Genomic DNA, 461,373 nt, shown 5'->3' with positions numbered 1-461,373 from the left:
TCCTAGGCAAGTTTCTTGCAAATTTCACCATGATTTTGATTGTTGAACTAGTCTCGATTCCATTTTTGTTTTTATTATTTGATTTTCATATGATCGGCAGCATTCCATATTTTATTTTAGTCATTTTCATAGGCAGCTTTGGTTTTATTGGAATAGGAACCTTCCTGGCCGCTTTGGCGGCAAACTCAAAAAGTAGTGAAATGTTGCTGCCTTTATTGCTTTTTCCTATTACAAGTCCAATCTTAATTGGAGTTACGCAGGCAACGAAAATTATTTTAACGAATATGGAAAAATTATCGAGTGCGCTGGCATGGGTACAACTGGTCACTGCCTATGATGTTATCTTTTTTGTCCTATGTTTTTTACTAATTGATTATGTATTGGAGGTATAGGAGATGAGTATGAATCTAGAGAAAGAGCAAGCGACGCTGCCTACGTATGTTTCGGAGCAAGCGACTAGCTCATCCTTGGTGCCGAAAATTTTGTTCGGCGGGACCGTAGTTACTGTTCTTGCAGCAATCTATCTAATCTTTATGTATGCCCACATTGAAAAAACGATGGGTGTTGTACAAAAAATCTTTTATATTCATGTCAGCTCGGCATGGGTGGCGTTTTTGGCCTTCTTTGTAACCTTTATTTTTAGTATTTTATATATCGTTAAGCGCAAAAGGATTTTTGATACGTATGCATATGTGTCAGCGGAAATCGGAATTGTCTTTACCAGTATTGTTTTAACGACTGGTCCGATTTGGGCGAAATCATCCTGGAATACATGGTGGTCTTGGGAACCACGTTTAACAACGACTTTGATTCTCTGGTTTATTTATATGGCTTATGTGATGATTCGTCAAATGGATGGAGTTTGGGAGAAAAAAGCAAGGCTTGCAGCAGTTTTTGGTATCCTCGGGTTTGTTGATGTACCAATCGTTTTCTTTGCTATTCGCTGGTGGCAAACCAAATTTCATCCTATCGTTTTTGGCAACGGCCCTTCCCAGCAAGGCGGCGGAATTGAAGGCAATATGATGGTAGCGCTATTGGCAACACTTACGGCTTTTACTTTCTTTTATGCTTATCTGCTGGGTCGTGGAGTATCCTTTCATAATATGAAAATTAAAGTTAACCAATATAAAGAAAAATTACGTGACGAATTGGAAAAATAGGAGGAATTTAAAATGGGCTTCGTATATGGTGCATATTCAGTTTCTTGGGTTATCATTTTCAGTTATTTATTAATCGTTGGAAAGCGGCACACCAAGCTTAAAAAAGAAATTGAATTTCTAAAACAATTAGATAAGTAAAAATGAATAGGCCTGGTTTTCTTAACAGGCCTTTATAACTTTTGTCAGGGGGTTCTGAGATGAACCAGCGTATCATCAAATCAATCGTTATGATTCTATTAATAGGGTTGTTTGGCTTTTTTGCTTATAGTTTAGTCAGTCATGCCAAGCATACGGATGTTGGCGATAAAGCCTACAATTTCGACTTGCCAAATTTGGATGGCAGCAATACAAAGCTTTCAGATTTTCGTGGTCAAATGGTCGTTTTAAATTATTATGCAACATGGTGTGCCCCATGCAAGGATGAGGCTCCAGAAATTCAAGCTTTCGCAAAGGATTACGGCAGTAAATATAAACTTGTCATGATTAATAGAGGCGAAACAAAGGATGATGTGAAGGCATTTCTTAAAAAATATCAATCTCCTGCCACTTATGTATTTGATTATAATGCGAAGGTTTCAAAAGTTTATAATGTTACAGGACAGCCTGAGACTTTTGTTATCAATAAACAAGGTATAATAAAAGAACACTATGATGGCCCGCTTACGGAAATGGAATTATATAATATGGTTAAAAAATATGATAATTAATAAAAAGGCTCTGTTAAACTAGGGTGTTGATTGCAGCGAAGTGGCCTCGATTTCCGCGGGGAGGTCCGGGACCCTCCTCGGCGCTCTAGGGGCCTGCAGGGTCTCCCGTGACCTCTTCATCCCGCAGGACATTGAATAAACTTCCTCGAGTTTTCACCGCACGAAGAAAATGCGTTAGCATTTTCGAGGAGGAGAGCGCCCTCCGCTCCAATCAACGGTTGTAAAAAATCAACATTCGCTTTTAACACAGTCAATAAAAAGGATTGACCCTCATTTTATGTGGTTCAATCCTTTTTATATTGGAAATCTGCTGAAATACTACCTTTGATTTGCAATTGACCCGGCTCAAATTGAGTGGAGGTGACACCTTTAACGTATGTCATCTGTGGCTGTAGGATGGGTTGGATCGTGCTTCCCCCTTCTTCAACCAAAATAGGAGTTGGGTCAAGCGTGACTCTTATCGAACTGGCAATTGTTTTGGCTTTTTCGATAGCATTGTAAACTGCTAATGATAAAGCTTTTTGATAATAATAATCCTTGTGTTTTGATGTGAACTGTACATTTGAAACATAGTTTCCTCCGTTTTGCACTGCTGTATCTACAATATTTCCGATTTTTGACAAATCTTCTATTTTCACCTGAAGAATATGTGAGATTTTATATCCTCGAAAAATCTGTTTTCCTTGCTCATAATCGTAGTCTGAATCTATCCGGTAATCGAAAGTTTGAAGTAGATTATTAGGAATCCCCAGAGAACTAAGAGCTTGAATGACCTTATTCATTTCCGCAGAATTTTTTTGTTGGGCATTAATTAATTCCTTATTTTCGGTTATAACTCCAATGTTCACTGATGCTGTATCAGGCTGAATGGCCAATTCTCCATCACCCCTTACCTTAATCAACGGAATATCATTATTTGGCTGTGTATACAATATTTGTTTCCCCCTGCATATTTTCTTCTTTTAAAATACGGCCGAATTGGCGGAAGTATTCCTTTTTGGTTCTATCATTAGTACCAAAAAAATAGAATAAAAGCATATTTTGAAAGACTGTCTGATTTTGAAAGTCATATTGCGTACAAGCAGGCATACATTTTAAATAATGAGATACCGAACAACAAGGAGGAGGAACCTTTGTGGAAATGATCCTGAAATTTTTACCGAAAAATATTGTAGAAGCCATCGGCCAGCTCCCTCCTAAACAAATTAAAGAATTGGAAGAAATTCGAATCCGAATCAACAGGCCGATCGAATTGTCGCTGAGGGGTGAACCCAGGTTTTTATCGTACATTATACAGCCTGAGGATGCTGTTCATCTATTGAATAAAATAAGCCATTTCTCTATTTATACCCTTGAGGAAGAGCTTAAACAAGGGTTTATTACTGTTTCTGGCGGACATCGGATTGGACTAGCCGGCAAGGTCATTCTTGAGGGCGGAAAAGTAAAGGCGATTAGAGATATTTCCTCTTTTAATATTCGGATTGCCAAGGAAAAAGTGGGAATTGCTGAAGGCTGTATTCCTTATATTTTCAATCGGAATTGGCTGAATACAATGTTGATTGGGCCGCCGCAAACAGGAAAAACAACCTTGTTACGAGATATTGCCAGAATTATTTCAGCAGGAAACCATGAAAGAGGGATTCCTGCCAGTAAGGTTGGAATTGTGGATGAGCGCTCTGAAATTGCCGGATGTGTCAATGGAATTCCCCAGTTAACCTTTGGTCATCGCTTAGATGTTTTGGACGCCTGTCCAAAGGCGGAAGGAATGATGATGATGATTCGCTCAATGAGCCCAGATGTCCTTATTGTCGATGAAATCGGGCGCAAGGAAGATGCAGCAGCTATTCAAGAAGCCGTTCATGCTGGAATCAGACTAATTATGACTACACATGGGACTAGCCTCGAAGAGATAAAAAACAGGCCAACCTTAAAAGATATACTTGACCAAAAAATATTCCAGCGCTTCATTGTCTTAAGCAGGAAAGATGGACCTGGAACCGTTGCACATATTTTGGATGCCAGCGGTAAGGAAATTCATTTTAAAGCGAGAGTGACTTAAATGATTAAGCTCCTCGGTGCCGTAATTATCATAATCGCAACGACATGGACAGGATTTGAGGCTTCAAAGAACCTAAGTGCAAGGCCGAAGCAGCTAAGGATGCTCCGTTCGGCCTTACAATCGCTGGAAGCGGAAATCATGTATGGCCATACGCCATTACATGAAGCAGCAAGGAGACTTTCCAGCCAGCTTTCAAAACCTCTCTCATCTTTTTTTGATTCATTTGCTAAAAAGCTGACAGATACCGAAACAACAGTAAAAGAAGCCTGGGAAACCAGCTTAAAGGAAGTTTGGAAAAAAACGGCATTAAAACAGGGTGAATTTGAAATCATGAAGCAATTTGGAGAAACCCTTGGCCGCCATGACCGCATTTCTCAACAAAAACATATTATGCTGACTCTTACTCATTTAGAGCGAGAAGAGGCGGATGCAATTCAAAACCAAGCCAAATACGAAAAAATGGTGAAGAGTCTGGGATTCTTATCAGGATTGTTACTGTCTATTTTATTATTCTAGGGGGAAATGTGATGGGTCTAGATGTGGATATTATTTTTAAAATTGCCGGGGTGGGAATTGTTGTCGCATTTTTGCATACTGTACTCGATCAAGTTGGAAAAAAGGAGTATGCCCAGTGGGTGACGTTGTTCGGGTTTATTTATATATTATTTCAGGTAGCCTCCATTGTGGATGATCTTTTCCAAAAAATAAAATCAGTATTCTTGTTTCAATAGAAAGGAGGGCTCTGCCATTGAAATCATCAAAATAGTGGGCTTGGCCCTCGTAGCTACTTTTCTTGCCCTAATTGTTAAAGAGCAGAAACCCAATTTTGCCTTTTTGTTAATCGTATTTGTAGGCTGTACCATTTTTCTTTTCTTAGTGGACAAAATTTATGAAATTATTAACATGCTTGAGAAACTGGCCGTGAATGCAAAAGTAAATATGGTTTATGTTGAGACGATTCTTAAAATCATTGGTATCGCCTATATCGCTGAATTTGCATCACAAATTACGAAGGACGCGGGTCAAGGTGCCTTAGCCTCCAAAATAGAATTAGCGGGAAAAATTTTAATTCTTGCTATGGCAATTCCCATTCTAACAGTAATGATTGAAACGATTATAAAACTGATCCCCAGCTAGTTAAGAAGAGGTGAAGAAATGAAGCAAAGGCTGCAGTTCCTACCTATAATTATTCTCATGTTCCTTTTTTTGAATATTCCAGTTGCCCATGCAGCTTCTGAAGAAACCAAAGAAACCTCTAAGCCTCTCTCACCACAAGAATTGGTAAATTCCCAACTGAAAACAATGGATTTAACAGAGCTTAAACAGTATTGGGAGGATATCCTCAATAAATACGGGGGATTCCTGCCGGAAAGCCAAAAAGGCAGTCTTTATGATTTTATTAAGGGAGATAAAAAATTTTCATTTTCACAATGGGGACAAGGGATCTTAAAGTTTGCTTTTCAAGAGTTTGTCGCTAATGGGAAACTGCTTGGTTCATTGATCATGCTGACAGTATTCAGTATGTTTCTCCAATCGATGCAGAATGCTTTTGAAACAAGTGCGGTTAGCAAGGTTGCCTATGCAATTGTTTATATGGTCCTCGTGATTATTGCTTTAAATAGTTTTCATATTGCAATCAATTATACGAATGAAGCCATTGGAACGATGATATCGTTTGTCCTTGCTTTGATTCCACTATTACTTGCCCTGATTGCGGCTTCGGGCGGGCTGGTATCAGCGGCTTTCTTCCATCCTGTCATTCTTTTTTTAATGAATATGAGCGGCATGTTTATGCAGTATATTATCCTTCCGCTCCTTTTCTTAGCTGCGTTATTAAGTGTGGTCAGTACGATGTCTGACCAGTATAAAGTGACCCAGCTTGCCCAGCTTATCAGAAACTGGAGCATTGGCCTGATGGGATTATTCTTGACGGTTTTTCTTGGAGTGATCTCGGTACAAGGTGCATCTGCAGCCGTAACAGATGGCGTCACGATTAGAACGGCAAAATTCATTACCGGCAACTTCATTCCGGTCATTGGACGAGTCTTTACTGATGCCACTGATACGGTAGTGAGTGCTTCAGCGCTTTTAAAAAATACAGTTGGGATAGCCGGAGTTGCCATCCTCTTAATCATTGTAGCCTTTCCAGCCATCAAAATATTAATGATCGCCTTTATTTATAAATTTGCCGCCGCGATCTTACAGCCATTGGGTGGCGGTCCGATCATTTCCTGCCTGGATATTATCAGCAAAAGTGTCATCTATGTGTTTGCGGCACTTGGAATTGTGTCACTCATGTTTTTCTTAAGTATAACGGTAATTGTGGCTGCTGGTAATTTGACCATGATGATGAGATAGGGGGGAGAAATATGGATTTTTTAAAAGAATGGGTCATGAACATAATTCTTTTTATCCTTCTAGCGACAATAATCGATATGCTCCTGCCTAATTCCAGCATGCAAAAATATACAAAAATGGTAACAGGTCTGCTCTTGATTGCGATTATTCTGACACCTATTTTTAAATTAATTTCCGGAAACTTTGAAACCGCGCTTGCTCAAGTTCCGTCATTTACCTCTTCCGAAGGAAAAAATATGAAAAATTTAATAGATTTAAAGAAAAAAGAAATACAAGACTCACAACATGCATATATTGAAGATGAAATGGCTGTCCAGCTTAAAAAGGATGTCGAGAAGGAGTTGATGAATCAATACGGATTGGAGATTGAAAAAATAGATATTGCTACAGATGAAAAAAGTGACCAAGCTTTCCCTGAAAACCTCCAAAAGGTTACGGTTCTTTTGAAGCATCCTGACAGCTCTGTTCAGACAGTCGAAGCCATTAAACAAATTAACATAAATACAGAAAAACCTCTTCCTTCCAAAGGAACAGCAGAAAATACAGCAAAGGTTGCAGAATTTTTATCGCAAAAATGGAATGTAACAGTAAAAACTCTCGATGTCACAATTGAAGGGGGGAGTGATGACCAGAATGGATAAAAACACAGGGCCATTTTCATGGTTGAAAAAACGGATCAGTATGGATGGAAAATCGGAAAAGAAAGCCGGGAAATACCAGTATATGCTGCTTGTCCTCTGTATTGGTGCGGCTTTCATGCTCGCAGGGAATATCTTATTTAAAAGCAAACCGGAAGCACAAAATATACCTGCAACAGCCAGTGGGAAAACTAGCGCAAGTGATGTCCCTGCGTTCGGAATGAAAAAATCTTCCGGTAATAACACGATTACAAATTATGAACAAGCATATGAAGAACAGCTCAAGAAAGCTTTGGAAGACATGCTCGGGGGTGGAAATGTTACAGTCGTTGTCAACCTTGATTCAACAGATCAAAAGATTTTGGAGAAGAATAGGACGACGAAAACGCAAACGACGGATGAAACAGACCAAAATGGCGGCCAACGTAAAGTGGTTGATTCTTCTACAGATGAACAGCTAGTGATTACTCGAAATGGAGATCAAGAGAGTCCGATTGTTATAGAAACAAAGAAACCAGAAATCCGCGGCGTCCTTGTGGTGGCAAAGGGTGCAGATGATATTCAAGTAAAAAGCAGGATTGTTGAAGCTGTTACAAGGGTTTTAGGAGTACCCAGCTACCGTGTCGCCGTGATGCCTAAAAAATAAGAGGGGGACTTATTAATGCTTTTGAAAAAACAAACAGTATGGTTATTAACGATGTTAAGTTTAGTAGTTGTTTTATCAGTTTACTATATTACTTCACCAGAACAGAAGAAAAGTGATTTGGCTGCAGTCGAACAAAAGGCAAAAAATCAGGTTGCCCAAAAACAGACAAATGCAAAATCAACTGATAACAGTGGAAAAACAACTATTTCTCAAATTTCCAGCAATGATGAGTTTGAAGCCCTTCGCTTAAAGCTAGAAGAACAGAGAAGTCAATTAAGAGATGATTTGACCTCTGAAGTGGCTTCTACCGATCTTACTCCAGATCAGCGAAGCAAGGCCTATGACCAAATGCAAAATTTAAATAAAATTGCTCAACAGGAAGATATTCTTGAAACATTAATCAAAACTATGGGTTATGATGACGCCCTTGTAAGAGCTGACGGCTCTCAAGTAAGAGTGACTGTTTTATCTAAGAAAAAGCCATCAGCATCTGCAGCAAATAGTATCATTCAGCAGGTTAAAAAGGAAATGGGTGAAACGAATTACGTCTTAGTTGAATTTCAGAATGCAAAATAATTCACTAAAAAGGAAGGTCAACCGACTTTCCTTTTTCATTTTCAGACTAATTTTTTTATAAAAAGGGAATTATAACCATTTATACTGAATCAAACTGAATTTAGATTGTTGAACTTTAATAAGAAATTATCGTATAGTATTAATAGTTAGTCACAAATGAAGAGTCCAAGGAGTGTTACTTGATGTTAAAAGTACAAGAAATTCGCGAATTGATAAAATTAGTTGACCAATCAAGTATTGATGAATTTGTTTACGAAAACGAAGGCTCAAAAATACAAATGAAAAAGAATGCTGCAGCAACGGTAGCATCTGTACAGCCTGTGATTCAAACTGCTGCACCGGTTGCACCTGCCGTTCAAAGCGTACCGGTTCAAGAAGTAACTCCTGCAGTGGCTGTTAAAGAAGTAACCCAGGAAACAGCAAAACCGGAAGCTGGAGCAGATGTCTCCAACTTGCACAAAATTACTTCACCAATGGTTGGAACATTTTATGCGTCACCAACTCCTGATTCAGATATTTATGTGAAGACGGGGTCAAAAGTATCCAAGGATTCGATTGTCTGTATTGTTGAGGCAATGAAATTATTCAATGAAATTGAAGCAGAAGTAAATGGTGAAATTGTAGAAGTTCTTGTAAAAAATGGACAATTAGTAGAATATGGACAGCCATTATTTTTAGTTAAGCCTGAATAAGGAGCGATAAAATGATTAAAAAACTGTTAATTGCAAACCGGGGAGAAATTGCAGTAAGAATTATTCGGGCATGCAGAGAAATGGGTATTGAATCAGTTGCTGTTTATTCTGAAGCAGACCGTGAAGCCCTCCATGTCCAGCTTGCCGATGAAGCTTATTGCATTGGCCCCACTTTATCTAAAGAAAGCTATTTAAATGTTACCAATATTGTCAGTGTGGCAAAATTGACAGGCTGTGATGCTATTCACCCAGGATATGGATTTTTAGCTGAAAATGCTGATTTTGCCGAGCTATGCCGTGAATGTAATATCACCTTTGTCGGCCCTAGTCCTGAAGCGATTACAAAGATGGGCACAAAGGATATTGCACGAGAAACAATGCGAGAAGCGGGTGTCCCAATTGTTCCTGGTTCTACAGGAATTATCAATGACATTGAGGAAGCACTGGAATTAGTTGAAAAAATTCAATATCCTGTCATTATTAAAGCAACTGCTGGCGGCGGAGGAAAAGGGATCCGTGTTGCGAAAAATGAACAAGAACTAATTAAAGGTATCAATATCACCCAGCAGGAAGCATTAACGGCTTTTGGGAATCCAGGTGTTTACATAGAAAAATATATTGAGGATTTCCGCCATGTTGAAATCCAAGTGCTTGCAGACAATTATGGAAACACGATTCATTTAGGTGAAAGAGACTGTTCAATCCAACGAAGACTTCAAAAGCTTCTGGAAGAGAGTCCATCGCCTGCCTTAGACGGCGAGATTCGTGAAGAAATGGGTAGTGCAGCTGTAAAAGCTGCAAAAGCTGTTGATTATTCTGGCGCAGGCACGGTAGAATTTATATATGACTACCGCAATCGGAAGTTTTATTTTATGGAAATGAACACCAGGATTCAAGTGGAACACCCTGTTACTGAATTGGTCACGGGCATTGACCTGGTCAAAGAGCAAATTCGCGTAGCAAACGGTGAGCGACTATCCATTAGTCAAAAGGATGTAACTTTTACCGGTTGGGCAATTGAATGCCGAATTAATGCTGAAAATCCAGAAAAAAACTTCATGCCATCAGCGGGTAAAATCAATATGTACCTGCCACCTGGAGGATACGGTGTTCGAATCGATTCTGCTGCATATCCGGGATACACCATACCGCCTTATTATGATTCCATGATTGCGAAAGTCATCACATTTGGTACTAGCAGAGAAGAGGCAATCTCCCGTATGAAACGTGCATTAAGTGAATTTGTTATTGAAGGCATTCACACTACGATTCCGTTTCATTTAAAACTGCTGGACCATGAAAAATTTGTTGAAGGGCAATTTAATACGAAATTTCTAGAATTGCATGATGTGATGAAGAGCCAATAATCTGGAGGTGTTCTTAATGAGTGAGTTTAGTATCTTGGAAATGGAACAAGGGAATATCGGTCAGGGTAAAGTGGAAATTGCACCTGAGGTAATTGAGGTTATTGCTGGTATTGCCGCTTCCGAGGTAGAGGGAGTTGCCGGAATGCGCGGCAACTTTGCATCAGGAGTTGTCGAACGATTAGGGAAAAAGAATCATGGCAAGGGTGTTAAAGTAGAGTTATCCGAGTCAGGAATTAAAGTGGATGTCTATTGCTTAATGAAATTTGGAGTTTCCATTCCAACCGTCGCAGGGAAAATTCAGGATAATATTCGCCAAGCCTTGATTAATATGACCGCCTTAGATGCAGAAGAAGTTAATATCCACGTCGTCGGCATCCAATTTGAAAATCAAAAAAATGAACTCGAAATAGAACAAGAAATATAAAAATAAAAACCAGAGGATGAAAAGTCCTTTGGTTTTATTTTTTAGGGAATAGTGCGATTCGATTTTAGTTGTGCTATTATCTTTTTATGTGCTTATCGTCTGGTTAATTTAATACCTAATAATAAAGATTAAGTATATCAAAATCTCTAAAGGAGTTAACAGGATAATGAAAAGAAGAACGGCAAGGGAAAAAGCATTACAGGCTCTCTTTCAAATTGATGTAAGCCAAGCAGACCCAGCCTCCGCATTGGAGCATGTTTTAGAAGGGGAAGCTGGAGACGATTATTTAACAAAACTTGTTTTTGGGGTCGTTGAACAAAAAAATGAAATCGATCAGTTAATAAAAGAAAATCTTGAAAAATGGTCGATGGACCGCTTGGCAGTTGTGGACCGAAACCTGCTTAGAATCGCTGCCTTTGAATTATTATTTGCTCGTAATGAAGTCCCTGAAAATGTTATCTTAGATGAAGCAATTGAAATCGCCAAAATATACGGCGACGACCAATCAAGCAAGTTTATAAATGGAGTCCTTTCAAAAGTAAAACAGAAACTTGTCAATGGTTAAATCGCTTCGAATAAAATTTAAATAAAATATGTCCTTATCTATTTTTATTTCACTTCTTTTCCGTTAGATTGCGGACAAAAAAAGAAGCTAAATATATAATGGATAAGGGCAGTTTTATGTTGCAAATAAAATATAACTCTAAAGGAGTTAGTTATGCAGGAACAAAGGTATCTTTCTGTTAATGCGTTAACCAAATACATAAAAAGAAAATTTGATGCAGATCCTCATTTGCTTAATATTCATGTTAGAGGTGAAATTTCAAATTTTAAGCAGCATTCAAGCGGACATATGTATTTTACATTAAAGGATGAAAAAGCAAGGATTCTTGCGGTCATGTTTTCGAGTCATTCTCGAACAATGAAATTTTCACCTGAAAATGGCATGAAAATTATTGTAAAAGGTGATATCACTGTCTATGAACCAAGTGGGCAGTATCAAATTTATATAAAAGAAATGCAGCCTGACGGTATTGGTGAATTATTTTTAGCCTACGAACAATTAAAGCAAAGGCTGGAAGCGGAAGGCTTATTTGCTCTCGAAAAAAAGAAGGCCATTCCCTCCTTTCCGAAAACAGTTGGAGTCATCACATCCCCGACCGGTGCCGCCATCCGCGATATTATCACAACGATCAAAAGAAGATTCCCGGTGGTGAACATTCTTGTTTTTCCTGCCCTTGTTCAAGGTGACCATGCTGCACCTTCAATTGTGAAAGCAATCGAACAGGCCAACATGCTTAAATCAATCGATGTCTTGATTATAGGGCGCGGAGGAGGTTCAATAGAAGAGCTTTGGGCTTTTAATGAAGAAAGTGTTGCCCGTGCTATCTTTGCTTCAACCATTCCAATTATTTCAGCTGTAGGTCATGAAACCGATTTTACCATAGCGGATTTTGTTGCAGATTTAAGAGCACCGACGCCAACTGCTGCAGCAGAACTGGCAGTTCCGCACATTGATGAACTAATGGAGCGATTACTTCAGCGGCAAACCCGGTTACTCCGGGCAATGAAGGAAAAACTACGTCAGGAAAAAGTACGGTTGAATCGTGTTCAGAAATCTTACGCTTTTCGCTATCCACATCGCCTGTATGAGCAAAAGCTAGAACAGCTTGATAAATTAACGGAAATGCTCGGTCGTGGAGTATCTCGCTTAACCTTGCAAAAAAAAGGGCAGCAAGAAATTCTATATAAAAGGTTACAGCGCAATCATCCACGCGAGCTATTGCAGAATGCAGATAAACGTTACAATCTTACACAAAAAGAATTCAATCGGGCCATGCTTCAAATTCTTGAAAAAAAACAAACCGATTTTGATTTTCTTGTTTCAAAATTACAAGGTTTAAGTCCTTTGAAGATTATGGAACGCGGCTATAGTCTGGTTTATACAGATGATTCCAAGCTAGTAAAAAGCATCAATCAAGTGAAAAAGGATGATCCGCTGCAAATTCAATTAACGGATGGCAGCCTACTATGTAAAGTAGAAAAAATAAAGGAGAGCAGCTCCAATGACAGATGAAAAAATAATTTCCTTTGAAGAAGCAATGAATAAATTAGAGCAAATTGTGGATAGGCTTGAAGAAGGGGATGTTCCATTAGAAGAGGCTATCGCTTTTTATAAAGAAGGAATGGAATTGTCCAAGCTATGTCATGATAAATTGAAAAACGTTGAAGAACAACTAACGCAAATTATTACGGAGGATGGACGCACCGAAAGTTTTTCCGTTAAAGAGGAGGAATAGGACTTGGGAAACGGGTTACTGGAAGCATTTGCACAAGAATATAAACAGCTGTTGGAAAGCGAGCTGCATACGCTTGTGGGCAGGCTTGAGGCACCTCCTGTTATAAAAGATGCAATGCAATATTCCCTTGAAGCAGGCGGGAAAAGAATTCGTCCTTTATTAGTGTTTGCAACATTGGCTGCTTTTGGCGTGAATCCCCAAAAAGGGTTGCTTGCTGCATCTGCTATAGAAATGGTTCACACCTATTCACTGATCCATGACGACTTGCCAAGTATGGATAATGATGACCTTAGAAGAGGGAAGCCAACGAATCATAAAGTGTTTGGGGAAGCGGTTGCTGTCCTGGCAGGTGATGCTTTATTGACATATAGTTTTGAAGTGATCGGGAAAATACCCGACGAAGCTGTTGCAGCGGATACAAAATTAAAGTTGGTTATGGCTTTTGCAAAAGCCGCAGGTGCAGAAGGAATGGTTGGTGGACAAGTGGCAGATATGGAAGGGGAGGAAAAAGATCTTTCTCTTGAAGAGCTGGAGTACATACATATTCATAAAACGGGTAAGCTTTTGGTCTTTAGTGTTGAAGCCGGTGCGTTAATTGCCGGAGCAAACAAAGACCAAATGGAAAACTTAAAAGCCTTTGCCCATCATCTTGGTCTTGCTTTTCAAATCCAAGATGACATTCTTGATCTGGTTGGAAATCAAGAATTAATTGGCAAGCCCGTTGGTAGTGATATGACAAATCATAAAAGCACATATCCGCAATTGCTCACACTTGAAGGGGCAAAAAAAGCTCTCCAAAACCAAATTGATCAATCGAAGCACTACTTGGAGCAAACAGGTCTGGATACGAAACTCCTTTTAGAAATAACCGACTTAGTGGCTTCAAGAGATCATTAAAAATAAGACTTTGTTAAAAGCGAGCGCGCCCGGAGCGGAATTCCCCCCTCTTAAGTGTAAGATAGACAAAGGTATTTGAGGCAATCATTTAGTTATGATATAATGGTTTTTAATGAAGAAAATGCTCTTAATGCCGTTATCACTTTTCGTGTTAGCGGCTATTTTTTGATAAATAGAATGCAAATCTAAAAAAATATACAACCTAAGACCATCAAGATTATGACGGATAGAAAAAGAAGAATGAAAGTGAGTGGTCCTAAATGGATCTGTTATCAATAAAAGACCCTTCCTTTTTAAAAAGGATGTCCAATAAGGAATTGGAGGTGTTAAGTCAAGAAATACGCCAATTTTTGATTGAAAAGCTGTCTATTACAGGGGGCCACATTGGACCAAATTTAGGTGTTGTCGAATTAACACTTGCGCTTCATAAATGTTTTAATAGCCCGAAAGATAAAATCATTTGGGATGTCGGACATCAGTCCTATGTTCATAAAATTTTAACCGGTAGAGCATGTGATTTCGACACTTTAAGGAAATTTAAGGGCCTTTGCGGATTTCCAAAACGAATTGAAAGTGAACATGATGTTTGGGAAACAGGTCACAGCTCGACTTCCCTTTCGGCTGCAATGGGAATGGCAATTGCCCGCGACTTGAAAAAAGAGAAGTCCTATGTTGTTCCTGTTATCGGTGATGGCGCATTAACCGGCGGCATGGCACTTGAGGCACTGAATCATATTGGTCATGAAAAGAAAGACATGATTGTAATTTTGAACGATAATGAGATGTCGATCGCCCCAAATGTTGGCGCCCTTCATAATATCCTAGGACAATTGCGTACGGCAGGTAAGTATCAGTGGGTGAAAGATGAATTAGAAGTATTGTTGAAAAAAGTTCCTGCAGTTGGCGGTGTTTTAGCGGCTACGGCTGAAAGAGTTAAGGATAGTCTTAAATATCTGTTTGTATCAGGGATGTTTTTTGAAGAATTGGGCTTTACTTATTTGGGTCCAATCGATGGTCATAATTTTGAAGCCTTATTTGAAAATTTAAGCTATGCCAAAAAAACCGAAGGTCCCGTACTTCTCCATGTGATCACTAAAAAGGGGAAAGGTTTCAACCCGGCGGAATCGGACACAAAAGGCACTTGGCACGGAACAGGACCATATAAAATGGACACCGGTGCATTTGTTAAACCTGAAAAAACGCCGCCTCCTGCATGGAGCAGCCTCGTTAGTGAAACGGTTCGAAAACTGGCACGCGAGGATGATCGTATCGTTGCGATTACACCAGCCATGCCAGTCGGCTCCAAGCTTGAAGGGTTTGCAAGTGAGTTTCCGGACCGAATGTTTGATGTCGGTATTGCGGAGCAACATGCAGCCACTGTTGCAGCGGGTTTAGCAACACAAAAAATGAAGCCGTTTTTAGCTATTTATTCTACCTTCCTGCAGCGCGCCTATGATCAGGTTGTCCATGATATATGCCGGCAAAACCTTAATGTTTTTATCGGAATCGATCGCGCAGGCTTAGTTGGTGCAGACGGTGAAACACATCAAGGAGTATTTGATATTGCTTTCTTAAGGCATGTGCCTAATATTGTAGTGATGATGCCGAAGGATGAAAATGAAGGGCAGCATATGGTATACACGGCGCTGAATTATGACGATGGACCAATTGCGATGAGATTCCCTCGTGGGAATGGAGTGGGTGTACCATTGGATTCGAAATTTAAACAGATTCCAATCGGCACATGGGAAGTGTTAAGAGAAGGTGACGATGCGGCGATTTTGACATTTGGTACAACAATTTCATTGGCAATGGAAGCAGCAAAAATTCTTGAGAAACAAGGGATTTCCATTAAAGTTGTCAATGCTCGGTTCATTAAACCATTGGATTCGAAGATGTTAAGTCAATTACTAATTCGAAATATTCCGATCCTTACCATTGAAGAATCCGTGCTGGCAGGAGGTTTTGGCAGCTCAGTTCTTGAATTTGCTCATGATCATGGCTATTACGGTGCTGTCATTGACAGAATGGGGATTCCTGATCACTTTATTGAGCATGGTGATGTCGATTCACTTCTAGAGGAAATCGGATTAACAACAGAGGAAGCGGTTAATCGATTAGGAATCCTTGCACGTAAAAAACAACAAAGGGCATAAATGATGAAAAATAAAGAGCGTTTAGATGTATTACTCGTTGAGCGTGGTTTAGCAGAAACAAGGGAAAAAGCGAAAAGAGCGATTATGGCAGGTCTTGTTTATACAAATGAGGAGCGATTGGATAAACCTGGTGAAAAGGTAAAGGCAGATATTCCTCTTACCGTTAAAGGGAATATGCTGCCATATGTCAGCCGTGGCGGATTAAAGCTTGAAAAAGCCCTTAAAGTTTTTGATGTGTCCGTTTTGGATAAGGTGTTAATTGATATTGGCGCATCGACGGGTGGTTTTACAGATTGTGCCTTGCAAAATGGCGCAAAGATGTCATATGCCCTTGATGTTGGGTACAATCAATTGGCCTGGAAGCTTAGACAGGACGAACGTGTTGTTGTCATGGAAAGGACTAATTTCCGCTATGTAACCCCAGCTGATTTAAACGGGGAAATGCCCAATTTTGCTTCAATTGATGTTTCATTTATTTCTTTAACTTTAATTTTGCCTGTGGTCAAAACACTTCTTGTTCCCGGCGGAGATATCATTGCGCTGATTAAACCACAGTTTGAAGCCGGCAGGGAGCAGGTGGGTAAAAAAGGGATTGTCCGTGATGCAAAGGTTCACTTACAAGTTATTAATAAAATTGTTGATTTTTCTATTCAACAAGGATATACAGTCACGAATCTATCTTACTCACCGATTACCGGCGGAGACGGAAATATTGAATTTCTGCTTCACCTTAAATGGAATGGTGAACAAGAAACTGGGAAGAACCTATTGCCTGTCGACCCCATTGAGGTTGTGAATCAATCTCATCAGGAATTTCATACAAAGCAAACGAATGAAGGATAGGCAGGCCGCTTATCCTTTGTTCTTTTTAAAGAAAGACAGCGCAAGGAGCGGAAATTAACAACCATGTATAAAAGAGCCTAAAGAAAAAATGTACATCTTTAACAAAATCGGCTAACATATGTGTAGAAGCGACAAATAAGAAGAAAATACTTAAATGGTTTGAATGCTATGGGGTGAAAAACAAATGAATAAAGGTCAGCGCCATATCAAAATTAGAGAAATTATCGTTAATAATGAGATTGAAACCCAAGATGACCTAGTTGATGAACTGAGAAATGCCGGAGTAAATGTGACTCAGGCAACAGTTTCAAGGGACATAAAAGAATTACATCTTGTTAAAGTGCCATTAATTGATGGACGATATAAGTACAGCCTGCCGGCAGACCAAAGGTTTAATCCTTTACAAAAGCTCAAGAGGTCCTTAATGGATGCGTTCGTAAGAATTGATTCAGCAGGACATTTGCTTGTCATGAAATGCCTGCCCGGAAACGCTATGGCCATCGGAGCGCTAATAGATAATCTGGATTGGGAAGAAATTTTAGGAACAATTTGTGGTGACGATACGCTACTCATTATATGTAAAACAGAGGAGCAGACAGAAGTCATTACAAACCGATTCCTTGACATGCTTTAATTGGGGGAGTGCTCTTTGTTATCAGAATTATCGATAAAAAATTTCGCCATTATCGAAGCTCTTTCCATTTCATTTGAAAAAGGGTTAACTGTGTTAACTGGAGAAACAGGAGCTGGAAAATCAATTATTATTGACGCTATTCATTTATTGGTAGGCGGAAGAGGGTCCTCTGAATTTGTCCGTCACGGTGAGGAAAAGGCAGAAATTGAGGGCCTCTTCCAATTAAATGATGATCGGCATCCTTGCTGCCTAAAAGCATTGGAATTTGGAATCGATATTGAAGATGGTATGGTGGTTTTAAGAAGAGACATATCTAGAACTGGCAAAAGCGTATGCCGAATCAATGGAAAACTTGTGACGATTTCAACTCTAAGGGAAATCGGTTCGACACTTGTTGATATTCATGGACAGCATGAACATCAAGAATTAATGGATGAAACAAGACACTTAACGTTATTGGATCAATTTGGCTTTGAAGAAATTTCCATTTCCACAAAGGAATACCAAGAGGTGTTTCATCGCTATGAAACAACCCTTCAGAAGCTAAAATCCTTGAGTGAAAATGAACAACAAACGGCTCATCGCCTGGATTTAATTCAGTTTCAATTTGAGGAGATCGGGAAAGCAAATTTACAGCTCGATGAAGATGACAAGCTTTTTGAGGAAAAAAGAAAGCTGGGAAACTTTGAGCGGGTTTTTGAAGCAATCCAATCGGGCTATATGGCCTTAAATGGAGAACAAAAAGGACTCGACTGGATTAGTATGGTTATGGGACATTTGGAAAATGCTGCCGCCCTTGACAATGCTTATCAGGAAATGTTTGAATCCGTTTCAAATTGTTTTTATCAATTAGAAGATGCATCCCGATCCTTAAGAACGGAACTGGATGTTTTAGAGTACGATCCTCGAAGGCTTAATGAAATTGAAGATCGATTAACTGAAATTAATCAGTTAAAACGTAAATACGGAAAAACCATTCCGGAAATTTTAGAATATGCAGCAAAAATTGAAGAAGAGATTGAAACCTTACAAAATAAAGAAACCCATATCAGTGAATTAGAAAAAGAGTTATCCTCCATTAAAAAGGATCTAACCCTTGAAGCAAAACAATTGACTGAGCTTCGTAAAAAATGGGCAGACAAGCTGACAAAGCTCATACATAAAGAACTCAAAGAATTATATATGTCCAAAACGGTTTTTGAAATTCGCTTTGAGGATCATCTTTATCATTTTACTAAAAATGGCGTAGACCATGTCGAATTTTATCTATCCACCAATCCTGGAGAACCTTTGAAGCCTATGTCTAAAATTGCTTCAGGAGGAGAATTATCGAGGATTATGTTAGCGCTAAAAAGCATTTTTTCCAAGCATCAGGGTGTCACATCAATCATTTTTGATGAAGTGGATACAGGAGTCAGTGGAAGAGTTGCACAAGCGATAGCAGAAAAAATTTATAAAGTGGCCAATGATTCACAAGTATTATGTATATCGCATTTGCCACAGGTTGCAGCAATGGCAGATACGCATTTGTTTATCTCCAAGATAACAAAAGGTGGAAGAACAAAAACATCTGTGGCTGCGCTTAAGGCGGATGAGAAAATAAAAGAAATTGGCCGTATGATCTCAGGAGTAGAAATTACAGATTTAACGAAAAAGCATGCAGAAGAATTATTGTATTTAGCGGCTGAAAATAAAAAAAATTGAAAAGCTTCCCAATATGGGGAGCTTTTTTATGTTGTGGCTAGTTATAAATGACTGTAATACAGGCAAAATTATAGATGTAGCCATTTCCAAAGTAGTGACTGATACGAGGAGAGTGAAAAATTTGAAGTTAGAAATCATTAGAAAGATCATTGGTGGAATTCTCCTTGTTTCATTAATCAGCCTAATATTTTTTCAGCCCATGCACCATTTTCTTGAAATTCCAAAGAACATAACCGTCTTTGAAGGACAAGATTATTCTTTCCAAAAGGCTGTACCGGTAACAGCCTCATTAGTTTCTCACAATTCAACTATCTCAATTAAACAAGACAGCCAATCGGTTTCCTTAAAGGCAAAAGCAAGAGGCAGCAATGAAATGGTTTTAGAATTTGCGGGAATCCCCGTAAAAAAGGTCGATGTTAGGGTTTTAAAAGATTTTCGCGTCATTCCGGGAGGGCAGTCCATAGGTGTTAAATTAAACACAGTGGGCGTTTTAGTTGTCGGTCACCATTTAGTGAATACCTCAAGCGGTAAAAAATCACCAGGTGAAATTGCAGGAATTAAAGTTGGCGATATTATTACAGAAATCAACGGCAATAAAATAGAAAAAATGACAGATGTTGCCGCTTTCGTTCAGGATGCCGGCGAAAAAGGGAAAGCATTGAATTTGGTTATCAGCAGGGAATCTGGCAAATTTACGACCAAATTACTCCCTTTAAAGGACAAGGATGAAAACAGCTATAAACTTGGCTTATATATAAGGGATTCAGCCGCAGGAATTGGAACAATGACATTTGTCCACCCACAGTCTAAAAAGTACGGTGCGCTCGGGCATGTGATTTCAGATATGGATACGAAAAAACCAATTGTAGTTGAGGATGGCCAAATTGTTCGCTCGACCGTCACATCCATTGAAAAAGGAAGTAATGGTGATCCAGGTGAAAAACTTGCGAGATTTTCATCTGATCGTGAAATAGTTGGTAATATTCAAAAAAATAGTCCGTTTGGAATTTTTGGTGAATTAAATAAACCATTAAAAAATGGCATAATGGATAAGCCATTGCCCATTGCTCTATCCAATCAAGTGAAGGTAGGGCCAGCAAAGATTTTAACAGTTGTAAATAATGATCAGGTTGAAGAATTTGATATTGAAATCGTTAGTACAATTCCGCAAAAATTTCCAGCAACAAAAGGAATGGTCATAAAAGTTACTGATCCCAAGCTCCTGAAAAAAACAGGAGGAATTGTCCAAGGAATGAGTGGAAGTCCAATCATTCAGGATGGAAAACTTGTTGGAGCGGTAACACATGTTTTCGTGAATGATCCAACCTCAGGATATGGAGTTCATATTGAATGGATGTTGGATGAAGCTGGAATTAACATATATGATACACCTAAAGATAAAGCAAGTTAAAATGTGATAAAAAGGGTTTGACCGCTCGCAAAATCTCAGTATATTTGGGCAAAATAATGCACCAATACTGGAATTTGAATTTGAGCAGTCTGCCCTTTTCCTTGTATATGTTTTTTGTTAATTAGGGCTGTTTTCTATAAGAATGTTGTTTTAAATAGGTTATTTGAGGAGTTGGTTGGAGCGGAAGGTGCGAGACTCCTGCGGGAGCAGCGGGACAGGTGAGACCCCACAGGCGCTTAAGCGCCGAGGAGGCTCGCCGCCCGCCCCACGGAAAGCGAGCATCCTGGAGCGGAAATCAACCACTCTTCTTTTTAGGTAAATAGCAACAAAGTTTACGAAAACAGCCTTTATAATCGGAGATTTTTCGACAAAAAATCGAAATTCGTCGAAAAGAAGAGGAAATTAAAGAAAATATAAGATTTTATCAATATTTTTAAGAAATATAAAAAAAAGAAAGGAATTTATGTTGCATTGTCGAATTTCTACTTTAGAATATAAAATAGAGACTACGATGAATAGAAGAAATAAATAGATCTGAGGAGGAATACGGTGTTGAAGAAAATAAAGGTTTGTGTCGTTGATGATAATAGGGAACTTGTTGGATTGTTAGAGGACTATATTTCCTCCCAAGATGATATGGAAGTAGCGGGAATCGCTCATAATGGCCAGGAATGTTTAGATATGTTGGGATCCGTTGATCCAGATGTACTTGTATTAGATATCATCATGCCTCACCTTGATGGGCTGGCTGTCTTAGAACGGCTTAGGGAACTGCGAAAAGGATCATTGCCGAATGTAATAATGCTTACAGCATTTGGTCAGGAGGATGTGACGAAGAAGGCCGTTGAGCTCGGAGCGTCCTATTTTATTTTAAAGCCGTTTGATATGGAAAATCTCGGAAGTCATATTCGCCAAGTTAGCGGCAGATCTTCTACGATTATTCGTAAAACTCCAACAACATCCTATCGACCTCAATCAGAACAAAAGCCGAAAAATCTAGATGCAAGTATTACAAGTATCATCCATGAAATTGGTGTCCCTGCTCATATAAAGGGATATTTATATTTACGTGAAGCCATTTCAATGGTTTATAATGATATTGAACTTCTTGGCTCTATTACAAAAGTATTGTATCCGGATATTGCCAAGAAATATAACACGACAGCAAGCCGCGTGGAACGTGCGATTAGACATGCTATTGAGGTGGCGTGGAGCCGCGGCAATATCGATTCCATTTCTTCTTTGTTTGGATATACGGTCAGCATGTCGAAAGCAAAACCAACGAACTCTGAATTTATTGCGATGGTAGCTGACAAACTTCGATTAGAACACATGGCATCTTGAAACAGTAATAATAAATAAAAAAAGCCTCCATTTATAGAAATGAAGGCTTTTTTATTTTTACCTGAGTTTCCTCAAATGTTCGTGCATATGATAGAACTATGGAAAAATTTAATTTTTGTCTTTTTCCAATTCCATTAGCTTTTGAATTAAAATATGCTGAGGCATATGCATAAGCTGCTCAATCGGTACTTTAAGTTTTTCGGAAAGCTTAATTGCTGTTTCAGGGGATAATTGTAATGGTTTCATTTTAATCCTCCAATTTTTTAAGTAGTTAGGAAGTGAGAGTATGACACAAATTTTCGCACACCGTGGGTTTTCCGCTTCTTTTGCCGAAAATACAATGACTGCTTTTTTGGAAGCTGAAAAGGCAGGAGCAGATGGGTTGGAACTGGATGTTCAATTAACGAGCGATGGTGAACTAGTCGTCATTCATGATGAAAAGGTTAACCGGACTACCAATGGGAACGGCTTTGTTAAGGATTTTTCATTTAAAGAGCTGCGCAAGCTGAATGCCAATAAAAAAGGAACGAAAAAAGAGCCAATCCCTTCATTAATTGAAGTGTTTGATTGGATGCAAACCAACAAAATCTTGTGTAATATCGAGCTGAAAAACGGTGTATTTAACTATGAAGGAATGGAAGAGAAAGTAATTCAGCTAATCCAAAAATATCGCTTCAGCGACCGAATTATTATTTCCTCCTTTAACCATTACAGTATCGTCTATTGTTATCGACTAGACCCGCAAATCGAAACAGCACCGCTATTTTTAGAAGGATTGTTTATGCCATGGATTTACGCTCAATCAATTAGAGCAAAAGGTATCCATCCGAAGTTTTCAACCTTAACCGATGAAATTATTATCAGGACAATAGAAAATGGAATTGCGGTAAGACCTTACACAGTAAATGATGATGTTGATTTACGGCGGCTCTATAAAATTAACTGCACTTCCGTCATTACAGATGATCCTGTTAAAGCGCTGAAAATTAGAAAGCAATACGAAAAGAGACCTTAAAGGCGGGTCTCTTTTTTGCAATTAACTGCGCCTTTGTCTTTCTTGAAACCGCTGCTGAACTTTATTTCTTTTTCGATCACGATAGAAAATAAAGCCTGCAACAAAACTAAGACCGCCTATAAAAAATAGTAAACCTAATAAAAATTGCAGCCATAAATAGGGGATAGGCTTTTGCAAAATACCAAAGGTCATATCGCGCATTAATTTGATGCCGAGTGCAGCCATAAACCCAGGAATTACTAATATGATTAGGGCAATAATACGCTTCATAAATGAAATCCTTCCGAATTGTTATGTGATAGAAAAAAACAGCTTCACAGAAATCATAGTATATTAAAGAAATTTGTCAAGATGAGCAAATATCTATAAAATAGAAAATGAAAAAAATTGCATAATTATATTGTGAAAACATGAAAAAAATTTCCTATCCTTTAAAAAAGGGGTCAATTACTTGCAAAATGTCATTATTATTGGTGCCGGAAAAGGTGGTACAGCGATTTTAAAGATTTTGATTGAGGCAGAAGTTTTACATGTACAGGCTGTCATTGACCGGAACGTTGATGCTCCAGGTATCGTTCTGGCAAAAAACGAAGGAATAAATACCGGAACTGACTGGCATCCATTTCTGAATAAAACGGTTGATATTATTATTGATGTTACTGGTGATGACGTTGTATTCCAAGAATTAAGGCAGGCTAAACATAGTAAAACGATTCTAATCCCCGGAAGTGTCGCCTTTCTTGTATCAAAGTTAATGGAAGAAAAAGAAGACCTGATTAAAATGCATCAAAATGAATCCTATCAGCAGGAATTAATCTTTAATGCTTCTCATGACGGAATGGTTGGGATTGATAAAAACGGAACCATCATTCTTTTTAATCGGCGGGCTGAAGAAATGATGGGAGTAAAAAAAGATCAAGCCATTGGAAAATTCATCATGGAAGTAATACCCGATAGCAGACTATTGCTTATTTTGGACACAAGAAGAATGGAAGCCAATCAAGAAATGGTGCTTGGCAATGGGCGCAAGATTATAACAACAAGAATACCGATAATCGAGGAGGATGGAACCTTAGTCGGGGCTTTTGCAGTTTTTAAAGATATTACGGATGTCGTCAATTTGGCAGAAGAAATTACTGATATGAAAGAAATTCAAACGATGCTGCAAGCGATTATTCAATCAAGTGATGATGCCATTTCTGTTGTTGATGAGGATGGAAGGGGTATACTCATAAATCCTGCGTATACGCGTCTAACCGGCCTTACTCAGGATCAAGTGATAGGTCAACCGGCGACGGCAGATATCTCAGAAGGTGAAAGCATGCATATGAAGGTCCTTCAGACAAGAAGAGCCGTTCGGGGAGTTGCCATGCGGGTTGGACCGAGTAAGAAAGAGGTAATCGTGAATGTTGCCCCAATTATTGTGAAAGGGAAACTTAAAGGGAGTGTTGGTGTTATCCATGATATGTCAGAAATCACCTCCTTAAGTAAAGAATTACATAGGGCAAGGCAAATTATCCGTACACTTGAAGCGAAATATACCTTTGAGGATATCATTGGAAAATCTGAAGAGATGAATTTCGCCATTGAACAAGCGAAACTAGGCGCGAAAACACCAGCGACCGTCCTGCTTCGAGGTGAATCTGGTACAGGTAAAGAATTGTTTGCACATGCCATCCATAATGCAAGCGATCGTAAATTTAATAAATTTATTCGTGTTAATTGTGCAGCTATCTCAGAGTCACTGCTCGAAAGTGAATTATTTGGCTATGAAGAAGGGGCATTTTCTGGTGCAAGAAGAGGCGGTAAAAGAGGATTTTTTGAAGAAGCTAATAATGGCAGTATTTTTCTTGATGAAATCGGTGAGTTGCCCGCAAATACTCAGGCGAAACTGCTTAGAGTTTTACAAGAAAATGAAATTGTCCGTGTTGGCGGAACAAAACCAATTGCCATCAATGTTAGAGTGATTGCGGCAACGAATGTAAATCTTGAAAAAGGAATTGCAGGCGGCACTTTTAGGGAAGACTTATATTATCGAATAAATCGCATGCCTATTCATATTCCCCCGCTTAGGAAACGAAAAGAAGAAATACCCTTATTATGTGAAAGATTAATTCAAAAAATTAATCGGGATTACGGCCGAAATGTCGATGGTGTGACTCATGCAGCAATGACACAACTGATGGACTATGATTGGCCGGGAAATGTGCGGGAATTAGAAAATATTTTAGGCAGGGCGATTATTTTTATGAATTATTCTGAAGTTTTCATCGACGTCCAGCATTTACCCGAGCTTAGGAATAAGCAAACTGAAGGAGAAACATTTGTTCAAAGTATGGATTCATTTACTTCCGACCGTTCCCTGTCTGAAATGGTAGAAGAGTATGAAGCGAGAATCATTCATCAAACCATGCTTCGATTAAATGGAAATAAAACTTTAACTGCTAAAACACTCGGTTTGTCTGTAAGAAATCTCTATTATAAGCTGGAAAAATATAAACTTGAAAATAATAGCATGCAATAATTTTCATACTGCGCAATAAATTGCACACGTGATTTTTTATAAATAAAGCGTTTTCAACATTTAATGTTGGCACGAATATTGCATATTAAATTATCGGAGTTGCATTTTTAGAGAAAGGGTTGATGACAACTTGTTGCTGGATTCACTTATTGACAGAGCAACCCAAAAACAAACTAATACTGTGGCTGTCGCTGTTGCAGAGGACACAGAGGTTATTGAAGCAGTTTTGGATGCAATGAACCGAAAGCTTGCTAATTTTATTTTAATTGGCAATCAAGAAAAAATTAAATCAATTATTGAAGGGCAAAGTCCTGAAAAGACAATTTTTGAAAGCATAGAAATTGTTCATGCTGATTCGAAAGTAGAAGCAGCAGAATTAGCGGTAAAAATGGTCTCTAGCACCAAAGCAGATGTGTTAATGAAAGGGAACCTACCGACAAGCGATCTTTTAAAAGCGGTTTTGAATAAGGAGTTTGGACTCAGAACCAAAAACATCCTGTCTCATGTTGCCGTTTTTGAAATTCCAGGCTATGACCGATTCACCATTGTCACAGATGCAGGAATGAATATCTCTCCTGATTTACAACAAAAAGCACAAATTATTAATAATACTGTAACGATCGCCAAAAAAATTGGAATCGAAAACCCGAAAGTGGCACCAATAGCTGCTGTGGAAGTGGTTAACCCTGCCATGCCGGCAACAATCGATGCCGCTGCCTTAACTGTAATGAATAGAAGAGGACAAATTTCAGGATGCATCGTAGATGGTCCGCTTGCATTGGATAATGCCATTTCTGAACTTGCTGCAGAGCATAAAGGCATACACAGTGATGTGGCTGGGAAGGCAGATATTTTATTAGTTCCAACCATTGAAGTTGGAAATGCATTATATAAATCATTAGTTTATTTTGCAAACGCTAAGGTTGGGGCTGTTATTGCTGGAGCAAAAGTGCCAATTGTGTTAACATCAAGGGCGGATTCCGCAGAAAGTAAGCTATATTCGCTAGCCCTTGCACTTTGTTCTACTGAAAAATAGATTCTTTTTAACATTCGAGGAGGAATAAAACATGGAAATCTTCAAGTACTTAGAACAATATGATTATGAGCAGGTAGTATTTTGTCAAGATAAGTCATCCGGATTAAAGGCTATTATTGCCATTCATGATACAACACTTGGGCCAGCTTTGGGCGGTACCCGCATGTGGACATATGAGTCTGAAGAAGCGGCAATTGAAGATGCGCTTAGATTAGCTAAAGGCATGACTTATAAAAATGCTGCTGCAGGTTTAAACCTTGGCGGTGGTAAAACAGTTATCATCGGCGATCCTAGAAAAGATAAAAATGAAGAAATGTTCCGGGCTTTTGGCCGCTACATTCAAGGTCTGAACGGAAGATATATTACAGCAGAAGACGTTGGTACAACCGTTGCCGATATGGATTTAATTCATGAAGAAACCGATTATGTAACAGGAATTTCTCCTGCTTTTGGTTCATCCGGAAATCCATCACCAGTGACTGCATATGGTGTTTACCGTGGAATGAAAGCAGCGGCTAAAGAGGCTTTCGGCACTGATTCTCTTGAAGGAAAAGTGATTGCTGTTCAAGGTGTTGGAAATGTTGCTTATACGCTTTGTGAGTATTTGCATAAAGAAGGTGCTCAGTTAATTGTTACTGACATTAATAAAGAAGCAGTTCAGCGTGCAGTTGAAGCCTTTGGTGCACGTGCTGTAGATCCAAATGAAATTTACAGTGTCGAATGTGACATTTACGCACCATGTGCTCTTGGGGCAACCGTTAATGACGATACTATTCCACAGCTTAGAGCAAAAGTAATTGCAGGTTCAGCAAATAACCAATTAAAAGATACTCGTCACGGAGATATCATTCATGAAATGGGAATTATTTATGCTCCAGATTATGTAATCAATGCTGGGGGAGTAATCAATGTTGCTGATGAGCTTTATGGATACAACCATGAACGTGCAATGAAAAAGGTTGATCAGCTTTATACAAGTATTGAAAAAATTATTGAAATTTCTAAGCGTGATGGCATTCCTACTTATGTTGCAGCTGACCGCATGGTAGAAGAAAGAATTGAAAGAATGCGTAATTCTCGCAGCCAATTCCTTCAAAACGGCCATCACATTTTAAGCAGACGTTAATTTAGAAACTTTAAGAAATAATAAAAGAAAGCGCTGAATAAACATTCAGCGCTTTCGTAAGTAATTGCATGACGTTAGGGAGGTCAAAACGTTGCAAGATAAAGAATATCGAATGCTCATCATCAACCCTGGCTCCACTTCAACTAAGATTGGGGTTTTCGATAACGAAGTATCTATTTTTGAAAAAACCATTCGCCATGATGCAGAAATCATCAATTCCTTTCCCAATATTATTGATCAGTATGAATTCCGCAAAAACACCATTCTAGAAGCACTGGACTTAGAAGGCATCAATGTCTCTAAGTTGTCTGCAGTCTGCGGTCGCGGAGGCTTGCTTCGTCCAATTGAAGGCGGAACCTATGCCGTTAATGATGAAATGTTGAAGGATTTACGAAGCGGTTATTCCGGCCAACATGCTTCAAATCTTGGTGGTATAATTGCATATGAGATTGCAACCGGTCTAAATATACCTTCTTTTATTGTGGATCCCGTGGTCGTGGATGAACTGGACCCAATTGCTAGAATTTCTGGATTTTCTTTAATTGAAAGAAAAAGTATTTTCCATGCATTAAATCAAAAGGCAGTTGCAAGAAGGGTAGCAAAAGATATAGGGAAAAAATACAATGAGTTGAATTTAATTGTTACCCATATGGGCGGGGGAATAACAGTTGGAGTCCATAAACAGGGGAGAGTTATTGATGTAAACAATGGCCTTCATGGTGATGGACCATTTAGCCCCGAACGGGCTGGAACCGTTCCTGCAGGTGATTTAATTTCACTTTGTTTTTCCGGTGAATATTTCAGGGAAGAATTGATGAAAAAACTAGTCGGGCAAGGAGGCCTCGTTGGATACCTTGGTACAAACGATGCAGTGGTCGTTGAAAAGAGGATTGAAGCGGGCGATGAGGAAGCAAGGCTTGTTTATGATGCCATGGCTTATCAAGTGGCTAAGGAAATTGGCGCAGCGAGTGCCGTGCTTTCCGGAAAAGTCGATGCGATCATTTTAACAGGAGGCCTTGCTTATGGTAAGGACTTTGTAAAATCAATAAATGAACGCATTAACTGGATTGCCGATGTGATTGTCCATCCTGGAGAGAACGAGCTTCAGGCATTGGCTGAAGGTGCACTCCGTGTTTTACGTGATGAAGAAGAAGTGAAAATTTATCCTGGGACTTTTAAAACGGCAAAAATTTGAGAAAGATGGGGATGAATAACTAATGGCAAAAGAATATGATTTGGTCATTCTTGGCGGGGGGACCGGCGGATATGTGGCTGCAATCCGCGCCTCTCAGCTTGGGTTAAAAACTGCAATTGTCGAAAAAGGGAAGCTTGGCGGCACTTGCTTACATAAAGGATGTATTCCTAGTAAAGCACTGCTTCGAAGTGCAGAAGTATTTGCAACATCTAAACACAGCGAAGACTTTGGCGTTATTACCGGTGAGGTCAGCTATAACTTTGGCAAGGTTCAAGAAAGAAAAGCAAAAATTATCGACACGCTTCACAAAGGTGTACAGCATTTAATGAAACAAGGGAAAATTGATGTCTATGAAGGACTTGGCCGCATTTTAGGTCCATCGATTTTTTCACCGATGCCAGGTACCATTTCTGTTGAAATGAACAACGGCGATGAAAATGAAATGCTTATCCCGAAAAATGTGATTGTCGCAACAGGTTCAAGACCTAGAACTCTTCCAGGACTTGTCATAGATGGAGAAGCCGTGATTTCTTCTGATGAAGCATTAGAGCTTGAAGCACTTCCTGCTTCTATCATTATTGTTGGCGGCGGCGTAATCGGAATCGAATGGGCATCCCTTTTATCTGATTTTGGTGTTGATGTAACAGTTGTTGAATACGCTGACCGTATTATCCCTACTGAGGATAAAGATATTTCAAAAGAAATGCAGCGCTTAATGAAGAAAAAGGGAATTACAATTGTCACCAGTGCAAAAGTTTTGCCTGAAACGCTTGTAAAAGGTGATGAAGTTGCCATTTCTGCTGAAGTGAAAGGCGGGCTTAAAGAATTTAAAGCTGAAAAGCTGCTTGTTTCTGTCGGCCGTCAAGCCAATACCGAAGGAATCGGGTTAGAAAATACGGAAATCCAGGTTGAAAGAGGCAATATTATCACCAATGAATTTTTCCAAACAAAGGAATCCCATATTTATGCCATTGGTGATGTCATCGGCGGATTGCAGCTTGCGCACGTTGCTTCACATGAAGGAATCGTTGCTGTTGAGCATATAGCCGGGAAGGATCCTTCACCAATTGATTATAACTTGATTTCCAAATGTATTTATAGCAATCCTGAAGTTTCAAGCGTAGGGTTAACGGAAGACCAAGCGAAAGAGAAAGGCCATAAAGTAAAGGTGGGTAAATTTTCATTCCGTGCGATTGGAAAGGCCCTTGTTTTCGGAGAATCTGATGGTTTTGTTAAAATTATTGGCGATGAAGAGACCAATGATATTCTAGGGGTGCATATGATTGGTCCACATGTGACAGACATGATTTCAGAAGCGGGACTCGCTATGGTCCTAAACGCAACACCGTGGGAAATTGCCCATACCATCCACCCGCATCCAACCCTTTCAGAGGCTATTGGGGAAGCTGCACTTGCAGTAGATGGGAAAGCAATCCACGGATAAAAATTAGTTGAGGCGAACAAATGGGAGGTAACAAATTTATGACTGAAAAGCGTCATAACTTAATGGCTGAAAAACGTCATGAGGCTTTAGGATTAAATGATCAAAAAGTATTAGAAATGTATGAAACTATGCTCTTGGCCCGCCGCATTGATGAGCGGATGTGGCTATTAAATCGCGCTGGGAAAATACCATTTGTCATTTCCTGTCAGGGGCAGGAAGCAGCCCAAGTAGGGGCAGCCTTTGCTCTTGATACGGAAAAAGATTATGTGCTCCCATATTACCGGGATATGGGGGTCGTTTTAACGTTTGGAATGACTCCTAAAGAGTTAATGCTGTCAGGCTTTGCAAAAGCTGAGGATCCAAATTCAGGCGGCCGTCAAATGCCAGGACACTTTGGCCAAAAGAAAAATCGTATTGTGACAGGTTCTTCACCAGTTACTACACAGGTACCACACGCAGTAGGAGTAGCTCTTGCTGGAAAAATGGAAGGAAAAGACTTATGTACTTTTGTTACCTTTGGAGAAGGTTCTTCCAACCAAGGGGATTTCCATGAAGGGGCTAACTTTGCCGGCGTTCATAAGCTTCCGGTCATTTTTATGTGTGAAAACAATAAATATGCGATTTCCGTACCAATTGAAAAACAATTGGGCTGTGAAAAGGTTTCAGATCGTGCGATTGGCTACGGAATGCCAGGGTTCACGGTTGATGGGAACGATCCGTTGGAAGTTTACAAAGTTGTAAAAGAAGCGGCAGATCGCGGTCGCCGCGGCGAAGGTCCAACATTGATTGAAACAGTTTCCTATCGTTTGACACCGCACTCTTCTGATGATGATGATCGTTCTTATCGTGCACCGGATGAAGTGGCAAAGGCGAAAACACAGGATCCAATTATTACTTTTGGCGCCTACTTAAAAGAAACAGGTGTCATGAATGATGAAGTGGAAAAAGAAATCAATGACCGTGTGATGAAACTGGTGAATGAAGCAACAGATTACGCTGAAAATGCTCCGTATGCTGCACCGGAAGAAGCACTGAAATATGTATATGGTGATAGGTAAGGGGGACGTAACATGGCGGTAATTTCTTATATAGATGCAGTAACAATGGCCATTCGTGAAGAAATGGAAAGGGATCCGAAGGTGTTTGTCCTCGGTGAAGATGTAGGATTAAAGGGAGGCGTTTTTAAAGCCACTCAAGGTTTGTATGATCAATTTGGCGAGGATCGCGTTATTGATACACCGCTTGCTGAATCAGCGATTGCTGGCGTAGGAATCGGTGCAGCAATGTATGGAATGCGTCCTATTGCCGAAATGCAATTTGCGGATTTCATTATGCCGGCAGTAAACCAAATTATTTCGGAGGCAGCTAAAATCCGCTACCGCTCTAATAACGACTGGAATTGTCCAATCGTAATCCGTGCCCCATACGGCGGAGGAGTCCATGGTGCACTTTATCATTCACAATCAGTTGAAGCGGTATTTGCCAACCAGCCTGGATTAAAAATTGTCATGCCATCCACTCCTTATGATGTTAAAGGGTTATTAAAAGCAGCCATTCGCGATAATGATCCGGTTCTTTTCTTTGAGCACAAGCGGGCCTATCGTTTGATCAAAGGAGAAGTACCAACGGATGATTATACTCTTCCAATCGGGAAAGCAGATGTGAAACGTGAAGGTGAGGATATTACCGTCATTACGTACGGTCTTTGCGTTCATTTTGCGCTGCAAGCAGCTGAAAAATTGGCAAAAGACGGAATTTCAGCACATATTCTTGATTTACGTACAGTATATCCACTTGATAAGGAAGCAATTATTGAAGCTGCTTCCAAAACTGGTAAGGTATTGCTTGTAACGGAGGATACGAAAGAAGGCAGTATTATGAGTGAGGTTTCAGCGATCATTGCTGAAAATTGCTTATATGATTTAGATGCCCCAATTAAACGTCTTGCCGGACCAGACGTACCGGCCATGCCATATGCTCCAACAATGGAGAAATTCTTTATGGTAAATCCGGATAAAGTAGAGAAAGCAATGCGTGAATTAGCTGAGTTTTAATAAATCCAGAAGAATTGAATTGCATAAGGAGGTTTATCCATTGGCAGTTGAACAAATTAAAATGCCCCAATTAGGTGAAAGTGTAACAGAAGGTACGATTAGTAAATGGCTGGTCAACGTTGGGGATAAAGTAAATAAATATGATCCTCTTGCAGAGGTAATGACCGATAAAGTAAATGCAGAAGTTCCATCATCGTTTTCAGGTGTGATCAAAGAGTTGATTGCCGGTGAAGGAGACACATTAGCAGTTGGCGAAATTATTTGTACGATTGAAATGGAGGGGGGCGAAGCTGCTCCTGAAGCAAAGGCAGCTGGGCAACCAGCAGCAGAGGCAGCCTCTTTACCAGCTGCAGACAATGGCAATGCAGGCCGTTATTCTCCAGCCGTTTTAAAGCTGTCCCAAGAGCACGGAATTGATTTGGCGCAGGTTCAAGGAACAGGTGCAGGCGGACGAATTACCAGAAAAGATTTACAAAAACTAATTGAGTCCGGCAATATCCCGGCTGCAGGTGCAGGTGCAGGTGCGAAGGTTGAGGCTCCGGCTGTACAACAACAGCCAGTTAAGCAGGAAACGGCGCAGCCAGCAGCCGTTGCAGCACCAGCTGCACCACCAGTGAATGTCCCTGTCCAAGCGGGTGACATTGAAATCCCTGTTACAGGTATCCGTAAAGCCATCGCCGCTAACATGCTGCGCAGCAAGCATGAAGCGCCGCATGCCTGGACTATGCTCGAGGTGGATGCAACGAATTTGGTGGAATATCGCAATTCCATTAAGAATGAATTCAAGAAAAAAGAAGGCTTCAATTTAACCTTCTTTGCCTTCTTTGTCAAAGCAGTGGCACAGGCATTGAAAGAATTCCCGCAAATCAATTCGATGTGGGCTGGCGAAAAGATTATTCAAAAGAAAGACATTAATATTTCGATTGCTGTTGCGACAGATGATGCTTTGTACGTACCAGTTATTAAAAATGCCGATGAGAAAACAATCAAAGGCATTGCCCGTGAAATTTCAGAACTTGCCGTTAAAGTTCGAAATGGCAAGCTTAAGTCCGAAGACATGCAAGGCGGAACATTTACCGTTAACAATACAGGCTCTTTTGGCTCTGTTCAATCAATGGGGATTATCAACTACCCGCAGGCTGCTATTCTTCAGGTTGAATCTATTGTCAAGCGTCCTGTCGTAATGAATAACGGCATGATTGCGGTTCGCGATATGGTGAACCTCTGTATGTCACTTGACCACCGCGTATTGGACGGTCTTGTTTGCGGCCGTTTCTTGCAGCGGGTTAAAGAAATTCTTGAAAATACATCGAAATCTACCACTTCAATCTATTAAACCAATATCGCTGCCATTTAATGGCGGCGGTTTTTTATTGCCTGAATTGCTTTTGTACCCTAAAATAGAATTAATTGAATTTTTATAATTTTCCTGGGAGGGAGTTGTGCAGTTTGGAAGATTTACGAAATCAGTCCTTTCCTTCAAAAACAATACTTGATTGGAAAGCAAAAGCAGAGGAATCTTTAAAAGGAAAATCAATAGAGTCTCTTCAAAGCCCTACATATGAGAACATTAATTTGAAACCGCTTTATTCTCGAATCGATGAAAAACCGGTGTCAGAATTTCCTGGCACTTCAGATTTTAGAAGAGGTACAAATCCACTTGGATATGTAACAAATCAATGGAAGATCGCCCAAAGAGTTTCTTATTCCACTGTTGGAGAATTAAAGGAAAAACTTACGGCTGCAATTGAAAAAGGACAAACCGCTCTGTCCTTCGAAGTAACAAAAGAACTTTTTGAGTCACCTGAGGAATTTGCAAATTTGGCTGCAGAATTATCTGAAAGCCATCCCTTTGCCGTTAATGCAAAAGGAATGCAGTCAGCCCTGCTCGCGAACCTGCCAAATGCTAATGGAGAAAGAATTACCGGCTATATTGCCGAGGACCCTATTTCCTTCTCTGCTGAGGAAGGCAGGATCTCCGAAGAATTTTTCGAAGGCTGGTTAGAGAATATCAAGCGTGCAAGCGGGCACTATCGTAATTTACGGACGATCCTAATTGATACTTCAACCTATCATAATAATGGAGCAAGTGCCGTGCAAGAGCTGGGAATTGCGGCAGCAGAAGGTGTGTTCTATCTTCAGCAGTTAGTAGACAAAGGAATGAATCCTGAAGAAATTCTTTCAAAAATTATTTTTCAGTTCTCGATTGGCAGTAACTTTTTTATGGAGACTGCCAAGCTTCGAGCTGCAAGAATCATCTGGAATAAAATAACGGAAGCCTACGGAGCTAACAACGATTCAAGAGGAATGGAAATCGCTGCCGAGACCTCAGCATTCACGAAAACAATCCATGACCCGCATGTCAATCTCCTTCGTGCCGGAAATGAGGCGTTTGCGGCTGTCCTAGGCGGGATTCAATATTTACATGTGACTGCCTTTGATGAATTGACAGGTTCCAATGCCTTTTCAGAGAGAATCGCCAGAAATACTCAGCTGATTCTAAAAGAGGAAGCCCATCTGAAAAAAGTAATCGATCCAGCGGGAGGCTCATGGTATATCGAAGAATTGACAACTCAATTAGCAGAAAAAGCATGGACGCTTTTCCAGCAGATTGAAGCAAATGGAGGCATTCTTGAAGTACTAAAATCCGGATGGCTCCACAATGAACTTGCATCAGTCACTGAAAAGAGAAACCAAGATATTTTTACAAGAAAGCAAAGTATTGTGGGAACTAATGTCTATGCAAATCTTGACGAAATAGTCCCTACAGAATTAAGAAAAAAAGAAGTTGTCAGACCAACTCTAATTGGAACTCCTATTGAACCAATTTTGAAAAAGAGATTATCAGAGCCGTACGAACAGTTGAGAGAAACTTCGAAAGAACTAGAAGCAAAATCAGGGGTAACACCGATAGTCGCGATGCTTTGTCTTGGTGAATTAAAACAATATAAAGCAAGACTTGATTTTATGAGAGGTTTTGTGTCTGCAGGTGGACTAAGAACGGCAGACAGCGGATCCATCTATACAGCAGAGGATGCAGAAAAATTTGTTTCAAAACAAAATATAAAGCATTTTTGCCTGTGCGGAACAAACGAACAATATGAAACAATCGGTCACGAAATTTTAATAGACTTAAAAACGAATTTTCCAGAGCGAATTTTTTATCTGGCGGGTCTGCCGGAAAAAGACAAACAGGCCCAATGGAAAAATGAAGGAATCCAAGAGTTTATCCATGTAAAAAGCAATTGCTTTGATACTCTATCTTCAATACTGGAGGTGACGGCCGATGCAAAAGCCTAATTTTCAAAACCTGCCGCTTTTTTCTGAGCAACCGCTCACCACAAAAGAACAATGGGAAGAACAGGTCAATAAAGAAATCGAATCGAGCATTGATGACTTGCTTTATGAAACCAATGAACAAATTAAGATAAAGCCTCTTTACACAAAAGAAGATCGTGAAGGTCTGGAGCAATTAGAGGACCTTCCAGGGCTGCCGCCGTATACCCGTGGACCTTATCCAACGATGTACGTCAATCGGCCATGGACGGTCAGACAATATGCAGGTTTTTCCACTGCTGAAGAAAGTAACGCCTTTTATCGCCGAAATTTAGCGATGGGGCAAAAGGGCTTATCGGTAGCCTTTGATTTAGCAACACACCGCGGCTATGACTCCGACCATCCACGGGTCGTAGGGGATGTCGGTAAAGCAGGCGTGGCTATTGATTCAATCCTTGATATGAAAACACTTTTCGATGGAATCCCGCTAGACCAAATGTCTGTGTCTATGACGATGAACGGGGCAGTACTGCCGATTCTTGCCTTTTTCATTGTCACTGCCGAGGAGCAGGGGGTCAGCCAGGAAAAGCTTTCCGGGACCATTCAAAATGATATTTTAAAAGAATATATGGTTCGGAATACGTATATTTATCCGCCGGACATGTCGATGAAAATTATCGCTGATATCTTTGAATACACGTCCAAATATATGCCAAAGTTTAATAGTATCAGTATTTCCGGTTATCACATGCAGGAAGCCGGCGCCCCTGCTGATTTAGAATTGGCTTATACCCTTGCAGATGGCTTGGAATATGTCCGAACAGGTCTTAAAGCAGGGATTGCCATTGATTCCTTTGCACCGCGTTTGTCCTTTTTCTGGGCCATTGGCATGAATTATTTTATGGAAGTGGCGAAAATGAGGGCGGGACGGTTAATTTGGGCGAAAATGATGAAAGTATTCAACCCGAATAATGAAAAATCACTGGCTTTACGTACTCATTCGCAAACATCCGGCTGGAGCTTAACCGAGCAGGATCCATTTAATAATGTCACGCGCACATTAATCGAAGCTCATGCTGCGGCTATGGGTCATACGCAATCACTCCATACCAATGCGCTGGATGAGGCGATTGCCCTGCCGACTGATTTTTCCGCACGAATTGCCCGCAATACCCAGCTGTTCCTTCAGGAAGAAACGGGAATTACCAAGGTCATCGACCCATGGGCAGGCTCCTACTATGTTGAAAAGCTGACCGATGAATTGGTTCAAAGAGCTTGGGAGCATATTGAGGAAATAGAAGGTCTTGGCGGGATGGCAAAGGCCATTGAAACTGGCCTTCCAAAAATGAGAATTGAAGAGGCTGCAGCACGCAGGCAGGCACAAATCGATTCAGGAAAAGAAACGATTATTGGCGTAAACCGCTATCGTCTCGAAAAAGAAGAGCCGATTGATATTTTAGATATTGATAATACGAAAGTTCGGATGATGCAAATCGAGAAATTGAATCAATTAAAAGCAGCCAGGGATGAGCACAAGGTGGAAGAAGCTCTTAAAGCATTAACTATGGCAGCTGAAACAGGGGAAAGAAATCTGTTAGAGTTAGCCGTTCAGGCAGCACGTGTAAGGGCAACCTTGGGGGAAATATCCGATGCTATAGAAAAGGTGGCAAACCGGCATAAAGCGGTCATTCATTCAATTAGCGGTGTCTATAGTTCTGCTTTCAGCAATGAAGAAGAAATTGCTATTGTGAAGGAATTAGCGGATGAATTTCTTGAAAATGAAGGAAGAAGACCGAGAATCCTCATTGCCAAAATGGGTCAGGACGGCCATGATCGCGGGGCCAAGGTCATTGCAACTGCCTTTGCCGACCTTGGATTTGATGTGGATATCGGCCCATTATTCCAAACGCCGGAGGAAACGGCATTGCAGGCAGTAGAAAACGATGTCCATGTAATCGGGATGAGCTCGTTGGCAGCTGGACATAAAACATTGCTCCCGCAGTTGGTTGCTGAATTGAAAAAGCTTGGACGGGAGGATATCTTGGTCGTTGTAGGAGGCGTTATTCCCGCACAGGATTATCAATTCTTATATGAGAATGGTGCCGCGGCGATCTTCGGACCTGGAACGGTTATACCGGTATCAGCCCAAAAAGTGATCAAAGCCATTTATCAGCAGCTCGGTTATGAGGAAGTGGCAGAATAAATGACCAATGATCAAAAGCCGGAGTGGTACGACCCTAATCATCCAGAATTATATTCTAGTGTGGTAAGAAAGGGGGAGGAGCTTGAAGTTCAAGCAGCCTCCCTTCAAAAAAATATTCGCTTCAAAAAAAGAAACAGTTCCGAATCATCTGTGGATGAATTGTTTGATGGTGTATTAAAAGGGGATAGAAGCTTTCTTGCTCGAGCTATTACTCTTGTTGAGAGCAATGCGGACCATCACTTTCAAAAAGGACAGGAGCTGCTACAAAAGCTTTTGCCCCACAGTGGTAATTCGATACGAATTGGCATTACAGGTGTGCCCGGTGCGGGAAAAAGTACTTTTATTGAGGCGTTCGGCATGTTTCTCTGCCATTTAGGATTAAAGGTCGCAGTGCTGGCGATTGATCCGAGCTCGAGCATCAGCGGCGGCAGTATTCTCGGCGATAAAACGCGTATGGAACAGTTATCAAGAAATCCTCGGGCATTTATCCGGCCGTCGCCTTCTGCCGGCAAGCTGGGCGGTGTTCATCGAAAAACAAGGGAATCGATGCTGATTTGTGAAGCGGCTGGATTTGATGTGATTTTAGTCGAAACCGTTGGTGTCGGACAAAGTGAAGTCATTATCAGAGATATGGTCGACTTTTTCATGCTGTTGGTTTTGACAGGTGCCGGGGACGAGCTGCAAGGCATGAAGAAAGGAATCATGGAGCTGGCTGATGCGATTATTGTTCATAAAGCTGATGGAGAGAATAAGCCGAAAGCTGAAAAGACAAAAAACGATTATAACCGCATCCTTCATTTTCTTCAGCCGGCAACGAAAGGCTGGGTAACAAAAGCCCATACTTGTTCTTCTTTGACTGAAGAAGGCATAAGTGAGATATGGACTTTAATTAAAACCTTTGAGGAGAAGGGGAAATTCTCAGGGGTTTTTGAACAAAGAAGAAAGAGTCAGTCGAGGGAATGGCTTTATGCTATGATAAGTGACCAACTGCACAATCATTTTTATCATCATCCTAATGTTAAGGCGGAACTGCCAAAATTAGAAAACGAGGTAATGTCTGGTGGAAAAACAGTTGCTTCAGCTGTAAAGCAGCTTTTTGAAAGCATCTATCCTTCCATCTAAAAATTTAATAAAATTTCATATCTAGGAATACAAAAAGTCTGGAGCCATGCTGACTGCAAACCAGGCAACAGGTTCGACCGTTACTTTATATGTGAGAAAGACAGAGAGCAAATCGATCGCTCTCTGTGTCATTTATTTTGAAATCAAATATTTTAACTGTTAAAATATAAGTATATACATATTGAAGGAGTGATTGTATGAGCATGGATTTCAATTTTTTCATGAATGATATTGTCCGCCAGGCGCGGGATGAAATCGTATCAGCCGGTTATCAAGAGTTAACAACCCCGGAGGAAGTAGAAAAGGCTCTTGAGCAAAAAGGAACAACTCTCGTAATGATTAATTCGGTTTGTGGTTGCGCGGGCGGTGTGGCACGACCTGCAGCGGCACATGCAATTCATTATGATAAGCGGCCAGATCATCTTGTAACCGTTTTTGCCGGGCAGGATAAGGAAGCAACCGAAAAGGCCAGAGGCTATTTCACAGGCTATCCGCCGTCCTCACCATCTTTTGCCTTATTGAAGGATGGCAAGATTCTGACCATGGTGGAAAGACATCAAATTGAAGGCTTTGACCCAATGATGGTCGTATCAAGATTACAAAAAGAATTCGATCAATATTGTGAAGAATTGTAATAAACAATAATAGAATTTCCTCAGAAAAGATGATCAAAATGATCGTCTTTTTTGTTTTTTAAGTGAATGAATAAAGAAAATAGAAGCAAACTAGGAAAAAAAAGGCAGGTGGATGTTTTGATAAAAATCTTATCGCCAATCCTGATTGCTTTTTTCATATCGCCTCTTTGGCCGCTTGGACCAAACCCGATGCCCGGAGCCCCATTTGTAATTGTGAACAAGAGTACGAATGAAATGGCTCTGATTAATGATAATCAGGTTCAAACAGTTGTAAGTATTGGAACCGGTAAAAAGCAAGAATTAACGCCAGAAGGGCTTTTTACAATAACTGTAAAAGCAAAAGACCCCTATTATCGGAAGAAGGATATCCTTGGTGGCGATCCCGCTAACCCTCTAGGAAAAAGATGGATTGGTTTTGATGCATTGGGGACGGACGGCAGAATATATGGCATTCATGGTACGAATGACCCTTCATCAGTAGGAAAATATGTTTCACAGGGCTGTATTCGCACACAAAATGAAGTCATTACTTCACTATATCCGCTTATCCCATTAGGAACAAAGGTGTTAGTCATAACGTCGAAGAAATCATTTGAAATGCTGGGGAAAGAATACCAAGCCATAAAATGAGCGAAAGGGACAGTCCAACTCGAACTGTCCCTTTTAATATGTTTATTTCATAAATTGTGCGATACCAATTAGGAGGGTTGAGGCAAGCATAGCAAACAGCATTAATAAAACAATAATTTTGCGATTTTTTCGGTTAGACAATGTGAGAACCTCCTTTATTATCAAGCTTATACCTATTTTACAGGGAAAAGCCCAAATGAACAACTGAACAATCGCTCAATTTTGGGAAGGATTTATGAACTTTTTGGCGAATAATATTATTGTCTATATTTTTTTAATATTGGAAACAGAGGGGTACACATGATTAAAAAAATCGACCATATTGGTATTGCGGTGAAATCGCTTGAGAAAACGCTTCCTTTTTATACGGATGTATTGAAGCTGCCATTAATCGGGATTGAGGTTGTTGAAAGCGAAAAACTGAAGGTGGCCTTTTTGCAGGCTGGTGAAGCGAAGATTGAATTGCTTGAGGCATTATCAGAGGAAAGTACGATCGCTAAATTCATTGAAAAACGCGGCGAAGGCATTCATCATGTTGCCTTAGGTGTTGATTCCATTGAAGAGCGTATAAAGGAAATGAAGGAACAAGGGATTCGAATGCTGTCAGACGAGCCTAAGATCGGTGCTGGAGGGGCACATGTTGCCTTTATGCACCCAAAATCAGCATCAGGCGTTTTAGTGGAACTATGCGAAAAGAAAGGGAAGATGGGGAAATCATGAGTGACATCTATGAAAAAATAAATGAACTGTATGATAAACGTCGTGAAGTTGAACTGGGCGGCGGGGATGAGAGAATCGAAAAACAGCATGAAAAAGGAAAATTAACGGCTAGAGAACGGATAGAGCTCTTAGTCGATAGAGGAACATTTGTTGAATTAAATCCTTTCATTGAACATCGGACAAATGATTTTGGACTAGATGAGCAAAAGGGGCCAGGTGACGGGGTCGTAACCGGATATGGAAAAGTAAACGGCCGCCCGATCTATTTGTTTTCACAGGATTTCACCGTATTTGGCGGTGCGTTAGGGGAAATGCATGCCAAAAAAATCGCAACCGTGATGGATCTGGCTGCTAAAAATGGGACACCGTTTGTTGGGCTTAATGATTCAGGCGGCGCCCGTATTCAGGAAGGGGTAGTTTCCCTGGATGGGTACGGCCATATTTTTTACCGAAACAGTATTTATTCCGGAGTCATACCACAAATCTCCGTGATCATGGGACCATGTGCCGGTGGTGCCGTTTATTCGCCTGCCATCACTGATTTCGTGTTCATGGTAGAAAAAACAAGTCAAATGTTTATTACGGGTCCAAAGGTTATTGAAACCGTAACTGGCGAGAAAATCTCAGCTGAGGATCTCGGCGGGGCGAATGTCCATAATACGATCAGTGGGAATGCTCATTTCCAAGCGGAATCGGAGGCGGAGGTATTAGCGAATGTCCGCAGACTTCTTAGCTATCTACCGCAAAATAACGAAGAAAAGCCGCCTAGGTTTGAAGTGGATGCGGAAGATGATTACCGTCCTGACTTAACAGATACCATTCCATTTGATGCCGTTCGTCCATATGATGTTCGTTTGGTTATTGAACAAGTGGCAGATTCCGGTTCCTTTATGGAAATTCAAAAGGATTTTGCAAAAAATATCGTCGTTGGCTTCGCAAGAATTAAAGGCGAAACAGTAGGCCTTGTCTGCAATCAGCCGAAGGTGATGGCCGGTGGATTGGATATTGATTCTTCCGATAAGGCTGCTCGATTTATCCGCACCTGTGATTCCTTTAATATACCGATTATTACCTTCGAAGATGTTACCGGCTTTTTCCCAGGTGTAAAACAGGAGCATGGAGGCATTATCCGCCATGGTGCAAAAATTTTATTTGCTTATTCAGAGGCAACCGTGCCAAAGCTGACGATTATTTTAAGAAAAGCCTACGGGGGAGCCTATGTGGCTTTAAACAGTAAGTCCATCGGTGCAGACCTTGTCTTTGCCTGGCCGAATGCTGAAATTGCTGTGATGGGACCACAAGGTGCAGCTAATATTATTTTTGCAAAAGAAATTCAAAATAGTGAGAATCCCGAAGCGATAAGGCAGCAAAAGATTGAAGAATATCGTGAAAAATTTGCCAACCCTTATGTGGCAGCGAGCAGGGGAATGGTCGATGATGTCATTGATCCTCGCGAAACAAGAATAAAAATCATTCAGGCATTAGAAATGCTAAGAAACAAAAAAGAGTCGAGACCTTATAAAAAGCATGGAAATATTCCACTATAATTTTCCCATTGTAAACAGATGCACAAATCTTTCAATTGATGACAGGATGGGGAAAAGGTATACTAATATAGTGAGTAAAGTACATAAATCGGAGGGTTCGACGGATGATTAATCATGAACGTCTATTAAATGAATTTTTAGAGCTTGTTCAGGTTGACTCGGAAACGAAATTTGAAACAGAAATTGCCAAGGTCCTAAAGCAGAAGTTTACTGATTTAGGTTTGGATGTTTTTGAAGACGATACAACAGCAGTTACCGGTCATGGTGCCGGAAACTTGGTCTGCACTCTTGCAGCAACGAAAGACGGAGTGGACCCAATCTATTTTACATGTCATATGGATACCGTTACTCCCGGTAAAGGCATCAAGCCTTCTGTTAAAGATGGTTATGTCGTAACAGATGGTACTACAATCCTTGGTGCTGATGATAAAGCAGGGATTTCTGTTATGCTCGAAACCATTCGCGTGTTAAAAGAGCAAAATATAGAGCACGGTTTGATTCAATTTGTGATTACAGTTGGTGAAGAATCAGGCCTTGTTGGTGCAAAAGCACTTGACTCCTCCCTCATGAAAGCAAAATACGGATATGCTCTTGACAGTGATGGTTTAGTTGGGAATGTAGTGGTTGCTGCTCCAACACAAGCAAAAGTGAAAGCGGTTATTTATGGAAAAACTGCCCACGCAGGCGTAGCTCCTGAAAAAGGCATTTCTGCGATTACCATTGCTGCAAAGGCGATTGCTAAAATGCCATTAGGAAGAATTGACGAAGAAACCACTGCCAATATCGGCCGTTTTGAAGGTGGTTCTGCCACAAACATCGTTTGTGACCGTGTTGATATTTTAGCTGAAGCACGCTCCCTAATCCCTGAAAAAATGCAGGCGCAGGTTCAAAAAATGAAGGATGCATTTGAAACAGCTGCAGCCGATATGGGCGGCAGAGCTGAAGTAAACGTGGAAGTGATGTATCCAGGGTTCAAATTTGGTGAAGGCGACCTTGTGGTTGAGCTAGCACGCAAGGCGGCAGCAAAAATTGGCCGCAGCTGCGAATTACAGCATAGCGGCGGCGGAAGTGATGCCAACGTATTTGCCGGCTTCGACATTCCAACCGTTAACCTTGCTGTTGGTTATGAAGAAATCCATACCACTAATGAGCGCATGCCAATTGAAGAATTGAACAAGCTTGCCGAAATGACCATTGCGATTATTGGGGAAGTAACCAATCAATAATATTTTAAAAAGGGAGAGTCGTTGGCTCTCCTTTTGGTTTTTATATATATGGTTTTAGGATGTGAAACCATGAAAGAAATGTATCCGAAAAAAGGTAGAGTTATTTTACATGTAGATATGAATAGCTTTTTTGCTTCGGTAGAAATGGCCTATGATCCTTCCCTAAAAGGAAAGCCTCTTGCGATTGCTGGGAACGTCGAAGAAAGAAGAGGGATCATTGTCACCAGCAGTTATGAAGCGAGAAAATTTGGAGTGAAGACCACCATGCCGCTTTGGGAGGCAAAAAAGTTATGCCCGCAGCTGATTGTTAGAACACCGAACTTCGAGCGTTATCGTGCAGCCTCTAAAGGGATGTTCGGAATACTAGGACAGTATACAGAGCTGGTGGAACCTGTATCGATAGATGAAGGCTACCTTGATATTACAGATTCCTTTGAGATTGGCAGTCCAATTGAAATTGCCGAAAGCATTCAAAAAAGAATCCTTGAGCAGCTTGATTTACCCTGCAGTATTGGAATAGCTCCCAATAAATTTTTGGCAAAAATGGCTTCAGATATGAAAAAACCGCTGGGGATTACCATTCTGCGTAAACGCGACATTCCTACTGTTTTATGGCCTTTAAATACAAATGAAATGCATGGAGTTGGCACCAAGACAGCAGAAAAATTAACCACGATTGGCATCCATACGATTGGTGATCTGGCAAAAGGAAATGAGATTCAATTAAAAGCATTATTAGGTATCAATGGTATCAGATTAAAAGAGCGGGCCAATGGAAATGATCCAAGGCCGGTCGACCCCGAATCGGTCGCTGATTTTAAAAGTATCGGCAATTCGACTACCCTGCCAAGGGATTTCAGCAATCAACATGAATTAGTTTCTGTATTAGATTCATTAGCAGAAAAAGTTTCCGTCAGACTGAAGCGGAAAAATGTCCTTGCTTCAACACTGGGGATAACGATTCGTTATAAAGATCGAAGGACGATTACCAGAAGCAAGAAACTTGATAATCCATTAAACCAGAAAGAGGATATCTCATCCATCGCCAAGCAGCTTTTATTAAAGCATTGGAATGGAAATCCCGTCAGACTGTTAGGGGTTACAGGCTTTGATTTGATTGATCAGGATGATGCTTACAAACAGCTTGATTTGTTTTCGTTTGAAAAAGATGCGAAGAAGGAACCGTTAATAAAGGCACTATCGAGCCTTCGAGAAAAATATGGGAAAAATATCGTCGAGAAGGCAGGCTCCCATAAAAAAATAGAGCAGGAAGATCATATCGGAACGGACACCAGTTTTAACAAAGATTTTTTAAGATCCTTTCCGAAAAAAAAGGAAGATGATTAAAAAGCTCCGCTTTGTGTTTAGGGCAAAAGCGGAGCTTTTCATTTTTTGCTGTGTTAAAGGTGAATATTGATTTTTTACAACTGTTGATTGGAGCGGAGGGCGCTTGACTCCTGCGGGATGAAGAGGTCACGGGAGACCCCACAGGCGCCAAAGCGCCGAGGAGGCTCCCGGAGCTCCCCGCGGAAAGCGAGCGCCCGGAGCGGAAATCAACAATCAAGTTAAAAAGAGCCTATTTTTTAACACATTTCAACATCTAAATCGGTAACTGGCCACCAGAAAAATCCGTCTTTTTCTAAAAGCTCATCCGCAGCCTCTGGACCCATCGAACCGGATTGGTAATTTGGAAAGTCTCCTTTCACGTTTGACCAAACCTCAGAGATTTTATCAACAAAGCTCCAAGAATAAGCAACCTCATCCCAATGCGTAAAATTCGTAGCATCGCCGCGCATACAATCTAAAAGGAGTTTTTCATAACCTTCAGGGGTATTCATGGCATGGATACCGGTATTCGCAAAACTAAGTTTAACTTCTTGTGCGTCTAAATGGCCTCCGGCTTTTTTGGCATTGAGATGCAACGTAATTCCTTCTTCCGGCTGAATATGAATAACAAGAAGGTTCGGATTTAACATTTTCTCCGTCTGGTAGTATAAATTCATTGGAATATCTTTAAATTGGATGACAATTTTCGTAGACTTTGTGGTCATTCTTTTGCCTGTACGAATATAAAAAGGAACACCTGCCCAACGGAAATTATCAATCATTACTTTACCTGCCACAAATGTTTCGGTGTTCGATTCTTTATCAACCATCGGTTCATCGCGATATTTTGGAACCTGTACATTTTCTACGATTCCCTCGCCATATTGCCCGCGAACAAAATAATCTTTTACTTGCTCGCCCTCCACATTTCGGAGTGCCCGAAATACCCGTACTTTTTCAGAGCGTATTTCATCCGTTGTGAGTTTGATGGGCGGCTCCATGGCCAGAAGAGCAACCATTTGCATCATATGATTTTGCAGCATATCCCTCAATGCCCCGCTTGATTCATAATAGCGTCCGCGCTCTTCTACTCCGAGTGTTTCACTGGAAGTGATTTGAATGTTAGAGATATAGCGGTTATTCCATAATGGCTCAAAGATGGCATTAGCAAAACGGATGACTTCAATATTCCGGACCATTTCTTTTCCAAGGTAATGATCGATACGATAGACTTCATTTTCGGAAAATGCCGTTCTAATCTGTTTATTTAATTCTTTCGCTGACTCTAAATCGTGTCCAAACGGTTTTTCAATGACAAGACGTTTAAATCCTTTTACATTCGTTAAACCGTCAGATTTTAAGTGCAGGGCGATCGGACCAAAAAACTCAGGTGCCATGGCAAGATAAAAAATTCGATTGCCTTCCAAGCTATAATGTTCATCAATTTGGTCAGCCAGTTGTTTAAGAGAAACATACGAGCTTGAGTTGGTCACATCATGTGAATGGTAATAAAAATGTGAAACGAATTCGTCGATATTTTTATCTTTTCCTAATGCTGATAAAACAGAATCCTTTACGGATTGTTGAAACTCATCATTTGAAAGGGATCTTCTTGCAACACCGATTACTGCAAATTGTTCTGTCAATCTGCCTCTTTCAAATAAGCGGTAAAGGGAAGGAAACAACTTCCGTTTCGCTAAATCACCAGTAGCTCCAAATATCATAATTAATGATGAAGTTGTATTCACATTAAAGACCTCTTTTCTTATAGATTACGTTTTATGTAGACATACTCTTCACAAGTATAAAATTTTAGCGGTTTCTTTTAGATTTCGCAAATATTATGCAGGGCATGTATCAAAAGAAAGAAAAGAGTAATTGGGTTTTTTGTATGTTATATTAATACTAATAATGAATGGGTGGGAGGAGTCTGTTTGTGGACATATTTTTTTTAGGGACCGGTGCCGGAATGCCGGCAAAGCTCCGTAATGTTACGTCAATTGCATTAAAGCTGCTAGAAGAGCGGGGGGCTGTCTGGCTGTTCGATGCCGGTGAGGCAACCCAGCATCAAATTTTACATACTTCGATAAAGCCAAGACGAATTGAGAAAATTTTTATTACCCATCTCCATGGTGATCATATATATGGTCTGCCCGGTTTGCTATCCAGCCGGTCCTTTCAGGGCGGCGAATCGGAGATCACTGTTTATGGTCCTCGGGGAATTAAAGAATATCTTGATGTCAGTCTTTCTGTAAGTCAAACTTATTTAAAATATAATATAACCATCATTGAAAACGAGGAAGGGGTCATTTTTGAGGATGATCAGTTCCTGGTGGAAGCCGGGCTTTTAGATCATGGAATTTCTTCATACGGCTACAGAATTGTTGAAAAAGACAGGCCAGGAACGCTGCTTGCAGACAAACTAATAGAAGCGGGAATTCAACCGGGTCCCATTTTTAGAAAAATCAAAAATGGGGAAGCTGTAATGCTCGAAGACGGTAGAACGATTGACCCTGCTGATTTTCTTGGGCCGGCTGTGAAGGGACGAGTGGTGACCATTCTTGGAGATACGAGATACTGTGAAAACGCTATTGTTTTGGCAGAAAAAGCAGATCTTCTTATACATGAAGCAACCTTCTCCAAAGGGGAGGAAAAGCTTGCGTTTGATTATTTCCATTCCACGACCCATCAGGCGGCAAAAATTGCCCAACTTGCGGGCTGCAAGAATCTATGTCTGACTCATATTAGCTCCCGTTATGACCGAAATGATTGGCGGGAATTAGTGAAAGAGGCTCAGGAAATTTTTACGAATACCGACATTGCTGAAGACTTTAAAGAAATAACCATACCGCTTAAATGAAGAAAAGAGGCTGTCTGAGACAACCTCTTTTCCTTTATTATAACCAGCCTCTACCATACTGTTTTGGACTCTCAATGGCAACGCCTAGGGCTTTGGCAGCGGTACGCGGCCAATAAGGGTCACGCAGCAGCTCCCTTGCTAAGAATACCAAATCTGCGCGGCCATTTTGCAGGATTTCTTCTGCCTGAATAGGTGAGGTAATTAACCCTACTGCCCCCGTATCAATCCCTGCCTCGTTTTTGATGGTTTCAGCATATTTCACCTGATAGCCTGGGTAAACCTGAATATGAGCAGGTACAACGGCACCTGAGCTGACGTCAATTAAATCAACACCCTGCTCTTTCATCCATTGGCTGAATAGGACGTAATCTTCAGGTGTCAATCCTTCTTCATGGTAATCATGTGCCGATACCCTTACGAATAAAGGACCATTCCAAACCGTCTGAACTGCTTCAATAATTTCCCGGAGGAAGCGATAGCGGTTTTCTGCGGATCCGCCGTATTCGTCTGTTCTTTTATTTGATAGCGGTGATAGGAATTCATTTACCAGGTATCCGTGGGCACCATGAATTTCGATGACATCAAAGCCAGCCTTTGCAGAGCGTTCCGCACCTTTTTTAAAGGCTTCGACGGTTTCAGCTATCTCTTGTCCGGTCATTTCCTTCGGCGTTTTGCTTGTTTCGTTAAATGCAATGGCCGATGGCGCAATGATTTCTCCTTCCAAAACTGCTTTTCTGCCTGCGTGAGCAAGTTGAATCCCTGCTTTAGCCCCATGTTCTTTGATTAAACCGTTTAGCTCTTTGAATCCTTCAATATGATCATCACTCCAAATCCCTAAATCCTGCGGGGAGATTCGTCCTTGCTTCGTTACCGCAGTTGCTTCAACAATGATCAAGCCAACCTGACCAACAGCTCTGCTCGTATAGTGTGTCCTGTGCCAATTTTCTACTCGGCCGTCCTCGTTATGACTTGAATACATGCACATTGGTGACATGACAATCCGATTTTTTAATGTAACCCCTTTTATGGTATAGGGAGAAAATAATTTTGCTGACATTGAAAAGCCCTCCTGTTTCTATATCTACCAATATAAAGTATAACAAAAGGCTGCCAAATATAAAAAATTCCAGCTTTAATCTTTTTCCCTCAGCTCACTTAATCGATATTTGGTTCCCCTCCAAACAATCCCTCCCCGTATAAAGGTAAGAAGGCTTGCGCGGATAATGGAATACATAAACAGCAGGGCTGTTATTGGAAAAACAAGAAACAACAAAGGAGAGAATCTCGTCATCCTTCTAATGATGATCATATATAGAATGCCGCTTGTAAGAATATTCCCCAAACTTAATAGGGCAATCGTTTTGTTGGTTGAAAAAATGGTCAGGAAAGGAAGAAAATGAGTGAAAAAGATTCCGATAATCGCCAAAAACACCATGCTGATTCGATAATTTAGTCCGGCAAATGTATTTTTTTCAAGCCCTACTAATGCTTCCTTTAAACTGCCGTACCATTCTACTTCAACCAAGCTGAGAGCTGTTGCGATTTTCTGCCGAAAACCTTCGCGTTTCATTTTCATTCCCAGCTGCAGATCATCGTCAGGGCGCATTCTTACCTTTTCGTGAGTTCCAAATATAACATACACTTCTTTTGAAACAAGGTTAAAAGCACCAATTCCGGTCCCGATTTTTGACTTAGGGTTGTTTGCCTGCCAGGGGCGTTTAAAATAGGAAAAGCCGAACAGGAAAAAGGCAACAAACGATTTCAGCCAAAATCCTGATGCCTTTAAATTGGGAGCAATGGTTAAATGGTCTAGCTGGTTCCGCTCAAAATAAAGTAATGCCTTTGCGAAGGCCTCCCGTTGATAAAATACATCCGCATCAGTGAACAACAGCCATTTTCCCTTCGCATGGTTCGCTCCCGTAAATAATGCGTGATTTTTCCCAAGCCAGCCTTCAGGTAAATCCTGAATATGGATGACTCTTACCCTCGAATCACCGTTCGCTAATTCGTTCATAATTTTTCCGGTTTCATCAGTCGAGCGGTCATTAACAAGAATCCATTCGACATTTGTATAACTTTGCCGCAATTGACTTTGGATGCTCGATTTAACATGCTGTTCTTCATTTCGGGCGGCAACAATAACGGATAATAGCGGACCGTCTCTAAGTCCATTTTCATTTTCAAGCGAATCTATCTTTTGCAATCCGATGAGTGCGTCTACGAGAAAAGTCAGCCACACAAGGATGCCTATAATAAATAAAACGGTCAGCATGTTTAACACTTCCCAGCCCTTTTCTTTTAGTTTATCGGATTAGGAGGTAAACAACCAAATTAAGCTCTTTGTTCTGCTGCTTCAAGCTGTGAACATAGGGCGCTGCCCATCTTTTTTGATTGTTCTGTGGCAGCCTTTATACAGGCAATGAGCGCTTGCTGCACCCCATTTTCCTCGAGAACACGAATGCCTGCTTCCGTCGTTCCTCCTGGGCTTGTTACATCCTTTCGCAGCTGCACAGGAGGCTTGATTGATTTTTTCACCATTTCTGCTGCTCCAATCAAGGTTTGAACAATCAGCTCCTGTGCCACTTGTTTATCTAAACCTATTTCCACAGCGCTATTTTCCATGGCTTCAATAAGATAATAAATATAGGCAGGGCCGCTTCCGGAAAGGCCTGTTACGGCATCAAGCTGTTCTTCCTCAACAAAAGTCGTTAAACCGACTGTTCCAAAAAGCTCTTTCGCTTTTTCAATTTGCTGAGGAGTGACACGTTCATTGACGGCGATTGCGGTTGCGGATTTTCCAACTGTTGCGGACGTGTTCGGCATGGCCCTTACAACAGCAAGCGGCTGTTTGGCGAGCAGTTCGATTGAATTCATGGAAACTCCAGCTAATACGGAAACAACCAGCATTTGCTCCGTTAAATAGGCTCGGATGTTTTGGATGGCACTGGCAGCATCCTTAGGCTTCATCGCTAAAATGACTATATCTGCACCGTTAAAAAGGTCCTGCTGATTATACGTGTGATTGACCCCAAACCGTTCGCCAAGCTTGATGAGCCTTTCTTCGTTTTTACTGTTTGTTACCCAAACATGTTTTTGATCAATTAAACCATTTTCAAGAATTCCCGAAATAAATGCCTCTGCCATAGAACCCGCTCCAACAATGGCGATTTTCTTCATGAATATTCCTCCCATTTTTCAAATTGAAATTTGTCCAGCTCCCAGTGACTTTATCTAATAAAAACAAAAAGACCCTTCATCCAAAAAGGACGAAAGGTCTATCTTCCGCGGTACCACCTTCATTTACCCAATTAAACATAAAAAGGGTTCACTCGACTCCCGATAACGCGGGATCACGTTAGGTTTTCCTAAATGCTCATAAGGTAGGTTCAATGATCAAGAGGGCGGTGAAGCCTTTCAGCCTTTAGAGCTTCACTCTCTATCGCCATTTCTCATTTACTGGTCTTAGTCATCGCGTATAATGAATTAAATTTTAATAGTGATTATGCAAGAAAAACAGCATGTCTGTCAAGAATTAATTTCACGGAATTTTTTATTTTTTCTAAAAAGTTATGCAGAAATAATGACATTTTATGAAAAAATCGGTAAACTTATTTTTAAATATTAATGACTGTGTCCTATTCTTTATTTAACTATAACGTTAAGGAGATTATATAATGACAGAATGGAAAGATGGAATTGCGAAGATTACGTTACCCACTCCGTTTGCCGTAGGAGATGTCAATGCCTATTTGATCAAAGGCGAGCGGTTAACACTTGTTGATGCAGGAGTAAAAACAAAAGAATGCTGGAATTCGTTGAAAATTCAACTGGCTGATTTACACTTGAAACCTGATGATATTGAGCAGGTCATCCTGACACACCATCACCCTGACCATGTTGGCATGCTTGATTTTTTTGCCGATACATTAGAGGTTTACGGTCACCCGTTCAATGAACGCTGGATTCATCCAACGGAATCTTTTTTGCAGCTGCAGGAAGAATTTTTTACAGCGCTGTTTTACCAATTTGGCTTACCAGAGGAATACAAGCCATCACTGGCCAATTTAAGAAAAACGTTGAAATATTCCTGTGATCGGTCACTTTCCGGCCATCTTGTTGAAGGAATGAATCCTCCAGGACTTCATGGATGGCAGGTTATTGAGACGCCGGGGCATGCTCAGAGCCACATTGTGTTATTGCGCGAAAAAGATGGTGTAGCAATTGGGGGGGATCTCATACTTGCCCATATTTCACCCAATCCATTGTTAGAACCGCCGGTCCCTGGTGAAAAAGAAAGGCCGAAGCCGCAGCTACAGCAAAATGAATCCATAAAAAAACTATTGGCTTATCCTATTTCATTTGTGTACACAGGGCATGGAGAAGAAGTGTATCAATTACCAGAGTTAATTGAAAAAAGGCTTACTCATCAGCATGAGCGGGCAATGACTGTCCTTAACTGGCTGAAGGACGAGCAGCTAAGCGTTTTTGACATCTGTAAAAGACTTTTTCCGTCTGTATATAAACGCGAATTGCTGCTGACCATTTCGGAAACGGTTGGACAGCTTGATTATTTATCATCTATCGGTGAAATTACTAATAGGGATTTAGTGCCGATGCTTTTTCAGGCTAGATGAGGTGTTTGAATGGGTCGTGATCAAATAAAAGGCAAAAATATTGTTGTAACCGGCGCTTCTGGAGGAATTGGGGCGGAAATTGCCAAGCTATGTGCGGCAAGCGGAGCCAATCTCGTTTTGCTGGCAAGAAATATTGAAAAGCTGCAGCAGCTGCAAACCATGCTTCAGCAGAAGAATAGGGTACAGGTAAATGTTTATCAGCTCGATGTTTCGGATACGGATCAAGTGAGAGAAGTTTTTGAACGGATTTTTGAGGAAGTTGGAGAGATTGATATCCTTGTGAACAATGCTGGCTTCGGGGTTTTTCGTGAAGCACATGAAGCATCGATTTCTGAAATCAAAGGGATGTTTGAGGTGAATGTTGTCGGGCTCATGGCTTGTACAAGCATGTGCTTACCGAAAATGCGTGAGAGGCGCCGGGGGCATATCATCAATATTGCCTCCCAGGCCGGAAAAATAGCTACACCAAAATCAAGCGTCTATTCCGCTACCAAGCATGCCGTTCTAGGGTATACGAATTCACTAAGGATGGAAGTCGCTGACTATAATATCCATGTAACCTCCGTCAATCCCGGTCCGATTGCCACAAATTTTTTTAACATTGCCGATGAAACCGGCAATTATGTAAAAAATGTGCAACGATTTATGCTGCAGCCGGAATATGTTGCCGAGAAGGTCGTTCACAGCATGCTAACGAAAACAAGAGAAATCAACCTGCCGCGCTGGATGAATATGGGTAGCATTGTCTATGTGCTTTTTCCAAGGCTGTTTGAGCGGATAGGCAAACGGGTGTTGAATAGGAAATGAAAGCCCCTTAGGGCACCCTCAATTTGATAGACAATTTATCTTACAAAAAATGCTTAGAAACATAAGTAGTCTTATCCTTTAATGAGTAACCGGTGATATTTAAAATAAGCGGAGATTTTTCGGTTAAATTCAGAATGGAGCTCTTTTCGAGGGAATTAAGGGGAGGATTTCCGGTTATGCAAAGAAAAATCCCCCATTTTCATGTTTTTCGAGTCAATAGGCGGAATCTCTCCGTCTATTTAAGCTATTTTCAGTGCTATTTCCAAATTAAGAGAAGTTTCTCCACTTATTTATCAAACCCGATGCTTAACATGCCTCTAAACCGATAAGAGCGGACCCACACGGACTTTTTTTGCGGAATCATCCTGTTAAAAATTCATATACCAGATCATTGATGACTTCATACAAATCTGCTGCCGGCTCCTCTGCCTTCGTCTGTAAAATCCGCTTGGTTAATTCCTCCAAATCCTGTTCGCTTAACAGCATGGAATCAGGTTCATAATACTGTTTGAAACAATTCTTAATCATTTTCACAATCAATTTTTTCTCCATGTCAGTGCACCTCATGCTTATTATAGCGTTTTTTCGCGCTATTTCCACAATTAAAAATGTCAATAAATTTCCATTGAACACGAACGCATATTCGCTTAATATAATGAGTATAATACAAAAGAACAAATGTTCGTAATTTGTGTTTGGAGGAAATCTTATGGTCGATTACAGCCTAGCACCGCAAAATAAAATTTTATGTGTCGACATGAAAAGCTTCTATGCCAGCTGTTCAGCTGTCATGCTCGGCCTCGATCCCCTGGATTGCTATATCGTTGTAGCCGGAAGCCAAGAGCGGCAGGGAAGCGTTGTGCTTGCCGCTTCGCCGCGCATGAAAAAAGAATTTGGAATTAAGACAGGATCGCGGTTGTTTGAGCTTCCCAATGATCCGCGCATTCAAGTGGTTGAACCGAAGATGGCCACCTATTTGCGCATTTCTACAGAAATTTCCAAGGTTTTTAACCGTTACGTACCCAAGGAAGCAATCCATACGTATAGCGTCGATGAAAGCTTCATCAAAGTGGATGGTGCCATCCATCTGTGGGGTGACGCCCATACGATTGCCCAAAAAATAAAGAATGATATTGAGCGGGAATTTCAGCTGCCATGTGCGGTGGGGATTGGCCCGAATATGTTAATGGCGAAGCTTTGTCTTGACCTGGATGCGAAAAAAAAGGGAATAGCCGAATGGACATATGAAGATATCCCGGCAAAGCTGTGGACCGTATCTCCGCTGAGAGAAATGTGGGGGATCGGCCGGCGGGTTGAAAAGACGTTAAACGGGATGGGTATTTTTACGGTTGGCCAGCTGGCTCGATATGATTTAGAAGCACTAGAAAAGAAATTTGGCATTATGGGTAACCAGCTTTACTATCACGCCTGGGGAATTGACCTCTCCGAGCCCGGAGCCCCGATTATTCAGGGGCAGATCAGCTTTGGAAAAAGCCAAATTCTTTTAAGGGATTATAAAGAGGAAAAGGAAATCAAGCTTGTCATCTTGGAAATGTGCGAGGAGGTGGCACGAAGAGCAAGAACGCATCTTAAAGCGGGAAGGACGATCAGTCTCGGAATTGGCTACAGCCAGGACGAATTTGGCGGTGGTTTCCATCGCTCACGATCCATTCCGCGGCCGACGAATGTGACGATGGAGCTTTACCGAGTCTGCCTCGAATTATTTCATGAGCATTATAACGGAAAGACGGTCAGGCAAATCAGCTTGGCGATCAGCAATATTGTCGATGACTGTGAGCTGCAGCTTGACCTTTTCGACATGGGTGCTTATAAGAAGCGAGATCTGGGCTATGTAGTGGACTCCATCCGCAGACGCTTCGGTTCCGCTTCCCTATTGCGTGCTGTTTCCTACACGGCGGCAGGAACCGCCAGGCACCGGGCCACACTGGTGGGCGGGCATAAGAAGTAATTTTTAAGGGAAAGAAGGAGAGGATATGATTCGTGACCGCGGCAGAATCAAATGGACGTCGATGATGCTTCCTGAGCATGTGAAACTGCTTAGGGACTGGGTTAAGGAAGACGGCTTTGAAGACCGAAAAGAAATGGATGAACAGCAGCTCGAGTTAATGAATGAAATCCTGTTTGAAGCCATCGAGTTTGACCAATTTGTCACCATTACGCATTATCGGAATCGGAATTACGAAATCGTCATCGGAAAAATTCACTACTGGGATGAACTGGTACAAAAGCTTCATATCGTCGACCGGTTTGAAGAGATGCACCGCATTTCGATTAGCGATATAGTGGACATTCGGCGGACGGATTCATAGATAATAGAAAGAGGCAAAAGGGTCTGACCCCCTTGAACAACACTCTATAGATAGCTTTTAAGATAAGTTTAGCTATATATTGACGTTGCGGGGTCAGACCCTTATGTTTGCGGACAGCCTCATATGAGATTAATCAGCTTTAGGAACCCGTACCTGGGATTCGAAATGCCCTTTATGTGAGCCGTCACAAAAAGGTTTATTTTTTGATAAACCGCAGCGGCAAAGTGAAAAGGACGGCTTCGTTGTATAAACATTGCCCTCTCCGTCGACTAATTCCACATCACCTGTAATCCGCAGTGACCCGTTATCATTTACTTTAATTTGAACTTTTGTCATACTTAACACTCCTTAAAATGTTTTTACTTTGAGAGCTGCTTTAAGCAGAAAAATAAAAGCTTCAAAAAACATATGATACAATCATCATATGACAATAGAGGAGGCTTTAAACATGAAGATAGAAATTACAGCAGCCGCCGCTGAAAAAATAAAGGCAAGAACTGACGGCCATAAAGGCTATTTAAAATTAAAATACGATACAGACGGCTGCGGTTGTGCAGTAAATGGTGTAGTAGTATTGTGGTTTGCGGCTGAATTAGAGGCTGATGACATCAAGATTGAAACCAATGACCAGCCGGTTTATATCGAAAAGTCAAAAGAAGTTTTCTTTGAAGAGCAGATGAAAATCGATTTTTCAACGGCAACCAATTGTTTTCAACTAAAAAGTCCGCAGCAAATCCTGAACGGTTATATGAGCCTCGTCATGAAAACAGACTAATCCAATTGGATAGTCTGTTTTAATACGGAAACGTATTTTTCCAAAAACTCATCAATAACCCGCTCATAATCGGTACGATTTTCGTTAAATGATTGGGCGTGACGTCCGTTTTCAGCTAAATATAGCATTTTTGGGCCTTTTGTATGCGCGAATAATTCCTGTGTCATCGTTGGCGGAATATAATCATCCATACGGCTGTGAATAAAAAGAATCGGATGTTTGATATTTTCAATCACCGAAATGGGTGAAACGTTCTGAATCGAATATTTATCGCGAAAACGTAAGATGAGGTCGCCAATTGGTATCAATAGGCCGGGGAAAAGCTTGAAATCCTTTTTGATCAGATACGCAAGCTGTGCCTTGAAATCAGAAAATGGACAGTCCGCAATGTAAAAATCAGCTCCATCCTCGATCATCCCGGCATACAGTAGCATGGTCGAAGCTCCCATTGATTCCCCATGAATTCCGAGCAGCAAATCCGGTCCTTTTTCGTTTTTAAGCCAGTCGACGACTGCTTTTAAATCAAACTTTTCATAATGACCATAGCTCGTTGTTTTACCACCGGATTCTCCATGGCGCCGATGATCGTAAATCAGGGCATTAAAACCGCGTTTCAGAAAGATATTCATGTATTTAACCGAATTGACTTTTGTTTCGGTTACGCCATGAGAAATAATAATATAGCGATTAGTTTGATGGGGTTCAACTAGAAGAGCTTTAATGGAATAACCAAATGGGGAGGGAATTAAAACCTCCCGTTTTGAAAGGGATTTAAATTCATCCTGATTAAATCTCCCCGCTTCTTTTTCCCGCTGTAAAATAAAGTCCTCATTTTTCTTTTTCATATACATAATCCGGTTGGTAAAATAAATGGCAAGCGCAAGCCAGAAAAATAACAATATAAACAGAGCGCGAAATGCCTTTTTCATTATTTGGCACCTCCTGAAGAAAATAACTATAATTTTCCTATTTACACTAATAGTACATGAAAAAAGCCGCAAATACTAATCGCGGCTTCAAATAATTACTGTTCAGCATTCTGTCTTTTGGTTGGATGCGTCGCTTTTTCCACTTCTTCAGCAGCCATCATACGCTTGCCGCCTCCTGCTGAATCTGCATAGTTTTTTCCCTTTTGGCTATTTCCTTTATCCCGTTTTTGACTCATCATTCAGTGCTCCCTTCAAATTGGTTCACCTAATAAGATGCATGAATGAAAGAGTGATTATTCATTATACGGATTGTTTATGGAGTTGAAAATAGCCGCTGTCAATTGTCCGTGACAAATGTGGCCGAACGATTTCAATGGCGTTTACAAGCTTGTCAAGATCCACACCCGTGCTGATTCCCATTCGTTCTAGCAAATAGACCACATCCTCAGTCGCTGCATTCCCGGCTGCCCCTGGAGCAAATGGGCAGCCGCCAAGTCCGCCTGCAGAAGTGTCAAATCGGTCAATCCCTGCTTGAAGAGACGCTAAAATATTCGCAAGAGCAAGCTTGCGGGTATCATGAAAATGCGCTGTCAGCAGGATGTTGGTAAATTCATTTTTTAATTTTGAAAATAAGGAAAAGGCTTCCGTCGGTGCGGCCATCCCGATCGTATCGGCCACACTTAATTCATCTACACCTGCCAGGACAAATTCACGGCAAAGCTTGATTGTATCCGACTCATTGATTTTTCCCTCATAAGGGCAATAGAAGGAGGTTGAAATACAGGCGCGGACAAAGTAACCCTTTTCTTTCAGTTCCGCGATAATGGGCTTCAATTCCGCTAGACTGTCCGCAGTTGATTTATTAATATTTTTTTGATTAAACGTGTTACTCACACCGACAAACACGGCAACAGCCTTGCAGTTGGTCGAATAAACGCGGTCAATTCCCCGTCGGTTTGGTGCAAGAACAATGTCCCTTGATCGTTCATCGAGGCAATCAAGGACAATTTCAGCGGCATCCGCCATTTGCGGCACCCATTTCGGAGATACGAATGATGTCAGCTCCATTTCCTCAAGCCCGGCATTTTTTAACCCGGAAATAAACTGCTTTTTAATATCAGTCGGTACGAACAATTTTTCATTTTGCAGCCCATCGCGTGGACCAACTTCAATAATTGTTACTTTTTTAGGCAAATTTAACATCATTTTCACCCTCCATTATTCATACTTTCATTGTAGAGGGGTTAATTTACAAAAATCAAGAATAAATGAAATTTTGACAAAATTAGAGGATTTTTTAGGACTGTGCTAGAAGTATTAAAGGTAAAAAAGGTTGGAAAGGAAGAGAAGAAAAATGAATCAAACAGAAGTAGTAATCGTCAGTGCAGTCCGCACAGCAATCGGGAATTTTAACGGCAGTTTAAAAAATGTTTCAGCAACCGACTTAGGAGCAACGGTAATTAAGGGGGCACTTGAACAGGCAGGGGTCAAACCGGATCAGGTGGATGAAGTGATCATGGGGAATGTTCTGCAGGCAGGTCTTGGTCAAAATCCGGCAAGACAGTCTGCCATTAGAGCGGGCATTCCTGAAAGCGTTTCCTCCATGACGATTAATAAATTATGCGGGTCAGGCTTAAAGGCTGTTCACCTTGCCACGCAAGCAATTTTAACGGGAGACGCAGAAATTGTCGTAGCAGGTGGTATGGAAAATATGACCCAGGCCCCATTTTTATTAAAAAATGCCCGCGACGGCTTTAAAATGGGCGATCAGAAGCTAATTGACACCTTGCTTGGAGACGGGCTTCATTGTGCTTTTAACAACTACCATATGGGTGTTACGGCAGAAAATTTAGCTGAGAAATATTGTTTGACAAGAGAAGAACAGGACGAATTTTCGGCTTGGAGCCAAGAGAAAGCCGTTAAAGCCATTGAAGCAGGGAAATTTAAAGATGAAATTGTCCCTGTTGTCATCCCGCAGCGAAAAGGCGAACCAGTTATTTTTGAAACAGATGAATATCCGAAGAAAGGAACAACAGCGGAAAAATTGGCGGGATTGCGTGCCGCTTTTAAGAAGGATGGCACGGTAACAGCTGGAAACGCTTCCGGAATCAATGATGGCGCGGCAGCTGTGGTGGTGATGTCTAAGAAAAAAGCCGACGAACTGGGATTAACACCGTTGGTGACCATTAAAGGAAATGCCAATGCAGGGGTGGACCCGAGCATCATGGGAATCGGTCCTGTACCAGCTGTTAAAAAGGTATTGGAAAAAACAGCATTATCAATGGAAGAGCTGGACTTAATTGAAGCAAATGAAGCTTTTGCAGCCCAATCTTTGGCTGTAGACTGTGAACTGCATTTTAATAAAGAAATCCTTAATGTGAATGGTGGAGCCATTGCCCTTGGACATCCAATCGGAGCAAGCGGTGCAAGAATTCTCGTCACGTTAATTCATGAGATGAAACGGAGAAACTCTAGAATCGGCTTGGCTGCACTTTGTATTGGCGGTGGGCAAGGGGTAGCCACCATTGTTGAGCTAGCATAAATCCTTAAAATTGAGGGGGAAAGAACGAAATGAAAAAAATTTGTACATCCTTCCAGGATGCTGTCGCTGATATTCATGATGGTGCGACATTAATGGTGGGCGGATTTGGCTTGTGCGGAATTCCAGAGAACCTGATTTTAGCGTTAGCCGAAAAAGGCATAAAGGATTTAACCGTGATTTCTAATAACTGCGGAGTGGATGAGTGGGGGCTGGGGCTCCTTTTAAATAATAAGCAAATCAAAAAAATGATAGGCTCCTATGTTGGCGAAAATAAAGAGTTTGAAAGACAGGTGTTATCAGGAGAATTAGAAGTAGAATTAACGCCGCAAGGGACACTGGCAGAAAAAATCCGGGCGGGCGGAGCAGGGATTCCCGCTTTTTATACGCCTGCCGGGGTGGGAACGCCAATTGCAGAAGGGAAAGAAACAAAAGTCTACCATGGCAAGGAATACTTGCTGGAAGAATCTCTAATCGCTGACTTTAGCCTGGTCAGGGCTTGGAAGGGCGACAAAATGGGTAACCTCATCTACCATAAAACAGCGCGAAACTTTAATCCGATGATTGCAGCGGCCGGAAAGGTGACCATTGCAGAGGTGGAAACACTATATGAAATTGGTGAACTGGACGCAAACTCCATTCACACGCCAAGTATTTATGTTCAATCCATCATTGAAGGGAAGCAGGAAAAGCGGATTGAGAGATTAACAGTCAGAAAATAGACTTGCAGAAAGGGGAAAGAGCAATGGCAAATGAAAAAATCTCTGTTAGAGAAAAAATAGCCATCAGAGCAGAGAAAGAAATTGAAAACGGCTTTTATGTGAACTTAGGAATCGGCATGCCAACTCTTGTAGCCAATTATCTATCGGAAAATAAACAGGTTGTCTTGCAATCTGAAAATGGTCTTCTTGGGATCGGACCATATCCAGGTGAGGAAGAAGTAGATCCTGATTTAATCAATGCCGGTAAAGAAACGGTAACGGCCATTAGCGGGGCTGCCTATTTTGATAGTGCCGAGTCATTTGCAATGATTCGCGGAGGACATATCAATTTAGCGATCCTTGGTGGTATGGAGGTTGCGGAGAACGGTGACCTGGCAAACTGGATGATTCCAGGGAAAATGATAAAAGGCATGGGCGGCGCAATGGACCTGGTTCACGGAGCCCAGAAAATCATTGTGATTATGGAGCATGTTAATAAAAAGGGAGAATCGAAAATATTAAAACAATGTACACTTCCATTAACGGGTAAAGGTGTCGTGAACAGGATTATCACCGACCGCGCAGTCATGGATGTAACCGAAAACAGGTTGAAACTTGTAGAAGTGGCAAAAGGCTTTACAGTAGAAGATATTGTCAATTCAACTGAAGCTACCTTAATAGTCGACGATAACGTAGTTCTAGAAGCCTATTAAGATTATTTTAGGCTGTTTTCTAAATGATTGTTATATTTAAATAGGTTTTGTGAAAAGTTGATTGGAGCGGAGGGCGCTCGACTCCTGCGGGAGTAGCGGGACAGGTGAGACCCCACAGGCGCAATGCGCCGAGGACACTCACCGCCCGCCCCGCGGAAAGCGAGCGCCCGGAGAGGAAATCAACCACTCTTTTTTAAAGCAGGCAGAATTTTCACATCAGCCTGCTTTTTTATTTTTGAGCATTTTTTAACATGGTATAATAAGAGCAAGATTTGATGGATTGGGGGAACCTATCATGAAAAAACAGCCAAAACCAAAACAGAAAAAAGATGAGTCAGTAGTCACGCTGAAGGATCTGATGAATCCCGATTTACTTAAACAGCTGAAAGACCAACAGGAGCAGCTAAAGGCAGAGGAAGAAAATAAAAGAGTGGAAGAAGAGTTTAAAAAAAGAGAAGAAAGAAGATTAAAAGAAAAGAACAAATCGTTTGAAGAACTATTAAACGAAAGCGGCATGAACTGGAAAGAATTTAAATAATAAATATACAAAATTGTCCCAAAAGGGTCTGACCCTTTTGGGACAATTCCTTTCTATCGATGTTCCTTGTATAAATTCGGTTTGGACAGCTTTTTAATCATCGAAATTTCTACATCGGAAAGTGCAGCGCTTCTAACTGCTTGAGCGTTGCTCTTCACTTGCTCTGGACTGCTTGCACCTGCAAGACAAGAGGCAACGGCTGGATTCGCCAGGTTATACTGGAGGGCGATTTCAGAAAATGATCGTCCCATAGAAACTTTTTCTTTTAACAAGGGTAATACTTCCTGTAATTCTTCCAGATGATAATCCAAATAGCCTTTCTCACCAATTTTTTCACGCATTCTTTCACTAAGAAGGCCTTTGGCAAGAGGGCCGCGGGTTACCACACTAATCCCGTGCTCATGAAGAAGCGGTAATGCTTCTTCTTCCGGCCGGCGATCTAAAATGCTGTATTGCATCATTACCGACACAATATTGGACTTCTGAACATATTCACGAATCACATTAGGCCGAATCGAGGAAATTCCATAATAACGAATATGGCCATCTTTCTTCAGCTCTTCAAATGCTTCAATCGTTTCTTCGATTGAATCGTCCATAGTACCGCCATGAAGCTGATACAAGTCAATATAGTCGGTCCCAAGCCGTTTCAGGCTATTTTTCACTTCTTCCTTAATGTAGGACTTTGATGGGTCCCAAGACCAGCCAGTACGGTCAGGAGTCCAACGATTCCCCACCTTTGTGGCAATAATTACCCTGTCACGTACAGATTTTAGCATCTTCCCAACGAGCATTTCATTTTCACCAAAATCGTATAAATCCGCGGTATCGAAAAAATTGATCCCCTCATCCAAAGCAGTTTCAATAATCAAGCGGGCTGCTTTTTCATCGGTGCCGATGGACATACAGCCAAGACCCAATTCACTAACAAATAAATCAGAGCGTCCCAGTTTTCTTTTTTTCAAAAAAATGCCCCCATCCTTTTTCCTACAATTTTAAATAAGAAAAGGACAGACTACAAATAGAAGGCTTCATTTTGGAGAAACCTTCTGGACCCAGTCTGAAACATAGACGAATTCTTTATTATATTCCTTAAGCTTTTGAAGCACTTCCCACCCTTTTCCAACAAGAATGACACCCTTATCATGCACATACACCTTCATCGGATACCCCTCCAAATAAAGTATGGTAAAATGTATGAGCATGCTAGAGTGGATAGAACGGAGTGAAAGACATGAGCAAACTTGATGAAAAAACGATCCATAGTGAAGAGATTTTTTCCGGAAAGGTCATCAGCCTTTATCTGCAGGATGTGGAACTTCCAAATGGAAAACAATCGAAACGTGAAATTATCAAACACCCTGGTGCAGTAGCAATCCTTGCCATCACCAATGAAAATAAAATTGTCATGGTTGAACAATATCGAAAAGCACTGGAAAGAACCATTGTTGAAATTCCTGCCGGAAAGCTTGAAAAAGGGGAAGAACCAGAACTTTGTGCACACCGCGAGCTTGAGGAAGAAACAGGCTATGTATGCGAAAGTCTCGAACTGCTTACTTCTTTTTATACTTCACCGGGTTTTGCTGATGAAATCGTTCATGTGTATCTGGCTAAAGGACTTTCAAAGAAAGAGGATTCAGCAGCATTGGATGAAGATGAATTTGTAAACCTTGAAGAATTAACACTTGCTGAAGCTGTCCAATACGTAAAAGAGCAAAAAATCTACGATGCCAAAACGATATACGCTGTGCAATATATGCAATTACAAGAGGCTTTAGCTAAATAATGAAAAACTATTATGTAGATTTACATATTCATATTGGCAGGACCTGGACAGGAAAGCCGGTTAAAATTACAGGGGCAAAATCATTGACATTTACCAATATCATTGAGCATGCACGGCATGAGAAGGGGCTCAATATGGTTGGGATTATTGACAGCCATTCGCCGGAAGTCATTTTGGAAATGGAAAGTTTGATACAAGGTGGAGAACTTGTGGAGCATCCGGATGGGGGCTTGGTTTTTGGAGATTTAACGGTCATACCTGGTTCGGAATTAGAAATTTACGATGAACAGTGTAATGGGCCGATTCATGTACTGGGATATTTCCCTACGCTAGCCATCATGAAGGAGTTTTCCGCGTGGCTGACAGGGAACTTGAAAAATGTCCAGCTTAGCTCGCAGCGCGTATATGTAACAGGATTGGATTTGCAAAAAAAGATAAAACAATTAGGTGGAATCTTTATTCCGGCCCATGTTTTTACTCCTTTTAAAAGCTTATACGGGAAAGGGGTTCATCGGTCTTTAACAGAAGTATTTGACCCCGGCTTGATTGATGGAATTGAGCTTGGCTTAAGTTCTGATACTGACATGGCCGATCAAATAAAAGAATTGCACAGCTATACATTTGTAACAAACTCGGACGCCCACTCCCTTGCCAAAATTGCCAGAGAGTATCAGGTCATTAGCATGGAGAAGCCAACATTCCACGAATTACAAAAGGCATTAAAAGGCGAGGGTGGCAGAAGAATCGTTGCTAACTATGGTCTCGACCCTCTGCTTGGCAAATATCATAAGACTGTTTGTGCGGAATGTTTAAATCCTGTTGCCGAAGAAGACCAATTCTGTCAGCTATGTGGAAAAAGCAAAATCATAAAGGGGGTAGCCGATCGAATTTTAGAATTAAAAACAGCTGAGAAAAGTCCGGCAGAAAGGCCGCCATATGTTCATCAGGTGCCGCTTGAATTTATTCCCGGATTAGGGCCAAAACTGCTTAATAAGCTCGTGAATCACTTCGGCAGTGAAATGGCCATTTTACATGAAGTTCCCTACAGTGCATTAAAGGAAGTAATTCCGCTGAAAATTGCCGATCATATTATGAAGGCGAGAAAAGGAGAAATTAGCTTATCAGCAGGCGGCGGCGGTAAATATGGAAAAATCTCAGATTAAGAAAACCCGGCAGCCTTTGCCGGGTTTTACTATTATCTAGCAATATTTATGTCATAGAAAAACTAGAGAGACATATAATTTACTAACTGATTGACCTGAGTAGGAGGAAACGCAGATGAAAAAACGATTGTACCAGTCCGATGCCGCTAGTTATTTCCGTGAGCATTCCTCAATTTTTTTATTTGTCATCGTGTTGTTTTTAATGGGCGTTATATTCGGCGCCATTGTCGTCAATAGCATGGGTATTACCCAAAAGGAAGACCTATTCTATTATTTATCTCAATTTTTTGGAGAAATTTCCAATGGAAAAGTGGCAGCAAGCAATGATTTATTTATGCAAAGCTTTTTTCACAACAGCAAATTTATTGGCCTCATGTGGATTTTGGGAATTTCGATTATTGGGTTGCCAATCATTTTGATCCTCTTATTTTTAAAGGGAATGGTTGTTGGCTTTACAGTAGGTTTTTTAGTTAGTCAAATGCGCTGGAATGGTTTTTTGTTAGCATTTGGATCGATTCTTCCGCAAAATTTGATCATTATTCCAGTTTTTATTATTATGGCAGCCTTTTCAGTAATCTTTTCATTACGTATGATCAAGAAGCAATTTCTTAAAAAATATGGACAGCCTATCATGCCTTTTTTTAAACGATATATAATTGCGCTTTTTGGAGCGGTCATATTCATTTGTGCTGCGTCAGGTATTGAAGCGTTTCTGTCCCCGGTGCTTATGAAAACCATAATACATGCTACTAATTTAAAATAATTATATTTTAATAATTGTTATAAATTGTTATTTATAATTATTTTATTTTGAATCTCTTTTCTCATCTGTTATAATGAGAATTAACAGTGGCGAGGGAGGGACTTCGAGTTGGAAACTAGAATTGAGAGAATAAAGAAACAGTTGCATTCATCAAGTTATAAGCTGACACCACAGCGTGAAGCAACCGTTCGCGTTTTACTGGAAAATGAAGAGGATCATTTAAGCGCGGAAGATGTGTACCTCCTAGTAAAAGAAAAATCGCCGGAAATTGGTTTGGCAACTGTTTATCGAACATTGGAATTGCTAACTGAATTAAAGATTGTTGATAAAATTAATTTTGGTGATGGAGTTTCACGTTACGATCTGCGCCAAGAAGGGGCAGCGCATTTTCATCATCATCTTGTCTGTATAGAATGCGGAGCTGTCGATGAAGTTCAAGAGGATCTTCTCGAAGATGTTGAAGCAACCGTTGAGCACAAATGGAATTTTAAAATAAAAGATCATCGCCTTACTTTTCATGGCATTTGTTATCGTTGTCAAGGGAAAGCGAAGGAAGAAGAAAAGAATAAGTAATTCGGGGAGGATGGCTCATCGGGAAAGAGTCAACCTCTTTTTATTTTTCCTATTAAATTAATAAAAATGAATAAATCCCTCCAATTCAAGCTGACTAGGTATAAAACTTGTACATTTTGGCATACCTTTTACTAGTACAATGCGGTTTGGAGGAAGTAAAATGTTTTCATTTGTTAAAGTTGCGCTGCAAACCCTTAAGGTATTTATATTATTCACCGGGTGCACGATTCTATTTTACTATGGTATCATGTTTGTAAGTGAAGAATATCAAAATTATCATCGCTTTGATGAGCCGCAGGGAGCGGCCTTAAAGGTTTCAAGTGAAGTAAGTGATAGCAGTCCTTCCTGGGTGGATCGACTGAAGCTGTTTTATTTAAATGGGGAGTAAAGGCGATGGAAAAGCATTTAAAAGACTTTATGCAATATTTAATAGTGGAAAAAGGTTTGGCGGTCAATACCATTTTGTCGTATGAAAGAGATTTGAAAAGTTACATGCAATATCTAAAAAATGTTGAATCTATTTCTTCGATGAATGATGTGCAGCGGGTCCATATTGTCCATTTTTTGGCTTTTTTAAAAGAAAAGGGGAAATCCTCGAAAACAATGGCACGGCATATTGCTTCTGTTCGTTCGTTTCATCAATTTTTATTAAGGGAAAAAGTGGTCGAGCAAGACCCTTCCGTATTAATCGAAACACCGAGGGTAGAAAAAACACCGCCAAAAATTTTAAATTTACAAGAAGTTGAAGTCCTCTTAGATTCACCAATAACAAATGATCATTACGGATTAAGGGACAAGGCAATGCTTGAGCTTCTTTATGCCACAGGTATCCGTGTCAGCGAACTTATTGGGTTGGATATAGAAAATGTCCATTTAACAATGGGTTTTATTCGCTGTGTTGGAAAGGGAAATAAAGAACGGATCATTCCAATTGGAAGTAAAGCAGCGGAGGCAATAAAACGTTATTTAGAAACTGGAAGAACCCAATTTGTATCAAATAAACACCAGGATGACGCTTTATTCTTAAATCACCAAGGTCATCGGTTAACGCGTCAAGGGTTTTGGAAAATTTTAAAGAAACTTACAAAAGAGGCAGGCATCGAGAAAGAGTTAACTCCGCACACTCTTAGGCATTCCTTTGCTACACACTTATTAGAAAACGGCGCCGACATAAGAGCTGTCCAAGAGATGCTTGGACATGCTGATATTTCTACGACGCAAATTTATACACAGGTTACGAAAACAAGGATAAAGGACGTTTATAATAAATTTTTTCCAAGAGCTTAATAGTTTACTAGTTCATATAGAAATTGTCGAAAAGCTGCCAAATTTAACGGTGGCTTTTTTCTTGTAATTTCGTAATCTTTTAGTAAAATATAGATGTCAGACTTCTGACGAATTATTTTGCTTTTGGTTAATCTTATTCAAAACGGGAAACATATGGTTGCGGATTGTTTTTTTTGTTTGTAACCGTTATCAAATAAGGAGGAAGAACGAATGGCTGCAAATAGATATAATCGAATTTTTATAATCGTTATGGATTCGGTAGGAATCGGGGAAGCACCAGATGCTGAAAGGTTTGGTGACAAAGGGGCCGATACATTTGGACATATAGCAGAAAGAATGAACGGACTTCATATGCCAAACATGGGGAAGTTGGGTTTAAGCAATATACGTGAAATTAAAGGTATTGAAAAAGCTAATCAACCGTTGGCTTGTTATACAAAAATGATGGAAGCCTCAAACGGAAAAGATACAATGACTGGACATTGGGAAATTATGGGTCTTAATATTCAAACGCCTTTCAAAGTATTCCCTGAAGGGTTCCCAGATGAGCTATTGTCAGAGCTTGAGAAGCGCACGGGCCGAAAGATCATTGGCAATAAACCTGCAAGTGGAACGGAAATCCTTGTGGAACTTGGAGAAGAGCATATGAAAACGGGTGCTTTAATTGTTTATACATCCGCCGACTCCGTCCTTCAGATTGCGGCACATGAGGAAATTGTACCTTTAGAAGAGCTTTATAAAATTTGTAAAATTGCCCGCGAATTGACTCTAGATGAAAAATACATGGTTGGTCGAATAATTGCCCGTCCATTTATAGGGGAACCAGGGAACTTTAAGCGGACTGCGAACCGGCATGATTATGCGTTAAAACCTTTTGATCGGACCGTTATGAGTGAACTAAAAGACGCTGGGTTTGACGTAATCGCCATCGGCAAGATTTCTGATATCTATGATGGGGAAGGGGTAACCAAAGCGATAAGAACGGTTTCCAACATGGATGGAATGGATAAATTAGTAGAAACCTTTGATATGGATTTTACGGGGATAAGTTTTGTCAATTTAGTTGATTTTGATGCGCTTTATGGCCACCGCCGTGATCCGGAGGGCTACGGAAAAGCACTTGAAGAATACGATGCCAGGTTACCTGAAGTTTTTGAAAAAATGAGAGACGATGATCTGTTAATGATTACGGCTGATCACGGAAATGATCCGATTGCTCCAGGTACAGATCATACGCGTGAATATGTCCCATTACTTGTTTACTCTAAAGGGCTCGAAGGCCATGAGCTTCCACTAAGAGAAACATTTGCTGATTTAGGTGCAACAGTAGCTGAGAACTTTAATGTAAAAATGCCGAATTACGGAAAGAGCTTTCTTCAAGAATTAAAATAGAGGGGTATAGAAAATGAACTTTGAAAAAATTCAAAATGCAGCTGATTTTTTAAGAGGAAAGTATCAAAAGATACCAAAGATTGGATTGATTTTAGGATCTGGTCTTGGTGTTTTGGCGGACGAAATTTTGGACCCGATAAAAATACCATACAATGAGATACCTGATTTTCCTATTTCTACGGTGGAAGGTCATGCCGGACAGCTTGTTTTCGGGCAGCTTAGCGATATAGAAGTAGTCGCGATGCAAGGCCGTTTCCATTACTATGAGGGATATAGCTTTGATAAAGTAACCTTCCCCGTCCGCGTTATGAAAGAATTAGGAGTCGAAATACTCATCGTTACGAACGCGGCAGGCGGTGTAAATGAAAGCTTCTCTCCAGGAGACTTAATGATTATCACAGACCATATTAATTTTATGGGCTCTAATCCCTTGATTGGGCCGAATGACTCCCGTCTTGGTGTTCGATTTCCTGATATGTCGGAAGCCTATACGAAAGAGCTTCGTACGGCCGCGAAAGAAATTGCCAGCCGCTTAAACATCGATATGAAAGAAGGGGTTTATGTCGGATTTACTGGTCCTGTTTATGAAACACCTGCAGAGATTAGAATGGCAAGAGTAATAGGCGGTGACGCTGTTGGGATGTCGACCGTGCCGGAAGTAATTGTCGCAAGACATGGGGGATTGAAAGTTCTTGGTATTTCCTGTATTACCAATATGGCTGCAGGTATTCTCGACCAGCCGTTAGCACATGAGGAAGTCATTGAGACAACAGAGCGTGTAAAAGCAAATTTCCTTTTATATATTAAAGAAATTATTAAATTTATCGGATAAGTGGTGATTGTAATGAGAATGGTTGATTTGATTGAGAAAAAAAGAGATGGTCACGAATTAACAACAGAAGAAATTAAATTTATTATAAATGGCTACACAGATGGCTCCATCCCGGATTACCAAGTTAGTGCATTAACCATGGCGATCTATTTTAAAGGAATGACGGAAAAAGAACGTGCTGATTTAACCATGGCCATGGTTGAATCAGGTGATCAAATTGATTTGTCACAAATAGAAGGTATTAAAGTTGATAAGCATTCAACGGGCGGTGTTGGTGATACAACGACGCTTGTATTGGGACCGCTTGTTGCTGCTCTGGGTGTCCCTGTTGCTAAAATGTCTGGACGAGGTTTGGGACATACCGGCGGAACCATTGATAAGCTGGAATCGGTAGAGGGTTTTCATGTTGAGATAGATAATGCTGAATTTATTGATTTAGTCAATAAAAATAAGATTGCAGTAATTGGTCAAAGCGGGAACTTGACTCCCGCTGACAAAAAACTTTATGCCTTAAGAGATGTGACCGCGACGGTTGATAGTATCCCTCTGATTGCCAGCTCGATCATGAGTAAAAAAATTGCCGCTGGTGCGGATGCCATTGTCCTTGATGTGAAAACAGGTGCCGGCGCTTTTATGAAGACGCTTGATGATTCCAGGGAACTGGCAAAGGCAATGGTTAGGATTGGAAATAATGTAGGAAGAAGAACGATGGCTGTTATTTCAGATATGAGCCAACCGTTAGGATTCGCGATTGGTAATGCACTTGAAGTGAAAGAGGCCATCGATACATTAAAGGGTGAAGGTCCAGAGGATTTAACGGAACTTTGCTTAACGCTTGGAAGTCATATGGTTTATTTGGCTGAAAAAGCAGGATCATTGGATGAAGCACGTACTATGCTTAAAAATGTGATTAAGGACGGTTCGGCACTGGAAAAACTAAAAGAGTTCTTAAGCTCTCAAGGTGGAGATGCCAGCATTGTTGATGACCCTTCAAAACTGCCGCAGGCTCAATTTACGTTTGAATTGGAAGCGAAAGAGGACGGATTTGTTTCTGAAATTGTTGCTGACGAGGTAGGGACAGCAGCAATGTTATTAGGTGCAGGCAGAGCGACAAAAGAATCAACTATCGACCTTGCGGTTGGGCTGGTTTTAAGAAAGAAGATTGGGGACGAAGTGAAAAGAGGAGAGTCTATCGTCACGATCTACAGCAATTTTGAAAATGTTGATGAAGTAAAGGAAAAATTATATGAAAATATCAAGGTTTCATCAACCAAAGTAGCTGCCCCAATTCTTATTCACGAGGAAATTACAGAATAGAATCAAAGTTAGAAAAGTCCGGGATGGTAATCCCGGACTTTTTTATTGCTCACTAAGGAAATTATTGTATAAAGTTGTTTGATTTGGAAAAAATGTTAACTATATAAAGAATGGAGGGTTATGTAAATGAAACGATTGATCTCTTTAATGATGATATCTTTTATGGTTACCAGTTTGTGGATTCCAACCGCCTTTGCGGCTGAACAAAAAGGAAACACTGAAATTGCTAATAATGTACGTTCAGCGATTTTAATTGAACGTGATACTGGTAAAGTCCTCTATGAGAAAAATAGCAAGGAAGAGCTTCCACCGGCAAGTATGACCAAAATCATGACGATGCTTTTGATTATGGAAGCTATTGATAAAGGAAAATTAACTTGGAATGAAAAAGTTCGTGCAAGCGAATATGCGGCATCGATGGGTGGATCGCAAATTTTTCTTGAACCGGGCGAAGAAATGACAACAAAAGAAATGTTAATGGGAATTTCCATCGGTTCAGGAAATGATGCTTCTGTTGCGATGGCGGAAAGGATTGCCGGATCAGAAGACGCATTTGTTGACATGATGAATGCGAAAGCAAAAGAGCTGGGATTGAAGGATACTTTCTTTAAAAACACGACAGGTCTTCCGGTAAGTGGTCATTACAGCTCGGCTTATGACATGGCTATCATGGCAAAGGAACTTTTAAAATATGAGGATATCACTAAATTTACAGGGATGTATGAAGCTTACCTTCGTGAAAATACGGATAAAAAATTCTGGCTTGTTAACACAAATAAATTGGTCCGGTTTTATCCTGGGGTCGATGGTTTAAAAACCGGTTTTACAACAGAAGCCAAATATTGTCTAACGGCAACTGCTCAGAAAAATGGAATGCGCGTTATTGCTGTAGTTTTTGGTGCACCAACCTCGAAGGAACGAAACGCACAAGTGACGAAAATGCTGAATTATGCTTTTAACCAATATGAAACACATCCTATTTATAAACGGAATCAGGTTATTACGAAAGTCCATGTAAGTAAAGGAAAGGAAAAAATGGTCGCAGCTTTGACAAGTGAACCTCTATCGTTATTAACACATAAGGGTGAAAAGACAAGAGGTGTAAAGCGAAAAATTATCATGCAAAAAAATCTCAATGCACCCATTCATAAAGGGGATAAAATTGGGGTCATTAAGCTCATAAAAAATGGAAAAGTAGAACTTGAAAGTCCATTAGTGGCTGCAAAAGACATTAAAGAGGCTGGATGGTGGACCCTTTATAAGCGTGCCTTTGGAATGTTTACAAAATCAGGACAATAGGGCAATGTCGAAAATGAAGGTTTACTCACTACTTTTAGCGAATATCGACTAGTTTTGTCCTGTTAGCAGGAAATTGGCATTTCAGCATAGAATTGACTCACTATACCAGTTGAAGGAGGCCAGGGATAGTGAGTCTTACCATTGATATGGAAATAAAACATAGCGTTTTATGCATTCGATTAAGCGGTGAACTGGATCACCACACCGCAGACGAACTTCGTGAACAAGCAGCAAGTATTATTGAAAAGGAAGATATTCGTCATATCGTATTAAATCTGGAACAACTGATGTTCATGGATAGCTCTGGGCTAGGGGTTATTTTAGGAAGATACAAACAAATAAAGCAAGTGCATGGTGAAATGGTTGTTTGCGCAATTTCCCCTGCAATACAAAGATTATTCGATATGTCCGGCTTATTTAAAATTATCAAAATGGAGCCGACTGAAGAGTTTGCATTGCAAAGATTGGGGGTGGCCTGAATGAAGAATGAAATGAATCTTCAATTTAGCGCATTAAGTCAAAACGAATCATTTGCCCGTGTCACTGTCGCAGCTTTTGTTGCCCAACTGGATCCGACTATGGATGAACTAACCGAAATTAAAACGGTTGTTTCAGAAGCTGTAACCAATTCGATTATCCATGGCTATGAAAATAGTCCTGATGGACTTGTCTATATTCAAGTAACCATTGAAGATAATACGATTGAAGTGTCCATTAGAGATGAAGGTTTAGGAATTGTAGATGTGGAGGAAGCTCGTCAGCCATTATTTACAACTAAGCCGGATCTGGAGAGGTCCGGTATGGGTTTTACCATCATGGAAAATTTCATGGATGAAGTTGAGGTTCTCACACAGCCAGGTAAAGGAACCGAAGTAAGATTACGAAAGCATTTACAAAGCCGCAAAATGCTATGCAATTAAGGAGACTTGCCGATGGATGTGGAGGTCAAAAACGATAAAAGTCAAACGTATCTAAAGGATCATGAGGTTAAGGAATTAATAAAAAAGAGTCAAGATGGTGATCAAGCATCGAGAGATTTAATCGTCGAAAAAAATATGCGACTTGTTTGGTCCGTAGTTCAGCGTTTTCTTAATAGAGGATATGACCCGGACGATCTTTTCCAAATTGGTTGTATTGGATTATTAAAATCCGTTGATAAATTTGATCTTTCCTATGATGTCAAGTTTTCCACCTATGCTGTTCCGATGATTATCGGTGAAATTCAGCGGTTCATCCGTGACGATGGAACTGTAAAAGTCAGCCGCTCCTTAAAGGAAATGGGAAACCGAATTAGAAAAGCGAAAGATGAATTATCAAAAACTTTTGGTCGAATACCGACTGTAAATGAAATTTCGGAATATCTTGACCTTTCTCCTGAGGATGTCATTCTTGCTCAAGAAGCAAGCAGAACACCATCCTCCATCCATGAAACGGTCTATGAAAATGACGGGGATCCCATTACATTATTAGATCAAATTGACGATGGCAATGAAGGGAAATGGTTTGATAAAATTGCCTTAAAGGAAGCCATTTTGGAGCTTGATGAACGTGAACGTTTAATCGTTTATTTGAGATATTATAAGGATCAAACTCAATCTGAGGTTGCTTTACGGCTCGGTATTTCCCAAGTGCAGGTTTCAAGACTCGAAAAAAAGATATTAATGCAAATGAAAGACCGGATGGATCTCTAGAGATTCATCCGGTCTTTTATTTGGCTTTAAATACATGAAAAAATATTAATTACTTATACTACCTATACGAGGAAATCAATGTGTGGGAGCGAATGTTTTGGAAAAAACAATCTACATCCGCATGCGGCATCGTGTTGAGGCTCGGGTAAATGAGAAAATAATCTTAAATAATATAGCCCAAATAATTGCTCCGGAAGCGGAACGTTCAAAGTTGGAAAATTTATTGATTTACCAAATAACTGAAAAGGATCGGAACATTGTTGTTATTGATGTCATGCAAGTAATCAATAAGATATCCGAATTATCTTCCGAACTGGAAATTCAAACGATTGGCCCTGCTCAAACCATTATTGAAGTTACTGTAAAGAAAAAAGGTGTTTCAGCTCCATTTTTTCTGTTAATTTGGTTTTTGTTGTTTTTTGGTTCAGCCATGGCTATCATGAATTTTCACGATGATGTAAGTATGAGAAGTGTCCAGGAGAAAATATATACCATCATTACAGGGAAAAAGGAGCCAAAGCCATGGCTTTTTCAAATCCCCTATTCGCTGGGTTTAGGTTTAGGGATGATTTTATTTTTTAATCATGTCTTTAAAAAAAGAATCAACGAAGAGCCTAGTCCACTGGAAGTAGAAATGTTTAATTATCAAATGGATTTAGATAATTATGTGATCATCCATGAAAATAAAGAAAGTATGAAGCAAATTGGTGACGATTAAGATTTTAGCCGTTCTTTTTTTTGGATTTGCCAGTGGATTAGCAGTCGGGTCAGGTTTTGTCGCTTTTCTAACGGTTCTCGGTATTATCCCTAGACTCACACAATTATCAAAAACGAAGAAAATGATTCAACACTATGAATGGGCCGTTGTGATTGGTGCGCTTGCTGGCGTTCTAGGAAGTTTAAGAGATCCTGTTTTAAATTTCCCATCCTATTTATTAATTTTACTTGGTCTTGCGGGAGGGGTTTTTTATGGAATGCTGGCTGCTGCTTTAACAGAGGTATTGAATGTTCTGCCTATTTTAGCTAAACGGATTCGGCTTGACCATGAAATTATTTATTTAATCATGGCCATTGTATTTGGAAAAATAGCCGGATCACTCTTTCAATGGGTTTATTTTATTCACCGTTAATTAAATTTCCGCCATGAAAGGACATCACAAAATGAGCAATCCGAGGCGAGTAATTTTAATCACTGATGGGGATGAATATGCGAGAAGGGCTGTTGAGTGCGTTGCCAAAGAAATAGGTGGCCGATGTATTACAATGTCACATGGAAATCCATCAAAATTAACGGGTCCTGAACTTATCAAATTAATAAACAAAGCTCCATTTGATCCAGTTCTTGTAATGTTTGATGATAGCGGTATTGTTGGTGAAGGTGCAGGAGAAAGTGCTTTAAAATATGTTGCCTTACATAAGGATATTGAAGTGCTTGGGATTATTGCCGTTGCTGCAAATTCCAGGCATGAAGAGTGGTCAAGGGTTGACGTAAGCATAGACCGTGACGGGAACTTAACGCCGTATGGTGTCGATAAATATGGTATACCTGAACTCGAAATCGGGAGAATAAATGGGGATACTGTTTATTGCCTCGACGAATTGGATGTACCTATTATCGTAGGAATCGGTGATATTGGTAAAATGGCTAGGCGTGATCACTATAAATCTGGGGCGCCTATTACAAAGAAAGCAGTAGAACTCATACTTGAAAGGAGTGGTTTTCATGGGCAGTCAAGAGGATCTGAAATGGCCAATCCCGGAATCAGTGAATGAAGTTGAACATTACATGAAACAAAAGGTTGGTTTGGGAATAAGCTTTGATTTAAATATTCGAAAATTGAAGGTTTTAAAGAAAGATGTTCACATCTATGCCGTCAGCGGATTAGTTGACACTCGATATGCAATTGAGTTGGTCGAAGAATTAGTTGAAATAAATGATCATGAAAAATTATCAACTGATCTCTTTAAAGTAATTGAAAACCGTCTTGTCAATCAATCGGTAATGCCAATTAAAACGCTCACCGAAATGGTCGATTTTATCCTATCCGGTTTAATTGTCGTTGTTGTTGATGGTTCGAGCACAGGTTTTGTCATTGATGTAAGGAGTTACCCCGGTCGTACGCCACAGGAACCAGATACAGAAAAGGTGGTCAGGGGTGCACGGGATGGCTTTGTTGAAAATATTATCCTTAATACGGCCTTAATAAGAAGGAGGATTAGAGATCCACGGCTTCGTTATGAAATGATACGAGTTGGGGTACGGTCTAAAACAGACGTATCTTTATGCTATATAGAGGATGTGGCAGATCCTGATTTATTAAATATTCTCAGAAAAGAATTAAAAGCGATTAATATCGATGGGATCCCAATGGCTGATAAAACGATTGAAGAGTTTATTTTAAAACAGGGATTTAATCCATTTCCGCTTATTAGATATACCGAAAGAGCAGATGTTGCTGCAGCACACGTATTAGAAGGTCATATAATCATTATTGTTGATACATCTCCAAGTGTGATGATAACGCCCACTACATTTTTTCATCACGTACAGCACGCCGAGGAATTTCGTGAATCACCTCCAATGGGGACATTTTTGCGTTGGACCAGATTTTTAGGGGTTCTAACTTCCATATTTTTATTACCCTTATGGCTGTTATTTGTTTTAGAACCATCATTGCTGCCTGATAAGCTTTCTTTTATCGGGCCGAATGAACAGACGAATATCCCGATCGTCATTCAAATATTTTTAGCTGATTTCGGGATTGAGTTTTTACGGCTGGCCGCCATCCATACACCTACGCCCCTTTCAACGGCCATGGGCTTAATCGCATCCATATTGATTGGACAGATTGCCATCAGCGTTGGTTTGTTTGTTCCTGAGGCTATTTTATATGTGGCGATATCAGCAATTGGGACTTTTACAACTCCAAGTTATGAATTAAGTATTGCAAATAAAATGGCCAGATTCTTCTTGTTGATTCTTGTTGTATCTTTCCATACCCCTGGTTTTGTTATTGGGACAACCTTATTATTTATTTATCTTGTCAGGCTGCGTGCGCTTAACACACCTTATTTTTGGCCATTTCTTCCTTTCGAACCAAAAGCATTGCTACATATTGTTATTCGGAGATCTATTCCAGGTTCGGTATTTAGGCCAAGTATTGTTCACCCTAGAAATCGGATCCGACAATCGCCTAAAAGCAACTCATAAAAAATGGCTGTGTTAAAGGCGAATGCTGATTTTTTACAACTGTTGATTGGAGTGGAGGGCGCTCGACTCCTGCGGGATGAAGAGGTCACGGGAGACCCCGCAGGCGCCAAAAGCGCCGAGGAGGCTCCCGGACCTCCCCGCGGAAAGCGAGCGCCCGGAGCGGAAATCAACAACCAAGTATAAAAGTGCTATAGAAATAAATTGCGGAAAACTCTTTGTTATGCTAAAGTAATTTTAATTTAAAAAGGAAATAAAATAGGCAGTGTCTATTATAGATTCTGTCTATTTATTATAAACTTTTGCTGTGTAATGGAAAAAGCTAGTGGGGGAGAGTTGAGAATGTATTTTTACGGAACAACAGGAATTAATAGCCAAGGTCATTTGGAAATAGGCGGGCTTGACACGGTTGAACTGGCTCATCAATATGGCACGCCGCTTTATGTATATGATGTTGCCTTAATAAGAGAGAGAGCCAAGGGGTTTAAACAAGCATTTGATGAGCAGAACGTAAAAGCGCAAGTGGCATATGCAAGCAAAGCGTTTTCAACGATTGCCATGCTGCAGATCGCAGAAGAAGAGGGATTATCGCTTGATGTTGTATCAGGCGGTGAACTATATACAGCTCTCGCAGCCGGCTTTCCTGTTGAAAGAATTCATTTTCATGGTAATAACAAGAGCCGGGAAGAGCTTGAAATGGCAATCGAACATAAGATTGGCTGCATTGTCGTCGATAATTTCCATGAGATTGAATTGCTTAAAGAAGTCTGCAATGAGAAACATACTACCGTAAAAATATTATTAAGGGTTACCCCAGGAATTGAAGCACATACGCATGATTATATTTTAACCGGCCAAGAAGATTCAAAATTTGGGTTTGATCTGCAAAATGGTCAAGCAGAGAAGGCACTGCTCACAGCGCTTCACTTTAAACATTTTGAAGTGCTTGGACTTCATTGCCATATCGGATCACAGATTTTTGAAACGACAGGTTTTTTATTAGCGGCAAAGAAAATAGTTGAAAAGCTTGATAGTTGGAAAAAACAATTTTCATTTGAAGCGAAGGTTTTGAACTTGGGTGGAGGATTTGGGATTCGCTATACGAAAGAGGATGAGCCCATCCAGCCATACCAATATGTCAACTCGATTATTGAGGAAGTGAAAAATTTAGTAGAACAATTTTCTTTAGCGCTTCCTGAAATATGGATTGAACCAGGCCGATCACTTGTCGGTGACGCAGGAATTACCCTTTATAAGGTGGGATCCTCTAAAGAAGTACCTGGTGTAAGACGATATTTGGCGGTCGATGGCGGGATGAGCGATAATATCAGACCTGCTCTTTATCAAGCAAAATATGAAGCAGTCCTTGCTAATAAGCCTTTAGATAAACCGCATGAGACGGTTTCCATCGCCGGAAAATGCTGCGAATCAGGAGATATGTTAATTTGGGATCTACCATTGCCGAAAACAAATGAAGATGATATTCTTGCAGTATTTTGTACAGGAGCCTATGGATATTCGATGTCTAATAACTATAATCGTCTGCCTCGTCCAGCCGTCGTCTTCGTAGAGAATGGCAAAGCCGCTCTTGTAGTAAAAAGAGAGACGTATGAGGATCTTGTTAGACTCGATTTGCCACTAAGATAAAAGGACAATCATAGCTTTTCAAAAAATAATCTATTTTCGTAAGAAAATAGATTATTTTTGTCAAATAGTGTAGAATGTTGAATAGTGAAATATCCTCAGCTGTTTTTTGGAGGAAAATATTGATGAAAAAAAGCAAATGGGTTATTTTCGGCCTTCTTATTGTTTTATCGCTTTTATGGGGAATTCTATATTGGATTTTTATAGCTCCAAAGCATTCATAATAATAATGATTGATTGAAAATCATTTATTTTGTATGATTAAGTGTGTTCGCAACATGAAGTAAATCTACATATAATACATAAATATTTATATTTAAATCGCGAAAAAATCGACGAACGCTGCAATAGGTTTATATAATATAATGAGGGATCAATATGTTAATTCGTTATAAGAAGACATACGAGAAAATTGCAATGGGTTTATTATCCTTCATGCCAACTGAGAAGGATTTAAAAAAGCTCCAGTTGACGATGAAAGAATATGAAACAGAAGAAGATTGGCAGCTTTTTTTATGGAAAGAAGAAGATATTATTGGTCTTCTCGGAGTCCTCATTTTGGAGGAAACAAAAGGCTTGGAAATTCAACATATTTCTGTTAATCCATCCCATCGTTTTCAAGGTATTGGCAAAAGAATGGTAAAGGCGCTTCAGGAAATGTATCCTAATAAAAAAATAACAGCTAATCAAAATACGGCAGCTTTTATTGAAAAATGCAAATCATGTTCATAATATAAAAAGGCAACGGCGAATCTTATCCGTTGTCTTTTCTTAATTTCATCGCAAGGAATCTTGCGTTAATGACACTTGTTCTATCGCGCAATTTATGCCGATGAACGATATCTTCTATAGCCAGATCACTTTCATTCCCCCATTTGAAACCGTTTTGATCACACGCAATCTGGCATTCTTTGAGTAGTATTGGGTCTGTAATCGGAAGTTCATTACTTTTATAGGGTACCGAATGTGAAATATCTGATAATCTCTGTCTCACATCCAAAAGAAGTTGATGACCGTTAATACCGAATGAATGAATGGATTCCATTTGGAAGGAAAAAATCATTAAGGAGTTTTCTAACGTCTTTTTTGCCCCCTTTAAATTTCCTCTTCTATAATGATAATTTGAAACCGCTAATTGAATAAAGCCTACCAAAATGGATTTTTTGTTTCCGGGATCAACTTGTTTCCAATATTCCTCCAGGATTTCATGACATTCAAAATAATCACGGTCTCCATGGAAATGGGCTAAATATTGGATATATTCTGCAGGATACAATGAGTTCCCCCCAATCAAATTCAAGGTATGTATAGTGTAGCATATCTTGAGGCACCAAGATAAAGTAGGAATGAAAAACACTCGGTACGAAAACGAAAAAAAAGCCCGCCTATTTAGACGGGCCTTTAGTGCTTAAGAAATTACCAAATCCAAGAAGCACCAACGATAATCAATAGAATGAATAATACTACGATTAACGCAAAACCTGCACCAAAACCGTCAGTCATATTCAATACCTCCTAAATAATAATTGGTCTTTTCCCTGTCATCATATGTAAGGTAATTGTCCAGTGTTTGGGCAAACATCATGTTTTCAATAATAATGGGAAACGTTAAGGGTGATTTTTCTATTGGATAACCATGATGATTCCTCTATACTATAGATAGTCAATGATGAAAAAGGACGAAACTTTTTATGAATATTGGTGATGTACAATGCCATACCAGGTGAAAATTGATGCATTTGAAGGGCCGTTAGATTTACTCCTCCATTTAATAAATCGGCTCGAAATAGATATATATGATATTCCGGTAGCCCAAATCACGGAACAATACTTAAGCTATATAAAAACGATGAACGAGCTTAGGCTTGATATTGCCAGCGAATTTCTTGTAATGGCGGCAACGCTTCTGGCTATCAAGAGTAAAATGTTATTGCCAAAGCATGAAGAGGTTCTTGATGAACCGAATGATGAAATTTCTTATGAAGAGGACCCGCGAGATGAGCTTGTAGAACGGCTGATTGAATATCGAAAATTTAAAGAAGCTGCACATGATTTAAAATCATTGGAAGAGGAACGAGGGCTGATGTATACAAAGCCACCAAGTGATCTCTCTGATTTTTCAAAAGAAAAGCAGCCGGAAAAAACGGAGCTAAATGTTTCGTTGTATGATATGTTAGCAGCCTTTCAAAAATTATTACGAAGAAAAAAGCTTCAAAGGCCAATGGCAACCAAAATAACCAGGCAGGAAATTTCGATTGAAAAAAGAATGACTGAGATCATGGTGGAACTAAAACAGCTGAAAGGCCGTAAAAGTTTTAATGACTTATTTCCCTATCCTGATAAAGAACATATTGTCGTAACCTTTTTGGCCATTTTGGAGTTAATCAAACGAAAAGAAATTGATGTGGAACAACGAGAAAACTTTAGTGAAATTTTCGTTGAAGCAATTAAGGAAGGAAGAAATGTGGTTGGAAATTATTAATTGGAGCAGTATTTTAGAAAGTCTTTTGTTTGCCGCGGGCGATGAGGGATTGACATTAAAGCAATTGGCTGAGGTTTTAGAAGTAGATGAATTTAAAGCTACTGAAATTATTGAGGAAGCTAAGCTTGAATATGAACGCAATCAGAATCGGGGAATCATCATTGTGCAGTTGGCCGGGACTTATCAATTAGCTACAAAGAAAGAAAACGCTGCTTACCTTAAAAAGTTGGTTGATTCACCTAATACCGCCACATTATCACAAGCTGCATTAGAAACATTAGCCATCATCGCATATAAACAACCGATTACTCGCACTGAAATTGAAGAAATTCGCGGAGTCAAAACAGAAAGGCCGATTCATACGCTTGTTTCAAAAGCGTTAATTAAAGAAGTTGGGCGGGCCGAGGGTACAGGGAGAGCATATTTATATGGAACAACCAAGGAATTTCTTGACTATTTTGGATTGAAAAGTCTTGAGGAATTACCACAGCTGCCTGAAAAATTAGATGAGGATTTTGTCCAAGACGAAGCCGATTTATTTTTTGAGAAATTTCAAGAAACTCTTAATTCATAAAACAATAAAGAATATTTATGCTAAAATGGATATAGTAAACAAAATTTTCTTATTATTTGGCTGTGTTAAAGGCTAATGTTGATTTTATAACTGTTGATTGGAGCGAAAATCAACAACCAAGTTTAACACAGCCTAATATTTTGGGAGTGGATTATGGTGCTGATTAATCAATGCGGCGGGTATGAGCTGGAAAAGGAAAAATCAAATACTTCAGAAGATTTTTTTAACAGAAGCGAAGTAACATTTATGGAAGATGGCGAAGAAAAAACATTGCATGTCCTATATGTTAGATATTTTGCTGAACTCTTTCAGGAATTCACCCCTTATCAACAAAACCCAATTTTTGATGAGGTAGAATTTAAAGACATTGTTGCTCTTATTTGTCTAATTAAAAATCCGGGACTTCGCAATCGTAAACGACTCTATATTAATTCCAAGAATGAATTTGCCGCTTATTTTAAAGATATTGACTTTAAAAAGCTTCCTGAAATCTTTCAGACATTAAAACAAAATAAAAGCTTTGAATTAAAATCTCCACTTGAATTTATTTTGCAGTCAAATTAATCGATACATGAAACTATGGGGGTGTAGACATGGGAAATACGCTAGTAATATCTCAGCTAAATGATGTTAAGGGTTTCTTGAATCAAGTAATTACAACGATGAGTGACTTTTTAAATGAAACGAATATTTCGCAATTAAATCCTGCGAATGAAGAAGAGAGCACGTATTATAAACAAATTTTTTCCCATTTACGAAAGCTGGTCGTTTATAGTGAAGAAAGCCTGGATACTTGTTCTGTCATTCTTCAGAGCGATCCATTTCAAAAGTCAGCAGCTGAAAAAACGCTTTATCGAATTTTTCATACATGTATTGAAGAATTTTTTTCTCCCAAAAATGATGCATGGTTTGAAGATAGCAGATCTGCCTATACAGGAAAAAATTCGATTAAATTCTATAAAGCCGTTCCAGATAAACTCCATCAAATGATTAAAGGGCTTGAGGGAGAATTTCAGAGAATTCGTGAAGAGCTTGAGTTTTATGAAACTGACTACCGTACTAAAATGATACAATCAAAATAAATGAAATCAAGGGTTATCCTGTAAAAGGGATAGCCCTTTTTCATATTTAAATCATTTTTACATACCATTTAGGTAAAGTTGAAAATCGCTTTCAGAAATGAGGGATAGGATGAAAAAACGTTTTAGCCAATATGTAAACGAATTATTTGCCTGGAATGAGCAAATGAAAAGTTTCCTTGAATCAGAAAAGGTTGGTGCCGACTCCGAATTGTGGGAGAAGCTTGATGATTTCACTGAAATGATTGAAAACACGAGAACCGAATTGTCAGATTCAGATTTACTTCATCTCCAATCGAAAGCGGAGCAGCTTCATGCACAAATGGAAAATTATTTTAATAGAAAACAAGAAATCGGAAATATATGGGTGATAGAAAAATCCTTGCCTCCTGGCGGTCATACACTTCCTGATTTGTCCTACCCCTATAATGGACTGGAACCCTATATCTCTGAAGAAATTATGAAGCTTCACCATACAAAGCATCATCAAGCCTACGTAGATGGGTTGAATAAAGCCGAACTAAACCTGAAAAAAGACCGGGAGACAAATGATTTCTCGTTAATTAAACATTGGTCCAGAGAGTTGGCCTTTCATGGTTCGGGGCACTACCTCCACACAATTTTTTGGAAGAACATGACTCCGAACGGAGGCGGCAGCCCGCAGGGGCTTTTAAAAGGAGAAATCGAAAGTTATTTTAGTAGTTTTGAAGCATTTAAAAAACAGTTTTCCGAAGCCGCAAAACAAGTCGAAGGAGTGGGCTGGGCCATCTTGGTATGGTCACCAAGAGCAAGGCATTTGGAAATCCTTCAATCTGAAAGGCATATGCTGTTAACTCAGTGGGATACCATTCCATTACTAGTCCTTGATGTTTGGGAGCATGCGTATTATCTTCAGTATAAAAACAAGCGGGCTGATTACGTGGACGCGTGGTGGAACATTGTCAACTGGCATGATGTTGAAATCCGTTATGAGAAAGCAGCAGAAATCAAATGGCCAGCATTTTAAAAATGAACAATTGGGTCATTTCTTCCTCTAATAGTCATATCGAGCCTTGTCCCGCATAAAATTAATGTAGAAATTAAAGAAGGGGACGAGGTATATCTAATGAGAATGGTCTGGAAGTTAGTTATTTTTTGCCTTATAGTTGCACTTTTCATTGCTCACATTCCTCAAAAGGTGGATGCTTCCGTTTCCGTACATGCCCAAAGCGCCATTTTAATGGAGCAGAAAACAGGCAGAATCCTCTTTGAAAAGGATGCCAATACAAAACGAAGAATCGCAAGTATAACAAAAATTATGACAGCTATCATAGCAATTGAATCGGGAAAAATGAATAAATATGTCACCATAAGCGAAAAGGCGACTCATGCTGAAGGTTCTTCCGTCTACCTAAAGCCGGGGGAAAAAGTAAAATTAAAGGATTTAGTTTACGGATTAATGCTGCGGTCTGGTAATGATACAGCTGTTGCAATTGCCGAATACATTGGTGGAAGCGTTGAGGGTTTTGCCTATTTAATGAATGAAAAAGCAAGACAAATTGGGATGTATAATTCCCATTTTACCAATCCTCATGGACTCGATGATTCGAATAATCATTATTCAACGGCATATGATATGGCATTATTAATGCGCTATGCAATGATGAATAAAACATTCCAAAAAATATCTGGTACAAAAGTTTATCGTGCAGCCAATCCAACCGAGGATTGGGATCGGGTTTGGAGAAACAAAAATCGTTTGCTTACAAAATACCAATACTGCACCGGCGGTAAAACAGGCTATACAAAGCTTGCGAAAAGGACACTGGTGTCAACAGCGACTAAAGGTGATATGAGTCTGATTGCCGTAACATTGAATGACTCGGATGATTGGAATGATCATATTGCTATGTATGAAAGTGGATTTAAAGGCTATGACATGGCAGAGGTTTTATCAAAGGGTAAAATTGATATCTCAACAAACAAATTTTATAAAGATCATTTGTTTTTAAAGAATGCAGTTGTTTATCCGGCTACGAGCAGCGAGATGAATTTATTCTCCATTAAATATAAAGTCATAAAGCCGCAAAAAAAATGGGCATCTTCTAAGAAAATGGTTAAAATCGTTGGAAAAGCACTTGTGTATTTGGACGGGCGTGTCATAAAAGAAGTGCCTATTTATTATCAAAGCACCCCGATAAAAACGGATAGCATGTTTGGTTCTTTTAAAGAAATTTTCCTCGCAACCATTGGTGTGAAAACAAATGGTTAACTATATTTGGGTGTTTATGTTTCTTGTAGGAATCATTTTTGGGATGATCAACGGAAGGATGGAGGAAGTAAATAAGGCACTTTTTACCGGATCCGGGGAAGCCGTGACCCTATGTATTGGGCTTATTAGCATCTTGGTTTTTTGGCTGGGAATGATGCGGATTGCTGAAAAATCAGGACTACTTGAACGTCTTTCGAAATTTTTTCGACCGGTAGTGAAGCTTCTTTTTCCTGAAATTCCAACCAACCATCCGGCAATGGGCTATATTTTGTCAAATATGATCTCAAATATGTTTGGATTAGGAAATGCGGCCACGCCGCTTGGGATAAAAGCGATGGAGGAATTAAAAAAGTTAAATGGCGGAAAAAATTCAGCAAGCAGGTCAATGGTTACTTTTTTGGCATTGAACACAGCCAGTGTAACGATTATTCCAACCACTGTTATCGCGATTAGAATGAATTATCATTCTGCTTCTCCTACTGAAATCGTAGTACCAACTTTAATTGCGACAATCCTTTCTGCGTTAGGCGCAATCCTGATTGATCGGTATTTTTATTATCGCAGAAAGCGAAAGGGATGAAAATTACATGGAGCTGATTTCGATTATTTCCCTAGGTTTTATCCCCGTATTAATAGGTTTCATATTACTTTACGCCACTTTTAAACAGGTCCCTACGTATGAAAGTTTTGTTGAAGGCGGCAAAGAGGGAATTAAAATAGCTATTTCAATCATTCCATTTTTGGTTGGAATGCTTGCTGCGATTACTGTTTTCCGGGCATCGGGAGCATTGGATGCTTTAATGAAATGGATTCGACCGGCAATGGAATCAATTGGGGTTCCTGCAGAAATTGTGCCCTTATTATTTATCAGGCCAATTTCCGGAACAGCTGCCCTTGGAATGACGAGTGATTTAATTGCCGTTTATGGTCCAGATTCCTTTATCGGAAGACTTGCTTCTGTACTGCAAGGGAGCACGGACACCACCTTCTATGTTTTAACTGTTTATTTTGGTGCAGTTGGCATCAAAAAAATGGGTGATGCATTAAAAGTGGGTCTGCTGGCCGATTTAGTTGGAATTGTGGTTGCTATTATCGTGGTAGCAGTTATTTTCGGAGCAAAGTAAAAAAGCGAGTTCTCTTTCGGAGGCTTGCTTTTTTATTTTTATTTAAACTTCCACTATACTTTGAAAAATGGCGAAGTTGTGTCATAATTCATAAGGATAGAACCATGAAACGGGATAAAATTTTGAGGTGACACATTTATGGAGAGATTACAAAAAGTAATCGCCCGAGCAGGCATTGCTTCTAGAAGAAAGTCAGAAGAATTAATAAAAGAAGGAAAAGTAAAGGTCAATGGAAAAGTGGTAACTGAACTGGGGATTAAGGTTACTTCGTCTGATAAAGTTGAAGTAAATGAAATTCAAATTGAAAGGGAAGAACCAGTCTATTTCTTATTATATAAACCACGTGGTGTTATTTCTAGTGTAAGCGATGACAAAGGAAGGAAAGTGGTGACTGATTTCTTTTCTGATTTTAAAGAAAGGATCTACCCTGTTGGACGTCTCGATTATGACACCACAGGTCTATTGTTGCTAACAAATGATGGAGAATTCGCCAATTTGCTCATGCACCCGAAAAATGAAATTGAAAAAGTCTATGTAGCCAAAGTCAAGGGAATTCCATTAAAAGAATCGTTAAGAAAATTAGAAAAGGGTATCCGTCTTGAAGATGGGAAAACAGCTCCTGCCAAAGTGAAAATGCTTTCATTGGATAAAAAGAAACAAACGGCGATTGTTGAAATCATTATTCATGAAGGCCGGAACCGCCAAGTGAAGCGAATGTTTGAAGCAATTGGCCACGAGGTATTAAAATTAAAACGTGAACGGTATGGTTTTTTAACTTTAAATGGTCTAACAGCTGGGGATGCAAGAGAATTGACGCCGCATGAAGTGAAACAGCTTAGAGCACTGGCAATGGAATCAACAAATAAAAAGTCATAAAATTGTCACATTTACATTTGGTGTTAACACTACGAATGTGGTGTTAATGCTATAATTTAGACAAAAAGTGTCAAGTGAATTACTGGAGGGGTATAAATGAAAAAACGGCGATTAGTAATGAGAACCATTATCCTTTTTGTTTTAGGTGCAGCCGTTGCCTATACACTTTATGCCAATTTTACGAAGGATGACCAGCAGCAAGTTGCCATCGACAAACAAGCTCCTGACTTTGTATTAAAAGATATGCAGGGGAAAAAACATCATCTTTCTGAATATAAGGGGCAGGGAGTGTTTCTGAATTTTTGGGGAACATGGTGTAAGCCGTGTGAAACTGAAATGCCATACATAAATAACCAATACCATCAATTTAAAGACAAAGGTGTTCAAGTTCTTGCGGTAGACATAAATGAATCCGATCTCGCTGTCAATCAATTTGCCAACCAATATAAGCTTGATTTTCCAATCATGATTGATAAAGATAAACAGGTCATGAGTGCATATGGGATTGACCCGCTGCCTGCCACTTTTTTAATTGATAAAAATGGAAATGTTATAAAATATTATACTGGTCAATTAACAGAAGAAAAGGTAAGGGATTTTATGGAGCAAATTAAACCTTAAGGTTGTTGGGAGTTTTTACAATGAAAGATGTGAAATGTGAATGCGGGCATGTGAATCCGCATGGCACTGTATTATGCGAGGCGTGCGGAAAAGTTCTTGATGAAAACGAAAATGATAAACAATTAGTAGATATGCGCTATGAAGGCAGCGCCCGTCGTTCGCAAACTTACAATAAAACCATTATTGATAAAATTTGGAATTTCTTTTCTTCGGTAAAAGTCGGAGTTTGGTTGATTGTCATCACCTTAATTGCTTCGTCCATCGGGACTATTTTTCCGCAGGAAATGTATATACCGCCTACTATGCAGGCTTCCGACTTTTATCAGCAACAATACGGCTGGTTAGGAAAAGTTTATTATCAGCTTGGCTTTGATAACTTATACAGCTCATGGTGGTATTTATTGCTAATTGCAATGATCGGAGTTTCTCTTGTTATCTGCAGTATTGACCGGGTTGTTCCTTTATGGAAGGCTTTAAAAGCACAAAATGTGACAAGGCACGGCGGCTTTTTAATGCGCCAGCGTATTTTTGGAATAAATCTTCATGTAAATGAAGGGGATCTTACTCTAGTTAAAAAGCATTTAAAAGCAAAACGTTATCATGTTCGAGAAGAAAATGGTGATTTATTAGCAGAAAAAAACCGTTTTTCACGATGGGGTCCGTATGTTAATCATGTTGGATTAATTATCTTTTTAATAGGCGCCATGATGCGGTTTATACCAGGAATGTATGTGGATAAGGTTCTTTGGATACGAGAAGGTGAAACAGCGGTAATCCCGGGTACCAATGGTGAATATTATCTTCATAATAATAAATTTATTCTACAACTCTATGATAAGAATAAGGATAAAACCTTTCAGCAGGCTCTAAATCGCGTGAATCAGGTTGCGAAAAATTACCAATCCAATGTCGTTCTTTATCAGCGGGTGGGTCATGGAATTACTGGTGAAACACCAGATCTAAAAAAAATTAAAGACTACAGTATCCGAGTGAATGAGCCTTTAGAATTCAATCGCTTCTCAGTTTATCAGGTTGATTATAAATTGGATGAGCTAAATGCCATGACATTCGCACTAACCAATAAAAATACCGGTCAAGCATTCGGGCAACTTAAGATTAATCTTTATGATCCAAAACCAGTTTATCAACTTGGTAAAGGATATGAAGTGAAAATTCTCAGTTATTTTCCTGATTTTGAATTTGAAAAAAACGGGCAGCCCACAACCAAATCGAGGACTCCAAACAATCCAGCCTTCGTATTTCGAATGATCACACCGGATAAACCAAAAGGGGAAACAAGTTTTGTGGCTCTTATGCAAACTATTGAGCCTTTTGGAAATAATAAGTATAAAATGTCATTTAAAGGGATTGAGACAAAGAATATATCCGGATTAACGGTTCGAAAGGATTTAACGCTTTGGGCAATTATTTTGGGCGGGATTGTGTTTATGATTGGTGTCATCCAAGGTGCATATTGGAATCATCGGAGAATATGGGTTCAAAATAAGAATGGGGAAGTTTGGATTGCAGCCCACACCAACAAGAATTGGTACGGATTGAAACGCGAAATTGAATTTATTTTACATGATACAAATCTTTCGATCCCAGAGGATCAACTTCAGACAGAGAAAGCTGAAAAGGAGGAAGAATAGTTGGTATCACTAAGTAGTAATTTGCTTTTTATTGCCTTTATCCTTTATTTAATCGCGACACTATTCTATGGCGGTTCCATTAAAGCCAAAAAGGAATTTGAAGAGAAAAAGGGAACAAACCGATGGGGGAAAATAGCTGTATTCCTGACCATTATTGGTTTTCTTTCACAATTGGGATTTTTTATTTTAAGGTGGATCGCTTCTGGACATGCACCAGTTAGTAATATGTTTGAGTTTACCACTTTTTTTGGAATGGCTCTTGTTGGTGCATTTATTATCATTTATTTCATCTATCGGACGGCGCTCCTCGGGTTATTTACAATGCCGGTGGCTATTCTCGTTATCGCTTATGCGAGCATGTTTCCTCGCGATATTACACCATTAATTCCGGCTTTGCAAAGTTATTGGCTCTATATTCATGTAACTACTGCTGCTATTGGCGAGGCGATTTTAGCGGTTAGCTTTGCGGCAGGACTTATTTATTTGGTCAAGGCGATTGATCAGACAAAAGCAAATAAACGGACATTTTGGCTTGAAGTTGTCATGTTCGGGCTAGTTACAACACTTGGATTTGTTTTTGTATCATCCGCATTTTCAGCCGCGAATTATCAAGAAAAATTCAACTGGGTTGATAAGAATAATAATAAGGTAACAGTGGAATATACCATGCCTGCACTAGTCGGACCACATAAAGGAGAATTATTAACAAAAGGGGCTTTAGAGCCCGTTATTGAAATGCCCGCACTGATCAATGCAAAGAAAATGAACACAGTTATATGGTCCTTAGCTGGCGGTCTTTTATTATACGCTTTAATCCGATTAATCCTAAGAAAGCGGATTGCCGCTTCTTTAAAGCCTTGGGTTAAAAATGTAAAGCTTGATTTTGTAGATGAAATTAGCTATCGTTCGGTTCTTATCGGTTTTCCAGTCTTCACTTTAGGTGCCTTGATATTTGCGATGATTTGGGCACAAGTAGCATGGACCCGTTTCTGGGGCTGGGATCCAAAAGAAGTTTGGGCATTAATTACCTGGCTCTTTTATGCCGCATTTTTACACCTTCGCCTCTCAAAAGGCTGGCACGGAGAAAAATCAGCCTGGCTCGGCGTCATCGGATTTGTCATTATTATGTTTAACCTCGTCGCAGTCAACCTTGTCATTGCCGGTCTTCATTCATATGCAGGATAATATATGGGGTCAGTCCCCCACTTCGTTAATGCGTTAAATCGGTGGGGGACTGACCCCTTTTGTCATAATTCTGACACAGTTGAAAAGCCATTTTTTCCGAAATTATAGCCAAATATAAAGCCATTTTGTAAAATAACAACATGGGGGGATTAATAATGGAAAAAGACGTGAAAATATTAGTTGTTGATGATGAAGAAAGAATTCGCCGTTTATTAAAGATGTACTTAGAACGCGAAGATTTTTATATTGATGAAGCAGAAGATGGAAATGAAGCATTAGCAAAGGCGATTGAAAATGATTATGATGTCGTTCTTCTTGACCTTATGATGCCTGGTAAGGATGGAATTGAAGTCTGCCGGGAATTAAGGGAAAAGAAAGCAACTCCGGTTATCATGTTAACAGCAAAAGGTGAAGAAATAAATCGTGTTCAAGGATTCGAAGTGGGAACTGATGATTATATCGTTAAGCCATTCAGTCCTCGGGAAGTGGTCCTGCGTGTAAAGGCACTGCTCCGAAGATCATCTCAGACAAGCTACCTTCAAACGGAAACAACGACAAAGGATGTTATTGTATTCCCTCATTTAACCATTGATAATGATGCACATCGTGTCACTGCAGATGGGAAAGAAGTCAGCTTAACTCCGAAGGAATATGAACTGCTTTATTTTCTTGCAAAAGCACCTGATAAAGTATTCGACCGTGAACAGCTTTTAAAAGAAGTATGGCACTATGAATTTTTTGGTGATTTACGGACAGTTGATACGCATGTAAAACGCCTTCGTGAAAAATTAAACAAAGTGTCCGAACAAGCAGCAAGTATGATTTTAACAGTTTGGGGAGTCGGTTACAAATTTGAGGTTGTAAATGAATGACCTTCTTACGAAGTGTTGTCGGTAAGCTTTGGTTTACCATTCTCCTGTTGGTATCAGTTGTACTATTCATCTTAACAGTAATGCTCCTCGAATTTTTTCAAAATAATAATATTATCGAAACGAAAACAAATTTGACCAATACTGCAGAAAAGATTGCAGATGTACTAGAAAAACATCAGGGAGAAAATTTTCCGCTTGGTTTAGAAATATCTTGGGAGATTATCGATAAAGAAACAAAGGTTGTAGTTATTAAAAATGACCATGAAATTTATTACTCCCCAAATACGGAGGAAACAAAAAAGCTCACCTTTACAGATATAAAAAATGACACTTTATTAGATAAAGTCTTTGTTCAGAATAATAATGTTGAAAAAGTTTCCAGTCTTCCTTCCGGCCAAAACGAAGTGAATAGTTCTGGAAACTATTCCATTATCGGTGTTCCGCTGCATTTTAATGACGGAAAAAGTGGTGCAGTTTTTATTTATCAATCATTAGCAGTGATGCAAAAAACGAGCCATGACACCACAAAATTTATTCTATTGGCAGCGGGAGTTGCGATCATTTTAACCACCATTTTTGCTTTCTTTTTATCAACTAGAATTACGGCCCCATTAAGAAAGATGAGAGAGGCTGCTTTTGAGGTTGCCCGAGGGAAATTTGACACAAAAGTACCAATCCTTACACATGATGAAATTGGTGAATTAGCAACAGCATTTAATCAAATGGGCAGACAATTAAAATTCAATATGAATGCCCTAAGCCAAGAAAAAGAACAACTTGCCAGTATCCTAAGCAGTATGGCAGATGGCGTTATTACTTTTAATCGTGATGGTACAATACTCATCACAAATCCGCCTGCAGATCGTTTTCTTCAATATTGGTATTATGAAAAGGGCGGACTTGGAGCAAATTCTGAGGCAATACCGTCACAAGTAATGGAACTTTTCCAGCATGCTGTTGATACAGAAAAAGAAAAAATCGGTGAAATTTCTCTTCAAGGACGTCATTGGGTAATCCTGGTCAGTCCGCTGTACAGCAATCGTTTTATCCGTGGTGCAGTAGCAGTGTTGCGAGATATGACGGAGGAACGGCAATTAGACAAAATGAGAAAAGATTTTATTGCGAATGTTTCACATGAATTAAGAACACCAATCTCCATGCTCCAAGGTTACAGTGAAGCAATTGTTGATGATATTGCCGAAACTCAGGAAGAGAAAAAAGAAATGGCGAAAGTGATATATGATGAATCGTTAAGAATGGGGCGACTCGTGAACGAATTACTGGATTTAGCAAGAATGGAAGCGGGCCATATTCAATTAACCATTGAGGAAGTAAATCTTTCTTCCTTTATAAATAGAATTATTCATAAATTTCAAGGCTTAGCAAGGGATACTGAAATCCAGCTAACTGCTGAAATTGAAAATGATATTCCTTCCGTCTCCTTTGATCCTGATCGAATTGAACAAGTTCTTACCAATCTAATTGATAATGCATTTAGACATACAAAGAAAAATGGTTCAGTAAACCTAATTGTCAAACAAGATGACAAAGGTATTATGATCGAAGTAGCCGATTCAGGTTCTGGAATACCGGAAGATGATTTACCTTTTGTATTTGACCGCTTTTATAAGGCGGACAAGGCGCGCACAAGAGGGAAAGCTGGGACTGGGTTAGGTCTTGCCATTGCAAAAAATATTATTGAAGCACATCGTGGTCGAATATCCGTTCAAAGTAAAGTCGGTCATGGAACGACATTTTCCTTCTTTTTACCTCGAAAATAAGAAAAATTTAAAATATTATGACGATTGTTCTTGATACACGCGGAACAATTTAAAGAAAACTCATCCAATATATTTTGGGTGAGTTTTCTTTATCATCTTATGAAAAACAAAAAGTATTTCCAATAAAAGCCTTTCGTTTTAAAGGAAAAAAGTCTATAGTAGTGAAGTGAAACTTTTTATACATATTTTTCGACTAATTCTTAGAACGGGGAGGGGTAGTGATGGACTCCGTTTTCGATGAGCTTTATCATAAATATCATCATGATGTTTTTCAATTTCTATTTTATATGGTAAGAAATAAAGAACATGCAGAGGATCTTGTTCAAGAAGTTTATATAAGGGTTTTTAAGTCATATCATCGATTTGAAGGGAAAAGCAGCGCAAAAACATGGTTATTTTCGATTGCTAGAAATGTAGCTATTGATTTCTTCCGCAAGCAGCGGGGCTGGAAAGACCGATTGCTTGAAAAATTTGATTGGTCTTCCAATCTAGTGAAGGATGAAAATCTAATACCAGAGGAAATTGCCGTTCAAAAAGAAGAAATAAAGTGGATTTACAAATGCCTTGAATTTTGCACGATGGATCAAAGATTAGTTATTGTCCTGCGTTATTTACAGGACCTGTCCATTTCCGAGACGGCTCATGCTTTGGGTTGGACGGAAAGTAAAGTTAAAACCACCCAGCACCGTTCATTAAAGGTTTTAAAGAGGCATATGGATTTACTTTATGAAAAGGAGGGGTTGAAAAGTGAAAAAGTCAGAGTGGAGCGATAAACAGCTCGAAGATTTACTAAGGCAAATGCCGAAAATACATGATCATCGCGATCCTCGTGACATTTATCAAAACCTTTCTATAAAAAAGCGGAGAATGAAGGCTTGGTTAGTGCCTGGAATTGCCGCAGCCGCAGCCTTCCTGTTAATGTTAATTCTAGTCCCAAATGTATTGAATAGATTGCAGCTATCAACTGATAACGCAAATAAAAGTAATATATCTAGTAGAAATATAGAGCTTTCTCCAATGAAAAAAAATGCAACAGCCTTGCTGAAAAAAAGTAGCACACCGCTGCAGCATTTTGATGAAACAGGTACTGCAAAAGGTTCTCTCATGGGGTTGAATAGTGTAAAAACCGCTGTTTACCAAGATGATATCCAGAATGGAAAAGTGATAACTTATTGGGTTCCGGACCCAGAAGGACAAATTTTAATCCCCGTATCAAAAATTATTACGAACGTAAAGGATAAATCTTGGATTACATTATTTAATGAAAATATGACAACGTTAAGGGAAGAAGAATGGGGATTAAGTGAATATTACCCTGTTAACGCCAGGCTGACATATAATAAAACAGAAAATAGTGTGAATGTAGATGTGCCGGCAAACCATCATTATGGACAGGGAGCAGCTAATGAAACGAATTTTGTCAATGCGATAAGACAGGATATATCGACGAATAGTAACGCGAAAATCATTAAGCTGTCTACGGAGGGACAGCCGGGAATTAATCTAGGGAATTTTGGGGTATTAAGTAAAATACCAATTTTCACAGAAACAAGAAGGGCCTACTTCCGGTTCATTCCAAAGAGAAGGAATAAACCTTTTTTAGTCCCCACACAAGACCGATATAAGGATATTCAATCTGCACTAGAAGCCATGAAAAAAGATAAAAAAGATTTAGGCTTGAAGGCGTCGCTTTTGCCATCATTTCAAATCAAGAACGCATTCATCAAAAATAGAAGCCTGAATGTAACTCTAAAAGAAAATTTAATGATGAAGGATGACGCCAATACGCTGTATTGCTTAGAAGCTTTATTGTTAACAGCTAAAGAATTTGGTGCGAATACTGTTAGAATGACTAATGCTCCAATTGTAAGGATTGGCCCCTTCGATTTAACAAAACCATTACAGGTCCCAGTGGCACCGAATTTAAGATAAAAAAAATCAACCGCGTTGTGGTTGGTTTTTTTTATGTATAAAACCATTATAGTCTCCAAATTATAACATGTATGTGTTGCCCAAATTACACCATGAAGGATGTTCTAAATGAATGCATATGTTCATATGGTTTGTAGGAGGTAACAAGATTTAAGGAGGAAAAGAATGCGTGACTATTTAAAAAGGTTTTTGATTGTCGTCATAATGGCTCTTTGCATCAGTTTGTTATTTATTGGCGGGATCCATTCTGAAGCAAGTGCACTTGTTAAACACAGGAATAACACGGAATGGATATGGCCGGCAGGGGGAATCATATCGGATTCCTATGGCTCACGAATGGGGAAACATAAAGGAATTGATATAGCAGGTAAATTGGATTCTCCTATCTTGGCAGTTGAAGATGGAGTAGTTGAGAAATCATATTACTCAAATACATATGGTAATGTAGTCTTTATTAAACATTCAAATCAATTTGTTACAGTATATGCGCACCTACATAAAAGGAGTGTAATGGAAGGTAAAACGGTGAAGCAAGGTCAAGTTATCGGGAAAATGGGGAGCACTGGTCAAGCTACCGGGGTCCACCTTCATTTCGAAACACATAAAAGGACTTGGACTTTTGACAAAAAGCACGCCCTTGACCCTGAAAACCTTTTGGGGAAAGTCGATGTGGGGGAACATGTCCAAGTTGGAATTGCAAGTCGGGGGGAAATGCTTTGGAGGTAAGCTCCCATTTTCAACATGGGGTTAAAACAATTAAAGTAAACTACATAGTAAAAAAAGGCGATACCTTAATATCAATAGCAAGGAAAAAAAAAATAACAGTCGAAAGACTGAAAAAAATGAACCGTTTAAAAACAGACCTGATTAAACCGAAACAACCCTTAATTGTTAAATAATATAAAGCCCACATATGAACATGCGGGCTTTGTATTTAAATTTCTGGCTCTATTAAACTTGGTTGTTGATTGCAGCGAAGTGGCCTCGCTTTCCGCGGGGAGGTTCCGGGAGCCTCCTCGGCGCTTTGGCGCCTGCGGGGTCTCCCGTGACCTCTTCATCCCTCAGGACATTGAATTTTACATCATTGACTCCACCCACGCACGAAGGAAATGCGTTAGCATTTTCGAGGAGTCGAGCGCCCTCCGCTCCAATCAACAGTTGTAATAAATCAACCTTCGACTTTAACACAGGCATATTTTTATAAACTTTTAGTGAATAAGTGTTTAATACTTCACAAGACAATCTTTTTTCAGTATAATTAAGAAAAAAATATTGATCTATCTTCGGGGCAGGGTGAAATTCCCGATCGGCGGTATTGAGAACATTTCTCTAAGCCCGCGAGCCTTTATGGCAGGATTTGGTGCAATTCCAAAGCCGACAGTATAGTCTGGATGGGAGAAGATGGAGGTTCTGCAGACGTTCAAAAAATATTGATTTATTGAACGTTTATTAAGTATGCCTTTTAAAACTCCCTCAAGTATTGATTCTTGAGGGTTTTTATTTTTTGATGGCATCTAAATATTTGCTGAACCTCTCTTCTTAGAATGATGGATCCAAAGGAGAGAGGAAAAATGAAAGTAAGAGGAATTGTTTCAATCGGAATGCTCAGCAGTATCGCCTATCTATTAACATTATTATATTTTCCACTGCCGCCATTCCCTAGTTTCTTAACCGTTGATTTCAGCGACATTCCAGCATTGATTGCAACACTAATTTTTGGGCCCGTGGCTGGTATATTAGTCGAATTCTTTAAAAACGTATTGAATTATTTTGTGACAGGAAGTGCTACTGGTATACCTGTAGGCCAAATCGCCAACTTCTTTGCAGGCATCCTGTTTGTCCTGCCAACTTATTATTTGTATAAAAAGCTAAAATCAAAAAAGGGTATGACCCTTGCTTTAATAATTGGGTCCATTACAATGGCTGTGGTGATGAGTGTATTAAATTACTACATCATTTTACCGGCATATACAACTCTTTTACATGCACCTGATATGCGAAATCTGGTTGTTCCGGCGATTCTGCCTTTCAATATTTTAAAAGGTGTGATCATGTCAGGCATTTTCTTGCTTTTATTTGCTAAAATGCAAACATGGATTAATAAACAGTCGATTATGAAAAGTGCATAATAAATCATTCAGCAACGGGACGTAAAAATCCTGTTGCTTTTTTGTATGGCTCTGTAAAACTTGGGTGTTGATTTCCACTCCGGGCGCTCGCTTTCCGCGGGGAGGTCCGGGAGTCTCCTCGGCGCATTATGCGCCTGCGGGGTCTCCCGTGACCTCTCCATCCCGCAGGACATTGAATTTTACATCCTTGACTCCACCCACGCACGAAGGAAATGCGTTAGCATTTTCGAGGAGTCGAGCGCCCTCCGCTCCAATCACTGCTGGAAAAAGCAATATTCGCCTTTTACAAATCCTTTGTAAATAAAAATGAAAAACCCTCTCCCGAAAGGAGAGGGTTAGTAGCTTAACGTAGATGAATATTATTCGAATTTAGTAGGATTACCGTCGAATGGCTCTTCAGCTACTTTAATGGAATCAGTAGGACAGCCTTCGAATGCATCCATCATGTCATCGATTAATACATCTGGTATTTCAACGATACCTTCATTATCGTCAAGAGTTACAAATGCAATGCCTTCATCATCATAATCATAAATGTCTGGAGCAGCTGCTCCGCAAGCACCACATGCTATGCAAGTCTCTTTGTCAACGATTGTGTACTTCGCCATGAAAAAAACCTCCCAAAAAATAACAAAAATTGTTCTTACTCTTTCCTAAATCGGAAATGAAAAGCATTTCACATACCTATTGTAAAACTGTAAGTGTAACTTTTCAATAGAAAATCGTTACAAAACAATGGCTGTTTTTTATATTTCGCCATTTCTCCTATAAATTTACACACGAGTTTGGTCATTTCGTGTTAAAATATATATGGAAAAATAGCTTGAATTGTCGAAAGAATTGAAGTGGTGGTATGGAATGAAGGTTCTAGAAAGCATTCTAATGTATTGTTTAAAACAATTAAATGGAGAACGGACGATTTATTCCATCTATCATCTTTTAAATGGAAAAAAGTCATCACAAACGATCCAGGATGCACACCTTTATTCGTTAAAACAATTCTTCGGGATTATTGAAAACTTGCCGCGGGAATCCTTTGAAGAAATGATTCAAAATCTTTACAAGAAAAATTGGGTAAATGAAATAGGGGAAGGGCGCTTTCTTCCAACTCAAATAAGTGAAGCTTTCTTGATCAATAATCCGCCGCCATCTTATATTAACGGATGGAAGTATCACCAGCTTTCTTCCCTTTTTTGGGAGCGGTTAACCCTAATCGTTCAGGTTACTTCAAACCTTGTAAATAAAGAACATAAATACGTTCCAATTCAAAAAAATAAACAGGTTCACCACTGGCTAAAATCAGTTCTAAAAGTAAACAGCGAGAATCGCATCGAATTGGCCAATCGCCTATATGGTGAATTGATAAACTGTCTCGAGAAGGATCCATTAATGGACCCAGCTATTCTAATTTTTCGCCTAACGGGCTACCAAAGGATCGGTCTAACTCCAATCCAGATGGCTAAAAAATTGAACATGGATATCACTGATTACCATTTTGAATTTTTAAATATTGTTCATTATTTAATCAAAACAATCGAAATGGACAACCTCCAGTTTCCCTTATTATCTTCTTTGTTGAATGATCTTGACCAAAATAATTCATTGACACTGTCAACGCGTAAAACGTGGGATCTTTTAAAAAAAGGCTTTTCTATTGAAGAAATTGTGAATATTCGCCAGCTTAAGTTAAGCACAATTGAAGATCATCTTGTTGAAATTGCTTTAAACAAGACCGATTTTTTAATTGAGGAATATGTAGATATGGATATGCAGAAAAAAATATTGGATATTTCCCGTCTATCGAATACGAGGCAGTTAAAAATCATAAGAAATGCTGTGAAAACAGCCACGTATTTTCAGATAAGACTAGTATTAGCGAAGTATGGTGATTCGCAATGATGTTAGAAGCCCTCTTAAATAAGCATTTTGGTTATCACTCCTTTAAACCAGGCCAAAAGGAAGTTATCTCCTCAATTCTTTCCGGTCAGCATACATTGGCAATCCTTCCAACTGGTACAGGGAAATCATTATGTTACCAACTCCCGGGATATGTATTGCCTGGGCATATTTTAATTGTTTCACCTCTTTTATCACTGATGCAGGACCAAGTTGAGCAATTAATGAAAATGGGTGAAAAACGCGTAATAGCTTTAAATTCGTTTCTTACAGCAGCAGAACGTAAAGATATTTTTCATCATTTAAGTGATTATAAATATATTTTCCTTTCACCGGAAATGCTTGGGTTCGAGTTTATTAAAAAAAAGCTTCGAGAGCTTACGATATCTTTATTTGTTGTGGATGAAGCCCATTGTATTTCACAATGGGGCTATGATTTTCGGCCCGATTATTTAAAGCTCGGGGAGATTCGAAAAGAGCTTAAAAACCCTCTGACCCTTGCATTAACTGCTACAGCTACAAATAAAGTAAAGCAGGACATCATAGATTCTCTCGATTTACAGGATGTAAAAAGAATTGAATCAACGATTGACCGCCCGAATATTGCCTTTTTTGTAGAGAAATTAGCTAATTTTAATGAAAAAACGGACCGCCTGATTCGTCTGGCTACTCAATTACAAAAGCCGGGAATCATTTATTTTTCAAGTAAAAAAGCGGCGGAACAGGTGGCTTCTCTTCTAAACGACCACGGAATGGAAAAGACCATGGCCTACCATGCCGGATTGGACCAGGAGCAAAGAATTTTAATACAGCAACAGTTTATCCATGGCCAACTTGATATTATTTGCGCAACAAGTGCATTTGGCATGGGGGTAAATAAAGAAAATATTCGTTTTATTATTCACTATCATATGCCGATGCAGATTGAAGCTTTTTTGCAGGAAATCGGTCGTGCCGGCCGGGATGGATTGCCCAGCATTTCAATTTTATTATATGCTTCTGGAGATGAGCAGCTGCCCATTCAGTTAGCAGAGTCCGAACTGCCTAATGAACAGCAGATCGATTGGCTGTTTTCCATGGTGGAGAAGGGTGAAGGAGAAACAATAGATTCCTTGGAAGAGGAACATTCCTTAAAAGAGTTGGGTGGCTTTTCAGAAATTCAGTGGAGAATTGTCAGTGAGATTTTAAAACTTCAAGGAGCTCATGAGCCGTCGACTATAAAAGAAACTATTAAGAAATATGTCAGAGAACGACTCGATGTAAAGCTGGCTAATATTTTTTCAATGAAAAAATGGATTGATTCCGTCAATTGCAGAAGAAGGTTCATTTTAGAATACTTTGAGGAAATGGAAAGCCATACGGTTAGTACATGCTGTGATGTATGCGGCTTTAATCTTAATGAATATATGACACACAGTCATGATTCAACAACCGAGGAAATTCAGGAAAATTGGAAAGAATATCTTAGTGGAATTTTAATAAATAGAGAGTTGAGGAAATGAAAAAAAAGTATAACGAAATAATCAAAGAGTTAACTGACAAAGAATTAATGTTTCATTTATTTATGACACAAATGATATTACTAGTGATTTCGTTTATCTTAGGTATCCTTCTTTTTAATCACTTTTCGTTTTTTAATAAATTTCATTTTGACGACGTTCATATAGTGACTGTTGGAATCCCGGTTGGTGTCATCGTCGTTATAATAGATATCGTCTTAATGAAGCTGCTGCCATCCTCCTATTATAATGATGGCGGGTTAAACGAACGGATTTTCCGTCATAAAAGTGTATGGCAAATCGCATGGATTGCTGCTATTGTAGCATTCAGCGAGGAGCTCCTGTTTCGGGGGATTATACAAACAAAAGTTGGTCTGATTTTAGCCAGCATTATTTTTGCTGTTATTCATTATCGTTATTTATTTAATTGGTATTTATTTCTCAACATTATATTACTTAGTTTTCTAATCGGGGTTATTTATCAATGGACAAATAATTTAGCGGTTGCAATTGTTATGCATTTTATTATTGATTTCTTATTAGGAATTTATATTAAATATAGAAAGGTAGAAGTACCGGGGGGAGAGTCATCATGAATCCAGAGGAGCCATACAGGGACCAAGCTGAAAGACTAAGGAGAAGAATTGAGAAGATTAATGATAATGCAGTACCTGGTGATCAAATGCCGCCTAGGGGCCAATTACATAGGCAAAAGCAAAAGAAAACAAAGTGGAAATTAAAGTATCCAGTTATTCGATTACTGGTTTTATTGTTTATCCTCCTGCCTATTACTTGTGTAAGCATCATATCTTATTACCATGGAAAGAAATTAAATGCAGCAGAAAAAGTTTCCGTTAATAATGCAGGATACGAAACCATCAATCTAGAAAATGACAACAATGCCACGGATGGGAATGAACAAAAAACAGGTACAGCAGTTGCAGACCAAAAGATAGAAGCATCTTCATCTTTAATCAAACAACAACCTAAGCAGTCTCAACCAGCTGACGGCAAGGTCACCACTCCAGTTGAGAAAGAAAAAATCGTGTACCATGTTGTTCAGCCAAAAGAGACCCTTTTACTAATAGCTTTAAAATATTATCATTCGAAATCTGGTATTGAAATCATAAAAAAAGCGAATCAAATTTTAAATGACCAAATTTCAACAGGACAAGTTCTAAAAATTCCATTAAATAACTAGCCGGCCATAGTGCTGGTTATTTTTTTTGAAACATATTTTGAAGGACAAGTTAATAAATATAGTAGGAGAAATGGAGGGCGATAAAAAATGGATTCTCCGATCCTATTACTTGAAAATACCGATCAAGCAACCAAACAAATGCTGGATAATGTCCGGAAAAGAAAGAAGAAGTTTGACGATGCAAAAAAATACCATATATGGTCTATCTGGGCAACTTTATTATTTGTCTCGATATTTTTCACCTATTTGTATTACACCATAGGAAAAATTTATTCTTATTCCTTTTCAGCAATGTTTTCAGCTTTTGTGAATGATTCAAAAAATCTGCCAGGCTTAGTCATTGCAATAGGTCTGTATGGATTTATGAATGTCTTAAGACAAAAAAGAGAAAAAAAAGAAAAGGAATATCATGAATTAAGATGTGAGATTGTCGATAGGAGTAAAGATTTATGGAAAAAAGAAGAGGAATGGAAAAACCGCCATATTGTGTTTGAAATGATGAAAAAGAAATACGATATAAACCTCTATCATGAAAAAAAATAAGAAGCAGGAGCCTGCTTCTTATTTCAATTAGAAGATTTTTTTTCGATCTCGTTCATCTTTTAATATTTCTACAGCTTCCCGGAAGCGCTGTGAATGGATAATTTCCCGTTCACGCAGGAATCGCAGGCTATCATTGATATCCGGGTCATCACTTAAATTTATAAGCCATTGATAGGTAGCCCTTGCTTTTTCCTCTGCGGCAATATCTTCATACAAATCCGCAATTGGATCACCTTTTGCAGCAATATAGGAGGCATTCCATGGCACTCCAGAAGCATTTTGATAAAATAGTGCCCCATCATGGTTGGCATAATGATCTCCAAGCCCCGCTGCTTTTAATTGTTCCGGAGTAGCATCCTTCGTTAATTTATAGACCATCGTCGCAATCATCTCGAGATGGGCAAATTCCTCTGTACCAATATCAGTAAGCAGGCCAATTACTTTATCAGGTATGGTGTATCGTTGATTTAAATATCTTAATGCAGCTGCTAACTCCCCATCCGCTCCGCCATATTGTTCAATTAAGTATTTCGCTAATGTTGGATTACAGGTACTGACCCGAACTGGGTATTGGAGTTTTTTTTCATATACCCACATGTCATCGATCCCTCCTCTGATTTAAACCTGCCATGGCCACGGTGTATCATCCCAATTCCACGGGTAACCGGAGAAACTGTTTCCAAATTGCATTAATGGGCCGAATTGACTTTCAAACGTTTTTTTTAAATGTTTCCTTTCTTTTACATAATGATTAAATTGATTAATTGCTTCTAAGTCGTCATTATGCGTATCCAGGTAGAGGGTAAGTTCGACTAATACAAAGTCAACTGCCTGTAATTGCTCCATCATTTGATAATATTCTGCCGGGACTTGTTTCATGGTGCAATACCCCCCTTGGCTTTTTCTTGGGTATTATAATATGGGTCATAAAAGTCTTTCCAAAGTGTCCCGGCCCTTAGTGCCTCAAGAGGTTGAAATTGCGGCAAATTCGGCGGCTGAAACCCCATATATAGATGGGGCGGAGTAGAAAAAGTCTTTTCCAAAATAGGTTGGCAGGGGTCAAATGGACTTACGTATGGAAACCAAGATTTAACAGGTGTGTTCATAGTAACCCTCCCTTGATTCTACATCTTTACTAAATATATGAAAATTTTCTTTATTAATGACATAAAACTGTAAGCGGAAAAAGGGTTTTAATTGGGATTGTTGAACTATAATAGGTATGTAGGATTATACTATAGAGGTGATGAGAAATGTTCGTAAAAAACATAATGATACCAAAGCATGAATGCTATATTTCACAACATGAAGAAACATTAAAGGAAGCATTAGATAAACTTGAAGCCCATCAAATTGATGGATTACCGGTATTGAATGGAGAGCAATATGTAGGTGTTGTAACAAGATATGGAATATATGAAAACTATTTTCTTTCAAACAAACAGAAGGACGAGTTTTTATTAACAACAACTTGTAAAGATATCGTCACCCATCAAGAAAAATATTTACAAGGAGAAGAATTATTTGAGAAAACTCTGCTTGATTTAAAAGATTTCCCATTACTTGCTGTTGTTGATCAAAACCACCATTTTCTTGGAGTGGTGACAAGGTCAGAGGTATTGGGGACTTTCGAGAGTGCGTTCGGAGTAAATCGTCCCGGTGTTCGGATTGCCTTTACATCCGTTGAAACAGAAGGCCGTATTGCTCGTTTATCCGAAATTGCCCATCACTTCCACGAGCATATTATTTCGTTGGTTACATTCGATGAAACGGATAAACTCGTTCGAAGAATCGTTATGAAAGTAGAGAAAAAAGACAATATCGATAAATTTACTAAAAAGTTAGAAGAACATGGATTCCGGATTTTAAGCATTAAGGAAGACTAGAAGCGATAGTAGCGATAAAACATAGAAACCCTCACACACATTGAATTGGGAGGGAGTTCTATGTTTTTTCCTTTTTTAGAATGAGATTCTTTATGGTATGATTTCTTGTAGAACATTAAGCAAGGAATAGAAGGAGAACGGGAGATGGCGATATTAATTGTTTTAATTCTAGGAATTTGTCTGCTGCTATATATGTTGAGAGAAGCATTCCTAAATAATGTAGTGAAGAATGAGTTGAATTTTCCGGATTTTCCTGAATCTTTGGGGAAGGTTTCCATTTTTTTTATTTCTGATATCCACCGTCGGGTTATTTCAGAAAAAATAATAAATTCGATCAAAGGAAAGGCCGAGATCATAATTATTGGCGGGGATTTGACGGAAAAGGGAGTTCCGCTTTCACGTGTGAAAGATAACCTGAAAAAATTAAAAAGTGTCGGGCCGGTTTACTTTGTTTGGGGAAATAATGACTATGAAGCTGATTATCATGAGTTAGATGCCCTTTTCTTGGAAATGGGGGTAAAAGTTCTGGCTAACACAGCAGTTACATTTGAATCTCCTGAAGGTGAAAAACTTTGTCTGCTTGGCGTAGATGACCTTAATCAGGAGCGAGACCGTTTAGACATCGCTTTAGCGGATGCTGAGAAAAACAGTTTTAAATTCTTAGTCAGCCATTACCCGCAAATTACTGATAAAATTGCCCCGGAACATGAAATCCGTTTAGTCTTAAGCGGCCATACTCACGGGGGCCAAATTCATATTTTTGGGTACAGCCCTTATGAAAGAGGCAGGGTAAAAAAACTGCCGAATACCACTTTATTAATTAGTAATGGTTTTGGAACAACGACACTTCCATTAAGACTCGGAGCACCTTCAGAATGTCATCTAATAACATTAAAAAAAGGCTGATTAAGTCCTTGGCTTTAGAAATGATCTAGTATATTTAAAAGGAAAGAATGGTACGGGAAAATGTAGGAGGGTTAAATGGAAGAGCGGGAAGGTACGTATAATATTAAAGCTGTTTCGAAGATCCTTGGTATTCAGCCTGGTACACTAAGAGCATGGGAAAGACGTTATCAAATGGTTGCGCCGATTCGAAATGAATCAGGTCATCGGTTATATACGGAAGAGCATATCAAGATCTTAAAATGGCTTAACAAGAAAGTGAGTCAAGGTTTTTCGATAAGCCAAGCCGTTTCCCTTCTGGAAAATAATCAATTATTATCTGAATTTAATTCTGTGAATGAAGGGAATCAGCTTACAAAATATTCGAAAAACCTTTTGGATTCATTATTACACTTTCGTGAAGGAAAGGCTCATGAGATCATCAATTTGATCTTCGGTACTTTTACAACGGAAAAAGTAATCGATGGTCTATTTGAACCACTGTTTTTTGAACTTGGGAACCTGAGGGAATCGGGAAAAATAACATTAGCTCAAGAGCGTTTCGCGTCCGCTATTTTGGAATCAAGAATCCGAATGGTTTTTCATAGTCTTCCGCAATTCAACTTCCTTCCAAAAGCAGTGGCGGTTAGCGGTCCGGGTGAAAGGCATGAAATAGGATTGCTTTTATTTTCATTGTATTTGCGAAGAAAAGGTTTTGAGGTTATTCATTTAGGAGCTGATATAACAGAGGAGGATATTAAGGCTGTCATGAAGATCATTCAGCCGGATTTTTTATTTATTTCCTGTACGATCCAAGAGAATTTGACATCAGTATTATCACTTGTTACACAACTGGCACTTAATGTTCAAAAGCTAAGGATTGGTATAGGCGGTAAGGCCGTTAATGCAATGACACCAGCCGAAAAGGAACAGTTTTCAGGTTTTATTGTGGGACAAACTCAAGGAGAGTGGGAAAAGTGGTTGCCTAAGCGATAAGGGGATGCTGGGTAGACAATTCACCATTGAACGTCTTCGACATACACTAGAAACAAGAGTTATGTCACGGCAGGGGGCAAAAGCATGCGCTTAGAACGCTTAACAGCCAATAAAATAAAAATATTTTTAACCTCTGATGATTTATTTGAAAGAGGCCTTTCCAAAGACGATATTTGGAAGGATTCAATAAAATGGCATCAGCTCTTTCACGATATGCTGGAAGAGGCGAGTGAGGAATTTGATGTAGAGATTCAAGGATCTGTGGGAGTGGAAATATTCTCGCTGCAGGCGCAAGGAATGATCATGATTATTACAGTTGATGAAGCAGTTGAAGACGAAGAAATCCTCTATGATGGTTTTATTGAGATGCAGGTAAGGCTGGATGGCTCAGAAGACCTTTTGTTTCAGTTTGACAGCTTTGAGAATATCATCAGCCTATCCAAAAGGCTGTTCCACATGAATATTAGCGGTGGCAGTCTATATTCAATGAACAACCATTATTATTTACTTATATCAAAATTAGACGGCTTTAATAATGAGAGGGCTGCATCTATTTTATCTGAATATGGAGACCCTTCCATTCAAAGTACTTACATCCTTGAGGAATATGGAAAAAAAATAATTGAAAATAACGCGGTGGAGACGATTCTTCATTACTTTAAATAGAATCTTAAATGTTTTCATTCTATTGAATCAAGGAGGTCTCCACCTCCTTTTTTGAAGGTTGGAAAAATTAATTATTTTCGAACAATTATGCGATTGTTCCTATTGAAAAGACAGCGTTTACATAATTTAATGAAAAAAACAGCAAAGTGTTTTTTTCTTCTTGCATAAATCCATTAAACGTGTATACTTGTGTCTGAAGCGGACAGCATTCGCATAAGAGATTTCTTAGGAGGATTACAAATGGTAGCCGAAAATAGTACTGAGAAGACTAATCAAGAGGAAACGAATAATGTGTTAAAATCAACCCAAACGGTTATTCATAAAGCCCTTGAAAAGCTAGGTTATCCTGAAGAGGTATATGAACTTTTGAAAGAGCCGTTACGCATGATGACAGTGAAAATTCCAATTCGAATGGATGACGGGTCTATAAAAATATTTACAGGCTATCGTGCCCAGCATAATGATGCGGTAGGTCCTACAAAGGGCGGTATTCGTTTTCATCCTGGTGTGACTGAGACAGAGGTGAAAGCCCTTTCAATTTGGATGAGCTTAAAATGCGGAATCGTTGACCTTCCTTATGGAGGCGGTAAAGGCGGTATCGTTTGTGATCCGCGTGATATGTCTTTCAGAGAACTTGAGAGATTAAGCCGCGGCTATGTTCGTGCGATTAGTCAAATCGTTGGACCAACAAAAGACATTCCAGCTCCAGATGTATTTACAAATTCACAAATCATGGCATGGATGATGGATGAGTACAGCCGAATTGATGAATTTAATTCACCTGGATTTATTACAGGCAAGCCGCTTGTTTTAGGTGGATCTCATGGTCGTGATTCTGCTACAGCGAAGGGCGTAACCATCTGTATCCGTGAAGCTGCCAAAAAGAAAGGCATTGATATTAAGGGTGCCAGGGTTGTTGTTCAAGGCTTTGGTAATGCTGGAAGCTATTTATCCAAATTCATGCACGATGCCGGTGCAAAAGTAGTCGGCATTTCTGATGCATACGGAGCCCTCTATGATCCAAATGGCCTTGATATTGATTATCTATTGGACCGTCGAGATAGTTTCGGAACCGTAACCAAATTATTTAATAATACAATAACCAATAAAGAACTTTTAGAGCTTGAATGTGACATTCTGGTTCCTGCTGCAATCGAAAATCAAATTACCGCAGAAAATGCCCATAATATACGGGCGAGCATAGTAGTAGAAGCAGCTAACGGCCCAACAACCTTAGAGGCTACAGAAATTTTAACAGAACGTGGCATCTTGCTAGTTCCGGATGTATTAGCATCTGCTGGCGGTGTAACAGTTTCTTACTTTGAATGGGTACAAAATAATCAAGGATATTATTGGACAGAAGAAGAAGTGGAAGAAAAGCTTGAAAAGATTATGGTTAAATCTTTTAACAGTATTTATGATACGGCACAGACCCGCCGAGTTGATATGCGCCTTGCCGCGTATATGGTTGGGGTAAGAAAAATGGCTGAAGCAAGCCGCTTTAGAGGCTGGATTTAAAACCAATACATTGAAACAAAATGAAAAAACTCCTATCATAGACGATAGGAGTTTTTTTTATTTACTGTTAAGGAGTGCTAACATAATGCAAGCTGAAGATATTATTATCGTGGGCGGCGGGCCATGTGGCCTTGCTGCAGCTATTTCATTAAAGGAAATCGGCAAAAACCCTCTTATCATTGAAAAAGGGAATGTGGTAAATGCCATTTATCATTATCCCACCCATCAAACCTTTTTTAGCACCAGTGAAAAATTAGAAATCGGTTCGGTCCCATTTATTACGGAAAACTACAAGCCACAAAGAAACCAAGCCCTTGTTTATTACAGAGAAGTTGTTAAAAGAAAACATTTGCGAATCAATCCATATGAAACAGTGACGAAAGTGATTAAAACGGAAGATGGTTTTCAAGTGGAAACCGATAAAAAAATGTATCGAACCCCTTATGTCGTGATCGCAACAGGTTATTATGATCATCCTAATTATTTAAATATTCCGGGAGAGGATTTACCAAAGGTATTTCATTATTTTAAAGAGGCACATCCATTTTTTGATAAGGATGTATGTGTAATTGGCGGAAAAAATTCAAGTGTTGATGCTGCGATTGAACTTGTAAAGGCTGGAGCAAGGGTGACTGTTTTGTACCGTGGAAGTGAATATTCACCAAGTATTAAACCGTGGATTCTCCCTGAATTCGATTCACTTGTCCGTGGTGGTGTGATACGAATGGAATTTAATGCAAATGTTAAGAGGATAACAGAAGAAAGTCTAATTTTTGTTAAGGAAAATCAAGAGGAAATTCTAGCGAATGATTTTGTTTTTGCCATGACAGGCTACCATCCCGATCATCATTTTTTGAAAAAAATGGGAATTAAAATTGATGAAGAAACTGGCAGACCTTATTTTAATCCGGAGTCAATGGAAACAAATATTGACGGTATATATATTGCAGGGGTGATTGCAGCAGGAAATAATGCGAATGAGATTTTTATTGAAAATGGCAGATTCCATGGTGGGCAAATTGCGGATGCAATAGCCTCAAAAGAAAAAAGGCTGTAGTTTCAAAACTGTTTTCAATCTGTTCGTTACGTGATACGATAAAGGAAACTGATTGAAAAGAGGATCTTGATGCTGGGAATATTAACAGCCGGAATTGCGCCCGGTTTGGCCTTATTAAGTTATTTTTATTTAAAAGATGAATATGACTCTGAACCGATTACCGTTGTTCTTAAAACATTTTTATACGGTGCTCTTCTTGTATTCCCGATTATGTTTATCCAGCACGTTCTTGATACTGAACACATCATTAAATCGGGGTTAATCGATGCCTTTATCAGTTCGGGTCTTTTGGAGGAATTTTTCAAATGGTTTATTCTTTTTTATACCATTTATCAGCATGTGGAATTTGATGAACCCTTTGATGGGATTGTTTATGGTGTTGCCGTTTCACTTGGTTTTGCTACAACTGAAAATGTTTTTTATTTAGTTGCCAATGGCATTGAACATGCGGTAGCACGCGCCTTACTCCCTGTATCAAGTCACGCTCTGTTTGGCGTTATTATGGGGTTTTATTTTGGAAAAGCAAAATTTACGAAAGAGCGGAAACTGAAATGGATTATCATTTCACTTTTAATACCTTTTCTCCTGCACGGATCCTATGATTATATTCTCCTCACGCAGGAGCATTGGGTTTATATTATTTTTCCTTTTATGATTTTTCTATGGTGGTTCGGCTTAAAGAAGGTAAAGATGGCAAAAATCTTAAGCGCGAAACATCTAAAAAAACCTTATCCTGTTCAAAAAACCATTCATTCCTAATGAATGGTTTTTTTTAGAATAAAATTCCCTTAAAAACAAAAAATAGGTGTATTGTCAAAATGATTTACATCTGGGGGTTGCCATTTCATGAATAAGAAAAAAATCCTTCTGAAAGCTGTCATACTAATCTCACTTTGTATGATGTCATTTTCGTTTTTGGAAATGAAGAAGGCGCAGGCTTTTACTGACCAAGTAATACAAAAAGGAGCAGTAGGAGATGATGTCATAGAATTGCAGGGAAGGCTCAAATTTCTGGGCTTTTTCCACGGGGATACAGATGGTGTATTTGGATGGAGCACCTATTGGGCATTGAGAAATTTCCAAAATGAATTTGGGCTGCCGATTGATGGGTTGGCCGGTGGTACAACAAAAGATAAATTGGTAAAGGCTACTAAAAATTATAGCCCGAATAATGCTCCGAATACAGCTGCGACAAATAATAATGCCAAAAAAACAACTTCTGCTCAGAATGTCCCTAATGGCTTTTCCAGTAATGACATCCAATTAATTTCAAATGCAGTATATGGTGAATCAAGGGGAGAACCATATATTGGTCAAGTAGCTGTAGCAGCAGTGATACTTAATCGACTTAACAGCTCAAAATTCCCACACACGGTATCAGGTGTGATTTTTCAGCCTGGAGCCTTTACAGCTGTAGCGGACGGACAAATTTGGCTGACACCAAATGATACTGCTAAAAAAGCTGTATTGGATGCAATCAATGGCTGGGATCCTTCCGGAAATGCTTTATATTATTTTAATCCTGCAACAGCCACCAGCCCGTGGATTTGGAGCAGGCCGCAAATCAAAAAAATTGGAAAGCATATCTTTTGCAAATAAGGGAGGTGTCAATATGATAAGAGGAATATTAATCGGCGTTCTCGCATTAGGTGTTGCAGGAATATCATATTGGGGTTATCAGGAGCATCAAGAAAAAAATGCCGTTCTTTTAAATGCAGAAAATAACTATCAACGTGCATTTCATGGGCTTTCATATCAAATGGATTTGCTGCACGATAAAATAGGGGCGACCCTTGCTATGAACTCACGGAACTCACTGTCACCTTCCCTGGTTGAGGTGTGGAGGATTACTTCAGAAGCACATAATGACGTTGGGCAGCTGCCGTTAACATTGCTACCTTTTAATAAGACACAGGAATTTTTAGCAAATATCGGAAATTTTAGTTATAAAACGGCAGTTAGAGATTTGGACAAGAACCCACTATCAAAACAGGAATATAATACTTTAAAGGTCCTTTACAAACAATCAGGTCAAATTCAAAATGAATTGCGTAATGTTCAAAAGATGGTCCTGAAACATAACCTGCGGTGGATGGATGTTGAATTAGCACTGGCATCCGGAAAAGAAAATACTGATAATCAAATCATAGATGGATTTAAAACAGTAGAAAAGACGGTTACTGGTTATGATGAAACGGATTTAGGCACAACTTTTGCAAACTTTCAAAAAAAGGATGAAAATTTCCAGAAAATAAAAGGCAGAACTATTTCTCGTAATGACGCGATTAATGAAGCTAAAAAATACATGAAGTTTGATGGGAACGCGATTGTTAAAGTGACTGAAAATGGCAAAGGTTCAGATTATGGTTTCTATAGTGTTTCGATAAAAAATAAACAAACAGGCCAAGAAGCCAGTATGGATGTTACAAAAAAAGGCGGATATCCTATTTGGTTTATTAATACCCGTAACATAAAAAAAACAGCAATTAGCTTAAATGCTGCTAGCATTCGAGCAGCTTCCTTCCTTAAGGAAACAGGCTTTAAAAATCTTGAATTGTTTGAAAGTACGCAATATGACAATATTGGTGTATTTAATTTTATAACCAGCATCAATCATGTAAGGGTGTATACTGAATCAATAAAAGTCAAAGTAGCACTTGATAACGGTGATGTAGTTGGTGTATCTGCAGAAGAATATTTAAAAACCCACCATGATCGAACGATTCAAAAACCTGCTATTACAATGGAACAGGCTCGGTCAAAGATCAATCCAAACTTTAAAGTTTTAGAAAATCGGCAGGCAATTATTTTAAATGATCTGAATGAGGAAGTGCTATGCTATGAATTCCTCGGAACCATCGGAAAGGATACGTACCGAATTTTCATTAATTCCAAGAATGGAATTGAAGAAGAAGTAGAAAAGCTCAAAAATGCAGAAGCAACCTATAAAAGTGTTCTTTAGGAAAAGCAGCCGCTTTTCCTTTTGTTTTATCAGCATAAAAAATTTCACTATTGAAAGAATAGGAATAGGTTGGAAATTGGAGTGATTTTATGAAAATAGTAGAAAGAATCTTAATAAAGATTATTATCATCCAATTTATTTTTCTTTTCTTGTCGCAAATTTTCTTTCATCAAATGGATTATTTTCCACAATTGAAGCAATTGACAAAATATGAAGGTGTAAATAAGAATACCTACACTGATATATTACAAACTTTTATGAGGCGGTAACAAGTATGCTTTTATAAAAGCAGGCAAAAGAAAATCAAATATTATAATGTTAAAAAAAAGAGGTTATTCGCTAACTTATGGTAAAATAATTAGTAGAGGAAGAAAAGACATTCAAGACATTCCTAGGAGGATTTATGGAAAAAAAAAGAATTTCAATTGCCATTGATGGTCCTGCTGCAGCCGGAAAAAGTACTGTAGCAAAAATAGTGGCGGAAAAATTATCTTACATTTACATAGATACAGGTGCAATGTATCGAGCTTTAACATATAAAGCAATTGATAACATGATAAATCTTGATGATCAAGAAGCATTAATGGATTGTTTACTATCAATTGAAATCGAACTTCAGCCATCGGAAAATGGTCAATTAGTTTTTATTGATCATTCCGATGTAACCAATGAGATACGAACATCAAAAGTAACGAATTCAGTTTCTTATGTCGCTATACATCAAAAAGTCCGGGAAGAAATGGTTAAGCGTCAGCAAGCATTTGCCGAAAACGGCGGCGTTGTGATGGATGGACGTGATATCGGAACTCACGTATTACCTGATGCAGAAGTAAAAGTATTTCTACGGGCAAGTGTTGAAGAAAGGGCTGTAAGAAGACATACAGAAAACCTTCAAAAGGGGTTCCCATCTGATTTAGAACAATTAAAAGAAGAAATTGCTGCTAGAGATAAAATCGATTCTGAGCGAGAAGTTGCACCATTGAAAAAGGCCGATGATGCAACTGAAATTGACACCACATCCTTGACCATTCCTGAAGTTGTCGAAAAAATTATGCTGCTCGTACACGAAAGGATTGGTTAAGTTTGACGTTTTTTGATTTTGCAAAATCAGTTACCTATGGCATCTTTAAACCATGGTTCAGAATTGAAGCAATTGGTGTGGAGAATATTCCGAAGGAAAATGGAGTATTGCTTTGTTCCAACCATATTCATAATTTTGACCCAATTGTTGTAGGAATTATGCTGCCAAGGCCCATTCATTACATGGCAAAGGAAGAACTCTTCAAGGTTCCTGTTCTAGGTAATATTGTTAGAAAATGCAATGCCTTTCCGGTAAAAAGAGGATTCAGCGACCGGGAGGCGCTTAGAACAGGTTTAAAGATTTTAAAAGACGGAGGAATTTTCGGTCTATTTCCTGAAGGACACAGAAGTAAAACTGGCGAATTGGGCAAAGGGCTTTCAGGAGCAGGATTTTTCGCTTTAAGATCTGATGCCCAGGTGGTTCCATGTGCAGTAATAGGTCCATACAAAAGTTTTCGTAAATTAAAAGTCGTTTATGGAAAGCCAATCGAAATGGAAGAGTACCGAAAGAATAAAGCCTCTGCGGAAGAAGTTACTGAATTAATTATGTCGGAAATTCATAAACTTATTAAAGAACATCGATAGCTTCTACTTGACAAAACAGGCCATTTGTAAGAAGTTAAATAAAAGAGAAATTTTATTTGAATATTCTTAAGGATTTTAAAAAATGCTTTTATATGGGGTGGATGTGGAGCATACACCGCATCATATATAGATTTTGCAGTAAATGGATTAAGGAGGAATACATATGTCGGAAGAAATGAATCAAGTAGAAGTAAAGAGTTTTGAAGTTGGGGATAAAATTAAAGGGCAAATTACAAAAGTAGAGGAAAAACAGGTGTTGGTTAACCTTCCAGAAAGCAAACTTGATGGAATTATACCAATTAGTGAGCTTTCCAGCCTTCATATTGAAAAAGCCTCTGATGTAGTGTCAGAAGGTGATGAACTGGAACTTGAAGTCTTAAAAGTTGAAGACGATGCATTAATTCTTTCAAAAAGAAAAGTGGATGCTGAAAAAGCTTGGGAAAAATTAGAGAAACAATTCCAAAATGGCGAGGTTTTTGAAACAGAAGTCAAGGATGTTGTTAAAGGCGGTCTTGTTGTAGACCTTGGCGTTCGGGGATTTGTCCCGGCTTCCCTGGTAGAAGCCTTCTTCGTGGAAGATTTCTCTGATTACAAGGGCAAGGAATTGACTTTGAAAATTGTTGAATTAGATAAGGATAAAAATCGATTAATATTGTCCCATCGCGCAGTTGTGGAAGAAGAAAAGGGTAAGAAAAAACGCAATCTTCTTGACACCATCCATGTAGGACAAGTAATCACTGGTACTGTTCAAAGAATCACTGATTTTGGTGCCTTTGTTGATATTGGCGGTATAGATGGTCTTGTTCATATTTCTCAACTGTCATATAAACATGTAGAAAAACCGACTGATGTTGTTCAAGAAGGTCAAACTGTTCAAGTGAAGGTATTAAATGTTGACCGTGATAACGAACGTATTTCTTTATCTATTAAAGAAACGCTTCCTGGACCTTGGGCAAATATTTCGGAGAAAGCTCCAAAAGGAAGCGTACTGGAAGGTACTGTAAAAAGATTGGTTTCCTATGGTGCGTTTGTTGAAGTACTCCCAGGCGTTGAAGGTCTTGTTCATATTTCGCAAATTGCTCATAAGCATATTGGAACACCACATGAAGTGTTAAAAGAAGGTCAGTTGGTGAAGGTAAAGGTTCTTGATGCAAATGAACAAGAACAGCGTCTGTCTTTAAGTATTAAAGAGCTTCTTGAAAAAGAGGCTGAAGAAAATCTCGATTATGAGCTCCCTGAAGAGTCAAAAGGCTTTCAGCTTGGTGAAGTAATTGGAGAAAAATTAAAGAATCTAAGAAAATAATGGTGATTTTCCGTGTCTAGATTTGAACGAAAATGGGACCACATTCGCTATTCGCTTGATAAAAGGCATGATCGTTCAGCAGGATTTGAAGATATACATTTTATTCACCAGAGCCTACCGGATATCAGCGTGTCCAATGTTCGAATAGACCATTTTATTGGCGAACTTCTCTTAAGTTCGCCAATTTTTATCAATGCCATGACTGGCGGCGGTGGTGAAAAAACGTATCAAATAAATAAAGAGCTTGCCAATGTTGCCTGTAAAACAGGCATTGCGATGGCGGTCGGCTCCCAAATGTCCGCAATTAAAGATAAACAAGAGCGTTATACGTATGAGGTGGTTCGCAAAGAGAATCCATCCGGTATTCTTATTGCAAATTTAGGGAGTGAAGCCACTGCCGATCAGGCAATAGAAGCAATTGACATGATTGAGGCGAACATTCTGCAAATTCATTTAAATGTGATTCAAGAACTGACCATGCCTGAAGGGGATCGAGATTTTGCAGGTGCGTTAAGAAGAATTGAAGCCATAGTAAAGGCAGTTAAAGTACCTGTATTTGTTAAAGAGGTCGGCTTTGGGATGTCGATGGAGACTGTTGCAGCACTTTCTAAGGTTGGTGTTAAGGCGGTAGATGTTGGCGGATTTGGTGGTACAAATTTTGCAGAAATTGAAAATAAACGTAATAATCATTCACTTCCCTTTTTTAATCAGTGGGGAATACCTACGGCCATTTCAATCATAGAGGCAGCTTCCAGCAAAAAGGGTATTTCTGTTATTGGTTCTGGCGGTATTAGAACATCACTTGATATAGCAAAAGCACTGGCACTAGGTGCAAATGCGGTTGGCATTGCCGGGCATTTTATCCAGACCCTCATTAAGTCTGGTTCAGAATCCCTGCATGCTGAAATAGTGAATTTACAGCGTGATTTAGTATTGATTATGACTGCACTTGGGGCAAAATCTATCTCTGATTTAAAAAAGGCCCCCATCATGATTTCCGGTAATACCTTTCATTGGTTAAACCAAAGGGGAATCGATACAAAGAAATATAGTCAGCGAAGAATAAATGATTAAAAGCTCTCGCCGTTTGCGAGAGCTTTTAATCATTTATCCCTTAATCATACTTCCCATCGTTCATCGATCTTGCCTCTTCAGGGCTTTGCAGCTTTGTGGCCCCCGGATAGTGCAGTGCCTGGTCCCTGTCAGACTCGACTCTCCTTGAAGCTTTTAATTTTTTTTCTTGACGATCTTTACCCAATTCTCCACACCTCCTACTAATAAGATGAGTAATCCAGTAAAGATTATACAGGTGGGTATGAAAATACATAGAGATAACCAATAATGTAGACAATAGGAGGTGGATGAGGTTGGAAGGTACAACGTACTATTGGATCTTTTGGTTATTTTGGGTTTTTTTAACGTTTTTTCTGAATAGAGAGAATCCATATCGATTGAAATTATCTGTATTCATACTTACTGACATTTTTCTTTCAGAATTCCATTACAGCTTGGGGAATAGCCAGCTTTACGCAGGTGGATTTTTTTTATTGATGGTCACCTATTACCTAATAAGCAGAGAGAAGCTGGGAACCATCCTTTACTTTTTTATTAGTTCATTTATTGTTTCTATTAGTTATGTTACGTTTCATTTGTTTGAAATTTATGATCCTGTATGGATTATCATGAACAAACAGTGGATGATAAGTATTTTTTTAGGATATTTAGCAATACTCCTGCAAAAAACATTAAAAGGGAGATTATTTATCATCTTAAGTGGTACAATGCAAGGTGAGATCCTTTATGCTTATATTTTAAATAAATATCAATTCCCTTATTCAATCGGAGGGTTTGAATATTTGGATGTCCTATCCTTAATGTCAGCCTTGCTTGTAGGATGGAGCTGTTTTGAAAATGCCGGTATAATATTTCAAAATCATTTTCATTTTAGCGAAAAAGCAAAACAAAAATCTTCATGATAACCATCCTTGTTTAGGTTACCATTGCGGGAAAGGATTAACATTTGTTAAACTAATAAAGTTAGGCCCTTCTTTGCAATAGAAGGGTTTCTTTATCATTAGCGTAATATTTGCTTTAGGATAAAACATAACGAATGATTGTTCAATAGAAGAAAGAAAGGATGGCGATGATAATGGTAAAACCTGTTATAGCCATTGTTGGACGTCCCAATGTTGGGAAATCCACTATTTTTAACCGAATTGTTGGTGAACGAGTTTCCATTGTGGAGGATATTCCAGGAGTTACACGAGATCGTATTTATAGTTCAGGAGAATGGCTGACACACGATTTTAATGTTATTGATACCGGTGGTATTGATATTGGAGATGAGCCATTTTTAGAGCAAATCCGCCAGCAGGCGGAAGTCGCAATCGATGAAGCGGATGTCATTATTTTCTTAACAAATGGGCGGGAAGGAGTTACTGCTGCAGATGAGGAAGTGGCAAAAATCCTTTATAAGTCCAAAAAACCGATTGTATTAGGGGTAAATAAAATTGATAACCCTGAGATGCGCGAACAAATTTATGATTTTTATTCCTTAGGCTTTGGGGAGCCAATTCCTGTTTCAGGATCCCATGGTCTAGGTCTTGGAGATTTATTGGATGAAGCCGCAAAACATTTTCCAAAAAACAAGCAGGCAGATTACGAAGAAGATGTCATAAAATTTTCTTTAATCGGCCGCCCGAATGTGGGGAAATCGTCTTTGGTCAATGCGATCTTAGGTGAAGAGCGTGTTATTGTGAGCGATATTGCCGGAACAACAAGGGATGCTGTGGATTCACCATATACGTATAACGGTCAAAAATATGTCATTATTGATACGGCCGGAATGAGGAAAAAAGGGAAGGTTTATGAGACCACTGAAAAATATAGTGTCCTTCGTGCATTAAGAGCAATCGAAAGGTCTGATGTCGTCCTTGTTGTGATTAATGCAGAAGAGGGAATTATTGAACAGGATAAGAAAATTGCTGGTTATGCACATGAAGCGGGACGAGCTGTAGTCATCGTAGTCAATAAATGGGATGCAGTTGAAAAAGATGAAAAGACGATGAAGGAATTAGAACAAAAGATTCGAGATCATTTCTTATTCCTAAGCTATGCTCCAATTGTCTTTTTATCAGCAAAAACAAGGAAACGAATCCATACACTCCTTCCGATGATTAATACGGCAAGCGAAAATCATTCAATGCGGGTAGAAACAAGTGTATTAAATGATATTATTATGGATGCTGTTGCAATGAATCCAACACCTACAGATAAAGGAAAACGATTAAAAATCTATTATGCAACACAGGTTGCCGTCAAGCCTCCTACCTTTGTCATCTTTGTAAACGAACCAGAGCTGCTTCATTTCTCATATGAACGCTTTTTGGAAAACAGAATTAGAGATGCTTTTGGATTTGAAGGAACCCCAATTAAAATTTTTGCCAGAGAAAGAAAATAAGAAAAAGTGGGTGTAAGAAATGGAGGACAATAAAGAAGCGATTGCTGTCATTGGTGCAGGAAGCTGGGGGACTGCTCTGGCAATGGTATTGGCAGACAATGGTCATCCTGTCCGTTTATGGAGTCATAATGAAAACCAAGTAGCTGAAATCAATCAATTTCATACAAACAAAAAATATTTGCCCGAAATTGTCCTGCCTGAATTGATTAAAGGCTATGCATCCTTGAACGATTCTTTATCAGGAGTGGAAACGGTCATTTTAGCTGTTCCGACAAAGGCGATCCGTGAGGTAATCGGGAAAATGGCTGCTGTAACGGTGGAACCCTTAACGATTGCTCATGTAAGTAAAGGAATCGAACCTGGCTCTCTAATGAGAATTACGGAAATGATTACAGAAGAAATGCCAAAAGAGCTATTAAAGGATGTGGTGGTTCTTTCTGGCCCAAGCCATGCCGAAGAAGTAGTCTTACGTCACCCTACCACTGTAACGGTATCTTCCGAAAACATGGAAGCAGCGGGGAAGATTCAAGATTTATTTATCAATAATAATTTTCGGGTCTATACAAATCCCGATGTGATCGGTGTTGAAATTGGCGGCGCCTTAAAGAATATCATTGCATTGGCAGCTGGTATTACGGACGGACTCGGCTATGGAGATAATGCCAAAGCTGCATTAATTACAAGAGGATTAGCCGAGATTGCCCGGCTTGGCACGAAGATGGGCGCGAACCCTTTAACCTTTTCTGGTTTAGCCGGGATTGGTGATTTAATTGCAACCTGTACAAGTGTTCATTCTAGAAATTGGAGAGCTGGAAATCTTTTGGGTAAAGGGAAAACACTCGATGAAGTACTTGGCACGATTGGGATGGTTGTTGAAGGGGTCAGAACGACGAAAGCTGCCTACCAGCTGGCCCAAAGGTTTGATGTGGTGATGCCAATTACCTTTGCTCTTTATGATGTCTTGTTTAATGGGAAAAGCGCAAAGGACTCCGTTGATCTCTTAATGGGACGAGGAAAAAAACACGAAATGGAAGATTTGACGAATATTTTAGACGAAAGATATATCGAAAACTAAAAATGTGCTTTTTCGTCTTAAAAAATGGGCGTTAGATGATACGCTTTTTACCTAGTCAGCATACAATGCAACGAAGCACAATGGTAGTATGAAGCTGGAGAATGGGTTATTTTTAGTCTCTCAAGGCTGAAGTAAAGAATTCGCCCCTCTTTACTTCAGTTTTTTTATGGGATTTTCATTTTTAGAACGATTATGACTGTGTTATAATTACTTTCGGAAAAAGAGGAGGAATCATTTTTGTCACCAGCTATGTTAAAGATGTGGATATCGGTTGCTGGAATGGGTTTAATGTTTTTGGCCATTATTACAATTTATTTTAGTCGTTTTAAATTAAAAGGAATCTTAAAGCTGATCACTGCTATATTTGCCTATCTCTTTATGATCATTGCCGGAATTACATTACTTATCGTTTTCTTCACTTAAAAACGGTCATTACTACATAATTTAAAGGTGATTTTATGAAATTAAAAGCACTCGGCTTTCTGCTTGCTCTAACAGCGATCCTGTTATCAGGATGCATGTATCCCCAGGAAAACTTTGCAAAGGATCAAATTCCTTATAAAGACCAAATCCAGGCTGTTCAAACAGCGGTAAATTCTTTTCGAAAGGATAATGGGGGAATTCTACCGATACAAACCAAAGAGGCTGATACCCCCATCTATCAAAAATATCCGATTGATTTTAAAAAGATTACGCCGAAATATCTTGCCGACCCACCTGCTAACGCATTTGAAAGCGGCGGTGTTTTTCAGTATGTTCTTGTTGATGTTGAAACAAAACCTACCGTTAAGCTGTTGGATTTGAGAATGACTGATACGATTCGGGACATTAATTTAAGAATTAAAACAAAAGGCTATCCGCCTTATAAAAAAAGTATCGCCAACGATGTATATACCCTTGACTACAAACAATTAGGCTTAGATCAACCGCCATATGTTACGAGTCCTTTTACCAATCAAAATCTCCCATTGGTAATAACCGGGAATGCGGAAGTTTATGTAGATTATCGCGCAGACCTGTACCAAGCATTAAAGAAAACAAAACAAAAATTTAAACCGGGGCAGGATATTCGCGATATTCTTGTGAAAAATTCAATGTTTGTACCAGCATACTCATTACCCTACACAATAGACCCAAAAACAAATGAGCCAATATTTCTCGATGTAAAACATTAAGTTGATAAAAATGAACGTTTATATATTAGTCATAACCCTTTTCCTGTGAAATATATTTTAGGAGAAGGGTTTTTTGTATGAAGATAGATAAATCTATCACTAAAAGGACAACATCGCTTCTGTCTTACTCCAATAAGGTTTGACAGGAAGTGTTTACTTTAAACCCTCATTGATCCAAACCGTTCAGACATGACACATACTTGACCAAAACAAATAAATTTAAATAAGGGGGTAAAAATTTTTTAGAAAAATTGTCATAACAATATGGGACAACGTCATAAACATATACTGTCCAAAAATACCTAGATGGATGTTATTATCCCACTTTTTAGTCTATGATCGGGAGGGGATCATTTGGAAAAGGTTGATATTTTTAAAGATATTGCCGAGAGAACCGGCGGTGATATTTATTTAGGAGTCGTTGGAGCGGTACGGACAGGGAAATCAACATTTATTAAAAAATTCATGGAGCTAGTTGTTTTACCGAATATAAACAGCGAGGCAGAAAGAAGCCGGGCACAGGATGAGCTGCCTCAAAGTGCTGCAGGGAAAACGATCATGACGACTGAACCGAAGTTCGTACCAAACCAGGCGGCTACCGTACACGTTGACGAGGGGTTAAATGTCAATATCCGACTGGTTGACTGTGTAGGATATACTGTTCCAGGCGCTAAGGGCTATGAGGATGAAAATGGGCCTCGAATGATTAACACACCTTGGTATGAGGAGCCTATTCCATTTCACGAAGCTGCTGAAATCGGCACAAGAAAGGTCATACAAGAGCACTCCACCATTGGTGTGGTGGTCACAACTGATGGAACGATAGGTGAAATCCCTAGAAGTAATTATATTGAGGCAGAAGAAAGAGTTATTGAGGAGCTTAAAGAAGTTGGCAAACCATTTATAATGGTCGTTAACAGTGCGCAGCCTTATCATCCAGCAACAGAAACGCTTAGATCAAGCTTGGCAGACAAATACGATATTCCGGTTATTGCGATGAGCGTGGAAAGCATGAGAGACAGCGATGTCCTAAATGTTCTTCGTGAAGCTTTATACGAATTCCCTGTACTTGAAGTGAACGTAAACCTGCCAAGCTGGGTTATGGTGTTAAGAGAGAATCACTGGCTTCGTGAAAGCTATCAGGAAGCGGTTAAAGAAACAGTTAAAGATATTAAGAGACTTAGAGATGTTGACAGAGTGGTTCAGCAATTCAGCGATTATGATTTCATTGATCGCGCAGGATTAGCTGGAATCGAAATGGGGCAGGGAATTGCCGAAATTGATTTGTTTGCTCCAGATGAATTATATGATGATATTTTAAAAGAAATTGTGGGTGTAGAAATTAGGGGGAAAGACCATCTTCTTGAATTAATGCAGGATTTTGCTCATGCGAAAGCCGAGTATGATCATATTGCAGATGCCTTAAAAATGGTGAAACAAACAGGCTATGGTATCGCATCGCCATCACTCGCGGATATGAGTCTTGAAGAGCCGGAAATCATCCGTCAGGGTGCACGGTTTGGTGTAAGATTAAGAGCTGTGGCACCATCGATTCATATGATTAAAGTCGATGTCGAATCTGAGTTTGCTCCAATTATTGGAACAGAAAAACAAAGTGAGGAGCTGGTCAGGTACTTAATGCAGGATTTTGAGGATGATCCGCTTTCCATTTGGAATTCAGATATCTTCGGCCGTTCTTTAAGTTCCATTGTCCGTGAAGGAATTCAAGCAAAGTTATCCTTAATGCCTGAGAATGCCAGATATAAGCTAAAGGAAACATTAGAGAGAATTATCAATGAGGGATCAGGCGGTTTAATTGCCATAATCCTTTAATCAAGAGGACTCCGAATAGGGGTCTTTTTTGCATTTGTAGAAATTTGTAAGTGAAAAAAGTAGAATTTTGTTGTTTTAAAGAAAAGTTTACCATTATTTCATGAATTTTTCTTGATATGCTTAAATGATTATGATAATCTTTTAACAGAATTACGTAATAGCGCTTGAAACCCTTTATTTTATAAGGTTTTTTTGAAAAAATAGATTGAAGTCCAAAGAAAAGTCAGATAAGATTAATTTGGTAATAAAACACTGTTATTATGTATAGAATTTTGAAAAATTGTTTAGAAATGTAGATAAGTAATCTTATTTACAAGTTTTTGATTAGTTTCTTTGGGAGGAGGTGAATGGCATGAACAAGACAGAACTAATTAATGCAGTAGCAGAAGCAAGTGAGCTTTCTAAAAAAGATGCTACAAAAGCAGTTGATGCTGTTTTTGATTCAATTTTAGATGCTTTAAAAAATGGTGATAAAGTTCAATTAATCGGTTTTGGTAATTTCGAAGTTCGCGAACGTGCAGCTCGTAAAGGACGTAATCCACAAACTGGTGAAGAAATTGAAATTGGAGCTAGCAAAGTTCCTGCTTTCAAACCAGGTAAAGCGCTTAAAGATGCGGTGAAATAATTACATAATGAAGCGCTTTAAGCAGAAAGCTTGAGCAAAAAGGCCATGGTTACATCCATGGCCTTTTTCATTTCTTTTATGATATATAAACGAGTTTATAATAATGTTTTTTGCTTGCAAGGAAAAGGATGTGCTAATATGTATTTGTTATATTTCTTTAACAGATATTTATTAGGGGGAATCATCATGACAGAAGTCAACCGTGCCCAAATAGAAGAGGCGGTACGTTTAATATTAGAAGCCATTGGTGAAAATCCGAACCGTGAAGGATTGCTTGATACACCTAAACGGGTTGCCAAAATGTACGAAGAAGTTTTTAATGGCTTAAATGAAGATCCTTCAAAGCACTTTGAAACTATTTTTAGCGAAGACCATGAGGAACTAGTTTTAGTTAAAGACATCCCGTTCTACTCAATGTGTGAGCATCATCTCGTTCCATTCTTCGGAAAAGCTCACGTTGCTTACATACCTCAAAACGGTCGTGTGACTGGCTTAAGTAAGCTGGCGAGAGCTGTTGAAGCCGTTGCCAAGAGACCACAACTGCAAGAAAGGATAACCTCAACGGTAGCTGACAGCATCATGAAGAAGCTTGAGCCTCATGGTGTCATGGTAGTGGTTGAGGCTGAGCATATGTGTATGACCATGCGCGGGGTGAAGAAACCTGGTTCCAAAACAGTGACAACCGCTGTACGGGGCACACTTGCTAATGATACGATTGCTCGTTCCGAAATCCTTTCATTAATTAAGAATTAAATGATTTATAATAAATAAATTTGGGTGATTATATGGAAAAGCGGCAATCACAAAATAGTGATTATGTAGTTATAAAGGCAATCGATGATGGAGTCAGTGTCATTGGGCTTACAAGAGGAACGGATACCAGATTCCATCATTCTGAAAAGCTGGATAAAGGTGAGGTATTAATTGCACAATTTACGGAGCATACTTCCGCAATAAAAATCAGAGGAAACGCGAAAATCCTTACCCAATTGGGAGAACTTGAAAGTGAAATGAAGAAATAAATACCTTTTATCAATTTATTCTTAATAAAAATATTCTTTGTTCATTACAGTGCAAATGTATTTATTTTGTGAAATACATCCCATACTTTGTCTTTTATGTTATAATTGTCACTGCCTTGTTTATTGAAAATGTATAAAAAGGACTTTTTTTCAGTGTACATGAATGTTCCTAAATAGTTAGGAAATAAAAATACAAAGAGACATAAACTTCGGGGGAAGCAAGGGTGATTAGATTGCAAGACATTCGACAAAAATTTACAGATATTCGCGAGCAGGTTGAACAAAGGGTTTATGATCCTTTCGTGCTCCAATATATTGACACACCGATAATCGATGAAGATAAACTTCTGATCCTTATCTCGATTATGGATTGTCTTGAATTGTCTTACAGTGAAATGAAAACCTATTGTTTGTCAACGATGCTAATCCAAATTGCCCTTGATACCCATGAACAAATTTCAACGACAGCTGTTGAAGAAAAAAGCCGGCAATTAACGGTTCTTGCCGGGGATTATTTTAGCGGCATGTATTATAAGCTCCTCGCAGACTTAGAAGATATTTCAATGATTAAAGTGCTCTCTGAAGGAGTCAAGGAAATAAACGAAAATAAAATTACCGTTTACCAAAAGGGTATTGACGGTATTGAAAAACTCATGAACAGTATTAAGAGGATTGAAAGCTCTTTACTGTTAAAATTCACAGGATATTTTCAGCTGAAAAGTTGGGATGAGTTTATCGCCAATCTTTTCTTTATAAAACGTCTTTTGGCTGAAAAACGAAAGTTTAAAGAATCTGGACGTTCATTAGTTATTGAGGGATTGAAAAATATCATTTTTCATATCGATGATCATGAAACTTCTGGTTTAAATCATAAACAGCAGCAGGAACTATTGGAAATATGTGATCATTACATTGAATTAGCTAAACAAATGGTTGAAAAAGGAATGCTTCAGCTCCCTTTTTTAACAGAGACCCTTGTTGAGAGAATTCAATTTTTATTAAATCAACATCAGCCTGTCGAGAAAACTTTTGTGGAAGAAGGGTAAAACAATGCAGCAATCGAAGGAACAACGAGTTCATAAGGTCTTTGAAAAGATTTCGGATAATTACGATAAGATGAACTCGGTTATCAGTTTTCAACAGCATGTGAAATGGCGAAAAGACACCATGAAAAGAATGGATGTAAAGCCTGGTTCAAAGGCACTTGATGTCTGTTGCGGAACTGCTGACTGGACGATTGCATTGGCCGAAGCCGTAGGCTCTTCTGGAGAAGTGGTTGGATTAGATTTTAGTAAAAATATGCTAAAAGTAGGCACAGAAAAAGTTGATCATTTAGGACTAAAGCAGGTCAAATTAATTCATGGCAATGCAATGGACTTGCCATTTCCAGATAATAGTTTTGACTATGTGACGATCGGATTCGGTTTAAGAAATGTACCGGATTATCTCCAAGTATTAAAGGAAATGCTTCGTGTGTTAAAACCAGGCGGAATTGCAGTTTGTCTGGAAACCTCACAGCCGACGTTAATCGGCTACAAACAGCTTTTCTATTTTTACTTCCAATATATCATGCCGTTTTTTGGTAAGTTATTGGCAAAAAGCTATAATGAATATGCATGGCTTCATGAATCCGCTCGGGACTTTCCTGGTATGAAAGAGCTTGCCAGACTGTTTGAGAAAGCTGGTTTTAAAAATGTCATGTATAGGCCATATAGTGGAGGCGCAGCCGCTGTTCATATGGGTTATAAAAACTGATTTGATGAATGTAGACAGGATGAAAAGCCGGGTGAATACAAATGAAATTAAAAATGATGTATTCATTTTTGAATTCGGATATAAATGTTATTGAAAAAAAACTAGAGGAAACAATTCAGTCGGATTCACCCCTCTTGAAGCAAGCTTCTATGCATACTTTGCAGGCAGGGGGAAAAAGAATCCGTCCTATTTTTGTTTTGCTTGCAGGGAAGTTTGGCCGCTATGACATTGAAGTAATGAAAAATGTAGCTGTAGCTCTCGAGCTCATTCACATGGCTTCCCTTGTTCATGATGATGTTATTGATGATGCAGACCTCAGGAGAGGCCAACCTACTGTTAAATCAAAATGGGACAATCAAATTGCCATGTACACGGGTGATTTTGTTTTTGCCCTTTCACTGGAATTAATGGCAAATATCAAAAAACCAGCAGCCCATAAAATCCTTGCTAATACAATTGTTGAAGTTACTGTAGGGGAAATTCAGCAGATTAAGGATAAATATCGTTTTAATCAAAATTTCCGTGATTATTTACGAAGAATTAAAAGAAAAACAGCTTTGTTAATTGCAGCTAGCTGTCAATTAGGTGCGATTGCTGCCGATGTAGAAGAATCCATTCACAAAAAACTCTATCGTTTCGGGTATTATGTTGGAATGTCATTTCAAATCACAGATGATATTTTGGATTTTACGTCATCAGCTGAAGAACTAGGGAAACCGGCAGGAAGTGATTTACTGCAGGGAAATATTACGGCTCCTGCTCTTTTTGCGATGGAAAACGAAGATGTTCGCCGTGAAATTGAACGGGTTCATGAAGATATGGAACCATCAAAAATAGAAAATATCATTTCTTTAATTAAACAGTCAGGTGCAATTGAAAAGTCGATTGCTTTAAGTGATCTTTATCTTGATAAAGCATTAACAATTCTTGATGAGTTGCCTTCGAACAAAGCGAGAAAAACACTCCGTGAAATTGCTAAATACATTGGCAGACGTAAATTTTAAATATTTATATAATTTTTAGTCCACCCTTTGTTGCGAAATATTCCAAAAAATGATACCATTTTCATGGATTGTCTGAATTGATGATCAGCATACATAACGATTTAGGGGTGGAACTCATGGAAAAAACATATTTAATGGTAAAACCTGACGGTGTGCAGCGGAATCTTATTGGTGAAATCGTTGCCCGTTTTGAAAGAAAAGGCTTCCAATTAGTTGGGGCGAAATTATTGGTAATCCCAAGAGAAACTGCAGAAGAACACTATGGTGAACATAAAGAACGTCCATTCTTTGGCGAATTGGTTGATTTCATTACTTCTGGTCCGGTTTTTGCAATGGTTTGGCAAGGGGAAAATGTCATTGCAACTGCACGTCAGATGATGGGTTCTACTAATCCTAAGGATGCTGCTCCTGGAACAATCCGTGGAGATTTCGGAGTTACTGTTGGTAAAAACGTGATTCATGGTTCTGATTCACCAGCGAGTGCAGAACGTGAAATTGGTATCTTTTTTAAAGAATCCGAAGTAGCGGAGTACTCTAAACTAGTAAACGAGTGGATTTACTAAAAACTATAAAAGGGCACTTGTATATTACTATACAGGTGCCCTTTTTGTATGCGTATACAAAAATTTCTCTCCATTTTCTGAATAGTTACACTAGGTTTATCAGGTCTAATATGTTATATTGATACAAAATCCTTTAATGAGTTGAAGGGGGAAAGTTTTATGGGGATGAGATATTTAACAGCGGGTGAATCCCATGGGCCGCAATTGACAACAATCCTGGAAGGGATTCCCGCGGGTATGCCCTTATTATCGGATGATATTAATTTGGAGTTGGCAAGACGGCAAAAGGGATATGGACGTGGCAGGAGAATGCAAATTGAAAAGGATACTGTCGAAATTGTTTCAGGTGTCCGCCATGGACAGACCCTGGGGTCGCCCATAGCTCTAGTCGTAAAAAATAATGATTGGAAGCATTGGACCAATATTATGGGAGCTGAACCCCTTAAAGAAGGACAGGAAGAAGAAGTAAAAAGGAAAATATCTAGACCCCGGCCAGGGCATGCAGATTTAAACGGTGCAATTAAATATGGTCATCGGGATATGAGAAATGTTCTTGAAAGATCATCAGCAAGGGAAACCACCGTTAGAGTAGCAGCAGGTTCTGTTGCAAAAAAACTTCTTTCCCTATTAGGTGTTGAACTTGTATCGCATGTGGTAGAAATCGGCGGAATAAAGGCGGATGTTGATCGATCCCTACCGTTAGAAACGATAAAGGAACGTGCCGAGCAATCTCCGGTTCGCACGTCTGATCCAAATGTTGAACAAAAAATGATGGATGCGATTGATGAGGCGAAGCAAAACGGTGATTCCATCGGCGGAGTTGTGGAAGTAATCGCGACGGGAATGCCTGTAGGCGTCGGCAGCTTTGTCCATTATGATCGTAAATTAGATGCTAAGTTAGCGGCAGCTATTGTAAGTATAAATGCATTTAAAGGTGTAGAAATAGGCATTGGCTTTGAGGCAGCAGAGCGGCCAGGCAGCGAAGTTCATGATGAAATAGCATGGGAACAAGAAAGAGGTTATTACCGGAAAACGAATCGTCTCGGTGGTCTTGAGGGTGGAATGACGACAGGAATGCCGATTGTCATTCGCGGCGTTATGAAGCCAATTCCGACGCTTTATAAACCCTTAATGAGCGTCGATATCGAAACAAAGGAACCGTTTTCTGCCAGTATTGAACGATCAGATAGCTGTGCTGTACCTGCGGCAGCTGTCGTTGCAGAAAATGTCGTGGCTTGGGAATTGGCGGCTGCCCTTGTCGAGCAATTTTATAGCGACCGTTTTGATGTTTTTGCGGCTGAAATAAACAGGCAGCGTGAAATGGCGAGGGAGTTTTAATGGAAACGATTCATATTCAAACAGAGTCGAAAAAGTACGACGTCCTTGTTGGAGCAGGGGCACGTTTTAAAATAAGCCATTATTTAAATAATCATTTTAAAGATTTAACTAAAATATTAATCATAACAGATGAAACGGTTGCAAACTATCATCTGGATTCATTATTAGACTGTATATCACAGTGGCAACCTGTGTTATTTACTGCTCCCAGCGGGGAAAAGGCAAAAACCTTTGACGTTTATTACTCTGCCTTATCAACAGCACTCGAAAACCAACTCGACCGTAAATCGGTGATTCTTTCTCTGGGTGGAGGGGCAGTTGGGGACCTATCAGGCTTTGTGGCTGCTACATTCATGAGAGGAATACCATTTATTCAGGTCCCAACGACCATTTTAGCGCATGACAGTGCGGTTGGTGGAAAGGTTGCCATCAACCATCCTCAAGGGAAAAATATGATAGGTGCCTTCCACCAGCCTGAAGCAGTATTTTATGATTTAGAATTGCTCGAAACACTCCCTGTACAAGAAATTCGCTCAGGCTTTGCTGAGGTTACTAAACATGCACTCATCAATGATTCTAATTTTTATCGTTTACTTCAGGAACAGATTCATGATTTGAATGAATTATCGATGGAACAATTGGCACAATTTTTATCAAAAGGGATAAAGATTAAAGGAGAATTTGTTGCACAGGACGAAAAAGAAACAGGGATTCGTGCTTATTTGAATTTTGGACATACGCTGGGTCATGCGATTGAATCTGAAATGGGGTATGGAAACTTTACCCATGGGGAATCGGTTATGATCGGCATGATTTTTGCACTCAAGCTTAGCCAAAAATTAACCGGATTGTCCTTTAATCTAGATGAGTTTATTGTTTGGGTGGAAAAGCTTGGCTACCAAACACGAATTCCATCGGGACTTGATTTATCGCGATTGATAAGTAAAATGAAACAGGATAAAAAATCAGTTGGCAATACGATCCGCTTTGTGTTATTGGAACAATTGGGGAAGCCAATCCTACAGGAACTTTCTGATGATCTATTACGAGAAGAGTTAAAAAGCTTTTAATAAGGGGGAGCACATATGATTAGAGGGGTGAGAGGAGCAACAACGGTTAGTGGAAATAATGAAAGTGAGATTATTACCGCTACAGAAGAGCTCGTCGAAAAGCTTATTGAATTAAATCAGATTCAACCGGATACTGTTGCATCTGTATTCATTTCAACAACAGAGGATATTGATGCAGTATTTCCTGCTAAAGCATTGCGGAATTTTACGGGATGGACGTATGTACCCGTGATGTGTATGCGCGAAATACCTGTCGCTGGCTCGCTAAAGCAGTGCATCAGAATCATGATGCATGTAAACACCAATCAAACGCAAGATGCGATAAATCATGTATACTTAAGGGAAGCAAAAGTATTGAGGCCTGACTTGGGCAGCAGCTTGGAGCTTTAATAAAGAATCGATACATTTTAATGGGGTGAGGAATAATGAGATGGAAAGAACAGTTGTTAACGTTGACACCGTATCAACCAGGTAAATCAATTGAAGCAGTCAAAAAACAATATCAGCTTGAAAGAATTGTGAAGCTGGCTTCCAATGAAAATCCTTTTGGATGCTCTAAAAAAGTACTTTCAGCCATTCAATCAAATTCGACAAGTTTGGCCATTTATCCGGATGGTTACGCAACCAATTTACGAGAGACTCTTGCAGATTCTTTACAAGTGAAGCCTGATGAATTGATTTTTGGTAATGGCTCGGATAATCTGATTCAGATCATCTCAAAGGCTCTGCTTCATCCCAATGCCAGCACAATTATGGCGGACCCTACCTTTTCTCAATATAAGCATAATGCGGTCATTGAAGGGGCAGAGATAAAGGAAATTCCATTAATAAACGGTTGTCATGATTTGGATGGAATGTTTTCAGCCATTGATGAAAAAACCAATGTCATCTGGTTATGCAGTCCCAATAATCCAACGGGTACATATATTTCTGAATCATCATTAATTTCGTTTCTTGACAAAATTCCTTCTCATATCCTAGTTGTCCTTGATGAAGCTTATTATGAATATGTTGTAGCTGAGGATTACTATGATTCAATCAGTTTAACCCGTAAATATCAAAATTTAATTGTATTACGTACTTTCTCAAAGATCTATGGTCTTGCCTCCCTAAGGGTCGGATACGGTGTGGCGAATCCATCCATTATTAATGCGCTTGAGCCTGCAAGGGAGCCATTTAATGTAAATTCATTCGGCCAGCTGGCAGCTGCTGCGGCAATAGTCGATACGCAGTTTGTAGAAGAATGTAAGGTGAAAAATAGACAGGGGCTTGAACAATTTTATCAATTTTGCGAAGAAAACCAGCTCTCCTATTATCCAACGCAAACCAACTTTATCCTTATTGATATGGAAGTCGATGGAGACCAGGTTTTTCAGTTTTTGATGGAAAGAGGCTATATCGTGCGTTCGGGGAAGGCTCTTGGATTCCCAACCGCAGTTAGGATTACTGTAGGTACACAAGAGCAAAATGAAGGGGTGCTAAAGGTGCTCGGTGAATTTCTCCTGGAGAGGAAATCGAAACAGCACATAGGTAAATAGGGGGAGTTTTTTTGAAAGGCCGTGTTTTTGTCATTGGTATAGGATTAATAGGTGGCTCTTTGGCATTGTGCATCAAAAAAGAGCATAAGCAAGCCTCCATAATCGGATATGATATAAATATTGAACAAGCTCGTCTTGCCAAAATGATTGGGGTAATTGATACAATTGCTGAAGATTTACTGGAAGGGGCAGCAAATGCCGATTTGATTATTATTTCGGCCCCGGTAAAGGAAACGGAAGAGATTATACATCATTTATCCAAACTGCCTTTAAATCCTGAGGTAATTATAACCGATACCGGCAGCACAAAAGGAAAAATTGTCGCAATGGCTGCCGGCTTAAAAGAAATTGGCATTACATTTATTGGGGGACACCCGATGGCAGGTTCCCACAAAAGCGGGGTTTCAGCTGCAAAGGAAATCTTATTTGAGAATGCCTTTTATCTGTTAACTCCAGAGGAACAGGTTAGTCAAAGAAAGTTGGAAGAATTAATCGAATGGCTTCGAGGAACAAAGGCAAAATTTCTAACCATTTCACCGGAAAAGCATGATTATTTGACTGGAATCGTTAGTCATTTTCCTCATATAATCGCGGCATCCATTGTCCGACAAACAGAAAAGCTGGCTGCTGAGCAGCACCTGGTTACCCGTCTCGCAGCTGGCGGGTTTAGGGATATTACCAGAATCGCCTCGAGCAGCCCGGAAATGTGGAAAGATATTTTATTGCACAACAAAGACATATTAATCAACCTGCTTGATCAATGGCAGGAGGAAATGGATTGGGTAAAGGATTTACTTGAGGTCGGAAACAGTAACGAAATATTAGCTTATTTCAGGCAAGCAAAACATTTCCGTGATAGTCTTCCTGAAAGGGAAAAAGGCGCAATACCAGCGTTTTATGATTTATATGTTGATGTACCAGATTATCCTGGTGTTATTTCAGAAATAACAGGATACTTGGCAAAAGAAAAAATTAGTATTACAAACATTCGCATTCTTGAAACAAGAGAAGATGAAATATACGGGGTCCTTGTGATCAGTTTTCAAACGGATGAAGATCGGCTTCGCGCGGAACAATGCATATCTTCTTTAACAAGCTATGCCACTTCTATTGGACCATAAAACGATTTATTCAAAAAAGGTGATTATATGGAGGCAATAACGTTAAGGACAAATCGAAAGAGCTTGACTGGCAAACTTGAAATTCCAGGAGATAAATCGATATCGCATCGATCCGTTATGTTTGGTGCGATTGCTCATGGTGAGACAAGAGTCACGAATTTTCTCCCTGGTGATGATTGCTTAAGCACAATTTCCTGTTTTCGAAAGCTTGGGGTTACGATAGAAGAGCGGGATAATGAGCTTATTATCATTGGAAATGGTTTTGAAGGACTTAAGGAGCCTGAAGAAATATTGGATGTCGGTAATTCTGGCACCACCATCCGTTTGCTTTTAGGCATTTTGGCAGGCAGACCTTTTTTCTCGACACTTATAGGTGATCATTCCATTGGGAAAAGGCCAATGACGCGAGTAACCGCTCCATTAAAGCAAATGGGGGCAAGGATTGATGGCCGGAGGGACAGCGCTTTTACGCCGCTTGCGATTCGGGGTGGCAGTCTAAAGCCATTCCACTATCAGCTTCCTGTTGCAAGTGCTCAGGTAAAATCAGCACTCATTTTAGCCGCATTACAGACTGAAGGGGAAACAACGATCATCGAACCGGCGGAAACAAGGGATCATACGGAAAGAATGATTCGGAAATTTGGTGGTGAAATTGCCAAGAATCAATCGGCTATTACCATTAAGGGCGGTCAAAGGCTTACTTCTGCCTTGATTCAAGTGCCCGGAGATATTTCATCAGCAGCTTTTTTCCTAGTTGCAGGTGCAATCGTTCCAGGCAGTGAAATTGTCTTGAAGAATGTTGGTTTAAATCCGACTAGAACCGGGATACTTGAAGTATTAAAGGATATGGGTGCGGATTTACAAATCATCGAAAAAAATGACAGTTCCTTTGAACCATTTGGCGACATTGTTATAAAATCCTCAAGCCTTCGCGGAACAGTTATCGAAGGAGAAATTATACCAAGATTAATTGATGAAATCCCGATTATTGCCCTTTTAGCGACACAGGCAGAGGGAAAAACAATTATTAAGGATGCTCAAGAATTAAAGGTAAAAGAAACAAATCGAATTGACACAGTTGTTGGAGAACTGACCAAATTGGGTGCGACCATCGAGGCGACAAATGATGGAATGATTATTTATGGGAAATCCGGCCTTTCAGGAGGAACCGTTTCTAGCCATGGAGACCATCGGATCGGAATGATGCTGGCTGTTGCATCACTAATATGTTCGGATGAGGTTGTCCTTGAAAATGCTGAAGCGATTTCCGTTTCATATCCAAACTTCTTTTCTCACTTAAATAGCCTTATAAAATAAAAGCTGCCATTTTGGCAGCTTTTTGACTGGATAGGAATAGTTTTTCTTTTTATCACATAGCTTGTCTTAAGGAGATAAGAAGGTGGTGTGATACATGGACTATATCATTGAAAATGCCAATATTCTTAAAGAAAATCAACTAAGCAAAAATTCTATTTTGATAAAGGAAAATAAGATTTCAGCTTATCAGGCAGCTTTTCATCAATACAAATTAATCAGAATGGATGCAGAGCCATATATAATGACCCCCACTACCGTCCTTCTTGACACAAAGATCCCTTTTAAAGGCACCTTCACAGAAATGAAAAAATACATGATCGATCAATTTATATTGCGTGGTTGCACTACTTTGTTCACCTATGTTAAAGTGTCCTATGAAAATGAATTAATAGAAAAAATAAATGAATTGAAAACATCTCTTCTAAACAGCCCCATTGACTTTATTATCGGAGTGAAAATACCAATTCGCATATTAACCCCCTCATTTATTAGGAAATGCAAAAAAGAGAAAGTGCCGGCTATTTTTCTCGAGTTACATAACAATGAGGAATTAGAGCATATTCCATGGGGCTGGATAAGGGAAGCAATGTTTCCTTATAATTGTCCATTAATTCCATTAATTTCTTCATCATTTAAGAAGGAAACGAAGCATACTTTGGCGAAATGGAAAGTAACAGTTCAAAATGAAAGGATATCGGCTCTTTATGAGGATTTGGAGGAAAATCAACCATTAACAGTGCCTGTTTTAAATAAAATCGGTTTATACCCCCAAAAGGGCAGTTTAATGTGTGGAATGGAAGTAAGTTATAATCTTTATCTTAAAGGTAGAGAAATAAGAAATGCCGATGACGAAGACCTATTTCATAATCATCTTAATCGACTTGTTGTGACAGTTCATAACGGTAAAGTGGTGCGAGCGGGCAAAGAGGTTTTATTTAGACCAGGAAATGGAAAACACGTTAAAATACGAACCCCATCTTATTTTACTTTGTAAACAGAAATTCAGGGGAACGAGAGGAAAAGTTGAATGGACCGAGTGCAAAAAATTATTTCCATGTTAGAAAATGGCCAACATAAAGAGGCTATTAAAGAATATAATGTGATATTAAAAAGCGGGATGCCCGACGAAAAATTCCTCCTTTGTGAAGAATTATTGCAATTTGGATTTTTAGAGGAAGCAAAATCTTTAGTGGAAAATCTTTTAGAGACGTATCCTAAAGAGGGCGAGCTTCTGGTTCTACTTGGCGAGATTCTAGTCGAAGCAGGCGAAGAGGAAAAAGCCATTCTTGTTTTAGAAGAAATCTCGGAACAGGATCCAAATTATGGGCAATCTTTACTTCTTCTTGCTGACCTGTATCAACTGCAAGGCTTATATGAAGTATGTGAAATGAAGCTATTGAAAGCGAAAGCTGCCTTACCGGATGAAATCATCATCGACTTTGCGCTTGGTGAACTTTATAGCGATCAAGGAGAAATTGTGAAGGCGATCCATTCCTATGAAACTGTTTTAAATGAACAAACCAATATTGCCGGTGTAAATATTCATCAACGATTGGCAGAAGCATTAAGCGCTTCTGGAGCCTTTGAAGACGCATTAATTTATTTTGAAAAGGCACTGGAAGATAAATTAGAGATTAATACGTTATTCGGCTATGCCTTAACAGCGTTGCAGGCTGGATATAATAGGACGGCAATAGAAAAATTCGAAGAAATAAAGGCACTTGATCCAGATTATCATTCACTGTACCTATATTTAGCTAAAGCATATGAACGGGAAGAAGAGCTTGAGAATAGTTTTCAAGCTATCCAAGAAGGAATCAGACAGGATGAATTTAATAAAGACTTATACTTCTATGGTGGGAAAATAGCTATAAAACTTGGAAGACAAGATGAAGCAGAGCGGCTTTTTAGAGAGAGTCTGGCCCTTGATCCTGGCTTTATCGAAGCTGCGCTCACGCTGAATAAACTTTTTATTCAGCAGGAAAGATATGAAGATGTGATTGATCTTATTACCCAGCTTGAACTAGTGGATGAAGAAGAGCCTCAGCTATTATGGGATGCTGCTCTTTCCTACAATAAGCTGGAGCGATTTTCAGAGGCATTAGACAAATACGTGACCGCATATACTTTTTTTAAGAATAATCAAGAATTTTTGCTTGATTACGGATATTTTTTAATTGAAGAAGGAAAAACCGCCCAAGCCGCCGAAATTTTTAAACAACTGCAAAAAGAAGATCCGACAAACGAAGAATATTTGGATATTCTTGAGCGTCTTTCAATTCTTTAAAATAAATAAAAGCTTAAATTGCAGAGGAGGGAAACATATATGGCAACCCCTGTTTCTGTCAACGAGAAAAAGGACTTTATTCGCTGGTTTTTAAATCATTATCAATTAAAAAGAAGAGAATGTGTTTGGATTCTAAACTACTTAATGAGCCATGATCAATTAATGGAAAAGGTTCATTTTGTCGAGCAAGCACAGTATTGCCCAAGAGGGCTGATTATGTCAACCCATTGCGTCGATAAAGTACCATTTCGCTTTTATAAAGAAAATGTTATGACAACGGATGCTGAGAAATCATTTCATGATATTCGTTTGAATCGGGATGAAGATATTTTTATCCAATTAAATTTCCATGCTTCAAATCAGGCACATCAATATGCTGCCGTACTTGAAGAGAATCCGTTTGTTCCAAAGCATTTGCAGGTGAATGAAAAAGACGGCATCATCGCAGAACAATTCTTACAAAATAGCATTGAACGCTTCCAACGGGAAAAGCTCCTAAAGCAAATCGATGAAGCCCTTGACCAGCAAGACCGCACAGCATTTCGAGATTTAACAGAGAAATTAAATCAGCTGATGAAATTGGAGCAAAAGGGAAGCCTGCAATAACAGGCCTCCCTTTTGTTTTTAGATAATGTTATGATAATGGAATTGAATAATAGGCTGTGTTAAAGGCGAATATTGTTTTTTTCAACTGTTGATTGGAGTGGAGGGAGCTCGACTCCTGCGGGATATAGAGGTCACGGGAGACCCCGCAGGAGCATTGCTCCGAGGAGGCTCCCGGACCTCCCCGCGGAAAGCGAGCGCCCGGAGCGGAAATCAACAGCCTTATTTAAAACAGCCATATAAAAAAGGCAGGTATATTGATATGAAATGGGTAGCACAGGATATAGATACATATTTAACAGCAAAGGAATACATAGATACTGCAATTATTCCTCTTTACTCGGTTTCTTTCGGAGAAGAAATGAAACAATCGGCCGCCAATGCAGAATTTATTACATTGCTGACAAATTACTTGGAAAGACAATTTACTGGAAGATTAGTCTTAATTCCCCCATTTACATACTTAAAAAATGAATTTAATGAAGATACTATGAAAAACCTAAAAAAATGGGAAGAGACAATCGTAAATAATGAGTTTAAACATATTTTTTACATTACCTCAGAAAGCGAATGGCAAACGTATGAGAAACAGTTAAGCGGATCGTTAATCTGGCTCCCATCAATACCGCTTGAGCATATGAGCGATCAGCAAAAGATGTCCATCATCGATAGTCAGGTAAAGCAGCTTTTAACCCTTTTTGAAAAAAAGTGGCATCAAAATCAGTAAATCTTATTTTGGACACAAGTTTTTCAAATAGTATGATATTGACCTTGCTTAAAGATTGATATATCATGAAAATGTCCTAGTTTTATATGTGTTTAATAATTGTCCAGTGGACTTAACTTTGGAAATAGAGGGGGGATAAGAATGAGTAAAAATCGCGTTACAAGACGCCAATTCTTGAGTTACACATTAACAGGTGTAGGCGGTTTCATGGCAGCAGGCATGATTATGCCGATGGTTCGTTTCGCTGTTGATCCCGTATTAAAAAAAGAAGCCGGCGGCGGTTTTATTCCAACAAAGCAAAAGGTTTCTGATTTAACAAGCAATCCTGTTCGTGTCGATTTCACCTATAAGCAGCAGGATGCATGGTATGAATCCGATGTTACTAGTACAGCTTGGGTTTATAAGGATGATAGCGGCAAAATTATTGCACTTTCTCCAACTTGTAAGCATTTAGGTTGTACCGTCGGCTGGAATACCAACAAACAATATCCAAACCAATTCTTCTGTCCATGTCACTTTGGCCGTTATGAAAAGAATGGTAAGAATATCCCAGGAACACCGCCGCCGCAACCGCTTGATATTTATCCGGTGCAGGAAAAAGGCGGATATCTGTATTTAGGAAAAGCCCAACCAAGGACGGAGGTGTAATCATTGTTAAACAAAATTTACGAATGGGTGGATGAACGTTTAGATATTGCACCTTTGTGGCGGGATATTGCAGACCATGAAGTTCCTGAGCATGTAAATCCAGCGCATCATTTCTCCGCGTTTGTTTATTGCTTTGGAGGTCTTACATTCTTTGTAACTGTAATTCAAATACTTTCTGGTATGTTTTTAACTATGTACTATGTTCCGGATATCAAAAATGCATGGGAATCCGTGTACTATCTTCAGAATGAAGTTGCATTTGGGCAAATTGTCCGCGGTATGCACCACTGGGGGGCAAGTTTGGTCCTCGTAATGATGTTCTTACATACATTACGCGTCTTTTTCCAAGGCGCATATAAAAAGCCTCGTGAATTAAACTGGATTGTCGGAGTACTTATTTTCTTTGTAATGCTTGGTTTAGGTTTCACAGGGTACTTATTACCATGGGATATGAAAGCGCTGTTTGCTACAAAAGTTGGTTTGCAAATTGCTGAGGCAACACCGTTTATCGGCTCCTATATTAAGGTTTTATTAGCCGGTCATGAACATATTGTTGGTGCCCAAACCTTAACCCGTTTCTTTGCCATTCACGTTTTCTTCCTGCCTGGAGTCTTGTTTGGTTTAATGGCAGCTCACTTTGTCATGATTCGCAGACAGGGAATCTCAGGTCCACTTTAATACTTAAATGAATGATTAATGTACAAGTAAGTATTTTCCTATATTACGGAAAAAGGAGGGGATTGTTCGATGCATAAAGGTAAAGGTATGAAGTTCGTAGGTGACTCACGTGTGTTGGCACCTGAAGCACGTAAAAAAATGCTGCCTAAGGATTACTCGGAATATCCTGGTAAAACAGAGGCATTCTGGCCAAACTTCCTTTTGAAAGAATGGATGGTTGGAGCAGTATTTCTTGTCGGTTTTTTATGTTTAACCATAGCACATCCGGCTCCGCTTGAAAGGATTGCGGATCCAACAGATACAGGCTATATTCCATTACCAGACTGGTATTTCCTTTTCTTGTATCAGCTATTGAAGTACTCATATGCTTCAGGTCCATATACAGTGATTGGAGCATTGATAATACCTGGTCTGACCTTTGGCGGATTATTATTAGCACCGTTCCTGGATCGTGGACCAGAACGTCGTCCTTGGAAACGCCCAATTGCAACATCAATAATGCTGCTTGCATTAGCCGCTACTGTATTTTTAACATGGCAGTCAGTTGCTACACATGACTGGAAGGCTGCAGAGGCTCAAGGGAAAATTGTCGCAAAGGTTGATATCAATAAAGCAGACCCAGGATATGCAGTATTCAAAAGTCAAGGCTGTATTAACTGTCATGGTGAAAACCTTCAAGGTGGCGCTGGTGCACCGACACTGATTGGTACCGGCTTAAAGCCTGCTCAAATTGCTCAAATTGCTCAACATGGTAGAGGAAAAATGCCTCCTGGAATTTTCCATGGTACTCCTGCTCAACTTAAACAGCTAACTACCTTCATCTCGGGTCTTGGAGCAAAATAATTAATTGAGGAAAAGCTGGCGGTATCGTCAGCTTTTTTATCTTATAAACTTTAAGTAAGGCTGTGTTAAAAGAAAATGTTGATTTTTACAACTGTTGATTGGAGCGTAGGGTGCTCGACTCCTGCGGGATGAAGAGGTCAAGGGATAACCCGCAGGCGCCAAAAGCGCCGAGGAGGCTCCCGGACCTCCCCGCGGAAAGCGAGGCCACTTCGCTGTAATCAACAACTAAGTTTAACAAAGCCTTAAGAAAAACTATTAGGAAAAGGGGAGTTTAAGTGGGATGGATTTATCCTCTTTTGGCAAATCGCTCAATCCTTAAGCTATTACTAGTTGTAAATATTGCGGGAACGGTTTATGGGTTTTATTGGTATGGATGGCAGTTAAAAGAAACCCCAGCAATTTTTAAAGCATTTGTCCCAGACAGCCCGACAGCAAGTTTATTTTTTGTTTTTGTCCTTTTAGCCTTCCTAATGAAAAAAAACTGGCCATTCATTGAAGCACTCGCTATCGTCACCCTATTTAAATACGGTGTTTGGGCTGTTGTAATGAATATTCTAGTCTATTTTGTAGAAGGACAATTAAGCTGGCCGGGTTTAATGCTTATTATTTCTCACGGTGCAATGGCAATTGAGGGACTTTTATATGCCCCATTTTACAGAATAAAATGGTGGCACCTTATTATTGCAGCAATTTGGACATTACATAATGACGTAATTGATTACGTCTTTTTCATGATGCCCCGCTATGAAATGCTGAATCTCTATATGCCGGAAATCGGCTACTTTACTTTTTGGCTCTCTATTCTTTCATTGGGAATCGCCTATTATCTGAGTATACGGCCAAACAGGTTTAAGCTAGAAATAAAATAGAAAAAGACCAATTTAAAAGATGGTCTATCCTTGTCCCCCCTTTCATACATTTTATTAGTATGAAAGGGGGGACAAGGATTGAGAGGGAAATGGTTTATTTTATTTGCGATTGCTTTATTACTTGCACCCATATCTGTATTTGCAGACCAGCAAACGCCAATGGAGAAGCTCGATGATATCTCTGATGAGGCGCTGCAAATGGTAAAAATACAAAGGTATGATGATGCGAAAAAACTGCTGGATTATTTCTCAACCCAATTTAACAGCCTTCACGGAAAAGAGCAGCCTTTAACCATGGATGAGGTTAGAATTGTTACCGTATCAAAGGATGAAGCCGTAGAAGCGGCGGTAAGCCCCGATATGAATTATGAAGAAAGAATAAATAAATTAACTAAGTTTCGCCTCGTTATTGATGCGATTTCAACAAGTCATCAACCGCTTTGGACGGCAATGAAGGATCAAATCATGACCGCATTAAATCATGCGAAAGAGGCTGCGCATCAAGGTGATTCAGCCCGTTTTCATACGTTTTTTAATAACTTCAACTCTCTATATAATGTTATCTATCCAAGTATGAAAGTAGATGTAGCTGCAGAAAATATTCAGAGAATAGATGCTCGGATTAATTATATCGACGAATATTCATCACAAATTGTGAGTAACCCAAAAAGTCAGCAAGAGTTAGATAGTCTTGAAACCGATCTAAATAATATTTTTGATAATATGGAAGAAGATCAATCAGACCCTTCCATCTGGTGGGTGATCATCTCTACAGGCAGTATTATTATTATGACTTTATCATATGTCGGTTGGAGAAAATATATTGGTGATAAAGAAATGAAAAAGGATCGCTCCCGAGACCAAAAAGATTGACGTATGGATTCGGCCTCATTACACTAGATAGCAACTAGAGCTGATAAGGAGGTTCATTATGTACTTTCTCTTCTATTACGCGATTATCATCTTGATTCCATTATGGGCACAAATGAGAGTAAAAAATACATTTGCAAAATATTCCCGCGTTCCTTCTTCTACCTATCGAAGAGGAGCAGAAGTTGCGAGAGAAGTCTTAAATGCAAATGGTTTATATAATGTGGGGATCGAAGAGGCGCAGGGATTTTTAAGTGATCACTACGATCCACGAACGAAAACCGTTCGGTTGTCGCCAGAAAATTACCATGGAAATTCGCTTGCAGCAGCTGCTGTGGCTGCACACGAATGTGGCCATGCCATTCAAGACGCGCAGGGGTATGCATTTCTTCGTTTCCGACATGCCTTAGTTCCAGTGGCTAATATAAGCTCTAATGCATCTTGGATCCTTATTATGATTGGATTCTTAGCCCATTTAAGCGGGATGCTTCTTTTGGGGATTATCTTTATGGCGGCAGCTGTTCTTTTTCAAGTCATCACCCTTCCTGTTGAGTTAAATGCTTCAAGCCGAGCAATGGACCAAATTGTTTCATTAGGGTTAATTCGGAATAATGAAGAAAGAGAAACACGGAAGGTGTTGAACGCAGCCGCTTTAACGTATGTAGCGGCGGCAGCCGTTGCTGTATTAGAATTATTGAGATATATTCTAATCTTTACAGGTATGAATCGGAATAATGATGATTAAAAAAGCAATGTCAGCAGACATTGCTTTTTTAATCTAATAGAGGCATTTTGTTTTCATCTAGCGTAAATCCTTCGCCATGAACATCATGGACAATACTTACGGAAATAAATGCATGGGGGTCAATTGCTGTAATTAAATTTTTCAAACGAACAATTTCGTTGATTGCTACTACACAATATAATACTTCCCGATCATTTCGTGTATATGAACCATACCCTTTTAAAACCGTAACGCCACGTTCCATTTCCTCCATGATCTTTTTTGCAATTTGATCATTCTTTTCAGAGATAATCATCGCACCCCTTGCAGAGTAGGCACCTTCCTGAATGAAATCGATAACCCTTGCCCCTACAAAGACAGCCACCAATGTGTACATGGCCTGTTTGTAATTTAAATAGGTTAGCAATGATACTACAATCACACAGGCATCGAACATAAACATGGTTTTTCCCATTCCCCAGCCAATAAATTTTTGGACCAGCCTCGCAATAATATCGACACCGCCCGTTGTGCCTCCAGAACGAAAAATAATCCCTAACCCTATGCCCGCAAAAACACCTGCAAACAGCGCAGCTAATGTAAGATCATGCTGAAGCGGCATATGGATGGGATAACGCTGGAAGATCCATAAAAAAAGGGAAACACCGAGTGTTCCAATGATGGTATATAAAAATGAGTTTCTTCCAAGTAATTTCCAGCCGATAATAAAAAGAGGAATATTTAAAATTAAGTTAATATAGGAGGGATCCCATTTGAACAAAAAATAAAAAAGTAGTGTAATTCCCGTAAAACCGCCCTCCGCCAATTTATTTTGCATATTAAAATTGACAAGGCCAAATGACATGATAGCTGTCCCAAGCAATATAAAAAAAATATTTTTGAATTTAAGACCAAGAATCATAGATATTCCTCCTCTTCCATATATTTCTCTCTTTAAGCGGTTTTTATTATAGCGGATTAAAATAAGAAGAGCAATCCATTTAGGAAAGTTCCCTTTTTTAGCAAAAATATTTGTAAATTAACCTTATTTTAGCTAACATGAATATCAGTAAGGTAGATATTGCGGGGTGGTTTTTTTATGTCAGACAGGAAGTCTATGAAAGAACTTCAAATGGAAGTAGATGCCTATATAAGTCAATTTAAGGAAGGGTACTTTAGCCCTCTGGCGATGCTGGCGAGAATGACAGAAGAACTTGGGGAACTTGCAAGAGAAGTGAATCACCATTATGGTGAGAAACCAAAGAAGTCAACAGAATCGGAAAAAGCGATAGAAGAAGAACTGGGTGACCTTCTATTTGTGATCATTTGTTTTGCTAACTCCTTGGATATAGATTTAGAAGATGCCCATAATTATGTATTGAATAAATTTAAAATAAGAGATAAAAACCGCTGGACAAGAATTAATCAAGAAAAGACGGAGTGAGATAGATGGAAAGAATAAAAATAATTATTGCCGGACCTCGTGGACGAATGGGGAGCGAGGCTGTTAAGCTTGTAACAAACACGGAGCAGTTTGAGTTATTGGCTGTTGTGGATTATAAACATGATGGTATGTTGTTAAATGATTTAGAAGGATTTCATTCCATACATAATGTCCCAATTTACGGGACCTTAGAAAAATGCTTACAAAATACGGATGCAGATGTATTGATTGATTTAACGACCCCCGAGGTTGGTATGCACCATGCCCGAACAGCGCTTCACTATAATGTAAGGCCAGTAGTAGGCACGACAGGCTTTACGAAAAACGAATTGGAAGAATTAGAAAGAACTTGCCAAGAAAAAGAGTTAGGCTGCATTATTGCCCCTAATTTTGCGATTGGCGCGGTTTTAATGATGAAATTTTCACAAATGGCTGCGAAATATTTTCCTGATATTGAAATTATCGAATTGCATCATGACCAAAAGCTGGATGCTCCTTCTGGTACCGCAGTTAAAACAGCTGAAATGATTGCTGCAGTCAGGGAACCTAAAATTCAAGGTCATCCAAATGAAAAAGAAACGATAGCAGGAGCAAGGGGAGCTAATTTCGATGGCCTCCATATCCATTCAGTTAGGCTGCCTGGACTAGTGGCCCATCAGCAGGTAATGTTCGGTTCGGATGGACAGACTTTATCACTTCGTCATGACTCCTATCACCGCGGCTCATTTATGTCAGGTGTGAAAATTGCAGTTGAAACGGTGACGAAGTTAAATACCTTTGTATATGGACTTGAAAATATTTTAGAATAGGGGCTCTTTTATGAACATTGCCTTAATTGCACATGATAAAAAAAAGAATGATTTGGTTCAATTTGCCACGGCCTATCAGGCTGCTTTCGCCAAACACAATCTATTTGCCACGGGGACAACAGGTTTACGAATAAACGAAGCGACAGGGTTACCGATCACTCGCTTTCAATCAGGTCCTCTTGGGGGCGATCAGCAAATTGGTGCGATGATTGCGAAAAATAATATGGATGCAGTTTTCTTTTTCCGCGACCCTTTAACCGCCCAACCGCATGAACCGGATGTGACTGCCCTTGTCAGACTTTGTGACGTGTATTCCGTACCATTGGCGACAAATATGGGAACGGCTGAATTGTTGATTAGAGGGTTGGAAGAAGGATTGCTGGAATGGCGAAATATAGTAAATAAGAATGGTGAAACGAATGAAAAATGAATTTTTACATATATTGGCGTTCGGGGCCCATGCTGATGACGTTGAAATTGGCATGGGGGGTACCATTGCCAAGCTTTCGAACGAAGGAAAGCGCATTGGTATTTGTGATTTAACGAATGCTGAATTATCTTCAAATGGGACAGTTGATATTAGAAAAAAGGAAGCCAAAGAAGCAGCCGGCATCCTGGGAGTGACCGTAAGAACCAGCCTTGGACTACCGGATAGAGGCTTATATGAAACGGATGAATATATTAGAAAAATTGCATCCGTTATTCGAAAATATAAACCTCAGGTAATCTTTACACCTTATTGGGAAGATCGGCATCCAGACCATGGTAATTGTACCCGCCTTGTTGAGGAGGCGGTTTTTTCTGCAGGAATCCGGAAATATGAAACAGAGGATGTTGAACAGCCGCACAAGGTTGAAAAAGTCTATTTTTATATGATAAATGGCTTCCATAAACCGGATTTTGCTATAGATATCTCAGCCTTTATCGACAAAAAAATGGATTCACTGCGAGCCTACAAGAGCCAATTTGTACGAACAGATGACAGCTTCAGCACCCCGCTGGTAAATGGATATATTGAAAGCGTTGAAGCAAGAGAAAAAATGTTTGGCAATCAAGTTGGTGTTTTCTATGCAGAAGGCTTTAAAACGAAAATTCCACTCCTCATCGATCAAGATTTGTTAGGAGAATCAAAATGAGGAAGCTAAAAATTGGAATTACCTGTTATCCAACAGTCGGCGGTTCTGGGGTGGTGGCGACAGAATTAGGCAAAATGCTGGCAGAAAAGGGTCATGAAATCCACTTTATCTCATCCAGTCTACCTTTTAGACTGAATCGAATCTATCATAATATTTACTACCATCAGGTTGAAGTGAATCAATATTCACTGTTTCAGTACCCTCCATATGATATCGCCCTGGCAAGTAAAATGGCAGAAGTGGCTAACCGCGAAAAATTGGATTTGCTGCACGTCCATTATGCGATTCCACATGCCGTTTGTGCTATATTGGCTAAGCAAATGAGTGATCGTGATTTAAAAATTGTGACGACCTTACATGGTACAGATATTACCGTTTTAGGCTATGATCCATCTTTAACAGATGCTATAAAGTTCGGAATTGAGAAATCAGATGCTGTTACAGCCGTTTCCAATGCCTTAATTAAACAGACGATTGATTTGATTAATCCAGATAAACAAATTGTCACGGTTTATAATTTTATCGATGACCGAATCTATCGGAAAAGTGATGCGATCCATCTAAAGGAAGAATTTGCGATAAATGAAAATGAAAAAGTAGTCATACATGTTTCAAATTTTCGCGCGGTTAAACGGGTTCAAGATGTAGTGAAAGCCTTCGCAAAAATATCAGCAGTCATCCCTGCAAAATTATTGTTGGTAGGGGACGGACCAGAAATCACGCCAATTTGCAAACTTGTCCGAAAGTTAGGGATTGAGGATCGTGTCCTATTTTTAGGCAAGCAGGAGAGCTTAGAGGAATTATATTCGATAAGTGACCTTATGCTGCTTTTATCAGAAAAAGAGAGCTTCGGACTTGTAGCATTAGAGGCCATGGCCTGTGGTGTTCCATGTATTGGGACAAATGTCGGCGGAATTCCTGAAGTAATTCAGGATGGCCAAACTGGATTTATTTGTGAACTGGGCAATATTGAAGATGTTTCTGCTAAAGGAATAGCATTATTAACCGATCAAAGGCTTCACGAAAAATTTTCGAAACAATCGATCGACAGGGTCCATCTTAAATTTAAGGCAGATCAAATTGTCGCACAATATGAACAATTATATTTTAGCCTATTGAGTAAAGGTGAATAAGTTTATGAACGAACCTTTTTTATCCGCAAACCCCATTCTGGAAAAATTAGAGCTAGAAGGCTACGAAGCTTATTTTGTCGGCGGATCTGTCAGAGATTTTCTGTTAAATAAGCCGATTAGTGATGTGGATATTGCCACATCCGCAACACCATGCGAAGTGAAAAAGGTTTTTCCAAAAACAATTGATATCGGGATTGAACATGGTACTGTCCTGGTTCTATTCAGAAATGAGTCGTATGAAATTACAACGTTTAGAGCTGAGGCGGAATATGAAGATTTTCGCAGACCAAAGGAAGTATCCTTTATCCGAAATTTAACGGATGATTTAGCAAGAAGAGATTTTACTATGAATGCGATTGCAATGGACCGACATGGAAAGCTCATCGATCCATTTGATGGACAAAAAGCGATCCGGGAGGAAAAAATTCAAACTGTCGGTTGTGCAGAGGAACGGTTTCAAGAGGATGCTTTAAGGATGATGCGGGCAGTAAGATTTATGAGCCAGCTTTCTTTTAAAATCGAAGCAGAAACAAAAAAGGCTTTAGTGAAGCTTGTTCATTTGCTGTACAATATTGCCATTGAGCGAAAAAAAGCTGAGTTTGATAAGCTTCTCGTAGGTCCTTCGCGTAATAATGCGTTTGAGCTGATAATTGAAACAAACTTATACTTATATCTTCCAGGTCTAAGCAATCAGCGAGATCGTCTGGAAAAGCTCTATTCTTTCGATAATAAAGAACTAAATAAGCAAGAGATGTGGGCGCTGATCGCTCACTGCTTAGATTTAAGTGGAAAGTCACTGGAAAATTTTCTAAGATCATGGCGGCTATCTTTAAAAGAAATACGAGAGATTCTGCATATGGTTCATTACATGAATATTAGGCTTAAACAGGAATGGTCTGCCTATACATTATTTTTAGCCAATCGGGAAACGGTTTTGTCCGTTGAAAAACTTTATCTTGTCATTCATGGACTAATTGACCGTAAATCAATCCGACATTGGCAAACGATATATAGCCATTTACCTATAAAGGGCCGGGAAGAAATCAATGTTACCGGTAATGATCTGATGTCTTGGTTTAACCGTGAAGGGGGCCCATGGATGAAGGAAGCTATTGACCGAATTGAGCAGGCAATCGTGGAAGGAAAAGTGGCCAACGAGAAAAACAAGATAAAGGAGTGGCTTTTGGAGTGCAATCCGAAATAAGAAAAGAATTGCTTGATGCCTTTACCAACGCGGGGGATTCTTATCTGTCCGGACAGCAATTAGCCGAACTAATTGGCTGTACAAGAACGGCTGTGTGGAAGCATGTCGAAGAATTGCGTAAAGAAGGCTTCCAATTAGAAGCAGTCAAAAGAAAAGGATATCGAATATTAAAAACACCGGAAAAAATAACGGCAGATGAGATTCGCTTTGGCTTAAAGACTAAATTCATGGGAAGAAACATTCATTATGAGGAAATTGTTGAATCCACCCAAAAGATTGCTCATCTTTTGGCCTATGAAGAAGTTCCGGAGGGGACCGCTATCCTTGCTGAACAACAGCTTTCAGGGCGGGGAAGAATGGACCGTAAATGGTATTCACCAAAGTATACGGGCATCTGGATGAGTCTGATCCTCAAGCCAAATATTCCTCTGAATAAAGCACCGCAGCTTACCCTCTTAACAGCCGTTGCGGTAGTCCAAGCTATTGAAGAGTCCACGGGTCTCATTCCTGAAATAAAATGGCCCAATGATATTCTTATTAAGGGTAAAAAAGTAACAGGGATATTGACTGAATTACAAGCAGAAGCGGACTGCATCCATGCTGTTTTGATTGGAATTGGGATTAATGTCAATCAAAAGAGAGAGGATTTCCCCATTGAACTTCAAGAAAAGGCAAGTTCGCTCTTGATTGAAAAAGGTTCAGCAGTCAATAGAGCAGATTTAATTAGAAATATTTTTGTTCAAATGGAAAAACTTTATTTGCTCTATTTGAAGGAAGGCTTTTTCCCGATAAAGCTCCTCTGGGAAAGTTATGCGGTGAGTATCGGCCAGCAGGTAAAGGCCCGTACCCTTTCCGGCACGATAGATGGAAAAGCGCTGGGCATTACAGATGAAGGTGTTTTAAAATTAGAGGATGCAAACGGCGTTATTCACCATATTTATTCAGCTGATATCGAACTCTAATTGTGTCATAAATTGTTGCGTTTTTTTTTGAATTTGTTATAATTCCTTTGGGCGGTATCTATGAGAACTGCACCTGTTAAAATAGATGAATCTAAAATAGTTCTGCCTAGATCCGTTAATCGGACCGGGACAGAGGGATGGAGCATGAATGAAGTTATAAAGATCCTCTGCCTAAAGAAGGATCTTTTTATTTGCATGTAATCTCCTCTTCCTAAATTAAAAGGAGGTAAGATGATGAAGCAAACCACAGATTTCACAAAAATGAAACAGGCTAATGAAAAGATTGTTATGTTGACCGCCTATGATTATCCTTCTGCAAAACAAGCCGAACAAAGCGGAGTGGACATCATTTTAGTTGGAGATTCCTTAGGGATGGTTGTTTTGGGCTATGACTCCACCATACCAGTAACAGTTGAGGACATGGTCCATCATACAAAAGCGGTGAAACGAGGGGCAAAAGATACCTTCATTGTCGTGGATATGCCATTTTTATCCTACCATTTATCAGGAAAGGATACCTTGGTGAATGCGGGTAAACTAATACAAGAAACAGGTGCAAATGCTGTAAAAATTGAAGGGGCGGATGAAGTTATTGAAACTATTTCACTTCTGACTAAGGCAGGTATTCCTGTTTGCTCCCATCTCGGCTTAACACCGCAATCAGTCGGGGTCTTAGGTGGCTATAAAGTGCAAGGAAAGGAAGCAGAATCAGCAAGAAAGCTGCTTCTAGATGCCAAAAAGTGCGAGGACGCAGGGGCTTTCATGATTGTGCTTGAATGTGTACCAAAGCAGGTGGCGGCAGAAGTCCAGAAGCATCTTGAAATTCCTGTCATTGGGATTGGAGCTGGTTTGGAAGTAGATGGACAGGTTTTAGTGTATCACGATATTTTGGGATATGGTGTCGAGCGAGTTCCAAAATTTGTGAAACAATTTACTAATTTGCAACCATTAATAATAGAATCGATTCAATCCTATGTAAATGAAGTCAAAATGAACCAATTTCCAGAAGTTAAACATACATTTACCATGAACGAACAGGAATTAAACGGGCTTTATGGAGGTAAAGAATGAAGGTCATTACAACCATCAAAGAAATGCAAGAAGTAATTATGAACCACAAAAGCCAATCGAAGACGATTGGGTTTGTCCCCACAATGGGCTTTTTACACGAAGGGCATTTAGCTCTTTTAAAAAAAGCAAGAGCTGAAAACGATATTGTAGCAATGAGCATTTTTGTCAATCCATTACAATTTGGGCCTAATGAAGATTTTACTACTTATCCGCGAGATTTCGAACGTGACCGTGCATTAGCGGAGTGTGAAAAAATCGATTATCTTTTTTACCCATCTGTGAATGAAATGTATCCTCACTCTTCATCTGTAAAAGTGATCGTACAGGAGCGTACGAATGTTCTTTGTGGTACTTCGAGACCAGGGCATTTTGATGGGGTTGCAACTGTATTAACAAAGCTCTTTAACATCATGCAGCCGACAAGAGCCTATTTCGGCAAGAAGGACGCCCAGCAGGTAGCGGTTATTGATGGGCTAATAACAGATTTTCATTTTCCCATTGAATTGGTGCCTGTTGAAATTGTTCGTGAAGATGACGGTCTGGCTAAAAGCTCTCGCAATGTAAATCTTACAACAGATGAAAGAAGTCAGGCCACCGTTCTATACAAGAGTTTGGTTAGGTCTAAAATGGCGATTGATGAAGGGGAACGGGACCCGGAACAATTGAAAAGCAAAATAAGGGATTATATCACGTCTGAAAGTAATGGACAGATTGATTATGTGGATATTTTATCTTATCCGCATTTAAAACCTTTGGATGAATTATCCGGAACCATTATCATGGCACTGGCAGTTAAATTTTCTAATGTACGCTTAATCGACAATTTTATATTAGAGATAAAATAAGATTCTTCAGAGGAAGAGAAATCGGAGGAAATATTAATGTTTCGTAACATGATGAACGGCAAAATCCATCGAGCAACGGTTACAGAAGCTAATTTAAACTATGTTGGAAGCATTACAATTGATGAAGACCTATTAGATGCGGTAGGCATGACAGCTAATGAAAAAGTGCAAATTGTAAATAATAATAATGGAGCACGCCTTGAAACGTATATTATCCCCGGCCAAAGGGGAAGCGGGGTTGTTTGTTTAAATGGTGCTGCCGCAAGGCTGGTGCAACCGGGAGATATCGTCATTATTATTTCTTATGCATTAGTCTCAGAGGAAAAAGTACCATACCATAAACCGCGGGTTGCCATAATGGATGAAAACAATCGTGTTAAAGAACTGCTTCATCAAGAACCCGCACACACAATCATGTAATCCCCTCCCTTGGGGATTTTTCTTTTTTTAGCGTATTTTATATAATGGTTTTAGCGGAACGGGAATTGTTTACTTTTTCTTTTTATCGTTTTATGTTACCGTTTTAGGATGAAGGTTTGAGGTGTTTAGCATAATGGAAAATAAATTTGTCGTCATAGATTTAGAAACGACCGGAAACATTCCCAAAAAAGGTGATAAAATCATTCAATTTGCCGCTGTTGTTATTGAAAATGGTGCGATCACTGACACATACTCATCTTTAATTAATCCAAAAAAAGCGATTCCCCCATTTATTGAAGAATTGACTGGTATTAACGATGAGATGGTTAAACATGCACCAGTTTTTTCTGAAATAGCCCCAAGGGTAGCTTCATTATTAGAAAACGCTTATTTTGTTGCCCATAATGTATTATTTGACTTGTCATTTCTTCAGGAAGAATTAATTGCAGCCGGATTTGAAGGCTTTTACGGACCTGTCCTGGATACGGTCGAAATGGCCAGGATTCTCTATCCTACGGCAGATGGCTATAAGTTATCAGATTTAGCCGAAAGAGAAGGCTTACATCATGATCGGCCCCATCAGGCGGATAGTGATGCCCAAGTAACGGCTGAGCTCTTTCTGCTGCTTTTGCAGAAGTTAGCGTCTTTGCCCGAGATAACGTTAAATCAACTTACGAAACTCTCTGGTGGTTTAAAGAGCGACCTAGAGCAGCTATTAGAAGAGATGGAAATGAAAAAAGATAAAGCATTAAGGATAGCCAAAAAGGAAGTTGAAATATTCAAAGGTCTTGCCCTTAAAAAGATCCCGCAGAATAATGAATATTCAGAGGGAAAGATTGATTATACGTATCCGGAAAAGGATGAAGAAAAAAGGGCACTGTTAAAAAAAGCATTCGCTAATTATGAAAATCGCACGGGGCAATTAAAAATGATGGATGGGGTATTTCAAGCATTTCAAATGAATCGTCACTCATTAATTGAAGCAGGGACAGGTATCGGGAAATCACTTGGTTACCTTTTACCGGCTGCGTATTTCTCTAAGCAATATCAAACCCCAATCGTGGTAAGTACCCATACGACCCAGCTTCAAGATCAAATTATTCACAATGAAATACCGCTATTAACTAAAATTTTGCCTTTTGAAATAAAATCAGTCCTTCTTAAGGGAAGAAATAATTACATTTCCATTGAGAGATTTCAGCAAACATTAACAGATGCGTACGATAATTATGATACTACATTAACAAAGATGCAAATTCTTGTTTGGCTTACTGAGACACAAACGGGCGATAAAGATGAATTGAACCTGTCGAGCGGTGGATTGCTCTATTGGAACAAAATAAAAAACGAGCCTGTTGTTTTTATGCGTTCAAGTGAATGGCGTGAAAAAGATTATTATGTAAAAGCAAAAGACGAAGCTGGGCAGGCTGATATTATTATCATCAACCATTCTTTATTACTTAGCGAACTTTCAGGGAAAGGATCTTGTTTACCTGAATTTGAATTCGCCATAATTGATGAGGGACATCATTTTGAAAAAGTAGCAGTTCAATTTTTTGGCCATACATTGGATTATTTATCGACCAGATTGCTGTTAAGCCATTTTGGATTATATGAACAGAAACAGCTTTTCTTTCAATTAGAGGGGCTGCTTCAAATGATGGATACCGAAAAGAAACTGGTTTCCCATACATTTGAGCTGAATCAGCTGCTTTCCGATGTTAACTATGAAATGGATGAATTCTTCAAGTTGACCGCTCTCTTTGCGAAAAAAATGGCCGGAAATAAAAAGGGAATGAACCGTGTAAAGATCCGTTTTTCCCCCAATGATGAAGGGAGAGAAATTGCAGGTCTTAAACACAGTGCCGAGAGATTTTCCTTTTTATTAAAGGATTTATATACGGAGATAAATTCCCGGTTAGAATGGATTAAAAAGCAACATTGGAACCTGTCAAATACACAAAAGAATATGTTGGAAGAAATAATTTCTTTTCTGGGAGACCTTTTAGAATTAAGAGAAACGGTTCAAAATTGCTTTCTAAAAGAATCGCCTTTTGCGAAATGGATTGAGATCGATCTACGGTCCCCTCAGAATGTCACAACGTTTTTTGCTAAACCGGCAACAGTTGCTTCAGCCCTTAAGGAAACGTTTTTTAATAATAAGAAAAGCATTGTGCTGACTTCTGCCACATTGACCGTTAAACAATCCTTTGATTTTATTATCAAGGAAATTGGATTATGCCCGGACACTACTTATCAAATGGTTATACCTTCTCCATTTGACTATCAAAATCAAGTTCAGATGCTGATTTCAGAAGATTTGCCAGAAGTTACTTCCGTATCGTTAGACGAGTATGTAATCGCCATCACAGAGCATATTATTACCATTGCTGAAGCCACAAAGGGCAGAATGCTGATTCTTTTTACCGCCTATGAAATGCTAAAGAAAACGTATGATTTGATCAAGGAAAGTGGCTTTCTCACTGACTATGCAATTATTGCCCAAGGGATTACCAGCGGCAGCAGAACGAGGTTAACAAGGAATTTTCAGCGTTATGATAAAGCTATTTTGTTAGGTACCAGCAGTTTTTGGGAAGGTGTAGATATTCCAGGGGAGGACTTATCCTGTCTTATTATTGTAAGGCTCCCATTCAGCCCGCCAGATGAACCTTTAACAGAAGCAAAATGTCAGTTTATTAAACAGCAGGGCGGGAATGCCTTTAATGATTATTCACTTCCGGAAGCAATACTCCGATTTAAACAGGGATTCGGCCGGTTAATTCGCACCGAAACGGACCGCGGTGTCATGATTGTTTTTGACAAAAGAATCGTCACAACCAATTACGGAAAAGACTTTTTAAAGTCCATACCAACTATCCCGATAAAAAGAGGAAAAATTGATGAATTCGTTTCAATAATTGAAAGATGGTTGTAATAAAGTTAGGAAAAAATCCTATTCACCTGTTATAATAATTTTTGAGTATTTAACCAAGATAATCATCAATGGAGGAAAATATGGAGAGTAAGATAGAAGTTTTATCAACGGTAAAAATCCTAAATAGCCCGGATTTATATAAAATCGTTGATGCCCTTAACCGTACATTAAAAGAAAAAGATCTTATGTTTGGCCTTGCACTTGATCATAATGATCAAAATAAAGCGATTTTTACCATTTATCGTACATAGAGAAGTGAATAAAGTGAAAAAGTGGATTTTATTTTTGGTATTATTTGTGATGGTTTTTCTTGGTATTTTAATAAAGGTTTATTTTACTGCAGTCGCGCCTGTTAAAGCTGCTGAAGTTAAGGCCGTTTCACTGGCGAAGAAAAACTCTCAATTAAAAGAGGTACAAGCTTTTCATGTATACCATGGAAATGAGACCGTTAGTGTGATTGAGGGGAAAGACAAAAATGGGGAAAAAATCATCGTTTGGATTCCGGAGAAAACAAAGGAAGTCATCGTAAAAAAAGCAAAGGATGGGCTGACAAAGCAGCAAGCCATTAATAAGCTTTTACAGGAAAAATCCCCTAAAAAAATCATTTCTGTCCGCTTAGGGATGGAAAAAAATATTCCATTATGGGAAATTTATTACCTTTCGAAAAATAATTTAATAAATTATTATTATGTTCACTTTGAATCAGGTGAATGGCTGAAAAAAATTGAAAATCTATAGTCGATGGGAATGGAGGAATTAGAATGGCAGTGGAACTTGCAAACAGGGTAAAATCATTAACGCCATCATCAACCTTAGCAATTACTGCTAAGGCAAAAGAGTTAAAAGAACAAGGGGAAGATGTCATTGGTTTGGGTGCCGGAGAGCCGGATTTTAATACACCCCAGCATATTATTGCTGCAGCAGTGGAGTCAATGAATGAAGGGCAAACAAAATATACTCCTTCAGCAGGATTACCGGCATTGAAGAAGGCCATTATCGCAAAATTACAAAGGGATCAGGGTTTGACTTATGCACAAAATGAAATCATAGTGGGTAATGGGGCAAAACATGCCTTATACACGTTATTTCAAGTCCTATTAAATGACGGTGACGAGGTTATTATCCCTTCCCCATACTGGGTTAGCTATCCTGAGCAGGTTAAATTAGCAGGTGGAATTCCTGTTTTTCTTGAGGGTTCGGAGGAGAATCAATTTAAAATTACTCCGGATCAATTAGTTCATTCCATAACCAATAAAACAAAAGCGATTATTATCAATTCACCAAGCAATCCAACAGGGGTATTATATACAGAAGAAGAGCTTTTTGCGTTGGGTCAAGTTTGTTTAAAGGAAAACATTTTAATCGTTTCAGATGAAATATATGAAAAGCTTATTTATGGAAATCATAAGCATGTTTCCATTGCGGAGCTGTCACCAGAATTAAAGGAACAAACCATTATTATTAATGGAGTTTCTAAATCACATTCGATGACAGGTTGGAGAATTGGTTATGCAGCTGGTAATAAAGAGATTATCAATGCAATGACAAACCTTGCCAGCCATAGCACGTCGAATCCAACTACAACGGCTCAATTTGCAGCAATTGCAGCTTATAACGGCAGCCAAGAAACAGTAGAGGAAATGCGGCATGCTTTTGAACATAGACTGGAAATCATCTATGATCAACTTGTTCAAATTCCTGGATTTTCATGTGTGAAACCGCAAGGGGCCTTTTACCTTTACCCTAATGTAAAGGAAGCAGCAGAATTAACGGGTTATCGCAATGTTGATGATTTTGTTGAAGGTTTATTGGTGGAAGCAAAGGTTGCGGTTATACCGGGGTCAGGCTTTGGAACACCTGATAATATCCGCCTATCATATGCTACATCTCTTGATTTATTAGAAATTGCCGTATCAAGAATCCGACAATTTGTAGAAGCAAAAATAAAATCTTAATTTTATAAAGTTTTTTGATAAAAAAGAAAAGTCTGCGAGTCGCAGACTTTTTGCTTTACTTACCAAAGCTGGTTGTCTAATTCACTTACGCAGAAGGTTTGTTCGTGTTATACTATTCTGGAGGTGTCATAAAAATGAAATCAAATATACTATCATGGCTTCAGGAAGGTAACATAACGATTCCGACCCTATTGTTTTCTGAGTACCGCAATCTTAAATTAACAGAATATGAACTTGTTCTCCTATTAAATATTATAACTTTTTTAGAAAAAGGTAATGGATTTCCAACTCCTGAAGAACTATCATCCAGAATGACAGTTTCCGTATCTGAATGCAATGAAATGCTAAGAAGGCTAGTACAAAGAGGCTTGATTGAAATTATTGATGAATATTCCAATGATGGTATTCGGTATGAAAAGTATTCAGTGCTTCCATTGTGGGAAAAGCTGATTGAACAATTCTTGATGAAAGATAAAAATAGCAAGAACTTAAGTAAAAAATCAGAAGAAACAGACCTGTACACCTGTTTTGAAAGAGAGTTCGGCCGGCCATTATCACCCTTCGAATGTGAAACGCTGGGGATGTGGATGGATGATGACCACCATGATCCCATCATCATAAAGGCAGCATTAAGAGAAGCCGTTATGTCGGGCAAATTAAATTTTCGTTATATTGATCGAATTCTTTTCGAATGGAAGAAAAATGGAATTAAAACAATTGATCAGGCAAAAAACCACGGACGTAAATTCCGCCAAAAACAAACACAAAATCGCAATACTCAGGAAGAACCACAACAACAAACTCCTTCAATACCATTCTACAATTGGCTAGAGCAATAACCCTCTTAATGGTTTTGCTAAATTTTCATTGGTAGGTGACCTACTTGCTTAATAATACACAGATTCGCTATTGCCTTGACCAAATGGGCGAAATGTTCCCTAATGCTCACTGTGAATTGAATCATTCGAATCCATTTGAATTAGTAATTGCCGTTGCCTTATCGGCACAATGCACGGATGCCCTCGTGAACAAAGTGACAAAAGGATTATTTGAAAAATACAAAACTCCGGAGGATTATTTAAGAGTGCCTCTTGAAGAGCTGCAAAATGATATTCGTTCCATTGGACTCTATCGAAACAAAGCGAAGAATATTCAAAGTCTTTGTCGAATGGTATTAGATGAATATAATGGGGAAATTCCAAAAGACCGGGACGAATTGACACATTTACCTGGTGTAGGAAGAAAGACTGCAAATGTGGTCGTTTCTGTCGCTTATAACATTCCTGCGATTGCTGTCGATACCCATGTTGAAAGAGTAAGCAAGCGCCTTGGAATTTGCCGTTGGAAGGATTCAGTCCTTGAAGTTGAGAAGACGTTAATGAAGAAAATTCCAAAAGATGAATGGTCAGTGACCCATCACAGACTGATTTTTTTTGGCAGGTATCATTGCAAAGCGCAAAATCCCCAGTGCCCAACATGCCCGTTATTAGGGCTGTGCAGGGAAGGGAAAAAGAGAATGAAGGGGAAGGAAGAGATTGTGAATGGTTGATTTCATCCGAATTTTACCTTTTCCTAAAGAATTAGAACAACTTGATAGCATTCCGATAATTTTAACCGAGTGGGAAAATACGAAAACCGATCTTACGAAACTGTACCAAAACCGTGAACAGACAAACACCTTATTGGGAATGAAAAAGGGAATCGGATTGTTTGTTCAGTTTTTGTTTTGGTCCAATGATCTCCCTGTTCAGCTTAAAGATCCGCTCCCATGGAATGAATTAGTTATTAAGCCGATAAATCTTGATGAGAGGCTTGGGTTTATTGCTAAGAGACCTGAATTATTTCATTCGTTCCGCCAGTTATCAGAGCTTTTTGTGGAGCAGGAAAAGCTTTTTGCTAAAAAAAATATACTAAAAAAATCGTCTAAGCCAAATGGCTAGACGATTTTTTCATTTATTATTAAGTACCATTTGAACCATTCTGACTGGTTACTCCGCCATTGGTGGAGCCAGTTCCACCTCCGGTTTTATTATCATTACCGGACCCGCTGCCGCTGCCAGTGCCGCTGCCAGTGCCGCTGCCGCTGCCAGTGCCGCTGCCAGTGCCGCTGCCGCTGCCAGTGCCGCTGCCAGTGCCAGTGCCAGTGCCGCTGCCGCTGCCGCTGCCAGTGCCAGTGCCCTTGTTTTTTCCACTACCCTGACCACTGCCCTGTCCGCTGCCTTGACCAGGAGTGGTTGCTGGAGGTGGTGTGGTGCCGTTATTTCCCTGGTTGCCTGTATTCCCACTTTGGCCTCCCTGGTTATTTTGATTTGTTGGTTGTGGAACAGTAAAAGAATAAGTAATCGGGTCACTTTTCCGGCCACCGGATACTGCTGTGATTGTAAATTTATAGGCAGCTCCAGGAGTAACATTTGGGATGACCAATGCCTTATTCGCGGTTGTAACGCTCTGTGGTGCGGTTCCACCATCAACCGTCACATTAAATTGAACAGGTGTATTGGACTTGTTGGTATAATCCCATTTTAAAGAAAGTTCTTTTTTCGTCTCATCATAATTTGCTGCAGCATTGCTTGGTGCAGCAAGTTTATTATACTTCTCAGACACCGTCACTGGGGCATATCCCTTTACAGCGTATTCCGTAAGAACCTGGCTTGATGGTGTATATTGACTCGCAAGGACAGGAGGCATCGTCCCTTTTTCAATTTTTACACTTTGGACACTATTTGGAACACGGAAGTCAGGTGTTTGTTTTCCTTCTGAAACATAGGATATTAAATTTCTAAACATATTTTGAGCGATTTTTTGGCTGTCTCCCGGTGCAATCGGTGTCGAGCGGTTTGGATATCCAGTCCAAATGGATGCTGTATAATTTGTTGTATAACCTGTAAACCATGCATCAGGAATATAGTTACTGTTTGGAATATTCCATTGTCTTCTTTCATCTTCTGTATAATTTGTCGTTCCTGTCTTACCTGCGATATGAAGTCCAGGAACATTGGCCTGTGTTCCGGTACCAGGATATTCTAAAACACTCTTTAACATATCGGTAATCATGAAAGCAGTATAATCCTTCATTACCACTTTCGTTTCAGGTGCTGTGTCGATAACGGTACCATCACGAAGTTTAATTTTAAGGACGGCATGTGGCTTTGTATAAAAACCATCGTTTCCAAATGCGCTATAGGCCCCTGCCATCTCCAGAGGAGATACACCATCCCTTAAGCCGCCAATAGCATAGGATTCATAGATTTCTTTTAAAGGGATCCCTAAATTATTTGCAAAGGTTTTGGCTCTATCTAAGCCGACCTGCTGCAATGTTTGTACAGCTGGTGTATTTCGGGACAATTGTAATGCCGTTCTAATCGTCATTTGGCCCATGTATCTGCCATCCCAGTTTCCGAAGGTTTGCCCTGTTGAATATGTAACTGGTTTATCTACAATTGGTTGATAGGTTCCCCACTTTAGATATTCAATTGCGGGTCCATAATCCAGAATTGGTTTAATTGTAGAGCCTGGCTGACGTCGTGTATCGATCGCATAGTTAAAACCTCGTTTTACTTGTTGGTTTCGTCCGCCGCCGATGGCACGAATTTCTCCTGTTTTTGTATCAATCAGGGCAACACCCGCTTGAAATTTACTATCTGGATAATTGATTACATCTTTAGAATTAAGCATATTATAAACATACTTTTGTGCCTTTGGATCAACGGTTGTATAGATGGTTAATCCATCGGAGAAAATGTCAAAGTCACCTTGTTGTTTTACTTCATCTATAACAGCATCAACGAAGGAATCAAAAGGCTTTTCATTAATTTTCCGCTGTCCTTCTTTCACCAAGCCTGTTTTGATAGGAACTTTCATGGCTGCTTCCATTTGCTGTTTGGAAATATATCCATGTTGTTGCATTAAAGATAATACAGTATCGCGTCTGTTTTTAGCTAAGTCAGGATGGTAAAAAGGATTATAATTATTAGGGCTTTGCGGCATTCCTGCAAGCAAAGCTGCTTCGGGAAGTGTCAGGTCCTTTAATTTTTTACCATAGAAAATATCCGCTGCTGTTGCCATTCCATAGCCTTCGGACATATTTACTTTATTGATATACATTTCAAAAATCTGATGCTTAGTATACTTTTGTTCAAGCTGATAGGAAAGCCATGCTTCTTCCACTTTTCTTTTCAAGGTCTTTTTAGGTGTTAAAAAAGAATTTTTAATGACTTGCTGAGTAATGGTGCTCCCACCTTCAGAACCATATCCATGCCGTATATTGGCAAGAATGGCACCGCCGAGACGAATGAAGTCAATCCCATGGTGCTGATAAAAACGATAATCCTCAGTTGCTAAAACGGCATTTTCTAATAGCTTTGGAATTTCGCTATAAGTGGCATATTCTCTGTTTGCTGTACCAACCTCGGTAATCAAGTGACCATTCATATCTAAAATCTTCGAAGAAATTGGATCTTTTAATACTTTTGGATCAAGTTTAGGAGCGTCCTTAACCATATAAGCAAAGGTACCGACACCGGCCAAAATACCAACAATCCCCAGAGTGACAATGGTAAGAAAAATTCTCTTCATGATGCCTTTTGGTTTTTTCTTGTCTTTTTGTTTTCCTTGGGTTTGCTGCTGTTTGCGGCGCTCCTCTCTTGATTGGTATTGATCTGACATGTGGTAGTCCTTCCTTTCCAGACTTGGGCTCTTATCGATTAAAATTGATAAAGCGTTTCTATTATTCTAATATAGTCAATTCTCGCTTGAAATCCAAGTGGTATGTAATGCCCGTTTTGCTCAATTTCTTGCTTTGTAATAGACTTTCTGCCTCCGTTTATCATTCTTTCCCAAAATGAAAGTAAGTGTTTTGCTTCCAATAGATAGACTTGCTCGTTTTTTGTAAATCTTAGAATCACAAAACAAATCCCTCCTTGATGTAATACCTCTTCCATATGCCGAATTTGATGCTCGTGAAAATTCTTTAGTGGAAAAGAAGATGGATTTTGTGTTTCTTTTGCTTCAAAGTCAATATATTTCCCTTTAAACACGCCATTATAATCTGTCGTGGAGGCTTGCTTAAAATAGGCCTCCTTAATAACAGCAGCGCTCCGTTTCGGATAATCCACCTGGACGATTTGAACGGGTGTCGGCTTCTTATGAATCACCGCAATTTTTCGATCTCTGTAATATTCATTTGTTTCATTTAGGTCTTCTTCAAGCGTCATTCCTCGATTGCTGTATGATTCGTTTTTATTTTTTGTCACATTCTTTGTTTCAAACGTTTTGGGTATGAACCGTTTTCCGTTTGGATAATTTACATTCATGATATGCACCTCACAAACTATAACCTATCATACCAAATCAAAGGGAACTTGAGTGCATAAAATTAAATGGATATCACATTCTAATAAATACTTCTATTATTAATGTTTTAAGGAAGACAACTATGAATCATCTTACAATACAGGAACAGGAAATCATTCGTCAAATAATAAGAGAAACAGATAATAAAAATATTGATAATATCTCACGAACAGATGCTTATTTTCGTTATTTTAAAAAGAATCCTGATATCATTTGGTCATTCCTTGCCCATATGGTTTCGAGGAATGGCGGATGGAATATGTGTGATCTTGAGGGAAATGTTTTTCCCTATATTATAGATGCTAAAATAAGAAAACAGCTTTTTCTAACCTATGAACGTGCTAATTGGTTAATTTTCCACGATGTTTTTCCACAATTATTGATATATCAATATTCGACGAGGATAAACAAGCCCATGTTTCATTTACTGCCTTATTTTAATGTTTCAAGCTTTATCCAACAAGAATGGTGCCGGTTTTGGAAAGAACAAAATAGGGAACGAATGACGACCGCGTTAATTATTAATGAACAAAATGTGATCCAATCCCCAATCATCGAGCACCCTGTTTATAAAGAAAAGGTTTTTCATACCTTTCTCTATTCTTTTCAGGATTGGCTCCATTTTAGCTCTGTGTTATTTCCAACGCGTGGCGGTGAGGTCTATGGGGCAAGTGTAAGCGGCTTCCGTTCTGTTTCAAAGCGGATTGACCTGGGTAAAAGGTTGGCCAAGATCTTATTTTATCCACGCCTTTTTCCTTATTTTTATGATTTTGCAGAAAAAACAACACATACTGGCTCAAGAAATGATTATGAACAATATTTTAAAATTAATATTGCTAAGAAAACACCAATGCTTAGAACGACTTTTCCCATCATCAAGCATCACCGCCATACCTATCAAGATTGGAGTAAGCAAAGAATGATATCTCCATTCTGGCTTTACAAACCGGTCCGCCATCGCCATCCCATCCATCTTACGGATTGGTACTTTGCAAAATCTAATCAGCTGAAACTAATTCTCGCAATTAAACAGTCACTGACATAGAAAAGCAAGGGGATACCCCCCTTGCTTTTCTTCATTCAGCAGGTCTATTTGGACCTTCTAGTTTTTTATCGCCATAGCCCATTTTCTGATCTGCTTGTGATTGTTTTGGATTTTTGTTTTGCTTATTTTTATTTGACATTGAATACACCTCCATTTTTTAGCTTGTACGATTTCCTTTTTTTAATACGAAATTGCGTTATGTCGAAATAAATAGGCATTAATGCCAAATAGACACTTTCTTTGACGAATAGCTTCTAGTTTTGTCAAGTAGGAAGGAAGCATTAAAAAGAAGGAGAATTATTACAATAAATAAATGCGGGGAGGTTGTTAATGTAATGAATAGGCCAACCGAAAAAGAACAGCTGCTTTCGATGCTGACAGAAATTTATAATCAATTGGAAGAATTGGATTTGGTTCTTGAGGCATCATTTTCCGATACGCGCAAAAGTTTGGAAAAAGACTTACTAGATAGATTAATTATTCCGAAACAAAGAATGGAAGAAATAGATAAAGAATTAGATAATATCAGTTCATTAACTATTAGTACTTTAGATAAAAGCCGTCAGTATTTATCGGGTCCATTAAAGCTTGAATTAGGTTTTTAAAAAATATTATAATGAAGAACCATTAGAAAAGAGATGCCAGTAGACATCTCTTTTAATTATTATTGAGAATTTTCGATGAGGGAGTTTTCCTTGTAATGATCAGGAATTACCGCGCCTTGGGTTTCAAGTTCGCGGACAAGAAGGCGATATTCTTTAAAGTTAATTTCATTATGAATATATGCCTTTTTGGCAAAATCCATTAATTCATTTACATCCTCTGTGCTGTAGGCTCGACTTTGAATAAATTTGCTTTTTAATTCGCGAATTTCCATAGTTTCTCCTCCTTCACCATTTCTTCTATCGTATCATCAAATTGAGAGATTTATTGTTTTTGAAATATTTAAACTTTAGACAAAATTCCCTTGAATTTGACAAGCCCTAAAGTTTAGAAATTAATTCACCATTAACCCATGAATTTCATAATGTGTAGTAATGAAAATGCGGAGGAGATGTATGCCCATGTATAATAATAGGCCAAATCCATATTTCAATTATGTAAATCCGGGGCAGCATGGGTGGCCCGTTGACTATCAAAGGAGCGGGCAGCCAATAGCATACAATCAACCATATCCTTTTCAGCCTCCGGCTCAAAGTATGAATCCATATCCGCAACAAAATCCCTACTATCCACAGCAGCAAATCCCTGCATATGGCCAAAATTATCCAACTGGATTTGGACCACAGCAAATGTTATTCCCTAGTCAGCAGGCGAATCAAAAAGATTCTCAATTCCTTTTCCAAAACCCGCTGCAGCCTCAAGAGGAAATGGTTTCAAATCAATATATGCCTATGAATGGACATCCAATGATGAATCCTTATCCGAAACAAAACATGATTCCAAAACAACCTGGTGGAATGCAATCATTTATAAATTCCTTTAAATCTCAGGACGGATCAGTAGATTTTAATAAAATGATGAATACGGCCGGTCAAATGATGAATGCGGTAAATCAAGTTTCATCACTTGTAAAAGGCTTTGGAGGATTTTTTAAAACGTAAAAAAGACGGCTGTGATGCCGTCTTTTATTCGTCTATATTAATGATTTTTCCCTTTTCCTGAGGGATTCGAATTTGCAATAATCCATCCCGGTAGGAGGCTTTGACCTTCTTTTCATTGATGAGGTGTGGAAGCGTTATAGTTCGCGATGATTGTGAACGCCATTGTCGCCGGCGATAGAATTGGTTCTTTTCATCTTCCTCGGATACGATTTCATTGTTTTCCACTGATATCGTTATATTATTACCGGATATATTAAGATGAATTTGCTCTTTTTTAACCCCTGGAAGCTCTGCGGAAATGATATATTCATCTTTTGTTTCAACCGTATCAACATGGAAAGCTGGTGAATAAGGAAAAGGAGTTTTAAAAAATTCATCAATGGATTGTAAAAACCCCCTAATTGGCTTTTCATGGAAGAAGTCATTCATGGATTTGATGAAACCACCGAACGGCTCTTGTTTTGAATTGACAGGTTTTTTTGGATCACTCGGAGGCATGGATGACACCGTATTTCCCTCACTTTCTCAGAATTCTACAGCTATCATATGCTTTCCGCCTTCTTTAGGTGCCCGTATAACCTTTTAGATTAAATGGATTTCTTCCATGAGTACGTCGATATCCATGAACATATCACCCTTATCATCTACTTCGATTAACTCTTCTTTTTTCATTTTTGTCAGGGTCCGGCTGATTGTTTCTCTAGTGGTGCCGATCATATTGGCAAGATCCTTATTGGTGAATTCCGCTTTTAATAATATTCTGCCATCATTAAGCTTTTTACCATATTTCTGGCCAAGACGGATAAGCAGTTTTATAATTTGCTCATATGTATTATTGAGAATTTGTTCTTCCAACCGATTTTGTAAATCAACAATTTTCTCACCCAATACCTTGAATACCTTTATACATAGCTGGGGATTTTCGATGAGGACATTTTCAAATTTAGAGATGGGAATTGCAATCAGGGTAGAATGTTCGAGAACCTCCGCATAGGCAGGGTAATCCCCCTTTCTGAAAAAGCCGACATGGGGAAACATTTCACCCTTTTTCAAGATGGCAACCAGCTGTTCTTTACCGCTGATATCACTCTTGTATATTTTTATTTTACCATCATAAATAAAATAGACATTTTCAAGCTCGTCACCTTGTAGAAAAACATGACTTGATTTTTTCCAATCTCTTGAAATGGCGATATCAGTAATTTTAGTTAATTCATAATCATTTAATTCTCGAAAAAGCGAGAATTCAGAGAGAACCTTTTTAATTTCCTCTATCTTCATTCTGTCACCCCCAAAATAATCTTCCTTATTAATTGTAACAAATTGTTTAGAGCAAAAAGAAGATAGTGTCACACAATTGTCATGAATTTATTTTACATTTCAGTTTCCATGAAAAAATAAAAAAATCGGGATATATCTTTTGTAACGAACGTTTATTCGGTAAAATAAAGGTATTGAGGTGAGGTTATGAAGTTTAAAAAAAATCTGCAGGAAATTCTAGCAGAATTAAAAATAAATGATCAGTTTAAAGAAAATATAGTAACTTGGCGTACCATTCCTGAAAAAGCAGCACAAACCGTTCCGCTGCCAAATGGTTTACATCTGGAGATCGAGACTGCGCTAAAAAGTAAAGGAATAGAATCGCTGTTCACTCATCAGAAATCTGCCTATGAAAAAATTCTCGAAGGTCAAAGTATTGTTGCCGTCACACCGACAGCTTCGGGTAAAACGCTTTGCTACAATCTTCCTGTCCTTCAATCCATTCTTACAAATCCAAGTTCCAGAGCACTATATATGTTTCCGACAAAAGCACTTGCACAGGACCAAAAAAGTGAAATCAATGAAATCATTCAAGCAGCCGGCGTTGAGATCAATAGTTATACCTACGATGGCGATACACCGGCAAATATACGACAAAGGGTAAGAAAGGCAGGGCACGTGGTCATTACAAACCCGGACATGCTCCATTCGGCCATTCTTCCACATCATACCAAATGGGTATCTCTTTTTGAAAATCTTAAATTTGTTGTTATTGATGAACTCCATACCTATCGGGGTGTATTTGGAAGCCATGTTGCCAATGTTATCAGACGCCTTAAACGGATTTGCCACTATTATGGCAGTCATCCTGTTTTTATTTGTACTTCAGCCACTATAGCCAATCCGCTTGAACTGGCAGAGAGTCTAACAGAGGAAAAAATGGATTTAATTGATAACAATGGAGCGCCAAGCGGCAGAAAACATTTTCTTTTTTACAATCCTCCCATTGTAAATAAGCCATTAAATATCCGAAGAAGTGCGACGCTTGAAGTGCGCAAACTTGCTGGTGAACTATTAAAAAATAAAATTCAAACGATTGTTTTTGCCAGGAGCCGGGTAAGGGTGGAGATCATTTTGACCTACCTGCAAGAGTTGGTAAAAAACCAATTGGGGCCAAAATCAATTATGGGTTACCGCGGCGGATACCTTCCAACTGAACGGAGGAAAATTGAGAAAGGGCTTCGGAGCGGGGATATCTATGGGGTAGTAAGCACGAATGCACTTGAATTAGGTGTGGATATCGGACAACTTCAGGTTTGTATCATGACCGGTTATCCAGGAACGATTTCCAGTGCCTGGCAGCAGGCGGGAAGAGCGGGAAGAAGGCATGGAGAGGCTCTAGTCATCATGGTTGCAAGCTCGAGTCCGCTTGACCAATATATTATTCAGAACCCGGAATATTTCTTTAATAAAAGCCCTGAAACGGCTCGGATCAACCCGGACAACTTAATTATCCTCATTGATCACATGAAATGTGCAGCCTATGAGCTGCCATTTAAAAAGGGAGAACAATTTGGCGATGTCGGCACTGAGGAGCTGCTGGAGTACTTAACAGAGGAGCGGATACTTTATCGGAATGGGGAAAAATGGTTTTGGATGAATGATTCATTTCCAGCTCATAATATTAGCTTACGTTCTGCTTCCCAGGAAAATATTATCATTGTGGATCAAACCGATGTAGCGAATGTCAAAGTGATCGGGGAAATGGACCGCTTTTCGGCGATGACGCTTCTCCATGAGGAAGCCATTTATTTACATCAGGGGACACAGTTTCAAGTTGAAAAGCTTGATTGGGAAGAGAAGAAGGCATTTGTTAGAGAAGTGGATGTTGATTATTTTACAGATGCAAATCTCGCAGTCCAATTAAAAGTCTTAGAGGTTGATAAACTTCAATCATTAAAGAATGCAGAAATTGGCTATGGGGATGTAAGTGTCAGAGCAATGGCGACCATTTTTAAAAAAATAAAATTTGAAACACACGAAAATATTGGCTCAGGTCCGATTCATCTCCCTGAGGAAGAATTGCATACAAATGCTGCTTGGATCTCATTGAACAAAGCTTTGGCGGAAATGGGTCAGGAGCGGTTGGAACAGGGGCTAACCGGCGCAGCCCATGCTTTAAATCATATCGCTCCATTATTTGTCATGGCAGACCCGCAGGATATCCATGTCATTCCTCAAGTAAAAGCAGACCATAACGAAAAACCAACCATTTTCTTCTATGACCGTTACCCGGGTGGTATCGGCTTAAGTGAAAAAATTTATACTGGTCTTGAAGAGGTATTTATGGAGGCAAAAAAAATGATAAATAGGTGTCAATGTGAAACAGGCTGTCCATCTTGCATTGGGGCAGAATCACTTAGTGTAACAGCTAAGATGGATGCCTTAAATATACTTGCGTCCTTTTTGGAAGTGTAGAAATGTCATTAAAAAATAAATTAAATCGTTTAAAACCACATATACAAACCGAAGAAAAAGGTAAATCGGTTCATGGTGACCTTTTAAAGCCGAATATTGAGATCCCGTTCCTTAGCAGATGGGAGCATGAGGATGTATCTCCCTATTTTTTTGATGAAAATTATTGCTTAATAAGAGAAGTGAAATTCCCTCTGGCACAAAAGCATGGGCATTATGCTTTTTCTGATTTTATGACGGCGGTTGAAATGTGGAATAAGAATACGATTCAGCATCCCTTATCCGCTCATGGGTACCGTGCCGAAGAATTATTCTTTTTTGACACGGAAACAACCGGGCTCGGCGGGGGAGCTGGCAATACGATTTTCCTGCTCGGTTATGCGAGTGTTAGTGGCGATTATTTAGTTTTACGGCAGCATATTTTACCTAATCCTGGTGCGGAAATTCCTTTATATCAAAGCTTTCTGGAAAAAGTAAATTATAAAACGCTTGTCACCTACAATGGTAAGTCGTTTGATTGGCCACAAGTTAAAACAAGGCATACTCTCATACGAGACCATGTACCGAAGCTTCCATCCTATGGGCATTTTGATTTGTTTCATGCAGCAAAAAGACTCTGGAGGCATAAGCTGGAGCGCTTGAAATTGGCAGTCGTGGAAAAAGAGGTTTTAGGGGTGGAAAGAGTGGATGACATCCCCGGCTTTTTGGCACCAATGATCTACTTTGATTTTGTTGAAAGCAAAAATCCTGATGGAATGATTGGTGTTTTAAAGCACAATGAAATCGATATTTTGTCCCTTGTTACATTGTATATCCATCTTACCTTTCAACTCTTTGGAACTGACCCAAATCAAACAAGAAATGAGTCGCTTCAAGTAGGAAAGTGGTTCCACTATATTGGAGAAAAAAACGAAGCAGAAAAAGTTTGGACCAAGCTTATTGACGGAAAAGACTCTGCCTCTATTCAAGCGAAACTTGCTCTTGCCTACCAATATAAGAAGGAAGAAAAATGGGATAAGTCATCTGCATTGTTTTCTGAAGTCTGTGCATCCGACGACGAGAGGATTGCGATTGAAGCGCTTCTTGAATTAGCAAAAATGCATGAACATAAATTTAAAGATGTTTATTCTGCCCGAGATTTTTGTTTCAAAGCGATTGAAATCAATAAAAATTTGCGAGAAAAAGGGGAATTAGCTGGAATGCTATCTCTTGAGCAGCTTCAAGCAAGGTTGCGACGATTGGAGAAAAAACTCGCTAAATTTCCCAGGTAAGCGCAAAATTCGTCAAAATCCTTCCATTGAATTGGTTTTTCAGCAAACTTCGATATCGGACATATAACATTCGAATTTTCATGAAAAAACCACAAATTCCATATTGTTATTCCTTGTTGAACAAGGTAAAATGTTAAACTGTATTGAGTAAAAACGACATCAAAAACAATATGGAGCTGGTATTATGTATAAAGCAATTTTGTTTTTATTTTTTATTGTCGTTTGTATGACTGCCGTACTTTTTACAAGTATGAAAGATAGCTTTTATTCTATTTTCTAAAAATAGGTATTTTCCTTAGTACAAGAGTACCCTTTCCTTCATAGGCTGTTAGTGTAATCAGAATAATTGAAGGGAGAGCTTTAAATGTATCTTGGAACCAATTTTATGCCGCCAGTCATTCATCCGACAAACCAAATCGTGAACCATACCTTTTCAACAACGGTGGTGCCACATATTCATCCAACACATGTAACAACAGTCAACCACCATATGTTCCAGCACAAACACTTCTGTACAGAATCAGCCTCATGTGCTGAAAATGTGTGCAGCCAGCATATTAACTGCTGTCCTCCATGCGCACCATCTCCGTGCGGACCTGTAGGACCAGGTTTTGGACCAGGTTTTGGTCCAGGAGGGCCTGTGGGACCAGGCTTTGCTCCAGGAGGACCTGTAGGACCAGGTTTTGGACCAGGACCATTTATGGGACCTGGATCATTTTAAAGAAAATTGCAAGGGCGGCTTCGCCCTTGTTTTTTTATTTGTGTTACTATATGATATGATTTTTTTAAAAAAGTGTTTGTCCAAATTAAAAAAATTTTTTATAAAGGAGCACATTTTTGAATAAAGTACTATCCATATCTGGGTATAAACCTTTCGAATTAGGAATATTTCAAAAAGACCATCCATCCGCAAATTACATAAAAGCTGCGATCAGAAAAGAAATAATGCCCATGATAGAGGAAGGGCTTGAATGGGTTCTGATAAGTGGCCAGTTAGGTGTAGAGTTGTGGGCTGCTGAAGTAGTCTTTGAGCTGCAATCGAATTATCCTGATTTAAAGCTTGCCGTAATTACCCCTTTTTTAGATCAAGAAGCGACTTGGAGCGAAATAAATAAGGAATGGTACGAGTCCGTTCTAGCGCAGGCGGATTTTATTGATTCTGTCACGAAAAAAGGGTATGAAAAACCGTGGCAATTCCGCTTGAAAAATCAATTTTTTATTGAAAAAAGCAATGGACTACTTCTTCTTTATGATTCAGAGAAAGAAGGAAGTCCAAAATATATATACGAAATGGCCCTTCAATATCAAGAACATCACGAATATTTTATCCGATTAATAACATTCTATGACTTGCAAATGATCGTCGAAGAAGAGGAATTTAAAAAATTCGATTTTTAAAGGAGAATGTTGATTTTTACAACTGTAGATTGTAGCGGAGGGCTCTCGACTCCTGTGGGATATAGAGGTCACGGGAGACCCCGCAGGCGCCTTTAGCGCCGAGGAGGCTCCCGGACCTCCCCGCGGAAAGCGAGGCCACTTCGCTGAAATCAACAACCATGTTTAAAACATTTTAATTATAAAATTTGAACTTTTCATATTGAAAAATTGACAAAAGGGCATATTTTTGAAAAAATAAGGTAATGATTGGTGAATTTCGAGGTGATTTGAATGCTTGCAGATAAAGTGAAATTAACAGCTAAAGATATTTTGGAGAAAGAGTTTAAAACCGGTGTAAGAGGTTATAAGCAGGAAGATGTTGATAAATTTTTGGATTTAATCATTAAAGATTACGAAACATTCCATCAAGAGATTGAAGATTTGCAGCAAGAAAATTTACGTTTGCGCAAGCAGCTGGAAGAATCTTCAAGGAGACAACCGATTTCCCAGCCTGCCGGCACAACTAACTTTGATATCTTAAAACGTTTATCAAATCTTGAGAAACATGTATTTGGCAACAAATTATACGATTAACAGATTGTACCCTTATTTCCTAATTAAAACCATTGAATATTTGTTGAGAAATACATATAATAATAAATGTCTTCATTAATGACGTTCGGGTAATCGCTGCAAGGAGCATTCATGCGAATTGTAGAGGAAAGTCCATGCTCGCACGAGCTGAGATGCTCGTAGTGTTCGTGCCTAGCGAATTCATAAGCTAGGGCAGTTGGTCCAAAGAGGCCGGCTGACGGCCGGGAAAATACCTAAGTCCAATTGGATATGGTATGAATACCTATAAAAGTGCCACAGTGACGGAGCCTTTCTAGAAATGGAAAGGGTGGAACGCGGTAAACCCCACGAGCGAGAAACCCAAATAATGGTAGGGGCACTTTCTCTTAGGAATTGAACGAGGAGAAGGACAGATTCTTTAAGGGTCTGTAGATAGATGATTACCACCTATGTACGAGACTTTAAAGTCGCTTGCAGTACACTGGTACAGAACATGGCTTACAGAACGTTATTAATGGGAAAGTACGAAGATTTACAGGCTCTCCTTATATGGGAGGGCTTTTTTATTTTCATGTGCATTCCCGATTTGTATTTGGTCTATAATGAAAACATACATATTTTGTTAAGGGTGAAAAAATGGGAAAATATCAATTAATTGCAACTGCGGCGATGGGTCTGGAAGCCCTGGTTGCGAAAGAAGTTCGTTCACTTGGCTATGAATGTGAAGTGGATAATGGAAAAGTTTCCTTTATCGGTGACGAGTATGCAATCGCACGGAGCAATTTATGGCTTCGGACGGCAGCAAGAGTCAAAATAAAGGTTGGCGAATTTAAAGCCTATACATTTGATGAATTATTTGAAAAAACAAAGGCCCTGCCGTGGGAAAAGTTTCTCCCGGAAGATGCCGAGTTTCCTGTCGTAGGGAAATCCGTGAAATCCAAGCTGTTTAGTATTTCAGATTGCCAGGCGATTGTCAAAAAGGCCGTTGTGGAGAGAATGAAGAACCATTACAAAAGGAATTCGTGGTTCGAAGAAACAGGCGGTTTATATCGAATTGAAGTGGCCATGCTAAAAGATACTGCCACTCTTACCATTGATACCAGCGGTGAAGGTCTTCATAAACGCGGCTATCGAGCGGACCAAGGATTGGCTCCGTTGAAGGAAACGACAGCTGCCGCTCTGATTATGCTGACTAATTGGAAGCCTGACCGTCCGTTTATTGACCCTTTTTGTGGATCCGGAACAATTCCTATTGAAGCTGCATTGATTGGGCAAAACATTGCTCCAGGATTTAATCGGGAATTTGTGTCAGAAACCTGGAATTGGATTCCTTCCAAGGTTTGGGAGGATGTCCGCAGTGAAGCGGAGGATTTGGCTAATTACGACCAGCCATTGGATATAACGGGTTCAGACATCGACCACCGCATGGTGAAAATTGCTCAGGAAAATGCTTTCGAAGCAGGATTTGGTGATTTAATCCGTTTCAAGCAAATGCAGGTAAAAGATATTTCTACTAAAAAGGAGTATGGAGTAATTGTAGGTAATCCTCCTTATGGTGAACGTCTTGGGGAAAAAAATGCAGTAGAGCAAATGTACAAGGAAATGGGCCAGGCCTTTAGCAAGCTTGATACTTGGTCTATTTATATCATGACCTCAAATGAAAACTTTGAAAGTTTATATGGGAAGCAGGCAACGAAAAAAAGAAAACTATTCAATGGATTTATCCGGACAGATGTCTATCAATATTGGGGGAAAAGACCTCCACGACAACATGAATTGGACAATAATAATTCTTAAGCAGCGTCAAATAAGGCGCTCTTCTTTTTTGGGGGTTTTTTTATGCAAGACCGCATGCCATTTGCCGTATCGAAAACAGAATCCTTTTATGACAAGCTGAGTGAATGGATTGGCGACCTATTTTATGAAATATTACCTGAAGCAGGGTTTGAAATAAGAGACGAACAAATTTATATGGCTTTTCAATTGGAAAAAGCATTTAAAGATAAAAAAATCATGTTTGCCGAGGCTGGTGTAGGTACAGGGAAAACAATTGTTTATTTGTTGTATGCCATTATGTATGCCAGATACACAAATCGCCCGGCTATTATTGCTTGTGCTGATGAGACTTTGATTGAGCAGCTCGTAAAAAAAGAAGGGGACATTGCAAAGCTTGAAAGAATTTTGAACCTCAATATCGATGTTCGCCTTGCTAAATCTCAAGATCAATACCTTTGCTTGAAAAAACTCGAGAACTATAGATCTCATGGTTTATCTGAAGAAATTGAAACCATTTACGAACTGCTGCCAGAATTTATTCATAATGGCGGCTCAATGCAGAATTTTGAAAAGTATGGTGACAGAAGGGATTTTCCTTCCTTATCGGATGAAACTTGGTCTCACGTCAGCTGGGATAAGGTCCAGGATTGTTTTTCATGTGATAAACGCCATCGCTGCGGGCTGACATTGCACCGAGAGTATTATCGTCATGCTACGGACCTCATTATTTGTTCCCACGATTTTTATATGGAACATGTTTGGACGAAGGAGTCCAGAAAAAGGGAAGGCCAGCTGCCGCTTTTACCTGAACATTCTTCTGTTGTATTTGATGAAGGACATCTGCTTGAATTTGCGGCTCAAAAAGCGCTAAGCTACCGTTTTACTGATTCAACACTTGAAACCCTGTTAACCAGGCTGATGGAAAATGAAGTAAGGGAAAAAACGCTTTTTACTATCGAAGAGGCTCTTCACGAGAATGATCGGTTTTTCAATTCGGTTGAAAACTCTTCCGCAGCTACCCAAGGCTCTGAAAAACAAATCATTACAAAGCACGCTTCTGTCCTAAAAACAGGTGAAAAACTTCTCAAAATACTTCAAACATTAGAAGAAGAATTGGTGTTTGAAAGTGAGCTCTTTGTGATCAATGATTATGATTTAAAAATCGTTGAAGAGTATTTAGAGCAGATTACCCATTCCTTATCTCTATTTTTAGAGGAATTGAACGGCATTACCTGGTTTGAGGTAATTGGTCTTGAAAGAACTCTTGTCATCATGCCTAAAATGGTGGAAGAAGTGATGAGAGAAGAAGTGTTCGCACAGAAAAAACCTTTTATTTTTTCATCGGCAACATTGTCAAATCAAAAATCCTTTGCTTACATTGCAAACAGTTTAGGAATAGACGACTTCCTGTCGTTTTCAGTAACATCCCCGTTTGAATATGATGAAATAATGAAGATATTTATTAAAAGGTTTTCAATGAATCAAACCGATACCAGAATAGAATATCTGATTGAGAGTATTCAACATTCTGAAGGCCGTGCCCTTATTTTACTAAATAATAAAAGTGAACTGGAGTATTTGAAGCAAGAGCTTTCAAGTATACAGTACCCTATTTATTTTGAAGGTGATGAAGAAATTAGCACGCTCGTTTCAAAGTTCCAAAACGAGGAGCATGCCATTCTTTGTTCCATCCACCTTTGGGAAGGACTTGATATCCCTGGAAGCTCGCTTGTGAATGTCATCATTTTCTCTCTTCCCTTTCCTCCTAATGACCCGGTGTTCATGGCAAAAAGGGAAGGTCTTGAAAATCCGTTTCAAGATGTTGATTTACCTTATATGCTGCTCCGTCTAAGGCAAGGAGTTGGTCGCTTAATAAGAAGTGAACAGGATCACGGATCGGTTCATATTTTAGTAGAGGACAGCATCAATACGGATATTTTAGAAAAAATAGAAGAGGTACTGCCGACAAAGGCAACCAATTTATAAAAAAAGTTCAAGCCGAGGCTTGAACTTTTTTCTTATCTTCCTAGTAACCTTAACCCCTCTGGTGTCATTTTCTCTGGACTCCATGCCGGCTGCCAAACTAAATTGACGTTTACATTTCTTGTATCTTCAATCCCTTCCACACAGTAGCGTACACCGCTCGTTATGCTATCATGGAGCGGGCAGCCTGGTGTTGTTAAGGTCATGGTGATATCTACATCATTTTCATCCGAAATCTCTAAATTATAGATTAATCCAAGGTCGACTACATTTATATTTAACTCAGGGTCATAAACACTTTTTAATTCATTTAAGATTTTTTCTTTTAGACTCATGATTTTCACCTCATTATTTTTTTAGGACGCTTAGAATGCTAATGGATAGGAGCAAAAAGCAGATGGAAACAATAAACTGGCCAACTGTAAAAAGAAGGGCAATTTTAAAGACTAATCCACAAAAAACCAGCACTACAGAAAATATAAACATTGAAAAAAGTGGCAGCACGATTCTTTCATTCATCATCTGCTTTAGAGTTGGAACCGTGTGCTTGCCTATTTCCTTGCTATACTTGTAAGTCCACCATAGAAATGGAACAATCTTGTACAGATATCCTGAAATGCTAAGAATAATCCACAATAATAGATAAGTATAGATAAGTGGACCGATTATGGCATTAAATCCTTTGAACCATACAAAAATGAATGCAGTTAAATGAATGATATTACCAAACCCTATGGCAGCCAGTGCAAACGAGAAGGGATGATCAAGCTTTTTCTTCAACCTTTTTTTGAGAATGATGCTAATATGCCAGCTGAAAAGTGAAAAGCCTGCAAGTAATAAAAAGAGACCTATTTTTAAGAGAAAACTAGCTCCAGTAAAAAAGGAGATTAACGAAACAATTAGACCTGATACATATATGCTATATACATAGCGGGCATGCGCCATTGGGAACCCATGGGAAAATGAAAACATCGGTACCATTTTGTAAGAGAATCCAAAAATTAATAGCGTGAACCAACCGGTGACCCCCATTAAAAGGTGGCTTTTAAAAATGGCTTGATAATACCCGGCACCACTACCGGTTTTCAGACAATAAATCATAGTAATCCCGAGCATTATCGTAAGCAATAAACAGACTAAGGCAGTGCCGACAAATGCTGTAAGAATATTGGGCTGGGCCTGCTTTCTTAATGTCATAAACATTTGAAATAAAAACAATAAGATTCCAAGTAATGTCAGCGAACCGGGAATAATCGCCTTTAATGGTGATACATATAAGGTCCATGCAAAGGTGGCAATTCCAATCGCTGTGATGAAAAATTGAATGAAGCCCAATTTTTCATTCCAAATCTTTGTAAGGAAGGCAACCGGAACGAGCTGATACATCGCTCCCATCGCCACCATTAAGGCCCAGCCTAAAACAAGAAGATGTGCCGATGCCCAAATGGGAGGAATCCTAAAGCTGCCAGTCACGAGCAAATTCCCGTTCTTGAGCAGAAGAATTTGAGAAATGACCAGTGCGATGATACTAAAGAAAATAAATGAAAAGGGAAGCTTTATATTTGTTTCACTCCCCATATTCTGAGGAAGCATAATTTCACCTTCTTAGCGGAAGATTTCGATTTTAAAACTTCCGTCTTTTTGTTGTGCTGTTCGCTGTTTGTACCCAAGGTCCTCCAGCTGTTCATACAGGAACATGGGTCTTCTATCATTAATAATGGTTAAGATTTCATTTTCACCAAGGGTTTCAAGAGCTGCGAGAGTTCTCATCATTGGCTGCGGCGGTTCTAATCCGCGATTATCTAATAACATTAACAATCACCCTCCAAGTATTATTTCGATTTTTTAATAAAAGTAACCTTCCAGTGTTTATCCTCAATTTCTTCTGCTTCATGTGTAAAACCTTTTGCTTTCAAAACAGCAAATAAAGGAACAGGTTTAAATGGTGCATGGAGGATAAAGATATCATTCTCTTTTACTTCTTTTACAGCCTCCATTATTTTTTGAAAAGGCTCAATTTTATTTTTTAAATCCTCGCGAACGTCTAGTTCAATTATTCTTAGTTCCATAACGAAACACTCCTTATCCATTTAAATAGTTGTGAATTTAATAAAACAATTCCTGTTTAAGTGCCTCTCGGTTCACTACATAATACCCATCGTCATCTAGCAGAATAAATTCTTTCTTTTTTAAATGATTAAGAGTTCTACTGACAGTTTCCCTTGAGGTTCCAATCATATTCGCCAGCTCACGATTAGTAAATTGTGTCGTAAGTCTGTACTCACCATCCACATTTTCACCGTTAGACTTACAAAGTCTAATCAGCAGCAAAACAATTTGTTCATACGTATTATGAAGAATTTGTTCTTCCAATCTATTTTGCAAATCAACAATTTTTTCTCCCATTACTTTAAATAGCTTTATACAAAGCTCAGGATAAGATAAAAGAATTTCTTCAAACTTATCAATCGGGATAACAAATAAATGGGCATCCTCCATGATTTCAGCATAGGCAGGATAATTACCCTTCCTGAAAAAACCAGCATGTGGAAACATGGCTCCAGGTTCCAGGACGTGAAGAATTTGTTCTTTTCCGGAAGCATCTGTTTTGTAAATTTTAACTTTTCCACTATGAATGAAGAATACTCGGTCAAGCGGATCGTCCTGCATAAACACATACATTTTATGTTTATAGAATCTTACCTGAGTAATTTCTACAAAAGGGGCCAGCTCTGCTTCTGATAATTCTTTAAAAATATTGACCTTCGATATTCTTTTGAGGATATCGATTTGATTCATTTTCATCACCTTCGTGTTATTAATTAACGATTAATCTCATTTTAGCAGTGATTCTTCTTCTATAATGTGACCCCCATCATAGGTAAGCTAATTTTGTTGAAAATAATTCTCATTGTGACAAATCTGTGAAAACAACATGTAAACGAGGGAAATAACATGCAGTGTGTGTTGCATTTCACTTGTTCATATTTTTTTAACATTTACAATTCGTTGTGTAGAGAAAATGAAAGGGTGGAAGCAAAATGGAAATACAAAGGGGAACATCAACCAATAAAGTGGTGAAGGCAAATAGAAACGGATTTTTAAAATCTGTATTACTTCTTACGATCTTAATCAGCTTCACCGTATTACTTTGTGGTGGTTATTGGATCTTTAAGGAACAGGCACCAAGGCCATTAGAAGTAACGAATCAAAAAGGTGATGTTTTATTTACAAAAGACACTATTATGGGCGGTCAGGCCGTTTGGCAAAAATATGGCTTAATGGATTACGGTACCGTATTAGGAGACGGTTCTTATATGGGACCGGATTATACCGCACAAGCGTTACAGCTTTATACAAATGGTATGCAAGATTTTAAAGCTAATCAGCAATTTGGTAAAAAGTTTGCTGAATTAAACACGGATGAAAAATCATCGATTAAAGCTGCAGTTATTAAAGAAATGCGTAAAAACCGTTATGACAGCAGCAAGCAATCATTAAAGCTTACAGATGCACAGGCATATGGTCTTGAACAAGTAAGATCATATTATAAAACTATTTTTACAAAAGGCGACGGCTGGGGATTAAAAGCAAATCTAATCAAAGATAGTGATATGCCTAAAAATAATCGTGCCTATGTGGCAAAAGGCGATCAAATAAAACAAATCTCTGACTTCTTCTTCTGGACTGCATGGTTATCAAGTACAGTTCGACCAGGTGACAAAATCACCTATACAAATAACTGGCCATATTATAGCGATGCCGGAAACAATTTGTCCTTCTCTGCAATTTGGTGGAGCGGCGCTAGTGTAACACTTTTTGTCTTAATTCTTGGAGTTATTCTTTATGTTTTCTATCGTTATCAATTTAGTATGCAAGAGGCGTATAAGGAAGGGAACTTCCCTCGGATTGATTTACGCAAAATACCAGTGACTAGTTCTCAAGTAAAAACAGGAAAATATTTCGTAGTTGTTTCGATTCTTTTCTTTGTCCAATGTATGTTCGGGGCTTTACTTGCACACTATTATATCGAACCTGATAGTTTCTTCGAAATTAAATGGATTCATGATATTCTTCCATTTAATATTTCAAAAGGATTCCACTTACAGTTGGCAATTTTCTGGATTGCGACTGCATGGTTAGGAATGGGTATTTACATAGCACCGCTTGTTGGTGGTTTTGAGCCTAAGAAACAAGGATTACTAGTTGATATCTTATTCTGGGCACTTGTTGTTCTTGTTGGCGGCAGTATGGTTGGTGAGTGGCTTGGAGCAAATGGCTACTTAGGAAATAATTGGTTCTTGCTAGGTGATAATGGTTGGGAATATATTGAACTGGGCCGTGTATGGCAGGTTATTCTCGTTGTTGGTATGTTAATCTGGCTATTCATCGTGTATCGAGGTATCAAAGCAGGGTTGAAAAAAGAAACAGACAAAGGCGGTCTGATCCACCTATTGTTCTACTCTGCCATTGCAGTACCAGCATTCTATGTCTTTGCATTATTTATCAACCCGGATTCAAGCTTTACATATGCGGATTACTGGCGCTGGTGGGTTATCCATCTTTGGGTAGAAGCTATTTTTGAAGTATTCGCCGTAATTGTTATTGGTTTTTTATTAGTTCAATTAGGTTTAGTTACCAAAAAGTCTACAGTCAGACAGTTGTACTTCCAATTAATCCTTCTGTTAGGCAGCGGTGTTATCGGTATTGGGCACCACTACTATTATAATGGTTCATCAGAGGCTTGGTTAGGTCTTGGAGCTGTTTTCTCAGCATTAGAAGTCATTCCGTTAACATTATTAATTCTTGAAGCATATGAGCAATACAAAATGATGCGTGATGGTGGTATTGACTTCCCTTATAAAGGAACTTTCTGGTTCTTGATCTCTGTTGCGATTTGGAACTTAGTAGGTGCAGGGGTATTAGGATTCTTGATTAACCTTCCAGCTGTCAGCTATTTCGAACACGGCCAGTTCTTAACTCCTACTCACGGTCATGCTTCGATGATGGGTGTATATGGTATGTTTGCGATTGCCTTACTTCTTTACTCATTAAGAAATATCATAAAACCGGAAGTATGGAATGATAAGTTAATTAAAATTAGTTGTATCTTATTAAATGTTGGTTTGGCAGGTATGGTTTTCGCTTCCTTACTTCCAGTCGGTTTCATGCAAATTAAAGAAGCCTTCTATAATGGATATGCAGCAAGCCGTTCAGATACTTTCTTGCAAAATCACGTAGTTAAAACATTATTAACTTGGCGTGCTATTCCGGATTCAATCTTCTTAATTGGGGTAATTTTATTAGTGATATTCTGTGTGAAATGTCTATTCAATTTACGTAAACCTACACATAAAGAGGGAGAACTACTTCCAGTTAAAGACATATCACTTGAAGAGGAATAAGATCATAAAAATCCGCAAAGTTTAACTTTGCGGATTTTCTGTTTTTGTAACACTTTCCATACATTCAAAACAATAAATCTCTTTTTTGTCTGTAACAACTCCGTTAAAAAATCCATCCAAACAAAAGAGTTCTTTGCCGCAAGCTTTGCACGTACCGATTGATTCTCTCATTTTGATTGCCTCCTATTGTTCATAAACTATTAACAAAATCATTCATGATGTGTGATGAGACTCACTAAATTGGAACCCTATCTTTCTTATAATAAAAGAGAAGTAAACAAATTAAAAGGAGTGAATATAATGCAAACCTTCGTTAAAGTGATCAATGTTCCAGACTTTCCACCCCGTGAAAAGCATCCAACCATTTTTAATGGTTTTGATGAGTTACAATCAGGAGAATTTATGCAAATTGTCAATGACCATGACCCAAGACCGTTACAATATCAATTCATGATGGAACGGGAAGACCAATTTACTTGGGAATACCTTGAGCAGGGACCTGAAGTTTGGCGGGTAGCAATTGGTAAAAAGTAATTAGCTTCCTCTACGAGGAATGTTGAGTATAAAGCCCTCTTTACGCATTTTACTTGAGTTTTAAGTTTATTTTCCAATTAACAATCTCTTTTCCCTATAAATATATTTTACAACAGAATTTATTTTCTGTTGTTTTTTTTGCCGCTTTTTTACAACAGTTATTCAGAAAAATATGATAAGAGATTAGTTGATATTTGGCATTTTATTGGAACGGGAGTTTTTAGTATTACGCTATTTAATTGTTGTGAATTTACCAAAAAAACCATATAAGAGACCACATAAAGAGAAGGCTTCAATCTATTAGATTGAAGCCTTCATTATTACCATGTCTTGTAACCTTTAGATCCCGGTGGTGCATTTTGAATAATATCGATGAGCGGTATGGTGTAAGCAAAGAGAATCAGAACAGCGGTGATTCCAAGCCAAAGCTTCCAGTTTTCGAATACCATCGGTGCTGCTGCTTCGGTACTTTCTGCTTCACCAAGAGGGAATTCCTCTTCTCCTTTTGGTGCAAAAAAGGCTAGATTAATGAAGATAACAAGAACTAAGATAATACCCAAGAATAAAATGGATCCACCAACTGCTTGTGCAATTTGATATGGAATCCATTCAGCAGCCTGCTTTGCGCCCCCGTATGTAGAGAAAGCAGATCGCCTTGGTGCACCAAGCAGCCCTTCAGCATGCATGGCACCGGACATGAAAACCATCCCGATAAACCAAATCCAACCTTGAATAATCGCTAATTTATTCATAGTTTTTGTTAATTTCCGTCCTGTTAAGTGTGGAACTAACCAATAGGAAATTCCGAAAAATGTTAAAACCACAGATGTTGCAGCGGTTAAATGAAAGTGACCAGTAACCCAAATTGTATTATGAACCACTTCATCCATTTGGTTGGAGGCATTAACGATTCCGCCTGCACCAGCCGGAATAAAGGAAGCCATACCGATAAATGGGACAGTAAAACGAGCATCGCCCCAAGGCAGAACTTTAAACCAGCCAAAGAGTCCTGTTGCGCCTTTAGCACGGCCATTTCTCTCAAAGGTTGGAAATAATGAGAAGGCAGTCATTAATGCTGGAATCACAACCATGAAGGTTAAGATGACCTGAATGAATTTCCAGGCAGGATCGATTCCCGGCTCCATTAATTGGTGGTGAAAACCTACTGGGATTGAAAAAAGTAAGTATAAAATAAAGGATAATCGTGCTAAGTTATCTGAGAAAATTTTACCGCCAATAATTTTTGGAATGATCGCATACCAACACATATAGGCAGGAAGTAACCAGAAATAAACAAGCGGGTGACCAAAATACCAGAACAATGTACGGCTTACTAAAACATTTACTGTCGGAACTAGACCGAGTGACCATGGAAGCAGTTGGAATAGGACTGTAGCCGCCACTCCAAGTGTAGCAACGATCCACATTACCGTATTGATAACAGCCATAAAGCTTAACAATGGACTAGGTTTTCCAGGATTATTTCTTCGCCAATTTGCATAGGTCATGATTTGGGCAGCACCGTCAATCCAACTCCCGACGACGACAAAGGTCAACCCAAGATAGAAAATCCAATGTGCCTGTAATGGTGCATAAAATGTATATAATACAGATGCTTTATTCAGTAAAATCATCGTCGCGGCCATTGCGACGCCAATGGTCATTACCCAGAAGCCAATCCAGCCTGTACGTCGGGCGGCATTTGAGTGTGTACCAGCTGTACGGCTTACCGCAGCGTATTGAAATCCCATAATAAAGAATGTTGTTAAAACAAGCCCCATCATAACACCGTGAACAGTTAAAATCTCATAATAGCCAATTCCCATCGGAAGTTCAAACTTCCCGGAACGCACTAATGTTTGTAACAGGCCCATTAACCCGCCAAGGGCCAAAGCAATAAAAGCAACATAAAAATGGGCCATGGAAAGCTTTGCATCACGAGGATCTACTTTTATTTTTGCAGTTGCACTAGTCATTATTTTAACACCTCAATCTTTGAGCTCATTAAATGGTGGCCGGCACCACAGTATTCATTACAAACGATTAAATACTCGCCGGTTTTATTAAAAGTTTTCGTGAATTCACTGACATACCCAGGTTCAAGCATCATATTAATGTTAGTTCCGGCCACTTCGAAACCATGAACAACATCTTTGGTTGTGGCAATGATTCTCACCTTTGCTCCTAGCGGAATTTTTACAACAGCTGGATTATAAGAGAATGTTTGGGCAACAAAGACAAGATCATAGTCCCAATCCTTCCCTTCGACTTTATGTAACCCTGGTTTATTAAATGGCGCTGTTTGGTCAACTTTGTCTGGATTTATTGTGGTTAAACAGCTAGGCGGCTTATTGCCAAGATAAAATGCGCTCACACCGACCGTTGATAAGAATACTAAAAGTGCAGTAACTCCAAATATCAGCCAAATTTTTTCGAATTTATGCATATGCATAAAATTCCCCCCTTTCCTGCTTTAGAGACGTTCTAAGAATAAGTAGTAGACACTGGCCCAAGTGACAATGATAAAGATTCCCACAAAGAAAACGGATGCTAATGTCCCTTTAAGTGAAGAACTGTCTTCCACTTCTGTTTTATGTTTTGTTTTAATTTCGGTTTTTGCCATCCCCTTACACTCCCTTCAGAAAATTGAAAAAGAATTAATAAGTTCACTTTCATAATACAAAACAATCGTAAAAGAAAAATATGTATTTTATGACTTCACAAATTGTTCATTCCTTAGTTATCCACTACGCTAATATTGGAAACCTATTACAACAGTGATTAATCTCACAAAAATGGTTTTAAAAATGTGAATAAAATGTGAAGTATCACATGTTACCTGTGATTAAAGTAATTGAATAATCATCATAAATACTTTGTTGATGAAACGATGTCACATGTTTGACACACGAAAATAGAATGAATTATGGCTCTCATTTCCTCAGAATTGGAAGTGTTTAGATGGAGAAATATTATTGTGAACGATGCAGGCTTCTATATAATAAGCCTGAGCTATGTAAAGTTTGCGGTTCTTTAGCAAATAAGAAAATTACGATAGATGTTCAAAAACAACCTGATAAAAACTAAACTGGCTAAATGGAAAAGATTATATAATGAACAGGTTTACCTTTTCGGGTTATAATCAAAGAGCACAGCAACAACCTTCAAAACGATTGGCTTCCTGAAATCAGGGGGCTTTTTTTTTGCTCAAAATGCATTGGCATAATTTTTATATAACTGGAAAAAATATCCGCATAGAATTAGAAGGAGATAGAGATCTATGCCGACGATTATTTCAGTTGCTGAGGCTGTCCCGCCATTCGAAATAAAACAAGATCATGCAGTGGATTTCGCGAGAGAACTATTTTCTGAATCTTTTAAGGATATTGAAAGACTTTTAAAGGCCTTTCAGAATGGCCAAATCGAAAAAAGGCATTTCGTGAAAGGGTTGGAATGGTTTAACGAAGAGCATTCCTTTGAAGAGAAGAATAATGCATATATCGAAGCAGCCGTGGAATTCGGAAGAGATGCCATTAAAAAATGCTTGACCAATCGGGATTTTTTGACGAAAAACATCCCCTATGAGGAAATTGATGCCATTTTTTATATCTCGACAACAGGAATTGCTACACCCAGTATCGAGGCAAGAATTATGAATTTATTGCCCTTTTCCCCTCATACAAAAAGGATTCCAATTTGGGGTCTTGGTTGTGCGGGAGGAGCTGCAGGTATTTCAAGGGCCTTTGAATATTGTTTAGCTTTTCCTCATGCGCTTGTTCTTGTTGTCTCTGTTGAATTATGCAGTCTTACATTTCAGAAAAATGATTTGTCGAAAAGTAATTTGATCGGGACATCCCTTTTTGCTGACGGGATTGCCTGCGCATTAATCTGTGGCGCTGATGTGAAAATTGATGAATTCCGAAAACGGAAAACCTCTCCACAGGTTCTTGCCACTCAATCAACACTGATGCCGGATTCTTTGGATGTAATGGGATGGGAGATCAAGAATCAAGGACTTTTTGTTATTTTCTCGAGAGATATTCCCCAGATTGTGGAGAGCTGGTTAAAGCCGAATGTCAGTGAATTTTTAGAAAAATATCAAACGGACCTCAGCAGGATGGATTATTTTATTGCCCATCCTGGGGGGAAAAAGGTTTTAGATGCATATGAACAATCTCTTGGTATACCGCCTTCAATGAACCATGTTAGCCTTGATGTATTAAAACAATATGGGAACATGTCATCGGCAACGATATTGTATGTATTAAAGCGCTTCATGGAATTTGATACGGCAAAAGGAGCACTCGGTCTCGGCACTGCTCTTGGACCTGGCTTCAGCTCCGAATTGCTTTTATTGAGGTGGGATTAGATGAGGGATGCATTTCCTTTCCTGGTGTTTTTTGGCCTGGTCGTTACGCAGAGGTTGCTGGAACTATTTGTCGCCAGGAGCAATGAAAAGTGGCTGAAGGAACGGGGAGCGATAGAATTTGGTCAACGACATTATCGTATGATGGTTGGGATACATATCGTTTTTTTTGTCAGTTTTTTTTGTGAGAAGGTTTTCCTCAATCGTCTACATACATCCTATTGGCTATGGCTGCTGCTTGTTTTTTTAATCGCACAGGCAGTCAGGTTTTGGGTCATCCTATCTTTGGGCAGATATTGGAATACAAAAATCATTGTTCTGCCAAATGCGGAAGTAGTCAGAAGAGGTCCGTACCGTTTTATCAAGCATCCGAACTATGTGGTTGTTTCGGTCGAATTTATCGTGATCCCTATGCTTTTCGGAGCCTATCTTACAGCTTGTATATTTACATTATTAAATATGATCATCCTTTCGATTCGAATTCCTTTTGAAGAGAAAGCATTGTGCAGTTTGACTCAATATGATGGTGTTTTTCAAAGCTGCAATCGCTTTCTTCCGAAATTGTGAAATAAATATGACAGTTAAAAAAGCTTATTGAAAACGATTTTCACTTATGCTAAAATTTAACCATCGATGAAAATCATTCTCAACTAATGATCGGATAAGGAAGGTGTTGGCTATGACGTTTGCTTTTGTTGGAGGTACGGTAATTTTATATGCATTTGTCATGAAACACGTTTTAAAGAATGTTACCCATTAATCCCATATTTTTTAAAAGTCAAGGATTATTCCTTGGCTTTATTTTTTTTGCTGTGTTAAAGGCGAATATTAATTTTTGACCACCGTTGATTAGAGCGGAGGGCACTCGACTCCTCCAGACCTCCCCGCGGAAAGCGAGCGCCCGGAGCGGAAATAAACATAAACTTTTTATATAGGAAAAAAATGATAAAGTTGTCAAGATAGGAAAAGTTCGAATAATCGTATAAAATAGAACTATTACTATGTTGCTAAGGGGAATAAGATTAATGATTCAAACAGCCAATCAACAAGAAACAATTCAAACATTAAAAGGCAGAATTCTGGCGGTTTATGAATATTTACTTGAACAAAAAGATAGCGAGAACGCCGAAAAAATAAGACAATTAGCCAATAAATTGGCAAATAAAGAATATGCTGTTGCGTTTTGTGGACATTTTTCCGCAGGGAAATCAACGATGATTAACAATGTTGTAGGGGAAAAATTACTCCCTTCCAGTCCGATCCCAACCAGTGCCAACCTTGTCAAAGTAAAATCGGGTGATGAATACTCGAAGGTTTTTTTCAAAAATGAAAAGCCGCGGTTGTATTTGGCTCCCTATAATTATGAATTAGTAAAAAGCTACTGCAAAGATGGGGACCAAATTGAAGAAATTGAAATCAGTCATCGTGACTCCAAGCTGCCCGAACATACAGTTATTATGGATACACCCGGCATTGACTCTGCTGACGATGCTCATCGGATTGCAACGGAATCAGCTCTTCATCTTGCCGATTTAGTTTTTTATGTAATGGATTACAACCATGTCCAGGCCGAATTGAACTTCCTTTTTACAAAAGAATTAACAGAAGCCGGAAAAGAAATTTATTTGGTCATCAATCAAATTGATAAACACAATGATGAAGAATTAAGTTTTTATGAATATCAAAAAAGTGTCGTAAATTCATTTGCGTCGTGGGGAGTCAAACCAGAACGTATTTTTTACACATCACTAAAAAATAAAGACCATAGCGAGAATGAATTTAAGGAACTCCAAAAGTTTATTGCTGAGAAATTGGCAGTAAAAGACCAGCTGTTATTGCCATCTGTTTTTCATTCACTTAAGAAGATTACCCAGGACCATTTGGATAAGAGTAGAAAAGCAGATGAGGAAAAACTGGCTCCTATATTGGAAACGTTAAACAATCTTTCTTTGGACCAGAGAAGTGAATTAATCGAATCCTATCAAAAAATTAGCAAAGTATTAAACCTCTCGGAAAACGGAATGGATGAAACAGAAAGAGCGTTTGATCATGAAATTGCACAAATTATGAAGAATGCTTATTTAATGCCATTTCAAACAAGAGAACTAGCGGAGAATTATCTGGAATCATGTCAGCAGGAATTTAAGGTTGGCTTTTTGTTCTCTAAACAAAAAACACAAGAAGAAAAAGAAGCGAGGCTTACCCGATTTTATAAGGATATGCTGGATAAAACAAAAACCCAGCTTGAGTGGCATTTACGCGAATTTTTACTTCGTTTTTTAAAGGAAAAGGAAATCGACAATCAGGAGCTGCACGCAAAGGCACAAGCTTTTCACATCGATTTTAAAGCCGACTTACTCGCGAAAGCTGTTAAGCCTGGAGCACGGATATCAGGAGAATATGTACTTAACTATACAGAAGAAGTGGCCAATGAAATTAAAAGGCTTGCTCGAGGACTGCTCGATGGGATAAAATCCTCCCTTCTGAATGCACACAAAGAACAAATGGCTAAATTAACAGAATCCTATAAAAAGGAATTAAACAGGCTTGGGCAATCCGTAGCAGCATTAGAGGAACTAAATAAATTTGAACAGAAAAATGTTCAAAAGGAACAGTTAATAGAGGACTTTTTAACCAAACAAATAATCGAGACAGAAGATACCTGCCATCTATTTCAACAAGAGGAAGAAGACTTTGTTATTGTTAACAATACTGAAAAAGTTGAAAAACCTCTTAAGCAGAACATCGATCGAGAGTCGAAACAAACTACTATTAGTGAAAAACCGGAATTAAATGATGGAACGAAGGAAATGGAACCTTTGAAACACATGTCTGAAAAGCTCCATCATGCTTCAAAGCATATTAAGGACCTTCCAGGATTTAAAAAACTTGCGGGAGAATTGGCAGAAAAAGCGGGAAGATTAGAGAACAAAGGTTTCACCGTGGCATTATTCGGTGCATTTAGTGCAGGGAAGTCTTCTTTTGCCAACGCTTTAATGGGCGAAAAGGTATTGCCTGTGTCGCCCAATCCTACTACAGCGGCAATCAATAAAATTAAACCTGTCAATGACTCTTATCGTCATGGAACGGTTCTCGTAAAATTTAAAGAAGAAGCGGCGATGCTTGCGGATGTAAATCGTTCCTTAAAAGTATTTGAGTTAGAGGCCCATGATTTTAAAGCGGCATATATGAAAATCGATCATATTCTCTCACATAATGGAGTCATGGAGAAAACTCATTTTGCCTTTTTACAGGCGTTTAAAAAAGGTTACGACGAGTATACCAAGATGCTCGGCACGATTCTTGAAACGGATGTAAATGAATTCAGTGATTTTGTCGCCAAAGAGGAAAAATCCTGTTACGTAGAATGGATCGAGCTCTATTATGATTGTGAGTTAACAAGAAAAGGAATCACACTCGTCGATACTCCGGGGGCAGATTCCATAAACGCCCGTCATACGGGGGTTGCGTTTGATTATATTAAAAATTCAGATGCCATTTTGTTCGTGACGTATTATAATCATGCATTTTCAAAGGCTGACCGGGAATTTTTAATTCAGCTTGGTCGGGTAAAGGATTCCTTTCAGCTTGATAAAATGTTCTTTATTATTAATGCAATTGACCTGGCTGAAAGTGAGGAGGAAAAGGCGACCGTTGCTGAGTATGTCACAAATCAGCTTTTGAAATACGGGATCAGAAAGCCGCACCTGCACTCCGTGTCCAGCATGTTAGCCATCCAGGAAAAGAAAAATCGTATAATAGACAATCAATCCGGAATGCCTGTCTTTGAAAAATCTTTCTATGAATTTATTACGCATGATTTGTCGAGAATGGCAATTGCTTCAGCGGCAAATGAATTAATTCGTGTCCATGAACTGCTAAACAATCTAATTCTAAGCTCACAGGAAGACCAGGCAGCTAAACAGCATAAACGCTCCAATATTGAAAATCAAAAGAACAGAATCAAAGAGCGATTCGAAAAACAAAGCAGTGAAGCACTGCAAAACCGATTGAAACAGGAAGCAGAGGAGTTAATTTACTATATTAAACAGCGGGTTTTCCTCCGCCTCAGTGACTTCTTTAAAGAGGCCTTCAATCCTTCGACACTTCGTGATGATGGACGAAATTTGAAAAAAGCTGTTCAGGCTGCGCTGGAAGAGTTTTTAGAAAGTGCCGGCTATGATTTCGCTCAGGAAATGAGGGCAACAACGGTTCGATTAGACCGCTTTGCTGAACGAATTCTAGCAGATTATCAATCAGAATTTGTTAAGAGTTTGCAGGATATCAATCATGATTTATCCTTTTCAGCGTTTGAAATGAAAAAGGACGCCGAAATTGACTTCCCAATGGCATTTGTCGACATAAATAAACAGCTTTTTAATAAGGCACTGGGCTATTTCAAAAATCCGAAATCCTTTTTTGAAAAAAATGATAAGAAATTGATGTTTGATGAGCTGAATCAGGGGTTAAACGGACCGGCAGACGATTATTTAAATCGTGAAAAGAAGCGCGTGATCGATCAATACTCCCGAATTATGGAAATGGAATTCAAAAGCTTAATGAATCATTTAGCAGCCGAGGAAGAGGATTTTTATTTAAGCCTGCTTGCTGCATTGGATGGCGGAGTTCCGATTGAACAATTATTGGAAATAAAGCAAAAATTCACAGAACTTATTTAAAGAAGGAAATCATTTTGTAAGGGGGAGAGCATTTTGAAGTTTGTTGTCGAAAAGGAATGGCTGTTGAGTCATTTGGATGATCATCATGTTCGGGTAGTGGATTGCCGATTTTCATTAGCGGATCCTGAAAAAGGAGAACAGGAATATAAGAAAAGCCATCTTCCTGGAGCGGTTTATTTTGATTTGGAAAAAGATTTATCAAGTCCTGTCGGTCTCCATGGGGGAAGGCATCCGCTGCCTGCCATTCATGAGTTGGTTAACAAGCTTGAAAATGCGGGAATTGATGAAAATACGGTCCTGGTTGCCTACGATAACGGGGAAGGGGCCTTTGCGGCAAGGTTTTGGTGGCTTCTGAAATATCTTGGCCACGAAAAGGTATTTGTTTTGAATGGCGGCTTTAAGGGGTGGATGGAGGCGGAATATCCGATCTCTTCAGAAGTACCATCGTTTGTAAAATCAGAATTCAAGGTGAACCTTAATCAGCAAATAGTGGCAACGATTGAAGAGGTAAAGGAATTTGTAACGAACCGCCCTGACGATATTGTTTTGATTGATTCACGTGAAGAAAAAAGATATTTGGGTATTGAAGAACCAATTGACAAAAAGGCAGGTCATATACCCGGCGCAATAAATAAACCGTGGTTCGAAGGATTAAACAATGGGCTGTATAAATCCTTGAACGATCAAAAACAGCGTTTTTCTGATCTTTCCCCCGATAAACGACTGATTGTATACTGTGGCTCAGGGGTAACAGCAGTTCCGAATTTCTTGGCTTTAAAGGAAGCCGGATTTGAAAAGGTACAGCTCTATTTGGGAAGCTTCAGCGACTGGATTTCATATGAGGATAATGAAATTGAATAATTTTTCGTGCCCAAATGTGCTATAATGATAATCGTGTTGTTTAAAACACTATACGAGGAGGTCCAAAATGGAAAATCAAAAGCCTTCACTAATGTTAGTGGATGGAATGGCACTGTTATTTCGTGCGTTTTACGCTACGGCTGTTACCGGACAATTTATGATAAATTCCAATGGGACTCCAACGAATGGAATCCATGGCTTCATTAAGCATTTATTTACCGCAGTATCGACTTTTAAGCCAACCCATCTGGCTGTTTGCTGGGATATGGGAAGCAAAACCTTTAGGACAGAAATCTTTTCAGACTATAAAGGGAACCGCGGGGAAGCGCCTGTCGAGTTGATTCCTCAATTTGATCTGGTAAAGGAAGTCGTTGAATCCTTTGATATTCCCAATATTGGACTCGCGGGCTACGAGGCTGATGATTGTATTGGAACGATTGCAAAACAAGCGAAAGAATTTGCGAATGTTTCCATTTTAACAGGTGATCAGGATATCCTTCAGCTATTGGATGAATCCATTTCGGTTATTTTGTTGAAAAAAGGGTACGGCAATTATTTCATTCATACCCCAGAAACCTTTTTTCAGGAAAAAGGAATTCAGCCAAGGCAAATGATTGATTTAAAAGCGCTGATGGGTGATCCAAGCGATAATTATCCAGGTGTAAAAGGGATTGGAGAAAAGACCGCTCTTAAACTGCTTCACGAATTTAATCATGTCGAGGGCATTATTTCTAATCTTGATCGCTTATCTAAGTCGAATAAGACGAAAATTGAGCAGGATTTAGACATGCTCCATCTGTCCAGAAAACTGGCAGAAATTAAATGTGATGTTCCTGTCAGCTTGGATATTCATGCAGCTGGATTAATGATTCAAAAGGAAAAAGCCATGAATAAATTAATGGAATTAGAGCTTCGTGGATTGCAGAGATTGCTTCCACTTGAAGAAGCCTTCCTTGCATAAGTAAAAAGGAGGTTGTCACTGGACAACCTCTTTTACATGAAAAATGCTATTTTATCGTGGCTTCCACTGTCTTTATTTTTTATTTGCTTTTTTCGCAGCGTTTTCTAGCTTGCTTTTTGGTTCCTCGGCGAATTCAGCATCCTGACCATAGCCCTGAGGGGTTACTCCTGGTGCTTTCGCGCCTCGGCTTGCATTTTTACTTTTAGTCATAACGTTCACCTCCTGATTTGATAGTATTTCCAAAACAATTTATAAAATGATAGAAAAATCGGGCATATTAAGTTAAGATTTTAATTGGCAGCTCTAGATTGTAGGAAGAAGGATGGAGATTTTAGTGCAAACGGTGGAAGATTATTTGCATTATTTGAAAGGTAAAGGCTTTCAGCTTCAAGAGGATTCGATTGGGTTTATTTACTTTGGTAAACACTATACAAATGCTTCTGATGAAGTGATCATCACGGCAATCGAAATGACATTGAAAGCACAAAAAACGTTTGATGGCAGTTTTTACATGTCTATTCTCGAAACGTTCACTTCGAATCAAATAAAATCACGAAAAGCCGCAATGAGATTCATCAAAGAGAATGAATTGTTGGCCATATAAAAGAGAGGCGGTCTTTGACCGCCTCTTTTATCCTTGAAAGCTCTTGTTTTTTCTTAGTAATGTGATTTTTTTGGATGGGACTTCTGCAAAGATCATTCCAGCAAGAATTAAAATACAGCCAAACAAGGCACTCATTGATAATCTTTCATCTGCCCAGAAATATCCAGTAATCGCTGCAAATACTGGTTCCATTGCAAATATAAGGGCTACTCTGGTAGCCGTGGTATATTTTTGGAAATTTGTCTGCACAAAAAAGGCTAAAGCCGTTGCTAAAATACTCGTAATCAATAAAGCAATCAGAACATTGTTTGAAAGCAAAATATGGACATCTAAAGATTTTTTCCAATCTTCAAATAAAAAAGCAGAAATAATAGAAAATATTGAACAGGTAGTAATCTGAATAACGGTCAGCAATAAGGTTGGAAAGCTAGTGCTGTATTTTCCAGTCAGAATAATTTGCAGGGCAAAACTGATCGCACATAGAAAAACAATGCCATCTCCTTTATTTAAGGATGTCACATCGGTCATCGTCAGTAAAAATAAGCCGATTGTGGCAACCAGCACTCCGAACACCGCATTACGACTAGGAAATTGTTTCATTAAAAACATGGATATCAATGGAACGAAAACAACATTTAAGCCTGTAATAAAACCTGCTTTCGAGGAGGTTGTATACAAAAGCCCAATGGTTTGTGTTGCATAGCCAAGAAAAAGCCAAAATCCAATAATTACTCCAGAAAGAATGAGTTTTTTATTGATTTGTTTAAGCTGTTTTCGATCAAAGAGAAGTAAACAGACAAAAAGGATGACTGCTGCAATTAAAAAACGAACTCCATTAAAGGAGAATGGTTCAAGTGAGGAAATGGCATTCTGAACGAGTACAAATGTCGAACCCCAGATTAAAGTCACCAGCAGTAAACTTATGTCAGCAAAAATGGGTCTCTTCATAACTTTAATCCTCCAAAGTATTTTTTCGAACTGCAAGCCTCGCAAGCTCGTCAGCAACCTTATTTTCAATGCTTGGAATCCATTTCATAAAAAACAAATCAAATCTCTTCGATAATTCAAGCGCTTGTTGAAGCAAAGGGGCAAATTGTTTATTTTTGACAAATTCTTTTTCAACAGCCCTGTTCACTAATTCCGAATCTGTCCGAAATGATACGGCTGTATGTGCATAGCCTTTTTCTAAACAAATTTCCAATGCTTTGATAAAGGCGTGATATTCTGCTTCATGATTGGACATGATTCCAAGCGGAAGCGAAAGTTTTTCAGCCTTTCCGCCTCCTTTGATAAAAATCCCTGCACCGCTGGGGCCTGGATTCCCTGCACTTGCTCCGTCAATATATACTTCAATCAATGTTGTTTTCCTCCAAATGTTTAAGCTAACTGAAATTTTATCATACTTAAGAAATTAGTGCAGAAAAAGATTTTAATATATCTACAATTTCAAAACTGGGTATGATAAGAATGGAAAACTAAACATATCGTATAAAAAGGAAGTTGAAGAAAAGAAAAGAAAAGGCACTTACACAACTTGAACTTTTGGAAGAAAGGCTGAAAGCAATGAACTATCGGATTGAGTGGAAATATAAATTAAAAGGGAATGAAAAAATTCTCTTTACATCGGATTGGGTTACGGGAGAAATTGCGATTCAAACAGGCGACGAGCTTGAAAGCACCGGAAAAGCAATTGAGATTAATTTTTATGATGAAATGGGCTCCTCATGGACATTAAAGGAAATGAAAAAGCTGACAACCGAGATTGAAGAAGATCCGCATGAAGTTACCGTTTACTTCGACGGCGGCTTTGAAAAGGAAACGAATCGTGCAGGACTAGGGGCAGTCATTTATTATAGGCAAGGAAAGAAGAAGTATCGGATTCGTGCAAATGAGCATATTGATGAAATGGAAACGAATAATGAAGCGGAATATGCTGCATTTTACTATACACTCAATATTTTAGAAGATTTAGGGGTCCACCATTTACCTTGTGAATTTAAAGGCGATTCCCAAGTTGTGTTAAAACAGCTTGAAGGGGAATGGCCCTGCTATGAAGCGAATTTGAATGCTTGGCTCGACCGTATTGAGGAAAAAATTAAATCACTTGGGATTCAGCCGAAATATAAGCCGATTTCGAGAAACGATAATAAGGAAGCGGATAAATTAGCAACACAGGCTTTAGCAGGGAAAGAAATTTTTGCGAAAACGCAAATCCTATAAGAATGGGGATTAATGAATAAGTGAAGAAGGCTATTAGAAAAGAACTATTAACTCATGTAGAAGCTTTAATGGAGGAGTATTGTGAAGGGTGTTTTTTGCATAAACAAATGATCAAGGAAGGAGGGAGGAGGTCTGCCCACCGTTTTTGTATTTCAAAATGTACGATTGGCGAAAAGCTGCAAGAGTATGGGAAGAAGCTTACATAATGATTTGAGCAAATAAAAAGGCCGGCGCTTTTACGCCAGCCTTTGATCATTTTGGATTAAAGTTTTACAACGTTAGATGCTTGAGGTCCACGGTTTCCTTCAACGATTTCAAAAGAAACTTCTTGGCCTTCTTCCAAAGATTTGAAGCCTTCACCTTGGATTGCGCTGAAATGTACGAATACATCGTCGCCGCCCTCTACTTCGATAAAACCGAAACCTTTTTCATTGTTGAACCATTTAACTTTACCGTTTTGCATGTATTTCTTCCTCCTAAGCCTTTCAAGACATCCCGATTGATGTCCAAGTTAAATATTTATCATGTAGAAATAAGGAAAGCATAAAGCCAAGCAAATTATGTAACATGATAGTTTAAATATACAATAATGGTTTTGGACAGTCAAGGAATGAAAACGGTATTTTATTTAATAAATGGGGCGTTTTCGTATGTCAAATATAATGAATTGCTTGGACATAAAATTTTCTTTTAATCATATGATTTAATAAAAATGAATTGCCAAAGGGTGAGGAAATGTACCGATTTTCGATTGAGGGAGAGGATTGGATTTTAAGATTTTCACCGCAGGTTTTAATCGAATCTGATGAAAAGCAGGCAATCATCACAACATTACACCATATTGGTAATGATTTAGCTTCCTTCTCACATGGAGATGCTTTTATCATGTTTACAAAGAAAATTGGTGCCATCATATTTGATGTGGAGCGGATTCCATCCTTAATCTTGACCGTCTCTAATATTATCCCTGAAGAAAATTGGTATAACCAGGAATTTGATCTTCCGTCAAGCAAGTAAATATAGATGTTGCTTAAAAGAGGTTGATTCAGCCTCTTTTTGTTTTGTTTTCATACTTTACGAATAAGCATTAAAGTGGGAAAATGAAGGTTGGGAAGTTTTTAAAAAAGGAGCAACTAAAATGAAATTAATTATCGCGGAAAAACCGGACCAGGGTTCAACGCTTGCTTCGATTTTTAAACATAAAAAACAGAATGGCTTTATCGAAATTTATCCGAATGAGGTTTTTACAAAAGGGGCCTATGTAACCTGGGCGGTTGGTCACTTATGTCAGCTTGTTGCACCCGAAAAATACCAGCCGGATTGGAAGAAATGGTCATTGGAAACCTTACCGATGATTCCTCAGCAATTTGAGTATGAGGTAACGAAGGATAAGGCCAAACAATTTGCCGTTATTAAAAAATTGCTTACAGATCCTGCCGTGACCGAAATTATCCATGCGGGCGATGCCGGACGGGAAGGCGAATTAATCATCCGCAATATTCTCCGGAAAGCAAGATGTAAAAAACCAATGAAACGGTTATGGATTTCTTCGTTAACCGCTAACTCCATTCGCGAGGGATTTCAGAGGTTATTAGAAGAAAAGGAAACGAGAAATTTATATTTTGAGGCCTATACACGGGCATGTGCTGATTGGGTGGTTGGTATGAATGCTTCCCGGCTCTATAGCTTGCTGCTGCAAAAACAGGGTTTTTCGGATGTTTTTTCAGTTGGAAGAGTGCAAACCCCTACTTTAGCTCTTATTGTCAAACGGGAATTGGAAATTGAAAATTTTAAATCTGAGCCTTTTTGGGAAGTTAATGCTCACTTTTCGATTAATGGTAAAAAATACATGGGTAAGTGGCAGAATGATGGTGAATCACGAATTAAAACAAAAGAGTTAGCCGAAAAAATTGCGGCTTTTTGCCAGCAAAAGCCTGCTGAAGTAGCAGATGTGGTTTCTGAACGAAAAGAATTTTTCCCTCCTCTCCTTTATAACCTTTCGGCCCTTCAGGCGGAAGCAAATAAACGGTTTAAGTTTTCACCAAAGAAAACACTGGATGTTCTCCAAAAACTCTATCAAAAAGGAAATGTTTCATATCCTCGATCGGACTCACGCTATGTTACCAAAGAAGAGGCGATTACTTTTCCGGAAATCCTCAACAAATTAAGTAATATTAAAGATTATGCAGGTTTTTTTCCTCTTCCCATTGCATCATTGGCAGAAAATAAGCGATATGTAAATGAGAAAAAGGTGACGGATCACTATGCTATTATCCCGACAGAGCAAATTCCGAATGTAGAAAGACTTGATCCGGATCAGCGAAAAATTTATGAGCTCATTGTAACGAGCTTGATTGCAGCTCATTATCATAAGTCTATTGCGGAATACACAACCGTGACAACCTTAGTAGATGGCCGGGCATTATTTCAATCAAAAGGAAAAGTTCAAATTGAAGAAGGATGGCGAAAGGTCCTCCATCAAAAAGAGCAAGAGGACGAGCCCGCTCTCCCATTATTAACGAAAGGCGAACAAGGTATAACTGAAAAGGTAGAGGTAAAAGAAAGCCAAACACAGCCGCCAAAGCGATATACGGAAGGCCAATTGATCACACTCATGAAAACGGCCGGAAAGCATATTGAGGATAAAGAGCTGGAGAAAATCTTGTCTAAAACAGAAGGGCTTGGAACAGAAGCTACCAGGGCTGGCATTATCACAATGCTTAAGGATCGTCTTTATATTGATGTTACCAAGAATTTAGTCTATGCAACGGCTAAAGCAAAGATATTAATTGCAGCAATTGGACAAGAAATTTTATCATCCCCGGAAATGACGGCAAAATGGGAGCAGAAACTGAAGGAAATATCCGAAGGTGCTGCCTCTCCAAAGCATTTTATGGAGCAGACCAACAAAATGGTATTTCACCTCATTTCTTCAAGTGTCGGCCAATCAGAGAGTTGGACCTTTTCAGAAAATGTACGCGAAAACTTTTCACCGGCAAAAAGGAAAACGAAAACTTTTACAAAGCTTGGTCCATGTAAAAAATGCGATGGAACCATTTTGGATCGTGGCAGCTTTTATGGATGTAGCAATTATCAAAAAAATCATTGTAATTTTACCATTTCTAAAAAAATATTAGGTAAAAATATTACCCAGAAACAGGTGAAACTCCTATTGGCGGAAGGAAAAACGGAGCTGATCGAAGGATTTATTAAAAATGATAAAACCTTTAATGCTAAGCTCATTCTTGACGAAAAGGACAAGACGATAAGGTTTTTATTTGGGGAAGTATAGGATTTTTAAACCTGGAGAGTGATAAACTACCTTGTCACTCTTTTCTATCTATAGTAAACTTTTAATGATTATTTTTTTGGAGGGAATGGGATGCCTACACCTAGTATGGAAGATTATATTGAACAAATTTATAAATTAATTGAAGAAAAAGGGTACGCTCGTGTCTCTGATATTGCTGAAAGCTTATCAGTTCATCCCTCCTCAGTAACAAAAATGGTACAAAAACTTGATAAAGATGGCTATCTGGTTTATGAAAAATATAGAGGTCTAATCTTAACATCAAAAGGCAAGAAGATCGGTAAAAGACTGGTCTATAGACATGAATTACTTGAACAAATGTTAAAAATCATCGGTGTAAAAGATGAAAACATCTACAATGATGTAGAAGGCATCGAACACCACCTAAGCTGGGACTCCATCGACCGCATCGGAGACCTCGTTCAATTCTTTGAAGAAGACGCCACCCGTATCGAATCCTTAAAAGAAATTCAAAGACAAAATGAAGAAAATGAATAAAAGGGGTCAGTCCCCCATTGCTTTAATGCATTACAGCAACGGGGGACTGACCCCCTAAAGGGTTGGATAGTGGTCAAAGGAGTCTTCCTGCGCCGGTATTAAGTATTTATGTCCATCAAACTCTTCGATTGTTTGGGCCCCTTCAATTAACCCGCTTTCTACTTCCATTAGGGCTTTTCGATAGGAAATGACCCTGCCTTCCGATGTGACAAAATTAATGATGTCACCAAAGTGATTTCGATGAAGAGCAACTAATTTTTCCATAAATATTCCTCCTTTTCCATTTATTCTTCCAATATTGTACGAATCATAATCGAAAAGGAGACAAAAAAAGAGGCAGTCCCGAAATTAAGGGTCAGTCCCCACAACGTTAATATACAGCCGAACTTATCTTAAAAGCAGCTATATATAGTGTTGAACAAGGGGTCTGACCCTTTTGGGACAGCCTCTGTTTATTTCCACAAATATGGTGTTTCCTGATAAACATAATAATTCAGCCAATTAGAAAAGAATAAATGCCCGTGAGACCGCCAGCGATTGATTGGCGTCAAGTTGGGATCATTATTGGGAAAGTAGTTCTCGGGAATATGTATTTCCAACCCTTTGTTTAGATCCCTTGTGTACTCCTCGGCCAAAGAATCAGAATCATATTCCAAATGCCCGGTAATCATTACATGTTTTCTGTTTCTTGAAGAAATCAATAACGCCCCCGCTTCATCCGAAGCAGCTAATAGCTTCAATTCAGGATGATCCTTAATCCCTTCGATGGATACATCCGTATATCGTGAATGCGGTGCATAAAAATGATCATCAAAGCCCCTAAGTAAAATGTCATTTTGCTCAAAAATCTTATGGGAATAGATTCCGGAACATTTACGAGACAACTCAAATTTTCCAATCTGATAATGATAAAAAAGGGCTGCCTGGGCTCCCCAGCAAATATGGAGTGTGGATGTGACATTGGTAGACGTCCAATCCATAATCTCAGTAAGCTCAGACCAATATTTTACCTGGTCAAACTCTAAAAGCTCAACTGGCGCCCCAGTAATAATCATTCCGTCGAATTTCTGATTTTTGACATCCGAAAAAGTCGTATAAAATTGTTCAAGATGCTGTTTACTAGTATTCGTGGATTCATAGGAATTTGTTTTTAAAAAATTGACATTAATTTGCAGCGGAGTATTCCCTAATAGTCTTAGCAGCTGGGTTTCCGCTTTCTCTTTCTCAGGCATTAAGTTTAAAATTAGGATATTTAATGGTCGAATATCCTGCGTTGTCGCCCTTTCGTTATCCATGATAAAAATATTCTCCTGCTCAAGCACCTCCCGTGCAGGTAAAAGCTTTGGTATATTTATAGGCAAGTTATCATCCCCTTTATATAGATTAAGAAGTCAGTGAGATCGATCGTTATTTTTTTAAAATTCAATCATTAATATTATAATCATTAACTTAAATTCAGCAAATCATTTTTTTTGTAATAAATTATTATTTGATACAATATAGCCAAGGAAAATTAACAATGAGGTGATTGGTATGTTTGACCCGACTGCTTTCGATAACATGAAGGTAGTAATCGAAGGGGCGCTATATGATTTAGACCTTTCAGGGGAAATAATCATCACGGACCGAAATGATTTGATGAATATGGCGAAAATGTCGCGGAAATTTGAGATTTACTTTCGATTACCGGGAAAAACCGCTACAGCTTTAATCGAAATGGAATCAAAGCTTGTCAATCTTGCAGCAGAGCTCATTCCAAATGCAGATGCGGGTCAGCTTGCCGGCTGTTCCGTGAAGCTTGAATTCTTATTTGAGATCCCGGATAAGATGGTGGATTATCGCCAAATCGAGAACATTTTTACAGAAATTTGGGGACCGTCAAGAAAAATTACACTTATCACGCAATGGAAGCCTTTAATGAATGAAAAGCACCGCAACATCATTACCATCGAATTTGACCGTCTCATCGGCGAAGACCAAATGGATGATTTAATTGAAATGGTTGACTATATTCTTGAGTCATTAAAGAGTTTGCAAATTTAATGGTCTTATTTTTTTAATGTGTTAAAAGAGAATATTGATTTATTACTACCGTTGATTGGAGAGGAGGGCGCTCGACTCCTGCGGGATAGAGAGGTCACGGGAGACCCCGCAGGCGCCTATGCGTCGAGGAGGCTCCCGGACCTCCCCGCGGAAAGCGAGCGCCCGGAGCGGAAATCAACATCCAAGTTAAATGGAGTCTGAAAATTTAAAATGTTTACATTATTTGTCTGGCGGGGTACCATAAAAGATAATACTTAAATTTCATATAGAAATAATGGGCAGAAGGAGCGATGAGTTTGGTCAAAACGGCCTGGGTGACCGATAGCACGGTATTTCTAGATGACGAATTAACAAAACATCCAGATTTATATATTAACCCACTAACCATTATCCTAGATGGTGAACAGTTTCATGATGGAATTGACTTAACGCCAGAACAGCTTTTTGCAAAACTAAAATTGGCCCAAACTCCGCCTAAAACCTCACAGCCTTCCGTCGGATCTTTTCAAGTGCTATATGAAAGATTGGAAAAGGAATATGATCAAATCATTACGATTCTCCTTTCAGGCAAATTAAGCGGCACGGTTTCCTCAAGCCAGCAGGCGGCGAAGCTTGTTTCCATACCTGTTACGACCATAGATTCTAAAATTTTAAGCTACCCATTAACAGCCTTAATAAAAAAAGGGATGGAATGGATGTCCGCAGGGATGAGTCCAGATCATCTCGTAGAAAAGCTCGGGACAATAAGTGATACAAATGAAACATATGTTTTGGTTGGCAGTCTTGAACAGCTGCACCGCGGTGGAAGGATGTCAGGTCTGCAGTTTTTCCTTGGCAGCATGCTGAACATCAAACCGATTATTTCAATTGAAGACGGCGCCTTAGCGATAAAAGAAAAGGTAAGAACCGAGAAAAAGGCGAAGGAAAGAATCGTCGATTATTTACGAACCTCATATGAGCAATTTCAAATGAAAGAAATTTATATTCTGTACGGACTACACAAGGAGCAGGCTGATAAATGGAAAAATGAGCTTAACGGGCAGTTCCCCATCCTTGATATTATCTGCTGTCCATTAGGTGCAGTCATCGGCGTCCATGCCGGAGAAAACACGCTTGGAATCAGCTGGTTTCAGAAACTTGAATAATTGGCTCATTAATCCGCGGAAACCCGCGGATTTTTCTATCATCTAAGGGTACATCCTGTTTGTATTTATCCAAACCGCTTTTTCATGGTAAAATAGCAGGATGAAAGCAGGTGTTTTGAATGAAAAATCAAATCATTGAACAAACAGAAAGATTTGTCCAAAATGAACTAGGTGAAGACCCAACGGGACATGATTGGTTTCATGTAGACCGTGTGCGTCGTCATGCCTTACATATTTGCAAAGAAGAACAAACAGGAGACCCCTTTGTGATTGAATTGGCTGCCCTCCTTCATGATATACCCGATGAAAAACTAAATGTAAGTGCCGAAAAAGGTGAAGCAAAGCTCGACACCTTTCTCGATACGATTGAACTATCGGTTGATGCTAAATACCATATTAAACAAATTATATCTTCGATTTCCTACAAGGGCGGGAGGAAAACAGTCCTTGAGTCGGTCGAGGCTAAAATTGTCCAGGATGCCGACCGTTTAGATGCCATTGGTGCCATTGGCATTGCGAGAGCATTTGCTTACGGTGGAAAAAAGGGTCAGCCAATTTATGATCCAGCCTTTGAAGTCCGACAAGAAATGACAGAAACAGAATATCGAAAAGGAAAATCAACGAGCATTCACCATTTCTATGAAAAACTTTTGAAATTAAAGGGCTTGTTAAATACGGATACCGCCAAAAATATGTCTGACAGTCGACATCAGATGATGGAGACATTTTTAGAACAATTTTTTCAAGAATGGAATGGTCAATCATGAAAATGCTCACAGTAGAAAATGTTTCGAAAACTTATGGAGAAAAACAGTTGTTTAACGAAATTTCCTTTACCATTGGTGAAAAAGAGCGGGTAGGCCTTATTGGGGTAAATGGTACCGGAAAATCATCGTTATTAAAAATTGTTGCCGGTTTAGACCTTCCAGATGAGGGGAAGATTATCACCGGCAAGGATTATACAATCGCTTATTTGGCACAGCAGCCTGATTTTGATGAGGACCGGACTGTTCTCGAACAAGTCTTTCATGGGGAAGCACCAATCTTAAAATTGATGCGCAATTATGAAAAAACACTTCAACAATTAAATTCTTCCCCAAATGACACGAAAATTCAGGAGGAGCTTTTTCAATTCCAAAAGCAAATGGATGCACTGAATGCATGGGATGCCAGTGCAAATGCCAAAGCAATCCTAACCAAGATGGGCATTGAAGAGTTCACGAAAAAAATTGGCGAGCTTTCCGGCGGGCAAAAAAAGCGTGTCGCCCTTGCCCAAATATTAATCGCAGAGCCTGATTTACTTATATTAGACGAACCGACCAACCATCTTGATTTCGATTCGGTCAAATGGCTGGAGGAATATTTAAGCAGGTACAGCGGCTCGATTTTACTCGTGACCCATGACCGTTATTTCTTGGACCGTGTTGCTAACAGAATGTTTGAGCTTGATGGCGGAAATTTATACAGCTACAAGGGGAATTATGCAGCCTTTTTAGAAGCGAAAGCGATTCGTGAAGAAAACGAAGCGGCAACCTTTGAAAAAAGGAAAAACCTTTTTAGACGGGAGCTAGAATGGATCAGAAGAGGAGCCAAAGCTAGAACCACAAAGCAAAAGGCGCGGATTCAGCGTTTTGAGGAACTGGATGATAAGTTAGCGGGCGGGAAGCCGACAGGGGAAAAACTGGATATTTCCCTTAACGGGAGCAGATTGGGCAAGCAAGTATTTGAATTAAAGGATGCATCCAAACGCTATGGGGAAAAAACAATACTAACCCATTTTGATTGGCTCGTGAAGCCGGGTGACCGTATTGGCATCATCGGCAGGAATGGTACCGGAAAATCTACTTTACTCAATATTCTTGCGAATCGAATCCCTCTTGATGAAGGTGAAATCAACATGGGACAAACGGTGAAAATTGCTTATTACACCCAAGAAAGCGAAGACATGGATGAAAACAAGAGGATGATTGAGTATATTAAAGAAACGGCCCAAATTGTGGAAACCTCTGATGGCAAAACGATTTCCGCAGCCCAAATGCTGGAACGGTTCCTTTTTCCATCCTATTCCCACGGTACACCTATTCGAAAGCTTTCCGGAGGGGAAAAGCGCCGACTATACTTATTGAAAATATTAATGACGGCCCCGAACGTTCTCTTATTGGATGAACCAACGAACGATTTGGATACCCAAACATTGACCGTCCTTGAGGATTATTTAGATGAATTCCCTGGAGTAGTCATTACCGTATCGCATGACCGTTATTTCTTGGATAAAGTGGTCGGACAGCTTCTTGTCCTTCAAGGGGAAGGAGAAATTGACCCGTTTTACGGGAATTACACCGAGTACCTTGAAAATGTTGCTTTAAACGATATATCGAAGCCTGCGGCTGTTACCAGCCAGCCTGCCAAATCTCTAGAAAAAGAAAAAAAGAAGCGAATGACTTTTAAGGAGAAAAAAGAGTGGGAAGAAATTGACGCTGTCATTGCTAAAACGGAAGCAAAGCTCGAAGAAGTATCGAATGAATTAGCAGGGGTTGGCAGCGATTTTACAAGGGCTCAAGAATTAATGAAGCAGGAAGCTGAATTGAATGAGAATCTCGAACATTTAATCGAGCGCTGGTCTTATTTGGCCGAGGTTGCGGAAAATGAATAAAGCATCTTATATGATTAGTTAAATATCAATGTGGTAAACTTGTTATTGAGATTGCATAAGAAGGTGACTATGGTGAAAATAAAGGCAATTGAACCAACGCCAAGCCCAAATACAATGAAAATCCTGTTAAATGAAGAACTCCCGATGGGTAAAAGCAATAATTATAAAAAGGAAACCGCATTATCTGCTCCAAAAATCATCCAAAGCATTTTACAAATTGACGGCATCAAAGGGGTTTACCATGTGGCAGACTTCCTGGCTGTCGAACGGAATGCGAAATTTGATTGGAAGGAATTGCTGCCAAAGGTCCGCCAGGCATTTGGTGAGACCGTGGATGACAAGGGACAAACGAATGTTGTCCTGGATGATCATTTTGGTGAAATAAAGGTTGAAATCCAAATGTTTAAGGACATTCCTCTTCAAGTTAAGCTATCTGATGGTTCAACCGAGAAACGGTTTGGAATGCCGGAATACTTCTTAAAGGAAAGGGAAAAAGCGCAGCTTCCGGATGACAATTATATTTTATTACGGAAATGGCAGAATCAAGGGGTCAGATATGGGGATTTTGATCAGATTGGCCAGGAGGTTGTTGAGGAATTAATTGCCGCTTATCCAATGGCCCGTCTGGAAGCTTTAGTCCAAAAAGCTCAGTCGGGAGAAAAAGAAAAAAAATCATCCATTACTCGAAAAAAATTAACCAAAGAAGATTTAAAACACTCAGAATGGCAAATTCGCTATCAACTGCTTGAACAAATGGAAGATCCTGATCTGGATGACCTTCCAGTTCTGGAAATGGCATTGGCAGATGAGAAGCCATCGATCAGAAGACTTGCCACCGTGTACCTTGGTATGATCAAAGACACGAAAGTATTGCCCTACTTATATAAAGCATTGAAGGACAAAGCGGTGACGGTCCGCCGTACAGCAGGGGATTGCTTATCCGATCTAGGGTTCCCGGAAGCGCAGGAAGAGATGGTCCATGCGTTATACGACTCGAGCAAGTTAGTGCGCTGGCGGGCTGCTATGTTTTTATATGAAGTTGGCGACGAAAAAGCATTGCCTGCATTAAAGGCCGCTGAGAATGATCCCGAGTTTGAAGTCAGCATGCAAATCAAAATGGCAGTTGAAAGAATTGAGGGCGGCGAAGAAGCAAAAGGCTCTGTTTGGAAACAAATGACGGAGGCAAGGAAAACGTCAGAAGAATAATCTAGACATAATCAATTGGAGGAAAAAGCAATGTCAAATGCATATGAAGAATTTATGAAACAAATGGTTGTACCAATGCGTCAAGAGTTAACCAGAACGGGTTTCGAAGAATTGAAAACAACTGAAGAAGTTGAGCAATTTATGGAGAATGCAAAGGGAACTACCCTTGTTGCGGTAAATTCTGTTTGCGGTTGTGCCGGAGGGTTAGCCCGTCCAGCTGTTTCCCAAGCCGTTTTAAATAGCGATAAAAAACCAAACCATCTTGTTACTGTTTTTGCAGGACAAGATAAGGAAGCTACAGCTAAAATGAGGGAATATTTTGCAGGGTATGAACCATCATCACCATCATTTGCATTAATGAAGGGCAAGGAAGTGGTTCATTTTATTCATCGCCATGATATCGAAGGCCATGCACTGGAAGAAGTAATGCAGAATTTAATGAATGCTTTTGAAGCGCACTGCGAATAAGGATGTCACTAGACGTCCTTTTCTTTTTTAAACTTACATAAATGAGGGATAAAATGTTTGTCACGACAGCTGGCCGCACGAACGAAGAGATGATAAAAATCGCAATGGATACAGCAATGAAACTGGAAATCCCCTATATCCCAAGGAGAAAAAAATCTATTCAGCAGATCCAGCAGGATGTTGAAAGCAGCTGCTTAGTTGTCGGAAAAGAACGGCTTGAATTATTCGAACAGAATAGCCCGCAGCCTTTCTTCTTTCACCCCAATTCCGCAATGTTTCGAATCAAAAGGCTATTAAACCGTGAACATGACCCCTTTGTGGAAGCGGCCCAATTATCGAGCGGAATGTCTCTACTGGATTGCACACTTGGCCTCGCATCTGATGCGATTGTGGCAAGCTTTGTCGTAGGAACAGATGGGAGGGTAACAGGGATTGAGGGGCATAAATATTTGGCTTATGTAGTCAGTGAAGGACTTCATACCTGGGATTCAGGAGACCTTGAAATGAATGCGGCCATGAGAAGGATCCGTATTATTCAAACATTATCTCTCGAATACCTTCAAACACTCCCCTCTTCCTCCATTGACTGCGTATATTTTGATCCCATGTTTGAAGAGAAGATTCTGGAATCAGATGGGATCAAGTCACTCGGTCAATTTGCCATTTATCATGATTTAGATGAAGAGACGATAGAAGAAGCTCTCAGAATTGCCAAAAAAAGAGTCGTGTTAAAGGACCATTTTAGAAGCAGCCGCTTTGAAAAATATGGATTCTACGTCAATCGTCGTAAATCAGCCAAATTCCATTTCGGCTACATAGAAAAATAGAAGAGGATTTCCCAAAAACAAAGGGTCAGACCCCACAACGTCAATATGTAGCTTAACATATCTCAAATGCAGCTTAATATTGAAAGGTGCTTTTAAGTTTTTCTTAAGAATGGCAGTCTAAACTTAAAAATAGTAAACTTATTTTTCCATTTTTATTAAAAAAGAGATATAATTACTTTTAAGAAAGAGCCCTTCCAACATAGAAAGGGGAGAGATTATGAAAAAATGGATACGTAAATCATTTGTTGTGATGGTGTCAATTTTAACCTTTGGCCTTGTGACCCCAGCACAATTGATGAATAACGTCAATGCAGAGAAGCCTTCCAATCAAGCGGCATCTACACCAGGCAGCTATGTCCAAAAAGCTAATATCGTTGAAGAATCGGATTTTGATAGAGAGCAATTTATAAATGATATTCTGAAACAAGCAGAGAATCAATCCTATCAAAAATTTGGCACAAAAATAAAACCGGTAATAGAAAATGAATTCCGGACAATCATTTTGCCCAATATTGAAAAAGCCATTGGGGAAACGGCTGCTCAATTTCCGGAAGAGGATTTAAAAAATCTCTCCATTACCGAACAGCCGAGCGGCGGTCATTCAGAAAAAATCTTTCATATTAAAGACAGCATAACAAATAAAGATATCCTTCGCTTCCATGTCAGAAGAGATAATCCGCCCCAAGCAGGACATTGGTTTAACTTCCATTACCATACCTACCATGATGACTTCCAAAGCCATCATCAGCTGGGCTCCATATTTTGGGCAAAGGATACCCCCCCAAAATGGATGACGTAAAAGTAAGAATTTGCTAAATGATATGAAAAAATTTTATTATAATAGATGAAACCTTTTTATGGAACACTCGTAAATAGACTATTACCTAAAATGGAGGAATGAAAAATGGCAGTTAGTTTATCTAAAGGACAAAAAGTAGATTTAACCAAATCGAATCCAGGTTTAACAAATGTTGTTGTCGGATTGGGATGGGATACGAATAAATATGATGGCGGAAACGACTTCGATTTAGATTCATCTGTTTTCCTTTTAGGTGAAAATGGCAAGGTAACAACTGAATCTGATTTTGTTTTCTATAACAATCCGCAAGGCGCAAATGGCGCTGTCGTACATACTGGAGATAACCGCACAGGTGCAGGTGACGGTGATGATGAGCAGATAAAAATTAATCTAACATCGATTCCTGCTCAGGTTCAACGGATTGCCTTTACCATTACGATTCATGATGCTGAAAGCAGAAACCAAAACTTCGGTCAGGTTTCCAATGCTTATGCCCGCATTTTCAATGAGGCTTCGGGGGAAGAATTGATCCGTTATGACTTGGGAGAAGATTTCTCCATTGAAACGGCACTTGTCGTGGGTGAACTGTATCGTCACAATGGTGAATGGAAATTTAGTGCAATCGGCTCTGGCTACCAGGGAGGTTTAGCTGCACTGGCAAGAGATTTTGGCTTACAGGTAGGATAAACAACGAGAATTTAGATAACAGGGAAAGCGCCCAATGGCAGGCGCTTCTGTTTTTCTTATAGGAGGAATTTTTTAAATGTCTGTTCTGAGTGGAATCCTGCACACATATTCGCAATTTTTTGATTGGCATATGTGGGGGACAGTTTTAACAAGCCCTGTCAGCTGGGGATTGATTGGTACACTGATTATCATGGAAGGCTTACTTTCCGCCGATAACGCCCTTGTTTTGGCTGTTATGGTGAAACACTTACCAAAGGAAAAGCGAAAAAAGGCGCTTTTTTATGGTTTGTTAGGGGCTTACGCCTTCCGCTTCGTTGCAATCGGATTAGGTGTGTACTTAATAGAAATCTGGTGGGTAAAAGCGGTTGGCGCGGCTTATCTTGCATGGTTATCAATTAAATATTTTATCGATAAGAGAAAAGAATCCGATGACGGGGAAGAAGAAGCAGAAGGAATGAACCAAGGCGGTCTTCTCATCCGTTTATTCGGAACCTTTTGGGGAACGGTAGCAGCCGTTGAATTAATGGACATAGCCTTTTCTGTAGATAGCGTTCTGGCTGCTTTTGGTGTCAGCAACGAAGTTTGGGTCCTTTTAATCGGCGGTATGCTTGGAGTTCTCATGATGCGGGGAGTAGCAGGGGTATTTTTAACGTTAATTGACCGCATACCTGAGCTTGAAACCACTGCTTATATTCTTATTCTGATTATCTCAATCAAGATGTTCGCAGGCGTGTTCTTCCACTATGAGCTGGAGCCTCTTTATTTCTTTATCATCTTACTGTTTACCTTTGGGGCAACGTTTATTGTTCATTTTATTAACAAGAAAAAAGAAGTCAGCCGCGAAAACGGTTCATAAAAAGCAGAAAATATGGTTTGGGGAGCTGGCGAAAGTCCGTTTCCCTTCTTTTTTATCTCAAAAAGGAGTAAGAATAATGAAATTTTTCTCAAATTTTTATGATGATGAAATGGAACACTTTTTTGCTAAAGTACCACAGTATTTTAATAAACAATCTGATCAAAAGCTACTGTCCTATGCGCTTGGGGCAACTCTCTATATGCCGGCGACACGGCCCCATATTCATCTGGACATCCTGTCATTAAAGCGTGAAGGATTAACATCGCTTGTGATTGATTTAGAGGATGCGGTCGGGGACCGGGAAGTGGAAAGGGCTGAATCAAGACTCATCGAGGAAATCTTTAAGTTATCCAGGGAGATGGATCATCATTTCTTAAGTGATAATGATTTGCCGCTTATGTTCATCCGAATTCGCAGTCTTGAGCAATTTAAATCCCTGAATGAGCAGCTTGGCGATGCGATTCGGTTATTAACCGGCGTTGTCTTACCAAAGTTCGCAGCGGAGTCAGGTTTGGAGCTGCTACAGGAAGTCCGGCAGATACATACGAATGAGCACCCCTTTTATGCGATGCCCATTCTCGAAACACCAAGGGTTATTCATAAAGAAACGAGAATGGAAGAATTGTTAAAGATTAAAGAAGTCGTCGATCAATTTCGTGACAATATCCTCAATATCCGCATTGGGGCAACGGATTTTAGTGGGCTATACGGGATCCGCAGAAGCGTTGATACAACTGTGTATGATATTGCCGTCATAAGGGATTGTATCGCCGATATTATCAATGTTTTTCAAAGACAGGACTGTTCGTATGTCATTTCCGGGCCAGTCTGGGAATATTTTTCTGCAAGGAATAGGATTTTGAAGCCTCAGTTAAGGAAAACTCCTTTCCTCGAACGGTATGGTCCTGAGGGTAAAAAATGGAGGGCTGAATTACTGGACCAACATTTGGATGGTCTTTTCCGCGAGGTCATGATGGACATTGCCAATGGTTTGACCGGAAAAACAATCATTCATCCTTCCCATATTAATGTGGTGCAGGCGATGAATGCGGTAAGCTTCGAAGAATATTCAGATGCCAGCAGGATTTTAGAGGCAGCCAAAGGTGAAAATGGTGTCATGAAAAGTGAATTCGCCAATAAAATGAATGAAATAAAGCCTCATTCGTTTTGGGCCGAAAAAATCCTATTAAAATCACAGCTTTACGGGGTGCTTCATGCAAAAATTACAAACATCGACCTTATTAAAAAAGAAGTATACGTTTAAGATTCTTGACGCAATTGAAACACAAATTGATATTACAAAGAATCCATTTCATTTATCGATTGAGGATTTATTTACAATGGCAGCAAGGATCAACAAAAAACGTTCCTTCTTATTTGTGAGCAAAGTCCTTGGAAAGCATATACCCATCAATCCCCATAAAGGGTTGCTCACGTCTGCACTTTTAGCCATGCAATACGCGGAAACGGTCAAAGGAATAACCTGTCAGGAAAAAGAAAGACTACTGTCTTCTTTTGAAAAGAATCAACCGTTCAGAAATACGGCTTTTATTCCACCAAGCGTTCACCCGCTGATCTTCGGCTTTGCCGAAACGGCAACGGCTCTGGGTCATGCGTTTTTTGATTGTTTTACGTCTGCTGATTATTTTCATACAACGAGGGAAGTAATTTCCAGCAGAAGGCCGGAAATCACCTTCGAGGAAGAGCATTCCCATGCCACATCCCATCGCTTGTATATCCCGAAGGAACTGATTCAAAACAATCGTGAAATCATTCTGGTGGATGATGAAATGACGACCGGTAAATCAGCTTTAAATATGATCCAATCCATCCATGAACAATTTCCGAGACAAGTTTATACGGTGGTGTCGATTTTAGATTGGCGCTCTAAAGAGAATATCCAAAAGTTTAATGCCCTTGAGGAAAAGCTGGGCATTACCATTCATGCTGTCAGCTTAATTTCGGGTGATGTCAAGGTCAAGCAGATTCATGAAATAACAGAAAAACTAGCAAAAAATGAAATGAACAAAATAGGAAAACCTTTAATTGAAATGGTGCAGCTTTCTTCCTTTTTTTCAAATTCAGACTTTCCTTTTATACAAGAAACCGGTCGTTTTGGCATTAATAGTGGGACTCAGTCAGCCTTTCAGCAAAAAATATCCGCTGCAGCCGCCTTTCTCCGCGAAAAAAGGTCAGGTAAAAAAACACTTTGTCTTGGAACAGGGGAATTTATGTACATTCCGATGCGGCTTGCCGCGGAACTGGGGGAAGATGTCTCCTATCAATCTACGACAAGGAGCCCAATCCATATTGTAAATGGAGAAGGGTACGGCGCTCGTTACGGAATCATATTTCCAAATCCTGAAGAACCTGAAGTCACCCATTTTGTCTATAATATCCCTCCAGGATTTTATGATGAAATGATTATCTTTTTTGAACGAAAGGTAGAGCCGGAATATCTTACCCCATTACTGATGGAATTTGAGAAATTACAGCTCCAATCCATTAAGCTCGTCTTTTTTTCAGAATAATAGAGGTGAAAGCAATGGAAAAATTGATCAATCAACCAGCAAAAATCGGCTCCTATCATATGGATGATGTGCTTTTTTTGCTGAAGGATTTAGGTGGAATCAAGCTTGAGGATACTGCCGCGAATCGCGAATACGGCATCCAGTCCGGCGAGCATTATAGTGAATCGCTTCCGATTGAATATCAGCCGACTAAAGCGTATGTTGATTTATTTTGGCAGACCCTATCAGACTATAAGCAGAAGGTGGCTTTCTGTGTCGGGATTGTTGCCGAACAAATTTATGCCTTAAAAGGAAATCAAACTGTTTTAGTATCGCTGGCACGGGCCGGAACACCGGTTGGTGTCTTAATAAAAAGATACATAAAATGGCGTTACGGCGTTTCACTGCCCCATTACAGCATTTCGATTATTCGTGACAGAGGAATAGATGTGAATGCCATTCAATATATTCTCGGCGAACATCCTAAAGGAAGAATTCAATTTGTCGATGGCTGGACAGGGAAAGGGGCCATTTCGATAGAATTAACAAAGGCCTGTAGAGATTTCCAGAAAAACGGCGGAATTCAATTGGACGATACGCTTGCGGTCCTTGCTGATCCCGGCCATTGCAGCACCCTTTTTGGAACGAGAGAGGACTTTTTAATTCCCAGTGCCTGCTTAAATTCGACTGTTTCCGGTCTCGTCAGCAGGACAGTGTTGAATGATAAATATATTGGCAAAGAAGATTTCCACGGGGCCAAATTTTATCAGGATTTGCTGCCAATGGACGTTTCGAACCAGTACATTGACATCATTGCCGGAGAATTTGCGAACATCTCGATGCATGCCGCAAAGATGGCGGAACAAAGAAGAACGGAAAAGAGTGATGCTCACTTTTTAGGTATGAAAGATGTTTTGAGGATTCAAGAGGAATTTGCCATCATGAGTACACACTACATAAAACCCGGTGTTGGGGAGACAACCAGGGTATTACTGCGAAGGGTTCCGTGGAAGATCCTCATGCGTGATAAAAAAAGTCCATATGTGAAGCATATTCTCATGCTGGCAGAGGAGAAGGGTGTCGAAGTCATCCCCTATCCAAACCTGAATTACGCCTGCTGCGGGCTGATCAAGTCGGTGAAGGAGCCGTTGAAATGATCATTGCATCCGACCTGGACCGCACCCTGTTTTACTCGATAAGGGCGATTGAGGAACTTGGCCTGCCCAAAGGGACCAAATTAAAACCAGTTGAAATAAAGGATGATCACTGGGCTGCTTTTGTAACGGAAGCAGCCTATTCATCCTTACAAGAGCTTAGTCGGCAATGTCTATTCGTACCCGTAACCACTAGGACAACAGAACAATTTAAGCGTTTTTTCATTTTTGAAAAGGAAATTCCATTAACCTATGCCATTACGGCAAATGGCGCCAATATTTTATATAAAGGGAAATTCATAGCTGAATGGCGGGAACAGATTAAAACCTCTATTAAACTGGAAACCGTTCCGTTTGACGAACTGCTCCCGATCCTGCTAAGGGAAGGCTTACATGTTGAAGGACAACGGAAATCGGCAGAAAATCTGTTTTTCTATTACATTTTAAACGCTTTTCCTTCTGATAGGGAGCAAACCGCGATCAGGGAGACCGCCGCGAAATATGGTTGGAGTATTTCCTTGCAGGGGAGAAAACTCTACTTCATTCCGAAGGCTATTAGCAAAGGGAAAGCCCTTGATTATATTTGCCAGAGGGAAGGATTAGCGGCAATGGCAGGTGCTGGAGACTCCGTTCTGGACTGGGATTTTCTCCAAAAATGTCAATACCGATTTGTCCCAAATCACGGGGAGCTCGCTAGGAAAAAGATGACAGCCGAAATGAATTTATCAAAAAATAAGGGAGTTCTTGCTGGAGAAGAAATCGTACAGCAAATGCTGAATCTTTTATCTAAACCATTATTTAAACCATCTTTTAAAAATTAAAAAATAGAGACTAGTAAACAATAAAAAACTGCCTGCAAAAAAGAGAATGGATATTGTCACGGAATGCAACAGGGATGATAAAAGAACCGTGAAAATGAGGCATAACCAAAATAAATCCATGACAATCAGCTGGTCTGAACACATGACTTCCATCACGGTATCTAATTCTTCACGAACATGTTCCATCTTCGGTCGTTTTATTAGAAATCTCAATTGAGCCACCTTCTTACTGTGAGTACTCAATCATATGTAAGGACATGGAAAATGGTGAAAGATGAAGAGGATACCGAATGGGAAACTTTTTTTGACTGCAAATATAATTACAAATGAACGATTTTCGGAACTGTGATATGATGGTAGAGAAACCTTACATAATTTTCTATACGAATTACTTTCGCTTTTAGAGGAAGGGATTATGAAATGTACCCATCATATAACCATTTGCACGTCCATCAAGTATCCCTTTCATATGAAAATTGGCTGGGTCTACTGAAAACATCTTTAAAGGAGCGGCCGGAATTTTCATTGGAAAATGGTATCCTTCACATTGGGCAGGTGCTTGGGAAATTCCTCGGAGTACCGATAGACATTGACGAATATTATAATGATCTATTTGATTATGTGAATTCCACAGAGACGAATTTACATTTATTAAGCGAGGATTCCCTAAATAAAACGATCAATAATAATCACTTTCAATCGATTCAAAAAGTAATCAATATTCATCATGAACAAAAGCTGTCGATTAACCGTTTCACAGCATTTCTTGATGGTGAGCAGCTATTGCTGAAATCGGCGGTTCCGGCTCTTCATCGAAAAATTAGAGAAGCGATGATTGCTGCACTTGAACACTTTGCCAAACAGGAAGCCGGTGGCTTAGCGAATCAAGAATTAAGACGTGTTCTGGTCGACCTCGTCAAATGGTCATTTAACCATTTACAGCCGCTGTTGGAAAAAGCGGACCCGGAAAAGGAAATGCCCAAGTTTTTATGGTATGGAGATGTTAAAAAGAGCCACCAATACTTTTTATTTTATTTAATCAAGCTTGGTTGTGATATTGTTCTTTTTCATCCTGAAGGGAAGGATGTACTGGCCGGTATGAGTCGGGAGGACATATTCACCCACCGCTTCCAAGGCGTGCAGGAACCCGAGCCGTTTCCAAAAGAAAAAAGAAATCGGAAAACAACGGTTGCATACAGGGCATCACGAGAAATTGAAACCATCCTGAACCACGAAGGCTCAGGCCTTTATAAACCATGGCAGCTACGGGATTACACGCCTTCAGCCATGACGTTGAAAACAACGTATGATGAGTTATTTATCCTATGCAAGGAACCGGCAATGATTCGGCCGGATTTTGAGGTTGGAAATGGACAGGTGAAAATCCCGGCTATTTTTGCCAAGATCCACGGTGTCAGCAAGAATCGAAAAGAGTATTGGGAGCGCATGCAGGCATTGTCCGAATTGGAGAACTGTCAGCTTCTTCGCCAGCTGCCCTTTACGATCCCAAGCACAAGTAATTTTCAATTTCATTACCGAAATGCCCTTGGCCGTGATGGGCTGTTAAGCGTTGAAAAAATGATGCAATCCCACTATTGGCCCTATTCTTTCTTACCAACGGGTTTGCAAAAAGGGATTGCCAATGCTGTGAGAAGGGTTTGTGAAAAACCTTATTTAAAGCCCTTACCTGGTGAAAGTGAAGAAGAAGTAAAAATATTTCTATTCAGCCAGGCCATGTTCATGCCGAAAAGCCTTATTCAACTGTTGGAGAAATTTGATTACTCTCAGCAGATTCCGAAAATCATTATTTACAATAATGAATTAACAGGAATGCTTTCGAGGTCCGATGCAGCAGTCCTCTTGCTGTTGAATTATTTCGGAATTGATATCATCATCTATAATCCGCCGGGCCACAATGATGTCGAAAATTATCTGGATTCCAGTCTTTTTGATACACATTGGCTTGATGAGGTCGTATTTGAATTAGAATATAAAGAGCCGTCCATTCTGAAAAAAGTTCTTTTTCAAGGAATCTTAAAAAATTTAAGGGGAGATTAAAGAGTGAATCTACCGAATAATCCATCACAATCCTTAATGGCCGATGATACAAATGATACTCTGACAGAAACAAAAATATCGGATGTAAAGCTGGCGTTGCGCAAAGAAACGGAAGTACAGAATTTGGCACGGTCGATAGATGAGCGGGACCAGATTCAGATTTTGGAGTTCGGGAAAGAACCTGCCGTGCAAATTTCCCGATTTTCGGATCAAATTTTAGGCAATATGCGAACAACAAAGGTTGAAGATTCCGGCGAACTGTTAAAGCATCTTGGCCGAATCATGGATAAGTTTGATGCGAAAGACTTTCAAAAGACATCTCCCGGATTTTTCGGGAAGCTCTTCCAAAAGGGCGAAAAAATGGTTGAAAAATTATTTGGAAAATACCAGACGATGGGCCAGGAAATTGATAAGGTCTATGTCGAGATTTCCAAATACCAGCGTGAGATGGTGGATGCCACCAATATGCTCGAGCAAATGTATGAGCAGAATTATCAATACTATTTGACCTTAGAAAAATACATTGTCGCCGGTGAACTGAAGGCGGAGGATTTAAAAAACAATCAGCTGCCACAACTGGAATCGCGCGCCGCGGCTGGTGACCAGCTTGCCAATATGCAGCTTGATTCATTGAAAAATGCCATCGAGCTTTTAGAACAGCGCATATATGACTTAGAAATGGCGAAAATGGTATCATTGCAGACAGCACCGCAAATTCGTTTATTACAGCGGGGGAATACGAAGCTGATCGGGAAAATCAATTCAGCCTTCGTCACTACCATCCCAATCTTTAAAAATGGTTTAATTCAGGCAGTCGCCGCGAAACGGCAAAAACTAGTGGCCGATTCCATGAGCGAGCTTGATCGCCGGACCAATGAAATGCTCTTGAAAAATGCCCAAAACATTTCCCAGCAGAGCACGGAAATTGCAAGGCTAGCCGGTGGACCAAGCATCAAAATCGAAACCATTGAAGAATCCTGGAATATCATCATAAAAGGCATGCAGGAAACAAAAGACATCGAAGAAGAAAACAAACGCCTCCGCGCAGAAGGAACAAAACGCTTAGAACAGCTGCAGGAAAACTTCAAAAAGATGAAACAGCAATAATAAATTGCTTAAAATATTAACTAATCTAATGAGGTGATTGAATTGGCTATTAATTTACAAAAAGGGCAACGAGTCGATTTAACGAAAACCAATCCCGGATTATCAAAAATTATGGTCGGCTTAGGATGGGACCCGGCTGGGAGCACTGGCGGCGGTTTCTTAGGTTCCTTATTTGGCGGTGGCGGATCTTCTGCAAACGTCGATTGTGACGCGTCTGTCATTATGCTTGGGGCAAACGACAAGCTGCAAAACAATAATGATGTAGTCTATTTCGGAAACTTAAAAAGCAGGGACGGCAGCGTCCAGCATTCCGGTGACAACTTAACGGGTGACGGCGACGGCGATGATGAACAAATCCTCGTCGATTTAAGCAAAGTTCCAGCCACCATTCAAAAGCTCGTGTTTATCGTGAATATTTATGACGCCGTAAAAAGAAAACAACATTTCGGCATGATCAAAAACGCCTTCATTCGGATCGTCAATCCAAACAGCAATCAGGAATTGCTGCACTACAGCTTGACCGACAATTACAGCGGTAACACATGCCTAGTTGCCGGCGAAATTTATCGCCACGGCACCGAATGGAAATTTGCCGCCGTTGGCAATGGCACAAACGCTGGAAGCCTAGGGGAAGTTGTGCGTACTTATAACTAATTAGTGGTTTTAACTGTCGGATGAGCGGCTCCAACTGTCGGATGAACGGGTCCAACTGTCGGATAAGCGGCTCCAACTGTCGGATGAACGGGTCCAACTGTCGGATGAGCGGCTCCAACTGTCGGATAAGCCACTCCAATTGGAGAATAGCTCAATTTATAACTATGTGATGATGAGGTGTTATCATGGGAATCAATTTAGCAAAAGGACAACGAATTGATTTAACAAAGACCAATCCAGGTTTAACAAAAGCCATTGTCGGATTAGGCTGGGATACAAACCGCTACAGTGGCGGGCATGATTTTGACCTTGATGCATCGGCCTTTTTGGCTGATGCAAACGGCAAGGTCGTCGAGGATTTAGACTTTGTATTTTATAATAATTTAATTCATCCATCTGGTTGTGTCGAGCATACAGGGGATAACCGCACCGGTGAAGGCGATGGTGATGATGAACAAATTAAGATTGACTTCAGCAAGGTTCCAGCGCATATCCACCGCATTGCGATTACCGTTACCATTCACGATGCTGAAGCGAGAAATCAAAACTTCGGACAAGTTTCCAATGCATTCGTTCGTGTTCTAAATGAAGAAACAGATCAGGAAATCCTTAGATTTGACCTCGGCGAGGATTTCTCTGTCGAAACAGCAGTTGTGATCTGCGAGCTCTACCGCCATAACGGCGAGTGGAAATTTAATGCCGTTGGCAGCGGCTTTGCTGGTGGACTAGCTGCCCTTTGCCGTAACTTTGGCTTGGAAGTTTAAGATCAATATAGGATGTCCCATAAAGGTACGACCTCGATAAAAACTCAATATACAGCGATATTTTCTGAAAGTTTAGCTATATATTGTGTTTGGGGGTCAAAATCTTTGCCCTGGGACATCTTTTTTTCTTTTCATCCGATTTTGATAATGATAAAATAAATGTCATGATTGGAGTGACGAATTTGAAGCAATATATAGAACTTTGCAAGCATGTCCTAGATAACGGTACAGTAAAGGGAGACCGGACAGGCACGGGAACTATCAGTACATTTGGCTATCAAATGAGATTTAATCTAGAAGAGGGCTTTCCTCTATTAACTACCAAGAAGCTTCATTTAAAATCGATTATCCATGAACTGCTCTGGTTTTTAAAGGGTGATACAAACATTCAATACCTGCAGGACAACGGTGTCAGGATCTGGAACGAATGGGCCGATGAAAATGGGGAGTTGGGTCCGGTTTATGGACATCAATGGCGCTCCTGGACAGGGGCCGACGGAAAAACGGTCGATCAAATTAGTGAATTAATTGATCAAATCAAAACCAACCCTAATTCAAGAAGACTGTTAGTCAATGCGTGGAATGTGGCAGAGATTGATCAAATGGCACTGCCTCCATGTCATTGCATGTTTCAATTTTATGTGGCGGAAGGAAAGCTATCCTGCCAGCTTTACCAGCGCTCAGCCGATGTGTTTTTAGGCGTACCGTTCAACATCGCATCTTATGCATTGCTTACATACATGATTGCCCAAGTATGCGATCTAGCACCAGGAGAGTTTATCCATACATTTGGCGATGTTCATATTTATCAAAATCATTTGGAGCAGATTAACATGCAAATGGAACGGGAACCGCGCCCGCTGCCGCAATTAAGAATCAATCCTACGGTAAAAGATATCTTTTCATTTAAGTATGAGGATTTTTCATTAGAAGGCTATGATCCACATCCACATATTAAAGGAGTGGTCAGTGTATGATATCCTTTCTCGTTGCGATGGATGACAAAAGAGTCATAGGCAGAGAAAATCAATTGCCTTGGCATTTACCCGAGGATTTAAAATACTTTAAAAGAGTCACCATGGGACACCCGATTGCAATGGGCCGTAAAACCCACGAGTCCATAGGCAGGGTCCTACCTGGCAGGGAAAATATCGTCATCACCCGTCAGCCGCATTATCAAACAGATGGCTGTACAGTGTTTACCTCAATAGAAGATTTTGTGGGTGATTGCCGCAGTCGCGATGAAGAAATCTTTGTCATCGGTGGAGCTGAGATCTTTAAGGAAACCTTCCCGTTTGCCGACCGTTTATATATCACCGAAATTCATGAGGAATTTGCGGGAGATACGTATTTTCCTGAATTCAATCTTTCAGAATGGGAGCTTATTTCCTCTCAAAAAGGATTGAAAAATGAAAAAAATCCTTACGACTATGAATTTAAGATTTATGACCGGAAAAAATAATCATGAAAAAAGAGGTTGACCCTGATGGGACAACCTCATGAGTTCATAATCGTTATGTTCCTTGCACCTCATATTCTGTTAATTTCGCAATCATACCTCTAAACTCATCTGGATGACAGAATTCCTCCTCATGAAAATGTGTTTTAATCCATTTAATCAATTCCAATGGACTGTTAAAATATTCCCCGCTCCGATCGCTTTTACGTATGGTATACCGGCCGTTGTCATCATCGATTGTGACCTCCACAGGAAGGGCACTGTCTAAGCTGCAAAGAAAAAATTCCAACTTGTTCACATCCATTTCATTTAGATTAAAATTTTAAATAATATATGTGATTTTGATACAAATTATATGTAAAAGTTTATAATTATTTTCAAAATATTATAAAAATTATGTGAGTACCAAACAAGATTGACTTCATTAGTTGATATTGGTAAATTGACTATAGAGATTTAGTGATTAAAAGTATGTTTGTAGTTGTTTTTACCATTATTTCAATCATATTTTTGAATGTTTTTGAAAAACCATTTACCACATTGAAGGGGATGTCATTCCATGTTATCAAACATCGGAGTACCTGGGTTAATTCTGATTTTAATTTTGGCACTTATTATTTTCGGACCGAAAAAACTTCCTGAAGTCGGTAAAGCCTTTGGACAAACGTTAAGAGAATTTAAAAAATCCACCCGTGAGCTGACGGAAGATGTGATGCCGGATTTGGATGAAGATAAGAAAAAATTGACTAAATAAGGTGTAAGAGATTCTGTCTTACACCTTTTTCTTCATTTACCTATTAACATTTTGAATATGTAAATTGGCAGGGGAATTTAATGGAAGAAACTGAATTACAATTAGTGGATCATTTAGCAGAGCTGCGGAAGCGTATTATTATTACCGCATTGGCGTTTATTGTCTTTTTTATCCTGGGATTTATTTCTGTAGAAGATATCTATAAATGGTTTGTTCGTGACCTCCATGTAAAATTAATGGTATTGGGTCCAAGTGATATTATTAAAATTTACTTTATGCTTGCAGCGGTCGTAGCCATTGCCGGAACAATTCCCGTTCTCGCCATGCAAATCTGGCTGTTCGTGAAACCGGGATTAACAGCAATCGAAAGAAAAGTAACCCTTTCGTATATCCCGGCACTATTTTTCTTATTCATATTGGGCCTATCCTTCGGTTATTTTATCATCTTTCCGATTGTCTTTAAGTTCCTCGTAAGCATTGGCGGCGACATGTTTGTAACCAATTTTACCGTTGACCGCTATTTCAGCTTTATTATGAATATGACGATTCCCTTTGGAGTACTGTTCGAGATTCCAGTTGTGGTTATGTTCTTAACGTCGCTCGGAATCATCAATCCGTTTGTTCTGGCCAAGATTCGTAAATATGCCTACTTTATCTTGGTCATTATCGCAGTCGTAATCACTCCGCCTGACTTTATGTCAGACTTTGTTGTTACCTTACCGCTCTTGCTTCTATATGAAATCAGCATTAATTTATCAAAGATGGTTTACCGGAAAAAATTAAAAAAGCGGCAGGAAGAGGGATTAGTGGAAGTTTAAAATAAAGGGTCAGACCCTTTATTTTTTTTGCCTCAAAAAACAACCCATATTCTATTGCCTCACTAATTTATCAACAACTTCCCCTTCGTTTAATCGTATTCCCGTCCATATCATATCCGTTCTCCTTAGAATAAAAATCCTACAGTAAATATTTAATATATAGAACGAAAAATTCTTTTTAAAATACAAAATAATGGGGAAATAGGAGGAAATTCAAGAAATAAAACAAAAAACTTACTTAATTAAGAAAATTTGACTATTTATTAAATTTTTTAAGTAAGTTATTTTATACTATAATCAACTTATTGGTTCTTTAAAGAGAACAAAAAGAAGATCCTAAAAAATTTTCTGTTTTAAAGAAAAAGTTTTTAGGACACAATTAACAGAATTAATATTTATAGGAGCAATTCAATGTATAAAAAACTTTGCCCTAAATGTAACCAGCCATCCTTCAGCAGTTTTGAAACCAGTAAATGGAAATGCCCTTCCTGTCATAATGATCTTACCTATCTTAAGTTTAATGATGCGGAACACCGAAAAAATAAACCAAAATTTTTATTAATTAAAATGGATCCTCAAATCCCTACTTACAATTGATAAAACCAGGCCACTATAAAAGTGGCCTGGTTTTATATTTTAATATTTTAAAACTTAAAAATGTTTATTTTGATATCAAAAAGACCTGATGGAATTTCACATTAGGGTCTTTTCTTTTTATGGGGAAAACAATCACTATTATTACAGTGCTAATAAGGAAATTATTTCGGAATAATAATATAAGAAAAACAAAGAAAGCGAAAGAAAACGAACAAAAAGTGTACTTTATATAATCTAAATGGCTAAATATGGCATTTTTAGTGTTCTTTATTAAGTAATATACTAAACTTAAAGTTCGCTTAAAAGAACAATATGAATCTTGAATAACGCAAGCAATTTTCAGTTATTAATTTATTATTCAACGGGGATGTGTTTTTTTTTGAAAAAGTTATTAAGAACCTTTTGGGTAATGTTGTTGCTTTTCATATCAGTTTCACTAGTCAGTGTCGCCATCTGCTTTTTTCATGCTAAGGGAGATATCGAAAAGTTCCCCAGTCTTTTTGGCTATAAACCGCTAACGATTCTATCAAACTCTATGAAGCCTACCTTCAGCGCAGGGGATGTAGTGTTGATAAATGTAAACAAGCCAGCCCATGTCAATGATGTGGTTACATATAAGGGCGCTAATGGAATTTTAGTTACACATAGAATCGTAACGAAGCTCGCGAAAGAGGAGGAGACCTTATTTCAAACAAAGGGTGATAACAACAATATTTCCGATGACGAATTAGTACCAGCAACATCGATTGTTGGGGTTCAGAGGTTCGTTATACCAAACGTCGGGTATCTCGCTAAATTTATTTCACGACCGATTGGATTTTTCATCTTTGTTGAAATACCGATTATGACACTAATAATTCTAGAAATTTTTAAAAGGTTGGGGTTAATAGGACAAGCAGCAAATAAAAGAAGAAAAAGGAGTGAAAGGAGTATGCAAACCTAGAATCTAAATTTGTCATCCTATCAAACTATAAAAGGGAGAGGAAATGGAATGAAAAAGGTAAAGAAAATCTTAATTGGAACAGCTTTATCAGGAATATTGGCAGCCAGTGCCGGAATCGGGACATATTCCTGGTATACGGCTCAAAAAGAAGCCGCCGGACAGATCGTGAATGGAACATTTTCTTTAGGTGATATGGGGCAGCTTTTTCAGCATGAAAAGTTTGCACCATCACAATTACTGATGAGGGACTGGAACAGCATTAATAACACCGGTGACTTGGACCAGCTATTAAGAGTCACCTATACACATTCAGTTGACAATAATGCTGTAAATGTTAAGAAATACAAGGTTGGCTATATAGCAGTGAAATCTAAATTAAAACCAGATGGAACTTATAAGGAAGTGACGAAAGCCAAATTAAATGCACTTCTAAATGGTACGACGAACATGGTAACGGCTGCTTCAGATAATGGTTATACTACTGCCGGAGCAATTTTAACAAGTAGTGCAGATCCAAATGCCATTGTAACCAGCAAGACCATTACCTTGGGGGACGGTTCGAAGTTTTGGAGTTTAAAACCGGGTGAGCATATTGATATCATTTTTGGTGTGAAGCTTAGTGAAAATGCCGGTAACGAATATCAAGGTGTAAAATACGATGCAAACTTCAAAGTTGAAGCAAAACAAACGGATAATGGTTCACAGTATCAAGCTGATTTAGGTGCTGTTAATAACCAGTAACAGGATGAATTTAAAGACAGCTGTGTGTTTCCATACAGCTGTCTTTTTAATAAGGAGGACATATGGAATCGAGGAAATGGACATTTCGGAATAAACGTCATAAGGCCATTATAAGAGTAACAGTTTTATTTAGTTTAATACTAATTTACTTAGGTACTTGTCTTTTACTTCAATCACTTCCATCAACATACGCTTGGTTTAATGCCAGTTCCAGCAGCAGTGGACAGATCACCAATGCCACAACTTCTGATTTAATCAAGGTCATACCCGCAAGTTCTGTTTTTACACAGGATGAAAATGTCAAATTTGGTATAGAAATTAAGAATATTTCCGGCACGGAGATCCCATTAATGGTTGAGGTCTTCTTAAATAATGAAGTTTGGGATACTTCCTCTACCAATCTCAAAGCAAAAAGGACTTACTCAACGCTGGAAAAAATATCTATCAATCAATTAGAAAATAAAAATATTAAATATAGAATCGTCGGGTTTAAGGGCTATATTGACGTGACTTATCCATTAATGTTTGATCAGGAGAAACTAACAATGATGAACAAGAAAAATGAATCATCAACTGATTCCTATTAAGGTGGATTCGATGGATAAGGTAAAATAAATTTTCACAAAATTTTTTTTGGGTACACGCATAAATAGACACATTTCGAGTCGGAGGAGGTGTATAATATAATCAAACGGGTGAAAAAGAGGATTGATATTTTGTTATTCAAAAGCCTAGAGTTCAAAAATAATGTTGGACAGAAGGTTAAAGTCATTGATATTCCTGTATTGGAGGAAGATAGCACTTATAAATTTTTGATCCAAGTCCGTTTGCAGACGTTTATTACGTCAATCTATCGGGAGCAGAGCTTTAAGAAATGCTACTCCTTTAAAGATTATTTGAAAAAGGTTATGAAATGGCCAGATTATGAACAACTATTTAAAGTTGGGGAACTAAAGAATAATGCTTAATTAGATTGAGCGCCGTCCAGCGGTGCTCTTTTATTTTGAACAAAATTGTTCATAAGGATTTTGTTTATTTCAATAGGTACAACCTGTATAATACATAGCAGTAATGTTAGGGAAGTGGATGAATGAGCAAAATAAAGATTGTCACGGATTCAACAATGGACATGCCTCAGGAAATGGTTGAAAACCTTGAGATTGAGGTCGTGCCATTATCGGTAACGATAGATGAGAAAACCTATTTAGACCGAGTGGATTTAGATCCAGTTGAATTTATTAACATCATGGGTCAAACGAATGAGCTGCCAAAAAGCTCGCAACCTTCTACAGGTACCTTTCTTGAAGTGTATGACCGTTTAGGGGCGTCGGGATATGAGGTACTCTCGATTCATATGACAGGGAAATTGAGTGGTACTGTTCGTTCGGCAGAAAGTGCAGCCAATATGACCAATACAAAAGTGACAGTGGTAGATTCAAAGGTTATTTCAAAGGCCATGGCTTTTCAAGTAAAAGAAGCAGCTATAATGGCTAAGCAAGGGAAAAGCATGGAGGAGATTATTTCTCGTCTTGAAACAGTACATAACCATACAAAGCTGTATATAATGGTCGATACTTTAGAGAACCTGGTTAAAGGCGGCAGGATCGGAAAAGGAAAAGCCTTTATTGGTTCCTTGTTAAATATCAAACCGATTGCTTCCCTAGAAGGTGGGGAGTATACACCTATTGCAAAGGTTCGAAGCTATTCACAGGTGGTTAAGTTTTTTACGAAGCAATTTGCGGAAGATGTTGCGGGTAAAACAATCCGTGGAGTCGGAATAGCCCACGCCGGGGCATTTGACCTTGCTTTGAAAATTAAAGAGAGTATATCAGACTTAACCGGCTCGCTGGATATTGAAATTGATCATACAGGCCCTACCGTTAGCACCCATGCGGGTCCAGGGGCACTCGCTTTGATGTATTATTTTGATTAGGGTCAGTCCCCCGTCGCTTTAAAGCGACGGGGGACTGACCCCCTAGAGGTATATATGAAGCCAACTGAAGTCTCCTATCGAATTGAATTACTTGATTATTTGCGTGGATTTGCTTTACTTGGGATTATCCTGGTGAATGTCCTTCCGTTGCTTTCTGCAAAGCTCCCAGTTCCGCACTCATTCGATGCTGGGTATCAGCGGTTTTTATTTTTATTTGTGGAGGGTCGTTTTTATTCGATCTTTTCTTTTTTGTTCGGTGTTGGATTTTATTTGTTTATCACAAGGGCGTTCGAGAAAGGGAATAATGGCTATGTTCTCTATTTGCGAAGGATTATTGTCTTATTTATCTTTGGGTTTATTCATTTAATCTTTCATCCAGGGGAAGCCTTAACGGTTTATGCCTGCGGAGGATTAATTATTTTACCATTTTATAAGGTAAAAAAAGAGTTGAACCTATTGATTGGAATTACATTGTTAATATTAATGGCTATTTTATCCTTAAAAGTTTTAATGGCACTTCCCTTGATGTTAATCGGGCTTGCCGCCGGCCAGTATCGGTTTTTCGAAGGGATGAAGCAAAAGCTTAAAAAGGTGGCTATTTTTACAGGAATCTTGTTTTTCTTTAGTATAGTTGTCCTTATCTACCAGTATAAAAGTGCTCCTTCTGCACCATTTGCTATCTATCAAGATAATCGATTTCTAAAAATCGGACTCATGGCCGGGCCGATTGTCTCGGCGTTTTATGGAGGACTCTTTATATTAGCTTTGCAGGTTCCGATCATTCATACATTCTTTTCGCCTGTTAAAGCCTATGGACGCATGGCTCTGACCAACTACGTTTCCCAAACAGCCCTTCTATTATTGGCTGGAAAAGTATTTGACTTTTCCAATCAGATTACCTATTTGCACACGCTTTTCTTATGTATCATGATTTTATTTATCCAACTAATCTTTAGCGTCATCTGGCTCCGCTTCTTTCGTTTCGGTCCGCTTGAATGGCTTTGGAGACTACTAACCTATATGGAAATGCCATAAAATCCAATTACTTTCTTATAATTCAAGTCTTTGATAAACTAATCACGGAAACAATATGAAATTATATGGGTGATATGATGAGAATACGCGCTGGTGTTGTTTTTGCATTAATTTGTATTTTGCTATTATCAGCATGTGGAAAAACAGAGATCCAAAATGGTGTCAATTGGCCGATTAAAAATTTTTCGGCAACCACTCAGGATAATAAACCATTTGGATTGAAAGATTTGAAAGGAAAGGTTTGGATTTCCGATTTCATTTTTACAAGCTGCGCAGATATTTGTCCGCCAATGACGGCCAATATGACAAAGCTTCAGAAAATGGTGAAGGACAAGGGCTTAAAAAATGTAGAATTTGTTTCGTATAGTGTAGATCCAACCGTGGATACGCCAGCGAAATTAACGAAATTCGCCAATCAATACCAGATTGACTTCAAAAATTGGACATTCTTAACAGGTTATTCGCAATCATTTATCGAAAATTTTGCCTTGAAAAATTACAAAGCCCTTGTGAAAAAGCCGGAAACGGGCAATCAAGTGATTCACGGCATTTCTATTTATCTAGTGGACCAGGAAGGTCACGTTAGGAAATCCTATGACGGTTATCAAAAAGTTCCATACAATGAAATTATCAATGATATAAAAGCATTGCAAGGAGGATGACGAAATGTCATCCCTTTTTTTTAGGATAATTTTCCTCACAATGAATAAGATAAAATGGATTGAGCAATCTTTGAGGAGAATATACCTGAATGAAAAAAAACAAATGGAAAATAAGCTTTCTGATTTTATTGGGGATAGACGTGTTAATTGTAATTTTGCTATTATCGTTAATCTTGACTCCGTCTAGTGATACCCAAAAAAACTTCATCAACGAGCCAAATGTTAAAAATGTTTCCTTTCGCGTGAAGTCAAACAAACAAGATTTAAATAAATTAATTAATCATTATATGATGAAATATACAGCTGGGTCTTCAATGGATTACCGAATAAAGCTAGGAAATGATGTAGAGTTATACGGAGCAATACCTGTTTTTAGTGAACAATTGAATATGAAAATGACGTTCATTCCCCAAGCGCTTAGCAACGGGGATCTGATATTAAAACAAAAATCTATCTCGGTTGGGAGCTTACAGTTGCCCGCCTCCTATGTACTAGAATTTATAAGAGATAATTACTATCTCCCAAACGGAATTGACATAATGCCCAATAATCAGTTGGTATATATTCATATGCAGCAATTGAAATTGAAAAGTGGAATGAAAATCAAAGTTGATAAATTTAATTTAAAACAAAATGATATTGAGTTTCGGATTTTGGTCCCAGTAACATAATTGGTTTTATGAATTCATTCAGAGACAAAACCCAATGGGTAAAAGAAGATCGTCTGTAATGATCGTTTAGAGAAAAAAACCACAGCGGTAAAAGGAAAGCGTCAGCATTAACTGTTCAAATAAAAAAGAGCCCAAGCGATTCAACAACGCTTGGGCTCCGGCACTTAAGCCAATATCCTCAAACCTTTTGGGTAAAAATTCTTCAGCACACCTTTCGCTTCCTTTCCCCAGCCAAGCGGAAATCCATCAATCGTTACAAGTCCCCAGCCATTGTCTTGACCCGTAGAAAGCGTTTCTCCCTTTAAATAATGAAACCATTCATCGTTCTCCGTTGATAATGGAAAAATGGTGGATGCCTCATTAGGCTTCAAATAGAGTGCTAAGGCATGATTCGGTTCAAAACGGTTTTTCTTCAATTCGCCAAGATGCAGACCGGCCCGCATAATCTTCAACCCTTGAAAATTCGGGCAGCCATCTGGTAGTGAATAAAGCTGCTGATTAAATAAATAAAAATTTCGGAAGGATTTCCCTGTAATGGCCTCGTCAGCAAACACAAGGAAATCCTTTAGTTGTCCTTTCCCGGCATTAGAAGCCATTTCTTTAACCTCAGCAGAGCTAGTAGCCGCCGTTTTTCGCAGCTTAGCAACAAAATGACCTTCCCCTTTCAAATAGTGCGGCCATAATCGTGCCGTTTTCTCAAGCTCCATTGTTTTATTAATCGACCATTCCGGCCTTCCATTTTGAATTCCTTCCGTTTTGGGCAGGGGTAGTAATTCTAAATCAGGATAACTTTCCAAAAATGCTTCAATGGTTTGTTCGTTTTCCTGAGGGGAAAACGTGCAAGTGGAATAAACCAAGGTGCCGCCTTCTTTAAGCATGTGATACGCAGAAGCTAAAATATCCTTTTGCTGCCTGGCACAGGCACGAACATGGTCTTCACTCCAAAAAGCGATCGCTTCCTCATCCTTGCGAAACATCCCCTCACCAGAGCAAGGGGCATCGACCAGAATTTTATCAAAATAACCTTCAAATCTTTCAGCAAGTCTTGCCGGTGTTTCATTCGTGACAAGGGTATTGGCGATCCCAAGCCTTTCAATATTTTCCGATAATGCTTTCGCTCGTTTTGGATGAATTTCGTTCGCAACAAGCAAACCGGATTGCTGCATCATTCCGGCTAGCTGCGTGGTTTTCCCTCCAGGTGCCGCACATAAATCGAGTACCTTTTCGCCCGGTTTGGGTGCTAATTGTTCAGCTACGAACATGGCGCTCGGCTCCTGAATGTAATATAAACCGGCTGCGTGATAGGGATGCTTTCCGGGCTGATCTTTTTCTGGTTCATAATAAAAACCATGTTCCACAAAAGGAATCTTCTCTAACGTAAAGGGGGAAATGGACAGCCAATGGTCATCCGTAATTTTAAGGGGATTGAGTCTTAAACCGCTCATTTTCTTGTCTTCATAGGTATGAAAAAACTCTGTGGATTCATCTTGTAATAACGTTTCAAATTTATGAATAAATGTGGATGGCAGCTGCAACATGATGCTCCTCTCTGTATTAAACCTACCATGATTTCTATAGCCTTTATATTATAAATTAGTGTAAAACAAAACACTACATACTAAACAAGAAATCCTTTTAAAAGGTCATTTAAAGAGGTAACAGCCCTCAGCATAAGCCTTGCAGTGTTTTTTTCGATGAAAGAAACATAGATTTGTAAATCCCTAGTATTCTATGTCGAAATACGTTATAATAGCTGATGGAAATAGATTAAAAACAGGGAGGAACATCAAGGATGAGTAACGGAATTTTCAAAATCCCGACACCTAAGAATGAACCAGGCAATACGTATGCTCCAGGCACAAAAGAACGGGAAACATTAAAAGAAGAATTAAAACGCCAATCTGATATCGTTGTCGATATCCCTGTAATTATTAACGGAGAAAACATTAAAACAGATACAGTAAAGCAAGTGGTGATGCCGCATGATCATCAGCATGTGTTAGCAAACTATTCTCAAGCTGGAGAAAAAGAGTTGCGTGATGCTGTAGAAGCGGCAATGGCTGCAAAAGATTCATGGGAAAATACGCCATGGGAACACCGTGCAGCGATTTTCTTAAAAGCTGCTGATTTAATTTCTGGCCCATACCGTGCCGTAATCAATGCTGCTACAATGTTAGGTCAGTCCAAAACTGCTATTCAAGCTGAAATTGATTCTGCACAAGAATTAGCAGATTTCTTACGTTTTGGCGTTGATTATGCGAATCAAATTTATCAAATTCAACCAGATAGCATGAAGAATGTTTGGAATCGTTTAGATTACCGTGCATTAGATGGTTTTGTATTGGCCATTTCTCCATTTAACTTCACAGCAATTGGTGGGAACCTACCGTCAGCTCCTGCGATGATGGGGAATGTAGTTGTTTGGAAACCGGCAACAACTTCAATTCTAGCAAACTACTACTTTATGCGTATTTTAGAAGAAGCAGGATTACCAAAAGGCGTAATCAACTTTGTACCTTCTCGTGGTTCACAAGTTTCTGAAGTAGTATTAACTGACTCTCGTATGGCTGGATTCCACTTTACTGGATCAACAAGCACGTTCCAAACCATTTGGAAAACAGTAGGGGAAAACATTGCAAGCTATAAATCATATCCTCGTTTAGTTGGGGAAACAGGTGGTAAAGACTTTGTATTTGCTCACGAAAGTGCTCAAGCAGACAAAGTAGTAGCGAACCTTGTTCGTGGTGCATTTGAATACCAAGGTCAAAAATGTTCAGCAGCTTCTCGCGCTTACATTCCAGCTAGCATGTGGGAAGAAGTAAAAGCTGGTTTATTGGAAGAGACAGCGAAGCTTAAAGTAGGGGATGTCCGCGACTTTACAAACTTCATGGGTGCGGTTATTGATAAACCTGCTTTTGAATCAATTACAAGCTATATCGATTATGCTGCAGCTTCTGAAGAAGCAGAAATAATTGCTGGTGGTACTTATGATGATTCTGTTGGATATTTCGTTCAACCTACAATCATCGTGACATCTAATCCAAACTTCAAAACAATGGTAGAAGAAATCTTTGGACCAGTATTAACTATCTATGTATACGAAAATGAAAAGTTAGAAGAAACATTGGATGCTGCAGATACAGCGTCTATGTATGCTTTAACTGGTGCAATATTTGCTCAGGATCGTCAAGCAATTGTTTACTTGGAACGCCGCTTATCTGGCGCTGCCGGAAACCTGTATATCAATGATAAACCAACTGGTGCGATGATTAATCAACAGCCATTTGGCGGTTCTCGTGGTTCTGGTACAAACGATAAAGCAGGTTCTGTATTTAACATGATTCGTTGGACAAGTCCTCGTGTTATCAAAGAAAATTTTGCTCCAACTACAGAAATTGCTTATCCATTTATGGATGCAGAATAATTAAAAATGTAAAAAGCGCCTATATGGCGCTTTTTTGTTTTTAATTCTATCTCGTGTAGAGCTAATTTTAATCCTGAATCATTATCGTCTGCAGTGCAGGCTCTCCGTGTAACATGCCGACAAAGAAAATAGAATAGGTAACATTTGGCTTAAAATGAACCTTTGGCATTGGGAGAATCACATGTTTAGTGCCGCCTTCGCGTGCTTCGAGGTCCACTGTCATTGGGGATAGCGGTAAATATTCGGTTGCCTGCTTGTAAGCGACTTTTGGAAAAATAACATCTCGGTCCTTTACAGCAATATCGATTGCGGAAGTATTAGGTGAAAGGTGAATGAAGCGAACCTTTGATTCATTTGTTGGAACATCAGGTTGGTTCTGGTAAATGAGGAGGCGCATTTTTTTCACGGAATCGATAATCGCCCATGTGTAGGATTTGCCATGTTCAACTGTTACCGTTTTATTTAATACACTATCAACCATATTGCCTGCTGGATAGATATCAATATGGTATTTCCCTTGTTGTAATGTAAGGACATTACTTACGTGTTTAAATGGCAGATCCCGGATCATTCGTTTTCCGTTAATATAAATATCAACATTTGGTGCATCAGGAGAGGTGTGAATGATTTTTATTTTTGCCGTTTCATGGACCCGCTCACCATAAAATTGCATCGAATTTACTGCTTTGTTCATGTATTTAAGGTGTTTTAAATAATAATGCATGTGGAGGTTGGGATTCGAATATTTAAAAAAAAGCGCAAGTAAATCATACATCGCAGCCTTATGCAAGTAATCCGAATGTGTTCTTTTCTCGGACATACGATTCGCTCCTATCGAATAGTTTACAAGTTAATTTATTCATTAGGTATTAGGTAGGTGTCTAACTTCAGATTCCTAAGATTTTAATTTTAAGGGAACATTCGGTATACTGGTTTTCAATAGGAAATTTATTTAGGGGTGAGATAGTGGAGAATACATATGAATTAGCAACCTTTGCAGGAGGATGTTTTTGGTGCATGGTGAAGCCATTCGATCAACAGCCTGGTATTAAAAGCGTTATTTCCGGTTACACAGGAGGACACGTGGAAAACCCTACCTACCAACAGGTTTGTTCAGATACCACGGGGCATTATGAGGCTGTGCAGATTACATTTGATCCCACCATATTTCCTTATGAAAAGCTGCTCGAGCTGTATTGGCAGCAAATTGATCCGACGGACCAGGGAGGACAGTTTTACGATCGCGGGCAATCATACCAAACGGCCATTTTTTATCATGGCGAAAACCAAAAAAAATTGGCAGAGGAATCAAAGCAGAAATTGCAGGAAAGCGGCCGGTTTTCAAAACCGATTGTGACGCCGATTTTACCGGCTAAGCCATTTTATCCTGCTGAAGAGTATCATCAGCACTATTATAAGAAGAACCGTGCTCATTACGAATCCTATCATGTAGGTTCAGGTCGGGCCGGATTTATTCAAAGTCATTGGGGGGAGAAAAGTGAGTAAGAAGGATTTATCAAAATTAACACCGCTTCAATATGAGGTTACCCAAAATAATGCGACGGAACCTCCTTTTAAAAATGAATACTGGAACGAGACGCGCGAAGGTATTTATGTGGATCTTGTTTCGGGAAAGCCGTTGTTTAGTTCCCTGGATAAATTTGATGCCGGCTGTGGCTGGCCGAGCTTTACCAAACCGATTCAGGACGAGGAGGTCGTCGAAAAAGAGGACTACAGTCATTTTATGATTCGGACCGAGGTGCGGAGCAAAACGGCTGATTCTCATCTTGGCCACGTCTTTCCCGACGGACCGGGTCCAAACGGCCTGCGTTACTGTATAAACTCAGCATCCATCCGATTTATTCCAAAGGAAAAGCTCGAGGAAGAAGGGTACGGCGAATTAACTGGGTTATTTAAAAAATAAAGTGTTTTAGTTAAGGACACTTTTCATAAAAACAGGATCAGTTTTGTCCGTAAGAGGCCTTCTTACGGACATTTTTGTTAAAATCAAGAAAAGTTTTGTCCGTAAGAGCCCCTCTTACGGACATTTTAGATGAATCAAGATTTGTTTTTGTCCGTCAGAGCCTTTTTAACGGACATTTTGGAAAAAATCGAGAAACGTTTTGTCCATAAGCGCCCTGCTAACGGACAGTTTAGAAAAAGTCAAGAAAAGTTTTGTCCGTAACCCCCCTCCATCCCGATATCCTTATTAATTCCAATCACGCCAAGCCTCATTTAGGCATCAGCGGAAATATTACAAAAAATCTGGGCATATACACAGACGGGTCAAGGACCCATATCATATTGTAACAGTGGTAAGCATTAATTTTTTTCGAGGAGTGTATGTGAATATGTATGGATATGGATATGATGGCGGTTGCGGCGGTTATGTCTCTCCTTATAGTGGATTTGGCTGCGGGTATCCTGTTGGTGGATTCGGATGCGGATTCGGATACGGTGGATTTGCGATCATTGTTGTCTTGTTTATCTTATTGATTATCATCGGAGCGAGCTGGCGTTTTTAAAAGTAAAGTGGCTGACTTCAATGCAGGAGTCAGCCTTCCGATTTATTACAGTGGACAAGCCAAAAATATTTTCCCATTTTCAAAGGTTTTGAAGAAGATTCAGCGAAATTAAAAGATAATGCCCCAAGTTTCCACACAAAATCATCTCAAACCCCTTAATAATAAACTCTCACATATCGTTAAAAAACCATTCATACAATTTACTATAAGCCTGACTTAATTTAATAGGGGAAGTGGTGCCAAAGTGGAGAGTTCTTTTCTCATAAAACCATTGCTTGATGAAATATACCCTGTCATTGATTATGGCAAAGGGGTCTACTTATATGATATGGAAGGTAAAAAATATTTCGATGCTTCCTCCGGTGCGGTTACCGCAAATATTGGACATGGCGTGACGGAAATTGTCGAGGCCATGAAGGAGCAGGCCGAAAAAGTCTCGTTTGTGTATCGTTCTCAATTCACCAGTGATGCAGCGGAAAAACTGGCCGCCAAAATATCCGAGATGACACCAGGAGATCTCAATTGGAGCTTTTTTGTGAACAGCGGCTCTGAGGCGACTGAAACGGCAATGAAGATGGCGATTCAGTATTGGCAGGAAAAAGGCATCCAAACGAAAACAAAGGTGCTGTCAAGATGGGTTAGTTATCATGGTATCACACTTGGGGCGCTGTCCATGTCCGGGCATACGGCAAGAAGAGCCCGGTTTGTTCCACTTTTAGAAGACTTCCCAGTAATAAATCCGCCGTATTGTTATCGGTGCCCTTACAACTTAGAATCATCTTCCTGCGGACATCTTTGCGCACAAGAATTGGAAACGGCCATTAATCGTATCGGTGCCGAAAAGATTGCGGCATTTATCGCTGAACCGGTTATCGGGGCGGCAGGAGGAGCGATTGCCCCGCCGAAGGATTATTATAAAGTCTTGAAAAAAATCTGTGAAGATCACGACATCCTTTTTATTGCCGATGAAGTAATGACCGGATTTGGAAGAACGGGTACCATGCTGGCCTGTGAACAATGGGGCATAACACCCGATATTGTCGCATTAGGGAAAGGAATGGGTGCGGGTTATGCACCGATTGCTGCCGCATTGGCAAGTGAAAAGGTGATGGAGCCAATCCTGGCAGGTTCGAAATCTGTTATGAGCGGCCATACATTAAGTGCCAATCCACAATCCTGTGCCGTGTCCTTAGCCGTGCTCGAATATCTGGAAAAAAACGAGATTATTAAAGACGTTGAATGTAAGAGTGTTTATTTAAAAAACCAGCTTGAAAAATTAAAGGGGCAATTTTCATTTATCGGAGAGGTGCGCGGCAAGGGATTATTGCTGGGGATCGAATTCGTTCAAGACCTTGCGACAAAGACCCCGTTTCCAAGAGCAACGCAGATTACCCAAAAGGTGATTTCGATTGGGAAGGAAAACGGGCTGCTTCTTTATCCTGCTGGGGCGGGACTGGATGGGGTGAATGGTGACGCGATTATTATTTCACCTCCGTTAACGATCACAAAACGGGAAATTGAAGAGCTCGCCTCCCTCTTAAAAGTAACGTTTGAAGCATTATCGCAGCAATTAGGAGAACGATGATTCCGGAGGTGCTGGAATGGAAAATCCATTTGGGAAGATTACGACATTGGAAAACGTATTGCCATTTTTCCATAACGGAATGTCCTTAATGTTTGGTGGCTTTGGAGGGGTCGGCTCTCCGCCCACTATTATTGATGGAATTTTGGAAAAGGGCATCCGCGAATTAACCTTAATTGGCAATGATACAGGATTTCCACACATCGGCATCGGGAAATTGGTCAGTCAAGAACGAGCGATAAAAGTAATTGCTTCTCATATTGGCTCCAATCCCATTGCCGGTCAGCTCATGCATTTGGGAAAGCTTGAGGTCGAGTTTTCCCCGCAGGGAATTTTGGCCGAAAGGATTCGCGCCGGAGGTGTCGGGTTGCCGGGAGTATTATCGGATATCGGTATGGATAATGAAATCGTCTCAAAGAACAAACCTCATTTTCAACTGAATGGGAAAGATTATTTGGTTGAAACGGCATTAACCGCAGAAGTTTCCATTGTCTATGCCAAAAAGGCCGATCCGTATGGGAATTTGATTTATGACAAAAGTGCACGTAACACCAATCCACTTGTTGCCATGGCAGGGGATTTGACGATCGCCGAAGTGGAGGAAATTGTTCCGCTTGGAAGTCTGAATCCGGAAGAAATCGTCACTCCTGGGGTGTTTGTCGATTATCTCATTCCATCGAAAGGGGTGAATTGGAAATGGGCATGGGAATAGATATCCGCAATCGGATGGCACGGAGAGCGGCTGAGGAAATACAGGATGGGATGGTGGTCAATTTGGGGATTGGCATTCCTTCGCTTGTCCCTAATCACTTATCCAATCATCTTAGAGTGATGTTTCATGCCGAAAATGGGATTACAGGGATGGGACCGAGTCCCCTAAAGGGAGCAGAGGATGAAAATTTATGCAATGCCGGCGGCTTCCCCGTTACACTTAACACCGGCGGTTCGTATTGTGATAGTGCCATTTCCTTTGGCATGATTCGAAGGGGAAGAGTGGATATTACCATTTTAGGTTCGCTTCAGGTAAGTGAAAAGGGTGATTTGGCTAATTGGATTGTCCCCGGGAAAAAGGTCCCGGGGATGGGTGGTGCAATGGAGCTTGCACAGAAGGCAAAAAAAGTGGTGGTCTTAATGAATCACTGCGATAAACAGGGAAAATCCAAAATTGTGAAGGCATGTACATTACCATTAACCTCCTCAGGGTGTGTAGACCTGATTATAACGGAAATGGCCGTTTTTAGAGTTGAGAATGGGGGATTACAACTGATAGAAATATTTGCTCCATTTGAAATAACTGATATTGAAAAAAAGACAGATTGTGAATTTAAAAGAAGTGAAACGATTCGTAAAATCCCGTATTAATCGTTCCATCTATCCGATAAGGAGTGAATACTGTGACCAAAATGGAAGATCGGATCAAGCAGTGGCTGAAGGGAAACCGGGCAAGAGGGGCAAGACTATTGCAAATCCTTGTCCAAGAAAATAGTACAAGGGGCAATGAGTCAGGTGCACAGGCGATTATTATTGAAAAATGCAGGCAGCTGGGTTTAAACCTGGATATTTGGGAAATCGGCGGCGATCAATTGAAAAGTCATCCGGCCTTTTGCTGTGACCGCCAAAGCTTTGAAGGAAACCCCAATGTGGTTGCAGTCCTAAAAGGAACTGGGGGTGGCAAATCAATCATATTAAACGGCCATATCGACGTTGTGCCGGTTGGCGATGAGAAGAGCTGGAAGCATGACCCTTTTAGCGGGCGCATCGAGTGCGGAAAACTCTATGGCCGCGGGGCAACGGATATGAAGGGTGGAACCGTCGCTTTGCTAATGGCCATTGAGGCATTGATTGCTTCTGGAATTAAGCTTAAGGGAGACATCATTTTCCAAAGTGTGATTGAGGAAGAAAGCGGTGGTGCCGGGACACTTGCTGCTGTTTTAAGGGGGTATCATGCGGATGGGGCCATCATTCCGGAACCGACCAATATGAAGATTTTCCCAAAACAGCAGGGCTCTATGTGGTTCCGAGTCACGGTTAAGGGGAAAGCGGCACATGGTGGAACCAGGTATGAAGGGATTAGTGCCATTGAAAAATCTCTCCTTGTCATTCAAAGATTGCAACAGCTGGAGAAAGAAAGAAATGCCAGAATCACCGATCCCCTCTTTGAAAAAATCCCCATTCCCATTCCTATTAATATCGGTAAGATCAATAGCGGTGAATGGCCGTCTTCGGTAGCCGATCAGGCAATTATTGAAGGGAGAATGGGGGTCGCCCCTGATGAGACAATACAATTAGCTCAGACCGAAATGGAGAAGTGCCTGCAGGAGCTGTGTGCAGAGGATGAATGGTTACGGGAGAATCCTCTTCAAATTGAATGGTTTGGCGGCAGATGGCTGCCAGGAACACTCGATCATGACCATCCTTTAATTAACGAGCTGCAAAAAAGCTTTCAAGAAATTAAGGGAGAACAGCCGAAAATTGAAGCAAGTCCTTGGGGAACGGATGGCGGCATTCTTTCAAATGTCGGAAACACTCCAGTCGTCATTTTTGGCCCGGGAATTACGGAGACAGCCCATGATGCCAATGAACATATTAATCTTGAAGATTTATTCATTGCAAGTGAAATTATTGCCTTAACAGTATTAAAATGGTGTGAGGCCGAAGAAAAAGAGAGGAGTATCAAACATGAATCAAACAGCCTCCACGCTCCTGATTGAAGAAAGCAATTTTTTTCTGGAAGTTTATCTAGATCCTTTTAACAAAAGGATTCGTGTGGATGATTATCGAGGTAACACAAATTTGTTATTAAAGCAGACAGAGGAACTCGTCCATCAGCATCAGGCAGAAAAGTTAATCGTCAAAGCACGGTTGGAAGATTTTATTGCGTTTTATGAAAATGGCTTCCAGCCGGAGGCTGTTGTTGACCGTTATTTTCTTGGTTCTGACGCCCATTTTTTTTCAAAATTTTATACACCTGAACGAAAAAAAAATGATCATTGGATTACCGAGGACGGGATGGTTCATAGCATTCACGGCTTAGACCCTTCCATTGAAAAAGGCTACCCGCCAAAGGAATACGAATTGAAAAAGGCTGGCGAGAACTGTGCGGAGGAGCTCGCGGCATTGTATCGTCAGGTTTTTCCCATCTATCCTACCCCATTGCACGAGCCGGAATATGTAAAAAAGACGATAGTGGATGGAACCATCTATTATATTTTTTTCCATCAAGGAAAAATTGTCAGTGCTGCTTCAGCTGAAATCAATTATTTTTATAAAAATGCAGAACTAACGGATTGCGCAACCTTAACGGAGCATCGCAAATATGGACTGATGAAAATCATCCTTCATGAGCTCGAAACCGAATTGAAAAAAATGGGTATTTATTGCGCCTATTCGATTGCCAGATCCCTTTCATTCGGCATGAATGCCGTTTTATTTCAGCTCGGATTCAAATACCGCGGAAGACTCATGAATAATTGCTTTATTTACGATAAGCTGGAAAATATGAATATGTGGGTGAAAGATCTGGCAAACTGCTAAAAAATTGGCTTTAAGTGCCAATTTTTTGGCACCTTACATATCAGGTATCTAGGTTGGTGAAGCAAATGCTCCAATTAACCGCATTAACTATAGAAGTGCTGACAGCCATACTAAAAAGCATTGATGAAGGCATCCATGTGGTGAATATCAAGGGTGAAACCATCTTTTATAATGAAGTGGCAGCAAAGCATGATGGGATGAATGTAAAAGAAGTGCTGGGAAAGCATTTATTCGATGCATTTCCTTCGTTGACCGGGGATTCAAGCACTCTATTGAAGGTCATTCAGTCAGGAAAGCCCATCTATAATCAGACGCAGGTTTACGTGAATGTGCATGGGAGGAGAATCGATACCATCAATACCACTCTTCCTATTTTTTTAGGTGAGGAGATCATTGGAGCCGTCGAAATTGCGAAGGACTATACGAGAATGAAACTGCTGGCTGAGCGCCTGCTGGACTTACAAAAAGGCTTGAATAACAGCAGCAAAAAGAATCCGGCAAAACATATGACCTATACCTTAAATGACTTGAAAACGGAGAACCCGGCCTTTATAAAAATGAAAAATGAGGCTAAAAAGCTGGCAAAATCCAATTCTCCTATATTGGTATACGGGGAGTCCGGCACGGGAAAAGAATTGTTTGTCCAGGGGATTCATTTTGAATCAACAAGAAGGGATGGACCGTTTATTGCTCAGAACTGTGCAGCCATTCCCGAAACATTGCTCGAAAGTATTTTATTTGGAACGACGAAGGGGAGCTATACGGGTGCGATAGACCGGAAAGGACTTTTTGAACTGGCCGACGGTGGGACCCTCTTTCTTGATGAACTTCACACCATGCCGGTTGAACTGCAGGCAAAGCTTTTACGGGTATTGGAGGACGGTATGGTAAGGAGGGTGGGAAGCGCCCATAATATGTATGTCGATGTCCGAGTCATTGCGGCCATGAACGTCCATCCGGAAAATGCGCTACAAGAGCTGAAACTTCGTCATGACCTTTTTTACCGTTTAAATGTTTTCACTTTTGCCCTACTTCCATTACGGGAAAGACAAGAAGATATTTATATTTTATCTGACTATTTTATTCAATTGTTTAATCAACAATTGAATAAAAACATAAATGGAATGGATAAGGAATTAGTGTCATTTCTTTTGCGGCATTCCTGGCCGGGAAACGTTCGCGAGCTGAAGCATACGATTGAATATATGATGAATATTTGTGAGGAAGACTGCCTCAGTTTTGCGGATTTACCCAGTATGCTACAGGCTCAAGGAGAAAAGGCTAAAGTCGATGAGGGAATGAAGGTAAGCCTATCTTTAAGAAGGAATATGGAGCAATTAGAAAACAAATTGATTGAGGATGCATTAAAAATCACCGGCGGGAATATTAATCAAGCAGCCAAGCTACTTGAGATCCCAAGGCAAACGCTTCAATACAAAATCAAAAAACAAGCAGATTAGATGCCGATTTTTCGGCGTTTTTTTTGTGGGGAAAATCATTATACGTTCGCATATCCAGTGAATTCAATCCTCTATCTTGCACTGTTGCGCTGGTATGAATCTTGCATATTAATAAAGAAAGCAAGATTGGAGGAATTAATAATGAAACAAACTTTATATAAACCGAAACGGCATTGGAAGGACATTGAGCTTTGGAAAGATGTAACTGATGAGCAATGGAATGATTGGCTCTGGCAATTAACCAATACGATAAGAACATTAGATGATTTGAAAAAGGTTATTCAGTTGACACCCGATGAAGAAGAGGGCGTTAGAATTTCCACCAAAACGATTCCCTTAAATATCACTCCTTATTATGCGTCACTTATGGACCGCGACGATCCACGGTGCCCGATTCGAATGCAATCGGTGCCTGTTTCAAAAGAGATTTATAAAACAAAATATGATCTAGAGGATCCATTGCATGAGGATGAAGATTCTCCCGTTCCAGGTTTAACACATCGTTACCCTGACCGCGTACTATTCCTCGTCACCAATCAGTGCTCGATGTATTGCCGCTATTGTACAAGACGGAGGTTTTCTGGGCAAATAGGAATGGGCGTTCCGAAGAAACAGCTAGATGCGGCGATTTCATATATCAGGCAAACACCAGAAGTCCGTGATGTGTTGATTTCCGGCGGAGACGGTTTATTAATCAATGATAATATTTTGGAATATATTTTAAAAAATCTTCGCGAAATTGATCATGTCGAAATCATCCGGATTGGAACAAGAGCACCAGTCGTATTTCCGCAAAGAATTACCGAGAACTTGTGCAATATTTTGAAAAAATATCATCCAATTTGGCTGAACACCCATTTCAATACGTCCATAGAGATCACGGAGGAATCCAAGAACGCATGTGAAATGCTCGCCAATTCGGGGGTGCCTGTTGGCAATCAATCCGTTATTCTTGCCGGTATCAATGACAGTGTGCCAATTATGAAAAGGCTGATGCATGATCTCGTAAAAATACGTGTCCGTCCTTATTATATCTATCAATGTGACCTTTCCGAGGGGATTGGGCATTTCCGGGCACCAGTTTCAAAAGGGTTGGAAATCATCGAAGGGTTAAGGGGCCATACGTCCGGTTATGCCGTACCAACCTTTGTCGTCGATGCACCAGGCGGCGGGGGGAAAATCGCTCTGCAGCCGAACTATTTAATTTCACAAAGTCCACAAAAGGTCGTCTTACGAAACTTTGAAGGGGTGATCACTTCCTATCCTGAACCGGAAAACTATGTCCCTGGCCGGGCGGAGGATTATTTCAAAAGTGTTTACCCTGATTACGAAAAGAGTAAATCTAATGTGGGTATTGCGGCGGTAATGAACGACAGCAAATTTAATCTGATCCCTGGAGACTTGCAGCGCCTTGATAGACGCCATAAATACCAGGATGATCCGGCACATTCTTCTTTAAAGGATAAACGTGAAAAACGCGATGAGTTAAAGGAAAAGAAATTTCAGGCACAACAAAACAAAACAGGTGCAGACCTACTAAGTACAGACAAAAATCCTGCAGGGAATGAATAGGGGAGTGGCTATGGAACATATATGTGGATGGTGTGGAAGCAGCGCAACGACAGGAGAGGATACTGTTTATTGGGAGCTTCCGGATGGCTCAAGGGCCATTCAAATCACAAAGACACCTGCAGTAATCTGCACAAACTGCCAAATGGTTTATCAGACTGATGAGGTAACAAAAGAAATAGAAGACCAATTGTTCCTGGTAGATACAAAAAAGATTGGCAAAACGATTAGTTACGAGGATTTGATGGCTTTGCCAAGGCTGCTAAAAAGAAATTATTTTGATTTTAGCCAGTGAATATAAAAGGGCATGACTCAAGAATGCAAAAGGATATGAGGCTGCCCTTTTATAGGTTTTATCCTTATCCCAACCATGATAATGATTTTCTAATCTTACATAACCGTTTATATTTCCAACGTCGTTTTTTTACCGGTTCTGTCAATTTGATATCCTCCATATCAATTAGGTGGAATCATTATGAAATATCAGACAAATGATTGATGGTAACTAGTCAAACCATCAATTTTATTTTGTGCAAATTCATCGATACCATTCCAAGGACGCGTTAATCATGGCCAATTGTACGGGGCAAACATGATTTCATCATGCATTGGGTACATTAATGGTGAAAGGAGGTTTTGCCAAAATGTTTAAAGGGGGATCGCTATGGGCTGGTTTGTTATCAGGCGTAATGTCCCAATTAAGAGATACACATGCCGTGACATCAGGCAGTATGAATAAAAAAGATTTTGCCATTGAAACCTCTAAGAATATTACGGGGAGTCTGGGGATTATGGCTGGTGTTGAATATGGAGCTATGCTCGGTTCATCCATTTTACCTGGAGCTGGAACCATCATTGGCGGAATCATTGGCAGTATGGTGGGGAATAGGATTGGAAATTATGCGGGGCATCATGCTGGACATATCGTCTTTAATAATAAGATTGTCATTAACAATCGCTTACCATGTGAAGAGAAGCCAAGGCTTTCTTAGAATAAAAAAAGGAATTCATGATGAATTCCTTCTTTAGCTTTAAAATGGTGGCTTTCCAACCATTGAATTATAGGCTTTATCACTTAACACATTTTGAACATTTTTGTTAAGTGGCATGTTTTTGTTTATTTTGCTTCTTTTCACTTTTTTTGACATTGAGGCTTGTTTTTGGGGGATATGCTCATGTACATCGCCCATCAATTCTTCACCCATCTCAACTGCTTGAAACAAACCGGATGATGGTTTTTCAACATTTAATTTCATATCCCCAAATACTTGGTTCATCTTTGTTTTCGTTGAATCACCGGCATTTTTGATCATTTCGGTGAAATCAGGCAGGGCCATTTGTTCTTTTTCAACCTTCGCCTCATCGACAATATGTCCTAGTTCTTTTCTTGCCCCGACTGTTAAGACCTTCACTTGATCTCCGACAGAAAGTAATGCCGCGGCACCCTTAACCAGCAGTTTCCTCGTTCCTTTTCTTGCTTCTGGTGAAAACGTTAAGATAAGAGCAGCTGCAGAAAAGGCAATACCTAATGGATTGCTAAATGAAAATAAGCGTTTTAACATCCTGAACCCTCCTCTATTTTTACTTATTAAATCATTTCCAAAACCAGCCAAAATTATCCTTAAGGCTTTAATTTTATATAAAAAGGCGAATAGTTTGACCCTGACGGATAAAAATAAATGGTATGCAAAAGGTAGTTGTGTTATAAGCAGGAGGTCTAAGACTGAAATGGAACTAGATATAAGGAAAAGATCCTATCATGTTATTTCAGGGAGATTGAGAACAGAAATTTACGGCTTAAAAAATAATCCTGAGGTAGCCGATCGTTTTGTGGAAGTCTTTTCTTCAATGAAGGGTATTTTTTCAATTGAAACCAACATTATTTCGGGAAAAATTCTTTTGCAGTTTAACGAAAATGTTATTTCACTTGAAGAGGTGTGTTATCACATTTCTATGTTTGAAGAAAAGCTTTTTAAACTCTTCTATGGTTTAGCGAACGAAGGTGTAGATGCGGAAGTTGAAGCAGAGACATTTTCTAAAGTTGCGGCAACTTACGATTTTTCTGCACAAAGCGGTCAAATTCAAGGAACATCAGAGAGTATTGTCGGTTCCAATTTAAGATATTTGCCAAAAAACAAGCTCGCACGGGCACCTTCTGATGAGAGGGTCCCATTGCCGCTCGCCCTCTCGATTACGGGATTATTGGGGTTAGGGATTAAACAATTAATTTTTGGAAGATCAATACTGGCAAGACATCCAGTACCTTTTTATGTAGCTGCTGCATTGGCTATCGGCACTGGATATTCTTTTATAAAAAAGCGACTTAAAAAATTATCGAAGGATCGAAGGTTAAACAACGATTTTCTGTTGTCTGCAAGTGCTCTTTCACTCGCTTTTATTAGGGAAAACTTAATCGTTTTAGCTGCATTAAGTTTGATACAATACTTAAATTGGAAAAGAGCAGCCGCCATTAAAAACGAATTGATGGATCAAGAGTTTGTATCGGAAGAAATAGAAGACTTTAGTCGTAAATCGGCAAAACTGGGCTTTATTACTGCGGCGGCTGCGTTAGCTGTTACACGTAATCCACTTGTGCCTGTTGGGATATTACTGGCAGCCAATCCACGCCCGATTACTCTTTCTACGGAATATGCCTGGAAGCAGGCTGAGCATGCCGCTTCGGAAAGTAAACAGCAAATTCCATTAAATGGATCCATTTATCAATTGGCTCAAACAAAATGTGCTGTTTTTGAAGATGCTTCGCTTCTGATGGCAAATGGGATGATCCGTCCGGAATGTGTCCCATTATTAACGAACCTGGCAGGTGAAAAAGTTGCTGTTGTTAATAATGATGTAAAGATTAACTTCCACGAACTTGAAAAAAACTTAAACGAGTATCAGATCCAACTAACTCCACATGGCGAATTAAACATTAAAAAACGTGAAGAAGTCTTGGTTGTGGTAAAAGATCAAACCAAAAAGAACAATGTTATTTCATTTTATCCCAACTGTACGTTTAACCAGCTGAAAAGGATCGGCTGTACTCTGGAAAACTGTTTGGATTTCAAAAAAAGAATAAAACGAAACATGTTGATCACAAGGTTATGGAATGTTACAGGATCAATCATCGCCATTCCAATGATTTTGACTGCTCCGCTTATCAATTTAATTGGTGATGCACTCTCGCTTACCTTTATGTCTGATGCAAAAAATTGGACAGAGAGAAAATTCGCCCCAATACGAATGAATCAGGAGAGCCTCCATGATGGCGCAAGCGGAGGAACTCCATGGCATACCAAAAGCTCAGAGGAAATTTTAAAACATTTTAAAATTGATGCCCAGCATGGTCTCAGCCAAGAGCAAGTAAATCAATCGATTCCTATATATGGGAAAAATCAATTGGTTTCAAAAGCACCTTCACATTGGATGAAGACCTATCTTTGCCAATTTAAGGAATTCACGACACAAGTGTTAGGAGCAACTGCGCTTTTAAGTGCGTTTACAGGGCATTTATTTGATGGAATCATCATGGGTTCCATTCTGCTGATTAATGCAGGAATTGGCGCGTTCCAGGAAAGAAAAGCGGATCGAGCCGTAGAGACCATGAGTCAATTTGTGCCACCGAATTGTCGTGTTGTTCGCGATGGCAGCATAATTGAAATTGCAGCGTATGATTTGGTTCCAGGAGACATTGTCGAACTGGAAGCAGGGGACCGAATTCCAGCGGATCTTCGCATTCTTCAGGCATGGAACTTAGAAGCAAATGAGTCTGCGTTAACGGGCGAATCAATACCCGTGGTAAAGAGGGAAGAAATGCTTGGGCATGATACTCCCATATCGGATCGTACAAATATGCTTTACATGGGTACCCATATTACACGAGGGAAATGCAGAGCGATTGTCGTCCAAACAGGCAAAAATACAGAAATGGGTCATTTGCTGACACTCTTGTCAGAAGATGAAGATCATACCACACCACTTCAAAAGCAGGTTACAACCATTAGTAAAAGATTTATGAAAGCAGCTTTAGCTGTAGGTATTATTGTCTTTATAACCGGTTTATTAAGAGGGATACCAATGGCCCAAATGGTGACGACATCGGTGGCGTTAACAGCCTCAGCGATTCCAGAGGGGCTCCCAATAACCATCACCTTTGCCCTTACAGCAGGAATTTTTCGCATGGCAAACAAAAAAGCGCTCGTTCGCAAGCTTTCCGCATTAGAAACATTAGGAAGAACGACCGTAATCTGTTCCGATAAAACCGGTACGCTGACCAAGAATGAAATGACCGTAAAGCGGCTTGTAACTATAGATAAGGAATATGAAGTAACAGGTGAAGGGTATAATCCGGATGGAGCCATAATCGGGCTGGATTCAATTCAAACAGCACCTGCAGAAGTAGTAAAATTATTAAATATTGCTTTACACTGCAATGATTCTCAGTTGTTTAAAGAGGGGGAACGATGGGCTGTGAAAGGGGATCCAACCGAGGGAGCCCTTTTATCCCTTGCAGCGAAAAAAGGGATGTTGAAAGAGAATTACAGCGGATGGAAACGTGCCGGTGAAATTCCGTTTGATTCAAATATCGGGAAGATGAGCGTTGTTTGTCATGATGAAAACAAAGAGAAACAATGTGTCCTAATGTCAAAGGGATCGGTTGAAAAACTCCTCCATTATTGTACACATTATCAAAAAGATGGAATGATTCATCATTTAACTGATAAAAGGCGCAGTCAAATTATGGCGAAAAATGATACGCTTGCAAACGAAGCTTTGAGGGTATTAGGGTTTGCCTACCGCGACTTGGAGAAATATAACGGCAAGATAGAAGATGCGGATAAAAACCTTATTTTTGTTGGAATGGTTGGGATGATCGATCCGCCAAAACCGGAAGTTGAGAAAAGCATTCGCGAAGCTGTTGAGCTTGGCATTAAGCCAGTTATGATTACCGGCGACCATCCGCTAACGGCACTTTCAATTGCAAAGCAAATCGGAATCTATGATGATAAAAAGAAAGTCGTAACAGGACAAGAACTAAACCTTCTTTCAGATGATGAATTAAAGGAGATTATTGATGACATAGCTATTTATGCAAGAGTAACTCCAGAACATAAACTGCGAATTGTAACGGCACTTCAGGAAAAAGGGCATATCGTTGCGATGACAGGGGACGGAGTCAATGATTCACCGGCCATTAAAAAAGCAGACGTTGGAATTGCCATGGGACAAACGGGAACGCAGGTAACAAAAGAAACGGCTGATATGGTGTTAAAAGAAGATCATTTTGGCTCCATTGTCGACGGTGTAAAAGAAGGCCGAACAATCATTGGAAATATTCGAAAAGCGATTGGTTGTCTCTTGAGTGGGAACCTTGCCGAAATTCTTGTATCGGCCACGGCAGTAATGGCGGGAATGCCACTTCCAATTGTTCCAGTTCAAATATTACTTATGAATATGCTAACAGATGCATTGCCTGCGATGATTTTGGCTGTTAACCCGGGCAAGAAAACGAAAGAAACAAAACGTCAGGAAATTATCGATGGTAATTTGTACAAACAGGTAATTACACGTGGAGCGATTTTAGGAGCAGGTTCACTGGGTCTATTTATTTGGAGTTTAAGAAGGGGAATGTCGTTAACGTCAGCACAAACAGTAGCCTTCGCAACCTTAGTGGCAGGTCAGTTGATTCAAACCTTCTCTTGGAGACAGGCAGGGTCGGGTGAATCCATTCGTGAATTGAAAAAGGACCGTTTCTTGGTTGGTGCACTGGGTGTGTCGTGGTTATCGCTATTAAGTGTTATTTATATACCGCCTATTGCTGGAATATTTAAGACAGTTGCTCTTCCTCTTTGGAATTGGGGACCAATTCTTTTAGTTTCCATGGCAGCGGCGAGACTTTCAAAACCAGTATCAAAATTATGGATTTCACGACAGCCTGCGGATCATCGTGCGGAACTTTCAATTGCATAAATTGGGTATAAAAAATCAATTTTATGACCAAAAATTAATTAATTACCCTTTCATATAAGGAGGCATTACTGTGATACGAAGAAATCTGCAAGGCTTTGTGGTGGGCTCCGCATTAGCCATCGTAACAACAGCACTATTCCCGGTCATTAAGGAAACACTGCGTCCAATAGCACGTGATTTAACCAGACAAATGAAATATTTTGTGGTTATTACGAAAGAGGGAATTGAGGATTTAGCTGCAGAGGTAAAGTTTGAACGAATTAGAAAAAGTCTCGACAAAGATATTTTTGTTGAGAGCGAGAGTGTAGAAATGGAACACCAGAATCGAATTTTTCAATAAAAATGCAACCCGATGAAGAGGAGGGACAGCATGGAACAGCAGGAAGACAATGAGGTGATCCTCCATTTAAAGCAGGCACTTTCCCATTTAGATGAAGCGTTACGTTCGACGATTCATTCATTAAAGGAAAATCCCTCCACAAAGGGCGACCTGGGGTTTATTTGGGAAGAGTTTCTAGGAACGTTTTTCGGAAAGATAAAAAAAGTTGGTAAGGAAAATAAAATCAACCTTTTAAATCTAGTCTCATTTGATCGGCTAAAAAAATATTAGAAGAAACAATAGGGTCAGACCCCGTAACGTCAATATATAGATGAACTTTTCTTAAAAGCAGCTGTATATTAATGTTGAACAAGGGGTCTCCCCTTTTATAGGAATTGCTGGACGCCAAGCACTTAATTCGTTATAGTAATTTTCAAATACTGTATGAATGAAAGGCGTTTTTCTCATGCGTAAATCTTTTTATCATTTTTTAATGAAATATCGACATCCGGAACCAGCTGATGCCATCAGCCTATTTGCCAACCATGCCTATGAAGATCATGGCTTTCCCAAAACCGCAGAGGAGTATCACGAAGTCAGTTCGTATTTGGAACTGAACGGGCATTATTTGGAATCGATGTCCGTCTTTGATGAGGCTTGGTCCGAGTATATTTTAACCGAAAAATAATTGATATTTAAATCCGCTCTTTATGATGAGGGCGGATTTTTTTTACATAAATTGTTTTTAAGCCTAAATTTTTTTCCATTTATGAGCGATATCCCAATCCATGCATATACTATGGTAATCAATTTTCACGACTAACACTGAGAGGATGGAGGATATGGAAAAGAGGAAAAAACCGAAGTATAAGATCGGTGATACGGTCGTGATTACGATGTATGGGACAGTCGGGAAAATTACAGATATTAAATGGCTCGATGATAAATATGTTTACGAAGTGAATAAGAGCGATGGTTTATTTATTGAAACAGGGCTGCAACTGCTGTCTGAATATGAAGGAACAATAATGGAACAGGAGCAAATTGATATCGAATATAAGTTTTTTTTCGGGGATTTGGTTCAGGTCAGCGGATATGGCTCCGATTTATTTAAAATTGTCGGGTTTCGAACGGAAATCTGGCGTTATAAAGAGGATGCCTGGGAAGATGTCATCTATGAGCTCTCCCGAGTAAGTGACGGCGAATGGCTTGAGGCCGGTGAAGAGGAATTAACCCTGGTCGCAGATGCAGAAAGTGCGGATACGTTCATCCAAAAACTGGGCTTACTATACTTAATAAATAAGCAGGAAAAAACGGCAAAATCTCCAAAACCACAACATTCAGTGCGGAAAGCGGAGTTTGAAGAAATTGAGCGGAAGAAAGAGAAAAAAGAATTAATTGACAATTTATTGGATATCTTTAATGATTATCGGATTTTATATGAAATGTTTCATGATCAGGAATATTACCAGGTAATGAGGGTTATCCTAAGAAAATTGGAAAGTATTGTGAATAACGATGGTAAAAGCCATGTCTAGCTACCATCTGGAAATTTCAAACAAAAGATAGATTACAAACGGAATTCCACCCCATTTAATAAAGGAAAATAAGAAATTCGTGATCTTTTCAAATACACGGAGGGTGTATCCATCCTCTTGATTTACATCTTCCAGAACTGCCTCAAGAACCATTTTAATCTTAGCCATAATCTCCCACCTCATCTTATAGTTTACTTTCATCCTATGCTTGTCCATGCCGATATAGACTTGGTTTCTTTATAATTCTTAAGATTATAGATGAGCGGTTGAATATAAGGAATTGCCTCAGGCTTTTTCGAATTCTTAGCATGAAATAGCCTGTTTCATCATACATTCTGTAAAAAGGGGGCGATGCTATGAGAGAAATTGAAGTATTTATCGATACAGAAGAAATTGCCGAATTTTTCTTTCATGAGCTTGTAAAAAGGGGATACGTTCCTACGGATGAGGAATTGGAAGAACTCGCAGATATCACCTTCGAATATTTGATTGAAAAAAGTATAATTGATGAAGAAATTGAAGATGAATAAGTGTGAGCAAGCGAATAGGTGGTTCATTCATATAAATTCAACAAAAAACGGGCGGAAACGCTCGTTTTTTGTTGGTGTAAAATGTAGAAATATAACTATTTAACTCACATTTTCCCGATGAATGGAAAAAAATATGGTTTTTCGACAAAAATAGAGAAAATTCTACAAAGGAATTGAACGAGCTTTTATTTAATTAATAAAGTAAATCTTTTGATTGGAGGAATATGATGATCAGAATATTGTCAAAACGAGCTGCTTTGCCTTATGATGTGACGATCTTTCAAACTCCAAAGTTCCGTGAAAAGAAGGGGTATCAAGCAGTCTATCGTACATCCATTCCAGCAGACAGCCGTAAACATTGTTTACAGGAAACCTTTAGCCGCTTTAATGTCACCGACAGAATTCCGGAAAATTATCAAGGCAGATTCCTTTCCACCTGGGATATCATATTAATCGATGAAGGCAGGGGCGGCCAATACTACTACCAACTAAAACCTGCCGGATGGGAGCCCATCAACCGTGTCCTAATTAGGTAAGGGATACAGGTGGCAGTCCAGGGGGTCAGTCCCCCACTGCTTTAAAGCAGTGGGGGACTGACCCCCTATCTTTTGTAGCCCTTATCTTTTTCTGCCGCCTGTTGCTTGATTTTCTTTTGCGTGTGCTTCGTGTTCGGCTACGATGGCTTCTGCAGGTATATGGTTATTTTTTTTTGGTGAATTGATTCGATTGCGATGCTTTTTTCCCATTTTATTTTCCTCCCTTTTTTTCGTCTTTCCCAATTAGCTTTCCACAATTTTAAAAAAACATCACTATTTTGGGATGGGTTTCAATTTTAAAAATGATTATGTTATATTTGACTTTGGTAGATTTAATAACCATTAACAATCCATTGGAGGGTTTTAAATGAGTGTACATATCGCAGCAAAAGAAAATGAAATTGCTGAAACAGTGTTGCTGCCAGGAGATCCGCTTCGGGCAAAATATATTGCTGAAACTTTTTTGGAAGATGCAAAATGTTATAATGAAGTCCGAAATATGTTTGGCTTTACAGGAACGTATAAAGGGAAAAGAATTTCTGTCCAAGGTACTGGTATGGGGATACCGTCCATCTCCATTTACGTAAATGAATTAATTCAGAGCTATAATGTTCAGAATTTGATCCGTGTCGGCACTTGCGGTGCCATCCAAAAAGACGTTAAAGTTCGCGATGTAATCCTCGCTATGACAAGCTCTACCGATTCACAAATGAACCGCTTAACCTTTGGAGGTATTGATTATGCACCGGCAGCGAATTTTGATTTGCTGAAAAATGCATACGATGCTGGTATTGAAAAAGGACTTAATTTAAAAGTTGGAAATGTGTTCACAGCAGACATGTTCTATAATGACAATGCTGACCATGAAAAATGGGCTCAATATCAGATTCTTGCGCTTGAAATGGAAACCACCGCGTTGTATACATTAGCAGCTAAATTTGGACGCAGAGCATTATCCGTTTTAACCGTTAGTGACCATCTTCTAACCGGCGAAGAAACAACGTCAGAAGAACGGCAGCTTACATTTAATGATATGATTGAGGTTGCATTGGAAGCAGCCACAAAATAAATGGAAAAAAGAGGCGGACGAAGCCTCTTTTTTTAATGGAATAAAGGAGCTTGAACCTTATATGAAGAATTTATTCTTTACCATTTGCTTTTTCCTTGAAGCAGAAAAGTAGAAAAATACTGAAGAGAGTGTGATAATCATCATCGAAAAATGTCGAAATAAGCGTAGAATAAATGTAGAAAAAGTAAGGATAAATTTTGGAAATAAAAGTTGACTAATATACGGTGCGGGGGTATAGTATTATCGAGAGGTGATTCTTATGAAAGAGCAGCTTAATTTAGATATTACAGGCATGACCTGTGCCGCTTGCTCTTCTCGAATTGAAAAAGTCCTAAATAAAATGGACGGCGTTGAAGCAAATGTGAATTTGGCAATGGAAAATGCAGCCGTTAGCTATGAAAACGATATGGTTACAAGCGAACAAATTATTAAAAAGATAGAGAATCTTGGATACGGTGCCAAGGAAAAAGTCCAGCATGAACTTAAAAAACAGTACAAAGAGGAAGAGCTGCAGAATAAGAAGAACAAATTTTATTTATCCGTGATTTTATCGCTTCCGCTCCTTTATACTATGATTGGACATTTGCCTTGGGACCTGGGGTTGCCAGTACCACATACCTTGATGAATCCATGGTTTCAATTGTTATTGGCAACTCCTGTCCAATTTTATATAGGCGGACAGTTTTACATTAGTGCATACAAAGCAATAAAAAATAAAAGCGCAAATATGGATGTACTGGTTGTTCTAGGGACCTCGGCGGCGTATTTTTATAGCCTTTCTGAGGGAATAAAAACAATAGGGAACGCGTATTACTTGCCCTATCTATATTTTGAAACAAGTGCTGTCTTGATTACCCTAATCCTATTAGGGAAATTGTTTGAAACCATTGCAAAAGGCAGGACAACCGCAGCGATTTCCACTTTATTAAGCCTTCAAGCAAAAGAAGCAACTATTGTGAAGGATGGATTGGAAATTCGGGTCCCGATTGAAGAAGTGAAACCTGGGGATCGCTTAGTCGTAAAGCCGGGTGAAAAAATACCCGTTGACGGGGAGATTATTCTTGGCCAATCATCTGTTGATGAATCAATGATTACCGGTGAATCGATTCCTGTAGAAAAATCGGTCGGTGATGTGGTAATTGGGTCGACAATCAATAAAAATGGTACAATCACCATGAAGGCTACTAAGGTTGGTAAAGATACAGCACTTGCCGGCATTATTAAAATTGTTGAAGAGGCACAAGGAAGCAAGGCTCCTATTCAGCGGATAGCCGATACCATTTCAGGCTATTTTGTCCCCGTTGTCGTGGCCATTTCATTATTCATTTTTTTGATATGGTATATCATTATTTCTCCAGGTCATTTTCCTTCTGCTTTTGAAACCGCCATTGCGGTATTGGTTATTGCTTGCCCGTGTGCATTGGGTCTTGCAACTCCGACTTCCATCATGGTCGGAACAGGTAAAGGAGCCGAGATGGGGATCTTATTTAAAGGCGGGGAGCATCTGGAAACCGCTCATAAAATCAATGCGGTTGTCCTTGATAAAACAGGAACGATTACAAAAGGACAGCCCGTTGTAACCGATTTTATTGCCTATCAGGATGAGAAAAAGGTTCTTCAATACCTGGTTTCGGCAGAGAAATCATCCGAGCATCCGCTTGCAGATGCCATTGTTCAATTTGGCATGACGAAACGAACGACCACCATGCCGGTAAAACGATTCTCAGCTATTCCAGGGTACGGAATAGAAGCCATAATCGGGGCTGAAGAAATCGTAATTGGGACACGAAAGCTGATGGATATTAAAAAAATCGCTTATAATCGGTTTGAAGAGGATTTGCTTCGATTTGAAAGTGAAGGAAAGACAGCCATGTTTATTGCCATTGATTCGGCGATTATGGGAATTGTTGTCGTGGCAGATACGGTAAAAGAAACAGCAAAATTGGCGGTCGACCAATTGAAACAGCTTGGAATCGAAGTATATATGTTAACTGGTGATAATGAGCGGACTGCCGCTGCGATTGCCAATCAAGTGGGGATTACAAACGTTATTGCCGAAGTCCTTCCAGATGAAAAAGCGAATCATGTAAAAGAACTTCAGCTTAAAGGCAAAAAGGTTGCCATGGTAGGGGATGGAATAAATGATGCACCTGCCCTTGTGCTTGCCGATATTGGAATTGCAATTGGGACTGGTACAGACGTAGCCATTGAAGCGGCGGATATTACCATTCTCGGTGGTGAACTAACCCTCCTGCCTAAGGCGGTGGCTTTAAGTAAAAAGACAATGCAAAATATTCGTCAAAATCTCTTTTGGGCCTTGTTTTATAATTCGGCAGGCATTCCAATTGCAGCCCTTGGTTTATTGGCACCATGGGTAGCCGGGGCAGCGATGGCTTTTAGCTCCGTTTCAGTCGTAACCAATTCGCTTCGTTTGAAGCGTATTAAGATTTAAATTAGAAAGGTGAGGTAATCAAAAATGGAAAAAACAACGTTACAAGTAAATGGCATGACATGTGGTCATTGTGAAAAAGCAGTTAAATCTGCTCTATTAAATGTAAATGGAGTAGCAGAAGTTGCGGTTTCATTAAAAACGGGAAAAGTTGATGTGGAGTACGATACTTCGAAAGCAACTCTTGCACAGCTTAAAGAAGCGGTGGAAGACCAGGGGTATGATATAGCATAAAAAAACGGCACTTGCCCAATGGTGAGTGCCGTTTTTAGTTTTCAGTTAAATTAAATCAATTTTCTTTGTTAATTTTATTAAAAAGATGTTATTCTAATCACTAAGGGTCCATTTTTCAAAAAAATGCGAAGTGGATCATTATTTTCTCAATATTTGAAAAATGTATTGTTATTTTTATGGCTATGAAAGTGGTGAAGGCTTTGGATGATGAAAAAATTGAACAAGAGCATTCTGCAGAAAACAAATCTGGTTATATTCGGTTAAAAAAGTTTCACTTTATTATGATGATATTTTTCATTATTTTTCTATCTGTTGGGATTACTACCTTTGCGCTTGCCTTTGGAACAGAGAAAGTGGTAACAGTTGGAACTGAAAGAAGCGAATTTAAAAAGCTTTATACCGCGTTTGATACATTAAATAATGGTTATTTCCAAAAGGTCGATCAACAAAAGCTGATTAACGGGGCAATCAATGGTATGGTAGAGTCACTTGGCGACCCATATTCAGATTATATGAGTAATGAAGAAGCGACAAGCTTCCATAATACGATTAATGCTTCGTTTGAAGGAATTGGTGCAGAAATCGAGGAGAAAGATGGACATATTGTCATTGTTTCCCCAATTAAGGGCTCTCCAGCTGAAAAAGCCGGTTTAAAACCAAATGATATCATTCTCGCTGTAAATGGAAAAAGTCTGCAGGGAATGAACTCTACTCAAGCTGTGACCTTGATCCGCGGAAAAAAAGGCACGAAGGTGGAGCTAACCATACAGCGTCCAGGAGCACAGACTTCTGTAAAAGTTCCGATCGTTCGTGACGAGATTCCAATTCAAACTGTTTATGGTGAAATGGTTGGAAAGGATATTGCAAAAGTACAAATTACGACCTTCTCCAGCAATACTGCCAAAGAACTTGTAACGACGTTAAACGGCTTACAAAAGAAAGGCATGAAGGGCTTAGTCCTTGATTTGCGGCAAAACCCGGGTGGATTATTGGATCAGGCCATCAGCATTTCAAGCATGTTTGTTCCTAAAGGAAAAGTAATTGTGAAAGAGCAGGACCGTGATGGAAAGATAAAAGAATTCCCGTCACAGAATGAAGGAAATCCAAATCTTCCGTTAGTGGTATTAATCGATAAAGGCAGTGCCAGTGCATCTGAAATTCTTTCAGCTGCCGTATCTGAATCAGCGGGTGTGCCTCTTGTCGGTGAAAAGTCATTTGGGAAAGGGACTGTTCAGACGGCACAAGATTTCCCGGATGGTTCCAATCTTAAATATACAATTGCAAAATGGTTAACTCCAAACGGAAATTGGATTCATAAAAAAGGAATTATGCCTGATTATCCAGTGGCTTTACCATACTATGCATCCCTGCCGATAATCAATCCCGATAAGCAGCTAGCCGTATCTAGTTCATCAGAGGATGTAGTTACAGCTCAAAAAATGTTAAAAGCAATTGGTTTTAACCCTGGACGAGTTGACGGTTTTTATGATACTAAAACAAAGGCGGCAGTCGAAGCCTTCCAAAAAGCAAACAAGCTCCATGTAGATGGTGTCCTCAAAGGGGATTCCACCATGAAGTTAATGGATCTGGTAAGAGTTAAAATTGAACAAAATGACACGCAATTGAAAAAAGCAATTGAAGTGCTAAAAACCAGAATGAAATAGAAAAAAGAGGCTGTCTCAAAAGGGTCTGACCCTTATGTTAGGAGATAGCCTCTTTTTATTTTGAAAATTTACCTGTTTGTATATTTTTCCTTATAATTTCCGAAAATGGACATTAATTACACTCTTAGAGGATGGTGTCCAGTTGAGAAAATTGGTTATTGTGGTGATTGTTTTATCCTTCTTAGGATATGGACCATTAAAGTCATACTTTCAAAATGGAAATATCATAAAAAACACTTTGAAAGAATTACCATTACAAGATCAAAAAATGGCTGAGAATGCCTTAAGTGTGGTATCAGAAAAGCTTTCATCATTCCAAAAATGGACGGAAAATACATTTAATAAATGAATGATAATTTCTTCTTAAGGTAACTCTTTTAATGTAGTGAAAATTACATTGAAAAGGGGGATTGAATGAAAAGGTTTTCGATATTCTGCATTTTTGTTTTAATCCTCCTCCATAGTCATCCTACATTTGCAGCATCCGAAATCAGTTATAAAATTGAAATGCTGCACTGGAATGATGTTAATCGTATTTTACCGAAATACACGAAATTTACGGTTTTGGATGTGGAGACCGGAAAACGCTTCAAGGTACAGAGAAGAGCAGGCAGCCATCATGCAGATGTCCAGCCTTTGACTTCGAAGGATACAAAAATAATGAAGAAAATTTACGATGGCAAATGGAGTTGGAAACGCCGGGCGATCATTGTCATGCACCATGATCAATGGATTGCTGCCTCCATGCATGGAATGCCGCATGGCGCAGGTGCATTGAAGAACAATTTTCCCGGGCATTTTTGTATTCACTTTTTTGGAAGCACAACACATCGAACCAATTCAATGGATCTCTCGCATATGCTGATGGTTTTCAAGGCTTCAGGAAAACTGGGTGAGTACTTCGGGAAAGCAAACCCTTATGAGGTCGTTAGTGCCTATATTGCCGGTTTTAAACAGCAGGATGCACGAATCGTTTCAACAGCCTCAATACAAAAAGTGAAATGGAAGCCGGTTCTGTCTAAAATTGAAAATGTTAAAATAGCGCGTATGCCTCTATTACCGGCTGAAGACTTAACTGAGGAGATAAGTCTGGATATTCCGATTGAGATTGATTGGTACATAAAAAATCGGGGGCGCCAAACCTTTAATGGAAACATTCATTTAGTTCGCTTTTCACAAATGGATGGTTGGAAAATCGATTCCCTCCAATTCTTAAAAGAGAATCAATTACCTTAAAAAACACCTTATAAATGAAAAAACATTTATAAGGTGTTTTTTTATTAGCGCTGTTCGCCAAATTTAATAAAGGTTCGCTCATCTTCTATTAATCCGCAAGCCGCACATTGGACACGGGTATTCGGCCCATTATAGGGAAGATGAAAGGGTACTAATTCATTTTCTGCATATTGATGGACGACCTCCCCTGACTGCGGGTCAAGCTTAACGGAATGGGCAACCTGTTCAATAATGTTAAAGCGGCTCCGATTAGTTTTACAATTAGGACATTTGTAAGGTGTACTCATTGTTTTCTCCTTTCCAAACTTTTCTTTAATTTTTGCCATTATGTGAGGAAATATGTAACAATGCATCTAGTGGGGTGAGTTTATTGTCAGATGAAAAGGAGATTTATGATTTTTTATTAAGTGAATACCGCTCGATTTGGAATAATCGTCAATTATCCTTGGTGGAAGGAAGCAGTCAGAAGACGTTGATGGATGCAATAAAAAGAGATTTATTGGATGAAAATTCTCACCCAAGAATCAGGAAAAATAAATATCAGAAATACTATATGGCATCCAAACGGGTCCTACATTCGTCCTTATCGCCAGAGATTAAATTACAGTTAATGGAGCTACACAATCAAATTATGGACGAAATCGGCTGAATAAAAAGGGGATGAATGAACAAAAGAGACAGCGTAATGCTGTCCCTCCTTATTCGGGACTTTGATTTTCGAAGGTAATCGGTATATTTTCGACTTCCTCACTTTGAAGAGGCAGATAGATATATAAGACACCATCACGGATTTCTGTGCGAACCTGAGAGCCTACAATCGGATATGGAAGGGATAGTTCTTTTTGAAAGGTTCGATTCGCTCGCTCTTTAAATAAATATTTTCGATCATGCTTTAATGTTTTGAACTCACCGGAAATCGTTAAAAGCTGGTGCCGAATTGTTATGTGAAGATCCTCTTTTTTCAAGCCTGGAATTTCAGCTTCAACGACAAGCAGGTTGTGTGTTTCATATAAATCGCACTTTGGATAATTACCCGTTAGATTCGTAAAGGAATTTTTCAGTGAATGCTTTCCCGTTTTATTTGAGGTTTTTTCATCGAATATTTGGTTCCAAAAGCTTTCGGATTGATAGTTTTGGCTGACTTCGAGCCATTTTTTGAATTGATCGATATCCAGCTTTACCACCTCCCATCCTTCATCATATTGTTAATCATGATAAATATGCTGAGAAAATGGTACTTTACATTATTTCGGTAACATCAATTTGGGAAAATTGCATATCAATATTTTTAGGGATTTTGACTTCCAGTGTCCCATCTTTAAAATTTGCTGTTGCTCCTTTCTTTTTTACAATAGCGGGAAGAGTAATGGTATGCTTGTCGTCGATCAGTGGAATGTGCTCCACAATCAACTGATTGGATGTATGATAAATGCGCAGTTGCTTTACCCAGCCTTCATCCTTTATGGGAATCCTTACAAAAACAAAATCGTGTGTCTCAAAAGCGGTGGAATTTAAAGCTCCTGACGGTGATGGCGTTTGGGAGGGGGGAGACTGGAATCCGTTAAACATATCCATTGGATTCATCATTCCTCTTGTTCCGCCGGGCATGATTTTTCCAAGTAGATCTTGAACAAAATTATTGATTTCCTCAGGCTTCATTTTCTGCATGGTGTCCTTCATATCTTTATTAAAAGGGAACATATTCCAAGGGAACATTTTTTCTCATCCTTTCAGGTCAAAGCCCCCGGATAAGGCGCTTCCGCTAACATTTCTGATATGACATACTATGCAAGGACTCGCCCATCCGTTATAAATAGTTTAGAAAGAACTTTAGTACATGTTAGATATTAAAAAATTTGCATATATAATTAATTCTTTTTAACATATAGTAAAGGAAAAACGTTTTGAAATAGAGAGAGGTAATTGGCTGTGAATAAAAAATCTGCGTTGATAACGGGAGGAGCTTCTGGGATTGGCAAAATTACGGCAATTTTACTTGCAAAAAAAGGCTGTCAATTAATCATTAATTACCGGAAAAGTGAAACAGAGGCAATGGACTTGGCAAGGCAATTAACGAAAGAATTTGGTGTCAAATGTATGACGATTCAAGGGGATGTCTCGAAACAGGAGGATTGTGAGCGAATAGTTAACAAAGCTTTATCGATTTATCCATCCATCGATATATTGATTCATAATGCAGGACCATACATACATGAAAGAAAAAAATTGACCGAGTATACATTTGACGAATGGAACCATATGGTTGCCGGCAATTTATCAGCCGTCTTTTATTTATCAAAGCTCCTTATTCCTGCTATGAGGCAGCAAAAATGGGGAAGAATTATCACAATGGGATTTGACCGCGTGGAAACAGCGCCAGGCTGGATTTATCGTTCTGCTTTTGCAGCAGCCAAAACAGGGCTTGCTTCGCTAACAAGAAGTATTGCAATAGAAGAAGCAGATTATGGGATTACCGCAAATATGGTCAGTCCAGGGGATATTGTCGATGAGTGGAAAGAGAAAATCATCAAAGATTCGATAAACCATGGACAAGGTCCTGCCAACAGGCCAGGTACTGGAGAGGATATTGCAAGGGTGATTTCGTTTCTCATTGATGAGGATTCTAGCTTTATCACAGGAAGTATCATTCCAGTGACTGGAGGAATTGATGTATTAGGAAAGGCATTTAAAAGATAATTTTTCATGACCACCCATTAATAGCTAAATAAGAAATAAATTCATTATACACACGATGTTCAAAATACTTTTACAACTTTTCGAACTATTTAATAAAATGGAATGAAAAGCGCTTCTTTTGTGGATAATAATAAGTAATCATCTATGAAAGGAGCAAAGATAATGAGTTTTAACATTAACCGCATTAACCCAAATCAAACCCAAGTATTTTTTCATGATGGCCGCTTTGAAACACTGACGAATGAGGAATTGGAAGAATTTTTGCTCCAAATGGGTATAAGCGATGTAAATGAAACAATCGAGCAAAGTGTCATAGAATAAACTCATGTGCAATTATTCAAAAAAAAGACTAGGCTGCAAGGAGGCCTAGTCTTTTTATGCTTCCAGCAAATGCGAAGAATCGGACTGTTCTGCACCATTTCGCATAAGATAGAAGGTATATTGATCCTTAGGAATTTCATATAAATCGTAAACATCTTCATTAGCATTTAATTGCTCATAAAGTGTTTTTCTGGTTTCATTTGCTTTTACAACATATGGGAGCTTTTCTGCTGCTTTAATGGAGCGGATGTTTACCTTGCGAATCCTCATAAAAATAGTTTCAATTCCCAGTTCATAAAAAAGCTCTTGAAAAAAAGCATCCTTTGCCGGGCTGTTATATCCTTTACCATGATAAGGTTTCCCCAGCCAGGTTCCTAAAAATCCTGCATTATTTTCAATATCAAACAAATTAATGGTGCCAATAGGAGCTCCCCATTCATCCAGAATGGTACGGGAAACTACTTCACCGCGTTCTTCAGCTTCAATGGTTTGTTTGGTGATAAATAAGAATTCATCGTAGGATGCTGCTTTTTGACGCACAAAAGGGAAGACATCTGGATGCGTTAATAATTCGTATAATGCATGGCTGTCGTGAAGATCACGTTTCTTTAGCATGATTATCCCTCCAATTAGGGCATTCCGATCCCATGTCAAAAGAAGCGGTCCACCCTCGAAATTTTTTATTGAATTGATAAAAAATTTCGGGGTGGGAATCGAACCCACTAGAACCAGTTTACTGGTGGCGCACCATTTGCCTTCCCTATATCATTTTTTTTGTTAAATAATGTGGGTGTAAACCTCCAAAAATTAGGCCTCAAAATTGTTTCACTTAGAGTATAATACAAGAAAAAAAGGAAAAAAGAAATAGGCTTTTGAAGGATTTACATGAATTTAATATGGCAATTTTCAACAATATATACTACGCTTCCTTATAAACTATGTTCCCGCCAATCATCGTCCATTTGGGCTTTGCCAAGTAATGAAACGGGTGGTGGCTCCACAAAACCAAATCGGCATCTTTTCCTGCTTCGATACTGCCAAGTTTGTCATCCATTTTTAAATTTCTTGCCGGGTTTATCGTTATCCCTTCTAATGCTTTTTGTTCCGGAAGACCTTCCCGCATCGTAATGCCGGCACAGATATTTAAGTATTGAATAGGGGTGTAGGGGTGGTCAGTCGTAATGGAAACCTCAACACCATGATTCGACAATTCCTGGTATGTCTTCCAGGTCTTATTTTTCAATTCTACCTTCGACCTTCTTGTTAGGGTTGGTCCCACTGAAACCTTCAGATTCATCCCGGCAAGTTCATTGGCAATAAGATGGCCCTCGGTACAATGCTCAATTCTTAAGTCAAGTCCAAATTCCTCAGCAAAACGAATCGCCGTAATAATGTCATCTGCTCTGTGTGCATGGATCCGTACGGGAATTTGTCTTTTTAAGGCCATAACAAGCGGGGCAATCCTTAAATTCTCCGGGTTGTCAGCATGCATGGCATGATAGAATGCCTCCCGAAGCATGCCCATAATTCCCATCCTTGTGATAGAATCGCTCTTTCCATTACTATGAACTCGTTTCGGGTTTTCTCCTAAAGCAATTTTTAGACCGGCAATCTCTTGAATAATCATTTTTTTTATATTCTTACCAGAGGTTTTAATAACAGAGGTCGTGCCGCCAATCACATTGGCGCTGCCTGGCATGATATGAACGGTGGTGATACCGCTTTTAATCGCATCTGTAAAGGCGGTATCGAGGGGATAGGCGCCATCAAAAGCACGAATATGCGGTGTCATAGCCTCTGCTGTTTCGTTTGCATCATTACCTGCCCATCCGGTTCCTTCATCATATAGACCTAAATGTGTATGAACATCAATAAACCCGGGTAACAGATATAGCCCATTACAATCAACCATTTTCATATCCGCACCTGTTGAAATGTTTCGGCCTACCTTCGTTATTTTTCCCTCTTCAATTAAAACATCACCGTTTTTGATCGGATTTGCTGTTATCGGATAAACGGTAGCATTTTTTAAAAGTAATTTCGTCATAATAAAACCTTTCTACACTGTATTTACTCTTTTATATGCACAAATGCCCAGTTTTGTAACTATATCATAAAGAAATATTGCTTTAATTTTACCCAAATTCGAGCCAAACAATAAAAATGCCTTCGAATTTCTTTAATGAAGTGATCAAATCTCTTTTTTTGTGAATTCATAGAAAAAGAAAATCTGTATTCATTTTTTTGGCTGTTAATTAATAGACTTGATATAAGAGGAATGGATAAGGGGTTTTCAGAATGAGGATAGATGAATATTACCGGGATACAGCCAATTTGAACCTGAATGGTAGTATAGCTTCACTAATTCCAACGGCTTTGATTGTTTCGCTAAATCTCTATTATTTTCAAATAAAAGAGATAATGCTATTAACTATACCTTTTATCATATATAGCCTGATAAGTTTTCAAATCTATTTATTCAGAAAAAAGCAATCGATAGCGATTGGTAAAAATATGATTCATACTGTACATCATTTACAGTCTTTATTTAAAGCCCGGCAGCTGTTAATCGTTTTTTTAAACACCTATTCGCGTAAGGTTTTACTCTTTTTCCCAGATGGCCATTTGGCTGGCGAAATAAAAAGATTCCCCAGGAAGAAAACTCCGCTTTTTAAGAATTCCAAAGCTTTTGTTTTTGCTGATCATACCAACCATGTTCTTGGCTATTTTGAAATAAAAAGAACAGGAAAAAGAAAAAAAATGATTAGGGTTTACGATTCCACATTTCAATATATAGGCTGTTATGAAAAAACAAGGGATGAGTGGTTAAAATCCAAAAAGGAGCTGCTCGATGAAGCTGGCAGGTTCATCGGTGCAGTGGAAGGCTCACCCTTATTCATGGATGAGCATATTTTGGACAAGACCGATAAAACGGTGGGGCGTTTGCAGAGAGGCTTGATGCCGCTTGAATGGAGCAAGTTTTTTCCGGAACCGAATACCCCGGTTTTAACCTTTTCAGAATCCCTTACAAGCAAAGACAGGCTTCTAAGAATGTCATTTTTAATAAATGAATATTTTATTGAACGTTAATCGGTTCCTTTCATTATCATTGTTTGATAAAATATATTATTAATGGACATCTCGGTTGTGGGGGTAATAGCTATGCAAATTGAATTAATAAAAGGACACGGTTCTGGAAATGATTTTTTGTTAATTGATGAAATTTCAAATTCCTATACATTTTCGGAAGAAGAACGTGCCAAGTTAGCCAGAGTTTTATGTAATCGAAATGGTGAATTAGGTGCCGATGGTATTCTTTTTGTGATGAAAAGTAACCATGCTGATGGCAGAATGAGGGTATTTAATTCGGATGGATCAGAGGCATCAATGTGTGGAAATGGACTGCGAATTGTTGCAAGATATGTGTGTGAAATGCTTCAGGTAAAAGAAGCCGTAATTGAAACGATGAAGACCGATCTAAAAGTAAGTAAACAAGTTGATATTTATGCGGATGTTTTCACCTATCAGGTTGAAATTTCTCCAGTTTCCTTTCAAGTTGATGATTTGCCGCTGCAATTGCCGGCCTCTACCTTACTGAATGAGAAAATACCTGAGCTTTCCAATGAATTAGTGTTTTCAGCCTTAGCGGTTCCCAATCCTCACTTAATAGCGATTGTTGAGAAAGAACAGCTATTGTCTGACCTCCAAACAACCATCAGTGAAAAAGTGAATGGTCCCAATGATTTATTTCCAGATGGCGTGAATGTTAGTTTTGTACGCTTCATGGATGAAGGAAATATCTATGTAAGGACGTTTGAACGCGGGGTAGGGTATACCAATGCCTGCGGGACTGCCATGTCTGCCTCATCCCTTGTAACCTGTTTAAATGGCCTGAATCCATTGGAGAGCCCTATTCAAGTCTATAATAACGGCGGCAAGGTTCAATGTATTGTTCATGAAACAAAAGGGAATTATTCCATTGATTTAATTGGGAATGCTACCTATCTATTTAAGGCCAAAATTGACCTGGACTTTGCGGGTGAAACATTCCATTTAACTTCAAAAAATGATTATTCAGAACAGGCTGCGTATGAAGGGCTGCAAGCTGAAGCATCGCAGTATTTAACTGAAAAAATGTAAGGATAAGGGCTTGCCTTATCCTTTTTTTGCACCTTGTTTTAAAACCTCGAGGACTGGAGTGAAGGGTTGAATTTGTTTGGTTGAAAAGTAACTCTTAAAAGGATCTCCCAAATTTTTAATCCGATGAAGGGCATTTTTCATCGTAAATTGAACAGATTCAAGTTTTGAGTTAACTTCATCCCAGTACAGAGGTGTGGCTGCCCCTGCATGCTCATTTCCTCGCAATGAATAGGGTGCAACAATGGTTTTTCCTTCCCCGTGCTGGACATAGTCAACATAAAGCCTGCTTCCGCGGTTTTTCTTCATCCTTTCGATCGTAAAGGAATTCGGGTCTTTTGAAATCAAATATTCCGCAATAAAACTTGTAAAAAGCCTGGTATCCTCGTATGTGTATGTATCCTTCGGTAAAGGGAGGTAAATTTGCAATCCCTTATTACCTGAGGTTTTGATAAATCCAATTAAATTTAATTGGTCAAGGACTTCTTTTATCATAAGGGCCGCTTTGACTGCCAATGGGAATGCCTCCCTTGATGGGGGATCCAAATCAAAAACGATTTCACTGGGGCCCTTGCTGTTTATAGTTTGAAATGGAACATGAAATTCAATCGCTAATTGATTTCCAAGCCAAATTAACGTTTGCAAATCATTGCAAATAATATAATCGATGCCTTCCATCCGATATGTTTGAACAAATTCCGGAGCATATTCAGGACAGTTTTTTTGATAGAATGCCTCACCAAACATCCCATGAGGATATCGAATCACTGTTAAAAGACGATTTTCCAGAAATGGCAGCAGATAGGGGGATACTTCACGTAAATATAAAATATAATCTGCCTTTTGAATATTGATTTTTTCCCACAGCGGTTTATCAGGATGCGTGATTTCCAACTGACTTGGCAAGTTTTTTTGCTGAATTTGAAACCGTTCATATGTACATTCAACAGGTGTTAAATCAAAGCGGAAGCGGTGAAAATGCGGCTCTCTTAACTGGTTTTCATAAAGCTCTAAATATTTGACTTCAAGGCAAATGGCAGGCTCTACATAGATAAACTGCCGATCCTCTTTCACCATATTTTGTTTGATTGTCTGCTGTATGGCCTGTTTTTCATCTGGCTTAAAACCAAAAAGGACCTGTCCGATACCAGCCAGCTCATCTCCTTGATAAACACCAATTGAAAAGTAGCCGTTGTTTTTATCATAGGACGTAATAAAACAGCTGACATATTTCCAGTTTTTATATTTTAGCCAAAGGGTTGATCGTTTGCCTTCCTCCCATTGACTTTTTCTATGCTTTATGACAATTCCTTCACCATCATATAAAACAACTTTTTCCCAAAGTTCCGTAAAATGATCATGGGCCATTACCATCTGCAGCAGCTGTGAATCATATGGATCGGCTTCAATAGAAAAGCCCATCTTTTGAAACAAGTTTATTAACTCCTTTTTTCGATTTTGAAAAGTCAGCGGACATTGGTTTTTGCCGGATATTTCAAGGGTATCAAAAACCATCAATCGACATGGAGACTTTTTAGCTGCTTCAAAAATTTTTTTTTCAGATTTCAAGCGGCCTCTAACCTGGATGGCAGCGAAATTTGCCTTGTAGGGGTTTTCCAAAGAAACAAGCTCACCATCAAGCTTGAGTGGTAAATAGGGTTTAAATTTTTCCTCATGGTTTAATAAAAATTCCTTTATTTCTGGAAATTGTGGAAATAGCGGTTTGCCGTTTCTGCTCGTTAATAATAATTCTTCCTCACTCCATTCCAAAACGGCACGGAATCCATCATATTTCACCTCGTACAGCCAATCGGCATCATCAGGCAGATCAAACGTCAAGGTTGGCAGCATCGGTTTCATGGTCATTATCCCTCTCCTTTTTCATTATTTTGTTTGAAAATGAATTGGTTCATCCTTTTCCAGAAGTTTTTATGAATGTTATAAAAGCTGAACCTGCAAAATATGAATAAAAAGAAATGGAGAAAACTATATGCATACGATGTGGAAAGGAAGTATAAGCTTTGGTCTTGTGAACATCCCGATTAAGCTTCATACGGCAACAGAAGACAAGGACATCAAGCTGCGAACCCTCCATAATAAATGTCATGCTCCGATAAAGTATGAAAAAATCTGTTCGGTTTGTGAAGAGGAAGTAAAACCGGAGGATATTGTCAAGGCATATGAGTATACAAAAGGGAAATTTGTTGTTCTCGATCAGGAAGACCTTGAAAAACTTCGAAAAGAAAACGAAGAAAAAGCGGTTGAAATCATTGATTTTGTTAAAATGGAACAAATTGACCCGATTTACTATGACAGAAGCTACTACATGTCACCAAGCGAAGGAGGCGGGAAAGCCTATTCATTGCTTAGGAAAGCCCTTCAAGAAACACAAAAGGTGGGCCTGGCAAAAATTATTATCCGCTCAAAAGAGCAATTGGCTGTTATTAGGGTATATGAAAATACGCTCGTTATGGAAACCATCCATTACCCGGACGAGGTGCGCAGTGCAGGTGATGTTCCTAGTGTACCTTCAGAGGATAAGGTAACAAAAAAGGAACTGGACACAGCCATATTATTAATTGACCAATTAACAACTGATTTTGAACCTGAAAAATATACGGATGAATATCGGACCGCATTATTAGAACTGATTGAATCCAAACGGACAGGGAAAGAGACCGTTACTCCTGCAACAAAGGAAGCGGCATCCAACGTGACTGATTTAATGGCAGCATTGCAAGCATCCATTGACCGAACAAAACCAAAAAAAGCACCAGCTCCAAGGAAAAAAGCAGCAGCCAAAATCAAGAAAGAAGCATAAATTTCCAAAGATATATCATTGATAAGCTGTGTTAAAGGCGAATGTGGAATTTTTTATAACGGTTGATTGGAGTGGAGGGCACTCGACTCCTGCGGGATGAAGAGGTCACGGGAGACCCCGCAGGCGCCTAAAGCGCCGAGGAGGCTCCCGGACCTCCCCACGGAAAGCGAGTGCCCGGAGCGGAAATCAACCACTCTATTTATAGATAAGCAATTGGGGGAGAGGAAATGGCTTATAATGTGCTGATGTTTGCTGACCCCGGAATTGATGATTCATTTGCCATCATGTATGCCTTATTAAATCCCAAAATTAATTTAGTCGGGATTGTCAGCGGTTATGGGAACACGCCAAAGGAAATGTCGATTAGGAATACAGCTTATCTTTTAAATCTTGCCGGCAGGGATGATATTCCCATTATTGCAGGAGCAGCCGGCCCCTTGTCTGGTGAACCTATTCAATATTATCCCGAAATTCATGGAAAAGAAGGGTTGGGCCCATTTAAAGTTCCGAAAGACTTAAAAAATGCTCAGGTATTTGATATGAATAAAATTATCGAAATTATATCCTTTTATAAGGAAGATCTTATAATTGTGAATGTTGGTAGATTAACAGAATTAGCGTTAATGTTTATCATATATGGAAACGATGCCCTTAAAACCGTAAAGGCCTTTTATATAATGGGAGGTGCTTTTTTAGTTCCAGGAAATATTACCGCTGAAGCAGAAGCGAATTTTTATACCGACTCGATTGCCGCAAATTCAGTAATGGAAAAAGCTCGAAATATTTATTTACATCCACTAAATATAACGAACAAGGCTATTATTACCCCTGATATCATTGATTTCTTAGCAAAAAACAGCCCAACCCCCTTTAAATCAATCATAAAGCCAGCGTATGATTACTACTTTCATGCTTATCAAAAATTTGTCCCCGGGATAAAGGGAGCTCCACTTCATGATGTTTTCCCATTAATGGCATTAGCTAATCCAGATCTGGTGAAGTATATCCCAAGAAGGGTAAGAATCGAGGAATTTGGCGCGGCAAAGGGAAAAAGCATAGCCGATTTTCGACCAAAGCCAGACCCGGAACCGCCAGTAACACTGGATCAAATCGGAATGGAAGCCGATTTACAGAAATATGTTGTGGACTTTATGGAAGTTTTTTTACAGGGAGAATAAAAAAAGGAAATAAACTGCAAAGCTGTTCTTTTGACAATTTTAAAATATAAAGGTATTATTAAAGTATGCTATTAAGTTCGGAAATTATTTTCATAAAAGGTGATGCAGGAGTGCATCACCTTTTTTTGATAAAGCGGGAATAAATCTTAAATGATGCAAATACAATTAAATGATTGCTTACTTTATTTTCCGCATAGATAAAAAAGCTTTGCAATATGTTAAAGGGGTGAGTAGTTTGGCTTTTGGCAGACGTAATGAAGAGGAAGTTAAATTAGAAGAAACAAAGATTTGGAAATGTAATTCAGATACATGCAATTGCTGGGTTCGCGATAATTTTAAAAGCGGTGATGTTCCCCTCTGCCCTATATGCAAAAGTGAAATGAGTCTTACAACAAAAGAATTGCAGGTCATCCATAACCATAGCAAAAATTTCATGTGAAAATAAAAAGTAGGGATTTTCACTACGGGTTCCGTTCCCTATCACTAACATTAAAAATGTAAGTTAAAATGAGTGCCAATTTTGAAATTGACACTCATTTTTTATTGGTGTAAAGCCATTTGGGTAGAACTTACATATTAATTTGTATAGGGAAATGCACCACAAATTGTAGGGGGACAATGGCTGTTGTACCCCTATAATTTTACTTCAATTTGATAGACAAGTTATCTTACAAAAAATTCTTAGAAACATAAGTAGTCTTACATTAATTGAGTAATGAGTGATATTTAAAATAAACGGAGATTTTTCGGTTATTTGCAAAATGGAGCTCGTTTCGGGGTAAATAAGGGGATGATTTCCGGTTAAGCAAAGGAAAATCCCCTATTTTCATGTTTTTCGAGTCAATAGGCGGAATCTTTCCGTCTATTTTAGCTATTTTCAGTGCTATTTCCAAATTAAGAGAAATTTCTCCGCTTATTTATCAAACTAGGTGCTTAACTTGCCCCCCCCCCAACCGATAAGAGCGGACCCAGATGAGGGAATCAGCATCTTTTTATCGAGTAACATTCAGGTACCGGTATTAAAAATGGCTTAGTCGAGCCATTTTATTTTTAATAGCAAAAACAGATACAAAAGGCAGTACCAATTGGGCTGTATTTTCGGGTTTTGCAACATGAAACGGAACCCGTTAAGATTTCCCCTACTTTTTTTTATTGAATACTATTTTCCTTACAATATTGTAGAACCAATTCTTCCTCGTCGTCCTCGAGGGCAAAGTCCAGCACTTTTTCGCTGCCTCTTTCGAAAAAATGATAGTTGGAAATCTTTGCTCCTTCCTCATCTTTTACGAATATCAACTTTATTCCCACACCTTTTTCAGAAAAAAGCTCATCCTCGTCATCTACTTCAAGGTGAAGGAAAAATTCATAACGGTCGCCGGATAATAATCCAAATGGATCTTCAAGCTTTTCGACTGTATGTCCAGTAATGTTCAAAATAATCATCCTTTGCTTATGTAAAGTCCTTTATATTATACACATTTCTAACTAATAAAAATAAAAAACACTTCTTTAAAAGTGTTTTAAACAGATTTTATGTATGGAGGAGAAGATGAGATTCGAACTCACGCAACGGTTGCCCGCCCTAGCGCATTTCGAGTGCGCCCCCTTATAACCACTTGGGTACTTCTCCATTTGGAGCGGGTGACGGGAATCGAACCCGCGCCGCCAGCTTGGGAAGCTGGAGTTCTACCATTGAACTACACCCGCAATATGCCCTTCGACAGAATTGATTATACCATATTAATACTAAATCTTCTAGTTAAATGATTGCACCTTAATGGATCAATCAACTATATCATTTAAAAACAATCAAAAACGTTCATAATTTGAAAGTTTTTGAAAGAAAATGATTGATTTCTGTAATCGGTTTCAGTATTATATAATTAAGAACAAAAATTCTAGGTGGTGATGACATGTTAACACCCGAACGTCATCGAATGATTTTACAGCTATTGAAAGAAAAAAATATCGTGAAAATACAGGAAATCGTTGAAATGACCGATACTTCTGAATCGACAATCCGCCGTGATTTATCACAATTAGAAGAAGAAAAGCATTTAAAAAGAATTCACGGCGGGGCGCAAAGACTTCAGGGGAAATTACAAGAGCCGAGCATGGTTGAGAAATCTTCCAAAAACCTTCAAGAAAAACGGAAAATTGCCAAATATGCGGCAGGTTTAGTGGAAAAAGGTGACTGCATTTATCTTGATGCCGGATCAACGGTCGTCGAAATGATTGAATTCTTAACAGAAACAGATATCGTTGTCGTCACAAATGGTCTGTCTCACCTGATACCGCTATTAAATAAAGGAATTTCAACTTATTTAATAGGCGGTTTAGCTAAACCGAAAACAAACGCCATTATTGGACGAGGTGCATTGGCAAGCCTTGATCTTTACCGCTTTGATAAATGTTTTTTAGGAGTAAACGGAATCCATCCAGAGTTTGGGTTCACCACTCCAGATCAAGAAGAGGCAATGGTGAAAGAAAAGGCAATCTCCCTTTCAAGAGAAGCATATGTTTTGGCGGATGAATCGAAGTTTTCCGAAATCGCCTTTGCGAAAATTGCTGATCTTAGTAAAGCATTCATTATTACAAATGAAATGGATCAAGAAACTCAGACACTATATGAAAATAGAACAAAATTAAAGGTCGTGACTTCATGATATACACATTAACATTAAATCCCTCTGTTGATTACATTGTTCAATTGGAAAGTTTTCAATTAGGTGAATTAAATCGGACGACACAGGAAACAAAATTTCCTGGCGGGAAGGGAATAAACGTTTCCAGGGTTTTAAGTTCAATCGGTGTATCCAGTAAAGCGCTTGGTTTTACCGGCGGATTTACCGGGAAGTACATTGAGGATTACCTTCATACCGAGCAGATTGCTACCGATTTTATCAATGTGAAGGAAGATACCCGGATTAATATTAAGCTTAAAACTGGTCAGGAAACGGAAATAAATGCAAATGGCCCAATGATCACGGAAGACAACTTCAAGAAATTAAAAGAACAAATTGGTCAATTAACAGATAATGACCTTTTAGTTTTAGCCGGCAGTATACCATCGACCCTGCCTTCCTCAACCTATGAAGAACTTGTGAAAATCTGTAGGGAAAATGGTACTGCATTTGTCGTGGATGCAGAAGGAGATTTGTTAAAAAAGGTTCTCTCCTATCATCCGTTTTTAATCAAGCCAAATCATCATGAGCTTGGTGAATTGTTCCAAACAACCATAACAAGCTGTGAAGAAGTAATACCTTTCGGAAAAAGGCTAATTGAAATGGGAGCCGGGAATGTGATCGTTTCGCTTGCAGGCGAAGGTGCTGTTTTTATAAATAAAGATAGATCATTAATTGCTGAAGTGCCTAAAGGAAACGTAAAAAATTCAGTTGGCGCTGGGGATTCAATGGTGGCAGGCTTTCTTGCTGAATTTTTAAAAAGTTCAAATGTGGAAAAGGCGTTTCAATATAGTGTGGCATCAGGCAGTGCTACTGCATTTTCACTTGGTTTATGTAAGAAGGATTTAATAGAGGAGCTCCTTGTACAAGTAAAAATAAGAGAAGTGAATTAGGAGGAGAAAGGCATGAAAATTACTGAACTTCTAACCAAGAAGACAATTGTATTAAATATTGAGGGGAAACAGAAGGAAGAGGCCATCGATCAGCTTGTCGATTGTCTGTTTAAGGCAGATAAAATCTCAGACAAGCAGGAATTTAAAGCGGCCATTTTAAAACGGGAAGACCAAAGCACAACCGGAATCGGGGATGGAATCGCGATTCCCCACGCAAAAGTGAAAGCGGTTAAGGAAGCAGCAATTGCCTTTGGGAAATCGATTTCCGGTGTGGATTACCAATCATTAGATGGAGCGCCAGCACATTTATTCTTTATGATTGCCGCACCAGAAGGAGCGAACAACACCCATTTAGAAGCGTTAGCACGTCTATCTGGACTATTGATGAAGCAGGAAGTCCGTGAAAAGCTGTTAAAGGCAAACACAGCTGATGAAATAATAAAGGTTATCAATCAATATGACCAGGAAGAAGAACAAGTTCAGGATGTTTCTGATAAAAAGAACGCAATCGTAGCGGTTACGGGCTGCCCGACAGGAATCGCCCATACTTATATGGCGGCCGACTCCCTTAAAGCCAAAGCGGCTGAAATGGGTGTGGATATTAAGGTTGAAACAAACGGTTCCGGCGGGGCAAAAAATGTTCTTACAGATGCAGAGATTGAAAACGCAGTAGCAGTGATTATTGCGGCAGATATCAATGTTGAAATGGAAAGATTTAAAGGTAAGCATGTCATTCAAGCAGCGGTAGCCGATGGAATTCGCAAGCCGCAAAACTTAATTGAACGGGCATTAAAACAGGATGCACCTGTTTATGCAGGGAATGGCAACCAAAGTAAAAATGATGGAGATTCAAAAGGCAGATCAGGTTTCTATAAACACTTAATGAATGGTGTTTCCAATATGCTTCCGTTTGTAGTCGGAGGCGGGATCCTAATTGCGATTTGCTTTATGTTCGGTTACAACTCCTTTAAACCAGGAGACCCAACCTATAATAAGATTGCTGAAGCATTGATGACAATTGGCGGCGGAAATGCCTTTGGTTTAATTGTACCAGTCCTTGCCGGATTTATCGCACTAAGCATCGCAGACCGTCCAGGATTTGCACCGGGAATGGTTGGCGGTATGATGGCCGCAAGCAGTGGCGCAGGTTTCCTAGGAGGGATGGTTGCCGGTTTTCTTGCAGGTTATGTGGTCGTTCTGTTGAAGAAAGTATTTGCCGGCCTTCCACAGTCATTGGAAGGAATTAAAAGTATTTTATTATATCCGCTTTTTGGAATCGGAATTACTGGATTTATCATGATGTTTGCCATTGATCAGCCAGTAACCTGGTTAAACAAAGAAATCACCCATTTGTTATCAGGACTTGGTGCAGGAAATGCCATTCTTTTGGGAATTATCTTGGGTCTAATGATGGCTTTTGATATGGGTGGACCAATTAATAAAGCTGCATATGTTTTTGGAACTGGTTTACTTGCTAGTGGCGTATATGGGCCGATGGCCGCAATTATGGCAGCCGGTATGGTGCCGCCGCTAGGAATTGCCATTGCCACTACTTTATTCAAGAACAAATTTAACAAGCAGGAGCGAGATGCCGGAAAAGCCTGCTATATCATGGGACTTTCGTTTATTACGGAAGGAGCCATTCCATTTGCAGCTGCAGACCCATTCAGGGTGATTCCAGCTAACATGATTGGTGCAGCAGTTGCAGGTGCATTAACGATGGCTTTTCACATCGGATTAAGAGCTCCACATGGCGGGATATTCGTTGTATTTTTAGTGCAGCATGGTGCTGTTCAGTATGCGTTATCAATTTTAATCGGGGCAGTGGTTTCTGCTTTATTGATCGGATTCTTAAAAAAACCAGTGAAAACAATATAATTTATATGAGCCGGTAAACTCTGTTTACCGGCTTTAAATTTCCATACATATAAAGAAAAAGCTTGGAATAACATTTTAAGTGGTAATTGTAATTTCATTAGGGGGAGATGGGATGAACGATGTGTTTGAGAAAACAGCAAGGTTCGAGCATCGATTCTGGCTGCAAATTTTAGGTGATCATTCCCGGTTTATCCATGCTGCATTAGCACCAGTTGAAAAAAGCGAGATTCAAATTGCAGCTGATTTTATAAAACGATTTGATGCACTGCTTGATAGGTCAAAATCAGGGGAAATCATTCAACTTTCCATGGATGCGGAAGCAGAGACACTAAAGCTTCGGGAATTCAAATTTACGTTAATAAAACGACATTTAGTTGGAAAAATAAAAATTCATTTATCAGCGACATTCCTGGGTCACATGGTCAATGAATTAGAAGAATATTTACGGATTTTAAAGCATCTTAACGCAAAGGAAATTCCACCGGTCTATCATGAACTCCATCATCATTTAGTTTGGGTATTAGATGCTGCCGGGCATGCAGATGCCATATCCACTAATTTAGATAGTGTTGAAAAAAGATTAAGAGAAAAGAGCGATCGTTTTATAAAGCATTTTGAAGACTTTTATTTAAAAGCGGTTGAATTGGCAGGATTCTTAAGGACGCAGTTAACTGCTTTTCCAGCCTTGGAGAAATATAATTCGGATGTGAAATTGGAAATTAAACTTTTTCAAAATTTTCTTCATGAAATTGAAGAGCTGGAGTTAAGTGCCCAGGCATTAGGAACTTTTTCCCCCTTAATGGCCGACCATATGACTCGTGAGGAATGTTATTTTTTGATGAAGCTGGCTGAGTCAACAAAAGGTGAAAGCCCAAACTGCGATCCCACAAAGCCGCGTTTGAATGAGAATCTATAACCCTAAAGAAGAGGCTGACCCAAAACTAGGGGACAGCCTCTTTCTTTCGTTAAGTTAATGCTGGCTTTTTTTATCGGGTTTAATGGCCATCAAAGCGACACAGGCTGCCACGATACTAAGGCTGCTCAGCAAAATAAATATCCAATGGTTGGATTGTTTCATAAGTACTGCAATCAAGGGGGGACCCGCTGCTACCCCGATAAATCTCATGGAACTGTAGATAGAGGTAATGGTTCCCCGCTCTTTCTTCTCAATTCCTTCCGTGATGAGTGCATCCAGACATGGAAGACCGGCTCCGATTCCGACACCGCTAATTAAAAACATGCTAATCATAAACCAGAGCTTTATGGAAAACCAAAGGGCCGCGATCGAAAGGGCAGCAGCGACGATACCGCCAAACGTTAACCATTTCATCAAAATTTTATTTTTCTTAATAATCTTACCCGATATAAAAGAGGACAAACAGAGTGCCCCGAGTGGCAGGGCTAAGAAAAACCCTTTTTTCAAATCGTGAATTCCGTATTCTTTCTCAAAAATTTCCGAAAGGTAAAACAAGATCCCAAACAGAATGAGCATCAGGATACCGCCAATAAAAAAAATAGCATAAAGCCATTTCCCTTGTTGGGTAAAAATTTTCTTTACGTTTTTGAAGAATTGTTTAAATGGTATCGGCTTTTCGGAAGTTTTTGGACATTTCACTAAAAAAATCATTAAAACGACTGAAAGGAGACAAAATACTGGAAATGAAAAAAAGGGTAAAAACCATAAAAAGCCGGCTAGAAATGCTCCTAAAATGGGACTTAACACCTTCCCAAAGGTATTGGATGTTTCAATTAATCCAAGGCAGCTGCTAACATCGTCATCATTTTTAAACATATCTCCGACTAATGGCATGACAATTGGGGCAGCACCAGCTGCTCCAACACCCTGAAGGGACCTCCCGACCAATATCAGCCAATAGGCATGATCCATTTTCCAAGCCGCAAACCCTGAGATAAGCCCGCCGATGCCGGCGATAATCAGGCTCGGGATAATGACCTTTTTCCTCCCAATATGATCTGATAAGTATCCTGCGATCGGTATTAAAAAAATAGCAACAATCGAATAAACTGTAATAACCATACTTGTTTGAAAAGAGGAAATCGATAATTTTTTTTCCATCGAAGGTAAAACTGGGATTAACATGGAATTCCCTAATGTCATGACTAAAGGTATGGATGAAAGCGACAGTATGGCCCACTTTTGCTTGGACACTTCATTAGATTTTTTTTGCTGCCCAGAAACAGAGGTTTTATTTTTAGCTCCTCTTGGATTGGAGCAGAGCTGATCAATATAATCCATTTAGCTTCAATCCCGCCTTCATGATTTGCTACTGTTAATATAAGCTATTTCGTGTGAAAATACTTAGTGAGTCAAAATCCTTTTATTGGAAAAATGAAAGGGTGTATTCATTTCAAAAATAATCAAATTTAATGATTGACATTTAGAGCAGAAGTGATTATGATAAATATCAATAAACATGAATGATATGGCGTTGATGAAGAGTAGTAGCTATTGCGAATTCTTTAGAGAGCTGATGGTAGGTGCAAATCAGTGAAAGCGTAATTGTGAATGGACTTCAGAGCTCCAAACCGAACCTTTGTTAAGGTGTAGGCTTTGGCGAAAATCTCATCGTTACAAGAGACAGATATTCAAGCTAATTGCTTCGATATCGGTAAAGTGAGCTAATTTTTTAGCTAATGAAGGTGGCACCACGGGTCTTCCGTCCTTTTTGGATGGGGGCCCTTTTTGTATTTTTTTAACTAAATAATGAAAAATTGTTGAGCAAGAGGAGTACCATATTTGATTCTTTTCAGAGAGCCGGGGCAGGTGAAAGCCGGTAAGAATGGGTATGTGGAATGGACTTGCGAGAGGCGGCCCGAACATTAAAGTAGGGCAGCACGGAGTTCCACCGTTAAAAGGATAGGATATCGGCCATGGCCTGTATCTGAAAGAGGAAGCAGAGGTTTACCTGCTTCAAACGGAGGTGGCACCACGGTTATAAGAATCGTCCTCTATATGCATATCTTGTTATGCATATAGAGGACGATTTTTTATTTGGGAGGAATTTAAAAATGATTGTAAAAAATGGATGCATTTTAAAAGAATTAACAGGTGACATACTTACCCCTATTTCCATTCTGCAAAAGATTACCGGCCGCAAAAAGTTTTTGTTGGAAAGCTCGCTGAAATATCATGATTCGGGGAGATATTCGTTTATCGGAGCCGATCCCGCTTTTGAATTGATTTCCAGAGGGAATGAAAACCAAATCATTACCCGAAACGGTCAGGAAAAAAAGATTATCGCGAATCCGCTTGAATTAATAAAAAGCCTACTGCCGGTCAGAAAAACTTTAGACGTGCCATTTCCATTTCAATCAGGCGCCATTGGGTATGTTGGCTATGATATTATTCGTCAATTCGAGGAAATTGGCTGCGAATTTGAAAATGGTTTGAATATGCCGGATGTTCATTTAATGTTTTTTGAAGAAATCATTGTTTTTGATCATCAAGAGGAGAAGGTTTTCATTTGCGGCATGCCTCTTTTAGAAGAAACGACAGAAGCACTGCTCGAAAAAAGAGTATTACAGAGAGAAATGGAAATAAAAAAGCCAGATGTTTACATGGAGGATGAACCGTTTCATTTTAGCGGCTTTAAACCGGAAATAACAAAGGAAACCTTTATGAAAAATGTTGAAGTGGCGAAAGAACACATCATGAAAGGGGATATTTTCCAAGTGGTTCTTTCACAAAGGATGAAATCCTCCTTCCAAGGAAAACCATTATCTCTTTATCGAAGGCATCGAGCCCACAACCCGACACCGTATATGTTTTATATTGAATTCGATCAATATACCGTTATTGGTTCATCCCCGGAAAGCTTGATTAAGACAAGGGGAAAGAAGGTTTTTGCCAATCCGATTGCCGGAACAAAAAGAAGGGGCTTGAATCCTCAAATGGATCAACAGCTCGCGGAAGATCTTCTAAGTGATGAAAAGGAATTGGCAGAGCATAAAATGCTTGTCGACCTTGGGAGAAATGATTTAGGCAGGGTTTGTCAGTTTGGGACTGTTCAGGTTGAAAAGTTTATGGAGATTGAAAAATACCGGTATGTTATGCATCTGGTATCGGAGGTAAGCGGGGAGCTTAGAGAAGGTCAAACAAGCCTTGATGCCCTTGCCGCCTGCCTTCCAGCTGGTACAGTTTCAGGAGCACCTAAAATCAGGGCGATGGAAATTATCAATCAATTGGAGAAATCCAAGCGTGGTCTTTATTCCGGGGCAATTGGATATTTATCGGCAAATGGAAATCTCGATTTTGCCCTAGCCATCCGCACAATGATTTTAAAGGAAGATACAGCTTATATTCAAGCAGGTGCGGGAATCGTATACGATTCCAATCCGGAGTCTGAATATGAAGAAACAATCAATAAATTAAAAGCATTTTTGGAGGGCGGACGATGATTTTATTGATCGATAATTTTGATTCCTTTACCTTTAATCTTTACCAATATTTGGGTGAATTAGGAGAAGAGGTTAAGGTTTACCGGAACAATCAACTTTCCATTGAAGAAATCAAGGCTTTGAATCCAAAAGCAATCATCCTGTCACCGGGACCGGGCGCTCCAAAGGATGCAGGTATTTGCATTGAAGTTATTCAGTCCTTTTTTCGTAAAATTCCTATCCTTGGAATTTGTTTAGGTCATCAGGCCATAGGAGCTGCTTTTGGAAGCGAAATTAAAAGAGCCGCCACCATTAAGCATGGTAAGACATCTCAAATCAATCATGATGGAAAGGGGCTTTTTCAATATTTACCATCTCCTTTGGAAGTAATGCGCTATCATTCCCTAACCATTGATAAGAGGAATCTTTCTCCTGAAATCGAACCTGTTGCTTTTTCGATGGATGATCAGGAAGTGATGGCGATTAAACATCGGGATTATCCAACTTACGGGCTGCAGTTTCACCCTGAATCAATTGGAACGCCCGTTGGGAAACAATTGCTTAAAAATTTTTTACTTGAGATAGAAGGGAAGCGGAATGATGAAGAATTATTTACTCCAATTAGCTGAGAAGAAATCCTTCACAGAATATGAGATGAAAGAAGCTGTGGGTGCTATTTTAGGTGATGAAGTGTCAGAAAGTGAAATTGCCGCCTTCTTAATGGGGTTAAAATCAAAAGGGGAAACCGTGGAGGAAATTGTCGGTATTGTTCAAGCCTTGAAGGGAAATACGTTAAAGTTTACCAATAAATTTCCGAATGTTCTGGATAATTGCGGAACTGGAGGAGATGGATCTTCCAGTTTTAACGTCAGCACCACATCCGCTTTTGTCATCGCCGGAGCAGGAATCCCTGTTGCCAAACATGGCAACAGATCGATTTCCAGTAAAACGGGCAGTGCTGATGTACTGGAATACTTGGGGATTAATTTAAATTTATCTGCTGAGAGAATTGAAGAAATTCTTCAAGAAATCGGGATCGCATTTCTATATGCTCCCCATGTACACCCAAAACTAAAAAAAGTAACAATGGTGCGAAAGCAGCTTAAAATACCAACCATTTTCAATTTTATTGGTCCATTAACTAACCCAATCGACTTGGATTATCAATTGCTTGGCGTATATCGCAGAGACCTGTTGAACGTATTTGCCGAGGTTCTACATCGACTTGGGAGAAAACGGGCAACAGTGCTAAATGGTGCCGGATTTATGGATGAAGCCTCTCTGCAGGGTGAGAATCATTTAACAATCTTGGACGATGGTGAAATTTGTCAATACACCATTCTCCCTGAAGAAATGGGCCTGCCGCAATATGACAACAGCTTTATTAAGGGCGGAGATTCGCGTGAAAATGCGGATATCCTTCTAAAAGTTCTGCAGGGCGAGCGAGGGGCTTATCGTGATACGGTTTTATTAAACGCAGGAATCGGTATTTTTACTGCAGGTAAAACAGAATCGATTAAAAGCGGAATCAAAATGGCAAAAGAAATCATTGATAGTGGAGCAGCTTATGAAAAGCTTCGATTATTAAAAGAAAAAACACGAATTGGACAAAGAGAGGCGATTTAGATGGGGACCATCTTAGACCGAATAATCGAGCAGAAAAAGAAAGAGGTTCTTTTATTAATAAATAATGGGCCATTCAGAGACCGGCAGGTAAAAGGTGAAAAAAGGTCACTGATAAAGAAATTGGAGGAGGCAAAGGAATTGGCGATTATTGCCGAGTTCAAACGGGCCTCACCTTCAAAAGGAAAAATCAATGAAGATGCCGATCCTGCCGAACAGGCACGCTTATATGAAAAGTTTGGCGCTTCGGCCATTTCTGTTTTAACAGATGAAACCTTTTTTAATGGCGCGTTTTCCGATTTAAAAGCGGTTAGGGAAGCCGTTAATCTGCCGATACTTTGTAAAGATTTTATTATTGATCCAATCCAAATCGATCATGCGAGTAGAAATGGTGCAGACCTGATTTTGCTAATCGCTGCCGCTTTGGATGAAAATTCATTAATTAAGCTTTATCAATATGCTGAAAGCTTGGGTTTAGAGGTCCTTGTAGAGGTTCATAACCATATCGAATTAGAAAGGGCCCTTAAAACGAATGCAAAATTAATCGGTATTAATAACCGTGATTTGAAAACATTTACTGTAACGCTTGAAATTACGGAAGCATTGGCCACACATGTTAAGAAAAAGGGAGTTTATCTCATTAGCGAAAGCGGGATTCATCATGTGGAAGATGCCAAGAGGGTGGCAAAGGCAGGTGCAAACGGAATATTGGTGGGAGAGGCCTTTATGAAAAGCTCGGATCTTACCCAAACATTTTTAGACTTATGCCAACCGCTTGCTGGGGGCGGAAAATATGAAGGTTAAAATTTGTGGAATAACAGATGTTGATACCGGGCTATCTGCAGTTCAATCCGGCGCCGATGCCATTGGATTCGTATTTGCCGAGAGCAAGCGCAAAGTCCCATTATCGGTAGCCAAAGAAATTGTGGCAAACCTTCCCAAAGAAGTTTTCAAGGTAGGAGTGTTCGTCAATGAAACAAAAGAGGAAATGGAAAGGATCGCTTCCTGTGTCGGCCTAACTCACATTCAGCTGCATGGGGATGAGAAAGCTTCTCTATGTGAATCCCTTTCATTACCTGTCATTAAAGCATTGAGTATCAGTGACCACGAGAGTCTTAAAGAAATAAACCAATTCAATTGTGAATATTTGTTGCTTGACGGACCAAAAGGAAAATACAGAGGCGGTAATGGAACGGCATTTGATTGGAAAACAATCGACCCGCAGGTTTTTGCTGGGAAAAAAATAATCCTTGCCGGGGGCTTACATGAAGGAAACGTGATGGAGGCGATTTCATTCATAAATCCTTACATGGTGGATGTCAGCAGCGGCGTTGAAACAGTGGGTAAGAAGGACCTGAAGAAAATTAAATCTTTTATTGAAAAGGCAAAAGGAAGCCTGACGGGGAGGAAATAAAATGAAACCATATACGTTGCCGAATGAAAGAGGTCATTTTGGAATATTTGGCGGGAGATTTGTTCCGGAAACATTGATGAAAGCAGTAATGGAGCTGAATCAAGCTTACGAGTTGGCCAAAATTGATCCGGAATTTCAAAGCGAGATTTCTAGATTACTAAAAGAATATGTTGGCAGGGAAACACCGCTGTACTTTGCGGAAAATCTCACAAATTATGCCGGCGGCGCAAAGATCTATTTGAAAAGGGAGGATCTTAATCATACTGGTGCCCACAAAATCAATAACGCTATTGGTCAGGCACTGCTTGCGGTCAGGATGGGAAAAAGAAAGATCGTGGCCGAAACGGGCGCCGGGCAGCATGGAGTAGCAACAGCAACCGTGTGTGCCTTGTTAAATCTTGATTGCATTATTTTTATGGGAGAAGAAGATATCAAACGACAAGCCTTGAATGTATTTAGAATGGAGCTTCTAGGTGCGAAGGTCGTAAGTGTTACCTCCGGCAGTGCAACATTAAAGGATGCCGTAAATGAAGCATTACGATATTGGGTTGCAAATGTCGATGACACTCATTATCTATTAGGTTCGGTGATGGGGCCGCATCCTTTTCCGGTCATGGTAAGAGATTTTCAAAGCGTGATTGGCAAGGAAACGAAACAGCAATTTCGCCAAATGAATGGAAAGCTGCCTGAAGCAGTGGTTGCCTGCATTGGCGGGGGCAGCAATGCCATGGGGATGTTTCATCCTTTTATTGAAGAAGAAGAGGTTCAATTATTTGGTGTTGAAGCAGCCGGTCAAGGAATTGGAACGGGTTTCCATGCTGCCTCTTTAACTGAAGGCAAACCCGGTGTTTTACATGGGGCATTAATGTATCTCCTACAGGATCAAAATGGGCAGGTTCAAGAAGCCCACTCGATTTCTGCAGGACTTGATTATCCGGGTGTTGGGCCGGAGCATAGTTATTTGAAGGATAGCGGACGAGCACAATATACCTCTATTACAGACAAAGAGGCACTTGATGCATTTCAGCTTCTATCCAGACTCGAAGGCATCATTCCTGCTCTTGAGAGTGCTCATGCTGTAGCGTTTGCTGTAAAACTGGCAGCGGAAATGAAGGAAAGCGAACATATTGTGGTGTGCCTGTCAGGACGCGGTGACAAAGATGTTGATGCAGTTAAAGCCAGGTTGGAAGGGGAGAAATAAAAGATGAACCGTATTGAACGAGCATTTAACGAATTGAAAAAATCAAATAAAAAAGCGATTGTTCCCTATATTATGGCCGGGGATGGGGGACTTAAATGCCTGACTGATCGGCTTAGGACATTAGAACAGTTTGGAGCCACAGCCATTGAAGTGGGAGTTCCATTTTCCGATCCAGTGGCGGATGGCCCTACCATTCAAAAAGCAGGTTTAAGAGCACTCTCCAACAATACTACATTAAAAGAAATCATCACTGAGCTTACCATTGCAAGAGAGGCAATTTCTGTTCCGATTCTATTAATGACTTACTTAAATCCTGTTTATGCCTATGGGATTGCCAATTTTGTTGCTGACATTAAAGAGGCGGGAATTGCCGGCTGCATTATTCCGGACCTGCCAGTTGAGGAAGAGGAAATCATAGCGCCACTTCTAGAAAAAGCAGAAATTGAATTAATCCGGCTTGTTACGATGACAACACCGGTTGAGCGAATAAAAAAGATATCGGGGATGGGAAGAGGCTTCTTATATACGGTTACAGTAAAAGGAATTACTGGTACAAGATCTGAGTACGATCAAAATCTTACCCATTTTTTAAAAAGTGTAAAAGACATAAGCCCAATTCCGGTATTAGCTGGATTTGGAATTTCAAATGAACGGCAAATGAAAGAATTATCTTCCTATTGTGATGGGGTTATCGTTGGAAGTAAAATTGTTGATTTGTTTAGGGAAAATGATTTGAATGGATTAAAAAAATTAATCGGCAGTTTATCACCTGAACACAATCTCTTATAAGGTCGCAAGCCTTGCCTGCTTTGATTATCTTTTATATAATAGGTCTATACTCGTATTAGTAAAGCATCCAAAACTTCCGGTTCCGGAAGTTTTGTTTATTTTTATTGTTATAAACGTTTTAAAATACAAGGAGCGTATTTATATGAAGGAAATGACAGTTGAAGAGCTCATCAATATTAAAAACCCAATCATCATTGATATACGATCTCCAATTGAATTTAAGGATGGTGCCATTCCTGGTGCCATTAATATTCCGTTATTTTCAGATGAAGAGCGGGCAGAAGTCGGGACCATTTATAAACATGCCGGGCAGGCTGATGCTAAATGGCGCGCAATGGAATTGGTTTCACCTAAAATACCGGAACTCTTAAGAAACATAAAGGAGCTTGCGTCTCCCGATCGTGAAATAATTATCCATTGCTGGCGCGGAGGGTCACGGAGTCATGCTGTTGTAACCTTCTTGGAATTCGCCGGCATCTATGCTTGGAAATTGATTGGCGGTTACAAGGCGTATCGATCCTATATTCTTAAACATATCCCTACAATGTTTCCTGATAAGGCGATTGTTTTACACGGGCTAACGGGTGTAGGGAAGACAGAAATCTTAAAGGATCTAAAGGAAATGGGATATCCAGTTCTTGACCTTGAGGGCATGGCAGGACATCGAGGCTCGATTTTTGGTACGATTGGCCTTGGTGAAGGTCATAATCAAAAGACCTTTGATTCACTGCTTTTTAAAGGCCTTCAGGAAATTCAAGGATTCCCGTATTTCTTGATTGAAGCGGAAAGCAAACGGATTGGAAAAGCAGTTCAGCCTGAGGAGTTAATGGATAAAAAGCTAAATGGCATCAATATTTATATCCATACTCCAATGGAGCAGCGAGTAGCCCATCTTATCAATGAATATGTGACACCTTATGAAAACGAATCTTGGTATTTTGATAAGATTAACGATGGTTTAACAAAAGTGCTCAGAAGGATTAGTAATGGAGACATCAAAAAAAGATTGCTTGAAACAATAGAGAGTCGGAAGTATCCGGACATGATCGGCATTTTGCTAGAACATTATTATGACCCGCGGTACGATCACAAACGATATGAATATGAAGGCGATTTTATTGATTTACCGGCTGAAAATCCAAAAGAAGCAGTGGAAAAAATAGTGAATCATTTAGAATGTTTATCAATTGTAAGCAAAAGGAAAGTCGAACAGCATTTCTAATCAAATTTTAATGTTTTTTTCATCTTTTTTTCTATTTTTCGTTATAAGATGTGGTTGTATGGAAATGAATTAGGGAACCAATCATTCAAGAACGGTGAATATGATTACATTTTGCTTAAGTTCATTTTAATGCTGCTTAAAATTAGCTTAACCAAAATGAGGGTTTCCGATTAAAAAACACATGCTTTTCGAAGCATGTGTTTTTTATTGACTACTCTTACCAAATTATTAGAAAATTTTCATTTGCTTTTCATATTCATTTAAGGTTAACGAATTACAATGTGGTTACTGTTCACCTAGAAAACAAAGAAATCAAATCAATCCATTCCATCTAGAAATCGAACTATTGCAAAAAAACGGTTTAAGGAGGAATGACTCATGCTTTTAGGGAGAATTGTAATCATCGCTCTTTTCTCATTAAGTGCACTATCCATTTTTTCCTATCAATCCATTGAGATTGTTCATGCCATCATGAATTTAATTCATGACAAACATCAGTTAAAATAAAGTTAATGATGTTAATAAAAAATTGCGAGTGTGGAATAAATGCCTAGACTTTTAATCATTGAAGATGAAAAGAATTTAGCCAGGTTTCTTGAATTAGAATTAAAGTATGAGGGGTATGAAACCAAGGTTTACGCTGATGGAAGAACTGGTTTGCATGCCGCTATGAATGAAAATTGGGATGCGATTCTTCTCGATCTCATGCTGCCGGAATTGAACGGCATGGAGGTGTGCAGAAGAATCAGACAAACCAATAAAACGATTCCTGTTATTATGATTACCGCAAGGGATAGTGTGCTTGACCGTGTCTCAGGGCTTGATAGCGGGGCAGATGATTATCTAATAAAGCCTTTTGCGATTGAAGAATTATTAGCAAGATTAAGATCCTTGATGAGAAGGGTTGAGGCATTAGCAACGCATGATATAACCACGATGACTTTTAAGGATCTTTCCGTTGAATTAGAATCATGTGTCGTTAAAAAAGGTGAAAAAATCATCGGACTAACAAAACGTGAATATGATTTATTGGTTATTTTTATGAGCAATATTAATATTGTTTTATCACGGGAAGTTCTCCTAAATAAAGTTTGGGGATATAATACTGGCGTTGAAACCAATGTGGTGGATGTATACGTACGCTATTTAAGAAACAAATTAGATGAACCGAACGCTGTTAGTTATATTCACACCGTTCGCGGTACGGGATATGTGATGAGATGATTAATAGGATACAACAAACAATGAATAGACTGCCATGGCAGACGAAACTGGTTATGAGTGGGTCTGCTGCGATTTTTTTTACTTTCTTTATTTTCAGCTTTTTAGAATATCATACTGTTGCAAACTGGATGCTGAATCGTGAGGAAATAGCCGCAAATCGGACATTAACTGATATCGGTACCTATTTTAAAGAAAAATCAGGTACTCTAACAATCGGGGAAATCAAAAATAGTAAAGAATTTTTAAGGAAAATGAATGATAAAGATCAACTAATACGTGTATACGACCAAAAAGGAAATGTGGTTGTATCAGATAAAAATGGGGAATTCACGGTCTTAGAGCCAACACCTGTAAATTCACGGTCCACTGAGAAAGTATCTGTGGAAGGAAAAGAAGCAATTGTCGCAAGATTGCCTTTAAAGGGAAAACATTTTGACGGAACGCTGGAGGTTTTCAGACAATTAAATAATTATGTTAAGATGATGGACCGCTTTTTTTGGGTAATGACGGTATTTGGTATTGCCGCGATCCTTTTCAGTGCATTAAGCGGCTTAATCCTTGCAAAGCAGCTGTTAGCGCCGGTTAGGGATTTGTCAATGGCCATGAAAAAAATAAAAGAAAACGGGTTCCAGGGAAGAATGGAAGTATATCGTCATAAGGACGAATTAACAGACCTCATTAACCTATTTAATGAAATGATGGATGAAATTGAAAAGTCCTTTTTGAAACAAAAACAATTTGTTGAGGATGCCTCACATGAATTAAGGACTCCGGTCTCCATTCTCGAGGGCCATCTTTCATTATTGCAGCGCTGGGGGAAAAAGGATCCTGCGATTTTGGAGGAATCCTTAGATGCCTCATTACAGGAGGTTTCCCGATTAAAAAAGCTGATTATTGATTTGCTTGAACTGACGAGAGCGGAGAATTCCAGAACATTAGGAGGAGAAAAAGCTCTGGTCCCCAGGGTTTTACAGCAGCTTGTAAAAAATCTGGAAATCATTCACCCTGATTTTCTTTTTTCTTTGGAAATCAATGAACCTATACCCAAAATCGCGATGTCTGAACAACATCTGCAGCAAATCATGATTATTCTCTTAGATAATTCCATTAAATATTCCAAAGAAAATAAGACAATCAAAATCTCCGTTTTAAAACAGGATTCTGATATTGTCATAACGGTCATTGATTACGGAATAGGAATACCTTCTGAACATGTTTCGAATGTTTTTAATCGTTTTTATCGAATTGATAAAGCCCGCAGCCGTGAAAGAGGAGGAACGGGACTTGGTTTATCCATTGCTAAAAAATTAATTGAAAAGAATAATGGGAAAATTTTGATCGAAAGTGCAGAGGGAATCGGTACCAAAGTAATCGTCCACCTTCCCCTTTCGAAAGAAAAAATGTAGTACTCTTTTTATTCATAACATTTTAGGGCCGAAAAAATTCGGCCCGTTTTTTTGTATAGAATTTGGTAATAGTAATAAAGATTAAATAAAAAAAGTATTTTCCTGTGAGGGGGAAAAAGTATGAGCAGTCAAAATGGAAACAAAAAAGCGTATTTGGAGAGCTTTTTTGGGCCCAATCTTGGATATGTAATCGATCAATTTGAGCAATATCAACACGACCCGGATTCAGTTGTCCCTGAGATGAAAGAATTTTTTGAGCAGTACAATGAAATGGACTTATATCCATTTGAACAAACAAGAGAGCACCTATCAGAAAAAACAAACGGAAATTTTGAAAAAATATTTGAGGCGGTTAAGCTTGCCGAAAATATTCGCTCCTATGGACATTTAGTTGCAAAAATTTATCCGTTGGGAAATAAGCGCCCTGAAGTGGAGCATTTAGAATTACCCACTTATGGACTCCATCCAGATGATTTAAAGGAAATGGGTCCAAATATTTTTTTAAAAAACCCGCCTGCATCAATCAGGACAGCTTATGAAGCTTATTTGTTATTAAAGGATAAGTATACAAATTCCATTGCCTATGAATTACATCACGTACATAACGTTGACGAAAAGAACTGGCTGCTTAACAGGATTGAACAGGGAACATCACAATCCCTTTTAACTCATGAGAAAAAACTAACCATTTTAAAAAGGCTTATAGAAGTGGAGGCATTTGAGAAATTCTTGCATAAAACATTTGTAGGCCAGAAGCGCTTTTCAATTGAGGGCTTAGATGTAATGGTTCCATTAATTGATGAAGTAATATCAGAGGCCATACATGACGGGGCAGAAAATATTAACATTGGAATGGCGCACAGGGGGAGATTGAATGTCCTTGCCCATGTACTTGGTAAGCCATATGAGATGATTTTTGCTGAATTCCAGCATGCCCCTAATAAGGAGCTTGTCCCTTCTGAGGGGTCAATTGGAATCAATTTTGGCTGGACTGGTGATGTCAAATACCATCTTGGTTTAAAACGAGAAATTACAAGTGAAGATGCCAAAACAGCGAAAATTACTCTTGCAAATAACCCAAGCCATCTAGAATATGTGGGGTCGGTGGTGGAAGGATACACCCGGGCAGCACAGGACGATCGAAAAAATCCAGGATATCCGAAGGAAAATCTGAAGTCCGCCCTTGCAATTTTAATCCATGGGGATGCCGCTTTTCCCGGAGAGGGCATCGTCCCTGAGACATTAAACTTAAGCCGCCTAAAAGGATATCGAACTGGCGGAACCATTCATATTATCTCAAATAATACAATCGGATTTACGACAGAGTCTGAGGATTCTAGGTCAACCCGTTATGCCAGTGACCTTGCCAAAGGATTTGAGATTCCAATTCTTCATGTTAATGCTGACGACCCGGATGCCTGTATTTCAGCAGCCTATCTAGCTGCGGAATATCGCTCGGTTTTCCAAAAGGATTTTCTAATTGATTTAGTTGGCTATCGAAGATTTGGTCATAATGAAATGGATGAACCGATGGCGACGAGTCCGCAAATGTATTCGCTTATCAATAACCATCCGACTGTAAAAGAAATTTACGCAGAAACTCTTAAAAAAGCTGGACTTGTAAGTGAAGAAGAAATGAATAAATTTGAAGCGGAAACTCAAGAAAAACTTGAAACTGCTTTTAGAAAAGTTTCAAAAAATAAAGACGATCATGAGGTTAAGGTACCCGAGCCACCTTCTTTCCAATTTGACCAGTCAGCAGGTATCACAAATGTCTCACTGGAAAAATTGAAGACGATTAACCAAGAAATTTTGCAATGGCCTTCAGGATTCCATGTTTTTACAAAACTTGAAAGAATCTTGAAACGGCGCGAATCGGCACTGGATGAAAACGGTAAAGTGGACTGGGCATTGGCAGAAACACTTGCCTATGCGACGATTTTAGCCGATGGCATTCCCATCAGATTAACAGGTCAAGACACGGAGAGGGGGACGTTCGCCCATAGGAATTTAGTTTTGCATGACAGCCAGAATGGTCAAACCTTTTCTCCACTTCATCATTTCCCAAGTGCAAATGCATCATTTGCTATTTATAATAGCCCGTTAACTGAAGCTGGCGTATTGGGATTTGAGTACGGCTATAATATTTTCGCACCGGAAACCTTAGTCATTTGGGAAGCGCAGTTTGGCGATTTTGCTAATGCCGCCCAAGTAATCATTGATCAATTTATTGCTGCTGGAAGGGCTAAATGGGGCCAAAAATCCGGGCTGGTCATGCTCCTTCCGCACGGTTATGAAGGACAGGGGCCGGAACATTCAAGTGGAAGGCTAGAAAGATTTTTACAGCTCGCTGCTGAAAAAAACTGGACAGTGGCAAACCTAACAAGTGCGGCACAATATTTTCATTTATTAAGACGCCAGGCAGCTATTCTTACAAAAGATGAAGTGCGTCCGCTTGTGGTGATGTCACCAAAAAGTTTATTGCGCAATCCACTCGTGTCCTCCTCTGGTACAGATTTAAGTGAAGGAGGATTTAAACCGGTAATTGAGCACTACTCGTTGAATGGAAAGGAAGAACAGGTGGAAAGGATTGTCTTATGCTCTGGAAAAATAGCCATTGATCTTGCTGAGCAGCTCCAGAATGGAACTAATTATGAATGGCTACAAGTACTGCGTTTGGAAGAAATCTATCCCTTCCCAACAGCCATCATGAAGGATATTTTTAACCGCTGCCCAAATGTAAAGGAAATATATTGGGTACAGGAAGAGCCTAAAAACATGGGGGCATGGTATTTTGTCGAACCAAGAATCAATGAGATTGCACTGAATGGAATTAAAGTTAAATATATTGGACGCCGCCGCAGGTCCAGCCCTGCAGAAGGGGATCCAACTGTCCATAAGCTTGATCAATCAAAAATATTGCAAGCTGCGTTAAACAGAACAGATGAAGGAGGGCAAAGCAATGGCTGAAATAAAGGTTCCAGAATTAGCAGAATCAATAAGTGAAGGAACAATTGCCAAATGGCTTAAAAATGTCGGGGAGCATGTAGAGCAAGGGGACTATCTGTTAGAGCTTGAAACTGACAAGGTAAACGTGGAAATCATTTCAGACTTTTCAGGGACAATAACGGAACAAAAATTTGCAGAAGGGGATACTGTACGGGTTGGTGAAATCATTGCCATCGTTGATGAAAGCGGCATACAGGCAGGACAGCAGACAGTCCAGCAACCAACAAATGTAGAAAAGGCTGAACCGGCAAAAGATGAAATGAAACCGCCAGAAGCCGTGAATACATTAAATCAACCCCCTGAACAAAAGGCAGAAGGAAATCTTGATCGGCCCATTGCTTCTCCGGCAGCTCGAAAGCTTGCAAGGGAAAAAGGGCTCAATTTACAAGAAGTACCAACAAGTGATCCGTTGGGAAGAATTCGTAAGCAAGATGTATCATCCTATCAGCCGGAACAAAAGACTACCCCATCGGGCAGAGATGTAAAGGCAGTACCACCAATCTTAGCGGAAGAAGCCTCGAAGCCAATGATACGCGAGCGGATGTCCAGACGAAGATTAACGATTGCCAAGCGATTAGTAGAAGTTCAGCAAACAGCTGCAATGTTGACCACCTTTAATGAAGTGGACATGACAGCGATTATGGATTTAAGAAAACGAAGAAAAGATAAGTTTTTTGAAGAAACAGGTGCCCGTTTAGGATTCATGTCATTTTTCACAAAGGCAGTTGTCGGGGCACTTAAGAAGTATCCATACTTAAATGCAGAAATTCAAGGTGAAGAACTTTTGCTGAAAAAGTTTTATGATATCGGTGTGGCCGTGGCAGCAGAAGAAGGTCTTGTCGTTCCAGTGGTTCGGGATGCTGATCGGAAATCATTTGCGGAAATTGAACAGGATATTTCCCAATTGGCAGAAAAAGCTAGAACAAATAAACTAGCCTTAAAAGATTTGCAAGGGGGAACGTTTACGATTACAAATGGGGGGGTATTTGGTTCCTTGCTTTCTACTCCCATTCTAAATGGACCTCAAGTAGGAATACTGGGCATGCACAAAATACAACTTCGCCCGATCGCAATCGATAAAGAGAAAATGGAAAATCGGCCGATGATGTACCTGGCCTTATCGTATGACCATCGTATTGTGGATGGCAAGGAGGCCGTAAGTTTTCTTGCTAAAATCAAGGAATTACTTGAAGACCCTGAGTCATTGCTGCTAGAAGGTTAAAATTAAAATTAAAAAACCGCCGAGAACATCGGCGGTTTTTTCATGTTTTAGGTCAATCTGCTTTTCTTAAAAGGTCTTAATCCTCGGCGCTGTATTTCATCCTTTAAAATCTTAATCCATTCCTTTTCCTTACCAGTCTTCAATGCATCCCGATACGAAACAACCAACTGCTCGTTACTCATAATTTTCACTTTTGAATGCCTCCCCGGAAAGTGGATTGAATATTCAGTTTTTATTATTGTAAAGGTTTTTTGGCTAAAAGAAAACCCTTCTAGTTAAAAAAATTGTGTGTCAAATTATTTACTAATATTTTCAAAACATTGAATATTCATAAAAATATGTTAACATATTTTTGAAAGCGTCTTATCCATTGTCCAAAAGTTTTGAGGGAGATGAGTTAATGGGGGATTTATTGAACACAACAATAGGTAAATTATTAGATGAAAAAGCAAGATTGCATCCAGAACATGAAGCAGTCATATATTCGGATAGGAATTTACGATGGACATATAAAGAATTTGATGAAATTTGCCGAAAAGCAGCCAAGGGGTTTATTAAGCTTGGAATTGAAAAAGGAGAACATGTTGCCGCCTGGTCGACCAATACCCCTGAATGGCTCATTTCCCAGTTTTCTACCGGCAAAATGGGGGCTGTTCTTGTTACGGTTAATACAAATTATCGAACATCAGAGCTTGAATATCTTTTAAAGCAATCTGATTCAACCACGATTATTTTGATGGATACATGGAAGGACTCATCCTATATCGAAATGTTATACGAAATTGTACCTGAACTAAAAAGCTCTGAACCTGGAACAGTGATCAGCAGCCGATTGCCATTCTTAAAAAATGTGATTGTATTGGGGACGAAAAAATATCCGGGGACGTATTCATGGGAAGATATTGTTCGTCTTGGTGAGACTGTTTCGGATAAAGAATTAGATGAAAGGATGAATTCCCTTGAGGTTGATGATGTCATCAATATGCAGTATACCTCAGGGACAACCGGATTTCCAAAAGGAGTAATGCTCACACACAGTAACATCGTAAATAATGGATTTAATATTGCAAACTGTATGAAGCTAACAAAGGCAGACAGACTTTGTATCCCCGTTCCTTTTTTCCATTGCTTTGGTTGTGTGCTTGGAACGATGGCCTGTGTGTCGGTTGGTGCAACAATGGTCCCTGTTCAAGAATTTAGTCCTAAGAGAGTTTTACAAGCGGTTCAGAAGGAAAGGTGTACAGGCCTGCATGGAGTACCAACCATGTTTATTGCCGAATTAAATGATCCAGATTTTGATCAATACGATCTTTCTACACTAAGAACAGGAATTATGGCAGGTTCAAACTGTCCCATTGAAGTGATGAAGGCCGTCATTGAAAAAATGGGTGCCACAGAAATCACGATTGCATATGGTCAAACGGAATCTTCGCCGGTTATCACTCAAACCAGAACTGACGACCCGATTGAACTCCGGGTTGAAACGGTGGGGAAGGCGCTGCCAAATGTAGAAGTCAAAATTGTTGAACCAGGTTCGAATAAGGAAGTACCCCGTGGCGTTCAAGGTGAAATGTGTACAAGGGGTTATCATGTCATGAAAGGGTATTATAAAAACGAGCAGGCAACCCGTGATGCTATTGATAAGGATGGCTGGCTCCATACGGGGGATTTAGCTGTAATGGATGAAAATGGTTATTGTAAAATTACCGGTAGGCTTAAAGATATGATTATTCGTGGAGGAGAAAATATTTATCCGCGCGAAATTGAGGAGTTTCTTTATACGCATCCCAAAGTCCTGGATGTCCAAATCGTGGGTATTCCTGATGCCGTGTACGGAGAGGAAGTCATGGCATGGATTATTTTAAAGGAGGGAGAATTGGCAACTTCAGAAGAAATAAAAGAATATTGCCAAGGGAAAATATCCAAACATAAAATCCCCCGATATATAGAATTTACGAATTCCTATCCAATGACGGCGTCAGGTAAAATCCAAAAATTTCGCTTGCGTGAACAAGCGCTCGATGTCATTAAAAATTGATTTCTTTTTTTGGACTGGTTGCACATCCTCATGACAATTGATTATACTAGAAGTTGGACAATGATGGAAAGGGTGACCCAAATGATTCACTTAACATGGCATGACCGTGAAACACTTAAGAAGGTTAAGTGCGTTCATACTGATGCCAAGAAATATATTGTAAATAATGCCTTAACAGCCGGAAAGGTATATGAAGTAAAAAATGAAACCGAAGAATTTTATTATATCATTGATAATACAGGCAAAGTCGGTGGATTTTACAAGGAGTATTTCGAGGATCTAAAATAGATATTCAGCAATTATGATTAAAGAAAAAATGCCTGGCAATCCGCCAGGCATTTTTTCTTAACGTTTTAAATCAGGGAAAACACGACGAACTGCATCTGAGAATTGTTTTACGAAACCTGATACTGGTCTCCCATGACGAATATCTCCAGCCCATGAATTCATTTGCCCATAAAAATCAGGATTTACCGAAACATAAACATTATTAATAGTAGGGTCTACTGATTTCACACGCTTAACAATTTTGTGCTCAATGGCTGAAGTAAGTTCTTTTCTTGATGAACCAGCCAACTTTGCTGCTACATAAGCATTGTTTTCCGTAACAATAACATTGGCTGTGTCCACTTCTGGCAAGTCTGCTACACGATCAGCTGCATTGTCCGCTACTCGCATTTTAGTACGATTATTAAATCGTCCATTGTTGAGATAATTTTGGTTTACATTTCTATTTGTATCTACGCCTGTAATAGCCGGACCGCCATTTGGATTATAATTCACCCTTGTAGGAGCAGTCCCATTATTCCGATATGCGATATTATTTTTGGTATTATTTGTTGCACACCCAGTTAAATCCAAACTGATAATAAGGACCGCGATGGCAAATAAGTATTTTTTCATGTTGTGATGACACTCCCTTATCAAATTGTTCATAAATAGCATTCCAATTTCATAAAAAACTATTCGAGAGGGGAAAATTAACAATTCAAAAACAAAAAAGAAGCATCCATGGATGCCTCTTTATCAGTTCATTATTTTTGTTTTACTGCGACTTCGAGCGGCTTTTTGCTTGTGTATAGACGTTTGCTTATGGCCGTTTGGATGATTAGGAATGTACCGCCTACAACCCAATATAGAGGTAAGGCAGCCGGAGCAGAAAATGAAAACATGACAATCATGAGCGGTGATAGTAAACCCATGTATTTCATTTGTGCTGCTTGCTGTGTTGGCATATTGGACTGAGATACTTTAAATTGGAAATAATAAATAATTCCAGCAATGATGGTTAACCAGATATCGGGCTGTCCAAGGCTAAACCATAAAAAATGATGGTGCTTAATCGCATCAGACCCTCTGATAGCATAATAAAAGCCAGTGAGGATAGGCATTTGAATGATTAATGGTAAACAGCCCATATTTAATGGGTTTACACCGTGTTTTTGATAAAGACCCATCATTTCCTGCTGAAGCTCTTGTTTCTTTTTCGGATCCTTTTCAGCCTTCATTTTCTTTTGAATTGCATCCATTTCTGGCTTTAAGACGTCCATTTTTTCCTTCATGATCATTTGATTTTTATATTGCCTTAACATTAACGGCATTAGAACCAAACGGATCACTAATGTAACAAGGATAATGGCAAGCCCGTAGCTGCCATTGAAAAAATCAGCAACAGATTGAATCGTAATCGTAAATGGATTTACAAAATAATGGTGGAAAAAGTTATCATTATTACCAGATTTTGCCTGAGTGGAACAAGCTGAAAGCAGCAAAGTAGTTAATGCCAGCATACCAATAATTAAAATTGAAGAACGTTTCGTTTTCATATTTCCTCCTAAAATGTAGTAATAAATAGTGGATGAACGTGGAAGGAAATTGGTTTTTCCGGATCGTCTTTGGAAGATTCTTTTCTACGAATATATTTTATAATTCTGATCAGAATAAAATTTCCATTCAAACAGCTAGCTTTTTTATATAAAAATAATGGGTGAATGATTTTTGTGTCCGCAGGATTTGCCAGTGAATCCAAGAAGGAGAATTCAACACTTCTCGCCAATAATAATTTAAAGGTAATCCCTAAATAGATACTGATATAAAGGGCCGTAAGTGTATTTATATCTGTATGATCAACCAAGATTTGGAACAAAAATTTTCACCTCTCTTTTTAAGCCAATGATATGAGTATAAAGGAGATTAGATAAATAATCAATTTAATTCATTACAAAACCATACTAACATATACTATGAATTTATAATAATAAATTCAAATGAAAGAATGTTCAAAAAACACTAACTCCATTAAGAATTAGTGTTCAATGGTCTTTCCCAATATGCCGTCAACATTCTCCCCGCGAATTCTACCTTTTCTTCCGAAGGCGGCTCGACGTTCTTTAATGGATATTCATGGCCCAGGGCTTCCCATTTATAGACGCCGAGTTTATGGTAGGGGAGAATTTCAATCTTTTGAACATTTTTTAATGTGCCAATGAATTCACCCAATTTTTGCATGTCATCCGGATCATCTGTAACAGTCGGGACGAGTACATGACGCACCCAAATCGGGACGTTTTTGTCTGATAAAAATTTGGCAAACTCTAGTATATGGTCATTTGCCATTCCGGTAAGCTGAATATGCTTCTTCCGATTGATATGCTTTAAATCCAATAAAATTAAATCCGTGAACTGCAATAGTTCCTCAAGCTGGTCAATAAAAAGTTTGGAATGGGAGAAACATCCGCCAGAAGAGTCGATGGTCGTATGGATTCCTTTCTTTTTACATTCTTTGAAGAGCTCAGTTAGGAATGGAATCTGCAGCAAGGGTTCTCCACCACTAACGGTTATACCCCCGCCAGAGGCTTGAATAAAAGGGAGATAACTCATGAGATCATCCATAACCTCTGAAACAGTTATTACCTTACCAGTGCCAATTTCCCACGTATCAGTATTATGACAAAATTGGCAGCGAAGCAAGCAGCCCTGTGTAAAAATAACATATCGAATTCCAGGACCGTCAACTGTCCCCAAAGTTTCTATGGAATGAATATTTCCGTTCATGATAATTATCCCCTTTCATTAATTACAAAGATTCGTGGAAGGTCCGGTTAATGACGTCTAGCTGCTGCTCTCTCGTTAATTTAATAAAGTTTACCGCATATCCGGAGACACGAATGGTCAATTGTGGATATTGTTCCGGATGTTCCATAGCATCTAAGAGTGTCTCGCGGTTAAATACGTTTACGTTTAGATGATGTCCTGATTTCATTGCATAACCATCTAAGATGGAAACAAGGTTACGGACCTGATTTTCTTCTTCTTTTCCAAGTGCTTTCGGTACGATCGAGAAGGTGTTTGAAATGCCATCCATTGCATAACTATATGGCAGTTTGGCAACAGAAGATAATGATGCTAATGTTCCTTTCGTGTCGCGGCCATGCATTGGATTTGCGCCAGGTGCAAACGGTTCTCCTGTTCGGCGTCCGTCAGGTGTGTTACCTGTTTTCTTGCCGTAAACAACGTTTGATGTGATTGTTAATATCGATAATGTGTGAACAGATTCACGGTATGTTTGGTGTTTGCGCAGCTTTTTCATGAAGCTTTCCACTATTTCTACTGCAATACTGTCCACTCGATCATCATTGTTACCGTATTTTGGATAATCCCCGCTAGTTTCAAAATCAACGGCTATTCCATTTTCATCGCGGATTACTTTTACTTCACCATATTTGATAGCACTTAGTGAATCTGCTACGACACTTAAACCTGCAATACCGGTCGCCATTGTCCGTAGTATTTTCGTATCATGTAAGGCCATTTCAATTCTTTCATAGCTGTATTTATCATGCATATAATGGATGACATTCAATGTATTGATATAAAGACCTGCAAGCCATTCCATCATTTGGTCGAATTTTTGCATTACTTCCTTGTAATCTAATACTTCAGATTGTATTGGTTGATACTGTGGGCCGACCTGAATTTTTAGTTTTTCATCGATCCCGCCGTTAATCGCATAAAGAAGTGCTTTTGCAAGATTAGCACGAGCCCCGAAGAACTGCATTTGCTTTCCAATTTCCATCGCAGAAACACAGCAGGCAATCCCATAGTCATCACCATATTCCGGACGCATGATATCGTCATTTTCGTATTGGATGGAACTGGTTTTAATCGACATTTTCGCACAGTACTTTTTAAAGTTTTCAGGAAGCATTGTTGACCATAGAACAGTTAAGTTTGGCTCAGGTGCAGGGCCCAAGTTGTCTAAGGTATGAAGGAAACGGAAAGAGTTCTTCGTTACTAATGAACGTCCGTCCTGTGTCATCCCGCCGATTGATTCTGTAACCCAAGTAGGGTCGCCGCTGAATAATTCATTATAATCTGGTGTACGGGCAAATTTAACAAGTCTGAGCTTCATTACAAAATGGTCGACTAATTCTTGTGCTTCAGTTTCTGTTAATATACCATTCTGCCAATCTCTTTCAACATATATATCAAGAAAAGAAGAAACACGTCCAAGACTCATGGCAGCACCGTTTTGCTCTTTAATCGCAGCTAAGTAACCAAAATATACCCATTGGAAGGCTTCAGCAGCATTTTTCGCCGGTTGAGAAATATCGAAGCCGTAGCTGTTTGCCATTTCTTTCAGTTCTTTTAATGCACGATATTGCTCAGAGAGTTCTTCGCGTAACCTCATGACATCTTCTGACATTACTTGGCTGGTATTATTGTAATCTTTTTGTTTTTCTTTCATTAAGAAATCGACACCATATAAGGCAACGCGTCGGTAATCTCCGATAATACGTCCTCGTCCATAGGCATCAGGAAGACCGGTAATAATGGCAGCTTTTCTTGCAAGCCTCATTTCATCGGTATAAACATCAAAAACTCCTTGGTTATGAGTTTTGCGAATTTCTGTAAAAATTCTTTCAATTTCCTGATTTAACTCATAACCATAAGCCTCGCAAGCCTGTTTCGCCATTCGAATCCCGCCGTAAGGCTGAAGGGAACGGTTAAAGGGTTTGTCGGTTTGAACCCCGACGACTTTCTCAAGTTCTTCGTCAAGATAGCCTGGTCCATGCGAAGTGATTGTTGAAACCGTTTCGGTATCCATCTCAAGGACACCGCCATGTTCACGCTCCTGTTTGGTTAGTTCTATGACTTGTTCCCAAAGTTTGTTTGTTCCTTCAGTTGGTCCTTCTAAGAATGCATCGTCGCCTGTATAAGGAGTAAAGTTTTTCAAAATAAAATCTCTTACGTTAACTTCATGTTTCCAAATACCATTGTTAAAACCTTTCCATTGTTCCATGATTATTCACCCCTATTAAAAATTGAAAATATAACAGATTATGGATCTATATCTCACAATTAGTATAACAGCTCGAATGTGAAAATTTTCACATAAATTGTTAAGATATTGTGAAATACATATTTTAAAGGTTTTTTTAACGATTTATTGAACTTCTTGTGAACGAATTTGGATTAGGTATAAATCTGTATTATATAAAAAACACACAATACAAAAACTGTTATATAGGCGAAAAACAATAATAACAAGGTATTTATATTATTTAACCAGTGAAACAGATTCCTTTTCCCATTGAAAAAGGATGACTTTGGGTCATCCTCTAATCTACTACGATATCAGCGATCATTGGTCCATTATGCGCCCGGTCAGGGTGGGCCTCGCAAATTAATCGATAGGTTCCTTCTTGATCAAATTGAAGAGGAACGACCGTTTCTTCTCCTTTTTTAACTGTGCCTTTTATCTTCGTACCTTCTATATAAAAAGGATGCTCATTTCCATTGATTCCATTAATAAAAAGCTTTACCTTTTCCCCTTTTTCTAAATGAATGGTTCCCGGGTCCCATCGATAAGCTTCAATTTCTTTTCCATCCTTCATTTTACTTTTATATTCGACTGTGACCATGTGAATTTCGCGAATATTACTATTCGCTTGCTGATTAAACACGGCCGTATCAGCAGCTCTCAGCATGAACCAGGCTGAAATGGTAACCAGTGTGAAACCGACTGCTAAATAAAATAAAAGTGTTTCTTTTTTTATGACGAAAAATTTCATTTCCATAACCCCCTCTGATATATTTGTCCTATTTTATGTTTATGCAGATAGGGGGAGAAAACTTGTCTTTTATTTTAACTGTTTTAGGATAGGGCAATCTGTCAAGAATAGGGATACAGCATGAGGACTATTCAAATAAAAAGGAATTATTTTCTTTGTTTTTCCTGTTGAAAAGTTTATATTAAGATAAGTAGAGAAAATAATGGGTGGTTATCTTGTTGGGGATCAAAAAAGAAAAATTACTTCAAATAGCGAAATTTATATTTCCACTTTTTTTACTGATTTTTGCGATTGTCGAAATAAAAAAATTTACTGGCAATGTAAATGTCCACTTACTTCAAAACGAATTGAACCGACTTAATATAGGTATCTTGCTCCTGATTTTGGCTGTTACTTTTTCTGCAGTACTCCCAATGATGCTTTATGATGTCATTCTTGTTCAAATACTGAAATTGCGGGTGCCTAAAAAGGAATTGTTAGAGCAGTCGTTTATTGCCAATGCCTTTTCAAGTTTAATCGGCTTTGGCGGTATCATTGGTGCAATGTTAAGAACCTACTTTTTCAATAGCTTAGAAAATGATAAACGAAAGTTAGTAGGCGGAATAGCTTCCGTTTCGTTTTTTTACTTAACAGGAATTTCTGTCCTCTCTTGGATTGTGGTAATCGGATATTATAATTTTCCGCTGTTCGCTGATACCCGGTGGCTTTTTTTTGCGGTTCTTGCGGTGAGCTTTTTTACACCGGTATTTTTGTTCATCCATTTTCTTAAAAGGAAAAGGGACCACAATTCTTTGATTTCCGTTGAAGCATCGATTAAGCTTGTTTTCGTTTCGATTGTGGAATGGTTTGCCGTTTTCTTTGCTATCTGGATATTAACGAAACTAATTGGAATTCCAATCTCCATTCATATTCTGTTCCCTGTTTATATCATTGCCGCGTGTGCGGGAATCATCAGTATGATACCTGGCGGACTGGGGTCCTTTGATTTAATTTTTATATGGGGAATGCAGAATTTACATATTGCGGAAGAAAAAGTCCTTGTCCTATTACTATTTTATCGATTTGGTTATTATATCCTGCCATTTTTGGTAAGTGTCATTCTGTTTGTCAAAATGTATTGGGAAAAATGGAATAAAACATGGGGGAATCTGCCGAATGCGATTGTCCAAGGATTTAGTCATATCGTTCTGACCATCATGGTTTTTTTATCTGGTTTGATTTTACTTTTATCAGCGAGTGTCCCTGGGATTATGTCACGACTCAGAATTGCTCAAGAGATTTTGTCCTTCCCTATCATCAATGTATCCCATCAGCTCTCAGTAGCTGCCGGATTCCTGTTATTGGGTTTATCTCGAGGAATTGAGTACAATGTTAAACGGACTTATGATATAACCATGTTTGTTCTTATTCTGGCTGCCCTGTTTTCCATTTTTAAAGGGATTGATTATGAAGAAGCGATTTTTTTAATTATTGTAGCCCTTCTTCTGAGAATGTCGAGAGGTCAATTCTATCGTGAGAGCTATGTGCTTACCTGGGGAAAAACAATATTTGATATCGCAATCATCCTCATCATAACGTCCATGTATATTTTGATTGGCTACTTAAATTTACCTAGCGCAAAAGTAACGATTCCAAGAAAATTCATCCCTTATGTCATTGTTGATTATCGGGATTTATTTAATAGTGCGATGATTGGACTGGTTATTGCTTTTTTAATATTAATGTTTGGTTACCTCATTAGCAAACCGAAAAGCTGGAAATTTGAGAATTCTGCAGATCAAGAAAATGAAATTATTGACCATTTAAGGAAATACAATGGAAAGATGCTATCTCATTTAATTTTTCTGCATGATAAATTTATTTTTTGGAATCACCAAAAAAATGTCCTGATTTCTTTTCAACAATATGCCGATAAATTAGTAATCCTAGGGGACCCAATCGGAGAAAAAAGTGAAATATCCAATGCGATTGAAGAATTTCAAGAAATTTCTGATCTCCATGGTTTTACTCCCGTTTTTTATCAGGTGAGCGATGAGATGCTGCCCTATTTACAAGGAAGCGGCTATGCCTTTTTTAAATTAGGGGAAGAAGCCTTTGTTAATCTTAAAACGTTTTCTCTATCAGGAGGAAGAATGAAGGGATTACGGGCTTTACGAAACAAATTCATCCGTGAGAATTTTGATTTTGAAATTATTAAACCTCCTTTTACAAAAGAGCTTCTAGAGGAGTTACAAGTAATCTCTAATGATTGGCTTCAAGGGAGAAGGGAGAAAGGCTTTTCAGTGGGTTTTTTTGATCATGATTACTTAAATAAGGCACCGATTGGCATCGTTAAAGATAAAGAAAAAAAACTGCTGGGTTTTATGAGCATCATGAATGTCTATGATGACAAGAACACGATTTCAGTTGATTTAATGAGGTATAAGCCGGATTCTCCCCAAGGGACAATGGATTTTTTATTTTTATCCCTCATTGATTGGGCGAAGGATAATGACTACGGCCGTTTTAATATGGGAATGGCACCTCTTGCCAATGTGGCAATGTCAAGGTTTGCCTTTTTAAGTGAGAAAATTGCTGCGCAAATTTTTTTCCATGGGCATTTTATTTATCATTTTCAAGGTTTGAGAAAATTTAAAGAGAAGTACACAAATATTTGGGAACCGAAATATTTGGCGTACCGGCGAAAATCTTCACTGCCTTTTACAATGGCGCAGATTACCTTGTTAATTTCAAAAAAAAGAATTTAAAAACAAAAAAACTGCCGCGGGCAGTTTTTTTTTTAATCATGATTCAAAATCACAATTTACAGGATTTGATTCGAAAGTGCTTGGCGAATCAATTTGATCCCGGTCATCGACCAGGCTTCTATTTCCTAAAAACCCGCTTTTATCACCAAAATTCTGCCCATAGCCTTGGTTTTTTTTATCAGAGTTGTGCCAATCTGCCAAAAGATTTTGGCCAATATTTACAGCTGAGGCATTTTCAAAGGAATTAATTTTAATCATAAATATATTTATATTAATATACGGTACCGGAGCTGGCATGTTATCTCCTCCTTATTGTTGCATTAAAATATATGCAATCCGTCATGGTTTATGAAGGGAAGGTGAGCAAGGTGGATATGGAAAAATTAAAACAATGGATGGAGATTGCCCAAAATATGCATGGTGGTCAATTTTGGAAAAATATATTTGAACAGGATTTTGCCAAACAATTTATGAATGATCAAAAATTTACATCTCCCATCCATGGGTTTGAAGAACAATCCTATCGGACAGAGAAACACTCGCACTCTTTCCCAAATATTGATTTATTAGAGGGTGAACAGGACGTAATGGTAATGATTGAACTTCCTGGAGTACAGAAAGAAAATATTGAATTGGGATTAAATGGGAATGTTTTAACGGTAAAAGGGACGGCACTGCCCATTCATCCAAATTTAAAAATAATTTATTCTGAACGGTTTTATGGTGAATTCCAGAGACAGATTAAACTGCCGGACACCGTCAATCCAAGCGAGTTGAATGCGAAATTTTGGAATGGAATTTTATTTGTCAGCTATAAGCGAGGAACTGAAAAAGGTGAAATCATCCATATCGATTAGGACATGTTTAGTTTTTTCTCCCATATATATAAGTAAGGTGAAAAAAAGGGAGCGTTAACGGATGTCATTAAAAGATTTATTCTTCATATTCAGTAAAAATGATTATGAGAAGGATTTAAAGATTAAGCTCGCTTCCTTAGAGATGAAAATTGAGGAATTGAAGGAATCTTTATCAGCATATCAACATGATGGTTCTGAAGAAAAACAGGTAAAGACAAAAGAGCCTCCGATTATTATCGAAAAAATAAATATCGAAAAAATTATTTTAGATAAATATGAACTTAATAATAACTTTGGACAATTGGGAATTAAGGAACTAAAAGGGAAATTAAATATCGGTGCGACTTACGGCAGTGAGTATATTCCTAAATTAGATGAAGAAGAAAACGAGGAGACCGAAAGAGGTGATAAGGTAAAGAGGGAAGGGGAAGATTCAAGAACCGGACCGAAAGTCAATATTCATACAAAAAAAGAAGAAGATATGAAAAAAGACTAAAGTTGTTATCCTTTAGTCCTTTGAGGAAATTATGGCAGCATTATTGTAGCCGACTTTCCACCTGTTGGCATACTTCATCAGCTGACAGTCCATTAGCATCAATGACCGATCCTTTTGTATAGGTATCCTGCATTCCCATAACGTTTGAATCCAAACCTGTCACAACACAGCAATCACAATTCTGTGCATCAGCTTCCTGCTTTAATTCAACAACATCATGGCCTTTTTCCTTCAGTGCTTGTTGAATATTTGTAAGAGATTGTTCTACACCAATTTTTGCCACACAAAACACCTCCTCCTGTAAATTATCTTGCCTAAGTTTTCCCTAATTATTCCGCATAAGTACCGATAAATTCCCAAAAAATATAATGGGAGGTGTTTATATGGGAAAGCGGAAAAAAGATGCATCGACAATTGGTCTAAACTCTTCACAGGTAGAAGGACAAGGGACTACAACCACTGAAACGGGAACCAGATCAGAACCTTCATCCCGGCGCAGGAAAAAAAGTCCTTAAGTAAGAAAAGAGGCTGTCTCAGACAGCCTCTTTTCTTATTGATACATTTCTGCTACTTGTTTTTGAATATCTGCATTTTCAAGATATTCATCATATGTCATTTGCTTATCAACCAATCCTTTTGGTGTAAGTTCAAATATACGGTTGGCAATCGTTTGAATAAACTGATGGTCATGTGAAGCAAACAGCATGGAGCCCTTGAAATTGATTAATCCATTGTTTAATGCTGTGATGGATTCCAAATCCAAATGGTTAGTTGGCTCATCAAGCAGCAGCACGTTCGCACCGTTAAGCATCATTTTCGAAAGCATACAGCGGACCTTTTCTCCACCGGACAGCACACTAGCTTTTTTCAATACTTCTTCCCCTGAAAAAAGCATTCTGCCTAAAAATCCACGTAAAAAGCTTTCACTTTCATCCTTAGGGGAGAACTGGCGGAGCCAATCAACAAGATTCAAATCACTATTTTCAAAGTACTCCGAGTTATCCTTCGGAAAATAGGCTTGGCTTGTGGTGATTCCCCATTTAAATGACCCGCTGTCCGCTTCCATTTCGCCCATGAGGATTTTAAAAAGGGTTGTCTTGGCCAATTCATTCGTACCAACTAGAGCAACCTTATCCCCCTTATTCATAAAGAAACTAATATTATCAAGTACTTTTACTCCATCTATCGTTTTCGATAAACCCTCTACTCGTAAAAGATCATTCCCGATTTCCCGTTCAGGAGTAAATCCGACAAATGGGTAACGGCGTGAAGAAGGTTTGATGTCATCGAGAGTAATTTTTTCTAATAATTTTTTACGGGAGGTTGCCTGCTTGGATTTTGAAGCATTTGCACTAAAGCGGGCAACGAATGCTTGCAATTCTTTAATTTTTTCTTCTTTCTTTTTATTGGCATCGGATGCCATTCTGACAGCAAGTTGGCTGGATTCATACCAGAAATCATAGTTACCAACATAAACTTGGATTTTACTGAAGTCCAAATCTGCAATGTGAGTACATACTTTATTTAAAAAATGACGGTCATGGGATACAACGATTACGGTATTATCAAAATTAATCAAGAAATCTTCAAGCCAGGCTATCGCTTTAATATCTAAGTGATTTGTCGGCTCATCCAGAAGGAGTACATCAGGTTGACCGAACAATGCCTGTGCAAGCAGCACCTTCACTTTTTCGGAACCTGTCAGCTCAGCCATTTTTTTATAATGTAAATCCTCACCAATCCCGAGACCTTTTAAGAGAATGGCAGCTTCTGGCTCGGCTTCCCAGCCGTTTAATTCTGCAAATTCACCTTCGAGCTCGGCAGCTTTCATACCATCTTCATCAGTAAAGTTTTCTTTCATGTAAATAGCATCTTTTTCTTGCATAACCTGATAAAGTCTGGCATGTCCCATGATAACGGTTTTTAATACTTCATATTCCTCATATTCAAAATGGTTTTGCTTTAAAACCGCCATCCGCTCATTCGGTCCAAGCTGGACTGTTCCTGTCTGTGCTTCAATTTCACCGGATAATATTTTTAAAAAAGTAGATTTACCGGCTCCATTTGCACCGATTAAACCATAGCAATTCCCAGGCGTAAATTTAATGTTTACATCCTCAAATAATTTTCGATCTCCATATCTTAAACTTACATTACTTACGGTAATCATAATTAAAATCCTCCAAAACAAAATATCTATTAATTATAGCATTAATAAGTCCAAGAACGAAATTTTTTCATATGTTCAGAAAAAGAATCAATAGTAAGAAGGAGTCTACGTGCCGAAAAGCTTGTTTAGAAAGAAGAATCGGTCATGTAGAAGGAGTCTACGTGACGAAAAGCTTGTTCAGAAAGAAGAATTGGTCACGTAGATGGAGTCTACGTGACCGAAAGCTCTTTAAGAAAGAAGAATTGGTCATATAGAAGGAGTCACGTGACCGAAAGCTTGTTAAGAAAGAAGAATCGGTCACATAGAAGGAGTCAACGTGACAAAAAGCTAGAAGATTCAATGCATATTCCAAGAAAGAAAAATTTTCTAAAGATTTTTTAGGATTTCACACTTTATTCATATTTTTGTTGTAAAATTGGGATATGATGTATTAAAAGAAGGTGAGAAGTATGGCGAAAAAGCAATTTACTGAACTTGTTAATAAATTGAAGAAAGCTGGAATAAAAGCGAGCCTAACAAAACCTAAGTCCAATTATCTTTTATCCTTGCAACAATTAAAAAAGTATCCAACATCTGTGAATTAATAGAAATCAAATATGAATGCATTAAAAAGAGGCTGTCCAGAAGGGTCAGACCCCCTCTTTCAACAATTAATATATAGTTGCTTTTAAGAAAAGTTCAGCTATATATTCACGTTGTGGGGTCAGACCCTTTGTTTTAGGACAGCCTCTTTATTCTATTTTATCCATTATTTTGTTATAAACTTCTGTTTTATTAAAATCCTTGCCCATTGGAAATTTGGCAATAAATTTATTATTTTGATCGAGCAAATACGTAAAAGTGGAATGAACAAACTGCCCGTCACCAGGGTCTTTATATTGAAATTGGAGGGCATCGGCAATTTTCTTTATCTTCTTTTGATCACTTTTCATGGTTTGAGGATTTCCGGTCAGGAACATCCAATTTTGATCGTCCTTAATTCCGAATCCTTTCATATATCCTTTTAATACTGATGGTGTATCACGATATGGATCAATAGAAATTGTCATAAACTCAAATTTCTTGCCAAAAATACCTTTTTTCTCGAGTTCTTTTTCCAATACACTCATTTTTTGAGTAGTAGTGGGACAAATATCAGGGCAATGTGTATAGATAAATTCTACAAGCTTTAGTTTTTGGTCGTTTTTTTCGATTGTAAATGGCACATCATTTTGATTCATTAAGGTTATATTAGCTGGTATAGTCGCATTTGCATCCCGAATAAGGAAAAAGGAGATTCCTGCTGCAATCCCTATAAAGACAGCAAGAGTGCAAATAAGATAGATCTTTTTCATGTGAATCCCTCCTATCATTAAGATAATGAAGTTTTTTGTAAAAAGATATGGATATTTTGTGAATAATCCGTCTGAATAAAAAAATAAGAAATTCAGGCTTTTACCATAATTGACAAGTGATTCCATATACTGTATTCTGAAATTGAAGAAAACTGTTTCATAAAGGAGTATGTTTTATGTTAGGTGCCGTTCTTAACTAATCCAATGAATTGGATAAGATCATTCCATATCATCCTCTTTCTTATAAAAAATTGAGAATAGAGGGCTTATTTACTGTGGAATGAAGTTAAGAACAATGAGGCAGTCATATGCATACATTTTTTACCAATGTAGCTGTGTACCCGCGTGTAGACAGTTTTTATTTTGGTTTAATTTTCGTAAGCAAAATTTTTGCCGCAATGAACATTGTTCATTGCGGCTATTTTTATTTCTGGAGGTTATCTAAATTGAATCAACATACGTTTAAGGTATTGGAATTACAGCAAATTAAAGAGGCGATGGCGGAATTTGCTTTAACATACGAGGGTAAAGAAAAGATTTTGAATCTATCTCCTTCCTCCCATTTGAAACAAATTGAAGCGTGGCTGGATGAAGTCTCGGAAGCAGTAGAAATTTTGAAAAAAAGCTCAAGTGTCCCCGTGCATGGATTAGATGGAATGGAACAGCTTTTGAAAAACTTGAATAAAGGGGTAGTATTGCGTCCTGAACAATTAACAAAGCTTTATGATTTTTTAGACTGCTGCGGTAAAATGCGCCGTTATATGAAGGATAAACATTATTATGCGCCAAGAGTTTCTGCTTATGTTGAAACCATCGAAGAGCTGCCAGTGCTGGCGGGCGAAATTATCCGCTGTATTCGAAATGGCAGGGTGGATGATTATGCAAGTAAAGAGTTATTAAAAATTCGAAAACAAATAACGATTCAGGAGGAACGGTTAAAAGAAAAGACGATGCAACTCGTCCGATCAAATAAATATAAAAGCTTTCTGCAGGAAAATGTTGTTAGTCAAAGGAATGGAAGATATGTGATTCCAATAAAAAAGGAATATCGGAATAAAATAAAAGGAACCGTTCTAGATACGTCTTCATCTGGCTCAACACTGTTCATGGAACCGGAGGAAATTGCCCTATATCAGGACCAATTAACTTGGATGTTTGCCGATGAGGAAACAGAAGTCCAAAAAGTCCTTCATTATTTAACTGGTTTGGTGGAAGAAAAGGAACAGCAAATCCGATTAGCAATGGAAACCATGGTACATTATGATTTCTTATTTGCCAAAGCTAAATATAGCCGTTCCATCAATGGGGTAAAGGTGGGAGTAAATGATTCACATTATGTCCGGCTAATTCAAGCAAAACACCCTCTCTTAGGGAACAAAGCGGTTCCGCTATCACTTGAATTGGGTAAAGCGGAACATGCACTCGTGATAACCGGCCCCAATACAGGCGGAAAAACGGTAACAATCAAAACCGTCGGACTTCTAACCTTGATGGTTCAATGCGGGCTTCATATTCCAGCTTCTGAGGAAAGTAATGTAAGTATATATTCTAATATTCTGGTTGATATTGGTGATGGTCAAAGTATTACGGAGAATTTAAGCACCTTTAGTTCGAGGATTGTCAATATTATCGAAATTCTAAAGGAAACGAATGAACGCACGTTGGTCTTATTAGATGAGCTTGGTTCTGGAACAGATCCGGGAGAAGGAATGGGGCTGGCGACGGCAATTTTAGAGACACTTTTTGAAAAAGGAGCTACCTTGCTCGCAACAACGCATTATAGTGAAATTAAAGAGTTTGCAGTTGAACATCCAGGATTTATTAATGGGTCTATGGAGTTTGATTTAAAGACATTGACGCCAACCTATCGTTTGAATATTGGCAGAGGTGGTGAAAGTCAAGCATTTGCGATTGCACTAAAGCTTGGGATTCATCCAAAAATCATTGAAAGGGCACATTACATCACCTATAAAGAAAATACTGCCTATTCATCGGAAGAAATGGACATCTGGAAGTTAAAGGAATTAGAGAAACAAATTATTGTTAATAAATATCAAAATCGAAAGAAAACTTCCAATCAAAGTGATTCGATTACGATCTATCAACAAGGAGATAACGTACAAATTTCTCCATCACATGACTTTGGAATTGTGTACTCCGGACCTGACCAATATGGTAATTATCTTGTTCAAATAAAAGGAGAGAGGGTTTCAGTAAATCATAAAAGAATAAAGCTGTATATTCCAGCGAAAGAGCTTTATCCTGATGACTATGACTTTGATATCATTTTTCAAACGAAGGAGAATCGGAAGAAAAATAAACTCTTATTAAAGGGGCATCATGAAGATATAACCATTGAATATCCGGAATAATGAATAAAGAGGATGACACTTTCATCCTCTTTTTTTCATTCTTTCGGCAAGTAATCGTTTCACTTGATTATAACTAAGGCCGGATTGACTATTTAGTCTTTTTACCTCTTCAATATCGGTCCCAACCACTGTGTATTTTGGCGAATCTTTTTTCAATAGATTCACCTCCATTCATTTGAAAGTAAAAAGTATTTATGAAATGAAATCGACTCTTTATGTGCATACTAGGACTAGTTTAAAAGGAGGCGGTTCCTATTTTTTATGGTAAAAGAGCAAAGGAAGAAGAAATTGAAAATATTATGGTTGATACCGAAATTTATTCCTGCATGGATTCGGCATGTATCGGCTGGATGAGAAAGGATTTTGTTACTGCCGATTTGCTTTGTCCAATGTGTGGAAATGAAATGATTCCAGAAATAAGGGAGCTTCCGAAAATATAATCATAAAAAGACTGTCGCTGTACTATGACAGTCTTTTTTCTTTGCTAAAGGTTTTCATTTTGTTGTTTTATTTCATCTCCGGTAATGATGGTATTCGCCTCAATCAGTTCCATATGCTTATCAACTGAATCCCCGGAAACGTTTTTTAAATTTGGAAAAATTCCTCCGTTATTGATCGTAATCTGTGGCTCTTTTGGAGCATTTGTTAGATAATCCTCTGATTTTGCCTTTGCCACTTGCTTCATCTCCTTTCTATAAGGTTGTGCATTGAAAAATTGAATTATGCCTACCTGTTATTTGTAAAAAAAGAAGCTGCCAATGATGACAGCTTCTTAAAGACTATTCTTCTTTTTTTGCAAGGCAGCGATCACATTCCATTAAGTACGATTCAGCCTGTTCCTCCATATGCTGACCGCATTCAGGACATTCCTTTTTTGGTAAATTACGAAAAAACTCAACCGGATTGATTAACATTAAAAATCTCCTCCTTTGTTTAATACAGTTTATTATTAATTCATCTGTTGTAGTACAGTATAAACAAAAAAAAGATTTTTGTGTAGGCTTTTTTATTATAATAATAAAAATAGTACTTTTATCACGATATATGAAAAGGATATTTTTCAGTGACATGTATGAAAGTATATAAGGAACATAAAAATAGTACTTCCCAATTAAACAACATTACATTACAATCATAGTAGAAATTTACACACTGCTAAGGAAGTGTTGCCAAATAATGAATGGAGTTTTTAGTGCCTTTCACCCATTTTTTACTTTTATCGCTATTGGTTTAACCATTATGGCTTCATATACAGCATTAGATATGTTTACCTTAATAAAATCCTCTGAGCGAAATAAAAGGCTTCTTTTCTTAGGGGGTTCAGTATCATTAGGAGTTGGAATATGGATTACCAATTTTATTGGCATCCTTTTTGCAGATAACAGATTGTTTTCCGGCTATCAAATACCACTTACGCTACTTTCTATTTTTATTGGAATTGCTTTTGCCGGCATGGCATTTGTTCCTATATTTGGTAAGGTAATTCGACTTTATCATCTAGCCGTAACTAGTCTTTTGTTGACTATTTCCGTTTATGCCATTCATATTATTAGCATTTATGCTATGAATTTAGCATTTAATTACCATTTCTCATTATTCGTTTTTATAGGTCTTTTCATATATGGACTCTTTTTATTTTCTCTTTGGATTCTTTTTCCTTCTAAAAAAAATCAAAATGGAAATCAAGTTTGGTTAAAACCAATAAGTGCTCTTATTATGTCAGGAACGATTGCTGGAGGGCATTTTTTTCTTGAAAGGGCAACTCATATAATCTCAAATCAACAGGCAAGCTCTGCCGCAGCAACTCATGATTCCTTTTTCATTTATTTGGTATTATTTGTTTCAATCCTTATCATTGGCGGATTAATTGCCTCAAGTGCTTTAATTAGTAAACAGTTAGCCACAGCCGATACGAATTTAAAAGATATAACAGCCGCCTTGGATGCTTCTTCGATTGTTGCCATCACAGACCCGCGTGGGACGATTACGTATGTCAATGATAAATTTGAAGAAATATCTAAATATACAAAAGAAGAAATATTAGGGGAAAACCATCGAATTTTAAACTCCGGTTATCATTCAAAGGAGTTTTTTAAGAACTTGTGGACGACCATCCATAATGGTCAAATTTGGCGGGGCGAGATTCGCAATAAAGCCAAGGACGGCTCATTTTATTGGGTAGATACGACGATCGTTCCTTTTTTAAACAAAAAAGGAAAGCCTGTTCAGTATATTGCCATCCGTTCAGATACCACGGACAGGAAAAAAGCAGAACAGGACTTGATCGAAAGCTTAAAAGAAAACCGTGATATTACTTTTGCACTCAATCAATCATCCATTGTGGCAATTACGGATGAAAAAGGGAGCATCACAACTGTAAATGATAAGTTCTGTGAAATTTCAAAGTATCGGCGTGATGAACTTATTGGACAGGATCATCGAATCCTAAATTCAGGTTATCATTCAAAAGAGTTTATTAGAAATCTTTGGAAAACAATTGGCAATGGAATGGTGTGGAAGGGCGAAATTTGTAATCGTGCCAAAGATGGGTCGCTGTATTGGGTGGATACGACCATTGTTCCGTTTTTGAAGGATAATGGAAAGCCATACCAATACGTTTCAATCAGAACAGATATTTCTGACCGCAAAATGGCTGAAGAAAATTTAAAAGAAACCATTAAGGAAAATACGGATATCAAGTTCGCACTCGACCAATCCTCAATTGTAGCCTTTACGGATGCACAGGGAAAAATCACCAGTGTAAACGATAAATTCTGCGAAATATCAAAATATAGCAGGGAAGAAATAATCGGACAGGACCACAATCTCCTTAATTCCTCTTTTCATTCCAAAGAGTTTTTCAAAAATTTATGGAAAACAATCGGGAATGGGGAAGTATGGAAAGGGGAAATTCGTAATAAAGCGAAGGACGGTACGTATTATTGGGTGGACACCACCATCGTTCCATTTATAAATGAATTGGGAAAACCATATCAATATCTAGCTATTCGGAACGATATTACGGAACGGAAACGGACGGAAGAGGTATTGCATCGTCAGGATAAACTAGCAGCCGTTGGACAATTGGCAGCAGGCGTTGCACATGAAATACGCAATCCGCTGACTTCGATGAGGGGATATGCTGAATTTTTGCAATTAGATGAAAAAGATCCTGAACGGTTAGAGTTTTTGAACATTATTTTGGATGAAATTGAACGGGTCAACACCATTGTTGAGGATTTCATGGTGTTAGCAAAACCTAAGGCAGTAGAATTAGAAGAAAAAAATGTAGTTCCAGTGATAAAAAATGTTGTTTCACTGCTTGAGTTTGAGGCGAGAAAGAAAAATGTCCACTTGTCATTTGATTGTAATCAAGAAATTATCCAAATTGAATGCGATGAGAACCGGTTAAAGCAGGTATTCCTAAATTTCATCAAAAATGGAATTGAAGCAATGCCAAATGGCGGTGATTTGCATGTCAGAACAATCATTCATGACAATAATGTTCAAATTTCGATTCAGGATACTGGTGTCGGAATTCCAAAAGAAAAATTAAAGAATCTTGGAGAACCATTTTTTACTACGAAGAAAACCGGCAATGGTTTAGGTCTAATGGTAAGCTTCAAAATTATAGAAAGTCATAATGGAAAAGTATTTGTGGAAAGTGAGCCAAATAAAGGCACTACATTCAATATTCTTTTACCAGCAAAAACCGCATAAGATAAATCATCAGTATAGGAGATCATAGATCTCCTATTTTTTATGAAAAAGTGTGCTCCTTTTTACTTTTCAAAAATTAGACATAAATTATCAAAAAAATGAAATCTACTTTGATGAAGAATAGATTAATATGTTTATATAGGTATTAATGTTTTTTATTGGGAGGGAAGACAATTGGTGGAAGCAAGTTTTGTAAAAACAATTTGTGGTTATTGCGGAACAGGCTGTGGCTTAGTACTGGAAGTCCAAGATAACAGAATCATGAAAATTTGCGGCGACAAGGAAGCACCAGTTAATAAAGGTCAAACATGCGTTAAGGGCTCCTTTGCCTATGAATATGTTCATGCGAAGAATAGATTAACCTCTCCATTAATTAAAAAAGCTGGAAAATTGGTTGAAACTACTTGGGAAGAGGCATATCAATATATTGCCGAAAAACTTTCATTCATTAAAGAGCAGTGGGGTCCAACGTCGATCTCGATGTTTACCTGTGCAAGAACTACGAATGAATCGAATTATATTACCCAAAAATTCATGAGGACAGCTATTGGCAGCAATAATATTGACGGCTGCAACCGAACGTGACACGCTCCTAGCGTTGCCGGTCTGGCAACTGTATTTGGAAGCGGTTTCCCAACGAATACGCTTGAGGATTTTGATCGCGCCAAAGTATTACTGCTCATTGGTTCAAACACATCCGATGCGCACCCGATCATAGGGAATCGGATTAAAAAAGCAGCAAAATCCGGTCTTAAAGTAATTGTCATTGATCCTAGAAAAATTGATATGACAAAAAATGCTTATCGACATCTTCAAATCAATGTAGGCTCAGATATTGCGCTTATTAATGCGTTCATTCACGTTATTATCAAAGAACGATTATACCAGCCTGAGTATATTGAACATTTTACAATTGATTTTGACAGGTTGGAAAAGCTTGTCGAGCCATATACACCAGAATATGCCACGGAGATAACCGGCTTAAATTCTGAGTTAATCGTTGAAACTGCAAGGGAATATGCCACTTCTGGTTCCTCCATGATTGCATATACGCTGGGCATAACCGAACACCATTGCGGAGTAAATAATGTTTTTGATATTGCCAACCTTGCGTTGTTAACCGGAAATATTGGTAAGGAAGGCACAGGCATTATGCCGCTTAGAGGGCAAAACAATGTTCAGGGTGCAGGAGATATGGGCTGCTTGCCGAACCAACTTGCTGGAGCGATGAGTATTGTTAATGATGACTATCGCGGCCGTTTCGAACAAGAATGGAATGTCGTTCTTAACCCAGTTGCCGGAGATACCCAAACCAGGACTTTTGACCGAATTGAATCAGGTGGAGTAAAGGCCCTATATGTTATTGGGGAAAATCCGCTCCTTGCAGATGTGCACATGAATCATACAAAAGCCATGTTAGAAAGACTTGATTTATTAATTGTTCAGGATATCTTTTTAACAGAAACAGCTAAAATGGCGGATGTCGTATTACCTGCCCGTTCGTGGGGAGAAGTGGATGGAACCTATACAAATACGGACCGAAGAATCCAACGGGTTCGAAAAGCGATAGAATCCCATCCTAATGTAAAAGAGGACTGGGAAATTCTTTGTGACCTTTCCACTTTAATGGGCTACCCTATGAAGTATGAGAGCAGTGAAGAAATCTGGAATGAAGTAAGAAAACTGGCCTGGGAAATGTACGGAGGCATCAGCTATCAAAGACTTGATGAATTATATAGCCTGCATTATCCATGTCCAACAGAAGATCATCCTGGGACATTTATTATGCACCAGAGATTTCATCAAGCTGTACCAGATGATAAAAAGGCTCCATTTGTGCCGGTTGATTATACCCCGCCGCTTGAACTGCCGGATGAGGAGTATCCTTTTATGTTAACAACCGGAAGAAGATACGAGTCATACAATACTCATTCCCAGACGCGACATTATGCTGCAGGTGTAAAGATAAAACAAATCGAAGAAACCGTTGATATTCATCCAAATGATGCTGAAGCTTTAGGAATTAACGATGGTGAAGTTGTCAAAGTTGCATCTCGCCGGGGAGAATTGACCGTAAAAGCTAAGGTAACAGAGCAAGTGGTTCCAGGATTAGTCTTTATGAGTTTTCACTGGAGTGAAACACCGACAAATATTTTAACCTTAAATGAATTTGACCCAATTTCCGGAACAGCGGAATATAAGGCATGTGCTGTAGCCATTTCGAAATTATAAAAAAATAACAAAAAATAGCGGAGAATAGTCTTCGCTATTTTTCTTTGCAATTTTGGTAGTTTTTTTAAATATAAAACAAGCCGGGGATTACCCGGCTTGTTTTGCCAATGTTTTTGCTGCAGTTGATTTTCTTTGATAAAAGAACCAGTTAAGTCCAAATGATATAGCATAAAAACCAATAAAGAAATAGAACGCTGTTACAGGTGTCCCGGTTGCTTGAACAGACCAGCCAAATAACTTAGGAATAAAGTAAGAGCCATATGCTGCAAATGCTGCTGCAAAACCAATCACTGGTGCTGCTTCTTTTGGTATGAAAATGTTAGGAATCATTTGGAAAGTCGAACCTGAACCAATACCAGAAGCAAGGAAAAGAATCAAGAATGAAGTTAAGAATCCGGAAAATTGCTGACCATTTAAGAAATAGATAACGCCCATTGCCCCAATCGCCATTATGACAAATACATACGCAGTAACTTTCGCACCGCCAAATTTATCAGCAAGTCAGCCGCCTACCGGTCTTGCGGCTGCAGCTACTAGAGCACCAAGAAAAGCAAGTGAAAGATGCTCAGGGAACTGCGATTTTAATAAAAGCGGAAAAGCTGCTGAATATCCGATAAATGAACCGAAAGTTGCTACATATAGAACGGTCATAATCCAAGTATGCTTACGTTTCACGATTACAAATTGATCAGCAACAGATTGTTTTGCATTGGGCACATTATCCATCTTAAACATGGCAAGGACTGTCATAATTAGAATAGGAATGACCCAGATAAAAGCTGCATTTTGTAACCAAACATGCTGTCCTGTTGGTAATACTTGTTTTCCGCCAATAAAAGCAAAAGTACCTGAAGTTACAATAAGCGGAGTTACGAATTGAACGACCGATACCCCCATATTTCCTAAGCCGCCGTTAATTCCAAGAGCTGTTCCCTTTTCCTTTTTAGGAAAGAAAAAGCTGATATTTGCAGATGATGATGAGAAGTTACCGCCACCGAGTCCACATAGTGCTGCAAGCAATAGCATAGTTGAAAAAGATGTGTGTAGGTTTTGTACGGCAAAACCAATACCAATGGCTGGAATTGCCAATATCGCAGTAGAAATAACCGTCCAGTTCTTACCGCCTATAGAACCAACTGCAAATGTGTAAACAAAGCGAAGTGTTGCTCCTACTAATCCTGGTATAGCGGCAAGAGTAAACAACTGCTCATCTGTGAAATGAAATCCGACATCATTTAATCTTACGGCTACTACAGACCAAATTTGCCATACAATAAACGCAAGCATTAAAGATGGGACAGAGATCCATAGATTTCTTTGCGCGTGTTTCCTTCCTTCTGCTTTCCAAAATTTTACATCTTCCGGATTCCAATAATTCAGTCGTGCCATTATTCTCTCCTCCAATTATCTTAAATTTTAATTTTGTGTTGTTTGTTTGTAGTGTAAATATAAATCATCATGGATCCGAGATTTGTGACGTACGTCACAAATCTGGTGAAGGAATTGTGAACATCTTCCATCCGTCAAAAAGTTGTAAAAATTATATCGAAAAAATAGACAAAAAAAAGAGACTGTAACAGTCTCATGATGTTAATGATTCTTCTCATCTTCTTTTTCTTCACTAAACATACCCACATAATTTTTGGTATCACCTGCATCGTCTTTAATGGCAGTGATGGTTAACCATTCTCTGTAAATTTCTTGATTCTTTCGTTTGTTCCAAATATGGCCTTCCCAAAATCCTTCTGTTTGCAAATGAAACCACATATTCCTGTAAAACTCGATGTCATGTTCTCCGGACTGAAGTACGCTTGGTGTCTTTCCAATCACCTCATCTTGTGTATAGCCGGTTATTTTTGTAAATGCAGGATTCACCATTTGGATAATCCCATTTTCGTCTGTAACAGTAATACCTTCAACAGCTTGATTAACTATTTTTGCAGAAATATCAAGTTTATCCTGATAATAAAGCCAAACCACAAGAATGGAACTGGCTAATGAAAATTCAGAAAGACACATGAAGCCAATCGCATAATGTCCGGTAAAGTTAAATAGTATCGTTAGAATTAAAGGAGGGAAAAAACCTCCTAAACCACCCATTGCGGCTACCAATCCATTCACAATACCCGCCTGCTTTGAAAAATATAAGGGCACAAGTTTAAAAATTGCTCCATTGCCAATTCCGGCACAAAAAGCGACTAATAAACATCCAAAAGAGTAAATAGGTAGTGATGGTGTAAATGATAACAGGAAACCTGCGAAAGTCAGACCTGAGAAAACGGCAACCAGGATAAGAAATGGATTCATTTTATCACCAAGCCAGCCGCCAACAGGACGAAAAACTGTTGCCAAGGCAATAAAACCAGCTGTCCTTAAACCTGCATCCACTTTTTCTAAATCAAAATGATTAACTAAGAAAGAGGGTAAATAAATCGTGAATGCTACAAATGATCCAAAGGTTATAAAATAAAATAAACTTAAAAACCAGAGTTTGGGATTTTTATAAACTTCCTCAATTTGCTCTTTTATGGAGTTATTTACTTTTTGCTCGTTTCGGTCCCCAAAAAGGAAATTTAAAATCGCGAAAATGATTACGACGATAAGGAAAATTTTTATTGTAGTTCTCCAGCCAAATGAATTTGCAAGGACAGGGGCAGAAAAGGAAGTGATAGCTGTTCCTATGTTCCCAGCCCCGTAAATTCCGTTGATTAAGCCGTGTTTGGCTTTTGCATAGTATTTTGGCAGGGAGGTTACACCAATCGAAAAAACTGCTCCCCCTAATCCAAGTAAGAATCCACCTGAAATTAACATAAATAATGAATTAGCATAACTTAAAATTGCAATAGGCAAAAGCATAATAATAAAACTAATGCTAAAAATGACACGAGCCCCAAATCGATTGGTCCAATAACCAATTGGAACGCGCAATAATGATCCAAGAATAACAGGTACGGCTGTAGCCCATGCCATTTGCGTAGAGGTAAGAGAAATATCTGCACGGATAAATGGCATTAGTGATGAAATAAGAACCCAAACCATAAAGCCGGCAACTAAGCTTCCAGTTTGAATCAATAATTGTTTTGTTCCTTGGTTCATTCAAATCCTCCTAAAAATTCCATTTAAGTAACTTGTGTATTGAACAATGACTTCATTTGGAAATTTATCTTAAGGTATTATAAGTTGAATTTTAATAATTAACAGTGAGGTATGACACAAATCCTTCATATTCTCAAAATATTTATCATTCCAATTGAATTATGGTTTAATTAGGTAGACTATTAACTTATATTTGACTTTTCAAAAATATCTACTAAATGGGACAGGAGACGAGGGTATGAGATTTCAAGAGCTAGAGTCAATGGAGGAACGCCTCGCGTTCATGGACAGCCTTTCTAAAAGCTTCCTTGCACGTGCGCATAAAATTGATATCGAAGGTGGATTCCCATTTGAAAATATTGAGGATTTAAAAAACACTGGCTATACATCATTAACCGTCCCAATAAAAAACGGCGGCAAGGAAATTCCGCTTTACGAGCTTATTAGACTGCAGGAAAAAATTGCAGAAGGGGATGGAGCAACCGCTCTTTCGATTGGATGGCATATGGGCATAATAAAAAATTTAGGAGAAAAAGAAATTTGGGATGATGTCATTTACGAAAAATTATGCGATGAGGTGAAAAAAGGCGCATTAGTTAACAGTGCAGCCACTGAGCCAAAGACAGGCAGCCCCACTCGCGGCGGAATGCCTGAAACAATTGCAGTAAAAATGAAAGATCATTGGGTAATTACTGGGCGAAAGACCTTTACAACGATGTCACCGGTACTTGATTACTTTATCGTAAGTGCGGCCATACCTGAACTCAAACAGGTGGGAAACTTTTTAATCCCTCGCTCTTCAACAGGAATAAGAATTGAAGAAACATGGGACAGCATTGCGCTAAAAGGGACAGGAAGCCATGATTTAATTCTTGAAAATGTATCAGTGCCAAGGGAGTACTTTGTGGAACAATTAAAATTCGAAGGAAAGAGCGTAAACGGCTGGCTGCTGCATATCCCTGCTTGTTATCTCGGAATCGCCAAAGCGGCAAAAAATTATTGCCTAAAATTTGCAAAGGAATATTCCCCAAATAGTATAACGGGAACGATTATTAATTTACCGAATGTCCGGCAAAAAATTGGCGAGATTGAAATTAAGCTATTACAAGCTGAGTATTTCCTATATGGTGTTGCTAAAAAATGGGACCATGCAAAACATGAAGAAAGAAACCAAATGGGGCCGGCTTTAAGTGCAGCCAAATTAACGACTACCAATGCAGCTATTGAAATTGTTGACCTGGCTATGAGAATTGTAGGAGCTCAGAGTCTATCTTTAAAAAATCCATTACAGAGATATTATCGTGACGTTAGGGCAGGTCTTCATAATCCACCGATGGATGATATGACCATCCAATTGCTCGCTAATTATGCCATATCACAAGAGGGAAATTAAATTGGATGAAACGGCTTCTAAATACACACTCTAAGAAAAAGGGGTGAAACAGGATGCCGAGAGGGAAAGAATTAGAACAGCTGCCAATGGCCAACCTCGCTCCAGGGGCTGGAAAAGACGCCAGCAGTACGAACAGAGAAGTACTGGGGAGCGTTGTTCAAAATGTACAGCCTGAACCAAGCGATGTCGATAAGGAAAATGAAGACATGGTTTAAGAGAGGATGTCTCAAAAGAGTCTGACCCCCTCACTCGCTATATAATGCGTTGTGGGGGGCTTGCTCTTTGTTAAGAGATATCCTCTCTTATTTTTATTCCTCTGTCAGTTCACCAATTTCCACGGTAGAACGTTCTTTATGTGGTCCACGCAAATGGACTGCTGCCGTTTTACCATCTTCATTTAATTGATCAATCCAAACAGATTCCCCGTGGTATTTGACTTCAATGTCTGCAGATGAAGACAAGATTTGTTTTAAGCGGTTTGCATTCATACACGTCACTCCCCTAAAAATAGTCGTTTTATTTTTTGCAAAGAATCTAAATTCATGCATTTTTAGGATATTAAAATGCTTACCACCATGCTATTATATATTTAGATAATTAACTAAATGTTGAAGAAGGGGACAGAATGAACGAGGTTTTCAAAGCACTGTCTGATTCGACAAGGAGAAAAATTCTTGATCTATTACGTGAAAGTGATTTAACAGCTGGAGAAATTGCCGATAATTTTTCAATGAGTAAACCCTCTATCAGCAATCACTTAAAAATTCTAAAATCAGCCGGCTTGGTCCTGGATGAAAAAAAAGGACAATTTATTTATTATTCTTTAAATTCGACAGTTTTACAGGATGTCATAAAATGGTTGTTAGATAAAAAGGATAGAGGGGAAAATAACGATGAAAAATAAATTTTTCTATCTTACTTTAGCCATTTCCATTTTGGTGTTAATCATTAATATTATCGCCTATCCTTTCTTACCGGCTCGGGTACCTGTCCATTGGGGATGGAATGGAGAAGTTAATCGTTACGGCTCTAAACTAGAGATGGTATTAATGGGAGCTTTACCGCTTTTTATCATGTTTGTTCGAAAAATTATCCCGGCAATAGACCCAAAAAAAGAATCCTATCAAAAACATAGTAATGCCTACACAAGAATGACATTTCTCGTCGTCATTTTCTTAGCCGTTTTGAATCAAATTGCAGTCTTAAATGCATTAGGTTTCCCTGTATCATTCAGCAGAATCGTTCCCGCACTACTGGGAGCGCTCATGATTGGCATGGGGAATTACATGACACAGCTTAGGCCCAATTATTTTATCGGCATTCGAACACCTTGGACACTGGCATCTGAACTTGTTTGGAAAAAAACACATCGCTTAGGCGGATATGTATTTGTCATAGTCGGCTTGATATCGCTTTCTTCTATAATAATAGGCGGTTTTGCGATGACTTTATTCCTCGGCGCCTTAATAATTGGAATAGTACTAATTTATTCCTATTCGTACTTCATTTTTAAAAGGAATATTTAAATAATAAAAAGGGAAGGAATCAAAATGATTTCTTCCCTTTTTATCGATCATAAGGATAATCAATATGGACCCCATTTATGCCACCAGGATCATCCATATTTTCGAGAGAGCTAATATATTGATTTAACTCAATTTGAAGCTCCTTTGGGGCCCCCGGCTTTAAATGCCAATTTCCTGGTTCATCTACGAAATAAGGACTTTTTGTAAATTCAGGCCTAATTTTTGGCATGTTAATCTCCCTCATTATTATTTAGTATTAATAAGGTTTACTAACCTCATTTCATTTATGCTTGAAACTTTAAGCGGATTTTACCGTCATATATAAATGAGATTAAAAGTAGTCATGTCCCATCATTCATTGGCATAAAAAATAAAAAGATGCCCCACTTATAAAGCGAAAACCAAAAAAAAATGACGAAAAATATTGAGTGAATGGGGACTTAAAATGAGTCTATGTAGGTTTTTAATTTTAGATGAAATATGATATAGTAATTGATGTTCGTTTACCGAAGTTTATTGGTAAGTGAGAGGAGAATTAAAATGAAAAAAATACAATGGCCAAAAACACTAAACAGTAATCATCTTGCGTTCTTTGCTATTGCTGTTATTTTGTTTTGGATCAAAACCTATACGGCCTATCAACTTGAATTTAAACTTGGAATTGAAAATAATCTTCAAAAGTTTTTACTGTTAATAAATCCCTTAAGTTCTGCACTTTTCTTTTTGGGATTAGCTTTAATGTTTAAGAAACGCATGAAACTTGTGTTGGTTATCATAAACTTCTTACTATCGTTTTTATTATATGCAAATATTGTCTATTATCGATTCTTTAATGATTTCATTACCATTCCTGTTTTGATGCAAACAAAAACGAATACGGGGCAGCTTGGTGATAGTGCTCTTTCATTAATGTCTATCTATGATATTTTTTATTTTACAGATACCATTATTCTAATTATTCTTGCTTTCACTGTATTTAAAAAGGTGACACTAACTAATAGAAGATCGTTCAAAATGGTTCTGTTATTATCAATTACTGTATTTCTTTTTAACCTTGGATTGGCTGAAAAAGACCGTCCGGAATTATTATCACGTTCATTTGACCGAAATTATTTAGTTAAATACCTTGGTGCCTACAATTTTACAATATATGATATTATTCAAAATATTAAATCGTCCAGTCAGCGGGCTCTTGCTGACAGCAGTGATATTACTGATGTAGAAAATTATCGAAAAGCTAATTATACAGAGCCAAATCCCGCTTTATTTGGTAAAGCGAAAGGAAAGAATGTCATTTTTGTTTCTTTGGAATCGTTCCAAAGCTTTATGATTAATTATAAAATGCCCAATGGACAGGAAGTTACACCTTTTTTAAATTCATTAACACATGATAAAAATACTTTCTATTTTGATAACTTTTTCCATCAAACGGGACAAGGGAAAACATCTGATGCTGAATTCTTAATGGAAAACTCATTATATCCAATGTCACAGGGGGCTGTGTTTGTCAATAAAGCTCAAAATACGTATCAGGCAACACCAGCCATTTTAAAAGGATTGGGATATAATTCGGCAGTATTTCATGGTAACTATAAAACGTTCTGGAACCGAAACGTGATGTATAAAGCATTAGGCTATGATCAATTTTTTGACGCGGAGTATTACAACATGTCTGTAGAAAACACCAAAAACTATGGCATGAAGGATAAACCTTATTTTAAAGAATCAATGCCGATGCTGGAAAGTTTGAAACAGCCTTTCTATACAAAATTTATTACACTATCAAACCACTTCCCATTTCAAATGGATCCACAGGATACTGATTTTCCAGCAGGTGATTTTGGTGATACCGTGGTTAACCAGTATTTTCAATCGGCTCATTATATGGACCAGGCATTGGAACAGTTCTTTAATGATTTAAAAGCGGATGGCTTATATGATAAAACGGTAATCGTCCTTTATGGTGACCATTACGGAATTTCTGAGAACCATAATACGGCTATGGCTAAGGTTCTAGGTGTAAATGAGATTACTCCAAAACTTAATGCAGACTTGCAGCGGGTTCCATTATATATTCATGTCCCAGGTGTAAAAGGCGGCATTGAGCATCAATATGGCGGTGAAGTAGATGTCCGCCCAACACTTCTTCATTTATTAGGTATTGATACAAAGGATTACATGGAATTCGGATCTGATTTATTATCGAAACATAATCGTGACTGGGCATTATTCAGAAATGGTGATTTTGTCTCTCCATCTGTAACTCAAGTAAATGAAAAATGTTATTCGTCTTCTACAGGAGAATTATTAAATCAAACAAATGCATGTAAAGATATTGATCAAAAAGTAAAAACTGAATTGCAAATGTCAGATGAGGTTGTTTATAAGGATTTATTACGCTTTTATAAGCCGAAGGGATTTACGCCAATAAATCCTGACGACTACGAATATTTAGGTCCTAAAAAAGCAACGTCAACGCCTTAAAGGCTTAAAAGAGAGAAGAAGCAAATTGCTTCTTCTCTCTTTTTTTAGGTTATTTCTAGCTTTCATTAATGGTTTATTTTATAATGAATCTTAAAAATTTAAATATATGTTGGGAGGGGTATGATGAGAGATGTGACACTGTTAAATATATTTGAACATCGTATTGCCCAAAAATATTTGAATCGGTCCGGCCTTGCCCATGCCATCGCAGTTGCCTATCATGCGTTTCATTTAGGCAAAGAACATCAAGTTGATGTCGATATAGCCTCAAAAGCAGGGCTGCTTCATGATATGGGCCATTACACCTGGTATAAAAATGGAAAATGGGATTATGATTTATATAAGCAAAATGATATTCATGCGATAAAAGGGGCTGAAAGAGCGCATAAACTGCTTATTCGCCTCGGTGAGAATCCTATTAAAGCTAAAACTATCGCCCTTGCCATCCTGTTTCATACCGATTCATTTCTTCCCTCTAATGATATTATTCGGACTCCTCTCCAGCAAATTGTAAAATGGGCGGATGAAAAGGATGAAGAAAAAGGCGGGATGCACCACTATCGGAAAATTAATTTTGAGAGGGCAAAGCAAAGTATCATTAGATTGGATCAATGGATTGACCGTGAACAAAATAATGATAGTAATTCTAAAGGTTCGTAAGGCTGATAAGACAAAAAAAATCCGGCTCTCTAGCAACCGGATATCAAAGGGGGGAAGTGATTGTCCTAACAGTTTACATATTACAGAACAAAAGTGAACAATCCATGAAAAAAACATTATAAGTTTATTAAATTAATCCTTATCATATAAAAATCCAGTCAAAAACCTATTTGGCTGGATTTTTTCATAGTAAACTCGTACTTTTTAGATTAACCTGATACTATTCTCCTATGTTTATAAAACAGATTTTTAAAAAATTGTATTTTTAAAAATCACCCCCTTACCTAACATGAATGGTGCGAATCTTTTATTAAAGAAGCACTTTCAACTTTATAAATGGAGGTTAGATAGGGCTATGAATATGATTGATATCGATAAATTACTAGAATCCACATCAAATCTAACATATGAGAAAAACCAACCTAAAATAAAACCGATTGAGATTGATCAACTGCTTGAAAAAACAAGAGACTGGTAAAACAAGCCATTCACTCGGAAAGTAAGGGACAGTGAATAATTTGTCGATAAAAAAATTAATCACTCCCTACAAACAAAAACAGCCCATTTCCGGGTTGTTTTTTTGATTTGTAAGGGAATTAACACTATATTCGTGTTGTTTTCTTTAGTGCCAAAAAGCGTTATTGCTTTACATCCTGCTCTTGAGAGGTTTGAAAAAATTTTTATAAAATTAATTCAGAAAAGTATTAATTTTTTAATAAAGGAGTTATTCGGATGAGAGAACAAAGAGTAAGGAAAGAGCAGCTCGTCAATGATTTTTTTCCGGTACTTGACGTGGATTATATTGAAATCTATACAGGCAATGCCAAGCAGGCGTGCCATTTCTTTTGTTCCGCTTTTGGTTTTAAAACAGTAGCATATTCCGGACTGGAGACAGGCAACCGTGAAACGGTTTCTTATTGCCTGCAGCAGCGGAATATTCGCTTAGTAATAACGGGATCGTACAATGAAGATAGCCGGGTTGCCCAATTTGTAAAGAAACATGGCGATGGTGTGAAGGATGTAGCGCTTTTAGTTGATGATGTGGAAAAGGCTTTTGCGGCTGCGGTTGAAAGAGGTGCAATTGCCCACATTGCTCCATTTGAATTAAAGGATGACAAGGGAGTTATCAAAAAAGCCGTTCTAGGTACATATGGAGATACAATCCATACGTTAGTAGAACGCAAGAATTATCAAGGTTTATTCATGCCGGGATTTGTCCCATATTCGGCTTCACTACCTGTAGAAGATGCCGGGTTAATCGGTATTGATCACGTGGTGGGAAATGTGGAAAGCATGGAGGAATGGGTTGAATACTATTCCAAAGTAATGGGATTTAAGGAAATGAAGCATTTCTCAGATAAAGACATCACGACTGAGTATTCTGCATTAATGTCAAAAGTTATGCACAATGGCGGAAGGATTAAGTTCCCAATTAATGAACCTGCAGAAGGAAAAAGAAAGTCCCAAATTCAGGAATTTCTAGAATTTTATAATGGGCCAGGTGTGCAGCATTTAGCCGTTTTGACGGAGGATATTGTTGAAACCGTAACCATTTTGAAAAAGAAAGGAGTCGAGTTTCTAAATACGCCTGACTCCTATTATGAAGCATTGGGTGAGCGGATTGGTAAAATTGATGAAGAAATCGATAAGCTCCGTGAGCTAAGTATTTTGGTCGATCGCGATGATGAGGGTTATTTATTGCAAATTTTCTCCAAACCGATTGTCGACCGGCCAACATTATTTATCGAGATTATTCAGCGAAAAGGTGCCCGAGGCTTTGGCGAAGGAAACTTTAAGGCGTTATTTGAGTCGATTGAACGTGAGCAAGAAAGGCGTGGAAATCTTTAATTAAGAGAGAAAGAGAATGGTATATATTAAAGGGGTTTACCATATGTTCGTTAGAAAAGGGAGAATATCATTCTCCCTTTTTCAAAAGGAAAGGTGAGTCAATGAGATTTGTTACCTTTGAAAAAGCAGATGGGGCTGTCAGGGCCGGTTTGATGCTTGATGGAGAGTATATTGTCGATTTATATGAAGCGACAGACGGTGCGTTACCGGATAATATGCTTGATTTTCTGGATGATTATGAAGTGTTTTATGAAAAAGCAAACCAACTATTGAACCTATCAAGGAGTTCTGTCGGGGTTTATTCACTAAATGATCTTCGTCTAAAAGCACCGATTCCAAATCCAAGAAGCTTTCGTGATTTTTATGCATTTGAACAGCATGTGAAAACCGCCAGGGAAAACAGAGGATTGGAAATGATTCCTGAATGGTACGAGATCCCTGTTTTTTATTTCTCCAATCATTTAGCGTTCAAGGGGTCAGGAGAAGAAATAATTAAGCCGGATGACTGTGAATGGCTTGATTATGAGTTGGAGATTGCCTGCGTCATTGGGAAAGAAGGTAAGAATATTCCTGCTGTAGAAGCAGACAAGTATATCTTCGGATACTGTATTTTAAATGATTGGAGCGCGAGAGATTTGCAGCGCAAGGAGATGAAGGTCGGACTGGGACCGGCAAAAGGGAAAGACTTTGCTACTTCAATCGGTCCATGGCTGGTTACGAAAGACGAAATTGAACCGCTCAAGAATGGGAAGGGCTATAACCTTTCAATGACAGCGAGTGTAAACGGGAAAGTATTATCAAAAGGAAATATGAAAGATATTTACTTTTCATTTGCAGACATGGTTGAACGGGCTTCTAAAGGTGTAACCCTCTATCCTGGTGAGATTATTGGGTCAGGTACTGTAGGTACAGGTTGTTTGCTCGAGCTTGGACAAGAGGTGCATCGGTGGTTAGAGCCAGGTGATGAAGTTAAGCTTGAGATTGAAAATTTAGGAGTTTTACAGAATAAGATTACTGTTTAACGAAATGAGGTGATTGGATGTTTTATCGTCAGATGGGAAAGATCCCCCATAAGCGCCATACGATGCTAAAAAAAGAAGATGGAAGTCTCTATCGCGAGCAAGTGATGGGGACACGCGGCTTTTCAGGAACGCAATCCATTTTATATCATGAGTACATGCCAACAGAAGTAGTCAAAGCAGAAGTAAAGAGTCATTATTTGCCAGACTTTGAAGAACAGGAAACCCTAAGGCACCGGCATTTTTTTACCAGTTTGGTACAAAAGAACGGAGATGCCCTGAAAGCAAGGGAATATATTTTAGGTAATCAAGATTTACTCATAGGAACTGCTCATGTGACGGAGCCCATGCAGAGCTTTTATCGGAATGGTGATGGGGATGAAATGCTCTATATTCACTATGGATCGGGCACGCTTGAAACGATGTTCGGGACGCTATCATATCGTGCAGGTGACTATCTGGTCATACCGATCGGAACGATTTTTCGGTTGATCCCAACCCCGAATGAACTGACCAAAATGCTCTTCGTAGAGTCTTTTAGTCAAATAACAACACCAAGGCGTTATCGGAATGAATATGGACAGCTTTTAGAACACAGCCCATTTTGTGAAAGGGATATCCGCGGACCGGAAACGTTGGTATCATTTGATCAAAAAGGCGAGTATGAAGTCATTACGAAATCAAGGGGAAATCTCCATTCCCATATTCTTGGTCATCATCCACTCGATGTCGTCGGCTGGGACGGCTATCTTTATCCGTGGGCTTTTAATATTGAGGATTTTGAGCCGATTACTGGCAGAGTCCATCAGCCGCCACCTGTCCATCAAACCTTTGAAGGGAATAACTTTGTTGTTTGTTCCTTCGTACCGCGTCTTTATGATTATCATCCGGAGTCCATTCCTGCCCCGTATTACCATAGCAATGTAAATAGTGATGAACTCCTATATTATGTTGAAGGAAATTTTATGAGCCGAAAAGGAATTCAGGAGGGGTCGATCACGCTTCATCCAAGTGGTATCCCGCATGGACCACATCCGGGTAAAACCGAAGCGAGTATAGGAAAAAAGGAAACACTTGAGCTGGCGGTAATGATTGACACCTTCCATCCTCTTAAAGTGGTTAAAGGGTTATCATCAATAGAGGACGCCAAATATATGTACTCTTGGGCGGAAAAATAGGCAAGGCTGTCTCAGGAAGGGTATGACCCTTTGTTATGAGACAGCCTCTTTTTTTATTAATAAAAAAAGGGCATATTGATATAATCATAATAAGAGGTGAAACCGATGAAGTCTGAATTAATCGAAGAAAAATTAAAATCACGGACTCCCACCATATTAGGGAGTGAGAAGTTTTCCAAATATGCGGTTCTGTTACCACTTATCCAAAAAGAGGATGGAATCCATGTATTATTTGAAGTTCGTTCGCATGAATTACGAAGACAGCCGGGAGAGATTTGTTTTCCAGGAGGAAAAATCGACTCAACCGATACCGATGAAAAAGAGGCAGCAATTCGGGAAACGATTGAGGAGTTAGGAGTAGAGAGAGAGAATATCTCAGGTGTTTTTCCATTGGATTATATGGTTTCACAATTTGGAATGATTGTTTATCCGTACGCAGGGTTTATTGAATGTCCAACATCCATCCAACCAAATCCTGCTGAGGTGGGAGAGATATTTACCGTTCCGGTTTCATTTCTGTTAAATACAGATCCAGATATCTATCAATTGAATTTTAAGGTAGAACCGGAGGAAAACTTCCCCCTTGAATTAATTCCTAATGGAGAGAACTATAAATGGCGAACAAGAGGTCTAGACGAATACTTTTACAAGTATGAAGACAAGATAATATGGGGGTTGACAGCAAAAATTCTTTATCATTTTATTGAAATTCTCAAGAAGTGATCGGCAGTGAGTTTTGTAATGGAATTCACTGTTTTTTTTTTGTATTCAATGTCCGTATATAAGCAACAAATGTGCACTATAGGCGGAAAAAACTCTTGATTATTTTCCGAATAGAGATAAAATTAAAATTATATTTTTCGGAGATTAGGAGTTGTCATGGATGAAGGTTGTAAAGTTTGGGGGTTCCTCTTTAGCATCCGGAACACAGATTGAAAAGGTTTTTAATATTGTCACAGCAGATTCCGAACGAAAAGTGGTAATCGTATCTGCACCTGGAAAAAGGTTTACAAAAGATCAAAAAGTAACTGATTTATTAATTGAATGTGCTAATCTATGCTTACAGAATAAGGATCCTAAGGAAAAGATGGATGCTGTACTTGAAAGATATTCACACATTGCAATGGAATTGGCTCTTTCTGAAGATATTATTGAGGAGATAAAGGGTGACTTAACTAGAAGAATAAATGGAGATAAAACCAATCAAGAAAAATTTATGGACTTGCTTAAAGCTAGCGGTGAGGATAATCATGCCAAATTAGTGGCAGCTTTTTTCAGAAAAAAGGGTGTTGAAGCTCATTATATTGATCCGAAGGCTGCTGGACTTCTGGTAAGTGATGAACCAGGAAATGCTCAAGTTTTGCCGGAATCCTATTCAAACCTATTTTCTCTTCGCAATCGCTCAGGTATCTTAATTTTCCCAGGTTTCTTTGGCTATAGCCAAAAAGGGGAAGTGTTTACATTTTCCCGCAGCGGCTCGGATATTACCGGGTCGATTCTGGCGAATGCGTTAAAAGCTGACTTATATGAAAACTTTACAGATGTGGATGCGGTCTATTCCGTTAATCCTTCAATTGTTAAGAGTCCGAAGGAAATAAAGGAATTAACCTATCGTGAAATGCGTGAACTTTCCTATGCAGGATTTACCGTATTACATGACGAAGCGCTTGTTCCCGCATTTCGGGCGGGAATACCCGTTAATATTAAGAATACGAATAATCCAAGTGCACCGGGTACAAGAATTGTCTATGAACGGGACAACACAAATGGTCCTGTAATTGGAATTGCTAGTGATAAGGGATTTTGCAGTATTTATGTAAGTAAATATTTAATGAATAGGGAGATAGGCTTCGGCCGTAAACTTCTTGGAATTTTAGAGGAATTTGGCTTATCCTATGAACATACTCCATCGGGAATTGATGATGTTTCTGTTATTCTGCGAGAAAGCCAGGTCGATGCGGAAACTGAAAAAGTGATTATTTCGCGGATTAAAACAGATTTACATGCTGATGAAATCAAAATTGAGCATGGGCTTGCCCTTATAATGGTTGTAGGAGAAGGGATGCGCCGTAATGTCGGAACGATGGCTAGAGCTTCCAAAGCCTTGGCAAAAGCAGAGATCAATATCGAAATGATCAACCAGGGATCTTCTGAGGTAAGCATGATGTTTGGAGTAAAAGAAGAAGAAGAAAGAAATGCGGTTAACGCCCTTTATGAGGAATTTTTTATAGCCGTAACAGTGTAGAAAGAAAAGTGGTTCCAATTATCTATAAAATCATCAGTAAACTACCTGTCCTCGCAGAGAAGCTTCGAAAAGAGTATATTAGAACTAGAAAACATCGTATGGAGGTAGGTATGGAAAAGACACAAATCCCAACATATGAGCGAATTGCGATTGATTTAGCCAATCGAATCTATGATGGAAAATTTAAAGTAGGAGAAAAGATCCATGGGAGGTCGACATTAGCCAGTGAATACAAGGTCTCTCCTGAAACAGTTCGAAGAGCAATTAAGATTTTAGAAGACGTTGAGATTGTTCATTCAACAAAGGGAAGCGGCATTATTATTTCTTCAAAGGAAAACGCCTTTAAATATATTCATCGGTTTTCGAATCTGGCAAGTGTTAGAGATCTCGAGAAACAAATGAATAAACTTATTGATGAGAGAGATAAATTGGATGAACAGCTATTTGTAACATTGAGAAAAATCATGGATTATTCCGAAAAACTGCGGCACACCAATCCATTGGCACCTATCGAGGTCGAGATTTTTCCTGGATGTGATTATATTGGCAAGACCATTTCGGAAATGAAATTTTGGCAGAATACCGGTGGTACTGTTATTGGGATGAAAAGGAATGGGGAGATGATCATCTCCCCAGGTCCCTATGCTTCCATACTTGAAGGGGATGTCCTCTTAATCATCGGTGATGAAAAAACATACGACCGGGTTGTTCATTTTCTTGAAGATTAAAAATAGGCCGTACCAAAAGGGTCTGACCCCCTAAGTTCAACACTCAGTATATAGTCGCTTTTACGATAAGTTTGGCTATATATAGACGTTGTGGGGTCTGACCCTTATGTTAGCCTCTTTTTTATTTCGAAATTAATCCCTCTTTTACCAAAAAGTCTTTTGCTACCTCTGCTGGGGATTGCTTCAAACAGTCTACCTTGTAATTGAGTTCACGCATTTTTTTGTCTGATAACTTGCCAGAAAGTGAATTAAGGATGTTTTTAAGTTCAGGATGTTTTTTCAAAGTTTCATCTTTGATGATTGGTACAGCATAATAAGGAGGAAAGAAGTGTTTATCGTCCTTTAATACCCTTAGGTGAAAGGCCTCCAATAAACCATCTGTTGAAAAGGCATCAATGACATCACTTTTATGATTATTTAGAGCTGTATAACGTAAACCTCCATCGACGGCTTCAACAGATTTAAACTTCATATTATAGGATTTTGCTAGTCCTATTAAACCATCCTGTCGATTTGGAAATTCGATGGTTGGCCCCAAAATTAACCTGTTGCTTACTCCTGCAAGATCAGAAATAGTATTTAAATGATATTGTTTAGCCGTATCCTGCCTCACCGCTAATGCATAGGTATTATTAAATCCAAGCGGTTTTAACATATCAATTTGATATTTTTGCTTAAATTCCTTTTTAACATAATCGTATACCTTGTCAGGGTTACTTTGCGGCGGTTGTTTGAGGATATTGACCAGTCCTGTACCGGTATATTCTACATAGGCATCAATATCGCCTTTATTAAGTGCACTGAATGCAACTTGTGTGCCGCCTAAGTTTAACTTTCTTTCTACTTGAATATTAGTTTTATTTTCTATTAAATCTGCCAGCATATTGCCAAGTATTAGCTGTTCGCTAAAGTTCCTGGAACCAATGACAATTTTATCTTTATTTTTCGCGATTCCTTTAGAATAAATGCTAATGGCACCGATTAGAACCAATAGTAAACAGCTGATTGCAATTAACCACTTTTTTGCTTTTTTCTTCTTACCAGAAGCATTTAAATGCTGTTTCTTATTTGTATAGGATAATTTGGATTCAAGTTTTCCAACTGCAAAATCAATAAGAAGAGCCAGGATACAAGCAGGTATGGCCCCAGCCAAAATCATATTATTATCAACAGTTTGCACGCCTGAGAAAACAAGATATCCAAGACCTCCTGCTCCGACAAAGGCAGCGATGGTCATCAAGCCGACAGCTGTTACCGCAGAAATTCTGATACCCGCCATAATCATCGGGAAAGCTAACGGCAACTGAACCTTCCTCATTGTTTGGCTCTTGGTTAAACCGATACCTTTGGCGGCTTCCAGAATATCTGGCTCAATATTGGTCAATCCAGTGTAAGTGTTCTTTACAATTGGGAGCAAGGAATAAAGGACGACCATTACTATAGCGGGTGAACTTCCGATTCCAATGAAAGGAATGAGAAAACCGAGTAATGCAAGACTCGGAACCGCTTGAATAACATTTGTTGTTCCTATGATCGGTTTTGACAGTCTTGGTTCTCTTGAAATTAGTATTCCAAGGGGAATCCCGATGATAATTGCAATTAGGACAGATAAAATGCTCAAATAAATATGTTGACCAATTAAACTTAAAAGTTGATCAGAATTTGAGTTTAAATATTTCCAAAATGTACCCATTAAAAGGCCACCTCCAAGTCGATCAGTTGGCTGCTTAATGCGGATAGAATACTGCTTCTTGTAATAAGTCCCGTCAATTGTTTACCGCTATTTACAACCGGTACATAACCGATTTTGTGTTCATTCATCGTAGATAAGACGGAAATTAAATTTGTATTTTGAGAGACAGATAGTACGTTTTGCTCCATAATCATTTCAATCGAGGTATTTCGATTGAGCAGCTGAATGCTTTTTAAGGTTACCATCCCGATTAGGACATTATTTTTATCTGTAACCATCAAACTATCCACTTTGTTATCCCTCATGATTTCGATTGCCTGCAGGACATTTCGCTTGGCTGTTATCTTGACTGGGTTATGAATCATGATATCTTCAGCCATTAATAATTCGGGATTATTCCAAATTCTTCTTTTCCCAATAAAATCTTCTACAAAGTCATTTGCAGGATTTTTTAAGATATTTTCTGGGGTATCGTACTGGAGAATGTCTCCATCTTTTAAAATACAAATCCTATCTGCGATTTTAATCGCTTCATCCATATCATGTGTCACAAAAATAATCGTTTTATTTAATTCTTTTTGCATTTGGAACAGTTCATCCTGTAAAGAACTTCTAGTTACAGGGTCTAAGGCACTAAATGGTTCATCCATTAAAATGATATCTGAGTTGGTGGAAAATGCTCTGGCAACCCCAACTCTTTGTTGCTGTCCGCCGCTTAATTCTTTTGGAAAACGATGGAGGTATTCCTGTGGGTTTAATCCAACCATCTCAAGTAATTCGCTTGTTTTTCTGGAAATTGAACTTGGATCCTCCCCTTTAAGCTTTGGAATCAGTTCTAAATTTTCCTTTATGGACATATGCGGGAAAAGACCAGTGTTTTGAATGACATATCCGATATTTCTTCTAAGTTCAATTGAATCCATTGTTGAAATATCATTGCCATTAACAAAGATTTTCCCGGATGTTGGCTGGGTTAGTTTATTAATCATTTTTAGCAGCGTCGTTTTGCCGCAGCCGCTTGGGCCGATAAAAACTACTAATTGACCTGCATCAATTTCAAGTGAAAATGAATTAATAATTGCTTTTGATCGATATTTTTTCTGGATATTTTTAAACTGGATCAATGATCGTTCCTCCTTTTTTAAAATTGTTAATTGGAAATCTGACAACTTAACGATAACACAGAAGTTGTTGCTTTGTCGAATATGTAAAATTATTACCATTTTCTTTTCGATTCTTAAAATAGGCTATTTGGCTTAGTTTTCTTGGATATGGCACTGTTAAACTTGGTTGTTGATTTCCGTTCCGTGCGCTCGCTTTCCGCGGGGAGGTCCGGGAGCCTCCTCGGCGCTTTAGGCGCCTGCGGGGTCTCCCGTGACCTCTTCATCCCGCAGGAGTCGAGCGCCCTCCGCTCTAATCAACGGTTGTAAAAAATTAACATTCACCTTTAACACATCCATGATAAAAAAGACCTTTTATATATGCATTTGCAAAATAAAAAACCCTAAGCTGGGTTTTTTATTTTTTCATGTTAAACTCCAAATAAAGTTTTGAAAAAGTTTTTCTTCCCTGATTTCTTTTTCTGATTTTCTTGATGAGCTTCGGTTTGATGTAGAATTTTGAAATCATCCAATTGTTTTTGAAGGCTGTCCACCTGCTGATTCAATTGCTTTACTTGATTCTGTAAATCTTCGATATCCTGACGGTGTTGAAGTAGTTGATAGGACGCAACGGAGTCCGCTTTATCATTTAATTTTAATTCCAATTCCTTAAGCTTTATCATTAATTTCTCGTATGTCTGGTCATTTTCAACGCTCTTCGTGACACCTTTACGGATCTTTTTTTCTTTTATTGGAATGATATCCTGAAGGAGAACCCCATTTTGAACCTTTACTTGAATTTCTTTTAATACATCAATATCTTGATCCTTAAAACTATAATGCCCTCTATCATTCCGTTCCATCGGCAATTCAAGCTGCTTTACCCAACGCTGAATCGTGCTGGGCGATACACCTAAAAGAGTTGCAACTTCACTTGTATTCATAATTTGAACACTCCCATTTAAAAAATAGGTCAAAAGACAATTTCATCCATCCAACATTTGTTATCTAGGCCCAGAATTTCCACCATTTTTTCTCTTTTGCTGAAGCTGCATCACGAAAACTGGTAAGAAAATCTTGAAAGGCTGCTTCTCGTTGTTTTATTTCTTGTCGATATTGCTCACGTTCCTCAACATAAAATTCTCGGTCTTTTGAAATGACTTGGGCCAAGGCATCAATTTCACTATTCGTTGCGTCCACATAATGAAATAATTCTTCTGTTGTTTCCGATAGTTGTTTAGAAAGGGAGAAAAATTCTTCTGATGTTTCAATCGATGAATTTGCAATACTGTTTGAAAGGTATCTTAGTGATACAGAGGTGTTTTCAGCGGTCTTTTCAAGGGTGTCAGCAAGCTCGTGAATTCCAGCCTTCGTATTTTCAGTTGCTTCAGCTGTTTTTTCAATTGCTTCGGCAAGTTCGGTAATTTGAACCTTTGTATTTTCAGTAGCTTCAACTGTTTTTTCCATTGTTTCAGCAAGCTCGTGAATTTCAGCCTTCGTATGTTCGGATGCTTTGTAGATCGAATCAGAAAGAGACTTAACGGTTAAAAAAGTTCCTTTTGATATTTCTTTTTTGACTTCCTCTAATACTTCTTTCCGGACGACATTGCGAATTTCTTCTTTTACATCAAGTAAAAACGTTTGCTTATACGTATCCATTGCTTCGAAAAATAATTCGGTATTATTTATGCTGGATTCTTCTATTGCAACTGGGTTAATTGCTTCTGAAACCACTTCCAGAGAGGTTTCAGGCTCGGGCTCGATTAATACATCACTGTTTTGGATTATTAATCTTTCTTGCAAGCACTCCCGGATTTCTTCATGACTTAATTTTTGGGTGTATAATTGTTTGATTTCAAGTAAAAGATCAAGTTCAACTTCGGTAAAAATTCTTGCCCCCTGTTTCGTTCGAGGGAACTCAATTAGACCGGTTAATTCCTTTTCCCATTGTAGTATTGTTCTTTTATCAATATTTATTTTTTTAGAAATTTCTCTTATTGTATATATTTTCATCAAAATTCAACCCTTTCTACATGAAATACGGTTTTATTTATTCATATGTTATTAATTCACCAAGATATATCGACTTTTCCTGCAGGATGACAAAAGAAATCAAAACAAGACGGGAATCACGAAATTACAACATGTATTTGCAATAATTGAAATTTATATTGAGAATAATGAAAAAAAAGCATACAATTTGTAGTGGAAATATTCAGAGGGAAGGGTCACTATGTGGATTGCAGCAGCATTTTTGACAATGATTAGCTTTGGTACAAATAATACTATTTTCAAATGGAGCACAGGCAATGGTTTATCAAAAATCCATATCCAGTTTTTCTTTTATTTTGTAGCGTTTCTTTTAACTTTCGGATATGGGTTGTGGATTGGTATGCCCGACATGAATCTATTTACAATTATAATCGGATCATTAATTGGTATTTTAAATGCCAATGGCAATATCCAAATGTCTAAAGCCTTTGAAAAGGGCCCCGCTAGCATTACATCGCCACTAATCGGTATTAATGCTGTATTTCCAATTGTAAGTGCGGCGGTCATTTTTCATGAAAAGATCACTCTCATGCATTGGATTGGCATTGTTTTTATGTTGGGCTCTGCAATGGTCATTCAATACTCACCTGCTTCTAATCGACAAACCAATTATCTGTCATGGATGATCAGGGTTTTATTTGCTGTATTTTCATTTGGTGTATTAGGGATTTTGATGAAGACTTCATCGTACTTGCATATCCGTTCAGAGAATATATTAATCTCGATGTACGGTGGAGGAGCCATTTATTTGGCAGTTTGCAGCCTGGTTAAAAAGGAACATTGGCGTAAACGGGAAGTAAATGTCGGAACAGTAGTTGGACTTATAAGCATTCTGGGTTATAGTGCGTATTTCTTTGCCCTAAAGTTTGGTGCGGCAAGCATTGTTTTTCCCATTGTTAGTCTTAACTGTTTGGTGGTTGTTTTTGCAGGTACCTGGCTTTATAAAGAAAAATTAAAATTGTACCAAATTATAGGAGTATTCTCAGCTGTTCTAGGGATCATTTTTACAAAAATATAAAAAAAAGGCTGTCCGAAATCAATAGGGTCAGACCCTAGGGACAGCCTTTTTTTTATTTAACTAAACCAAGCTTTTTCAATCCATTATAAATCCCTGAGTTTGTGACCTCTGTAGTTTTGTGTTTAGCATATTGAAAGAGATCTGGATGGCCATTTCCCATCGCAAAGCCTTCCCCAACTGCACTAAGCATTTCTTTATCATTCATTCCATCACCGAAGGCAATAGAGTTTTCTTTCTTGATTCCAAGGTGCTTTAAAACCATTTCAACACCGTATCCCTTGTTCACATTGTCCATTATCACATCATAACAATGCTCCAAACCGGGAATATGTACCTGAGACAGGTGGATACCGCCTTCCATATTATAAAGATCGGTTTCACCTTGCTTTACGTTCATCAGGGTTATTCCTAAAACTTTTTGGTTATCTGATGGAGAATAATGGTCATTTTTATGTAATTGGAAATTATCTATAAACCCCTGAGTTATTGGTGATTGCCAATCAGTAAATGCATTTTTCTCATTTGTATACAGAACTGCTTCATGATCGTTTTCTTTCGCTATTTTTAGGAAATGACTTACTATGTTTTCCTTCATTGGTTTTTGAAACAAATCTTCACCCTTATAAGTGGCGTAAGCTCCGTTATAACCAATAAAGGAGTGAATATTTAATACCTCGGCTAGTTCATCAATTTCATGAAGTGGTCTTCCCGTGGCCAGAAAAACTTCAATTCCTTTATTTTGCAGCTGGGAAATTGCATTCTTTGTAGATTCTTCTATTGTATGGTCGGGACGTAAAATTGTCCCATCCACATCTAAAAATAACACTTTGTATTCAGTCATGATTGCTGCCCCTTTATTATTGTTCTGTTTAGTCTACCATTTCTTTAACAAATAAGCACATTTATTGCCATGCAATTCATCAGTTATTAACAAATTTTTTATCTATGAAAAAATTTAATTTGTGGTATAGTAGGTAAAGGAAATTAATATAAAACCGCTTCGTGCGAAAGAGGTTCTAGCACCCCTCTCAAAAAAAACTAAGAGAAACAGTACTGCTTTCTTAGTGGTGCTGTTTTTCTATTTAAAGGAGTTTGAAGGAAATGAAAAACAGCAAAGCACTCGTCGTTTTTAGCGGCGGCCAAGATAGTACCACTTGTTTATTCTGGGCTTTAGACAGATTTCAGGAGGTAGAAGCCGTTACTTTTAACTATAACCAGCGTCATAGTCTTGAAATTGAATGTGCCCAAGCAATTGCAAATGAGCTTGGAGTCAAGCATCATATATTGGATATGGCTTTATTAAATCAATTAGCTCCAAGTGCATTAACGCGAGAAGATATTGAAGTGAAAGAAGGAGTAGAAGGGGAGCTTCCGTCTTCATTTGTTCCGGGAAGAAACTTAATTTTCCTTTCTTTTGCAGGAATTTTAGCTAGTCAAATTGGGGCCAAACATATCGTTACAGGTGTGTGTGAAACCGATTTTAGCGGTTATCCCGATTGCCGGGACATTTTTGTAAAATCATTAAATGTCACGTTAAATTTATCGATGGACTCACAGTTTGTCATCCATACCCCGCTGATGTGGATCAATAAAGCAGAAACCTGGGAGTTAGCTGATCAACTGGGAGCCTTAGATTTTGTTAGGGAAAAAACATTAACCTGTTATAACGGGATTATTGCCGATGGCTGTGGTGAATGCCCTGCCTGTAAATTGAGACAAAAAGGTTTAGAGGAATACCTAAAAGGAAGGAAGGAGTTTTAACATCATGTACGGCTTCCGAATTGTCGATAAACTCCAAAAGATGGATGAAGATATCCAACAAGACCAATTAAAATATCATACGAAACGAGTGCTCGTTAGTAAGGAATTTACATTTGATGCTGCCCATCATTTACATTGTTATGAAGGGAAATGCAAAAATTTACATGGTCACACCTACCGTGTCATCTTTGGCTTGAGCGGGTTAGTGGATGAGCGCGGTCTGATGATGGATTTTGGCGATATTAAAGAAATTTGGAAAAATGAAATTGAAATTTTTCTTGATCATAAATATTTAAATGAAACACTCCCTCCGATGAATACGACTGCAGAAAATATGGTCGTTTGGATCTATGAAAAAATGGCAGAGTCGCTTAAAAAAGATGAAAGACAGACTCAATATCGTGGTGCTAGAGTGGAGTTTGTCCGCTTGTATGAAACTCCTACGAGCTATGCGGAGGCAAGAAGGGAGTGGATGGAGCTTGAGTAAAATTCCTGTACTGGAGATTTTCGGGCCGACTATTCAAGGTGAGGGCATGGTGATTGGGCAGAAAACAATGTTTGTCAGAACCGCAGGCTGCGATTATTCATGCAGCTGGTGTGATTCAGCTTTTACCTGGGATGGAACTGGGAAAAAAGAAATAAAGATGATGACGGCTGAAGAAATTTGGGAAGAATTGAAAACCCTTGGTGGTAGCGGGTTTTCCTTTGTCACTATTTCAGGCGGAAATCCTGCTTTATTAAAGACTTTAGATGGTCTTATTGACCTTTTAAAGCAAAACGATATAACCATTGGATTAGAGACTCAAGGCAGCAAGTGGCAGGAATGGTTTTTAAAGATCGATGAATTAACCATATCACCAAAGCCGCCAAGCTCCAAAATGGTGACGGATTTTTCGATTTTAGATACAATAATAAACAATTTGGTTGAAAACAATCGTGTGAAACATGTTAGTTTAAAGATTGTCATTTTTGATGATCATGACTATGACTATGCTAAAAAAGTCTATCAACGGTATCCAACACTTCCATTCTTTTTACAAGTTGGTAATGATGATATCTCTACGGATAATAATCAGGAATTAATTAGCAGGTTGTTAAATAAATATGAATGGCTGATTGATAAGGTTATGGCAGACCAAGAACTGAAGGATGTTAAAGTCCTTCCACAATTACACACTTATATTTGGGGAAATAAAAGAGGTGTTTAAATCTCTTTTCTACGGAATCGCTTATCTAAATTTGGATAGGCGTATTTTTGTGAAAAAATTCATAAAACTATTCTTTAGTGACGACACTATGAATGAAGATTCCATAGTCAAAATCGAGGTGTTTTATGAAAAAGAGTATCCTGTTTCTATTCATTATTTTAATATTGGTCCTTCCTTCACAAGTTTCTGCTGAGAGGAAAATTCCAATCTTAATCTATCATTCAATCGACCAATTTAAAGGCTACGGCCAAAAGGAACTTTATGTTACACCTGAAAATTTTGAAAAGCAAATGGCTTTTTTACGTGATCATGGCTTTACATTATTAACGTTCGATCGCTGGGAGGATAGGAATAAAGTAAATAAACCGATTTTTATTACATTTGATGATGGATATAAGAACAATCTAACAGCCTATTTTATCCTAAAAAGGCTGAAGACTGATCATTTCAACCCTTCCGCGACATTTTTTATTATTTCTGATTTTACGACACGGTCAAATCGATTATCAAAAGCAGATTTAAAAATGCTGGCAGATTCAGGCATGATTTCCATCCAGTCTCATACGGCAACGCATCCAGATTTGACGGGGATAGAAAACCTTGAATATGAATTGAAAGCGTCAAAAGAAAAAATACAATCCATCACAGGAAAACCAGTAATCGCATTGGCTTATCCATATGGAGCTTATAATGATCATGTAATAGATGCAACAAAAAAATATTATCTTTTTGGGCTTTCAACCATACCTAAAATGTTTGAGGAAAGAGGAATGAAAAATGAGAACTATTTGCTACCGCGGATTTATATCAAAAATTCTTCCACACTTGAAGATTTTGCAGAGGCTGTGGGAATTAGAAGAAATGTACCGATGACTCGCATGAAATAAAGCAGGAACCAAAAAACAATAAGTAAAAATGTAACGTTTGGCAGTTGAACGAGCTTAGCTTCATAGCCAAGAACTCACCACAATGTTAATTCCTAACCAGAGAATGATAAGCTCGGACAACTTCATAACTCAATACTATCTTAAACGATTTTATTTAAAAACAAATGAAAAAAATGTTAATGATTTGTTAAAGTTTTTGTAGATAAAAACTCCTCCGTTCGCCAAATAATGATATTACTTTGTAACCTATCCGAAACTTTTATGTAAAAAAACATCGATATAATAAAAGAAATGACGATTAGGGCAGGTGGCTTCATGGAAGAGACAATGGTTAAATCATATTTGCAAAAATCTCTGGACGAGTGGAAGGACGATATTTCCCAATTCCTTGATGAAATCGATAAAGAATATGAGCAAGTTTCACAAGATTTAAAGGTTTATTCCTATAAATATAACATCACGAAACAAGTAATCCAATCAACTGTAAACGAAGAAATCATCGAAAATATTCGTCTACGGTATCATAAACCTTTTGAAGAAAGCTATAATCAACTCAAGGAAACAATCCGTGAGTTAGAAGAAAAACGAAAAGTTTTTCAAATGTTCATCCAAAAAATTGATGAAGTGGTCAGAAAAGAAACAGCAAAAGTACAACTTACATAGTAAAAAGTAAATATAGTTACGATTTGAGCATTTCCTTTATTGGAATGCTTTTTTTTGGTTAATACAGTGGAACCAGCTTCTCCATGCCATGCATATATTGATAAACAGAGGAATGATTGAAGAGGTGAAACCAATGATCACCGCCATAATTGGCAGCAAAACGTATACATTATCTGAAAATCTCGAGGAATATTTTCAGAAATTTCGTGCACAAGTAATTGGGATGAACCATTACTTTGATTCACCTTATGGAAAAAAAAGAATCATATATGCAGACTGGACCGCTAGCGGGCGGCTTTATAGGCCAATAGAACAGAAAATATCCGAGGTATTTGGTCCATATATGGCCAATACCCATACAGAATCAAATATCACCAGTTTAATGATGACAGGAATATATAAACAGTCGAAAATGATTATCAAACAACATGTTCACGCCGATCATCATGATGTCGTAATTCTTGATGGTTTTGGGATGACGTCTGTCATTAATAAATTTCAAAGAATATTGGGAATCAAAATCCCTGAAAAGTTTAAGGGCCATTTAAACATTCCAGAGAAAGATAGGCCGGTCGTTTTTCTCACTCATATGGAGCACCATTCCAACCAAACTTCCTGGCTGGAGACGATTTCTGATGTAGTCATTATGTCTCCAGATGAAAATGGATTGGTTGATTGCAGGCAGCTTGAGGAGCTGCTCATAAAATATAAAGATCGTCGAATTAAAATCGGTTCATTTTCAGCCTGCTCCAATGTAACGGGGATTCAAACACCCTATCACCAATTGGCCAAAATAATGCATCTGCATGGGGGACTCTGTTTTGTGGACTTTGCGGCATCTGCTCCATATGTCCAAATGGATATGCATCCGGAAGATCCTTTGGAAAAATTAGATGCGATCTTTTTTTCACCGCACAAGTTTTTAGGCGGACCAGGTTCTAGTGGTGTCTTAGTGTTCGACAGCCGTCTATATATAAACCAAGTACCTGACCATCCAGGTGGAGGTACGGTAACATGGACTAATCCCTGGGGAGAACATCACTATTATCCCGACATTGAGATTAGAGAGGATGGTGGAACACCGGGTATTCTCCAAGCAATCCGCACTGCACTCGTCTTAAATTTAAAAGATCAAATGGGAGTCAAAAATATAATAGCAAGGGAAAAAGAATTATTATCTATCTTATTGAAAGAAATGAAAGAAATTTCGGGTGTTCACATATTAGAAGGGCAAATTGAGGATCGAATCGGGATTGTTTCCTTTTACATTGAAAATATTCACCATAATTTAGTTGTCCGGTTGTTAAATGATCGGTTCGGCTTTCAAGTTAGAGGGGGATGTTCCTGTGCAGGTACCTATGGTCATTATTTATATGATATCGACCCGACTGCATCCAAACTGATAACCGATAAAATTGATCAAGGTGATTTGTCGGAAAAACCTGGTTGGATAAGGGTTTCCCTTCATCCTGTTATGACGAATGAAGAAATCATTAAATTTGTGCAAGCGATTAAGGAGATTACAAGTTATATTGATGTTTGGGGTAAGGATTATATTTATGATTCCTCAAGTAATGATTATTTTTACGTCCATCATGAAAGAGAAGACATGTCCCTGCTTTTTCGATTTAAATAATATAAAAAGAGGCATACCGATGCCTCTTTTATGATATGACCTAAAATGTCAACGGCTGATATGTTGGGGCATATGCTAATCAAATAAAGGAGGGGGTAACATGATTCACACTGTAAAACCCGGTGAAACCCTTGGAAGCATTTCAGCAGATTATCGAGTCAGCCTTCATCAGCTTTATGCAGCAAATCCGGGGATTGGCCATTTAATGGTGGGCCAAAGGATTCAAATTCCCGGTTTGCCAAACCCCAATTCTATCCCTTATTCTATCCAAATATCGATTGGGAAGCGAAGGCTTGCCTTATTCCAAAATGGTAAATTAGCCAGAGTTTATCCAATTGCGGTAGGTAAAATGTTGACCAATACACCAGCTGGTGAATTTGTCATTGTCAATCGTGAATTGAATCCAGGTGGCCCATTTGGAGTCATGTGGCTGTCTTTATCGAAACAGGGCTACGGTATACATGGTACCAATGATCCAAGTTCGATTGGGAAAGCAGTCTCGCATGGTTGTGTAAGAATGTATAACCGGGATGTTCTTCAGCTTGCAGAGCTCGTTCCTAATGGAACGAGAGTTGTCATTCAGCAATAATTGATAAGTATTAATTGACAATATCAAATATTTGTACTATTATCACATTAAATAATTAATTATTTCGAAAAACTAATAATTTAATAATTCTTCTTATAAAGAGAGGTGGAGGGACTGGCCCTTTGAAGCCTCGGCAGCAGGTTCTTAAGAATACTGTGCCAAATCCATCAAACATTTATGTTTGAAAGATAGGAAGAGAGAAAAAGGCTCTCTTCTAGTTATGAAGTGAGTTTTTTTATTTAGCAAAAAACCAACTTTATTGGTTGGAAAAGTAGAGATTAGAAGAGGAGAGAGAAACCATGAAATTTGGATTTTGGCTACCGATTTTTGGAGGATGGTTAAGAAATGTTGAGGATGAAAAGATGCCGCCAACATTTGATTACGCCAAAACGGTGATCCAATCGGCAGAAAAATGGGGTTATTCCACCACATTAATAGCGGAATTATATTTGAATGATATAAAAGGACCTGAGTCGGATTCACTTGAAGCATGGTCGACAGCGGCTGCTCTTGCGGCTGTTACAGAAAAAATCGAAATCATGACAGCAGTTAGACCTGGATTCCATAATCCGGCAGTTACAGCGAAAATGGCGGCTAATATTGATCAAATCAGCAAGGGAAGATTCACGTTAAATGTTGTTTCTGCCTGGTGGGAAGAAGAAGCCCGTCAGTACGGCGGAATCTTTACTGAGCATGATGAACGATATGACCGCACGAAAGAATTTATAGATGTATTAAAGGGCTTTTGGACAGAAGAAACGTTTTCATATGATGGTAAATTTTATCAAATTAAGGATGCAAAACTTTCACCAAAACCTATTCAACGTCCTAATCCAATCTTGTATGCTGGAGGAGAAAGCCCAAAAGGAAAGCAGACCATTGTTGAGAAGTGTGATGCCTATGTGATGCACGGTGGAACAGTTGCAGAAATTGAGAAAAAAATCAGTGAAATGAAATCGTTACGGGAACAAACTGGGAATCCTGAACTGAACTCTTTTGGGATGGCGGCATATGTCATTTGCCGGGAAACGGAAGAGGAAGCAATTGCGGAATTGGCAAGAATCACTGATGTAAAAGAATCAAGTGGCTATGCTGGTTTTAAAGATTTTACAAGCAAATCGCAGCTTGAGCAGAAAATTCAGCTTCAGGATTATTCTGTTTCTAATCGCGGATTACGCCCAAATTTGGTGGGTACGCCTTCACAAATTGCTGAACGAATTTTACAATATGAACAAGCAGGTCTTGACCTATTACTTCTTCAATTTTCACCGCAGCTTGAAGAAATGGAACAGTTTAGCAAGCTGGTAATGCCGCTGGTAGAGGAAAAACGAAAGCAGCTAGCCTAGATTTTCAGAATGAGAGGGGATTTTAAATTGAGTAAAGTTTATATTATCCATGAGAATGAGGAATGGACCGTACACCTCACAAAACGTTTAGAAGAACTGGAAGTACCTTATGAAGAATGGCATTTAGATAGCGGCAGACTAGATTTATCAAAAGAGCCGCCTGAAGGTGTTTTTTATAGCCGAATGAGTGCATCATCGCATACGAGGAACCATCGATTTGCGCCAGAGTTTACCGCACAGGTTCTAGCCTGGCTTGAAGCCCATGGGCGCAAGGTGTTTAACGGCTCACGAGCACTCCAGCTTGAGGTTAGTAAGGTACTGCAATATTTAGAATTAAATAAACATGGTATTGTAACACCGCGTACAATCGCTGCCGCAGGCATTGGGCAAATTCTTGAAGCTTCAGGAGAGTTTATCGGGGCACCGTTTATCACCAAGCACAACCGTGCCGGAAAAGGGCTTGGCGTTCAATTGTTCCAAACTGTTGAGTCGCTAAGGGCATATGTTGAAGGACCTGAATTCGAAGAGCCGGTCGATGGAATAACATTGATTCAAGAATACATTCAATCACCTGAAAGCTATATAACCCGCTGTGAGTTTGTTGGAGGGAAGTTTGTTTATGCAGTGAAGGTTGATACCTCGGAAGGGTTCCAATTATGTCCTGCCGATGCTTGCCAAATTGGTGATTTATTTTGCCCAGTTGGGGAGCAGGTGGAGGAAAAGCCGAAATTCCAAATTATTGATGGTTTTTCAGATCCGATTATTGAAAAATATGAGCAGGTGCTGGCAGCTAATCATGTACAGGTGGCCGGTATCGAATTTATCCGTAATGAAGCTGGTGAGATATTCACCTATGATATAAACACAAATACGAATTATAATTCAGATGCGGAAGCAAAAGCCGGGAAATATGGAATGCTCGAATTAGCAATATTCTTAAAAAATGAGTTACATAAATTGAATTCTTAACTAGTTTTATAAAAATCATTAAAGAGAAGCTCCCCAAAATTGGAGAGCTTCTTTTTACAGAACACGAAAATTCCATTCTTTTGAGAGATGCTTTAAGAGCATGACTCCGGCGGAGCTATTACCGTGTTTATCAATCGCCGGTCCATATAATCCGATACCCCAGCTTGGTGACCTCAGTTCTTGCCCTTTTGCATTAGGTGGGATAGCTGCCATAATTCCTCCGGAAACACCACTTTTTGCAGGGATACCAACAAATGCAGCGAATCGGCCTGAATAATCGTACATACCACAGGTGTACATTAATGTTTTTGTTAAACTGGCTACTTCTTGAGAAAAAATCGAATCTTTTGAATAAGGGTGGATGCCGTCCATCGCTAAAATCAGTCCGATCTGTGCTAATTCTGAAATGTTCAGCTCAATGGAACAAAGTTTTAAATAAACCTCGATAGCTTCTTCAACATCACCAAGCAGGTATCCCGTTTCCTTCAGCCAGTACGCAAGTGAGCGATTCCTGTTCGCTGTTTTCCACTCAGACCAAAAAACATCGTCATTAATCACAGGCTTTCGACCAATCATTTTTTCAATAAATAAAAGGAGGGAATTGATTTTTTCAGCAGGCGTTTCACCCGGAAGAAGGGAAGCAACCGTTATCGCCCCGGCATTTATCATTGGATTAAAAGGTCTGCCAGGGTGGCTTAATTCCAACCGAAAGATGGAATTAAAGGCATCACCTGTCGGCTCGACATCTACATAATTCATGATAGGTGGAATGCCTCTGGCCGTGCAGGCATAGATAAAGCTGATTACTTTGGAGATACTTTGCATGGTAAAACTTATTTCAGTGTCACCTGAGATCAGCAATGTTCCATCGGATGAAAGTAAACAAATTCCTAAATGATCTGGATTCGCTTTTTTTAAGGCAGGAATATAGCTCGCTGTCGCTCCATTTTTCGTAAAGCTTTTGTATTGTAACACCCATTCATCAAGCTCTTGCTGCATTGTTTGGATTGGATTTTTAATGTTTTCAGGTTTAAGTTTCACCATTTGTTTCGTGTCCTTTCTAGACGCTATCATATATAGTTTTTATCAATAAACAAGAAAATAACAATTTAATCTTAATTCATGAAGGTTAAGAAGAAAAGTTGAATAGATGTAGAAAAAACGAGAAATATCACGATGAAAATAAATTGTATATATAGCCGTCCTTTATTACAATCAAATTAAATAAAACGTTCAAGAAAAATTGAACGTTAAAAATAAATTGAAGGGACAATGAAATGTGAAAAAGCAAATAGATCATTTCGATATAACATCAATAGAACAGGCAAAAGTACTCTCAAATGAACTAAGAATGAAAATACTAACCCTATTTAATGACGGTAAACCTCGTACAGCAAAGCAGGTTGCAGATGAGCTAGGACTTTCCCCTTCAAAAATTCATTATCATGTCCGGGAACTTGTCAAAGTTAATCTGCTCTTTCTTTATGATACGAACGAGATTAACGGGATTGTTGAAAAGTATTATTTACCTATAGCGAAGGATTTTCGAATTGTCATTAAAAAGCTTGAAACAGATATTGAAGGGAAGCAACAGATTATTAACCACACTTTAACTGTATTTAAAAAGCAGTTTATTGAAGCTTTTAAGGATGATTTAGATGAATCGCTGCTCCAAGTAATGAATTTGGATTTGTCAAAAGAGGATAAAGATGAGGTGATAAATGACCTCAAGGAATTATCAGCCAAGTGGGTCCAAAAATCGAATAAGGAAAAGGGGAGGAAAAATACTTATGGAATGGTTCTTTCTGTCTTTCCAAAGGAGGATGTATGAAAAACAACAAGGGATTTCTTAGTTTTTTACTTATTTGGGGAGGGCAGCTCGGGTCATTACTTGGCTCAAGTTTAACCTCTTTTGCACTTGGAGTGTATGTATTGCAAAAATCTGGTTCTATAGCGAACTTTTCAATCACATTATTATGTATGACATTGCCAGGGCTTATAGCTGCACCATTTGTAGGTATTCTAGTTGATAAATGGAGCCGCAAAGGCATGATGCTTTTAAGTGATATATTAGCTGCTGCTGCAACATTGGGAATCGGCGCCATTCTTATCTTTTCTCATTTAGAACTATGGCATATCTATATTAGCGTATCAATTGCCTCCATTTCAGGAATTATTCAATTCCCTGCCTACCAATCAATTGTATCGCAGATTGTTGAGAAGGAACATCTTGGCAGAGCAAATGGATTAATTCAAGTATGTGAGTCAGCAACAATGATTGTAGCTCCACCACTTGCAGGTGTCCTTTTACCACTTATACAATTACAGGGCATTATTGTTATTGACTTCTTCTCCTTCTTCTTAGCTATTTTTTCACTTCTATTCGTCAAAATACCTTCGCATCTTGTCATACCCGTACGAAACAAAAAACAATCTGTCTCACATGATCTATTAGAAGGAATTAATTATCTCCGTCATCATCGAAGTTTATTATGGTTACTAGTTTACTTCGCATTTACTAATTTTTTACTCGGATTTGTAAACGTTCTCTTACAACCTCTTATCCTTTCGATCAGTAATGTTCAGAACCTAGGCATCGTTTTATCATGTTTGGGATTAGCGATGGCAGCGGGCGGTCTGGTCATGAGCCTTTGGGGAGGGCCAAGAAAAAAAGCAAAAGCAATTTTATATTTTGGTTCGATAAGTGCCTGCGCCTCTACTTTCGTCGGTGCAAGTACTTCAATTCCAATTATATGTATTTTTTTATTTGTTGAATTTTTCTTTTTGCCCTTTGGCAACAGCTGTTCACAGGTTATTTGGCAAACGAAGGTGGAATTAAAAGTTCAAGGACGTGTATTTGCTTTAAGAAGAATGATTGCCATGTCTCTAATGCCAATAGCTTATGGACTGTCAGGCCCATTAAACCAATATATCTTATCCCCGTTTATGGCCGCAAACAGTGTCGGAACACGCCTATTTGGTTCTTGGCTGGGGTCAGGTGAGCAAGCAGGGATTCGGCTTTTTTTTATCATAATCGGTTTATGCTGGCTCCTACTATCTGTTACATTATCCTTTAAAAAGGAAATTAAGCATTTAGATGAACAAACACAAAAAGAACAGAATCAGGTATTAACAGTATAATTCATACTAAAAAGAGGATGGACCCTTTAGTTAAGCCATCCTCACTTTCAATTATTAAGCTTTTGCCGCTTGAATTTGAAGATTGATTTTTACTTTATCGCCTACTAAAACGCCGCCGGTTTCAAGCGCTGCGTTCCATGTTAGGCCGTAATCTGAACGGTTAACTGTACCTGTGGCACTAAAACCAACTTTTTCATTTCCCCATGGATCTTTTCCTTGTCCTTCGAAAGTAACCGCAAATGTTTCTTGTTTTGTTACTCCGTGTAAGGTTAAATCACCACTTACATTGTATTCACCTTCATCTGTTTTTTCGATGGAAGTAGAACGGAAAGTCATGTTTGGATATTTTTCAACATCAAAGAAATCAGCTGAAACTAAGTGGCCGTCTCGATCTTTATTTCGAGTATCAACACTGGCAGTATCAATTGTGAATTCAATGTTTGCTGATGTTAAATCTGTTGGATCAGCTTCAATTGTTGCATTGAAGTTGTGAAATGCTCCTTTTACATTTGCGATCATCATATGACGAATTGAAAAATCTACACTGCTGTGTACTGGATCTAAAGCCCATTTAGTATTTGTCATTTTTGTTTCTCCTCCAATTTGTTTTGAATTCATTTATCTCGAAATTAAAATAACTTAATTCAAGGTAAATTATATGTTGTGGATTACCATTTTGTCAATCGTTTTTGAAGGGAATTTTATTTTTTTGTAGAAACTGTAGAAAGCTAAGATTTTTGGGTCAATATCCTAAAAAAATGAACATATTAATGGAGAAGGCAAATTTTGGAGAGTGGTTCAATGAGTAGTATGCAAAATAAAGACTGGCAAATGGAGCAAGAGCGGATTGAATTTGTTGTAAATGAAATCGATAAAAAAACAGGGAAATTTGGTCAAAATGCAGGAAAAGTAACCAAAGATGTTCTAGAGCTGAGGAGGACTTTTTGGGAGGACGTTACCGTCAATATGGATGAACCGGATGATGTGGTAGAAACGGCAGCAAGTATCAAACAACAAGCTGAATTACTTTCAGAAAGAGAACGAACACATAAACAAATTGATAAACAGCTTAAAACCTTGGCGCGATTAAAGTATTCCCCGTACTTTGGTCGAATTGATTTTACCGAAAAAGGTGAAAAAACGACTGAGCCAATTTATCTTGGGATTGCTTCACTAATGGATGAAGATGACGAAAACTTCCTAATTTACGATTGGCGCGCGCCGGTCTCAAGTCTTTATTATGATTACCCGCCTGGACCTGCCCAGTATAAAACCATGGAAGGCATGATTGAAGGAGAAATGGTTTTAAAGCGTCAATTTATTATTAGAGCTTCGAAAATAAAAGCAATGTTTGATACAGGGGTAACGATTGGTGATGAGATTCTTCAAGAAGTACTTGGAAACAATGCAAGTACACAAATGAAAAGCATAGTAGCTACCATTCAGCGAGAGCAGAATTTAATCATTCGAAATGAAAATAGTAAATACCTTATTGTCCAGGGTGTAGCAGGAAGTGGAAAAACCTCTGCCGCTCTTCAAAGGGTTGCCTATTTGCTTTATCGCTATCGTGAAACGCTTAAATCGGAAAACATTATGCTTTTTTCTCCCAACCCTTTATTTAATAGTTATGTTGCCACAGTACTTCCTGAATTGGGGGAGGAGAACATGCAGCAGGTGACATTCCAAGAGTACTTATACAATCGTTTAGGTAAAGAATTTGATGTGGAAGATCCATTTACCCAGATGGAGTTTTTGTTAGGGGACGAAAAAACGGATGAATACCAAATTAGAGTAGAAAGCATTCGTTATAAAGCAAGTTTAGCTTTTAAAAAACTGATTGACAGTTATGCGTCGCACTTATCAGAGGAAGGATTAATCTTTAAAGATTTACTATTTAGAGGAGATATCATTATTTCTAAGGAAGCGATTCTTGATTATTTTTATACCTTAGATAAGGCTTTTTCCATACCGAATCGAATCCAGCTTGTAAGGGAATGGCTTCTTAAAGAATTAAAGAGAAGGGTCAAACAGGAGCGTTCAAAAAGCTGGGTAGAGGAGGAAACACAATATCTCGAAAAAGAAGATTATTTGCAAGCATATAAGAAGCTTCAGGAAAAGAATCAGTTTACCGAGAATACATTTGATGATTTCGAAACGGAACAAAAATTCCTTGCTGAAATGATTGTAAAGGAAAGATTTAAACCGCTTTTTGTTCGAGTAAAAAATTTAAAATTTGTAGATATTCAAGCAATTTATTTGAATCTATTTGAAACCAATCTAAGAAGCAATCGCATCTTACCATTACACTGGAACGAAATTTGTCACCAAACATCTGCAATCTTGACAAAAAAGAAAATTCCTTATGAAGACGCAACTCCTTATGTATATTTGCAGGATTTAATTGAAGGACGAAAATCGAATACTGCTATTCGTCATATTTTTATTGATGAGGCACAAGATTATTCCCCGTTTCAGTTTGCCTTTATCGAGCGGCTGTTCCCATATAGCAAAATGACATTGCTTGGAGACTTTAATCAAGCAATTTTTTCGGGTGCTACGGGTTCTCCAATCGTATTAACAGATTTCAAGAATGAGGAGGGGGATGTTGCAACATTTTTTTTAACTAAAACCTATCGCTCAACTAAAGAGATTGTGGAATTCACCAGTACTTTAATTGAGGGGGGAGAGCAAATTATTCCCTTTAACCGTAAAGGGCTGAAACCTTCATTAATTTTCACAAATCCAGAAGAAATAATGGATGTTGTTCATGAAAAAATAAAGACTCTGCAAAGTAGGGGACATCGAACAATTGCTGTTATTTGCAGAACGGCAAAAGAAAGTAGGAGCATTTATGCTGCACTTAAACAGGAAGTCAATTTTCATTTGATTGAAAAGGGTACACTTTCCTACGAAAAAGGAATTCTTGTCATTCCTTCTTATCTTGCGAAGGGGATCGAATTTGACGCGGTTATCGTTTTCGACAGCTCTCAGTATCGAAGAGAAAGTGAACGAAAACTATTTTATACCGTATGCACTAGAGCCATGCACGAACTTCATATTCTTGCAACAAATGGCATAAGCCCCCTCATGTCCTCTGTTTCAAAGAATACGTATTTAGTAAATGAAAAATAAGGCAGCAAACACAGCTGCCTTATTTTAATATTAAATAGCCTCGTAAATAATCGTTTTTTTCCTCAACCCCTTTTTCCCTCAATACATATGTATCATAGCCGCAATCTTCATATAGTCATTAAAATAATTTCAGCAAAATAAAGATAGAAATAAACATTCCAATGTTGGAATAAATTTCTTGATTTAATTAAATTTTCGATAATCATTAAAAATATAACTTGTTTCATAAAAATGAACAAATGAAAATAGGGGGGTAATTCAATGAAAGCAATCACTGTAAATGTTGACCAAAAGGATTCACTTCTATTAGAAGAAGTTGAAAGACCTGTAATTGGAACCGATGAGGTCTTGATTAAAGTGGTAGCAGCAGCATTAAATCATCGGGACTTGTATATGAATGAACAATGGCAAGCTTTAAAAGGATATGGGAAGTTTATCGCAGGCGGGGATGCTGCAGGAGTGATTGTTGAGCTTGGCCATCAAGTTGTGGGGTGGGAAATTGGTCAAGAGGTAATAATAAACCCTTTATTGGTTGATGATGGAGTGGAAGGGATTTTTCCTGAATTTTTAGGCGGACCGACAAATGGAACGTTTGCGGAATTTGTAAAAGCCCCTGCCAAATATATATTAAAAAAGCCATCATATTTATCATTCGATGAAGCTGCAGCGCTTCCATTAGCATTGAGCACCGCTTGGGGAAATGTAGTGACCCAAGGTAAACTAAAAGAAGGTGAAACCTTGCTTCTTCAAGGGGTTGGCGGCGGAGTCGCCTTGTTTATATTACAGCTTGCTGTAAAAAGAGGGATAAAGGTCATTGTTACGTCTAGTTCTGATAAGAAAATTGAACAGGCACTCGATATGGGGGCTGTATATGGGATTAATTATAGGTCTGATAATGTTATCGAAAAGGTTATGGAATTTACAAAAGGTAATGGAGTGGATGTGGCCATTGATGGAGCTGGGAAGGACGCAATTGAATCCAGCATTTATTCATTGGGAAAGAATGGAAGATTATTAGTCTTTGGCTCTGCATCTGGAGCATTTAATTGGGAACGTTTAGAAAATATAAATCATCAAGAGACGGGGATGGTTCCTCAAGCTGAACTCGAAGAAGCATTGAGGTTTTACGAAAAACACCAAATCCATCCAGTATTATCAGAAAAGGTTTATCATTTGGAAAATTATTTAGAAGCATATCAGGAAATTAGAGAAGGCAGGCAGTTTGGGAAGGTAATCTTAAGAATCAGTTAAATTAGTAAAAAGGAGGGAAAACCATTTTAAAATGGTTTTCCCTCCTTTTTTATTTTTTTATTGGTTTTTCCATTGCTTTTTGACCTGTTCATAGGCTAGCTGGGAGATTACCTCTTCCGGGGTAGTCCTGGAGGTAATGACGTTAGTTAAATAATTTTTTCCTTCAAAAGTAACCAATACATTGACTTGAACCATCTAAATCACCTTTCTTTATGCTTAAAAGCTTATTAACTTAAAAACAAACAACTTTATATATTTATTATTTGAAAAATTTTATATGACTTTTTTTATTTGGAGGGTTATGATTGTCCTATAACCGCAAGCTAATCGGAGGAATCTTAATGACAATGCATTTTGAAAAGATTACCAAAAATACCTTATATATTGCACAAGAAATAATAAACTCAAATTTATCATATAACCTACTAGAGAATGGCCATGAATTTAGAAATATTGAAGAAGTAGAAAAAGAGTTTTTAAACCAAGAGTCAATAAGTGTTTTTGTAAAATTGGATGATACTTATATAGGGATAATCGATTATTTACTTGATAACCCAAAGGATCATTTTCCATGGCTTGGGCTTTTAATGATTCATTCCGATTACCAAGGGTATGGATTTGGCGTACAAGCATTTCATTTGTTTGAAGCAGAATTAATAGAAAGAGGGCTAGAGTTTGTTCGAATAGGTGTGATAAAAGATAATATAAAAGCACATCTTTTTTGGAAATCTTTGGGCTTTACATGGATTAAAACAGTTACAGGGCATTACAATAATGAAATTTACTGTTATGAGAAACGATTAGACAAAAAACAAAATTGATGAAAGCTTTTAAACCTCTAGTAAAAGGAATTCCTCCGCAAATTTTTGCACTTGGGCTTTATCAATTTTATTTTTTTTCAATAAAGTTTCTGCGATGACTAATAAGGGCTGCACTAAAACATTTCTCTTTAATTCTCGAATAGATACATCGCCATTTAATAGTTGAATGGCCTTTTCTTTGATGTCTTGACTCTTTGAAGACTGGTATAGGAGATAAGCGATACATGTGACTTTATCCACCAATAAATCCTCCTTCATAACAAGAATCGAACATACATTTTTAAATTCGACGATAATCTTGAATATCCTGCTAATAATCTGAAAAATCTTAAAAAATATGACAAAAGTTTGTCTCTTAAGCGTTAAGGGGTTTTTCCTTTTCTATTAAAAAATGATAAAATCTTATTAAGAGAAATCCTACTTTTTTATCATATTAACAACTACTATTATCTGAAAATTACGAATAGATTATCTTATAGATTCTTTTTGGGGGTGGTTAAGGATGTTTGAATATAAAAGTGATCAGCTCGCTGGGTTTGAAGAGATTTCTTCTATCCCTAAAAGGGGTTATTCTATTCGTAAGATTTTTTTTGAAAGCCCTTACAAAGGAAGGGTATTTTCGTATCTTATTGCTCCACATACACCAGAGAAGCACCCTGCCGTTATATTCCTTCATCCGGGTCAGGGTATTAGGGAAACTTTTTTAATGGAGGCTGAATTACTTGCTAAAAAGGGGATCGTTTCATTAGTGCTCGATGTCCCATGTATACAAGGAGAATTCACCCGGAATTTATCGATAATCCAACCGCTTGCAAAAACGATGGAATCACTCGTGGATATTGAGCAATACATTCAAATTATCATGAATATTAGAAGGGCTGTTGATCTGCTTAGTTCAAATGAAAATGTCGATGAAAAGAAGATTGCCTATGTAGGGCATGGTTTTGGAGCTGCATGGGGAGGAGTCCTTGCGGGGATTGATATCCGGATAAAAGCGTTTGTGCTTATTTCCGGGTACGCAAGGATGTCAAACTGGTACTTAACAAGCGAGAATCCGGAGGCGGAATTTATTCGGACCTTCTTACCGCCTGAACGGTTTGACCACTTCATTTTAAATATAAAAAGATTAGATGCGGTGAATTATATTAAAAATGCCGCCCCGGCCTCGATTTATTTTCAATATGCCAGGGATGATGAATTTATTAATCATAAACAGGCTGATGAGTATTATTCGGCAGCAAGCTTTCCTAAAAAACTCTCTACTTATAAAACGGATCATCTTTTTTCCAACTGTGATGAGGCACTCCATGATCGGCATGAATGGCTATATGAACAATTGCTGGCTGAAAAAGACAAGATCCTAAAGGAATCATCATCAACGTAAAAAGCAATAGAAAATGTGTTGATGGTTGTTTTTTGCCTGTGATATTTATATAATATTGGAGGGATAAAAGAAAAATTATGACGTGGATTTTACCTTTCGTCCCGCTCGGGATGAAAGGTTTTTTGCATACATATGGTTTAGGAGGTCGTTATTAATGAAAAATACCTTAATAAAGGATTTGTACAGAAATACTGAAAATTATATTGATCAAAAGGTCCAATTATCCGGTTGGATTCGGACCATTCGAGATTCGAAAACCTTTGGATTTATTGAAATAAATGATGGCAGTTTTTTTAAAGGTGTTCAAGTTGTATTTGATGAACATTTAGAGAACTTTAAAGAAATTGCTAAGCTGGCGATCAGTTCATCCATTAAGGTCGAGGGAGATTTTATCCACACTCCTCAGGCAAAGCAACCATTTGAAATTAAAGCAACAGCTATTTCCATTGAAGGAAATTCAAATGTTGATTATCCATTGCAAAAGAAAAAGCATTCATTTGAGTATTTAAGAACAATTGCTCATTTACGTCCTAGAACCAATACATTTTCAGCCGTTTTCCGTGTTCGGTCGTTAGCATCCTATGCAATTCATAAATTCTTCCAAGACAAAGGGTTCGTCTATGTACACTCGCCAATCATCACTGGAAGTGATACAGAAGGTGCGGGAGAAATGTTCAGAATTACGACTCTTGATATGGACAATCTGCCAAAAAATGAGGAAGGAAATGCGGATTTTTCTAAGGATTTCTTTAATAAAGAAACCAATTTAACCGTAAGTGGTCAGCTATCTGGTGAAGCGTTTGCCTTGGCATTCCGTAATGTCTATACCTTTGGTCCGACATTTAGAGCAGAGAACTCTAATACGGCAAGACACGCTGCCGAGTTTTGGATGATTGAACCAGAGCTTGCGTTTGCGGAGCTGCCGGATATTATGGACTTGGCAGAAGAAATGGTGAAATATGTGATTGGCTATGTGCTTGAACAAGCGCCAGAAGAAATGAACTTCTTTAACAGCTTTATTGAAAAAGGTTTAATAGATCGTTTAAATCAAGCACATACTGCTGATTTTGGCCGAGTAACCTACACTGAAGCAATTGAGCTGCTTAAAAAGTCTGAAGAAAAGTTTGCATATCCTGTTGAATGGGGCGCTGACCTTCAAACAGAGCATGAACGCTACTTATGCGAAAAAGTATTCAAGCGGCCTGTTTTTGTAACCGATTATCCAAAGGAAATCAAAGCCTTTTATATGAGGTTAAATGAAGATGAAAAGACCGTTGCGGCAACAGATTTATTGGTACCAGGAATTGGCGAATTGATTGGCGGAAGCCAGCGTGAAGAGCGTGAAGAAATTCTTGCTTCTAAGATCAAAGAGCTTGGAATGAATGAGGAAGATTATTGGTGGTATCTGGAATTAAGAAAGTATGGCGGAACGAAGCACTCTGGCTACGGCCTGGGTTTTGAACGTTTAATCATGTACTTAACAGGTATGTCCAATATCAGAGATGTGATTCCATTCCCAAGAACGCCTGGAAATGCAGAATTTTAATAAAAATGGAGGAGCCTAACAAGGTTCCTTCTTTTTTTGTGCATAAATTTAAATACAGAATTAATATATTTAATATTTTTTATTAAAACTTTAAAATAAATTAATTTTAATCTTTAAATTTTGAATCAATTGTTGTATGATATGGATAAATCAGGAAAGGAGATAAAAATGGCCTATCCACTAATCACGAATTGTCCGGTTTGCAGCAATCAATTAACCATTACAAAACTACACTGTACCCATTGCCATACTATCGTGGAAAATGAATTTTCATTATCGAAATTTGCTTCTCTTGCACAGGAGCAGCTTCACTTCATCGAAATCTTTCTAAAATGCCGGGGCAACATTAAGGAAGTTGAAAAGGAACTGGGAGTTTCCTACCCAACCGTGCGTGGAAAATTGGATGATATTATAAACTCCTTGGGTTTTACCACAGCAAAGAAAATGGACATAGATAAGAAAAAAATTGTCTCGATGCTTGAAAAAGGAGAAATTACGGCAGAAGAAGCTATTCAGTTAATTAAAGAGGGGGAATCTTAAAATGAAAGAGGAAATTTCAAGAGTGCTAACCATGGTGGAGGAAGGAAAGCTGGATAAAGAGAAAGCAACTGAATTAATTAACGCGTTGCAAGGAAAAGAAAACCCGATTCAATTAAGAAAAGAAATTCCTTATATGAATAAAATGCTTAAAATAAGAGTTTCCTCCGAAGTAGGGGATAATGTTAATGTTAATCTGCCAATTAAGCTCGTAAAGGCAGTTTTAAAAGTGGGAACGAGCATTGCGGAAAAAATCCCGGAAGCAGAAAAGTATGTAAAAGACATTAATGTTGACCTATTAATAGAAGCAATTGAAAATGAAGTCGACGGCCAAATTGTTGATATCACCTCAGCCAAAGGTGAAAAAGTATTTGTGACGATAGAGTGATGCTATGCTAAAAGTAAAAATTAAAACAAAGGACCGAAAATTTACCGTACCTGTTCCTTATGCCTTTTTAACCATGATGAGTGTAATTCTTACATCAAAACGAATCGTAATGATCGCAAACAAAGCGATAGAAAAAGGCGGAAAGTCCTTTAAGGTTCCGAAAATAGATAGGAAAGATTTAAAACCGCTCCTGCGGGCGCTTTCAGAGCAAAAGGGTATAGTTTTAGTCGAGATTATACTTAAGGATGGAACTGAAGTATTTGTCAGGCTTTAAGCCTAAGTTCCATTTTATAAAAACAGACAGAATGAAAAAAGCACGCTGCTGCGTGCTTTTTTGAATTAATTATTTAAATCGCATTTCTCTAATGGAATGACCTTTGTTCTCTTTGTAAATTTATAGCCAAGCCAAAGGATCAAAAATAATGGTAAGCCGATGTAAGAAACAAGAACACCGTTCCAATCGATATGGTCCCCCATAAATGCTGAATAGTTTTGTCCCAAAACAACAATTGCACATACTACAAAGGCAAAAATTGGCCCAAATGGGAAAAGCTTCGCTCTGTAAGGAAGCAGGCTTAAATCTTTACCTTGTGCAACAAATGCTTTACGGAAACGGTAATGACAAATCGCGATACCAAGCCATGCAATGAAACCTGACATCCCTGAAGCGTTTAGTAACCAAACATATACGGTTCCATCTCCAAATAATGAAGCAAGGAAGGCAAGTGTCCCGACTAAAGTGGTTGCGATTAAAGCATTTACAGGAACGCCATTTTTGTTTAATTTACCAAGGAATTTTGGTGCTTTTCCTTCACGCGCCAAATCCCAAAGCATACGGGTCGATGCGTACATACCTGAATTTCCTGCTGATAAGACAGCTGTTAAAATAACGGCATTCATGACTGAAGCTGCGAATGCAATTCCAGCTTTTTGGAAAACAAGCGTGAATGGACTGACGGTAATTTCACTGTTTGCTAAGTTTGCATTTGTGTAAGGAATTAATAAACCGATAACTAAAATAGCTAATACATAGAATAAAAGAATCCGCCAGAAAACTTGTTTAACAGCTCGTGGAATTGATTTTTCAGGATTATCAGTTTCCCCAGCAGCAACACCAAGAAGTTCCGTTCCTTGAAAAGAAAATCCTGCTGCCATAAAGATTCCAAGCATCGTCATGAAACCGCCATGGAATGGGGCATCACCGACAGTGAAGTTTTTAAACCCAATCACATGTCCGCCCATAATACCGAAAATCATTAGTGTTCCAGTGATGATAAAAATAATAACGGTGACAACTTTTACTAATGAGAACCAATATTCAGCTTCCCCAAACCCTTTTACAGAAATAAAGTTTAAGAGGAACATGATAACTAAAAAGATACCGCTCCATAGAATTGATGGGGTATGTGGAAACCAAAACTTCATAATCATTGTTACAGCAGCTAATTCTGCAGCAATGGTAATCGCCCAGTTATACCAATAATTCCAGCCAAGGGCAAATCCAAATGCAGGGTCTACAAACTTGGTGCCATAGGTGCTAAAGCTTCCGGCTACAGGCATGTATGCCCCCATTTCAGCAAGGCTTGTCATTAAAAAGTAGACCATTACACCAATTACTAAATAGGAAAGAATGGCTCCACCTGGGCCGGCAGTATGGATCGCACCGCCACTGGCAAGGAATAGTCCTGTACCAATTGTACCTCCGAGTGAAATCATGGTAAGATGCCGAGATTTTAGGCTCCGTCTTAATCCTGTATTCTCCTTTTTCCTTGATGGAAAACTAGTATCAACACTTGAAGAGACACCGGACTTTACGTTCGATTTTAAATTACGTGCAGATTGCATGTTTTTTACTCCTTTTCTTTAATTGTCTAGCTTCAGCCCCTGATTAAGATGATGAAGCTTTTCATTTTGGAAGGAGTTTGGAATAAAAAATGCCACTGAAGTAGATTCAGTGGCATAGAAATACCCCGCATCATACCTTCCGAAAGATAGCTCAACACGATTAGCCGGTAGGACTAGTCGTGACAGTTCTGTTCCTATTTGGAAACAGCCCCAGCATGTTTGTTTCAAGAGAATATAAACACACTTCGGCAGCTTTTCCTTTCTAACAGAGTCATAGGTGTCTCTTCACCTCGTCTATTATACTGATAAAAACCGCGACCTCTACCTCATCGGCTTGATGAGGATTTATATATATAAGTAACATAATAAAGTATAAATATTATTGTGGAATTGTCAATCCATAATTTTTACATAAAATGATCTCGAGTCGAACCGAAGATTATTTAGAAAACAGAAATGAATAAAAACAATTTTTTTTACATGAAAATACACTGTTGTTAAGTTTTTTCATGGAGTTATACAAAAATACGCATAAAGAATAGTGGGAATTGACAGATAATTGTATATTATTGTAAAAAACTATTAAATTTACAATGAAAGATAGAATCTGTATTATATTTTTAAGAATCTCTGTTGGAAATAGGAGGGAAATTAATTGCAGTTTGTTGGGATCATTATAGGGTCGCTCATCGTAGCGATTGGATTTAATCTCTTCTTAATCCCTCATCAAGTTTTGAGTGGGGGAATGAGCGGTATTTCCATGATATTGGGGATGTTAACACCCCTTAATACTGGATTTGCTAACTTTCTCTTGAATTTTCCATTACTGGTTATCGGATATAAGATGCTAGGTAAAAAGTTTATTGTTCATTCCATCTTTTCGGTTATTATTATCTCACTTGGTTTATACGTAATCCCTGTTCATGCCATTGCAGAGGATAAAATTCTTTCATCTATATTCGGCGGAGCATTAACTGGACTGGGAGTTGGCATCGTTTTTCGCTGTTCCGGTTCTACTGGCGGATTTGATATTATCAGTATGATTTTAGCAAGAAAAATGGATTTCCCGATTGGTGTACTGCTCTCGGGTATGAACGCAGTTGTTATTGTGATTAGCGGATTTTTACTAAATTGGGATTCAGCCCTTAATACTTTAGTTTCAATATTTGTAACCGGAAAAGTTGTCGATGCAATCTATACGGACCATGCAAAGTTAACGATTATGATTATTACAGAAAATGGCGAGAAAATGAGGCAGCATTTAATTTCTAATTTGTATCGTGGGCTGACTATATTGGATGGGGTTGGCGGATATTCCAATGATAAACGAAACATATTAGTTACGGTGATTTCCAGATACGAACTGAATGATGTGAAAAATTTAATTGCAGAGGTGGATTCAGCCGCTTTTGTAAATATCACAGAAACAATCGAAGTAATGGGTCTGTTCCATCGGCCAAGCCCACATTGAATTTCCCCCAAAAAGGGGGTTTTTTTAATATTAGTAACAATTTACAAGAATATTTGTTTATCCATTAAGATAGGGAGTCAGTTTATCAATTACATCCTGGACTTTATTTGCATTTTTCTTATACATCGCTTTTGTTTTTTCACAATTGGTTGAAAGAGAAAACAGCTCTAAATCGGCCTGAGTTTTCTTCAGCATGGCCAATAATAGCGGCCGCTGGGCAGAAGAGGGTACTTTAAGCTTATCATCATAAATATCAATGGAAAGTTCTCCATACGTGTCCACTTGGCCTAAAAACACATTATCGAGCGTCACATCAACCTTTTCCAACTCGGTATGCAGCCAGCCGCGGCTCTTTCCAGCTGATCGTAACGGCTCATCTAATATTTTTCCATCCATAATGACGGTCTGCGGCTCTTTTTCATTAGCTGTTTTCATTTGTAAATCCTTTGGTGTTATTGGCCGGTTTTCTTTTTTCAATAAGGCACTTAAATTTCCCCTTGGTTCTAGAACAGCAAATTCAACATCCGCCACTCTAAAAATATCCTTTTGACGAAGCAGTGCGGATATTTCATCAATGGTGTATTTTTCCTTCTTCATATTCTCTTCTAAAATTTTCCCATCTTTTATAATGACTGTTCCTCTACCTTCGACAATGTCACGAAATGTTTTACTTTTTAACGATAAGAAGTTGGCTAAAAAAGTAACAAGACCAAATACAATAATGGCCAATGCCCCATGATACATATTGCTTTCAAGTCCGGTAACTACCTCACCCGCAATACTGCCGATGGTAATTCCTGCGACATACTCAAAGAAGGAAAGCTCGGAAATTTGTTTTTTACCAAGGATTTTTGTGGTAATAAATAAGAGCAGTAAAAAAATTATTGAGCGCGAAACGATATAAAACCAACCCGGCATTTGTTTTCACCTCTGTTTTTAGGACCCTTTATATTGGGGTTCTTGTCGTTCTAGTTCATATACACGTGTTTGCAGGTCTTTTTTTACTTCGCCCATCGTTAAGGATGTTTCATGAAAAACTCTTTTAGCTTCCTCATCCAGTGAATTAAGAGCAAGTGATGATAGCTCTGCTTCAATATTTTTGAGGCCGGCAAGGGTTTGTTTCACATTAGAAGCAATCGTCAAATTCATCTTTCCCCTTTTGATTTAAAATTTTTCATTATGATACGGAATGAAATGAAAAATGGGTTGGCAAAGTCGCCAACCTATTTTTTATTATTGATTGTATTGTGGCTCTTCTGCCTGTATTTCTTGAAGGCGTGGTTCTAGGCTATCTAGAACGGCCTGTGTTTGTTGGGCAGCCTGTTGGTATAATTGCTTAGCATTTTGGTTGTCAGTTGCTAATGCAAAGGTTTCAAAACTGGCTTGAGCACTTTTTAAACCAGCTAAAGCTTGCTTTACTTGTGTTCCTACAGTCATTTAAATAATCCCTCTTTCTCATAAAATTGAAATTACAAAAGTAGTATGCGATTTCATTTGGAGGCTTATGTAGAACATTTTTTGGAAAAATAAACTTAACGTTTTCCTGACTAATTTTGGACTATGTCTGCATATAAATTAAATTAGAGGTTTTAAAAATGGGGGGGGAGAAAGTGGTTAAGCATATAGGTAAAGATGACTTTATAACTGGTTTTGTTCCGCATCATAATCATGGTTCCGTCGATTATACAGGGGTGAGTTCAAACCATGTTCATCAGTGCTTAGATGTAACATCACCGCCAATTCAAACTCAAGATGGCGGGCATATTCATTACACGGAAGGCTATGTATTATTTGAGGATGGTCACACCCATCACTACAAGGCCTATTCAAGTCCAGCGATTCCTGTTGGAAATGGCATGCATGTTCACTATTATGATTTCCATACATCGGAAGAACAAGGTCATAGCCACCATGTAAAAGGTGTTGATCATCCAGCACCGGGGACGAAATAATTAAAAATGTAAATCGAATCAGGAGAGGCAGTCTCAAACAAAGGGTCAGAACCCTTTTGGGACAGCCTCTTTCTTTATCAATAAGGGATTTTTTCCAGGACGAGCGGGTGTAGCGCATTTGTTTGGTCAATAAATAAAAATCCATCATAGCGAAGACTCATTTGGGAAGGAACATAATTGCCGAAATGTTCGTATTCAGGGCGATAGACCACTCCGATCGCTCGATGGCCGATAATGGTATTAAACTCTTCTACATTTTGTCGGTTAAACAAGAGGTACTTGTTAAATGCACCTGTTTGATGCAACAAGGCTTCCCAACTGCCGCTTTGGGCAGGAGGGACATTTGTGATTTGATAGTCCGCACCCCATTCTGGTGCAGAAATTACCGTCCCGCTATAAGTTCCAAATCCAAGAATAAAGACATTTCTACTCCCGTATTTTTCTCGAATTAACTGGCCTACATTTACCATTCCTTCCTGTTTCATGTCTGTAGCCCGGGCATCCCCAACGTGAGTATTGTGCTCCCATACAATTACTTTGGCCCCTTCGCCATAATACTTAACAACCGCTTCAAGTGCATCTGTCATATGGCGGTCTCGTATATTCCATGATTTCGAATCACTTTTAACCATTGTCCGATAATATTCCTCAGCATGTGCTGTAACAAGCGCATTTACCTCCATATTTAAACTGCTTTCCTGGTCATCCTCATATTTCCACTTGTTTTTTTGTATCGAGGATAATAATTGGAGCGATTCATCAAGGCAGCTTTCTGATAAATAACCAGCAGAAACAGCGTATGATTCATGATTCCGGTTAAAGGGCTCAAAACAGGAAAAAGCCTTTTTAGCGGCCTCTAATCCAGGGGAATGAGACTTTTCTAGATAGCGGATGATTTCATCCATGCTTTCCCATAAGCTGTAGACATCCAACCCGTAAAAGCCAATTTTTTCTTTTTTTGCATTTTGATGATTGAAGTCTTTGAGCCACTCTATTAATCCAAGGATTTCTAAATTAGCCCACATCCATGCGGGCCACCGGTCAAACAATTCAAGCACTTCTTTTATATCGGTTTTCGTTTGGTCAAAGCCTTTAATATAACGGTTAATGCTTTGGCAAGCGGGCCAATCGCCTTCGACTGCTATGATAGTAAAGCCTTTTTCGCTAATTAATTTCTTGGTCAGTTCGGAACGAATTGTATAAAATTCTGAGGTACCATGAGATGCCTCCCCCAGTAACACGTATTTTGCATCACCGATAGCTTCTATGACTGGATCTAAATCTGCGATGCTTCGGAATGGTTTTGCATATTTTTGGATTGATTTTATCATAATAAAGCATTCCCTTCCTTTTATATTCCATTAGAGAAGTGCTAGTATTATTCCCTGTAAACATAAAACAACCTCTTTTTTGTCCAAAAAGAGGTTGTTTTAAAAGCTTTATTTAAACATTGTCCAAGTGCCTATGTCTCTAAATCCAAGTCTTTTATAGATACGCCCAGCTTCAGGATTATCATAAAACAAGCAAAGTGTTTTACCTTCATCAAGAACATCTTTAAATAGCTTTTGCATGATGGCCGTTGCGAGCCCTTCCCTACGGTTTTCTCGTCTTGTGCACACTCCAACAATCATAGCTGAAAAAGAATTTTCGGCAGTTGTCGAAACAGCTGAGGTTATTTCACCGTCAGCTTCCGTAAAATATGTTCTTGCTACTTTTGATTCCATCGATTTGATCAAAATATCACGAGCGTTTTCTCTAATGTGAAATTCATCAATGGTCTTGCGAAGTGCTAGGATTCTATCGACATCTTCAAGGTTCGCCATTTTAATTTCAATATCAGAAGAACTTAAATGATCAGCAGATCGGCATTCTGCAAAAAACATGTTTTGCTTTTTTCCAAAATTGATACCACTAAATTGTTCGTACTTTTCCACTAGGTCGGTCTTACCAGAAATAGTAATCGGTTCTGGATAGTTTTTCATTATCTCAACAAATCCATGAAGATCAAATTCACCTTTGGCATAAGGAATAAATGATTGATAAAACCTTAGTAGAACCGCTATTATTTCATTCTTTTCGTTAAACTCTGCCCAAATTTCCTGGAATTCGTTATCATATCCAAATGCTTCTAAATCCCCAATGATAAACAAATTGATTGAAGGCTCTTCACTTAAAAAAGAGAGAACCTTTTCATGGTCATCCTTAAAAAGTTTTCTTATCATAAAAGATTCCTCCTCACCTTAAACAGATTAATCAAAAAATATAAAAATTTCAACATTTTTTCTCCAAGGTTCCCAGCCATTATGAATTTAGATTGAATTTTTTTTTCATTGACATACTAATGAATAACTGTTTATAATTCTAACTTGTGGTGTTTTATTTCGTATGCGAAATGTTCTTCTGTAAAAGTTTAGGTTATCGAGGGAAAGGGGGATGTCATGCACGCTTTAAATAATGAAATAATGGAGTCGTTCTCGCAAATACACAAAGCCATTTATCGACTTGTTAAAGCCGATGCAGACCGGATTGGCATTACCGTTGTACAGCTTAAAGCAATATATATGCTTTCTTATAACCCAAATATAAGTCTCGGTGATTTAGCCGAAAAATTGAGGTTAACAAATAGTACAGTTAGCGGTGTAATTGATCGTTTAGTACAAAATGGCCTGGTAGAAAGGATTGTCCCTCCTGAAAACCGAAGAATGGTCTCGATCCATTTGACGGAAAAGGGTAAGAATATGTTAGACAACCACTTTATATCCGAATCAATTCTCATAAAAAAATTAAATGATGTGATGAATTTGCCAGCGGAAAATATCGAAGAATTATTACGATTACACAAGCTTATTTTATCAACACTTACATTTGAGGGGGAATAAATTAATGAACGCTAAAAGATTAGTTTTTTTAAATATCATCATTTTAATCATTTTGGTTGGTGGAGGATTTGCTGCGTATTCTTACTACAATCGGTCAGTAAATTACCTAACAACTGACAATGCACAAATTTCCGGTCAGCAGGTTTCCATTTTAGCTCCGGCAAATGGAAAATTGACTTCATGGAATGGAAATGTGGGAGACCATTTTAGCAAGGACGATAATATAGGGACTATTCTTTCTGCTGGTACAGGTGCTTCAGCTGCACCAACTGCAATTGATATCACTTTGCCAACAAACGGGACTGTGGTTCAAAGCAGTGCAGTGAAAAATTCATTTGTTGCTGCAGGAATGCCTCTAGCTACTGTTTATGATCTTAATAAATTATGGGTAACGGCAAATATCGAAGAAACATCCATTGATTCTATCGCCGTCAACCAGGATGTAGATGTGTATGTAGATGCGTTTCCAAATACACCACTTAAAGGTACTGTAGAAAAAATCGGATTAGCAACTTCAGGGACATTTTCCCTTTTACCAAGCTCCAATAACACAGGTAACTATACCAAAGTAACCCAAGTGATTCCTGTTAAAATTGCAATAGATGATTACAAAGGACTTCAATTAGTCCCTGGTATGAACGTGACCGTGAGAATCCATAAGTAGGTGATAAGATGTCAATATATATCACGGTTTATGTCGTTTTAAGCATTTTACTGTTGTTATTATTAAATTTTATGTTCGTAAGGAAAAAAAGACCTGCCCGCATTACTGAAAATAAGGAAACAACACCAATTAAAAAACAAGAAGATTTATCTGATCAAGTAGAAGATATGCTTAAGGAATCAGCAATTGCCGAACCAGCTTTAGAATATGTGGAGGCTAATGTCAAGCCTATTGAAGAAGAAAAAACGGCAACCCTGTCCAGAGTGGAAGAATCGAAAAAAGAAGTGGGTAAAGGTAAAATCCTAACAGCCCTAATGCTAGGGGCGTTTGTTGCCATTTTAAATCAAACGCTGTTAAATGTAGCGATTCCACATATAATGAACGACTTGGGTGTTTCAGCAACTACCGTACAGTGGTTATCAACGGGCTATATGTTAGTAAACGGTATTTGTATTCCCGTTACAGCTTACCTAATTGAAAAGTTTGGGACAAGAAAACTATTTCTCATTGCTGTCTTTCTCTTTACAATTGGTTCAGTCATTTGTTCCTTGTCGACAGGCTTCAGCATGCTTATGATTGGGAGAATTGTGCAGGCAACTGGGGCTGGCGTTATTATGCCGCTTTTAATGACAGTTTTCTTCACAATCTTTCCCCCTGAAAAACGTGGAATGGCAATGGGGTTGATGGGAGTTGTTATGCTTTTTGCCCCTGCAATAGGTCCCACATTATCAGGCTGGTTAATTGAGCATTATTCATGGAGATTATTGTTTGATATCGTCATTCCAATTGGAATCGTTGATTTAATCCTAAGTTTCCTATGGATGAGGGATGTTACCAAGATTACGAATCCAAGATTCGATTTTCCTGGTTTATTGTTTTCTACATTAGGATTCGGGTTCCTTTTATATGGCTTTAGTGAAGCGGGAAGTAAAGGTTGGTCAAACACTACAGTAGTAGTTTCTCTCATCATTGGGATCATATCTTTAATTGCTTTTGTTATTCGGGAGTTAACCACCGATAAGCCGATGCTGGATTTAAGGGTGTTCAAATATGATATTTTTGCCTTAACAACTGTTATTAGTATGATAATAAATATGGCGATGTTTGGGGCTATGATCTTAATTCCAATCTATTTGCAAAATATTCGCGGGTTTACAGCACTGCAATCGGGACTAATGTTATTGCCAGGTGCGATAATAATGGGTATTATGTCTCCAATATCAGGAGCTATATTTGATAAAATTGGAGCACGGCCGCTGGCCATTATCGGATTAGCTATCACAGTTATTACAACCTGGCAATTTACTACATTAAGTATGACCACCAGCTATAGCCATATTTTATTTCTGTATGTTATGAGGATGTTTGGAATGTCCTTCTTAATGATGACAGTTATGACAGAAGGACTAAACCAATTACCAAGACACCTTGGGGCCCATGGAACAGCGGCTTCGAATACCGCTAGACAGATTGCCGGCAGTATTGGTACAGCCCTCCTTGTCACGGTAATGTCAACAAGACAGGGTGTTCATATGGGTGAATATTCAAACGTGATTACTAGTGCAAATCCATTTATCGCAAGCAAAATGTCCCAATTGGAGCAGGGAATTGCCGCATTGGCCCATCTCCCATCAGCTGCGGGGAATCAACTTGGAACATATATCATTTATGGGCAAACAATGCAGCAGGCAACAATTGATGGGATCAACGATTCCTTTATTGTTGCAACAGCTCTTTCCTTTGTTGCTTTGGTTTTTGCATTCTTTATTAAACGAGCTCGGATTAAAGTAGAAAAATAATTAAATAATGGGGGATCAGTGTAGACTGGTCTCCTATTTTCATGTAAAAAAACATTGGGGAATTCAAATAATTCGCACAATGGTCACAGGTTACAGGTAAATTCTTCAATTTGAGTGATATACTATAAGTGTAAAAGATAAATAAAAAAATTATCATCTTAGGAGACTCAGCCATTCGTGTTCGTTCCGTTTGTGAACGAGTAGTGAGGGTTATTCCTTTAGATTTAATTGGAAAAGTGGAGCGATGTATCGAAAAAGGAGGAAGTAAATTTAACAAAATCTTTCTTATTTGTGAACGAATTGGAATGTCAAAACCAAAAAGAAATGAGTCATGGTACTAATTGGAATGCTGAAGATCTCTCTACCTATTTATGGAAAAGTACGTAGCGAAATCTCTCAAACCAAAAGGATCTTTCTAATCTTATATTGGAATGCTCCCCTTGTGGAGAAACCTAAAATAATGTATTAAAGAAAGGGTCAACCAATGACCATAATGACTTTTTAGGATGATTATCTTCCAATTAATAAGTTAAAGATTTGAATTTATTCCTATTTCAAAAAATACATTGCCAGGATGCTGGTCCAAAAGAAGAAATGGTGAGTTTTAATTGGTATCAAACCGAAATGTTGTTTCTTAGGGGAATTTGAATTCCTATTTAGATAGTGAATTAATTCCTTCAACGGAACAAACACACCATCGGCTGATTTTCAAAGCTTCCAGGAAGTATTTATTTTTAAATGGAAAAGTGAAATTTGAAAATTACATTTGCTGGTGTAATGGTTGGGTCTCCTAAGGTGTTAAACAACAAAAAGCTTTCTCACACGAGAAAGCTTTTTTGTTGTTTGCTGTGTAAAAGAATATTACAAATGATTACTAATTGTTTTCGAATGTTACATTGTGAAAATTAATCTTTAAAATGGAATACTTCGTAAATTGTAGGTGAAAATAGGGTTGAAGGAGATGATTCGAATGTTACAAAGGGAGTTTAAGAAAAAAGATCCAACCATCGCCCCCGGCATGGATGATCAGGAAGAATTAGAACAAAGTGCGACTGAACAAGAAGTAGAAAAAGGAGAGTATACAAGTGTCACCACACTTTCCTATGATGAAGTTGACCCAAGTTGATGATTTTTCAATCGTTCTGCCTGAAAGACCAGGCAGTTTTTTTATTTAAAATGTCTTCATTGAGCAGATGTATGTAAAAATTAGCCACCAAACGTTATACTTTAAAGAAAACGATTTTTGAAAGGGGAGAAAAAATGTCAGATATACAAAATTTGACTTCAATTGATCAGCAGGAAGTAATTATGGACAGAATTCAGCACAGAAAATTAACAAAGAGAAAGGTTTTTCAACGTATCTTGTTAATAACATTAGGAGCCTCTTTAATGGCTGTGGGTCTGGAAATATTCCTGGTACCCAATAATGTTATTGATGGGGGTATAACCGGCATTTCCATAATGCTTTCCTATGCTACTGGTATGAAGCTTGGTGTCTTCCTCTTTATCCTTAACATTCCCTTCTTCTTTATTGGATACAAACAAATAGGAAAAACCTTCGCATTATCCACTCTTTATGGTATTATCGTCCTTTCTATTGTTACCACCTTACTTCATCCGGTACAACCGTTTACCCAGGACATTCTTCTTGCGACTGTTTTTGGAGGAATCATACTCGGTATTGGGGTGGGGATTGTTATCCGCTATGGAGGTTCATTAGATGGTACAGAAATATTGGCCATTCTTTTCAATAATAAGCTTCCTTTTTCAGTGGGGGAAATTATTATGTTTTTTAATCTGTTTATTCTTGGCAGTGCGGGTTTCGTTTTTACATGGGATCGTGCGATGTATTCATTAATTGCCTATTTTGTTGCATACAAAACAATAGATGTCACCATCACTGGCCTTGATGAATCGAAATCAATATGGATTATAAGTGATAATGCCAAACAAATAGGTGATGCGATTTTGAACCGACTTGGCCGTGGTGTCACCTATATTAATGGGGAAGGCGCCTATTCAGGCGATGATAAAAAAGTGATTTTCTGTGTGATAAATCGTCTAGAAGAGGCAAAATTAAAAGAAATTGTTTCCGAAAATGATGATTCTGCCTTCCTGGCTGTTGCCGATATTGCCGAAGTCCGTGGGGGAAGGTTCAAAAAGAAAGATATTCATTAAGTGCCATCAGAGAGCTTGAGATTTATGTCGCATTGGCAAATCATTGCACAGGTTATGTCGTTTCTTGCAGAAAATAGATATCGGAAAAATCAATTTTTGTCGTTGCGTGCGCTTACCTAGGAAATATTATTGCAATTATCTGCAAATTTCCCGATAAAAAAGGATATCCGAAAGGGACCTATCCCTTTTTATCGGGATATCCTCTTTTATTGGACTTAAAATAAAAGTTCATAGACTTCATTTAATTCATATGCCCTTTTTTCATCCTGTTCTTCCTTGGCGTATTTAATCTCATTTGGCAGAATTTTATTTAAAAAAGCAATTTCGTGTTGGTTTAAGTTCCTGACAAAGTCCCCCTCTGAAGAAAATGTTCCTTCCGACAGTTTCCGAAACAGATGCCTGCCCTCTGAATGCTCGTCATTATAATTGGCTAAAATCTCGCGTAAATACCCCAAAGTTTTATCCATGCTTTCACCCAACCTTTCATTTCCTTATTTTTTGAAGAGAATGTAAATATATACGTATTAAAGTTAGGTGGTAGAAAATGAAAAAGAGCAAGCCCGAAATCGACTTACTCTAAATGAATGAAATGAATGAATTAGAAGAAAAAGAATGGGAAAAACGGAGCAGCAAAAGGCACAAAGAAAGGTCTTCTGAAAAATGGACCTGGAAAGAAGCCAAATCCGAAACCTTCATCAGGACTAGTTGAACTGATCTCAGATAATTCAATTCCATCTTTTTTTACACTTACAATCTTACCAAAAGTCCAATTACCTTCTTCATTTTTGTACCGAATCACTTGGCCCTCTAAATGACGCATAGTGTCATAATTAAATTGCATGTGAAAATCCTCCTTCCATAATGGACTTGCTATAAAATATGAAAGAAGACTTGGTGCTGAAAGGGCAATTAACCAAACTTGTCCTTTTTTTAAAAAATAAATGAGGATGACTCTTTTTTGTCATCCCATGGAATTGTTATTTTATTTTGTACAATTTATAATCCGGTAGCTTAATACATCGGAGTATTTTAAAAGAAGATGGGCATGATGATTAAAAATTCCAAACAGTTCCGGTTCAAAGCTGCTAGAGAAATTAAATTCCGGTGTGCTATTTCCATCGGTTAATGAAATATTTTCTTTTTTAATATCTATGTGCTGAAATCCTGATTCGGTTAATAAATTTTTCCAATCTTCCTCTAAAAGCAATGAATCTAAATTATAGAATTCTTTAATTTCCTGTTCTTCCTGTGCAGAAAGCTTTTCATTAATCGTCATTTCATTTGCAACCAAGCGGCCGCCTTTTTTTAAGACCCGATAAAATTCGCTAAGTGCCTTTGGTTTATTTACAAATGCCAATACAGATTCAGAAAGGACAAAATCAAATGTTCCATCTTCTAATGGGACATTTTCAACAGAGCCTTGAATTAATTTAATCGGTATTTGCAGGCTTTGAAAACGGTTTTTTGCCTTTTCAATCATGATAGGGTTGATTTCTAAACCAGTTACATTCGCCTTATATTGTTGGAATAAATAAGCTGCCGTTTGGCCAGTGCCACAGCCTGCGTCTAAAATGTTTGAGTCTTTTGATATTTGTTCATTTGCAAGAATATCCTTTGTTAAAATGATTCCACCAGGATGTGCACCACCTACGCCAAACTTAGCTAAAAAATCAAAATATGTGAAGGAACCCATAGACACCACCCCAATATCTTTTTTGCATACTATGTAATAAACCCGGAAGTGGTTCTATTTAATTTTGAAGTTCGTTGTTAAAGAATAAATGATGTGAACTTAACAAAAAATAATTAGATGAGAAACTGAACAATTGGAGGGGGGCCGCCTTGTTAATTCATATTAAAAAAGCAGTGCCAAACCTGTTTACCATCGGGAATTTATTATGTGGGGTCTTTTCGATATCGTTAAATATGAGCGGATTGTATCAAATGGGCGCCATCTTCATCTTTTTTTCAGCAATTTTTGATTTATTTGATGGTCGTATTGCCAGAAAATTGAAGGTGAATAGTGAATTTGGCGTAGAGCTTGATTCGCTGGCCGATATCGTCAGTTTTGGAGTAGCGCCAGCACTCCTTTTTCATAGCATATCGGCACCTTCGATATTAACATCCTTGGCATTTATTCTTTTTCCAATAATGGGAGCACTGCGCTTGGCAAAATTCAGTGTAAAACCAACGATTGGCTATTTTCTCGGAATTCCGATACCCGCTGCTGGTTTGCCATTAGCGGTAATGGCGTTATTTCATTATAGCAATGCACTCATTACCATGATCCTTGCTTTATTAATGGTGACGCCAATAAAAGTGAAAAAACTATAATAATATTATGTAAACATATATATTATCTCCCATCAACTCCCACTATGATGAATCCACCCTTGCTACTATACTCAGTAGTGGGAGGGGATGAAATGAATTATTTTCTAGGTATAGGATTTATCATGGTAATCCTTGTTATATTTTATAAGGCTCATAAAAATACAAAAGATGTGGTCATTAATAAGGTTAATATTACGAACTCAAAATTTTCTAGACAACAAATAAATATTCTTCATCTTTCTGATATTCATCTGGAAAATATCTCGATATCACCTGAAGAGCTTTATCAATCGATCTCAAATCAACCAATCGATTTGATTGCATTAACAGGAGACTTTCTTGACCGAAGAAAAAGCATTCCAAAATTAATTCCGTATTTGAAAGCATTAAGCAAAATAAAGCCACAATTAGGTATCTATGCTGTCTTTGGCAATCATGACTATTATCTTAAGGAAGAGAATTTTCAAAAATTAAAACAAACATTAGAGGAAAATGGCTGTATTACACTTCAAAATGAACATCTTTCTTTGAATATAGAGGGTAATGTCCTTAATATTATCGGCATAGATGATAACCATTCCCATCGCAGTAACGTAGAAATGTCCTACCGGAATCTGCCTGAGGGCTATAATCTTGTTTTAACGCATGACCCTAACCTTGTTTTGAAAATGAAAAGCTATCCTTATGATTATCTTTTGTCGGGACATTTTCATGGCGGGCAAATCCATTGGCCACGGCCGTATCATTTGTTAAAAATGGGGAAACTGGTCCGAATGAATATCGTGAAAGGTTTACATTACCACGATGGAAAACCATTTTATATCAGTGAAGGTCTGGGGCAAACCGGAGTGAATATCCGACTTGGTAGCCGTCCAGAAATCACGTTCCATCAAATTTCTTAAAAGAGGAAGCCCCAAAGGGAAGGATTAGAACCTTTGGGACTTCCTCTTTTTTTCCGTTTTTGAACAATAGCACTTATCCTTAGATTACCATACTAAAAAGACAATTCTTTAACATCCTATAATATGAAGGCTGGATAAAGGAGTGTAGGCAGCATGGGTATACGCCTAACAATTATATGGCTATGGAAATTGATTGATCCGATATTTTATTTTTTCTCGCGATTGCACTATATATGGGAGGATAATCGAAAGAAATCCATCTTTCGGGTACGAGTTACCAAATATAAGGGAAAGAATATCATCTTATCCGACGGAACCAGAATAGACCGGAATGATCTTCTGTTAAAAATTCATTTACACAATGTTCGTTTATTGTATGAATATTTGAAAGTCAAAAATGATCTACAAAGGGCAAGATTAATGTACCGCTCGGTTTTTCACTCCATGCCCTCGTTAGCCAGTTATTTACAATCCCATCCCCAAGAAACGAATATAAAGGGAATTATCGGAATAACGACAATTAATAAAGGGGTTTTACCTCTTGGTTTTGAGACAATTAGTCCAACCAATTTTCTCTATCGAAAATTGAAAAAAGTCGGACAGCTGCCGATTTTTCTATTGACAAAATCTTCAATCAATAATTTTAAAAATAATAAACTCAATTATTTATTAATGTCAAAGGAAATGCTGTATCAAAAGTATGGAAGCAAACCTGCCAGTAAATAGCAGGAATTGAGCGCTTTCCCATTCATAATGAGTTGCAATTGGCACAAATTAAGTAAATGAAAGGATCAGTTAATCCTTTCATTTAAACATGAAGGAGTGCATAAAATTGAAAAACAAAAATTTACAGCCGTTTCTCAAGTTATTTAAAAGAAAACGCAAGAGCAGAGGGGCATTGTGGGCATCCCTTTTTGGCTTAGGAATTAGCGCTGCTGTTTTTGGAGTAACAAGAGGCAAACGAAAAGAAACTGCACTTCCTTTTAAAAGCATGACAAATGCCTTTGCACCTAAAAGCGATATAAACTTTATGAACAATGCTGCCTTAACAGAATTCTCAGAAGAATTATTAGAAAGTGCATTGAGGAATAAAAAGAATATTTAATCGTTGAAAAAGTCCGCTTCGGCGGACTTTTTCAATATGGGGGAAATGGCACTTTTCGTGGCTGATAATTAATCTCATCCGATGATAAAACCCTAATAATCAGCAAATTTCCAAGTGTCGCTGCCCGAATTAAGACGGGTTGATTATATGTATTTTTAAAAACAAAATCGGGTCCATACCAGCTTACTGTTGCATCTCGACCCGGGGGGATATAAGGAACCTTTCGACTGTGAGAAAATCTCTGGACAATCTTCAAACCTGCATTATCAACCGCATTAAAAAGTGTTGAGGAAACTTGACAAATTCCTCCGCCGATATCCTCAGCAAACTCTCCTCTCACAATGACCTTCGCCCGTAAATATCCCTTTGCTACAGTCCTTTTTCCAACTACTTTATTAAAGGAAAATGTTTCACCTGGAAAAACAACAGCATTATTAATGGCCATCGCTGCTAATTGAATATTTGTACTTCTCTTTTTATTATTGGAATTAAATGAAGTCACATATCGGCCGATTCGTTTATTTTTAATTTCTACAAGCAGCTCGCTATCGACTCGTGGATAAATAGACTGCATTGGAAGCTCCATTGTTGCGGGTCTTTGTCCAAAGTAATAGGAATAGAATTGCTCTGTAAACACCTTGCGATTTAGCTGATAACCAACTCGCTCCGGAATAATCACTCCATGAATATCCAATTGGGCGTTTTCAGGTGCTGTAAAATACTTTTTTTCCAAACGGGTCAAAAATTGATTATATTTTTTTTCATTGATTATCGGTAGTTGAGGAATACCAAGGGAAAAATCAGTCCTTGTGACATTTTCTATAATTTGTCTATCTTTTAGAATGGTAAAGCTATTTTGAGGGATCTGTTGTTGAGCAAACATCATAAATCCCAAAATAAATGATAAAACCATCTTTTAACATCCCTCCCTTATACTAGGATGAGTAGAAATTTTTATTTCATGTAAAAAACATATAGAAAACTGGAAAAAACTCAAAAAAAAAACGGAGAAGGTTTTCGGGGAATTGCCGAAGTTCAATTTTAATGATGAAAAAGTGATGAAAAAATAGTATAGTAGCAATATGCTAGCAGTGTGCTATTGATAAAATAGGAGTGTACAAAATGGCGGAAAATGAACGTATTCAATTAAATGTAAGAGTATCAAAAGAGCTTTCTGCAAAACTGGATGAAATTGTCGATTATTATCAGGACAACCTTAAGTATGGAAGAATTTATAAAGGAGATGTTTTGACAGATATTATCGATAAATATTATGAAGTAATGAAAAAGCAAAAGAGGATGAATCGAGGATTTTAGAATATTCATTACATCATTCACACGGTAAAGCAAGTTCTCGGAAACCGATAGGCCATACATAATAGTACGAAAACTTTTTACAAAGAGGACTTGAACTATATTCAGTCCTCTTTTTTTAATGGATGAAGCTCCAAATATTAATAAACTATGAACAAAGTATTAAGCAGTAGGGAAGAATTTTCAAGAAGGTTGATATGAGTCGTATTTCGTATAAACTTGATTTAAAGAACTCTTTTTTTCTGTAGGAGATGATCAAGTTGAAAATATTAGTGATAGAAGATAATAAAAGTGTTTGTTCGATGATCGAGATGTTTTTTAGTAAGGAAGGAATTGAGGGAGAGTTTGTAAATGATGGATCCGAAGGGTTCGATCGTTTTAAAACTGGGACCTGGGATGCCCTGATTGTCGATTGGATGTTACCGGGAATGGATGGTGTAACGATTTGCCGGAAGATACGTGAGGAAAAGAACACTGTTCCCATTATTATGTTAACGGCTAAGGACAGTGAATCCGATCAGGTACTTGGACTTGAGATGGGTGCGGATGATTATGTTACAAAACCATTTAGTCCCCTCACTCTTATGGCAAGGATAAAGGCTGTTACCCGCAGATTTCAAAATCATTCAGCCGATCCACCAGGGGACTTTCTTCAGACTGAACACTTTAAGATAAGTAAAAACACAAGAGAGGTTTTTGTCGATGAGGATCCAGTTATGAATTTAACGCCTAAAGAATTTGATTTGCTATATTATTTGGTGGAGCATCCAAAGCAGGTATTCTCAAGAGAACAGCTGCTTGAAAGGGTTTGGGGCTATCAGTTTTACGGTGATGAGAGGACTGTTGATGTTCATATCAAACGGCTGAGGAAAAAGGTTGAAAATGCTGCTCAAGCCTTCTTCCATACAGTTTGGGGAGTTGGGTATAAGTTTGATGAGTCGATTAAAGCAGATGAAATTTAGGTATATCTATCAACAATTTATTAGTCATATCAGTATCATTGTCGTGGCATTTTTACTGCTGAGCTTTCTGTTTGCCCATTATGTTGAGGATTTGGTTTATCAGAACAAGGCGGATGAACTTATCTCTTATGGAAAAGCGATTCAAAACGAAATTGAACGGACACCTGATGTTCAAAATGAAATTATCAATCAATATAGTAATGTATTAGCTTCAAGAAAAATGAGTTTTAGTATTTTTGATCGGGCAGGTAACCTTTATTCTGTCGGCAGACCGAGTCCAAGGATTTCTCAGTTTACCCCTTCCGATTGGAAACAATTGACAAAAGGGAAAACGATTATCGTAAAAAGTGATTATACAAGGTTTGGAGCAGAAGGGGTCACCTTCGTTGTCTTGCCATATATAGAGCAAGGAAGATTTATCGGTGGAATTCTGTTAACTTCACCTATAAGCGGTTCAAGTGTGATGATTCACCAAATTAATCATATTTTATTATTTACAATCCTTATTGCACTTGCTGTGTCTATTTTTCTTAGCTGGTTATTATCAAGAATCCATGTTAACCGGATTAAACGGCTTCGTGAGGCAACTTCTCTCGTTTCAGGTGGAAATTATCATGTGAAGGTCAATTCGTCAAACTTTGATGAAATAGGCGAATTGGCCAATGACTTTAACCATATGGTCAATAAAATCAATACCTCTATGGAGGAAATTGAAAGCTTAGAATATAGAAGGCGGCAATTTATGGCTGATGTTTCTCATGAAATGAGAACGCCTTTAACGACTATAAGCGGTGTGGTAGAAGGCTTGAAAAATGATATGATACCGGAAAAAGATAAGGCAAGAGGAATCAACCTTGTAAGTCAGGAAGCGAAGAGGCTGATCCGTCTTGTAAATGAAAATTTAGATTATGACAAAATTCGTTCCAATCAAATACAGCTGTACCGGGAAAACATCCAGATTTTAGAGGTGTTAGAAATCATTCAAGAACAGTTGGCTCTTCAAGCAGAAGAAAAGAATTGTCAAATTATGGTGGATGCAGACCCGGCAGTAATGGTTAATGCCGATTACGACCGTCTCATTCAGATTTTAATCAATATAACAAAAAACAGTATTCAATTTACCTCGAATGGAACCATCTGGTTAAGGGGAAGAACGGAGCAGAATGAAACCATCATTGAGGTTGAGGATACTGGAATTGGAATCGACCCGAAGGATGTTGAAAATATTTGGCACAGATTTTACAAAGCAGATATATCCAGAACAAGTAATCCATATGGGGAGTTTGGACTCGGACTGTCTATCGTAAAGCAATTAGTTCTTCTTCATAACGGAGATATTGACGTATATAGTGAAAAAGGAAAGGGCACAAAGTTTGTGATTCGGTTTAATCAATCATAAAATTGGCAAAACTGCGGGCAGAACCTCGTGGTCTTTTCTTAATTTTGTCATAAAATTTCATGTATCTTGCTTATTTTTTTCAAAACACGTTAAAGTTTGTTAATAATTTTTTCATATTTGTCAGTTAAAGTAAAAGTAGAACAAAAGTCCATTTAAAAGGAGATTTGATAAATATGGATTTCAAAGACGAAAACACATTCAATGACAATCAAACAAATTCAGCTGATATGAACACTAACAGAGAAGAAACTGCATCTAAAAACGAAAATCTTCACGAGCCGTTCGAAAGGGCAAATAACGAGGCTGGTTTTGATGCAGTAGATGCTACGTTTACGGTTTCTGCAAATGATGATCAGAAATCGCAAAAAGAATCAGAGTATACAGATGAAACGGAGCAGAAAGAAGCAATCAATACAAATGAATCCAGAATATTGAATAAAGCGACTGCAAACAGCCGTTCAAACTATAAATGGGTGAAAGGATTTGCATCTACAGTGGCAGCTGGTGTAATCGGTTCGGTTTTAACACTAACCATTCTTCCTCATATTGATTACATAAAGAGTTTTTATCCGAATTCGGAAAATTCGACGGCCGCACAATCGGCTGTCCCAGTTGTGAAGGCAGTTACGGCTCAGCCCACTGCTGCTTCCTCATCAGGGTCGATTGCTGATACAGTTGAAAGAGTTTCAAAAGCTATTGTAGGGATTGTCAATTATCAGCAGCAGCAGCAAAGCACAGATTTCTTTGGGAACTCAACACCATCTCAAAGTGTTGAAAGCGGATCAGGGTCAGGGATTATTTTCCAAAAAACTGGAAATTACGCCTATATTGTAACGAATAATCATGTGGTCGAAGGGGCATCAAAGCTTGAAATTTCTTTGTATAATGGAACGAAAACAACGGCTCAAGTGGTAGGAACGGATGCTTTGACTGACTTGGCGGTATTAAAAATTGATTCAAAATATGTCAATGCCATCGCTAATTTTGGAGATTCATCCACACTCCGTCCGGGAGACCCGGTATATGCCATTGGTAATCCGCTCGGCCTTGATTTATCCCGAACAGTAACGGAAGGGATCGTCAGTGCTACGAACCGCAGTATTTCAGTAAATACGTCCGCAGGTAATTGGGATACGAATGTTATCCAAACAGATGCAGCGATTAATCCAGGAAACAGCGGTGGAGCCCTTATTAATCCACAAGGTCAGGTTATTGGTATTAACAGCTTAAAAATTTCCGAAAGTGGTGTTGAAGGACTGGGCTTTGCCATTCCAAGTAATGATTTTATTCCAATCGTAAATCAATTAATTAAAAATGGAAAAATTGAACGTCCGTTTATTGGCGTTGGTCTGGAAGATTTAAACCAAATTCCACAAGTGTATTGGCAGAACCTTCCTAATAATGTCACGCAGGGAGTTATGGTTACTCAGGTTGAACCGAATTCCGCTGCTTCAAGAGCAGGACTCGAAGTGAAGGATGTCATTGTATCAATGAACGGTACAAAAATTAATACATCTGATGCACTACGGAAATACCTTTACACGAAAGTAAAGATTGGTGATCAAGTGAAATTTGGAGTTTACCGTAATGGCAAACTCGAGAATATTATGGTGACATTATCTAAATAAGAAACATGCTAATGTTGCACAATAAGACCAAAGGATATACACCAATGTTTCTGAGGTGATGATAATGAATCAGGTCGGTAAATATGCCATTAGCGATAACATGGATGAAACACAATTATTAAAAATGGTACTTGAACTTCCCGAAAAGGATAAAATGCTAATGTGGTCACAAGGGTATATTGATCAGGTTATTGAAAAAATGCCGGATTATTCTCGTGATATTTTAGAAGAACGGATTGAAAAGTGGGAAGACACGAAAGGATTTTTTGAAAATCAGCTTGATGGAATAGTAAATAATAAAGAGTTTATCGAAAAAGCAAAGGGCGACCGTAAAGAGTTCGCCCTTTTTGTCATGGAGCAATACTCGGAATTTCAATCTTTGTTATTTCTAGGATACGATGGAAATCTTAAAGACGCCGATTTGAGGAGATTTGTTTATAGACGTCGATATGGAGGAAGTAAAAGATATTTACATTAGTTCTTTTTTCCATACAAAAACTTTAGAAAATATTATTTTAAAAACCTTATGTAAAAATCGAGCAAATGAAGTCGAATCAAAATTTATCTGTATAACTTTCTAGATGAAAGGATTTAAGAATGTATCCCAATAAGAATGTGAGTGTCCTTGAAGATGGCGTTCGAGGACAGTTGAGTCAAAAAACGGCATTGAGTGTCCTTGAAGATGGTGCTCAAGGACAGTTGGTTTAAAAAAAGAGGTCCAAGTGTCCTTGAAGAGGGCGTACGAGGACAGTTGGGGTCAAAAAAAGGTCGAGGTTTTATTATTTATTATTATCGGTCAACACTTCCAGCAATAGGAATATGCTATAGGTGAGCAACTTGGAGGTGGCGTAATGGGTGTAGTCAGGGCGCGAAAATCAGATATTGATTTGTTGGCAAGATTACTAAGAGCGGAGGCAGAAGGGGAAGGAACTCAAGGGATGATGCTTGTGGGAAACGTTGGAATCAACCGGATCCGTGCAAACTGTTCCGATTTTAAAGGACTTCGGACCATTCCCCAAATGGTTTTTCAGCCTCATGCATTTGAAGCGGTAACACATGGATATTTCTATCAATCGGCAAGGGAGTCTGAGCGGAGACTTGCTCGAAAGGTAGTAAATGGGGAAAGATATTGGCCGGCGAAATTCAGCCTATGGTATTTTAGGCCCCCGGGTGATTGCCCGCAAACATGGTATAGTCAGCCATTTGTTGCAAGATATAAAAGGCACTGCTTTTATCAGCCAACTGCTGAAACATGCCAAAGTGTTTATACTACTTTTTAAAAAACTCTTTGAGGCGGTCTCATGATTAAGGGTCAGACCCTTAATCATGAGACTTTCTTTTTTTAAAAAGATACTTTTCGCAAGGCGAAGTTTTTCTTATAATTAAGTATGCTTCTTAATCGTAAGGTGGTTGAATCATGCATACTAACTTTTCAGTCAAACAGGTGCTATTTCTTGTAATCGTGACGTTATCAGGTGTCGTTTTGTCTGTGATTTTCCATGAACCGTTAGTGTTGGGCTTTCTTCCTGGATTTTTGGTGCTCGTGCTCCTGTCAAAACTAAAAAAAATGTCGGCACAACAGATTTTTTCCATTAGTTTAAAGGGAGTAAAAAAAACAAAGATCGTCATTTATATTCTATTTTTAGTCAGCTTTTTACTACCATCCTGGTATTTATCAGGTACGATTGGTCAAATGGTGAAAATTGCTTTACATCTCATTACTCCTCAGCACTTTTTAGTGCTGTCATTTATGACAGCTATGTTGTTTTCGATGCTGCTTGGAACAACAGTAGGAACATTGAGTGCAATCGGAATTCCGATTCTGGGGACTGCGGCGGTTTTGCATTTACCGCTTGCTCTCGTATCAGGTGCTCTTGTTTCTGGAGCGTTTGTCGGCGACAGAACTTCACCTTTTTCAAGCTCACACCAGTTATTATCCAATACGGTGGAAGTTTCGGTGAAAAGACAATTTAGAGCTATGCTGTTGACATCGGTTATTGCAGTTCTATTTTGCTTTATCTTTTATGGTACAGCCGATTCCTTTTTATTGCATAAAGCGATGACCAGCAGTCAGCCCTTGATTTTGAGTCAAATATCCATAATCAAATTCATCCCGCCATTATTGTTAATCATATTGGTTGTCTTTAGAATTAGTATTGTTTATGCCTTTTTATCCAGCATTCTTTCAGCAGCAATCATTGCGTTAATCGATGGTACCTCTTTCATAAAGGTTGCTTCAGCTTTTTGGAAGGGGATTGACGGTCTGGGCGGGGGATTAGTTCATATGTATGAATTATTGCTGTTTTTAGCATTGGCAGGGGCGTATAACGGATTATTGGAAGAGATGAATGTGATTCAGCCCTATTTAGATAAATGGTTACAATCTTCACGATCCTTAGTGGGGGATACTTTAAAGACGATTGTCGCTACACTGCTCATTACCCTTATCGCTGCTAACCAAACACTTCCAATCATATTGACAGGGAGATCATTTCTTCCACATTATTCTAGTAAATATGGAAATCAGGAATTAGCCAGAATTATGGGAGATAGTACAATGCTTTTTCCTGGAATGGTGCCTTGGAGTGTCCTTGCAATCATGTGCAGTACAATTGTAGGCGTCCCGCTTTTAAACTATTTGCCCTATGCTATATTCCTATGGATTTTACCATGTCTAACCTTTTTCGTATCTCTTGTTAAACAAATACGTAAATCAAAAATGAATCGAACTGCTGCAGCATAAGACGGGGCCGTAACTAGGTTCCGTTTTTTTCTTTAAAGAATGAGGAGGTTATTTTAAACATATAAGTATATAAAAAGCGTTGGACAAGGGTGATAATCATGATGAAAAAAATGGCAGTGATCGGTTTCGGCAGTACTTTAATTGGCATAGGGGTTAACGGCTTTATAATCCCATTCCACTTAATCAACGGAGGGTTCATTGGGATTAGCCTAATCCTTAGTTACCTATGGGGAGTTAAGGCAGGACTTACGTTTATTTTATTAAATATTCCTGTTTATCTTTTTGCGTTTAAGTCCGACCTATGGTATTTCATCAATGGGTTAATTGGGGCGATCATCTCCGGTTTAATGATTGAATTATTAAAGCCGTTGAATGGAAGTGTTCATTTACCGATTATGAGCAGTGTAATTGTAGGGGCTGGAATTATTGGCATTGGGGTAGGGGTGATGCTGAGGAATCATATCAGCCCTGGCGGAATGGACTTGCTTGCATTATTACTGGCAAAATGGTCCAAGATCAATGTCGGTGTGATTATTTTTGCTCTTGATATTGTGGTCATCATCTCCGGTTTATTAATCCTTCAAGATGCGAAGCTGTTTTATTCATTATTAATTATCTCCATTGTCGGTTTATTGGCCAGCCTTATCACTTCATTTCGTCAAGTGGATGTTTTTCTGAATTGAAATTTGTGATAAACTGAAATGGATTTCCATTAAATAACAAAAAGAGACTGGAGAAAAATGAAACCGATTAGTGATCATATCAAAGAAAATTTGGAAATCTTATTTGTAGGGTTTAATCCAAGCATTCGTTCTAGTGAGGTTGGGCACCATTATGCCAATCCTAATAACCGGTTTTGGAAAATTATTTATGAAGCGGGATTAACGCCACGACGGTATGAACCGTTTGAGGATGGGAAATTGCTGGAGCTGGGCTATGGGTTCACCAATATTGTGGCTAGACCCACTAAAGCGGCAGATGAAATTTCCAAGCAGGAGTATCAGGAAGGTAGAGAAATTTTAAAGCACAAGATTGAACAATATCACCCGAAAATGGTTTGCTTTGTTGGGAAAGGTGTTTATCAGGAATATAGCGGACGAAAGTTGGTTCCATGGGGGAGGCAGACATTAGAAGTGGTCCCAGGTATCATTGATTTTGTCGCACCCTCTTCAAGCGGACTTGTCAGAATGAAATTGGATGAGATCGTTCAAATATATAAGGAATTAACGAACTTCATTTCAAAATGAAACATCGACGCAAATGCAATTGCCGTCGATGTTTTGATTATTAACTATCAAATTTCCTTTGGTAATGTGCCAGCGTCAATAATGGGAAGATAAAGCGGTAACTATGGTAATGAATATAGAAAGCACCGGCCATGCCCTGCCCTTTTGGATAATAGGACGTCCAATCAGTTTCTTCAATGGAATCAATTAAATAAGACATGCCCTTTTGAATTTCTTTAGTCGGGCGATTTGACGCAGAAATCAGTGCATCGAGCGCCCATGAAGTATGAGTCAATGTACTTTTACTTAATGGAACATAGGTGCTTTGATTATCACTATAGCAGGACTCCCCCCAACCCCCATCCTCATTTTGCGTCACTTTCAGCCATTTGACTGCTTTTTCGATAGCGGGGTGATTGGGGCTGATTCCTACGGATAAAAGGCCGGTTAAGGCACCCCATGTACCATACAAATAACAAATTCCCCATCTTCCGTACCATGAACCATCCTTTTCTTGATTTGTTAGCAGCCATCTGACTCCTTTTTCAACTGCCTCATGTTTCCATGATAGATTCGTATAATTTCCGAAAAATTCAAGCGTTCTTCCGGTTAAATCTGCACAGCTGGGATCTAATAGCAGGTATTTCCCTTTTTCAACGGGCAAAAACTCGATAAATTTGGAATTCACATTCTTCTCAAAAGCCGCCCAGCCGCCATCCTCATTTTGCATGGAAAGGAGCCAGTTAATCGCACGATCCCAGTTTTGGAGGTTCAGGGTGGCAATTCTGGAAATAGAACGTAATGAGGCAGTCGTGTCGTCAACGTCCGGAAGTATATAATTCACATGAGAAAATCCCCAGCCCCCAGGAAGGCTGTTAGAATTATGAATCACCCAATCTCCAAACTTATGATGCTGCCTTTCTAATAGATATTGGTTTGCCCGCTCCACCATTGGGTCTTCTGCAGAAATACCGGCTTCTTGCAAGGCATAACTAATAAGAGCGGTATTCCAAACATTTGCCGTCGTGTATTGCATATGGGGAAATCCATTAATTTCACACTTCATCGACTTAATCCCATCAATTGCTTTGACGATGAGGGGGTCTGTTTTTTTATAGCCGAGTGAGAGCAATGCGAAAATCATCAAAAACGTGCAGCTGAAATAACTGTATAAGGTTCCATCCGGTTCAATTCTATCCAGCATATATTTCTTGGCGCGTTCAATTGCCAATTCGTGGAGCTGCCCAGGTAAACCAAGTAAACTTTTCACTCCGTTCTCAATATAGGAAACAATGGAATGAAATTCGGGGGAGCGCAGCCAAGAGTTATCACTGTTTCGATTTAAATTCAGCTCTGAAAGATTTGGAGAGTGATTGGTTCGTAAGGTAAATTTTTTATCTACTAGAATCATGATGGGAGTGAGATTAGCTCTGCCAAAAACAGACACATCATAAAAGTTAATCGGAAAACTTAGGGGAAGAAGAATTAATTCGATTGGAAACGGTGAAAATGCTGGCCACTTGTATTGACCAGTGACTGAGAGCATCACTTTTGAATACAGGTTTACCTCATCCAAACCGCCTTTTGCTAAAATAAATTTTTTGGCGGCAAGTAAACGCGGATCTTCCTTTTGATAGTAACCTCCATACAGTAAGGAGTAATAGGACTCCACCGTAGCGGTGAGATTCCCGTCTCTCTCGTCATAAAAAAGCTTCCAGGCCCCATTTTTCTCTTGCCTGCTTAAAATCCTCTCAGAGAGTCCTTGGATTAATTCTTCATCATGTATTTCTAATGTCCTTAATAAAATAATCATATATGCATCTGTTGATATACCGGTTTCAAAAGGATAATCCCAGGATCCGTCGGGAGTTTGGTCGTTCCTCATCCTTTCAATAATCCAATCCACAGCCGTTTTGGTATTCGTCATTCCAGGTTCTCAGTCCTCTCCCGTAAAATGATTCTCATCTATACATATTCCTTTGTTAGAAGGAGAATTCGTAAGGGAGGTGATCCGCCATTTTATTTATGCGCAATCGTGAAAGGACGCCGCTAGAAAGGATCACAGAAGAACTGAAGAAAAAAAGTAAACTCTCTCCAAAGCCTGTGAATGTAGACATGTTATCCACAGCCGATTTAGCTTTAATTCGCCAAATCCGGAATAAGACGCAGGAATATAATTTAAATAATGTTACGAGGACGAAGGCATATTTTCAATTTTACCAGCAGCATCCGGAAATCCACTGGGCCTTTTTAGGTCATATGGTATCGCGGAATGGCGGGTGGAATATGACGGATTTAAAAGGAGAATTTCTGACAAGGTTATTGTCAAAGAAAGAAGGGAGCTCATTTTTTTCTTTTTTAGAACGGGGGAATTGGTTGATCTTTCAGGATGCCTATCCACAATTTCTACTCTACAAGGAAAGTTTATCCCGAAACAAACCGCTGTTTTATCTTTTACCCTTTTTAACCATCTCTACCTTTATGGAAACAATTTGGAATCATTTCTGGAGCAATCATGACACTTATATTCTCACCATGGCCCTTGTCATCAATGAACAAAACTACTTAGAAAAACGAGTGATACAAAATCCGCGATATAAGAAGGAAGTATTTAATAAACTGGAATTCAAGTTGCAGGACTTGTTTTCATTTAACCAGATTTTATTTCCATATGGGAAAAAGAACCTTATCGGGCAAACCCTCCACCAATTTGGATCAGTCAATGAAAGGATTTTACTTGGAAAAAGATTATATGCAGTTCTGTTCAAAAATAAAGATCTTTTAAAAAAAGTGGAGGAATGGGCCAAAAACCATCCCCACACAGGCTCAAGAAAAGACTACTGGCCGCATATTTTTAATAGTGTTAATGAAGGAGTTCCAGGATTCGCCTACCAGCTTCGGCTAAAGGCCTGCCATTTACGGCACGGAGCTACCAGAATATATAGTCCTGATCTTGAAAGAGCTTGGAAAAATGTCGCTCAGGAAGAGGCGGAAATAGAAGATTGGTTTGAAGATTGGCAAGTAGTGGAGTATTTAAAAAGGGACGATGAAAATTATGATGGAGAGATTAAAAATGAATACTGCAAAACACTTGAAAGGCTTGAGCTCGCCTCCCTTGCGAAAAAAGCGATTTCTATTTTGGATTAAAACTTACTTACCGGGGATGCTTCTTGCTTCGATCATTGGAACAATTCTAGACCTATACTTTGTTGAAAAACAAATTTACGAGTTTCCGATTCGATTTTTACCTAATATATTTTCGATTAATGTCATTTTTACCGTTGTGATTCTCCCTGCCTTCGTGTTGTTTTATTTATATAGCATGGACCAGTTGAACAACTGGGGAAAAGCGGGCTTAACCCTTTTGGTAAGTTTATTAATGCCGATTTTTGAAAAATTATCAGAGGTCTGCGGCATGTTTGTGCATTCGGAAGAATGGAAACATATTTATACCTTTTTTGGCTATTTCATTTTTTTAATCATTATATTTGCCTTTCATCGGCTGGTAAATCGATATAGGTAAAAGACAAAAGCCAGGACCTCAGTCCTGGCTTTTGCGATGTCTGCGTTAGGAGACACCTTGCCCCTTCCGTCCGTACAGTGGTTAAGTGTCCCGCAACAAGCGAAATGTTCGGAAGGGATACCATTATATTACCACAAATCTTGGAAAAATATATCTATAGTTAAAAACTTTCTTTTCTGTTTCGAAAAGTGTATGATAAAAATGATTTTTTACATAAAGGAGATGTTGATTGTGGCAAAAAAAGGATACATACAAATGCAAAATGGCAATAAAATCGAATTTGATCTTTATCCAAACGAAGCACCAGGTACAGTTGCTAACTTTGAAAAATTAGCAAAAGAAGGCTTTTATAATGGTTTAAACTTCCACCGCGTAATTCCTGGATTCGTTAGCCAAGGGGGCTGCCCAAAAGGAACGGGTACAGGTGGACCTGGGTACACGATTAAATGTGAAACGGAAGGAAACCCACATAAACATGTTCCAGGTGCATTATCAATGGCACATGCTGGTCGTGACACAGGCGGAAGCCAATTCTTCATCGTTCATGAATCACAGCCGCATTTAAACGGTGTTCATACAGTTTTCGGTCAAGTGACCTCTGGACTTGAACATGCAAAAGCGATGAGAAATGGCGATGTAATGGAGAAAGTCGAAATATTTGATGAAGAATAGATAATACTCAATAGGGAGCTGATTCATTCAGCTCTCTTTTTTCATTTGAAATGGACAATTTTATAGTAAATCCAGCCCTTTACGGGCAAATTATCCTCAAAAGTTTATTTTGGGGGTTCTCATGAAAAATAAGGTATTGTTACTACTACCCATCTTTCTTGTATTGTTTCAGATCTCCGTTTCGGCAGAAAATGTGGGCCAAAAAGAATTAAAAGCGGCGATTATCATTGATGACTTTGGCGGAGGAGCAGGGGGCGTTAAGGACTTTTTAGAAGGAAATGTCCCGATTACAGCGGCGGTAATGCCTTTTACTGAAAAATCAAAGGAACATGCTGAATGGGCACATAAAAATGGTTTAGATGTTATGGTCCATTTACCAATGGAGCCAAAGAAGGGGAAAAGATCTTGGCTGGGACCCAAACCGATTACAGTCGATTTAACACCTGAAGAAGTACGGCAGCGGGTGTTGGAGGCCATTCAGAGTGTTCCTTATGCAATTGGCCTTAATAACCACATGGGATCACTTGCAGTGGAGGATGAAAAAATAGTCCGTGCCATTGTAGAGGTTGCCAAGGAAAGAAAACTATTTATTATTGACAGCGGAACAAGTATGGGGACGAAATTTCCGGTAATTGCAAAGGAATTAGGTGTTCCCATCATGAAAAGAGATGTTTTCTTAGATGATATTTCTTCAGCAGCATATGTAAAAAGACAAATGATCAGGTTAGCAAAAGTTACTGAAATAAAAGGAACAGGCATTGGAATTGGACATGTTGGAATTAAGGGGAAAGCCTGTTCCACTGGTGTATATGAATCGATCGCAGAATTTAACAAACGAAATATTAAGATCGTTCCCATATCGGAATTGATGCATGAGAAAAAGGCTGATAATATATTTTCAGCCCATTAAAGTAACTGTCACAAAAGGGTCAGACCCCCCTGGCTAAGTTGGGGGTCTGACCCTTTTGTTTGCAGACAGCTTTTTTCTTTTTCTATAAAAATCCTATTGCCTTCATGTTGAAGGTTGGGCCAAAATAGAAAGATAATGCCATCAAGGGAGAGGACTCATAAATATGAAACTAGTTTCTTGGAATGTTAATGGCCTTAGGGCTTGTGTAAAGAAGGGGTTTTTGGACTACTTCCAGGAAGTGGATGCGGATATTTTTTGTTTACAGGAAACGAAGCTGCAAGAAGGGCAAATTCAGCTGGACTTGGCAGGGTATCATCAATATTGGAATTATGCTTTGAAGAAGGGATATTCAGGGACGGCAGTCTTTACAAAGGAAAAGCCGATGTCCGTGAAATATGGTTTATGCGAGGAAGATTCTGAGGACGAGGGCAGGATTTTAACTTTGGAATTTGCTGAATTTTTTCTTGTAAATGTGTATACGCCAAACTCTCAGAGAGACCTTGCCAGATTAGAGTTCCGTTTAGATTGGGAAAATCGAATTCTAAAACACATTACAGAATTAGATGCAATCAAGCCGGTCATTCTATGCGGTGATTTAAATGTTGCCCACCAGGAAATTGATTTAAAGAATCCTAAATCAAATGTAGGTAATTCCGGCTTTACAGATGAGGAAAGGGAAAAAATGTCCTCATTACTTCAAGCAGGATTTGTGGACAGCTTCAGATATTTTTATCCGGAGCAAGAAGGTGCCTATACTTGGTGGTCTTACATGATGAAGGTTCGTGAAAGGAATATTGGCTGGCGAATTGATTATTTTATCGTTTCGAAACGAATGTCTGACCGATTAATCGATGCCAATATTCACGCATCGGTAATGGGTAGCGATCATTGCCCAATCCTGCTCGAAATCAATGCAAACTGATAATTTTTTCTTATCATTCTTAATAAAATCCCCGTCATTTTCTTTATGGTAATGCTCCTTTATAGTTAATGTTAACAAAGATGAAATCGGGGGATGAAAATGGATACTAAGAAAGATGTGAAACAGCAATTTGGTAAAAGTGCAGAATCGTATGTTTCCAGCCCAATCCATAAACAGGGGAAAGACTTACAAAGGCTTTTGGAAATGGCCGAGATTTCAGGAAATGAAGAATTGTTGGATGTAGCCACCGGCGGAGGTCATACGGCCAATGCTTTTGCTCCATTTGTAAAGTGTGTTACGGCCGTTGACTTGACGAAGGAAATGTTGGTTGCTGCTGAAAAATTTATTCAAGGAAATGGTCATCAAAATGTTACGTTTGTTGAGGCTGATGCGGAAAACCTCCCATTCCCAGATGAGAGCTTTGATATTGTCACCTGCAGAATTGCCCCGCACCATTTTCCACATGTACTCAAATTTGTCGAAGAAGTATATCGTGTCCTTAAACCTGGAGGGCAGTTATTACTGGATGATAATGTGGCTCCCGAGGATGATGAATTGGATTTATTTTATAATACGATTGAAAAAAAGAGGGACTATAGCCATTTTCGTGCCTGGAAGAAAACGGAGTGGCTCCGGCTGCTTGAATTAAATGATTTAAAAATTATCCAATGGTATCGTTTTGAAAAAACCTTCCGTTATGCCCCGTGGTGCGACCGCATGGATTTATCAGAAGCAGATAAAGAAGAATTAACACGATATATTCTTCAGGCTTCACATAAAATAAAAAGTCAATTTAATATTATCATTGAGAATCATGAGGTAATCTCGTTTATAGGTGAAGCAATAGTTGTAAAAGCGGTAAAAAGCTAATGAAAAAACCCTTTGCATCAAAAAGAGTTAGTCTCTCTTTTGCAAAGGGTTTTTTTGCGTTTTTTAAGTAATGTTATAGGCCATTTAGGGGAGTCCCAGTAACATCAAACTCAGGCAACCTCTCATCGGAAATTGAACTTTCAAATTGGTCCTGTTCTTCTTGACGACCTTGACCTTTTTCATCCTCTTTTTTCGCTTGGGTCACTGAAACCATCTCCTATCCTTGTGATCGATACTCATCCATTTTTTCCTTAAAATAGGCAATTTAAACCTTTGTTATAATAAACATTATATCCAAGTATTGGGTAATCTCTCCGAAATCTTCACAGTACTTCAATTGCATGTTTTATTATGAAAAATGTTTTGGGATCATTTTGAGAAAATAATAATATAGGTGTTGACTTAGATTGATTTAAATAGTATTATATTCTATGTCGCTGCTACGAACGACAGAAACTTTTAAAAATAATTTGTAGAAGTTGACTTTGGATTGAAAGTATAGTAGAATAATAAAGTCGCTAAATTAACAGTTTGGCTACTGATTTGAAATTTGTTCTTTGAAAACTAAACAAACAAGACGTGTAAACAAACAATCATATTCGTTTCTATTTGAAATGAAGCCAACGTAACAATTTTGAGCTAATCAACTTTCTTGGAGAGTTTGATCCTGGCTCAGGACGAACGCTGGCGGCGTGCCTAATACATGCAAGTCGAGCGAATCAATGGGAGCTTGCTCTCTTTGGTTAGCGGCGGACGGGTGAGTAACACGTGGGCAACCTGCCTGTAAGACTGGGATAACACCGGGAAACCGGTGCTAATACCGGATAATCCTTTTCCTCTCATGAGGAAAAGCTGAAATACGGTTTCGGCTGTCACTTACAGATGGGCCCGCGGCGCATTAGCTAGTTGGTGAGGTAACGGCTCACCAAGGCGACGATGCGTAGCCGACCTGAGAGGGTGATCGGCCACACTGGGACTGAGACACGGCCCAGACTCCTACGGGAGGCAGCAGTAGGGAATCTTCCGCAATGGACGAAAGTCTGACGGAGCAACGCCGCGTGAGCGATGAAGGCCTTCGGGTCGTAAAGCTCTGTTGTTAGGGAAGAACAAGTACCGGAGTCACTGCCGGTACCTTGACGGTACCTGACCAGAAAGCCACGGCTAACTACGTGCCAGCAGCCGCGGTAATACGTAGGTGGCAAGCGTTGTCCGGAATTATTGGGCGTAAAGCGCGCGCAGGCGGTCCTTTAAGTCTGATGTGAAAGCCCACGGCTCAACCGTGGAGGGTCATTGGAAACTGGGGGACTTGAGTGCAGAAGAGGAAAGCGGAATTCCACGTGTAGCGGTGAAATGCGTAGAGATGTGGAGGAACACCAGTGGCGAAGGCGGCTTTCTGGTCTGTAACTGACGCTGAGGCGCGAAAGCGTGGGGAGCAAACAGGATTAGATACCCTGGTAGTCCACGCCGTAAACGATGAGTGCTAAGTGTTAGAGGGTTTCCGCCCTTTAGTGCTGCAGCTAACGCATTAAGCACTCCGCCTGGGGAGTACGGCCGCAAGGCTGAAACTCAAAGGAATTGACGGGGGCCCGCACAAGCGGTGGAGCATGTGGTTTAATTCGAAGCAACGCGAAGAACCTTACCAGGTCTTGACATCCTCTGACAACCCTAGAGATAGGGCTTTCCCCTTCGGGGGACAGAGTGACAGGTGGTGCATGGTTGTCGTCAGCTCGTGTCGTGAGATGTTGGGTTAAGTCCCGCAACGAGCGCAACCCTTGATCTTAGTTGCCAGCATTCAGTTGGGCACTCTAAGGTGACTGCCGGTGACAAACCGGAGGAAGGTGGGGATGACGTCAAATCATCATGCCCCTTATGACCTGGGCTACACACGTGCTACAATGGATGGTACAAAGGGCTGCAAAACCGCGAGGTTGAGCCAATCCCATAAAACCATTCTCAGTTCGGATTGTAGGCTGCAACTCGCCTACATGAAGCCGGAATCGCTAGTAATCGCGGATCAGCATGCCGCGGTGAATACGTTCCCGGGCCTTGTACACACCGCCCGTCACACCACGAGAGTTTGTAACACCCGAAGTCGGTGGGGTAACCTGGGGCAAAACTTAACATCTTATTGTATTTATAGGAAGTTAAGTTTTGTCCTAGGAGCCAGCCGCCTAAGGTGGGACAGATGATTGGGGTGAAGTCGTAACAAGGTAGCCGTATCGGAAGGTGCGGCTGGATCACCTCCTTTCTAAGGATATAAGCTGGACATAAGAGCCAGACAAGTTTCACGTTCTTTGTTTGTTTAGTTTTGAGAGAGCAATTCTCTCAGAGCTTTTTTTATTCGTTCTTTGAAAACTAGATAATCGTAATGAAGAAGTCAAGTAAAACATCGAGTTAATCGCCATTTTAGTTTTTCTCTCTATTTAATTAGAGGTAAATCTTTTAGGTTAAGTTAGAAAGGGCGCACGGTGAATGCCTTGGCACTAGGAGCCGATGAAGGACGGGACTAACACCGATATGCTTCGGGGAGCTGTAAGTAAGCTTTGATCCGGAGATTTCCGAATGGGGGAACCCACTGCTCGTAATGGAGCAGTATCTTTATCTGAATACATAGGATATTGAAGGCAGACCCGGGGAACTGAAACATCTAAGTACCCGGAGGAAGAGAAAGCAAACGCGATTCCCTGAGTAGCGGCGAGCGAAACGGGAACAGCCCAAACCGAAAGGCTTGCCTTTCGGGGTTGTAGGACACTCAACATGGAGTTACAAAGGAACGGGGTAGATGAAGCGATCTGGAAAGGTCCGTCATAGAAGGTAAAAGCCCTGTAGTTGAAACTTCGTTCCCTCCTGAGTGGATCCTGAGTACGGCCGGACACGTGAAATCCGGTCGGAAGCAGGGAGGACCATCTCCCAAGGCTAAATACTCCCTAGTGACCGATAGTGAACCAGTACCGTGAGGGAAAGGTGAAAAGCACCCCGGAAGGGGAGTGAAATAGTTCCTGAAACCGTGTGCCTACAAGTAGTCAAAGCCCGTTAATGGGTAATGGCGTGCCTTTTGTAGAATGAACCGGCGAGTTACGATCCCATGCAAGGTTAAGTTGAAGAGACGGAGCCGCAGCGAAAGCGAGTCTGAATAGGGCGTATTGAGTATGTGGTCGTAGACCCGAAACCAGGTGATCTACCCATGTCCAGGGTGAAGTCCAGGTAACACTGGATGGAGGCCCGAACCGACGCACGTTGAAAAGTGCGCGGATGAGGTGTGGGTAGCGGAGAAATTCCAATCGAACTTGGAGATAGCTGGTTCTCTCCGAAATAGCTTTAGGGCTAGCCTCACGTTGTTAGAGTCTTGGAGGTAGAGCACTGTTTGGACTAGGGGCCCTCATCGGGTTACCGAATTCAGACAAACTCCGAATGCCAAAGACTTATCCGTGGGAGTCAGACTGCGAGTGATAAGATCCGTAGTCAAAAGGGAAACAGCCCAGACCACCAGCTAAGGTCCCAAAGTATACGTTAAGTGGAAAAGGATGTGGAGTTGCTTAGACAACCAGGATGTTGGCTTAGAAGCAGCCACCATTTAAAGAGTGCGTAATAGCTCACTGGTCGAGTGACTCTGCGCCGAAAATGTACCGGGGCTAAACGTATCACCGAAGCTGTGGATTGACACCATTAGGTGTCAGTGGTAGGAGAGCGTTCTAAGGGCGTTGAAGCCAGACTGTAAGGACTGGTGGAGCGCTTAGAAGTGAGAATGCCGGTATGAGTAGCGAAAGATGAGTGAGAATCTCATCCACCGAATGCCTAAGGTTTCCTGAGGAAGGCTCGTCCGCTCAGGGTTAGTCGGGACCTAAGCCGAGGCCGAAAGGCGTAGGCGATGGACAACAGGTTGATATTCCTGTACCACCTCTTTATCGTTTGAGCAACGGGGGGACGCAGGAGGATAGGGTAATCGCACTGCTGGATATGTGCGTGTAAGCAGTTAGGCTGGTGAATAGGAAAATCCGTTCACCGTGAAGGCTGAGCTGTGATGCCGAGGGAAATAGAGTACCGAAGTTCCTGATTCCACACTGCCAAGAAAAGCCTCTAGCGATGATATTAGGTGCCCGTACCGCAAACCGACACAGGTAGGCGAGGAGAGAATCCTAAGGTGAGCGAGAGAACTCTCGTTAAGGAACTCGGCAAAATGACCCCGTAACTTCGGGAGAAGGGGTGCTCATTGAGGTGAATAGCCTCGATGAGCCGCAGTGAATAGGCCCAGGCGACTGTTTAGCAAAAACACAGGTCTCTGCGAAGCCGCAAGGCGAAGTATAGGGGCTGACGCCTGCCCGGTGCTGGAAGGTTAAGAGGAGGGGTTAGCGTAAGCGAAGCTCTGAATCGAAGCCCCAGTAAACGGCGGCCGTAACTATAACGGTCCTAAGGTAGCGAAATTCCTTGTCGGGTAAGTTCCGACCCGCACGAAAGGCGTAACGATCTGGGCACTGTCTCAACGAGAGACTCGGTGAAATTATAGTACCTGTGAAGATGCAGGTTACCCGCGACAGGACGGAAAGACCCCATGGAGCTTTACTGTAGCCTGATATTGAATTTTGGTACAGCTTGTACAGGATAGGTAGGAGCCTGAGAAACCGGAGCGCCAGCTTCGGTGGAGGCGTCGGTGGGATACTACCCTGGCTGTATTGAAATTCTAACCCGCACCCCTCATCGGGGTGGGAGACAGTGTCAGGTGGGCAGTTTGACTGGGGCGGTCGCCTCCTAAAGAGTAACGGAGGCGCCCAAAGGTTCCCTCAGAATGGTTGGAAATCATTCGCAGAGTGTAAAGGCATAAGGGAGCTTGACTGCGAGACCTACAAGTCGAGCAGGGACGAAAGTCGGGCTTAGTGATCCGGTGGTTCCGCATGGAAGGGCCATCGCTCAACGGATAAAAGCTACCCTGGGGATAACAGGCTTATCTCCCCCAAGAGTCCACATCGACGGGGAGGTTTGGCACCTCGATGTCGGCTCATCGCATCCTGGGGCTGTAGTCGGTCCCAAGGGTTGGGCTGTTCGCCCATTAAAGCGGTACGCGAGCTGGGTTCAGAACGTCGTGAGACAGTTCGGTCCCTATCCGTCGTGGGCGCAGGAAATTTGAGAGGAGCTGTCCTTAGTACGAGAGGACCGGGATGGACGCACCGCTGGTGTACCAGTTGTCTTGCCAAAGGCATCGCTGGGTAGCTATGTGCGGACGGGATAAGTGCTGAAAGCATCTAAGCATGAAGCCCCCCTCAAGATGAGATTTCCCATAGCGTCAAGCTAGTAAGATCCCTGAAAGATGATCAGGTTGATAGGTCAGAGGTGGAAGCGTGGCAACATGTGGAGCTGACTGATACTAATCGATCGAGGACTTAACCAAATAGAAAAGCGGAGGCGACTGTTCAACTTCGAGAGAAGTTAGGAGCCGAAGCTAGACAGATTACCTCGTTTTTACGAAAACTTCTTCTGTATTATCTAGTTTTGAGGGAACGATCTCTCAAGTAAATAGTCTGGCAATAATGGCGAGAAGGTCACACCCGTTCCCATCCCGAACACGGAAGTTAAGCTTCTCAGCGCCGATGGTAGTTGGGGGCTGTCCCCCTGTGAGAGTAGGACGTTGCCAGGCTGTATAAATGGAGGATTAGCTCAGCTGGGAGAGCATCTGCCTTACAAGCAGAGGGTCGGCGGTTCGATCCCGTCATCCTCCACCATAACTTTTTCACTAAAGTGAAAATAATCTTCAATATATGCGGGTGTGGCGGAATTGGCAGACGCACCAGACTTAGGATCTGGCGCCGCAAGGCGTGGGGGTTCGACTCCCTTCACCCGCACTTTTAATTCACATATGCGGAAGTAGTTCAGTGGTAGAACACCACCTTGCCAAGGTGGGGGTCGCGGGTTCGAATCCCGTCTTCCGCTCCATTCTTGCCGGGGTGGCGGAACTGGCAGACGCACAGGACTTAAAATCCTGCGGTAGGTGACTACCGTACCGGTTCGATTCCGGTCCTCGGCACTGGTTTAATTTTTCGGGAAGTAGCTCAGCTTGGTAGAGCACTTGGTTTGGGACCAAGGGGTCGCAGGTTCGAATCCTGTCTTCCCGACCAGCAGTTCTTTTAAAGTAAATGGGGTCTTAGCTCAGCTGGGAGAGCGCCTGCTTTGCACGCAGGAGGTCAGGGGTTCGATCCCCCTAGACTCCACCAACTAAGTTTTGAATCAAATTATGTTATGGCGGTGTAGCTCAGCTGGCTAGAGCGTACGGTTCATACCCGTAAGGTCGGGGGTTCGATCCCCTCCGCCGCTACCAATTAATTTTAAAAATAATGGAGGAATACCCAAGTCCGGCTGAAGGGATCGGTCTTGAAAACCGACAGGCGGGTTAAACCGCGCGGGGGTTCGAATCCCTCTTCCTCCGCCATTATTTTTTTTGTTTATATTTGGAGGGGTAGCGAAGTGGCTAAACGCGGCGGACTGTAAATCCGCTCCCTCAGGGTTCGGCGGTTCGAATCCGTCCCCCTCCACCATTTAGGGGCATAGTTTAAAGGTAGAACTAAGGTCTCCAAAACCTTCAGTGTGGGTTCGATTCCTACTGCCCCTGCCAAGCTATTAATTATTTGCCGGTGTGGCGGAATTGGCAGACGCGCACGACTCAAAATCGTGTTCCTTCTGGAGTGTCGGTTCGACCCCGACCACCGGTATCACTTAAAAGGGTAAAACTTTTAAAGGTCAATGCTTTGAGCAATCAAGGTATTGACCTTTTTTCGTTTTTAGTGTCCTAAAGTGTTTACCAACCGTGTGGACAACAAATTTAGTTTATTCAATATCTTTAAGCCTGTATTTCTTAAAGGGGAATAAAGAAATTGAACAATGCAAGAAAAATGAAAAGGGTAAAAGCAGCACTTGAAGAAAAAACTATAACGGAGTTGTATAATGACTTTCAGTTTAATAATCGTATTAAGAATTTGTCTGAAATGACAATCTTGTTCAATGACCAAAATTTAATTCATTTTTAAGGTTTACTGATAATTTAAATGCTGCTGCATTTGATTAAAAGATAGGGGATCAATATATTATCGCACCTAAATGAAAAGGATTGAGGGATACAGCAACTACGGTTAACGGCTCTAGTCTATTCTTTATGTACTTGGCACATTTTTAATCTAGTCCTAAGGTGGATGTTCATGAACCGGCCAATAAGAGATAATTCTTATCAAATAAGTTTACAAAACATTGAATATTATTCTCCGCATATTTATATAGGAATCGAGATTCTCCTTGTGATAAGGGGAGAAATTGAGGTTACGGTTAATCAACATTCCTGCCATTTAGCTGAAAATGATCTTCTGCTGATTAACGCCAATGATATATGCTCTATTAAGGGGAATAAGGAGAATGTGGTCTTATCGTTACAAATTCCTTTGGATTTAATCGAGCGGCCTTATCCGGATATTCATGCGTGTCGTTTTAACTGCACTTCATCCAAAGAGGATAACGGGCTATATCTGCTTTTTGATCAAATTCGCCAACTAATGGCGAAAATCTTGATTGCCCACTACCAAAAGCAGGATGGAAGTGAAATCGAGATTAACGGACTGATTTTTCAATTAGTTACACTGTTGATTCGAAATTTTAAAACTACGCATCTTGAAAGTAATCAATTCACCGAAATGAAGGATGAAAGAATTAGAGAGATTCTAGCTTTTATCGAAAAAAATTATCGTAAACCGATATCATTGCAGGAAATTGCTAAAGAGCAGTATTTGTCTATTTACTATTTGTCGCGCTATTTCAAGCAGGAAGTTGGGGCTAGTTTCTCCCAATATGTCAAAAATGTCCGTTTGAAATCAGCGATGCATGAGCTCCTTTATACCGGTTATAATATTTCCCAGATTTCGGAGAATTGTGGTTTTCCCAATGTAAAAGCATTTAATATGGCTTTTAAAGAAATGTACCAGCAAACGCCTACTGAATATCGCAGCATGCATAAAGTGGAACCGATGGATGTCGAGGAAGTGAAACATGAAACCGAACAATATACATTATTGCAATCTCCCAACTTTTTAATGGAAATCAGTAAATATATTTCTGGAAATGAGAAGAGCACCACCCCGATGGAACCGGCTGCTTCGGTGGTACATGTGGAATTGCCGCTTGAGCCCATTTTTATCAGAGAAAAAGCCTTAAAGTTACTGGTAATTGGGCAGCTGGAATATGCATTGAATGAAGAAGTGAAGGCGGAATTAAAGTTAATTCAAGAGGAACTTAGATTTGAATATATTTATTTTACGAACCTTTTTTCGGACAGTTTTGCGATGACAACGCCACTCTATCAAATAGGCGGACAATTTTATCAGGTGGATGCCTTATTTAGCCTTTTTCAACAATTAGGATTGGTTCCTTTCATTCGTTTGGAAGTTGAAAAGGAAGTGGCAAGCAGCTCTGATTACCTTAAGAAGCTCGATGAATTTTTACAGCATAGTATTAGTTATTTTGGCAGTAACTTTGTAGGAAAATGGCGATTTGAACTGGTTTTCACGGAATGCGGCGAAACAGCAAAGAGCTTTTATCAAGATTTTTATCAAACTGTAAAAAAGCGAGCTCCTGCCGCAAAAATAGGTCTTCATATGCCGTTTTCTTTAAGAAAGGCTATAACCGTTCCTGCTGCTGAATTTTTAAATCAAATTTTCGACCGTTGCGAGCTGATCTGCTTCACCTGCAATCCGAATGAAGAAGTGGATTTTAACGATATGGATAATCATACTTTTGAAGGAGTAAAAAATTATGCAAAGAAAGAAATCATCCAATTAAAGGAAAGCCTAGCGTCTGTGGGTTTAGGGGAAATTCCGATTTTTCTTACTGATTGGAATACACTTTATGGAAATACGATGGATTTGAGCGGCACTTTTTTCCGGTCTGCTCTTATTTTTAAAGAAATGTTGGATGTAATGAAGGAAATATCCGGTTTAGGATTCTGGATTGATACCCACTCATTGGAAAAAAATAATCTGGATCAAGACCATATTGCCATGAATGGAATTGCCCTCCTGTATTATTATCAAATTAAACGTCCTGCTTATTTTAATCTTCAACTGATGGCAAAAATGACCTTGCGGATTTTAGTGGAAGGCCCGGATTTTGTATTGGCAATGGGGGAAAATGGCTACCAATTAGCCGTTTATAACCCTTCCTATATCAATCCATCTTATTCGGTAGAAAGCTTCTTTTTGCATTCCATCACAAAGGAAAAGAAAGTGGTTATTTCTGGCCTCCCTCCTGGGCGTTATCAAATTCGTAAGCACATCCTTGATCAAAATAACGGCGAATTTTATATTAACTGGATAAATTTACAGCATCAGGATATTTATGATCAGGAGATTATTTCTTTTATTAAGCAGGGAACCCACCCTGATTTGCAAATTTATGAGGAAACAGTGAAATCGGAGCTTTATTTACAATCCACTCTGACCTTTAATGCTTTTCATCTCTTTGAAATAAAGCCATTAAGTTAAAACTTAATGGTCTTTTTTTGTGGTTAATTTTGACGAAAATGTGAAGAAGGGCAAATATAAGAGATACACGCAACAAATATGGCAATGTAAGTCGATAAAATTCGATTTAAACTAAATACATGAAAACGTTTCCAGTTTGGTTTCTGCTTCTTAAACGGATTTGAGGTTTTTACTGAAAAGTATATTTATGGAGGTTTGCACGATGTCAAGAAAAGTTTTAGAAGATATATTAACTCCCCAGCTGCAAGAGCTACGCGAGAAAGGACTATATAACGTCATTGATACAGTAGAAGGCCCTAATGGCCCAATCGTAACAATCGATGGCAAAAATGTCATCAATATGTCATCCAACAATTACCTTGGGTTGGCAAACAATGAAAGATTAATCCAAAGAGCGAACGAAGCGACGAAACAGTACGGTGTGGGTGCCGGTGCCGTTCGGACTATTAACGGAACAATGACAATCCATAATAAATTAGAAAATACGATTGCCGAATTCAAACATACGGAGGCGGCAATTGCTTTCCAATCGGGATTTAATTGCAATATGGGCGCTATCTCGGCGGTGATGACGAAGAAGGATGCGATTATTTCTGACGAATTGAACCATGCCTCAATCATTGATGGCTGCCGTTTGTCTGGAGCAAAAATCATCCGGGTCAAACACCAGGACATGGATGACCTAAGGAGGGCAGCAAAAGAAGCGATTGAAAGTGGTGCCTATGAAAAAATAATGTATATCACTGATGGCGTTTTTTCAATGGATGGGGATGTGGCGAAGCTTCCTGAAATCGTGGAAATTGCCGAGGAATACGGCTTGCTTACATATGTTGATGACGCACATGGTTCAGGTGTCATGGGAAATGGTGCAGGCACGGTTAAACATTTTGGCCTTTCCGATCAAATTGATTTTCAAATCGGAACACTTTCCAAAGCAATTGGCGTCGTAGGCGGCTATGTGGCTGGTACCCAGCAATTGATTGATTGGTTAAAAGTGCGAGCCCGTCCATTCTTATTTTCAACATCGCTGACGCCAGGAGCTGCCGCTGCCTGCATTGAAGCCATTAACATCATGACGGAATCAACGGAGAGAGTCAATCAGCTATGGGAAAATGGCCGCTATTTAAAAGAAGGCTTGAAAAACTTAGGATTTAATATTGGCCACTCGGAAACACCGATTACACCATGTATCATCGGCGAAGAAACATTAACGCAGCAATTTTCTCGCCGCCTCATGGAGGAGGGAGTTTACGCCAAAGCTATCACCTTCCCAACGGTGCCAAAGGGAACAGGCAGAGTGCGCAATATGCCGACTTCGGTTCATACAAAAGAAATGCTAGACCAAGTACTAGCTGTATATGAAAAAGTGGGAAAAGAACTAGGTGTCATCCAAGATTAGAAGAGAGGCAGGAGGGCCCGTTCTTAGAATGGTTCCCTCCCTATTACAACTTGATACTAGATTCAGTTTTTGAGAGAAATATTCGGGAGGTTGTTTACGATGAAAAAAATTCTTGTGACCGGAAGCTTAGGTCAAATCGGTTCAGAGTTAACGATGAGAATGCGGGAACTTTACGGAGAGGAAAATGTTATTGCCACTGATATCCGTCATGTTAATGGCAACCCAGTCGTGGAAAATGGTTTATTTGATACATTAGATGTGCTGGATGGCGAGAGAATGCAGAAACTGGTCAATGACTATCATATTGATACGATTATCCATTTGGCCGCGCTGTTGTCGGCAACAGCCGAGAAAAAACCACAGCTTGCCTGGAATCTAAATATGGGTGGATTGATGAATGCGCTCGAGGTGGCGAGGAATTCTCAATGCCAGTTCTTTACACCAAGCTCGATAGGAGCCTTTGGTCCGTCTACGCCAAAAGATCATACACCCCAGGATACAATCCAACGGCCGAACACGATGTACGGTGTCACCAAAGTAAGCGCCGAATTACTATGTGACTATTATTTTGCAAAATTTGGTGTCGATACCCGCGGTGTCCGCTTCCCTGGATTGATTTCTTACAAAACGCTTCCGGGTGGAGGAACGACAGACTATGCGGTTGATATTTACTATGAAGCGTTAAAGAACAAAAAATACACATCCTATATAGCGAAAGGCACTTACATGGATATGATGTATATGCCGGATGCGATTAATTCGATTATTCAATTAATGGAAGCGGATTCATCGAGATTAAAGCATCGAAATGCCTTTAATATTACAGCCATGAGTTTTGAACCTGAAGAAATTGCCGCTTCCATCAGAAAATTTATACCGGAGTTTACGATGGATTATCAGGTAGATCCATTCAGGCAGCAGATTGCCGACTCTTGGCCAAACAGCATTGATGCGGCCACTGCCAAAGAGGAATGGGATTTTAACCCGCGGTACGATTTAGAACGTATGACAAAATCCATGCTCGAAAACTTAGGGGGAAAATTGGGTATTCCATTTGGGGAACCTGTATTAGTTTAAAAGAAAGAATAACATTAAGAAGGTCGAGATAAAAAATCCAATGAGGGAAAGTAGGACAGTTTATGACAAAAAATCAGGAATTAAAGCGGGGGCTTAAATCGCGTCATATCCAAATGATTGCTTTGGGTGGTACCATCGGGGTTGGGTTATTTATGGGATCGGCCAGTACGATTAAATGGACGGGCCCATCAGTTATGATTGCCTATGCAGTTGCCGGTCTCTTCCTATTTTTTATAATGCGCTCGATGGGGGAAATGCTTTATTTGGAACCAACTACCGGTTCATTTGCTGACCTCGGTAATAAATATATCCATCCTTTGGCCGGATATTTGACAGCTTGGAGCTATTGGTTCCAATGGATCATTGTCGGCATGTCGGAAATCATCGCGGTTGGTTCGTATATGAATTATTGGTTCCCACATCTGCCAACATGGGTCCCAGGGTTGGTCGCGATGGTGATCCTTGGCGCTGCTAACATGATTTCCGTTAAAAGCTTTGGTGAATTTGAATTCTGGTTTTCATTAATTAAAGTGCTTACGATTGTAGTCTTAATTATTGCTGGTATTGGCATTATTCTTTTTGGCTTCGGGAATGGCGGCCATGCAATTGGATTTTCGAACATTTGGAAAAATGGCGGCTTTTTCACCGGCGGCTTTAAAGGATTCTTCTTTGCCCTTTCCATCGTAATCGGCGCTTATCAAGGGGTGGAACTGATTGGGATTACGGCCGGAGAGGCAGAAAATCCACAAAAAACGATCACACATGCTGTGAAAACAACCGTTTGGCGTATTTTAATTTTCTATATCGGTGCGATTTTTGTCATTGTAACTGTTTACCCTTGGAACCAGCTCAATCAAATTGGCAGCCCATTCGTTTCGGTTTTTGCCAAAATTGGAATTACGGCTGCAGCCGGCATTATCAACTTTGTTGTGATCACAGCAGCGATGAGCGGCTGTAACAGCGGCATCTTCAGCGCCACACGGATGCTTTACGCATTGGCGAAAAATGGACAGGCACCAAAGATTTTTGCCAAATTATCGGAAAATAAAGTTCCAGTCTATTCAACCATTACGGTTTTAGTCGGCTTGGTCATTGGCGTTGTGTTGAGCTATATTGCACCGCCATCCATCTTCGTGTATGTTTACAGTGCAAGTATACTTCCAGGAATGATTCCATGGTTTGTACTGCTCATCAGTGAAATCAAATTTAGAAAAGTAAATGCTGGTGCAATGGAAAAGCATCCATTTAAAATGCCTTTTGCACCGTACAGCAACTATGCAACCATTGTATTTTTACTGGTCGTCCTTGTTGGTATGTTTATCAATCCAAGCACGCGCATCCCGTTAATCGTGGGAATTGCATTCCTTGCCATTATGACAGGTATTTTCTATCTCTTAAAAATGGAAAAACGCGTACCGTTAGAGGATGCCGAAAACGAAAAAGGCACAAAAGCAAAAGCGGGTTTAATATAAAGTAAACAAATGATGAAACAAGGGGGACGGTTCAAATGCTTCACTATTGGAACCGTCTCCTTTTAAAGGAGTGGTATTATGTCTTTCATGAGTTTAAGAGAGTTAATTGAATTGGCCGGGCAGCAAAACATAACGATTGCAGAATTAATGATCCAAACGGAAATACAGCAAAAGAGCATTCCACGGGAAGCGATTATCGAAAAAATGGCCGAGCAATTTACGGTAATGGAAGAGGCTGTTCGCAGAGGGACGACAAGTGCTGTCATGTCTCGTACCGGCTTGACCGGTGGTGATGGGCACCGTCTTCACCAATATGCTAAAAATGGAAAATCCATTATCAATCCAGTTACATTAAATGCCGCAGCCAATGCGCTGGCCGTATCAGAAGTCAATGCAGCAATGGGGCGGATTGTGGCAACACCGACTGCAGGTTCAGCTGGAATCTTGCCAGCAGTGCTCGTTCACGCTCTGGACAGCGGAACATTCCCACGAGAGCGGATCATACTGTCGATGTTCACTGCCTCTGCCCTTGGCTTGGTGATTGCCAATAAAGCTTCCATATCAGGAGCTGCTGGCGGATGCCAGGCGGAAATCGGCTCAGCAACCGCGATGGCAGCTGGCACTTTAGTTGAGCTTGCCGGTGGCACTCCAAAGCAGGTTGGAAATGCCATCGGAATTGCTTTGAAAAATTCACTGGGACTAGTTTGTGATCCGGTCGCCGGGCTGGTGGAAATTCCATGTATCGTTCGGAACGGATTACACGCGATTACCGCGCAGGCTGCGGCAGATATGGCGCTAGCAGGGATGGTCAGCATCATTCCACCTGATGAGGTGATTCATGTAATGCATGAAGTCGGGCAGCAAATGCCTGAATCGCTAAGGGAAACCGGGATTGGCGGTCTGGCTGGCACCCCGACAGGTCAAAAATTGAAGGAGCAGATTTTCAGCGAAAAGACAAGCGGTTGCGGGCCGGCTAAATATCAAAGCGCCTATGAGATTATCGGCCCTGTCATGGTTGGGCCATCCAGTTCACATACTGCAGGTGCTGTCCGAATTGGCAATATAGCCTACCAGCTGTTAAACGAAAAACCATTATTTGCAAAATTCTCTCTTATGGGTTCCTTTGCCGAAACCTATCAAGGCCATGGCACAGATTTAGCATTAATTGCAGGGGTTCTTGGATTAACAACAATGGATGAAGGTATTCCAAATGCAAAATCCATTGCCGAAGAAAATGAATTACAATACGAGTTTACGAAACGGGTGCTTGGAAGTTACCACCCGAATACAGTGCTAGTAGAATTATCAGGGGCAACGCGAACTGTAAAGGTCTTGGCCAGTTCCTTAGGCGGCGGCAAAGTAGAAGTTCAGGAATTGGATGATTATCCGTTAAAGTTTTCCGGAGAACGACCAACAATTGTAATCCGCCATACCGATCGAAAAGGGGTTATTGCCGAGTTATCAGGATCTCTTTTTCAAAAAGGGTTAAATATTGCTCGTTTGGCAAATGAACGTTCAAAAATCAATGGTTCGGCGATAACGGTTTGTGAGATTGACAATCAGATTGAAGAAAATCTCTTAACCATATTGAATAAAGAAATTCCCATCATTGATGAAATTTTATTAATCCAAACTAAATAGTGAAGAGGGGCATCTGCCCACCGCTACTTAAAAGTATTACAAAAAAACAACGTGCTGGATGTGGTGGAATTGGCAGACGCGCACGACTCAAAATCGTGTTCCGTAAGGAGTGTCGGTTCGACCCCGACCACCGGTATCTATTTTTCGAAAGAAAAACGAGAATGCTCGTCATATCAACGTTTTAAGCGTTCCTGCTAAGGTAGGGACGCTTTTTTCATTGCCCCAACATAATAATCGGTTGTCTAAACGGGGCTGCAAGTTCAAGGGCAATTTTATATACGGGACTGTTTTTAGTTTCTTTTTGTAAATTTATTACTTCTATTGGTCTTTTTGCATATGATGGTTTATTACCTAAATTTTATAAAGGGGTGTGTTAATATTGAGTAATATGTCGGTTTCAACGTCTGAGGTAAAAGTACCTTCACCGACTCGAATTCTCATCACATCCGGAATCGGAACCCTGTTCGACTCGATGGATGTGGCGTTGTTCTCTTACATCCTTGTTTCACTTGGACGGGATTGGCATCTTAATTCCGGCACAATGGGTATGCTTGGAAGTTTAGGGTTGCTTGGTATGGCAATTGGTTCTGCGTTCTCAGGCTCCCTTGCTGACCGATTTGGCCGGCGAACTATTTTCATGTGGACTCTTCTGCTCTACAGCGTTGCGTCAGGTTTATCTGGACTTGCGGCGACCGCTGGTATTCTGATGCTGCTACGCTTTTTGACTGGTCTAGGTCTTGGTGGCGAACTCCCCGTCTCCACTACCTACGTGTTGGAATCTTCAAAAGACGAAAATCGTGGCCGCCGCGTAGTGCTGTTAGAAATGTTTTGGGCCTTTGGGTCCTTGGCCGCAGCAATTATTGCATTCTTCGTCATTCCGTCAGTCGGTTGGCGAGCCGCCTTTTTGATTGGCGCAATTCCGGCGCTGTACACTATCTACCTAAGAATCAGTCTACCCGAAACACCACGCTACCGTAACTTGACTGAGCGCCTCTCGTTTAGAGAGTCATTCGTAAGGACATGGTCGAAAGGTATTAGAAGGCGCACTGCCGTGACATGGACGCTGTGGTTCACTATGAACTTTGCATACTATGGATTGTTCACCTGGTTACCTTCCATAATGGCGGCCAAAGGCTACTCTCTTGTGCACAGCATCGGGTACGTATTGATCATGACTCTTGCACAGGTTCCGGGTTACCTGACAGCAGCTTGGTTGGTCGAAAAGTGGGGACGTAAAAGAACACTCGTCATTGCCATATTTCTGTCTGGTCTGGCATCCCTGGGCTTTGGATTTGCCACAAGCACTGTCATGTTGATTTTGTTTGGGGTGTTAATCTCTTACTTCATGTTAGGAGCTTGGGCAGGCACGTATATATTTACTGTCGAACAGTTTCCTACGGCAGTCCGTGCCACCGGAATGGGTTGGTCCGCTGGATTCGGGCGTATTGGTGGTGTTTTGGCGCCAATGTTCACTGGGTTGTTACTTGGGGCAAAGGTTGGTTTCCCCATTATTTTCGGTATCTTTTTCGTCGTGCTATTAGTGGGGGCATTGATAGTTGGAGTGTTTGGTCTAGAGACGAAAGGCAAACAATTGGAGTAAAAGTGCAATAAATAATTAGCAGGGTTGCTCTCTCTACTGGGCATCCCTCTCTTTTGTTACACTCAATCAACATAAGGATAAATAGGACTCTAATCAAAATGTTGAGAGTCATTTTCTATGTGTGCAAGGCATCGTAATGGAGGACTGTCCTAAAATGAGCAGGTAATTGGTAGGTGTGAAAGCGGTATTGAACGGACTCATTCCCGCTAATTGTTGTTTAGTATTAGATAAATTTATCAGCCTGCAGGTAAACTGTTTTCTTATCTTACCATTTAGGGCAGGACATGTAAGTAACTGGTATTGGAACATTCATTGCTGTGTATTCTAATAACCGAAAATTTGTTTCAAAGCAGAAAAGTGAAAATGATTGATATTTTTTAGGAGGCCAGATTTTAGGTGGAGATTTTGGATAATTATATAGAGAAAGAAACTTATGCAAAAATACAAAGGAAATGGTGATAAAATGAGTCAATTATCAGAGCTTTTATCAGAGAATCACAACCATAATATCGAGGAATTAAAGGAATTGCTCCGAATACCAAGTGTTAGTTCCTTATCTGAAAATAAAGAGGACATTCAAAAAGCAGCTACGTGGATAGCCGATAAATTGAAAAATATCGGAATGGAACATGTTGAAATCATCCAGACAAAAGGCCATCCTATAATTTATGCTGACTGGATTCATCAGGAAAATGCCCCAACGGTCTTAGTCTACGGCCATTATGACGTGCAGCCCGTTGATCCGATTGATTTATGGGAAACGCCTCCGTTTGAACCGGACGTCCGTGATGAAAAAATCTTTGCCAGAGGGGCAACTGACGACAAAGGACAGACTTTCTTACATATTAAAGCAGTAGAAAGCTTATTGAAATCAAATGGAAAATTACCGGTTAACGTAAAATTTTGCATTGAAGGAGAGGAAGAAATAGGAAGTCCTAATCTTCCGCCATTTTTATCTGAAAATAAAGAAAAATTATCCTGTGATGTAGTTGTTATTTCCGATTCTGATATGTGGGATAAAGGAGTCCCTGCCATCACTTATTCATTAAGAGGACTATGTGCACTGGAAGTTTCTCTTAAAACGGCCAATTCTGATTTGCATTCGGGCATGTTTGGTGGCGGAGTTCAGAATGCTACCCACTTATTGGTACAGTTGCTTTCAACCCTTCATGATTCAAATGGGAAAGTAACCGTTGGGCATTTTTATGATGATGTCCAGGAATTGACAGATTTTGAAATGGAACAAATTAAAGCTTTAGGTTTCGATGAAGAAAAATTGAAAAAATCATTAGGGATAACGGATTTAACCGGGGGAGAACAAAATTACCCTTACCCAGTGAGAGTCAGCTCCAGGCCGACATTAGAAGTAAATGGATTATGGGGTGGATTTCAGGGAGAAGGGACAAAAACGGTGATCCCGAACGAGGCGCATGCCAAAATAACCTGCCGTCTTGTCCACAATCAACAGCCTGAAAAGATTCAGGAATTAATTAAAAAACATATAGAAGAACATGCACCAAAAGGTTGCACTGTCAAAATATCACTTGGTGATACGGGGAATCCATTTTTAACCCCAATTGATAGCCCGATGCTTCAAAAAGCGGCTGTAGCTTACGAAAACGTGTATGGGAAAACACCAGTTTACAAAAGAGAGGGCGGCTCTATTCCAATTGTATCGGATTTCAGCCATTCCCTAAATGCTCCAGTTGTCTTAATGGGATTCGGTTTGCCTGGCGAAAATCTTCATGCTCCAAATGAACATTTTCACTTAGAAAACTTTGACAAAGGAATCTTAACGATTTGCTCCTTTTTAGAGTTAATTGTAAAATAAATCATGAAAAGAGGGATGTTTAACAGCTAACGGGTTCCGTTTCCGATCAGAAACATTAAAAATGTAAGTTAAAATGAGTGCCAATTTGCATATGAAATTGACACTCATTTTTTATTGGGGTGGAAATTGCATAAAAATTTGTAAAGAGAAATGCACCCCTACAATTTTACCCTCAATTTGATAGACAATTTATCCTACAAAAAATGCATAGAAACATAAGAAGTCTTATCCTTAATTGAGCAACCGGTGATATTAAAAATAAGCGGAGAATTTTCGGTAAAATTCAGAAAGGAGCTCTTTTCGGGGGAAATAAGGGGATGCTTTCCGGTTATGTAAAGAAAAATCCCCCATTTTCATGTTTTTGGAGTCAATAGGCGGAATCGCTCCGTTTATTTAAGCTATTTTCAGTGCTATTTCTAAATTAACAGGATTTTCTCCGCTTATTTGTCATACCCAGTGCTTAACCTGCAATAGGTTTTTATAAGGATAAGACCTTTATTCAATTCCATCTTTTAACAAAACAAGTTGTATAGACTAACCTGCATTTGCCCCAGAATAACGTACCTTAGAAGGAATACGAATTAAAAAATGAGGTTATTAAGATGCAGGCATTTTTTCAATATCATTCAAAACTTCATCCGTTTCGGCTTTTTTCAGTAGAACATCTTATAATAATTGGAATTATATTTGTACTATGTATATTCCTTTTTATCTATAAAAACAAGCTTAAAGAAATAGGAAAATCTATTGGCCTTATTCTTTCGATTCTCCTAATAATTTCAGAAGGTATGCAACAGCTTTGGCTATTGTATGAGCATGCCTGGACATGGAAACGGGCATTGCCGATTCAGCTCAGTGATCTTGCTGTCATTTTGGCCATTATAATGCTGCTTACGAGGAGTTATAAACTTTTTCAATTCTTGTATTTTACGGGTTTAGGCAGCTCGATTCAAGCCCTTTTGACTCCTGATCTTGGCAAATATTCATTTCCTCACTTTCAATATTTTGAATTCTTTGTTTCACATGGTGGCGTAGTGTTTGCATGTTTGTTCATGGTCATGGTTTTCTGCTATCGACCAACGATCCCCTCAATGTGGGTAACCATTCTGATTGTAAACCTCTATTCTAGCCTTATTTTTTTCCTTAATAAATGGTGGGGAACAAATTTTCTGTATATGATGCAAAAACCGCGAGTTCCTTCTCTATTAAATTATCTGGGACCGTGGCCCTGGTATTTAATCTCACTGGAGCTGGTGATGATTTTAAGTTTTTATATTTTGTATATTCCTTTTTGGATAAAAAAAGAGAAATATACCTTAAAATAAATAGCTATGAAAAAATAGAACTTATAAATCAGTTCGGTTTTTCATCATTATTTTTCGAACTGTATGGAAAACATATTCGAAACGGGCAATTATTTGGAGGGAATGACAAAATGCCAGAACTCCCTGAAATGGAACATTATAAAAGATTATTAAATCAACGAATTGCGAATCAAATCATAACGGATGTTCAAATTAACCGTGAAAAATCAATTAATGTCCCGCCAGAACTCTTTCATAACAATGTCATTCAGCAAAGAATTGTTTCAGTAACTCGCAGAGCAAAGCATTTGCTTTTTCATCTCCAGAATGAACAAGTTCTTTTGCTGCATTTAATGCTGGGCGGTTGGATGTTTTTTGGTATGGAGGAAGAAAAACCAAAACGGACAGTTCAAATTCGGTTATCCTTTGGGAATCATCATCTGTATTTTATCGGGTTAAGGCTTGGATACTTACACATGTTAAATGAAAAAGATGTTCATTATCAGCTTTCTGATTTAGGTCCTGAGCCATTGGAAAGCAATTTTACATTAGAGGAATTTAAAGGATTATTTAGTTATAAACACGGACGAATTAAGGCGAAGCTGCTCGACCAGGAGTTCATTGCAGGAATTGGAAATTGTTATTCGGATGAAATCTGTTTTGACTCCAGGATTTTGCCCACCAGAGAAATTCAAGAAATTCAAGATGATGAGATAAATAGGTTATACTATTCAATGAAAAATGTGTTAACGGCTGCTTTAAATCATGGAGGATATTTGCAAAATCCATTTTTCAAAGGGGATACTATAACAGGGAGCTATAATAATTTGTGTAAAGTTTATAATCGGGAAAATGAACCATGTGCAAGATGCCGTACTCCGATAAAAAAAGGAACTATTTCATCACGTAAAACGTTCTTTTGCACAGTTTGCCAACAATAAAAGAGTTAAGGGACCCTAAAAATAAAGGGTCTCTTTTTTGTGTGAAAAAATGTATAAATAATTGTTTCGTATTTTTGTTAAATGTAATATACTATATACAAATAAGTATAACACATTTAAATAAGCATTCATGAATATAACATATTATCAAGGGGGGTGAAGGAGATTAAACTAACGAAACGTCAAGATGAGATCCTCCAAATTGTTAAGACAAACGGCCCGATCACAGGGAAACAAATTGCTGAAAAGCTTTCGTTAACAAGGGCAGCATTAAGACCGGATTTAGCGATCCTTACGATGTCGGGGAATTTGGATGCTCGGCCGCGAGTTGGTTATTTTTACAATCATGAAATAGAAATAAAGCAGCAAGCGGAAAAATTTTTACACCAAAAAGTGAGCGACTTTAAAGCCCATCCCATTGTAGTTGAAAAATCCACTTCCGTATATGACGCAATTGTTCAGCTTTTTTTGGAGGATGTTGGGACGCTTTATGCAGTGGACCATGACGGACATTTAGCTGGGGTCATTTCGAGAAAGGACTTGCTGAGAACGGCCATTGGCAACAAAGACCTTCATGGATTGCCAGTGAGTGTAATAATGACTCGGATGCCAAATATTATTACGATTAATCCTGATGAGACATTGTTAGAAGCTGCCAAAAAAATGATTAGTAATCATATTGACTCCTTGCCTGTTGTAAAGGTTGATGGTCAAGACATGAATACATATTTATTGGTTGGCCGGATTACGAAGACGACCATTACACGTGCATATCTAGAAATGATGGATCAAAAATTAGGTTGAGGAGAGTGGCAGCAATTTTGAACCAAAGAGAAGTGGTCTACGTTGTATCGGACTCAGTTGGGGAAACAGCGGAGTTCGTTGTGAAAGCAGTAGCAACACAATTTAATGGGGGAAATGTAGAAATTCGCCGCAATTCCTATGTTGATGATTTTGAGGATATTGAGGACGTAATTCTGCTGGCGAAAAGGGGACAGTCGATTATTGCTTATACCATTGTTGTACCTGCATTAAAAGAATATTTAGACCGGCGGGCAATGGAGGAAGGAATTCATGCGGTGGATTTGTTAAGTCCGTTAATGAACGCCTTTACTACCAAATTTAACAAAGAGCCGCATCATCAGCCAGGGATGATGAGAAAATTGGACGAAGAATATTTCCGAAAAATCGAAGCGATAGAATTTGCCGTAAAATATGACGATGGCCGAGACCCTAGGGGGATTACAAAAGCAGATATTGTATTAATCGGAGTATCCCGCACCTCCAAGACACCACTATCGATGTATTTGGCACATAAACGCTTTAAAGTGGCTAATGTCCCGTTAGTTCCCGAGGTATCGCCGCCGGATGAATTATTTAAAATACCGCGGAAAAATTGTATTGGTTTGATTATTTCTCCAGATAAATTAAATGAAATTCGCAAGGAACGCTTAAAAGCATTAGGACTTGCTTCACAAGCTAATTACGCAAGCTTTGAGCGGATACTAGATGAGTTGGATCACGCTGAAAAAATAATGAAGCGCGTTGGCTGCCCGATTATTGATGTTTCTAATAAAGCAATAGAAGAAACAGCAGGGGTAATATTGGATGTCTTGAAAAAAGAGAGGAGCTTTTAATCGTGGGAAAATATGTATATTTGTTTCATGAGGGCAATGGAGAAATGAGAGATTTGCTTGGCGGAAAAGGTGCCAATCTTGCTGAAATGACGCGAATTGGCTTGCCTGTACCATATGGTTTCACCATTTCAACAAAAGCATGCAATGCTTACTATGAATCTGGTAAAACAATTCCGACTTTAGTAGAACAACAAGCATTAGAAGCTCTGTCTTCCTTAGAAGAAAAAATGGGCAAAAAACTGGGAGACCCAGCAAATCCTTTACTTGTATCCGTTCGTTCGGGTTCTGTTTTTTCAATGCCGGGAATGATGGACACGATATTAAACCTTGGGATGAATGACGAAACGGTTATTGGACTGGCAAACCTGACCAATAATCCTCGCTTTGCATATGACTCCTATCGCCGTTTCATTCAAATGTTCAGCAATGTCGTCCTGGATATTGATACGTATTTCTTTGAACAATTATTAGAAGAAATCCGTGAGCAAAAAGGTTATACTTCTGACCCGGAAATGGCCGCTGAAGATTGGCAGGAGGTTATCGCAGGATATAAGGCTATTGTGAAAAAGCATACAAGAAAGGATTTTCCACAAGATCCAAAAGTTCAGCTGTTCTTGGCCATTAATGCGGTATTTGATTCATGGAATAATCAACGGGCGATTGTTTATCGCCGCTTAAATAAGATTCCTGACCATTTGGGAACAGCCGTTAATATTCAAAGCATGGTCTTTGGAAATATGGGGAATGACTCCGGTACAGGGGTTGCCTTTACACGAAATCCATCAACAGGGGAACATATTCTTTATGGGGAATACTTGATCAATGCCCAGGGAGAAGATGTAGTAGCCGGAATTCGTACACCACAGCCAATTTTAACCTTAAAAGATGAGATGCCAGCAGTCTTTCAGCAATTTACGGATACATGTAAACGTCTCGAGCAGCATTACCAAGAAATGCAAGATATTGAATTTACGGTTGAACGAGGCACGCTTTTTATCCTTCAAACTCGTAACGGAAAACGGACAGCGCAAGCGGCGATTCGCATTGCCGTCGAGATGGTCGAAGAAGGAATAATAGATAAAAAGACAGCGCTTCTTCGCGTCGATCCAGATCAATTAAATCAATTGCTGCATCGCCGAATTGATGATAAACATCCACGTACGCTATTGGCAAAAGGCTTGCCTGCCTCACCTGGGGCTGCGACAGGTCATGTCGTCTTTGATGCTGATGAAGCCGAGCAATTAGGAAATGACGGCAAAAAAGTCATCCTTGTTCGTCCTGAAACAACTCCGGATGATATCCACGGCATCGTGGCTTCTCAAGCGATCTTAACCAGCCGCGGCGGAATGACCAGCCATGCTGCAGTAGTGGCAAGAGGGATGGGTAAAGCTTGTATTTGTGGCTGTGAATCTTTAAAGATTGATCTAAAAACAAAGCAATTTACAGTCGGTGAAACGATTGTTCATTATGGTGATGTCATTACCATCGATGGTTCTACCGGTGAAATCATGTTAGGTGAAATCCCTATGATTGACCCTGAGCTATCCGATGAATTCCAATTATTGCTGGCTTGGGCTGACCAAGAACGAAAAATAGGTGTTCGTGCAAATGCGGATAATCCAGAAGATGCAAGAAAGTCGTTTGAATTTGGTGCCGGGGGCATTGGGCTGTGCCGTACGGAACATATGTTCATGGATTTAAAGCGGATTCCTATTGTCCAAAAAATGATTTTAGCGGAAAACTATCATGAGAGAATGGAAGCTCTTGACCTGCTTTTACCAATGCAGCAGGGAGATTTTGTAGGAATATTTGAAGCCATGCAAGGATTTCCGGTTACGATCCGTTTACTGGACCCGCCGTTACATGAATTTTTACCAGACAAAGAAGAACTTTTAGTAGAAGTAACGAAGCTGCAAATTTTAGATCCCGATTCAGCGGAGCTAAAGGAAAAAGAACTTTTACTGAAAAAGGTTCGTCAGTTAGATGAGTTTAACCCGATGTTGGGCCACCGCGGCTGCCGTCTTGGTATGATTTATCCGGAAATCTATGAAATGCAGGCAAAAGCAATTTTCTACGCAGCGGCAAAGTTAGCTGAGAAAGGGATGGAAGTGCAGCCTGAAATCATGATTCCGCTTGTTGGGCATGTAAATGAGTTGAAGCAAATGCGCCAATTAGTAGTGGAGGCCGCTGTTCGTGTCCAAGAGGAAACAGGCAAACAATTCGAGTATACAATTGGAACGATGATAGAAATTCCGCGTGCGGCGCTGACTGCAGACCAAATTGCCGAAGAAGCTGATTTCTTCTCATTCGGTACCAATGACCTTACACAAACAACTTTCGGCTACAGCCGTGATGATGCGGAAGGAAAGTTTTTGCAGGCCTATATAGAAAATAAGGTATTACCGGAAAATCCGTTTGCTGTTCTCGATCAGGATGGCGTTGGTAAGCTTGTCGAAACAGGTGTGAAACTTGGTCGCAGCACGAAGCCTTCTTTAAAAACAGGAATTTGCGGCGAGCATGGAGGCGAAAAGAGCTCGATTGATTTCTGCTATCGTACGGGCTTGGATTATGTCAGCTGTTCTCCGTACCGCGTGCCGCTCGCACGTTTGGCTGCGGCACAAGCAACTATTCGTCATGAAAATTGTAAGAACGAAATGTATACAACAGCATAATCTAGTAGGAAGACGCGTGCCTGGGGGGTGCGCGTCTTTCCCTTTTTAAGTTTTGTACACTTCTTTTTAGGTTTTAAACATGATTCTGGATGTTTTGTACGAAAAATTAATAGTTTTGTCCATCTTTCCTATTTTCACCAAAAATGAAGCGGTGAATCAACCCCAAAATAATGCAAATACTAAAAAAAACCAATGAAAAGGGGATCCATATGGGGGCTATCGAACGCAGCGGGTACCGTTTTATTCCGGAATTTAGTGTAATTCAGCAAAATGGGGCAATCCATGTATATAATCAGGATCATTTTATTGAAGAGATAAAATTTCAGTTTTCAGGAAAGTTTCCTGAGTTTGATCAAATTGAAGAATTAGTGGATCACTATTGTAATCAGCATAATATTTAAGGGAACACTTGTTCGAAGTGGTAAATAATGCTATAATTGAAAATGCAATAGAATAGGAACTCTCAAGGGTGGCGGCACATCTCCCAGGAAAGGGGGTGATGCTGTTTGACAGTTTTTCAAGCATTGATGTTAGCAGTTTCATTTGCTAGTCTGATAATTGCCGTGCTGTCATTTAACCAAAAAAAATAATCCACCCTTGAGCCGGCTAGCCTTAGTGGTGGATTATAAGTACCTTTAATGCCCGAATCCCAATGGGAACCGACTATTGCATTGACCGAGTGCATTTTAAGTCAATGCTCGGTCTTTTTTACTATACGCGTCATTATGATTCCATTATACATAAAATTCTGGAAAAAGGAAATCAGATGTCAAATTATAGAGGAGAAAGTGTCATGAGTAAATTAACAATCATTTATCCTCAAGCGGTTGAACATACAAAAATGAAAGTATACGAAGATATCGATCATTATTTTGAAATGAAAGAGTCACTTCCTCCGTTTGAACAGTATCTGGCGGAACGCGGCCATTACCTTGAACAAATTTGGATTAATGTATGGTTAAATAAATCGACAAACGATGTTCCGAAAAATGAAAAAAAGCAGTATCTAAGTGAAAAAGGGTATGTGGTCCAAGGAGTCGATCGGAAATTAATCAATAAATTATTTCGAGATGAAATGCGTTCTTTTCAGCCTTTTGATGTTATGAGCTGGGTAAACGAATCCATAAAAGATGAGGATGAAAAATGGAAAGAACGCTATGAAAAAGCGAAATTAAATTATCAAAAACGAGAAGAGCAGAAACAACTGGAGGAACAAAAACAAAGGATTCGAATGAAATTAGAGGTGTTCGCTGCTGATTTTATCGAAAAGAACTACCAAATCTTTTATATATATATCCGCCAATTTGTGGCCAATCAATTGGAATCAGATCTGCAAAACAATGTGAAATTTCAATCGGTTGATCCTCTTGCATTGGAAGAAAAATTAGTTAATCAAGGTCATTTTAATCCTGATGCCTATACCACTGTTGCTACATTTTTTGAAGAACTGACAGGTGACATCCATAAAACTATTCACTGGGGACGAAGCCACTTCGAGTATCAGACCTATTTTTTTGTCTATGAAGGGTTGATTTCAGATTATCTAAGCGAATTTCTTCCGAGAAAAGTGTTAGAGCAGCTTCCGAGTGAAGTGTCGGATTCATATAGAGAAACGTTTCATCAAGATATCCCTGTCTCTTTTGTAAAAGCTAGTATTGTTCCGATCCTATCTGAGGTAGAGGAATACTTTTTAGAAGATATTCAGGAGGAATATGTTTCGGATTTATTAAAGCTGGCAGAAATACCATTTGATGTGAAGACCCACCAACAAATTTTGGCAAAGGATTTAGAGGATCGAGAACGAAAACAAGCAGAAGAGGAAGCAGAGAGGCAACGTAAAATAGCGCAAGAAGAGCGGATGATGGAGGATATCTTCGGCCAAGAATACCGTCCTTCCATTGAAAGGCATATTCACTATGTTCTTCATATCGGAGAAACCAATACCGGAAAGACTCATCATGCTTTAGAGAAAATGAAAAGCGCAGCAAGCGGTCAATATTTGGCACCATTACGTTTATTGGCACTCGAGGTTTTCGATAAATTAAACGGCGAAAACACACCTTGTTCTTTAAAAACAGGGGAAGAGGAGAAAATCGTCACAGGAGCCAAACATATCTCCTGCACGGTTGAAATGTTCCATGAAAAAGAGTTTTATGATGTTGTTGTCATTGACGAATCCCAAATGCTGACAGATAAGGACCGCGGTTTCTCTTGGTATAAAGCCATTACGAAAGCGAATGCAAGAGAGGTTCATATCATTGGCAGCAGAAATGCAAAAGAAATGGTGCTAGAGCTTTTAGGGGATTCCGATATTGAAATTCACGAGTACAGCCGCGACACCCCATTAGAAGTGGAAACAAAGGAATTCCAGATTAAACATGTGAAAAAAGGCGATGCCCTGATTTGTTTTTCGAGACGACGAGTGTTAGAAACCGCATCCAGGCTGCAAAATGATGGACATAAAGTTAGCGTGATCTATGGCAGCATGCCGCCTGAAACACGAAAAAAACAAATTCAGCAATTTAATGATGGGAAAACTAAGGTAATTGTCGCAACTGATGCTATCGGCATGGGTTTAAACCTGCCAATCAGACGGATTGTCTTTTTAGAAAATGAAAAATTCGACGGAACCAGAAGGCGTCTGTTAACTTCACAGGAAGTCAAACAAATTGCCGGCCGTGCCGGCAGAAAAGGAATTTATGATATTGGAAAAGTCGCGTTCACAGGGGATATTAAAATAATGCGACGGTTGTTACAGCAGGAGGATGAGCCTGTGCATACGTTCGCAATCGCCCCGACGAATTCGGTATTCGAACGCTTCCAACGCTATTACCGTGACCTTGGTACCTTTTTTGAGCTTTGGGAGAAATTTGAAAGTCCAAAAGGAACGAAAAAAGCTACTCTTGCAGAAGAACGGTCGTTGTATGAGCTCATTGCCGGGACTGAAATTGAGGCGCGACTGCCCCTAATGGACCTTTATGGATTTTTGCATCTGCCTTTTTCTAAAAATGAATCCTTGCTGATAAAACAATGGGAAGAGACGATGTTTGCCATTATCGATGGAAGAGAGCTTCCGGAGCCGGTCTTGAAGGACCGTAATCTCGAAGAACTTGAATTAACCTATAAGGCAATTGGTCTCCATCTTTTGTTTTTATACCGGCTGGGAGAGAGGACTGAAGCGATCTATTGGGAGCGTCTTCGGGAGGAAATCAGTGACCGGGTCCAAGAACGCTTAAAAACGGATATCAAAAAATTTGTGAAAAAATGCAAAAATTGCGGGAGGCCGCTCGCCTGGGATCATGCCTTTCCGATTTGTGACTCTTGTCATCGGGCAAAGTATCGGCGGTATAGAGATGATGAATGGAATGGATTTTAATTTTATCATAATACAAAAACAGGCAGCCGCCGGCTGCCTGTAAAGACCAATCTTATGTACGATAAATATTTATTAGAATGGTATGTGTACAGCTTACTATTGCACTTGAATCAAAACTTTAGTTCCATCAGGCAAACCGCTTAATTGATGGCTGACCCATGCACCTGCACCCCTATTGTCAGATGAATGGACTAATTTTACATTGGCACCTTTTCCTCCTTCAGCACACATGGCCATTGGAAACTCATCCCGATCGTAACCGGCTTTTGTTTCAATCCCTTGTAATGACTCTTTTCTGTGTTCTTTAACATCCTTCCGGTCAATTGTACATATTCTTGATTCGCCTGCACTTTCTGCCTCTTTAATATGTTGAGCGGTTTCGGGATAACGATCAGAGGGTAAGTAGATTACTTTTTCATATTTTTGGGTTTGAGTACTTGTTGATAGTGGCTGAGTAAAATGATTGTATGACCAAAAAGCTATTAATAAAACGAGTAAAACTGAATATAAGGTTTTCTTTGCCATAATTTCTCCTCTTTAATTAATTTTTATCTCTCTGTCATCCAAATTCTACGTTAAGGCTAAAACTCATTCAAGTGTGTTCAAAGAGGAATGTAAAATTTTCAAGATTTTATGGTAAATGAGATTGTCTTAAAAGAGAAGGCAGGGTGTAGATTGATGAATAAGATAAAGACCAATTTATTAATATTTTTTGTTTTGTTTGCTGTGGCAGTGCCAAATCATGTTTTGGCAAATGATGGAACACTTTCAGCGAAGCTGGATCACCTCTTAACCGCAGAACCGTATTTACAAGGAGCCATTGCCGGAATCAATGTTCGCTCTGCTTCAACCGGTACCATTCTTTATGATCATTTAGGGGAGACCCGCATGCGGGTTGCTTCTAATATGAAACTATTAACGGCTGCTGTTGCCCTAAATGTTTTGGGTGAAAATTATCGCTTTAAGACAGAAGTACTTGCAAATGGGACAATAAAGCGGAAGACCTTGAATGGGAGTCTCTACTTAAAGGGTAATGGAGATCCGACATTGTTACTTTCAGATTTTGACCATTTTGCTGATAATCTGAAAATGAGCGGAATTAATAAAATTAGGGGTAATCTCGTTGCGGACGATTCTTGGTATGATCATGTCCGATACTCGACCGATTTATCGTGGACCGATGAAACGACGTATTATGGCGCACAAATTTCTGCATTAACGGTTTCACCGGATAAGGATTACGATGTGGGGACCATTATTGTTCAGGTTAAGCCAGGCAGCCAAAAAGGGAGTAAACCAACTGTAACTATCACCCCGAATACCGGATTTGTAAAAATTGTCAATCATGCGGTTACAGGTTCCACTGATGAAAAAAGAAAAATTAAGATCGAGCGGGAGCATGGAAATAATACGATAACGATCAGCGGAATGATTCCATTGAAGGCCAAAAGTGAAAGAGAATGGATTGGGGTTTGGGACCCGACCCGTTATGCACTAAAATTGTTTAAACAATCGCTCTTGAATCATGGAATTAAAATAAGCGGTCAAATGAGAACCGGTAAGACTCCTAAATCAGCTAAAACATTAATCATCCATCATTCGATGACACTTGCAAATCTTTTGATTCCGTTTATGAAGCATAGCAACAATGGTCATGCCGAAGTTTTAACAAAGGAAATGGGCCGGGTCATAAAAGGCGAAGGAAGCTGGGACAAAGGTCTGGAAGTCATCAATCAGGAACTGCCAAAGCTGGGGGTTAACCCGAAAACGATGCTCCTAAAAGATGGCTCCGGAATATCGCAAGTCAATTTAATTCCGGCGAAACAAATTTCACAGCTTTTATATGCGGCTCAAGAAAAGAACTGGTTTGCAGCCTATTTGCATGCTCTTCCTGTCGCTGGAATAAGTGACCGGATGGTTGGCGGGACCTTGCGGAATCGAATGAAGAGTCCGCTGACAAAAGGTAAGGTATGGGCGAAGACCGGAACGATTCGTTCCGTGACCTCATTATCAGGCTACATTCAAACAAATAGTGGTAATAAGCTGGTTTTTTCAATTCTGTTAAATAATATGCTCGATGAGGCGAAAGGGAAGAAAATTGAGGATCGAATTGTTGAGGTCCTGGCCAATCAATAATTAGAGGAAGGAAGAATGCGCAATTTAGAATAGCCATGGAGGATTTTGTAAAAACTAGAAAAACTGTTGTAATATTAACACCAACTTGGAGGAACATATGAGTGGAAAAAAGACAAATTCGTGACGTGGCTGCCTATATTTCTCCTATTTCAATCAATTACTTACATGTTCGAAATCCATGGGTAAATGCCTTTTGGTCTGCGGCATTTCCGGGTTTAGGGCAAATCTTGATGTGTAAATATTTCATTGGATATGGATTAGTTATTTGGGAATTTTTTATCAATCAGGCCGCAGGTATTAATAGAGCGATTCTTTATTCGATGCTTGGTGACTTTGAACAGGCAAAACATGCGCTCAACACGAAATTGTTTTTAATTTATATTCCCATGTACGTGTATGGAATTTGGGACAGCTATACCAGGACCAATTTATATAAAAAGGATTATTATTTAAGCTATAAACGGGGCTATCCAGTCATTTCAAAAAATATTAATACTTTCGAACTGAATAAGCTGGAGAAGCGAAACCCGAATATTGCTTTTATTTGGTCATTTTTTACTCCTGGAGTTGGCTATCTCTATATTAACCGGTTGCTGTCGGTTTTCATATTCGTTACCTGGTTTATTGTCATTGTATATTTTTCTAAATTATTGCCTGCTATCCATCTTACAATGATTGGTGATTTTGCTTCTTCCAAAAAAGTGCTGAATCCACAATGGCTGCTGTACTTGCCTTCTCTATATTTATTTGCTATTTTTGATTCCTATGTTCAAACTGTGGAATATAATAAAATTTTTGAAAGAGAACAAGCAAGCTATTTTAAAAAAGAATATCAGAACAAGGACTTTATCATGCCCAATTAAGCAGGGAGAAATTGAAATGTATGTTGTTGCTGCCTTTCAACATTCGAAAAATATCGAAATGGCGATTGCTGATCTTGAAAATATCGGGCTTGAGAATCAGAGGATTCTAGTTCTGCCACTTGATAAGCGGAATGATAAAACCAAAATCTTTGATTCCATATATGCTGCTAATGGGGAAAGCTATGTAGATTTGGCTGCCATTTTTGGTATGCTCTTTATGCTTCTAGGCGGAATATATGGTTTTGTATTGAGGTGGGGGCCAATTTTATGGGCATTAATTGGGCTCATCGCAGGTTTCATAACTGGATTTTTAATTCGTTATGTATACAACAAAAGTAAAAAACATCAAAAGAAATTGGAGGACTCCAAAACAGAAATTGTCATCATCATCCATTGTGATGATCTTCAAGAAGAAAAAGTAAAGGAAATACTTTGGGGGCATATTGCATTTGGTTTGGCCGTATACAAAAACAATCCATAGCTAAGCACGAATCAAAGGTTGACTAAAGATGGTCAACCTTTTTTGTGTCTAAGGGGATAGCGCTTTAAAGCGAGCTTTTCTCATAGCTGGAGACAGATTCTAAAAAAAGCTTTAAAGAAATATATTATTCATATCATATCAATTGTTAAGAAAGCTAAAATGACCAAAGGCGGTGGGCAAAAGTGGGAAATGAACTTCAAGCATTAAGGCAGTGGTTGAAGGAATCAACCAATACTGTTGTGTTTACGGGAGCGGGTATGTCAACCGAAAGCGGTTTGCCAGATTTCCGCTCAAGAACATCCGGATTATGGGGAAATCGAAATCCTTTGGAGCTTGCAAGTGTAACGGCGATGGATGACAACCGCTATGAGTTTATTGAGTTTTATCGTGACCGTATTGAAAATTTTCGTCACTGCCAGCCCAATTCAGGGCATGATATCCTGGCAAAATGGGAAAAAGAAGGATTGGTCCATGCCATTATCACGCAAAATGTTGATGGATTCCATCATGAAGCAGGAAATCAAAAGGTAACGGAGCTTCACGGTTCCCTTCGTTCATGTCATTGTACAGATTGTGGGGAAGATTATCCAATCAATCGCTTTTTGGAAGATAGCGTTATGTGTGAATGTGGAGGATTCATACGTCCTTCTGTTGTCCTGTTTGGGGAACGTTTATCAGAAGAGACCCTCATTCAGGCAGTCTCTGGATCGACAAAGGCAGATTTATTTATCGTTTTAGGGTCATCATTAACTGTATCACCAGCAAACTTTTTTCCCATGGAAGCCAAAGAGGCAGGAGCAAAATTAGTCATCATCAATATGGAGCCTACCCAATTGGATGATATGGCAGACTTGGTCATTCATAATCGAAAGATAAGTGAGGTTTTACAAAAGGTTGACTGTTAGTTTAAAAGGGGGGACCTACGGCGCCCCTTTTTTACTTGTTTCATCTATGGAGAACATATTGAAGAACAAAGGAAAATTTGCTAAACTAAATAGTCAGTTTAGTCATTTTCACAGAGAAGGAGTATTTTCTATGCCTAAGGTTTCAGAAGAATATAAAGAACGAAGAAGAGTTAGTATTATGGAAAGTGCAATGAAATGCTTTGGTGAAAAAGGATATCATTTAACGACGATGGATGATATCGTTTCCTATTCAAATATGAGTAAGGGTCTAATCTACAACTATTTTAAAAGTAAGGAAGAACTGTACATATCTTTAATGGACGAACGTAGTAAAAGGAGTCTTGAGCAACTCAATAATCAATTTCAGCATATTCCTTCAGCAAAAGATAAGTTAAGAGAATTTTTTCGAATTTATCAGGAGGCATCATTAACAGAAGAATGGCGAAGTTTTGTCCGTGTCCAATTGGAGTTTTGGATTAATTCATCCATGCAGGATCATTTGCGTGAACTTATGAATACTCGGTATAAACAACAATTCCGTGCTTTTCTATCTGAAATTATTGAACAAGGGAAAAAAAGTGGAGAATTTAAACCTGATGTGCAGGTAGAAATCGTGGCAAGCCTGTGTTGGTCCTTTATCGATGGGATTTGTCTGCACTATACCGTACTTTGGGAAGATTATGCCTACAAAGAGCACTTTAAAGTAACAGAAGAGATGGTCATGAATTATATTTTAGTCTAATGATCATGATAGAAGTCAGTTGCGTAGAAAACTGGCTTTTTTTAATTGAAATTTTTTAAAAATTATTACTATACATTTTTGAAAACGGAGACTATAATGATTTATATAAACTGTATAGTCAGTTTTATTTAAATAAATAAAATTGGGGGTATATAAATGAAAAAGAATATGGTCTTACTTCCTGCATTAGTCATGACGTTAAGTCTTACAGCTTGTTCAACAACCAATCAGAGTAACAGTGAAAAAAAAGTGGTAAAGGCAGCAGCTCCAACGGACTTAAAGCGTCCATTGGTAGATTTCTACACGGAAATTACGAAACAAATTAATGAAAAGGATGCGGCGCTGAATACGTACGAAGCAAGCGACAAACCAACAAAACAAATGATGACAGAAGCAAGCGCCTCTGCTGCTGATGTCTCTATCCAAATTACTCAAATTAAAATTCCGTCCGCATTAAACGGACAAAAGGATCAATTGGAATCTGCGCTTAAGGATATTGCTAATTCCTATTCAGCAAAAGCAGAGGAGTTAAAAAAGTCTGCACCAATGCTTGACGCTGCCAATGCAACTTTTGCGAAAGGTGCTGATGAACTGGGTAAGGTTTATGAGGAAAATAATCTTTTTAAACCGGACCTCTCAAAGGCAGTAAATTAATTCGTTAGCAAGGAGTCGAGGTTGTTTTATTGTAGATAATAAAAAACCAATCGCGAGCAAGGGGAATGGGAGAATGGGGAAAAAATATTATTTCTTATACACGAAAGCGCTCTCTGAAGTAGGAAATATGATGGAAATGATGGTTATGAATGCCGTCATATTTTCCTTAACCAAAAGCGCAACATGGTTAGCCGCTGTATTAGCTTCGAGAGTATTGGGCGGGGTTATCTCCAGTTTATTTTCAGGAGTCCTCGCGGATCGTTATAACCGGCGCCGGTTAATGATAAACAGTGATATTGTCAGAGGTATTTCTGTCCTCATTCTCTGCCTATCGCCTTCCCCAATCATGTTTATTGTCGTTGCTTTTGCATTGGGGGCTTTTGGCACCTTTTTTCAGGTAAGCTTTAGCGCGGAAATCCCCCAAATTTTTGGTGATGAAAGAATTCTTGAAATAAATGCTTTCATTTCAAGATTGAGTGCAATAAGTATGGTCGTTGGTTTTTTAGCCTCAGCGTGTCTCTCAAATATAGTGAATTACCGGGTAATGATCCTTCTTGATTCGTTTTCCTTTTCTCTTTCGGCCTTTGTTTTGGTTTATTATAAATGGGAAAATGCTGCAACAGGAAACGGGATCCCAACGTGGAAACTTTTGATGATCGATGTTAAGGAGGTCATGGGCTCTTTATCCAGAAATAGATTGCTCCTGTTCATTTTTATCGTGTTTTTATTCCAAACCTTTGCAGCCAGCTCACAAAATGTCGGAATTCCTCTTTTGGCTGAAGAAATATCTCCGGACCACTTAGCCTTTTATCAGGGAATGATTTGGGGATTTTGGGGTTTAGGAAGTGTATTATCAACATGGCTGATTCCAAAATTGAGTTGGTTAAAACGGAATTTTCACTTTATTTATTTAGGATTCTCTTTAATGGCATCGGCAGGATTTATTCTTTTATTATCTAATAAGATAATAGTGGTCATCTTCATCTTTTCATTTTTCACTGGAATGTTTGACGCAGGGAGCAGTACATATTTTTCTACCATTGTTCAGCAAACGGAAAATGACATCCGCGGGCGAATATTTGGTGTTGCCAACCTGCTAAGAGGACTAGGGTTTACCTTTGGGTTTGTGGCTGCAACAATTTTGTTGAAATGGATTGAAATGCCGCATTTAGTTTGGTTGTTTCATGGTGGCATGATCGGGATGATTGTTTTTATTTCTTTCTATCTTTCTGTTAAAAAAACAACCTATTTCCAGCAATATTCGGATTTGGAACTATCAAAGGGAGGTTTTATGAATGGAGACAACAAATGAAAAAGTAAGAGGGATTGTTGACGGAAGTAAAATTCAATATCAAAGAGGCTCCGAAGTAGAGGAGAAATTCATCCATCAAGCATTTCAAGATGGATTTTCAGATTATATCGTTAAATTTGAGTTTACTAAAGAGGATTTTATTAGCCGTTTTTTTGGTCCTGAAGGGAATGGGAAAGAACACTCCTTTATCGCCTTTTATGAGGATGTACCAGTAGGTGTTATTCTCGGCGGGATTAAAAATTATGAAACCATAAAAACTATGAGATGTGGAACATTAGCGATTAGCCCTAATTTTAGAGGTACTGGAGTCAGCCAAAGGCTTTTTGAATTGCATAAGGAAGAGGCAGTTAAACAAGGCTGTCAGCAGCTATTTCTTGAAGTGATTGTAGGCAATGATCGAGCCATCAACTTTTATAAAAAGCTGGGGTATGAAAAGATTTATGATATTGTTTATTTTTCTAATGGGGATTTATCTCTTCTTAAAGAGTATCAATCAAATATCGAAATTGATATTAAGGAAATTGCCTTTAATGATTTCAGAAATAGCATTCAGAAATGGACCTATCACATTAATTGGCAGAATGATATCGAATTTCTCGAAAAACTGACAAATAATACTTATTACGGAGCATTTCAAAACGGTAAATTAGTGGGAACCATCTCCATTAATTCCAATGGGAACATCAGCTTTTTAATGGTTGATAAGGATGTTCGGGGGAAGGGGATTGGAACACTATTGTTACAATCTGCTTATAAAAATCTTCAATTATCTAAAATGTCGACAGGATTCCCTAATAATAGTTTACTAGAAGGATTTTTCAAGAAGAAGGGCTTTACGAAAGGTACCCTTGCACAGTATGAAATGTATTTAACCATTTAATTGCAAAATATTAATTGCTCTTAGAAAGGAAGAAGAGCTGTGACATTTAACCAAATAAAACCGTTATTAACCGAAAGACTAATTTTAAGAATGTTTGACCCGGTGAATGATCTTGATCGATATTCCGCTATTCTGGGCCAAAAAGATGTTGGTAAGTGGCTTCCAAAGCGCGATGCATACAGTTATGAAGAATCTGCATCCATGATAAAATTCTTTATGGATCAATGGGATAGAAATGGATTTGGGGCTTGGGCGTTAACGACAAAAGATGGAACACTCTTGGGTCATATGGGGTTAAACCTTATCCAGGATTTTAATGAAGTGGAAGTTTTATATGCCCTTGGAGAAGAAGGGTGGGGACAAGGATTTGCTACAGAAGGTGCTCAAGCCTCTGTAAAATTTGCTTTTGAACAGTTAGGCTGTGAGAAGCTAATTGGATTAACTAAACCAGATAATAAGGCATCCCAACATGTTTTAGAAAAATTGGGGATGAAACACACTAAAGACATCATTTGGAGAGGGATGGATTTATTTTACTTTGAGCTTTTTCAACATGAATATAAACGGGAAGATGGGTAAGCAAGGATTAAAAGATCAATGAATCATAAGAAAAAGCATCGGTTTGTTTTGATGGCCGATGCTTTTTTTCGATCGTTTATTCGAAGAAATACTGTTTCATTTCACCGTAAGCTTGAAAACCCAGCTTTTCATATAGTCGTATACCTGCAGGTGTCGCATGGAGAATAACCGTTTGGTAGCCATCCTGTTTTACATCTAAAAGCAGGCTAGTCATTATTTCCATTCCAATTCCTTTCCCTTGGAATTTAGGTAATGTTGCGACATTGTAAATCCCCGCAATCCCATTATTATAAAATACTGTTGCCGCCCCTACGGCTTTATCACCGATATAACCGATATAATTCACAATATTTTGGCCCTGCTTCGCTATTATTTTGGTGACAGGCACCTTTATTTCATCAGGAATTCCAAATGTGGTGCACGTACATTCTGCAATCTGGCTCGCATCAAAATCATTTTTTAATGTTTGAACTGTAAGCTCCGGAAGGCGCTCAGAGAATGGTTCGAATTCGTCGAGATCAATGGCCATCAGGGTGGTGCTTTGAAATTTCTGCCCGCCATTTTTCATTAATAGTGTCTCGATGTCTTTTGGTTTGTCATGATCCCATAGCCGCCATAGGAAAGGGGTCCTTCTTTTTTTGTATTCTTTTCGTATGGATTTTACAAACCCCTTACAATTATATTCCACATTAGTTTTTAGGACGTTGTTAAACAATGGATGTGGGAATGAGGATGTAACTCGAAAGCATTCGTCATCCTCGATGACTTGAAAGGCGTCAGTATAGTTACTCCATTTTCTCATAATATCAACCATATTTTCTTGTGTAAGCTGAATTACCTCTTGGTCTCTCAAATGGGCCAAGGAAAGCGTCATCAAGATATTCCCCCTAAATTTAAGTCTAATAATGGATATGTATAGGAAATATCTTTAGAACATAACCTCGGTAACACTATTTGGAATTTTTAAAAAATTTTTAGTTTGCCATTCTATATAACCTTAGGGGCCTCCCGACTGTCCCGTATTGCTGTTCTTCAATCAATTCCTGTTCGTCAACAAGATAGGTTAGATAGGTACGAGTTGTTGAAAGGCTTATTCCGGCCAATTTGGCAATTTGATCGGCACTTAACGGACCCTCGGATTGGTTGAGAACTTTCTTTATTTTCTCTAAGGTCCGCAAATCGATTCCTTTTTGATTGAGCGGTAGAGAAGTAGACTCTGAGATTCTCAGTTTTTTCAAATCATTGACCGTGTCTTGATCGAGTTGGCTAGAAGCAGAAAGTCTGGTTTTGAATATGGCATATTTTAATAGTGCGTTCTGCAGCTGGTTCAGGTCAAAGGGTTTGATCAGGTAGTCAATAATGCCAAATCGAAAGCCCTCCTCGACAATCTCAAGCTCTTTAGCAGCCGTAATTAAAATCACATCGCAGCGTTTATTTTGTAAACGAATGGTTCTTAATAATTCAATCCCGGAGTTATCCGGAAGATACACGTCCAAAAGAAGCAAATCTGGTTTCACCTGTTCCAGCATTGTCAAAGCTTCTTCATAGTTATGGGCGGTACCTGCTAATTGATAGCCTTTTTGTGAAGCTATAAATTTCCCGTGCAGTTTTGCAATCATAAAATCATCATCCACAACGAGGACGCGCAATAATTTACTACTCATCTATTAACCCTCCATCCTTGGTAAACTAACCTGTAATGTCGCCCCTTCAGAAGAAGAATGCATGAAGATCCTTCCTCCCAATCTTGAAACCAAACGGGCAACAAGAGCAAGACCAAAACCACGGCCAACACCTTTAGTCGTCCCGCCATCTTCAAAAATTTGATCGCCCAGTTCAGGAGCAATTCCCGGGCCATTATCACTCACTTCAATAGAAATTTGATCTGTTTCCTCTTTAATATGTACCATAATGGCAGCCGTATTTTCCTCTCTTTTCATCGTTTTAATAGCCTCCATTGCATTTTCAATCGCATTTCCAAGGATGGTAAGTACCGTTTCACGGTGGGCACAAAGCTCAGAGACACTGGAATGATCAGTTATGGAAAGCTGAACACCAAGCTCTTTAGCCCGATGCATTTTCCCAATTAAAACACCTACAACAGCAGGGTCGCGAACCTTTGTAAGGAAAAAGTTAAGGACATTTTGCTGCTCGCAATGGACCTCCTCAATAACATCTTTAACCATTTCATATTCCTTCATCTGAATCAAGCCAGAAATTAAATGAAGTTTGTTCATAAATTCATGGCGCTGACTCCTTAGCGTATCGACGTACTGGCCAATATCAGCCAATCTTTGGTCCAACTGGTCAAGATGCAGCTTGTCCCGAAAACTGGCCACTGCTCCTATTACTTCTCCATTAAGTTTTACGGGTATTCGATTCACTACAACTAATGAATTACCGACAATCATAGGCTGATCATAATGTGCTGTTCCATCATTAATGACCTCTATGAGCCTTGAAGTGGGAAGAATGGAGTAAATAGCTTTCCCAATTGGTTCACCAAATTCCTCTGGTAATATACTTTTTGCCTCCCTATTAAAGGTAGTAATCATTCCCCTCGTATCGACCGCAATGATTCCCTCTCGAATAGATTCAAGAATCGCTGCCTGCTGCTGGCTAAGAAAAGCTATTTCGTGCGGCTCAAGGTTTAAAATTTGCTTTTTTATATGACCAGAGAGGAGAAACGCACCAATTAACCCGACAATTAAAGCAACTGCCCCAATGCTGATAATTTCGATAATTAATGATGTGAGTTTTTTCCAGATGTTCTGCATGAGGAAGCCGACAGATACGATACCGATTTGATGGTGCTGACCGTCAAATATAGGATATTTTCCACGAATGGAGAGGCCGAGAGTCCCCTTCGCTTGGGTAATACTGCCATGACCAAGGAGAACGCTTTTGTCATCATCACCAACCATATGCTTGCCAATTTTTGTGGAATCCGGATGACTGTATCGAATTAAGTTCATGTTTGCAACCACAATAAACTGGGCACCCATTTTCATACGAATACTTTCTGCGATCGGCTGGATCTTCGAAGAGGGATCAGGATCTTTAAAGGCTTGAATAACTTCTGGTAGTCCCGCTACCGTTTTTGCAGCGGCCAAAGCATTTGTCCCCATTTCATCGTATTCCCTGTGTACCATAATAAACGACAATGTTCCAATAAACAGGACAAGGACAAAAAGGAGATTTAATAAAATCAGGCCATTAATTTTTGTACGAAGCTTCATAGGAGATTGTTTACTTTTCATTTTTATCACACATCCTTGACGGCTAAAAGAGTTAATATATATTGTTTTGGAAATTTTCAGAAAAATATTCCTCCTCTTATTCTAAGATAAAACCCAGAGAAGCGTCTATATTAAAATAGTTTTTTTGCCGTTGGGAAAATCGTTTAAATTGATTTTATTGTTTTTATGAAACATATCGAGTAAATATTTTCATAATGTTTGGAATTTTCTATAATCAAATTTGTAAACGTTATCAAAATAAAGAAATGGGGGAATCAAGTGGGTGCTGTGGAGAAAAAGGTGTACCAGGCTATGACACATCCGAAGCCAGCCATGATGGAGTTAAGAGGAGTGACGAAAGAATTTATAAAACCCTCTGGAGAAGTTCATACCGTTTTACGCAATATTAATTTGAAAATAAACAAAGGAGAATTTGTTTCAATTGTTGGACCAACCGGCTGTGGGAAATCAACGACCTTAAGTTTAATTGCAGGCTTTGAACCACCTTCAGAAGGGGAAGTTATTATTTCAGGCGAAAAATTGGCAGGAATTAATCCCCGTGCGGCCTGTGTATTCCAAACCGAAAATGCTTTTCCTTGGAAAACGGTCATTGATAATGTTTCTTTAGGTCTTCGCTTAAGAGGAATGAATAAAAAAGAAGCTTATGATGAAGCGCGAAAATGGATTGCACGAGTTGGATTAAAAGGGTTTGAAGGGCATTATCCGTCACAGCTTTCTGGCGGTATGAGGAAACGGGTAGCATTAGCTCAAAGCTTAATTGTCCAGCCGGAAATTCTATTAATGGACGAGTCGTTTTCAGCGCTTGATGTGCACACAAGACATTTAATGGAAAATGAATTGCTGCGGATCTGGGAAGAGACTTCTGCTTCCGTCTTTTTTATCACTCACGATTTGGAAGAAGCCATCGCTTTGAGTGACCGGGTTATTGTTCTAACTGCAGGACCTGGGGCAACGATCAAGGGGGATTACCGGATTGACTTGCCAAGGCCTCGAAATGTTGCAGAAATTAGTTTTGACCCTGCATTTATGAGAATTCATAAACAAATTTGGGAAGATTTGAAAGACGAGGTGATGATCAGTTATGAAAACGCAACCAAACTCCATTCCAAGTCCAGCTAATGTTGAAGTGGTTTCAAGAAGAGAAGAGATGCGAAGGAAAGCGTTAAAGCTGCGTATTCGCAATTTAAGTCTTCAGCTCTCCGTGTTTATCGTCATTATGGGAGTCTGGCAGTATTTATCCAGCCAAAAGCTAATTGATACGTTCTTTTTCTCAAGTCCATTTGATATCGTGAAGCATATTTGGGCATGGGTGGTCAACGGAACAACGGCTGGTCCACTTTATAAACAATTTTTGGTTACCTTTGAGGAAACAATTCTTTCTTTTATTTTGGGAGGGGTTGCGGGAATTATTTTCGGTTATGCCTTAGGGGTCAATGAACTGCTGTCAGTTATCCTGGGTCCCTATATAAAAATGATCAATGCCATTCCGCGGGTAGTACTCGTGCCGATTTTTATATTATGGTTTGGACTTGGCATGTCTTCCAAGGTTGCTTCCGGTTTAGTGCTAACATTTTTCATTGTGTTCTTTAATGCCTTTCAAGGTGTACGGGAAGTGGATCGCAATCTTGTAAACAATGCACGACTGTTGGGGGCAAGCAAGCGACAATTAGCACGTCATGTTATCATTCCCTCCGCACTTACATGGATTTTATCCAGTTTGCATTCGAGCTTTGGTTTTGCCTTGATTGGGGCTGTGGTAGGGGAATTTATCGGCGCCACGGAAGGACTTGGGTACTTAATCGCCCAGGCTCAAGGTGCTTTTGATACGACAGGAGTTTTTGCTGGTATGGTTATTTTGTCCATTACCGCGCTGATTGCGGATTGGGGAGTCACAAAGCTCGAGAAACGGTTTATTGCATGGCGGCATATCCGTCAATAAAAATAAGGGGGAAAATATATGAACAAAACAGTGAAAAGATTGAGTGCAGGAGTTTCCGGAGTAGCGATTGCAGCCATGGTGTTATCGGGCTGTTCCTCCAATTCGTCGACTTCAGTATCAGGAAAAGCAAATGACACCGGCGGTACAACGGCATCTGGATCGCCAAGGGTATCGATCATGGTTGGCGGACTGGAGAAAATTATTTACTTGCCTTATATGCTGGCCGATAAGCTGGGCTATTACAAGGATGCCGGAGTTACTGTAACCCTTGTTGAGGAGAGTGCCGGGCAGGATGCAGAGCTGGCCCTTTTAGCGGGACAGGTGGATGGAGCAGGAGGATTTTATGATCATACCCTTGATTTACAGACAAAAGGGAAAAAGGTTGAAGCAGTTGTCACAATGGCCGACGTTCCTGGCGAGCAGCTGATGGTGTCCAATCGATTAAAGAATAAAGTGAAAACATTAGCTGATTTGAAAGGGCTAACGATAGGGGTAACCGGATTGGGATCCTCGACAAATATGCTCGCAAGCTATAACGTTGTAAAAGGCGGAAATAAGGAAAGCGATTATAAACCATTGCCGGTTGGTGCAGGACAGACATTGATTGCAGCGATGCAAAATAATCGGATTGACGCGGCTGTAACCAGTGAACCAACAGCATCCTTACTAAAAAATAAAAATTTGGCCTTCACCTTTGTGGATATGAACTCTAAAGAAGGCACGGAAAAAGCATTAGGCGGAAGATATGCTGCTACAAGTCTTTATATGAATCAGGATTTTGTGAAAAAGAATCCTGAGGTTGTCCAAAAATTGGCAAATGCTTATGTAAGAACCTTAAAGTGGATGAGCACTCATACACCAGAAGAAATTGCCGATAAAATGCCTGAAGAATATTATGCAGGGGATAAAGCTCTTTATATTCAAGCACTTAAGGGCCAGCTTCCGATGTTTACAACGGACGGAAAAATGCCAGCAGGTGTACCGGAAAATGTACAAAAGATTCTTTCCGCCTTTAAACCTGATGTGAAAAATGTCGATCTTAGCCAAACCTACACGAATGACTTTGTAGATAAAGCGAAATAAGAACCTTTGAACCGGGATTCCGCATTAAGTGGGATCCCGGTTTTAATTTGCTTGGAATCCCATTGAGCAACATGAATTAGGTTTCAAGCTCTTTATGGTAGTATAGAGGTAATTGAGAAAAACGAGGTGTTCACATGAAAATTGAAGTATGGTCAGATTTTGTTTGTCCATTTTGTTATATAGGGAAGCGCCGTCTAGAGGAAGCACTGGCTCAATTTCCTCAGAGAGATCAGATAGAGGTGGAGTTTAAAAGCTTTGAGCTTGACCCCAATTCGCCCAAAAATATAGGGAAAAATATTCACGAGGTCCTTGCTGCGAAGTATGGGATGAGTCTTGAACAAGCGAAAAAGGCAAATCAAAATGTCGGTCAGCAGGCAGCAAGCGTCGGTTTGACCTTCCATTTTGATACGATGAAGCCGACAAATACTTTTGACGCACATCGTTTGGCTAAATTTGCTAAATCCCATGGCAAGGAAGCTGTAGTAACTGAAAAACTGCTTTTTGCTTACTTTACGGAGTCTCGGGACATCGGTGACCTTGAAACATTGGCTGATATTGCAGCAGAGGCAGGGCTTGATCACCAAGAAGCGTTGATTTTACTTCAAAATCAAGGTGAGTATGCAAATGATGTCCGAATTGATGAGTCCGTGGCACAGCAATATGGGATTAGCGGTGTGCCTTATTTTGTTATTAATTCAAAATATGCGATTTCAGGTGCACAGCCAACGCAAACCTTTGTTGGCGCGCTTCATCAAGTTTGGCAAGAAGAGTCTGCGGCACCAGTCTTGCAAAATCTTTCAACTGATAATCCGGAAGCGGCAGGTTGTGCGGATGGAAGCTGTGCCGTTCCAGACCCAAATAAATAATTTTAGATAAACGCTGTTTTGGATTCTTATTTTTGACCTTCAAATAAATAAACTTAATAATAGAAAAACTCCAGGTTTAGATGCCTGGAGTTTTTTATCATTTCACTTCAATTTTTCTGCCTTCACGTGCGGACAAGCGGATGGCGTCAAGTACCGCTTGCGTGGATTGACCATTCTTGAAATCAGCCAGATATGGATGTTTTTTACCCGAATTAAGTGTTTCATATAAGGCATCCAAAGCTCGATAGAAGCCGTTATAGTATCGTGCAGCAACCGCAGACATTTCGACAGGCGCTTTGATGTCTGGGACGAGCTCCACTTTTTCAAGAGGTTCATCGCCTAAAGAGAGGAAGACTTGCTCATCATCTACCATTGTAAGAGTTCCTTCCGTTCCAAATACCTCCAACCGCCAGCTGTTCGCTGCTTTACGCGCAGCTGATAACAGCTCCATCGTAACAGTCGCACCATTGGCTAATTTGCCAACGACTTGGAATGCGTCATCGGCCGTACGGTGTTCAACATTGCCAGCAGCAGCAGTTTGCACAGGAATATGTACAGGTAGATTGGCAAATACTTCGGTAAATTTGCTGTTTGTCCACCATTGCAGGGAATCTGTCATATGGGAACCAATCGCCCCAAGCATCCCGCCGCCTTTTTCCTCAAGGCCAAGCCAGCCGCGTGCCTTTGAGGTCAACGCATTAAAGTTTGACATGCATGCCAAATAGCGGATATGAAGGATTTTACCAAGGCTAACACTATCGAGAACTTCCTTCACTTTTGTTCGGGCAGGCAGAAATCGGAATTCGTGATTAATTACACCAAGCTTATCTGCTTTGTCTCTGGCAGAAATCATTGCTTCTGCTTCAGCTGCATTTAATGCCATTGGCTTTTCACAAACAACATGAATTCCTTTTTCAAAAGCGGCTTCTACCATTTCTTTATGCAAAAACACCGCTGAAGCGACAACCACTACATCAAGCTGTTCCTCTTCAAGCATTTGTCTCCAATCAGTATAGACCATGTCTATGCCACTTACCGTTCTTGCTTCTTCAATATTTCCCCTTGAAACACTCGCCACTGCCACAACATCGAAGCCTTCGTGGAAATCCATCATCGGTGCATGTACGCGAGCACCAAAGCCAGTTCCGATAATTCCAGTTCTGAATTTTTTCATGATATCGCCTCACAATCAATCATTATATGTTTATATTAAAACGTACAATCGAATAATGCGAATTTTATGGATAGTTAAAATATTATTATAAAATATTATTATAAAATTTTATTAATAGATTGGAAAAAAATACATGTTTGAACGGAGCCGCACCGTGTTATTCTATTAAAGTTCTCTCGAAAATGTTAACGACCAAATATTTGAATTTAAATATTCATTTAATAGTGTTGACAAATTGATGAGATAAGTAGTATGATATTTTTTGTTGTTTCTGAAATGAAACAAGAAACGCATCATATTGTTCTTTGAAAACTAAACAAACAAGACGTGTAACAATCAATAATATTCGTTTCTTAATTGAAACGAAGCCAACGTAACATTTTTGAGCTAATCAACTTTCTTGGAGAGTTTGATCCTGGCTCAGGACGAACGCTGGCGGCGTGCCTAATACATGCAAGTCGAGCGAATCAATGGGAGCTTGCTCTCTTTGGTTAGCGGCGGACGGGTGAGTAACACGTGGGCAACCTGCCTGTAAGACTGGGATAACACCGGGAAACCGGTGCTAATACCGGATAATCCTTTTCCTCTCATGAGGAAAAGCTGAAAGACGGTTTCGGCTGTCACTTACAGATGGGCCCGCGGCGCATTAGCTAGTTGGTGAGGTAACGGCTCACCAAGGCGACGATGCGTAGCCGACCTGAGAGGGTGATCGGCCACACTGGGACTGAGACACGGCCCAGACTCCTACGGGAGGCAGCAGTAGGGAATCTTCCGCAATGGACGAAAGTCTGACGGAGCAACGCCGCGTGAGCGATGAAGGCCTTCGGGTCGTAAAGCTCTGTTGTTAGGGAAGAACAAGTACCGGAGTCACTGCCGGTACCTTGACGGTACCTGACCAGAAAGCCACGGCTAACTACGTGCCAGCAGCCGCGGTAATACGTAGGTGGCAAGCGTTGTCCGGAATTATTGGGCGTAAAGCGCGCGCAGGCGGTCCTTTAAGTCTGATGTGAAAGCCCACGGCTCAACCGTGGAGGGTCATTGGAAACTGGGGGACTTGAGTGCAGAAGAGGAAAGCGGAATTCCACGTGTAGCGGTGAAATGCGTAGAGATGTGGAGGAACACCAGTGGCGAAGGCGGCTTTCTGGTCTGTAACTGACGCTGAGGCGCGAAAGCGTGGGGAGCAAACAGGATTAGATACCCTGGTAGTCCACGCCGTAAACGATGAGTGCTAAGTGTTAGAGGGTTTCCGCCCTTTAGTGCTGCAGCTAACGCATTAAGCACTCCGCCTGGGGAGTACGGCCGCAAGGCTGAAACTCAAAGGAATTGACGGGGGCCCGCACAAGCGGTGGAGCATGTGGTTTAATTCGAAGCAACGCGAAGAACCTTACCAGGTCTTGACATCCTCTGACAACCCTAGAGATAGGGCTTTCCCCTTCGGGGGACAGAGTGACAGGTGGTGCATGGTTGTCGTCAGCTCGTGTCGTGAGATGTTGGGTTAAGTCCCGCAACGAGCGCAACCCTTGATCTTAGTTGCCAGCATTCAGTTGGGCACTCTAAGGTGACTGCCGGTGACAAACCGGAGGAAGGTGGGGATGACGTCAAATCATCATGCCCCTTATGACCTGGGCTACACACGTGCTACAATGGATGGTACAAAGGGCTGCAAAACCGCGAGGTTGAGCCAATCCCATAAAACCATTCTCAGTTCGGATTGTAGGCTGCAACTCGCCTACATGAAGCCGGAATCGCTAGTAATCGCGGATCAGCATGCCGCGGTGAATACGTTCCCGGGCCTTGTACACACCGCCCGTCACACCACGAGAGTTTGTAACACCCGAAGTCGGTGGGGTAACCTGGGGCAAAACTTAACATCTTATTGTATTTATAGGAAGTTAAGTTTTGTCCTAGGAGCCAGCCGCCTAAGGTGGGACAGATGATTGGGGTGAAGTCGTAACAAGGTAGCCGTATCGGAAGGTGCGGCTGGATCACCTCCTTTCTAAGGATATAAGCTGGACATAAGAGCCAGACAAGTTTCACGTTCTTTGTTTGTTTAGTTTTGAGAGAGCAATTCTCTCAGAGCTTTTTTTATTCGTTCTTTGAAAACTAGATAATCGTAATGAAGAAGTCAAGTAAAACATCGAGTTAATCGCCATTTTAGTTTTTCTCTCTATTTAATTAGAGGTAAACCTTTTAGGTTAAGTTAGAAAGGGCGCACGGTGAATGCCTTGGCACTAGGAGCCGATGAAGGACGGGACTAACACCGATATGCTTCGGGGAGCTGTAAGTAAGCTTTGATCCGGAGATTTCCGAATGGGGGAACCCACTGCTCGTAATGGAGCAGTATCTTTATCTGAATACATAGGATATTGAAGGCAGACCCGGGGAACTGAAACATCTAAGTACCCGGAGGAAGAGAAAGCAAACGCGATTCCCTGAGTAGCGGCGAGCGAAACGGGAACAGCCCAAACCGAAAGGCTTGCCTTTCGGGGTTGTAGGACACTCAACATGGAGTTACAAAGGAACGGGGTAGATGAAGCGATCTGGAAAGGTCCGTCATAGAAGGTAAAAGCCCTGTAGTTGAAACTTCGTTCCCTCCTGAGTGGATCCTGAGTACGGCCGGACACGTGAAATCCGGTCGGAAGCAGGGAGGACCATCTCCCAAGGCTAAATACTCCCTAGTGACCGATAGTGAACCAGTACCGTGAGGGAAAGGTGAAAAGCACCCCGGAAGGGGAGTGAAATAGTTCCTGAAACCGTGTGCCTACAAGTAGTCAAAGCCCGTTAATGGGTAATGGCGTGCCTTTTGTAGAATGAACCGGCGAGTTACGATCCCATGCAAGGTTAAGTTGAAGAGACGGAGCCGCAGCGAAAGCGAGTCTGAATAGGGCGTATTTTAGTATGTGGTCGTAGACCCGAAACCAGGTGATCTACCCATGTCCAGGGTGAAGTCCAGGTAACACTGGATGGAGGCCCGAACCGACGCACGTTGAAAAGTGCGCGGATGAGGTGTGGGTAGCGGAGAAATTCCAATCGAACTTGGAGATAGCTGGTTCTCTCCGAAATAGCTTTAGGGCTAGCCTCACGTTGTTAGAGTCTTGGAGGTAGAGCACTGTTTGGACTAGGGGCCCTCATCGGGTTACCGAATTCAGACAAACTCCGAATGCCAAAGACTTATCCGTGGGAGTCAGACTGCGAGTGATAAGATCCGTAGTCAAAAGGGAAACAGCCCAGACCACCAGCTAAGGTCCCAAAGTATACGTTAAGTGGAAAAGGATGTGGAGTTGCTTAGACAACCAGGATGTTGGCTTAGAAGCAGCCACCATTTAAAGAGTGCGTAATAGCTCACTGGTCGAGTGACTCTGCGCCGAAAATGTACCGGGGCTAAACGTATCACCGAAGCTGTGGATTGACACCATTAGGTGTCAGTGGTAGGAGAGCGTTCTAAGGGCGTTGAAGCCAGACTGTAAGGACTGGTGGAGCGCTTAGAAGTGAGAATGCCGGTATGAGTAGCGAAAGATGAGTGAGAATCTCATCCACCGAATGCCTAAGGTTTCCTGAGGAAGGCTCGTCCGCTCAGGGTTAGTCGGGACCTAAGCCGAGGCCGAAAGGCGTAGGCGATGGACAACAGGTTGATATTCCTGTACCACCTCTTTATCGTTTGAGCAACGGGGGGACGCAGGAGGATAGGGTAATCGCACTGCTGGATATGTGCGTGTAAGCAGTTAGGCTGGTGAATAGGAAAATCCGTTCACCGCGAAGGCTGAGCTGTGATGCCGAGGGAAATAGAGTACCGAAGTTCCTGATTCCACACTGCCAAGAAAAGCCTCTAGCGAGATGAAAGGTGCCCGTACCGCAAACCGACACAGGTAGGCGAGGAGAGAATCCTAAGGTGAGCGAGAGAACTCTCGTTAAGGAACTCGGCAAAATGACCCCGTAACTTCGGGAGAAGGGGTGCTCATTGAGGTGAATAGCCTCGATGAGCCGCAGTGAATAGGCCCAGGCGACTGTTTAGCAAAAACACAGGTCTCTGCGAAGCCGCAAGGCGAAGTATAGGGGCTGACGCCTGCCCGGTGCTGGAAGGTTAAGAGGAGGGGTTAGCGTAAGCGAAGCTCTGAATCGAAGCCCCAGTAAACGGCGGCCGTAACTATAACGGTCCTAAGGTAGCGAAATTCCTTGTCGGGTAAGTTCCGACCCGCACGAAAGGCGTAACGATCTGGGCACTGTCTCAACGAGAGACTCGGTGAAATTATAGTACCTGTGAAGATGCAGGTTACCCGCGACAGGACGGAAAGACCCCATGGAGCTTTACTGTAGCCTGATATTGAATTTTGGTACAGCTTGTACAGGATAGGTAGGAGCCTGAGATGCCGGAGCGCCAGCTTCGGTGGAGGCGTCGGTGGGATACTACCCTGGCTGTATTGAAATTCTAACCCGCACCCCTCATCGGGGTGGGAGACAGTGTCAGGTGGGCAGTTTGACTGGGGCGGTCGCCTCCTAAAGAGTAACGGAGGCGCCCAAAGGTTCCCTCAGAATGGTTGGAAATCATTCGCAGAGTGTAAAGGCATAAGGGAGCTTGACTGCGAGACCTACAAGTCGAGCAGGGACGAAAGTCGGGCTTAGTGATCCGGTGGTTCCGCATGGAAGGGCCATCGCTCAACGGATAAAAGCTACCCTGGGGATAACAGGCTTATCTCCCCCAAGAGTCCACATCGACGGGGAGGTTTGGCACCTCGATGTCGGCTCATCGCATCCTGGGGCTGTAGTCGGTCCCAAGGGTTGGGCTGTTCGCCCATTAAAGCGGTACGCGAGCTGGGTTCAGAACGTCGTGAGACAGTTCGGTCCCTATCCGTCGTGGGCGCAGGAAATTTGAGAGGAGCTGTCCTTAGTACGAGAGGACCGGGATGGACGCACCGCTGGTGTACCAGTTGTCTTGCCAAAGGCATCGCTGGGTAGCTATGTGCGGACGGGATAAGTGCTGAAAGCATCTAAGCATGAAGCCCCCCTCAAGATGAGATTTCCCATAGCGTCAAGCTAGTAAGATCCCTGAAAGATGATCAGGTTGATAGGTCAGAGGTGGAAGCGTGGCAACATGTGGAGCTGACTGATACTAATCGATCGAGGACTTAACCAAATAGAAAAGCGGAGGCGACTGTTCAACTTCGAGAGACGTTGGAGAGCCGGCACTGCAAATCCTGCTTTTTGGATTTGTAGGGACGGATTGAAACGGCCGAGAAGTTAGGAGCCGAATCTAGACAGATTACCTCGTTTTTACGAAAACTTCTTCTGTATTATCTAGTTTTGAGGGAATGATCTCTCAAGTAAATAGTCTGGCAATAATGGTGAGAAGGTCACACCCGTTCCCATCCCGAACACGGAAGTTAAGCTTCTCAGCGCCGATGGTAGTTGGGGGCTGTCCCCCTGTGAGAGTAGGACGTTGCCAGGCAAAAAGGAAGACAACCTGTAATGGGTTGTCTTTTTGTATCTGTGAAGATATAGTGGCAAATGAATCTGCCATAGTGCAAAATTGAACAAACATAAGTATCGAAATAAAGCGAAGATTAAGTAAAATATGTTACTATGTTATTGGAAGAAGCTAGTAATCTAAATTGAAGGGTGTGTTTGCATGCCGATACATGCTGAATGGATGACGTTTTCTGGAAGTAAAGGTAATTGTAGAGCTTATGTTGCAGCACTTGAGAATGTAAGGGAACCCCAGCCTACTGTATTAATTATTCAAGAAATCTGGGGGGTGGATACTCACATCCAAGATGTCACCCAAAGGTTTGCTGCAGCTGGATATGTGGCCATCGCTTCTGATCTTTTTGCGGAAAACGGCGTTTGTCGTGATGAACTTAAGCAGGAAAGACTTAGTGAGGCAAAGAACTTTCTTCATTCAATTCCCCATACAGCATGGTTCAACCCACAGGAACGTGAAAGCGCTATATTGAATCAGCCATACGAAAAGCAGGCTGAGCTTCGAACCACATTGGAATCGCTTTTCGGACTCCTGAGTCCAGACAAATCAGTTAATATGATTGATATTCTAATGGATTCAGCCGCTTTTGCAAGAAACACATTTGAAAAATCTAAAGGTATGCCAGTATCTTCAATTGGATTTTGCATGGGGGGATTGCTGTCTGCAGTACTGGCAACCAGAGATCCGCAACATGCTGGTTCGATTGTTTTTTATGGCCGTCCACCCCAGCAGGGGATTGCTGATATTCAGTGTCCAGTCATTGGCTTTTATGGCGGGCAAGATCCAAACATAACAGATTTAGTGCCTAAATTAAAAGAGGAAATGGAGAAGTACGGAAAGTCCTTTGATGTGACTATATATCCAAATGCTAAACATGCATTCTTTAACGATACGAATCCTACCTATAATGTCAATTATTCTCGCGATGCATTTGCAAGATCACTCGTCTTTTTAAATCAAGTAACATCTAAATGATTTTATGGACAAGTTATTCAATCGGAAATGGTAATCCCCATTTTCGATAGAATAATTGAGAAAACAAAACTTGGGCTGTTAGGCAGTCCAAGTTTTATTTGAAAGATAACAAAGATTGAAAGTATTAAATAGGGGATGGAGGAAGTTGATGATTCACATCGTGAACGGGGATATAGTGGGAAGTAAGCTTGTTAACCTTCCGGGCGAAGTTCTTGTTTGGAGAGAAATGTACGATTTGGGGCCATTTTCAAAAGATTGGTCGATGGAAGAATGGATTGAACAGCGCGCTTTCTTTTTCGAAAACAAATTAGCTATTCCAAGTTCGTTTTTTATTAAAAATAGTGAAGAACAAAATCGGTATCTGGAAGGAATTAATAGAGATGAAGAGCTTGTTCTTTGGTTTGAACATGACCGATATGATCAGACTATGCTAATGTATTTACTAAACGAGCTTGCAAAAAAGGAATTCTCAAACATTTCCATGGTGACGATTGATCAGTATCCTGGGATTGTGCCTTTTCATGGACTTGGACAATTGACATCATCACAATTAGAAGAACTTTTTTATAAAAAGAAAAGACCGATTTTCGCTGATGAAATAGATGAAGCAATTACTGGATGGAATGCCTATACATCTCACAATCCAAGAAATTTAGAAAAATGGCTTGGAACCACTAAAAAGAAGCTGCCATTTCTTAAACAAGCCTTACAAAATCACCTGAGTTATTTCCCATCATTAAGTTCAAAATTAAATGAAGTGGAAGAGATGTGCGTAAACCAATTGAAAGAAAATCCATGCTCCTTTTGGCAATTATTTCAATATATAAGTGAACGTAGAACAGGTGATGGATTAAGTGATTTCCATTTAGCTGCCATATTAAATGAGCTTATGAGCGGCGAAGCTCCATTAATAGTGTCCGATAAGCCATTACCAAATTATCTAGACCCCAAAATCAATCCAAATCTACAGCTAATGAATGGGGATAAGAGATTTGAACGGGATTGGTGGGTTGGCGGAGTCAATCTTAAAGATAACCAATGGTTTCTGGATGAAAAAGGGCATTTATTCCTCACTTGAATTTTTCGTAATAGAAAAGGTACAATATGGATTGATAAATTTATAGAATGAGTAGGGAAAAAGTCATGATTGCAAAGACAGAAGAGGATTTTAATGGATTAAAGGAAATCGGCAGGATTGTTGCTGCCATTCGAGATGAGTTGGTACATAGAACAAAACCAGGTATAACGACAAAAGAACTTGATGAGATTGCCGGCGAGATGTTTGAAAAAGCTGGTGCTATCTCGGCTCCTAAAGGGGAGTATGATTTTCCTGGCTATACCTGCATTAGTGTGAATGAAGAGGTAGCTCATGGAATTCCAGGAAATCGCGTCATTAAAGAAGGGGATTTGGTGAATGTGGATGTGTCCGGTTCCAGGAATGGATATTTTGCCGATACTGGAATTTCCTTTGTCGTAGGTAATGGAGATGAAGTTTTAAAAAGATTATGTGAGGTCGCCAAACAGGCGTTTGAAGCTGGAATTAAGAAGGCAAAACCAGGTTCTAAAAAAAGTGGATTAGGAAAGGTTGTCTACCAGACTGCCAGACAGCAGGGATTTACCGTGATTAAAAACCTAACAGGACATGGGATAGGCCGGACAATCCATGAAAAACCCGAGTACATTTATAATTATTTTGAACGGTCAGATGATGAATTGCTAATGGAAGGAATGGTAATTGCTTTTGAGCCATTTATTTCGACGCTAGAAGAGGATGTATTTGAAAAGGGTGACGGCTGGACGTATATTACGGAAGAGAGTTTTGTGGCTCAGTACGAGCATACGATGATCCTTACGAAGGATGGGCCGATTATTACAACGCTTTAATGAAGGGGTGCTCTGGGCGCCTCTTTTTTTAGTTTTTACGATAAAATATGTTAATATATAACAATATACTGAACGCGGAAGGATGGAAAGGGATGTCAATAGAAAGTGTAAAGGCTCATTTTAAAAAGTGGAATCGTGACTCTGATGTGATGGAATTTGAAACATCCAGTGCGACAGTGGAGCAAGCTGCTGAGACGATAGGTGTTATACCTGCTCGAATTGCCAAGACAATCTCTTTTAGGGGAGACGGGGAAAAAGCAATTTTGATTGTTGCTGCTGGCGATGCCAAAATTGATAATAAGAAATTCCGTCAAGCCTTTGGGATCAAAGCGCGAATGCTCAGCCCTGATGAAGTACTTGAACAAACCGGACATGCTATTGGCGGTGTTTGTCCATTTGGGCTGAAAAATGATCTGGGTGTTTATCTTGATCGATCAATGAAGCGGTTTGAGACGGTTTTTCCGGCATGCGGAAGCACGAACTCTGCCATCGAATTGACGAATGATGAATTGCTGTCATTTTCAAATGCAAAAGAATGGGTAGATGTTTGTAAAGGCTGGGAAGAGGAAGTGGTAAAAGAAAAAGTTGGTCAATTAAATAATTAATTGACTTTTCTGGCTTTGGTATGGGGATTCAAAAGCATTTTACTACTTTCTAAAAAAATGAATTTTATTAATATTCTTTCAACTAAAAAAATGGTAAACTAGAAAAAACGAACATGAGTGAGGTTTACCATGATAAAAGCGATATTTTTTGATTTAGACGATACTCTCCTTTGGGATCAAAAGAGTATTAAGGAAGCGTTTGTGGCAACGTGTAAAATAGCTGAGGAGCGATATGGAATTAACTCTGAAGAGCTTGAGGAGGCGGTTCGCGAGGCTGCAAGAACGCTTTATGCTTCCTATGAATTTTATCCATTTACGCAAATGATTGGGATTAATCCGTTTGAGGGATTATGGGGGAATTTCTTAGATATTCATGATGAATTTCCAAAAATGAAGGCTGCGGTTCCTCTTTATCGGAAGGATGCATGGACATTGGGCTTAAAAAAAATGGGCGTGGATGACCCAGATTTTGGCTTATTGTTAGCTGAACGTTTCCCAGTAGAACGGAGGAATGCCCCGTTTGTGTATGATGAAACATTTCAGACACTATCTGAACTCAGTGGAAATTATCAGCTGCTTCTTTTAACAAATGGCTCACCAGATTTGCAAAATACCAAACTGTCCATTACACCTGAACTTGTCCCATTTTTTGATCAAATTGTTATCTCAGGTGATGTTGGCAGGGGGAAGCCAGATCCAGTAATTTTTGAACATGCCTTATCTTGTATGGATGTTCAAAAAGAGGAAGTCATTATGGTTGGAGATAATCTCATGACTGATATTCTTGGTGCCAATCGTGCTGGAATTAAATCAGTTTGGATAAATCGTCATCAAAAAGTGAGAACAGAGGTTATTCCTACATACGAAATTCAGCACTTGAGTGAATTATTTCGTATTTTGAAAGAGTTAAATTAGTTGCGGGTCATACCCCTCAGTAAAGTGGAGAGGTATGACCTTTTTATTTTTATATACTTATCAATGGACCGGTGATAAAGGTTCTGGTGTTTTGATTTTTGAACGATTTAACATCTCCGATACGGTTACACATTTATAACCGTTTTTAGTCAAATATAATAAAATGCTGTCAAGTGCTAGAACCGTTTGACAGGTTTGGGCTTTTCCATTATTATGCCAATCATGGAGGAGGATGATATCTCCTGGTTTTACCGATGATGTTACATGCCTTGTTATTTTATCGGCTGGAGGATTATTCCAATCTCTAGGGTCTTGATGCCATGACCAAAGGATAACCATTTTTCCATTTTTAACGGCTGTTGTTACAATTATGTCATCGTAATTTCCTCCAACAGGGCGATATAAAGTCGGTTTATAGCCAATAATTCCTTGAATGACTCGATCTGTTTGCTCAATTTCTGATGTTAAAGTTTCAGCCGAAATATGATGATTGAAATGATTATAGGTATGATTTGCGACTTCGTGTCCCTCTTTAATCTCCCGTCGTATAATTTCAGGGGAGTCTTTAGCTTTTTTTCCTGTGACAAAAAACGTTCCTTTTGCATGATATTTCGCTAAAGTATCTAGAATGAGCGGAGTGAAAACAGGATGAGGTCCATCATCAAATGTAATAGCTACCATCTTTTCCTTCGTGTTAACCTCCCAAACGACATTCCCTGATTTTTCAAAATCTTTCCGCCCTTTTGCGAAAGCAAAATCATTTGTTGGAAAGCTAAAAAGTGCAGTGATTAGAAAAATGGAAATGAATTTTTTCACATTTCATCTACTCCTATTTCTGATTATGCTTAGTTTATGGACTCTCGTTCTTATTATGAAAAAATCAATATAAGGATTTTATAGTAAAAACGATTATTGAATAGAAAAGTCAGTACTGGCTACTTTCAAATTGGACCCATGATTTGCAAATAATCGAATTAGTGCGGGGTATGATTGAGATTTTAGAACAAAATTTAAGGCCAGCTTTCGTAATGAAAACTGGCCAAGTCCTTTTTTAAAAAGGATATAAATAATACGTAATAAATCCAACAATGATGCCTGTAATGGCGCCGAAAAATACTTCCATTGGTTCATGTCCCAATAATTCTTTTAATTTCTCGCGATATTCTGCCTGTCTAACGTTGGGAAGTTTTAAACTTTCTCTTAATCGATTGAAATCAACCAATAATTTATTTAACACTTCAGCATGATATCCTGCATGTCTGCGAACACCAGTAGCATCGTGCATCACGATGACGGAAACCACGACACAAATGGCAAAATCATTTGAATGGAATCCTGAGGTTAAACCGATCGCTGTCGTCAAAGAAATAATCGTGGCTGTATGAGAGCTTGGCATTCCCCCCGTACTGAACATCAGTTTCCACTTTAATTCTCTTGAAACGAAGAGGTGAATCGGAATCTTTGCAAATTGGGCAATAAGCATTGCAAAAAGTGCTGCCCAAATAGGATATGATAAAAACATTTGATCCTCCTAGTTTGTTTCATTAAACTGATATATCTTGTATTGTACCTTAAAAGGAAATAGAAATCCCTAAAGAGAGAATTGTTTTAAGAAAAAAATAATATTCAAAACGAAAAAGTGAAAGGAAGAAAGCACTCTTGGTCTAGGAGTACTTTTAATTTTTTTAAACTTTCTATAAGGTATCGGTGCCGGGTTTATGTTATTATAGTATAGTGAATTTTACTGGAGCTTATCATTACTTAGGAGAGGATATTGGATGAATAAAGAAGTGGTACCTTCTCCGCAGAAGGTTGAGAGTGCAGCACTTTTGAATAGAAGCATAACGTCAAGTTTGTTTACAGATTTAAAGTACCTTTTTAAAGCACCTGTACTGGTAGCAAATGTACTGCCCGTTTTTACTGGATTCTGGTTAGCATTATTTTTTACCGGTGCTTCTTTTGCAGATCACTTGAGTTTATTTTTGTTAACGATGTTAGGAAGTACGATGGTCATTGCGGGAGCCTTGGTGATCAATAATTGGTACGATGTTGATATTGATAGCGTGATGGAACGGACAAAAAAACGTCCAACCGTAACGGGCCACATTTCATTAAAAGTGGTATTAGCGATGGGAATAGCCTTTACGGTTATTGGCTTTGTTCTCTTGCTCTTTACCACCATGGAAGCAACTTTATATGCTTTAGTTGGATGGGTTTCATATGTTATTTTGTACACCATGTGGTCAAAACGCAGATATACACTTAATACGGTGATTGGCAGTGTTTCCGGCGCCGTCTCGCCGTTAATTGGTTGGACAGCCATTACCTCGGGATTCCATGTAGTTCCACTCATGATGTTTCTCATTTTATTTATTTGGCAAATGCCGCATACGTTTGCCATTGCAATGAGGAAATGTAATGAATATAAAGCGGCAGGGGTCGCAATTGTGCCGGTTGTTTACGGCTTCAAAATGGCAAAGCGGCTAATTGCCGTATATGTCGTATGTCTACTTCCATTACCATTTTATATGGATTCCCTGGGTGTCCCATTTGTCACCATTGCCACACTACTGAACATCGGCTGGATTATCGCCAGCATTTGGGGATTCTATGTCAAAAACGACCTCAAATGGGCCCGTGTCATCTTCCTATATTCAGTCAATTACATCACCATCTTGTTTGTCTTAATGGTAATCGTTACCGGGGTCAGACCCCAGTTGCATTAAAGCGTTACCGCGGTGGGGGTCAGACCCCCGATGAGTTAAAACGTCACTGCGCCGGGGGTCAGACCCCCGGCGTTGACACTTTATGTTATAATATTTGAGTGATGATTTTTATAGGGGGGAATATATAAAGATGGCTCAATTAAATAGCTCAATCCAACATTCGCAGCCTTCATCTAAAAAGGCTGTTTTATATGTAATTTTATTTTTGTTTTTTGCGGCTGCGGGGTTAACCTATGTAAAATGGTTGCCTTATTATCAAAAGACTATCCTTGCTGCGACTACACACTCGATCGGTGCATCTATTTTAGGAGATAAGGCAAATTTGCCATCAGCCTCTTGGAATAGTGCATGGTCTTACGCACTTACCTATTTTACTGCAGTTTGGAAAGCGGCAGTACTAGGGATTTTGCTTGGTTCATTAATACAGGTATTAATACCAACTAATTGGCTTTTGAAGGTTCTTGGAAAAACCTCCTTTGGCAGTACAGCCGTTGCAGGGCTTGCATCATTGCCAGGGATGATGTGCACATGCTGTGCGGCTCCGATCGCCGTAGGTTTACGAAAAAAAAATGTCTCAGTTGGTGCGAGTCTTGCTTTTTGGATAGGTAACCCTACGCTTAATCCAGCTGTATTGATTTTTATGACTTTTGTTTTATCATGGAAGTTTACCTTGCTTCGTCTTTTCTTTGGTATCATCTTAACATTTGGAATAAGTTATTTAGCCAATCGTTTTGCACCGGAAGTGACGCCGGTTGATATCGATCAAATGGTTCAAAAAGCGGAACAAGATTTAACAGGTTCTTTTGCTTCAAGATGGATAAAGAGCCTGGGGAGCATGATTTTATATATCGTTCCAGCATATGTACTTTCAGTCATTCTAATGGGTGTTGTGAAAGTGTGGCTGTTCCCGCACATCAGCGAGGCCGCTGCTAATGGATTGATCACCGTAATCGGTTTTGCTATTGCTGGAATGCTATTTGTCATTCCAACTGCCGCAGAAATTCCTATCATTCAAACCTTTATGTCCTTTGGACTTGGCGGCGGGCCAGCAGCAGCACTATTAATTGCCTTACCATCCGTAAGTCTTCCGTCCCTTATCCTTGTTGGAAAATCCTTCCCTAAAAAAGTATTATTCTTCACCGCCGGTTCTGTCGTAGTAATTGGAATCCTAAGTGGAATAGTCGGGATGTTTTTAATATAAAAAATGGGGGTCAGTCCCCCGGTGCGCTAAAGCATTACTGCACCGGGGGACTGACCCCATTAATTGACCCTATTATTTTCTTCTATATAACTCCATCGATTTATATCCTTCGCCTAAAACTTTTTCCATTTCGACGAGTCGTTTTTCTTGGGTTTCTTTTCGTTTTGCGCTGTATATGTAACGGGCCCAGTCTTTTTGGTAGCCGTAGGTTAGGTCGTTGTAGATTTTTAGGACTTCTTCGTTTTTGTTCAAGTATTGTTTTATATCATCGATATTCACAATATAGTCATCCACACATTGGCTGTTTTTCGGACTGGCAGCCCTTTTTGTTTTCTTTGGTGCGGACTTCAATCCTACCACAGTAAAAACATCATTTAGGCTAACCATCCGCGAAAATTTAATGCTGCTCTCCTGAATATAACCTTCTTCATCAACTGGCAGGTTGTTAATGAAGCTGTCACGGTCTATGTATTCTTTATAGGTTGGATTGCCCTTTTTCGGATAGGCAAAATATAGGTAGCCGTTATCCTCTAGTAATTGTTGACCAACCACCATCTGAAGCTGCCTTGAAAATTCCTCTAACTTAAAAATAAAAATAAAAATTAAATCGTATTTGCTATTTTTGATAGATGTATCAAATTCTAATTCATTGAAGTCATCCATTTCTTCAGGATTTTGTAGAATTAATTTTCTCGGATATTTTGTAAGATTAAGTTTTTCAATAACACTTTTCTGTGAATTCATTATATAAACTCCTCCTCCTTGAATTCATTTTATATATGGAATTCAAGGAATTCAATGATGCTTCGTAAATAAGATCATAGGCAATAGCTATATGGCTAAATTCTTTGCCGTACCTGTTCCCTTGGCATTCGAATAGTTAAAACCAGGATTCCGGCACCAATTATCACACTGATTATGGCCATCACGTGAAAATGCCCAGTAGTTATTTGATGACCGAAAAGAATGCCCAGTAAACTTGAAGAAAAAATGGTCCCAATGTAACGGGAGGTCATAAAAAGTCCTGAAGCTGCTCCCGTTTCAGCAGGCGGTACAAAAGAATAGAGAGCCGTTTGTAAACCGAGGTTGTTAAATCCATTGCTCAAGCCTAAAACGGAAAGACAAAAGAAAATCCACATGGCTGATGAGGACTCCTTAATGGTCAGCAGCATGAGGGAACCCAATATAATCGTAGCTGATCCGGCATATAAAGCAGGCTTCGAACCTTTGTGATCGATCCAGCGGCCAGTAAGTGGAGAGACAATTACACCGAAACCTGCAATCGACAACATGATAAGACCTGTTTTATTTGGGGCGAAATGACGAACGCCCTGTAAGTAAAGTGGAATTCCAAAAAAGATTGAATAAAAAATCACATTAACCAAGATAAACTGTACATAAACAAGACTCATATTTACATTCTTTTTTAAGGAAATGACATCGACAAAAGGGTGATTGCGCTTAGATTCCACCCAATAAAATACGATAGTAAAGACGATACTGGCAATGAGTTTTACCAAGCTAAATCCTTTTTCCAGAGCTAGTAAGAAAAGCAGCCAGCTTAATATAGTCATCGAAAAAAAGAGGATTCCGACATAATCAATTTTCGCCTGACGATTTGTTTTTCGCACATCTTTAGGCAAGATTTTAATCCCCATAAAGAAAGCGGCAATAATGAAAGGAAAATTGACAGTAAAAATCGCCGGCCAATCTCCAAAGTGGACCAAAAACCCCCCGATGGAAGGGCCAAAGGCTGCTGAAACGGATGAAAAAATCGAAAGAATCCCCAGTGCTTGTGCTTGGCCCTCTGTAATTGATTTTCGAATCATTCCCATTCCGGATGGAAAAAGGGCAGAGCTGCCAATGGCTTGGATAATTCGAATCCCGATGAGCCAGCCAAAGCTTGGAGAAAAAGGAGCGGCAATGGAAGCTGCTGCGATCATAATCAAGCCGGTTAAATAGATGCGCTTTGATCCAAACGCATCACCAAATTTCCCCATGACTGGTTGGCCAAGGGCACTGGCTAAATAATAGGTAGAGATGAGCCATGATGCATCCGTAAAGGAAAGCTTAAATTCTTCTTGAATACGAGATAGGGCAACGGCAATCATGGATGAATTCAAGGGATTTAACAAGGTCCCTAAAGCAATGGTCGTTATCAATAGAAGTTGTTTATTTTTGGAAGTACCCATTATTTTACTCCTTTTCGCAGACAAACTATTTCGTAAAACGAATTAATAAGTTTCATTATATCGTATTAATTTTTCCTATACATAGTCTTTTTATTTAGCACCACAATGAAAATACAATAAAGCAATTAGCTTTGTACAAATTAAAAGTCTAATTTTAAAAAAAGTGAGTATTATCTTAGTAGATAAGGAGGCGATTTAGTGAAATCAGTAGGTATCTTAGGAGTAGGTCAAGCAGGAGGTAACATTGCTGAGATAGCATCAACGATGGGCTTTCAAACCGCTCTTATCAACACAAATCAACGGGACGGAGAAGTGAACACCAGGGTAGAGAAGAAATATTTTGTTCCTGGATTTAATGGGGCAGGCCAGGATCGGTCAATTGGTTTAAAAGCAGTTCATGAACATTACCGAGAGATGACTGATTTTGTCAAAAAATCCTTTAAAGACATTAGTCTTTTGCTCGTAGCATTCTCGACAGATGGCGGTACCGGGTCCGGAATGAGTCCGCTGTTGATTGATATTTTATTAGACCAGTTGCCTGGCATTAACATCGGGGCCATTGCTGTTGTTCCAGAACGGAATGTGTTAGCTGGTAACCGAATTAATGCTGCCGAGTGTATCGAGCAGATATCTAAAATAGAAGGAATCTCTTCAGTGTTCCTGGTAGATAATGATCAGATGCGTAAAATTAACCCACAATCCAGTAAACAGCAGATTTATCTTTCTTCGAATCGTAAAGTCATCGAGGCTATTAGCAATGTATTGCAAACAACGCAAAAGAGTTCTTTTTTCGGAAATTTTGATGAAACTGATCTGATGAATATACTAGGCACAAGAGGCGTGACACTCATCTCTACAGCCGCTATAACGGATGCTAAAACAACATCAGATGTTTCCGGCAAAATACAACGTTCTTGGGCAAGTTCCGTCTTTTGCCCTGTTGAAACAACAGGAGTTATTCGTGCAGGCCTCATATATGATGGCCCGGAAAACATGTCAAAGCTGATAAATGTACCTTCTATATTTGAAAAGGTGGGGGAACCACTAGAATTATTTGAAGGGAATTATATTTCGGAGTCTGACCCAACCATCACAACCATTTTGGCCGGGCTGTCCTTCCCAGCCCGGCGCATGCAATCTCTTGAGGAATCACTAGAAAAGAATAAAGAGAGGTTACAATTTCTAGCGAACAAGGAGCATACCCAGAAATATGAGTCACAAGTATCCTGGGCCTCCGGCTTAAAAGCTAAACCACCCGAAAGAAAGCCTGGATCGATTACGAACAAATTATCAAAATATCAAAATTAACAGCATTGAGGCAGCCCTTTATGGACTGCTTCTTTTTTTATGTATGGGAAAGAATAAGAAATCAAATAAAATTCATACTAAAATGGAATTATTTCAAAAAAAGCGGTTATTTCCTTCCTATTAGTGCATATGCTTGCCATAATGAACACTTCGAATTTTGTCGGCGCGGAAGAAATCCCAACTGTAAAGCAAGCAGGTTTAACTGAATCTATCATGAAACTGAAATTTACAATGCAGGAGCTTTGGATTGAGCATGGATGGTGGACGAGAAGTTATATTTAGTCTTGAGAAATCGTGACTTATTGGTCTTTTGACATAATTATTGGACCCTCCTCGCAAATTATTGTGCGTGTCCACGTAACTTATGTTTTCTGAATTAGTGAACATAAGTTATTAAAAATCATGGCAGTATTATTTAACTGGGCAGGATAGTTGAAGAAGAGATTTCAATAAAATAAATAAAAATACCATTTTTCCTAGAGTAGAAAAATGGCAACTTTTTTAGCAGAACTGATTTATTATTTTTTTATTATCAATCCAATTATTACACCTGGAATCACAAATAACAAGGTAGCCATACTAGCCCCCATAACTTTCCCAGAAATACAAAATCAGGAAATCATAATAGACCCAAAGTAGCGAAATATACCGAGAAGACAAAAGGAAGATATGAATAAGTAGTACCATTTCTCCCTGAATCTTTATAGGCATCCCCCATAACAAAGAAGTACAAAAAAGGATAAAACATTAACCATTGATAATTAGCTTGTGCAATGGCTTTTCTCCATGAAAGCTTGAAATGATCACTTCGTTAAATTTGATTGAACAGTAATTAGAAATTCTAAAAACACAATCACAGTACCTTTAAAAAGTTTACCTATTAAAAATTGACCGAATCCTGGAAGTGCAATACTCATAACGACGCTTCTTTCTGTTCGCCACATTGTTCTATTCCTTTGATAGTTTTTCTCGGTCATCAGCCATCGGTGGTTGTTCTAACCAACCATTTTTTATCAATAATTGTACCCCATCTTCTGCAAGTAGCCCAGACTCTGCTATCATCTTTCCGTATTCAATCGCTAGGTCTCTTCTATGACTAAAGGATAAACCTGCACCAAAATATCCGACTGCTGACGAAATCATTATGACAATATGATTTAACATCAACTTATCTGAAAAGGGCGAAATAGTTGAATCTGTAACTTCAGATACCCATGAATTTGGAGATGACAAATTAGATTTAGTTAGTATAGAACTAAGAAGGCCAAATTGTTTTTCACAACCATTTTTACCTCTTAGAAAATAATGTTTCAGTTCTTCTGAATGACAGACTTGTCCAAATCCTAATTCTAATACAACCTTCACACTAACTTTTATCATGTTAAAACAAAGTCCACTAATTTCGATGGCATTTAATGGTCGTATTTTTCCAAACCAACCCGTTAAATAATTTTGATTATTTACAAAGTCAATTTCATTTGGTGTATTTATTCTTGGAGGTTTACTGTATATTCCTTTACTCAGCAATAAAGTTACTATTCGTTTATATAGTTGCATGGTTTCAGTATTACATTGTGTAAAGTACTCAATTTGGTCATCACGTTGTGAAGTAGCTACTGCACCAGCATAGCCCGTTAAGCCAAGTAAAGTCATAACATGCAAATACACCAACAAAAAGGTATCTGTAAATAATGGTGGCGCATCAAGATTAACATCCTCTCCAATTGAATATCCCTTTGGAATAGGATAATTCTCTTGATTAAAAAATCCTGTAATTTTAACTATATGAGATTCTGCAAGGCTACGGGCAAACTCAAGTACCTCTTTAATATCTTTGTCTTTTGCTTTCTCAAAAGAATGTGTGAGGATACAAATAGATAATGAATCGTTCAAATATTGAGTCCAAAGATTTGCTAATTCTGACGAAGTAAGGTTAACGTTATGTATAATGGTTTCCACAAAATGACCCCCAATAAGTAATAACAGCAATCAACAACATAATGAGTGGTAATATTTTCACTTCACTTCACTTTAAATATTATTTGAGTACTGTCTTTTATTTATCCTTTTTTATTTGAATCGATTTCCTATTCTTCTGAAGTTGTGCAAGAAATCCATGAGTAAATACCATATTGGTGAAATCTTAATAAAAGTTATAAATTATAATAACTTCTTTTGACTTTATATATGAACACGTATAAAAAAGTAAGGAGAACCTTTTTACGCAGAACGAGACTGTGAAGAATTTGCACTTAAGCAATGGGGGCTTGAATAACATATGGGATTTCCGGCAAATGATCGCTGCGGCGGTCATTTTTTGAACCGCAGGTTAGTGCATTAATCAGCTATATCATCAGGGGTCAAATTCCATAAGTTTAAAAGAAAAAAGAGTTTCAACCGAAACTCTTTGATTTTTGAGGACTACTCGTTTCTGCCCATCATGATTAATTTTTTGGTTCAAATACCGCCCATATAAAGGTCCAATTGATTATAATCAATGGTTTGCTTACATTATTTTGTAGCATACTATACAAAGCACTTAGATATAACCAACGTTTAAGAGGAAAAAGGGATGGTGTACGATGGAAAAGCAGCTTCCACCTGGCCAATTCGAAACAGAAAAATGGCCAATACTGCATGCAGGTGATGTTCCCAAGTTTGATGAAATCACATGGAATTTTAGGCTTTTTGGTGAAGTAAAAGAAGAAACGTTCTTATCCTATAAGGAAATCATGGAGCTTCCAAAGACCATTTCAAACGTTAACATGCATTGTGTTACCACCTGGTCTAAATTTGATACAACTTTTGAAGGAATTGCACTTAGAGAGTTATTGAAATTTGTTGAAATTAATGAGGGTGTAAAATACATTAAAATTTACGGTTACTACAATGGGGACAGATTTGGTTATTCTGCAAACCTGCCACTTGAGCCTTTATTAGGGGACGATTCTTTGTTTGTATATCGTTGGAAGGATAAAAATCATGATTGGCAGGATATTGATCCAAAACATGGATATCCACTAAGGTTTATTCCACCAGAAGTATTTTATCTATGGAAAGGCTCAAAGTGGGTGTCAGGGATTGAGTTGATGAATGTAGACGATGCTGGTTTTTGGGAAGAGCGGGGCTATTCGATGACAGCAAATCCATTTAAAGAAGAGCGGTACCGTTAACATAGATTAATCTACCAAACAAAAAGGATGGTGAGAAGTACTTAAACTTATGATGCTTTGTTTCTAATAGAGAAGCAAGGCATTTTTTTGTAACGGGGAGGTAAGCTTAATAACAACATCTTTTATGAGAAAATCAAATTATTATTAGCAATTTTATAATTATCTAAAAATTCCACCAATCAAATAAGGGTCACCTAACTGGAGGCTCATATTTATGATTTCATTTTATCTATAGTGTTCTTCGTAGAACATGAAGCACTTGCAATCATTCGAAAATTTATTTTTGTAGTCTTATCCCCATCCATGTCCTTAATTTTGCCGTATTAGAAAAAAAGGTTGAGTAAGGAAGGTTTGGCAAATTATAAGAAGAAGGAGGTTTTGAGATGAAATTTACTATTCGTATTTTCTTTAGGGAAAACTTTAATAATTCAATATTTGAAAGAGAGCTAAAAAAATCATTAGAGGAAATTAGTGTATCTGTTTCTAGTATTAAGTTTAATCTATTTGAAGAAAAACACATACATAATAAAAGGAAAATTATTGAGGTGAATGTTGAAGTTAAAGGGGATTTCATCGATTACAGAACTGTTTTCGGTTGTGTATTTTTAGTAATAGATGAACTTTCATTAGAATTATCTGGATTAGATATAAATGAATAATAGGCTTCCCTAAGTGCTTTGTATTTCTAAATTTTCCTAATAAAAAATTTGTTTTTTAAGGAGGAAATTTATGAAAGAATTTATTATTTCATATATAGAAGATAATGAAATTGGTGGCCATAAACAAAGCTCCTGCACTCCATAGATGGCCGCAAGCATTGGTTTTTAATCGGAACAAACCCAAATATCGCTTTTCTTTATTACTAGTTCAACCACAATCGTCTTAAGTGGAAATTATCTTTCAACGGGCTTCAGTTTTGAAAACAATAGTGTCAGTGTCTAAGTGGGTAATAATTCTAACACTTTGAGTCCAAAGGTGGAGTTTAATAATGGACCTGTTTAAAATCGGATACAAAATATCCTCAGATGATGGATATTCAAGTAACGTCTTCAAAGAAACGATTGAATACAAATCCCCAAAAACACCTCTATATTCAGGAAAAACTTGATCCAATATGGATTAAATTGAAGTTTAGTTTATACAAAGATCCCTGTGACATTCTTGTTAGATTACGAAGGTTTAAGAACTGAATCCCTCGTTTTTTATAGGGCTCTAAATCCTCTTTGTAATACATCTCGCAGAGAAGATTAGTGTCAATAGGATCAGTCTTAACTTTTCTTAAACTTGAACTTTTTGCTCGAGACCCTCAAGAGTACGAGAAACTTTAAATTCCTTACGAAATGGCTTGCCCTTATCCAAATAAGCTCCCATTTAAATTTCTTCTTTAGTGAATGGGGGCTTTAGTTAAATGTGAGGATCCGAAATGGAAGAAACTTGGTGACCGCTGCGGAGGTCTTTATATTTATTAAAGTAACGTGGCAGGATAGTTGAGGATGGGTTGTAGTTACTAATAGACAATTTAAAGATACATTTTCATTGAACATATAAAAAACCTATATAAATTCCTTTAATTAAAGAATTTTATAAGAGGTTTTTTATATGTTGCTCTTCGAAAAATATTTCCGAGTATCTTCACGTATTTGTTTAGGTAAGGTACGTTCAAGCTCTTCATTTAACCATGATAGAGTTTTACTACGCAAAAAATCACGCATTTTTTCTTCCGCAGAAAGCATAACTAAATTAATGGTGCAAGAGGAAGGGGCTGAACAGCAGTTTTTTCTATAAAGATAACCATTATCTTTAATATTTTTACATTGAAAAATAGGCTTAGGACCTTCAACTGCTTCAATTACATCCCAAAAGGAAATATCTTCTGGGGACTTAGATAACCTATATCCGCCCTTTACACCAGGGACTGAAATTACAATGCCAGCCTTGGATAATTTACCGAAAACTTTTGAAAGAAATGTCTCAGAAAGTCCTTGGAATTCTGCCAAATCTTTTATCCCAATACTTTCCTTGGAAGGAGCATCAATTAAATAAACCAGACAATGTAAAGCATATTCAACTCCGACACTATACTGCATATAAGCTCACCTGCTTTGATTTTAAGGGTTACAAATTGTATCTTATGTGTATTTAGAGTGTTAGTCAAATTAAAGAAATCTTTTTTGGGTAAATCATATAAATTGACAAAAATAATTATAGTATATATTATAGACAATATTAATCGACGATTAATTTTGTCCTTAATCAGTCATCTGAAATTCATTTTATAGGAGAAAGGGTGGAAATGAAATTGGAACAACGAATTGATTATTACAATGTAGCACCAGCAGCACTTAAAATAATGATGGAAATGGAAAAGTATACAAAAACTACAGGTATAGACCGTAAACTTCGTGAACTTATAAAAATTCGGGCTTCTCAAATAAACGGCTGTGCATATTGTTTGAATATGCATACAGCAGATGCTCGAAAAATGGGTGAAACAGAACAAAGAATATACTGTGTTAGTGCTTGGCAAGAGTGTGAATTCTATACAGAAGCAGAAAAAGTAGCTTTAGAGTTCACAGAGCATGTAACATTAATTCCGACAAAACGTGTTCCTGACGAGCTTTACCAAAGAGTGCGTGAACACTATGACGAGAAGCAGTATGTTGACCTTGTTCTAATAATTAATCAAATTAACAGTTGGAATAGAATTTCTATATCAATGGGAAATACAGCAACTGAAAAATAATTACTCTCAAAGAAATCTAATAGTGTTCGTCTTTAATTTGTACACAAAAAGCATCCAAATGAACCAGTTTGGATGCTTTTCCATTTTAAGTTCACATCAAGATTGTGAAAATTTTACTTAAACTATCGGGTGTGATATTTAAATAAGGTGTCGCCTCATATCTTGTTGAGCTAACGGTCAGGTTCGGAGAGAAATGCAGATCAACAGGGGAGAGGTAAACCAGCGCCCTTTGATTTCCTTGGCTTTAGACACTATTGTGGGAAGAGCAAACAAGGAAAATTCCGTGTGAAATGGAAATCAAGCAGGAAGAAAGTACAAGGCAATCTAAGAGAAACTAAAGAATGGTTGCAGAATAATTGAAATAAAGATATTCATATGATTATGGATTATTTAAGAGACTTTTAAAAAATCAAGAGGATACTGGAAATCTGATTAAACCGTACTATGGAGTGGAAGCCGGTAA

The 461,373-nt window shown here is 39.1% G+C and carries 476 protein-coding genes, 14 tRNA genes, 6 rRNA genes, 1 other RNA gene, 3 pseudogenes, 3 riboswitches and 3 other annotated features (1 of these 506 running past the window's edge); of the genes and pseudogenes, 388 read left to right on the top strand and 112 right to left on the bottom strand.

Annotated features, from left to right (window positions below):
• The 4 genes in view from ACZ5XR_RS19655 to ACZ5XR_RS19640 are tightly spaced (at most 59 nt apart) and all read left to right on the top strand, a layout consistent with a single transcriptional unit that may run on beyond the window.
• A protein-coding gene (locus ACZ5XR_RS19655) for a heme exporter protein CcmB (RefSeq protein ID WP_464498085.1) crosses the window boundary here: on the top strand, positions 1-392 show its 3' portion. It extends 289 nt beyond the left edge of the window; only the last 392 of its 681 coding nucleotides appear in the window; the start codon falls outside the window, past its left edge; the stop codon is at positions 390-392.
• Positions 393-395: 3 nt separating this feature from the next.
• A complete protein-coding gene (locus tag ACZ5XR_RS19650) occupies positions 396-1,160 on the top strand; it encodes a cytochrome c biogenesis protein (RefSeq protein WP_464498084.1) in 765 nt (254 codons plus the stop codon).
• 12 nt (positions 1,161-1,172) lie between these two features.
• Positions 1,173-1,298: a CcmD family protein gene (locus ACZ5XR_RS19645; RefSeq protein WP_464498083.1), complete on the top strand. Its 126-nt coding sequence runs from the start codon at positions 1,173-1,175 to the stop codon at positions 1,296-1,298.
• Positions 1,299-1,357: 59 nt separating this feature from the next.
• On the top strand, positions 1,358-1,867 hold the full coding sequence (locus ACZ5XR_RS19640) for a TlpA family protein disulfide reductase (protein WP_464498082.1): 510 nt from the start codon (positions 1,358-1,360) through the stop codon (positions 1,865-1,867).
• A 284-nt stretch (positions 1,868-2,151) separates the two neighbouring features.
• Here ACZ5XR_RS19640 and ACZ5XR_RS19635 read toward each other — a convergent pair whose 3' ends face one another.
• The gene (locus tag ACZ5XR_RS19635) at positions 2,152-2,799 is read right to left on the bottom strand and encodes an SIMPL domain-containing protein (protein WP_464498080.1); all 648 of its coding nucleotides are present in this window, start codon (positions 2,797-2,799) and stop codon (positions 2,152-2,154) included.
• A gap of 203 nt (positions 2,800-3,002) precedes the next feature.
• Between ACZ5XR_RS19635 and spoIIIAA the strand changes: the two genes are divergently transcribed.
• From spoIIIAA to spo0A, 21 genes are all read left to right on the top strand, one after another.
• Positions 3,003-3,926, top strand: a complete 924-nt coding sequence (spoIIIAA, locus tag ACZ5XR_RS19630) for a stage III sporulation protein AA (RefSeq protein WP_464498078.1) — start codon at positions 3,003-3,005, stop codon at positions 3,924-3,926.
• Positions 3,927-4,442 carry a stage III sporulation protein SpoIIIAB gene (gene spoIIIAB / locus ACZ5XR_RS19625; protein ID WP_464498076.1) on the top strand — a complete coding sequence of 172 codons (516 nt, stop codon included), beginning with the start codon at positions 3,927-3,929 and terminating at the stop codon, positions 4,440-4,442.
• Between the two features lie 11 nt (positions 4,443-4,453).
• Positions 4,454-4,657 (top strand): stage III sporulation protein AC, encoded by a 204-nt coding sequence (gene spoIIIAC, locus ACZ5XR_RS19620; RefSeq protein ID WP_173070597.1) that lies wholly within the window; start codon positions 4,454-4,456, stop codon positions 4,655-4,657.
• Between the two features lie 16 nt (positions 4,658-4,673).
• Entirely contained in the window at positions 4,674-5,063 is a 390-nt protein-coding gene (gene spoIIIAD / locus ACZ5XR_RS19615) for a stage III sporulation protein AD (protein ID WP_464502384.1), read from the top strand.
• An 18-nt stretch (positions 5,064-5,081) separates the two neighbouring features.
• Positions 5,082-6,284: a stage III sporulation protein AE gene (spoIIIAE, locus tag ACZ5XR_RS19610; protein WP_464498074.1), complete on the top strand. Its 1,203-nt coding sequence runs from the start codon at positions 5,082-5,084 to the stop codon at positions 6,282-6,284.
• Positions 6,285-6,295: 11 nt separating this feature from the next.
• Complete coding sequence (spoIIIAF, locus tag ACZ5XR_RS19605; RefSeq protein WP_464498073.1) at positions 6,296-6,925, top strand: stage III sporulation protein AF; 630 nt, start codon at positions 6,296-6,298, stop codon at positions 6,923-6,925.
• Complete coding sequence (spoIIIAG, locus tag ACZ5XR_RS19600; RefSeq protein WP_464502383.1) at positions 6,918-7,568, top strand: stage III sporulation protein AG; 651 nt, start codon at positions 6,918-6,920, stop codon at positions 7,566-7,568. Before spoIIIAF ends, spoIIIAG begins: the two co-directional genes overlap by 8 nt.
• A gap of 15 nt (positions 7,569-7,583) precedes the next feature.
• Positions 7,584-8,144 carry a SpoIIIAH-like family protein gene (locus ACZ5XR_RS19595; RefSeq protein WP_464498072.1) on the top strand — a complete coding sequence of 187 codons (561 nt, stop codon included), beginning with the start codon at positions 7,584-7,586 and terminating at the stop codon, positions 8,142-8,144.
• A 182-nt stretch (positions 8,145-8,326) separates the two neighbouring features.
• Positions 8,327-8,836, top strand: coding sequence for an acetyl-CoA carboxylase biotin carboxyl carrier protein (gene accB / locus ACZ5XR_RS19590; RefSeq protein WP_464498071.1), 510 nt, complete (start codon positions 8,327-8,329; stop codon positions 8,834-8,836).
• A gap of 11 nt (positions 8,837-8,847) precedes the next feature.
• Positions 8,848-10,203 carry an acetyl-CoA carboxylase biotin carboxylase subunit gene (gene accC, locus ACZ5XR_RS19585; RefSeq protein ID WP_464498070.1) on the top strand — a complete coding sequence of 452 codons (1,356 nt, stop codon included), beginning with the start codon at positions 8,848-8,850 and terminating at the stop codon, positions 10,201-10,203.
• A gap of 16 nt (positions 10,204-10,219) precedes the next feature.
• Positions 10,220-10,627, top strand: coding sequence for an Asp23/Gls24 family envelope stress response protein (locus ACZ5XR_RS19580; RefSeq protein ID WP_464498068.1), 408 nt, complete (start codon positions 10,220-10,222; stop codon positions 10,625-10,627).
• A gap of 166 nt (positions 10,628-10,793) precedes the next feature.
• A complete protein-coding gene (nusB, locus tag ACZ5XR_RS19575) occupies positions 10,794-11,192 on the top strand; it encodes a transcription antitermination factor NusB (protein WP_464498067.1) in 399 nt (132 codons plus the stop codon).
• A 153-nt stretch (positions 11,193-11,345) separates the two neighbouring features.
• On the top strand, positions 11,346-12,704 hold the full coding sequence (gene xseA / locus ACZ5XR_RS19570) for an exodeoxyribonuclease VII large subunit (protein ID WP_464498065.1): 1,359 nt from the start codon (positions 11,346-11,348) through the stop codon (positions 12,702-12,704).
• Positions 12,694-12,927 carry an exodeoxyribonuclease VII small subunit gene (locus ACZ5XR_RS19565; protein WP_464498063.1) on the top strand — a complete coding sequence of 78 codons (234 nt, stop codon included), beginning with the start codon at positions 12,694-12,696 and terminating at the stop codon, positions 12,925-12,927. The genes xseA and ACZ5XR_RS19565 overlap by 11 nt, the downstream gene beginning before the upstream one ends.
• Before the next feature lie 3 nt (positions 12,928-12,930).
• Positions 12,931-13,824, top strand: a complete 894-nt coding sequence (locus ACZ5XR_RS19560) for a polyprenyl synthetase family protein (protein WP_464498062.1) — start codon at positions 12,931-12,933, stop codon at positions 13,822-13,824.
• Between the two features lie 260 nt (positions 13,825-14,084).
• Positions 14,085-15,980 carry a 1-deoxy-D-xylulose-5-phosphate synthase gene (gene dxs, locus ACZ5XR_RS19555; protein WP_464498061.1) on the top strand — a complete coding sequence of 632 codons (1,896 nt, stop codon included), beginning with the start codon at positions 14,085-14,087 and terminating at the stop codon, positions 15,978-15,980.
• 3 nt (positions 15,981-15,983) lie between these two features.
• Positions 15,984-16,823, top strand: coding sequence for a TlyA family RNA methyltransferase (locus tag ACZ5XR_RS19550; protein WP_464502382.1), 840 nt, complete (start codon positions 15,984-15,986; stop codon positions 16,821-16,823).
• A 184-nt stretch (positions 16,824-17,007) separates the two neighbouring features.
• Positions 17,008-17,457, top strand: a complete 450-nt coding sequence (ahrC, locus tag ACZ5XR_RS19545) for a transcriptional regulator AhrC/ArgR (protein WP_464498059.1) — start codon at positions 17,008-17,010, stop codon at positions 17,455-17,457.
• A gap of 15 nt (positions 17,458-17,472) precedes the next feature.
• On the top strand, positions 17,473-19,161 hold the full coding sequence (gene recN / locus ACZ5XR_RS19540) for a DNA repair protein RecN (RefSeq protein ID WP_464498058.1): 1,689 nt from the start codon (positions 17,473-17,475) through the stop codon (positions 19,159-19,161).
• 121 nt (positions 19,162-19,282) lie between these two features.
• Positions 19,283-20,572, top strand: coding sequence for a SpoIVB peptidase (spoIVB, locus tag ACZ5XR_RS19535; protein ID WP_464502381.1), 1,290 nt, complete (start codon positions 19,283-19,285; stop codon positions 20,570-20,572).
• 552 nt (positions 20,573-21,124) lie between these two features.
• Entirely contained in the window at positions 21,125-21,916 is a 792-nt protein-coding gene (spo0A, locus tag ACZ5XR_RS19530) for a sporulation transcription factor Spo0A (RefSeq protein ID WP_464502380.1), read from the top strand.
• A 108-nt stretch (positions 21,917-22,024) separates the two neighbouring features.
• Here the strand turns inward: spo0A and ACZ5XR_RS19525 are convergent, their stop codons facing one another.
• Positions 22,025-22,162, bottom strand: a complete 138-nt coding sequence (locus ACZ5XR_RS19525) for a YycC family protein (protein WP_464498057.1) — start codon at positions 22,160-22,162, stop codon at positions 22,025-22,027.
• A gap of 40 nt (positions 22,163-22,202) precedes the next feature.
• Here ACZ5XR_RS19525 and ACZ5XR_RS19520 point away from each other — a divergent pair, with 40 nt between their 5' ends.
• Positions 22,203-22,931 carry a glycerophosphodiester phosphodiesterase gene (locus ACZ5XR_RS19520; protein ID WP_464498055.1) on the top strand — a complete coding sequence of 243 codons (729 nt, stop codon included), beginning with the start codon at positions 22,203-22,205 and terminating at the stop codon, positions 22,929-22,931.
• A 21-nt stretch (positions 22,932-22,952) separates the two neighbouring features.
• Here the strand turns inward: ACZ5XR_RS19520 and ACZ5XR_RS19515 are convergent, their stop codons facing one another.
• Positions 22,953-23,201, bottom strand: a complete 249-nt coding sequence (locus tag ACZ5XR_RS19515) for a DUF2627 domain-containing protein (RefSeq protein ID WP_464498054.1) — start codon at positions 23,199-23,201, stop codon at positions 22,953-22,955.
• A 181-nt stretch (positions 23,202-23,382) separates the two neighbouring features.
• Between ACZ5XR_RS19515 and ACZ5XR_RS19510 the strand changes: the two genes are divergently transcribed.
• The 13 genes from ACZ5XR_RS19510 (at position 23,383) to ACZ5XR_RS19450 (ending at position 40,176) form a co-directional block, all read left to right on the top strand.
• Positions 23,383-25,455, top strand: coding sequence for a sigma 54-interacting transcriptional regulator (locus ACZ5XR_RS19510; RefSeq protein WP_464498052.1), 2,073 nt, complete (start codon positions 23,383-23,385; stop codon positions 25,453-25,455).
• 130 nt (positions 25,456-25,585) lie between these two features.
• Positions 25,586-26,491 (top strand): phosphate butyryltransferase, encoded by a 906-nt coding sequence (yqiS, locus tag ACZ5XR_RS19505; protein ID WP_464498051.1) that lies wholly within the window; start codon positions 25,586-25,588, stop codon positions 26,489-26,491.
• Between the two features lie 31 nt (positions 26,492-26,522).
• On the top strand, positions 26,523-27,617 hold the full coding sequence (bcd, locus tag ACZ5XR_RS19500; RefSeq protein WP_464498050.1) for a branched-chain amino acid dehydrogenase: 1,095 nt from the start codon (positions 26,523-26,525) through the stop codon (positions 27,615-27,617).
• Between the two features lie 91 nt (positions 27,618-27,708).
• Complete coding sequence (gene buk / locus ACZ5XR_RS19495) at positions 27,709-28,812, top strand: butyrate kinase (RefSeq protein ID WP_464498048.1); 1,104 nt, start codon at positions 27,709-27,711, stop codon at positions 28,810-28,812.
• Between the two features lie 22 nt (positions 28,813-28,834).
• Positions 28,835-30,256, top strand: coding sequence for a dihydrolipoyl dehydrogenase (gene lpdA, locus ACZ5XR_RS19490; RefSeq protein ID WP_464498047.1), 1,422 nt, complete (start codon positions 28,835-28,837; stop codon positions 30,254-30,256).
• Between the two features lie 62 nt (positions 30,257-30,318).
• Positions 30,319-31,314 carry a thiamine pyrophosphate-dependent dehydrogenase E1 component subunit alpha gene (locus tag ACZ5XR_RS19485; RefSeq protein ID WP_464502379.1) on the top strand — a complete coding sequence of 332 codons (996 nt, stop codon included), beginning with the start codon at positions 30,319-30,321 and terminating at the stop codon, positions 31,312-31,314.
• Between the two features lie 12 nt (positions 31,315-31,326).
• A complete protein-coding gene (locus ACZ5XR_RS19480) occupies positions 31,327-32,310 on the top strand; it encodes an alpha-ketoacid dehydrogenase subunit beta (protein WP_464498046.1) in 984 nt (327 codons plus the stop codon).
• A gap of 40 nt (positions 32,311-32,350) precedes the next feature.
• Complete coding sequence (locus ACZ5XR_RS19475; RefSeq protein ID WP_464498045.1) at positions 32,351-33,646, top strand: dihydrolipoamide acetyltransferase family protein; 1,296 nt, start codon at positions 32,351-32,353, stop codon at positions 33,644-33,646.
• A gap of 113 nt (positions 33,647-33,759) precedes the next feature.
• Positions 33,760-35,610 carry a methylmalonyl-CoA mutase subunit beta gene (locus tag ACZ5XR_RS19470; RefSeq protein ID WP_464498044.1) on the top strand — a complete coding sequence of 617 codons (1,851 nt, stop codon included), beginning with the start codon at positions 33,760-33,762 and terminating at the stop codon, positions 35,608-35,610.
• The gene (gene scpA / locus ACZ5XR_RS19465; RefSeq protein WP_464498043.1) at positions 35,597-37,789 is read left to right on the top strand and encodes a methylmalonyl-CoA mutase; all 2,193 of its coding nucleotides are present in this window, start codon (positions 35,597-35,599) and stop codon (positions 37,787-37,789) included. Before ACZ5XR_RS19470 ends, scpA begins: the two co-directional genes overlap by 14 nt.
• Positions 37,790-38,911 (top strand): methylmalonyl Co-A mutase-associated GTPase MeaB, encoded by a 1,122-nt coding sequence (gene meaB / locus ACZ5XR_RS19460; protein ID WP_464498042.1) that lies wholly within the window; start codon positions 37,790-37,792, stop codon positions 38,909-38,911. It abuts the gene before it with no gap.
• Positions 38,912-39,108: 197 nt separating this feature from the next.
• Positions 39,109-39,546 carry a BrxA/BrxB family bacilliredoxin gene (locus tag ACZ5XR_RS19455; protein WP_464498040.1) on the top strand — a complete coding sequence of 146 codons (438 nt, stop codon included), beginning with the start codon at positions 39,109-39,111 and terminating at the stop codon, positions 39,544-39,546.
• A gap of 117 nt (positions 39,547-39,663) precedes the next feature.
• Positions 39,664-40,176 carry a L,D-transpeptidase gene (locus ACZ5XR_RS19450; protein ID WP_464498039.1) on the top strand — a complete coding sequence of 171 codons (513 nt, stop codon included), beginning with the start codon at positions 39,664-39,666 and terminating at the stop codon, positions 40,174-40,176.
• Between the two features lie 42 nt (positions 40,177-40,218).
• Here the strand turns inward: ACZ5XR_RS19450 and prli42 are convergent, their stop codons facing one another.
• On the bottom strand, positions 40,219-40,317 hold the full coding sequence (gene prli42 / locus ACZ5XR_RS19445; RefSeq protein ID WP_464498037.1) for a stressosome-associated protein Prli42: 99 nt from the start codon (positions 40,315-40,317) through the stop codon (positions 40,219-40,221).
• Between the two features lie 159 nt (positions 40,318-40,476).
• Between prli42 and mce the strand changes: the two genes are divergently transcribed.
• The 4 genes from mce (at position 40,477) to ACZ5XR_RS19425 (ending at position 45,016) form a co-directional block, all read left to right on the top strand.
• Complete coding sequence (gene mce / locus ACZ5XR_RS19440; protein ID WP_464498036.1) at positions 40,477-40,896, top strand: methylmalonyl-CoA epimerase; 420 nt, start codon at positions 40,477-40,479, stop codon at positions 40,894-40,896.
• Entirely contained in the window at positions 40,893-42,443 is a 1,551-nt protein-coding gene (locus tag ACZ5XR_RS19435; RefSeq protein ID WP_464498035.1) for an acyl-CoA carboxylase subunit beta, read from the top strand. The genes mce and ACZ5XR_RS19435 overlap by 4 nt, the downstream gene beginning before the upstream one ends.
• A 104-nt stretch (positions 42,444-42,547) precedes the next feature.
• On the top strand, positions 42,548-43,669 hold the full coding sequence (locus ACZ5XR_RS19430) for a M20/M25/M40 family metallo-hydrolase (RefSeq protein WP_464498033.1): 1,122 nt from the start codon (positions 42,548-42,550) through the stop codon (positions 43,667-43,669).
• Between the two features lie 69 nt (positions 43,670-43,738).
• Positions 43,739-45,016: a DNA polymerase IV gene (locus ACZ5XR_RS19425; protein ID WP_464498032.1), complete on the top strand. Its 1,278-nt coding sequence runs from the start codon at positions 43,739-43,741 to the stop codon at positions 45,014-45,016.
• 236 nt (positions 45,017-45,252) lie between these two features.
• Here the strand turns inward: ACZ5XR_RS19425 and zwf are convergent, their stop codons facing one another.
• The gene (zwf, locus tag ACZ5XR_RS19420) at positions 45,253-46,719 is read right to left on the bottom strand and encodes a glucose-6-phosphate dehydrogenase (RefSeq protein WP_464502378.1); all 1,467 of its coding nucleotides are present in this window, start codon (positions 46,717-46,719) and stop codon (positions 45,253-45,255) included.
• 212 nt (positions 46,720-46,931) lie between these two features.
• Here zwf and rnz point away from each other — a divergent pair, with 212 nt between their 5' ends.
• Complete coding sequence (gene rnz, locus ACZ5XR_RS19415) at positions 46,932-47,855, top strand: ribonuclease Z (protein WP_464498030.1); 924 nt, start codon at positions 46,932-46,934, stop codon at positions 47,853-47,855.
• A 37-nt stretch (positions 47,856-47,892) separates the two neighbouring features.
• Here the strand turns inward: rnz and namA are convergent, their stop codons facing one another.
• From namA to proC, 3 genes are all read right to left on the bottom strand, one after another.
• Positions 47,893-48,912: an NADPH dehydrogenase NamA gene (gene namA / locus ACZ5XR_RS19410; RefSeq protein WP_464498029.1), complete on the bottom strand. Its 1,020-nt coding sequence runs from the start codon at positions 48,910-48,912 to the stop codon at positions 47,893-47,895.
• A 75-nt stretch (positions 48,913-48,987) separates the two neighbouring features.
• Positions 48,988-50,127 (bottom strand): glycosyltransferase family 2 protein, encoded by a 1,140-nt coding sequence (locus ACZ5XR_RS19405; RefSeq protein WP_464498027.1) that lies wholly within the window; start codon positions 50,125-50,127, stop codon positions 48,988-48,990.
• Between the two features lie 59 nt (positions 50,128-50,186).
• The gene (proC, locus tag ACZ5XR_RS19400; RefSeq protein WP_464498026.1) at positions 50,187-51,032 is read right to left on the bottom strand and encodes a pyrroline-5-carboxylate reductase; all 846 of its coding nucleotides are present in this window, start codon (positions 51,030-51,032) and stop codon (positions 50,187-50,189) included.
• Positions 51,033-51,114: 82 nt separating this feature from the next.
• Positions 51,115-51,334, bottom strand: a binding site (T-box leader).
• A gap of 195 nt (positions 51,335-51,529) precedes the next feature.
• Here proC and ACZ5XR_RS19395 point away from each other — a divergent pair.
• Complete coding sequence (locus tag ACZ5XR_RS19395; protein WP_464498025.1) at positions 51,530-52,489, top strand: MBL fold metallo-hydrolase; 960 nt, start codon at positions 51,530-51,532, stop codon at positions 52,487-52,489.
• A gap of 9 nt (positions 52,490-52,498) precedes the next feature.
• Positions 52,499-53,296 (top strand): SDR family NAD(P)-dependent oxidoreductase, encoded by a 798-nt coding sequence (locus ACZ5XR_RS19390; protein ID WP_464498023.1) that lies wholly within the window; start codon positions 52,499-52,501, stop codon positions 53,294-53,296.
• A gap of 360 nt (positions 53,297-53,656) precedes the next feature.
• Here ACZ5XR_RS19390 and ACZ5XR_RS19385 read toward each other — a convergent pair whose 3' ends face one another.
• Positions 53,657-53,848, bottom strand: coding sequence for a YqzH family protein (locus ACZ5XR_RS19385; RefSeq protein WP_464498022.1), 192 nt, complete (start codon positions 53,846-53,848; stop codon positions 53,657-53,659).
• A 157-nt stretch (positions 53,849-54,005) separates the two neighbouring features.
• On the opposite strand from ACZ5XR_RS19385, the gene ACZ5XR_RS19380 reads away from it, so the two are divergent.
• Positions 54,006-55,265, top strand: coding sequence for a Y-family DNA polymerase (locus ACZ5XR_RS19380; RefSeq protein WP_464498020.1), 1,260 nt, complete (start codon positions 54,006-54,008; stop codon positions 55,263-55,265).
• 25 nt (positions 55,266-55,290) lie between these two features.
• Positions 55,291-55,626 carry a YolD-like family protein gene (locus ACZ5XR_RS19375; RefSeq protein ID WP_464498018.1) on the top strand — a complete coding sequence of 112 codons (336 nt, stop codon included), beginning with the start codon at positions 55,291-55,293 and terminating at the stop codon, positions 55,624-55,626.
• A 129-nt stretch (positions 55,627-55,755) separates the two neighbouring features.
• Here the strand turns inward: ACZ5XR_RS19375 and ACZ5XR_RS19370 are convergent, their stop codons facing one another.
• Entirely contained in the window at positions 55,756-55,962 is a 207-nt protein-coding gene (locus tag ACZ5XR_RS19370) for a CDGSH iron-sulfur domain-containing protein (protein WP_464498016.1), read from the bottom strand.
• A 112-nt stretch (positions 55,963-56,074) separates the two neighbouring features.
• On the opposite strand from ACZ5XR_RS19370, the gene ACZ5XR_RS19365 reads away from it, so the two are divergent.
• On the top strand, positions 56,075-56,401 hold the full coding sequence (locus ACZ5XR_RS19365) for an iron-sulfur cluster biosynthesis family protein (RefSeq protein ID WP_464498014.1): 327 nt from the start codon (positions 56,075-56,077) through the stop codon (positions 56,399-56,401).
• On the opposite strand, the gene ACZ5XR_RS19360 is transcribed toward ACZ5XR_RS19365, so the two are convergent.
• From ACZ5XR_RS19360 to ACZ5XR_RS19350, 3 genes are all read right to left on the bottom strand, one after another.
• Positions 56,398-57,330, bottom strand: a complete 933-nt coding sequence (locus ACZ5XR_RS19360; RefSeq protein WP_464498013.1) for an alpha/beta hydrolase — start codon at positions 57,328-57,330, stop codon at positions 56,398-56,400. The two genes, ACZ5XR_RS19365 and ACZ5XR_RS19360, sit on opposite strands and share 4 nt — an antisense overlap.
• A gap of 95 nt (positions 57,331-57,425) precedes the next feature.
• Complete coding sequence (locus tag ACZ5XR_RS19355) at positions 57,426-57,569, bottom strand: hypothetical protein (protein WP_464498011.1); 144 nt, start codon at positions 57,567-57,569, stop codon at positions 57,426-57,428.
• 61 nt (positions 57,570-57,630) lie between these two features.
• Complete coding sequence (locus ACZ5XR_RS19350; protein WP_464498010.1) at positions 57,631-58,536, bottom strand: hydroxymethylglutaryl-CoA lyase; 906 nt, start codon at positions 58,534-58,536, stop codon at positions 57,631-57,633.
• A 148-nt stretch (positions 58,537-58,684) separates the two neighbouring features.
• Here ACZ5XR_RS19350 and ACZ5XR_RS19345 point away from each other — a divergent pair, with 148 nt between their 5' ends.
• The 4 genes from ACZ5XR_RS19345 (at position 58,685) to ACZ5XR_RS19330 (ending at position 61,821) form a co-directional block, all read left to right on the top strand.
• Positions 58,685-59,872, top strand: a complete 1,188-nt coding sequence (locus tag ACZ5XR_RS19345; RefSeq protein ID WP_464498008.1) for an acetyl-CoA C-acetyltransferase — start codon at positions 58,685-58,687, stop codon at positions 59,870-59,872.
• 29 nt (positions 59,873-59,901) lie between these two features.
• Positions 59,902-60,591, top strand: coding sequence for a CoA transferase subunit A (locus tag ACZ5XR_RS19340; RefSeq protein WP_464498006.1), 690 nt, complete (start codon positions 59,902-59,904; stop codon positions 60,589-60,591).
• Between the two features lie 23 nt (positions 60,592-60,614).
• Positions 60,615-61,283 carry a 3-oxoacid CoA-transferase subunit B gene (locus ACZ5XR_RS19335; RefSeq protein WP_464498005.1) on the top strand — a complete coding sequence of 223 codons (669 nt, stop codon included), beginning with the start codon at positions 60,615-60,617 and terminating at the stop codon, positions 61,281-61,283.
• 295 nt (positions 61,284-61,578) lie between these two features.
• On the top strand, positions 61,579-61,821 hold the full coding sequence (locus ACZ5XR_RS19330; protein ID WP_464498003.1) for a YqkE family protein: 243 nt from the start codon (positions 61,579-61,581) through the stop codon (positions 61,819-61,821).
• Between the two features lie 53 nt (positions 61,822-61,874).
• On the opposite strand, the gene ACZ5XR_RS19325 is transcribed toward ACZ5XR_RS19330, so the two are convergent.
• Positions 61,875-62,786 carry an aldo/keto reductase gene (locus ACZ5XR_RS19325; protein ID WP_464498002.1) on the bottom strand — a complete coding sequence of 304 codons (912 nt, stop codon included), beginning with the start codon at positions 62,784-62,786 and terminating at the stop codon, positions 61,875-61,877.
• A 66-nt stretch (positions 62,787-62,852) separates the two neighbouring features.
• The gene (mciZ, locus tag ACZ5XR_RS19320; RefSeq protein ID WP_464498001.1) at positions 62,853-62,984 is read right to left on the bottom strand and encodes a Z-ring formation inhibitor MciZ; all 132 of its coding nucleotides are present in this window, start codon (positions 62,982-62,984) and stop codon (positions 62,853-62,855) included.
• A gap of 71 nt (positions 62,985-63,055) precedes the next feature.
• Between mciZ and ACZ5XR_RS19315 the strand changes: the two genes are divergently transcribed.
• From ACZ5XR_RS19315 to ACZ5XR_RS19225, 19 genes are all read left to right on the top strand, one after another.
• Positions 63,056-63,607 (top strand): NUDIX hydrolase, encoded by a 552-nt coding sequence (locus tag ACZ5XR_RS19315; RefSeq protein ID WP_464497999.1) that lies wholly within the window; start codon positions 63,056-63,058, stop codon positions 63,605-63,607.
• The gene (locus tag ACZ5XR_RS19310) at positions 63,607-64,770 is read left to right on the top strand and encodes an endonuclease Q family protein (protein ID WP_464497998.1); all 1,164 of its coding nucleotides are present in this window, start codon (positions 63,607-63,609) and stop codon (positions 64,768-64,770) included. Before ACZ5XR_RS19315 ends, ACZ5XR_RS19310 begins: the two co-directional genes overlap by 1 nt.
• Positions 64,771-64,885: 115 nt before the next feature.
• Positions 64,886-65,533: a stage II sporulation protein M gene (gene spoIIM, locus ACZ5XR_RS19305; protein WP_464497997.1), complete on the top strand. Its 648-nt coding sequence runs from the start codon at positions 64,886-64,888 to the stop codon at positions 65,531-65,533.
• 108 nt (positions 65,534-65,641) lie between these two features.
• Positions 65,642-66,106 carry a ferric iron uptake transcriptional regulator gene (fur, locus tag ACZ5XR_RS19300; RefSeq protein WP_464497995.1) on the top strand — a complete coding sequence of 155 codons (465 nt, stop codon included), beginning with the start codon at positions 65,642-65,644 and terminating at the stop codon, positions 66,104-66,106.
• Positions 66,107-66,266: 160 nt separating this feature from the next.
• The gene (locus ACZ5XR_RS19295) at positions 66,267-66,494 is read left to right on the top strand and encodes a YqzK family protein (protein WP_464497994.1); all 228 of its coding nucleotides are present in this window, start codon (positions 66,267-66,269) and stop codon (positions 66,492-66,494) included.
• 5 nt (positions 66,495-66,499) lie between these two features.
• Positions 66,500-67,393, top strand: a complete 894-nt coding sequence (gene xerD / locus ACZ5XR_RS19290; RefSeq protein WP_464497992.1) for a site-specific tyrosine recombinase XerD — start codon at positions 66,500-66,502, stop codon at positions 67,391-67,393.
• Between the two features lie 210 nt (positions 67,394-67,603).
• The gene (gene deoB / locus ACZ5XR_RS19285) at positions 67,604-68,785 is read left to right on the top strand and encodes a phosphopentomutase (protein ID WP_464497991.1); all 1,182 of its coding nucleotides are present in this window, start codon (positions 67,604-67,606) and stop codon (positions 68,783-68,785) included.
• 13 nt (positions 68,786-68,798) lie between these two features.
• A complete protein-coding gene (locus tag ACZ5XR_RS19280; protein ID WP_464497990.1) occupies positions 68,799-69,617 on the top strand; it encodes a purine-nucleoside phosphorylase in 819 nt (272 codons plus the stop codon).
• Positions 69,618-69,629: 12 nt separating this feature from the next.
• Positions 69,630-70,934 carry a pyrimidine-nucleoside phosphorylase gene (locus ACZ5XR_RS19275; RefSeq protein ID WP_464497989.1) on the top strand — a complete coding sequence of 435 codons (1,305 nt, stop codon included), beginning with the start codon at positions 69,630-69,632 and terminating at the stop codon, positions 70,932-70,934.
• 126 nt (positions 70,935-71,060) lie between these two features.
• Positions 71,061-72,233 carry a D-alanyl-D-alanine carboxypeptidase family protein gene (locus tag ACZ5XR_RS19270; RefSeq protein ID WP_464497987.1) on the top strand — a complete coding sequence of 391 codons (1,173 nt, stop codon included), beginning with the start codon at positions 71,061-71,063 and terminating at the stop codon, positions 72,231-72,233.
• Positions 72,234-72,361: 128 nt separating this feature from the next.
• Positions 72,362-72,712 carry an anti-sigma F factor antagonist gene (gene spoIIAA / locus ACZ5XR_RS19265; protein WP_464497986.1) on the top strand — a complete coding sequence of 117 codons (351 nt, stop codon included), beginning with the start codon at positions 72,362-72,364 and terminating at the stop codon, positions 72,710-72,712.
• Entirely contained in the window at positions 72,713-73,153 is a 441-nt protein-coding gene (spoIIAB, locus tag ACZ5XR_RS19260; RefSeq protein WP_464497984.1) for an anti-sigma F factor, read from the top strand. It abuts the gene before it with no gap.
• Positions 73,154-73,165: 12 nt separating this feature from the next.
• Complete coding sequence (sigF, locus tag ACZ5XR_RS19255) at positions 73,166-73,924, top strand: RNA polymerase sporulation sigma factor SigF (RefSeq protein ID WP_464497983.1); 759 nt, start codon at positions 73,166-73,168, stop codon at positions 73,922-73,924.
• Between the two features lie 97 nt (positions 73,925-74,021).
• Positions 74,022-74,642: a stage V sporulation protein AA gene (locus ACZ5XR_RS19250; RefSeq protein WP_464497981.1), complete on the top strand. Its 621-nt coding sequence runs from the start codon at positions 74,022-74,024 to the stop codon at positions 74,640-74,642.
• The gene (locus tag ACZ5XR_RS19245; protein ID WP_464497980.1) at positions 74,632-75,054 is read left to right on the top strand and encodes a stage V sporulation protein AB; all 423 of its coding nucleotides are present in this window, start codon (positions 74,632-74,634) and stop codon (positions 75,052-75,054) included. Before ACZ5XR_RS19250 ends, ACZ5XR_RS19245 begins: the two co-directional genes overlap by 11 nt.
• A gap of 31 nt (positions 75,055-75,085) precedes the next feature.
• Positions 75,086-75,697: a stage V sporulation protein SpoVABEA gene (spoVAEA, locus tag ACZ5XR_RS19240; protein ID WP_464497978.1), complete on the top strand. Its 612-nt coding sequence runs from the start codon at positions 75,086-75,088 to the stop codon at positions 75,695-75,697.
• On the top strand, positions 75,648-77,135 hold the full coding sequence (locus tag ACZ5XR_RS19235; RefSeq protein ID WP_464497977.1) for a spore germination protein: 1,488 nt from the start codon (positions 75,648-75,650) through the stop codon (positions 77,133-77,135). The genes spoVAEA and ACZ5XR_RS19235 overlap by 50 nt, the downstream gene beginning before the upstream one ends.
• A gap of 339 nt (positions 77,136-77,474) precedes the next feature.
• Positions 77,475-78,779, top strand: coding sequence for a diaminopimelate decarboxylase (lysA, locus tag ACZ5XR_RS19230; protein ID WP_464497976.1), 1,305 nt, complete (start codon positions 77,475-77,477; stop codon positions 78,777-78,779).
• Positions 78,780-79,154: 375 nt separating this feature from the next.
• The gene (locus ACZ5XR_RS19225) at positions 79,155-79,508 is read left to right on the top strand and encodes a GNAT family N-acetyltransferase (RefSeq protein WP_464497975.1); all 354 of its coding nucleotides are present in this window, start codon (positions 79,155-79,157) and stop codon (positions 79,506-79,508) included.
• A 22-nt stretch (positions 79,509-79,530) separates the two neighbouring features.
• Here ACZ5XR_RS19225 and ACZ5XR_RS19220 read toward each other — a convergent pair whose 3' ends face one another.
• Entirely contained in the window at positions 79,531-80,052 is a 522-nt protein-coding gene (locus tag ACZ5XR_RS19220; RefSeq protein WP_464497973.1) for a DUF309 domain-containing protein, read from the bottom strand.
• A gap of 140 nt (positions 80,053-80,192) precedes the next feature.
• The gene (locus ACZ5XR_RS19215) at positions 80,193-80,279 is read right to left on the bottom strand and encodes a YjcZ family sporulation protein (RefSeq protein ID WP_464502377.1); all 87 of its coding nucleotides are present in this window, start codon (positions 80,277-80,279) and stop codon (positions 80,193-80,195) included.
• A gap of 208 nt (positions 80,280-80,487) precedes the next feature.
• Here ACZ5XR_RS19215 and ACZ5XR_RS19210 point away from each other — a divergent pair, with 208 nt between their 5' ends.
• The 18 genes from ACZ5XR_RS19210 to ACZ5XR_RS19125 all read left to right on the top strand — a co-directional run bounded on the left by ACZ5XR_RS19210 (position 80,488) and on the right by ACZ5XR_RS19125 (position 97,334).
• A complete protein-coding gene (locus ACZ5XR_RS19210) occupies positions 80,488-81,258 on the top strand; it encodes a segregation/condensation protein A (protein WP_464497971.1) in 771 nt (256 codons plus the stop codon).
• On the top strand, positions 81,245-81,832 hold the full coding sequence (gene scpB / locus ACZ5XR_RS19205; protein WP_464497970.1) for an SMC-Scp complex subunit ScpB: 588 nt from the start codon (positions 81,245-81,247) through the stop codon (positions 81,830-81,832). The genes ACZ5XR_RS19210 and scpB overlap by 14 nt, the downstream gene beginning before the upstream one ends.
• Positions 81,833-81,988: 156 nt before the next feature.
• Positions 81,989-82,396 (top strand): hypothetical protein, encoded by a 408-nt coding sequence (locus tag ACZ5XR_RS19200; protein ID WP_464502376.1) that lies wholly within the window; start codon positions 81,989-81,991, stop codon positions 82,394-82,396.
• Positions 82,397-82,425: 29 nt separating this feature from the next.
• Positions 82,426-82,914: a YpuI family protein gene (locus tag ACZ5XR_RS19195; protein ID WP_464497968.1), complete on the top strand. Its 489-nt coding sequence runs from the start codon at positions 82,426-82,428 to the stop codon at positions 82,912-82,914.
• 109 nt (positions 82,915-83,023) lie between these two features.
• Complete coding sequence (locus tag ACZ5XR_RS19190; protein WP_464497966.1) at positions 83,024-83,917, top strand: superoxide dismutase; 894 nt, start codon at positions 83,024-83,026, stop codon at positions 83,915-83,917.
• Between the two features lie 99 nt (positions 83,918-84,016).
• A complete protein-coding gene (locus ACZ5XR_RS19185) occupies positions 84,017-85,162 on the top strand; it encodes a D-alanyl-D-alanine carboxypeptidase family protein (RefSeq protein ID WP_464497964.1) in 1,146 nt (381 codons plus the stop codon).
• Positions 85,155-85,742 carry a nucleoside recognition domain-containing protein gene (locus tag ACZ5XR_RS19180; protein ID WP_464497962.1) on the top strand — a complete coding sequence of 196 codons (588 nt, stop codon included), beginning with the start codon at positions 85,155-85,157 and terminating at the stop codon, positions 85,740-85,742. Before ACZ5XR_RS19185 ends, ACZ5XR_RS19180 begins: the two co-directional genes overlap by 8 nt.
• A gap of 7 nt (positions 85,743-85,749) precedes the next feature.
• On the top strand, positions 85,750-86,286 hold the full coding sequence (locus ACZ5XR_RS19175) for a spore maturation protein (protein WP_464497960.1): 537 nt from the start codon (positions 85,750-85,752) through the stop codon (positions 86,284-86,286).
• Positions 86,287-86,424: 138 nt separating this feature from the next.
• Positions 86,425-87,162: a 23S rRNA pseudouridine(2605) synthase RluB gene (rluB, locus tag ACZ5XR_RS19170; protein ID WP_464497959.1), complete on the top strand. Its 738-nt coding sequence runs from the start codon at positions 86,425-86,427 to the stop codon at positions 87,160-87,162.
• A 96-nt stretch (positions 87,163-87,258) separates the two neighbouring features.
• Positions 87,259-87,783 carry a thiol-disulfide oxidoreductase ResA gene (gene resA, locus ACZ5XR_RS19165; RefSeq protein WP_464497958.1) on the top strand — a complete coding sequence of 175 codons (525 nt, stop codon included), beginning with the start codon at positions 87,259-87,261 and terminating at the stop codon, positions 87,781-87,783.
• A gap of 20 nt (positions 87,784-87,803) precedes the next feature.
• Positions 87,804-89,435, top strand: coding sequence for a cytochrome c biogenesis protein ResB (gene resB / locus ACZ5XR_RS19160; protein ID WP_464497957.1), 1,632 nt, complete (start codon positions 87,804-87,806; stop codon positions 89,433-89,435).
• Complete coding sequence (ccsB, locus tag ACZ5XR_RS19155; protein ID WP_464497955.1) at positions 89,436-90,620, top strand: c-type cytochrome biogenesis protein CcsB; 1,185 nt, start codon at positions 89,436-89,438, stop codon at positions 90,618-90,620. It begins immediately after the preceding gene.
• A gap of 155 nt (positions 90,621-90,775) precedes the next feature.
• Complete coding sequence (locus ACZ5XR_RS19150) at positions 90,776-91,492, top strand: response regulator transcription factor (RefSeq protein WP_464497954.1); 717 nt, start codon at positions 90,776-90,778, stop codon at positions 91,490-91,492.
• Entirely contained in the window at positions 91,489-93,273 is a 1,785-nt protein-coding gene (locus ACZ5XR_RS19145; protein WP_464497952.1) for an ATP-binding protein, read from the top strand. The genes ACZ5XR_RS19150 and ACZ5XR_RS19145 overlap by 4 nt, the downstream gene beginning before the upstream one ends.
• Before the next feature lie 221 nt (positions 93,274-93,494).
• The gene (gene sigX, locus ACZ5XR_RS19140) at positions 93,495-94,046 is read left to right on the top strand and encodes an RNA polymerase sigma factor SigX (protein ID WP_464497950.1); all 552 of its coding nucleotides are present in this window, start codon (positions 93,495-93,497) and stop codon (positions 94,044-94,046) included.
• Entirely contained in the window at positions 94,021-95,205 is a 1,185-nt protein-coding gene (locus tag ACZ5XR_RS19135) for a hypothetical protein (protein WP_464497949.1), read from the top strand. The genes sigX and ACZ5XR_RS19135 overlap by 26 nt, the downstream gene beginning before the upstream one ends.
• 165 nt (positions 95,206-95,370) lie before the next feature.
• Positions 95,371-95,931 (top strand): M23 family metallopeptidase, encoded by a 561-nt coding sequence (locus ACZ5XR_RS19130; protein WP_464497947.1) that lies wholly within the window; start codon positions 95,371-95,373, stop codon positions 95,929-95,931.
• Between the two features lie 549 nt (positions 95,932-96,480).
• A riboswitch (FMN riboswitch) is annotated at positions 96,481-96,612 on the top strand.
• A 164-nt stretch (positions 96,613-96,776) separates the two neighbouring features.
• On the top strand, positions 96,777-97,334 hold the full coding sequence (locus ACZ5XR_RS19125) for an ECF transporter S component (protein ID WP_464497946.1): 558 nt from the start codon (positions 96,777-96,779) through the stop codon (positions 97,332-97,334).
• A 359-nt stretch (positions 97,335-97,693) separates the two neighbouring features.
• Here ACZ5XR_RS19125 and ACZ5XR_RS19120 read toward each other — a convergent pair whose 3' ends face one another.
• On the bottom strand, positions 97,694-97,942 hold the full coding sequence (locus tag ACZ5XR_RS19120; RefSeq protein ID WP_026573327.1) for a ferredoxin: 249 nt from the start codon (positions 97,940-97,942) through the stop codon (positions 97,694-97,696).
• Positions 97,943-98,192: 250 nt separating this feature from the next.
• Here ACZ5XR_RS19120 and ACZ5XR_RS19115 point away from each other — a divergent pair, with 250 nt between their 5' ends.
• The 5 genes from ACZ5XR_RS19115 to ACZ5XR_RS19095 all read left to right on the top strand — a co-directional run bounded on the left by ACZ5XR_RS19115 (position 98,193) and on the right by ACZ5XR_RS19095 (position 102,473).
• A complete protein-coding gene (locus tag ACZ5XR_RS19115; RefSeq protein WP_464497945.1) occupies positions 98,193-99,233 on the top strand; it encodes a YpbB family protein in 1,041 nt (346 codons plus the stop codon).
• Positions 99,230-100,732, top strand: a complete 1,503-nt coding sequence (locus tag ACZ5XR_RS19110; RefSeq protein ID WP_464497943.1) for a RecQ family ATP-dependent DNA helicase — start codon at positions 99,230-99,232, stop codon at positions 100,730-100,732. Before ACZ5XR_RS19115 ends, ACZ5XR_RS19110 begins: the two co-directional genes overlap by 4 nt.
• Positions 100,729-101,325 carry a lysostaphin resistance A-like protein gene (locus ACZ5XR_RS19105; protein WP_464497942.1) on the top strand — a complete coding sequence of 199 codons (597 nt, stop codon included), beginning with the start codon at positions 100,729-100,731 and terminating at the stop codon, positions 101,323-101,325. The genes ACZ5XR_RS19110 and ACZ5XR_RS19105 overlap by 4 nt, the downstream gene beginning before the upstream one ends.
• Entirely contained in the window at positions 101,322-101,930 is a 609-nt protein-coding gene (locus ACZ5XR_RS19100; RefSeq protein WP_464497941.1) for a LysM peptidoglycan-binding domain-containing protein, read from the top strand. Before ACZ5XR_RS19105 ends, ACZ5XR_RS19100 begins: the two co-directional genes overlap by 4 nt.
• Before the next feature lie 87 nt (positions 101,931-102,017).
• Positions 102,018-102,473 (top strand): YpbF family protein, encoded by a 456-nt coding sequence (locus tag ACZ5XR_RS19095; protein WP_464497940.1) that lies wholly within the window; start codon positions 102,018-102,020, stop codon positions 102,471-102,473.
• A gap of 27 nt (positions 102,474-102,500) precedes the next feature.
• Here ACZ5XR_RS19095 and cotJC read toward each other — a convergent pair whose 3' ends face one another.
• The 3 genes from cotJC to ACZ5XR_RS19080 are packed head-to-tail and all read right to left on the bottom strand — an operon-like array spanning position 102,501 to position 103,579.
• On the bottom strand, positions 102,501-103,070 hold the full coding sequence (gene cotJC, locus ACZ5XR_RS19090; protein ID WP_464497939.1) for a spore coat protein CotJC: 570 nt from the start codon (positions 103,068-103,070) through the stop codon (positions 102,501-102,503).
• A 21-nt stretch (positions 103,071-103,091) separates the two neighbouring features.
• Entirely contained in the window at positions 103,092-103,352 is a 261-nt protein-coding gene (locus ACZ5XR_RS19085) for a spore coat protein CotJB (RefSeq protein ID WP_464497938.1), read from the bottom strand.
• A complete protein-coding gene (locus tag ACZ5XR_RS19080) occupies positions 103,349-103,579 on the bottom strand; it encodes a spore coat associated protein CotJA (RefSeq protein WP_464497937.1) in 231 nt (76 codons plus the stop codon). The genes ACZ5XR_RS19085 and ACZ5XR_RS19080 overlap by 4 nt, the downstream gene beginning before the upstream one ends.
• Before the next feature lie 147 nt (positions 103,580-103,726).
• On the opposite strand from ACZ5XR_RS19080, the gene ACZ5XR_RS19075 reads away from it, so the two are divergent.
• From ACZ5XR_RS19075 to fni, 14 genes are all read left to right on the top strand, one after another.
• Positions 103,727-104,359 (top strand): CBS domain-containing protein, encoded by a 633-nt coding sequence (locus tag ACZ5XR_RS19075; RefSeq protein WP_464497935.1) that lies wholly within the window; start codon positions 103,727-103,729, stop codon positions 104,357-104,359.
• A 144-nt stretch (positions 104,360-104,503) separates the two neighbouring features.
• On the top strand, positions 104,504-105,265 hold the full coding sequence (locus tag ACZ5XR_RS19070) for a metallophosphoesterase (RefSeq protein ID WP_464497934.1): 762 nt from the start codon (positions 104,504-104,506) through the stop codon (positions 105,263-105,265).
• Positions 105,266-105,340: 75 nt separating this feature from the next.
• Positions 105,341-106,237, top strand: a complete 897-nt coding sequence (locus ACZ5XR_RS19065) for a MerR family transcriptional regulator (RefSeq protein WP_464497933.1) — start codon at positions 105,341-105,343, stop codon at positions 106,235-106,237.
• A gap of 84 nt (positions 106,238-106,321) precedes the next feature.
• The gene (locus ACZ5XR_RS19060; RefSeq protein ID WP_464497931.1) at positions 106,322-106,903 is read left to right on the top strand and encodes a genetic competence negative regulator; all 582 of its coding nucleotides are present in this window, start codon (positions 106,322-106,324) and stop codon (positions 106,901-106,903) included.
• 240 nt (positions 106,904-107,143) lie between these two features.
• Complete coding sequence (locus ACZ5XR_RS19055) at positions 107,144-108,421, top strand: Glu/Leu/Phe/Val family dehydrogenase (protein WP_464497930.1); 1,278 nt, start codon at positions 107,144-107,146, stop codon at positions 108,419-108,421.
• Between the two features lie 85 nt (positions 108,422-108,506).
• Positions 108,507-109,478, top strand: a complete 972-nt coding sequence (locus tag ACZ5XR_RS19050) for a YpdA family putative bacillithiol disulfide reductase (RefSeq protein ID WP_464497929.1) — start codon at positions 108,507-108,509, stop codon at positions 109,476-109,478.
• 69 nt (positions 109,479-109,547) lie between these two features.
• On the top strand, positions 109,548-110,237 hold the full coding sequence (prsW, locus tag ACZ5XR_RS19045) for a glutamic-type intramembrane protease PrsW (protein ID WP_464497928.1): 690 nt from the start codon (positions 109,548-109,550) through the stop codon (positions 110,235-110,237).
• Positions 110,238-110,375: 138 nt separating this feature from the next.
• The gene (gene sleB, locus ACZ5XR_RS19040) at positions 110,376-111,077 is read left to right on the top strand and encodes a spore cortex-lytic enzyme (RefSeq protein WP_464502375.1); all 702 of its coding nucleotides are present in this window, start codon (positions 110,376-110,378) and stop codon (positions 111,075-111,077) included.
• A 13-nt stretch (positions 111,078-111,090) separates the two neighbouring features.
• On the top strand, positions 111,091-112,440 hold the full coding sequence (gene ypeB / locus ACZ5XR_RS19035) for a germination protein YpeB (RefSeq protein WP_464497927.1): 1,350 nt from the start codon (positions 111,091-111,093) through the stop codon (positions 112,438-112,440).
• An 89-nt stretch (positions 112,441-112,529) separates the two neighbouring features.
• Positions 112,530-112,709: a DUF5359 family protein gene (locus ACZ5XR_RS19030; protein WP_464497925.1), complete on the top strand. Its 180-nt coding sequence runs from the start codon at positions 112,530-112,532 to the stop codon at positions 112,707-112,709.
• A 134-nt stretch (positions 112,710-112,843) separates the two neighbouring features.
• Positions 112,844-113,521 (top strand): (d)CMP kinase, encoded by a 678-nt coding sequence (gene cmk, locus ACZ5XR_RS19025; RefSeq protein ID WP_464497924.1) that lies wholly within the window; start codon positions 112,844-112,846, stop codon positions 113,519-113,521.
• A 2-nt stretch (positions 113,522-113,523) separates the two neighbouring features.
• Positions 113,524-114,105: a lysophospholipid acyltransferase family protein gene (locus ACZ5XR_RS19020; protein WP_464497922.1), complete on the top strand. Its 582-nt coding sequence runs from the start codon at positions 113,524-113,526 to the stop codon at positions 114,103-114,105.
• A 163-nt stretch (positions 114,106-114,268) separates the two neighbouring features.
• Positions 114,269-115,408, top strand: a complete 1,140-nt coding sequence (gene rpsA / locus ACZ5XR_RS19015) for a 30S ribosomal protein S1 (RefSeq protein WP_464497920.1) — start codon at positions 114,269-114,271, stop codon at positions 115,406-115,408.
• 12 nt (positions 115,409-115,420) lie between these two features.
• The gene (fni, locus tag ACZ5XR_RS19010) at positions 115,421-116,482 is read left to right on the top strand and encodes a type 2 isopentenyl-diphosphate Delta-isomerase (protein ID WP_464497919.1); all 1,062 of its coding nucleotides are present in this window, start codon (positions 115,421-115,423) and stop codon (positions 116,480-116,482) included.
• A 40-nt stretch (positions 116,483-116,522) separates the two neighbouring features.
• On the opposite strand, the gene ACZ5XR_RS19005 is transcribed toward fni, so the two are convergent.
• The gene (locus ACZ5XR_RS19005) at positions 116,523-116,666 is read right to left on the bottom strand and encodes a YpzI family protein (protein WP_464497917.1); all 144 of its coding nucleotides are present in this window, start codon (positions 116,664-116,666) and stop codon (positions 116,523-116,525) included.
• Between the two features lie 109 nt (positions 116,667-116,775).
• Between ACZ5XR_RS19005 and ACZ5XR_RS19000 the strand changes: the two genes are divergently transcribed.
• From ACZ5XR_RS19000 to ACZ5XR_RS18860, 29 genes are all read left to right on the top strand, one after another.
• A complete protein-coding gene (locus ACZ5XR_RS19000) occupies positions 116,776-117,384 on the top strand; it encodes a YphA family membrane protein (protein ID WP_464497916.1) in 609 nt (202 codons plus the stop codon).
• Positions 117,385-117,557: 173 nt separating this feature from the next.
• Positions 117,558-118,868, top strand: a complete 1,311-nt coding sequence (gene der / locus ACZ5XR_RS18995) for a ribosome biogenesis GTPase Der (protein WP_464497915.1) — start codon at positions 117,558-117,560, stop codon at positions 118,866-118,868.
• 19 nt (positions 118,869-118,887) lie between these two features.
• Positions 118,888-119,943 carry an NAD(P)H-dependent glycerol-3-phosphate dehydrogenase gene (locus tag ACZ5XR_RS18990; protein ID WP_464497914.1) on the top strand — a complete coding sequence of 352 codons (1,056 nt, stop codon included), beginning with the start codon at positions 118,888-118,890 and terminating at the stop codon, positions 119,941-119,943.
• A gap of 237 nt (positions 119,944-120,180) precedes the next feature.
• Positions 120,181-120,366 (top strand): DUF2768 domain-containing protein, encoded by a 186-nt coding sequence (locus tag ACZ5XR_RS18985; protein WP_464497912.1) that lies wholly within the window; start codon positions 120,181-120,183, stop codon positions 120,364-120,366.
• A gap of 35 nt (positions 120,367-120,401) precedes the next feature.
• A complete protein-coding gene (locus ACZ5XR_RS18980) occupies positions 120,402-121,118 on the top strand; it encodes a hypothetical protein (protein WP_464497911.1) in 717 nt (238 codons plus the stop codon).
• A 354-nt stretch (positions 121,119-121,472) separates the two neighbouring features.
• Complete coding sequence (gene spoIVA, locus ACZ5XR_RS18975) at positions 121,473-122,951, top strand: stage IV sporulation protein A (RefSeq protein WP_464497910.1); 1,479 nt, start codon at positions 121,473-121,475, stop codon at positions 122,949-122,951.
• Between the two features lie 352 nt (positions 122,952-123,303).
• Positions 123,304-123,576 carry a non-specific DNA-binding protein Hbs gene (gene hbs, locus ACZ5XR_RS18970; protein ID WP_034676225.1) on the top strand — a complete coding sequence of 91 codons (273 nt, stop codon included), beginning with the start codon at positions 123,304-123,306 and terminating at the stop codon, positions 123,574-123,576.
• 186 nt (positions 123,577-123,762) lie between these two features.
• Positions 123,763-124,329: a GTP cyclohydrolase I FolE gene (gene folE / locus ACZ5XR_RS18965; protein ID WP_464497909.1), complete on the top strand. Its 567-nt coding sequence runs from the start codon at positions 123,763-123,765 to the stop codon at positions 124,327-124,329.
• Between the two features lie 32 nt (positions 124,330-124,361).
• On the top strand, positions 124,362-124,598 hold the full coding sequence (gene mtrB, locus ACZ5XR_RS18960) for a trp RNA-binding attenuation protein MtrB (protein WP_464497907.1): 237 nt from the start codon (positions 124,362-124,364) through the stop codon (positions 124,596-124,598).
• 224 nt (positions 124,599-124,822) lie between these two features.
• Positions 124,823-125,644, top strand: a complete 822-nt coding sequence (locus ACZ5XR_RS18955; RefSeq protein ID WP_464497906.1) for a heptaprenyl diphosphate synthase component 1 — start codon at positions 124,823-124,825, stop codon at positions 125,642-125,644.
• Positions 125,645-125,648: 4 nt separating this feature from the next.
• The gene (locus tag ACZ5XR_RS18950; protein ID WP_464497905.1) at positions 125,649-126,353 is read left to right on the top strand and encodes a demethylmenaquinone methyltransferase; all 705 of its coding nucleotides are present in this window, start codon (positions 125,649-125,651) and stop codon (positions 126,351-126,353) included.
• Between the two features lie 41 nt (positions 126,354-126,394).
• The gene (hepT, locus tag ACZ5XR_RS18945) at positions 126,395-127,357 is read left to right on the top strand and encodes a heptaprenyl diphosphate synthase component II (protein WP_464497904.1); all 963 of its coding nucleotides are present in this window, start codon (positions 126,395-126,397) and stop codon (positions 127,355-127,357) included.
• Positions 127,358-127,473: 116 nt separating this feature from the next.
• Positions 127,474-127,920, top strand: a complete 447-nt coding sequence (gene ndk / locus ACZ5XR_RS18940) for a nucleoside-diphosphate kinase (RefSeq protein WP_464497902.1) — start codon at positions 127,474-127,476, stop codon at positions 127,918-127,920.
• A gap of 165 nt (positions 127,921-128,085) precedes the next feature.
• Complete coding sequence (gene aroC / locus ACZ5XR_RS18935; RefSeq protein ID WP_464502374.1) at positions 128,086-129,258, top strand: chorismate synthase; 1,173 nt, start codon at positions 128,086-128,088, stop codon at positions 129,256-129,258.
• Positions 129,258-130,328 (top strand): 3-dehydroquinate synthase, encoded by a 1,071-nt coding sequence (gene aroB, locus ACZ5XR_RS18930; protein WP_464497901.1) that lies wholly within the window; start codon positions 129,258-129,260, stop codon positions 130,326-130,328. The genes aroC and aroB overlap by 1 nt, the downstream gene beginning before the upstream one ends.
• Before the next feature lie 15 nt (positions 130,329-130,343).
• A complete protein-coding gene (gene aroH / locus ACZ5XR_RS18925) occupies positions 130,344-130,718 on the top strand; it encodes a chorismate mutase (RefSeq protein ID WP_464497900.1) in 375 nt (124 codons plus the stop codon).
• Between the two features lie 35 nt (positions 130,719-130,753).
• The gene (gene hisC / locus ACZ5XR_RS18920; RefSeq protein WP_464497898.1) at positions 130,754-131,866 is read left to right on the top strand and encodes a histidinol-phosphate transaminase; all 1,113 of its coding nucleotides are present in this window, start codon (positions 130,754-130,756) and stop codon (positions 131,864-131,866) included.
• Positions 131,867-131,877: 11 nt separating this feature from the next.
• Positions 131,878-132,987, top strand: a complete 1,110-nt coding sequence (locus ACZ5XR_RS18915; protein ID WP_464497897.1) for a prephenate dehydrogenase — start codon at positions 131,878-131,880, stop codon at positions 132,985-132,987.
• 27 nt (positions 132,988-133,014) lie between these two features.
• Positions 133,015-134,304, top strand: coding sequence for a 3-phosphoshikimate 1-carboxyvinyltransferase (aroA, locus tag ACZ5XR_RS18910; protein ID WP_464497896.1), 1,290 nt, complete (start codon positions 133,015-133,017; stop codon positions 134,302-134,304).
• A 94-nt stretch (positions 134,305-134,398) separates the two neighbouring features.
• Complete coding sequence (locus tag ACZ5XR_RS18905) at positions 134,399-135,298, top strand: hypothetical protein (protein ID WP_464497894.1); 900 nt, start codon at positions 134,399-134,401, stop codon at positions 135,296-135,298.
• 33 nt (positions 135,299-135,331) lie between these two features.
• Positions 135,332-136,591 carry a tetratricopeptide repeat protein gene (locus ACZ5XR_RS18900; RefSeq protein WP_464497893.1) on the top strand — a complete coding sequence of 420 codons (1,260 nt, stop codon included), beginning with the start codon at positions 135,332-135,334 and terminating at the stop codon, positions 136,589-136,591.
• 39 nt (positions 136,592-136,630) lie between these two features.
• Entirely contained in the window at positions 136,631-137,197 is a 567-nt protein-coding gene (locus tag ACZ5XR_RS18895; protein ID WP_464497892.1) for a ReoY family proteolytic degradation factor, read from the top strand.
• A gap of 259 nt (positions 137,198-137,456) precedes the next feature.
• A complete protein-coding gene (locus ACZ5XR_RS18890) occupies positions 137,457-137,921 on the top strand; it encodes a YpiF family protein (RefSeq protein WP_464497890.1) in 465 nt (154 codons plus the stop codon).
• A gap of 141 nt (positions 137,922-138,062) precedes the next feature.
• Positions 138,063-138,569: a QcrA and Rieske domain-containing protein gene (locus ACZ5XR_RS18885; protein ID WP_464497889.1), complete on the top strand. Its 507-nt coding sequence runs from the start codon at positions 138,063-138,065 to the stop codon at positions 138,567-138,569.
• A 3-nt stretch (positions 138,570-138,572) separates the two neighbouring features.
• Positions 138,573-139,247 (top strand): menaquinol-cytochrome c reductase cytochrome b subunit, encoded by a 675-nt coding sequence (gene qcrB, locus ACZ5XR_RS18880; protein WP_464497887.1) that lies wholly within the window; start codon positions 138,573-138,575, stop codon positions 139,245-139,247.
• A 69-nt stretch (positions 139,248-139,316) separates the two neighbouring features.
• Positions 139,317-140,090: a c-type cytochrome gene (locus ACZ5XR_RS18875; RefSeq protein ID WP_464497886.1), complete on the top strand. Its 774-nt coding sequence runs from the start codon at positions 139,317-139,319 to the stop codon at positions 140,088-140,090.
• A gap of 275 nt (positions 140,091-140,365) precedes the next feature.
• Entirely contained in the window at positions 140,366-140,959 is a 594-nt protein-coding gene (gene lhaT / locus ACZ5XR_RS18870; protein ID WP_464497885.1) for a lipoprotein heptaprenylglyceryl N-acetyltransferase LhaT, read from the top strand.
• Positions 140,960-141,037: 78 nt separating this feature from the next.
• Positions 141,038-141,832 (top strand): sporulation protein YpjB, encoded by a 795-nt coding sequence (ypjB, locus tag ACZ5XR_RS18865; protein WP_464497884.1) that lies wholly within the window; start codon positions 141,038-141,040, stop codon positions 141,830-141,832.
• Positions 141,833-141,890: 58 nt separating this feature from the next.
• Positions 141,891-142,574: a zinc metallopeptidase gene (locus ACZ5XR_RS18860; protein ID WP_464497882.1), complete on the top strand. Its 684-nt coding sequence runs from the start codon at positions 141,891-141,893 to the stop codon at positions 142,572-142,574.
• A gap of 28 nt (positions 142,575-142,602) precedes the next feature.
• Here ACZ5XR_RS18860 and ACZ5XR_RS18855 read toward each other — a convergent pair whose 3' ends face one another.
• The gene (locus ACZ5XR_RS18855) at positions 142,603-143,475 is read right to left on the bottom strand and encodes a YitT family protein (protein WP_464497881.1); all 873 of its coding nucleotides are present in this window, start codon (positions 143,473-143,475) and stop codon (positions 142,603-142,605) included.
• Between the two features lie 177 nt (positions 143,476-143,652).
• Here ACZ5XR_RS18855 and ACZ5XR_RS18850 point away from each other — a divergent pair, with 177 nt between their 5' ends.
• From ACZ5XR_RS18850 to ACZ5XR_RS18770, 17 genes are all read left to right on the top strand, one after another.
• Entirely contained in the window at positions 143,653-143,997 is a 345-nt protein-coding gene (locus ACZ5XR_RS18850) for a nucleotide pyrophosphohydrolase (protein ID WP_464497879.1), read from the top strand.
• Between the two features lie 5 nt (positions 143,998-144,002).
• Positions 144,003-144,806: a 4-hydroxy-tetrahydrodipicolinate reductase gene (gene dapB / locus ACZ5XR_RS18845; protein WP_464497878.1), complete on the top strand. Its 804-nt coding sequence runs from the start codon at positions 144,003-144,005 to the stop codon at positions 144,804-144,806.
• A 10-nt stretch (positions 144,807-144,816) separates the two neighbouring features.
• Complete coding sequence (gene mgsA, locus ACZ5XR_RS18840) at positions 144,817-145,236, top strand: methylglyoxal synthase (protein WP_464497876.1); 420 nt, start codon at positions 144,817-144,819, stop codon at positions 145,234-145,236.
• A complete protein-coding gene (gene bshB1 / locus ACZ5XR_RS18835) occupies positions 145,226-145,942 on the top strand; it encodes a bacillithiol biosynthesis deacetylase BshB1 (protein WP_464497875.1) in 717 nt (238 codons plus the stop codon). The genes mgsA and bshB1 overlap by 11 nt, the downstream gene beginning before the upstream one ends.
• Positions 145,939-147,075 (top strand): N-acetyl-alpha-D-glucosaminyl L-malate synthase BshA, encoded by a 1,137-nt coding sequence (bshA, locus tag ACZ5XR_RS18830; protein ID WP_464497873.1) that lies wholly within the window; start codon positions 145,939-145,941, stop codon positions 147,073-147,075. Before bshB1 ends, bshA begins: the two co-directional genes overlap by 4 nt.
• Positions 147,076-147,079: 4 nt before the next feature.
• Positions 147,080-148,279, top strand: coding sequence for a CCA tRNA nucleotidyltransferase (locus ACZ5XR_RS18825; protein ID WP_464497872.1), 1,200 nt, complete (start codon positions 147,080-147,082; stop codon positions 148,277-148,279).
• A complete protein-coding gene (locus ACZ5XR_RS18820; RefSeq protein ID WP_464497870.1) occupies positions 148,264-149,241 on the top strand; it encodes a biotin--[acetyl-CoA-carboxylase] ligase in 978 nt (325 codons plus the stop codon). Before ACZ5XR_RS18825 ends, ACZ5XR_RS18820 begins: the two co-directional genes overlap by 16 nt.
• A 234-nt stretch (positions 149,242-149,475) precedes the next feature.
• Positions 149,476-150,312 (top strand): 3-methyl-2-oxobutanoate hydroxymethyltransferase, encoded by an 837-nt coding sequence (gene panB, locus ACZ5XR_RS18815; protein ID WP_464502373.1) that lies wholly within the window; start codon positions 149,476-149,478, stop codon positions 150,310-150,312.
• Positions 150,309-151,157: a pantoate--beta-alanine ligase gene (gene panC / locus ACZ5XR_RS18810; protein WP_464497869.1), complete on the top strand. Its 849-nt coding sequence runs from the start codon at positions 150,309-150,311 to the stop codon at positions 151,155-151,157. Before panB ends, panC begins: the two co-directional genes overlap by 4 nt.
• A 36-nt stretch (positions 151,158-151,193) precedes the next feature.
• A complete protein-coding gene (gene panD / locus ACZ5XR_RS18805; RefSeq protein ID WP_464497868.1) occupies positions 151,194-151,577 on the top strand; it encodes an aspartate 1-decarboxylase in 384 nt (127 codons plus the stop codon).
• Between the two features lie 133 nt (positions 151,578-151,710).
• Entirely contained in the window at positions 151,711-154,512 is a 2,802-nt protein-coding gene (gene dinG / locus ACZ5XR_RS18800; protein WP_464497866.1) for an ATP-dependent DNA helicase DinG, read from the top strand.
• Between the two features lie 80 nt (positions 154,513-154,592).
• Positions 154,593-154,763: a YpmA family protein gene (locus ACZ5XR_RS18795; RefSeq protein WP_464497865.1), complete on the top strand. Its 171-nt coding sequence runs from the start codon at positions 154,593-154,595 to the stop codon at positions 154,761-154,763.
• Between the two features lie 13 nt (positions 154,764-154,776).
• On the top strand, positions 154,777-155,250 hold the full coding sequence (locus ACZ5XR_RS18790; RefSeq protein ID WP_464497864.1) for a cell wall elongation regulator TseB-like domain-containing protein: 474 nt from the start codon (positions 154,777-154,779) through the stop codon (positions 155,248-155,250).
• Positions 155,251-155,273: 23 nt separating this feature from the next.
• Positions 155,274-156,467: a pyridoxal phosphate-dependent aminotransferase gene (locus ACZ5XR_RS18785; protein WP_464497863.1), complete on the top strand. Its 1,194-nt coding sequence runs from the start codon at positions 155,274-155,276 to the stop codon at positions 156,465-156,467.
• A gap of 134 nt (positions 156,468-156,601) precedes the next feature.
• The gene (locus ACZ5XR_RS18780; protein WP_464497862.1) at positions 156,602-157,306 is read left to right on the top strand and encodes a DnaD domain protein; all 705 of its coding nucleotides are present in this window, start codon (positions 156,602-156,604) and stop codon (positions 157,304-157,306) included.
• 44 nt (positions 157,307-157,350) lie between these two features.
• Complete coding sequence (nth, locus tag ACZ5XR_RS18775; protein ID WP_464497861.1) at positions 157,351-158,016, top strand: endonuclease III; 666 nt, start codon at positions 157,351-157,353, stop codon at positions 158,014-158,016.
• Positions 158,009-158,407, top strand: coding sequence for a YpoC family protein (locus tag ACZ5XR_RS18770; RefSeq protein ID WP_464497859.1), 399 nt, complete (start codon positions 158,009-158,011; stop codon positions 158,405-158,407). Before nth ends, ACZ5XR_RS18770 begins: the two co-directional genes overlap by 8 nt.
• Before the next feature lie 19 nt (positions 158,408-158,426).
• Here ACZ5XR_RS18770 and ACZ5XR_RS18765 read toward each other — a convergent pair whose 3' ends face one another.
• Together ACZ5XR_RS18765 and recU are read right to left on the bottom strand one after the other, a co-directional pair.
• Positions 158,427-161,132 (bottom strand): transglycosylase domain-containing protein, encoded by a 2,706-nt coding sequence (locus ACZ5XR_RS18765; RefSeq protein WP_464497858.1) that lies wholly within the window; start codon positions 161,130-161,132, stop codon positions 158,427-158,429.
• A gap of 38 nt (positions 161,133-161,170) precedes the next feature.
• On the bottom strand, positions 161,171-161,779 hold the full coding sequence (recU, locus tag ACZ5XR_RS18760; RefSeq protein ID WP_464497856.1) for a Holliday junction resolvase RecU: 609 nt from the start codon (positions 161,777-161,779) through the stop codon (positions 161,171-161,173).
• Between the two features lie 122 nt (positions 161,780-161,901).
• Between recU and ACZ5XR_RS18755 the strand changes: the two genes are divergently transcribed.
• Positions 161,902-162,864 (top strand): DUF2515 domain-containing protein, encoded by a 963-nt coding sequence (locus ACZ5XR_RS18755; RefSeq protein ID WP_464497855.1) that lies wholly within the window; start codon positions 161,902-161,904, stop codon positions 162,862-162,864.
• A 335-nt stretch (positions 162,865-163,199) separates the two neighbouring features.
• Entirely contained in the window at positions 163,200-163,469 is a 270-nt protein-coding gene (locus ACZ5XR_RS18750; protein WP_464497853.1) for a hypothetical protein, read from the top strand.
• A gap of 59 nt (positions 163,470-163,528) precedes the next feature.
• Here the strand turns inward: ACZ5XR_RS18750 and yppF are convergent, their stop codons facing one another.
• On the bottom strand, positions 163,529-163,741 hold the full coding sequence (gene yppF, locus ACZ5XR_RS18745) for a YppF family protein (RefSeq protein WP_464497852.1): 213 nt from the start codon (positions 163,739-163,741) through the stop codon (positions 163,529-163,531).
• Positions 163,742-163,928: 187 nt separating this feature from the next.
• On the opposite strand from yppF, the gene ACZ5XR_RS18740 reads away from it, so the two are divergent.
• Positions 163,929-164,468: a YppG family protein gene (locus ACZ5XR_RS18740; protein ID WP_464497851.1), complete on the top strand. Its 540-nt coding sequence runs from the start codon at positions 163,929-163,931 to the stop codon at positions 164,466-164,468.
• Between the two features lie 24 nt (positions 164,469-164,492).
• On the opposite strand, the gene ACZ5XR_RS18735 is transcribed toward ACZ5XR_RS18740, so the two are convergent.
• Complete coding sequence (locus ACZ5XR_RS18735) at positions 164,493-164,966, bottom strand: Hsp20/alpha crystallin family protein (protein ID WP_464502372.1); 474 nt, start codon at positions 164,964-164,966, stop codon at positions 164,493-164,495.
• Between the two features lie 84 nt (positions 164,967-165,050).
• A complete protein-coding gene (locus ACZ5XR_RS18730; RefSeq protein WP_464497850.1) occupies positions 165,051-165,749 on the bottom strand; it encodes a Crp/Fnr family transcriptional regulator in 699 nt (232 codons plus the stop codon).
• A gap of 186 nt (positions 165,750-165,935) precedes the next feature.
• Between ACZ5XR_RS18730 and ACZ5XR_RS18725 the strand changes: the two genes are divergently transcribed.
• The 8 genes from ACZ5XR_RS18725 to ACZ5XR_RS18690 all read left to right on the top strand — a co-directional run bounded on the left by ACZ5XR_RS18725 (position 165,936) and on the right by ACZ5XR_RS18690 (position 175,186).
• Positions 165,936-168,206 carry a DEAD/DEAH box helicase gene (locus ACZ5XR_RS18725; protein ID WP_464497849.1) on the top strand — a complete coding sequence of 757 codons (2,271 nt, stop codon included), beginning with the start codon at positions 165,936-165,938 and terminating at the stop codon, positions 168,204-168,206.
• Between the two features lie 2 nt (positions 168,207-168,208).
• Positions 168,209-169,474, top strand: a complete 1,266-nt coding sequence (locus ACZ5XR_RS18720; RefSeq protein ID WP_464497847.1) for a ribonuclease H-like domain-containing protein — start codon at positions 168,209-168,211, stop codon at positions 169,472-169,474.
• 364 nt (positions 169,475-169,838) lie between these two features.
• Positions 169,839-170,195 (top strand): CotD family spore coat protein, encoded by a 357-nt coding sequence (locus tag ACZ5XR_RS18715; RefSeq protein WP_464497845.1) that lies wholly within the window; start codon positions 169,839-169,841, stop codon positions 170,193-170,195.
• A gap of 116 nt (positions 170,196-170,311) precedes the next feature.
• Positions 170,312-170,872 carry an SLOG family protein gene (locus ACZ5XR_RS18710; protein ID WP_464497844.1) on the top strand — a complete coding sequence of 187 codons (561 nt, stop codon included), beginning with the start codon at positions 170,312-170,314 and terminating at the stop codon, positions 170,870-170,872.
• A 270-nt stretch (positions 170,873-171,142) separates the two neighbouring features.
• Positions 171,143-171,445: a cell division regulator GpsB gene (gene gpsB / locus ACZ5XR_RS18705; protein ID WP_464497843.1), complete on the top strand. Its 303-nt coding sequence runs from the start codon at positions 171,143-171,145 to the stop codon at positions 171,443-171,445.
• Positions 171,446-171,526: 81 nt separating this feature from the next.
• Positions 171,527-171,930: RNase P RNA component class B (gene rnpB / locus ACZ5XR_RS18700), an RNA gene on the top strand.
• A gap of 130 nt (positions 171,931-172,060) precedes the next feature.
• A complete protein-coding gene (locus ACZ5XR_RS18695) occupies positions 172,061-173,221 on the top strand; it encodes a THUMP domain-containing class I SAM-dependent RNA methyltransferase (RefSeq protein WP_464497842.1) in 1,161 nt (386 codons plus the stop codon).
• A gap of 42 nt (positions 173,222-173,263) precedes the next feature.
• A complete protein-coding gene (locus tag ACZ5XR_RS18690) occupies positions 173,264-175,186 on the top strand; it encodes an ATP-dependent DNA helicase (RefSeq protein ID WP_464497840.1) in 1,923 nt (640 codons plus the stop codon).
• 32 nt (positions 175,187-175,218) lie between these two features.
• Here the strand turns inward: ACZ5XR_RS18690 and ACZ5XR_RS18685 are convergent, their stop codons facing one another.
• The 5 genes from ACZ5XR_RS18685 to ACZ5XR_RS18665 are packed head-to-tail and all read right to left on the bottom strand — an operon-like array spanning position 175,219 to position 177,982.
• Positions 175,219-175,518 (bottom strand): metal-sulfur cluster assembly factor, encoded by a 300-nt coding sequence (locus tag ACZ5XR_RS18685; RefSeq protein ID WP_464497839.1) that lies wholly within the window; start codon positions 175,516-175,518, stop codon positions 175,219-175,221.
• Positions 175,519-175,531: 13 nt separating this feature from the next.
• Positions 175,532-176,776 carry a hypothetical protein gene (locus ACZ5XR_RS18680; protein WP_464497838.1) on the bottom strand — a complete coding sequence of 415 codons (1,245 nt, stop codon included), beginning with the start codon at positions 176,774-176,776 and terminating at the stop codon, positions 175,532-175,534.
• A gap of 12 nt (positions 176,777-176,788) precedes the next feature.
• Positions 176,789-176,995 carry a DUF2249 domain-containing protein gene (locus tag ACZ5XR_RS18675; RefSeq protein WP_464497836.1) on the bottom strand — a complete coding sequence of 69 codons (207 nt, stop codon included), beginning with the start codon at positions 176,993-176,995 and terminating at the stop codon, positions 176,789-176,791.
• Between the two features lie 20 nt (positions 176,996-177,015).
• Positions 177,016-177,252 carry a DUF2249 domain-containing protein gene (locus tag ACZ5XR_RS18670; protein ID WP_464497835.1) on the bottom strand — a complete coding sequence of 79 codons (237 nt, stop codon included), beginning with the start codon at positions 177,250-177,252 and terminating at the stop codon, positions 177,016-177,018.
• A 37-nt stretch (positions 177,253-177,289) separates the two neighbouring features.
• A complete protein-coding gene (locus ACZ5XR_RS18665; RefSeq protein ID WP_464497833.1) occupies positions 177,290-177,982 on the bottom strand; it encodes a Crp/Fnr family transcriptional regulator in 693 nt (230 codons plus the stop codon).
• A 242-nt stretch (positions 177,983-178,224) separates the two neighbouring features.
• On the opposite strand from ACZ5XR_RS18665, the gene ACZ5XR_RS18660 reads away from it, so the two are divergent.
• The gene (locus tag ACZ5XR_RS18660; protein WP_464497832.1) at positions 178,225-180,588 is read left to right on the top strand and encodes a nitric-oxide reductase large subunit; all 2,364 of its coding nucleotides are present in this window, start codon (positions 178,225-178,227) and stop codon (positions 180,586-180,588) included.
• 21 nt (positions 180,589-180,609) lie between these two features.
• Here ACZ5XR_RS18660 and ACZ5XR_RS18655 read toward each other — a convergent pair whose 3' ends face one another.
• The gene (locus tag ACZ5XR_RS18655) at positions 180,610-180,759 is read right to left on the bottom strand and encodes a hypothetical protein (protein ID WP_464497830.1); all 150 of its coding nucleotides are present in this window, start codon (positions 180,757-180,759) and stop codon (positions 180,610-180,612) included.
• A 129-nt stretch (positions 180,760-180,888) separates the two neighbouring features.
• Here ACZ5XR_RS18655 and ACZ5XR_RS18650 point away from each other — a divergent pair, with 129 nt between their 5' ends.
• Complete coding sequence (locus ACZ5XR_RS18650) at positions 180,889-181,122, top strand: DUF2249 domain-containing protein (RefSeq protein WP_464497829.1); 234 nt, start codon at positions 180,889-180,891, stop codon at positions 181,120-181,122.
• Between the two features lie 320 nt (positions 181,123-181,442).
• On the opposite strand, the gene ACZ5XR_RS18645 is transcribed toward ACZ5XR_RS18650, so the two are convergent.
• From ACZ5XR_RS18645 to ACZ5XR_RS18635, 3 genes are read right to left on the bottom strand one after another with little or no spacing between them, the layout of a single operon-like run.
• Positions 181,443-183,098 (bottom strand): b(o/a)3-type cytochrome-c oxidase subunit 1, encoded by a 1,656-nt coding sequence (locus tag ACZ5XR_RS18645; protein WP_464497828.1) that lies wholly within the window; start codon positions 183,096-183,098, stop codon positions 181,443-181,445.
• Positions 183,098-183,574 carry a cytochrome c oxidase subunit II gene (locus ACZ5XR_RS18640; protein WP_464497827.1) on the bottom strand — a complete coding sequence of 159 codons (477 nt, stop codon included), beginning with the start codon at positions 183,572-183,574 and terminating at the stop codon, positions 183,098-183,100. Before ACZ5XR_RS18640 ends, ACZ5XR_RS18645 begins: the two co-directional genes overlap by 1 nt.
• Positions 183,575-183,595: 21 nt before the next feature.
• Positions 183,596-183,745, bottom strand: coding sequence for a cytochrome c oxidase subunit 2A (locus ACZ5XR_RS18635; RefSeq protein WP_464497826.1), 150 nt, complete (start codon positions 183,743-183,745; stop codon positions 183,596-183,598).
• Between the two features lie 657 nt (positions 183,746-184,402).
• Between ACZ5XR_RS18635 and ACZ5XR_RS18630 the strand changes: the two genes are divergently transcribed.
• The 5 genes from ACZ5XR_RS18630 to ACZ5XR_RS18610 all read left to right on the top strand — a co-directional run bounded on the left by ACZ5XR_RS18630 (position 184,403) and on the right by ACZ5XR_RS18610 (position 191,989).
• Complete coding sequence (locus tag ACZ5XR_RS18630; RefSeq protein WP_464497825.1) at positions 184,403-185,491, top strand: type III polyketide synthase; 1,089 nt, start codon at positions 184,403-184,405, stop codon at positions 185,489-185,491.
• Positions 185,492-186,055, top strand: coding sequence for an isoprenylcysteine carboxyl methyltransferase family protein (locus ACZ5XR_RS18625; protein WP_464497824.1), 564 nt, complete (start codon positions 185,492-185,494; stop codon positions 186,053-186,055).
• Positions 186,056-186,513: 458 nt separating this feature from the next.
• A complete protein-coding gene (locus ACZ5XR_RS18620; RefSeq protein ID WP_464497822.1) occupies positions 186,514-190,167 on the top strand; it encodes a dynamin family protein in 3,654 nt (1,217 codons plus the stop codon).
• A 33-nt stretch (positions 190,168-190,200) separates the two neighbouring features.
• Positions 190,201-191,028: a sulfurtransferase gene (locus ACZ5XR_RS18615; RefSeq protein WP_464497820.1), complete on the top strand. Its 828-nt coding sequence runs from the start codon at positions 190,201-190,203 to the stop codon at positions 191,026-191,028.
• Between the two features lie 67 nt (positions 191,029-191,095).
• A complete protein-coding gene (locus tag ACZ5XR_RS18610) occupies positions 191,096-191,989 on the top strand; it encodes a 5'-3' exonuclease (protein ID WP_464497818.1) in 894 nt (297 codons plus the stop codon).
• Between the two features lie 72 nt (positions 191,990-192,061).
• On the opposite strand, the gene sspL is transcribed toward ACZ5XR_RS18610, so the two are convergent.
• Positions 192,062-192,199, bottom strand: a complete 138-nt coding sequence (gene sspL / locus ACZ5XR_RS18605; protein WP_464497817.1) for a small, acid-soluble spore protein L — start codon at positions 192,197-192,199, stop codon at positions 192,062-192,064.
• Between the two features lie 112 nt (positions 192,200-192,311).
• On the opposite strand from sspL, the gene ACZ5XR_RS18600 reads away from it, so the two are divergent.
• A complete protein-coding gene (locus tag ACZ5XR_RS18600; protein WP_464497815.1) occupies positions 192,312-192,593 on the top strand; it encodes a DUF6123 family protein in 282 nt (93 codons plus the stop codon).
• A 27-nt stretch (positions 192,594-192,620) separates the two neighbouring features.
• Here the strand turns inward: ACZ5XR_RS18600 and ACZ5XR_RS18595 are convergent, their stop codons facing one another.
• The gene (locus ACZ5XR_RS18595; RefSeq protein WP_464497814.1) at positions 192,621-193,541 is read right to left on the bottom strand and encodes a DMT family transporter; all 921 of its coding nucleotides are present in this window, start codon (positions 193,539-193,541) and stop codon (positions 192,621-192,623) included.
• Between the two features lie 4 nt (positions 193,542-193,545).
• Positions 193,546-193,950: a reverse transcriptase-like protein gene (locus ACZ5XR_RS18590; RefSeq protein WP_464497813.1), complete on the bottom strand. Its 405-nt coding sequence runs from the start codon at positions 193,948-193,950 to the stop codon at positions 193,546-193,548.
• A 206-nt stretch (positions 193,951-194,156) separates the two neighbouring features.
• Between ACZ5XR_RS18590 and ACZ5XR_RS18585 the strand changes: the two genes are divergently transcribed.
• Together ACZ5XR_RS18585 and ACZ5XR_RS18580 are read left to right on the top strand one after the other, a co-directional pair.
• Complete coding sequence (locus ACZ5XR_RS18585) at positions 194,157-194,813, top strand: ribonuclease H family protein (protein ID WP_464502371.1); 657 nt, start codon at positions 194,157-194,159, stop codon at positions 194,811-194,813.
• A gap of 20 nt (positions 194,814-194,833) precedes the next feature.
• A complete protein-coding gene (locus ACZ5XR_RS18580; RefSeq protein WP_464497811.1) occupies positions 194,834-195,019 on the top strand; it encodes a zinc-finger domain-containing protein in 186 nt (61 codons plus the stop codon).
• Between the two features lie 56 nt (positions 195,020-195,075).
• Here ACZ5XR_RS18580 and cspD read toward each other — a convergent pair whose 3' ends face one another.
• Complete coding sequence (gene cspD, locus ACZ5XR_RS18575) at positions 195,076-195,276, bottom strand: cold-shock protein CspD (RefSeq protein ID WP_066047720.1); 201 nt, start codon at positions 195,274-195,276, stop codon at positions 195,076-195,078.
• Between the two features lie 272 nt (positions 195,277-195,548).
• Between cspD and ACZ5XR_RS18570 the strand changes: the two genes are divergently transcribed.
• The 3 genes from ACZ5XR_RS18570 (at position 195,549) to mntR (ending at position 198,621) form a co-directional block, all read left to right on the top strand.
• Positions 195,549-195,830, top strand: a complete 282-nt coding sequence (locus tag ACZ5XR_RS18570) for a hypothetical protein (RefSeq protein ID WP_464497809.1) — start codon at positions 195,549-195,551, stop codon at positions 195,828-195,830.
• 121 nt (positions 195,831-195,951) lie between these two features.
• Complete coding sequence (locus ACZ5XR_RS18565; RefSeq protein ID WP_464497808.1) at positions 195,952-198,105, top strand: DNA topoisomerase III; 2,154 nt, start codon at positions 195,952-195,954, stop codon at positions 198,103-198,105.
• A gap of 90 nt (positions 198,106-198,195) precedes the next feature.
• The gene (gene mntR / locus ACZ5XR_RS18560; protein WP_464497806.1) at positions 198,196-198,621 is read left to right on the top strand and encodes a transcriptional regulator MntR; all 426 of its coding nucleotides are present in this window, start codon (positions 198,196-198,198) and stop codon (positions 198,619-198,621) included.
• 54 nt (positions 198,622-198,675) lie between these two features.
• On the opposite strand, the gene ACZ5XR_RS18555 is transcribed toward mntR, so the two are convergent.
• Both ACZ5XR_RS18555 and metA read right to left on the bottom strand, forming a co-directional pair.
• The gene (locus tag ACZ5XR_RS18555) at positions 198,676-198,885 is read right to left on the bottom strand and encodes a DUF3892 domain-containing protein (protein ID WP_464497805.1); all 210 of its coding nucleotides are present in this window, start codon (positions 198,883-198,885) and stop codon (positions 198,676-198,678) included.
• A 188-nt stretch (positions 198,886-199,073) separates the two neighbouring features.
• A complete protein-coding gene (metA, locus tag ACZ5XR_RS18550) occupies positions 199,074-199,982 on the bottom strand; it encodes a homoserine O-acetyltransferase MetA (RefSeq protein WP_464497804.1) in 909 nt (302 codons plus the stop codon).
• Positions 199,983-200,154: 172 nt separating this feature from the next.
• On the opposite strand from metA, the gene ACZ5XR_RS18545 reads away from it, so the two are divergent.
• The 14 genes from ACZ5XR_RS18545 (at position 200,155) to ACZ5XR_RS18480 (ending at position 213,790) form a co-directional block, all read left to right on the top strand.
• The gene (locus tag ACZ5XR_RS18545; RefSeq protein ID WP_464497803.1) at positions 200,155-200,664 is read left to right on the top strand and encodes a hypothetical protein; all 510 of its coding nucleotides are present in this window, start codon (positions 200,155-200,157) and stop codon (positions 200,662-200,664) included.
• Positions 200,665-200,960: 296 nt separating this feature from the next.
• Positions 200,961-201,809: a DegV family protein gene (locus ACZ5XR_RS18540; RefSeq protein ID WP_464497802.1), complete on the top strand. Its 849-nt coding sequence runs from the start codon at positions 200,961-200,963 to the stop codon at positions 201,807-201,809.
• A gap of 119 nt (positions 201,810-201,928) precedes the next feature.
• Entirely contained in the window at positions 201,929-202,576 is a 648-nt protein-coding gene (locus tag ACZ5XR_RS18535; RefSeq protein ID WP_464497801.1) for an HD domain-containing protein, read from the top strand.
• Positions 202,573-204,462, top strand: a complete 1,890-nt coding sequence (locus ACZ5XR_RS18530; RefSeq protein ID WP_464497799.1) for an ABC-F family ATP-binding cassette domain-containing protein — start codon at positions 202,573-202,575, stop codon at positions 204,460-204,462. Before ACZ5XR_RS18535 ends, ACZ5XR_RS18530 begins: the two co-directional genes overlap by 4 nt.
• Positions 204,463-204,534: 72 nt before the next feature.
• Positions 204,535-205,668 carry a conserved virulence factor C family protein gene (locus ACZ5XR_RS18525; RefSeq protein WP_464502370.1) on the top strand — a complete coding sequence of 378 codons (1,134 nt, stop codon included), beginning with the start codon at positions 204,535-204,537 and terminating at the stop codon, positions 205,666-205,668.
• A gap of 30 nt (positions 205,669-205,698) precedes the next feature.
• The gene (locus tag ACZ5XR_RS18520; RefSeq protein WP_464497798.1) at positions 205,699-206,136 is read left to right on the top strand and encodes a BrxA/BrxB family bacilliredoxin; all 438 of its coding nucleotides are present in this window, start codon (positions 205,699-205,701) and stop codon (positions 206,134-206,136) included.
• 53 nt (positions 206,137-206,189) lie between these two features.
• The gene (locus ACZ5XR_RS18515) at positions 206,190-206,963 is read left to right on the top strand and encodes a class I SAM-dependent methyltransferase (protein WP_464497796.1); all 774 of its coding nucleotides are present in this window, start codon (positions 206,190-206,192) and stop codon (positions 206,961-206,963) included.
• 217 nt (positions 206,964-207,180) lie between these two features.
• Positions 207,181-207,762 (top strand): YpjP family protein, encoded by a 582-nt coding sequence (locus ACZ5XR_RS18510; RefSeq protein ID WP_464497795.1) that lies wholly within the window; start codon positions 207,181-207,183, stop codon positions 207,760-207,762.
• 105 nt (positions 207,763-207,867) lie between these two features.
• A complete protein-coding gene (locus ACZ5XR_RS18505) occupies positions 207,868-208,449 on the top strand; it encodes a TerD family protein (RefSeq protein ID WP_464497793.1) in 582 nt (193 codons plus the stop codon).
• Positions 208,450-208,525: 76 nt separating this feature from the next.
• On the top strand, positions 208,526-209,305 hold the full coding sequence (locus ACZ5XR_RS18500; RefSeq protein WP_464497792.1) for a TerC family protein: 780 nt from the start codon (positions 208,526-208,528) through the stop codon (positions 209,303-209,305).
• 76 nt (positions 209,306-209,381) lie between these two features.
• Entirely contained in the window at positions 209,382-210,569 is a 1,188-nt protein-coding gene (locus tag ACZ5XR_RS18495) for an HpcH/HpaI aldolase/citrate lyase family protein (RefSeq protein WP_464497791.1), read from the top strand.
• Entirely contained in the window at positions 210,520-211,836 is a 1,317-nt protein-coding gene (locus tag ACZ5XR_RS18490; protein WP_464497790.1) for a phosphoribosyltransferase family protein, read from the top strand. Before ACZ5XR_RS18495 ends, ACZ5XR_RS18490 begins: the two co-directional genes overlap by 50 nt.
• Before the next feature lie 14 nt (positions 211,837-211,850).
• Positions 211,851-212,972 carry a cysteine protease StiP family protein gene (locus ACZ5XR_RS18485; protein ID WP_464497789.1) on the top strand — a complete coding sequence of 374 codons (1,122 nt, stop codon included), beginning with the start codon at positions 211,851-211,853 and terminating at the stop codon, positions 212,970-212,972.
• Positions 212,969-213,790: an HAD family hydrolase gene (locus tag ACZ5XR_RS18480; RefSeq protein ID WP_464497788.1), complete on the top strand. Its 822-nt coding sequence runs from the start codon at positions 212,969-212,971 to the stop codon at positions 213,788-213,790. The genes ACZ5XR_RS18485 and ACZ5XR_RS18480 overlap by 4 nt, the downstream gene beginning before the upstream one ends.
• Here the strand turns inward: ACZ5XR_RS18480 and ACZ5XR_RS18475 are convergent.
• On the bottom strand, positions 213,764-214,003 hold the full coding sequence (locus ACZ5XR_RS18475) for a hypothetical protein (protein ID WP_464497787.1): 240 nt from the start codon (positions 214,001-214,003) through the stop codon (positions 213,764-213,766). The genes ACZ5XR_RS18480 and ACZ5XR_RS18475 overlap by 27 nt on opposite strands.
• Before the next feature lie 207 nt (positions 214,004-214,210).
• Here ACZ5XR_RS18475 and ACZ5XR_RS18470 point away from each other — a divergent pair, with 207 nt between their 5' ends.
• Genes ACZ5XR_RS18470 through ACZ5XR_RS18460 form a run of 3 tightly spaced genes read left to right on the top strand, consistent with a single transcriptional unit; the run spans position 214,211 to position 217,609 of the window.
• Entirely contained in the window at positions 214,211-215,848 is a 1,638-nt protein-coding gene (locus ACZ5XR_RS18470) for a YceG family protein (protein WP_464497786.1), read from the top strand.
• Between the two features lie 36 nt (positions 215,849-215,884).
• Positions 215,885-216,955 (top strand): toxic anion resistance protein, encoded by a 1,071-nt coding sequence (locus ACZ5XR_RS18465; RefSeq protein ID WP_464502369.1) that lies wholly within the window; start codon positions 215,885-215,887, stop codon positions 216,953-216,955.
• Positions 216,956-216,997: 42 nt separating this feature from the next.
• Complete coding sequence (locus ACZ5XR_RS18460; protein WP_464497784.1) at positions 216,998-217,609, top strand: TerD family protein; 612 nt, start codon at positions 216,998-217,000, stop codon at positions 217,607-217,609.
• Here ACZ5XR_RS18460 and ACZ5XR_RS18455 read toward each other — a convergent pair.
• Complete coding sequence (locus tag ACZ5XR_RS18455; RefSeq protein WP_464497783.1) at positions 217,606-217,764, bottom strand: hypothetical protein; 159 nt, start codon at positions 217,762-217,764, stop codon at positions 217,606-217,608. The two genes, ACZ5XR_RS18460 and ACZ5XR_RS18455, sit on opposite strands and share 4 nt — an antisense overlap.
• A 30-nt stretch (positions 217,765-217,794) precedes the next feature.
• On the opposite strand from ACZ5XR_RS18455, the gene ACZ5XR_RS18450 reads away from it, so the two are divergent.
• The 3 genes from ACZ5XR_RS18450 (at position 217,795) to ACZ5XR_RS18440 (ending at position 219,835) form a co-directional block, all read left to right on the top strand.
• Complete coding sequence (locus ACZ5XR_RS18450; RefSeq protein WP_464497781.1) at positions 217,795-218,373, top strand: TerD family protein; 579 nt, start codon at positions 217,795-217,797, stop codon at positions 218,371-218,373.
• A 182-nt stretch (positions 218,374-218,555) separates the two neighbouring features.
• Positions 218,556-219,350: a thymidylate synthase gene (locus tag ACZ5XR_RS18445; protein WP_464497780.1), complete on the top strand. Its 795-nt coding sequence runs from the start codon at positions 218,556-218,558 to the stop codon at positions 219,348-219,350.
• Positions 219,347-219,835 (top strand): dihydrofolate reductase, encoded by a 489-nt coding sequence (locus ACZ5XR_RS18440; RefSeq protein ID WP_464497779.1) that lies wholly within the window; start codon positions 219,347-219,349, stop codon positions 219,833-219,835. Before ACZ5XR_RS18445 ends, ACZ5XR_RS18440 begins: the two co-directional genes overlap by 4 nt.
• A 52-nt stretch (positions 219,836-219,887) precedes the next feature.
• On the opposite strand, the gene ACZ5XR_RS18435 is transcribed toward ACZ5XR_RS18440, so the two are convergent.
• Positions 219,888-220,121 (bottom strand): hypothetical protein, encoded by a 234-nt coding sequence (locus ACZ5XR_RS18435; RefSeq protein WP_464497778.1) that lies wholly within the window; start codon positions 220,119-220,121, stop codon positions 219,888-219,890.
• 270 nt (positions 220,122-220,391) lie between these two features.
• Between ACZ5XR_RS18435 and tatA the strand changes: the two genes are divergently transcribed.
• The 10 genes from tatA (at position 220,392) to ACZ5XR_RS18385 (ending at position 227,986) form a co-directional block, all read left to right on the top strand.
• Positions 220,392-220,586: a twin-arginine translocase TatA/TatE family subunit gene (gene tatA, locus ACZ5XR_RS18430; RefSeq protein ID WP_464497777.1), complete on the top strand. Its 195-nt coding sequence runs from the start codon at positions 220,392-220,394 to the stop codon at positions 220,584-220,586.
• A gap of 80 nt (positions 220,587-220,666) precedes the next feature.
• Positions 220,667-221,404: a twin-arginine translocase subunit TatC gene (tatC, locus tag ACZ5XR_RS18425; protein WP_464497775.1), complete on the top strand. Its 738-nt coding sequence runs from the start codon at positions 220,667-220,669 to the stop codon at positions 221,402-221,404.
• 976 nt (positions 221,405-222,380) lie between these two features.
• Complete coding sequence (locus ACZ5XR_RS18420; protein ID WP_464497774.1) at positions 222,381-222,944, top strand: signal peptidase I; 564 nt, start codon at positions 222,381-222,383, stop codon at positions 222,942-222,944.
• Between the two features lie 48 nt (positions 222,945-222,992).
• A complete protein-coding gene (locus ACZ5XR_RS18415) occupies positions 222,993-223,685 on the top strand; it encodes a hypothetical protein (protein ID WP_464497773.1) in 693 nt (230 codons plus the stop codon).
• 62 nt (positions 223,686-223,747) lie between these two features.
• Entirely contained in the window at positions 223,748-224,272 is a 525-nt protein-coding gene (locus ACZ5XR_RS18410) for a hypothetical protein (protein ID WP_464497772.1), read from the top strand.
• Between the two features lie 129 nt (positions 224,273-224,401).
• Positions 224,402-224,653 carry a DUF2535 family protein gene (locus ACZ5XR_RS18405; protein ID WP_464497771.1) on the top strand — a complete coding sequence of 84 codons (252 nt, stop codon included), beginning with the start codon at positions 224,402-224,404 and terminating at the stop codon, positions 224,651-224,653.
• A gap of 122 nt (positions 224,654-224,775) precedes the next feature.
• Complete coding sequence (locus ACZ5XR_RS18400) at positions 224,776-225,618, top strand: DegV family protein (RefSeq protein ID WP_464497770.1); 843 nt, start codon at positions 224,776-224,778, stop codon at positions 225,616-225,618.
• A 54-nt stretch (positions 225,619-225,672) separates the two neighbouring features.
• Positions 225,673-226,653, top strand: coding sequence for a DUF418 domain-containing protein (locus tag ACZ5XR_RS18395; protein WP_464497768.1), 981 nt, complete (start codon positions 225,673-225,675; stop codon positions 226,651-226,653).
• Positions 226,654-226,730: 77 nt separating this feature from the next.
• On the top strand, positions 226,731-227,315 hold the full coding sequence (locus ACZ5XR_RS18390) for an SCO family protein (RefSeq protein ID WP_464502368.1): 585 nt from the start codon (positions 226,731-226,733) through the stop codon (positions 227,313-227,315).
• An 89-nt stretch (positions 227,316-227,404) separates the two neighbouring features.
• Positions 227,405-227,986 carry a YpmS family protein gene (locus tag ACZ5XR_RS18385; protein WP_464497767.1) on the top strand — a complete coding sequence of 194 codons (582 nt, stop codon included), beginning with the start codon at positions 227,405-227,407 and terminating at the stop codon, positions 227,984-227,986.
• Between the two features lie 164 nt (positions 227,987-228,150).
• On the opposite strand, the gene ACZ5XR_RS18380 is transcribed toward ACZ5XR_RS18385, so the two are convergent.
• The gene (locus ACZ5XR_RS18380) at positions 228,151-229,521 is read right to left on the bottom strand and encodes an RsmF rRNA methyltransferase first C-terminal domain-containing protein (RefSeq protein ID WP_464502367.1); all 1,371 of its coding nucleotides are present in this window, start codon (positions 229,519-229,521) and stop codon (positions 228,151-228,153) included.
• Between the two features lie 257 nt (positions 229,522-229,778).
• Between ACZ5XR_RS18380 and pruA the strand changes: the two genes are divergently transcribed.
• Positions 229,779-231,410: an L-glutamate gamma-semialdehyde dehydrogenase gene (gene pruA, locus ACZ5XR_RS18375; RefSeq protein WP_464497765.1), complete on the top strand. Its 1,632-nt coding sequence runs from the start codon at positions 229,779-229,781 to the stop codon at positions 231,408-231,410.
• A gap of 67 nt (positions 231,411-231,477) precedes the next feature.
• Here pruA and ACZ5XR_RS18370 read toward each other — a convergent pair whose 3' ends face one another.
• Complete coding sequence (locus ACZ5XR_RS18370; RefSeq protein WP_464497764.1) at positions 231,478-232,230, bottom strand: DUF4397 domain-containing protein; 753 nt, start codon at positions 232,228-232,230, stop codon at positions 231,478-231,480.
• Positions 232,231-232,427: 197 nt separating this feature from the next.
• Here ACZ5XR_RS18370 and msrA point away from each other — a divergent pair, with 197 nt between their 5' ends.
• The 12 genes from msrA to ACZ5XR_RS18310 all read left to right on the top strand — a co-directional run bounded on the left by msrA (position 232,428) and on the right by ACZ5XR_RS18310 (position 243,072).
• On the top strand, positions 232,428-232,916 hold the full coding sequence (msrA, locus tag ACZ5XR_RS18365; protein WP_464502366.1) for a peptide-methionine (S)-S-oxide reductase MsrA: 489 nt from the start codon (positions 232,428-232,430) through the stop codon (positions 232,914-232,916).
• On the top strand, positions 232,909-233,334 hold the full coding sequence (gene msrB, locus ACZ5XR_RS18360) for a peptide-methionine (R)-S-oxide reductase MsrB (RefSeq protein ID WP_464497763.1): 426 nt from the start codon (positions 232,909-232,911) through the stop codon (positions 233,332-233,334). The genes msrA and msrB overlap by 8 nt, the downstream gene beginning before the upstream one ends.
• 427 nt (positions 233,335-233,761) lie before the next feature.
• Positions 233,762-233,935, top strand: coding sequence for a YjcZ family sporulation protein (locus tag ACZ5XR_RS18355; RefSeq protein ID WP_464497762.1), 174 nt, complete (start codon positions 233,762-233,764; stop codon positions 233,933-233,935).
• Positions 233,936-234,179: 244 nt separating this feature from the next.
• Complete coding sequence (locus ACZ5XR_RS18350; RefSeq protein WP_464497761.1) at positions 234,180-235,520, top strand: aspartate aminotransferase family protein; 1,341 nt, start codon at positions 234,180-234,182, stop codon at positions 235,518-235,520.
• A gap of 16 nt (positions 235,521-235,536) precedes the next feature.
• Positions 235,537-236,229, top strand: coding sequence for a CoA transferase subunit A (locus ACZ5XR_RS18345; RefSeq protein WP_464497760.1), 693 nt, complete (start codon positions 235,537-235,539; stop codon positions 236,227-236,229).
• The gene (locus ACZ5XR_RS18340) at positions 236,214-236,879 is read left to right on the top strand and encodes a 3-oxoacid CoA-transferase subunit B (RefSeq protein ID WP_464497759.1); all 666 of its coding nucleotides are present in this window, start codon (positions 236,214-236,216) and stop codon (positions 236,877-236,879) included. Before ACZ5XR_RS18345 ends, ACZ5XR_RS18340 begins: the two co-directional genes overlap by 16 nt.
• A 41-nt stretch (positions 236,880-236,920) precedes the next feature.
• Positions 236,921-238,228: a peptidase gene (locus ACZ5XR_RS18335; RefSeq protein ID WP_464502365.1), complete on the top strand. Its 1,308-nt coding sequence runs from the start codon at positions 236,921-236,923 to the stop codon at positions 238,226-238,228.
• Entirely contained in the window at positions 238,197-239,051 is an 855-nt protein-coding gene (gene ablB, locus ACZ5XR_RS18330; RefSeq protein WP_464497758.1) for a putative beta-lysine N-acetyltransferase, read from the top strand. Before ACZ5XR_RS18335 ends, ablB begins: the two co-directional genes overlap by 32 nt.
• Before the next feature lie 65 nt (positions 239,052-239,116).
• Positions 239,117-240,511 (top strand): sigma-54 interaction domain-containing protein, encoded by a 1,395-nt coding sequence (locus tag ACZ5XR_RS18325; RefSeq protein WP_464497757.1) that lies wholly within the window; start codon positions 239,117-239,119, stop codon positions 240,509-240,511.
• Positions 240,512-240,652: 141 nt separating this feature from the next.
• Entirely contained in the window at positions 240,653-242,083 is a 1,431-nt protein-coding gene (gene kamA / locus ACZ5XR_RS18320) for a lysine 2,3-aminomutase (RefSeq protein WP_464497756.1), read from the top strand.
• A 10-nt stretch (positions 242,084-242,093) separates the two neighbouring features.
• Complete coding sequence (locus tag ACZ5XR_RS18315) at positions 242,094-242,375, top strand: YokU family protein (protein ID WP_464497755.1); 282 nt, start codon at positions 242,094-242,096, stop codon at positions 242,373-242,375.
• Between the two features lie 349 nt (positions 242,376-242,724).
• A complete protein-coding gene (locus ACZ5XR_RS18310; protein ID WP_464497754.1) occupies positions 242,725-243,072 on the top strand; it encodes a glycine zipper domain-containing protein in 348 nt (115 codons plus the stop codon).
• A 39-nt stretch (positions 243,073-243,111) separates the two neighbouring features.
• Here the strand turns inward: ACZ5XR_RS18310 and ACZ5XR_RS18305 are convergent, their stop codons facing one another.
• Positions 243,112-243,642: a hypothetical protein gene (locus ACZ5XR_RS18305; protein ID WP_464497753.1), complete on the bottom strand. Its 531-nt coding sequence runs from the start codon at positions 243,640-243,642 to the stop codon at positions 243,112-243,114.
• A gap of 166 nt (positions 243,643-243,808) precedes the next feature.
• Between ACZ5XR_RS18305 and ACZ5XR_RS18300 the strand changes: the two genes are divergently transcribed.
• From ACZ5XR_RS18300 to ACZ5XR_RS18280, 5 genes are all read left to right on the top strand, one after another.
• The gene (locus ACZ5XR_RS18300) at positions 243,809-248,050 is read left to right on the top strand and encodes a cation-translocating P-type ATPase (protein WP_464497752.1); all 4,242 of its coding nucleotides are present in this window, start codon (positions 243,809-243,811) and stop codon (positions 248,048-248,050) included.
• A gap of 70 nt (positions 248,051-248,120) precedes the next feature.
• Positions 248,121-248,390, top strand: coding sequence for a hypothetical protein (locus ACZ5XR_RS18295; protein ID WP_464497751.1), 270 nt, complete (start codon positions 248,121-248,123; stop codon positions 248,388-248,390).
• 30 nt (positions 248,391-248,420) lie between these two features.
• Complete coding sequence (locus ACZ5XR_RS18290; protein WP_464497749.1) at positions 248,421-248,660, top strand: hypothetical protein; 240 nt, start codon at positions 248,421-248,423, stop codon at positions 248,658-248,660.
• 175 nt (positions 248,661-248,835) lie between these two features.
• Positions 248,836-249,057: a YozE family protein gene (locus tag ACZ5XR_RS18285; RefSeq protein ID WP_464497748.1), complete on the top strand. Its 222-nt coding sequence runs from the start codon at positions 248,836-248,838 to the stop codon at positions 249,055-249,057.
• A 154-nt stretch (positions 249,058-249,211) separates the two neighbouring features.
• Positions 249,212-249,907, top strand: a complete 696-nt coding sequence (locus ACZ5XR_RS18280) for a hypothetical protein (protein WP_464497747.1) — start codon at positions 249,212-249,214, stop codon at positions 249,905-249,907.
• Here the strand turns inward: ACZ5XR_RS18280 and ACZ5XR_RS18275 are convergent, their stop codons facing one another.
• Positions 249,908-250,075 carry a hypothetical protein gene (locus ACZ5XR_RS18275; protein ID WP_464497746.1) on the bottom strand — a complete coding sequence of 56 codons (168 nt, stop codon included), beginning with the start codon at positions 250,073-250,075 and terminating at the stop codon, positions 249,908-249,910.
• A gap of 188 nt (positions 250,076-250,263) precedes the next feature.
• Here ACZ5XR_RS18275 and ACZ5XR_RS18270 point away from each other — a divergent pair, with 188 nt between their 5' ends.
• Both ACZ5XR_RS18270 and ACZ5XR_RS18265 read left to right on the top strand, forming a co-directional pair.
• Positions 250,264-250,437: a YozD family protein gene (locus ACZ5XR_RS18270; RefSeq protein ID WP_464497745.1), complete on the top strand. Its 174-nt coding sequence runs from the start codon at positions 250,264-250,266 to the stop codon at positions 250,435-250,437.
• A gap of 224 nt (positions 250,438-250,661) precedes the next feature.
• On the top strand, positions 250,662-250,973 hold the full coding sequence (locus ACZ5XR_RS18265) for a YodL domain-containing protein (protein ID WP_464497743.1): 312 nt from the start codon (positions 250,662-250,664) through the stop codon (positions 250,971-250,973).
• An 81-nt stretch (positions 250,974-251,054) separates the two neighbouring features.
• Here the strand turns inward: ACZ5XR_RS18265 and ACZ5XR_RS18260 are convergent, their stop codons facing one another.
• Positions 251,055-251,183, bottom strand: a complete 129-nt coding sequence (locus ACZ5XR_RS18260) for a hypothetical protein (protein ID WP_464497742.1) — start codon at positions 251,181-251,183, stop codon at positions 251,055-251,057.
• 157 nt (positions 251,184-251,340) lie between these two features.
• Here ACZ5XR_RS18260 and deoD point away from each other — a divergent pair, with 157 nt between their 5' ends.
• The 6 genes from deoD to ACZ5XR_RS18230 all read left to right on the top strand — a co-directional run bounded on the left by deoD (position 251,341) and on the right by ACZ5XR_RS18230 (position 257,625).
• Positions 251,341-252,042 (top strand): purine-nucleoside phosphorylase, encoded by a 702-nt coding sequence (deoD, locus tag ACZ5XR_RS18255; protein ID WP_464497741.1) that lies wholly within the window; start codon positions 251,341-251,343, stop codon positions 252,040-252,042.
• Positions 252,043-252,301: 259 nt separating this feature from the next.
• Entirely contained in the window at positions 252,302-254,494 is a 2,193-nt protein-coding gene (locus tag ACZ5XR_RS18250; protein WP_464497740.1) for a heavy metal translocating P-type ATPase, read from the top strand.
• A 24-nt stretch (positions 254,495-254,518) separates the two neighbouring features.
• Positions 254,519-254,725: a copper chaperone CopZ gene (copZ, locus tag ACZ5XR_RS18245; protein WP_464497738.1), complete on the top strand. Its 207-nt coding sequence runs from the start codon at positions 254,519-254,521 to the stop codon at positions 254,723-254,725.
• Between the two features lie 200 nt (positions 254,726-254,925).
• The gene (locus ACZ5XR_RS18240) at positions 254,926-256,389 is read left to right on the top strand and encodes a lmo1851 family serine protease (protein WP_464497737.1); all 1,464 of its coding nucleotides are present in this window, start codon (positions 254,926-254,928) and stop codon (positions 256,387-256,389) included.
• A gap of 142 nt (positions 256,390-256,531) precedes the next feature.
• Positions 256,532-256,738 carry a hypothetical protein gene (locus ACZ5XR_RS18235; protein ID WP_464497736.1) on the top strand — a complete coding sequence of 69 codons (207 nt, stop codon included), beginning with the start codon at positions 256,532-256,534 and terminating at the stop codon, positions 256,736-256,738.
• Positions 256,739-256,803: 65 nt separating this feature from the next.
• A complete protein-coding gene (locus ACZ5XR_RS18230; protein WP_464497735.1) occupies positions 256,804-257,625 on the top strand; it encodes a hypothetical protein in 822 nt (273 codons plus the stop codon).
• Positions 257,626-257,669: 44 nt separating this feature from the next.
• Here ACZ5XR_RS18230 and ACZ5XR_RS18225 read toward each other — a convergent pair whose 3' ends face one another.
• On the bottom strand, positions 257,670-257,912 hold the full coding sequence (locus ACZ5XR_RS18225; RefSeq protein WP_464497734.1) for a DNA alkylation repair protein: 243 nt from the start codon (positions 257,910-257,912) through the stop codon (positions 257,670-257,672).
• Between the two features lie 83 nt (positions 257,913-257,995).
• Between ACZ5XR_RS18225 and ACZ5XR_RS18220 the strand changes: the two genes are divergently transcribed.
• A complete protein-coding gene (locus tag ACZ5XR_RS18220; RefSeq protein WP_464497733.1) occupies positions 257,996-258,274 on the top strand; it encodes a hypothetical protein in 279 nt (92 codons plus the stop codon).
• Positions 258,275-258,323: 49 nt separating this feature from the next.
• Here ACZ5XR_RS18220 and ACZ5XR_RS18215 read toward each other — a convergent pair whose 3' ends face one another.
• Both ACZ5XR_RS18215 and ACZ5XR_RS18210 read right to left on the bottom strand, forming a co-directional pair.
• A complete protein-coding gene (locus tag ACZ5XR_RS18215) occupies positions 258,324-258,809 on the bottom strand; it encodes an Hsp20/alpha crystallin family protein (protein WP_464497732.1) in 486 nt (161 codons plus the stop codon).
• A 55-nt stretch (positions 258,810-258,864) separates the two neighbouring features.
• Positions 258,865-259,341 carry an Hsp20/alpha crystallin family protein gene (locus ACZ5XR_RS18210; protein WP_464497731.1) on the bottom strand — a complete coding sequence of 159 codons (477 nt, stop codon included), beginning with the start codon at positions 259,339-259,341 and terminating at the stop codon, positions 258,865-258,867.
• A 213-nt stretch (positions 259,342-259,554) separates the two neighbouring features.
• Here ACZ5XR_RS18210 and ACZ5XR_RS18205 point away from each other — a divergent pair, with 213 nt between their 5' ends.
• Both ACZ5XR_RS18205 and ACZ5XR_RS18200 read left to right on the top strand, forming a co-directional pair.
• On the top strand, positions 259,555-260,322 hold the full coding sequence (locus ACZ5XR_RS18205; RefSeq protein ID WP_464497730.1) for an SDR family oxidoreductase: 768 nt from the start codon (positions 259,555-259,557) through the stop codon (positions 260,320-260,322).
• Between the two features lie 162 nt (positions 260,323-260,484).
• Positions 260,485-260,643: a hypothetical protein gene (locus tag ACZ5XR_RS18200; RefSeq protein WP_464497729.1), complete on the top strand. Its 159-nt coding sequence runs from the start codon at positions 260,485-260,487 to the stop codon at positions 260,641-260,643.
• 54 nt (positions 260,644-260,697) lie between these two features.
• Here the strand turns inward: ACZ5XR_RS18200 and ACZ5XR_RS18195 are convergent, their stop codons facing one another.
• Positions 260,698-261,258, bottom strand: a complete 561-nt coding sequence (locus ACZ5XR_RS18195) for a GNAT family N-acetyltransferase (RefSeq protein ID WP_464497728.1) — start codon at positions 261,256-261,258, stop codon at positions 260,698-260,700.
• Between the two features lie 304 nt (positions 261,259-261,562).
• Positions 261,563-262,690 (bottom strand): amidohydrolase, encoded by a 1,128-nt coding sequence (locus ACZ5XR_RS18190; protein ID WP_464497727.1) that lies wholly within the window; start codon positions 262,688-262,690, stop codon positions 261,563-261,565.
• A 251-nt stretch (positions 262,691-262,941) separates the two neighbouring features.
• Here ACZ5XR_RS18190 and ACZ5XR_RS18185 point away from each other — a divergent pair, with 251 nt between their 5' ends.
• Together ACZ5XR_RS18185 and dapF are read left to right on the top strand one after the other, a co-directional pair.
• A complete protein-coding gene (locus ACZ5XR_RS18185; protein WP_464497726.1) occupies positions 262,942-263,733 on the top strand; it encodes a hypothetical protein in 792 nt (263 codons plus the stop codon).
• Between the two features lie 72 nt (positions 263,734-263,805).
• The gene (gene dapF / locus ACZ5XR_RS18180) at positions 263,806-264,783 is read left to right on the top strand and encodes a diaminopimelate epimerase (protein WP_464497725.1); all 978 of its coding nucleotides are present in this window, start codon (positions 263,806-263,808) and stop codon (positions 264,781-264,783) included.
• Between the two features lie 15 nt (positions 264,784-264,798).
• Here the strand turns inward: dapF and ACZ5XR_RS18175 are convergent, their stop codons facing one another.
• Positions 264,799-266,640 (bottom strand): DNA ligase D, encoded by a 1,842-nt coding sequence (locus tag ACZ5XR_RS18175; RefSeq protein ID WP_464502364.1) that lies wholly within the window; start codon positions 266,638-266,640, stop codon positions 264,799-264,801.
• 130 nt (positions 266,641-266,770) lie between these two features.
• On the opposite strand from ACZ5XR_RS18175, the gene ku reads away from it, so the two are divergent.
• The 3 genes from ku (at position 266,771) to ACZ5XR_RS18160 (ending at position 269,218) form a co-directional block, all read left to right on the top strand.
• The gene (gene ku, locus ACZ5XR_RS18170) at positions 266,771-267,601 is read left to right on the top strand and encodes a non-homologous end joining protein Ku (RefSeq protein WP_464497724.1); all 831 of its coding nucleotides are present in this window, start codon (positions 266,771-266,773) and stop codon (positions 267,599-267,601) included.
• A 227-nt stretch (positions 267,602-267,828) separates the two neighbouring features.
• Positions 267,829-268,779, top strand: a complete 951-nt coding sequence (locus ACZ5XR_RS18165) for a nucleoside hydrolase (protein WP_464497723.1) — start codon at positions 267,829-267,831, stop codon at positions 268,777-268,779.
• Positions 268,780-269,014: 235 nt separating this feature from the next.
• Positions 269,015-269,218, top strand: a complete 204-nt coding sequence (locus tag ACZ5XR_RS18160; RefSeq protein WP_464502363.1) for a cold-shock protein — start codon at positions 269,015-269,017, stop codon at positions 269,216-269,218.
• Between the two features lie 710 nt (positions 269,219-269,928).
• Here the strand turns inward: ACZ5XR_RS18160 and ACZ5XR_RS18155 are convergent.
• From ACZ5XR_RS18155 to ACZ5XR_RS18145, 3 genes are all read right to left on the bottom strand, one after another.
• Entirely contained in the window at positions 269,929-270,222 is a 294-nt protein-coding gene (locus ACZ5XR_RS18155; protein WP_464497721.1) for a DUF6509 family protein, read from the bottom strand.
• Positions 270,223-270,317: 95 nt separating this feature from the next.
• A tRNA-Ser gene (locus ACZ5XR_RS18150) sits at positions 270,318-270,409 on the bottom strand.
• 3 nt (positions 270,410-270,412) lie between these two features.
• Positions 270,413-270,486 (bottom strand) — tRNA-Gly (locus ACZ5XR_RS18145).
• A 206-nt stretch (positions 270,487-270,692) separates the two neighbouring features.
• Here ACZ5XR_RS18145 and ACZ5XR_RS18140 point away from each other — a divergent pair.
• The 4 genes from ACZ5XR_RS18140 (at position 270,693) to ACZ5XR_RS18125 (ending at position 275,150) form a co-directional block, all read left to right on the top strand.
• A complete protein-coding gene (locus ACZ5XR_RS18140) occupies positions 270,693-271,445 on the top strand; it encodes a DeoR/GlpR family DNA-binding transcription regulator (RefSeq protein WP_464497720.1) in 753 nt (250 codons plus the stop codon).
• Complete coding sequence (gene pfkB, locus ACZ5XR_RS18135; protein ID WP_464497719.1) at positions 271,442-272,356, top strand: 1-phosphofructokinase; 915 nt, start codon at positions 271,442-271,444, stop codon at positions 272,354-272,356. The genes ACZ5XR_RS18140 and pfkB overlap by 4 nt, the downstream gene beginning before the upstream one ends.
• Before the next feature lie 12 nt (positions 272,357-272,368).
• Positions 272,369-274,234, top strand: coding sequence for a PTS fructose transporter subunit IIABC (locus ACZ5XR_RS18130; protein WP_464497717.1), 1,866 nt, complete (start codon positions 272,369-272,371; stop codon positions 274,232-274,234).
• A gap of 112 nt (positions 274,235-274,346) precedes the next feature.
• The gene (locus ACZ5XR_RS18125) at positions 274,347-275,150 is read left to right on the top strand and encodes a DUF2935 domain-containing protein (protein WP_464497716.1); all 804 of its coding nucleotides are present in this window, start codon (positions 274,347-274,349) and stop codon (positions 275,148-275,150) included.
• A gap of 54 nt (positions 275,151-275,204) precedes the next feature.
• Here the strand turns inward: ACZ5XR_RS18125 and ACZ5XR_RS18120 are convergent, their stop codons facing one another.
• Positions 275,205-276,491, bottom strand: a complete 1,287-nt coding sequence (locus ACZ5XR_RS18120) for an MFS transporter (protein WP_464497714.1) — start codon at positions 276,489-276,491, stop codon at positions 275,205-275,207.
• Positions 276,492-276,675: 184 nt separating this feature from the next.
• Positions 276,676-276,923: a binding site (T-box leader), on the top strand.
• A 38-nt stretch (positions 276,924-276,961) separates the two neighbouring features.
• Positions 276,962-277,208, top strand: a binding site (T-box leader).
• Between the two features lie 56 nt (positions 277,209-277,264).
• On the opposite strand from ACZ5XR_RS18120, the gene trpE reads away from it, so the two are divergent.
• The 13 genes from trpE to odhB all read left to right on the top strand — a co-directional run bounded on the left by trpE (position 277,265) and on the right by odhB (position 291,742).
• The gene (trpE, locus tag ACZ5XR_RS18115; protein ID WP_464497713.1) at positions 277,265-278,653 is read left to right on the top strand and encodes an anthranilate synthase component I; all 1,389 of its coding nucleotides are present in this window, start codon (positions 277,265-277,267) and stop codon (positions 278,651-278,653) included.
• Entirely contained in the window at positions 278,650-279,261 is a 612-nt protein-coding gene (locus ACZ5XR_RS18110) for an anthranilate synthase component II (RefSeq protein WP_464497712.1), read from the top strand. Before trpE ends, ACZ5XR_RS18110 begins: the two co-directional genes overlap by 4 nt.
• On the top strand, positions 279,233-280,258 hold the full coding sequence (gene trpD / locus ACZ5XR_RS18105; RefSeq protein WP_464502362.1) for an anthranilate phosphoribosyltransferase: 1,026 nt from the start codon (positions 279,233-279,235) through the stop codon (positions 280,256-280,258). The genes ACZ5XR_RS18110 and trpD overlap by 29 nt, the downstream gene beginning before the upstream one ends.
• Positions 280,259-281,059, top strand: a complete 801-nt coding sequence (gene trpC, locus ACZ5XR_RS18100; RefSeq protein ID WP_464497710.1) for an indole-3-glycerol phosphate synthase TrpC — start codon at positions 280,259-280,261, stop codon at positions 281,057-281,059.
• Entirely contained in the window at positions 281,049-281,669 is a 621-nt protein-coding gene (locus ACZ5XR_RS18095; protein ID WP_464497709.1) for a phosphoribosylanthranilate isomerase, read from the top strand. The genes trpC and ACZ5XR_RS18095 overlap by 11 nt, the downstream gene beginning before the upstream one ends.
• 1 nt (position 281,670) lies before the next feature.
• Positions 281,671-282,870, top strand: a complete 1,200-nt coding sequence (gene trpB, locus ACZ5XR_RS18090; RefSeq protein ID WP_464497708.1) for a tryptophan synthase subunit beta — start codon at positions 281,671-281,673, stop codon at positions 282,868-282,870.
• 3 nt (positions 282,871-282,873) lie between these two features.
• Positions 282,874-283,659, top strand: coding sequence for a tryptophan synthase subunit alpha (gene trpA / locus ACZ5XR_RS18085; RefSeq protein WP_464497707.1), 786 nt, complete (start codon positions 282,874-282,876; stop codon positions 283,657-283,659).
• Positions 283,660-283,801: 142 nt separating this feature from the next.
• Entirely contained in the window at positions 283,802-284,881 is a 1,080-nt protein-coding gene (mnmH, locus tag ACZ5XR_RS18080) for a tRNA 2-selenouridine(34) synthase MnmH (RefSeq protein WP_464497706.1), read from the top strand.
• A gap of 378 nt (positions 284,882-285,259) precedes the next feature.
• Positions 285,260-285,388 (top strand): hypothetical protein, encoded by a 129-nt coding sequence (locus ACZ5XR_RS18075; protein ID WP_464497705.1) that lies wholly within the window; start codon positions 285,260-285,262, stop codon positions 285,386-285,388.
• 39 nt (positions 285,389-285,427) lie between these two features.
• Positions 285,428-286,105, top strand: coding sequence for a response regulator transcription factor (locus tag ACZ5XR_RS18070; protein WP_464497704.1), 678 nt, complete (start codon positions 285,428-285,430; stop codon positions 286,103-286,105).
• 20 nt (positions 286,106-286,125) lie between these two features.
• Entirely contained in the window at positions 286,126-287,511 is a 1,386-nt protein-coding gene (locus ACZ5XR_RS18065) for a HAMP domain-containing sensor histidine kinase (protein WP_464497703.1), read from the top strand.
• A 120-nt stretch (positions 287,512-287,631) separates the two neighbouring features.
• Entirely contained in the window at positions 287,632-290,481 is a 2,850-nt protein-coding gene (locus ACZ5XR_RS18060) for a 2-oxoglutarate dehydrogenase E1 component (protein WP_464497702.1), read from the top strand.
• The gene (gene odhB, locus ACZ5XR_RS18055; RefSeq protein WP_464497701.1) at positions 290,474-291,742 is read left to right on the top strand and encodes a 2-oxoglutarate dehydrogenase complex dihydrolipoyllysine-residue succinyltransferase; all 1,269 of its coding nucleotides are present in this window, start codon (positions 290,474-290,476) and stop codon (positions 291,740-291,742) included. Before ACZ5XR_RS18060 ends, odhB begins: the two co-directional genes overlap by 8 nt.
• A gap of 47 nt (positions 291,743-291,789) precedes the next feature.
• Here the strand turns inward: odhB and sda are convergent, their stop codons facing one another.
• Positions 291,790-291,924 carry a sporulation histidine kinase inhibitor Sda gene (gene sda / locus ACZ5XR_RS18050; RefSeq protein ID WP_464502361.1) on the bottom strand — a complete coding sequence of 45 codons (135 nt, stop codon included), beginning with the start codon at positions 291,922-291,924 and terminating at the stop codon, positions 291,790-291,792.
• A 170-nt stretch (positions 291,925-292,094) separates the two neighbouring features.
• Between sda and ACZ5XR_RS18045 the strand changes: the two genes are divergently transcribed.
• Both ACZ5XR_RS18045 and ACZ5XR_RS18040 read left to right on the top strand, forming a co-directional pair.
• Complete coding sequence (locus ACZ5XR_RS18045) at positions 292,095-293,780, top strand: AMP-binding protein (RefSeq protein WP_464497700.1); 1,686 nt, start codon at positions 292,095-292,097, stop codon at positions 293,778-293,780.
• 81 nt (positions 293,781-293,861) lie between these two features.
• Entirely contained in the window at positions 293,862-294,068 is a 207-nt protein-coding gene (locus ACZ5XR_RS18040; protein WP_464497699.1) for a DUF6501 family protein, read from the top strand.
• A 57-nt stretch (positions 294,069-294,125) separates the two neighbouring features.
• Here the strand turns inward: ACZ5XR_RS18040 and ACZ5XR_RS18035 are convergent, their stop codons facing one another.
• From ACZ5XR_RS18035 to ACZ5XR_RS18010, 6 genes are all read right to left on the bottom strand, one after another.
• Positions 294,126-294,716 carry a YhcN/YlaJ family sporulation lipoprotein gene (locus tag ACZ5XR_RS18035; RefSeq protein WP_464497698.1) on the bottom strand — a complete coding sequence of 197 codons (591 nt, stop codon included), beginning with the start codon at positions 294,714-294,716 and terminating at the stop codon, positions 294,126-294,128.
• Positions 294,717-294,814: 98 nt separating this feature from the next.
• Positions 294,815-295,606, bottom strand: coding sequence for a membrane protein insertase YidC (gene yidC / locus ACZ5XR_RS18030; protein WP_464497697.1), 792 nt, complete (start codon positions 295,604-295,606; stop codon positions 294,815-294,817).
• An 8-nt stretch (positions 295,607-295,614) separates the two neighbouring features.
• Positions 295,615-295,926, bottom strand: coding sequence for a hypothetical protein (locus ACZ5XR_RS18025; protein ID WP_464497696.1), 312 nt, complete (start codon positions 295,924-295,926; stop codon positions 295,615-295,617).
• A gap of 152 nt (positions 295,927-296,078) precedes the next feature.
• Positions 296,079-296,834 carry a pyruvate formate-lyase-activating protein gene (gene pflA / locus ACZ5XR_RS18020; protein ID WP_464497695.1) on the bottom strand — a complete coding sequence of 252 codons (756 nt, stop codon included), beginning with the start codon at positions 296,832-296,834 and terminating at the stop codon, positions 296,079-296,081.
• Between the two features lie 22 nt (positions 296,835-296,856).
• The gene (gene pflB / locus ACZ5XR_RS18015) at positions 296,857-299,082 is read right to left on the bottom strand and encodes a formate C-acetyltransferase (RefSeq protein ID WP_464497694.1); all 2,226 of its coding nucleotides are present in this window, start codon (positions 299,080-299,082) and stop codon (positions 296,857-296,859) included.
• A gap of 319 nt (positions 299,083-299,401) precedes the next feature.
• Positions 299,402-299,854 (bottom strand): cupredoxin domain-containing protein, encoded by a 453-nt coding sequence (locus tag ACZ5XR_RS18010; protein ID WP_464497693.1) that lies wholly within the window; start codon positions 299,852-299,854, stop codon positions 299,402-299,404.
• A 218-nt stretch (positions 299,855-300,072) separates the two neighbouring features.
• On the opposite strand from ACZ5XR_RS18010, the gene mprF reads away from it, so the two are divergent.
• Positions 300,073-302,601, top strand: a complete 2,529-nt coding sequence (gene mprF, locus ACZ5XR_RS18005; RefSeq protein ID WP_464497692.1) for a bifunctional lysylphosphatidylglycerol flippase/synthetase MprF — start codon at positions 300,073-300,075, stop codon at positions 302,599-302,601.
• 36 nt (positions 302,602-302,637) lie between these two features.
• Here the strand turns inward: mprF and ACZ5XR_RS18000 are convergent, their stop codons facing one another.
• Positions 302,638-302,898: a hypothetical protein gene (locus ACZ5XR_RS18000; protein WP_464497691.1), complete on the bottom strand. Its 261-nt coding sequence runs from the start codon at positions 302,896-302,898 to the stop codon at positions 302,638-302,640.
• A gap of 77 nt (positions 302,899-302,975) precedes the next feature.
• Between ACZ5XR_RS18000 and ACZ5XR_RS17995 the strand changes: the two genes are divergently transcribed.
• On the top strand, positions 302,976-303,458 hold the full coding sequence (locus ACZ5XR_RS17995; protein ID WP_464497690.1) for an Hsp20/alpha crystallin family protein: 483 nt from the start codon (positions 302,976-302,978) through the stop codon (positions 303,456-303,458).
• Between the two features lie 61 nt (positions 303,459-303,519).
• Entirely contained in the window at positions 303,520-303,954 is a 435-nt protein-coding gene (locus ACZ5XR_RS17990) for a hypothetical protein (protein ID WP_464497689.1), read from the top strand.
• Between the two features lie 40 nt (positions 303,955-303,994).
• On the opposite strand, the gene ACZ5XR_RS17985 is transcribed toward ACZ5XR_RS17990, so the two are convergent.
• Positions 303,995-304,237, bottom strand: a complete 243-nt coding sequence (locus tag ACZ5XR_RS17985) for a YkuS family protein (RefSeq protein ID WP_464497688.1) — start codon at positions 304,235-304,237, stop codon at positions 303,995-303,997.
• 100 nt (positions 304,238-304,337) lie between these two features.
• Between ACZ5XR_RS17985 and ACZ5XR_RS17980 the strand changes: the two genes are divergently transcribed.
• Positions 304,338-304,469, top strand: coding sequence for a YuzL family protein (locus tag ACZ5XR_RS17980; protein ID WP_464497687.1), 132 nt, complete (start codon positions 304,338-304,340; stop codon positions 304,467-304,469).
• Between the two features lie 35 nt (positions 304,470-304,504).
• On the opposite strand, the gene ACZ5XR_RS17975 is transcribed toward ACZ5XR_RS17980, so the two are convergent.
• Entirely contained in the window at positions 304,505-306,124 is a 1,620-nt protein-coding gene (locus tag ACZ5XR_RS17975; RefSeq protein ID WP_464497686.1) for an ABC-F family ATP-binding cassette domain-containing protein, read from the bottom strand.
• Between the two features lie 449 nt (positions 306,125-306,573).
• Here ACZ5XR_RS17975 and ACZ5XR_RS17970 point away from each other — a divergent pair, with 449 nt between their 5' ends.
• Positions 306,574-306,708, top strand: a complete 135-nt coding sequence (locus ACZ5XR_RS17970) for a hypothetical protein (RefSeq protein WP_464497685.1) — start codon at positions 306,574-306,576, stop codon at positions 306,706-306,708.
• A 147-nt stretch (positions 306,709-306,855) separates the two neighbouring features.
• On the opposite strand, the gene ACZ5XR_RS17965 is transcribed toward ACZ5XR_RS17970, so the two are convergent.
• Positions 306,856-307,458 carry an SCO family protein gene (locus tag ACZ5XR_RS17965; RefSeq protein WP_464497684.1) on the bottom strand — a complete coding sequence of 201 codons (603 nt, stop codon included), beginning with the start codon at positions 307,456-307,458 and terminating at the stop codon, positions 306,856-306,858.
• A gap of 446 nt (positions 307,459-307,904) precedes the next feature.
• Between ACZ5XR_RS17965 and ACZ5XR_RS17960 the strand changes: the two genes are divergently transcribed.
• Positions 307,905-309,830 (top strand): endonuclease MutS2, encoded by a 1,926-nt coding sequence (locus ACZ5XR_RS17960; RefSeq protein WP_464502360.1) that lies wholly within the window; start codon positions 307,905-307,907, stop codon positions 309,828-309,830.
• Between the two features lie 21 nt (positions 309,831-309,851).
• Here the strand turns inward: ACZ5XR_RS17960 and ACZ5XR_RS17955 are convergent, their stop codons facing one another.
• Positions 309,852-309,986 (bottom strand): hypothetical protein, encoded by a 135-nt coding sequence (locus tag ACZ5XR_RS17955; RefSeq protein WP_464497683.1) that lies wholly within the window; start codon positions 309,984-309,986, stop codon positions 309,852-309,854.
• A 98-nt stretch (positions 309,987-310,084) separates the two neighbouring features.
• Here ACZ5XR_RS17955 and ACZ5XR_RS17950 point away from each other — a divergent pair, with 98 nt between their 5' ends.
• Complete coding sequence (locus ACZ5XR_RS17950; RefSeq protein WP_464502359.1) at positions 310,085-310,270, top strand: cold-inducible protein YdjO-related protein; 186 nt, start codon at positions 310,085-310,087, stop codon at positions 310,268-310,270.
• A gap of 44 nt (positions 310,271-310,314) precedes the next feature.
• Here the strand turns inward: ACZ5XR_RS17950 and ACZ5XR_RS17945 are convergent, their stop codons facing one another.
• Both ACZ5XR_RS17945 and yhfH read right to left on the bottom strand, forming a co-directional pair.
• Positions 310,315-310,506 (bottom strand): hypothetical protein, encoded by a 192-nt coding sequence (locus ACZ5XR_RS17945; protein WP_464497682.1) that lies wholly within the window; start codon positions 310,504-310,506, stop codon positions 310,315-310,317.
• 103 nt (positions 310,507-310,609) lie between these two features.
• Positions 310,610-310,744 (bottom strand): protein YhfH, encoded by a 135-nt coding sequence (gene yhfH, locus ACZ5XR_RS17940; protein WP_464497681.1) that lies wholly within the window; start codon positions 310,742-310,744, stop codon positions 310,610-310,612.
• 262 nt (positions 310,745-311,006) lie between these two features.
• Here yhfH and ACZ5XR_RS17935 point away from each other — a divergent pair.
• The 3 genes and pseudogenes from ACZ5XR_RS17935 to fdhF all read left to right on the top strand — a co-directional run.
• Positions 311,007-311,297: pseudogene (locus ACZ5XR_RS17935) on the top strand (MHYT domain-containing protein); the annotation flags it as partial.
• Complete coding sequence (locus ACZ5XR_RS17930; RefSeq protein WP_464502358.1) at positions 311,283-313,550, top strand: PAS domain-containing sensor histidine kinase; 2,268 nt, start codon at positions 311,283-311,285, stop codon at positions 313,548-313,550. The pseudogene ACZ5XR_RS17935 and the gene ACZ5XR_RS17930, both read left to right, overlap by 15 nt.
• Positions 313,551-313,727: 177 nt before the next feature.
• Positions 313,728-315,782, top strand: coding sequence for a formate dehydrogenase subunit alpha (gene fdhF / locus ACZ5XR_RS17925; RefSeq protein WP_464502357.1), 2,055 nt, complete (start codon positions 313,728-313,730; stop codon positions 315,780-315,782).
• 87 nt (positions 315,783-315,869) lie between these two features.
• Here the strand turns inward: fdhF and ACZ5XR_RS17920 are convergent.
• A pseudogene (locus tag ACZ5XR_RS17920) lies at positions 315,870-317,171 on the bottom strand (NarK family nitrate/nitrite MFS transporter).
• A 201-nt stretch (positions 317,172-317,372) separates the two neighbouring features.
• A complete protein-coding gene (locus ACZ5XR_RS17915; RefSeq protein WP_464497680.1) occupies positions 317,373-318,878 on the bottom strand; it encodes an MFS transporter in 1,506 nt (501 codons plus the stop codon).
• Between the two features lie 238 nt (positions 318,879-319,116).
• On the opposite strand from ACZ5XR_RS17915, the gene ACZ5XR_RS17910 reads away from it, so the two are divergent.
• Positions 319,117-320,271 (top strand): acyl-CoA dehydrogenase family protein, encoded by a 1,155-nt coding sequence (locus ACZ5XR_RS17910; protein ID WP_464497678.1) that lies wholly within the window; start codon positions 319,117-319,119, stop codon positions 320,269-320,271.
• A 53-nt stretch (positions 320,272-320,324) separates the two neighbouring features.
• A complete protein-coding gene (locus tag ACZ5XR_RS17905; protein ID WP_464497677.1) occupies positions 320,325-320,486 on the top strand; it encodes a hypothetical protein in 162 nt (53 codons plus the stop codon).
• Between the two features lie 93 nt (positions 320,487-320,579).
• Here the strand turns inward: ACZ5XR_RS17905 and ACZ5XR_RS17900 are convergent, their stop codons facing one another.
• The gene (locus tag ACZ5XR_RS17900; RefSeq protein ID WP_464497676.1) at positions 320,580-320,759 is read right to left on the bottom strand and encodes an H-type small acid-soluble spore protein; all 180 of its coding nucleotides are present in this window, start codon (positions 320,757-320,759) and stop codon (positions 320,580-320,582) included.
• 137 nt (positions 320,760-320,896) lie between these two features.
• On the opposite strand from ACZ5XR_RS17900, the gene ACZ5XR_RS17895 reads away from it, so the two are divergent.
• Both ACZ5XR_RS17895 and ACZ5XR_RS17890 read left to right on the top strand, forming a co-directional pair.
• On the top strand, positions 320,897-321,175 hold the full coding sequence (locus tag ACZ5XR_RS17895) for an autorepressor SdpR family transcription factor (RefSeq protein ID WP_464497675.1): 279 nt from the start codon (positions 320,897-320,899) through the stop codon (positions 321,173-321,175).
• Positions 321,165-321,797 carry an SdpI family protein gene (locus ACZ5XR_RS17890; RefSeq protein WP_464497674.1) on the top strand — a complete coding sequence of 211 codons (633 nt, stop codon included), beginning with the start codon at positions 321,165-321,167 and terminating at the stop codon, positions 321,795-321,797. Before ACZ5XR_RS17895 ends, ACZ5XR_RS17890 begins: the two co-directional genes overlap by 11 nt.
• A gap of 40 nt (positions 321,798-321,837) precedes the next feature.
• On the opposite strand, the gene ACZ5XR_RS17885 is transcribed toward ACZ5XR_RS17890, so the two are convergent.
• Positions 321,838-322,026 (bottom strand): hypothetical protein, encoded by a 189-nt coding sequence (locus tag ACZ5XR_RS17885; protein ID WP_464497673.1) that lies wholly within the window; start codon positions 322,024-322,026, stop codon positions 321,838-321,840.
• Between the two features lie 311 nt (positions 322,027-322,337).
• On the opposite strand from ACZ5XR_RS17885, the gene ltaS reads away from it, so the two are divergent.
• The 9 genes from ltaS to ACZ5XR_RS17840 all read left to right on the top strand — a co-directional run bounded on the left by ltaS (position 322,338) and on the right by ACZ5XR_RS17840 (position 331,959).
• Positions 322,338-324,281, top strand: a complete 1,944-nt coding sequence (gene ltaS, locus ACZ5XR_RS17880; RefSeq protein ID WP_464497672.1) for a lipoteichoic acid synthase — start codon at positions 322,338-322,340, stop codon at positions 324,279-324,281.
• Between the two features lie 123 nt (positions 324,282-324,404).
• Positions 324,405-324,941: an HD domain-containing protein gene (locus ACZ5XR_RS17875; protein WP_464502356.1), complete on the top strand. Its 537-nt coding sequence runs from the start codon at positions 324,405-324,407 to the stop codon at positions 324,939-324,941.
• Positions 324,942-325,296: 355 nt separating this feature from the next.
• Positions 325,297-325,419, top strand: a complete 123-nt coding sequence (locus ACZ5XR_RS17870) for a hypothetical protein (RefSeq protein WP_464497671.1) — start codon at positions 325,297-325,299, stop codon at positions 325,417-325,419.
• Between the two features lie 254 nt (positions 325,420-325,673).
• Complete coding sequence (hppD, locus tag ACZ5XR_RS17865; RefSeq protein WP_464497670.1) at positions 325,674-326,789, top strand: 4-hydroxyphenylpyruvate dioxygenase; 1,116 nt, start codon at positions 325,674-325,676, stop codon at positions 326,787-326,789.
• Positions 326,790-326,890: 101 nt separating this feature from the next.
• Positions 326,891-327,811 (top strand): fumarylacetoacetate hydrolase family protein, encoded by a 921-nt coding sequence (locus ACZ5XR_RS17860; RefSeq protein ID WP_464497669.1) that lies wholly within the window; start codon positions 326,891-326,893, stop codon positions 327,809-327,811.
• A 17-nt stretch (positions 327,812-327,828) separates the two neighbouring features.
• Positions 327,829-328,986, top strand: coding sequence for a homogentisate 1,2-dioxygenase (locus ACZ5XR_RS17855; RefSeq protein ID WP_464497668.1), 1,158 nt, complete (start codon positions 327,829-327,831; stop codon positions 328,984-328,986).
• A gap of 105 nt (positions 328,987-329,091) precedes the next feature.
• The gene (locus tag ACZ5XR_RS17850) at positions 329,092-329,709 is read left to right on the top strand and encodes an NUDIX hydrolase (protein WP_464497667.1); all 618 of its coding nucleotides are present in this window, start codon (positions 329,092-329,094) and stop codon (positions 329,707-329,709) included.
• Positions 329,710-329,869: 160 nt separating this feature from the next.
• Positions 329,870-331,231 (top strand): aspartate kinase, encoded by a 1,362-nt coding sequence (locus ACZ5XR_RS17845; RefSeq protein WP_464497666.1) that lies wholly within the window; start codon positions 329,870-329,872, stop codon positions 331,229-331,231.
• Between the two features lie 110 nt (positions 331,232-331,341).
• Entirely contained in the window at positions 331,342-331,959 is a 618-nt protein-coding gene (locus ACZ5XR_RS17840; RefSeq protein WP_464497665.1) for a GntR family transcriptional regulator, read from the top strand.
• A gap of 121 nt (positions 331,960-332,080) precedes the next feature.
• Here the strand turns inward: ACZ5XR_RS17840 and ACZ5XR_RS17835 are convergent, their stop codons facing one another.
• From ACZ5XR_RS17835 to ACZ5XR_RS17820, 4 genes are all read right to left on the bottom strand, one after another.
• Positions 332,081-333,652 carry an ABC transporter permease/substrate-binding protein gene (locus tag ACZ5XR_RS17835; protein WP_464497663.1) on the bottom strand — a complete coding sequence of 524 codons (1,572 nt, stop codon included), beginning with the start codon at positions 333,650-333,652 and terminating at the stop codon, positions 332,081-332,083.
• Positions 333,652-334,776, bottom strand: coding sequence for a betaine/proline/choline family ABC transporter ATP-binding protein (locus ACZ5XR_RS17830; RefSeq protein WP_464497662.1), 1,125 nt, complete (start codon positions 334,774-334,776; stop codon positions 333,652-333,654). The genes ACZ5XR_RS17835 and ACZ5XR_RS17830 overlap by 1 nt, the downstream gene beginning before the upstream one ends.
• A 407-nt stretch (positions 334,777-335,183) precedes the next feature.
• Positions 335,184-335,696 (bottom strand): MerR family transcriptional regulator, encoded by a 513-nt coding sequence (locus tag ACZ5XR_RS17825; RefSeq protein ID WP_464497661.1) that lies wholly within the window; start codon positions 335,694-335,696, stop codon positions 335,184-335,186.
• A 64-nt stretch (positions 335,697-335,760) separates the two neighbouring features.
• The gene (locus ACZ5XR_RS17820; protein ID WP_464497660.1) at positions 335,761-336,765 is read right to left on the bottom strand and encodes a MerR family transcriptional regulator; all 1,005 of its coding nucleotides are present in this window, start codon (positions 336,763-336,765) and stop codon (positions 335,761-335,763) included.
• 220 nt (positions 336,766-336,985) lie between these two features.
• Here ACZ5XR_RS17820 and ACZ5XR_RS17815 point away from each other — a divergent pair, with 220 nt between their 5' ends.
• The gene (locus tag ACZ5XR_RS17815; protein WP_464497659.1) at positions 336,986-337,822 is read left to right on the top strand and encodes a DMT family transporter; all 837 of its coding nucleotides are present in this window, start codon (positions 336,986-336,988) and stop codon (positions 337,820-337,822) included.
• A 52-nt stretch (positions 337,823-337,874) separates the two neighbouring features.
• On the opposite strand, the gene ACZ5XR_RS17810 is transcribed toward ACZ5XR_RS17815, so the two are convergent.
• Positions 337,875-338,663, bottom strand: a complete 789-nt coding sequence (locus ACZ5XR_RS17810) for an HAD family hydrolase (RefSeq protein ID WP_464497658.1) — start codon at positions 338,661-338,663, stop codon at positions 337,875-337,877.
• 260 nt (positions 338,664-338,923) lie between these two features.
• Here ACZ5XR_RS17810 and queC point away from each other — a divergent pair, with 260 nt between their 5' ends.
• From queC to ACZ5XR_RS17765, 9 genes are all read left to right on the top strand, one after another.
• Positions 338,924-339,583 carry a 7-cyano-7-deazaguanine synthase QueC gene (gene queC, locus ACZ5XR_RS17805; RefSeq protein WP_464497657.1) on the top strand — a complete coding sequence of 220 codons (660 nt, stop codon included), beginning with the start codon at positions 338,924-338,926 and terminating at the stop codon, positions 339,581-339,583.
• 4 nt (positions 339,584-339,587) lie between these two features.
• Entirely contained in the window at positions 339,588-340,070 is a 483-nt protein-coding gene (queD, locus tag ACZ5XR_RS17800) for a 6-carboxytetrahydropterin synthase QueD (RefSeq protein WP_464497656.1), read from the top strand.
• Entirely contained in the window at positions 340,063-340,791 is a 729-nt protein-coding gene (gene queE / locus ACZ5XR_RS17795) for a 7-carboxy-7-deazaguanine synthase QueE (protein ID WP_464497655.1), read from the top strand. The genes queD and queE overlap by 8 nt, the downstream gene beginning before the upstream one ends.
• 125 nt (positions 340,792-340,916) lie before the next feature.
• Positions 340,917-341,678 carry a polysaccharide deacetylase family protein gene (locus ACZ5XR_RS17790; RefSeq protein WP_464497654.1) on the top strand — a complete coding sequence of 254 codons (762 nt, stop codon included), beginning with the start codon at positions 340,917-340,919 and terminating at the stop codon, positions 341,676-341,678.
• 315 nt (positions 341,679-341,993) lie between these two features.
• Positions 341,994-342,341 (top strand): hypothetical protein, encoded by a 348-nt coding sequence (locus tag ACZ5XR_RS17785; protein WP_464497653.1) that lies wholly within the window; start codon positions 341,994-341,996, stop codon positions 342,339-342,341.
• Positions 342,342-342,474: 133 nt separating this feature from the next.
• Positions 342,475-343,977, top strand: coding sequence for an aminotransferase class V-fold PLP-dependent enzyme (locus tag ACZ5XR_RS17780; RefSeq protein WP_464497652.1), 1,503 nt, complete (start codon positions 342,475-342,477; stop codon positions 343,975-343,977).
• A gap of 100 nt (positions 343,978-344,077) precedes the next feature.
• A complete protein-coding gene (locus ACZ5XR_RS17775) occupies positions 344,078-344,566 on the top strand; it encodes a L,D-transpeptidase family protein (protein ID WP_464497650.1) in 489 nt (162 codons plus the stop codon).
• A gap of 90 nt (positions 344,567-344,656) precedes the next feature.
• Positions 344,657-344,761, top strand: a riboswitch (SAM riboswitch).
• A gap of 104 nt (positions 344,762-344,865) precedes the next feature.
• Entirely contained in the window at positions 344,866-345,912 is a 1,047-nt protein-coding gene (locus ACZ5XR_RS17770; RefSeq protein ID WP_464497649.1) for an LLM class flavin-dependent oxidoreductase, read from the top strand.
• A gap of 27 nt (positions 345,913-345,939) precedes the next feature.
• Positions 345,940-346,881, top strand: a complete 942-nt coding sequence (locus tag ACZ5XR_RS17765; RefSeq protein ID WP_464497648.1) for an ATP-grasp domain-containing protein — start codon at positions 345,940-345,942, stop codon at positions 346,879-346,881.
• Between the two features lie 54 nt (positions 346,882-346,935).
• Here ACZ5XR_RS17765 and ACZ5XR_RS17760 read toward each other — a convergent pair whose 3' ends face one another.
• Positions 346,936-347,925: a glutaminase gene (locus ACZ5XR_RS17760; protein WP_464497647.1), complete on the bottom strand. Its 990-nt coding sequence runs from the start codon at positions 347,923-347,925 to the stop codon at positions 346,936-346,938.
• Positions 347,926-348,160: 235 nt separating this feature from the next.
• Here ACZ5XR_RS17760 and ACZ5XR_RS17755 point away from each other — a divergent pair, with 235 nt between their 5' ends.
• Both ACZ5XR_RS17755 and ACZ5XR_RS17750 read left to right on the top strand, forming a co-directional pair.
• The gene (locus ACZ5XR_RS17755) at positions 348,161-348,712 is read left to right on the top strand and encodes an ArsR/SmtB family transcription factor (RefSeq protein WP_464497645.1); all 552 of its coding nucleotides are present in this window, start codon (positions 348,161-348,163) and stop codon (positions 348,710-348,712) included.
• The gene (locus ACZ5XR_RS17750; RefSeq protein ID WP_464497644.1) at positions 348,709-350,022 is read left to right on the top strand and encodes an MFS transporter; all 1,314 of its coding nucleotides are present in this window, start codon (positions 348,709-348,711) and stop codon (positions 350,020-350,022) included. The genes ACZ5XR_RS17755 and ACZ5XR_RS17750 overlap by 4 nt, the downstream gene beginning before the upstream one ends.
• Positions 350,023-350,076: 54 nt before the next feature.
• Here ACZ5XR_RS17750 and ACZ5XR_RS17745 read toward each other — a convergent pair whose 3' ends face one another.
• Positions 350,077-350,607 carry a YceI family protein gene (locus ACZ5XR_RS17745; RefSeq protein ID WP_464497643.1) on the bottom strand — a complete coding sequence of 177 codons (531 nt, stop codon included), beginning with the start codon at positions 350,605-350,607 and terminating at the stop codon, positions 350,077-350,079.
• Positions 350,608-350,823: 216 nt separating this feature from the next.
• On the opposite strand from ACZ5XR_RS17745, the gene helD reads away from it, so the two are divergent.
• Together helD and ACZ5XR_RS17735 are read left to right on the top strand one after the other, a co-directional pair.
• A complete protein-coding gene (gene helD / locus ACZ5XR_RS17740; RefSeq protein WP_464497641.1) occupies positions 350,824-353,154 on the top strand; it encodes an RNA polymerase recycling motor HelD in 2,331 nt (776 codons plus the stop codon).
• A gap of 261 nt (positions 353,155-353,415) precedes the next feature.
• Positions 353,416-354,405 carry a quinone oxidoreductase family protein gene (locus ACZ5XR_RS17735; RefSeq protein ID WP_464497640.1) on the top strand — a complete coding sequence of 330 codons (990 nt, stop codon included), beginning with the start codon at positions 353,416-353,418 and terminating at the stop codon, positions 354,403-354,405.
• A gap of 57 nt (positions 354,406-354,462) precedes the next feature.
• Here the strand turns inward: ACZ5XR_RS17735 and ACZ5XR_RS17730 are convergent, their stop codons facing one another.
• Complete coding sequence (locus ACZ5XR_RS17730) at positions 354,463-354,600, bottom strand: BA3454 family stress response protein (protein WP_464497639.1); 138 nt, start codon at positions 354,598-354,600, stop codon at positions 354,463-354,465.
• Between the two features lie 146 nt (positions 354,601-354,746).
• On the opposite strand from ACZ5XR_RS17730, the gene ACZ5XR_RS17725 reads away from it, so the two are divergent.
• On the top strand, positions 354,747-355,226 hold the full coding sequence (locus ACZ5XR_RS17725; protein ID WP_464497638.1) for a GNAT family N-acetyltransferase: 480 nt from the start codon (positions 354,747-354,749) through the stop codon (positions 355,224-355,226).
• Between the two features lie 9 nt (positions 355,227-355,235).
• Here the strand turns inward: ACZ5XR_RS17725 and ACZ5XR_RS17720 are convergent, their stop codons facing one another.
• The gene (locus ACZ5XR_RS17720) at positions 355,236-355,466 is read right to left on the bottom strand and encodes a hypothetical protein (RefSeq protein WP_464497637.1); all 231 of its coding nucleotides are present in this window, start codon (positions 355,464-355,466) and stop codon (positions 355,236-355,238) included.
• Between the two features lie 262 nt (positions 355,467-355,728).
• On the opposite strand from ACZ5XR_RS17720, the gene ACZ5XR_RS17715 reads away from it, so the two are divergent.
• The 5 genes from ACZ5XR_RS17715 (at position 355,729) to ACZ5XR_RS17695 (ending at position 359,355) form a co-directional block, all read left to right on the top strand.
• Positions 355,729-356,610: an alpha/beta hydrolase gene (locus ACZ5XR_RS17715; RefSeq protein WP_464497636.1), complete on the top strand. Its 882-nt coding sequence runs from the start codon at positions 355,729-355,731 to the stop codon at positions 356,608-356,610.
• A 154-nt stretch (positions 356,611-356,764) separates the two neighbouring features.
• Positions 356,765-358,156, top strand: coding sequence for an asparagine--tRNA ligase (asnS, locus tag ACZ5XR_RS17710; protein WP_464497635.1), 1,392 nt, complete (start codon positions 356,765-356,767; stop codon positions 358,154-358,156).
• A gap of 168 nt (positions 358,157-358,324) precedes the next feature.
• A complete protein-coding gene (locus ACZ5XR_RS17705; RefSeq protein WP_464497634.1) occupies positions 358,325-358,696 on the top strand; it encodes a DUF2089 family protein in 372 nt (123 codons plus the stop codon).
• 1 nt (position 358,697) lies between these two features.
• On the top strand, positions 358,698-359,081 hold the full coding sequence (locus ACZ5XR_RS17700) for an SHOCT-like domain-containing protein (protein WP_464497633.1): 384 nt from the start codon (positions 358,698-358,700) through the stop codon (positions 359,079-359,081).
• A gap of 4 nt (positions 359,082-359,085) precedes the next feature.
• The gene (locus ACZ5XR_RS17695; protein WP_464497632.1) at positions 359,086-359,355 is read left to right on the top strand and encodes a hypothetical protein; all 270 of its coding nucleotides are present in this window, start codon (positions 359,086-359,088) and stop codon (positions 359,353-359,355) included.
• 65 nt (positions 359,356-359,420) lie between these two features.
• Here ACZ5XR_RS17695 and ACZ5XR_RS17690 read toward each other — a convergent pair whose 3' ends face one another.
• Positions 359,421-360,926 carry an amino acid permease gene (locus tag ACZ5XR_RS17690; protein ID WP_464497631.1) on the bottom strand — a complete coding sequence of 502 codons (1,506 nt, stop codon included), beginning with the start codon at positions 360,924-360,926 and terminating at the stop codon, positions 359,421-359,423.
• A gap of 139 nt (positions 360,927-361,065) precedes the next feature.
• A riboswitch (Lysine riboswitch) is annotated at positions 361,066-361,258 on the bottom strand.
• Positions 361,259-361,581: 323 nt separating this feature from the next.
• Here ACZ5XR_RS17690 and ACZ5XR_RS17685 point away from each other — a divergent pair.
• The gene (locus ACZ5XR_RS17685; RefSeq protein WP_464497630.1) at positions 361,582-362,397 is read left to right on the top strand and encodes a YitT family protein; all 816 of its coding nucleotides are present in this window, start codon (positions 361,582-361,584) and stop codon (positions 362,395-362,397) included.
• A gap of 57 nt (positions 362,398-362,454) precedes the next feature.
• On the opposite strand, the gene ACZ5XR_RS17680 is transcribed toward ACZ5XR_RS17685, so the two are convergent.
• From ACZ5XR_RS17680 to ACZ5XR_RS17670, 3 genes are all read right to left on the bottom strand, one after another.
• Positions 362,455-363,315, bottom strand: a complete 861-nt coding sequence (locus ACZ5XR_RS17680) for a DUF421 domain-containing protein (protein ID WP_464497629.1) — start codon at positions 363,313-363,315, stop codon at positions 362,455-362,457.
• Between the two features lie 18 nt (positions 363,316-363,333).
• Complete coding sequence (locus ACZ5XR_RS17675) at positions 363,334-363,540, bottom strand: DUF1657 domain-containing protein (protein ID WP_464502355.1); 207 nt, start codon at positions 363,538-363,540, stop codon at positions 363,334-363,336.
• Between the two features lie 90 nt (positions 363,541-363,630).
• A complete protein-coding gene (locus ACZ5XR_RS17670) occupies positions 363,631-363,834 on the bottom strand; it encodes a DUF1657 domain-containing protein (protein WP_464497628.1) in 204 nt (67 codons plus the stop codon).
• A gap of 173 nt (positions 363,835-364,007) precedes the next feature.
• On the opposite strand from ACZ5XR_RS17670, the gene ACZ5XR_RS17665 reads away from it, so the two are divergent.
• The gene (locus tag ACZ5XR_RS17665) at positions 364,008-364,349 is read left to right on the top strand and encodes a YmaF family protein (RefSeq protein WP_464497627.1); all 342 of its coding nucleotides are present in this window, start codon (positions 364,008-364,010) and stop codon (positions 364,347-364,349) included.
• Between the two features lie 77 nt (positions 364,350-364,426).
• On the opposite strand, the gene ACZ5XR_RS17660 is transcribed toward ACZ5XR_RS17665, so the two are convergent.
• Positions 364,427-365,680 carry an erythromycin esterase family protein gene (locus ACZ5XR_RS17660; RefSeq protein ID WP_464497626.1) on the bottom strand — a complete coding sequence of 418 codons (1,254 nt, stop codon included), beginning with the start codon at positions 365,678-365,680 and terminating at the stop codon, positions 364,427-364,429.
• A gap of 108 nt (positions 365,681-365,788) precedes the next feature.
• Complete coding sequence (locus ACZ5XR_RS17655; protein WP_464497625.1) at positions 365,789-366,571, bottom strand: GNAT family N-acetyltransferase; 783 nt, start codon at positions 366,569-366,571, stop codon at positions 365,789-365,791.
• Positions 366,572-366,787: 216 nt separating this feature from the next.
• Between ACZ5XR_RS17655 and ACZ5XR_RS17650 the strand changes: the two genes are divergently transcribed.
• The 5 genes from ACZ5XR_RS17650 (at position 366,788) to ACZ5XR_RS17630 (ending at position 371,869) form a co-directional block, all read left to right on the top strand.
• Entirely contained in the window at positions 366,788-367,228 is a 441-nt protein-coding gene (locus ACZ5XR_RS17650; RefSeq protein ID WP_464497624.1) for a MarR family winged helix-turn-helix transcriptional regulator, read from the top strand.
• 4 nt (positions 367,229-367,232) lie between these two features.
• Positions 367,233-367,892, top strand: a complete 660-nt coding sequence (locus ACZ5XR_RS17645) for an HlyD family secretion protein (RefSeq protein WP_464497623.1) — start codon at positions 367,233-367,235, stop codon at positions 367,890-367,892.
• 8 nt (positions 367,893-367,900) lie between these two features.
• Complete coding sequence (locus tag ACZ5XR_RS17640) at positions 367,901-369,691, top strand: DHA2 family efflux MFS transporter permease subunit (RefSeq protein WP_464497621.1); 1,791 nt, start codon at positions 367,901-367,903, stop codon at positions 369,689-369,691.
• Positions 369,692-370,661: 970 nt separating this feature from the next.
• Positions 370,662-370,817 carry a hypothetical protein gene (locus ACZ5XR_RS17635; RefSeq protein WP_464497620.1) on the top strand — a complete coding sequence of 52 codons (156 nt, stop codon included), beginning with the start codon at positions 370,662-370,664 and terminating at the stop codon, positions 370,815-370,817.
• A 182-nt stretch (positions 370,818-370,999) separates the two neighbouring features.
• Positions 371,000-371,869 carry a YitT family protein gene (locus ACZ5XR_RS17630; RefSeq protein WP_464502354.1) on the top strand — a complete coding sequence of 290 codons (870 nt, stop codon included), beginning with the start codon at positions 371,000-371,002 and terminating at the stop codon, positions 371,867-371,869.
• Between the two features lie 215 nt (positions 371,870-372,084).
• On the opposite strand, the gene ACZ5XR_RS17625 is transcribed toward ACZ5XR_RS17630, so the two are convergent.
• The 3 genes from ACZ5XR_RS17625 to ACZ5XR_RS17615 all read right to left on the bottom strand — a co-directional run bounded on the left by ACZ5XR_RS17625 (position 372,085) and on the right by ACZ5XR_RS17615 (position 373,562).
• A complete protein-coding gene (locus tag ACZ5XR_RS17625) occupies positions 372,085-372,336 on the bottom strand; it encodes a sigma-G-dependent sporulation-specific acid-soluble spore protein CsgA (RefSeq protein WP_464497618.1) in 252 nt (83 codons plus the stop codon).
• A gap of 131 nt (positions 372,337-372,467) precedes the next feature.
• Positions 372,468-372,710 carry a hypothetical protein gene (locus ACZ5XR_RS17620; RefSeq protein ID WP_464497617.1) on the bottom strand — a complete coding sequence of 81 codons (243 nt, stop codon included), beginning with the start codon at positions 372,708-372,710 and terminating at the stop codon, positions 372,468-372,470.
• Positions 372,711-372,851: 141 nt separating this feature from the next.
• Positions 372,852-373,562: a class I SAM-dependent methyltransferase gene (locus ACZ5XR_RS17615; protein ID WP_464497616.1), complete on the bottom strand. Its 711-nt coding sequence runs from the start codon at positions 373,560-373,562 to the stop codon at positions 372,852-372,854.
• 149 nt (positions 373,563-373,711) lie between these two features.
• Here ACZ5XR_RS17615 and pssA point away from each other — a divergent pair, with 149 nt between their 5' ends.
• The 4 genes from pssA (at position 373,712) to ACZ5XR_RS17595 (ending at position 376,210) form a co-directional block, all read left to right on the top strand.
• Positions 373,712-374,203, top strand: a complete 492-nt coding sequence (gene pssA, locus ACZ5XR_RS17610) for a CDP-diacylglycerol--serine O-phosphatidyltransferase (protein WP_464497615.1) — start codon at positions 373,712-373,714, stop codon at positions 374,201-374,203.
• A 92-nt stretch (positions 374,204-374,295) separates the two neighbouring features.
• A complete protein-coding gene (locus tag ACZ5XR_RS17605; protein WP_464497614.1) occupies positions 374,296-375,105 on the top strand; it encodes a metallophosphoesterase in 810 nt (269 codons plus the stop codon).
• Positions 375,106-375,258: 153 nt separating this feature from the next.
• Positions 375,259-375,831 carry a YkoP family protein gene (locus ACZ5XR_RS17600; protein ID WP_464497613.1) on the top strand — a complete coding sequence of 191 codons (573 nt, stop codon included), beginning with the start codon at positions 375,259-375,261 and terminating at the stop codon, positions 375,829-375,831.
• 106 nt (positions 375,832-375,937) lie between these two features.
• On the top strand, positions 375,938-376,210 hold the full coding sequence (locus ACZ5XR_RS17595) for a hypothetical protein (protein WP_464497612.1): 273 nt from the start codon (positions 375,938-375,940) through the stop codon (positions 376,208-376,210).
• A 31-nt stretch (positions 376,211-376,241) separates the two neighbouring features.
• Here the strand turns inward: ACZ5XR_RS17595 and ACZ5XR_RS17590 are convergent, their stop codons facing one another.
• Positions 376,242-377,123 (bottom strand): VanW family protein, encoded by an 882-nt coding sequence (locus tag ACZ5XR_RS17590; RefSeq protein WP_464497611.1) that lies wholly within the window; start codon positions 377,121-377,123, stop codon positions 376,242-376,244.
• A 209-nt stretch (positions 377,124-377,332) separates the two neighbouring features.
• Here ACZ5XR_RS17590 and ACZ5XR_RS17585 point away from each other — a divergent pair, with 209 nt between their 5' ends.
• From ACZ5XR_RS17585 to mug, 9 genes are all read left to right on the top strand, one after another.
• Positions 377,333-377,527, top strand: coding sequence for a hypothetical protein (locus ACZ5XR_RS17585; protein ID WP_464497610.1), 195 nt, complete (start codon positions 377,333-377,335; stop codon positions 377,525-377,527).
• Positions 377,528-377,784: 257 nt separating this feature from the next.
• Positions 377,785-378,486 (top strand): winged helix-turn-helix domain-containing protein, encoded by a 702-nt coding sequence (locus tag ACZ5XR_RS17580; protein ID WP_464497609.1) that lies wholly within the window; start codon positions 377,785-377,787, stop codon positions 378,484-378,486.
• Positions 378,476-379,885, top strand: coding sequence for an ATP-binding protein (locus ACZ5XR_RS17575; protein WP_464502353.1), 1,410 nt, complete (start codon positions 378,476-378,478; stop codon positions 379,883-379,885). Before ACZ5XR_RS17580 ends, ACZ5XR_RS17575 begins: the two co-directional genes overlap by 11 nt.
• 173 nt (positions 379,886-380,058) lie before the next feature.
• Positions 380,059-381,513 (top strand): S1C family serine protease, encoded by a 1,455-nt coding sequence (locus ACZ5XR_RS17570; protein ID WP_464497608.1) that lies wholly within the window; start codon positions 380,059-380,061, stop codon positions 381,511-381,513.
• Between the two features lie 64 nt (positions 381,514-381,577).
• Positions 381,578-381,991: a hypothetical protein gene (locus ACZ5XR_RS17565; RefSeq protein WP_464497607.1), complete on the top strand. Its 414-nt coding sequence runs from the start codon at positions 381,578-381,580 to the stop codon at positions 381,989-381,991.
• A gap of 373 nt (positions 381,992-382,364) precedes the next feature.
• Positions 382,365-382,793, top strand: coding sequence for a cell wall hydrolase (locus tag ACZ5XR_RS17560; RefSeq protein WP_464497605.1), 429 nt, complete (start codon positions 382,365-382,367; stop codon positions 382,791-382,793).
• 137 nt (positions 382,794-382,930) lie between these two features.
• Complete coding sequence (locus tag ACZ5XR_RS17555) at positions 382,931-384,256, top strand: Na+/H+ antiporter NhaC family protein (protein ID WP_464497604.1); 1,326 nt, start codon at positions 382,931-382,933, stop codon at positions 384,254-384,256.
• Positions 384,257-384,354: 98 nt separating this feature from the next.
• Positions 384,355-384,939, top strand: coding sequence for a YitT family protein (locus ACZ5XR_RS17550; RefSeq protein WP_464497603.1), 585 nt, complete (start codon positions 384,355-384,357; stop codon positions 384,937-384,939).
• Between the two features lie 57 nt (positions 384,940-384,996).
• Positions 384,997-385,503: a G/U mismatch-specific DNA glycosylase gene (mug, locus tag ACZ5XR_RS17545; RefSeq protein ID WP_464497601.1), complete on the top strand. Its 507-nt coding sequence runs from the start codon at positions 384,997-384,999 to the stop codon at positions 385,501-385,503.
• 40 nt (positions 385,504-385,543) lie between these two features.
• Here mug and ACZ5XR_RS17540 read toward each other — a convergent pair whose 3' ends face one another.
• Entirely contained in the window at positions 385,544-387,409 is a 1,866-nt protein-coding gene (locus ACZ5XR_RS17540) for a terpene cyclase/mutase family protein (protein WP_464497600.1), read from the bottom strand.
• Between the two features lie 188 nt (positions 387,410-387,597).
• On the opposite strand from ACZ5XR_RS17540, the gene ACZ5XR_RS17535 reads away from it, so the two are divergent.
• From ACZ5XR_RS17535 to ACZ5XR_RS17510, 6 genes are all read left to right on the top strand, one after another.
• The gene (locus tag ACZ5XR_RS17535) at positions 387,598-388,629 is read left to right on the top strand and encodes a DUF2515 domain-containing protein (RefSeq protein ID WP_464497599.1); all 1,032 of its coding nucleotides are present in this window, start codon (positions 387,598-387,600) and stop codon (positions 388,627-388,629) included.
• Entirely contained in the window at positions 388,598-389,005 is a 408-nt protein-coding gene (locus ACZ5XR_RS17530) for a CBO0543 family protein (RefSeq protein ID WP_464497598.1), read from the top strand. Before ACZ5XR_RS17535 ends, ACZ5XR_RS17530 begins: the two co-directional genes overlap by 32 nt.
• 231 nt (positions 389,006-389,236) lie before the next feature.
• Positions 389,237-389,677: a peptidylprolyl isomerase gene (locus ACZ5XR_RS17525; protein ID WP_464497597.1), complete on the top strand. Its 441-nt coding sequence runs from the start codon at positions 389,237-389,239 to the stop codon at positions 389,675-389,677.
• 121 nt (positions 389,678-389,798) lie between these two features.
• Positions 389,799-390,587, top strand: coding sequence for a divergent polysaccharide deacetylase family protein (locus ACZ5XR_RS17520; RefSeq protein ID WP_464497595.1), 789 nt, complete (start codon positions 389,799-389,801; stop codon positions 390,585-390,587).
• Between the two features lie 163 nt (positions 390,588-390,750).
• Positions 390,751-391,509, top strand: coding sequence for an exodeoxyribonuclease III (locus ACZ5XR_RS17515; protein WP_464497594.1), 759 nt, complete (start codon positions 390,751-390,753; stop codon positions 391,507-391,509).
• A 99-nt stretch (positions 391,510-391,608) separates the two neighbouring features.
• Positions 391,609-392,379 carry a class I SAM-dependent methyltransferase gene (locus tag ACZ5XR_RS17510; RefSeq protein ID WP_464497593.1) on the top strand — a complete coding sequence of 257 codons (771 nt, stop codon included), beginning with the start codon at positions 391,609-391,611 and terminating at the stop codon, positions 392,377-392,379.
• A gap of 73 nt (positions 392,380-392,452) precedes the next feature.
• On the opposite strand, the gene ACZ5XR_RS17505 is transcribed toward ACZ5XR_RS17510, so the two are convergent.
• Positions 392,453-392,584 carry a hypothetical protein gene (locus tag ACZ5XR_RS17505; RefSeq protein ID WP_464497592.1) on the bottom strand — a complete coding sequence of 44 codons (132 nt, stop codon included), beginning with the start codon at positions 392,582-392,584 and terminating at the stop codon, positions 392,453-392,455.
• A 444-nt stretch (positions 392,585-393,028) separates the two neighbouring features.
• On the opposite strand from ACZ5XR_RS17505, the gene ACZ5XR_RS17500 reads away from it, so the two are divergent.
• The 30 genes from ACZ5XR_RS17500 (at position 393,029) to ACZ5XR_RS17355 (ending at position 420,838) form a co-directional block, all read left to right on the top strand.
• Positions 393,029-394,627: ribosomal RNA gene (locus ACZ5XR_RS17500) — 16S ribosomal RNA — on the top strand.
• 197 nt (positions 394,628-394,824) lie between these two features.
• Positions 394,825-397,762 (top strand): 23S ribosomal RNA (locus ACZ5XR_RS17495).
• A gap of 129 nt (positions 397,763-397,891) precedes the next feature.
• A 5S ribosomal RNA gene (gene rrf / locus ACZ5XR_RS17490) occupies positions 397,892-398,008 on the top strand.
• Together the 16S, 23S and 5S rRNA genes with 11 tRNA genes alongside form the textbook arrangement of a ribosomal RNA operon.
• A gap of 9 nt (positions 398,009-398,017) precedes the next feature.
• A tRNA-Val gene (locus ACZ5XR_RS17485) sits at positions 398,018-398,093 on the top strand.
• Positions 398,094-398,131: 38 nt separating this feature from the next.
• Positions 398,132-398,213 (top strand) — tRNA-Leu (locus tag ACZ5XR_RS17480).
• Positions 398,214-398,229: 16 nt separating this feature from the next.
• Positions 398,230-398,304: transfer RNA gene (locus ACZ5XR_RS17475), tRNA-Gly, on the top strand.
• Positions 398,305-398,309: 5 nt separating this feature from the next.
• A tRNA-Leu gene (locus ACZ5XR_RS17470) sits at positions 398,310-398,395 on the top strand.
• A gap of 14 nt (positions 398,396-398,409) precedes the next feature.
• Positions 398,410-398,486, top strand: a tRNA-Pro gene (locus tag ACZ5XR_RS17465).
• A gap of 20 nt (positions 398,487-398,506) precedes the next feature.
• A tRNA-Ala gene (locus ACZ5XR_RS17460) sits at positions 398,507-398,582 on the top strand.
• A 27-nt stretch (positions 398,583-398,609) separates the two neighbouring features.
• Positions 398,610-398,686, top strand: a tRNA-Met gene (locus tag ACZ5XR_RS17455).
• 18 nt (positions 398,687-398,704) lie between these two features.
• Positions 398,705-398,797 (top strand) — tRNA-Ser (locus ACZ5XR_RS17450).
• A gap of 21 nt (positions 398,798-398,818) precedes the next feature.
• Positions 398,819-398,903, top strand: a tRNA-Tyr gene (locus ACZ5XR_RS17445).
• 3 nt (positions 398,904-398,906) lie between these two features.
• Positions 398,907-398,980: transfer RNA gene (locus tag ACZ5XR_RS17440), tRNA-Trp, on the top strand.
• A 15-nt stretch (positions 398,981-398,995) separates the two neighbouring features.
• Positions 398,996-399,077 (top strand) — tRNA-Leu (locus ACZ5XR_RS17435).
• 483 nt (positions 399,078-399,560) lie between these two features.
• The gene (locus ACZ5XR_RS17430) at positions 399,561-401,888 is read left to right on the top strand and encodes a helix-turn-helix domain-containing protein (protein WP_464497590.1); all 2,328 of its coding nucleotides are present in this window, start codon (positions 399,561-399,563) and stop codon (positions 401,886-401,888) included.
• Between the two features lie 202 nt (positions 401,889-402,090).
• Positions 402,091-403,287, top strand: a complete 1,197-nt coding sequence (locus ACZ5XR_RS17425; protein WP_464497589.1) for a glycine C-acetyltransferase — start codon at positions 402,091-402,093, stop codon at positions 403,285-403,287.
• Positions 403,288-403,386: 99 nt separating this feature from the next.
• Positions 403,387-404,364 (top strand): L-threonine 3-dehydrogenase, encoded by a 978-nt coding sequence (locus ACZ5XR_RS17420; protein ID WP_464497588.1) that lies wholly within the window; start codon positions 403,387-403,389, stop codon positions 404,362-404,364.
• 62 nt (positions 404,365-404,426) lie between these two features.
• On the top strand, positions 404,427-405,836 hold the full coding sequence (locus ACZ5XR_RS17415; RefSeq protein ID WP_464497587.1) for an amino acid permease: 1,410 nt from the start codon (positions 404,427-404,429) through the stop codon (positions 405,834-405,836).
• A 78-nt stretch (positions 405,837-405,914) separates the two neighbouring features.
• Entirely contained in the window at positions 405,915-407,477 is a 1,563-nt protein-coding gene (gene sdaAA / locus ACZ5XR_RS17410; RefSeq protein WP_464497586.1) for an L-serine ammonia-lyase, iron-sulfur-dependent, subunit alpha, read from the top strand.
• A 53-nt stretch (positions 407,478-407,530) separates the two neighbouring features.
• Positions 407,531-407,613, top strand: a tRNA-Leu gene (locus ACZ5XR_RS17405).
• Positions 407,614-407,865: 252 nt separating this feature from the next.
• The gene (locus ACZ5XR_RS17400; protein WP_464502352.1) at positions 407,866-409,077 is read left to right on the top strand and encodes an MFS transporter; all 1,212 of its coding nucleotides are present in this window, start codon (positions 407,866-407,868) and stop codon (positions 409,075-409,077) included.
• A gap of 463 nt (positions 409,078-409,540) precedes the next feature.
• Positions 409,541-410,908, top strand: a complete 1,368-nt coding sequence (locus ACZ5XR_RS17395) for a dipeptidase (RefSeq protein WP_464502351.1) — start codon at positions 409,541-409,543, stop codon at positions 410,906-410,908.
• A 602-nt stretch (positions 410,909-411,510) separates the two neighbouring features.
• Positions 411,511-412,233, top strand: a complete 723-nt coding sequence (locus ACZ5XR_RS17390) for a YwaF family protein (protein ID WP_464497585.1) — start codon at positions 411,511-411,513, stop codon at positions 412,231-412,233.
• Between the two features lie 110 nt (positions 412,234-412,343).
• Positions 412,344-413,153, top strand: coding sequence for a bifunctional DNA-formamidopyrimidine glycosylase/DNA-(apurinic or apyrimidinic site) lyase (gene mutM / locus ACZ5XR_RS17385; protein ID WP_464497584.1), 810 nt, complete (start codon positions 412,344-412,346; stop codon positions 413,151-413,153).
• 156 nt (positions 413,154-413,309) lie between these two features.
• Complete coding sequence (locus ACZ5XR_RS17380) at positions 413,310-413,957, top strand: helix-turn-helix transcriptional regulator (protein ID WP_464497583.1); 648 nt, start codon at positions 413,310-413,312, stop codon at positions 413,955-413,957.
• A gap of 17 nt (positions 413,958-413,974) precedes the next feature.
• Positions 413,975-414,790: a pyruvate, water dikinase regulatory protein gene (locus ACZ5XR_RS17375; protein ID WP_464502350.1), complete on the top strand. Its 816-nt coding sequence runs from the start codon at positions 413,975-413,977 to the stop codon at positions 414,788-414,790.
• 2 nt (positions 414,791-414,792) lie between these two features.
• Positions 414,793-417,462: a pyruvate, phosphate dikinase gene (gene ppdK / locus ACZ5XR_RS17370; RefSeq protein ID WP_464497582.1), complete on the top strand. Its 2,670-nt coding sequence runs from the start codon at positions 414,793-414,795 to the stop codon at positions 417,460-417,462.
• A 209-nt stretch (positions 417,463-417,671) separates the two neighbouring features.
• Complete coding sequence (locus ACZ5XR_RS17365) at positions 417,672-417,863, top strand: YbxH family protein (RefSeq protein ID WP_464497580.1); 192 nt, start codon at positions 417,672-417,674, stop codon at positions 417,861-417,863.
• Positions 417,864-417,968: 105 nt separating this feature from the next.
• The gene (locus tag ACZ5XR_RS17360) at positions 417,969-418,052 is read left to right on the top strand and encodes a putative holin-like toxin (protein WP_464502349.1); all 84 of its coding nucleotides are present in this window, start codon (positions 417,969-417,971) and stop codon (positions 418,050-418,052) included.
• Positions 418,053-418,255: 203 nt separating this feature from the next.
• Complete coding sequence (locus ACZ5XR_RS17355; protein WP_464497579.1) at positions 418,256-420,838, top strand: DEAD/DEAH box helicase; 2,583 nt, start codon at positions 418,256-418,258, stop codon at positions 420,836-420,838.
• 96 nt (positions 420,839-420,934) lie between these two features.
• Here the strand turns inward: ACZ5XR_RS17355 and ACZ5XR_RS17350 are convergent, their stop codons facing one another.
• Positions 420,935-421,363 carry a NucA/NucB deoxyribonuclease domain-containing protein gene (locus ACZ5XR_RS17350; protein ID WP_464497578.1) on the bottom strand — a complete coding sequence of 143 codons (429 nt, stop codon included), beginning with the start codon at positions 421,361-421,363 and terminating at the stop codon, positions 420,935-420,937.
• 150 nt (positions 421,364-421,513) lie between these two features.
• On the opposite strand from ACZ5XR_RS17350, the gene dacB reads away from it, so the two are divergent.
• The 9 genes from dacB to ACZ5XR_RS17305 all read left to right on the top strand — a co-directional run bounded on the left by dacB (position 421,514) and on the right by ACZ5XR_RS17305 (position 429,390).
• On the top strand, positions 421,514-422,974 hold the full coding sequence (gene dacB, locus ACZ5XR_RS17345) for a D-alanyl-D-alanine carboxypeptidase/D-alanyl-D-alanine endopeptidase (protein ID WP_464497577.1): 1,461 nt from the start codon (positions 421,514-421,516) through the stop codon (positions 422,972-422,974).
• A 101-nt stretch (positions 422,975-423,075) separates the two neighbouring features.
• Positions 423,076-423,837 carry a hypothetical protein gene (locus ACZ5XR_RS17340; protein WP_464497576.1) on the top strand — a complete coding sequence of 254 codons (762 nt, stop codon included), beginning with the start codon at positions 423,076-423,078 and terminating at the stop codon, positions 423,835-423,837.
• 16 nt (positions 423,838-423,853) lie between these two features.
• On the top strand, positions 423,854-424,318 hold the full coding sequence (locus ACZ5XR_RS17335) for a hypothetical protein (RefSeq protein ID WP_464497575.1): 465 nt from the start codon (positions 423,854-423,856) through the stop codon (positions 424,316-424,318).
• Between the two features lie 182 nt (positions 424,319-424,500).
• Positions 424,501-425,223: an NAD-dependent protein deacylase gene (locus tag ACZ5XR_RS17330; RefSeq protein ID WP_464497573.1), complete on the top strand. Its 723-nt coding sequence runs from the start codon at positions 424,501-424,503 to the stop codon at positions 425,221-425,223.
• 130 nt (positions 425,224-425,353) lie between these two features.
• Positions 425,354-425,965: a TetR/AcrR family transcriptional regulator gene (locus ACZ5XR_RS17325; protein ID WP_464497572.1), complete on the top strand. Its 612-nt coding sequence runs from the start codon at positions 425,354-425,356 to the stop codon at positions 425,963-425,965.
• Between the two features lie 156 nt (positions 425,966-426,121).
• Positions 426,122-426,619, top strand: a complete 498-nt coding sequence (locus ACZ5XR_RS17320; RefSeq protein ID WP_464497571.1) for a hypothetical protein — start codon at positions 426,122-426,124, stop codon at positions 426,617-426,619.
• Positions 426,620-426,692: 73 nt separating this feature from the next.
• Positions 426,693-427,931, top strand: coding sequence for an MFS transporter (locus tag ACZ5XR_RS17315; RefSeq protein WP_464497569.1), 1,239 nt, complete (start codon positions 426,693-426,695; stop codon positions 427,929-427,931).
• Positions 427,915-428,811, top strand: coding sequence for a GNAT family N-acetyltransferase (locus ACZ5XR_RS17310; protein WP_464497568.1), 897 nt, complete (start codon positions 427,915-427,917; stop codon positions 428,809-428,811). Before ACZ5XR_RS17315 ends, ACZ5XR_RS17310 begins: the two co-directional genes overlap by 17 nt.
• 39 nt (positions 428,812-428,850) lie before the next feature.
• Entirely contained in the window at positions 428,851-429,390 is a 540-nt protein-coding gene (locus ACZ5XR_RS17305; RefSeq protein ID WP_464497567.1) for a GNAT family N-acetyltransferase, read from the top strand.
• 76 nt (positions 429,391-429,466) lie between these two features.
• Here the strand turns inward: ACZ5XR_RS17305 and ACZ5XR_RS17300 are convergent, their stop codons facing one another.
• The 3 genes from ACZ5XR_RS17300 to ACZ5XR_RS17290 form a co-directional block, all read right to left on the bottom strand.
• Positions 429,467-430,264 carry a GNAT family N-acetyltransferase gene (locus tag ACZ5XR_RS17300; RefSeq protein WP_464497566.1) on the bottom strand — a complete coding sequence of 266 codons (798 nt, stop codon included), beginning with the start codon at positions 430,262-430,264 and terminating at the stop codon, positions 429,467-429,469.
• A 100-nt stretch (positions 430,265-430,364) separates the two neighbouring features.
• Positions 430,365-431,054 (bottom strand): response regulator, encoded by a 690-nt coding sequence (locus ACZ5XR_RS17295; protein ID WP_464497565.1) that lies wholly within the window; start codon positions 431,052-431,054, stop codon positions 430,365-430,367.
• Between the two features lie 3 nt (positions 431,055-431,057).
• A complete protein-coding gene (locus ACZ5XR_RS17290; protein ID WP_464497564.1) occupies positions 431,058-432,650 on the bottom strand; it encodes an ATP-binding protein in 1,593 nt (530 codons plus the stop codon).
• 291 nt (positions 432,651-432,941) lie between these two features.
• Between ACZ5XR_RS17290 and ACZ5XR_RS17285 the strand changes: the two genes are divergently transcribed.
• From ACZ5XR_RS17285 to ACZ5XR_RS17270, 4 genes are all read left to right on the top strand, one after another.
• Positions 432,942-433,769: an ABC transporter ATP-binding protein gene (locus ACZ5XR_RS17285; protein ID WP_464497563.1), complete on the top strand. Its 828-nt coding sequence runs from the start codon at positions 432,942-432,944 to the stop codon at positions 433,767-433,769.
• Positions 433,732-434,589 (top strand): ABC transporter permease, encoded by an 858-nt coding sequence (locus tag ACZ5XR_RS17280; RefSeq protein ID WP_464497562.1) that lies wholly within the window; start codon positions 433,732-433,734, stop codon positions 434,587-434,589. Before ACZ5XR_RS17285 ends, ACZ5XR_RS17280 begins: the two co-directional genes overlap by 38 nt.
• 18 nt (positions 434,590-434,607) lie before the next feature.
• Entirely contained in the window at positions 434,608-435,672 is a 1,065-nt protein-coding gene (locus tag ACZ5XR_RS17275; RefSeq protein ID WP_464497561.1) for an ABC transporter substrate-binding protein, read from the top strand.
• Positions 435,673-435,806: 134 nt separating this feature from the next.
• Positions 435,807-436,538 carry a DsbA family oxidoreductase gene (locus ACZ5XR_RS17270; protein ID WP_464497559.1) on the top strand — a complete coding sequence of 244 codons (732 nt, stop codon included), beginning with the start codon at positions 435,807-435,809 and terminating at the stop codon, positions 436,536-436,538.
• A gap of 97 nt (positions 436,539-436,635) precedes the next feature.
• On the opposite strand, the gene ACZ5XR_RS17265 is transcribed toward ACZ5XR_RS17270, so the two are convergent.
• Positions 436,636-437,712 carry a Gfo/Idh/MocA family protein gene (locus tag ACZ5XR_RS17265; protein ID WP_464497558.1) on the bottom strand — a complete coding sequence of 359 codons (1,077 nt, stop codon included), beginning with the start codon at positions 437,710-437,712 and terminating at the stop codon, positions 436,636-436,638.
• Between the two features lie 397 nt (positions 437,713-438,109).
• On the opposite strand from ACZ5XR_RS17265, the gene ACZ5XR_RS17260 reads away from it, so the two are divergent.
• The 8 genes from ACZ5XR_RS17260 (at position 438,110) to ACZ5XR_RS17225 (ending at position 447,567) form a co-directional block, all read left to right on the top strand.
• Positions 438,110-439,708: ribosomal RNA gene (locus ACZ5XR_RS17260) — 16S ribosomal RNA — on the top strand.
• A gap of 197 nt (positions 439,709-439,905) precedes the next feature.
• Positions 439,906-442,843 (top strand): 23S ribosomal RNA (locus ACZ5XR_RS17255).
• 195 nt (positions 442,844-443,038) lie between these two features.
• Positions 443,039-443,155: ribosomal RNA gene (gene rrf, locus ACZ5XR_RS17250) — 5S ribosomal RNA — on the top strand.
• A 180-nt stretch (positions 443,156-443,335) separates the two neighbouring features.
• A complete protein-coding gene (locus ACZ5XR_RS17245; protein WP_464497557.1) occupies positions 443,336-444,163 on the top strand; it encodes a dienelactone hydrolase family protein in 828 nt (275 codons plus the stop codon).
• A 148-nt stretch (positions 444,164-444,311) separates the two neighbouring features.
• A complete protein-coding gene (locus tag ACZ5XR_RS17240) occupies positions 444,312-445,241 on the top strand; it encodes a DUF1835 domain-containing protein (protein WP_464497555.1) in 930 nt (309 codons plus the stop codon).
• 65 nt (positions 445,242-445,306) lie between these two features.
• Entirely contained in the window at positions 445,307-446,047 is a 741-nt protein-coding gene (gene map / locus ACZ5XR_RS17235; RefSeq protein ID WP_464497554.1) for a type I methionyl aminopeptidase, read from the top strand.
• A 92-nt stretch (positions 446,048-446,139) separates the two neighbouring features.
• The gene (locus tag ACZ5XR_RS17230; RefSeq protein WP_464497553.1) at positions 446,140-446,652 is read left to right on the top strand and encodes a YbaK/EbsC family protein; all 513 of its coding nucleotides are present in this window, start codon (positions 446,140-446,142) and stop codon (positions 446,650-446,652) included.
• Between the two features lie 129 nt (positions 446,653-446,781).
• Positions 446,782-447,567 (top strand): HAD family hydrolase, encoded by a 786-nt coding sequence (locus ACZ5XR_RS17225; protein ID WP_464497552.1) that lies wholly within the window; start codon positions 446,782-446,784, stop codon positions 447,565-447,567.
• A 60-nt stretch (positions 447,568-447,627) separates the two neighbouring features.
• Here ACZ5XR_RS17225 and ACZ5XR_RS17220 read toward each other — a convergent pair whose 3' ends face one another.
• Both ACZ5XR_RS17220 and ACZ5XR_RS17215 read right to left on the bottom strand, forming a co-directional pair.
• Positions 447,628-448,383, bottom strand: coding sequence for a polysaccharide deacetylase family protein (locus tag ACZ5XR_RS17220; protein WP_464497551.1), 756 nt, complete (start codon positions 448,381-448,383; stop codon positions 447,628-447,630).
• A 235-nt stretch (positions 448,384-448,618) separates the two neighbouring features.
• Positions 448,619-449,089 carry a divergent PAP2 family protein gene (locus ACZ5XR_RS17215; protein ID WP_464497550.1) on the bottom strand — a complete coding sequence of 157 codons (471 nt, stop codon included), beginning with the start codon at positions 449,087-449,089 and terminating at the stop codon, positions 448,619-448,621.
• A gap of 256 nt (positions 449,090-449,345) precedes the next feature.
• Between ACZ5XR_RS17215 and cyoE the strand changes: the two genes are divergently transcribed.
• Both cyoE and ACZ5XR_RS17205 read left to right on the top strand, forming a co-directional pair.
• Entirely contained in the window at positions 449,346-450,293 is a 948-nt protein-coding gene (gene cyoE / locus ACZ5XR_RS17210; protein WP_464497549.1) for a heme o synthase, read from the top strand.
• A 130-nt stretch (positions 450,294-450,423) separates the two neighbouring features.
• Positions 450,424-451,494 carry a permease gene (locus tag ACZ5XR_RS17205; RefSeq protein ID WP_464497547.1) on the top strand — a complete coding sequence of 357 codons (1,071 nt, stop codon included), beginning with the start codon at positions 450,424-450,426 and terminating at the stop codon, positions 451,492-451,494.
• Between the two features lie 72 nt (positions 451,495-451,566).
• Here ACZ5XR_RS17205 and ACZ5XR_RS17200 read toward each other — a convergent pair whose 3' ends face one another.
• On the bottom strand, positions 451,567-452,238 hold the full coding sequence (locus tag ACZ5XR_RS17200) for a YdeI/OmpD-associated family protein (protein ID WP_464497546.1): 672 nt from the start codon (positions 452,236-452,238) through the stop codon (positions 451,567-451,569).
• 95 nt (positions 452,239-452,333) lie between these two features.
• Positions 452,334-453,686, bottom strand: coding sequence for an MFS transporter (locus ACZ5XR_RS17195; protein ID WP_464497545.1), 1,353 nt, complete (start codon positions 453,684-453,686; stop codon positions 452,334-452,336).
• Between the two features lie 198 nt (positions 453,687-453,884).
• Between ACZ5XR_RS17195 and ACZ5XR_RS17190 the strand changes: the two genes are divergently transcribed.
• Entirely contained in the window at positions 453,885-454,994 is a 1,110-nt protein-coding gene (locus tag ACZ5XR_RS17190; protein ID WP_464497543.1) for an FtsZ/tubulin family protein, read from the top strand.
• Between the two features lie 948 nt (positions 454,995-455,942).
• Here ACZ5XR_RS17190 and ACZ5XR_RS17185 read toward each other — a convergent pair.
• Positions 455,943-456,953 (bottom strand): DUF3231 family protein, encoded by a 1,011-nt coding sequence (locus ACZ5XR_RS17185; RefSeq protein ID WP_464497542.1) that lies wholly within the window; start codon positions 456,951-456,953, stop codon positions 455,943-455,945.
• Positions 456,954-457,576: 623 nt separating this feature from the next.
• Between ACZ5XR_RS17185 and ACZ5XR_RS17180 the strand changes: the two genes are divergently transcribed.
• Entirely contained in the window at positions 457,577-458,167 is a 591-nt protein-coding gene (locus ACZ5XR_RS17180) for a molybdopterin-dependent oxidoreductase (protein WP_464497541.1), read from the top strand.
• Positions 458,168-458,550: 383 nt separating this feature from the next.
• Positions 458,551-458,826 (top strand): hypothetical protein, encoded by a 276-nt coding sequence (locus tag ACZ5XR_RS17175; RefSeq protein ID WP_464497540.1) that lies wholly within the window; start codon positions 458,551-458,553, stop codon positions 458,824-458,826.
• 352 nt (positions 458,827-459,178) lie between these two features.
• Here the strand turns inward: ACZ5XR_RS17175 and ACZ5XR_RS17170 are convergent.
• Both ACZ5XR_RS17170 and ACZ5XR_RS17165 read right to left on the bottom strand, forming a co-directional pair.
• Positions 459,179-459,467: pseudogene (locus tag ACZ5XR_RS17170) on the bottom strand (IS110 family transposase); the annotation flags it as partial.
• A 295-nt stretch (positions 459,468-459,762) separates the two neighbouring features.
• Positions 459,763-460,254 carry an RrF2 family transcriptional regulator gene (locus tag ACZ5XR_RS17165; protein ID WP_464497538.1) on the bottom strand — a complete coding sequence of 164 codons (492 nt, stop codon included), beginning with the start codon at positions 460,252-460,254 and terminating at the stop codon, positions 459,763-459,765.
• Positions 460,255-460,466: 212 nt separating this feature from the next.
• Here ACZ5XR_RS17165 and ACZ5XR_RS17160 point away from each other — a divergent pair, with 212 nt between their 5' ends.
• A complete protein-coding gene (locus ACZ5XR_RS17160) occupies positions 460,467-460,910 on the top strand; it encodes a carboxymuconolactone decarboxylase family protein (protein WP_464497537.1) in 444 nt (147 codons plus the stop codon).
• Positions 460,911-461,373: the final 463 nt, after the last annotated feature.

It is taken from the genome of Neobacillus sp. Fa239 (genome assembly GCF_055395235.1).
The sequence above is the reverse complement of the archived record's forward strand: the minus strand, read 5'-3'. Positions and strand labels throughout refer to the sequence as shown.

Bases quoted from the DNA above. Each gene is read 5' to 3' on its own strand.
- ACZ5XR_RS19235 (WP_464497977.1), top strand. From the start codon at position 75,648: ATGGGCAGTCAAGAGGATCTGAAATGGCCAATCCCGGAATCAGTGAAT.
- ACZ5XR_RS17325 (WP_464497572.1), top strand. From the start codon at position 425,354: ATGCCTAAGGTTTCAGAAGAATATAAAGAACGAAGAAGAGTTAGTATT.
- ACZ5XR_RS19100 (WP_464497941.1), top strand. From the start codon at position 101,322: ATGAATCCAGAGGAGCCATACAGGGACCAAGCTGAAAGACTAAGGAGA.
- panB (WP_464502373.1), top strand. From the start codon at position 149,476: ATGAAGCAAACCACAGATTTCACAAAAATGAAACAGGCTAATGAAAAG.
- ACZ5XR_RS17430 (WP_464497590.1), top strand. From the start codon at position 399,561: ATGAACCGGCCAATAAGAGATAATTCTTATCAAATAAGTTTACAAAAC.
- ACZ5XR_RS17695 (WP_464497632.1), top strand. From the start codon at position 359,086: ATGCTAAAAGTAAAAATTAAAACAAAGGACCGAAAATTTACCGTACCT.
- ACZ5XR_RS19295 (WP_464497994.1), top strand. From the start codon at position 66,267: ATGTTTTCATTTGTTAAAGTTGCGCTGCAAACCCTTAAGGTATTTATA.
- ACZ5XR_RS17320 (WP_464497571.1), top strand. From the start codon at position 426,122: ATGAAAAAGAATATGGTCTTACTTCCTGCATTAGTCATGACGTTAAGT.
- ACZ5XR_RS17715 (WP_464497636.1), top strand. From the start codon at position 355,729: ATGTTTGAATATAAAAGTGATCAGCTCGCTGGGTTTGAAGAGATTTCT.
- ACZ5XR_RS18290 (WP_464497749.1), top strand. From the start codon at position 248,421: ATGGAACAGCAGGAAGACAATGAGGTGATCCTCCATTTAAAGCAGGCA.
- ku (WP_464497724.1), top strand. From the start codon at position 266,771: ATGCATACGATGTGGAAAGGAAGTATAAGCTTTGGTCTTGTGAACATC.
- ACZ5XR_RS17615 (WP_464497616.1), bottom strand. From the start codon at position 373,562: ATGGGTTCCTTCACATATTTTGATTTTTTAGCTAAGTTTGGCGTAGGT.
- ACZ5XR_RS18130 (WP_464497717.1), top strand. From the start codon at position 272,369: ATGAAAATTACTGAACTTCTAACCAAGAAGACAATTGTATTAAATATT.
- yidC (WP_464497697.1), bottom strand. From the start codon at position 295,606: ATGAAAACGAAACGTTCTTCAATTTTAATTATTGGTATGCTGGCATTA.
- ACZ5XR_RS17585 (WP_464497610.1), top strand. From the start codon at position 377,333: ATGGCGGAAAATGAACGTATTCAATTAAATGTAAGAGTATCAAAAGAG.
- ACZ5XR_RS17640 (WP_464497621.1), top strand. From the start codon at position 367,901: ATGTCAATATATATCACGGTTTATGTCGTTTTAAGCATTTTACTGTTG.
- ACZ5XR_RS17780 (WP_464497652.1), top strand. From the start codon at position 342,475: ATGATCACCGCCATAATTGGCAGCAAAACGTATACATTATCTGAAAAT.
- ACZ5XR_RS17825 (WP_464497661.1), bottom strand. From the start codon at position 335,696: ATGAATACAAGTGAAGTTGCAACTCTTTTAGGTGTATCGCCCAGCACG.
- aroB (WP_464497901.1), top strand. From the start codon at position 129,258: ATGGAAACGATTCATATTCAAACAGAGTCGAAAAAGTACGACGTCCTT.
- ACZ5XR_RS18545 (WP_464497803.1), top strand. From the start codon at position 200,155: ATGTTTGACCCGACTGCTTTCGATAACATGAAGGTAGTAATCGAAGGG.
- ACZ5XR_RS18300 (WP_464497752.1), top strand. From the start codon at position 243,809: ATGGAACTAGATATAAGGAAAAGATCCTATCATGTTATTTCAGGGAGA.
- aroH (WP_464497900.1), top strand. From the start codon at position 130,344: ATGATTAGAGGGGTGAGAGGAGCAACAACGGTTAGTGGAAATAATGAA.
- deoB (WP_464497991.1), top strand. From the start codon at position 67,604: ATGGCTGCAAATAGATATAATCGAATTTTTATAATCGTTATGGATTCG.
- ACZ5XR_RS18680 (WP_464497838.1), bottom strand. From the start codon at position 176,776: ATGCTTCCTCAGAATATGGGGAGTGAAACAAATATAAAGCTTCCCTTT.
- ACZ5XR_RS17785 (WP_464497653.1), top strand. From the start codon at position 341,994: ATGGAAGAGACAATGGTTAAATCATATTTGCAAAAATCTCTGGACGAG.
- ACZ5XR_RS18195 (WP_464497728.1), bottom strand. From the start codon at position 261,258: ATGCTAAAGAAACGTGATCTTCACGACAGCCATGCATTATACGAATTA.
- ACZ5XR_RS18200 (WP_464497729.1), top strand. From the start codon at position 260,485: ATGAGTTTTAACATTAACCGCATTAACCCAAATCAAACCCAAGTATTT.
- ACZ5XR_RS19145 (WP_464497952.1), top strand. From the start codon at position 91,489: ATGACCTTCTTACGAAGTGTTGTCGGTAAGCTTTGGTTTACCATTCTC.
- ACZ5XR_RS18500 (WP_464497792.1), top strand. From the start codon at position 208,526: ATGTCTGTTCTGAGTGGAATCCTGCACACATATTCGCAATTTTTTGAT.
- tatC (WP_464497775.1), top strand. From the start codon at position 220,667: ATGGAAGAAACTGAATTACAATTAGTGGATCATTTAGCAGAGCTGCGG.
- ACZ5XR_RS17230 (WP_464497553.1), top strand. From the start codon at position 446,140: ATGTCAATAGAAAGTGTAAAGGCTCATTTTAAAAAGTGGAATCGTGAC.
- ACZ5XR_RS17570 (WP_464497608.1), top strand. From the start codon at position 380,059: ATGGATTTCAAAGACGAAAACACATTCAATGACAATCAAACAAATTCA.
- ACZ5XR_RS17705 (WP_464497634.1), top strand. From the start codon at position 358,325: ATGGCCTATCCACTAATCACGAATTGTCCGGTTTGCAGCAATCAATTA.
- ACZ5XR_RS17300 (WP_464497566.1), bottom strand. From the start codon at position 430,264: ATGACGCTTTCCTTGGCCCATTTGAGAGACCAAGAGGTAATTCAGCTT.
- ACZ5XR_RS17680 (WP_464497629.1), bottom strand. From the start codon at position 363,315: ATGCCGGGTTGGTTTTATATCGTTTCGCGCTCAATAATTTTTTTACTG.
- ACZ5XR_RS19215 (WP_464502377.1), bottom strand. From the start codon at position 80,279: ATGACTGACGGTTTTGGTGCAGGTTTTGCGTTAATCGTAGTATTATTC.
- ACZ5XR_RS17270 (WP_464497559.1), top strand. From the start codon at position 435,807: ATGAAAATTGAAGTATGGTCAGATTTTGTTTGTCCATTTTGTTATATA.
- ACZ5XR_RS18155 (WP_464497721.1), bottom strand. From the start codon at position 270,222: ATGATTATTTTGAACATTACTGGACATACAGTCGAAAAGCTTGAAGAT.
- ACZ5XR_RS17200 (WP_464497546.1), bottom strand. From the start codon at position 452,238: ATGAATTCACAGAAAAGTGTTATTGAAAAACTTAATCTTACAAAATAT.
- ACZ5XR_RS17990 (WP_464497689.1), top strand. From the start codon at position 303,520: ATGTCATTAAAAGATTTATTCTTCATATTCAGTAAAAATGATTATGAG.
- ACZ5XR_RS17885 (WP_464497673.1), bottom strand. From the start codon at position 322,026: ATGCCAAAAATTAGGCCTGAATTTACAAAAAGTCCTTATTTCGTAGAT.
- ACZ5XR_RS19350 (WP_464498010.1), bottom strand. From the start codon at position 58,536: ATGATGTTAAATTTGCCTAAAAAAGTAACAATTATTGAAGTTGGTCCA.
- ACZ5XR_RS19550 (WP_464502382.1), top strand. From the start codon at position 15,984: ATGAAAAATAAAGAGCGTTTAGATGTATTACTCGTTGAGCGTGGTTTA.
- mutM (WP_464497584.1), top strand. From the start codon at position 412,344: ATGCCAGAACTCCCTGAAATGGAACATTATAAAAGATTATTAAATCAA.
- ACZ5XR_RS18750 (WP_464497853.1), top strand. From the start codon at position 163,200: ATGAATAGGCCAACCGAAAAAGAACAGCTGCTTTCGATGCTGACAGAA.
- pfkB (WP_464497719.1), top strand. From the start codon at position 271,442: ATGATATACACATTAACATTAAATCCCTCTGTTGATTACATTGTTCAA.
- ACZ5XR_RS17290 (WP_464497564.1), bottom strand. From the start codon at position 432,650: ATGAAAAGTAAACAATCTCCTATGAAGCTTCGTACAAAAATTAATGGC.
- ACZ5XR_RS18395 (WP_464497768.1), top strand. From the start codon at position 225,673: ATGAAGCCAACTGAAGTCTCCTATCGAATTGAATTACTTGATTATTTG.
- ACZ5XR_RS18875 (WP_464497886.1), top strand. From the start codon at position 139,317: ATGCATAAAGGTAAAGGTATGAAGTTCGTAGGTGACTCACGTGTGTTG.
- ACZ5XR_RS19080 (WP_464497937.1), bottom strand. From the start codon at position 103,579: ATGAACACACCTGTTAAATCTTGGTTTCCATACGTAAGTCCATTTGAC.
- ACZ5XR_RS19455 (WP_464498040.1), top strand. From the start codon at position 39,109: ATGAGCATGGATTTCAATTTTTTCATGAATGATATTGTCCGCCAGGCG.
- ACZ5XR_RS17535 (WP_464497599.1), top strand. From the start codon at position 387,598: ATGTTATCCACAGCCGATTTAGCTTTAATTCGCCAAATCCGGAATAAG.
- ACZ5XR_RS18260 (WP_464497742.1), bottom strand. From the start codon at position 251,183: ATGGGAAAAAAGCATCGCAATCGAATCAATTCACCAAAAAAAAATAAC.
- ACZ5XR_RS18125 (WP_464497716.1), top strand. From the start codon at position 274,347: ATGAACGATGTGTTTGAGAAAACAGCAAGGTTCGAGCATCGATTCTGG.
- ACZ5XR_RS17975 (WP_464497686.1), bottom strand. From the start codon at position 306,124: ATGATTACCGTAAGTAATGTAAGTTTAAGATATGGAGATCGAAAATTA.
- ACZ5XR_RS17845 (WP_464497666.1), top strand. From the start codon at position 329,870: ATGAAGGTTGTAAAGTTTGGGGGTTCCTCTTTAGCATCCGGAACACAG.
- ACZ5XR_RS18440 (WP_464497779.1), top strand. From the start codon at position 219,347: ATGATATCCTTTCTCGTTGCGATGGATGACAAAAGAGTCATAGGCAGA.
- ACZ5XR_RS18035 (WP_464497698.1), bottom strand. From the start codon at position 294,716: ATGAACAATTTGATAAGGGAGTGTCATCACAACATGAAAAAATACTTA.
- ACZ5XR_RS19360 (WP_464498013.1), bottom strand. From the start codon at position 57,330: ATGAAAAAGGCATTTCGCGCTCTGTTTATATTGTTATTTTTCTGGCTT.
- ACZ5XR_RS18670 (WP_464497835.1), bottom strand. From the start codon at position 177,252: ATGGAACTAAGAATAATTGAACTAGACGTTCGCGAGGATTTAAAAAAT.
- sspL (WP_464497817.1), bottom strand. From the start codon at position 192,199: ATGACTAAAAGTAAAAATGCAAGCCGAGGCGCGAAAGCACCAGGAGTA.
- ACZ5XR_RS18040 (WP_464497699.1), top strand. From the start codon at position 293,862: ATGATTCACTTAACATGGCATGACCGTGAAACACTTAAGAAGGTTAAG.
- ACZ5XR_RS17275 (WP_464497561.1), top strand. From the start codon at position 434,608: ATGAACAAAACAGTGAAAAGATTGAGTGCAGGAGTTTCCGGAGTAGCG.
- ACZ5XR_RS18230 (WP_464497735.1), top strand. From the start codon at position 256,804: ATGAAAAGGTTTTCGATATTCTGCATTTTTGTTTTAATCCTCCTCCAT.
- ACZ5XR_RS18285 (WP_464497748.1), top strand. From the start codon at position 248,836: ATGCGTAAATCTTTTTATCATTTTTTAATGAAATATCGACATCCGGAA.
- ACZ5XR_RS19275 (WP_464497989.1), top strand. From the start codon at position 69,630: ATGAGAATGGTTGATTTGATTGAGAAAAAAAGAGATGGTCACGAATTA.
- hppD (WP_464497670.1), top strand. From the start codon at position 325,674: ATGAGAGAACAAAGAGTAAGGAAAGAGCAGCTCGTCAATGATTTTTTT.
- ACZ5XR_RS18570 (WP_464497809.1), top strand. From the start codon at position 195,549: ATGTACCGATTTTCGATTGAGGGAGAGGATTGGATTTTAAGATTTTCA.
- ACZ5XR_RS18010 (WP_464497693.1), bottom strand. From the start codon at position 299,854: ATGAAATTTTTCGTCATAAAAAAAGAAACACTTTTATTTTATTTAGCA.
- ACZ5XR_RS17835 (WP_464497663.1), bottom strand. From the start codon at position 333,652: ATGGGTACATTTTGGAAATATTTAAACTCAAATTCTGATCAACTTTTA.
- ACZ5XR_RS19580 (WP_464498068.1), top strand. From the start codon at position 10,220: ATGAGTGAGTTTAGTATCTTGGAAATGGAACAAGGGAATATCGGTCAG.
- lysA (WP_464497976.1), top strand. From the start codon at position 77,475: ATGTATTTTTACGGAACAACAGGAATTAATAGCCAAGGTCATTTGGAA.
- copZ (WP_464497738.1), top strand. From the start codon at position 254,519: ATGGAAAAAACAACGTTACAAGTAAATGGCATGACATGTGGTCATTGT.
- ACZ5XR_RS18275 (WP_464497746.1), bottom strand. From the start codon at position 250,075: ATGGCTAAGATTAAAATGGTTCTTGAGGCAGTTCTGGAAGATGTAAAT.
- ACZ5XR_RS17700 (WP_464497633.1), top strand. From the start codon at position 358,698: ATGAAAGAGGAAATTTCAAGAGTGCTAACCATGGTGGAGGAAGGAAAG.
- dapB (WP_464497878.1), top strand. From the start codon at position 144,003: ATGGAAAGAATAAAAATAATTATTGCCGGACCTCGTGGACGAATGGGG.
- ACZ5XR_RS17670 (WP_464497628.1), bottom strand. From the start codon at position 363,834: ATGACTGTAGGAACACAAGTAAAGCAAGCTTTAGCTGGTTTAAAAAGT.
- ACZ5XR_RS18450 (WP_464497781.1), top strand. From the start codon at position 217,795: ATGGGAATCAATTTAGCAAAAGGACAACGAATTGATTTAACAAAGACC.
- ACZ5XR_RS19645 (WP_464498083.1), top strand. From the start codon at position 1,173: ATGGGCTTCGTATATGGTGCATATTCAGTTTCTTGGGTTATCATTTTC.
- ACZ5XR_RS18565 (WP_464497808.1), top strand. From the start codon at position 195,952: ATGAAATTAATTATCGCGGAAAAACCGGACCAGGGTTCAACGCTTGCT.
- ACZ5XR_RS18895 (WP_464497892.1), top strand. From the start codon at position 136,631: ATGGCAACCCCTGTTTCTGTCAACGAGAAAAAGGACTTTATTCGCTGG.
- ACZ5XR_RS19335 (WP_464498005.1), top strand. From the start codon at position 60,615: ATGGCAAATGAAAAAATCTCTGTTAGAGAAAAAATAGCCATCAGAGCA.
- ACZ5XR_RS17600 (WP_464497613.1), top strand. From the start codon at position 375,259: ATGGGTATACGCCTAACAATTATATGGCTATGGAAATTGATTGATCCG.
- ACZ5XR_RS18595 (WP_464497814.1), bottom strand. From the start codon at position 193,541: ATGAAGAGACCCATTTTTGCTGACATAAGTTTACTGCTGGTGACTTTA.
- ACZ5XR_RS18660 (WP_464497832.1), top strand. From the start codon at position 178,225: ATGGAAATACAAAGGGGAACATCAACCAATAAAGTGGTGAAGGCAAAT.
- msrA (WP_464502366.1), top strand. From the start codon at position 232,428: ATGGTGAAGCCATTCGATCAACAGCCTGGTATTAAAAGCGTTATTTCC.
- ACZ5XR_RS17560 (WP_464497605.1), top strand. From the start codon at position 382,365: ATGGGTGTAGTCAGGGCGCGAAAATCAGATATTGATTTGTTGGCAAGA.
- ACZ5XR_RS17730 (WP_464497639.1), bottom strand. From the start codon at position 354,600: ATGGTTCAAGTCAATGTATTGGTTACTTTTGAAGGAAAAAATTATTTA.
- ACZ5XR_RS18535 (WP_464497801.1), top strand. From the start codon at position 201,929: ATGAAAAATCAAATCATTGAACAAACAGAAAGATTTGTCCAAAATGAA.
- ACZ5XR_RS18210 (WP_464497731.1), bottom strand. From the start codon at position 259,341: ATGTTCCCTTGGAATATGTTCCCTTTTAATAAAGATATGAAGGACACC.
- ACZ5XR_RS19270 (WP_464497987.1), top strand. From the start codon at position 71,061: ATGAAACGATTGATCTCTTTAATGATGATATCTTTTATGGTTACCAGT.
- ACZ5XR_RS19375 (WP_464498018.1), top strand. From the start codon at position 55,291: ATGATTCGTGACCGCGGCAGAATCAAATGGACGTCGATGATGCTTCCT.
- ACZ5XR_RS18555 (WP_464497805.1), bottom strand. From the start codon at position 198,885: ATGGAAAAATTAGTTGCTCTTCATCGAAATCACTTTGGTGACATCATT.
- ACZ5XR_RS18600 (WP_464497815.1), top strand. From the start codon at position 192,312: ATGGAGATTTTAGTGCAAACGGTGGAAGATTATTTGCATTATTTGAAA.
- ypeB (WP_464497927.1), top strand. From the start codon at position 111,091: ATGATAAGAGGAATATTAATCGGCGTTCTCGCATTAGGTGTTGCAGGA.
- accB (WP_464498071.1), top strand. From the start codon at position 8,327: ATGTTAAAAGTACAAGAAATTCGCGAATTGATAAAATTAGTTGACCAA.
- ACZ5XR_RS18185 (WP_464497726.1), top strand. From the start codon at position 262,942: ATGAGGATAGATGAATATTACCGGGATACAGCCAATTTGAACCTGAAT.
- ACZ5XR_RS17400 (WP_464502352.1), top strand. From the start codon at position 407,866: ATGTCGGTTTCAACGTCTGAGGTAAAAGTACCTTCACCGACTCGAATT.
- ACZ5XR_RS18630 (WP_464497825.1), top strand. From the start codon at position 184,403: ATGCCGACGATTATTTCAGTTGCTGAGGCTGTCCCGCCATTCGAAATA.
- ACZ5XR_RS18645 (WP_464497828.1), bottom strand. From the start codon at position 183,098: ATGACTAGTGCAACTGCAAAAATAAAAGTAGATCCTCGTGATGCAAAG.
- resA (WP_464497958.1), top strand. From the start codon at position 87,259: ATGAAAAAACGGCGATTAGTAATGAGAACCATTATCCTTTTTGTTTTA.
- ACZ5XR_RS18250 (WP_464497740.1), top strand. From the start codon at position 252,302: ATGAAAGAGCAGCTTAATTTAGATATTACAGGCATGACCTGTGCCGCT.
- trpE (WP_464497713.1), top strand. From the start codon at position 277,265: ATGATTGTAAAAAATGGATGCATTTTAAAAGAATTAACAGGTGACATA.
- ACZ5XR_RS17750 (WP_464497644.1), top strand. From the start codon at position 348,709: ATGAAAAACAACAAGGGATTTCTTAGTTTTTTACTTATTTGGGGAGGG.
- ACZ5XR_RS17310 (WP_464497568.1), top strand. From the start codon at position 427,915: ATGGAGACAACAAATGAAAAAGTAAGAGGGATTGTTGACGGAAGTAAA.
- ACZ5XR_RS19050 (WP_464497929.1), top strand. From the start codon at position 108,507: ATGCAAGCTGAAGATATTATTATCGTGGGCGGCGGGCCATGTGGCCTT.
- pflA (WP_464497695.1), bottom strand. From the start codon at position 296,834: ATGAACGGAAATATTCATTCCATAGAAACTTTGGGGACAGTTGACGGT.
- ACZ5XR_RS18675 (WP_464497836.1), bottom strand. From the start codon at position 176,995: ATGTTATTAGATAATCGCGGATTAGAACCGCCGCAGCCAATGATGAGA.
- ACZ5XR_RS17390 (WP_464497585.1), top strand. From the start codon at position 411,511: ATGCAGGCATTTTTTCAATATCATTCAAAACTTCATCCGTTTCGGCTT.
- ACZ5XR_RS18140 (WP_464497720.1), top strand. From the start codon at position 270,693: ATGTTAACACCCGAACGTCATCGAATGATTTTACAGCTATTGAAAGAA.
- folE (WP_464497909.1), top strand. From the start codon at position 123,763: ATGACAGAAGTCAACCGTGCCCAAATAGAAGAGGCGGTACGTTTAATA.
- ACZ5XR_RS18315 (WP_464497755.1), top strand. From the start codon at position 242,094: ATGGAACATATATGTGGATGGTGTGGAAGCAGCGCAACGACAGGAGAG.
- hbs (WP_034676225.1), top strand. From the start codon at position 123,304: ATGAACAAGACAGAACTAATTAATGCAGTAGCAGAAGCAAGTGAGCTT.
- prsW (WP_464497928.1), top strand. From the start codon at position 109,548: ATGCTGGGAATATTAACAGCCGGAATTGCGCCCGGTTTGGCCTTATTA.
- bshB1 (WP_464497875.1), top strand. From the start codon at position 145,226: ATGAAAAATGAATTTTTACATATATTGGCGTTCGGGGCCCATGCTGAT.
- ACZ5XR_RS18510 (WP_464497795.1), top strand. From the start codon at position 207,181: ATGAAAAAATGGATACGTAAATCATTTGTTGTGATGGTGTCAATTTTA.
- ACZ5XR_RS18065 (WP_464497703.1), top strand. From the start codon at position 286,126: ATGAATAGACTGCCATGGCAGACGAAACTGGTTATGAGTGGGTCTGCT.
- ACZ5XR_RS17180 (WP_464497541.1), top strand. From the start codon at position 457,577: ATGGAAAAGCAGCTTCCACCTGGCCAATTCGAAACAGAAAAATGGCCA.
- ACZ5XR_RS17870 (WP_464497671.1), top strand. From the start codon at position 325,297: ATGAATATGATTGATATCGATAAATTACTAGAATCCACATCAAATCTA.
- ACZ5XR_RS19340 (WP_464498006.1), top strand. From the start codon at position 59,902: ATGAAAAAAATTTGTACATCCTTCCAGGATGCTGTCGCTGATATTCAT.
- ACZ5XR_RS17565 (WP_464497607.1), top strand. From the start codon at position 381,578: ATGAATCAGGTCGGTAAATATGCCATTAGCGATAACATGGATGAAACA.
- ACZ5XR_RS19055 (WP_464497930.1), top strand. From the start codon at position 107,144: ATGGTAGCCGAAAATAGTACTGAGAAGACTAATCAAGAGGAAACGAAT.
- ACZ5XR_RS18060 (WP_464497702.1), top strand. From the start codon at position 287,632: ATGAGCAGTCAAAATGGAAACAAAAAAGCGTATTTGGAGAGCTTTTTT.
- ACZ5XR_RS19310 (WP_464497998.1), top strand. From the start codon at position 63,607: ATGAAAAACTATTATGTAGATTTACATATTCATATTGGCAGGACCTGG.
- ACZ5XR_RS18990 (WP_464497914.1), top strand. From the start codon at position 118,888: ATGGAGGACAATAAAGAAGCGATTGCTGTCATTGGTGCAGGAAGCTGG.
- ACZ5XR_RS17995 (WP_464497690.1), top strand. From the start codon at position 302,976: ATGGAAAAATTAAAACAATGGATGGAGATTGCCCAAAATATGCATGGT.
- accC (WP_464498070.1), top strand. From the start codon at position 8,848: ATGATTAAAAAACTGTTAATTGCAAACCGGGGAGAAATTGCAGTAAGA.
- ACZ5XR_RS17415 (WP_464497587.1), top strand. From the start codon at position 404,427: ATGACAAAAAATCAGGAATTAAAGCGGGGGCTTAAATCGCGTCATATC.
- rpsA (WP_464497920.1), top strand. From the start codon at position 114,269: ATGTCGGAAGAAATGAATCAAGTAGAAGTAAAGAGTTTTGAAGTTGGG.
- ACZ5XR_RS17245 (WP_464497557.1), top strand. From the start codon at position 443,336: ATGCCGATACATGCTGAATGGATGACGTTTTCTGGAAGTAAAGGTAAT.
- ACZ5XR_RS17655 (WP_464497625.1), bottom strand. From the start codon at position 366,571: ATGATAAGAAAACTTTTTAAGGATGACCATGAAAAGGTTCTCTCTTTT.
- ltaS (WP_464497672.1), top strand. From the start codon at position 322,338: ATGAAAAAAATACAATGGCCAAAAACACTAAACAGTAATCATCTTGCG.
- ACZ5XR_RS18280 (WP_464497747.1), top strand. From the start codon at position 249,212: ATGGAAAAGAGGAAAAAACCGAAGTATAAGATCGGTGATACGGTCGTG.
- ACZ5XR_RS18860 (WP_464497882.1), top strand. From the start codon at position 141,891: ATGTACTTTCTCTTCTATTACGCGATTATCATCTTGATTCCATTATGG.
- ACZ5XR_RS18480 (WP_464497788.1), top strand. From the start codon at position 212,969: ATGATCATTGCATCCGACCTGGACCGCACCCTGTTTTACTCGATAAGG.
- ACZ5XR_RS17745 (WP_464497643.1), bottom strand. From the start codon at position 350,607: ATGACAAATACTAAATGGGCTTTAGATCCAGTACACAGCAGTGTAGAT.
- ACZ5XR_RS18530 (WP_464497799.1), top strand. From the start codon at position 202,573: ATGAAAATGCTCACAGTAGAAAATGTTTCGAAAACTTATGGAGAAAAA.
- ACZ5XR_RS18785 (WP_464497863.1), top strand. From the start codon at position 155,274: ATGGCAGTGGAACTTGCAAACAGGGTAAAATCATTAACGCCATCATCA.
- ACZ5XR_RS17335 (WP_464497575.1), top strand. From the start codon at position 423,854: ATGTATGTTGTTGCTGCCTTTCAACATTCGAAAAATATCGAAATGGCG.
- ACZ5XR_RS18075 (WP_464497705.1), top strand. From the start codon at position 285,260: ATGCTTTTAGGGAGAATTGTAATCATCGCTCTTTTCTCATTAAGTGCA.
- aroA (WP_464497896.1), top strand. From the start codon at position 133,015: ATGGAGGCAATAACGTTAAGGACAAATCGAAAGAGCTTGACTGGCAAA.
- spoIIIAB (WP_464498076.1), top strand. From the start codon at position 3,927: ATGATTAAGCTCCTCGGTGCCGTAATTATCATAATCGCAACGACATGG.
- panD (WP_464497868.1), top strand. From the start codon at position 151,194: ATGTTTCGTAACATGATGAACGGCAAAATCCATCGAGCAACGGTTACA.
- helD (WP_464497641.1), top strand. From the start codon at position 350,824: ATGAGTAGTATGCAAAATAAAGACTGGCAAATGGAGCAAGAGCGGATT.
- ACZ5XR_RS17855 (WP_464497668.1), top strand. From the start codon at position 327,829: ATGTTTTATCGTCAGATGGGAAAGATCCCCCATAAGCGCCATACGATG.
- ACZ5XR_RS17760 (WP_464497647.1), bottom strand. From the start codon at position 347,925: ATGGTGAAACTTAAACCTGAAAACATTAAAAATCCAATCCAAACAATG.
- scpA (WP_464498043.1), top strand. From the start codon at position 35,597: ATGCAAAAGCCTAATTTTCAAAACCTGCCGCTTTTTTCTGAGCAACCG.
- ACZ5XR_RS17520 (WP_464497595.1), top strand. From the start codon at position 389,799: ATGAAAAATAAGGTATTGTTACTACTACCCATCTTTCTTGTATTGTTT.
- ACZ5XR_RS19520 (WP_464498055.1), top strand. From the start codon at position 22,203: ATGACACAAATTTTCGCACACCGTGGGTTTTCCGCTTCTTTTGCCGAA.
- rluB (WP_464497959.1), top strand. From the start codon at position 86,425: ATGGAGAGATTACAAAAAGTAATCGCCCGAGCAGGCATTGCTTCTAGA.
- xerD (WP_464497992.1), top strand. From the start codon at position 66,500: ATGGAAAAGCATTTAAAAGACTTTATGCAATATTTAATAGTGGAAAAA.
- ACZ5XR_RS19125 (WP_464497946.1), top strand. From the start codon at position 96,777: ATGAAAGTAAGAGGAATTGTTTCAATCGGAATGCTCAGCAGTATCGCC.
- ACZ5XR_RS18720 (WP_464497847.1), top strand. From the start codon at position 168,209: ATGTCATTAAAAAATAAATTAAATCGTTTAAAACCACATATACAAACC.
- ACZ5XR_RS18415 (WP_464497773.1), top strand. From the start codon at position 222,993: ATGAAAAAGGTAAAGAAAATCTTAATTGGAACAGCTTTATCAGGAATA.
- ACZ5XR_RS18165 (WP_464497723.1), top strand. From the start codon at position 267,829: ATGGCTTATAATGTGCTGATGTTTGCTGACCCCGGAATTGATGATTCA.
- ACZ5XR_RS18355 (WP_464497762.1), top strand. From the start codon at position 233,762: ATGTATGGATATGGATATGATGGCGGTTGCGGCGGTTATGTCTCTCCT.
- ACZ5XR_RS18735 (WP_464502372.1), bottom strand. From the start codon at position 164,966: ATGCCTCCGAGTGATCCAAAAAAACCTGTCAATTCAAAACAAGAGCCG.
- ACZ5XR_RS19280 (WP_464497990.1), top strand. From the start codon at position 68,799: ATGAACTTTGAAAAAATTCAAAATGCAGCTGATTTTTTAAGAGGAAAG.
- ACZ5XR_RS19030 (WP_464497925.1), top strand. From the start codon at position 112,530: ATGAAAATAGTAGAAAGAATCTTAATAAAGATTATTATCATCCAATTT.
- ACZ5XR_RS17215 (WP_464497550.1), bottom strand. From the start codon at position 449,089: ATGTTTTTATCATATCCTATTTGGGCAGCACTTTTTGCAATGCTTATT.
- ACZ5XR_RS17175 (WP_464497540.1), top strand. From the start codon at position 458,551: ATGAAATTTACTATTCGTATTTTCTTTAGGGAAAACTTTAATAATTCA.
- ACZ5XR_RS18120 (WP_464497714.1), bottom strand. From the start codon at position 276,491: ATGGATTATATTGATCAGCTCTGCTCCAATCCAAGAGGAGCTAAAAAT.
- ACZ5XR_RS18665 (WP_464497833.1), bottom strand. From the start codon at position 177,982: ATGAATCAAATCGATATCCTCAAAAGAATATCGAAGGTCAATATTTTT.
- ACZ5XR_RS19315 (WP_464497999.1), top strand. From the start codon at position 63,056: ATGAGCAAACTTGATGAAAAAACGATCCATAGTGAAGAGATTTTTTCC.
- meaB (WP_464498042.1), top strand. From the start codon at position 37,790: ATGACCAATGATCAAAAGCCGGAGTGGTACGACCCTAATCATCCAGAA.
- spoIIIAG (WP_464502383.1), top strand. From the start codon at position 6,918: ATGGATAAAAACACAGGGCCATTTTCATGGTTGAAAAAACGGATCAGT.
- trpD (WP_464502362.1), top strand. From the start codon at position 279,233: ATGAAGAATTATTTACTCCAATTAGCTGAGAAGAAATCCTTCACAGAA.
- pruA (WP_464497765.1), top strand. From the start codon at position 229,779: ATGAGTAACGGAATTTTCAAAATCCCGACACCTAAGAATGAACCAGGC.
- ACZ5XR_RS18635 (WP_464497826.1), bottom strand. From the start codon at position 183,745: ATGGCAAAAACCGAAATTAAAACAAAACATAAAACAGAAGTGGAAGAC.
- yhfH (WP_464497681.1), bottom strand. From the start codon at position 310,744: ATGTTAATCAATCCGGTTGAGTTTTTTCGTAATTTACCAAAAAAGGAA.
- ACZ5XR_RS17590 (WP_464497611.1), bottom strand. From the start codon at position 377,123: ATGGTTTTATCATTTATTTTGGGATTTATGATGTTTGCTCAACAACAG.
- ACZ5XR_RS18695 (WP_464497842.1), top strand. From the start codon at position 172,061: ATGGGAAAATATCAATTAATTGCAACTGCGGCGATGGGTCTGGAAGCC.
- ACZ5XR_RS17890 (WP_464497674.1), top strand. From the start codon at position 321,165: ATGAAAAATAAATTTTTCTATCTTACTTTAGCCATTTCCATTTTGGTG.
- ACZ5XR_RS17810 (WP_464497658.1), bottom strand. From the start codon at position 338,663: ATGACTGAATACAAAGTGTTATTTTTAGATGTGGATGGGACAATTTTA.
- ACZ5XR_RS17635 (WP_464497620.1), top strand. From the start codon at position 370,662: ATGTTACAAAGGGAGTTTAAGAAAAAAGATCCAACCATCGCCCCCGGC.
- ACZ5XR_RS17775 (WP_464497650.1), top strand. From the start codon at position 344,078: ATGATTCACACTGTAAAACCCGGTGAAACCCTTGGAAGCATTTCAGCA.
- ACZ5XR_RS18715 (WP_464497845.1), top strand. From the start codon at position 169,839: ATGTATCTTGGAACCAATTTTATGCCGCCAGTCATTCATCCGACAAAC.
- ACZ5XR_RS17510 (WP_464497593.1), top strand. From the start codon at position 391,609: ATGGATACTAAGAAAGATGTGAAACAGCAATTTGGTAAAAGTGCAGAA.
- ACZ5XR_RS19380 (WP_464498020.1), top strand. From the start codon at position 54,006: ATGGTCGATTACAGCCTAGCACCGCAAAATAAAATTTTATGTGTCGAC.
- ACZ5XR_RS18655 (WP_464497830.1), bottom strand. From the start codon at position 180,759: ATGAGAGAATCAATCGGTACGTGCAAAGCTTGCGGCAAAGAACTCTTT.
- namA (WP_464498029.1), bottom strand. From the start codon at position 48,912: ATGTCAGCAAAATTATTTTCTCCCTATACCATAAAAGGGGTTACATTA.
- ACZ5XR_RS18585 (WP_464502371.1), top strand. From the start codon at position 194,157: ATGAACTATCGGATTGAGTGGAAATATAAATTAAAAGGGAATGAAAAA.
- sleB (WP_464502375.1), top strand. From the start codon at position 110,376: ATGATGTCATTTTCGTTTTTGGAAATGAAGAAGGCGCAGGCTTTTACT.
- ACZ5XR_RS19130 (WP_464497947.1), top strand. From the start codon at position 95,371: ATGCGTGACTATTTAAAAAGGTTTTTGATTGTCGTCATAATGGCTCTT.
- ACZ5XR_RS19185 (WP_464497964.1), top strand. From the start codon at position 84,017: ATGAGAATGGTCTGGAAGTTAGTTATTTTTTGCCTTATAGTTGCACTT.
- ACZ5XR_RS18410 (WP_464497772.1), top strand. From the start codon at position 223,748: ATGGAATCGAGGAAATGGACATTTCGGAATAAACGTCATAAGGCCATT.
- ACZ5XR_RS19595 (WP_464498072.1), top strand. From the start codon at position 7,584: ATGCTTTTGAAAAAACAAACAGTATGGTTATTAACGATGTTAAGTTTA.
- ACZ5XR_RS18620 (WP_464497822.1), top strand. From the start codon at position 186,514: ATGATTCAAACAGCCAATCAACAAGAAACAATTCAAACATTAAAAGGC.
- gpsB (WP_464497843.1), top strand. From the start codon at position 171,143: ATGCTTGCAGATAAAGTGAAATTAACAGCTAAAGATATTTTGGAGAAA.
- queC (WP_464497657.1), top strand. From the start codon at position 338,924: ATGAAAAACAGCAAAGCACTCGTCGTTTTTAGCGGCGGCCAAGATAGT.
- ACZ5XR_RS19370 (WP_464498016.1), bottom strand. From the start codon at position 55,962: ATGACAAAAGTTCAAATTAAAGTAAATGATAACGGGTCACTGCGGATT.
- ACZ5XR_RS17265 (WP_464497558.1), bottom strand. From the start codon at position 437,712: ATGAAAAAATTCAGAACTGGAATTATCGGAACTGGCTTTGGTGCTCGC.
- map (WP_464497554.1), top strand. From the start codon at position 445,307: ATGATTGCAAAGACAGAAGAGGATTTTAATGGATTAAAGGAAATCGGC.
- yppF (WP_464497852.1), bottom strand. From the start codon at position 163,741: ATGGAAATTCGCGAATTAAAAAGCAAATTTATTCAAAGTCGAGCCTAC.
- ACZ5XR_RS17550 (WP_464497603.1), top strand. From the start codon at position 384,355: ATGATGAAAAAAATGGCAGTGATCGGTTTCGGCAGTACTTTAATTGGC.
- ACZ5XR_RS18900 (WP_464497893.1), top strand. From the start codon at position 135,332: ATGGACCGAGTGCAAAAAATTATTTCCATGTTAGAAAATGGCCAACAT.
- ACZ5XR_RS19105 (WP_464497942.1), top strand. From the start codon at position 100,729: ATGAAAAAAAAGTATAACGAAATAATCAAAGAGTTAACTGACAAAGAA.
- ACZ5XR_RS19395 (WP_464498025.1), top strand. From the start codon at position 51,530: ATGACAGAATGGAAAGATGGAATTGCGAAGATTACGTTACCCACTCCG.
- ACZ5XR_RS18855 (WP_464497881.1), bottom strand. From the start codon at position 143,475: ATGATTCTTGGTCTTAAATTCAAAAATATTTTTTTTATATTGCTTGGG.
- ACZ5XR_RS17350 (WP_464497578.1), bottom strand. From the start codon at position 421,363: ATGGCAAAGAAAACCTTATATTCAGTTTTACTCGTTTTATTAATAGCT.
- ACZ5XR_RS17285 (WP_464497563.1), top strand. From the start codon at position 432,942: ATGACACATCCGAAGCCAGCCATGATGGAGTTAAGAGGAGTGACGAAA.
- ACZ5XR_RS18400 (WP_464497770.1), top strand. From the start codon at position 224,776: ATGAGCAAAATAAAGATTGTCACGGATTCAACAATGGACATGCCTCAG.
- spoIIIAC (WP_173070597.1), top strand. From the start codon at position 4,454: ATGGGTCTAGATGTGGATATTATTTTTAAAATTGCCGGGGTGGGAATT.
- ACZ5XR_RS18740 (WP_464497851.1), top strand. From the start codon at position 163,929: ATGTATAATAATAGGCCAAATCCATATTTCAATTATGTAAATCCGGGG.
- mtrB (WP_464497907.1), top strand. From the start codon at position 124,362: ATGGAAAAGCGGCAATCACAAAATAGTGATTATGTAGTTATAAAGGCA.
- ACZ5XR_RS17660 (WP_464497626.1), bottom strand. From the start codon at position 365,680: ATGATAAAATCAATCCAAAAATATGCAAAACCATTCCGAAGCATCGCA.
- ACZ5XR_RS17225 (WP_464497552.1), top strand. From the start codon at position 446,782: ATGATAAAAGCGATATTTTTTGATTTAGACGATACTCTCCTTTGGGAT.
- spoVAEA (WP_464497978.1), top strand. From the start codon at position 75,086: ATGAGCAATCCGAGGCGAGTAATTTTAATCACTGATGGGGATGAATAT.
- ACZ5XR_RS17900 (WP_464497676.1), bottom strand. From the start codon at position 320,759: ATGAATGCAAACCGCTTAAAACAAATCTTGTCTTCATCTGCAGACATT.
- ACZ5XR_RS19355 (WP_464498011.1), bottom strand. From the start codon at position 57,569: ATGATGAGTCAAAAACGGGATAAAGGAAATAGCCAAAAGGGAAAAAAC.
- ACZ5XR_RS17555 (WP_464497604.1), top strand. From the start codon at position 382,931: ATGCATACTAACTTTTCAGTCAAACAGGTGCTATTTCTTGTAATCGTG.
- cspD (WP_066047720.1), bottom strand. From the start codon at position 195,276: ATGCAAAACGGTAAAGTTAAATGGTTCAACAATGAAAAAGGTTTCGGT.
- ACZ5XR_RS17315 (WP_464497569.1), top strand. From the start codon at position 426,693: ATGGGGAAAAAATATTATTTCTTATACACGAAAGCGCTCTCTGAAGTA.
- ACZ5XR_RS18795 (WP_464497865.1), top strand. From the start codon at position 154,593: ATGGAGAGTAAGATAGAAGTTTTATCAACGGTAAAAATCCTAAATAGC.
- ACZ5XR_RS18265 (WP_464497743.1), top strand. From the start codon at position 250,662: ATGATGATCAGAATATTGTCAAAACGAGCTGCTTTGCCTTATGATGTG.
- trpC (WP_464497710.1), top strand. From the start codon at position 280,259: ATGGGGACCATCTTAGACCGAATAATCGAGCAGAAAAAGAAAGAGGTT.
- ACZ5XR_RS17770 (WP_464497649.1), top strand. From the start codon at position 344,866: ATGAAATTTGGATTTTGGCTACCGATTTTTGGAGGATGGTTAAGAAAT.
- spoIIAB (WP_464497984.1), top strand. From the start codon at position 72,713: ATGAAGAATGAAATGAATCTTCAATTTAGCGCATTAAGTCAAAACGAA.
- ACZ5XR_RS18505 (WP_464497793.1), top strand. From the start codon at position 207,868: ATGGCAGTTAGTTTATCTAAAGGACAAAAAGTAGATTTAACCAAATCG.
- ACZ5XR_RS18095 (WP_464497709.1), top strand. From the start codon at position 281,049: ATGAAGGTTAAAATTTGTGGAATAACAGATGTTGATACCGGGCTATCT.
- ACZ5XR_RS19190 (WP_464497966.1), top strand. From the start codon at position 83,024: ATGAAAAAACGTTTTAGCCAATATGTAAACGAATTATTTGCCTGGAAT.
- ACZ5XR_RS17630 (WP_464502354.1), top strand. From the start codon at position 371,000: ATGGACAGAATTCAGCACAGAAAATTAACAAAGAGAAAGGTTTTTCAA.
- ACZ5XR_RS17645 (WP_464497623.1), top strand. From the start codon at position 367,233: ATGAACGCTAAAAGATTAGTTTTTTTAAATATCATCATTTTAATCATT.
- proC (WP_464498026.1), bottom strand. From the start codon at position 51,032: ATGAAGAAAATCGCCATTGTTGGAGCGGGTTCTATGGCAGAGGCATTT.
- ACZ5XR_RS18685 (WP_464497839.1), bottom strand. From the start codon at position 175,518: ATGAGTCTAAAAGAAAAAATCTTAAATGAATTAAAAAGTGTTTATGAC.
- panC (WP_464497869.1), top strand. From the start codon at position 150,309: ATGAAGGTCATTACAACCATCAAAGAAATGCAAGAAGTAATTATGAAC.
- ACZ5XR_RS19430 (WP_464498033.1), top strand. From the start codon at position 42,548: ATGATTAATCATGAACGTCTATTAAATGAATTTTTAGAGCTTGTTCAG.
- ACZ5XR_RS18520 (WP_464497798.1), top strand. From the start codon at position 205,699: ATGTCAAATGCATATGAAGAATTTATGAAACAAATGGTTGTACCAATG.
- sda (WP_464502361.1), bottom strand. From the start codon at position 291,924: ATGAGTAACGAGCAGTTGGTTGTTTCGTATCGGGATGCATTGAAGACT.
- ACZ5XR_RS17905 (WP_464497677.1), top strand. From the start codon at position 320,325: ATGCCGAGAGGGAAAGAATTAGAACAGCTGCCAATGGCCAACCTCGCT.
- mgsA (WP_464497876.1), top strand. From the start codon at position 144,817: ATGAACATTGCCTTAATTGCACATGATAAAAAAAAGAATGATTTGGTT.
- ACZ5XR_RS19075 (WP_464497935.1), top strand. From the start codon at position 103,727: ATGTTCGTAAAAAACATAATGATACCAAAGCATGAATGCTATATTTCA.
- ACZ5XR_RS19070 (WP_464497934.1), top strand. From the start codon at position 104,504: ATGGCGATATTAATTGTTTTAATTCTAGGAATTTGTCTGCTGCTATAT.
- dinG (WP_464497866.1), top strand. From the start codon at position 151,711: ATGGAAAATAAATTTGTCGTCATAGATTTAGAAACGACCGGAAACATT.
- ACZ5XR_RS19640 (WP_464498082.1), top strand. From the start codon at position 1,358: ATGAACCAGCGTATCATCAAATCAATCGTTATGATTCTATTAATAGGG.
- ACZ5XR_RS18110 (WP_464497712.1), top strand. From the start codon at position 278,650: ATGATTTTATTGATCGATAATTTTGATTCCTTTACCTTTAATCTTTAC.
- cotJC (WP_464497939.1), bottom strand. From the start codon at position 103,070: ATGTGGGTATATGAAAAAAAACTCCAATACCCAGTTCGGGTCAGTACC.
- ACZ5XR_RS17195 (WP_464497545.1), bottom strand. From the start codon at position 453,686: ATGGGTACTTCCAAAAATAAACAACTTCTATTGATAACGACCATTGCT.
- tatA (WP_464497777.1), top strand. From the start codon at position 220,392: ATGTTATCAAACATCGGAGTACCTGGGTTAATTCTGATTTTAATTTTG.
- spoIIIAF (WP_464498073.1), top strand. From the start codon at position 6,296: ATGGATTTTTTAAAAGAATGGGTCATGAACATAATTCTTTTTATCCTT.
- ACZ5XR_RS17625 (WP_464497618.1), bottom strand. From the start codon at position 372,336: ATGGATAAAACTTTGGGGTATTTACGCGAGATTTTAGCCAATTATAAT.
- ACZ5XR_RS17280 (WP_464497562.1), top strand. From the start codon at position 433,732: ATGAAAACGCAACCAAACTCCATTCCAAGTCCAGCTAATGTTGAAGTG.
- ACZ5XR_RS18690 (WP_464497840.1), top strand. From the start codon at position 173,264: ATGCAAGACCGCATGCCATTTGCCGTATCGAAAACAGAATCCTTTTAT.
- deoD (WP_464497741.1), top strand. From the start codon at position 251,341: ATGAGTGTACATATCGCAGCAAAAGAAAATGAAATTGCTGAAACAGTG.
- ACZ5XR_RS19210 (WP_464497971.1), top strand. From the start codon at position 80,488: ATGCCATACCAGGTGAAAATTGATGCATTTGAAGGGCCGTTAGATTTA.
- ACZ5XR_RS19425 (WP_464498032.1), top strand. From the start codon at position 43,739: ATGAAAGAAATGTATCCGAAAAAAGGTAGAGTTATTTTACATGTAGAT.
- der (WP_464497915.1), top strand. From the start codon at position 117,558: ATGGTAAAACCTGTTATAGCCATTGTTGGACGTCCCAATGTTGGGAAA.
- dapF (WP_464497725.1), top strand. From the start codon at position 263,806: ATGCAAATTGAATTAATAAAAGGACACGGTTCTGGAAATGATTTTTTG.
- ACZ5XR_RS18730 (WP_464497850.1), bottom strand. From the start codon at position 165,749: ATGAAGATAGAGGAAATTAAAAAGGTTCTCTCTGAATTCTCGCTTTTT.
- ACZ5XR_RS19345 (WP_464498008.1), top strand. From the start codon at position 58,685: ATGAATCAAACAGAAGTAGTAATCGTCAGTGCAGTCCGCACAGCAATC.
- ACZ5XR_RS19060 (WP_464497931.1), top strand. From the start codon at position 106,322: ATGCGCTTAGAACGCTTAACAGCCAATAAAATAAAAATATTTTTAACC.
- ACZ5XR_RS18340 (WP_464497759.1), top strand. From the start codon at position 236,214: ATGGGCATGGGAATAGATATCCGCAATCGGATGGCACGGAGAGCGGCT.
- ACZ5XR_RS18485 (WP_464497789.1), top strand. From the start codon at position 211,851: ATGGAAAAATTGATCAATCAACCAGCAAAAATCGGCTCCTATCATATG.
- ACZ5XR_RS17875 (WP_464502356.1), top strand. From the start codon at position 324,405: ATGAGAGATGTGACACTGTTAAATATATTTGAACATCGTATTGCCCAA.
- ACZ5XR_RS17965 (WP_464497684.1), bottom strand. From the start codon at position 307,458: ATGAAAAAGATCTATCTTATTTGCACTCTTGCTGTCTTTATAGGGATT.
- ACZ5XR_RS18825 (WP_464497872.1), top strand. From the start codon at position 147,080: ATGAACGAACCTTTTTTATCCGCAAACCCCATTCTGGAAAAATTAGAG.
- ACZ5XR_RS17915 (WP_464497680.1), bottom strand. From the start codon at position 318,878: ATGAACCAAGGAACAAAACAATTATTGATTCAAACTGGAAGCTTAGTT.
- ACZ5XR_RS18000 (WP_464497691.1), bottom strand. From the start codon at position 302,898: ATGCCAGCTCCGGTACCGTATATTAATATAAATATATTTATGATTAAA.
- ACZ5XR_RS17355 (WP_464497579.1), top strand. From the start codon at position 418,256: ATGAGTAAATTAACAATCATTTATCCTCAAGCGGTTGAACATACAAAA.
- ACZ5XR_RS19485 (WP_464502379.1), top strand. From the start codon at position 30,319: ATGGCTGAAAAACGTCATGAGGCTTTAGGATTAAATGATCAAAAAGTA.
- ACZ5XR_RS18345 (WP_464497760.1), top strand. From the start codon at position 235,537: ATGGAAAATCCATTTGGGAAGATTACGACATTGGAAAACGTATTGCCA.
- ACZ5XR_RS17910 (WP_464497678.1), top strand. From the start codon at position 319,117: ATGAGATTTCAAGAGCTAGAGTCAATGGAGGAACGCCTCGCGTTCATG.
- mug (WP_464497601.1), top strand. From the start codon at position 384,997: ATGAAACCGATTAGTGATCATATCAAAGAAAATTTGGAAATCTTATTT.
- hepT (WP_464497904.1), top strand. From the start codon at position 126,395: ATGAAATTAAAAATGATGTATTCATTTTTGAATTCGGATATAAATGTT.
- ACZ5XR_RS18515 (WP_464497796.1), top strand. From the start codon at position 206,190: ATGTTTGTCACGACAGCTGGCCGCACGAACGAAGAGATGATAAAAATC.
- ACZ5XR_RS19225 (WP_464497975.1), top strand. From the start codon at position 79,155: ATGTTAATTCGTTATAAGAAGACATACGAGAAAATTGCAATGGGTTTA.
- ACZ5XR_RS18370 (WP_464497764.1), bottom strand. From the start codon at position 232,230: ATGTCCGAGAAAAGAACACATTCGGATTACTTGCATAAGGCTGCGATG.
- ACZ5XR_RS17820 (WP_464497660.1), bottom strand. From the start codon at position 336,765: ATGAAAATATATACAATAAGAGAAATTTCTAAAAAAATAAATATTGAT.
- ACZ5XR_RS19525 (WP_464498057.1), bottom strand. From the start codon at position 22,162: ATGAAACCATTACAATTATCCCCTGAAACAGCAATTAAGCTTTCCGAA.
- ACZ5XR_RS18465 (WP_464502369.1), top strand. From the start codon at position 215,885: ATGGCCGATGATACAAATGATACTCTGACAGAAACAAAAATATCGGAT.
- ACZ5XR_RS19120 (WP_026573327.1), bottom strand. From the start codon at position 97,942: ATGGCGAAGTACACAATCGTTGACAAAGAGACTTGCATAGCATGTGGT.
- ACZ5XR_RS17650 (WP_464497624.1), top strand. From the start codon at position 366,788: ATGCACGCTTTAAATAATGAAATAATGGAGTCGTTCTCGCAAATACAC.
- ACZ5XR_RS19175 (WP_464497960.1), top strand. From the start codon at position 85,750: ATGGAGCTGATTTCGATTATTTCCCTAGGTTTTATCCCCGTATTAATA.
- odhB (WP_464497701.1), top strand. From the start codon at position 290,474: ATGGCTGAAATAAAGGTTCCAGAATTAGCAGAATCAATAAGTGAAGGA.
- ACZ5XR_RS18725 (WP_464497849.1), top strand. From the start codon at position 165,936: ATGAAGTTTAAAAAAAATCTGCAGGAAATTCTAGCAGAATTAAAAATA.
- queD (WP_464497656.1), top strand. From the start codon at position 339,588: ATGTACGGCTTCCGAATTGTCGATAAACTCCAAAAGATGGATGAAGAT.
- ACZ5XR_RS19435 (WP_464498035.1), top strand. From the start codon at position 40,893: ATGAGTGACATCTATGAAAAAATAAATGAACTGTATGATAAACGTCGT.
- ACZ5XR_RS17205 (WP_464497547.1), top strand. From the start codon at position 450,424: ATGGCTCAATTAAATAGCTCAATCCAACATTCGCAGCCTTCATCTAAA.
- ahrC (WP_464498059.1), top strand. From the start codon at position 17,008: ATGAATAAAGGTCAGCGCCATATCAAAATTAGAGAAATTATCGTTAAT.
- ACZ5XR_RS18470 (WP_464497786.1), top strand. From the start codon at position 214,211: ATGTACCCATCATATAACCATTTGCACGTCCATCAAGTATCCCTTTCA.
- ACZ5XR_RS19390 (WP_464498023.1), top strand. From the start codon at position 52,499: ATGGGTCGTGATCAAATAAAAGGCAAAAATATTGTTGTAACCGGCGCT.
- sigF (WP_464497983.1), top strand. From the start codon at position 73,166: ATGGATGTGGAGGTCAAAAACGATAAAAGTCAAACGTATCTAAAGGAT.
- ACZ5XR_RS17735 (WP_464497640.1), top strand. From the start codon at position 353,416: ATGAAAGCAATCACTGTAAATGTTGACCAAAAGGATTCACTTCTATTA.
- mce (WP_464498036.1), top strand. From the start codon at position 40,477: ATGATTAAAAAAATCGACCATATTGGTATTGCGGTGAAATCGCTTGAG.
- ACZ5XR_RS19095 (WP_464497940.1), top strand. From the start codon at position 102,018: ATGGATTCTCCGATCCTATTACTTGAAAATACCGATCAAGCAACCAAA.
- ACZ5XR_RS19150 (WP_464497954.1), top strand. From the start codon at position 90,776: ATGGAAAAAGACGTGAAAATATTAGTTGTTGATGATGAAGAAAGAATT.
- bcd (WP_464498050.1), top strand. From the start codon at position 26,523: ATGGAAATCTTCAAGTACTTAGAACAATATGATTATGAGCAGGTAGTA.
- cmk (WP_464497924.1), top strand. From the start codon at position 112,844: ATGGAAAAAAAAAGAATTTCAATTGCCATTGATGGTCCTGCTGCAGCC.
- trpB (WP_464497708.1), top strand. From the start codon at position 281,671: ATGAAACCATATACGTTGCCGAATGAAAGAGGTCATTTTGGAATATTT.
- ACZ5XR_RS17165 (WP_464497538.1), bottom strand. From the start codon at position 460,254: ATGCAGTATAGTGTCGGAGTTGAATATGCTTTACATTGTCTGGTTTAT.
- ACZ5XR_RS18175 (WP_464502364.1), bottom strand. From the start codon at position 266,640: ATGAAACCGATGCTGCCAACCTTGACGTTTGATCTGCCTGATGATGCC.
- pflB (WP_464497694.1), bottom strand. From the start codon at position 299,082: ATGGAACAATGGAAAGGTTTTAACAATGGTATTTGGAAACATGAAGTT.
- ACZ5XR_RS17395 (WP_464502351.1), top strand. From the start codon at position 409,541: ATGAGTCAATTATCAGAGCTTTTATCAGAGAATCACAACCATAATATC.
- ACZ5XR_RS18610 (WP_464497818.1), top strand. From the start codon at position 191,096: ATGGAAAATCAAAAGCCTTCACTAATGTTAGTGGATGGAATGGCACTG.
- ACZ5XR_RS19085 (WP_464497938.1), bottom strand. From the start codon at position 103,352: ATGAAACAAGTCCCGGCAGAATATTATCAAATGATGGAGCAATTACAG.
- ACZ5XR_RS19110 (WP_464497943.1), top strand. From the start codon at position 99,230: ATGATGTTAGAAGCCCTCTTAAATAAGCATTTTGGTTATCACTCCTTT.
- asnS (WP_464497635.1), top strand. From the start codon at position 356,765: ATGAAAAATACCTTAATAAAGGATTTGTACAGAAATACTGAAAATTAT.
- ACZ5XR_RS18890 (WP_464497890.1), top strand. From the start codon at position 137,457: ATGAAATGGGTAGCACAGGATATAGATACATATTTAACAGCAAAGGAA.
- hisC (WP_464497898.1), top strand. From the start codon at position 130,754: ATGAGATGGAAAGAACAGTTGTTAACGTTGACACCGTATCAACCAGGT.
- sigX (WP_464497950.1), top strand. From the start codon at position 93,495: ATGGACTCCGTTTTCGATGAGCTTTATCATAAATATCATCATGATGTT.
- ACZ5XR_RS17725 (WP_464497638.1), top strand. From the start codon at position 354,747: ATGACAATGCATTTTGAAAAGATTACCAAAAATACCTTATATATTGCA.
- ACZ5XR_RS17605 (WP_464497614.1), top strand. From the start codon at position 374,296: ATGAATTATTTTCTAGGTATAGGATTTATCATGGTAATCCTTGTTATA.
- ACZ5XR_RS17790 (WP_464497654.1), top strand. From the start codon at position 340,917: ATGAAAAAGAGTATCCTGTTTCTATTCATTATTTTAATATTGGTCCTT.
- zwf (WP_464502378.1), bottom strand. From the start codon at position 46,719: ATGATATTTGGAGCTACTGGTGATTTAGCGAAACGGAAGTTGTTTCCT.
- ACZ5XR_RS17860 (WP_464497669.1), top strand. From the start codon at position 326,891: ATGAGATTTGTTACCTTTGAAAAAGCAGATGGGGCTGTCAGGGCCGGT.
- ACZ5XR_RS18770 (WP_464497859.1), top strand. From the start codon at position 158,009: ATGGTTGATTTCATCCGAATTTTACCTTTTCCTAAAGAATTAGAACAA.
- ACZ5XR_RS17420 (WP_464497588.1), top strand. From the start codon at position 403,387: ATGAAAAAAATTCTTGTGACCGGAAGCTTAGGTCAAATCGGTTCAGAG.
- ACZ5XR_RS19330 (WP_464498003.1), top strand. From the start codon at position 61,579: ATGAAAAAACAGCCAAAACCAAAACAGAAAAAAGATGAGTCAGTAGTC.
- dxs (WP_464498061.1), top strand. From the start codon at position 14,085: ATGGATCTGTTATCAATAAAAGACCCTTCCTTTTTAAAAAGGATGTCC.
- nusB (WP_464498067.1), top strand. From the start codon at position 10,794: ATGAAAAGAAGAACGGCAAGGGAAAAAGCATTACAGGCTCTCTTTCAA.
- ablB (WP_464497758.1), top strand. From the start codon at position 238,197: ATGAATCAAACAGCCTCCACGCTCCTGATTGAAGAAAGCAATTTTTTT.
- ACZ5XR_RS19065 (WP_464497933.1), top strand. From the start codon at position 105,341: ATGGAAGAGCGGGAAGGTACGTATAATATTAAAGCTGTTTCGAAGATC.
- ACZ5XR_RS18780 (WP_464497862.1), top strand. From the start codon at position 156,602: ATGAAATCAAATATACTATCATGGCTTCAGGAAGGTAACATAACGATT.
- ACZ5XR_RS18980 (WP_464497911.1), top strand. From the start codon at position 120,402: ATGAAATTAAAAGCACTCGGCTTTCTGCTTGCTCTAACAGCGATCCTG.
- ACZ5XR_RS19115 (WP_464497945.1), top strand. From the start codon at position 98,193: ATGAAGGTTCTAGAAAGCATTCTAATGTATTGTTTAAAACAATTAAAT.
- ACZ5XR_RS19385 (WP_464498022.1), bottom strand. From the start codon at position 53,848: ATGGAGAAAAAATTGATTGTGAAAATGATTAAGAATTGTTTCAAACAG.
- ACZ5XR_RS18190 (WP_464497727.1), bottom strand. From the start codon at position 262,690: ATGACGAAATTACTTTTAAAAAATGCTACCGTTTATCCGATAACAGCA.
- ACZ5XR_RS18310 (WP_464497754.1), top strand. From the start codon at position 242,725: ATGTTTAAAGGGGGATCGCTATGGGCTGGTTTGTTATCAGGCGTAATG.
- spoIIM (WP_464497997.1), top strand. From the start codon at position 64,886: ATGAAAAAACGATTGTACCAGTCCGATGCCGCTAGTTATTTCCGTGAG.
- ACZ5XR_RS17295 (WP_464497565.1), bottom strand. From the start codon at position 431,054: ATGAGTAGTAAATTATTGCGCGTCCTCGTTGTGGATGATGATTTTATG.
- ACZ5XR_RS18495 (WP_464497791.1), top strand. From the start codon at position 209,382: ATGAAATTTTTCTCAAATTTTTATGATGATGAAATGGAACACTTTTTT.
- ACZ5XR_RS18070 (WP_464497704.1), top strand. From the start codon at position 285,428: ATGCCTAGACTTTTAATCATTGAAGATGAAAAGAATTTAGCCAGGTTT.
- ACZ5XR_RS18390 (WP_464502368.1), top strand. From the start codon at position 226,731: ATGAGAATACGCGCTGGTGTTGTTTTTGCATTAATTTGTATTTTGCTA.
- mciZ (WP_464498001.1), bottom strand. From the start codon at position 62,984: ATGAAGGTGTATGTGCATGATAAGGGTGTCATTCTTGTTGGAAAAGGG.
- ACZ5XR_RS18325 (WP_464497757.1), top strand. From the start codon at position 239,117: ATGCTCCAATTAACCGCATTAACTATAGAAGTGCTGACAGCCATACTA.
- ACZ5XR_RS18270 (WP_464497745.1), top strand. From the start codon at position 250,264: ATGAGAGAAATTGAAGTATTTATCGATACAGAAGAAATTGCCGAATTT.
- ACZ5XR_RS19405 (WP_464498027.1), bottom strand. From the start codon at position 50,127: ATGCTGACCGTTTTATTTATTATAGGCATCCTTGTGTGGCTGACTTTT.
- xseA (WP_464498065.1), top strand. From the start codon at position 11,346: ATGCAGGAACAAAGGTATCTTTCTGTTAATGCGTTAACCAAATACATA.
- ACZ5XR_RS19515 (WP_464498054.1), bottom strand. From the start codon at position 23,201: ATGAAGCGTATTATTGCCCTAATCATATTAGTAATTCCTGGGTTTATG.
- ACZ5XR_RS17850 (WP_464497667.1), top strand. From the start codon at position 329,092: ATGAAGTCTGAATTAATCGAAGAAAAATTAAAATCACGGACTCCCACC.
- ACZ5XR_RS18950 (WP_464497905.1), top strand. From the start codon at position 125,649: ATGCAGCAATCGAAGGAACAACGAGTTCATAAGGTCTTTGAAAAGATT.
- mnmH (WP_464497706.1), top strand. From the start codon at position 283,802: ATGAAGGAAATGACAGTTGAAGAGCTCATCAATATTAAAAACCCAATC.
- ACZ5XR_RS19565 (WP_464498063.1), top strand. From the start codon at position 12,694: ATGACAGATGAAAAAATAATTTCCTTTGAAGAAGCAATGAATAAATTA.
- ACZ5XR_RS17980 (WP_464497687.1), top strand. From the start codon at position 304,338: ATGGGAAAGCGGAAAAAAGATGCATCGACAATTGGTCTAAACTCTTCA.
- ACZ5XR_RS17620 (WP_464497617.1), bottom strand. From the start codon at position 372,710: ATGCAATTTAATTATGACACTATGCGTCATTTAGAGGGCCAAGTGATT.
- ACZ5XR_RS18755 (WP_464497855.1), top strand. From the start codon at position 161,902: ATGAATCATCTTACAATACAGGAACAGGAAATCATTCGTCAAATAATA.
- ACZ5XR_RS19650 (WP_464498084.1), top strand. From the start codon at position 396: ATGAGTATGAATCTAGAGAAAGAGCAAGCGACGCTGCCTACGTATGTT.
- ACZ5XR_RS19195 (WP_464497968.1), top strand. From the start codon at position 82,426: ATGGGAAATACGCTAGTAATATCTCAGCTAAATGATGTTAAGGGTTTC.
- ACZ5XR_RS18905 (WP_464497894.1), top strand. From the start codon at position 134,399: ATGGACTATATCATTGAAAATGCCAATATTCTTAAAGAAAATCAACTA.
- ACZ5XR_RS18765 (WP_464497858.1), bottom strand. From the start codon at position 161,132: ATGTCAGATCAATACCAATCAAGAGAGGAGCGCCGCAAACAGCAGCAA.
- ACZ5XR_RS18225 (WP_464497734.1), bottom strand. From the start codon at position 257,912: ATGAGTACACCTTACAAATGTCCTAATTGTAAAACTAATCGGAGCCGC.
- ACZ5XR_RS17515 (WP_464497594.1), top strand. From the start codon at position 390,751: ATGAAACTAGTTTCTTGGAATGTTAATGGCCTTAGGGCTTGTGTAAAG.
- ACZ5XR_RS18385 (WP_464497767.1), top strand. From the start codon at position 227,405: ATGAAAAAAAACAAATGGAAAATAAGCTTTCTGATTTTATTGGGGATA.
- ndk (WP_464497902.1), top strand. From the start codon at position 127,474: ATGGAAAAAACATATTTAATGGTAAAACCTGACGGTGTGCAGCGGAAT.
- ACZ5XR_RS17240 (WP_464497555.1), top strand. From the start codon at position 444,312: ATGATTCACATCGTGAACGGGGATATAGTGGGAAGTAAGCTTGTTAAC.
- ACZ5XR_RS17970 (WP_464497685.1), top strand. From the start codon at position 306,574: ATGGCGAAAAAGCAATTTACTGAACTTGTTAATAAATTGAAGAAAGCT.
- ACZ5XR_RS18490 (WP_464497790.1), top strand. From the start codon at position 210,520: ATGCAAAAATTACAAACATCGACCTTATTAAAAAAGAAGTATACGTTT.
- ACZ5XR_RS17690 (WP_464497631.1), bottom strand. From the start codon at position 360,926: ATGCAATCTGCACGTAATTTAAAATCGAACGTAAAGTCCGGTGTCTCT.
- ACZ5XR_RS19180 (WP_464497962.1), top strand. From the start codon at position 85,155: ATGGTTAACTATATTTGGGTGTTTATGTTTCTTGTAGGAATCATTTTT.
- bshA (WP_464497873.1), top strand. From the start codon at position 145,939: ATGAGGAAGCTAAAAATTGGAATTACCTGTTATCCAACAGTCGGCGGT.
- ACZ5XR_RS17425 (WP_464497589.1), top strand. From the start codon at position 402,091: ATGTCAAGAAAAGTTTTAGAAGATATATTAACTCCCCAGCTGCAAGAG.
- ACZ5XR_RS17815 (WP_464497659.1), top strand. From the start codon at position 336,986: ATGTGGATTGCAGCAGCATTTTTGACAATGATTAGCTTTGGTACAAAT.
- ACZ5XR_RS17895 (WP_464497675.1), top strand. From the start codon at position 320,897: ATGAACGAGGTTTTCAAAGCACTGTCTGATTCGACAAGGAGAAAAATT.
- ACZ5XR_RS17930 (WP_464502358.1), top strand. From the start codon at position 311,283: ATGGCATTTGTTCCTATATTTGGTAAGGTAATTCGACTTTATCATCTA.
- lpdA (WP_464498047.1), top strand. From the start codon at position 28,835: ATGGCAAAAGAATATGATTTGGTCATTCTTGGCGGGGGGACCGGCGGA.
- ACZ5XR_RS18650 (WP_464497829.1), top strand. From the start codon at position 180,889: ATGCAAACCTTCGTTAAAGTGATCAATGTTCCAGACTTTCCACCCCGT.
- ACZ5XR_RS19480 (WP_464498046.1), top strand. From the start codon at position 31,327: ATGGCGGTAATTTCTTATATAGATGCAGTAACAATGGCCATTCGTGAA.
- ACZ5XR_RS17840 (WP_464497665.1), top strand. From the start codon at position 331,342: ATGGAAAAGACACAAATCCCAACATATGAGCGAATTGCGATTGATTTA.
- cyoE (WP_464497549.1), top strand. From the start codon at position 449,346: ATGAATAAAGAAGTGGTACCTTCTCCGCAGAAGGTTGAGAGTGCAGCA.
- mntR (WP_464497806.1), top strand. From the start codon at position 198,196: ATGCCTACACCTAGTATGGAAGATTATATTGAACAAATTTATAAATTA.
- ACZ5XR_RS19365 (WP_464498014.1), top strand. From the start codon at position 56,075: ATGAAGATAGAAATTACAGCAGCCGCCGCTGAAAAAATAAAGGCAAGA.
- ACZ5XR_RS17575 (WP_464502353.1), top strand. From the start codon at position 378,476: ATGAAATTTAGGTATATCTATCAACAATTTATTAGTCATATCAGTATC.
- resB (WP_464497957.1), top strand. From the start codon at position 87,804: ATGAAAGATGTGAAATGTGAATGCGGGCATGTGAATCCGCATGGCACT.
- aroC (WP_464502374.1), top strand. From the start codon at position 128,086: ATGAGATATTTAACAGCGGGTGAATCCCATGGGCCGCAATTGACAACA.
- ACZ5XR_RS18850 (WP_464497879.1), top strand. From the start codon at position 143,653: ATGTCAGACAGGAAGTCTATGAAAGAACTTCAAATGGAAGTAGATGCC.
- ACZ5XR_RS17540 (WP_464497600.1), bottom strand. From the start codon at position 387,409: ATGACGAATACCAAAACGGCTGTGGATTGGATTATTGAAAGGATGAGG.
- sdaAA (WP_464497586.1), top strand. From the start codon at position 405,915: ATGTCTTTCATGAGTTTAAGAGAGTTAATTGAATTGGCCGGGCAGCAA.
- trpA (WP_464497707.1), top strand. From the start codon at position 282,874: ATGAACCGTATTGAACGAGCATTTAACGAATTGAAAAAATCAAATAAA.
- ACZ5XR_RS18625 (WP_464497824.1), top strand. From the start codon at position 185,492: ATGAGGGATGCATTTCCTTTCCTGGTGTTTTTTGGCCTGGTCGTTACG.
- ACZ5XR_RS18640 (WP_464497827.1), bottom strand. From the start codon at position 183,574: ATGCATATGCATAAATTCGAAAAAATTTGGCTGATATTTGGAGTTACT.
- recU (WP_464497856.1), bottom strand. From the start codon at position 161,779: ATGAATGTAAATTATCCAAACGGAAAACGGTTCATACCCAAAACGTTT.
- ACZ5XR_RS18305 (WP_464497753.1), bottom strand. From the start codon at position 243,642: ATGTTAAAACGCTTATTTTCATTTAGCAATCCATTAGGTATTGCCTTT.
- ACZ5XR_RS18335 (WP_464502365.1), top strand. From the start codon at position 236,921: ATGGAAGATCGGATCAAGCAGTGGCTGAAGGGAAACCGGGCAAGAGGG.
- kamA (WP_464497756.1), top strand. From the start codon at position 240,653: ATGAAACAAACTTTATATAAACCGAAACGGCATTGGAAGGACATTGAG.
- spoIIIAE (WP_464498074.1), top strand. From the start codon at position 5,082: ATGAAGCAAAGGCTGCAGTTCCTACCTATAATTATTCTCATGTTCCTT.
- ACZ5XR_RS17365 (WP_464497580.1), top strand. From the start codon at position 417,672: ATGGGGGCTATCGAACGCAGCGGGTACCGTTTTATTCCGGAATTTAGT.
- ACZ5XR_RS18885 (WP_464497889.1), top strand. From the start codon at position 138,063: ATGAGTAAAAATCGCGTTACAAGACGCCAATTCTTGAGTTACACATTA.